This window comes from Enterococcus sp. AZ163, assembly GCF_050498925.1.
Lineage (GTDB): Bacteria > Bacillota > Bacilli > Lactobacillales > Enterococcaceae > Enterococcus_A > Enterococcus_A ferrettii.
The window spans coordinates 346,030-681,317 of the sequence record NZ_JBIPAO010000002.1; the positions used below are offsets into that span (position 1 = coordinate 346,030).

Sequence of the window (335,288 nt, forward strand, 5' to 3'; positions counted from 1 at the left end):
GCAGAATCAGGGGGAAATTCAGAAAAATATCCCGATGTAATGCAATGTTCCGAAAGCCAAGGAAAGCCACCTAATTCAATTCAAGATCCAAATGAATCCATTGAAGTTGGCGTAAAATATTTTGCAGATATGTGGAAAGGACACCGAGAATACGATGTTTTAAATATTGTACAATCATATAATTTTGGAGGTGGCTTTCTAAGTCATTCAGGTAAGAGCTACTCTCTGGATAATGCGATTCAATTCTCAAAAAATCAAGCAGGTGGAAAAACAGTTACTTACACTAATCCTATAGCTGTTAACTTAGGCTATGATTATCGTTATGCGTATGGCAATATGTTTTACGCTCAAATTGTTAAACAGTACACCACTTCTACTTCCGGCAATAATAGTCAAGGAAATTCGGCTATTGTAAACTCAGCACTTAAAGAATTGGATGAAGGAACACATGATGGAGGGATGAAGTATTGGCAATGGTATGGCTTCAACGGACGTGTTGAATGGTGCGCCATTTTTGTTTCTTATAATGCTGAAAAAGCTGGTGTTAAAATGGAACGGTTTGCTTATTGCCCAACAGGTATTGAAAATTTTAAAGCTAAAAACCAATGGCTAGGGAAAGGTAATTTGCCTAAAAGTGGCAATATCATTTTTTTTGATTGGGATGGTGATTCTGTCAGCGACCATGTAGGAATCGTGGAGAAAGTAGAAAATGAAGTTGTTTATACAATTGAAGGTAATTCAGGAGACAAGATTGCTAAACTAAGTTATGAAAAAAATAGCCCTTATATTATAGGGTATGGAACACCATAAATTTTAAAACTAAAAATACTTGAGAAAGAGTTTTTAGTTCGCACAACTATATTTGTCGCAGCTTAATTTTGTAAAATCAACTAAAAAATTATTCTTTACACTATTCAGATAAAGAAGCAGGTATTGTACTTTTTACAATATCTGCTTCTGATTATTTATATCTTATGACACGTGTAGCATTTAAAATCGCCAATACAGATACACCAACATCAGCAAATACAGCTTCCCACATTGTTGCAATTCCGAATGCACCAAGAGTTAAAAAGATGGCTTTAACACCTAATGCAAAAATAATATTTTGCCATACTATTTTCTTTGTAAAACTTGAAATATCAATGGCTTTTGCTATTTTAGAAGGTTCATCGGTCATTAAGACAATATCTGCTGCCTCAATAGCAGCATCTGACCCTAAACCGCCCATAGCAATTCCGATATCTGCTCTTGCTAATACGGGAGCATCATTGATTCCATCACCGACAAAGGCTAGTTTTCCTTTGTCAACTTCCTCATTTTCAAGTCTTTCTAAAATATCCACTTTGTCTGTTGGAAGTAATTCTGAATAAACTTCATCTAATGACAATTCTTTAGCAATATTTTGAGCAATCACTTTATTATCACCTGTTAGCATGACTGTCTTTTGAACACCTTTACTCTTAAGTGATTGAATGGCTTCAAAACTATCTTTTTTAATTTTATCTGAAATCACAATTGAACCAGCAAATACATTATCAATAGCAATATAAACAACCGTTCCTGTTTCGCTGTTCGACATATACTCAATATTATGCTGTTTCATTAATTTTTCATTTCCTGCAAGAACAGGTTTTTCTTTAATCAATACACTAATTCCATGTCCTGCAATTTCTTGATAAGAATCAAGTTCACTGTGTTCAATCTCTTTACCATAAGCTTTCTTAATTGACATAGCAATTGGGTGATTAGACAGTGTTTCTGCTTTTGCTCCATACTCTATTAATTGCTCTTCTGTAAAACCATTGCTTGTATTAATAGAAGTGACTTCAAATACTCCCTCTGTTAGTGTTCCTGTTTTATCAAATACAATTGTATCAACATTGTTTAAGGCTTCAAGAAAATTACTGCCTTTTACTAGAATACCATGTTTAGAAGCACCACCAATTCCACCAAAGAAACCTAGCGGGATTGAAACAACCAATGCACATGGACAAGAGATTACAAGAAAGATTAGCCCTCTATTTACCCAATCAGACCACTCACCACCAAAGAATAGGGGAGGAATGACTGCTAATAGGGTTGCAACAATTACCACTACTGGAGTATAGTATCTTGAAAATTTTGTGATAAAGTTTTCAGTGGGGGCTTTTTTACTACTAGCATTTTCAACAAGATCAATAATCTTTGCCACCGTTGATTCACCAAATGTTTTTGTAACTTCAATCGTTAAGACACCACTCTGATTGATACAACCAGACAATACGTTATCTCCAGTTTTTGTTTTTCGTGGGACCGATTCACCTGTTAATGCTTTTGTATCTAACAGGGATTCGCCAGCAACGACAATTCCATCAAGAGATACTTTTTCGCCAGCCTTAACAATAATGATATCACCAATCTTTATTGTTTCAGGTTTTACTTTCTTGATGTCGTTTCCAACTTTCAAGTTAGCATAATCTGGTCGAATATCCATTAAATCTGTAATTGATTTTTTAGAACGCTTAACGGCAATATCTTGAAACAATTCACCAATTTGATAAAAAAGCATAACAGCAACTGCTTCTGCGGTTTCTCCAATGATAAAGGCTCCAATCGTTGCAATACTCATTAAGAAGTTTTCATCAAATACTTGGCCCTTAAAAATATTACGAATTGCTTTTAACAATACATCTCCACCAAGAATTGCATAACTGATTAAGAATAACGCTAACTTCAACCAATCATTTATACCGTCTTGCATGTTGGCTATAACTGCAAATATAAGTATAATTGCACCAACTACTAGTCGAAGAAAAATCTTATTATCTTTAAGACTCAAATTTTTTGTTGGTTCTTTTTTATATTCCTGTTTAGGAAAAACACCAACTTCTGGTTCGTACGTATGCACGATTTTTTCGATTTCTTCATCAAGACCGTTGTCATCTTTCTTATCAAATGCTAACGTCGTATTCATTAAGTTAAGTGTCACATTTTCTATACCGCTTATTTTCTTAACGTCATTCTCAATTTTCCCTGCGCAGTTTGCACAAGTTAACCCCTCTAAAATATACTCTTTCTTCATATCGGGACCTCCAGATTCATTCTGCTACATGCTTGAAACTTTGTTCGAAAATTTCATACACATGTTTGTCAGTAAGTGAATAATACACAATCTTACCCTCACGTCTGTTTTTTACCAGATTAGCGAGCCTTAAAGTTTTTAATTGATGAGAAATTGCCGATTTCGTCATATTCAGCAACACAGCCAAATCACAAACACACATTTCACTCTCGTGTAATGCATACAGTATTTCCAATCTAGTTTTATCTGCAAATGCCTTATATAAACTAGTTAAATTAGTTATTGCTTGTTTTTCAGGCATCACTTCTTTCACTTTCTCTACAACTTCTTTATGTATAACATCGCAATCACAGATCAATTCTTGTTTATTCATATTTCTCACCCTTTCAATTGAGCAATCACTCAACTGTATTGTAGCCTTTCAAATTTATTATGTCAATGTTGATTCCATACAATTGTCTATGAACGCTCCCTTGTTCCGATACTAACTTATACAGACAGCAAGCTTTGTCATTTTCGCTATATGCAATTTCTTAGAAAAAGTTTCAATATTTGAATCCTGTTCCAATCATTTGTTGTTCAATTAATTCGTTTGATGACATTAAAATTAAAAAAGATAGAAGCTTATTATTGAAATACAAATAAGTTTCTATCTTTTTACTGTTTAATAATCTAATTTTTACTCTCTCAACCTTTGATATTCCTTCTTTACTAGCTTCTCAGCCCTTTCCCTTTATCAACAAGATACCAACAAACAGAATAAAGGATGATAATAAAAAGAATTAGAATCGTTATAGAAATGACGAGTGGCACATCAATTGTCCCAAGAAAACCGTATCTGAACCCAGAAATCATATAAACGATAGGATTGACTTTTGAAACTCCTTGCCAAAAAGGTGGTAGCATTGAAATGGCGTAAAATACACCACCTAAATAAGTTAATGGCTGTAAAACAAATGTTGGTACAATTGAAACATCATCATAAGATTGTGCAAAAACACCATTAATTAAGCCTGCTAATGAAAATAAAATTGCAGTCATCAATAATGTAATCACCACAATAAACCATGAATAAACATGAAGTGGAACAAAAAATAGAGAAATGACTGTAACCAATGTCCCAACTAAGATACTCCTACCCAGTCCACCAATAACAAATCCCCAAATAATAACATGTGTGGGTACAGGTGCAACTAATAGCTCTTCAATATTCTTTTGGAATTTTTGAGAAAAGAAAGATGAAGAAACATTTGCGTAAGAACTTGTGATTGCAGACATCATAATTAAACCTGGTACAATAAATTCCATATAGGAGAAGCCGCCCATATCACCAATACGACCACCAATCATTTTTCCAAAAATAACAAAATATAATGAGGTCGTAATAACAGGAGGCACTAAAGTTTGTACCCATATCCGTAGGTAACGGTTGGTTTCCTTAACTGCTAAGCTTTTAAGTGCTGTAAAGTAGATACTAAACATTTTTCTCCTCCTTTTGATGTTTGTCTTCGGTAATTTTTAAGAACAACTCTTCCAATCTATTTGATTTATTGCGCATAGAAAGAACCTTGATATTTTGCTGATTGAGCTGCTCAAAAATATTATTAACTCCCTGATTTCGTTCAACTTCTATAGCAAGTGTTAGATCATCTTCAAAAAAGTGCTTATAACCTTTTATCACAGGCTTTTTGTCGTAGCTATCTAAATCAAAAATGAAAGTCTCATATTGTAGTTTTGATAGAAGTGCTTTCATACTTGTATTCTCAATTAGCTCACCTGATTGAATAATTCCAATGTTACGACAAAGCATCTCTGCTTCTTCTAAATAATGAGTTGTAAGAATGATTGTTGTGCCACTTTCATTTAACTCTTTTAAAAATGCCCACATTTCTCTTCTAAGCTCAATGTCCACTCCAGCAGTTGGTTCATCAAGAATTAGCAGACGTGGCTCGTGCATTAATGCTCGAGCTATCATAAGTCTTCGTTTCATCCCTCCAGATAACATACGGGCACGAACGTTTCTTTTCTCCCATAAATTGGACTGCTTCAAATACTTTTCACTACGTTTCAGTGCCTCTTTTCTTGAGACACCATAATATCCTGCTTGATTTACTACAATTTGTTGAACCGTTTCAAACGGATTAAAATTAAATTCCTGCGGCACAAGACCAATCTGTTGCTTTGCTCGCTCTAAATCATTATCAATATCATAATCAAAAACCTTTACTTGACCAGCAGTCTTATTAACAAGTGAGGTAATAATTCCAATTGTTGTTGATTTTCCAGCACCGTTTGGACCTAGCAGTGCATAAAAATCTCCTTCTTCTACAGTTAAATCAATACCACGCAGCGCCTCAACACCGGTCGCATATACTTTTTTTAAGCCTTTTAAATCTAGTGCATAGCTCATTTACTCATTACCTCCTTACTCATATTTCTTTTGTCAAAAAACAAATGCAGTCAAGGTGCAACTGCATTTGCGACAAACTATTTTCTGTCTTCTTTAGCTTTAGATTCTCTTTTTTTAGCTAAAACATATAGAACCACAACAATTATAACAAAATTTACAAATATACTAACATTTATTTGATAGTTTAATAGTTTGGCAGCGAGGAAAGCTCCCAAGATACCAGCAAGTCTTGCCAGCGCTCTTTTTTCTTCTGTCATCTATTTAATCCCTTCATCATTAAATCAGTTAGAGGCGAGCATTTGGGCAATTATCTGGTAATTTTTATTTCCTCCAGATAAATTATAGACTTCTTTAAATCCTTCGTTTAACAGGATATTTTGAGCAGCATTTCCAGTTACGCCCTTATTACAATACGTGATTGTTGTTACATTTTTATCTAGCTCCGCCACTCTATCACGTATTTCTGCTAATGGAATATGGATAGCCCCTTTAACACAAGAAATTTCATATTGTTTTTTGGAACGAGTATCAATAATTTGCAGTTGTTCTCCACTTGCTTGTCGCTCAATCAATTCAGTTGGGGTCATTAAAGGTGTTCCATTGCTTATTGCATTATCTAACGCCATTCCAGTATAAAGAACGGGGTCTTTCGTTGTCGCAAATGGTGGTGCATAAGCAAGGTCTAAATGGAACAAATCTTCTGCTACTGCACCAAATGAAATTGCAGTGGCAATTACGTCAATTCGTTTATCTACACCTTGCTCTCCAATAATCTGAGCTCCAAGAATTCTCCCGCTACTTTTATCTGCTAAAGCTTTGATTGTCAGCTCTTTTCCACCTAAGTAGTCCGCATGATCTGGCTTAATATTATAAAGAATAGCTGTCTCTAATCCTTCTAATTTAGCTTCTTTTTCTGTTAAACCAGTATATGCAACCGCTAAATCAAAAACTCGAACAATACCAGTTCCTAAAATACCACGATGTTCCAGTGTTCCTCCTGTGATGATATCACCAGCAATTCTACCCATCTTATTAGCAGTTGATCCAAGTGGACGATATATTGGTTTATCTGTAATGACAGAATAGCTCTCAGCAACATCTCCTACCGCATAAATATGTGGTACCGTTGTCTGCATTTTCTTATTCACTTTAATCGCACCAGATTTTCCCAATTGAATAGTTGTCGATTGAATAAGTGAAGTATTCGGAGTAACACCAGCTGCAAGAATGACTAAATCCGATTTGATTGTTTGCTCTTGATTGGTTGCTAATTCAGTAATATAGCCATCCTTCTCTATTACTTTTGTGATTGTTGTATTCAGTTGGAGCTTAACATGATTCTTTTCAAGCTCCTTTTGGACACGATAAGCCATATCAGCATCCATTTGTTTCATGACTTGATTGCCACGTTGAATAATAGTTACCTCTATTCCTTTATGAACCAATTGCTCTGCCATTTCTAATCCAATAAAGCCTGCACCAATAATAGTAGCTTGTTGTGGCTTTTCTTTTTCAATAAATGAGTGAATGGCAGCAGCATCTTGAATAGTACGAACATGAAAAAGATTTCTATTAGCTTGCTGTGCTTTAAAAATCTCTGGCACAATCGGTTTGGATCCTGTTGCTAAAACCAATTCATCATAGGATTCGGTTTTCTTCTCCTTTGTTTGAAGATTCTCAACCTCAAGCGTTTGAGTTTCAGGATGAATAGCTGTCACTCGATGCTCTGTAAAAATATCTACATTATAACGCTTTTTAAACCATGCAGCATTTCTAGGGGTCAACTTATCTAACTCTTCAACTTCATCTCCTATATAATAAGGAATCCCGCAAATTGAATAGGAAATATCCTTGTCTTGGTCGTAGACAACAATCTCTGCTTCCTCTGTATTTCGTCTAGCCTTTGCAGCCACACTTGTCCCAGCTGCTACTGAACCAATAATCACAATTTTCATAAAGATGCCTCATTCCTTTTTTAAGTTTGCTTAAAATATTTTTGCTTAAATTTCAATGCTACATTTACTAAACCAATCAAAACCGGAACTTCCACTAGTGGACCAATTACTGCTGCAAAGGCTTCCCCTGAATTAATACCAAATACGCCAACTGCTACCGCAATTGCTAATTCAAAATTATTGCTCGCTGCGGTAAACGATAATGAAGCTGCAATTGGATAACTGGTTCCCATACGTTTAGAAATAAAGAATGAAACAAAGAACATAAGGACAAAATAAATGAGTAATGGAATGGCAATCCTTACTACATCCATTGGAAGTTCAATGACTTTTTCTCCTTTAACGGAGAACATCACAACAATTGTAAATAATAAGGCAACCAATGTAATTGGACTAATTTTAGGAATGAATTTTTCTTCATACCATTTCTTTCCTTTTTTCTTTATTAGAATCCAACGAGATAAAAAGCCTGCAATGAAAGGAATACCTAAATAAATGAAAACACTTGTTGCAATCTCACCCATTCCAATTGAAACAGCATGCGTTTCTAAGCCTAACCATCCCGGAATAACTGTCACAAAAATATAGGCAAACACTGAATAAAAGATAATTTGAAAAATGGAATTGAACGCCACTAATCCTGCCGTATACTCATTGTCCGCTTGAGCTAAGTTACTCCACACAATTACCATTGCAATACAACGAGCCAGACCAATCATAATTAACCCCACCATATATTCAGGATAATCATGTAAAAAGACAACAGCTAAAATAAACATTAAAATGGGACCGACAATCCAGTTTTGGAAAAGTGATAATAATAAAACCTTCCAATCTTTAAAGACACGCCACATCTCTTCATATTTCACCTTAGCTAACGGTGGATACATCATTAATATCAAGCCTATCGCAATAGGTATAGAAGTTGTTCCAACTTCCAGTTTATTTATTCCTGTCACAACCTCTGGTACAAAATAACCTAATCCAATACCAAAGCCCATTGCAAGAAAAATCCAGAGGGTTAAATAACGATCCAATAATGATAATTTTTTTGTTACACCTGCCACAATCAACATCTCCAAGTAATAAATTTAGTCTTCTTAAACTAGCTTCTTAACGATTGAGGTAACTCATTTTTTTGAAACCATCCAACTGTACTATTCGCAACTTTAACTAATAGCAACATGACTGGTACTTCAACCAATACGCCCACTACTGTTGCTAATGTTGCCCCTGACTGTAAACCAAATAGTGAGATGGCTACTGCTACAGATAATTCAAAGAAATTACTAGCTCCAACCATGCCTGCCGGAGCAGCAATCGAATGAGGCAACTTCCAAAAAGCGAGCCCATGTATACGCAATAGCAAAAATAAATAGTGTTTGAATGGTTAGCGGAATTGCAATCAAAAGAATGTGCAGTGGATTATTCAAGATTCTTTCACCTTGAAAAGAAAAAATAATCACTAGCGTTAAGAGAAGCCCAATAATCGTAACCTTATCAAATTTTTTTAGAAATACTGTTTCAAAATAATGAAGTCCTTTATTTTTTATGATGAATGTTCGAGTGACAACACCTAAAAGAAGTGGAATCACTACGAATAAAACAGTCGACAAAATCAATGTATTAATTGGAACAGCTACATTTCCAACACCTAATAAAATAGCAACGATTGGCGCATACAACACTAAAATAATTAAATCATTAATCGCAACTTGAACTAATGTATAAGCTGGATCTCCTTTGGTTAAGTAACTCCAAACAAAGACCATTGCAGTACAGGGTGCCGCACCTAACAATACTGCTCCTGCAACATATTCTTTGGCTAAATCATTTGGGATAATCCCTTTAAATACAACGAAAAAGAAAAATGCTGAAATGGCATACATCGTAAATGGCTTAATTAACCAATTCACTGTACAGGTTACAATCAGACCTTTAGGTTTTTTAGCTGCATTGACAATACTAGTAAAATCTATTTTCAACATCATCGGATAGATCATCAACCAAATTAAGATTGCTGTTGGAATAGATACTTGATAATACTCGAATTTCCCTAAAGTTGCTGGAACAGCTGGCAAATATTTCCCAATTAAAACACCCGTAACCATACACAAAGCCACCCAAAGCGTTAAATATTTTTCAAATATTCCCAATCCTTTTTGTTCTTCTTTTTCCATCATCATCTTCCTCCATCATAAAATTCAAATAAGTGCATGATAGATAGAAAAATTTCTATCTATCAATAAAAAAAATAAAATGCTTCTAATTCAATATATTGTGTAGTGCTTCTCCAGAGATTTCTTCTGCATGCCATTCTACAACCCCATAATGATTATTAGATAATTCTGCTACTTTATCAATCCATGTATTTTCATTTTGTGCTCGGGCTAATAACATTGGATTTGTTGTACCACTTGTTAACATACTGTTATTCACGACCCACCATGTATGAGCAATGCCTGCTCGATCCAAGTCTTCCTGTAGTCGCATAGATTCATAAACAGGTGTTGTTTCAGGTAAAGTGACCATGACCACTTCGGTTTCTTTTCCATCTTGCAAACGAGGTAAGAGACGTTTCACTGATTCTGGTACTTCACCAGATGTCCGCTCTACTTCTTTATGGTAGCTTTGGGTAGAATCAAGTAATAGTAATGTATGTCCTGTTGGTGCGGTATCAATAACTACCACATCACAATCGGCATCATCCACAATCTCTGCAAAAGCTCTGAATACAGCGATTTCTTGTGTACAAGGCGAACGTAAATCTTCTTCTACATAAGCAACATCATCTGGTGACATCGTTTCACGAGCCTTGCTTAATACTTCTTCTGTATAATCTGCTAATTCCTTGTCCTCATCGATATGACTCACCTTGATTTGATCGGATTCAGAAATCACAAATTGTAAATGAGCAGCTGGATCGGTTGTAGCCAAATGAACTTTCTTGCCTTTATCTGCTAAACCAGTGGCAATTGCCGCAGCAATAGTCGTTTTCCCAACGCCACCTTTACCCATTGTAAAAATCACTTTTTTACCAGATTGATGCAACTCATTCACGATGTCTTTCAATCTAGGAAATGCTCTTGGTGTGACTATTTCAGTTAAAAATTCACCTTGATTGGATTTCAACAATTGGCGTAGATTTTCAACACCAGTCACATTGTAAGAACGTAAAGGAATACTGTACTCAGGAAAAGCTTTCAAACTATCTGGCATTTGTGCCAACGCTTCTTGTTGTCCATCATAAATCAATTGAGATACTTTATCTGTTGCTTCCTCTAAGACGCCATTCACTAATAAAACTTGATTTTCAATGCCTATCTCTTGTAATTCTTTAGAAGCTCGATCTGCTTCTAAAAGTGGTGCCTTTTGTGGTCTAGTTACAAGCATTAAAGTTGTTTTTGCTCCATCAGCTAATGTGGCTACAGCATGCTCATAAATTTCCTTTTTATCACCTAAACCAGATAATTGACCTAAGCATGAAGCTCCTGTTGTATTTTCATCCATAAAATTACTCCATGCAGACGGTAACTGTAACATCCTTAACGTGTGACCTGTTGGTGCGGTATCAAAAATAATATAGTCATACTTTTTCTCTGCTTCTGGATCAGTTAAAAAACCAGAAAATTCATTGAAGGCAGCAATCTCTACTGTACAAGAACCAGATAATTGTTCCTCCATATTCGCTAAAGCAGAATCAGGTAGTTTCCCTCTAAATGGTCCTACAACACTTTCTTTATAGTCATCAGCTGCTGTTACTGGATCAAAATTTGCTACAGTTAATCCCGGAACTTCTGGAATTTCTTTCCCTTTATTTGTTAATTCTGTTTGAAAAACATCTTGTAAATTACTTGCTGGATCGGTACTGACTAACATAACTTTTTTCCCACTATCTGCTAAATAAGTAGCAGTGCCACAAGCAGTCGTTGTTTTACCAACACCTCCCTTTCCTGTAAAAAATAGATACTTTGTTAATGGTAGCTGATCTGGTTGGTACAATTTCATGTTTGGTTTCCTCCTTTAAATTTAACATCATCATTCTAAGCAGTTGTTACTTTCTTTGTAGCTGTTACTCTCCCTTTACCCTCACAAGAACATGCAGCATTATCAATCGTATGACAAATACAGTCATCTGTGTTTTGAATTATTGTTTGAATAACACCAGATAATACTTTCATATTCTCCGCATTCAATGAATAGTTGTGCCATGTCCCTGATTTTCTGGCTTGAACAATCCCTGCATTCATTAACACTTTCATGTGATGGGAAAGCGTTGGTTGCGTAAATTCAAAATGCTCTAATAAATCACATGCACAACGCTCACCACAAGAGAGCATATCCACAATTTGAACTCTTTTTGGGTCTCCTAATGCTTTAAAAACTTTTGCTGTTAATTCATAATCCATCTTTCATCCCTCCATACATAGAAGTTCTTCTATATATAATATAGATGTTCATCTATCTATTGTCAATAGATTCTGTCTCACTTAATAAAAAAGCCTATGAGAATTTCTTCTCATAAGCTTTAGTTTCTTCGTTTAGCAACATCCAGATGATGGAGAGCAGCAACTATTTGATTGTTCTTCTTTCTTATCCTCTGAGAAATTAACACCAGTATAGACACTAAACTCCTCATTTGACGGATAACCAGCCATTTTCACAATTTCACCATCTAATAAAACAACTGGTAGTATGTCGGCTCCTTTAGACTGTAACAACTCCCCAATTTTTTCATTTTCTATGAATGCCGCAGGATTACCTGTTAAATTAAAACGCTCTACTTCTACACCATCGGCTTTTTCCAATGTTTGAATAATAGAGGAAACTCGAAGCAATTCTGTATCTACTCCGGGACCACAAACTCCTGTGTCACAACACATTGCTGGTTCATACAACGATACTTTACTCATTTTACATAACTCCTTCTTTTTGTTTTATATTCAATATCTGATGTATTAATTCTTGAAATTCTTCAATGTTCTCTGTTACCAGAGAATAATATTGCCATTTGCCTTCCTTACGTGCGGTTACTACTCCCGCCTCAATTAAAACCTTCATATGATGTGATAGTGTCGGCTGAGTAAAATCAAAATTATCCAAAATATCACATGCACACTTTTCACCAGTTGAAATCATATCTAATATTTGAAGTCTATTAGGCTCTGCAATTGCCTTCATAATTTTTGATAATCCTAAATAATCCATATTCTCACCTCCATATAGATGTTCATCTATATTTAATATAGAACTTTATCTATGTTTTGTCAATGAGTAAAATATGAGTTATCTCGTAAATTATAAAATATCTCTTAAAGCATCTCCTGAAATATCCTCAGCTTTCCATTCAATCACTGCGTAATGATTGTTAGACAGCTCTGCTACCTTATCAATCCAAACTTCTTCATTTTGTGCTCTTGCTAAAAGCATTGGGTTCGTTGTTCCGCTAGAAAGCATGCTATTGTTCACTACCCACCAAGTACGAGCGATTCCCGCTCTCTCCAAGTCATCTTTTAATCGAATTGATTCATAAACAGGTGTTGCTTCGGGTAATGTGACCATTACTACTTCTGTTTCATCCCCATTTTGTAACTTAGGCAGTAGCTTTTGAACAGACTCGGGTATATCTCCAGAAGAACGTTCAATCTCTTTGTGGTAGCTTTGTGTTGAATCTAATAGCAATAGTGTATGACCTGTTGGTGCGGTATCAATCACAACAACATCACTATCTGCTCCTTCAACTATTTCCGCAAACTTTCTAAAAACAGCAATCTCTTGTGTGCAAGGGGAACGTAAGTCTTCTTCAACATATGCCACATCTTCTTCTGACATTGTTTCACGAGCTTTTGTTAATATCTCAGACTGATAATCTGCTAGTTCTTTTTCTTCATCAATATGACTCACGCTAATTTTGTCAGTTTCTGAAATAACAAATTGAAGATGTGCTGCTGGATCAGTCGTTGCTAAATGAACTTTTTTCCCTTTATCCGCTAATGCCATTGCAATTGCTGCGGCTATCGTCGTCTTCCCTACGCCACCTTTACCCATTGTAAAAATAACTTTTTTATCCGTTTTATATAAATTATCCACAATGGCTTGTAAGTGGGGAAATTCTTTTGGTTTAATTGATCCCGTCAATAGTTCTTCTTGATGTTCATTCAATAATTTTCTAATATTTTCAATTCCAGTTAAATTATATGGACGTAATGGTACAAAATATTCTGGATACTTAGCTAAACTTGCTGGCATCTGTTTTAATGCTTCCTGTTGAATAGCATAAAATTCCTCAGAGACTTTATCTGTTGCTTCTTCCAGTACCCCATTAATAATTAATGCTTGATTTTTAATCCCCATTTCTTCCAATTCTTTTGACGCTCTATCTGCTTCTAATAAAGACGTTTTTTGCGGTCTCGTTACCAACATCAACGTCGTTTTCTGACCGTCAATTAAGGTTTTAACAGCTAGATCATACATTTCTTTTTTGTCTACAGCACCTGATAATTGTCCTAAAGGAGCAGTTGCGGTCTCATTCTCATCTAAATAATTATTCCAAGCAGAAGGTAATTGAAGCATTCTCAGAGTATGACCTGTTGGGGCAGTATCAAAAATAATATGATCAAATTTTGTAGAGGCTTCTTTATCCGTTAAAAAATTGGCAAATTCATTAAATGAGGCTATCTCTACAGTACAAGAGCCTGACAATTGTTCTTCCATATTTTCCAAAACTGAATCTGGCAATTTACCACGATAAGGTCCTACAATACTTTCTTTATAGTCATTAGCCGCCTCCACAGGGTCAAAGTTAGCGACAACTAAACCTTCTACATTAGGAATTTTAGTCCCTTTATTTGAGAGTTCTAATTCAAAGACATCCTGCAAATTGCTTGCTGGGTCGGTACTAACCAACATGACTTGTTTCCCTTTGTCAGCTAGATAAGTTGCTGTAGCACTAGCTGTAGAAGTTTTCCCAACGCCTCCTTTACCTGTGAAAAATAGATATTTCGTTAAATGAATTGCCTCTGGTTGATACATTTCCATGATATTTCCTCCTAAATTTTTATTCATTTACACCTGTAAAATTTTCAAATTCTTTTAATGAGGGATAGGCACCAAACTTTTTTACCTCTCCATCCACAATGGTTATCGGTAAGACACTAATGCCATTTTTATCTATTAATGATTTGACTTCCTCATTTTCCAAAAATACATTTGGTTCAATTGTTAAGCTATGACGCTCCACTTCGTAATTTGTTTCTCGTTGAATTTTCTGTAATGTTGGGCTCAAATATAATAGATTTTTATTTACTTCTGCTCCTGTCATCTTGATACCACAACACATCTCTGACTCAAATAAAACTAATGATTTCATTTTATCCCTTCCTCAACCACATAGATGCACATCTATGTGATGCTCAAAAAAATAAGGAGATTGTCTCCCTTAAGACTACTGTTTATTTTTATACTTTTTTGATATCAACTAAGTCTTTTCATTTCAATACGCCTCACCCTTTCATATAGACGGACATCTATGTATAATATAGATGAGAATCTATGTGTTGTCAATATATAATATTTGTTGCTTTTTCCATTAGGTATTTCAATTTATTGTTGAATACCTAATTTGAAAGGAGAAAACATGAATATTTCAGAAGAAAAAAAAGTCATTTACCATCTTATGCAAGCAATTATGACTGAAAGACGACAACTAACTGAACAATATTTTGACTTAAAAGAGCGATTAAATGAGCTTAGTCAAACTAACACGAATGTTCACGAAAATAATGAATATTCGACAATGAGACAAAATCATATTAAAAAAGAAGATATTGAGAACGCTAAGTACTTATTAGCAAAAAAAGAAGGAAAATCCTACCTTCCTTACTCAAAAATAGCATTACAAATTTCTCATCTTCTTAAAAGTCATGGTGTGCCACTAAGTAATAAACAAATATATGAAAAATTGATTAATGATTTTCAACTATCTATCAACTACTCAAATTTGACGAACAATATTTTACCAAGAATGAATTCAGATTCTTCTATAAACGTCGAGAAAGTGACTCGAGGTTACTGGCAGTATAAATTAAATAATTAGTAAAGGATGATTCAATCATGAAATCAGAAGTTGAAGTTAACTATTTATTTGTTAGTTATGTACAGCAATCTATTAAAAATTCTGCCAGTGCTTGCCTAAAAAAGAAACAAAAATATTCTCATACCTACTTTCCAACTGATTCATTAGAAGATATTATGAGAAGCAGTATATCCGAATCTTATTTATCTCTTGATTTTATCTCAGAATCTGAAATTATGAATCTAGAAAATTTCGCTGAGAACGAAGCGCTATCTAGGGCTATTGAACAACTAAACTTCAAAGAAAAAAAACTACTTTATGAAAAATATATTCAATGTAAAACAGATAGTGAAATTGCCCGAATTTTTGATATCAGCCGTCAAGGAGTCTCTATATTCAGAAAAAGATTATTAAAAAAACTTGAGGTATTTTTAAAAAGATAATCAATGGTGTAACAATCGTGCTCCCCCTTCCTTCTTTCACCTAACATTAAGGAAGGGGGGATATAATGAAAAATTTCTTACCACTAATTGAACAAGCCAAAAAAGGGGATGAACAAGCTATGGAATTGTTACTTAAAGATTTCAAGCCCTTGCTAATTAAAGAAGCATCCAGACAAGGCTATTTGGATGAAGATTGCTTTCAAAACTTAACTGAAACTTTTATAAAAATAGTCCGCAATTTTGATCCAGAAAAATACCTTGGTTAAATTAGAGAGACAGGCTACTTTGCCTGTCTCTTTTCTATCTTTTTTGAAAAAAATCAGAATTATGTTGCTTTTATTTCTTCTTTTTCCAATTTACTTATAGAAACATTGTTCTTTGATAATTGAATAATCTTCTATCAAATACGTTTTCTTTGTATTGAGCAACGCTTGAAAAGCGCCATGACCGTGTATTTTATTGCGAGCGATTTTTTTCAAGCAAAGTAGACTTGTCACCTACTGCCACGACATGCAAAGAATATAATGATACTTCTGTAAAGCTCGCCATAAACTGGGGAGAGGTGAAACTCCTATGATATCTTTTGACAAAAGATAATTTGATAGAAGAAAAGAGACAAATTTACAGATAACTATTTAAGATATTGAAGCTTAAACACATATTTCTATTTATCCAATTTATAAAATCAAAACGATATTTGTAAGAAGTAAGATTTTAACTCATCAATATTTTTCTAGGAAATGGGAGCTGGAAGTCTTATAATCAATATACAGTATTTGCTTCTAGCTCGCATCCCTTGAAACATATACTATATCTGAAAGAAAGGTTGAATAAAATTTTATTGATTAATTTTGAATATTCTATTAGTCTCAGAAAGGAAATTGCCTATGAATACTCCTGATAAAGTACCTTTGATTCTTGGTAGATATGTGAACCAACAAACCTTAATGAAAGAGCTGCATATTGGTTTCGACACGTTAAAAATGCTTCATCTAAACGGTTTAGAAGCGGTTATTATCGGGAGACAACATTTATATGACCTAGAAGACTTAAAGAACGTTTTAAATCAATTAAAAAGCGCTGAACATAAATAGGGAATAAAAACGAATATTAAAATCTTACAAACAACAAAATATCCTAATCCAAATAATGAATTAGGAAGGAAGATTTTATATGTCAGTATCTTTTAAACAATACACTAAGTATAATCAAAAGCTTTGGAAATTCCAATGTTACCTTGGAAAAACGGAATTTGGTGAAGAAGTACGCACTACTAGAAGTGGTTTCCAAACAAAAAAAGAAGCCCAGCAAACTTATCGACAGTTACAACTTGATTTTGATAAAAATAAGTTAAAGATGAATGGTAATATTACGTTTAAAGAGCTTTATGAAGAATTTATTGAACAATATCGTTTAAAAGTAAAACCATCTACTATCATGATAACAAGAAGAGCGATTGAAGATCATGCACTTGAATACTTCGGAAATAAAATGCTTAAAGACATTTCAGTCCGATTTTGTACTCAAGTCAATCGTCGCTGGATAAGAGATGGTTATAAGCAAGCTTATTATTTCCGCAGGGCTGTTGCTCAAATTTTACAATATGGTGTTCAACAGGAATTGATTCTTGAAAATCCCATGCGTAAAACTGAACCAATCAAACGTCAAGAAATTGATGAACATTTAGTCGCTACAGAAACAATGACTGTTTATACACCAAAAGAATTAGCTATTTTCTTGGAGTCTTGTAAAAAACATGGCAATATGAAAATCGAAACCTATTTTCGTATTTTAGCCTACACTGGTGCAAGAAAATCTGAAATACTTGCCTTAGAATGGAACGATATTAATTTTGATAACAACAAATTAACAATCAGTAAAACATTGGCAGAAGTTGAGTACGATCCAAAATCTAAAAAAACTAAAGTAGCCAGTCAAAGCGCCAAAACAAATGCCGGTAAAAGGACTATTTCAATTGATTTAGAAACGATGGCTATGTTACAGGAATGGCGAACTAGACAGCAGTTTGAGTTTAAGGTTTTGGGAATTAGAGCAACGAATAAGCATCAGCTAGTCTTCCCTAATAAAGATAATCTTTTTTGTCGCCCCGGTCAGCCAAATGACTGGTATGATGTCATAGCGACTAAGTACAACTTAAAACGAATTACACTTCATGAATTTAGAAAAACACATGTCTCTCTTTGCGCAATGGCTGATATGAACTTAGAGGATATTATGTACCGAGTTGGTCATAAAGATTCTAAAATGACTCGTCAGGTCTATAACTACTTCTATCCTGAACGTGAAGAACGCAGTGCAGATCAATTCGCACAATTCATTGAAAAAGAGAAATATTTATTTTAATCGCTGTTGTAGTTAGTTTTGTAGTTAGTTTGCTTTTACGAAAAAAAGAAGCACTAGAAACATTGATAAATCAACGTTTCTAGTGCTAAAAAAGGCTTTAGCCAACACTGCCTTCCAGTGTGTCTCCTACCTTTTTCTCTAAATCATCTGCTACCATGTTTGATAAAGCTATTTGTGAATTTGACTGAGGGAATGCTCCTTTTCCATAAGCAACTGGAAACTGTATATGGTCTCCGAGTTCAACTTTTAAACGTTGGGTTGTTTGATCAGGCATGGCGACATCAAATATATAACTAGTTAACACCGCATAGTTTTCAACGGTTTGATCCTTCGCTAAATCACTAGCTATTTGATTTGTCTTCTCAGGAATATTATCTGTCTGCTGAAGATAAATCAGTGAATCGCATCGGCCAATCCCCATATAAGTCATAAAGCTTTTTGATGAGATAGTCGTATGAAGATTTCTAGGTAATATCATTAGAAAAGCAGAAATAATCACGACTATCAGCATCGTCAGATACAATTTTTTCCTCACCAAAACATCTTTGATTCCTAAAAAGACATTGGTGGAAAAAAGATGATTTTTACTTAAGGTGAAATGGCTGCTTCTTCCGGTCTTCTCTTTAGGAGCACCAAACCGAATCGCCTGTGCCGCTGATATTTTACGAAATCGTCTCATTAATCCGTTAGTATAAAGTAAGATAATGCTGACAATTAGGATTGCCCCAAATAAACTGAACATTACACTTAGCATGCCATTATTGCTTTCTCCAAAATATAACCGAATGTTTTCCATCAAAGGTTGCTGAAGCACTAGAGCACTGACAAATCCTAGAATTCCAGCGAATAAAGAAAGCACACCATATTTTGCCAAGTAAATTTTACGAATCATGGAAACGCGGATTCCTATGGCTTTTAAGACACCAATTTCTTGATAATCTTCCTCTATTTTTGCTAATAATGTAAAGCGAATACACAGAAAGGTAACTAATATAACCAGGAGGCTGATAATAACTAGCACACCTATCATCATTCCATCAGTAATAGCATTAGCCAATTTGAAATTTTGGTAGCTGACCGAAGGCGGTCCATTGGATTCTAAACCTGCTGCTGCATACGCATTTTCTAAATCAGATATCTTTGAAGGATCCTTTAATCGAAAAAGAATTAATGTTTCTAATCTGCCGAACTTTTCCAGCTGCTGGTAGTCGGCAGGATGAAGTAAAAACCGTTTTGAAGAGATCAGTGCTGCATTCATTTGTGAATCACGCAAAAATCCAGCAACCTTGAAAGATATTCCATGAATGGATAATTGATCCCCTAGCTTCGCCTGTCCTTCTTTTAGATAGTATAATGGAACATAAACTTCTCCCTTTTTTGGTTGAATAATCTGGCCTTCTATATCCAACAAATAATCAAAATCTTTACTTTGGATAGTTACTCCATTATCTTGGATACTATCCTTCAAAGTATGCTCACCGATCGTAATTTCTGATCCTTCAAGATTTAGAAAAGGACTCGTTTGAACCGCCTGAACATTGGCTTGCGCTTTAGCAAACTGTTGCAGTCTTGCTTGGTTAACTTCTCCTGAATGCATCTGCATTAAATGAGGTGTTTTGGCTTGTTCCATACTATGGTCAATGGCACTTGCTAAGTTGACAGCGAGTCCTGCCGCTAAAGAAGTTAATAAAACTGCTAAACAAATGAACATGGTAATCGTTGCGGTAATTAGTCTGTTTTTTTTGATGTCATTCAAGACCAATTGTTTGTACATACGCACCCTACTTTCTCGGAAAATAAATTTCAAGTACAAAGGAATTGTTTTCGAGAAATGCCTGTGCTTTGCCACCTTGCTTTTCGGCCAGTAACCGAACAATATATAGGCCTAAACCAGATTGTCCGTTTTTCCGGCTGGTGTCAGCAGTATAGGTTCGTTCAAATACTCTATCCATATCAATCAAGTGGGGTTGATCGGTATCATTTTTTACTTGGAGAATCAGAAATCCTGAATTCTTTTGAATAGACAGCTGAACATAAGATTCGGCATACCGCAAAATATTCTGCAGGAGATTGATGAAAATTCGTTCGATTGTTTTTTTATCTCCTTTGATCAGCTCCATTAGATTCGTTTCATCAATCTGAATTTCCAATTGACGCCTCTCCAGCTCCTGATGAAAAGTCAGTAAAGTGGGGATTAAAATTTCTTCTAATGAAAGGACTTCTAGTTGAACTGGCTGATCCGATGATTCTAAACAAGAAAGCTCATAAAATAGATCAACTGTATTAGTTAGATCGTCAATCTTCTGCTGGATGATCGTTAGATAAGCGCTTCGTTCAGTTTCACTGAGATTCTCATCCCGCAGCAGATCAGAAAAGCCCTTAATTGAGGTCAAGGGGGTTCGTAAATCATGAGAAATATTAGTGATTTCCTGTTTCAGCTTCCTAGACTGCTGCTGCTCATGCTGTTGTTCTTGCTTAAACTGTGTGATTAAATTATTTACCTGCTTCGCAAAAAGATTAAGTTCCTGGTTACGAGAATTTGTTCGAAGATGTTCATTGGTGCCGAGCTCGGCAATAATTTCTTCCAACTGCTTAGTCATTTTTCTAACATCCCAGCGGTAAAGCTGGATCAGCAGAACGCTACTGACGAAAAGAACCAAAAATATGCCACATAGAATCCAACTCACCAACATCTTCAACCCTCTCTATCACTAAAAATCTTTTCGGTTAAACAAGCTCAACCCGATAATTAAACATAAAACGACTACGATACCGCCCGCTATCCAGTTTTCCGGCATTGGCGAGACCCTTCCCTCAAAAAATTGATTAACGACCTCAGCCAATAGATTGGAAGGAAAATAGTAAGATAACTGCTCATTTTTGACAAACAAGCGAAGAATTCCATACAGCAGCTCTCCTGCTAAAGTATAACTAAAAAATAAAACTAGAATCCTAAAAATCTGACTAATCTGAAGCATTGTTAGTACATGTCCAAAGACAAACATGCTAATAAACAGTGGTAAAAAATTACTGATAGAAATGAAGTAATCCTTTAAAATTCCTGGATCAGCAGTGAATAAAGTTTCTCCTAAAAACACTGTCAGTATTACACCCGCTGCAAATACAACCAATAAAACACCTAGCGTGATCAATAATTTAGCTAGAAAAATCGTCTGTTTAGAAATCCCAAAAGCAAGCGTCTGTTTTAATACCCCATCATTTTTTCCCATTAATAAAGAATTGAAAAGTACTACCATAAAGAAATTGATCACGACAGTTATTAACAAATTGCTAAAATAGAATAGCCAAGTGGTTTCAAAAAAACTATCAGACATATTCTTATAAACAACCGTAATCCCACAGCTAATCAGTAAATAACCTACACTGGATATATAAAATGCGGTTCTACGAAATAGACGATACTTCTCACTGGCCAAATAATTAATCATGTCAGCTTTCCCCAATTCGTTGTAAGAAATAGTCTTCCAGCTTCAAATCCTCTATCCTTAATTCACTGATGGAAACACCGTTACTTACTAAGAGTTGATTGATCTCTGCACTGTTTTCTAAGTGATTTTGAATACTAATCCAACCACTGGATAAACAACGATACTGGATATTCGGAAAATTACGCTCCAATAATTGGGCAGCTTGGTCGCTTCGATTCACCTTCAGCTTCAACTGCTTTTGACATTTTTCCTGTAATTCTGCCTGACTAATCGTTTCAATGAGTTTTCCTTCATGAATAAAAACGTAGCGAGTGGCAATTAGCTGCAATTCCTTTAAAATGTGACTAGCGATTAGGATAGTCACTTGCTTTTGCTGGTTCAGCTCCAGCAACAGTTGACGGATTTGATTAATACCTTCTGGATCCAAGCCATTTGTCGGTTCGTCTAAAACAAGACAATCAGGACTAGCCAGCAAGCATAGCGCTAAACCCAGCCGTTGCTTCATTCCCATTGAATATTCCCGAACCTTTTTTCTTGCCTGATTGGTAAGTCCAACCTGTTCCAGAACCTCAGTAATCTTGGACTTTTCAACTACCCCACGTTGAATCCGAAAATACTCTAAATTCTGCTGTGCTGTGAAATCTGAAAAAAAGGGCGGCTCCTCAATTAGAAAACCAATCCGACTACGAGACTCTGCCGGTTCAGAGCTGCCAAAAAGTTGGATTTCGCCGCTCGTCGGCTGGAGCTGTCCGGAGAGCATTTTAAAGAAGGTTGATTTTCCTGCACCGTTTTTACCAATTAAGGCGCAAATTTCCCCTTTAGCAAGGGTAAAATCCAGTGATTCAACGGCGGCTTCTGTTTTATAGTGCTTCGTTAATCCATTTACAGTGATGACAACAGCCATGGCTTCAACTCCTTCATTCCTTTGTTAGCTTTACTTTAGTTTATTTCCCGTGAATAAGCTTTAAGCAACTCATAAAGAAATCATAAAGAAGCTATACCAGCACAAACCCAATTCCCCAAATAGTTTTAATATATTCCTCTGTTGTTTCTTTTGCGATCTTTTTTCTTAAGTTAGACACATGAACACTAATTGTATTGTCATCCCCGACGTAAGTGCCTCGCCAAATTTTTTCGTAAATCTCTCTTTTCGCTAAAGCCCGCTCTGGATAATCGAGAAATAAACAAAGGATGTCAAACTCAGCATTTGTTAGCTGCAATTCCTTCTCGCAAATCGTTGCGGCATGTCTTGAGGAGTCTACTCGAATTTCTCGCCAGCTTTTTCCTTGCTCGTTGCTGTGAATCATCCGCCTCAGCTGTACGTCGATCCTAACAGCAACCTCATCTTCACTGAAAGGCTTGGTTATGTAATCATCCGCTCCGTTTTTCAGCAGCTGAACTTTATCCTCAATGGCTTTTTTGGCAGATAAGACAATAATTGGAACAGAACTAGTTGCTCTGATCTTTTGTAAAACATCTTCCCCTGTCATCCCTGGCAGCATTAAGTCCAATAAAATCAAATCAAAAGACTGTTGCTGCAATTGAAGTAATCCTTCCGTTCCAGAATACGCAGCAGTTGCCTGGCAATTTTTTTTATGCAATATTACCTGCAGCAAGTGATTAATTTCAGCATCGTCTTCAATAATTAGTACTTTTTTCATACGTCTTTATCTCCATTTTTGTTTTCTTATAAAAATAATAGCATATTCATCAGCCCACTTGTCGTATTTTTCAAGATAATAAAAAAAGACCTATTATGGTGAAATAATAGATCCCTTCCTCAATTCTTAGATTTATTGATTGTTCTTAAAGCTTTTTTTATGATGTACTGCGTCTCCTTTGTTTCACTTTCCTCCTGCCAGCATTGACATACCTGCCTTACAAACTCTGGCTGAGTTTTACTGGCATCGTTCAGCCAGTTTGCCACGCTGTCTCGTACGTATTTAGATGGATCTGACTTGAGGGGTTCAAGAATCACTAAGCCCTGCTGCGGATTTTCTTTTAAAACCTCAATGTGTTTACACCATACACCACGAGGACGAGTAACTTCGCTGGCAAACCGTCGCAGACTGTCATTCTCAGACAGACTCCATTCTGATAAACTATGAATACTTTCGTCTAAGTTGGCAATAATTCTAGGTCTAACCGCTGTCCAAGCCTCTTCCCTGACATTAAAATGAACGTCAGCAGCAAAGGGACGAATCTTTTCCAGCATCTGCTTAAGAGTTAAATCTGTATTTTTCCCAATCATAAACGTTCCCCAGCTGCGAACCAGATCAGATGAGTAGTGAGAAATAATTTTGAAAAATTCTTTGTCGTCATAAAGTATGGTTTGTTGAAGCAATCCTGCGCCAATCGTTTCACTTATCAGGTTACTAGTTTGTTTCTCCAAAGAGTCAACCATTTCTAAAATAGGCTGTAAATACTTTTCCCGATCATGCTTGACCAAGACCTGTTCTAACAACAGTCGGCGATCTATGGCAAACCATTCAACCACATTTGCACTTTCTAGTTCACCTTGATTTAATCGTTTAAGTGTACTTTTTGGTATTTCTTTCGTCGTACGAGCACCTTTTCGCTTAATAGGTTCCATGAGCCCCTCCTTACTATCTTTTTTGTAAATTCTTCATTAGGATTAATTAGTTTGATTTTAGCATATATGCTTCTGCTCGTACGGTTCTTTTCAGAATAATGCTCAGTTTTTAGAATGAAACTAACATTTTAGAGAGTTTAATTTAATGGTTATATTAGGCAACAAAAACCTAGTTAAAAATGGCAATGGGAGATTGACAGTTAAGATAAATGTGATAAAATTAATTTATGAATATTTTATACGAATATTCATAAAGAATGTTTCAACAAAGGAGGATTCAAGTGCCTTTAAAACCGGTATTGTCTTATGAGGACAAAGAGCGGCTCAAGTACGATCTGCAAGTTCTTTGTGAAAAACTTTGGATTTCGCAAGGTTACAGAAAAACAAGCATTAAAGAACTTTGTACAAAAACTAAGATTGCAATTGGCACTTTTTATTCTCTATTTACCACCAAAGAGGAACTTTTTTACGAAACTTCGCTGACTATACAAAATCGTTTGAAGGAGCAATTTATGCAAACGGTCATGAAGCAGCCGAATAAACGTGGCTTTGCGGAAGCTTTGAAAGAGCTATTTCGCGAATTCGATCGCAAACCTTTTCTATATGATGTGAACACACCTGACTTCCGAGCATTTGTCACTAAATTGTCAGAGGAAGAAATGCATGCATTGAAATTTGACAGTCTGGAATTTTTTGAATCAGCGCTGCAAGCAGCAAATTTGAAACCTAAAATCGAGCGTGCAAAATCTTATGCTGTGTTTAGTTCATTACTTTCGACGATTACCACAAAACAAACGATTGCAGCCATCTACAATTATTTCGATGTATTTAATTTTATGGCGGATACCTTAGTAAATGAATTATTTGACTAAATTGATGAATACAGGAGGAATATGAAATGATCAATGAAACAGCAAATTATTTCGAGAAAGCAGCTAAACAACTGGGACTGACCATTCAATTGCCACGACCTAGCAAAAAAATGAAAACTTCTTCTGCAATTACCAATGGATTATTAGGAATTGGTTTGATTACATCAGGCGTTGTCTTCAAAAAAGCTCCTTTAACTGTTCTAGGCGTCCTAGGAGCAGCCGGTGCCGTGATGCTGGCAATCGAAGAGTAGATGAGCAATCATCTACTTTTTTTCTGAAGAATTATGTAGTTGTTAAAATTATTCCAGTATTCACCGTGCAAACTTTATAGCCAAATTCAACTCTGCAACAAGTCATGCCTTCACCATACCTATGACTTTTGAAACGGTGGATAAGTCTTCCAACTGTTCATAACCTTGTCATTAAGAATCTCCTTAATTTTTATGTAGAACATCTCTATTTAATATATTGCCCCCTTTGCTTTCGTTTCAGAGGGCTTTTTTCAAGTATTCGTTAGTTTCAATAGTACACCACAGCTTTAGTTTCTTGGTTATTTATAACAAACTCTCCATACAAAAAGCGAATTTCCCTAATGGAAATTCGCTTAATTTTTATCAATTAGGAGATTCGATAACGTTTCATTCGCCAGTAAACCAACCAGTCAAATACCCCTTTTGCTAGAAGGAAAATAATCAGCACCCCAATCAAGTTCATTAGTACTGTGCCAAATAGAAAGCCTTCCTTCAGCTGAATCAATTGGAGTATTTTTAATGATCCATAGTTATTAATCGGAAATAATTGTAAGATCTTCGCTGGGACCCCTTCTTTAAAAACTCTTAGTAAAAGCTCCGGTGCAAAAAATGCACCTAAAGAAATAGCTAAGGAACTAAACGGTGATTTGGTCATACTTGAAACATAGCAGGTCATTGCCACAATAGCTGAAACACTGACAATCTGAACACCTCTAGTCAAAAAGAACACTTGCAGAAGATTAATAAACCAAGGAAAATCATACAATCGCCACATTAAGTTAGCTTGAACACTAACATTCCAACCGCTGAACCCAAAAATAATTTGGAAAAGAATAATCGTCACGAGCTGAGCAAATAGAAAAATTCCTAAGCTTAAAAGCATTGCCGCAGCCAGTTTACTTACTGTTGATTTGGAACGACCGTATTTAGTTGACAGTAGCAGCCCTATATTCCCTCCTGATACCTCATTAGAGAAAATTGTCGAGCACAGGAAGATAATCAAAAGTGACGTTAGTATAAATATTCGATCTAAGGCATCCATTAGAATGGACCAGCTTGGAAAATTACCCGTTTGAAGATAGCCATTTTCTGGCTGATTGAATCCGACTTGATCCAAAGTTTTGATACGGGACTGTTTGATCGGAAAAACTTTTCCTTCTTGTGCAGCATCGTAAATCTGAGTGAATAAGTCCCCTGAATTTTTAGTAAAAGTAGTAATCGTGTAGTAAGAATACATATCGAAAAAATCTGAATTTGGATTTTTTGCTCGTTCTTCACTGTAATCAACCAGCGTATCGTGGATTTTTTGACTGGTTAGATCCCCCTCGTACTTAGCGGTGATAGCACTATTTTTTTGAACAGCTGCGCTGCGTGAGATGTCCCCTTCAAGCCTACTATGCATCCGTGAATTCACTAAATAAATCTGAAAAATCCCGCCTAAGACAATCAAAAATACCACGAATGCTCCCAAAATTGCCTTATTCAGCAATACCTTTTGAATTTCATATTTAATTAATTGTAGCATCGAATCAAACCTCCTCTCTGAAATAATATAAATACAGATCTTCTAAAGTTGGTAAAACCTGTCTTGCCTGCTTGTTTGGAGACGTTTCACTTACAATTCGTAGTATGGTACCACGATCCGTGTTTTTTTGATTGCTGATGGTGTAGGTCATCTCGTAACCCATTACTTCACTTTCTCTTACTTCAACTTCCCAGACAAAATGTTCAATTTCTTGAATCAAGCGCTGCGCCGTACCGCGATTTTTTAACTTCCCTTTTTTCAAAACCAACAATTCATCCGCGATGTATTCCACATCAGAAACGATGTGAGTGGATAAAATCACAATTTTTTCTTGGGAAAACGAAGAAATTAAATTCCGAAAACGTACTCGTTCCTTGGGATCCAAACCGCTGGTAGGCTCATCTAAGATTAAAACCTCAGGATCATTCAGCAACGCTTGAGCGATTCCCAAGCGTTGCTTCATCCCTCCGGAAAACTTCTTAATTCGTTTGTTTTTTACTTCTTCCAACCCAACCTTGTCCAACAATTCGTTACTTTTGTGTTTAGCAACTGTAGGATTAAGACCCTTCAAAGCAGCAATATACAGCATGAATTTCATAGCTGTAAATTCGGGATAATAACTAAAATCCTGCGGCAAAAAACCTAAAATAGTGCGAAATTCTTGGCTGTTAGCATCCGTATTTTTTCGATTGTACATGACTTCTCCCTCATCGGCATTAATCAATCCACAAATAATACGGAATAAAGTTGTCTTTCCTGAGCCGTTGGAGCCGAGTAGTCCATACACACCAGGAGTCAAACTGAAGGAAACATTGTCCAGAACGACGGTTCCTTCATATTTTTTAGTAATATTCATTAATTCCAGCTTCATGTCATTTCCCTTCCAATTCTTCTTGTACTTTTTAAAATAATCATGGTTACTATCAGACTAGTCGCTAAAAAGCTGATGATCCAGATAGATATATTCGCCTCATACAAATCAAATTTACTTAAAACTCCCCAAATCACTACAACACTTGCACCAGAAACCAACCACAGTAAGATTCGGAAGCTTTGGGTATTCCAAGTCGTTAAAACTGACAATACTACGATAGTGCAGCAGTTCATCGGTACCAGCAAATACAACGCGCATTTCCAAAAAGCTAGCATCAAAAAGTCTTGTCCAATCAGAGAAATCCCAATAATAAAGACCAACTCAAACAAACCAAAAAGCAAAAATTTAGCTAACAGCTGCTGATCCAGATTGTATTTTAGGGTCTGCTCCAGCTCCCATGTACCATAGGAGAAGCTTTTCAGCAACTCATCTGTAAATAGCAATAAGGAGAACGATACCAATACCGTTAAACCAGCCATCAAAATACTCAAATTATGAGAGTCACTATACCCTTCATGTTGGATAACAACTAAAAAGCTTACAATTCCTATGAATAGTGCAATTTGCCTGATCCAGATTGTTGCTGGAATAAAGCGCAAAGTAATTTCCAACAAACTGAAAAATGACTGACGAGTATAATGCTGCTGTTCCATCAGTTGTTTGCCTTCAGTAATCACTTGTTGTTTGGCTTCATCGTTAGTCGCAATTTTTTGCTGAAGCACAATTCTCTTTAGTTTTTCTTCATTCAAAGTAAAAAGCCTCCTTATCTAGCAGTTTGCTTAACTTTTTAATCCCTTGGTTAATCCTAGATTGAGCAGTAGGAACACTGACTTCTGTCATCTTGACAATTTCCTTTACCTTTAAGTCATAATAAAATTTCAAAATAATCGCTTCTCTTTGAATATCCGGCAGCTGGTTTAAGGCTTGCTGGATTTCATCCGTCTTTTCTTCCTCACTAACTAGCTGAAAGGAGCTTTTTTGCCACTGATCTGGAAGGTAGTCTGCTAATTCTGTCGTGTTGAATTTTTTCTTACTATAATAGTTATTGCAGGTATTCACTGCGATCGTAAATAGATAATTGAAAAATTTCCCAGTGAACTGATACCTATCGATGTTTTTTATCAGCTTAAGGAAAATATCCTGTGTTAAATCCTCTGCCAGTTTAATCTGTCCGAAACATCTTCTAAAGCAATAGGAATAAATTGTCTGATAATAACGCTCTACCAAAAACTCCCACGCCTCTGGATCGCCCTTTTTAATTTTAAGAACCAACAAATAATCCTTGATAAGTATCACCCCTCTCCTTTAATTCCTCACTATATAGTAACAAACCCGCTGCCAAAATCCTTCTTTTTTTCTGGTTCGAAAACCTTTCCTCCTTCCCTACTCTCTACTAATGAACCAATGACCTTCAAAAATCATTTAAACGAGGGGAACTTTTTTTGTCAATTAGGTAAAAAAATGAACCATTTAGGAAATCTTGCTCCTTTTTTGACTTAAGGAGGCTAAACTTTAACCAGAAACTATATTTAAGGAGGAAACAAAAATGAACGCTTTTATCTCTACTATTGTCAATTTGACCATCCTAATCGCCTTAGTTTATTGGAACCATAAAGTAGAAACAACTGGATCCAAGGAAGAGAAATGGGGTCACGATAAATCTATTGTGGGAACCGCAAAACTACTTATCTTTTTTGCCCTTGTGGGGTTAGGATTTGATATTTTAAAAATTCTTTGCCATTTTTTGGGGCTTATCACAGAAGCTCCTGCCCTAGCTCCCAACTTGACTGTGAGCTTGATTGCTGTTGCCGTAATCTACTTCTTTCTATCTGTTTATTATAAAAAAACTGAGTCTGAACAGAAAAAACTACGAAAATCGATATATTTTTGGGAGAATAAGCCATCGTAATAACTAGTAAGCTAATCAATTTTTTACTAAAATAGCAGTTCCTAGTTATGTAAGATTTGAATGATAAAACTCTCATCATGATATCCTTTAAATGTAGGTTAGAATGTGCTAATATTTGCTGTAATTTCAAAGGAAGAAAAGAGGCAAAAGCGTATGATGGACTGGATTCTACTGTTTGTAACCAGCGTTTTCTGGTGAGTTGTTTTCCCATTTAGCTTTGACATCGCCAAGTCAAATAATCGTTATCGGTGTCATTCAGTGCTAGGATTCCGTTCAACGTTAGCTGTCAGCAGCTGGAAACGTTGGAAATTAGCTCAAACTCGTGCAAAAAAATTTAGCTGGCTGGCTGGGATAATTCAGTTTGTCATTGCGGTTCCTATTCTTGCCTCCAATCGGATCAGCGAAGAAACTGGAGCAATCATGATTGCCGGTTTGCTGTTCCTACTATTAGCAGCGCAGTTTATTTATGTACAACGGTGCTTGAAGAAAGCTTGCTACTCCAATCAGAACACGTTAAATAAAGCGTAACGAAAAATTCGTTACGCTTTTTATCAGTTATTTATTAGCTCTAATTTATTATTATTTGCAACGATACGCTTTACTGGTCAGTAAGTCCCATATAAATAATCTCTCTTTTTTGAATAGTAATCCTTCATAATTTTCGTTTTCAATCGCTTCTTCAATAGTAATCCCTACCGAATTGTCCATTTCGTCAAAAATCTGGTTGTAAATCTCTTTAAATCCTACTTCTCTCATGTCTTTCTTCCTCCTTCAAATTGTTATACTTTTTATTAATGGGACTATCCCCTTAATAACATTATTTTATTGACAAAACATCGACAAGACTAGATTTTTCTTTCAGAGATAATCTTAAGATTTGATAACCAATTCCAGATAATCCGGTAAAAAAATCTATTGGAATAAATTGACTATTTGATTTTAAATAAATCGGTTTATATATTTTGTCTACGTAATTATTAGCACCAAAACTACCGTGACATATGCAGCTTTCCTTGCTATTAGTTTTGACTGTAACAGTTTTGGGTATTTTTTTTTCAAGCTTATCAAAAACAATGTTGAATCCCGCTTCTCCTCTACACCAAGAATTACTAATCTTTGGCTCTGTAAGAATGTGATTATTAAACTTTTCCTTATACCATACTATTTTTTCTTGTATTGTTGAATCTTCGTGCATTTTACTCGATTCTATCAGTGAGTAGAGTACACCACCATAGCCATGAGAGAAACTGCCGTCCTTCATTTCCTTACACGAAATGCCAGTTGATAGATCAATAATTTTTTGTTTCAATTCTTTCGAAGGCTTCATTTCGTAAATTCTTATTAGTAAAACAATTAAACTAGCACTTCCACCTAGCCACTCATTCACTTGAGATTTCTTAGAGTCTAACTGTAACGTTCTCAATGCTTCCTCAACTAAAAGTTCATAGGAGTTTTCTCCAGTTAATTTCCATAAAATAAAATAACTAAATAATTTTCCTCCCTCGCCAAAATATGCACTCTGGAAATTTCCATCATTAATATTTTCTTGAATTTCTATCTCCAGTATATTTGATATGTCTGAATATTTTTTCTTTGGGTAGTACTCATTAAGAATTTTCAGAAAAACGTATATACCTAATATTCCGTTATATAAATTGTATGTTGGATATACAATTGTAGCTTTTTTGAAACTAACAGGAACAATGGTATACCAATCACAATATTCCATTCCTTCTGTTATCATAATTTGATCCACAATAATATCACCAATATTCACCGCTTTTCTTAAACTATGTGAATATAACTTTTCGTTATTATTGGGAATTTTTACTTCACACTCTCTAATAGAAAGTGTTCCAAGGCTTTCCTTAAGCAATAAAAAAGAATAATCAATTTGTTTTTGAGTCAGTTGATTAATATGTCCGATTGTGGCTTCTAAAGCATTTTTAGAAAAGATATTCTTTAATTCTTTTCCATTATAATAAATGCTTTTCAAGGTGGTAGTTGTATAAAATCTAGGAATATCATGAATCTGTAAAGCATCAAACTCATAAGGAATAACTTTTCCTAATATACTATCTTTTCCCCAAAGATTCATCAATACTCTTTCTTTTTCAATATAGTCTACCGAACAACTAGGATGGCGGATAAAAGAAAGATATTCATAATATTCTTCTGTATTTCGAAATAAAACACGGATCTCAACATCTTTAAAAATCTTTTCGATCTGGCAAATGACATTATGTTTATTCTTCATGAGCAATGCGTTCATCTTAAAGAAATATTTTTCAATATATTGTGAATAATCTCTTGGATTTACCATCATAAAGTTAAGCAAAGGTATATTTTCACTTTCAATGGACGAAGAATCTTCGTTTGATTTTTTGGAATTCTGTCCGAGCCCACCTGTAAGAGCATTTAGTACAACTTTTTCTTCACTTGACTTAGAAAAAGGTATTAGACTCGTAGAAAGAATACTGTGAGTTTCTAATCTACCTTTTCTGGAATCTATGTCTTTTTTTTCGATTTTATTAGGCTGTATTATCGTTTCTGTGTCTATAATCACTGGATACTTTCCAAATGCTATTAAATTGTCCATGTGTAAGTCTGTAGAACGTAACCAAAAAGTGATTGCTAATATGGTGCCATATGATTTATAAAAATAGACAATATCTTCTTCTGATTTGTTATTTTCATGAATAATCTCTTCCTCAATAGTAAACGAATCACCTACTAGTCTTTTTATCTTATAAAAAGTGATTTCATCTTGTATTTCTTCGATGAATGAGAGAAATTGATTAAATCGGTTCGAAATTTCAAGGCTTTTAAATTTGAAATATAAATTTGTTTCATTGCATCTGAACTTAAGCACAGATTTCCCTATGTCGTGACTATCACCTTGAGAAACTTTTATACTATTAATACTTATGGGTAGCTGTAAATCAAATTTTTTTATCAATTTCCCTAAAGAATTCGAAACAGCCTTATAGAAAGCCGTGAAATTATCACATGCATACTTAAGTCTATTTGCGAGAGATCGTGACAAAGCTGGATATGAGGCAAAGAAAGAAAATACATCATTATTAGTGAAAGCAAAATTTTCGAGGTACAATATCATATGTTCTTTTTCATTTGAAATATTTAGCTTATATTTTTTTGTCATATATTGAAAATCATACACTATAGTATTCTCGGAAATATCAAATAGCTCATCACATAAAGAATCACATAAACTATTAATTACCTCCTTTTCGATTTTTAGATTTTCTATATTGGATTGTTCAATGACATTTAAACAATGAACTTTAAATGCATTTATGTGGAACCTCAATACATCTCTCAACTCATAATTTTGAATAGGCATATCCTTTTTAAATAGACTGGTGTGATAATTAAACCAAGTACTTTCCAAAAGTTCTTTTTTTAAGCAGACAGACCTATCAAAATCCAACTTCGATATACAGCTATTGAATTCGCAATTATTCATTCCTAAAAACCTTAATATTTTATCATGATGTTTTTCACTCAGAAGACTTGCTTTTGATATCCATTTATCATATTCATCTAAATTATTTTCATAGACAAAATGAGTAAGTAAATTTTTTCTTTCTAAAATAGACATTCCTAAAGTGTACGTCAAAAATTTTTCCATTGTTTCCTCTCCAAAATGAACATAATATAGTAATAACTTATTAGTATAGTTGTAACGCCTTCAATATTTCCCTCTCATCACCAATAAAAACAGTAGTGCTCGTCATAGAGAATGGTTGTGATGTTTTTAAAATCCGTTAATTAATTTGCTTAGTTTCATAAAAAACTAAAAGGGTGAGACTATTTAAAAGAAAAAATTCCATCACTCGACTAAAAGACATGAACACATATTGAATCTCCGTTCCCTTTTTAACCCGATTCTATTCTATATCTAATCAAATTACAATCTATTTTATCGTATATCATGGTCTTTTTTTGCTCTGTCATCGACTTTTTGACGATGATCAAGGATTTCTGATTGTATAGTGGCCAATTCCTTTATCGTTTCGGTAAGATCATTTTGCAGCTTTTCTTGCCGCATTTTAAATTTTTTTCCCTCCGAAGCCAATTCCTTTTTGAGGTTTCTTTGCAGATATCGATAATACATAAATCCTCCAACTAAGAAAATGAAAAAGAGGATGACTACTGGTCGGTACCGACTCACAAACTCAGGAGCAAGCATATTAGAAAAAAACAAACAAAAGAAGAGAGCTCCGATTCCTTTGGATATAATGTAAATTTTTTTGTCACTCATCATAGTTCCCTCCTCCCTGACTATTCTACCCAACAGCCAAAAGATAAATGCCTTTTTTCCTAAATGGTCCTTTCTATTGCTTGTTTGGAAGAGATGATTGACGTTTGGTTTGATAGAACGCTAAACTAGAGTGAAACCCCGTCAAATCAAACTGTCAAAAACCTTTGACAATTAAAATGGGACAATTATAAAGACCTTTGATCGCGGAAATTTTCTCGATCTTTTAAGCTAAGAATACAAAGGAGCGAAAAAAATGAATCTTAGTAAGCAAATCAAAAAATATCGGGAACGCGAACAGTTTTCTCAAGAAGTGCTGGCGGAGAAATTATATGTCTCCCGACAAACCATCTCTAATTGGGAAAATGAACGCAGCTATCCTGATATCCATAATTTACTGCTAATGAGTGTTCTTTTTGACGTAACTTTAGATGAATTAGTCAAAGGAGACGTGGAAATGATGCGAAAAGAATTGGATAAACAGCAATGGAACAAATGGACTGTTTTAATGATTCTCGGCATGCTAGGAACAATCCTATCAATCGGTCCTAGTATTCGATATTTAGGAAAACTCGGATTGATAATCCCTGTGCTTTTTACAGTGTTTATGATGTATGCAGCCTTCAAGGTTGAGAAACTAAAAAAAGATCTTCAGCTAAAAACCTATTCACAAATTGTCGCATTTTATGAAGGCAAAACGTTAAGTGAAAAAGATGTGAAGAAAAATGCCCGCAAGGATTTCTGGATCAAAGTCGCTTTGGTTATCGGCTTCGGAATTGTCGGTGGTGTGTTAGCCGCGATTAGTTTGCTATTTGCCTAAAAAGGAAGCCATCAGCCAAAAACATCGAGCGGATGGCTTCTTACTTTAAACCATTTTTGGCATCATGGCAAAGATGAAAAAGATAACCGCGAGAAACATCATCATAAAAATTGCCAAAATTTTTCGTTTCAATTGATCCATAGCAGCTTGCTCCTGTGGTGTCAAATGAACGTCATAGTTTCTTGGCTTAAACAAGTACAGCAGCAGTCCCCCCCGATTGCCCGCCCAAGCTAACCAGTGCCCAAAATTTGGGTCTTTCCAATCCACGTGCTTTCGCATCGATTAGAACCAACGAATAAAGATAGTAGCAAAGGAACATGCTCCCTATTAGAATCATGCCGCAGCAAAACAGAACCAAAATATCTCTAGTGTTCATGATAAAGCCTCCTTAGATTTTCTTGATAATTAAGTAGAAGATGCTAAAGGTATTTGCCATTAACAAGAGAAAAAGCAAGATCCAAATAATTTTGTTTAGCGGACTTGCTAACATCAAACCGACCATTAATAGTACGTTTACTAGTAATAATAAAATGAACGTTTTGATAAAGCGGTTTTGTTGCGTATTCTTTTGTAATTGATGCACCATTTTATTGTCTCCCTTCAGTAATTCGTCCAAAGACAGCTGGTAGATATCTGACAAACGAATGATTCTTTCAATGTCTGGATAGCTGCGACCATTTTCCCAATTAGAAATCGTTTGCCGGGTCACGCCCAATGCTTCGGCAACCTCGTCCTGTGTCATATGCAGAATATTCCTTCTTTCTCTTAGCTTTTCTCCAACTTCCATCTGCTTATCCTCATTTTCTCTTCTTTTGTCTTTAGTTTAAATCAAAAACCGTTTGAATTGATGTAAAAATGCTTTTACATCCTTATTTAATCGCAAAAAAACATGATCAAACTCTCGTTCAATCATGCATCAATTTATTCACTTGGGATAAAATAGCCATGCCATTTTTTACTCTCTACATCATCTACATGAGAACCGATCAACTGTAGATTTGTGCCCTTTTTAAATTGTTTCGTATCTCTAGCTTCTAGATCTTCTTTGAACAGCTGATCATAAGTTTCGTAATCATGTCGTTCAATAGCTGCATTACTGTATTCTTGCATGAGCTCCGCAAGATATTGACGTTCATTTTCTCCACTGGTAGGTATGGTTACTTCTACTGAAGAAGTAGTGTTTTTTGGTGCTGGTGCCGCATCTTCTACTCGACAACCAGTGAGTAGTAATAAAATAGACAATAAGCAAACCGCTAATCCCTTTTTCATAGTCAATCCTCTTTTTTCATTTTCTCCCTTTTATAGTATCACATAGTTTTTTTGATTGGTATGGATTTTTTAAGGATTTTTGATTCGTCAAAAAAATCATCTAAGCAAAAAGAACTTTTAAAAGTCTTTCTCTGTTATAAACTTGATTAAACAAACAATCTGTTAAGTTTACATAATCCAAATCTATCTGAGTTAGATGTTCACTTAAAAGTGATGTGTCTTCGATACTTATGGTCTCAAAATCTGGTGCCACTCGATGAACCTGAGAAAGCATTATTAATCAGCTGTCGTCCCAGCCGAGGAAAATCGAGTGTCGCTTGTTTTTTTCTAAGAAGCCTATCGTTCTTCTAGTAAGTCGAGCATGCCAAAGTGCTTCAGTCGTTTTGACTTGAGCATGCCAATCTCTATTGATTTTTCGGACACATCTTAATTGATCGTCTCGATTTTTGGCAACACACAGTTTTCAGCAAAAAAGGTGTCTTTTGGTAAATAAATATGGAAAAGTGGTCGATAATACCTTTTTGGTGTAGGCAACCAATTTTTTTGCTGTACAGCAAAGTTAGTTTTTTTGTGGATAGACGGTTAACTGATTTCCTTGGTAAACCAATCCTTTCGTTCGGTCACTGATAGAATACCTATCAAGTTCATTGGCTACTAAATAATACTCTGGGAAAGTGTACATTTTAGGTTAATTCCACAGTTTTCAGCAGCTAGGAACGGTTTCTCGTCCTCCTCTTCAATATCAATGCAGGGATTATTTTCATTAAATAGCTCCAAACATTCTAAAGTTGTATGTTATCTCTCGAAGGTTTTTGAAAACGGAAAATCTTTTAAATACAAAGAGCATAACTACTCTATTATCTCTTTATTTGTATGAAAAAGGATTTCTTTAACAGCTACATTTCTTTTGCACAAGTATAAAAGATACGACAAACTGGAAAATCCATATAGAGACCACGTAAACCAATTTTGTGCCCCTTTCTCAAAGTCTTGCAGTCTATAAATAGAAAATAAGTCTTCAAGTAATTCTTCATAAAGAGTAGAACCCAATTGCACTTTAGTTGCTGTCAAAATTAGTTGGATAGCTAATTGAATAATAAAGATGATACACCAACCGATCAAGTAATGTGTACCACCTCTTACTGCCACCTGATTTTTATAGATATTCTTTTTTTGACCATTTTCTTCAAAGTAAACATACACTGGGATTAAATGTTGCCTTATCTTTGCATGTTTTGCTTGATAATACCCCACTAGGGAACCCGTCAAAAAACAGAAGAGTAAAACAACTAAATTATTTCGCGAATAATGAAAGTGAAACGCTACCTGCAATAAAGAAAAGAGTGGTAAAAAATAATACGTTACCTTGTTAACGGATCCGTAAGAGAATTGCTCTTTTATAAAATAAAGCAACATGAGGATTACTAAAAATGAAATCAAAAAATTGCTCCCTTCTTAGCTAGTAAGTCTTTTAAAGTATCGAATATCCCTATTCGCCTCTGATACAAAAATAATTTACTTTAACTCTCTGAGTTAGTCAAGAAAAGTCTATGTTTGGCAGTGTCTATTTTTGTGTCTTCGCTGACAAATAGATCAGTAAAGAAATCAATTAGTTAACCAATTGATTACCATAATCCTGTTTTACACATTTCGAAAAGTCTTTTAAACGTCTGCTTGTTTATCCTAAATAAAAAACTGAACAAGTTTTTTACCTTGCTCAGCTTTTGTACTTATTGTTTAGTGACTGAATTGATTTTTTGCTGCAAACGATCATATTCAACTTTGTAAGTATCAGCAGCCTTTTGAGAAGTTGGTACTTGGAAATAGTAGTCTGTAATTCCATCAGTTGGACTATTAGAATGTTGGAAACTATTTAAGTAGGCTTGTCGCAAGTCTCCCCTAGTTGCTACATAAAGGTCAAAGAAGCCTGTTTTATCTTTAATAGGTACTTCTTTTTCCAACGCAGCGAATTCTGTTTGATCCGGACTCAAATCTGATTTACGCATTTGTTGATACAATCGCTCATCTGATCCACTAGCAATTACATCTGACCAAGTAGTCTCGAAATCCGCAGAACGATCGAGGTAAGTATCATCTGACGTAATCAATAAAGCAGTAGTATCTGTACTATCACTTACTGACATGCTCAATAATTCTTCAGTATTAAACGTGATATCGGCTAGATAATCTTTTCGCGTCCCATCGGCTGAGGTAAAGGTCCATTGCTGGCGTTGGTTAGTCACGATATCTTCGTCCTGCAAAGTCTGACCAAAACCAATTAATTCAACTTGAACAAATGCCGCTTCTTCTGAGCTAATCATAGGATATACTTTACGATAAAGCTCATAAACTACCTTTGTATCAGCTACATTTCCGAAAACAGTCAAAAAGATGTGTTCTAAATCCTGCGAACTAGCTAAACTGTCTGGCTGCTGCAGTCCTTCATTTAAGGCATTAATCTTATCCATTTGTGCATTTAACAGCTCTTGATCATTGACATCCTTTAAGGCCAATGCTGGAAGCTTAGGCAGTTCAGCCTGCTGCTGCTCCTTTTCGTCACTGGCGAACACACTAAAGGGAATAGTAAACTGAGGAAAATTCCCCGTTAATATAATAGCAAAGGTTGCGACAAATAAACCGGCTAGAATGCCCCAAAAGATTAACCATTTTTTTGTGGTCTTCATTTTTCACCTCGTTTTGTTTTCCTTTCCCATTGTGGCGACATTTGCCCTTTTCGTCAAGCCCCCTCAGCAGATTATTGTGGAATTTTACTTAATTTTTCTAAATTTTTGATAGTAAAGTGACAATTTCCATGGTCATTCCTGCTGTTATCTATTAAACTAGAAGAAAATGATTTCTTGAGGGAGCTACATGGCAGAACGAAGAAAAGATCGACGCAAAAATGAAAAAAAACAGAAGTTGGTGTTGCCACTTCTGTCAGGTGAAAAAAAGCGTCAGAAACCAAAAAAAGAGGCAACTAAACGAAACAAAAATTTTAAGTCCAATAGACCTTCAGGCGGACTTTCGAGAGTAACTAAGGTGTCGATTGCAGCTTTGACTTTAATGGTAATTGCCGTTGTTGCTGGAAGTATTTTCTTCTTAAGGCAATATGGACAAGTAATTACAGCTGCAGTAGATGCTGGGCAGCAACAAGCGAAAGCTATTCAAGAAAGTGACTTTAAGCAATTTCGACCAACTACTATTTTAGATGTAAATGGCGGTGTAATTAAAGAGCTGAAAACCCAAGAACGGGATTACCTTAGTTACAAAGACATGGACCCGTTAGTTTCGGAAGCCTTAATTTCTATTGAGGATAAACGTTTCTATGAACATCACGGGGTTGATACTCAAGGATTACTGACGGTCGCCTTGAATGCTGCATTAGGCCGCGGTGTCCGGGGAGCCTCTACTATTACTCAGCAGCTGGTTAAAAATATTTATTTAACACCGGAAGTATCGATTTCTCGTAAAGTGGAAGAAATGGTTATGGCTCAATCTTTGGAGCAGAAGTTTTCTAAGGAGCAGATTCTTGAGTACTACTTGAATAATGTTTATTTCGGTCACGGTGCTTATGGGATTAACGCTGCTTCTCGTGTCTACTTTAACAAGTCCATTAACGACACAAGTTTACTAGAAAAAGCCGTTTTAGTCGGGATTACTAACAATCCGGGGTTGCATGATCCAGTAAGCAATAAGGACAATGCGATGAAACGAGGTAAGACTATTCTCGGTGAGATGTTGAGCCAAGGATATATTACTAATGATGACTATAATAAGGCGATAAAAGATGATTTTAATGCCAGCATTCATTCTGATGCCTTGAACAATGATCTAGGTGATAATGAAGTTGCCTTAGCAGTCGATTCAGCAACGAAAATTTTGATGGAGCAGCAAGATTTCCGCTTTCAATATCAATTTGACAGCAAAGAAGAAGAAGACCGCTACAACCAAGAATACCTTGATGCCTACAATAAAGTGTATCAACGAATTTTATCTGGTGGTTATGAAATTCAAACCAAAATTGATCCAACTATTCATCAGCAGCTGCAGGAAATCCTAACAGGAGTGATGCAAAGCTGGCCGGATATGGATTCTGAAAAGAATATTTATGTGAAACAAGCGGCCATGACGGTGATTGATAACAGTACTGGTAGTATAGTAGCAAGTATTGGTGGTCGCGGTGAAGAAGGGAATACCTACAATCGGGCCTTCCTTTCTTATCGTCAGCCCGGTTCAGCGATTAAGCCGTTGGTTTCTTTTGCTCCAGCTTATGAACGAGGACTTTTAGAAACTAGTACCGTATCAGATGATCGCCCAAACAATAATTATCCGAATAATATTTATATGGGCTCGCGAGGAAATCTAACCTTGCGTAATGCCTTGGCTATGTCGTCCAATGTGGTAGCCTACAAGTTAGCAATGGATAATCAAACTGAGCTGCAGGAACCAGTCTATCAACCATTAGCACAAATGCAATTTACCGGACTGGATGTCGCTGATGACAATCCAATTATTGCAGTCGGTGGTATGACCTATGGTGCGACCACCCAAGAAATGGCTAGTGGTATTTCAACACTGGTGAATCAAGGGAATTATCGAATGCCTACTAATATTCAAAGTATTAAACGCAAAGATAATGACCAGGAAGTCTTCAACTTGAATGATGCACCACAAAGAAAAGTATACAGCGAAGATGCCGCTTATCTAACGATCGATACCATGAAGGCGGTCCATCAGGAAGAAAATGGTACAGCTACCGATACGAATCTAGCTCATAATCAATACTGGGCAATTAAAACCGGTACAACAGATGAAGCGAAAGATTTATGGACAGTTGGGGCAACGCCGCACTACACCGTTGCTGTTTGGGCCGGTGATGATACACCGCAGCCTCAGGATAACGCCTCAGTTGGTAAAGCGACTCGGCAGATTTTCCAAGAAGCGATGGATTTGTTGAACAACGGTAAAGAAGATGTCGACTTCCAAATGCCTGCTTCAGTTACTAACCAAAATGGACAATTGGTTACCCGTTCCAGTCAGGCAAAACAAGTGCTAGCTACTCGTCAAAATGCTTTGCAGGCTACTACTCAAAACATTGATGCACTTGCTAAAACAAAGGCCAATGAACTGATTGCAGAAAAGCTGAACAGTCCTATGGTATCTGAAGCCTCCAGCTTCAGTACACAGCTATTAGCCGATCGTATTCAAACGTTGAGTAAATTTGAATTGATTGTAACTGACACGCAAGACAACTGGAAAACCTTTGACCAGTATGCGCAACAGGTTTGGGCCTTGATCCAAAATGTAGAACCCGCTGGTGGAACATTATCCAGCCAGTACACTAGCGTTTATCGCAGTAAAGAAGCTCAGTACGCTCAGGAAAAAGCTGCATTAACCTCGGATGTTGATCGTGTTGAAGGTGATATTACAACAACTGAAGAGCAAGGCAAAGAATTAGATAAGCAAATTGAAGATCTGAAAAAAGAATTGAATATTCGGGATACTACCCGACCTTCCAGCAGTTCAACTCCTTCTGGCAGCTCCAGTAGTTCCAGCGAATCACAAGAAAGGGATTAGCCAAATGGCTAATCCCTCTTTTCATCTGCAGATAAATATTTTTTTGAACGCTGCTGGACAATCTTTTGTCCCAAATTTGCCCAATCCAATGGTCGTGGCGGAGATAGCCAAACCACGTAATCACACGCACTAGATTCTCCTAACGCTCGATTGTCTGTCAGCAAAATATCGGCTTCTTCCATACGATTCGTAGTAACCGCCCCTGCAGATTGAAAGAAAATCAAGTTTCCCTCAATAAATTGGTTGTACAGTTCTCCGTAATAAAAATCAGTATAAATCTTCACTGTATGCAAAAGCGTCTCTTTGGGGAAAATTGTCACAATCAACAATAGATAATTAAAGAACACAAATTTCTTTTTGTCATACAAATCTGAGTTTTCCACCGATTTCAAGTACTGTCGGCAAAACGCTAATATTTCTGGATAGTTTTGCTGAAAATAGCTGATGTCGATCGCTGATTGTAAAGATTCATACCCCAAACTCAATTCTTTAAGCTGCAAATGCAAGAAATCCAAACGCAGGTTAAAGTCAGCCATCTTCTCATGATCAGTTGCCACAGCTGGAAAATCCTGAATCAAAGCCGTAATTAATTGCTGGCTATAGTCTTTCGCCTTCTCATCCCAAACACTCACTTGTTCAATTAGACTAGCCGAGCGAGTTAAATAATAATTGACAAGAGCTTGTTTCTCTACTGTCGCAAAAGAAACTGGCAACCGTAAAAAGAAATAGGGGAAGCACAACTGATCTTGTATTTCCTCATTTAACAAGGGCAGACTAGTTTCATCTAAATAATGTTCTTGTCGTATACGAATATCCGTTACATAATTGTAATGAATTAAATCATTCCGTTGATACCTAGTAAAGGATTCTAGTGGTACAACAGCAATTTGCTGATTGACCAAATAAGTATCTATATCAGTGTATAAGGACAACTCATCCTTAAAAATGCGGCTGAATAATTCTGTTATAAACAATCGCAGGTTTTGTTCATTCTCACCGACCAGCTGAAATTTGCGAGTGATTTGAAGACCGTTTTCTTTTAGGAAACGGTTCAAACGCTTGTATTCTTTGTAAGCTATTGGATAGCTGATTAGTTCCTTAACCGAAAAGTCATTGACCGAGTTATATTTTTGAAGATAGGCACTGCATAACAAATGAAAGTTCAGTGAATCCTTTACATAGTTTTCTAGTAAAGACCCCGAGCTAGCTTCCCCACTAATTTTTAAATGAATAAATGGATCCTCATCGATAATCAGAATCGCCTGATCCAACTGATATCTTTTCAAATCATAAATTAGAGCTTCGACAACCCCTTTTAGCACGTAACCGGAAACCTCTAAATGATCCATCATTTCTTGTTTACTGACAGAAAAAAATGGACTACGTTCTAATAACCCAATAATTTGATACTTCCGCCATTCCTCTTTTGCCAAAAATTGTTCAAGCAAAGTAATCACTCAGCTTTTTCTCGCCGGCTGGCACTGATTCTCCATAAAGTGCCACTCCTGACAACAAGTAGGCGCTTAGGGCAACTTGACTAAACTCGTTGTCTTCATTCGCCTCACCACCAGAAACTGGCTCAGGCATACTCAGAGGTGAGTTACTGAAAAAGTCATCGTCCAACATAAGAGATGTTTGCGGATGGCGAATAAAATTCCAGATTTTGTTGGATTGCTGCTTTTTTTCCGCTTTTTTCTGCTGTTTTTTTTCTTTTGGCGCATTATTTTCTACGTTTTCGTCAGAATTATTTGTTGATTCACCGCTTTGTGCCTCACTGGTCGTCTTAGTCGATGATTCTATGTCTGAAGACTCACTAGTCTCTGTTGCTTCTGATGAATCAGTTGATTCATAAACAATTTCAGCTGTTGATTCCTGCACTTCCTGTGAGCTATCATTAGGAATAGGTGTAATGGTTTCATTAGGATTCATCGGATCATAGATACTAGTTGCTGCTAAAGCATAATTGGAATATAGAAAAATACAAGCCCCCATCCATAATGAAACTGAATGAATAATTACTCGTTTTTTCAATGGCTTTCCTCCTCTCGTGATAACCTCAAAATGATCAGGGTTCCCAGGACAACTAAACTAAAGAAGAGACCCACTCCCCTCCACACATTCCGCTCATTTCTATGAACTGTTGCTTTTTCAAGCTTTTTCTCAATCTTAAGTGTCTCTTTAGTTGCCTGTGAGCGTTCTTTTAAGCTTGCTGTAACGACAAATCGCTGATCAGTTTGAGTCGGCTTATCACAAGTTATCAACGTTAATTGCGGTTCATGGGTTTCATCTAACACACTAAGATTGGTTTCTTTGATTATCTTAGTAGCTGTTACTTGGTAATGATAGACTTCCTCCGCAAAATAGAGGTATATATCATCCCTTTCTTTTAAAGAAAGCAGTTGCCCAAATAATAATTGCTGATTTCCTAAGTGATGTCCTAGTAGTACCATGTTATCATTGGCTGGAGTCCTTTCGGGAAATAGCATGCCCCCTCCAGCCAATAACGATTCCTGGGTAATAACTGGATAAATCGGGACTGCGAAATCAGCAGAAGGAATCAGCAGCTTGGCACTAACTGGCTGATCGGTTCCTTGGAAAGCCAGTATTTCCGAAAAGCTTGGCGGTTGAACAGCTTCGGCTTGATTTAACGGCTGGTCAACTACCTTAGTTTGAACGTCGGAAACTTTAGTTAATTTGTAACTCAATATACTTTGCTTTATCATCGGAAAGCCAAGCAGAAATAGCGCTGCCCAATAAATAATAATCAGGAAATACTTACTTTTTATCATGTCTCTTTTTGTACCAGATAATTGCGATGATTAACAACAGTAATAGTATACCAATTAAGATGTATAGCCAAGTGAAATCCTTCTTAACAGTCACATCTTTATCATTTAGTTTTCTGGCTTGGTCAGCTTTGATTTCAAATTCTTTTTCCAACTGCCAGTTATAGCGATAGTTTTCTTTTTCGCCACTGCTGGCTGTGTACGTGAATTCTCCTGCCTCATCCTTCTGTCCATAAGCATCAATTTTTAATACATATTTACCAGGGCTCAATCGTTCACCATTTAAAGGCAGGCCTAAATTAAAGTTTGAATTTGGGGCCATTTGCATACCAGTTTGCGTATTTTCGTAGATTACCTCGTTTTTTCCTTGCTTAGCAACTGTCATATGCGTTGTTAACTGATTCAAATAAACAGGCATTGGATTTTGAAGATTTCCGTAAATCAAGGTCCGTGCATTGACTTGCTCTGCTCCAGCCTTCAATAATTTCAAATCCGGTGTGCCATTTTCTTTCTCTTGACGCATCAATAAGGCAACTACATAAGAATACTCATTCTTAATCGCCAAGCCAGAAGAATCATCACTCGATGCTGTGGTTTCTTTTGCGTTTTTCTCTTGGAATGTAATTCCACCAGCTATAATCCCGTCAAATGCTTCGTTTGGCATATGTATGTTTAGTTTGTATTCTGTTTCAGAATGAGGGGCTAAGGTTATCTCCTTTGGTGCTTCTACATAATCCTTTAAATCAAATTTCAAGGACGAATCAGGGGCAATCTCATTAGCACTATATTCCACTACACCGTTGCTGTTAGTGGTGGCACTATTAATTTGAGCTTCGACAACAACCTCTTGGTCAGTATCGTTGCGCAAATTGACCGTTAACTCTTGTTTTTGATCTGGTGACAGCTGTAAATCGAAATACGTTTTGGATTTGTCGATTTGATTATCAGGAATTTGTGGCGTAACGGCAAAATTAAATTCAGCTGCCTCACCTGTAATACTCATCATTGTTCCTATTCCAGCTAGTAAAAAAATAGACAAAGCGATTTTTTTTAAAGTTTTCATTATTGCTTCCTTTCATTCAAAGGAAGGGATGCAATACTCACATCCCTTCTTAACTATTATTGGATTTTCTATTCTACAGGTATGTCTGCTAAAGTCCAAGTAAAAGTAGTCTTATACTGTTTAGCATACTTAGTCGTAGAGCCTGGTACAGATAATTCAATACTTTCAGCTCCAGTTGCTGCGTCTGTTCCCCATGCTAATAAATAGGTTCCCGCACCTTGACCGTTTGCCGCAGACATCACATTTGTCGAAGCATTTTCGGGAGACAATTTAATTGTTGCTTGTCCACTAGGTTTTTCAGAAGTAGAATTGGTTGCTACATTCCCATTTTTAAAGGTAACTGCAGCACCTGTTAGTTCTTGGTTTTCTGTGGTTTTAAATTGACCATTTTGTTTCACCTGTAAAACCCATCCGGATTCTAACCCACGATTATCGGTAACCTGAACGAAGTTTGGACCTGTCTTTTCGGCATCTGCTTTATCTAGGTATTTTTGAGCTTTTGCTTTATAAACCTCATCGGTAGAAGTAATTTTTTGGGTACCAAAATCTAGGCTTGAAGCATAGTCAATTGATAACGGACCATTTGTTCCTGGTTTAGGGCCAGTAGGATCAGTTGGATCGACTGGTTTAATAGGATCAACCGGGTTTGTAGGATCGACTGGTTTAGTCGGATCTGTGTTTGCTTCAAAAGTCACAGCTCCATTGGAAGTGTATTCCCCACCATCTGCTGCTAAAGTAGTTGCTGGTAAAGCTAAACCGGCTAAAGCTAGCGCCGCAATTGTTAAGTATTGAATTTTTTTCATAATCTCGCTCCTCTATGCGTTTTCTGGGATATCAGATAGATTCCAAGTTAAAGTTGTTTTGTAATTTACCGCATCTTTAGGTGTACTTCCTGGTACAAATAAGGATACGTCTTTAGTTACGTTTGCTTGAACATCGTTCCCTTCGGCATCCTTTTCAGTAACAGCTTCAACTGTACCCCAACGATTTGCCCAAGTACCTGCTCCAGTATTTTTTACTGCTGATAGAACAACTGATTCTGTACCGTTTGGATTTAAAGTAACTGGTTTTTCAGCCACTGGTGCCACTGCGGTAGAATTGCTGGCAACAGTTGGTTTGTCTAAAGTGATCACTGCTCCAGTTAAAGTATCATTCAAGGTGGTAGTTGCCGCTTTGAATTGACCATTTTGTTTCACTTTTAATACCCAACCGCCATTATTCCCACGATTATCAGAAATTTGAACATAGTTCGGAGATGCTGGTGTATCCCCTTCATATGCTTGTGCGCGAGCAAAATAGGTTTGGTCCTTGTTGGAAATTTTGTTTAAACCAAAATCTAATGATGATGCATAGTCGATAGACAATGGACCATCTGTTCCTGGGTTTGGACCATCTGGATCAGTCGGATCGACTGGTTTCACCGGCTTATCTGGATCTGGGTCAACCGGATTTACTGGCGGTGTTGGATCGGTATTGGGAATAAACTTAACTGCTCCGTTAGATGTATATTCACTGCTTTCCGCTGCATAAGTAGTAGCTGCACCACCAAGAGCAGTCAATGCTAAAACGGTCGCTGCAGCTGTTGTAATCATTTGTTTCTTTTTCATAATTATCCTCCTATTCATTTCCAGGCACATTTTTGATTGCCCAGGTTAAAGAAGTACGGTATTCTTTTGCATATTTAACCGAACTTCCTGGTACTTTTAGTTGAATCGCCTGATCACCTTGAGCTTGGCCAAAGCGATAAATCCAAGTTCCGATTCCTTGATTTTCGTTTGCTGTAACAACATTTTTCTCCTCACCGATAGACTGGAAAACAATTTCCTTCTCGGCTTGTGGTGCATAGGTCTGATCAACATTGGAAACGACCTGGCCTTTTAGAAAAGTCAATTCGGCATTCTTTAGTTCTTGGTTGCTGGTAGTGTGAAATTGTTTATCCTGCTTCACACTTAACACCCATCCGCTGCCCGTTCCGCTAAGATCAGATACTTGAACAAAATTCGGTCCATCTTTTTCTGTGCCGTCTGCTGTTTGATAATTCAAATCTTGTGCATAATAGGTTTGGTCTGTAGTCGTTATACTTTGCTTACCAAATTGAAAACTTGATACATAATCAATTGAGCGACTTCCACCAGTTCCAGGCGCTGGACCTGAAGGATCTACAGGATCTTTTGGAATAATCGGCTTAGTTGGGTCAGGTGCCACAGGATCCAATGGTCGAACAACTGTGCTGCTATCTACCTGGTAGGCAAGTGTTGTTTGGGATTCTTCTGCTAATGCCGGACTGTTTGCTAGAAATAGACTACCAACGAGGAGAATGACCGCTTTTTTCAGTTAAATCCCCTCCTCGCTTTAGTTTAAACCCGACGAATGCTATTAAGGCAATTCCTGCAATTGTAGTGACGAGAGAAGAACGATCACCCGTCCGTGGTAAAATATGACCTTTTCCTTCGTACGATGGAAGAACACTTTGAATTCCACTTTCAACATCCCCAACTGAACCGTTAGAACTGGTATCTGTTTTAGGTAAGTCATCCTTTGTGGGTACCTTATCCTCTGGGTACTCATAGACGCCATAAAATCCCGTTTTTCCATTGGAATCATAATTTACTTCACCGTAAGCAGGTATACTAGTCAAGAAGAAGAGTGCAATACAGGTAAAAATTATTTTTTTCATTGTCATCACCTAATTTCCCGGAACATCTTCTAATTTCCAAGATAATTTACCGGAGTATGTGCCTACACGCTGCTTCTCGGGAGGTACGACTAATTTGAATCCTCCATCTGATTGCCAATCTGCAGAAATGTCTCGAATACCATCTTCAGCAAATTCACCTGTTTCGATCACTTGATTGCCGGCATTGATTGGTAATTCACCCAGTTGAGACGTATAGTACAACGAGTCGACTAAGGAAATTGACCCCAACTTGATTTCTTCCGATTGATTAACGGTTATTCGCCAAGGCTTATGAGCATCACTCCGAGAATCAGAAATTTCCAACTTACCACTGACTTGTGGATGATAGGTTTCTGTTTTATTCGAAATGCCATTTAATCCAAAATTGAATTGCTCTGGTACTGCTCTTAAGGATAGATAACCAACTAATGTAACAGTCGAAGCGGCTTTGAATGTGGCATCTCGATATTTCATATCAGTTGCTGGTTGAATATTCCCAATTGAATTGTTTGTGCTTGGGGGATTATCAATCCCGTCAGCTGAACCACTTTGATCCTGCAAAAAGATTTGAAGAACATCATTTTGTTTCAATTTCAAACTCGAAATATCCAGGGTCCAAGTGCCGTCTGCTTTTACTATGCTAGAAAGATTATTCGTCTTTTGACCATTGACTGTCAAAGTAACAATACTGTCAGGTTCTCCTGTACCAGAAATTTCAGGCGTGATGCTTTCAATCTTCGTATCATCATTTATCTTCGCTGGTTCCGGTGGTGTAACATCAATCACCGTTGTAGCGATCGGCGATTCAGTGATCCAAGGCCCTCTTTCAGCAATACCGGATACTTCTTTCCCTGCTTTTTGAAAGGTTTCAGCTTGATAAGAAATATAGCCGTTCTGGTCGGTAGTCAAATTGGAAATAGATTTACCATACGAATCTGTCAAGTTAACAGTTGCCTGCTTACTTGAAGCATAGACCGGAATGTAGTTGATTTCCCCAGCACTGTTTGAACCATTATTATCAGGAACCATGCCGATGATTACTCGTGCCTGTAATGTTTTGTCGGCATCTGTAATTGGTGTCCATTCGATGGTTGGATTCTGATTCATCCCTGAAATCCGACGATAGTTCCCTTGCTTAAATCCAGCAAGTCCGGTGTCAGTACTAGTGACTACCTGAGCAGTCCCGTTTCCCTTCACTTCAAAACTGTCAACTTTTGCATGAGTTTCATCTGATGGACCTAATGGCTGTGTGCTTAGCTTCCATAAATCAACATCTGAGTCGATTATCTTAAAGGAATTATCGCCATAGTTGCCCATCGCCACCTGAACCGCTTGTCTGCCATCGTATAGATTACGCAGATCGTATTGTGCAGGCGAATCTAAAATCATACGAGTGTTTTGCCAACGAACAGATGCTGAGCCAATCCCATTGGATGACATATTTATCAAAGGTTGACTACTTCGACCGATTACATAAAAATAAGCTCCAGGATTCACTTCTAAATACGTGTTATTGTTAGAAAAAGCGACTACTGATCCTGAGTTCTGCTTGCTGGTCAAGTTCACAACAGCTCCTGGTTTGATAACCATTCCTGAGCCGTCTTCATCAAAACGCACGGCATTCCCTGGCATGTTCACGTTGAACACACTATTTTCTCCAACTGTTAGACGTTGATAATATCGATACACTGCCGGATAAGTGGTTCCGCCGGTTTGACTTTGAGTAATATTGACTCGGCAATTTTTACCGATTGTATATTCTTTAGAAGCCCCAGTTGAAGTGCTGCTCGCTATTACGTTGTACCAGAACACAGAAAAATCATAGAAATTCACGTTTCCAGTGTAAACCGTGTTGTCCTCCATAATGAAACTTCCTAAATAGAAATTTTCTGCTCGGGTATTCACATTCATATTTCCATAAACAGTCACTTCACCATAGGATGCTCGTGCCAATCTTTGAACGCCAGGCTCAGTCGTCACATTTCCAAACCGATACCGCCATTTTCCACCATCTGAATAATTTAACCTTGTTCCTACAATATCCTCTGAATAACCTCCAGCGTATTGCTGGTTCAATACAATATCGTGCATATGAAAAGAACCTGTAGTGCTGCTTGGAGTTCCTAGCCATATAGAAGAATCTCTGAAATCTACTCGATGTCCTTGACCATCGATTTCAAGATTATTGCGTCGTACATAAGTAGAAAGACGACCATCGCTGAGTGACGTACTAGTAAAATCAGCAGTTAATATGATCTTAGTTACTGTTTCATTTCTAATACTATTCACAAAGGTTGTCCAATCGCCGACAGCCACTTCACCAGCTGCGAAGGTTTGTATGGCAGCTCGGTCAGTTGCTTCTTCCTTGCTTTCATCATTGTCACTTATAGTCTCTTCCTCTGTAGAGGATTCAACAGTCTCATTGTCAATTTCCGAATTCTCTGGTTCTGTGGTAGAAGTAGAACTTTCGGCTGCTTCACTAGTAGATATAGTCGATAAAGGATCTTTACTAAGTGAAGAAATCGTCTTATCTGTTGAAGAAGAGGTATTAGTACCCTTTATCGCTGCAAACGCACTTGTATTTGGTATCATCAGCCAAACCAGCAAAAGAATCAGCCACGTTTTTCGTCTCATGCTCTCCCCCCTTTCATTAATAGGCTAACAAAATAACGGATCTCTTTTTATAACTTTTTTTCGTAAAAAAGAGAGTTTCGTTATAACTATGTAGTTAAAGTTTGATTTTGTGCACATCACCTCATAAATAATAATCTTAAACTAATGAAGCACTTATTATTCTAATCATACTTTTGTGCAAAAAAAGGTCAATTTCACAGCTGCTAACACTCTGAAATTGACCTTTTCATCATTTTCTATATTTTATACAACTCTTTATGCGATAAAATCAGCGATTTCATTTCTTTCAATTTCTCTAAGTTTTTACCAAGACATATTAAATCGACGCATTTAAATTGAAATATTCTTAAAATATAATTATTATTAAAGTTCAGCAAGAAAAAATGAGGTGATTTATATTTTTGGTTTGGATAAAAATACGTTACTGAAAAGAAAAATTATTGATGTATTAGATCAACAAAGCCAGCCTCTTACATATAAAGAATTAGTAGAAATTGTTCAAACTTCCAGCGTGGGTACTTTACAGATAATTTGCAAAGAATTAGCAGAATTGATGGAAAAACTGTATCCAGATCAATCCTGCTCCATAGTTATTCAAAAAGAGAAACATGGTACGACTCTTAATTTGATGCGTTCATCGGATAATCTGCAACTATTTTATGATCACCTTTATATGTCAGATTTGGCTTATGAAATTCTTCAAACACTTTTAATGAAACGAAAAACGTCGACGATCATGTTTTGTATGAATCAAGGACTAAGTGAATCCAGTCTAAAACGGAAGGTTAAGGATATTAATCTCGAAATTTGTGATTTTGGTATACGGATTACTTGTGCTAAGCAATTAAGCTTAAAAGGACCTGAGACAAAAATACGAGCATTTCACTATATTTTTTTACGTAGTATGCATCGGCAGTTTTTTACTGTGCCAAGAATACAAAATTTAGCGACAGATTACCAATTGGCTTTAGATATTGCGGACTACTTAGATGTGTCAGATGATTTACCTCTGGTTGAGCGTTTCGCCTATTGGGTATTTATTACTCAGTTAGCCCTTTCAAAAGGAAAAAAACTGCAGTTTTCTCAAGCAGATTTGAATATAATGAATACGTTAGATTTTCCTGAACAGCCTGCTTTTTTAGCCCATTGGTCGACTGAAGATTGGAATTTTTTACTAACTGCTGTCTACTGTTCTCTGTCGAAAAATTTCCAATTGCCATTGAAAAGTGAACAGTTGGTAACTACCGATTCATTGCAAAACTGGGTTCAATTATTTCAGAAACACTTTCGTTTACTCTCTACAAAAGAAGAAGAATTCATTTACAAGAAACTGAATCAATTAACTATGACTATGCATTTTTTTCCATTAAGTGGTTCATTTCTAACAAACCTCCAAGCTTTTGTTGGCTTAGAAGATTTAACTGAAATGTATCCACTTTACTTAAAACGTTTTGAGAATTTTTGGTCAGAATGGTCGAGGCAATTGTCCAATCCGGAATTAGATATGTTTCGCATGTTCAGCTTATCCATCTGTATCTCTATTATGCCGATGGATAAACTATTACCAGAAATTGCCATTTACATTTATTCTGAAACTAGTGATTCATTTAAACAGTATTTGGAAATCAAACTCAATTTTTATTACAGCAATCGTTACGCTCTCAATTTTGTAGAATTCCCTGAAGAAGCGGATTTACTAATCGGTACGGTTCCATTTTATGAGAATCAGTGTTCTCCCCAGCAAAAACAGTTGATCGTTCGAGCGCGAGTTTCGCAAAAGGATTTGGATAATATAGAAAAGTGTTTGTGTGAATTATGCGAAAACCAATTGCAGGCTAACTAAAAAAGCCGTTCTCTCGTCTGAAAGAACGACTCATATTTATCCAAAAACTTTTTCTAACATAATTTCGTAAGGCTCTCCTAAAGGCGTGAACCCGCCAATCGGAACATAGCCTAGCTTATGATAAAAATGCTGGGCAAACTCCGTCGATACCGTAGAGGTCATGACTCGTTTATAATCAAACTCACGCATTTTCGACTCCCAAAATTCAATAGCTTGACGACCATGGCCTTGTCCACGATACTCTTCAAAAAAGTAAAGCATTGTCATAAATGGGATGCTGTCCCAAAAATAATTGTAGCGCAGCCAGCCAATTTTTTGACGTTTTTCTTCTATTATATAGACACGATTTAGGTGAATACTGTTCAACAATTCCTGCTTCTCAATATGCGGATCATTTTCATCCAAGAATTGAACGTCTTCTGACGTGGCTAACCGAATTTGCATACTTTTATCCCCCTAACCTTTTTTACTTTATTATAGCAAAAAGCGTTGTCCAGTTTTTAAACTAGACAACGTTTTTTGACTACTTATTAAACTTCTTACTGCTCCTAACATTCCTTTTCACAAGGAAGGTAATTTTAATAATATCAGTGGGGCATCTTGAACGAATCTCCGCATTTAAACGCCGATGCTATTGGTTGGCACTCAATTAAAATCTGAAAAACCGAATCAACGATGATACTCTCGAAAAAAAGCCGCTCCTCTTATTTGAGAAACGGCTGCTCTGATAATTTAATTAGCTGCACTTGAGCTTGGCTGAGTGGTCGAACTGGAACTTGATCCACTGGTTGAAGAGCTGGATTCGGTTGTAGATTCTTCTGCCGCTTTAGAACGACTGATACTGTCCGCTCGTGATTGACTAATCCGAGCATATGAGTCATAGGTTTTCTGCTTCTCGGCCACTTCTTTTTGAATCTTTTGCAGTTCCTTGTTTTTATCTTCTAAAACCTTAGCTTGACGCTGGCGATAGCTGGCTGCTGCTGAAGCAATCGCGCTTTCATCCTGCTGCATTTTAGCAGCAAACTGGTCATTAGAGTCGCTAAGTTTGGTACGTATCGGTTCCAATTTAGTTAAGAGATCTTTTTTATAATCCCCTTCTGGCAATAAAGCCACTGCTTGCACAGTTCCTAAATAATCCGATAAAGATATGCTTTTACTGCTAGTTAAAGTTGTCACCGAATCATCCGCTGCTTTGTATTTTTCTGCTTGCTCTTTGGCAATCGACAAGATCATTTGAATATCCTGTCCCCAGCTGATATCTTTCGCATCACTTTCCTGCAGCTTCGACTCTAAATCAGGAATCTTGTTCTCACTATCTGGCGATTTCAGTACTGGATGAGCCAGTAGCTCCATCCCATTTAATACATTCGATTCAAATAATTGATTCATTTGCTGCTGAATCGAAAAGTTTTCCTTTGCCTGATTGATAGCCTCGACCGTTTTCGCCTCACCGGCACCATTGACTTCATTCGCCAATTGATCAAACTGATCTTCATTCAACTCTTTGGCAAAGTAGCCGGACTCCTGATCACTGTAAAGATTCTTCAATTTCTGATTGAAGGCTTCTTTTCGTTCGTTTTGTGTCTCTACTACTCTGTCCTGATAAATCCGATAACCCGCAAATGAAACTGAGCCGATAACCAGTATCCCTAGAAATAGCCAACCGATCATTTTCTTGGTCAAGCTGTTTCCTCCTTGTCCCTCAAAAGTTAGTCATTTTAAAAAATTAAATCTTACCTTAGGTTAAACATAATTAAATGAATAAGTGCACTGCATCCTGCTGAATTGATTGTTGCTTTGGATAGCCGATTTGTCAGCTTATTCTTCGGATGTCTTCGAAATGGATAATTGTATGCAAAATCAGAAACATATCCACTAAATAGAATCCCATCTTCCCTGACCCGTTTATTACTAAAAACAGAGCAATCACATACAACAGAATATGCAAAATCAGAAAAAATCGATAGGCTGTTTCATCAGACAAATCCTTAATCCAATAAACATTTACCATTCTTTATTTCTAATAGCGTCCATCTCATGAATAAATAACAACGCTAATGCTATAGAGAATAGAATTGTCAATCCCATCACAAAGCACCCTCCAAGCAATCTTAGGATCACAGATCAATGGTTTTTATCATTCGACTCCGGAAGTTTTCGTCAGAATATCTTTAAACGAAGATTCTACTTTTTTCACACAATGAAAACTCATTGCAAAGCTATTCAGCTTTTAAGAGCTGCTTAAAGTAAAAATTCCAATTGTTCACATTATAACATCTAATTTTGACAGATTATCCAACAATCGTCAAATCTATATGGAAGTTTTAGAAATTTACAGAAAAAACCTGATCTTCTCACTCAGTTGTGAAAAAATCAGGCTTCTATTATTTCGTCTTCAATTTTGTCACAAAGTTTTCCAGACGTTTAATCGCTTCTTTCAACTCATCAATTGAATAAGCATAAGACAGACGTAAAAATCCTTCGCCACTCGCACCAAAGGCCGATCCAGGAACAACCGCCAGCTTCTCTTCATCTAATAGACGCAAAGCAAATTCTTCGCTGCTGATACCAAATTGATCAACCTGCGGGAATAAATAGAAAGCACCCTTTGCCCGATAGCATGGCAAACCGATTCTGGTCAGCTCATAATGCAGAAAGTTGCGACGTTCCTCATAAGAAATACGCATTGTTTCCACAATATCATGCCAATCCTTCAAACCTTCCAATGCCGCATATTGGCTAGCCGTTGGAGCTGCCATAATGATGTATTGGTGCACTTTTAGCATTTGCTGGATAAACATTTCTGGTCCAGCTACGAACCCTAAGCGCCATCCAGTCATGGCAAAACCTTTGGAAAATCCATTAACTACAATCGTCCGTTCTCGCATATCTGGCAATGAAGCAATGCTGACGAATTCTTCGTCATACAATAATTCCGCATAGATTTCATCTGAAAGGACTAACAAATCATGCTTTTTCACTACATCGGCAATCTTAATCAAGGATTCACGATCCATAACTGCTCCAGTTGGGTTATTAGGGTATGACAAAATCAGAATTTTACTCTTTTCTGTAATGACCGCCTCCAACTGTTCTGGAGTTAGCTTAAATTCATTTTCAGCTTGTAAATCAATCGTTACTGCCTTCCCATGAACCATCTGGGTGATTGGCTCATAACAAACAAAGCAAGGTTGAGGAATTATTACTTCGTCGCCTGGATCAATAAAAACCCGCAACGCCAAATCAATTGCTTCACTTCCGCCAACTGTCACGATAATCTCCGAATCTGGTCGGTATTTTACCCCTACCCGTTCAGCCAAATACTCACTAATTCTTTCCCGTAAAGGCATTAAACCTGCATTGGCTGTATAAAAAGTCCGTCCTTCCCGTAACGAACGAATCCCTTCTTCCGTCATATGACGAGGCGTATCAAAATCGGGCTCTCCAACCCCTAAAGAAATTGCATCCGGCTGTTCAGACACAATATCGAAAAATTTCCGAATGCCTGAAGGCTGGATATCCTCCATTTGTTTAGCTAAGAAATTTCTCATGGTGACACCATAATCCGGTGATCGATACTATCGTCCTCCAGATCAATTCCCCATTGTTTGAACTTATCCAACAAGAAGTGGGTTCTAGTCCCGGTAACTTCTGGGATCGGTGCTAAATTACTTGATATAAACTTGGAGATTTCTTTGATATTGCGCCCTTGAACCAAAACAATAAAATCAAATCCACCGCTAATAAAGTACAAGGATTCTACTTCAGGAAATTTTCTGATGGTATCGCCAACTTTTTTATAGCCGTCCTCGCCTTGTGGCAAAGTGCTGATCTCAACCAACGCTTCGATCCAATCATCTTCAACTTTGTCCCAGTCAACCAATGCACGGTAGCCGGCAATTACTTTGGCCTCTTCTAATCGATTGATTTCCGCTGCTATAATGCTTTCTTCTTCTCCTAGCATAATGGCATACTCTTTTGTTGTTAATCGACAGTCTTTTTCGATCAATTTTAACAATTGATGCTGTTTGGCTTTTTCCATAGCAAACCCTCACAATCCTTCATTATTTTTTATTATCATTCTATTATTCACAAAAAAAGTCCAACTGTCAATTTAACTTTGACAGTTGAACTTTTTGATTTAGCGTAATATATCAATTAGGTCTTTTCGAGCGGCCTCAGAAGCCGGCATCACCGAGAATACTAGCCCAATACCACTGGAAACACCAACCGCTAGAATAACGGTAAACAGATCGATCGTTACCTCCAGTCCCATAGTTGAGCCCAGAGCATACGCTAAGATCATTCCAACGATGTAACCGATAATCCCACCGACTAGGGTTAAGGTCATACCTTCTAGCAAGAACTGCGTCCGAATAGCACCACGAGTTGCCCCAAGTGCCCGACGAATCCCGATTTCCTTAGTTCGTTCTGAAACCGAGATATACATCATATTCATAACTCCGACTCCAGCAATGAAGAGTGAAATACCCGCAACTGAACTAATGAAGACGGTGATAGTACTCATCATATTGCTGATTTCATCCGTCATCATAGCCATGTTAGAAACCGAATACTTGCCTAAATCCCGCATCATTCCTTTTTCTTCCAAAGTCTTAATGGCTTTGTCCGCAACTTTATTCATTTGCGCACCTGATGATAAAACCAAGGTAATCGAGCTGGTATCTTCAGAATTACCAAAAACCTGTTTGTAGGTCTCTAACGGAATTTCGATAGCGGCTGCGCCATTTGAAAACATAGTGTCGCCTTCCACTCGTGGGTAAACTCCAACAATAGTCATTACAGCCCCCTTGTCCATCGTAATCCCACGACCTATAGCCTGTTCACTTCCGCCGTAAAGCTCTTCTGCTAATCCTTCATCAATGGTTACAATTTTTTCGATGGTCTCATTGTCGTAGGCTGTTAGTCCACGGCCAACGACCGCTTCGGTACCCTCCGTATCTTTTATACCTAGACGATAATCTTTGGTTTTTCCGCGAACTGATAAAGTTTGCGAAAAATAATACATATCAGAGGTGTAATCCGGTAGAGGATACTCAATTGATTCCACTCCGGGAATTTCTTCCAAAGCAGTAAAATCTGTTTTAGGAATTAAATCCATATTCGAATTGTATAAGTTATAATCATCTGGTGTAAATTGCAAATTCACTTCCAAACGATCAGAATCACCGGCAGATAAAGCACTGATCATTTGCTTTTCATATGCCTTACCAATGGATAGGATCGCAATAACCGCCGCGATTCCAATGATAATCCCGAACATAGTCAAGAAGCTGCGTTTTTTGTTTTTAAAAATGGATCCTAAAGAGGAACGCCAGTTTACGTATAACTTCATTCGCTGACCACCGCCTTGTCTTCGATAATCGCACCATCACGAATCGAAACTAAACGGGTACAATAGGGAACAACTTCTGGATCATGGGTAACCATGAAAATTGTTGCCCCTTCATCACGATTTAGTTCTTGGAAGAGCTCCATAATTTCTTGTGAAGTATGAGTATCCAATGCTCCTGTCGGTTCGTCAGCAATTAAAAACTTTGGCTGATTAATCAATGCCCGAGCAATCGCTACCCGCTGCTGTTGACCACCAGACAACTGTTTGGGATGTTTCTCTGCTTTATCTGCCAGACCAACCTTTTCTAAGGCGGTCATTACTCTCTCTTTGGTTTGATGGAAACCTAAACCACTGTACAGTAGCGGCAGTTCAACATTTTCATAAACAGTATTGTTTTCAATCAGGCTAAAATTCTGAAAGACAAAGCCTACGATTTCGTTACGAACTTTAGACAAGCGATCATCGGAAGAGGTCACTAAGTTTTCCCCTTCAAACAAATACTCCCCATCAAATTTGGTATCAATAAAACCCAAGGTATTAATCAAGGTTGATTTCCCTGAACCAGAAGGGCCCATAACCGCAATCATTTCTCCAGCATCTGCAAAAAGATTAATATCCTTTAGTACATGCAGTGTTTCTTCTTCTGATCGGTAGTATTTATTAATGTTTTTCAACTCGATCATTTAATTCACCGCCAATTCCTGACCATCCTTTAACTCGTCATCAGGATTGGAAACAATCTGATCTTTTGCTTTCACACCTGCTTTAACGACTAAGAAACCGTTGCGTTCTTCCGTTTGGACTTCTGTTTTCTTAACTTTGCCGTTTTTGGCTACGAAAACATACTGCTTCCCGTCTTTTTCTACAACCCCATTACTTGGCAAACGAACTTCATCCAAAGGTAAAGTAATTTGAACGTTGTAGCCGTATTGAATTGGTCTATCTGGTTTTACAGAGAAATCATAATTAGCTACTGAAACTGAGTTCGCACTGGCAGCTGAGCCTTGTGAACCATTCGCAGCAGGCGCGGCAGCTTCCGGCAATTGATTAACGTTGGTAATTGTTCCTTGGATTTCTTCATCTGAGGTTACCGGCTTAACTGTCACACGTTGGTCTTTTTGCAAACGCTGAAAATCATATTCAGAAGCTTTGCCTTCAATTGTCACGTCTGAGCTAACAATTTGAACAACTGCAACACTTTGATCAGTTTTTCCTTTTTCATTCACATAAGCAACACCACCAGTTGTGCTGTTCACAGTAGTATGTGCTTTGTTTTGTAAATTAGAAATTGATTGATTCCCTGACTGTAAATCAACTTGTGATGATTCCACTAACTGCTGTGATTGAAGAACAGCATCGTTGGCAGCTTCTAGAGAACTCTCATACTGAGTAATTTCCCCTTTGTACTGCTCTTTTTTCATAGCAGCCTCTTCACTGCTGTTTTCATTCGTATTATTGTAGTTTGTAATCGCATCATTTAACTGTTGATTTGCTTTTGCTTGTTTAGCTTGAGCTGCTGCTAAGCTTTCTTGTGCATTAGTCAAAGCTAAGTTCAGTTTACTCATACTATTATTCTGTTCATCAACCTGCGATTGATACTCTGGACTCTCATAGCTCAATAAAACAGTTCCAGCTTCCACCTGCTGACCGTCAGTCACATGAATCTGGGTAATTTTTCCTAATGTCGAATCTAGATTGTAATCTTGAGTATCGGAGGCTGTAACAGCACCGTTAAAAGTTAGATCCTCAGCCTTTTTTAAGGTAACTGTTTGGTAGTCACTGGTTTGTTCTGCACTAGATGTACGATTTTGTGAAAATACATACGCACCAACTAATAAAACAATCGCTAACACACCAGCAATGATACTTAAACGTACTTTTTTCTTTTTAGTCATTTTTTTCTTTTTCATAGTTTACTCCTCAGGTTCAGCTTTAAAAAGATGAACGATTACTAATATGACTGGAATTGAAATGATAATACTGCTGACAATTGATGAAATTTGAGTAAATCTTGACATATCCACTCCCATATATTCGCCACTTGGTACAGCAATAAAACCAATTATCAAAGAGATAACTGTCCAAGCAAGCTTAGCATAGTAGGGAATTTTCGAAGGAGACTTTCCTTCTTTCAATTTCTTATTCGCCATAAAGTAGCAGACAAGCAACCCGATGGAAATCAGCAAGCCAATAATTGCAATCGCTTTGGCCATAGGACCATTTAAGTATTCATACATTTGAGCACCATAGGAACCCAAAGCATCATAAGTTTTTTTCGTAGGATTCAACGTTTCTGGCAAACCGAATAAAGTAATAATTAAAGAAATTAACCCAAGTACTAGAAGCACCATATTCCAAGTTTTAGCTTTTCTGAGATGCTTTTCAATGTTTTCCAAGTTTTTCACTCCTTTGCATTTTAATCATTTTACCATAAAAGAAACCGGAAATTATAGGGATTCTCAGAATTTTTTGGTTTTATTATAACGATTGATCTTTTTGTGGGATTTTCCTCTTCTTTTTACTTTTTTGCTGACACAAAACTGATTTTTCATAGTACAATAAATAGGAAAAGAGTTTGTTCTTTCTTCAAACAATTGGGGGTAGTAGAATGGAAACAGTGGTAGAACTTTTTATTGAAAAACAAAAGAAACGCTTAGCTGACGGGAAAATTCGTCAAGAAGAGTACGAGGCTTTCTTAGACGGTGTCAATGATGCGTTGTCTTTTTTAGGTCTACATTATGTAAACGGTTCTGAAACCGTAGAGCAAACCGATCGAAAACCGGTCACATACAATGAGGTCGAAGAAAAATATAAAAAGCTGCGCGAAGTTGCTATGTACAAAAACAGTTTCTTGCGTGTAGCAGATATTGCACGACACACCAGCCGAACAACCGAAGAGTTGTCTAAATTGTCGGGAACGATTCGCGCAGAGCTATAAAAAAACACTTGTAATAGTAGAAAAATGACTATGAGTAAAAAAGGCGTTAAGAAGTCAGCAGGCTTTTTAACCCTTTTTTAATCCAGGCGACAAATTTCTTAAAAAAAGACAATCAGCAATAGATCGACAAATGATCGATTTATGCTGATTGTCTTTTTACTTTCCTATTAAAACTTCTTCTTTTTTAGGTAGCTGCCACCTAAGAATATCAAAACAGAGGCAGCCACAGCAAATAGAAACATTTGTTGGTAAGCTTCGGCGGCGGCGGCATGAAAAGCATTTAGCAAATTATTCTTCTCAATCCCAGCACTCATTTCTTGCAGTTTTCGATAGGCTTGCTCCACAGAAGTAGCCTTTCCCAGATCGATTCCACTAAAACCTTGCAGGACTAATGTAGCATAAATCGTTGGTGCCAAGGTCAAGCCAATCTGACGAGAAACAGATAATGTCCCTAGAGCGACACCACTGTCTTTCTCACTAGCGATTTCTGACATTAGAACGGAGAACGGTGCCCCCATCAACATTCCAAACCCGATGCCAGCGATTGTGGACGACCCAACAAACCACCAAATAGAAGGGCTAAGAAAAGCCACTAAAGCAAAACCAAAAGCAGACAGCAATCCAGAAAGGATAATTGTCTTGGTAGCCCCTTGTTTTGATACCAAAGCACCACCTGCACCTGCACCAACAATAGACCCCAATCCTATGCCACTCATCCAGACACCACTATTATTAGCAGATATACCATAACGCTGCTCCACAAAACTTGGGATAAAAACAAACACGGCAATTAAGGTTCCTGACAACAATCCCATAAACAAAGTTAATACAAACCCACGACTCCTAAGTAGTTGATAAGGTAAGAATGGATCGACACCTTCCTTGACGCTCTTTTCAATTTGAATAAACATAGCAAAAAGGAATAAACCAAGTAAGAACACACCCCATACTTGCGGCTGCAATAAGCTACTGATCAATGAACCACTTTGTAAATTAGTGATTGCCAACATAAAGCTTAAAATTCCTAAAGTCAATAGTACCAATCCCTTATAATCAAGCCTGTTAATCGCAGTTGCTTTGGTTTCAGGAATTACAAGAAATCCGCAGATTAACACAAATACCGCAATGGGCAAATTTATAAGGAACAGCCAACTCCAATGACCTGTAGCATTCAAAATTACACTTCCCAAGTTGGGGCCCACGACTGAGGCAACTCCATTTATTGCTCCCAGAATTCCCAGCAGTCCACCTTGTTTTTCCTTTGGATAAGTGGAGAGCACATGACTAGAGGCAATAATAAAAATTCCTCCACCGCCAATTGATTGTATCAAACGTGCTCCTAAGAAAAAGATAAAAGAAGGACTCAGAGCAACCAGCAACGAACCCAAAGCAAAAATACTAATTTCAATCAGGAAAAGCTTGCGACGACCAAATTTGTCAGCTAATTTCCCTATAATGGGGGTTGAAATGGCCATTCCTAATGTATAAAGAGTAATTCCCCACGTTCCCTGCACTTCACTTACATTAAAGGAGTAGTTAATCGTCGACAGTGCGCTGGAGATAATTCCGTTGTCTAAAGCTGACATAAACACACCAGTGATAAAAATTATTAATGCAAAAGTAGATTTTTTCAATGTTAACAAGTCCTTTCTAGTAGATTATTCTATTGGTAAATCATCTGTAATTGGAATTAATCAGAATAACTGAATTCCAGCAGTGACGAATCGTCACTACTTATTTGCAAATTATCATACCACCGAACTGACGCTTTGTCTCTTATTAATACCTGAAATTTATGAGCATTTTTTGCGAACGAAAAAAGCAAGAGATCATTCACGTAACCATGATCTCTTACTGTCCAGTTTATTTTTTTTCCATTCATTTGAATTGCAACAATTGGAAGATTTTCTTGTTCTTTCAAGTGAAAAAAATGTCTGTATATGCTTGAGAAATTATTTTTGTTGATTTCTTACTCGAGCAGTTCGCTGTTGATATCGTTGCCGTTGCATGCCAATTGATTGCTGCTGCTTTTTCAACTGAGCTACTTCAAATGTCAGTTTCGCCTTTTCTTTCGCATCCGTTACTTGATTAAGCTGCTGTTCCTTTGTCGAAAGTTCTTGATTTACCCGTTTATCCCACTCATCCATCAAAACGGACCAACGATTTTTGTTATCCCCATCCTTTAGAGACTCTCGCAGTAATTGAGAATACCTTTTGGCAGCTGTTCGCAGGTCACCTCCACGATCCTCAAAATACATTGACCGCTGCTCTGGAGTGAGTGTCTCTACAAAATTATCTTCCTCACGGTCGGCCACATTTTGCATGAACGCTAAGATCGGCAGTATTAAATAAATAATTAGTACTGGTTCAATCAAATACCATCCGAATACAAGTAATACCAATCGAGAAATCAAACTGAACATATCTTGACGATTTAATTCATCCACTCGCCGTTTTTGTGACTCAGAATCTTGAATAGCTTGTTTAGTTAAAGAAACTACCATTCTTCTTGCCGTAAACGTAACAATCAAAGTTAATATACCATAAATCAAAAGCGTTTCTTGAGTGGTGTCTTCTATTAATAAACGTGTAGAAGAGGGCACCAATGATAGCAAAAACAACAGCAGCATATAAACGACTAAAATTTTGTTTTTTACTTTTTCAATAGCATTAAACGCGTATGCCATCTGAAACCAGACACTCGCTACAAAACAAAAACTGATAAAATAAATGCCAATTGCCCGGAATAAAGAAGCGTAATTAAGTGCACCATTTGCTGCATATTTAATGGGCAGCTCTAAAACCATAATCGTTAAAATAATTGCAATAATCGCGTCACTAAATAGTACTACGCGCTCTTTCATATTCATCGTCTCCTTTTGGCTAGTGTAATACAAAGAGTGGGACTAGCCAAAAGATACGATTAGCCTTTGATCAGCAGCTCATTATAAAAAGCTTGCCCAACTTCTTTTATTTGAGCTTTGTTGCTGAAAGTCTGTGCTAGCCAGGTTGGCATCGGTTGTGCTACTTTGCCATAAATTTCAATCATCGCTTGAATAAAAGTTTCTCCATCCAGCTTATCAACTGCTTTTCGCAGTGCTTTAGCTGGTTCCAATAAAAGTGTCTCTTCCTTACGTCCACGGTAAATGCGATAGATTGTTGCTCCCTCTTCTGCCGCCAGAGCAAATAGTGGCTTTTCATTTTCGATTAATTGCAGACGTTCCTGCTTGTAACGATCATAGCTTTGCTGCCACTTTACTAATTCTTGAAATACTTCCTCGATTTTCTTCTCACTAACCGTTGCAAGTGAGCTATAAAAATCAATTGGCAATTTCTCAACCCGACGTTCTCGCTTAATCCAGGTCGCCAAGGTTGATTGAGGGATACCCGCTATCTTGCCGAATTGTTCAACAGTTATTCCTAAATCTCTGCGGATGTACATTTTTATGGGATGCTCTATTTCACTAGGTCTAAATTTCATTTGTTTTCACCTATTTCTTTTGCGATATTTTTATTTTATTATATCAGTAATTCATATTTCGCTCAACTTTCCTTGCTGACTAGGGGGGCTTTTACTTGAAATCCCAGTAGCTTATCAGAATTTCTCATAGGTAGGGATGGATGGATTAACTTAGCTTATCAAATACTTTAACTGTTTCCCTTCTTCTTGAGTTATTATTCTGTGACCTACTAACTTACGTAATCTCTCATGAACTTTAATAGGTAATCACCAAGCTTTTTTAGGGAAAATGAAGCTTTCACTCTCAGAAATGATTTGTTATAGTGAAAGAAAAGGAGCGTTGGAGGATGACAAAACAATCTAAGGAACTAATCAGCTATTCTTTACCCTACGGATGGACTCTATTGACACCAGCAGATCTGATTATCACGACAAATGGAGATGGCTATGTAATTGCCGCCGCAAATTACGGAATGAATCATTTTGAACAATTAATCTTGTCGGTTACCGGAGAACAAGCGCAAATAATTTCTGTTCCCCATCAGCTATTGGAATTAACGATAAGTATCACTAAAGAAATTATTTATCGTCCTTTAGATTTTTCTAGTGCTGAATAATCAATAAGAAGTGCATATTTTTTGTCACATTTAGCAGTCGGTGGTATGATTTATTTGTAACACATCCCTATACCCCATATTTCAGTTCCAGCCAACTTGTTTGGCTGGTTTTTTGCGTAAAAAGACTCCTTCATTAAAATCAGAAGGAGTCGAAAAAATTATTCTACTGGTAAATCTAAATGTGAGGCAGCTAAGTCTAATGTGTATTCGATATCTTGATTCCCCCGAATCGTTTTTTCCAAATCGGTTCCATAAACAGCCAAACCGATTTGACGACCTTTTGGCAAATGATACATCGTTGGATGCAATTCAAGCTCAATTTCCACAAACTCACCAGCTTGTAAATCGTTAACTTTCCAAGGATTTTCCCGATTTTGCAAGTTGATATGCCCGCGAGAAATCAGCTTATAGGGTGTTGACGCGCCAAGCTTCAATTCCATGACGTTATCTTCGCGCCAATTATATCCCAACTGTAACCCTTTTGGCACTAAAACATCTGGCACTGGCTTTAAGCGTTTTGCTTCACCAAAATCAATCAATTCCACACTCAACATGCCCAAATCTTGGTTGGAGGCTACTCGAATCGTTACTTTTGGACGACCGTTAAGAAACAGTTCCTCTGATAAAGCAGCTGATTTCGCCAAGTAGCGATGGCCATCCATCGGACCTGCTTCTTTTAATTCCTTTTCCCATTTTTCAATGTTTTTCGTATAGGCAATGAATTGTTCCTCTGGTAATTGATCCTTAAAAGCAACTTGTCCCGTTTGTGGTTCTGCTGCTAAGGCATTATCGCCAAAATACAAAGTTTCCACTTTATTACTGTTCCAATCCTCCGCAGTATTCCAAGTTTCAGCATCAGTATTGGCTTGGTATACAATGTCTGGTAGAATTTCTTTCGCATTATTGTCGATATCATACAGTTTGTGACTTAACCATAAATTCATCATGTCCTGAAAATCTAATGAGGAAATATTATTGATATAGATATGCTGCCCTTGGTGCAGAATTAATTTCTTAGCTACTGGTACTTCTTTTAAGGCATCCCACAAATCTGCTACCTGACGCGGCTTCACATTCCAGTCATTCAAACCGTGTACCATTACCACATCACATTTAATGTCCTTGATAAATGGTAAGTAGTTGCGCTCATCCCAGAAGGTATTATAATTACCAGTTTTACGGTCCTGCCAGTCAGCCATTTGTTTCAAGTAATTCTCAAAGAAAGTTTTACTATGAAGATAATCGCCAGCATTTTGCATTTTACTGTAGGTTTCAATCGCTAAAACATCGGCATCCTCTCCAGGAAACCCACCGGGAGCAATTACTAAGCCATTGTCGCGATAATATTGATACCAGTTGGAAATAGCCGCTTCAGATATAATTGTTTCTAACCCTTCCACCTGTCGTGTGGCACAAGCTGTCGCTAAAGTTCCTAAGTAGGATTTGCCAGTCATAGCTATTTTTTTGTTGCTCCACCAGGCTTTGATTTCAATATTGTCGATCCGGTTAGTGAACGCTCGACGATTGCCTGCCAGCCATTCAATGTATGCCACCATCGCTGTAGTTTGCTCCACTGAGCCACAAGTTTGAATTCCATCGGAGTCTTTAGTACCAATCGCTGCACCATAAACTACCGCAAAGCCGCGAGCCAAGAAAAAGTCATTTAAGGTATGGTTATTCTCCTTCACGAAAGTTTCCGTCCCATGCGTGGCAGATCCAGCCACCTCCCTTTCAGGCGGTAATTCTTTTTCTACTGGATGATACTGAATATCCTCATAGGCAGTGTCATTAGGTTCTTTTCTTTCTAGAGGTTGATTCACATCATAGGTTAATGCTTCCCCCGCAAGTCCGTTAACTCCTTGACTGTATGGACTGGCAGTGAACAAAGTTGGAACCTTTAGACCTTCTTCCGTTTCGCCTGGTCGTAAGATTTCTAATTTCAGCAAATCACGTTTGCCATCATTGTCGGTATCCAGCGGTGCTTCGACATAGACAACTTCCCGAATAATTTTTTCTGTTTCAAAAACAGCTTGAGCCTTACCATTAAAAAAGAATGGTTTTTCGATTTGCTGCTTACGATAAAATCCTAGATTAGCTAATTTATCGATAAAGGCCAAACCATTTTTTGTGTGGCAGTTAAGCAACAGATACCACGCTTCTATGATCGTATCGACTTGATTAAAGTCTCCGCTGCTTGTCGCTAAATTAATTTTCACCAAATCCTCTTGAAGAGTTTCCGGTTTAAAGTCAATTTCAGCTTCAAATTCCAACAGCTGAAGAGCCACTAAATAAAACACCTCTGCTGTAATCGTCTCTTTTTTTTGATAAAAAGTTGCTAAATCTGTTGTTGAGGTTGCCAAATAGTTCCCCATTTTAGCGATAAAACCGCCTTCGTCCTGTACCAAAACAAAGCTTTTCTTCAAAAAATCAAAATATAAATCGGTCGCTGTTTGCGGCGCATCCTTTGCTAAAAAGCCAAGTGCGGTCAATTCTTTCTTTGCTGTTTGTAATGATACTTGCTGTAAACCAAACTGATTCAATTTCATGGACAATTCTCCTTTTATCCTTCAGATAATTTAATTATAACAAACCTGCTGAAATCTGTCGGTTAGAGTTCAATGAAAGCGATTGCTTATTTTAAGTGAATTCTAATGTGCGAAGTTATGAGGAGAAACAATCATTACAAACCTTTTTGGTTTCTTCATGAAAACCCTAGATGAATTCAGTCATATTTCTTAACTATATAAAGGCTGCTTACTTCCAATAACACTGATGCAACATTAGAAGCGGATACGATAGTTACCCTTAGGTATTTACTACCTTCGACACAACCAAATAGATTAACTACCTATACTATTTTTTTCACTTCAAAAAAAAAAGCAAAAATTGCTAAATCGGTTTTTTCTACTATCTGGAATTCTGCCTATACAAAAACGAACAAAAAAGCTGCTCCAAAAGTGAAACAGCTTTCCTAGAATTTAGCTCTTTAGCTGTGCCAAATTCGTTTTCATTTGTTGGAAAATACTACGAGAATACCAGGAAATACCCAAAGTAATGACAGTCAATGCAACAATTAAAATCAGAATATCACTTTTCGACAACAAATCACCCAGCAATCCATACATCAATTGTCCTAAAGGTGAAGCCAAGGTGGAAATGATCATGATGAAAGACATCACTCTTCCCAGTAAAGCTTGCTTAGTTATTAGTTGGATATAAACAATCAGCTGAACCGATAGTAACGTTACTGTTCCTAAAAGAATTGTTACTACTATGACCATTAACCAAAAGGAAAGAGTGTTGCTTGGCATTAATCCCAACGGAATTGTCAGTCCTAAGAAAAGCAAACTCATTCCAATCAAGCCTTTAAAAATGCTGTTACTAGATAATCGATTCGCAAAGGCACTATACACCAAGGTTCCTACTAAACTTCCCAAAGCAAAGAAGGTATTCATTAAACCAAATTGCTCCTCGCTAACACCGATCTGTACTCGAGCAATAAATGGAATCATCACTTGAATAAAGGAAGAAATGAATAAATTCAATAAGAAAGCGACCAAACCGATTTTGACAATTGTTTGTTCGATTTTCAAATAACTTAGAACTTCCTTCAAATCACCAACAACTATTTCTTTCACCTTTTGACCACCCGTTTTCTCCTGCAAACGGGGAATCACTAATAGAACTTCACATAGAATAGCCGCTATAAATAATACACCGCAAACTGCGAAAATCTGGTAAACTGCCTCAAAACGATAAACAATTCCAGCCATTACTGGGCCCAAAATATTCCCAAGCATGCTAATTGAACTGATAATTCCATTAGCTTTAGGAATATCCTCCGGCTGACAAATCAATGGAATCGTTGATTGTACTACTGGCGTTTCAAAAGCTGATACCATTCCCATCAAAACAGTCAGAACCCCAATCATCATCAGTACTTCATTGACCTGTGTCGCTGCCAATAGCATCACCGACAGGATCAAATACAAGGAATCCATCACTATCATTAACCTTTTTTTAGACAAGCGATCAGCTAAAATACCACAAAAAGGCAAGCAAACGATTCGACCAATAATCGATAAGGAAGTAATGACGCTAAACAGTAAAGCCGAATGAGTAATATCTAGAACATATAAAGAAATTACGAATTGAATGACAGTTGTTCCCAAAACGGAGAACAGCTGACTCCCCATCAGTAGTAGAAAATTTTTCTCTTTAATCATATCAAGCCTCCAATCTTAACACCTTGTTTTTAAGTACGCCAACAACTATTAGGCCGAAGATAAATAGGATCACTGTTAGCACGGCGATAACAGACATATTTCCGCTTGAAGCCAAGTTGCTGGGTATACTAAATAGTAGAATTGCTGAAATTAAGACCAAAGGAACAGAGTTCTTTAGCCAGCCGATAAATAGGGCAATTAAACAGATGGAGCTTACTAAAACAGCTGCTGTCAACATTATTGGCAGCTGATTCAATACACTTTGAAAAGTAAGTTTATCCTCCACTAATTGAAATAAGGACTCCGAAATGAAAAACAATGTATTGGTGACAAAAATACTGACAAACACACCTATACTGGTTACTGATAAACACAGAAATAATTTACTGAAAAAAACTTTTGTCCGCGAGACTGGATACCCTAGGGTCAAATAGAGATTTCGGTCAGAATAAGCTTCTAGTACATATTTAACCAGCATCGTTGCCCCCAACATAACATAGCCGGCGACATTGCTAATAAAGGAAATTTGATACAAAAATGAATAACTGTTCATATCTTGCCCACTTGGAGCAGACGAAGGCATAGGTTGCTTGGAAACAAAGGCGACTAAATACAGCAGCATCAGACAAACCAGTGGGATAATTACAGCTGCAATTAAATACGATTGTAATGATTTCTTTTGGCGTTCAATTTTTACTAAATTCATGTTAGTTGCCCTCCATTTTATCAATTAAGTAGTCTTCAAAGTTATTACCCTGCTCTATAATCAGCTGTTGTTTGGTTTGATTTAAGACAATTTCTCCATCGGAAATAACCGCAATACGAGACGCGATGGCTTCAACCTCAGCTAAAATGTGGCTAGACATAATAATGGTTTTATTCATTTCAGAAATTTGTTCGATCAGCTTGCGAAATTCGCGAATCCCTTTCGGATCAAGACCATTCAACGGTTCATCAATAATTAATAAAGCTGGATCATGCACTAAACAACGAGCCAAGGCTAAACGTTGCCGCATTCCTGTAGAGTAACTTTTGACTGGTGTATCATCACTCTTCAATCCCATCAGCCGTAACCAATAATCAACATTAATATTCGACACCTGCATGTAGGCACAATGAATTTCCAAATTTTTTTTGGCACTTAAGCTTTCATAGAAGACCGGGTCATTAATGCTAAAGCCGATTTTTTTACTATCCACCTGCATATTATATTTTTGTCCGAAGAATTGAAATGTACCCCCGCTTTCTTTGGCCAATCCGGTTAAAACTTTAAATAAGGTTGATTTCCCCGCACCATTCTTTCCTAGTAAAACAAAAATCTCTCCTTGGTCAACTGTCAGGTCGATGCCTTTTAATACCTCTTTTGTCGTGTAGTTTTTTTCTAACTGTGAAATAGCAATTGCTTTCTCCATACATAACTTCCTTTCATTTTTCATACTAACGGTATGTAAAGCTTAATAAAAAAATACCTACCATCGGTATGTATATATCTAAAAAAATAGTCGATGTACTCGGCTATTCTTTTTTTAGCAAAGCAAACAATTTGTAACTGTCTTCTAACAGCTCATCATTTATCAAAGGAACCCCAATTCCTTCAAATAGTTGTTTAAAAAAACGCATTTTACGTCTGGCCTCGGTTTCAGTTAATACACTAATTTGAAAGCCAATCCATAAATTCATTGTAACCAGCATCAGCTCCGCTACCTCTCTGGGAAATTCCGTTTGGATCGAGCCGTCTTCAATGCCTTCCTCTACAATCTTAGTAATCTCCGGCGCATATTCTGCAAAAACTTGCAGGTATTGCTCTCCCAAAATACGAGGACTTCGTAATGCGACTGCTGCTGAATAACCAATGGACTGCTTTTTGTACGAGTTGAAGGCTTGCTCTAGTGAATTTTGCAGCCGTTCAAAGCCATTGGCTCCTCGCCATTCCGTAAAAGTTGTTGTATCTCCGGCTTCGGCCATCAAGGTTTCCAAAATATCAAACTTGGACTTAAAGTGATGGTAAATGACGCCTTTGGTCATACCACCTAATCCATCAATTATGTCTTGGATGGAGGTATCATCATAGCCTTTCTCTAAAAACAGCTGTTCTGCTACATCTAAAATTTTTCTTCGGGTTTGTTCCGGATTTCTTCCTCTTGCCAATTCTCCCACCCCTTACATACTGCCGGTATCTATAAGCATCATACCCGGTATGTTAGCACCTGTCAATAACCTTTTTGAGAAAAGTTATTAACGCCAATAAAAAAAGCTGGGAAATTTTCCAGCTTAGTCGTGCACAATTAAGTCCATTGGAAGTGGTCCAGCAATCCCTATAAAGACAAATCGTTCGCCTCCCGTATTTTTCATACCATGCTGTTCACCAGGACGAGAAATAATTAAATCACCTTTAGTAATCTCTACTTCCTCACCATTGCCTGGATAAAAAGTTCCGGTTCCTTGTATACATATCCATAAATCGTCAGAGGTGCTATGCGAGTGTGTGAAAACAGATTGACCAGCCTCTAAGCACCACAATGCTCCTGCCGTTTTATCTGTTTCATAAAAGAAAGTTTTCTTTCCTTCATTGGGATCAAAGCAAAACAGCTCGCTAATTTTAAACAGTCGTTCTTCAATTTTTGATTTAGACATACGTATTCCCCTCTTTCACTCAATTTTTGATAAAAGCAAAACAGCTACTCAATTTCTTATAAGATATTTTCGATAATTGTTTTTTAACAATTTATATTCGTAACCAATTGGTTAGCATTCAAGAAAATCTTCAATGCGCTGTTTGTTGTATTTATCAATGCCTTCAAACACTCTAATGATAGTGAGAGCAATTAACTTTTGCCCTTTTAGAATTTATCTGACTAAATCTTTTCCCTACTGATTGGACATCGAATTGGTTTTCAATTAATAATTGAATCAGCAGCTTAAATTTTTTCTGTCAGTCGTTGTTTTTGTTCAACAATTGGAATCCTAGTTGTCTCCTTCATTTAAATGGTTAACACTGTAAAGCCAAATCATCCAATGATTTAGCTCCTTGAGTTTTGGAATAGTTGCTGCAACTATTCAACTGTTATCTCAGCTTTACACTATTTTGCAGAAAATCATGTGATATATTTCACAAATTTTTTGAATCAATTTGGAACTCTCAGCTTATATGCTTCATCGTCCCCATTCTATTATCATTGTGGAGATTACTAACTAACTATGCTGCTACACCGTCGACCTCTAAATTAATTTATCTAATACACAAATTCTATTGTCCTAAGAATTTAGATATCTTTTTTGAAACAATTCTAAGAGCTCTCATTCCTTCTATTTACTAAATTGCTCGTTAGTAATAGCTTAATCAGCCTTAACGATTTTACTTAAGATCGCAGTGCTAAACAAATTTTAACTATATCCATCTTGATAAAATATTCACAATAGCTGAAAAACCTGTGTTTTTGTTTAGCTGTACCCTTTTCTATAATGCAAAGCTCTTGGCTATCTGCGAAATAATTTACTCGGTCAGTTAGCAAGAAAGTTGTATAATTTCTAAAAAAGACTCTTCCGAAGAAAAGTCTTTTCATAAATATCTCACTCATTTTTTGCTTTATTCAGTATAGCTTTTTTCGCCATTAAAAATACCTCTATCTAATTCACCTTCATCATTTGCGATAATCAAGGCTACCAATACATCAATGTCTACATTTAATAGGGTTCGGAAAACGCCTGAAAACCAGTCAATCCCTGCTAACAAAGCTATACTTTCTGTTGGCAGTCCAAGCATAGGCATCACGGTTGCCAGCGCAACAAGTCCTCCACCTGGTACTACGACCGTTCCTAGGCAAGCTAAAGTAGAAAGCAAAACGGCTTGTGTTAATTGTCCTAGCGTCAACTCAATTTGGAAAAATTGAGCGAAAGTGACAATTGACAATGATAAATACATTGCTAAACCATTACTATTTAGGCTCATTCCTAAGGGCATAACTAATTTATTAATACGATCACTTATTCCTAGCTTCTCACGTCCATCTTCTATCTTTACCGGCAATGAAACGGCTGAAGAGGTGGTTGTAACAGCAATCATGGTGATTCGCCAAATATTTTTCAATAAACGGCTAAAACTTACTTTACAATAGAGTGTTGTAATCCCTAACCAAACAATTAAATACAGCACAGCAGCGGTACCCAATGTTAGCAGGAACTTCATTAAAGTGCCCAACACGCCCACACCAATTTCACCAACAACAGCAGCAATTAGAGCAAATATTCCGATTGGAGCCAATTGCATGATTAAAGTAACCATTTTCAAAATAACACTGTTGAAATTTGATACCCATTCCAACATCTGACGGCCTTTCACATCTTGTTTCACCAGACTAAGTGCTAATCCGAAAAACAGAGCAAATATAATCACTTGAATCATATTTGCTTCTGCCATTGCTGCAATAATATTTTGTGGAATAAAATCTAAAATAATTTCTTGCAGGCTGCCATCATTAACGGTCAAACTGTCAACCGTACCTATTGTGCCTTTTAAACCAACACCAGGCTTAACTATCAGTCCGAAGATCACACCTATAACTGCCGCAACAATTGTTGACCCCATAAACCACACAAACATTTTGAAACCGATCTTACGCAGTTCTTGAATTTCGAGGCCACCGACTGCTTCAATTACTGACCCCATAATCAAAATGACAACTGACATTTGGATTAGCCGCAGGAAAAGATCCCCTACTACCTTAATCCCAATGATGTTTTGTTGAAATATCGCTCCAGCGAGAATCCCCAATACCATTGCAGCCATAATTTGATTTGTTAAACTAACTTTTCGAAGCGTGCCCATAGCTATACCTCGTTTTCCCAATCAGTAGATACTTATTGTTCTCTGGCTTTTTTAAGGTTAGAAATCAAGAAAAGAATAGAGCCGACTACTAGAAGAAGCACAGCAATATAAAAGCCCATCACTTTGGAGCCTGTTGTATCTGAGATTGAACCAGTCAAGGTTGGTGCAATTACAGAAGACATCATTCCGAAGAAGTTGAACACTCCTAAGGTTGTACCTATTCCCACAGTAGGGGCATTTTCACCTAACCAAGAAATAATAATCGGTTCAACCGCTAATTTTCCTAAAAAGCCATACATAATTAAGCCTACCATCAAGAAAGTGGAAGTTGATGCTTGGACAGTTATCAATAACATTGCTGCCGCTAAAAGCTCTAGAGTTACGATAAAACGTACTTTTTTATCCATAAATTTGTCTGCCAATCGGCTAAAAAATAGTGCTCCTGGAATTGACGCGAAAGCGACTAAGGAAGAAGAAAAACCGATGGCTGTTCCTTGAAATCCTCGTTCAGTACCCAAGAAATTAGGTAACCAAGTAACAGTCATATAGTAAGCATAACAAGTAGCAAAGTACAAAATATAAGTAAATAGCATTGCCGGTGTAAATAAAGTCTTCATAGAAACCGTTTCTTTAGGCTTCTCTGTTTTGGCTTCTTCTTTTGGCTGGTTAAAAGCAACATCATCTTTGTTTCCCCGGATAACTAAGCTAAATGCTGCTACCATCAGCAAACTTAATACAACGGAAATATACATCATAATCTGCCAAGGAAGCCCTAATTGAACCACCAAGTAGCTAGATAAGATCATACCAAGACCTGAACCTACTGCTGAACCACTATTTACAATGGCCGTTGAAAAGCTTTTTTTCTCTGCTGGGATGTTTTGAGAGGTTAAGGAATATGCCGAACCATAAAAGGACCCGCAACCAATTCCTGCTAAGAAGCTGCCTAGATAAATCATTGAGATCCCTGAAGCTTGGGAGATAATAAATGCTGCTAAAGCGAAAAATAGAAATCCTGGAATAAGAACTTTTTTCTTCCCAATTTTATCTACTAAAAAACCAGCTGGAATTTGCATAATTACATAGCCCAAGAAATAAAAACTCGAAATTGACCCTAGAGCTGTGTCTGAAACATTCCCTCCTAATGATGCATTGATCTGCGGATAAACAGGTGATAAGGCTGAACGGTAGATCCAGATCGAAACCCAGCCAGAACATAGTAAAACGATTATCTTTTTCCAGTACTCCATACCAATTTTACGCTCTGTATTCGTTTCCATTCTTTTTTCCTCCATACATTTCGTCATTTAAACTATTTTTTCGAACAGTGAAGATTGCTCCACTGTTCGATTTCATTGTAAGATTTATCAGCACGTTATACATTTGGCAGTTGCAACAAATGTGAATTTCTTTTTGTGCACTTTAAACAAATCTAACTTTGTGATTGGTTACACTTGATAAACTTTTAGCGCTGCATTTACTGCTTCACCAGCCTTGACAGAACCTCCACAATAAATGATTGCCGCTTCTAAAGCACCTAACACTTGCAAGACATTTTCTCTACGACTGCTGTAGCCCATATTTCCAATTCGCCATACTTTTCCTTTCAAATCACCAAAAGAAGATGCAATTTCAACATGGAAAACATCCAGCAACATTGAACGAACACCTTCTCCATCATCGACACCCTCAGGAATTAGAATAGGTGTGACTGTAGGCATTTTGGTATCCATATTTCCGAAAAAGCCCAATCCCATTGCTTCGATTCCAGCAACCAGCGCATCATTATTTAGTTGATGGCGAGCCCATACGTTTTCGATTCCTTCATTGATAACGGCTCTCAAACCCTCATGTAACGCATAGATCATGCTAGTCGCTTCCGTATGGTGATTAATTCTTTCAGAATTCCAATACCGCTGCAGCTGACTTAAGTCTAAGTAATTGCTGCTAATATGACGGTCGTTGCGTTCATCTTTGCTTAAACCTAATTCTTTTTGATAACGGCTATCTAGTACCGCTTCTACCCGTGAATTATAAGTAACTAATGACATTCCTGAAGGTACACTAATACACTTTTGAGTACCGCCAATCGCAATATCAACACACCAGTCATCTACAAAAATCGGTACACCGCCATAAGTTGCTACCATGTCAACTACAAAGAAAATATCGCGTTGACGACAAGCGGCACCTATTTTATCTAGTGGTTGCATTTGTCCATTTGCAGTCTCACCATGAACCATCGTCACAATTTTTGGATTGAACTCTTCAATAGCTTGAATAATTTCCTCTTGAGTAAAAGGACTACTCCAATCTTTCTCCAAATATTTGATTTCCGCCTTTGCCCGCTCACAGATTTCACCTAACAAATAAGCAAAGCGGCCATATGCAGGAATCAGTACTTTATCGCCAGGTTCAATCAGCGCAATTAGTGCTGCTTCCAATCCAGAACGAGATGTGCCATCAATAGCGAAAGCTTGCTGGTTTTTGGTCCCAAATGGAACCTTGATCATTTCTTTTACATTGTCCATGATAGTTAAAAACGCTGGATCAAATTGGCCTAGTATCGTCGAAGTCATTGCCTTTAATGCGTTGGGATGAGCTTCTACTGGACCGGGTGTCATAATGGTGCGACTTGGAATTACTAATTCTGAAAACATAGATGAATCTCCTCTTTCTTAATTATCTTTTGTTTGTTTTGCACAATTTTTGCTGAAAAATGGTAATTACTGCTAATTTTGTTGAGTTGCTTTCCCTCTTTCGTTATACTGCTTTTAAAGGAGGACGTTATGAAAACACTCGTTGATTTATTACAAATTCCCCGTTTTTCCGATTTGAAGCTATTAACGAATCCTAAATATGCGGAATTACCCGTCGAAAGTATTGAAATTAGTGAAACCCCAGATATTTCTTTTTATATTCCAGAACATATCCTGCTATTAACCACTGCAATGATCTATCAGGAGGATCAAACCAGAATGTTTGCTTTAATCGACTCCTTAAAGGAGAAGAAAGCGGCAGGTTTAGGTATCAAAGTTGGCCGCTTCCTTGATGAAATCGACCCCAAGGTGATCCAATACGCGGATAGTGTCCACTTTCCAATTGTGTTGGTTCCTACATCCATTCCTTTAGGCCGTCTGCTGCACCAATTGTTAAGCTTTTTGTGGGACAAGCAAACCGAGCAGCTGAGTTATGCGTTAGATATCCAGCGGCGTTTCTCCAATTTACTGGTAAATGATGTTAGTATTGCTCGCTTTATCGCAGATTTTGGACGATCAATCAATACGCCAGTGATTTTAGTTGATCCCTATAAGCAGGTGTATGCAGCTTCAAAACACTTTTCCAAGGCCTCAAAACCAGCAGAATTTTATATTGATCAATTGATATTCGGTCAGAAAAAAAGTGAGTCTGTACTGATTGAGGACCTGGATCAGAAAAAATTCCTTGTTTCCTATTTTTCAGTTGAAACAAATCACTATTTCCCTCATTCACTGGTTGTGTTGAATCCTGAAAAAATCCCTTATCCTGTTTCAAATTTTGCTTTGGAACAAGCTAGTTTAGTCTTGTCTTTTATGCTCTATAAAAACCAGAAGGTTCAGGAGTCTTATGATCTTTTAAAAACAGATTTTCTGACTCGAATGATTGAAATTCAACAAGCGCCCAACCAACATCCCCGTGATTGGTTAGATTTAGGTACCACATACGGACTAGTTAAGGCACGGCACTATCGTGTAGTCTATGCTTCCTGTAAGCAAAAAAATACCAGCGACTCTAAGATCAAATACCAAGAAGAGGTTAGCCAGCTAGGCTTTAAGTGGTTAAGCAGCAAGCTGAAACATCACATCAAGGATGTTAGTCTATTCAAGGTTAAAAATACCCAGCATTGTGTAGCGTTAATTCAGCATAAGCAAGAAAATCTGGAAAGCATCCTGCAAAATATTGCAGATGACTTAACTAAGAGACTTTCGATAGACCTGCAATTTGGTGTTGGAAATATCTATGGCACGATTGATGACGTTGCGAAATCCTATATCGAGGCTAAAACTGCTTATGAAGAGATGTCCTCTCTTTCGATTACTACTTCGATTTATCAATATCAGCAAAAAGGCATGCGCAGTCTATTTGAAAAAATTGGTCCCTCTGATATCGCTTATTTCTGTGAAATCACCTTGAAAGACTTAGCATATCCAAAGGAAGCTTCTTCGATTGAGTTGCGCAAAACCTTGAAATACTATCTTGATTTCAATTGCGAAATCGCTCGTACAGCGAAGGCTTTGTTTGTTCACCGCAATACTATCAAGTATCGCATTGATCAATGCAGCAATCTTATCGGAAAAAATATTCACGACCCGTCTGTGAGCCTAGATTTGAGATTGGCGCTTGACTTATCCGAAGAAAACAATCTGTGATTGGCTAGCTGAAGGATTTCCCTTCAGCTTTTTTAGTTCTAGCTGAAAAGAATACTCTCATCACGATCTTTATCAATTTTTCTGGAAATAACCCAAGGTACAAGAATTGCTGGATTTTTATCCAACAATTCTTGTACCTGCTTCACCTAATAATGCACGATCGGCCTCTTCTAGAGCACAAATGATCGCCGTCTTGCCTTGTCGGGCGAAGTTAATCGCGGCTTCAATTTTCGGCCCCATACTGCCATCAGCAAAATGCCCCTCATCGAAATGTTTTTGTGCGATTTCTGGAGTAATGGTCTCCAATTTTTTCTGATTGGGTTTGCCATAATTAATATATACATTGCTCACGTCTGTCAGCATCATGAAAACATCGGCGTCTACCTGTTCAGATAGTTTCTTCCCCGTACGATCTTTATCAATGACGGCTTCGATGCCGCTCAAAAAACCATTTTCTTTTCTTGAGACTGGGATTCCGCCGCCACCACCAGCTACAACAATCGTATTTTGGTTTAATAAATTTACAATGGCACTTACCCCGTGGATTGTTAGTGGCTGCGGTGAAGGGACCACACGTCGATACCCTCTTCCTGCATCCTCCATCATTGCCCAACCACGTTCTTTTTCCATCTGTTCGGCTTCTTCTTTTGAATAAAAGACTCCAATAGGCTTAGTTGGTTTTTGGAAAGCTTTGTCCTCAGGAGAAACTTCAACTTGTGTCAGTAAAGTTACAACTTCACTGGTCAACCCTTCTTCTTCAATTTTATTTTTAATTGTCTGCTCCATTAAATAGCCAATAAAGCCTTGTGATTCTGCGTTGCAGACATCTAATGGGAATGGTGGAACGATGTCCTTTGCTTCTTCATTTTGACGTAGAATGTTTCCGACCTGAGGGCCATTGCCATGTGTGACGACAATTTGATAATCTAATTTTTCAATTTTTGTCACCATTTCGGCGCTTGTTGTAATATTTTTTAGTTGTGCTTCTACCGTTTGTTCTTGACCCGGCTTCAAAATGGCATTCCCGCCAAGCGCAATGACTACTCTATTTGCCATGGTTCTCCTCCTTAAAAAAATGAATTGTACGTGTAAAACCTGCGAGAAAGTCAGCACCTGATGTGTGTCCGGTTGCTAAAACCGCTTGAATTCCTTTACTAATTTGTCCCGCGTTACTTCCGAACTCAGTGATTAGTTGTAAAACTGATTGGTTGAAACGCTGATCAATACTACATAACAGATAGTGTTTACTGACATCTGTCGTTAAATCAGTGACGGCCATTATTTTATTACGCAGGTAACGTTCCAGCTTTTGGTTTCGACGGCCTAACAATAGGCGCGCAGCTAAATGACCAATAATCATATCATCACCTGTCGGCGTTAGTCCCGGACCACGGCCGATTAAGAACTGAAGTCCACTTCGCTGCACTGAAAATTTATCTGTACACAATCGATCAATAGCTTGAACAAAGTCATTGAATTGGGTAAACACTGCTGCTAAAGGTTCGTGGTTTCCGGTCTCTTTCTTTACTTTCTTGATCTCCGACACATACCTGTCCCAAACTGCATCCGTTCTATCAGCAGATAGTTCTTTTTGGAAAGATTGATAGGTACGAGTGGTCAACAGTAAGTGGCGCTGAGGAAACTTCACGCGTAGCCCTTGAATCAGCAAGCAATCATCAACTTGAACTTCTGCTGCTAATTGCTTAAACTCATTCGGACTTAGATAGATTCCATTAGGTACATGAATCTTCTGATCGGAGGCAATAACGGCCAGGTGCTGTCTTGTCTCATCCTGAATATTAAAGCTGTGTGTAAATTTACTGTGTACCCGCCAGTGCCGCTTAGCAAGTGAGTGATCAAAGATTTTCTGATCTAAACAACTTGTTTCTACCAGCACTGGCACGAGTCTATTCCTTGAATCCAAGCTTGTTTGCATAGGCCAAAACAGCTTTTTCAAAGCAGTCAATAGGAGGTGTTACGGTTCCTGCACCAATTTGTCCCAACCCAGCTTTTTTATTAGCAATTCCGGTATTGATAACTGGTAAAATTCCGGTTTCAACCACTTTTCTAGCATCAATTCCTAAGCAGATTCCTTTAAAGTCCCAAGTAGGTACTGAGAAATTCGGATTGCTGTCAATACAAATCTCAGTCATTTCATTGCTTGTATTTAAGGCATCGTAAAAACCACCTGAGCCAACAAAGCGGGTAACTGCCGGTGCAGCGATCATAGCCATTCCACCAACACCAAAGGTTTCAGTAATGGCGCTATCTCCCATATCAGTAGCTGCGTCTTCTTCACTAAAGCCTGAAAAATACAAGCCTTTTGGCGTATTTACTGGTCCAGTAAACCACTCATCTCCCATCCCGGCGATCCGAATACCAAACTCATGACCATTTCGGCACATTGCTGTAACAATCGTGCCTTCTTGAATTTGTCTCGCACCATCCATAACTGCTTTTGCTGAAGCCATCATGATATTAAGGAAAAATTGATCCGTGTCCGCTAAGAATTGAACAACCTCCAGTTTTTCTTTTTCAAAACCGTTTAGGGAAATGATAGCTGGTGCAACTTCTTTTAAGAAAGCTAGGGAAGCTGCAATATTTCGTTGGTGGAATTCATCCCCCATCGCAATTGCTTTAGCGACAAGAACGTTAATATTTAGGCCCCCGTTTATTGTTTTCAACGCGGCACTCAAAACCGGTGCTAACGTATCCTTCATCCAATGCAGACGAGAAATCACTTCCTCGGAATATGCACCAAAACGTAATACAGCGCCGATTCCTTCGTTCATCGTGCAATATGCCCGGTTGCCGTCTGTTTTGTTTTCTACAACCAATACTGCCATATTGGCAGAAGTAATTCCGCCCATCGGCCCTACTGCATTCACATGGTGACACGGGATTAATTTAACTTTGCCGGACTCTAGCAATGTACGGACATCATCTACGGTTTCACCCCAACCTTCAAATAGTGCGGCTCCGATACAAGCTCCTTGAATTGGATCGACCATTTGATCATAGCGGATGGGTGGGCCGGCATGCAGCAGAACCTTTTCTTCATTTAATTCCTTAATAACCGTTTTCGCAGGAACTACGTCCAATAAGAAAGGAGAACCGGCGACGATTTTAGCGGCTACTGCTTTATTTGCTTCATCAATTGTTTGGTACACTTTTTCTCCTCCTATCCTAATTCCACTTTATTTAAGAAATTCAACGCCTTTTGCAATGTAATATTGCCGCCAGCAATTGGCTGCCAGTCGAATTGAACCACCTGGCCATTATGACCTGTGATCGCTTCAGAGAAACTACGTAACCCAACATTAATGAAGGAACTATTTGTTAATAAATTCAGCATAGCTTCAGACGGCATGTCGGTTGTCTTTGATCCAGCTTTTTTAGCTAAGACCTTTCGCTCCGGCAAAGTGACGGGATGTCCCAGCATAGTTAGAGCTGATTTAACTGCCTGAGCATTACTATGGCACAAAATTACGCCAGCATCTTCTAGAATGGCAGCTTGTTCGTCTATATTTTGCGGATCTTCGTCTGTCCCAACGATGGTAGCAATCACGGCTAACTCTCGACCATCTCTTTGCGCCTTTTCCTTAATTGCTTTGATGGTTGGTGCTAATTCTCGGGCCATATTTTCATGAGATCCATAACCCAATACATCATCTAATAAGATAACTGCAGTCGTTTCTTCATCCGCAGCTGCGGCTAACATTTCTTCACGTTTCGTTGGATCAATCATCGGGTGTGGTTTCCCCTGAGTGTAAATGTCGTCCCCTAGGTCTAAAATTTCATGGGCACCTGCTTTTAAAATATAACCATCTTCATTAGGCTGATCTTCCTCTAAGCCTAACCCTTGTTTTATCAGCATTGCTGCTTCATAGGCCAATGTGCCACCTGAATACAGACCTTTAATCCCTGTTTGTCCAGTTTTAAATTGATATTCCGGAACCATCAGGGTCTCACGATTCGGTTCTACTTTTTGATCATTCATTAATTGAACTGCGATTTCTGCAGCTTCTTCTAAAGTATAAGCGCGGTAAAGATTCTCTTCATGATCGGTTGGTTCTTCCCCTAGAAAAATCGTTACTACTGGTTTGGTAGATTCTCTTAACAAATTGAGTACTTCGTCTCTTACATTTGGTGCAGGCGGCTTGGAGATCACGACAATTACCTTAGTATTTGGATCACTTTCTAAAGTCATCACACTGTCCTTCAGAGTAATTCCACCAACTTCAGCCTTCAAATCGCGGCCACCCGTTCCGATAGCGTTTGTCACACCGCCGCCTAACTTATGAATCAACGTGGTCACTTCCTGAATACCTGTTCCAGATGCCCCAACGACACCAATACTCCCTTTGCGAATCGCATTGGTGAAAGCTACTGGGATACCATTGATGATTCCCGTTCCACAATCCGGACCCATTAGTAACAGCCCCTTGTCATGAGCCAGCTTTTTCAAGCGGACCTCATCTTCTAGAGGGATATTGTCGCTAAAGCAAAAGACGTGTTTATTTTCTTTCAATGCATGCTCAATTTCTAAAGCTGCATGGGCACCTGGAATGGAGAAGATTACCACATTGGCATCTTTCCCCAGAGTTAATGCTTTATCCCAAGTTTTCACAGTCTCAGTTCCCTTGTCGCTGCCGCCCTTGCTTTTTTCTTTCAAATATTCATCGACTACTGTCAATATTTCTTTGATTAGCTGCTCATCTTTTTTAGTAATATCTAACACGATCGCCATGTCATTTGACGAAGCTTTTTCTAGTTCGCTGGTATGCAATCCACCTGCTTTAAGAATATCTTTGTTAGCAGGAGTACCCATCATTACGGAGGCTTTTTTAACGCCGGCAATCGTATTTAATTGATTGGTCAACAGCATAAGTACAATTGAATCTTGATAACTATTTTTCTGAATAATTGTGTATAACAATTTCTTTCCTCACTTTCTGCTAACTCGTTGCAAAACTTCCTGTACCGCCATATTGATTAAAGTGTACGGTGTCACTTTCCAAATAATCCATAATCTTTTTAGTGACTGGAATCCCCTCAGCCATATAGGTATCATATTTTATCTGATTCGTTTCTCCTGGATAATAAACTTGCTGAAAGCCGATAGCCGGGGCAATCGTATGCAGCTCCTCTACCATCGTTTCGACACTGTGCTTGAAGCTAGGTAAATCAGTAAAACGGGTTGGATCAATTAGTATAAATAGTTGACCTAGATTTCTTTTTTCTGTTAAATCACTGTACATTGAGGAAACATTTTTACCAAATGGCAATCCCAATAACATACCCGAAAGGACGTCCACCATCATCATTAGACCGAAACCTTTTGGCCCAGCTAATGGAAGTAATCCATGGACATCATGCGGATTAGTTGTTGGATGCCCTTCACTATCTACTGCCCAATTATCAGGAATATCCTGATTTTTAGAACGGGCATCGAGTATCTTGCCCCAAGCTTGAACGGTTGTCGCCATGTCAAAAACAACAGGCGCTCCATTTTCTCTTGGTACAGCAAAAGCAATTGGGTTGGTACCAAAATAATTTTCTGAACCCCCGAAAGGTACGACCATAGGATCAGATTGACACATGGAAATCGCAATCAAATTTTCCTCGGCTGCTCTTTTAACATAGTAAGAAAGTGCACCAGAGTGACTCATGCGTTTGACACCAACAATTGCAGCTCCAGATTCCTTTGCCATATCCATTGCGTAGTCTAATCCTCTTAATGCAACATATTGACCAACACCGTTGTCGCCATGCACAATCCCCGTACTTTCCCCGGTTTTTTCAAAGGTGATTTCTGGATCAATGGTCACGCCACCTTTTGAGATACGCTCGGCATAATAATCCACACGGACTGCTCCATGCGAATGAATACCGCAGGCATCGGCAAAGACCAGATGCTTTGCAACTGTATCAGCCTGTTCTTTTCTTAGACCTGCCTTGATTAATTTTTCTTGAATCAATTCATGCAATCTTGCAGGCTGAACTTTGATTGTCTCTTCCATCTCACAAACTACTTCCTTTTCTTAAATTTCAGGTTCGCGGTTACAATCTTTTGAATAGACATACGCTAACGGCTCATCTCGACCCACTGCATAAGCTGCTTGATGCACATATGCACTCATAAAAATATAATCGCCCTTTTCCACTGGCAACCATTCATTGTCTAAATTGTACATTCCCTTGCCTGAAAGCAAATAAGCCCCATGTTCCTGATAATGCGTTTCAATATATCCGTGACTTGCTCCAGGCTCAAAGGATAAAATATGGAAATTCATGTCGAAGCATAAATCCTTTGGCAGAAAATCCCAAAGCAAAACGTCCGTCATGCCTTCATATTGAATAGGTTCAATCTCATTGATATTGCCAACTACTTTATAGGCTTCCTGTCCCTTGATTGGTTGGTAACGCTTTTTATATAGGAAGAATTCCGTCTTTTCTTCTTGAGCATTTTCCAAATACATTAATACACCTGCTGGCAAATATACAAAACCACCAGTGGTCACTTCATGTGTTTCTTCCCCATCACCTACGGTTAATTTTCCGTCGATTACATATACTAAGGTTTCAACACCTTCTCCGCCGAAGCCTTGAGTATTTTTACCGTCTTTTTGAAAGGTCATAATAAAATCGACGAAATTTGCACCTAATTTTTTTGAGCCTAAAATGGAGCAATCACAGTTTTCAAAACCAGGAATTACGTTATTGACTAGTCCTTCATGAGGCAATACGGCATAATTATTCTTCTTGATCACAGCCCTTGATTCTAAAAGTCCGTCAACATACCCAATATTGTTATTCTTGTAACCCACACACGTTACCTTCTTTCCTACTCTTTATATGCTAATTCGTACAACGCTTCTGTCAGGATATCTACCCCTGCAACTAGATCTTCTAAGTTTGTTGCTTCCGCTGGGTTGTGGCTAATCCCATTAATACTTGGAACAAATATCATGGCACTTGGGTAATGAGGAGCAATGACTTGTGAATCATGACCGGCACCACTGTGCATCACTTTATACTTCATATTTTTGTTTTTAGCAGCTTGCTCTACCTTTGCAACAATTGATTCATCCATTGGTACGGGACTTTCATCCATCCATAAATCAATTTCTAATTCCAAGCCGTGCTCTTTAGCAACCTCTTTCATAAACGCTTCTGCTTCAGCAGCGAATTTATTCAATGCCCCTGCATCTGTATGTCGGCAGTCCATCGTGAATAAAACTTCGCCAGGGACTACGTTGACAGTGTTTGGTTTTGGTTCTACTTTTCCGAAGGTAACTACTAACGGATCCCCTTCAGCTAAAGCACGATCAATTACACCTGAACAGATTTTTGAGAAGCCATACACTGCATCATGTCGGTAGCCCATTGGAGTCGTTCCTGCATGGTTCGCTTCTCCCTTCAGTTGGAAAGTATAGCGCTTTTGGCCAGCGATGTTATTCACTACACCAACTTGAAACTTTTCCATTTCTAGTACGTTTCCTTGTTCAATATGAATTTCAACAAACGCTTCAATATCATCACGCCGGACCTTGTCCTCAGACGCGAAATCAAAGCCTTGACGATGCATTTCTTCTACAAATTTTATGCCATTGGAATCCTCAATAGTTGCTACTTGTTCTTTTGAGGCTTCACAAACGAAATTCTTACTTCCCCAAAACACAGTTGGAAAACGGCTGCCTTCTTCTTCAGCCATCGAAATGACTTCTAAAGAACGTAACGGTTGTCCGTGTGTTTCTAAAAGTTGTTGAACAGCCAAATAAGCTGCTATCACACCATATTGTCCATCAAGGGTTCCGCCGTTAACAACGGTATCGATATGTGAGCCTGAGAGGATGGTTTTTGAGGGATATTTTGTTCCTTCTACTCGACCAAATAAATTCCCAATTTCATCGAAAGAGGTTTCAAGTCCAATTTCTTTCATTCTTCCTTCAACGAATTTTTGGGCCTCCAGCCAAGAATCTGAATAAAGCAAACGTGTCATACCACCAGTTGGATCACTTCCTATTTTCGATAAAGCGCTGATATTCTCTTCTAATCGTTTTTCTAAAGCCATTTCTAAATCCTCCTTTAGGTTGTTAAAGTAATTGTAATGTCTGTAAGCAGTCGATTCATTGTTCATAAGTGACAAATATGCACCTTCATTTGTGCTGAATAACCATAAATGATTGCGTATAATGAGAGTAGAAAGAAGGAATTCTATGAAATCGCAACATTTTGTGTACAAACGACTGGGTGATTTAGTCTTAGAGATGACTTTTTATCCTCAACAGGCAGAGAGTATGAGAGAAACTACCATTCTTTATTTCCACGGTGGCGGTTTTCTGTTTGGGCAGCGTGATGATTTACCCTACATTAATCAACTAGTGGAAAACGGCATCAATGTGCTGACAATTGATTATCCTTTAGCACCAGAAACTGCTTTAAGCGAAATTGTTTCCTGTCTAGAGGACGCAGTGGACTGGTTCTTAACTCATTTTGAAGATGAACTACAGCTGAGAACTTCTAATTTTTTTCTCTTCGGACGATCTGCTGGAGGATATTTAGCTTCCATTTTAACCACCAATAGGTACAAGGAGCAACTAGGTTTGGTTCGCTTTTATGGCTACCATGATTTTAAACATGCCTGCTTTACTTTGCCGAGTCCCTTTTATGGTCGTTATCCTAAAGTTCCACCAATGGATGCTCAAAAAATTATCAGTAAAGGCAATTCAGAGGAACGCTTCCTTTTGTATTTATCGGCTCGTCAATATGGTAACTGGCTTAGCTATCTAGGAAGTATGACTGAAAAATTGGTGGTCGAAGAAGAACAATTAAAGGAGTTTCCTCCAACCCTCTGTGTCCATTGCAGCCAAGATCCTGATGTACCTGTCGAAGCTTCCCGCCAGCTAGCAAAATCTATTGTGTCCTCAACCTATATTGAAATAGCCGCTGATGTCCATGATTTCGATCGAGAACAAAATCCTCAAAGTGATGACGTTTATGAACGATTAGTAACCTGGTTGAAAAAACATAATTAAAGATATTGATAGACATAAAAATTCGCTGAAATGAGTCTCCTCACTTCAGCGAATGCTTTTCTTATTTTTATATACAACTTTCTTATCCTCTAAATAAGAGACCTCTGGCTGACTATCTTTGAAACATACTCAATTAGACTTTTTTTACTTTTAATTCAATCTCAGTTGATTTAGTACCTATCGCAAAATAATAGCGCATAAAAAAACTGGTTGAATTCCTCAAAAAAGACCAAAAGCACTTAACAGGCTTTTGGTCTTTTTAACAGTCAGCTTGCTGCTTGAACGGCAGCTTTTTTCTTTTGCAGTTTTTTCGCAAAATAAGGAACTTCTTCTGCAGAGGTATAAACGAAATGGCCTGGAGCTACCTCTCTCAGCTCCCTCTGCTGATTATCTCGGGGATCACTTTGATAAGTAATTCGTTGCCGTTGTCGTTCATAAGCTGGATCAGGTAAAGGAATGGCTGACAGCAAGCTTTCGGTATAGGGATGAACACCATAGCGATAAATATCTTCACTGCTGCCCATTTCCAGCAAATGCCCATTGTACATTACACCAATGCGATCGCTTATATGCTTCACCATCGACAGATCATGGGCGATAAACAAATAAGTGAGTCCATGGGATTTTTGCAAATCTTGCAGCAAATTGACTACCTGTGCTTGGATCGATACATCCAAGGCCGAAATAGGTTCGTCACAAACAATAAAACGCGGATCTACAGCTAACGCCCGCGCAATCCCAATACGCTGTCGTTGCCCACCAGAAAATTCATGAGGATAGCGGGAGCTGTGACTGGGATTCAGGCCCACCGTCTCCAACAACTGATTTACCCGCTGGCCTCTCTCCTGTTTTGATTGGACCAGGCGGTTTACGTCCAACCCTTCGGCAATAATATCTTTCACCTTCATCCGAGGATTCAGTGAAGCATGGGGATCTTGAAAGATCATTTGAACATCTTTTCTAAAAGCAGTTTCCGCTTTTTTGCCTTTGATTTTGGTAACATCGTGTCCGTCGTAGATAATCTCTCCACTCGTTGGCTGATTTAGTCGTAAAATAGTACGGCCTGTAGTCGATTTGCCGCTGCCGGATTCGCCAACCAAACCGAATGTTTCTCCTTCATTAATATGAAAGCTGACATCATTGACAGCTTTAACTTCATTTTTCCTTCCTATATTAAAGGACTGCTTGAGGCCTTTGACTTCTAATAAGACTTTTGCCAACCCAATTCCTCCTAGTTAATATTACTGTAATCATTTTAACGTCGTATACTATTTTACTAAGCAACTTGCTCTGTCATTTATTGACATCTTTTGATTGTTCTATTGGTGAACGTTTAGTTACTGCGTAAAACAGAACTGACATCCTTTTGTGCGTGATTGATTTGAAACAATTCCCAGCGGCGTAAAATTTCCTGCGGCGGGGTAACTGTTGGTGCTTGCGGAGCCAACAGCCAGGTTGCAGCCTTATGGGTTTTTGATAATTCAAAAAAGGGTGGCTCCTCTTCGGTGTCAATTTTCAAAGCAAAAGGATTTCGGGGATAAAATGCATCTCCCTTAGGCGGGTCTAATAAATCCGGTGGTGAACCAGGAATGGCAAATAATCGTTCATTCGCATCATCCAAGGTCGGCATCGAGCCTAATAATCCCCATGTATAAGGATGCTGAGGATTGTAGAAAATTTCCTCTGCGGTTCCCACTTCGACAATTTTTCCAGCGTACATGACTGCTACACGGTCAGCAACATTCGCCACCACACCTAGATCATGGGTGATAAAAATAATCGAGGTCTTCATCTTCGACTGAATATCCTTCAACAGCTCTAAAATCTGGGCTTGAATGGTCACATCCAAAGCAGTAGTCGGCTCATCTGCAATCAAAATTTCTGGGTAGCAGATTAAGGCAATCGCAATAACGATCCGTTGTCTCTGACCACCTGAGAATTGATGAGGATAGCTCTTCAAGCGGCTGGGAGCCTCAGGGATTCCCACTAGTTCAAGTAACTCAAGCGCAGCATTCATACTTGCCTTTTTCGAAACTTTCTTGTGCTTTCGCATTGATTCAGCAACCTGTTTGCCAATCGGCATAGTTGGGTCTAATGAAGTCATCGGGTCTTGAAAGATCATGGCAATTTCTTTGCCGCGAATTCCTCGCATTTCTTTTTCTGACTTTTTGACTAAATCTTCTCTTTTAAACAGAACTTCTCCACTGTCGATGTTGGCATTAGCCGACAAAAGCTGCATAATTGCTCGACTAGTAACTGATTTGCCGCTGCCAGACTCGCCAACAATCGCTAAGGTTTCCCCTTCATATAAATCAAGATCAACCCCGCGAATGGCCTTTACCTTGCCGGCATAAGTATCGAAGGAAATTGTCAAATTCTTCATTTCTAAAACTTTTTCCATGCTTGATATCACTCCTTCATTTTCGGATCAAAGGCATCCCGTACACCATCCGCCAGCAGATTAAAGCAAATCATAATGACTGAGATGGTAATCGCTGGAATCCATAACAAGTAGGGCAAATATAAGAAAGTCTTGTATCCGTCATTCAGCAGGGTTCCTAATGAAGCAGACGGCGGTGTCAGCCCCAGTCCGATAAAGCTCAAGAAGGCTTCAAAGAAAATCGCCGATGGAATACTAAACATCATTTGAATAATAATCACACTAGAGATGTTGGGCAAAATATGCTTTAAGGCAATTCGCCATTTTGGTTCACCTAGCGTCATACCGGCTAACACATATTCCTGATCCTTCAATTTAAGGGTCTGCGCCCGGACAATCCGGGCCATCGGAATCCAGTTAGTAATCGCCATTGCCGCAACGATCGAGATAATTCCCGGTTTGAAAACCACCAACATCAGTATCATAACCACCAAATTAGGAATCCCTGATAAAACTTCTAAAAATCGCTGCATGACATTGTCTACACGTCCACCGATTAATCCAGAGATCAGACCGTAAATCACACCAAGAGTGATATCAAATAAAGCTGCAATAAAAGCAATCAATAAGGAAATTCGGGTTCCCATGAATAAACGACTAAGCACATCCCGTCCTAAACCGTCCGTACCAAGAAAAAAATTCACGTTGGCTGGAACAGCTGCTTCCTTATACTTATCGACCATTTGACCAGCCACTTCCGTTTTTCCGTTGAGTCCATCAACATTCAAGCCCGGAATCCGCGGCGGTAAATTAATGTATTCGACATTTTGCTGTGTAGGATTATGCGGGGAGACAAAGATGGTCACCACCGAGATGAAAATAATGATTCCCAAAGCAGCCATTGATAAAACAGCTGCTTTATTTTTCTTTAGCCGCCGCCAAGAATCCTGCAAAAAGGTCAAGGAAGGCGTCGCAATTTCTTCACGTTTCGCTTCGGTATTGCCCTGCAGCAGCTCAAAAGCGCTGACTGGAAGGTCCTTGATTTTGTGTTTCGATACATCCATTAGCCTTTGCTCCCTTCTGATAGACGGATCCGTGGATCAACCAAGCCGTATAAGATATCTACGATAAAAATTACCACAACTAGCATAAAGGAGTACAAAATCGTCACTGCCATAATCGTTGGATAATCATTTGTAGTAATTGACTTAACAAACTGTTCGCCAATGCCTGGAATGGCAAAAATGTTTTCAACCACCAAGGAACCGGTCATTAGAGCAACTGCTAGAGGCCCGATCAACGTTAATAATGGAATCAAACTATTCCGTAAACCATGCTTGAAAGCAATTTGCCAGCGGCTAAGTCCTTTTGCCCGGGCCAGCTCCACATAATCACTATGCAGAACCTCTACCATCTCGGTTCGCACAAAGCGGGCCGAATCCGCTAATGGTGACATAGCCAAAGCCACTGTCGGCAAAATAGTATAGATAAATCCATCCCACTTAGCGATAGGAAACCAGCCTAACTTGATCGCAAAAACGTATTGCAGCAGCACTGCGAAAACAAAGTTGGGAATCGAACGACCCAAAATCGCCATCAAAGTAGATGAAGTATCCACCCATGTATTTTGCTTCATGGCCGAAATGGTTCCTAACAAAATACCGGCCAAGGTTCCAAAAATAATTGCCTGTACTCCTAGCTGTAGAGAAGGTCCAATCCTTCCGGCCAATAAAGCCGCAACCGGCTGATTCTTAAACTGGAAGGAAATACCAAAATTGCCCTGTACTAGGTTTGATAGGTAAATTCCGTATTGGACAATTATGGGTTTATCCAAGCCCACCTGCCGATTTAACATTTCAATTGTTTCCGGGCTTAGACGCTCCTGATTAGTATAAGGAGTTCCTGGTAATAACTGCATCAGGAAAAACGTGACTGTCGCAATCAGCCACAGGGTAATAATCATAAAAAATACACGGTTTAGTAAATACTTTATGTAACTATTCAATGAACCATCGCCTCCTCTTTCACATTCTGACATTAAGCGGTTCCAGCTTTGTTGTGTAAAAGCAACTCACCTAAGGAAGTCATTTAGCCATCAACCTGTATCCTTTGACTTCCCTTCTGATCTTCGATAAATTACTGATAACAAATCAAAAGGAGCCTATTATGAGAAAGATTATCCTTCCCTTTAGTTTGGGGATTATTATTATTTTGGCAGTAATTGGTTACTCAAGCTTTACCAACACGTTAACTGCCCAAGCCTTGTCTGATCGCTTGTTCCTATTTAGCTTGCCGCTAATAATTATCAGCGGCTTTCTATGGGTGCGATCCTCTGGCTTTTTTCGCCTGTTCCATCGATCCTTCCAATTGAATAAGCAAAAACAGAAAAAGACGGCGGCCCCTTCAGGCTCAATACCAGCTGGACCTCTGACTTTTAGTCTGGTCCTTAGTGGTATGCTATTGGGAGTCTCCCTTCTTTTTCTGCTGCTTAGCTAGTACTTAAATTTTATTCTTCAATGGAAGTCCATTTGTAATCCCATGAGGCACCTGCCGGATGATGGACAATTCCTTTTACTTTTTCATTGATTAGATGACCTTCTGCTTTTTGATAAACTGGGGCTACACCCATTTCATCCATGATCAGCTTGTTGGCCTTTTGCAAATCTTCCCAACGGGCTGTTTCATTAGTAGCGTTGGTCGTTCCAGCTGATTCAATCAATTTATCGTAATCAGCGTTGCTCCAGCGTCCGCGATTGTATGAATTACCCGTAGTGAATAAGTTAGTGAAGCTGCTTGGGTCAACATAGTCAGCACCCCAGCCACCCATCAAGACATCGAAATCACCATTGTTTGAGCGATCCAAACGAACAGACAGCGGAACTGGTGTCGGTGTTACGGTAACACCAGGCAAATTCTCTTCAATGCTGCTTTGCAAATATTCAATAATTTTCTTAGTGGAGTCAGCATCAGAAGCCAAAATGTTAAAGTTCAGAGAATCTATGTTTAATGCTTGTTTTGCTTTGTCCCAATGCTCCTTAGCTTTTTCTTTATTATAAGAAACAAGAGTGCCTGCTTCTTTGGCAAAGTCTTCATCAGTTTCTGGATTCTTGGACATATCTTCTGGGACTAAACCGGTCGAAGCAATTGATCCGTCACCTAAAATTTGTTTCGTTAATGCGTCGCGATTAATTGAGTAAGAAATCGCTTTGCGCAAATCTTCGTTGCGGAATGGAGAATTTTCTTCCCGCTGATTGTATTCCAAATAGTAGGTCGACGCTTCTTTAAAGGATTGGTAGCTAGGATCATTAGCATTTTGCTGTGCCAGCTCTCCAGAGAGAATGACATCATCTTCTTGCCCATCCTTAAACAGATTCAAAGCAGTGGACGATTCCTTGACTACACTAACATTGATGTCAGACAATTGAACTGTATCCTTATCCCAATAATTATCATTTTTCTTGTAAGACCATTCGGTATCAGTTCCTGGACCACTAAAGCCTTCTAAAGTAAAGGGACCATTATAAACTGCTTTGTCACTTTTAGTAGCATATTCCTTTCCGTTTTCTTCTACCACCTTTTGATTTTGTGGGAAGAAAGATGGGAAAGCCAATAAGTATTGGAAATAAGGAGTTGCCTGAGCTAATGTAATTTCTAATTCGTGGTCATTCACGGCTTTAATTCCTAATTCAGTCGGTTCCTTTTCACCAGCAGTTATTGCCGCAGCATTTTCTACCGGTTCAAATAAATAGGCATATTCTGAAGCGGTTTCCGGTTTAACTGTCCGCTGCCAGCCGTAAACATAATCTTGAGCTGTTACCGGATCACCATTCGACCACTTAGCATCTTCTCGTAATTTTACTTTATAAGTAAGACCGTCCTCACTAACATCGGCCATGTCACTGGCACCAGCTGCCTGAGGCTTATTATCTTTATCTAAACGGTAAATTCCTTCGTATACATTGTTTAAAGCAGTAAAACTTATTGTGTCTGTGGCCAATGATAAATCAGCTGAAGGCATCTCTTGAGGCACAACGACATTAAAAACACCTTTTTGGCTGCCGCCGCTTGTTCCACTGCTGCTATCTGTGTCGCTGTTACTATTGCCATAGCATCCTGCCAGCGCAATTCCACTTAATGCAATAACACCAAACATCATCATCTTTTTCATATACATTCCCCTTTTTTTAAAATATTCAGATTACTCTGTGTTTTTTGATGATGCTTTGTATTCTAGATAAAGCTTCATTAAAAATCAATTATTTTATCTTAACCATAATGTTAAATAACTATAATAAATAAAACGAATGCACTTCAATCGCTTCTAATAAAGATCAGGATCGATTCACCATTTCTTAAAATAACATAAAAATAATTACCAAAAGAATGAGTAATAGATATATGTTTTTCTAATAATTTTTTTCGAATTAAAAAGATTGTGATTTAATAAACTTCTAACACAATTCGCTTATTAAAAACAAGCTTCGAAAAATAACTTAAACCCACTCTCGCAACGAATCTTTTTTATCAAATTTTCACCAACTATAGTTTAAAAATCAAACAATATTTGTCTCGTATTGTTCATAGATAGACTAATTAGACTAAAACCTTTCCTTACTACTACATTTATCAAAAAGTCTCTATCAGAAAATTTTAATCACTTGCAAATTTTTTGTGCTAATCGAACGATTCGTTCCAATAAATTCGTTCATTCTCTGTACATTCCTTAAGCCCGAACCTCACAAGCTGATGAAAAATCCTACTGCTGGAAGTCCTAAAATTCAAGAAAACAGATCTAAACGAATAGGTAAAAAAACACTTTTTCTATTAAAAATTTCCTTCTCATCCCTCAGAAACTCAGTTCTGGCAATTACAATTGTTTAAAATAGTTTTAATAAAATATCATCTGTAATCTAATTGACAGCAGCTGCATTAAATAACTCTGATAAAAATAAGAAAACACTATTGATTTCTCATATGCCTTTGTAGTAATATGTAAACGTATTCTTATAACAGCTAGGAGAGATAAAATGACAAACTTAAAATTAGGCAAATCTCAAATTTTCGGCATTCGCAAATATAAAAACTTAGAAAAGCTCATGAATGATTACTACCAACAGACTAAGGATTCTGTTCATATCATTTATTGCGCAATCGCTATATCAGTGCGTAACGGTTTAAGCGCTTCAGATTTTTCTTTTGTTGCGAAGGATTTAATCCGTTCACTTTTCTTAGAGAATGAAGAGGTTCGTACAATTCCTCTTTCTTGCGTTTATTTCCGCGATTATTTTAACGAGAGCGAATGGGCTGCTGTTGTTAATCGCTTATTTAACAGCCAAGAAGAATTTGAACAATTAACTGAGAGCACCCGTGCATACATAGAAGACCTGCGGCCATTACTGATCTCAGGCGAAAATCCTACCAAAAAGAAAACCAACATGCTCTCTTACTTCAAGGATGGCAATGGCAAAAGACACAGCTGGAGCCTGAGCAATGTCAACCCCAACATTACTAAAGATCAACACTATGCTTTGCTATCAATTTTAGGAACACTGAATATTTTTGAAAAAGATGGCGTTCGTCGTTTTGTTGAACCAATTTATGCTGATTTCCTAACTTATGAATCAGGTTTTGATCGCAGAAATGAAGAAGAAGCGGCTGATTTGCGGGAAAAAGCAGGAAAATTATTGCCAATAACCATCCAGAGTGCTCCCGTCGAAGAAAATACATTTACTCAAGATCACAAAATTCGAACGTCTAACCAAGAAATACCGCATACCCATGGCCTTCATGAATCGATAAACGAAAGCGACGCAAATGCCAAACGTGATTTCTTATTGAAAGAATTTGACCCTTCCTCCGTTTCTCAAGAAGAACTTCCTGACTTGGCAATGAAGGCCATTCTTGAAGGAAAAAGCCTTCGTGATATGCAGCTAGAGCAGGAAAAACAAAAAGAACAAGTCCAGACTCAAACCCCTTCAGTGAAAAAAATGCTCACTCGAGAGGAACGTATAAAGCAACTTCAAGAGCTGCGAAGAGGAAAGAAACATCAAAATAAACGGCGTGGGAAAAAAAGGAAGTAGCATAATTACCCTTTCCCATAGTGAGCAAGACATTGTGAATCCATTGATCTATTTTTTCACTATTACTGATAAAGCTAGTTTATGAAGTCAGACACTGCAGCTCTCATTATGTTAAGTTGACTATTCTATAATTTCTTTGCACACGAAAAAAAGCCGCCACAGCTGGCGACCTTGAATAGCTTTTTACTCGTGTGGCTGAGACTAATAGCCCTTCTCTTTTAAATCGACAATCAGATCTTTGTAAAATTCGCGAACATCAAAGCCCTCAATATTTTCTCGGGTTAAGTCAATGACATCGGCGTGAGAAATACCGCGTTTCGCGGGTGGTTCAATTAACAACGTCTCATCGAAATAGCCAGCTGACTCTACTGAAACCAGCCCATCATTTCGACCATCGAAATGCTTGACGACTGGGTAAAAGAGATTCAAAGGGAATTTTCCGCTAGAAGCTTTCTTGACAAAAGTTGCAACGCTTTGGTAATAAACACCATCCACATTAGGCATTTGCTGATTGAGTTTCAGACAAGCTTCATCACTCAAATCACTGACAGCTGTCAAAAAGTTAGGATTATAATCTCCCAGTTTTTGGAAGGCACCATTGTAAACAGTCTCAACCACCTTAACTAATCTTGCAGGCGCATTTTTCAATAAATAATTGGCAAAAATACAGCCTTGATGCGGTGTATTAATCGTGGTCAACGAAGCGACATAAGAAACAACGCCGCAATTTGATATAGCATAGCGGCTATCCAGTCCGCCCTTGGAATGAGCGATAATGTTTATTTTCTCACAGCCAGTCTCTTCAACAATTTTCATGATCTGTTCGGCCAGCTGCTGACCACAATAAGCAACTGCCTGTGCAGATTCTTGATTGCCGTAATAAATCTCGGCTCCCCGTTGTTTTAGAAACCGTGGAATTCGTCCCCAGTAATTTAAATACTCAATATCTCGAAAAAATACGCCATGAACCAGCAGGATCGGGTATTTGGTGAGGCACTGCTGCGTTTCTGCTGCTACTTCATCGACTAAATCCTTTTTATATTCAAAAGCTAGTTCTTGTTCAACAATAGCAATCACTTTTAGCAGCATGTAAATATTCACTAAGGGAATCCAGCCGCAAAGCGCTGCGATTATTCGCATTTGCAATCCTAACTGAACAGAAGACAGAAAGACACGAAGCATCCCGTTCCAAAATAAAACGGTCTCCAGTAAAATAAACCAGGCCACTCCACCTAAAAAAACTGGCCAAAAAATCTGCTTAAGCAGCAATAAAAACAGCACCGTTACCAGCATCAACAAACAACTCATGATAAAAATCTTCAACGATAAGCAGCCGCTATATAAAACACTTAGATGCTTACGCTCAAATTGTTTCTTAGGAAAATGATGAATCAGTACTAAAGCCGCCACAAAACCGGCAATAAAAATAATTAGCTTAACCAAGAATCCCGACACCCTTATAGAGGCGATAATCGGAACCAAAATACATAAATTATACAAGAAACCATAAATAAAGGTGTAGCTGGCATCTCTTATCAGAAACGAACGCAACACAATCACCCTTTCCCCAAACTTTCCTTCTCTATAAAGTATAGCATACTCCTTTTCCTGCTACCGATCTTCTTTAGTAGTGTCCTTCCAAGCAACTATCAATTAAGTTGTTTTCTCTCAGACTAAAATACTTTATACTTTTAGCTAAAGCATATTTTTAAAAAGGAGTATTCTGTGACTAAACTTCTCTCTCTAACTACCGAAGTCCTTTGGCAAATTAAACGTAATTCAACGATTAGCTTTAGTAATTTAAGTCTTAGCTTGCTTTTTTGTCTTCTATTTAATTTGCTTGGCAGAGTCTACCTAGTTTTAGCGAAAGCAAAATTGGAAAATCAAAAGGATTTAAATACTCTGAGTCTTGTTGATACACAGCAGCAATTGATTCTTTTTTTATCAATTCTGCAATTACTGACTTTGGCAGCAATTCTAACGGCCGCTGTCTTAGGAACGCTTTACTACAGTACGATTTTCACGAAACATTTTCTTGCTTCAAAGGAAGAATTTATGATAAAAAAATATCTTGGTGCCTTCAGCTGGTATGTCTCCTTCCCTCTCTTTTTAGAAACTTGGCTGGCTCTAATGGTCGGCTTCGGATTGGGTGTTAAGATTATTCGACTGCTGTATCAGGTTGTTGCTGACCATTCAGGACAAACACTGCGGAGCTACCTGATTCAGCCCGTTTATTTCATTGAAGCTGTCGAACTGCCACTATTCGCTGCCCTAACCGTTATTCCTTTCCTACTGACACTTAGCGCCCACAGAAAAATAAGGACTTATTAAGGAGAAAATCATGAAAAAAAAGAGGATTAAACTTAGTTTACTAGTGGCCTACGCAATTTTACTGAGTGCCTGTACACCTGTTTCAAAAATGGCAACCTTATCGACTGAAGGAACTGATTCAGAGGTGTTGCATTACGGTTCAGAAGATTCGATCGCTTTTCCTTCGGCTGAGATCACTTTTTTAGAAAGTGGCAAAAATAGTTCGGATATTTTTTATTGCCAAATTAAATGGACCAATAATACAGAAAAAGCTCTCTCGTTTAATGAAATGTTTCCTACTTTCAAAGCCGAACAAGTCAAAGAGTTAAATGATCCTAATGCACTACCGTTAGAAATGTTAGTGCTGGCGAGGGATAGGAAAAAGCTTGATCCTGGAAAATCTCAAAATCTAACCCTTAAGTTTCAACTGAAAAATCAAGAGGATTTGGTTTACCTGACCTTTGGTACAATAGACAATTTTGAGAAGCATTACGATATTTATCTGTAAAAAATCGTTCGCACCAAGTCCCTAGGGTCTTGAGGCGAACGATTCTTTCTGAATGATTCAAATAAGTGCAATCTCATTTGAATGTATTTATTTTCCTGGATAACTTCCAATTGCGCTGCCATATTGAATGATGTGCCCCTCCACCGCTGCCATAAGTTCTTCTTTTTTCGCGGCTGGATCCAGTTTTAATTTTTTATTTAGAGCAAAGACATGATACTTGTAACGGTGACTTCCGAAAGGGGGCTTAGGTCCGCGATAACGATGCTTTCCATACCCTACCCCTTGGATAGCTTCTGACAATCCTGATACGGTTTTTCCTTGAGGGATCGCTTCTGGAATAATCTGTTGCGGCGGCAAATTCCAAACAACCCAGTGATTATACACACCCATCAGTGGATGATCGATATCATCCATGATTATGGTTATCGAAACCACCTCACGGTCCAACTGAGACACCTGTATTTCCGGTGAGACATCCTCTCCATTGCCAGAATACCGCTTTGGTATCACAGAATCAGACCCAAAAGCAGGAATGGAAACTGACAAGGGCTGATATTTTTCGCTAATATGAATATCCGAATTCTGATTAAATCTGACCAACAGCACTGCAAGCATTAAAACAATTAGAATAGTTCCAACTATCTTTACCATCAAACTTCCTCGCGAAGAGTGCGACGTATTCGACTTAAGGATACTGGGGTGATACCTACGTAAGTCGCAATATGGGTATGACTCACCCGCTGATCAATATCAGGAATTCTCTGTTTTAATTCAATATACCGTTGTGTAGCATTTTGATTAATCAGGGCTGTCTCCCTCATCAATTTGAGACGCAGCGTTTCTTCCAACAAACCAATGTACACCCAAGTCAAGGAAGGTTCTTCCATCATTAATTCCTGAATTTTCGTGTAATCAAAGCAAACCACCTCACACGGTTCTACAGCTTCAAAATTACACATTACCTGTCCAGCATAAACGACATTATGGGTACCAAAGATTCTTCCTTCCTGCATAAATAAATGAGTGAGATCATTTCCTTGATTGTCCAAATAAAATTTACGGACTAATCCCTCAACCAGTAAATAAAGCCGACTTTCTTTGTCACCGGAAGCGACGATTAAATCACCAGGCTGAAACTTCTTCATACTACCTAAAGCTGCAATTTGAGCGACGGTCTCCTCACTAATCGCTGTTTTTCGATAGCGGTTGACCAGCGTTTGAAGGCTTGTTTTAATATCTGTCATGCCAGCTCCCCATTCCTTTTTTACTTTATTGTAAAGGTCTGAGAGTATTCTGTCATTATCATAGGATAAGAACTAGCCTATTTCCGGCCTTACTCGTGCGTTTTCCAAAACTGAATTGTCTTGATTCTCGACTAGATCGTCCACGTACTTGGCGACTTCCTTAGAAATGGCTTTAGTCGATGTTTGAAAGAAAATGCTGGGGGTATTGTTGATCGTGTAGTGCAGAATGGAATCTACCTCATAGAGTGAGTCGTCAGCACTTGGTCTGCACGTTTCAATTGCCCCATGCGTATCACTGCTGATGTCGATAATCAATGAGTGGGGTGTTAATTTCTTAAGGTCTGCCCTAGAAAGGATATGATCCTGCCGCTTTTTGTCCCATTTTACGGCATTGACAACAACAGTGAAATTTCCCAATTCCTTCTGCAGCAGTTTTTCCTGTTGACGGTTGTAAATAACTACCTCAGCGCCCAGCTTTTCCAATATCCGAATAGCTCCTTGAGCAACATTTCCTCTGCCAATCACTGCTGCCTTCGTCTCCTCTGGTAATTTGCCATAAAGTAAATACGCATGCATGATAGCTGCTTCACCAGCAATTTGATTATTCTCCCAAAAAGAGTGCCGGTTGTCCTGGTACATCCGTTCCCAAGCGATCATTTCGACACCGCGTCTATAAAGCGGTTCCAACGAAGCTTGATTTGAACTTGTGTGAATCCAGCCAAACAGCACCTGTCCCCTTTTCAGTAAATCTAAGTAGTCGGCTTCACCAATTTTAGGATCACAAATAATGTCTTGCTTCAGCACCCGATCTCGCTGGAGTACGCTGCAGCCTAGCTGTTCATAAGCCGCATCTTCAATCCCCAAATGTTCACCATACCCTGTTTCAAAAATGAGTTGCTGCTTATTTTGAATGTCCTGAATATCTGATGGCAGCAAAGCTCTGCGCTTTTCATTTGGTTTATGTCCAATCACAAATCCCATGGTTCGTTTACTCATCGTTCTTCCTCCTTGTTTCAAAAATTTCTAATGTTCAAGTAAAAAAATCTATAGTATTTCCCTTCAAAATAATTGTATCATGAAGAGTTTCTTTCACTAAATATTAACTCTGAGAGCCAAAAAAAGAGCTCGCCTCACGATTTTCATCGTAAAGCGAACCCTTCGTTTTAACTGATTCGTTCAATATATTTTTCGTTTTTCTCTAAATGATTGAGGTAAAGCAGCAAACGATCATACAATTGGTTATTGGCTTCTTCATAGGCTTCGCCTAAGCGTTCCCCAATCTCCCGTACATTGCGCTGTCCGTCAATTTGCTGAAGAATAAAGCTGCCGTATTGATCCAGCTCCATCTCAGAAGTTTCAGGAATTTTATACTTTATTTTTCGCAGCATGCGCTGAACCCAAGCATTTTGTTCCTTAATGACGAAGACAATCCCGTCCCGAACTTCGTACTGCAGTTCCGGTTTCACTTGATAAACACGTTCTAATAATTGATCCGTTTCAGCATTTAATGCAGCTGAATTTTTATTTGTCATTAGCTTTCACATTCTTTACTTTTAACAAAGGTAATACAATTGAGATGACCAAAATAACTAATAACAGACCCGCAGCCCAGTTACTTCCTAAGAAGCCCGTTGGTGAACCTGGCGTAACAATTCCGGTTACTTGTAAAATAATTCCGATCAAACCGATGATTGAACCACCCGCGATTAATCCAGAAGACAAGCTGATTCCTAACGTAATTCGCTCTTCGCCAACCTCTTCTGATTCCTTCTTGTTCATGAATTCAATGAAGACACGAATCAAGGCACCCACTAGGATGATTGAAGTAGTTGAAATTGGCAAATAGAATCCAATAGCAAAGGTCATAATAGAAACGCCCTGCAATTGTAATACGATCCCCATTACAATACCAGCAATAATCATGTGCCATGGCAAGCTGCCTGATGTAATACCAGCAGTCAAGGTTGCCATTAAGTTCGCTTGCGGCAGACCAAATGGTGGGTTTGCACCTGTGATTTGTAATTGAGGCGTTAAGATAACCATCATACCAGTTACAATAATAACCCCTACAATGTTGGCAATTACAAAGTAGCGACGTCCTTCATTGAAGTTGCCTCCCATAACGAAAGTCACCTTTTGTGATTGTGAGTAACCACCACCAACAGAAATAGCCAATACGATAAAGGTACCAAACAATAATAGTTGTTGCGTATTTTCAGCTGAAGTCCAACCCATCACAACGAAAACTAAAGTCAAAATAACCATTGAGGCAATTGTCATACCGGATACAGGTAAATTAGATGTACCGATTGTTCCAGTCAAGCGACCAGCAACAATAACGAACAACAAACTCAAGATGATTGACAAGATACCACCAACTAAAGCCATTGCTATGTTTCCTGTAATGACAAAGCCCATAACTAAAGCAACTACTGCACCGATAATTAGTGGCAATATTCCACCGCCGCCTTCAGCATCAGCACCTTCTGTTTTACGTCCCTTCATAGTTGCCGAAATAGATGAAATAATGGTCGGGATTAATTTAATTGCCCCGATTAACCCACCGGAAATCATCATACCAGCACCAATATAACGGACATACGAACCAGAGATGACAGCAAAGTCCGCTGTGTTTAATAACTGACCAGCGTTATCCCAAATAGTTGCGCCACCACCAGCCATTCCCATGAAATAGCCTAATAATGGAGCGATTGCGAAGTTTGCCAAAATGGACCCAGCAAACATCAATAGTGAAACGTCCATGCCAACGATAAATCCTATCCCAGCTAACAATGGGTTTACTTCTGTTTCAAATTTCCATTTGTAGAAGCTCTCATTTACGAAGCTGATGACATTATTCATAATACCTAATACCGAACCTGTTAAAACAGTAATAATTCCGCCAATACCAAAACCGATTCCCATATATTTCAAGGATTCGCCACCGGTATCTGAAGCAACTAACGTCTCCGAAATTGCCATTGCTTCTGGGTAAACCAATTTACCGTGTTCGTCTACTAGCATGTAATCTTGGACTAACGTGAACACGCCGACACCTAGAAGTACTGCGCCAACACCTAAAGCTACACCCTCGAAGAAATTGATTTTCCCACCAACCAAAATAACCGCTGGTAATACGAAAATCATCCCGCTGGCTACCGATTCCCCACCAGATGACATTAATTGCAGTAAATTTTTACCTAAAATTGTTCGTGGCTTAACAAAAAGTGAAATTAAACCTGAACCAATAATTGCTCCGGGAATCCCTGCGGCAACGGTAAGTCCCGCTTTCATTCCTGAGTATGCTGTTGAGGCTGCAAATACCGCCGCTAAGATAATTCCTAGCGTTAGGATAATTCCTGAACCTGATTTTTTCGGCTTGTCCTCTACGTATGGTACGTAGTCTCTCCCGGACACGCCGCCAAATGCGTCTTTCGACAATTTTTTCATTATCCGAAATTCCTTTCCTACCTTTTTCCCCTAAGGTACACACTATGAAGGAGTCCTGCTCTCAAACAGGACTCCCTAAGCCTGTCAATTTATTTTGCCAAACGGTAAATTGCGTCAGCGTATATCGCAGTTGCTTTTAATAAGCTATCCACTGGCATGAATTCGTTTGGTTGATGCATTACGTTTTCTTCACCTGGGAACAATGCGCCATAAGCGACACCACGTTCCAAGATACGGCCATAAGTTCCGCCGCCGATTGATTGTTCTTCCCCTTTGTTGCCAGTATGTTCTTCATAAACGTCCAATAAGATTTTAACCAATGGATCGTCTCCTGGTACATAATGAGGCGTTTTGACGTCACCAATAATCTCGATTGAAACACCTTCGTCTTTCAATACTTCTTTCATATTGTCCAAGATGTCGTCTTTAGTAATTCCTTCTGGATGACGAATATTTAAGGTAACTTTCTTCGCACCATCTTGCGTATAATCAAACAAGTTAGCTGATGAAGTAGTTTCACCCATTACATCATGTTTGGTGTAAGCATTTAATTTCTTACCGTTATAATCTAAATGCATGTAGTCAGCAATCACTTTCACATAATGAACGCCTGAAGCATCCAAATCATGATCAACTAAAAATGTTGCCAAGTAAGTAGCGGCATTAATACCAAATTTAGGTTCTTGAGCGTGAGCTCCTTTACCGATTGTGGTTAATGTGATTTGGCCGTTTTCCTCTTTATATTCTCCATCTACTTCTTTTTCAGCAGTAAATGTTTCAAAAGCAGCTTTTAAGTCAGCAGCCTTCGTTTCATCATTAACCTTCAAGACCGCTGTTGCATCACCAGGTACCATATTGGTACGCATGCCCGCTTTAAAGCTTTCTAAAGTGAACGCACCAGTGTCTCCAGCTTGATTGTCAAAAGTAACTTCGTAAGATAGGATTCCTTTTTCACCATTGATAATTGGGAAGTTGGCATCGGGTGAAAAACCAACCTTTGGCATTTCTTCCACTTCCATATAGCGATGAATTCCTACCCATTCGCTTTCTTCATCAGTTCCGAAAATAAAACGGATCTTTTTAGAAAGCGGTAATTCTAAATCTTTAATAATCTTCATTGCATAGTAAGCCGCAATTGAAGGGCCTTTGTCATCGCTAGAACCGCGTGCGTAAAGTTTGCCGTCTTTCACTACTGGTTCAAAAGGATCAGTATCCCAATTATCATCGACAGGTACTACATCAACGTGACCTAGTAAGCCAAACATTTCTTCGCCGTCACCATAATCAATATGGCCTGCAACGTTTTCAATGTTTTTGGTTTCAAATCCATCACGTTCTGCAATTTCTAACACTTTGCGTAAAGCAGCCGCTGGTCCAGGTCCTAATGGTTCTTCTTTGGTACCATGTTCTATGTCGCGAACACTATCAATACGCAGCAAATCTTCAAGATCTCTCATCAAATCATCTTTGCGTACTTCAACTTCTTTTTGCCAATCAATTGTCATTGTTAATCTCCCTGCTCTCTTATTTATTTAACGGAAATATCCGCCAGTACGAATTAGAAAGTTCGTGCAGTAACACAACTTTTTTTCTCATTGTGATGTTGGCTAAACCTTCTTCCTATCAGTAATCATACCCCAGTTTTTTTCAAAAGAGTAATAATACGAACTAGAAATAGCTTGCTCCAATCGACTTCATGAGAAAAAAATCGTTATTCTAACATTTACAATCCTGCAGTTGTGTTCACCTCCCTAATCGGTTATTATAGCGTAAATAACGTAAAGCGTCATTTGCCCTCCTCCGGTTTTTTAGCAGAATCTCAACAATAAAAAAAACACTAGATACAACAATCCTTAGCCGTTCCTGTTATCAAAACGACTACGAGAAAGTCCGTGTTACCAACATGAAATATCGAAATCTAAGGAAATTATAACGAAAATTGTATCCGTTTTCAAATAATAATTCATTCATATTCGTTCTTTTATTCTAATCAAATTGTTAGGATATAAAATTTGCATGTGAATATAGTGTGAAAACAAAAAAAATATCCTTCACTCTGTAAAAAAACAGATTGAAGGATACGCAAACGAAAAAGTATTTTTTTCGAGAAAAACAACGTTTGTTATTGTTTGATCAAGCTCTCCATCCCTTGCTGTGCGAGAGTCATCTTAGCTTGAGGAATTCTAAACGGCGAGCAAGAAATGTAATTTATCGGCAGCTGATTTAAAAAGGCGATCGATTTTGGATGGGCTGCAGCTTCACCGCAAATCCCAATTTTCAAGTTTGGTTTTACCTGTCGTCCTTTTTCAATCGCGATTTTCATCATCGCGCCCACACCAGCTTCATCTAATACTTGGAATGGATCGTCCTGCATGATTCCTGCATCTAAATATTGTGACACAATCCGTGGCGAATCGTCTCGAGATAATCCTAACACCATCTGAGTTAAATCGTTGGTTCCGAAGCTGAAGAAATCTGCATACTGAGCAATTTGGTCAGCCACCAAACAAGCCCTTGGGATTTCAATCATCGTACCAATTTGATAATTCATGCTTTGGCTGAATTGGGCCAATGAAGCTTGGATTGCTGTTTCAATTGATTCTCGCACACGAGCAAACTCTTCGGCATCAATTGTAAAAGGTATCATGATCTCAGGCTGTATTTCGTAGCCTCGCTCATTCATAACCTCATAAGCGGCTTCAATGATTGCCTCTCCTTGCATTTGATAAATTTCTGGATAAGCCACCCCTAAACGTAAACCACGGAAGCCTAGCATTGGATTAGTTTCAGCCAAATTATCGGTTTTCCGTTTCACTTCATTGAAGGTTTTACCCAGCTCTTTAGCGACTTCTCGGCACTCATCATTGTTTTTAGGTAAAAATTCATGCAATGGCGGATCCAGCAAACGAATCGTGGTTGCTTTCCCTTGGGCTGCTTGATAAATGAATTTGAAATCGTCCTTTTGAACCTGCTTCAATTTCTTTAATACTTCTAAGCGTTCATCTAAAGAATCCGCTAAAATTAACTGTCTGAACTGCAACAGACGTGATTTCTCAAAAAACATATGCTCTGTCCGAGCTAAACCGATTCCTGTTGCACCTAAAGCCATCGCAGTTTCGATATCCTTAGGTGTCTCGGCATTCGCCCGGACCTGAAATTTGGCATGACGATCCCAGATTACATGTAAATCATCTAAAGCGACCGTATTGCTTAATTCTTCTAAGGGAATTTCACCGAAATAAACACTCCCTGAAGTACCATCAACGGATAAAATCGTACCTTCTTGGATGGTTTCTTCTCCCACAACCCCTTGAGAATCTTCCATTGTTAACGCCTCACAGCCAACAACTGAACAAATTCCCATTCCACGAGCTACGACGGCTGCATGGGAGGTCATTCCTCCACGGGCTGTAACCACTGCTTCACTGACGGCAATCCCTTCAATATCTTCCGGCGAAGTTTCTTCCCGAATTAGAATTACTTTTTCTCCTCGAGCTTTAGCTAAGGTTGCTGAATCTGCGGTAAAATAAGCTGCACCAACGGCTGCTCCTGGGCTAGCAGCTAAACCAGTCAAAAATGGTACCCGGTTCTTCAATGCCTCTTCTTCAAAGCTTGGATGCAGTGAAGCCTCCAAGTCTTTGGCCTCTAAGCGCATGACTAATTCTTTTTCAGTGATAATTCCTTCATTGAACAGATCCAACAAGATAGTAATTGTTGCTTTAGAGGTTCGCTTCCCATTTCTAGTTTGCAAGATGAACAGCTTTTCCCGCTCAATCGTGAATTCCACATCCTGCATATCTTTGTAATGCTTTTCTAGATTTTCACAAATCGCTTTTAATTGCTGATACTGTTCAGGTAGATCATCAGCTAAGGTTTGGATCGGCTTCGGTGTCCGCACACCGGCAACCACATCTTCCCCTTGAGCATTAATCAAGTATTCTCCAAAAAGACCAGGCTCGCCAATCGAAGGGTTTCTTGAGAAAACCACGCCGGTTCCTGAGGTTTCACCGAAGTTTCCGAAGACCATCTCTTGAATATTAACTGCTGTTCCCAAATCATCACTGATGTCGTGCAAGCGACGGTAAGTTTTGGCTCGTTGATTGTTCCAGCTGCCAAACACTGCCTCAATCGCCAGATATAATTGTTCGATTGGGTCTTGTGGAAATTCCCGTTGAAGGCTTTGACGATAAAGCTCCTTGTATTCGTTTACAATTTGTTTCCAATGTTCTGCGGTTAATTCATTGTCAAACTCTAGTTGATTCAATTTTTTTAAGGCAGTAATTCGTGACTCAAATTTTTGATTGTCAATTCCCATAACTACATCGCCAAACATTTGCAGCAAACGACGGTAACAATCGTAAGCAAAACGTTCATTTTGACTGTTTTTTGCTAATGTTTCAACAGTTTGATCATTTAATCCTAAATTCAAGACAGTATCCATCATACCTGGCATAGAAAATTTCGAACCACTACGCACCGAGACTAGCAAAGGATTTTTTTTATCGCCAAAGGCTTTATGTGTTTTTTCTGATAGTTGATCGACAGCCTGCAGGATTTGTCCTTTCATTTCTTCAGTTAAAGTATTTCCCTGATTCAAATAGCACAGACAAGCATCCGTGGTTACAGTAAAGCCGGTAGGAACCGGTAGTCCCAATTTAGTCATTTCAGCTAGATTCGCTCCCTTACCACCAAGCAAGCCCTTCTGTTCTTTTGATCCTTCTGAAAATAGATAAACCCATTGAGTCATATGTTTCTCCTTCTAATCGTTTATTTGGTATTAACTTAGTTTAATACGATACATATACAATGTCAATATGTGTATTAATAAAAGATATAAACGCGTATTAACTAGCAGGATGAACAAAAAAACTGCTGTCCAGCTAGAAATGCTGAAACAACAGTGTTTTTCATACTAATTCCACCACAAAACCATGTGGAGCAATCGTATACTCTTCTTTAGTTATCGTTTGTTGAGTAAATATCGGATCACCTTTTTTACTCATTACTTGTTCTTCCGCCGCTTCATTGAAGATACAACGCAAGGTTTTCCCTAGATAGCTGCGCTGAAAAATAATCACTCGATCCTTTTCAGTCGTCCAGCGTAATTGGCCAAAACTTAAGACATCGGCGTATGTTTTACGCAAATGGATCAGCTGCTGGAAAAAGGCCAGTAATGACTGATCCTGATTTTCCCACGGCATACAACGACGACAATCTGGATCGCTTCCGCCGGCTAAGCCAACTTCTGTTCCATAATAGATGCAAGGCGTCCCTTTTTGCAGGAACATGAAAGCAAAAATACTTCGCAAAAGAGACTTGTCCCCCTTACACAGTGTTAACATACGCGCAGTATCATGAGAATCCAGTAAATTAAAATTCACTTCATTGGTTTGATCCCGATACAAAATCTGCTGATGGTTCATGCCGTCCAGCATATTATCGCCAGTAACCTCTTGGTTTAAGAAGAAAGCTTTGATACTGTCTGTAAATGCATAGTTCATTACAGCATGAAACTCATTCCCCTGCAGCCAAGCCTGAGAGGAATGCCATATCTCCCCTAGAATGTACAACTCTGGTTTTTCAGTCAGTACCCGTTGGTGAAATAATTTCCAAAAGTGATGATCGACTTCATTGGCAACATCTAAACGCCATCCATCAATATCAAATTCCTTAATCCAATACGTAGCAATCTCCAACAGGTATTCCTGTACTTCGGGATTTGCGGTATTGAGCTTAGGCATATTCGGCACAAAGCTAAAGGTATCATAATTAATATTCTTGCCAAATTCTGAGTCAGGTACAGGGTCGTAATGAACTGGAAAAGAATGGATGTGAAACCAATCAGCATATTTAGATAGTCTGCCGTTTTTCACGACATCCTGCCATTGCCAAGAATTTGCTCCTAAATGGTTAAACACCGCATCCAGCATTACCCGAATCCCTCGATTATGGGCCTGATCCACTAATTCCTTAAACAGCATTTTATCGCCAAAATGCGGATCAACCTCTAAGTAATCCACCGTATCATATTTATGATTCGATGGTGCGGTAAAAATCGGACACAAATATAAGCCGGTAATCCCTAATTCCTCTAAATAATCCAGCTTATCAATGATTCCTTGCAAATCGCCGCCAAAAAAATCCTCTCGATCCGGTTTTTTGCTGCCCCAAGGCAAAGTTCCTGCTGGGTCATTCGCCGGATTGCCATTATTAAACCGCTCAGGAAATATTTGGTACCAAACCGTTTTGTGAACCCATTCAGGTGCCTTGAACCGATCAATTTCGTGGAAATAAGGCATTCTAAAATACCCGCTGTCCAACTTCATAAATTCTTCCTGATAAGGAAATATTCCTTGGTCGCAGTAAAAGTACTCATTTCCAGCATGGTCCTCTAAATAAAAAGCATAAGATAAACGACGATAATCGCTGGTCGCTTCAATTTCCCAATAATCATGATGTGCAGTCATTAGACCCTTTCCCATGATTTCTTTTTCTAAATACCATTTCTGATTGAATAAGTAGTGATCTCCACTAATTAACGCAACTGTTTTTACATCCTCTTTCGCAGTTTGCAAACGAATGCGCATCTTATCCTTCGCATATAAATAAGCAAATTCACTCTCTGGTCGATGATAAATTGCTGCTATATTCACGCATACACCTCCATGTTTTCTTTTATTCTAACAAAGTTTAAAACACTCATGCCATAAAAATGTCTACAACTTGAAAAAAGTTGTCACATAAAAAGAATTTTTATGATATTATATTACTAGGAGATAGATTCTATCTTCTGCCTCGTTTTTTACGAGGATCACTCCTGGGCGTAGTTGTTAGGGGAAGCAACTACGTCCACTCATTTTGTTTACTCTGATTTACTAAATTTATCTTAAGGATCGAGGGATCATGCCATTGAAAAACTAAGCGAATAGTGAAAGTTGACTAACTGAACCGATTTGGGTAAAGCAAACGGGATTAGTAGGCAAACTTTCAGGATTGGCTTAATTTTTCAAGGCAAGGTCTCTTTTTTGTCGTCTTTTTGCTGTTCCTGAAAGGATCAAAAATTTTTAACGAGGTGAGCACCTATGGCGACAATTAAAATTGAACAACTAACTTTCGGCTTTGATAAGCAAGGATCGACACTGTTCTCAGAGGCGAATTTATTATTGGATACCCACTGGAAGCTAGGGCTAATCGGTCGCAATGGACGCGGCAAGACGACTTTACTTCATTTATTATTAGGGCATTACTCGTATCATGGACGAATCGATCTGCCAGTAGAAGCAATCTATTTCCCAGCAGCAGTCCATGACAAAGAGCGACTTACCTATGAGGTACTTGGGGAGGCTGAAAATTTCGAGTTATGGGAGCTTGAACGAGAGATGAACTTGATCCAGCTGAATTCAGCTGTTTTATGGCAGCCCTTCTCCACCCTCTCTGGCGGCGAACAAACCAAAGCATTGCTGGCAATGCTTTTCACTCAAACGGATCGTTTTCCCCTGATTGATGAACCAACCAATCACTTGGATGCCCAAGGCCGACAGCACGTAGCGGATTATTTGCAGAAAAAGAACGGCTTTATCGTCGTTAGTCATGACCGCCGTTTCATGGATCAGGTCACTGATCATACTCTGGCAATTGAAAAAAGTCAGCTGATTTTGTATCAGGGAAATTTTTCAACCTATGAAGAACAAAAAAAACTACGAGATGACTTTGAGCAGGCCCAAAACAGAAAAATAAAGAAGGAAGTCACTCGATTGAAACAAACTGCTGCCGAAAAAGCAGAGTGGTCCCATCATCGAGAAACCGATAAATACGGCAAACCTTCCGAAAAAGGCAGCGGAGCGATTAACGACACCGGCTTCATTGGTGCACGAGCTGCTCGGGTGATGAAACGCTCCAAAACCCTTAACAAACGCATGGCTGAACAGATCCACGATAAGGAAGGATTACTGAAGGATCTTGAAGAAATTGATTCTTTGTCGATGGATTACCAGCCGACGCATCATCAGCAACTGCTAAAAGTGGAGAATTTGAGTTTGCGCTATCAGGAAGATTTGTTTGCTGCCCTTTCCTTTGAAGTTAACAAAGGAGAAATTATCGCTCTCACTGGTCCAAACGGTTCCGGGAAATCCAGTATTTTTTCTTATCTATTGGGCCAATTTGAGGGTCAAATCGCAGGCAGTCATCTTCAGCCTAAACAGTTGACTATCAGTTATGTTCGGCAAAATTACGAAGACAACCATGGAACCCTTCAGGACTTTGCAGAGAAGCATCGACTGAATTATTCCGCCTTTTTAAATAATTTACGTAAGTTGGGCATGGAGCGTGCTGTTTTTAATAACCTGATTGAAGAAATGAGCATGGGGCAGCGCAAAAAAGTGGAACTTGCAAAGTCGCTTTCTCAAGCTGCCGAACTGTATCTATGGGATGAACCGCTGAATTATCTAGATGTTTTTAATCAACAGCAATTAGAGGAGCTGCTGTTGCGGGTTCGACCCGCCATGCTAATTATTGAGCACGATCACCGATTTTTAGAGACTATTGGTGCTGTACAAATCCCCTTAGAAAAATAATTATTATCCGATTGCTTTTTACTAGTAATCGGTTTTTTGTTGTAAGCACTATTTTTGTCATTATTCTTAAAACTTGTTAACGTAAATGAGTAAACAAATTAAAGGAGGATTTTTATGAAACGTTTTGAAGGAAAGGTAGCGATTATCACGGGCGGTTCTAGCGGGATCGGCGCAGCATGTACCGAATTATTTTATCAAGAAGGTGCAAAGGTTGTTGTTGCGGATGCGAGTGAAGACGGCGGCGAAATTTTGCAGGACTTATCAATCAACGAAGATACTGGTTTGTTTTTACAAACTGATGTCACAAAATATGAACAAGTGAAAGACATGGTCGCTGCTGCTGTGGAGAAATTTGGTAAGGTAGATATTTTAGTAGCCAATGCCGGTATGTCTAATGATGCACCAATCACAGAATTGTCTCCAGAGGACTGGCAAGCAACAATTGATGTGAACCTGACCGGTGTTTTCTTATCTGACAAGGCAGTCGTGGAGCAAATGTTGCAGCAAAAAGAGCGCGGCACTATCGTTAACTGCGGATCAATCCACAGTGTTGATGCCCGCGAAGGCATCCCAGCCTATGCTGCGTCTAAGGGCGGCGTTAAAATGCTGAGCCAAACGATCGCAGCCAGCTACAGCAAAGAAGGCATTCGGGTAAATACTGTGGCCCCTGGTTACATCGAAACACCTCTTTTGGGTAATATGGATGATGAAGCAACACAAGCATTGGTTGACTTGCATCCAATTGGTCGTTTAGGTCAACCGGAGGAAGTCGCTGAAGCTGTGGCCTTTTTAGCCAGCGACCAAGCTAGCTTCGTGAATGGAGCCACTTTGTTAGTTGATGGCGGCTATACCGCAGTTTAAGCAAAAAAAAGTCGATTGTTGTCTTTTTAAACAGGCTGTAGTGACCCCAAAAAGTTAGACTTTTTCGGAGTGGAGAAATCCACTCCATTTTTCTGTCCTTTTATTGATGATTTTAGGCAACTTTTAATGCCGCTTCTCTAAATTGTACTGGACTCTGCCAGTTTAGTTTTCTCTTCATACGCTCATGATTGTAGTATTGAATATAGTCATCAATTGCTTGTTTCAATTCCTCAAAGCTATGATATTCTCTTCCGTGATAGATTTCCTGCTTCAACAGGCTGAAGAAATTCTCCATGATCGAATTATCCAAGCAGGTACCTTTACGAGACATACTTTGGAAGATCTTATGTTTTTTCAACGTATGATTATAAGCTTTCATTTGATAGGCCCAGCCTTGATCGGAGTGAAAGGTTCGTCGATAGAGGCAGTCATTTGTTGCTTGGATCGCTTCCTCTAAAGCTTCCATGATTGCCGATGCGTTCGGTTTCTCTGAAATGCGATAAGAAATAATCTCACTGTTGAACATATCTAAAAAAGGATCAAGATATAGCTTCTTTTCACGAATGATACCGGATTTGTCCGGTTCAAAATATTTTAGCTCTGTCGTATCTGTTGTAATCTTTTGATGGCAGATACTTGTGTAAAAGCGTCGATGAATTCGATGCTTCGCAATCGTACCGATTTTTCCACGATAAGAGTTATAGCGGCGGGATTTCCTCGTAAATGATCGGACTTCAATTTCCAGCTTTCGAATCAACCGTTGAACCTTCTTCTTATTTACAAGGAATCCCCGATTTCGCAATTCTTTTGTCATACGTAAGCAGCCATAATTCGTATGCTTTTCTCTTATTAGAAGCATTTCCTTTTCGATTTCCTGATCTGGATTTTTTCGATCAAACCGTTTTTGCCAATACATAAAGGTTGATTTAGGAAATTTCAAAGATTCAAGAAGCTCAACTAATTTGAATGATCCTCGGAGGCTGTCGATGATTCGTGCGATTGATTCTTTCGTCTTTGTTGGGCTTCCAGTTTTCGCAGCTTCCTCAATTCTTTTAAAAAGGCATTCTCGATCTGAAGGGAACGCACTTGTTTTTCCAATTCCTTGATGCGATCGCGTTCTTCCGGTGTTTCTTTCTTTGTTTTCTTCTCTTCTTTTTTCTTAGGCAAAATAGGTGGACGTCCTTTCGTTTTTGAGAGTCCACTCATTCCTTCTGCACGAAACATTCTCATCCAGTTGGCAATCAAAGCAGGATTATTCATCCCTAAATGATTCGCCACTTCGCGATAGGACAACTCAGTTGTTTGATATAACTCTATCGCATCCATCTTGAATTGAACAGAATAATTTTGATTTTGCCGTTTTCTAAAGAGTCCTTCTTCACCAAATTCTCGATAAGAATTTACCCAACGCCTCACTTGTATCTCATTCTTTACTGCGTATTTCTTTGCCAGATATCCATACCCTCCTTTCCCTTCTAAATACTCATGAATGATCTTTAACTTTAGTTCTAGACTATATTTAGCCATAAAAATACCGACCTCCAGAAGTTAGATTTTTGGTCTAACTTTTGGGGGTCGGTACAGGCAGCAATCGACTTTTTAATTTGAGCACTTTCACTTTATTGCATCAAATGGCAGCTCCCAGAAAAAACCAAAGAAAGATACTGCTCTTTTGAAAGCTTAAAGGAGTTCCCTGCTCTTCTCCAAAAAAAGAAGCAGCGGAAATTCCGCTGCCTGCTAAGCTTTTCTAAAGATATTAATTAACGCCTCATGCACAACCCCGGCAATCACAAAAATAATCCAGCTGAAACCCCAGGAGCCACTAAGAAATGACCAAACAAAATAGGTGCAAACAACGACCGGCCAATAAACTTTTTCTAAAATAATCCCAATTGGTGCTGCTTCACCATATCTTTCCTTCCGAGCATTTGGCCCCAGCTTATCATCATCTAAAATAAAATAGCGATTATCGATAAACTTACTATGGCTGCTGTAGTACAAGCTGCCGTAAACAATCAGAAAAACACCAGTGGCAATGAAAATAAACATTAGAGGGATACCGATCCCATTCATATAGTAACCTGAAAAGAGAAAAACAGGAACTAAACTCAATACACATAATCCTATTCCCAACACTAAACTAAATTGAAAGCTCTTTTGGTAAGTACTTCTCTCAGTTCCTGCCAGCTGCTGAACAGCTCTTGGTACAAAACGGTCATTTAGCGGCTTGCCCTCTGAGGACATCTGCATGCCATTATAAATAATCAACCCTACTCCTGTGGCGATACAAACGAAAAATGCTGCTAAACCTAAGCTGCTGGCATAACCAACAATATTAGCGCCTAAAATAGCGGCGATCGATAAGATGCAAAAGGAAATTCCCAAGCTCAATCCAGAGGCACTGCGCTTGCGTTTCGCCATAAATTCCAGCATTTCCTCTTGGCTGATCGGATCTTGGTCAAAATCAGTTTCAACTTCTTCTTCGTTCGTGCTAAATTGTAGTGTTTCTTTAAGCTCGTCGACGGAACCGAACTCGCTGATCACGGCACCAATAGCCTCGTGCTCACTCTTGCCTTCTTCTCGTAAAGACCAATAATGATCCTCCATAATCGCCAGCAGCTCTTCCTTGGCTCGCTGAACTTCATTCGTTTTTGGAAATTCAATAAACAAGGTTTCCAAATAATTTTTTATTGTGTCCATATTATCCCTCTTTCATAAATCGGTTCACAACCTCTTTGGTCTGCTGCCACTCTACACGTTTATCGGTCAGAAATTTTTTACCAACCTCCGTGATTCGGTAATACGTTCTTTTTTTCCCGTGAGTTACCTCTCCCGGATAAGGTTGAATCAGTCCGTTCTTTTCTAGACGATTGAAGGCCGAATACAAAGTCGTCTCTTTGATTACATACAGCTCTTCAGTTACTTCACGAATACGTTTAGAAATCTCATAGCCATAAGAATCCCCTTCACTCAAGACCGACAAAATGATCACATCATTGTAACCGCGAATGCCATCGCTTGAAATCATTTTGCCACCTCCAAAAATTACTTCATCTGTCGTTGTAATCAGTATAGCGTAATTACTACGACAGGTAAAGTAAAAATACAAACTTTTTTCTGTTGTTTGTTTGATCAATTTATGCCAGAATGAATAATCAGAGAGAAGGGATTAATATGGAAAAAATTGCCATTATTGGGGGCGGCATTATTGGATTAACCCTAGCTAATTATTTGGACAATAAGAAATTTGACGTCACCCTCTATGATCAGTCCACCGGACAAGCAACTGGAGCTAGTGCCGGCATCATTTCTCCTTGGCTGTCCAAACGACGTAACAAGCAATGGTATGCCTTGGCCAAAGACGGAGCAAACTTTTTCCCACAGCTGATTCAAGACTTTGATCTGGATGACAGCATTTATCAGCGTTCCGGGACGCTGCTGCTGCGAAAGCAAAAGCAATTAGAAGAACTCTACGAATTGGCTAAAAAACGTCGAGAAGAAGCTGCAGCAATCGGCGAGATCCGTTTATTCACAGAAACAGAAACAGCTGAGCATCTTCCTTTATTAAAACCAACAGCTGCTTTGCATATTTCGGGTGGAGGACGTTTGGATGGTAAAGCCTACTTGCAGCGGTTACGTTCGCTGGCGAAAAATAAAGGTATTCGATTGGTTAACCAATCGGTAACACTAAAACAAACCGCTTCATTAGAAGTGGTAGTTGATAAGCAGACCGTAAACTATGATCGAATTATTTTAACACCTGGGCCTCATTTGAAAAATCTGCTAAAGCCCTTGGGTTATCACACGGACATTCGTCCCCAAAAAGGACAATTATTGACATTTCAAACAGATTATACTGAATCAGCCAACTGGCCGGTTGCCATGCTGGATGGTGAAGCAGATTTGATCCCCTTTGCTGAGGGGAAAATCTTATTGGGTGCTACTCATGAAAATGATGGCGGCTGGGATTTGACTGCTACCAAAGAAGCTTTTCAGCAATTGACCTGTGGGGCTTCTGAATTTTTAGCTGATCCAGCCAGGCTGTTTTCAACGCCTTATAATTATCGAATAGGAACTCGAGCCTATACTTCCGACTTTGCACCGTTCTTCGGTCTGCTTCGGAACGAGTTACTTGTCGCCAGCGGTTTAGGCTCTTCTGGATTAACTACTGGCCCTTATATTGGGTATCTAATAGCAAACTATTTGAACGGCGAAACAATAACTGACTGGTCTGCTTATCAGAAACCTTTAGAAAACTATATTCATCGATAAAAAGAGGGTATACAAAAAGTATTTAGTTTCTCATCCGAGAGGTAAGCCGAAAACAGCTTCAGATATTTTTATGATTATCCGGTCTATTTCTAAGGAATTGCCTCAGTTACACCGATTACTCATTAAAAAGGCTGCGACGTTTGTCACAGCCTTTTCAGTATAAAATTATCCGCTTGAACCACTCTTTTTTATGGAACAATAGCAACCAATTATTTACTTAATCAAAACATTCTACTCCTGCACGATAAGATCAGGTCAATAATTATTCTTTATATCCGCTCAAACGCAATTCTCCTGAAACATACTCCCCTAAATAAATGGCTGAAACACCTGCAAACTCCCGCTTCTTGACCTCCTCATCCAGCCAATTCTGATCCTTGCCAATTAATTCCAGCACATCCTCATTTGACTGACCATCCACAATAATTGGGTAACGAATGTTCTCATCACCGAACTCAATAATCGTCAGCTGACCATTTTGCTCCAAAATTGCCCGCTTAACCTTTTCTACTTCATAAATTCCGTTGCTGCGCAATTTAAACATCAATTCATTGGCAGAAATCCCGTGCTTTAAACATTCCTGAACATCTACTTGTCCGTTTTGAATCAAATTCACTGGCTTGCCATCGATCAATAATTTCACATAGCGATTATGCTCCTTCATAAATTTCAGCAGCATTACCAAAAATGTCCAAATGACTAGTACCAGTACAAATTGTAAAACCGTAATCGAGTCGTTGTAAATGACACCACCAATAATTCCACCGAGCACATAATTTTGTACCGCATCCATCGCTGAGGATGGCGCCAAGTTGCCTTTTCCCGAGATATTGATTTGAAAAATCAAACAAATGATACCTAATGCAAATTTTAAAATGACTGGATAATATGCTGCCATACTCTGCCCCCTTACTTACTAATCTCTACTTGTGTATTCATTAAATAGGTTTCGGTCAGTCGGTAGGAGCTTTGATCTGCACTCAAATTAACCGTGTAATAAGTATCTTGGATCTTCACTACTACCCCATCAGTTAGTTGAACCGAGTTTACCAAAACATCTTCTTGGTCAATGGCAAATTCATTGGCCACTTCTTTGACAAAGGCTACCATTTGCGACGACTGTGTATAGCGACTTTGATTTTGTGCATAATCGGAATATTGAACCCCCAGCATAAATACCAGCAGTAAGAATAGCATAATACTTAAATCCCGATACTTGGTTTGAATTCGATGACGCATGTACAAGCTGAAGGCCACAATCATAAAAATCAGCGCCAGAAAAATAATGCCATATTTAATGTAGTCGTTTAAACTCGTTTGGTTTTCGATGTAATTAATCCCATAAAAAGTCATCTGCCTTCCTCCTCTCCTTTATTTTAGCGGTTTTCGCTACTTTCAGCAAAAGACTGCTCTTTACTTTTAGGCAGAAAAAGACGAATGTACTAGATGCTTTGCTATACTTATAACTAGCAAAGGAGCGGATAATATGGGAAAACTTGTCTTTTATGGTGCTATTAGTTTAGATGGGTACTTGGCCGGAAAAAATGAAAATTTGGATTGGCTGCTGCAAACACAAGTAGGAGATCACACCAGCTATGAGGAATTTATAGAAACGATTGGAACCGTGGTTATGGGACGAATTACTTATGAAGAAGCCTTGCGGTTAAATGATAATCAGCCGCTGTACGCGGATCAAAAAATCGTTGTTTTCTCCCACAAGCACCAGACGGTTGATGGTCAACTCACCATTCACGAAGATCCCGTCAATTATGTACAACAGATGAAGGCACAAGAAAAGAACGATATTTGGCTAGTAGGTGGTGGTACGTTGTTGCATCCCTTATTAGAAGCTGATCTTATCGATGAATGGTTCATCCAAATCGCTCCAGTTTTGCTGGGTGAAGGTAAACAATTATTTGAGCCTCATGGTCTGGCTGCTCAATTGGAGTTTATAGAAACCCGTCAATTTGGCGAGCTGGTCGAACTGCATTATCGCAAAAAAGCTTGATCGATTGATCAAGCTTTTTTGTACTGGTGGTTAAATAATTCCTGAACTTGTCGAAACTCCCTTACCTCAGGCGGAAAAGTCATTTCTTTTGTCAGTTTATTGGGATAAACATAAGTCTCTAATCCGGCCGCTACTGCTGCCTGTGCCCCTACCGGACTATCCTCAATTACAACAGCGTGCTCAACCATTAATCGGTTTAAACAAAGTAAGTAGCCCTCAGGATCCGGTTTACCTAACTGTAGATCGTCAATTGTAACGAATACATCAATCTGCTTCTTAATCGTTGGATGTGAATCAAAGTAATAAGCTAATTCCAGCATTTCTGAATTCGAGACCACCCCGATTTTCCATTGCTGTTGACGAGCCAACTCTATTAACTCACCAATTCCTGGCCTTAGCTTAGCCTCGGCATAATTTCTTTTCTGATCTACGACAATTTGCTGAGCAAAGCTTTCAGCATCTATCGGCTGACCAATATCTTGGCTAAGCCTTTCATAAAAAGAAAGCTCTGCCGCCGTACCAACTCCCTGCTGGTATTCTGCAAAAGGAATTTGGTAATGAAACTGTTCCATTAAATAATTATTGATGCTCTCGTAAAACAACCATTCACTGTCAATCATCGTTCCATCAAAATCAAAAATAAGTGCTTTTGTCATCTACTTCTCCTTTCACCAATTGTACAAACAACAGTGTTCATGCCTGCGTCACTTTTCAACTCTACAGCTTCAGCATAAAAATCACGACTTGAAAAGTCAATGGTAAAAGAAAGCTTTCTACAATAAAACAGTATTCATTATTCTTCTGGGACTAGCTCTGCTGAGCAAAATGCTGAGCATCAATCTCTACAGGAATAGCTAGAATGTCCTTCAGTTGGATATACAAGGCCTCACCAATTGTTTCTTCGTGATCATTCAAACGATCCACCAAAATTTCTTTGCCTTCCAGTGTCTGGAAAACATACCGTTGGATATTGCCTAAAATAAACGATTCCTTCAAATGAACCGGAATCTTAACCCCCTGAGGAATCGGTTCAAACTGAATTAGTTCTGGCCGTAAATAATAAATATAGCGGTTGCCCTTAGCAGAAAATTCACGGGTATACTGATCCAGCTCATACCATTCAAAACGATTATAGTTGCCAATAAATTCAGCCACAAATCGACTCTGAGGATTTTGATATAGCTCCTTCGAATTAGAAACCTGAGCCACCCGTCCGGCTTCCATCACAAAAATCCGGTCACTGATACGCATTGCTTCTTCTTGGTCATGAGTTACAAAAATCATGGTCATACCCAAAGACTGCTGTATGTTACGTAAATCCCGCTGCAACTGTTTTCTAATTCGTGCGTCTAAAGCACTTAAAGGCTCATCCAGCAGCAATACTTTAGGCTCGGTAACTAAAGAGCGGGCCAACGCGACTCGCTGCCGTTGACCTCCAGAAAGAAACTGGACATTTTTATCAGCATGTTCGGTCATATCAACCAAAGCCAGAATTTTTAGTACCTTTTCATGAATTGCTTCAGCACTCAGCTTCTTAACCTTTAAGCCAAAGGCAACATTCTCAAAAACCGTCATAGTAGGAAACAACGCGTAATTTTGAAAAACGAAACCAATGTTGCGATCCTTTGTAGGCTTGTCAGCAATATGCTCATTGTCCAACACAATCTCGCCGCTTTTTGGTTGTTCTAATCCAGTGATGCAGCGCAGTAGGGTTGATTTCCCGCAACCACTAGGTCCCAAAAGGGTTACCAGCTCACCTTTTTCAATCTGGATTTCGTTAATATCTAAAATTTGTTTTTCATCAAAAAACAGCTTAAGATCATGTATTTCTAAAAACATTTTCCGTCACGACTCCTTTAATATCTTCATTTCCAGACTGCTTCACCTCGGTGTTCTGTTTAACCGTTAACCGTTGCTTCTGTCGGTTGGTCAGCATAAAAGTGGTCAACGCAATTCCCACCATAAACAGCAAATATAAAACCATTACAGCACTTGCCAAATGGCCATTCTCGTTCATCCGCCGCAGCATGTAAATCCGCACTGTTTGAAAGCGACCCCCGATTAGCAGATTCGTCAGCATATACTCTCCGAAAACGGAAGAAAAAATCATCAAGGAAACTAACGTCGCCCCGATACGAATATTGGGAAAAAGCACACGGAAGACGATTGTGGATATTGGTGCACCTAAGGTTTCTGCTGCATCTACTAATTCCTTCAGATTGATCAAGCGCATTTGATTATTAAGACTCAGAAACACAATCGGCAAAGCCGTAACGAATAAGGCGCCCACCAGCACAACGAACATCGGGATTCCCGTTTTGGCATAAGTTCGCAGCAAGGCAGTCACCAAAATCACGCCTGGCAAAGCATACGGCAATAGTACCAGCTTTTCCAGCCAGCGGTTCAATCGAGGAAAATACAAATGAATCCAAATAATTGTAGGAATCATTAGCACTAAGATCGTTAACAACACCACTCCCGCCAGTAAAATCGAACGACCTACAGCAGCAATAAACTCCCCATCCGTCAGCAGCTGCTGGAACCACTTCAAGGTAAAATCACTGGGTAGAATCGTCTTTGACCATTTAGTGGAGCTGGCATATAAAATAGTGCCGATAATTGGCAGAAAATAATAAAGACCAAAGCAGGCCAAAATCGGTTTAACTAGTTTTTTCACGATTGAACCACCTTGCCCTTCTTTTGAATAATCAACATTGCTGTTACCAGCAGTATGCCTAACACCACTGCCAATGCACTACCTAAATTGGGTTTAGCAAATACATCCCCAGACACCAAAGCCGCAATTCGAATCGTTAAAAGGTTAACATTACTGCTAGTCAAGGCATAAGCCGTCTCATAGGTACCCATGCCATTTGCAAACAAAATAACAAAGGTACTAGCAATCGAAGGACGTAAGAATGGTAACGCTACTTTAGTCCAAGCGTAGGTTGATGAAGCGCCCAACAATTGCGCGGACTCCAACCATTCCTTTTTCACTTCCTTCATGCTGGGATATAAGAATAAAACTCCCAATGGAATTTGGAAATAAGTATACGTAACGGTTAATCCCCACCAAGAATATAAATTGAAGTCCGCCAAAAATGGCAGAACCATTTTCAACACACCGACATTTCCCAACAAAATAATGAAGGAAAAGGCCAGCGGTATTCCGGCAAAATTAGCCGCCAAGTTGGAAACAAAAGTAATTTTCTCCTGCAGCTTAGCAGATAAATTCATCAGGCACAGACATAGAATAAATGTACCGATCAAACCAATAATGCTAGAGCTGACAGCAATCAGCACACTATTGACGAAAGCTTGAGTATAGTATGCGTTACTGAAAATATCGCTGTAATTTGACAAGGTCCATTGATTCGTCAAATCACTGCGCAAACTGCCTAAAATCATAAAAATTAAAGGCAGTAATAAAAAGGCACAGAAAACAAAGGATGCCGGAATAAGAATCAAGCGTTTCTTCATCTATTTCATCCTTTCATTAGCACTTGAATGTCCGACATTTTTTCAGACGGTGCAATTCCTAATAACCAGCAAAACAACGGAGCAGCCATCAGTTGCTGAAAGTGGTCTTCTTGCAGCTGCTCCCGTTTGTTTGAAATTAAATAAAAAGGTACTTCCCGATGTGCTGCTAGGGTTCCACCATGCAACCCGTGCTCATCCATCCCATGATCAGCCGTCACTACTACTTGATAGCCCTTTTGCAGCCACTCTGGAATGCAAATAGCCAGTAAGCTGTCCGCCCGATTGACCGCTGCCGAATATTCCCGAGAATCAGCCGTAAACTTGTGACCGACATCATCAATATTCATAGAATGTACCAACAAAAAGTCTGGCTGATACTGATTGACTAAATAATTAGCATCCGCAAATAGATGGGAGTCGGGATACGTATCCTCACTATAAAAAATGCCATGCTGAATCAGTCGTTCCTCCTGGTGCTGAATTCGATCAACCAAAATATTATAGGGGGCTTGATTGTACAACTCGCTGTACCAGTGGTAAGCAGCAGCTCCTGTTTTACCGCCAGCTTGCTTGACTAACTCAAACAGCGACCACTCTTTGGATCGCTGGGCATGGTAATTGCTATAAATGCCATTCTCATAAGTAGGTACCCCCGTCATCAACACTTCATATAAGGGACGGGAATTGCTTGGCATTTCACTTTTCACCTTCAGTAAGCTTGCTTGTTGATGCTCTACTAAGTGATTCATGAACCCAAGTTGGGCGACGGCTGTGTCGTAACGGCAGCCGTCTAAAATAACCACTACTAGTTTGTCTAGCTTACTTTGCATGAGTCAACACCTCGGCCTGCCAAAGTTCTGGAAGTTCTACTGAGGTTTTGTCCCAAGCTTCATTGTCTTCAACCGGCACAGCTGCTTCATAGGCAGAATCCGGTAATAGCTTTTCTGCTACTTCCTTCGGTAATTCTACCTCACGAATTGGTCGTGCATAGCCCTTTGCCAAGTTAATTTGACCTTCATCAGATAAAATATATTCCCGAGCCAATTTTGCAGCGTTTGGATGAGGTGCATTCTTGTTAATCAAAGTAGTGTAACCACTAATGATAGAACCATCCGTTGGTACTGTCACTTCGAAACGTTCTGAATCAATTTGATCGCGATAATTTAGGCCGTTAAAATCCCAAACGACTGCTACATCAATTTCACCCTTTTCCAGATTAGCTACACTAGCATCGACTGTCGATATGCGGCCATTTTCAGCCATCTTTTTGTAGTAATCTAAACCTGGTTGGATATCCTTTTCGTCACCACCGTTAGCAATAGCCGCAGCCAATACAGCGAACTGTGCTTGGTTAGCAACAGTGACATCACCAACACTAACTTGATAATCCCCTTCTTGCAGTTCTTTCCAGCTAGTCGGTGCTTGCTTCACATTATCTTTGTCCGTAATAAAAGAGATCGTTCCAGTATAGCTTAACAACCAATCCCCATTATCATCTTTCGCCCAATCAGGAATCTCTTCCCAGTAACTCGTCTTATAAGGCATGGTCAGCTCTTTGCTTTCTGCCAAAGGTCCAAAGCTGATTCCAACATCCCCAATATCAGCTGTCCCGTTTTTCCCTTCGGATTCAAATTTTGCTAATTCTTCCGCGCTAGACATGTCAGTATCTACATGACTTAAACCATATTCCTTTTCAAGGTCCTCCCAGGTTCCTACCCAGTTGGCCCAAGTATCGGGCATTCCTAAACTGGCTACTTCCCCTTCTTCCTTGGCTTTTTCAATAATCGTATCTAAAGAGTCATCCTCAGCAGCTGATTGCTTTTCGGCTTCACCTGATCCACAGCCTGCTAGTATTACACTTAGTGTTGTCATACAAATTAAACCCATTGTAATGTTACGAAATTTTTTCATTCATCTATCCCCTTTCGATAATTCCACTCTAACAAAGCTTTGTAATAAAAGAATCAATTTCTTGAAAAGTTCTTGTGAACAATGTAAAGGTTGTATATGGTTTGTAAATTTCGGCGAATTTCTGTTAACCTTCCTTAACTTTTAAGTTATGATAATAGAAAAAGGAGGTCCAACATGCAGTATTATGATCAGCATCTTCATACCTATTTTTCTTTTGATTCAGAAGAGCAATTTGAAAGCTATTTAGCGTATCAACCGGAGTTTTTTGTATCCACTGATCACTTTGACCTAAGTAATCCTTCCACTGGAAAGAATGATATTCCCGATTATTCGGCCTACGTAAAAAAACTAGAGCAATTAAAAGCAAGCAGTGCGACCAAATTTTTACGAGGGATCGAGATCGGTGTTGTTCCAGGACAAGAAGATCAGATTATCGCGTACCTTAACCAACATCCGCATGATCTTAAACTGATAAGCATTCATCAGAATGGTCGTTTTGATTACATGGATGACGTCGTTTTAACTAAGGACCCCATCCAAACGACCCATGAATATTTTGATCAAATGCTGAAAGTATTGATGCAATTTCCTGAAGGAGATATTTTGACCCACTTTGATTACGGCCTGCGCCGTTTCACCTTCACTCCCGAAGAACTTGCTGAACATTTTGAAACTCAGCTGATTGCTATTTTCAAAAAAGTAGTTGAAAGAGAATTGGCGATGGAATTAAATGCTAAAAGTTTTTTGAAGTATGGCAATGAAGATCTCTATCGGTATGCTGTCCCGCTATACCAAAGTGTTGGCGGAAAGCTTTTTACTTTAGGTTCAGATGCTCATGTAGCTGAAGACTATCAGCTAGGCTTCAAAGAAATGGGACAGCTCTTAACTGACTGCCAAGTAGAAAATTTACTAGTTGTTCAAGGAAAAGAACGTTACCTTACTCCATTGCCAATTTTATGATCACTATATAATAGAAGAAAGTGGGGAAAAATTTGAGTACACTACGTGACTATAACCAAGAAGCGCCGATCAACCACCTGATTGCCCGGCACTGGGATACTATCGAAATAAAGGAAGTCTGCCAAGGATTGCTATCGGCCATTCCCCAAGGTAATTTGATGGATTACCTAGTGTCTGACAGTTTACAACGAGAGCAGGTATTCGCGTATTTCGCAACCTTTGAGAACCAACCGCTTGATTACCTGCATAGTGAATTTCATCTATTTTATCAAGTGGCTGCACCAGATGACTACACTGATTTACGAGGACAACTACAATTGACTTTTCAAGCTGGAGAAACAGCTTATACTGTTTTGTTAGGAATGGCTCGACTTGGGGATCAAGCTGAGCTTCGCTGGTTAATCTATGATATTCTTTGGCAGGATCAAGGCGTTTTGGTAGCGGCCGTTCCCTTGATTCAATTGGAAGAACCTGATCAGGAGGAAGTTTGTGTTTTAGTGACGGATTTCGGGGGAATTCGCCTACGTTTGTTTCCAGAACAAGCGCCGTTAGCTGTGGCAAATTGGCGGACCTTAGCTAAACAAGGTTTTTATGACGGCACACCATTTGCCCGTGTGATCAAGGATTTTGTCATTCAAGGTGGGGCGCTGGACGGTTCTGGAGATGAAGCAATTTCTAGCTATGAGGGCTTTTTCGCTGACGAAGTTCATCGCGGTCTTTATCATTTTAATGGTGCCTTGGCTTTAGGCAATCATGGTCCTCATACCAATGGCAATCAGTTTTTTATCGTGCAAAATACTAAGGTAAAAACGAATCAGCTGCCTAAACTTTCGCTTCCAAAGAATGTAAAGCAGGCTTATTTGGATCTAGGCGGATTGCCGGAACTGGATGGTCGCTATACAGTATTTGGACAAGTTTATGAAGGAATAGATGTGGTGGAAAGAATTGCTGCACAAGCCACAGATCCCGAGGATTCGCCTGTACATCCCGTATTTATCCAGCAAATACTTTTTGACTAATCGTTAGAAGCTTTATACATGACTTTTTCTGCATACTAAAAAGCTGTAGAGACCTTAAATTTTAGTCTTCTACAGCTTTTTTAATAGATAAATGTTTGTGCCAAGGTGGTAACTGGCAAATGAGGAACGGTTCGAGCCAGCTGATCTGCCAATTCAAACATTTCCGCAAAGGAAGGCGAAGGAATATCCCCCAACGGGTACTCCCGGCCTAAAGTTTGGTAACTATGCATGCCATAACGATGATACGGCAGCAACTCCAACGGTACAAAGTGATCAAGATCTGCCACAAAACAAGCAATCATTAACAACTCTGTAACGTTCATGTTAATTCCTGGGATCACTGGAATCCGAATCCGTACTTCACAGCTTGGGTATTCAATTAGAAAGCGGCGAATATTGGTCAAAATACGTTGATTGCCTAATCCTGTCCATTTCTTATGCAGCTCATCTGTGAAAAACTTTACATCCACGAACAAAGTATCTACATAAGGAGCTACCTTTTTAATTTCACTGTAAGGAACACAAAAGCTTGTTTCCAACGCCGTATTTATACCAATATATTTGGATTTCTGCAAAATTTCTCGAGTAAAATCAGCCTGTATTAGTGCTTCGCCTCCGCTAATAGTAACCCCACCGTCTGAATGAAAGTAAAAGATATCATCCTTTTCAATTTCATCCATTACCTCGTCAGCAGTCATCCGCTGGCCGTAGACTTTTTCAATCAATTTGCTTTGTGACTCAGGAGTAGAACACCAGGCACAACGCAACGGGCAGCCCTTTAAATAAACAACTGTACGTAAACCTGCACCATCATACAAAGCACCCTGTTCTATTCTTAATACTGTTCCTTCCATACTTCACCTGCCACCAAACCTCTTTGCGGGGTTCGGTTAATAATCTCATTTTGAACTTCCTGACTCAAATCAACAAAATAGGTTGTGTAGCCTGCTACACGAATTAATAAGCCCCGATACTCCTCGGGAGCTTCCTGCGCATGCAGCAGCATATCCCGATCCACTACGTTAAAGTGAGCATGGAAAATGCCCAACGAACAAATTGATTTCAACATAGCCATCATTTGAGTAATTCCCTTTTCCGTACGGATTAGTTCTGGAGCAATTTTCATATTCAACAATGTTCCCTGAACAAAACGGTCGTGGGGAATGTTCGACACCGAACGCAAAATTGCATTGGGACCGAGATAATCTGTTCCTCCACTTGGACTAACACCATCTGCTAACGGCGAAGATGCTTTACGACCTGAGGGTAGTGCTCCTACGGATAAGCCAAATAACGTATTGACCGTTACTGGCAGAATACCTGGTGTCATCTTTCCGAATTTACTCCGATAAGATTCAATTTCATCAGCAATAAATGTAAACATTTCGCTGGCAATCTCATCGACTACTGGATTGGCATTGCCGTATTTTGGAACGTCTTCACATAAACAGCGAATAGTTTCATACCCGTCAAAATCATTCTCAATGGCCGTCAGCAGTTCATCCATTGTCAAACACTGCCTGTCATAAACCAGTTCCTTCACCGCCGCCAGCGTATTGATTAAATCAGCTACTCCAACAGAAGTAATTCCGTTGCCACAGGTATATTTAGCGCCGCCTCGTGAATAATCTAGCCCCTTTTCAATACACTCGCGATGCGTCAAGGACAAAACTGGGACAGGTCGTTCCATTGAGAGCTCGTCAATCACATGACTACCCTTCACACAAGCTTCAATCACATAAGTCATTTGAGCCTTGACCGCTTCTTTAAACTCGTAATAGCTGCCAAAGACTCGTGGATCACCGGTTTCAATCGAAATTTTTTCGTTGGTTTTAGGATTTTTTCCATTGGTTAAAACTAGTTCACAAACACTGCCTAAGTTTATGTCCGCCAATGAGGTGTATTGCTTCATTCGCCCCTCTAAACTCGTTTCCACACACCCACAAGGATTCCAGTCAAAGGCCTCTTTCAACGGAACGCCTTTATTCATCAGCATCCGCACACCTACATCATCATTATGGAATGCTGGGAAGCCGGTTCCTAGTTTAATCAGCTCAACAATCCGCCGCAAAAAACGATTGGAATTTTTTGCCAAGCTGTAGCGTACTGATAAAGAAGGTTGAGACAAACGAACCTCTTCTGTAGCCTGTAAGATCAGATAGGAAAGCTCATTCACTGCATCACGGCCTAAGCTATCCACTCCACCAACACAAACATTCTGCAAAGTTGGGTAGCCTGCTACAAAGGTTGATGTCGCCTTATCCTGGAATAAACAAACCTCATTTAATTTCACCCATAAACAATCTAGAAGCTCTTGGGCACCTTCATCTGTCATTCGTTTAGAGCGGATATCTTCTTGGTAGTAAGGATACAAATACTGATCCATCCGTCCTGGATTGTATCCTTCAGCATTTTGTTCTATGAATAAAGACATATGATAAAAATACAGAGACTGCAAAGCTTCGTGGAAGGTTCGTGCCGGATATTTCGGTACCCGTTGACAAATTTTCGCAATTTGCAGCAGCTCAGTTTGTCTTGTACAATCGTTTTCAATTGATGCCAAGCGCAAAGCTTCCTCTCCATAACGAGCCGCTAATATTTCCAACCCTTCCAAGGTAATCAACAAGGCTGACAAGTAGCAATCCTGCTCATACGCTCCTGGCTCGGTCAGATTTAATGCTTGTTTACGAAGCAAGACATGCTTTTTGATCCCAACTAATCCTTCATCAATGATCTGCTTGTAACTAGCAGTCACTTCACCCGATCCTCGCATCAATCGTTTATCGATGAAAATCACACCATTGTCTCGCAGGATTTTGGTATCCTCTGGAATTTGTTTCACCCAAGCGTCATAGGCTGCTTTGCCTTGCCAATAAGGTTGAATTTCTTCCAGAAACATTTTTTTATTCTCTGGACTTAAATAAAAAGGATCCTGAGGCCGAGTACTGATTGTTTCTAATTCATCTGCTAATACTGACCAGCAAGTATCTACGCTTACAAGTCCGCCGCGCAATTTACTACCAGGACAGCCGACAATCAATTCATCCTGAAAAATCTCAATCGTTTTTTCTTCACATTGCGCCTTAAAAGCCTTGGCCTTGCGGACTGCCAATGGCTCCCCTGCTGTTTCCTTGAATACTCTGGTTAAAATTCGGGCATTTTCCAAATCTATTTCTGGTTCAGTCCTTCTGAGTCTCTGCTTCATTCGTTCGATTCTACGAAAATAGTCCTTCATTAAGACAAGCCTCCGTTCATAAACTGCTATTTGTTTCCATTTTACGCCCATCCATTAAAAAAAACAAAAGATATCATTAAAAATTGCGCTGTTTCAATTTGTTTTTTAGGAAAAACAGTCGGTAAAAGCCCATGCTAATAGATTAATTCATACTTTTCCTTGAGCTTAATAAAATGAGTTCTCAATTATAAAAAAACTTTTAACCTTTCATATATATAATTATATTCTATAGTGGTGAACATTTAACTATAGTAACCTTCTATCCATCCGATTCTCTCATATTTATAATCTTTTTCATTCTTAAGATAGTCTTAGCAACAAGAGCTCCCTTAACGTAAAAAATCTTTCCTCTGATACACAAATACTGTATCAGAGGAAAGATTCCATAAAAGATTACATCCCGTTGCGTTTGATTTTTTGATCCCAATTTTTCGTATAAATAGGCTGCTCGTTTTCCGACACATCCATTTGACCGGTAATATAGAAATAGTCTTTATCCGAGGTTTGTGTCGTCGTAATATCCGCATTGGTCCACCAGCCCTCACGACCAATTCGCATATTTTGAGTAATCACGTAATGAGCGGACAATGGATCTTGATTCGATAAGGTCAATTCGCGCTTCAAATTGTGTTCAACTGTCACATCCACTTCATCAAAACGATAAATTCCTTCACCGAACACGCCACCAATTCCATTCGTCATACAAGTCCAGGTATCGTTAACTAAATCGTAGGTAATTTCTCGTTCCACCTTACCTTCTGATAAAATAGTCATTGGTGTCAATGGAGCAGATTGCGCTTCTGGATCTGGCCCCGAAATCTCTGCACCATGGAAAATCGGCAATACAAAGCGAGCATCTTTCAAATTAAGAGTTAAGCTGTAGTCCTCTGGCATTGTCCAAAACATCGGCCAAGCAGTATTAGCCAAAGATAATCGAATTCGATGCCCTGCCTTAAAGCGATGGCCGCAACAATCTAAGCCAACAAAGGCTTGAACCTCTTCACCCGGGGTCAAATGAACCACCTTGTCATGTCCTTGTAAGTGCGTTAAATTCATCACTCCATAAGAAACCCGAGTAGAAGCCCCATCTGGACCAACATCACATAAAGAAGCATAAATCATAGCATTGGGCTTATCGCTGGATAAGTTGATTTCAACCTTTGGATAACCAAAGATTTCCAAATCCTCTTCCAGTATTTCTGAATCGAAGGTCATAGACAAACCATTATCTAAACGCTGGTCCCCCGGAGATTCTCCCGGCACACCAGCACCCATCCATTCATTAGCCAGCAAAGTGTGATTCAATGGGGTATGCAAAACAGCCTTCTTTTCCTGATCGCCCCGTTCATGAACCAAACGTCTATAGGTTAAGCCATAAGCTTTTGAAGTAACTTTTTTTGATGGCCAGTCCTCTAACCCAACCCATCGACCTTTACTTACCGGCACATGAGTAGACGGAGGCATGCTGTCCTCGATCCAAGCTTGAACCATCGGACCGTCCATTGCTCCATTGTCTTTCCCCTTAAGCCAATGATCCCACCACTTCACGCCTTCACCTAAGAAGTTAATCGCTGGTTCTGGTACACCATCGTGGGAATAGACATGAGCCCATGGCCCAATAATTCCTTTTTTCGGCACACTCAACCCCTTCAATAAACTTAATACGGTATTAGTATAAGAATCGGCATAACCATCTATACAGAAGACCGGCACCTGAATATCTTCATAGTTTTCGCAAACCGAACCATGCTTCCAGTAGTCATCCCGCGTTTGATGCTCTAGCCAGTTTGCCATCCACAATGGCATATTTTTCAAGCGATCCAGCCACATTTCTCGCCAGCGATCACCCACAACATTGGGATCAATCGCTCGTGACTGATAGCCCAGCATAATTGCGCCCCACCAAAAGCTGTCATTTAAAATTAAGCCGCCCTTGTAATGGATATCATTATTGTAACGATCATCGGTGTAACCAACCACCATAACTGCTTTTAAAGCTGGCGGTTTGCGGGCAGCAATCTGCAGGGAATTAAAGCCGCCCCATGACTTACCCATCATTGCCACTTGACCATCACACCAAGATTGTGTACTGATCCACTCAATAATCTCCATCGCATCGTCTTGTTCCTGTTTTAAATACTCGTCTTCCAGCAGGCCATCTGACTCTCCCGTTCCCCGCATATCCACCCGAACAACGTTGTAGCCATGACCCGAGAAAAAACCATGCATAGGATTATCTCTTCCCCGAGTCCCATCTGTTTTACGATAAGGCAGGTACTCAAGAATTGTTGGCAACGGCTCTTCTGATTCTGGCAGCCAGATCCGATAAGACAAACGCGTTCCATCAGATAAAGTAAACCACTCATTTTCGATTACTTTTACCTGATAAGGAAATTCTGTTACGATTTTTTTCACTATTGGTTCCTCCTTATTGTTGCGCTTCTTTTAGTTTCTGTTCTTCCTTATATTTCTTGCCATAGGTTCTGCCCCAAATGATACACAGAACAGCTCCAATTACTGCCATCGCAATCATTAAACTAAAGTAAATAAAGTATCCGGTATTTCCTTTAAAGCGATCCAAAATATTTCCAGCTACTAATGGCGCAATAACCTCTGGTAAATAGCCTAGTGTACTAGCTAAGCCGATAGCAACTCCCGATAGTCTTAAAGGAATACCTCCTTCTGACATAAAGGAGAAGAAAATCCCGTAGTTTGAATACATCGCCAAGTAAACCATACTTGCAGCAACAATCAATAGAACCACCTGGATTTGCCCGCTCATTCCTGCAATTGAAACCATGAGCAGTGTGCCTAATCCCATTACCACAAACCCCGCCATCATTACCGTTGACTTACTAATTTTATCAGCCAAAAACCCTCCAATCGGAGCTGCTACCAGCCGACAATATTGGGCCAAAACTGTCACTATTGCCGCAAAAACTGCGGATGTCCCGATAATATTGGAGGCATACGGTGTGAAGTAATAAATCGACATATTGAAAATATAGCTTGTGAACATCATTCCAACAATCAACCAAATCGCTGGCATTTTCAGCACATCCAGTACATCCTTGAACTTAAATTTCTCTCCCGATACATCTTCAACCGAACGTGTCGGCTCTTTTACCAAGAACAAAAAGGCCAAACCGCATAGAATCGGAATGACTGAATAAAAGATAATAATCCAGCGCAACCCAGCCGCCTCAGTTAGAGCTTTTTGGAAAAAACCAAAAATAGCTGTAGCAATCGCCATATGAATCACGTTGGTAATTCCTCGCGTCCCTTCAAAAATGCCATATGCACGACTTTGTTCATCATCCGCTGCTTGCATGCGTACAATTTTTAGCAAAGCTGGCCAGAAAGTCAAAAGAGAGGTCACACCCCATAAAGCATAAATAAGAAAAAGTGCAATAAAGCTAGTAAAAAAGAGGTGCAAAAAGCCCCCTAATCCAGTTGCAATCAGTGAGAACACCAGCAATTTCTTCGCCGCAAAACGATCGGCTAAAATTCCTCCTATTAAATAGGAAACAAGTCCCATAAAACCATAGGCACTTCCCAGTGATCCCATTTGTGTGTTAGTCAACCCGTAGGTCGCAATGTAAGCATCATAATAATACAAACGAAAATAGGCCAAACCATAAATAATCGAACCTGCAATTGCCAACAAAACAACTGTAAAAAAATTCTTTCGTAATCCCTGCTTCACATCTGCCGTATCCATCATAACTCCCCCTTTTTTTCTCATAATCGTTTCCGTGCTTGCCGCTCATCCTATCGCACTGTTTGATCGAAGATTCACATGTTTTTAACTCCTAAGAAACAAACATTTCGTTTTCTTACAACAGAATAAAACATTGTGGTGTTCTAATAAAATTTTAACATGAAAATTTTATTAGAACAATGTCTGATTGAACGCTTACATGCTTAAAAAACCTAAGGACATAACTGCCCTTAGGTCGCTCGTGGAACTACTGCCTGCCTTTTAAGCTGCTCCTCCACATCAGTAAATGTTTGTTCATCCAGGGGATTATTTCGCATCCGTTTCCGGTATTCCGTTGGTGTTTCACCTGTACTTTTCTTGAAGGTTCGACTGAAAACAATCAGGCTGTTAAAGCCCACCTGAACGGCAATTTCCTCTACCGATTCTTGCGTATACGCCAGCATAAAAGCCGCTCGGTTGGTGCGGACTCCATTTAAATATTCCTTAATCCCCATATCCATCTGCTTGCTGAAAACTCGCGATAAATGACTACGGTTCACAGCCAAATATTTAGCAATAGCTTCAACAGTTATTTTTTCTGCATAGTGCTGCTGTATGTATTCAACTGTTGCCAAAGCCAATGGTGAAGACAGTTCTTCAGCTGAAGCATTGATTTTTCCCCCATCCTTAAGCAAATCCCCTAAGAAATGATAGGTTTTTTCATTCAAAGCTATTTCATTCAGCAAACTGTCTTGACTAAACGTAAGACAGTCCTTGATTATCTCTACATATTGATGGGTATTAGAAGAAATCATAGTAAAGCCCTCTTCTCCAAAAGCCGAATGGCGAATAATTTCTTCCGTCGTCTCACCACTAAAAGCTAGCCAGCCATACAACCAAGGCTCCTCTGCATCAGCACGATAAAAAGTCGTCAATCCAGGACGAATGAGAAAAAGATCTCCTTTTCTTAGTTGAAATTTTTGATCCTTAACATGGTAAGTCCCCTTGCCCTCCAATACTACGTGCAAAACGAAGCATTCCCGGATCGCTGGCCCAAATGAGTGATAGGGCAAGGTTCTAGAAATCCCACAAAATTGAAACTGCAAATCACCAGAAAGATAGTGCTGACCCTTTTTCAAAAATAATGCCTGCTCCATATTTGCTCACACTCCCTACTACCAGTATAATAAGATGCAACAAAAAGTTAAATAGTAATCACAGAAGTAAGTTAAAAAGGAAGCGTTTTTTTGATACTATTTGGTATATAAAAGCCGATATTGGATCAAAATGCTCATTCAGAGATATATGAAAGGATGTTTATAGTGAAAATTAGTAATACAGATTTTGGTGGAGGCTATCGATTAATTACTTTAGAAAATGAACAAGGCATGCAGCTTGCGGTTTCCGATTTAGGGGCCCGAATTGTTCATTTAAGTTTTCCAGCTGCTGGAAAACAACGAGAGCTGATCTTAGGCTTTGATTCAGCTGAAGAATATTTAGTCAAAGATCCTTACATCGGTGCCAGCATTGGGCGAACCGCTGGACGAATTGAAAATGGTGTCTTTGAGCTGAACGGGCAAACGATTCAAGTCGACGTCGATAAAACCACCCACCATTCACTGCATGGCGGGCAACCTGGCTTTGAAAGTAAAAAATGGACCTATACAATTATCGAAGGTCATAACGAAGCCTCTGTTTTGTTTTCCCTAATCAGTCTTGAGGGCGAGCATGGTTACCCTGGAACTTTAGACATAGAAGTCAGATATACGCTAACTGCTGATAATCGTTGGCGCATTACAACTCGAGGAATCAGCGATCGAGACACTTTATTTAACCCTACCAATCATGTGTATTTTAATTTATCTGGTGATTGTACGGAGGCAGTTGATCAGCACCATCTTTGGCTAAATAGTTCCTATTTTGCAGAACTGCGGCAGGATACTATTCCTACAGGTAAAAAATTGCCTGTTGCCGGAACTGCCTTTGATTTTACTAAAAAGAAAGCTTTGGCTGAGTTGTTCATCAGTAATTTTGACCAGAAGCAATTAGCTGATGGGATGGATCATCCCTTCTTTTTAGATCAAGCAGACTTGAACGTCCCAGCTGCAATTTTAACTAGTCCTGATGAAAAAGTGGAACTAACAGTCAAAACTGACGCGAGCAGCGTGGTTTTATTTACTGCTAATTTTGGCGACAATACTCCCGAAATGCATGGACAGAAGATGGCAAACCACGGAGGAATTACTTTTGAAACTCAAACAGCTCCAGGAGCAGAGCAATTTCCAGAGTTTGGATCCATCCAATTAACTGCTTATCAACCATTAACAACGATTACTGAGTTCAAGATAGAAGGAAAAGAGGAATAATTATGGAAATGAATAGAAACTTAATTACCAAATTTGCGGAGGTCTTTGGACCAAGGGAAACCAGTCATTACTTCTCGCCTGGCCGGATCAACCTAATTGGTGAGCATACCGATTATAATGGCGGCCATGTTTTCCCTGCCTCCATCACTTATGGAACTTACAGTGTCGCTAGTCCTCGCGAAGATAAAAAGGTTTTGGTTTACTCAACCAACTTTGATGAATTAGGCGTCATCAGCTTTTCTTTAGATGATTTATCTTTTGACAAAAATGCCGATTGGGCGAACTATGTGAAAGGAATGATTCTTAAAACTAAAGAAGCCGGCTTCACAATTGATCACGGGTTTGAACTGCTGGTAGACGGAACAATTCCTAATGGTGCGGGTCTTTCCAGCAGTGCCTCATTAGAATTATTGGTGGGTGTCGTTTTAGAGGACCTTTTTCAGCTCGATATCGACCGCTTAACCTTGGTCAAGCTGGGACAAAAAGTCGAAAATGAATTTATCGGGGTTAACTCAGGTATTATGGACCAATTTGCTATCGGTTTTGGTGAAAAAGATAAGGCCATTTTACTCGATACAAATACTTTAGAATATGAACTGGTGCCAGTAGAACTTGACGGTTACGCAATCGTTATCATGAATACCAATAAACGTCGTGAGCTGGCTGATTCAAAATACAACGAACGTCGCGGCGAATGCGAAGAAGCTCTTTCTCGTCTGCAAAAGAAATTGGATATTGACTCATTAGGTGATTTGGACGAAGAAACCTTCGAAGCTAATCTTAATTTATTAGGTGATGATATTTTAATTAAGCGCGCCCGCCATGCAGTGACAGAGAACCAACGAACATTGATTGCTAAACAGGAATTAGTTCAAGGCAACTTAACCGCTTTTGGACAATTATTGAATGATTCGCATACCTCTTTGCGTGATGATTATGAAGTTACCGGATTAGAATTAGATACCTTAGTTGCAGCAGCACAAAAACAATCTGGTGTGTTAGGTGCACGTATGACCGGTGCCGGCTTTGGTGGATGCGCGATCGCTGTCGTTGAAGAATCAGCGATTCCAACCTTCAAAAACAATGTTTATGACGACTACTTGAACACCGTTGGTTACGCACCAGAATTTTATGTCGCTCATATCGGCAGCGGCACTACAAAATTAGGATAACTTTAGTTAACGCCAGTTAATTCTGGCGTTTTTTTGTTCTGCATCCTGAAACATCTCTAATAAATCACGTGCGTCCCCTTGAATATTTACTTCAAAAGCGAACATTACTAAGTAAAAACGAATCTTTTTTCACTTTTTTATCACTACAAGCGCAGTTTTATGATAAAATGGCAACAAAATAGGAGGGGTTGGATGGACGCATTTTTAACGAATTTTAATTCTATTATTTGGGGAGCACCGATGATTTTTCTAATTTTGGGAATCGGAATTGTGCTCACCGTAGGTTGTCGAGGCATCCAAATTCGCCGTTTGCCATTAGCTTTAAAGTATATGGTGAAAAACGAAGAAGGTGGTCAAGGTGACGTAACAAGTTTCCAAGCCTTATGTACGGCCTTATCTGCTACAATCGGTACTGGTAATATTGTTGGGGTGGCAACAGCGATCGTAGCTGGCGGGCCGGGAGCTTTGTTCTGGCTGGAGCTGGCCGGATTATTGGGAATGGCAACGAAATACGCGGAAGGCTTGCTGGCGGTAAAATATCGTACCTTTGATGATCATGGCAATGCCTTGGGTGGCCCCTTTTACTACATTGAAAATGGTCTTGGGAAAAACTGGCGCTGGTTAGCAAAAATGTTTGCTTTCTTCGGTGCAATTGCTGGATTGATCGGAATCGGAACGCTTACTCAGATCAATGGGATTACTTCAGCTGCTGAAACATTCTTTGATCCGAACCGATTGAATACCGTTAGTCTGTTTGGCAATGAATATACTTTAGCTACTATCATTTCAGGGATCGTAGTAACTATTTTAGTAGCAATCGTTTTAATTGGCGGTGTGCAGCGGATCGCCCGAGTCTCTGAAATTATTGTTCCATTGATGATTGTCATCTATGTTGGTCTTTGCTTGTTCATGATTATTTTGAATATTGGCAAATTGCCAAGTGTTATTGTAGAAATTATTCAAAGTGCCTTTGGTTTACGAGCTGTTTCTGGTGGTGCACTGGGTGCTATGATGATTGCCATGCAAAAAGGGATTGCCCGCGGGATTTTCTCTAACGAATCTGGTTTAGGTAGTGCACCTATTGCTGCTGCTGCTGCCCAATCAAAAGAGCCGGTTCGTCAGGGTCTTGTATCTATGACCGGAACTTTTATTGATACACTTATCGTCTGTAATATGACTGGGATGGCAATTATTCTTACAGGTGCTTGGGAGACTGGTTTAGAAGGGTCAGCTGTAACAATCTATGCTTTCACTGAAGCTTTACCTCTTTCCCAGACTATCGCTTCATTATTGCTAATGATTTGTTTGGCATTCTTTGCTTTTACTACCATTTTAGGCTGGAACTATTATTCTGAACGCTGCTTAAGTTATCTAACCAACGGGAATACGAAATTCTCTTCTGCTTTCCGAATTGTTTACATTGCAGCAGTATTTATCGGCCCTTACTTAACAGTAACAGCTGTTTGGACCATTGCCGATATCTTCAACGGCTTAATGGCCTTTCCAAATATTATCGCACTGATTCTTCTAAGTCCGGTAGTATTTAAGGAAACAAAATCTTATTTTGCTCGTTTGAAAGAAGCAGATGGCGGAGAACTTCCTTCTGTGCCATTATCTGGTGTTTCTATAGATGAGGAGTAATAAAAAATAAGAACTGAAGGGTATCAATCATCCGATTGGTGCCCTTTCTAGCGATTTACTTAATAAAATACTATGATTATCTTAAACTCGAAGATACATAAGAAAGGAGGATCAGTGTGAAGAAAAATTCAGGACTGCTGTATGCTTTTAGTGCATACATTTTATGGGGCTTTATTCCCCTTTATTGGAAACTGCTGCCCAATGTTGGTGCAGTAGATATATTGTTTTATCGAATTATTTGGTCACTGGTCTTCATGATTATCTATTTATTGTTCACTCGGAAAGTACCAATATTTCTCCGTGAAACAAAAGAATTGTTTAAAAATCCTAAGGGGACCCTCGCTATTGTTGCTGCTGCGATTTTTATTTCTATCAATTGGGGTGTCTTCATTTATACTGTAAACTCCGGTCACGTCCAGCAAGGAAGTCTGGGGTACTATATTAATCCTCTATTTAATGTATTGGCCGCAGCGATTTATTTGAAGGAACCCTTAACTCGTACTGCTAAGATTGCCACCTTTTGTGCTTTTATTGGAGTGGTTCTATTGACAGTACAAACCGGGGAGTTTCCTTGGGCTTCGATTATCTTAGCTGGCTCTTTTTGTCTGTATGGACTGACTAAAAAGAGCCTTAAGCTAAGTGCCGTAACCAGCATCACCTTAGAAACCTTGATTATTGCTCCATTTGGTTTAATCTATTTGTTCTTCTTTTCGGAAGCAGGTTTCTTAGGCTACGACACTACGACTAATCTTTTGGCTATGGGTGCAGGTATCGTTACTGCGATTCCGTTGCTGCTATTTGCCAATGCAGCAAAGCAGTTATCCTATGTAACCTTAGGCTTCGTACAATATATTAATCCCACAATCATGCTGGCTCTGGCAATTTTCTTGTTCCACGAACCCTATGGTCTGCCGCAGTTTATTGCCTTTTCCTTCATTTGGTTGGGCATTCTAGTTTTTATTGTCGGCAATCTTTTGCAAACCAAACGAATATTGAAACAACCTGCTAAAGATCTTTAAATACAAATAAACCCAGCCGTCTCCACTAAAAGGGAAACGTTGCTGGGTTTTATTTTTCTATTAGCCTTTTTTCTCATTTGAAAACCAACTAATTGGTTGCGGAACAAGTATTTCTCAAAAAGAAATTACTGATTTATCTAAATAACTGCTCACTTAATTGTTTATCACCTAAAGAAATGTCCTACCTGGTTTCACTCCTCTTGACTAATACAACTTTCTTCACTTCCCGGATCGTGTACATCTATTCAAAAAATTCCGCCCTCTGCTAAAATATACTTTTCGTAAGCGAAACTATTTTTCAATTCATAAATAAGACTAGCCACTGCTACCTTACAATTAATTTGCTAATTTTATCTCATTTTGGCGCATAGTCATCCGTTTTGAACAAATCCTCTGGAATCGTTTGTGAAACGTTACTAATGATAAACAGCTTTTGTTCCTCTTCAGGTCTGTTAATATTACTAATCCCAACTCCGTAAAGTTGTGGGGCCTCATCTAGATAAAGTTTAATCACTTTTCCCTCACTATTTTCATATTGATGATAACGAACCTTCAGATCATTTGGCAATTTTTCATTTCCGCCGTTTGTTCGTTGGAAACCCTTCAAATTAAGATAATTCATTATTGGCACACGATGCCAACGGCTGTTAGCCAACTGCTCATCCGTTGAAAAAACTATTTCTCTATTTGGAACAGCAATTGCCAAAAAGGTTCCATCCTTGACGACTTCCTTACGATCAATTTTGTTGCTTATTTTTTTTGCGATTGACTCCATCTCGTAGGTTACATGAACTGCCGCAGATTGTTGCGGATTATAAACATATGTACCTCGGGTGTTATTCTCTGTCGAAACAAACTTATTGTACTGATCAACCGTAAACTCTTCATAATCAAAACAAAAAGCTTCATCTTGGTATATCCACGCCAAAAGTGTACCTGGATAATTAGCAGCCAGCTGATCTCCTTCTTTTTTTTTACTCATGTGACTACTTTGCTTTTCCTCATTTTTTGGTTGTCTAGCTGCATCCTTTTGAGAACAAGCACTAAAAAAAATTATACTAAGTATTAGCATGATTCGACTGAATTTCCCCATTTATTACTCCCTTTTTTACCCTTTAATTCATTATACATCGCTCACTTTACTTTATGTAGCTAAAAAATACGGGAAAACCGATAGAATCAGTCTTCCCGTATTTTTCTTTGCTTAAATTAAATGGTTATCCTTCAAAACGTCACTGATATAGGTACCTTCAACCTTCTTTACAAAACGCTCTACTAACTTGCGTTCTACAAATGGCATATCCATCTCAGTCAGTTTCTTTTTATCCGTTAAATAGTAAACAGAATTTGCTAGCGTTCGCAAATCATAGGCTGAAGCAAATACCTCTGGTACCCCACGCTCGACATCCAGCAGCTGATATACAGCCTCCATCGCTGTACGTACCGAATATTCTGTAGTAAAAACAGTATCCCGCTGCGTTTCAGCAAAGTTTCCAATAAAGGCCAAATTGGTTGAACCGTTAGGAATAACTAGTGGACGATCGCCAGGTTCCCGCAACATAAAGTAAGAGGTAATAAACGGCATATAAACTGGAACGACTCTGCAAGATTCTTCTGAAAAACGTTGAATATCTTCCTCTGGTACTCCAAGATGATACATCAGCTCTTGAACAATCTCTTTACCAGAACATTCTTCAATCGGCTTCTTAATATAATTACCCGGAGTATTGGAAAGCAATCCATACACCCACGTAACCGTTTGCTGGTCCTCTTGTTCTTTAAAATGAGGCTGACGATGGGTTGCAAAGCTCATTAACCAATTAGAATCCTTGATGGTAATAATTCCGCCAGTAACAATCCGACCCGTCCGCAATTTTCTTTGGGTTAACCGACTAATATAAGGTTCAATATCAAAGTTCTCCCAAGTAACAGTTGCTGAAACAAACCAGCTCTCATTCGGTAAATTATCACAAAATACTTCAGGATGACCAAATTCAGATGACTGTTGGGCTAAATTTTTCCAAAGCTTCCAACTACCGCCTAAATCATGTGTTATGGGTGCAGGTGTATAATGATCCCCTTCGGTTGAACTTTCTGTAATGGAGCCATTGGTAACAAAAACCAAATCTTTTTGAGTTAAATCAATGGTTTCGGCTTTACCCGCTTTGGTCAAAACAATTTTTTTTGCTGTCTTGCTGTCAGACTGAATATCTACTTCAATGTTCTCGATTTTTGTTTCGTATTGAAAATCTACTCCTTGATCCTTTAAGAAGCTTAATAGTGGTTTGACTAATGATTCGTATTGATTGTAGCGTGTAAATTTCAAAGCTGTGAAATCAGGTAGTCCTTTAATATGATGAATAAAACGCATAACATAGCGGCGCATTTCAATTGCAGAATGCCATTTTTCAAAGGCAAACATTGAGCACCAGTACAACCAGAAATTTGAGGCAAAAAATTCTTCACCAAAAACATCCTCAATCCGCTTACCAATTAACTGATCCTCCGATGTCATAAATAGTTCAACCAATTCTCGTTGAGCCTTTTTTGATAATGTAAATTCTCCATCATCAGCAGCTCGTTCACCACGATTATGAATAATTCGACAGTTAGACGAATTAGGATCATCGTGGTCTAGCCAATAAAATTCATCTAAAACTGATGCATTGTCAACTTCTAAGGAGGGTACTGAACGAAACAAATCCCATAAGCATTCAAAGTGATTTTCCATCTCCCGACCGCCACGAGTAACAAATCCATCATGAGGAATAAACTTGCCATCCAACGAACCTCCAGAAAGAGACAACTCTTCAAAAATGTGAATATGCTCCCCCTTCATGTGTCCATCACGAATTAAGAACACAGCTGCTGCCAATCCAGCCAGACCTGCGCCTACAATATAAGCACTTTTATCCTCTACGCCCTCTGGTTTTCTGCTTTTAGCAAACGCTTCGTAATTCCCATTTGTATACCTCATTAGTAAAGTCCTCCTTCTTTTTATGACTCTCTTAAAGGGTAGCAGTCTCCTCAAATTTAGACAAAAATTTGAGCTCCAAATTAGTATGTTTTTTCGCATAATAAAAAACAACCAAAATCAATACCTAAACCTCGAGAGCTGCTATCTTTTTGTGTCTTCGTTACTCACTGACCTCACCACATTATTATTACCACCGGTCTCAGTAAGTTAAACTGCTTGCACAAGCGATTTCCCTGCTCTTTAAATTAACTATTTTTGTTTAAAAAGGTTCTTCTGTTCAACTTTTTTCAACACCAAAAGTATTTATTCCCCCTTCTTTATTGTTTATTTCCCTACTCATATTGTGTTCGTCTCAGCAATAACCTATACTTTTAAGCAAAGAAATAGAAGAGGTGACCTGATGTTATTAACTGACAGAATGAAACGATATCCTTTTTCTCCCAATGAAAAAGTCGTTATAGATTTTATTTTAGAGAAGAAGACTTTAATCAAGGATTACTCTGTGAAAGCTATCGCTGCGGAGACCTTCACTTCCCCTTCGATTTTAGTGCAGATTGCTCAAAAACTAGATTGTGCCGGCTGGGTAGAATTCAAAGAAAACTTCTTAACAGAAATCAATTACCTGCAAAAATATTTTCAATCCATTGATGCCAATCTTCCCTTTTATGTCAAAGATCCAATGATGACAATCATTGAAAAAATGGGACAACTGCATGTGGAAAGTATTCAAGATACACTGTCCCTGATTTCTCATGATGACCTTCACCAAGCCGTTCGGATCATGGAGAGAAGTAAAAAAATTCGGATATTTGCGGTAGATCATTTGAACTATGCAGGAGAAGAATTTGTTTTTAAACTGGGACGAATTGATAAAGAGGCTGAAATTACTCTCATCTCTGACAATCAATTTCATGCTGCTGCCATGGCTTCTCCCGATGATTGTGCCATTTGCATTTCTTATTCTGGCGATACACCAACCTTATTAAAGACAGTTACACTTTTACAAGAGAATCAAGTGCCGATTATCGCAATCACCAGCATCGGCAATAATCGTCTAGCTGAGTTGGCTGATGTTGTCTTGAATACGACGACTCGAGAAAAATCTTACTCTAAAATTGCTGATTTTTCTTCATTGGCTTCGATCAATTTTATTTTAGATACTTTGTATGCCTGCTATTTTTCATTGAACTACCAGCAGAATTTAGATCACAAAGTCAGAATCGCTGAAATAATCGAAACAAATTACGAAATCGAAAATGCAGCAAGTAAAAAAGATTAGCTTTCGCAATAGAACCTTGAGTAAGAAGCTCCATAGGTTAAGTACAAATTGCTTTCTTCTAATGGCTCAATAGATTTTGAGTGAACTACCCGCCACTTAGCTAAACCTATCAGTTCTTCATGCTTGAAGTGGGAGCTTCTTGGGAACAGAGCTTACTTGCAAGAGTATGTCTTTGTTTGCAGCGGCTTCTCTTTTTTACCAAGCTATCCCCGTAGTTCCTACGGTTCTTGATTTGGTTATACGAGGGCTTGCAGTCGAAGTCCCTCGTTTAGAATGTTGATACTGGCATTGATGTCTCGATCATGGTGAGCCTGACAAACCGGGCAGGTCCACGCTCGAATCTGAAGTGGTTTCTTACCATCCTTGTGTCCACATTCGGAACAAAGTTGACTAGATGGATACCACCTATCTACCTGAAGCATTTCTCGTCCATACCAGTCGGCTTTGTACTGGAGTTTCGCCACAAAGCTGGACCAAGAGACATCCGAGATACTTTTGGCTAATTTATGATTCCGCAATAGACCCTTCGTATGTAAGTCTTCAATACAGATCACATCGTGGTTTTTGATAAGATCGGTACTCAACTTATTTAGAAAGTCGTGGCGTTGGTTTTTGACTTTTTCGTGCAATCTTGCCACTTTGCGTTTTTGTTTTTGGTAGTTCTTGGCTTCACTTAGCTTTTTACCTGCTTTCTTAGCTTGTACAGCTCGACGAGAAAGCTTTCGCTGTTCACGTGTTAACTTCCGTTCCATTTCGGCGGTAAAGCGATGGTTGTCAATCTTCTGTCCATCCGAAAGAATGGCAAAGTCTGTAATCCCCAGATCGATGCCAATAACCGAATTCGTTTTAGGAAGCTCGTGAATGTCTTCTTTGCACAACAAAGAAAGGTAATATTTACCGCTTGAATGATAAGAGATTGTTACGGATCGAATATTTCCTTTTGGTTGGCGATGGCGTTTTATACGGACAAGGGATTTTAGCTTTGGTAGTTTGATATAGTTGTTTTCCACTAGAGAAATGGTACCGTGTTGATTATTGGTAGTGTAACTTTGAACCGGACTGCTTTTGCTTTTGAATTTAGGGAAACCGACACGTTTATCGCGAAAGAAGTTGTTGTAGGCCTTGTCCAAATTCAACTGAGCATTCGCTAAGGCAAGACTATCAACTTCTTTCAGGTAGGGATAGTCGTTCTTGTATTTGGCTGGGGTAGGCTTTTTCAATTTTTTGGAAGGATCATTCTTCATTACCGCATAAGTCTTTATCCGCTCATCCAGCATCAGGTTGTAGACTTTTCGAACACAACCAAAAGTCTTGGCAAAGAAGATTGCTTGTTGTTCTGTTGGATAGATGCGGTACTTGTAAGCTTTTAGTTGTTCCATGATATCCACCCCTTTTGTCAGTTCCAAAGAAGCGAACGTGCGTTCTTTTAGGTGATTATATCATGCGAAGAATAGCGTAGCAATAGCTTTTTATCTTTTTTTAGTTGCACCGTCCCCCTAAACAAAAAACGGCATTCATCATCCACCTATAGAGGATGGGCGACTTCTGCCTGAAGTTCTGTTAAATGGTTTTCCATCAAGGCAAACCCTCGTAACTGGCACAAGCTTGAATAAAACTCTTTTTATGTATGTTTACTTAAAACAGATATGCCGACTTCGCCTGCCAGACTTCGTAAACTCTTAATTGACCAATGCGCTAATAACAAAATTTTATAAACTGCAAAAAGCAGGACTGGCAAAAAAACGACTAATGGATTTGTATCGCCTCCAAAAAATTAGACCAAAAATCTAATTTCTGGAGGTCGGTACATTACTCCACTAGTCGTTTTTCACTTCTTCCACAGCTTCAGAGGAACGAGCATGCAACTCTTCTTCATCTAAAATTAGAAAGCTGTGATTTTCTCGCTCCATTAAGCCTTCTTCACATAAATTTTTCAGCAAACGAAACATATGCCGATAGCTCATGCCAATTGTCGCTGCTACATCTGTCAAATTATCTTGAAAATAGCCTTTGTATGCTCCCTGCAAAATATACGAGCACAAACGCTGTTCGCCTGTATAAAGAGCTGTAGAAACATAGTTTTGCGAGCTTAACAATAATTTTTCCGACAAGCCGCGAGCCAAATGTTGAACAAAGGTGAGATTTTGCAGCAAAAAATTGCGCTGGTGTTGATAAGGAATCACTAGGCACTCTACCTTAGACAAGGCTACAACTGATGCAGTACCAATGTCACTAGTACTTGCCAATTCCATATCACCGATTAAACCACCAGATAAGTAATAGCTTAGTACTAAATCCTTGCCGTTTGAAGCTGTCGTACAGACCTTAGCCTTGCCGGAAACAACCATGATTAAATGCTGATAAGGTTCTCCTTCATTATGAATTGTTTCTCCTGCCTTATACCAGTGAATAAAACAGTTGGTATCATGATCCGAAAGACCATACTTTCTCAATAATTTCCGATGAACATCGGTGAGTTGATAATTTTCCATCTTTTTTCTCCATTTTTTTCTCAAGTATGACATATGTCCTACTTGAATTGCAAACAATCATCTACAATAGGGTCATGGAGGTGTTCAATATGTTTTATTTACTAGGATTATTGTTGCTAGTCGCCTTGATTACCTGGAGATATCAAACAAACCAAACGAAAAAAAATGCTTATTTCCAACAAATTGATGCTTATGAAAATAAAAGAAAAGAAGCCATTTTAGAAAGAGCCAAGATTATGGCTGTCGGCAATAAGGCGCAAGCACAACACACTAATAGCAACTACGTACAAGCTGCTTCACTAAAGAAATCAGCTTAGCTGAAGCAGCCTTGCTATCGTAAAAATCAAAAGTAAAGCAAACCCCTTAGCTTTCCTCCCCTTTCTCGTTATAATGAGAAGGAGGAGGTTTTTTGTTATGAAAATTGGCTTTTTTGGTGCTGGTCATATGGGCAGCGCAATGATTCAAGGTTTAATCGCTTCAGGGAAGATTCCCGCGCAAGATATTTTAGTTAAAGGGGGCCGAAGTCAAACAGCGAAGAAACGGCAGAAAGAATTAGGCTTTACTTTGGTTGATCAATTAGAGGACTTAACTGAAGCTTCTTTATTAATCGTTGCAGTGAATCCGGCTGGGGTCCTGCCGATTATCCAGTCTTTACCTGCTGCTGTTACGGATAAGAAAATTCCATTGGTTTCAGTAGCGGCTGGGGTTGATATTGCAGAAATGACTGAGGTCTTAGGATCAGATTATCCCTTGGCTCACTGTATTCCCAACACTCCTGTGTCAGTAAATGAAGGGGTCTTAGGCATCTCCTATAGCGAACAATTAAGTGCTGCTGACAAAGAAATAATTGATCAAAGCTTGCAGCTGCTAGGATCACTAATTGAAATTGATGAGTCCTTGTTAGGCATTGTAGGTTCTGTGGCTGGTTGCGGACCAGCATTTGTCGATCTGTTTATTGAAGCATTGTCTGATGCCAGCGTTTTTTACGGTCTAAATCGTGAACTTTCTTATCAAATTGCCGAACAAATGATTAAGGGAGCTGCCGAGTTGGCTCTCCAATCCAAGAAGCATCCCGGTGAATTAAAAGATGGTGTCGCAACCCCCGGCGGTACAACAATTAAAGGTGTTGTCGCTCTAGAGAAACACGGCTTTCGCAATGCAGTGATTGAAGGCGTTAAAGGAACCATAGAGTAAAAAACTCAAGAAATATTTGCATAAAATGATACAAACCGAACGACCATTCAGCTAAACCCTTCTATTTCAAAGGAGTTATCGCTAAAGGTCGTTCGGTTATTTTTTTAAACTATGGCACTTGCTAAATGGTCATTTAGCATTGCGACAGCTTTTTTAATGTCTGAATCTAAGCTGAACAAACCACTGGAACCAATAATAAAAATATCCGCTCCCGCATCCAGCATGGTTTGATAAGTTTTCTCGTTGCAAGAACCGTCGATTTGAATTAAAAATGATTGATTATTTTCTTCTCGATAATTCTTCAGCCAACGAACCTTATTCAAACTCTCTACAATAAATTTCTGACCGGCAAATCCAGGATCTACTGTCATCACCGTTACAATATCAATTAAATGCAAATAGTCTAAAATTAACTCCATAGGTGATTCTGGGTTTAGGACAACGCCCATTTTTTTATCTTGCGCTTTAATTGCTTGACTCACCCGAAATGCATGTCCATTTAAATGTTCGGCATGAATACTAATTACTTCCACCCCTAGATCTAATAGTGGTTCTACATATTCGACTGGATTCGTTACCATTAAATGCGCATCCAACGGAACGTCAGTATGGGCTTGTAATTGTTGAATAAACCATGGTGATAAAGTCATATTGTTTACGTAGTGTCCATCCATGATATCAATGTGGTAATAGTCCATCACCGTATTCAAGTAGGTAATTTGTTCACTGAATTTGCCTAAGTCCATACACATCAGTGAAGGTGATAATTGTACCATTCGCGTTCCTCCTTAATTAGTTAACCGATTGTCCACCATCAACAACCATTTCAGCACCGGTCATAAAGCGTGAACCCTCTGTAGCCAAGAAGACTACTGCGTCGGCAACTTCTTCAGCAGTACTGATTCGGTTGTACAACGGAATACGCTGCCCCATTTCTTCCATTGTGCGTTCGGTCGCTTGAGCAGCATGTTCTGCCATTTGAGTTTTGATATAGGCGGGATGTACAGAATTTACCCGAATACCTCGCGGCGCTAATTCGATTGCGGCAGCTTTAGTTAGTGAAGCCACGGCTCCCTTGGAAGCTGCATAAGCAATGCGGTTTTTAGACCCCAAGAAAGAGGCGATTGACGCAGTATTAATGACACTGCTGCCTTCACTTAATAAGGGAAGCATTTCCTTAATTCCTAAAAACATACTTAACGTGTTCACCGCCATGGTCTTCTCCCAAAGCTCAACAGTTGTATCCTCAATCGTATCTATTTTAAAAATTCCAGCATTATTAAATAAAACATCTAATTTCTCAAATTTTTCCTGTATAGTTGCTGCCGCTTTCTTCCAAGCAGCTTCTTCCGTAACATCAAAACACATTGGGTAAACACTGTCGGTACCGTATGCTTCTACTAAGACATCCAATCGTTCTTGATTATTGTCGTTAACAAATACCATAAAATTTTGATCAACTAATTTTTCTACCACAGCCCGACCTAAGCCGCCAGCTGCTCCAGTAATCATTGCTGCTTTCTTTTTCAAAACATTTCCCTCTATTCTAAATTTGCATGATTGGCTTTCAACTCTTCAAAGCTTATTCCTTTTTCTTCCATCAATTGCAAGGTCAAAACATCATGGAACAATAGCAGAGCTTGCTCGAACACAGTAGTCATAGGTTGAATAGATGTAAAAACCCGCGAACTTTTCGATGGGCTCTCAAATTGAACAATGACGTCCGCCAATTGAGCAATAGAGCTTGTTGAATTGGAAGTTAAATGAACAATACGAGCATCAAACCCTTTAGCTTTTTTGGCAATTTCTAAAGGAATCACTGATTCCCCTGAACCGCTGCCTACTACTAACAAATCATTCCTAGTAATCGGCGGCTCATTCAAATCTCCAACCATGTGACAATGAATGCCCAAATGCGTCAAACGTTTTACGGCGGCTTCCAGCGCTAGCCTCACACGTCCGACACCGATAAAGAAAACTTGTTCTGCTTGCAAAAGCTCCACTGCATAACTAGTTATCTGTTCCTGAGAAACTTTGCCTAACAATTGACCTAATTCTTTCATCACTGCTTGAGTATTTTCATAATATGTCTTCATGCAGCATCAACACCTTGTTGTAGAATTCTTTTTTCTCGTGAACCATATTAAATGCCTCGATCAATTCCTCGATTGCTACTTTATGAGTAATCAATGGTTCTAAAATCAGGGTTCCAGCCGCAATGGCTTGCGCAGTTACCTGCCACTCATTTTTAGGAATTTTATCGTAAATACTATTAAACATACCGACAATCGTTCCTTCCTTACGCATGAACTGATCATAAGTCTTCTGTTTCAGCATCATGTCAGAGTGAGGATTGCCCAGCAATACCACCCGACCAAACGCCCGCATCGACTGGACACATTGATCAAAGGCTGCACTGGAGCCAGTTGCTTCCACTGCCACATCAGCTAGCTTTCCATCTAAGGTCTGTTTAATGAACTCTTCGATTGGAATTTCCCCGCTGTTGCAAACAAACTCAAAGCCTAGCTCTTTGGCAAAATCAACTTTTTTCTGATCAATGTCAGCTAGTAAAACCTTGGCTGCCCCATTGATCTTAGCCCACTGCGCTACCATCACTCCAATTGGTCCAGCACCGAAAACAACAATTGAATCTCCTAGTGTTAATTGTGCCTTATTGATAACATGCTGGGCAACTGTAGCCGGCTCTACCATAGCCCCTTCCTCAAAGCTTACCTGATCTTCCAATAGAACCAAATTGAATAACGGAACAGCTAAATATTCTTCAAAACCACCATCGGTTCGTGAACCAAAATAATTATAATTTGTACATTGGGCATAATTTCCTGATCGACAAAATTCGCATTCGTTACAGGGCAGTAACGGAAAAACGGCAGCTTTTTTACCTAGATAGTTTTCCGGAACCTCCTCACCCAAAGCAACAATTTCCCCCGAAAACTCATGACCTAAAACCGTTGGAAAATGGTAAGATCCTGTAACAAAGGTTCGCGGAATATCCGACCCGCAAATACCGCAAGCCATGATTTTTAACAGCACCTCGCCTTTTTTCGGCGAGGGCTTTTCTTTTTCTACTAATGTCAATTGACCAATTGAGACTAATTCAACTGCCTTCATCAAGTCCTCCCTCTAGCCTTTAGGAACTCCCAGCACACCAAGGTAAGCCAACGTAATTCCTAAGACAAAAATGATTAGAATAATCAAATTGATGTTCACTTTCTTACGAACTAACCAGTACACCAGCATAGTTATCCCCAAAGGCACCAAGCCTGGCATCAAGGCATTTATTACCTGTTCTTGAACATTCAGCTCCACTCCTTTGATATCTAAGATCAATGGAATTTCCACATTTACTCGCGAAGCAGTCATACAACCGACTACCATCAAACCGATCATACTGAAAATTTCTGTCAGACGAGCAATTGTGCCTTCCCGCAGCATAGTTAAAATAAACGATTTCCCTTTTTGATAACCCAACCGGTACATATTCCAACCGAAACCAATTAAACATGCTTTATAGGCAATCTCAAAAAAGATTGGTCCTACATAGCTGCCGTCAATCGCCAATGAGCAGGCAATCCCTGCTAGAATCGGGTAAACAATCCCCTGACTGACTGTGTCTCCAATCCCAGCGATCGGTCCCATCAATCCCGTGCGAAGGGAGTTGATTGTTTCATCTGTGATGTCTTCGGCACCGTTAGCTCTTTGTTCCTCCATCGCTGCAGCTACACCTGGAATCATGGTTCCTATAAAAGAAGGCTCCGTATTGTAAAAAACAAAATACTTTTTCAATTCCTTTACTTGTCTTTCCTTGTCATCAGGATACAGCTTGCGAATTACCGGAACCATGGCATTGGCTTGACCTAGAGCCTGCAATCGTTCATAGTTATAGGCGGTTTCACTAGAATAGGTTAAGGCCCAATTCTTTAACATCTCTTTTTTAGTTAATTTTACTTCCATCTATGATTGCTCCTTTCCAGCTGGTTTCATATCCAAGAAACCGGTGTTGTAGAATACAAAACCAAGAATTGCAGCAATTGCAGTGATTGCCATAACATCCAATTTCAAATAAACGGCTAAAACAAATCCTAAAAAGAAGAAAGGCATGATTTTTTTGTTTCCCATGAAGCTGATCAACATAGCAATTCCTAATGCTGGCATAATTGCCCCGACTACCTGCATTGCTGTAACAAAAGAATCAGGAATCATATTCAATAAATTCTGCATCGGTTCAGCGCCAAAATAAACTAAGATGAAAGCTGGAATTCCAGTAATCACAAAATTCAAAATTCCTGAAGGAACATAATTCATCATTCGCATGGCACGAATATTGCCATTGTCTAAAAATTTTTCTGCTTGGTGAACCCATAATGCATTGATAGACATTGTTAGCTGGAAGGTCAAAATTCCGAACAAGCTAAATGGAACAGCGAAAGTTACTGCCAAGCTTGGATCTGCACCAGACAGAATAGTCATTGCTGTACCAAATACTGCCGCCACCGGCAAGTTTCCTGGCATCGTTCCTCCTGCAGTAATCCAGCCCAGGTAAGCCAAGTTGATGTACGCTGCCGCCTGCATCCCTACTAGTGGCTCTCCCATTGCCAAAGCTACCAAGAAACCAGACCAAATGGGATAAAGCCACGATCGAGTGATCAAGTGACTAGGCCACCAGTTACAAACTGTCGAAATAATGGCAACTAAAATTGCAGATATTAACATTTTTTCTCCTCCTTTTTTTGCTGCTGGAAATTTTAAAGAAATTTAGAAAGGTCCGTTTCCTTCTGATCAGGGATAATATGAATCATCACTGGAATATTGCGATCGATCATCCGTTTGAATACCGCCCGTTCCTCATCTGATGCTGAGATATTTTTATACAAGACACGTCTTTCTGCTTTTGCTCCCATACCACCAACAATTAACTTATCAATTGCTATACCACTTTCTAGCAGTTTTTCAATCACAGCTGGCCCTTTGACTAAAATGATCAAGCGCTTGTTTTTATCCCCTTGCTGATTTAAAAAAACTACTGCATCATCTAATCCCTGCACAACGATGTCAATTCCATTGGGGGCTGACATTTTTAATACTTCTCGCATAAATTCATCTTTGGCAACGTCATCGTCAATAATCAATATTTGATTCGCTCTTGTTTTCTTTACCCACGCAGTCATCACCTGGCCGTGGATCAAGCGGTCATCAATTCTGGTTAGTACAATTTCACTCATGTTGTTCCTTCCTTCCCATTGTCTCAAATAATTCCTTAATACCCTCTTTGCCCACAGTTTGAATATATTGAGCCAGCTGATCCAGCTCCATGGTTTCACGACTGCAAATTGCTTCGATCACCATCGGTAAATTTACGCCCGTCACTGAACGATAATTTACCTTCCCTTTTAACAGATGATAATTTTGTGCAGTCACGTTGTAGGGACTTGCTCCGAAGATGTCGCAAAAAACTAAAACACCTTCTCCCTGATCCAATGCCTGTATTTTTTCAGCCGCTGCATCCTTGAATGCTTCAATACTTGTTTCATGAAATAAGCCCAATGAATCAATATTTTCTGCTTTTCCTGAAATCAACTCCGCTGCTGACAAATAGCCTTTTGCCAGTTCACCATGAGTAAGTATCAATAATCCAATCATCCTTTCACCTCCTCACCTCTCTATAAAGCAAGCCCTGTGCCAACTTTGTGAACTGCCTAAAAAGAGCCGCAAAACAACCTTTTACTTAATTGGTTGTCTTGTGACTCTCACTTAATTCGTCTTTTTACTTCATGTGTGCTGCACTGTTTGGTTAGTGTGCTGTCGATTATTCACTTGTGTGCTGTTAAACTGTCATTCCAGAATTTACTTCAATCAACTCCATTAAAAAGCTGACTTCACTTTCTTCAATTGAAATCGCAAACCGATTCTCAATCGGTATGAGCATTTCCCGTAAATAGGCGTGCAGGGCGGGGTTCTGTTGAATAATTTGCTTTGTTTCCTCTCGTAAAAACTGTTCTTTGCGAATTGCTCGCTCCAGCATACTGCTCGTGTGAAACAAAAACTTGATCCAGAAATCTTCATAATGATTAATCTGGTATTGTTCACAAATTTGCTTCGCTTCTACCTCTAACAAATCATAAATAGTGGCTCCATCTAAGAAAATTAGGCTTTCTTCCAAAATACAAATGATCTTACCTCGACGATCCTCTCCAAAAATTTCACTGCCTTCCTCCAAATTCTTCTCCTGAAATTCTTGCACACTATTTCCGATATAGCCGCTCTGCTCAACAATATCTTCAGCCAATTTTCTCAATGTCATTTTGGGCAGTAGTGATTTTCTTGTTGCCTCAATTGCCATAGGCGTCGTAACCATCTTTATCGTTTCAGTTGTAATTCCGGTCTTTTTAGTGATAATATCGCCAAACATATTCAAAGAGCCCATGTCACTAAGAATGACTACACCTTTGCCTTGATCAATCTTTTGAACAATCCCTGTTGCTTTTTCCAAGGTTTCACCCACAGATTGAGAGAGTGGCATGTTGAGACCTACTGCGTGTTCAACATTCAATAGCTGATTAGCCGTTGCCGCAAAATCTGTCGCAGCAGCATTGCCATGAGTCAGGATTAGCACGCCTATTTTTTTCTCCGTGTATTTCTCATTCATCGCCTTCAAATATAGCGAGATAAAATATTTTTCACTCTCAGGCAGTTCAACCTCCAGCTGTTTGGAAATTTCTTTGCAAATATGCTCAGCTACCTCCAGCTCCTTTTTCAGTTCAAAATCATTTTGACGTTTGTGCTCCAGAAACGAATTGTCCCGAAATGAATAGCCTTCAGAAATTTTTTCGATTAACGTATCCAAATGCAATGCCAAACTTTTAATATTACTTTCGTCCAGATGATAGTGATTGACCTGTGCGATTTTTTTCAAAATATTAACAGTGACCTCATAGTTTTTTCGTGAAACTATTTTAAAAATAGGCTGCTGACGATTTTGCTGCTTTTCCGCCAATTCTTGAGTCTTGCCATGAATAATCGTTTTTAGAGGCGACAGCGAGCCCTTCCCTTCCAGATAACGTTGATAGGTTTGTAGAACATCGTGAGAAACACTCTCTTCCTCATCCACTAATAAAAACGGATTTGTATTCTTTTCCTGCTGCGGCGTAAATACCAGTTCATCAATTTTTAACAGCTTCAACTTTTCCCGCATTTGCTGATCATTCATTTCATTAGAATGAGCATAGTAAAACTGATCAATTAAATAGGTAGACAGATGGGAAAGCTTCACCTGAACGATCTCTTGTTGATTGGAAATGCTGTCAACTAAAGCATTGGCACACAATAATTGCACATCATTTTTAATCTGTCCAATATTTCCAACCGGATCATATTGCAAAAAGAAACGAACCACATCTTCATTAACCTGCAGTTTTCGATTAATTTTCTTGGATTCCTGCTCGAAGCAAAAATAAATCAGTTTGATTTTTTCTGTTAGTCCTCGTTCCTTCACACTAGGCATATTAATTGTTAAAGGAATTCGCCGTAAAAAGGTTGCCAAAATTGTTCCTTGAATTTCTTCAGTGGTCGCCCCAATAATTAATACCTGGACTCTGCGCGACTGTGTTGATTCTCCTAAACGATAATATTCCCCTCGATCCATGATAGAAAAAAGCATTTCCTGCCCTTCTGGCGCCAGGCGATGAATTTCATCCAGAAACAAGATCCCCTGATCTGCTGTCTCAATCAAACCTGCCTTATCAGTCTCTGCACCAGTAAAAGCCTGCTTCACATGGCCAAACAAATGATCCAGCAGCAAATGCGGATTATTGGAATAATCCGCACAATTGAACACTACATAGGGGGCATTTTCAGTTAAGGTTCCTACCCGCTCAGCATATTGGTACATAAAACGAGCAAACGTGGTTTTTCCTGATCCAGAAGGCCCGGTCAAAAGAGTATGCAATCCGTTAGGTGGATAGAGCAATGCTGCTTTTGCCTGTCGAATGGCATTTTCTAACGAACCATCGTAGCCAATTAACTCAGTAAACGGATAATCAACCGGCAAGCTTCCTTCCTCTGACAAAAGCTGCTTGCTCAACTCATTAAAATCAAGCACCTCGTCGGTAATAAATTTATGCCCGGTTGCTTCCTCCACCAGCTCTTTAGAAAGAAAATGAACAGGGCGACCAGAAAATTTCAAAACCTTCCCTTCCTCAGCTAACCTGTTCAAATCACGACTAACGTTATAGCGTGCAATATGTAATTCTTCAGAGATTTGTGTAGAATCTAGCTTTAGGTCTTTTTCTCCTGCAACAAATTTCCCGGTTTGTTCAGTAATAAAATCAAAAATCAGTTCCTTTCTCCCCATAAAGCAACCCCCTTTTATTACCCACATTGTACACAGTCACGTAAGCACTTTCAACTCTATTTTCCTCCGTTACAAATTGTTCAGCAGAAAAAAGTTCCCTCTAGAACCTTTTAGAGTCTGTTTGTTCTGCAGCTTTACAGTAGAAAACGAATGATCCCCATATAATTTAATACCGTCAAAACAACACAGCCACTAGTGACACCCAATGAAACTACTAAGAATACTTGAATAATTCGATGAATTGATTTTTGGATGTGGTTATCGACTTTTTCATAAAAATTTTTGGTATAAATAATAATCATCCAAATTACCACAACCACAGCAGCTAATTGCAGCAAGACATCTGCAGAGAACACGATCATTCCATTATTCATTTGTAATCCCTTTAAAGGAAGTGACAGTACAGAAAATAGCGAGGCTGTTAAACAAATAATCAGTAAAAAAATCCCCTTTGAAATCATTTGATTCAGAGTCGTATCCTCTTTGATTTTTTTCATCAGCTGTGGATCTCCTTTTATTAAATAGTCCAAAGAGAGGTCAAAAAGCACACTAATTTCAAGTAACATAGAAACATCTGGCAGGCTTTTGCCAGTTTCCCAGTTGGATATCGTTTGTCTTGAAATATGAAGCTGATCGGCAACCTGCTGTTGGGTCATATTCAATATCTTTCTCTGGTCTTTCAATATCTCTCCAATCATTCCTATCCCCCCTCTCCTACAATCATAAAAGCAAAATCCTGCATTAGCTAGCAATTCTCGTTTGCAATTGCCTTTTTTATGTCAAAAAGCGTTGACATCTTCTATTTATTCTGACGGTTGTAGTAAAAGTAAATGACCCTTTTACTGGTAAGACCTTAATAAAAAAGACAACCTGTCAAATGGGTTGTCTTAATATAATCATTGATTCATCTTACAAAATCAGCTCAGAGCGATGTAATTTCATATACATGGTGGTCCACAAAAATTCGATATGATTGATCTTTGAATTGCGTCACAAAACAAATCGACCGTATTTCTTTCGGTAAATTGGGGTCCAAAACTAGTTGGTCATTTATTATTTGCAAATTACAAAAACCATAAACCAACGCCATAAAAGTACCACCCATTGAAGCCGTGTGAATCCCATCTTTAGTATTCTTATGACTATTGTCTAAGTCAGTTCGAGCATTTTCTAACAAATATTGATAGCCCTTCTTAGTACTACCTAACCGACTATAAACAGTTGAAAAAATCGAGTAAGACAACGAAGAATCATGGGTCGTTACATGATCATAATAAGCAACACTCTTCCGAATCGTTTCTTGGTCAAACTGATCTTGAAACAGCATTAAGGCTAGTACAGCATCTGCTTGCTTTGCTATTTGATAACGATAAATAGTTAGAGGATGGTAGTTTAATAAAAGCGGATAGTGGGTTTCCTCTGGTGAATACGGCCATTTACTTTTGTTCAAAAAGTCTCGATCCTGAGCTATGATGCCCAGCTCTTTTTCATAAGGCAAAGCCATTATTTCCGCAAAAATTTGAAAATCACTTATTTCTTCTTCCTCGAGGGAAAGCTTTTTAGCCAACTCTTGCCAGGCACCTGGATCACTCTTTTGAATAATCTTTCTTAGTCTTGCAATCCATTCAAATTGATAGGCGACTAACTTGTTGGTATAGTAATTGTCATTAACCAAAACTGTATATTCATCCGGTCCAGTAATTTTATCAATATGGAATTGATGATTCTTTATATAACCAATTTCAGCAAAAATACGAGCTGTCTCAACCATCACCTCAAATCCACAATCGATCATAAACGATAAATCATCTGTGTAGCGATAATAACTGATAAAAGCATAGGCAATATCAGCATTGATGTGATGCTGGGCAGAACCGCCTTCAAAAAAAGGCGAGGACTCTGTGCCTGAAATAGTTCGCCATGGATAAAGTGCCCCTGTTCGATAGCCGTAAAGTTCTCGATTTTCTTTGGCTTTTCCTAAAGTATGGTAACGAAATTCAAGCAAGGCCTTGGCCAGTTTAGGCTTCAAATGCAGAAATACCGGGAAAACGTACATCTCGGCATCCCAGAAAACATGCCCTTCATAACCACTTCCACTTAATCCCTTGGCAGCGATACTACTTTTTCCATCAGTTCCTAATGACTGCAGCAAAGCAAAGGTGCTATAGTTTACACTTTCTTCCAACTTTTCCTGGCTATCAATCTCAACCTTGGCTGTCCGCCAAAATTCTTTTAGATAATCTTCCTGTAAAGCAGCCAGCTCGTCGAAGCTTTTTTCAATCCCACTATGATTGTCGGTACGAAACTTGTAACTTAAGTTCTTTTGATAACTGTTACCTTCTAAAGACGAAAATACAGTGATTCTTTCTGCTTCGATGGTTTGTTCCAGCTTGCCAGTAATTGACCATTTTAATTCCGCTGTCAGATGTGATTGTTTTGTTCTGAAACGACAGGTTCTTTCAGCTAAATCGATCTTTCCAATTTGAATTGTTTGAAAATCATGACTCATTCTAGGATCATTTTTGTCGATAGTCCGAATTGGATAGAAATTCAGATGTGTGGTCAGTTCTATCGGCTCATTATGATTCAGTCGATCAAAATCAATTTTCATTGAAAACAGATTTTTATGAATAAAGGAGGCTAAACGAGAAATTTTGATTTTGGTTTTCAAACCTTTTGGTGAGCTCCAAAGCAACTCACGTACGGTCAAGCCTTTTTCCATATCCAAGTAACGAACTGATTGACTAACTTCTCCTCGTTCAATCGAAAACGGCTCTCCGCCAATAGTTATTAAAGTTGTTTGACCATCGATAACACTGATCATCGTCTCACCAGTGGGAGTAAAACCAAACATTTTTTCTGGATAATGAATGTCCTTGGTTTCATAAAAACCATTCATATATGTTTCACGGTTGGTAGCAAATTGCTCGTAATAAGCTTCTTCTAAATTCCCTCTCAGACCAATTGAACCGTTTCCGTTAAAAAACAAGCTTTCTGCTTTTTCTAACGTTTCTTGATCGTACTCATTTAGAAAAATTTTCATCTTTAGTTCCTCTTTCCTATAAAAAATTGTAGAACAGACCCATACGATCTGTCCTACAATTCCCATTTATTAAGTATTTGCCGCTAAGTTCTCCGTACTTTCCGTGGTGGCTGCTTCACCAGTTTCCTCTTTTTGAAGAATCAAAGTCAAGACAAAGGATAAAACTACTGACATTGCCATCATAACCAACCCGGCAATTACGTTAGAGGTCCCTTTTTCACCAGAAAAACCTAAAATCGCCATTAAGCTATTTTGAGGTACATACAACGTTACATGCATCAATCCAGCAAAACAGCCTGAAATTCCCGCACTAATACAAGCTGCAATTAATGGTTTTTTGAATTTCATAGTGATCCCATAAAGAGCTGGTTCGGTAATTCCCATGATCGCCGAAATTCCAGCGGCCGTTGCAATCGATTTTACATTCTTTTGTTTCGATTTCACAGCTACTGCTAAGGTAGCCCCTCCTTGGGCCAAATTCGCACAAATTTGAGCGACTAAAATCAACGATTCAGTACCAGTTGCGGCAAACGAAGCAACAAAAATCGGCGTCAGCGCATGGTGCATCCCTGTCATAACGATAAACGGCATGGCTGCTGCTAATAAAGCAACCATTATGAAGCCCAGCTGTCCTTGCAGCAGATTGATTACCCAAGCTAAACCTTGACCAGCATAATTGCCTAAAGGTCCAATCACAATTAAAGCTAGTGGTGCAGTGATTAACAGAACTAACGTAGGGTTCAGTAAAATCTTTAACGATTTAGGCGTTACTCTATCAACAGCCCGTTCGATATAGGACATTATCCAAATTGTTAACAATGCAGGAATCACTGATGCCGCATAAATGACCCCTTGAATCGGCATCCCTAGAAATGAAATCGGATCTCCTGAAGCAACCCAAGAACTAAAATTAGGATGCAGGAAAACGCCTACAACAATAATTGCAATTGAGGTGTTGACTTTGAATTTATTTGCTGCGAACACGGCTAGTAAAATAGGCATAAAGTAAAACGCACCGTCACCTATAAAATCTAATACTCGATACGTGCTAGATTCGTTGGACATCCAATTAAAAGTCGTTGATAAGGACAGAATAACCTTAATCATCCCTGCAGCGGTTAGTGCAGGAATCATCGGTGTCATACAACCGGTAATCGTATCCACTACTTTACTGAAAATGCTTGCTTCCTTTGAAGAAGTCGCAGCGGTTGTTGCGTTCTCTTCACTATCTCCATTGGTAATCCCCTGACGAATAACCTCAGCAAACACTTCCCCTACATGACTGCCAATAATTACCTGTAATTGAGTTGTTGTCGGATTAACTCCAACCACTCCCTCAATGTTCCTTAATTGTTCTTCCTGAACTAGTTCCGAATTTTTCAGGTTGAAACGTAATCGTGTAGCACAGTGCACCGCAAAATTTATATTATCCTTTCCCCCAAGACTTCGGATAATCTCTCTTGATAATTCTTCATACTTTCTCATTTTATTTACCCCTCTCTATTCAAATGCATACTTTCCATCCGTCGCAATCACTTGTTGATAAAAATAGAAGCTGTCCTTTTTGTATCGTTCGTGGCTGCCATTATTTACATCATCTTGATCTACATAGATAACGCCATAACGTTTACTGATTTTCCCCTCACTAACACTTGGCAAATCGATGATTCCCCACATTAAATAGCCGATTACATCGATGCCATCTTCTTCAACAGCAAGCACTAGACTTTTTACATGCTCCTTCAAATAATGAATTCGATAATCATCGTGAACTTTGCCTTCAGAAAATTCATCTTGGGTTCCGATTCCGTTCTCAACAATAAACAACGGTTTTCGGTAGCGATCATGCAGCTGATTCAAGGTAATTCGCAATCCCAAAGGATCATCCTGCCAAACACTTTTACTTTTTGGCAGATATGGATTTCTCAGGGTGGTGTCCCCGTTCGTTGCAACTCGATCAATGCCTGTTTCTTCGGCGGCTGTACAAGCACTGGAATAGTAGCTGAATGAAACAAAATCTACTGTATTTTCTCGTAAAATTTCTTGGTCTGCTTCACTGATTTCCAGAGAAAGATTATGCTGCTTACAATACGTAGAAAAGAATCTAGGATATTCGCCGAAAACTTGAACATCTGAAAACAACAGATTTTCTCTTTCCTGCTGCAGTGCTGCAAATACATCTTTTGGATCACAAGTATATGCATAGGTTTTTCCAGCAGCCAGCATAGCACCAAACTGCATTTTAGTATCAATTTTTCTACCTGCCTTGATGGTTAAAGCATTGGCTAGAAGCTGATGATGTCCCGCCTGATATTGAGTAGACAAATTGTCCTTACCTTCTTCGAACAAAATACCGCCACCAATATATGGGATGTGCAGGACCATGTTCATTTCATTAAAAGGAATCCAACGAGTAATTCTCCCTTTAAAGGCTGTCATGACTGTCTCAGCATAATGAACAAATAAATCCACAACCTTCCGATTTCCCCAGCCATTGTATTTTTTTACCAAATGCACAGGTAATTCAAAATGGGAAAGCGTTACAATTGGTTCAATCTGATAATTTTCCAACTCCGTCAGCAGCCGATCATAGAAGGCCAACCCAGCTTCATTTGGCTCCTGTTCCTCACCTGTCGGAAAAATTCTTGACCAGGAAATAGAAAAGCGAAAGCTGTTCACTCCTAACTCGCTAAGCAGTTTAATGTCCGATTGGTACCGATTAAAAAAATCATTGCCAAAGCGTCCTGGATAAACCTCACTCCCCTGAGTCTCAAGAAGTGAAGACTCCTGATTCTTATATACTGCTTTCAGTCTACGCTCATCCAAAGGTAGATAATCAAAGTTTGATGGCAACCTTCCCTCTGCTAAATAATTCCCTTCACATTGAGCAGCTGATACTGCTCCTCCCCACAAAAACCCAGATTCTTTTTCCATACCTCGTTACTCTCCTTTATAAAGTATCCGTTTTCAAAACTCTCTATACTTTTATTATAGTCAGCAAAATTTATTTTCATTCCCCTAATTTTGTTCATTTATTCTCAAAAATTGTCGAAAGGCAACTACCTTTCTCGGTAATTGCCTTAGTCAATCTTCATTCGATTACGATATTCCAAAGGAGCAATGTCCATTGATTTTTTAAATAGCCGGTAAAAAGTTTTGTCACTTTCAAAACCAGTCCGAGTAATAATTTCTGAAACAGAATAATCACTGTTGATCAACAGCCACTTAGCTTTATCAATTCGATAGTCATTTAAAAAGGTCAAAAAGGTTTTCCCAGTATTTCGCTTAAAGAATTTGGTAAAGTAAAATGTACTATAGCCGGAAACATCTGCAATGTTTCGCAAGGTGATATCTTCTTGGTAATAGTCTTCAACATAACGAAAAATTTTGTCCAGCTTTTCCAGAACATCCTTCGTAGCCAGTTTGTTCATCTTCTTCGATTGTTTGGTTTGTTTTGGAATATCACGAATCAACAAGCTGATCAGCTGAAAAATGGCTGCCTTCACTACAAATTGATACCCAGTCTGCTGAGTGTCCATTTCTAATTGAACCGACTTCAACAATTGTCGAATAATCTCTTCCTGCTGTTGTTTCCAATAAAGACTAACTGGAACTAATTCGGAAAACAATTTCTGCAAATCAAGATTTTCTTTATTTAACGATGCAAAATAAGAAAGATCAAACTGATAAACCAATCGTTCACTGCCTGGTGAGGCTAAAACGTAGTGAATCAATCCACCACTAATAAAAGCAATCTCCCCTTCTGATAATTTGTAAGGGATATCATCAATTCCCAAAGAAATCGTTCCTTTGGTTACATAAATTAATTCAACCTCACGGTGCCAATGAGGCGTGGTTAAAATATTGCCATCATTGATCAATGTTCGAAAAGGAAAATCTTTGTCTAGCTCCGGCATTTCCAAATAAATTGCCATATTCCTCACCTCGGTTTCATTCTGACGGATAAATCATAGAAAGTAAATGTTCTTTTTTGACTTCAAATCAAAAAGGACGATCAAGTAATAATGACCGTCCTTCCATTTCATATGCTATTCTTCACCTAAAACAATTACGCGATCAACAAAATCTTCGTAAAAACCATTTTCGTGGGAAACGACTACCACAGTGCCTGGGAATTTTTCTAAAGCCAGCTGTAGATTTTCTTTGGTTGCCTGATCTATGTGGTTTGTTGGTTCATCGAGAATTAAAAAATTACTCTTAATCATCGTCATATCAGCCAGCTTTACTTTGGTTTGTTCCCCACCACTAAGGGTTTTCAAGCTTTGTTGAGCTAGTTGGCTGCTTAAGCCTGAACGAGATAACTGACGACGCAGTTCTTTGTTATTGGCCTTTGGATAACGATTGCTCAAATATTGGAAAGGAGTTTCCAAAGGATTTTCCCAAGCTAATTCCTGAGAAAAATAATTGATTTTCGTATGGTTAGGAAAATGGAAGCTGCCGCCCAACGCTGGAATCTCACCGATCAACGTTTTGATCAATGTTGATTTACCAATGCCATTAAAACCACGCAAAGCAACTTTTTCGCCATAACGGATGGTTAATTGTAATGGTGCTAATAATGGTTTCTCATAACCGACTAACAATTCATCAGTTTCTAAAGCCAAGGTCGTCACTAATGGTACTGGTTCAAATACGATATTAGGAGTTGGTGCGTCCGATGGTGGTGTTAGACGTTCTACCTTCGCCAATTGCTTTTCACGGCTTTTCGCCATAGTTGAACGAGAACCTGCTTTGTATTTCCGAATATATTCTTCCGTTTTCTTGATATGGGTTTGCTGTGCTTCATATTGACGCATGTACGTCTCCGCCCGCAATTCCTTTTGCTTCGATGCTTTTTCCAAATTCCCGGTATATTTCGTCAACTGACCAAACTCTATATCCATAATATGCGTAGTTACAGCGTTTAAGAAATCTTGATCGTGAGAAACAACCAAGAACGTTCCCGGAAAATCCTTCAAGAAGTCCGTCAACCATTGCACATGATCATCATCCAAATGGTTCGTCGGTTCATCCAGTATCAACAGATCTGGTTTTTCTAGCAACAATTTAGCCAAAAGAATTTTCGAACGCTGACCACCACTCAAGTTTTTCAAGCGACTATCCATACCAAGAATGTTAATTCCAAGTCCGGTTGCCAATTCATCAATCAAGGTATTCATTTGATAAAACTCGCCCTGGTCTAGTTCATTTTGCAGCTTGCCGGCACGTTCCAACAGCTTATCATTCATATCAGTGGCATAGTCTTCGTACAACTTGATAATTTCTGCTTCCTTAGCAATATCCTCGGCGAAAGCCGTTTGCAGAAATTCTTGAATCGTTAACGTTTCATCCACATTAACATATTGGTCTAAATAGCCGACATGAAATTTAGGCGAAACAACAATTTGTCCTTCATCTGGCAAAATTTCACCCGTAATAATCTTGATCAAGGTACTTTTCCCAGCACCATTCCGCCCAATTAGGCCAACATGCTCGCCTTTATTAATCTGTGCATTAATTTTTTCATACAGCAGCTTGTCGCCAAACTGTTGGGTAATATCTACTAAATTCATCATAACTTTTCTATCTCCTTATTTACTGTTTCATTCTAGTATAGGTAAACATCAGCGATTTTAAACAAAAAAACCGCAGACAACAGCAATTGTCTGCAGCTACAACGTCTTTTTCCAAATCGAAAACACCTAAGCAAGACAAATAAACCTGCCTACTCCGGGCATTTTCGATGAAGTCTCAACCTTTATTGTATGCCCCTAACAATGCTTCATCGTATCCATTTGTTAAGAGCTGATTTTCTTGTAAATCTAAAATAATAATCGTATATCATCCGATGTTCCCTCTTTCGCCAAGAATCATAACATGTTAAAAGGAATGTGTCAAAAAGATGAAAAAAGTTTCTGTAAAACTAAAGTATATATACTTAGCGAGCCTTCATAGTAGAGTTATAGTTGATTCTATTAACTATAGTATGATTAATCAGATTACTAATTGCCAATCTTTACTAAAACATTCTCATCAAAACTATTAAAGTTCACTTCCACTAAAGGATTTGGGATAGATACCTCCGATAAATGATTCTTTTCAAATGCTCCATAGCCAATAAAGCTAACACTTGGTGAAAACAGCACTGTTTCTAGTTTATTTTGACTAAAGGCATATTGACCGATAGAAGTAACCTTTCCAGGTATTTTAACAGTCGTTAATTGATTGTTTTCAAATGCGTAATCACCAATACTCGTTAGCTGACTTGAAAGGACAACCTCTGTTAACAAATTATCACTAAATGCATGCCACCCTACAGTCTCAATCTTATCAGGGATAGTTAGCGCATTTAGTTTATTTTCAGTAAATGCTTGATCCCCTAAGAACGTTAAAGTGCTTGGAAGAGAAATCTCTTCCAGATAGTTATCTGAAAAGGCCCCATCTTCTATAGATAGCAATCCTTCCGGCAGTTCAAGTTTTGCTATTGAGTTCGCATAGAATGCTCCTTGCTCAATTACTTTGATATCTTTAGGTATTTTTAGTTCAGTAATCAGATTCTTTCCAAAAGCAAATTCTCCCATACTAGTAACAGTATCGGGCAGCTCAAGGGAGGTTATTGAATTATAATCGAAGGCTCCATCTCCTATAGAAATAACCCCCTCTGGAATAGTGACTTCACTTATATAGTCATCCGTAAATGACCATTCGCCGATTGTTTCCAGACTAGCCGGAAATTTAACAGACCTCAAATTTCTACATGCTCGAAAGGCTCTATCACCAATCGAAACGAGTCCTTCAGAAAAAACTACTTTGTCCAATTCAATTTCATTAAAGGCATCGTTTCCCACATGTTCAACCGAATACGTACGTCCATCTCTTTCTGTTTTACTTGGAATAATCACTTCAGAGTGTTTACTTCCAGCTGTAAAACCTGTTACTGTCGCAACATCACCTTCAAAAGAATAAGACAAATAATTTTCAGTGTATCTAAATACTATTGTTTGATTCTGTTTTACATTGGAAATAACTAGTTGTCTATCTCCAGTAATATCATATCCGTCAATGTTAGGGGCTGTAGCAGTAAAATTGCTTCCTTCTTTAGGAAATTCAGTTGTTATATTCTGAATGTCATTGCCATCAAGATCTTGATATTTGATAGTAATCTCATAATTCGGAATCGGAATATACTGTTTCTCATAAACAAAAATTATCGTGCTATTTTTGTTCACATTGCTAATGGTTTGACTTGCACTTTCAAGTACAAAATATTCTTCTATTTCTGGTGCAGCAGCCGTATAGCTGTTTCCTTTCTCCACTTGAGTAACCAAAGATTTTTGAATTTCTCTATTTTCAGTATCTACGTATTTTACTGTAACAGTAAATTTTTGTGTTTCTGGTTTAGCAGTCTCTTTCAAACTGCAAAACGCCTTTTGCAAAGCTGACTTAGCATCGTCTACTTGTTTTTGGGTTGCCTTTTTATTATCAATTGTAGATTTCGCATTTTTTAAAGCAGATTGGAATGTATTCCAAGTTGCAGAAGTATAAGTTCCTTTAGCTGTACCTTTGTACTTGTTGTACAAATTCTGCAAATCCGTTTTCTTCACAGCTGCGGCAGGCTTTTCATCCCCACTTCCACGATGAGTCCCATACCAAGCTAACCCTTCATCCTTCCAACCAGCTCGTATAAGCATATCTTGTTCTGCACCATTGACTGTATAGTTGTGGCTACCTGCTTTTGCATTCGGATTATAGGCACGATAAAGTTTAATTGTTTTCCTTGTATCTGAGAACCAGCCCACACCTTCGTAACGCCAACCAACTTTTACCAACATATCTTTTTCATTTCCATTTAAAGTATAGTGATGATCCCCAGCATTGGGATTGTACAGTCGATACACTGGATCGCCTTTGGTTGGTGCATACCAGCCGATACCTTCGTCTTTCCAGCCAACTTTTTTTAACATGTCTCGTTCTGCACCATTCTTTGTGTAGAAATGTTCTCCACTATTTGGATTGTAGAGACGATACATGTCGTCGGTGGCTGCCTCTACCTCTGATGACAGAGTAAAAATTGCCACAATTGATACCAACAAAAATACTATCCACTTAAACATCTTTTTCATTCTGCGTTCACTCCTTTTAATAATCACTAAAAGTAAAATGGACTCTCTTTGAAACCAAAGAGAGCTCACATTTTTACTATTAATCAAATTTCTTCCGACTCTTCAAAAACATCCCTGTCAAAACTACACCAAGGGTTGAAATACCCATCAACGTTAATACGAAAGATCCTTCTTCCCCCGTCTGAGGAAGTCCTTTAGTTTCCGTTGCTCCTTGTGTATTAACCTGACTGTATTTATCTACATTTACAGTTTTTACTTTTCCATTATTTGATTCTTTGTCAGTATTTTTTGGTGCTGAATTATTCTGACCGCCATCATCTGTATTTTTGTTATCAGAATTAGTATCTTTATCTTTTGTTCCATTATTGTTAGCGTTGCCTGCATTGTTATTGGTTCCGCCATTATTACCTGCTCCTGAGTTGTTTCCATTATTTGATCCGTTGTTGTTTCCAGAACCATTATTACCGCTATTTCCATTATTACCACTGTCGTCTTTTTTGACTAGTTCACTCATTGCTGTCTGTAGTGTTTCAGTCAGCCAGTCTAGCCATGATTGACTAACTTCCTCTGGATAAGTTCCATCAATTATCGCTTGCAAAAATTCATTGACAGGCGTTTCACCAATTGCTTGATCTGCAAGGATTTGCTGCATCTTCTTCCATGATTCTGGTGTATAATCGGCTTCCTTCAGTCCATTAAACTGATTCATCGCTTCTTTTGCTTTTGAAAAATCTTCTGCTGGTTTTTCTCTTTCAAGAACTGAATAGCCGCTGCCTGTTTTATACCCTTGATAAGTGATTTCAATATCTCGACGACCTACACCTTTAAAGATAATACCCTCTTCGGTAATTACATCCTGATCATTTCCAGTAGTAATGACGTAATCATTTTTATTGAGATAGAGATTTTCATACGAACCATCAGAATAACTATGCTGAATCATAAAATTCGAAAATGGTGCAAGCTCTCCGTCAAATGACAGCCCTGGATAAGGAACCAGATTTATGCTGAATAAGTTTTTGGTGCCATCATTTCTTACCAATTTTCTGCGAGCATCCACCATACTTTGATAAGCTGTGAATAATTCCCTTTCATAGACACCATGATCTCTTATTTCTTGTTCTAATAGTGTTTTTGTCTTCAAGTATTCTTGATCAAACAACTGTTTGGAGGCACTAGTATAGCTAGTTGTATCTTGATAAATGTCTTGCAGTGAATCAAAAATCTCTTTGATACGATGTTGTATTTTTTCTCCATACATAAAGTAATGGTCAACAAAATTCAGGTGCATTCCCCCTAAAGGTTGTGATAAAAAATCTATTTCTTTCTGAGAGATATCTGTACGATTTCGAATACTCAAATAATTTTGATAAATGTCATTCCATGCATTCCAGTCATCCCACCAATAGAAATGATCATAAATATCTTTTAATTGAACATATGCTTCATAACCTGCAAGAGAAGCATCATACCTAGACCAATCTAATTCACCTGCTTCAAAAACAGCTGTTAAGGTTATATCTTGATGTATTTCCATTCCGTAACCAGCAAGCCACTCTTGGTTTTCTTTTCGCCATCCAACAAACCGATGTCCTGCAGCTGGAGTAACCCCAGGTAATTCATCGTAAGATAAATAGTAGCCTGTTTTTCTTTCAATTGGATTAGCATCTGACAACAGTCCATTTCCCTCAACTGCAAAAGAGATCGTCGAATAAGTAATCGGAGCCCGTTGATCAACAATTAGTGTGATGTTGTATTTTGCTTCGCCTATTTCATAAACAAGTGGTTCTCCACTTCGTCCGCCGTTTCCTCCTACAGAATAATCGTAATCAAGATCCCAAGCAGACCAAAAGAACTCATCGGAATCCTCCTCTGGAAATGTACAAGTAATAAAGCCTACATGCCAATCTTCTTCATCATATATATTAAAGTTATAGTTTTCCCCATCAGAATTTAAAAAGGGGGTTATCTCACTCGTATGGAGTGTAGCAATATAATCCTTTAATACAATTTTACGATATCTGAATTGAAGATTAATCGTTTTGTTTGCTCCTGCTCCAGAGGGAGTTACGGTATACGTTTTATCGTGATGATTAGTTGTTACCATAGAATAATCATCACCAATAGGGGGTAATGTATCAGCCACTGCATATCCCACTATTTCCGGTGCAGTAATAATTTTTGACTCATTCAATGATACTTGGATTGTTTCCCTAGATAAAACATTGTTTTTGTTGTCGGTACATTGTAAATTTATATTCACCATACCAGCCTTTACTGGAGCTTCTTCTGTTTCTTCATCGTCATCAAATCCGCTTTTTTGAATTTGTATAGTCGATTGCATTCCAGTAACCTCCTCAACTGGTTTTAAGTCTTCCGTTTTACTAGTTGCTGTTTCTGAAACGCCCTCATTGATTTCTTCCCTTTCAGAATTAGTATTTTCTGGAACAGTCACCATTTCTGATTCTTCCGATTCCGTTAGTGTTTGTGAATCCAATGTCTCAAGTGAACTTGGATTTGCACTTGGCAACGTACCGTCCACAAAATTTACTGTATCAGTAGTTGCTTTTGCTGCTGGGACAGTTTCTTCAGCCAGTACCCCTACTGATCCTAATACCATCGGACAAAGTAAGGTAACAACTGTGGTTACTTGATAGAAGTATTTGCCTCGTTTGTTTTGTATTAACTTTTTTTCATGATAACGCATCATTCGTGTATTTTTCATTTCTAACTCCTTTTTAGTACTTCATTTTTGTTTCAACAGTGTTTAACCATTTGGTCATTCGAGTGTTCTTTACCCTATTTACCACCATTTGTTACCATGCTTCATTTTAACAACAATAAAAATTGCCAATAATTTAATTTATTTTATCATCCTCCAACAATCAATTGTCGACCAACCTTAACCAACTTTAGGACCAATTTGGCCAATAGCTGAAAAGACTGATATGGCTTAATTTTTGAGATCTATCTAGCAATTAATTTTCTCATTAGACTATAACTAATCAATTTGACCAAGATTTAAAATGTTATTCTGTTTTTTTAATTTTTGATTTAAAATAGAAGTTAGAAGTGCATTTTTCTTTTAGGCAGGGAGGGAGTTGGATTTGATGGGAACAACTGAAAAAGAGTTACGTGAGATCAGAGAGGTTATTACAACAAATATTTTATTATTAGTTCCTGCTACAACCGATATTACCAACAAAAAATTTGGAGTATCAAAATCATCAATAAATAGCTATCGCAGACGTGAACATATTCCGTCAGAACAAACTTTAAAACTCCTGCTAGATAGAATCAAAGTAATTTGCAAAGCTGAAGACATAAAACTAGATGATGGGCTAAAAAATTGGTTAGAGGATTTCAATAAATCATTGCGAGCTGTCGGTGTCACAAGTGAATCTAATGGAGTAGCCTATATTGAACGTAACGAAAATATTTGTGAAAGAATCATTCCATTTTGTGAAGAACTACTTGCTAGTCGTCAAAAGTCGGTTTCTCAATGGTATTGCTACCGACCTAAAGACAAAGAGAAACTTAAATTTCCCGCTCACCTTTCACCTAAACTCATGGAAGAACGTGTGATTATTGGTAGAGAAAAAGAATGTCTCGAGATTGAGCAAATGATAGAAGAACATACACAGCCCATTCATATCTATTCTGTAGCAGGTTTGGGAAAAACAATCACTGTTTACAAGTATGCATGTGAAGTAACTAAAAGAGAACCCATCTTAATCAGTATTCCCACCAGTTCAGTGAATATTGTTTATGATCTTCTTAACGAGTTAGAGCCTAATCTAGTGAAACATCTTAATACCGATGAAAGCCTCACAAAACATTTGGTCACTGCTTTATACAATTTTGCTGACAAAATGAAACACTATGATAATTATGTATTATTGATCATCGATAATATTAGTAAAGTATCACAGCTGAAATCTTTAGAAAGATTAAAACCATTAATAGAAATTGGTTGGAAAGTTCTCGCTACAACGCGTGTAATACTTGATGAAAATAAACATAGAAAAATCATCGAGTTATTTCCCTTATCTGAAGAAGATTGCCTGAAGCTTTTCAAATATCATTATTTTAAGACTTCTACTGACAAGCAACTCTCTCAAGAAGAGGAAAATAGGCTAAAAAAAATATTTTTAGAGATTGATTCACATACGTATTTAATAGAACTATTGGCAAAACTCGGCCGCCGTAGTGGATCTCAGATTTCTGATTTGGAAAAAACTATTACTCAACAGAAACACGCAGCTTTTTTGCCGGACGAAATCTTAAACTCATCAATACTTGTTGAAGATGAATATACGCACAGAAAGCTTCGAAACATCATTTTAAATTTGTTTGATAATAGTAATTTGGACGTACTTGAAAGACGCGTGTTGGGGTACTTCACTATGACGCCAGATAATCCAATTCTTGAAGATGATTTAGTCAAATGGATGTCGGATACAGAAGATTTAAAATCAATACCACTGAAATCAATATTTACTAATCTTTACGAACAAGGTTGGCTAATGATGGAAAAAGATAAACTAGCAAAACACGGCAACCGAAAATTTAAATGTCATTTTTTGGTTCAAAGTGCTCTAAGTTTAGATGAGGAAATTCGTCAGTCTATTGACTGTAGACCTTTCATTCAGAATGTTATAACTTACATGAATTTCCCTCATGACGGTATCGAGCGGACCAATATTTTTCAAAACCTCACCACTCTTTCGGTTATCGTTTCTAAATATCAGGAAACATCTATTGAACGTTATCAACTAATCAAACAATACTTATCCTGTTGCATTCACTTCAATACTTTTGCTAAAGAATGTCAATCCTATACTGAAGAACTGTTAGAATTGCAGCAGAAATTTTATCCAGATAATTCAATGGAGCATCAGATCGAAAAAGTCATCTGCCAACACATTTATAATGATACTTTTTTAGGAATTTATGATGTACGAGGTAAAATGTCCAAAGTGTTAGAATTGCGTAAACAAACAGCGATTAACGCTGAACAAATTTGTGATAGGAAACCATTATTGTATATTCGTATTAAACAAAAATATGCAAACTCTTTAAGTAAAAGAGGAGATTTTGATGATGCTCTAGCCATTTTAGAAGAAATCGAGAGGCAGATTAAATCAGTAATCAAACAAGGACTAATTGAAAATAAGAAAGAATGGCAGTATGCTCTTTTTAGAAATTATGAGCAGCAAGGTGACATTTATAGCAGTAAACATAAACATCTTAATGATCGTATATGTCTTGGCAAATCTTTGTCAATAAGAATTAAATATCTAGCTTTAGGTGAAGAATTTTTGACCGATGATTCTTATAAATTGCGCTCTTGTCATAATGATTTAGGCTTAACTTATCTCAATCAATATGATCAGTTTAAAAATGACAAGCTTTTGAAAAAAGCAAAAAAGCACTTAAAGTATTCCTATAAGACAGCAATTGAACGATACGGAAAAAATTCGGTTCGGAGTGCTTGGTCTATTGAAAATTTTGCTAGTTACTTTAGAAGAAAACAAAATTTTAAAGCAGCGATATATTATGTAACTTATGCATATCGCCTTATAAAGCCCAGACCAGATTTAAGTAAGAACCGTTCACTAATGATTACTGCTCGTTTTTTAGGAACACTTTACTTAGAACATTTTCTTTTTCAACAGACAAAGGATAGATCGCTTTTAGAAAATGCACTCAATTATTTGAATGAATCTCTCGAAATATCTATCTTTCTTCATGATGGTGAGGATAATCGCGATAGTATTCTTAACAGTGATTTGATTGCTGAGGTTCACGAAGAGTTATCAAAATTAGACAATTAAAAAAACAAACAGATCCCGTTATGTACACTACTTGACACATAACGGAATCTGTTTTATCTGCTTAAATAGTCTATCCTTCTTGATTCATCGCCATTTCCCAAAAATCATATTCCATTTTACTACTAATCACAAAAGCATCAATCATTTGCTGTTGTTCATCTTTCCCACTCGCTTCATACAATCGGTCCAAAACCGCCCGCTCTTTCAATATTCCTTGGGCTGCTTCTTCACCTGAATAGGTTTCAATCCAGCGCTGGTACAATGGATTTGGTGAACCTGATTGAATTAGCCGGACTCCAATTTCCTGATACAACCAAGCACATGGCAGCATTCCAGCAAAGGCTGCGTTAGGCGTCCCGTCAATCAACTGACGATACATGTGAGAAACATAGTGGTAAGCCGTTGGTGCGATTGGTATTCCAGCAATTTCTTTGTCAGTAATTTTAAGTTCGTCAAAAAAATCTTCCCGAACCGCAATTTCTCCTAAACGAAGATTTTCCCCATTCTCTCTCAATAGAGCAATTACCTCTTGATCGTCTGCTTGATCGGCGATTAATTCATAAAGTTTGCTGAAGTGTTCTAAATAATAACGATCCTGCAACAAATAGAAACGAAAAATCTCTGGTGATAAAGTCCCGTCTCCAATTGCTTGAACAAAGGGATGAACAAAGCTTCCTTCCCAGTAAGATGCTGCCTCTTTACGTGCGATTTCTGTAAACATTTATACCCTCCATATTCTTATTTTGGATCTAAAAAAGCACCCTCCTCAAAGTAAGTGCACTAAGGAGACTGCTGGTGAAGGATGACAAAATAAAACCCGATCACAAAAAAAATGATCGGGTGTAATAAAATTCTGTCTAAAAAATGTTACACAATTCCCTGCGTCAGTACTAGCTGTTTCAGGTTCAATGGGTATAATCTCAGCTTCAAAAGCACCCCTAGTGTTCTTATTCGATTAATAAAAGTATAGCATATCCCTTAATGAAAAACGATCATAGGTTTAGCCATTTTATTTAAAAAGTTTCCATCTATGTCCAATAATGGGCTAATCCCCGTAAAATTAATAGGTGCATTGAAAACCAACAATTAGTGAACACGGTTTTTATCATCAGTGATTATTGAGTCGCAGCAGTCATTTTTTCTTCTGAAAGCTTGCTTTTATAGGTATCATTCATTTTGAATTTTTATTTGCGGTAAACTTTTAATGCTGTTTATAGAGGTATTCACTACGTACTAATTAAAGTAAACCTTTATAAAAGTCGATCTATTAGCAAAAATAACGACCATCCTGTTATTACCCCTAACAACATCACAATTCCTCCTGAACTTCTTCTTGTACCTAGTCTAATCCCAATTGAAAAAATATAGTTAGTTATGTCCAAAACGGTTGTTTTTATGGCTTAAATTAACGGCTAACTTCTTTTCTTTTTTTGCGGTAAACAAGCATGACTAAAAAAGACAAGCTCCCATGTGGAAACTTGTCTTCCCTATTAGTCAGGAATTTCAGTGCCTAAGCCTTTCTCACGAGCCTTCTCAACAATCTGCCCCGCTACTACTAAATCTAGAACAGCAGTACCAACTGATTTGAAGATGGTAATTTCTTGATCAGAAGTTCGTCCTTCTACCTCGCCTAGCAAGATTTGTCCTAATTCACCCGAATACTTTTCTTTCGGAATATACTCTTCTTTCAGCGGAGTAATAAAATCTCCTGCTGCATTAAGCACGCCTTCCGTTGTATCAAAAATTACTCGATCTGCTCGTTTGATTAATTCTTTAGGAATTTCAAACATACTTGGAGTGAAGGAGCCGATTCCATTGATGTGTGCACCATCCTTAACCCAAGCAGATTCGAAGGTTGGTTCATTGGAAGGAGTTGCAGTTGTGATGATATCCGCACCTTCTACGCATTCACGACTCGTTTTTGTTGGAATTAACCGAACTGTACAACCTTCTTGACGAGCCTTAGCAAAAGCTTCTGCCCGATTTTGATCTATATCAAAGATTCGGACTTCTTCCAAAGGGCGTGCAGCCATCATTGCTTCCAATTGCTTCTCAGCCTGACCACCCGTTCCGATTAAGGCGCCAATTTTAGCATCTTTTCTGGCAAGAATATCTGTCGCTACACCTTGTACAGCTCCAGTGCGTAACTGAGTCAAATAAGTGCCATCCACCATAGCATTTACCATACCCGTTTTAGGGTCCATCACAATCATCGTACCTGTTACACTAGGTAATCCTCGTTCGATATTGTGCAAATAAGTCGATACTATTTTAACACCCAACGCTGGTTGTTCCCCACCAATATAGGCTGGCATATAAGAACTCACGCCATTTTCTTCACGAATATCCACATTAGTCCGCAGCGGCGCATTGGTCTCTCCTTTAGAAAAGATCATCAAAGCTTGCTTATCTGCTTCTACTGCATCCTTCATGGTGAAGGTTTTGATGATATCTTCCTTTGTTAAAAACAACATACTTTTCACTCCTTGTTATATTAATGAGGTGAATCACCTCATGGTTCCATTCATTTGAGCAACTTAATGTAAGATAAAATTGAACAATTTAAGTAAAGTCTAGAACAAACTGTATTAAGCCTTTTTAAGTACATATAGATAATATTAATCATTCACTAATAGTTAAATTCCCTCTACTTTGTTATCGTCAAATATGCAATAACTGGTATGTAAATCAGAAGCTGTTCCAAAATAATCAGAACGGCACCGATCTTAAAACCAACGGGCAAATTTTGTCACAACAAATAAATACCAGAAATAATTCCAAGAAAAGGGAACGGAAAGAAAAAAGAAATGGCTAGAATGATTAGTGCAGCAATTCGTTGTTTGTCATCATGCGAAAGATTAAACATGGTTAACCCTCCTTGAAGCGTTTCTTTAATTATAGCATGCTGAGAATTGCCGCCAAAGTTTTATTTTGCAGAAAACTATTGATAAAATACGGATTTTCTATAGATTTTAACTATAAATAAAAGACCAAGTATCTTACCATTGATACCTGGTCTAGTTGGTTATTTAGTTAAAAATGTCTCTACGTTCTTAATTACTTTTTGTGCTAAACGAACCTTTGCCATCGAGGTTAATCCAGCACTGTGGTCTCCAGCAAAAACGTTTGGCCGATCCACAACTGCCTCCCCAATTCCATTGGTTGTATCACTAAAAGCATAGGTCCCTGATAAGTAGAGCCAGTTAGCTAATGCTTCAACATCATGAGAGGGTGCAATTGACAAATTCATCAGAATCTTGCCGGGGCCCATTAATTTGAATTGTTCAGATTGCAGCAAGACAACATTTTTATTTAGAGCGGTAATGACGATATCCACGTGAGCTAATAAGTCATTCAATGGATAGTAAGACATCGCCAATTTTTCTTCTAATTCAGGTTTGCGGGTACGACTGTAATACGAAACATCCGCACCGAAAAAGTGGAGTGCTTCAGATACCAGTGATCCCACAGTGCCCATACCGATAACGCCCACCTTCACACCGGTCAATTCCATCGGTTCGTTTTTCCACATCGCCTCTCCTCGCCCTTGAAGCAAGCGAACTAGTTCGCTGATGACATATTCCCGAACCCCTTCGTCACCATAATCTCGAATCCCCGTAACCACAATTCCCATTTTCTCAGCAGTTAGAATATCAACATTGGCACTCTCTGGAGAATATAGACTGCAGCACATGCCAATGTAGCGAATATTGGGACAAGCTTCTAAAACAGCTTGATTAATAAAGCTGGTAAAACTCAACATAACACAATCAGCATCTCCGATTCGGCGAATAATTTCAGCCTCATCCTCTGGAATATCTTCATAGAAGAACGTTTCTTCGGCGTATGCCTTCAACTTCTCGTCCCATTCAGGCAATAGCTTAGTCGGTTCAATCGCAACCATTTTTTTAAACTGTGTCTCTTGCATAAAATCCTCCCTTTCTCTCCATCACATCATATCGCGTAGCTGAGGGCAGAGTCAAACAGAAGTTAAATCAATTAGACAATTGCCTGCTGCAGATTTTCTTGTGTATTATTTTCTGCAGATTCATCCCAATCATGGGCGTCCTTAAGATAGTAGCCTTGTCCCCAAACCGTTATAATTTTATACCAATCAGGCTCATACTTTTCCAACTTATCACGGAGATGCTTAATGAGATTTGAAACATGACACATCCGAGATGCTGTAGGCTCCCCATTCCACAAATACAGCGAAATATCCTTTTTAGAAACCGTTTCTCCTTTAGCTTCTCTTAAGCAATCCAGCAGTTTTTTCTCCTTTTTGCTTAAACGTAAATAGAAAACTTCTTCTTCATTCTTCCCAGCTTGAATTATCGGACGTTCTCGATACATCGGCTTCTTCAATTTTGATACAACAGCAAGACTGTTTCCTAAATCTTCTAGGTCACAATCTGGATTAAGTACTCCTCTGAAAATTTCAGTTGGAGCAAATGATTCCTCAGATGTCATCTTCATAATTGGAACCTGGAAGCTTAACATTTTATTCGCAATAATCAATTGTTGGTCGACTGGCAACGTGTCGCTTAAAATAATTATGTCAAAAAATCGTACCATAGTCAGTGAGTCGGATAACAGTGCTTTACTGATAAACACCTCATTACCCAGCAAATGAAGCTGCTCCTCTATTAGTTTTTCTCTAAAAATACAGTTTGTCAGTACAAGAATTTTCACTTCTTCTTTCTCCTTTCCTAGGGTTAAGCACCCTGATATAAATTACGCATTTTTATCCAATTTCTTTTTCTATTTTCTCTTTTTTGGGCAAAATAAAAAAGCAGGAAAATTTTCCTGCTCTAATAGCAATCTGTTGCTTATTCCCATTTGAAGAAACGAACAGCGATTGCTGTTCCAGCTAACGTAATTATTATCAACAAAGCCACAATGGGCATAATTTGTGCCTGCTCCTGAAAAGTAATGGCTTTAAGTAGTTTTATTCCTTGAGTTAAAGGCAAGACACCTGCAATTTTTTGTAAACCATTGGGTAGAATCTCAAAGGGCACTGTGGCACCTGAAAGAAAAAACATGGGAAAGAAAACGGCCGAATTAATTGCACCTGTTGCTTTTTCACTGGGAGAAAGACTGGCAATAATCAAACCAATCGCATGAACTGCCAGCATCACTAATAAATATGCTGGAATAAATACTGCCCAGCTGCCTTGATAATGAAAGTTAAAAACAACCGTAAGCAGGGTAAAAATTAAAAGCATCGATACCAAACTGAGTGTAAAGCAAAAAAATAAATGAGCTAAAAGCAGTTGAATCGGACTTATCGGGGTTACCTGATACCTTTTTAAAATTTTGCGTTCTCGATAAGAAGACAGAGCTAACGGCAGTCCCATAACACCTGCAGAACAGATACCGACAGTAGATACCGAGGCAAAGATTCGATTTAGAGCCTCATTGCTATTTTCCATAAAAGCCATTAGCACTACAATTCCCACAGGAACACATACGCCAAAAATTACTGAGGACATTTCGCGAATGGATAACTTCGCTTCAGATTTATACAATAACCAAAAAGTTTTCATTTTATCGCTCCTCTCCAATTAATTTGATAAATGCTTCATCCATACTCTTTTGACCGCTGCGAGCAACCACCTCAGCCACCGTTCCGCGTTCAATTTCCTGGCCAGCCTTGATTACTAGAATTTCGTCGCAAAGAATTTCTACCTCATCCATGTAATGCGAAGTCAAAAAAATCGTTACCCCTCGTTCTTGTAAAAGCTTAAGATAACGCCAAACTTCGCGCCTAGCCATCGGGTCCAATCCCGTCGTCAACTCATCCAAGAAAATAATTTCTGGATTTCCCATTGCTGCCAGCAGAATACATAATTTCTGCTTTTCCCCACCAGATAAGGTTTGAAGAAAAGCATTCTTCTTAGTTTCTAATCCAAATTCCAGCAGCCCCTTTTCCCAATTAATTGGCTGCTGATATAAGGAATGAGTGATTTCACAAATCTCCTTTACCTTTAATTGTCCTTGAAAAGCGGACTCCTGAAACTGTACGCCTACTCGCTGAAACAATGCTTTTCTTTGCTTGCGGGGATCCTTTCCTAACAATAGAATCTCCTCTGCCTGACAGCTTTTCGTACCTAGAATACAATCAATCGTAGTCGATTTCCCTGCTCCATTATGTCCTAGCAAACCAAAAATACTGCCTTTTTTTACCGTGAAGCTGAGCTGATTCACTGCTGTTTGATCTCCGAACTTTTTGTTGAGATTTTTTACAATAATTGCCTGATTTGTCATATTTTAGCCTCCAATCACTAAATGAATTCTTAGTATAGCTGGAAAAACAACCTTGGTGGCTTAGTGTAGGGTAGCCTTTTGTAAAATTATTTGATAGAGTAAAAGAAGAGCTTGTTACAGGAGGAATTGAATGATTTATCACACTTCGGAGGTTGCCAAGTTAGTTGGTCTTCATCCTAATACAATTCGACGATATGAAGAATGGGAATTGATTCCCAAGCCTCAACGAGCAGTTAATGGCTACCGAATGTTCACTCAGTACCATATAGAGCTGATCCGCTTGGCTCAAGTAGCTTTCCAAATCGAAGTACTGCAGTCTGGCTTGCGGAGAAAAATGGTGGACGTAATTAAAGCTCTTGCGCTTTATGATTTCAACCTTGCGCGCCAATTGATTCTCGACTATCAATACTTAGCCAATCAAGAGATCGCTCAAGCGCACGAAGCAATTGAAATTGTTGAAGGAATAATTAGACCTGAAGCTGATGAAAATACGCAGCCTCCTCTAACTCGCAGTGAAGCAGCCGATTATTTAGAGGTGACGGTTGATGCTTTACGTAATTGGGAGCTCAATGGCTTATTGATGGTTAAGAGAAGGACAAATCGTTATCGCATATACAATCAGGAAGACTTAAAGCGATTAAAGATTATTCGCACCTTACGAGGAGCCAATTATTCATTAGAAGCTATTCTCCGTCTGCTGCTGACCATGGATCAAAAACGTGTTTCTTCTATTAAAGAAGTGTTGAATACCCCTGAGCCAGATGAAGATATCATTGCTGTTTGTGATCAGTTGCTGACCTCATTAGAGCAAGCAAAGAAAAATGCCGAAGATATCATGCAGAGAATTGATCATTTAGAGGAAACTGCTAAAATTACTCATTGAAAATGCAGAACCATCTACTAAATAATCAAGAGATTATTTAGCAAAGTGATGTGCCCTGTCTTACGCTGCATCCAGTGGAAATCTCTCATTTACAATTTGGGCTATGGAGCAGCATATGTTTTTTTCGTTAATAGTAGGTTTACTTAGTTTTATCGCGTTTAGTTTCCCTTGGGTAGTAAAGCAATGGAAACTAATGAAGGCTAATAATGTAGCCAAGATACTGAAATGTTTTTTATTGATAAAATATATATTATTACTATTGGGACTTTTGGTTCTAACGTATATCTTTACTTTTTTTATATTGGGATCTATGGGGCTCTTGTCCCATTAGGTATAACAAAAAGATCCCTTAGATTAGTTGCGACTAACTACTAAGAGATCTTTTAATTATTTATGTTTTCTAATCAGCAGTTTAGCCAGCAAAAAGAAAATGATAAACACGCCCCACTTTTTACCTATATTCTTTCTATGAGCATACGGTTCTGGATTGCGATCAACTTCTCGCCAATGATACTCCAGCTTGTCCTGAGGGTTATTCCATTCCTTCCCCAACTTTTTCCTTAAAGGATAATCCAAATGAATTGGCGGCAAACTATCTAAGCGTCGATGAACATTATCGTTGCGATCGGCATAGTTAAAGGACTCCCCATTTAGAATCTGCTGTTGAAAATAGTGCCATTCTGCATAAGTAGGATATCGTTCCTTATAATAGAAGAAATCCGTTATTACTTTCCCAGCTTCGTCCATTTCCAATACATTCCACTGGCTGACAAAACGTCCCTCAGGATCCAAAATAAATTCAGAGTGAAAATCCGGAGTAACCCTTTTGCGGTTCTCATTCCCAGCCAAATAATTTGTTTGGTATTTATTATGAAGCCTTGCACGTTCAGCTCTCAGTCCGTGTCCACCTAGACCACCTGCTTTTTTTGGCGCATGAACATAGGCTGCTAGCGCATCTTCATCTGTTGGGCCTGGTATTCCAAATTTTTTTCGGATATATCGGATATTTTGACGATCCAAATACATTCGCAGCTGATGAACTCGGGGATCATCCAGAAGCTTTCCTCGGTAGGCTTGTTGAATTGTCTTTGCCAATAAGTTCAAAAAATCGTCGTGTGGTGCCAGTTCTGGATCAATTTTATAAGGACCGGTAAGCTGCAAAGTCCCTTCTTCTATTTGCGCACCTAACTGTTCCAGTAATAGAACTACCTTTTCAATAGCCGTATGATTGGATGCTCTAAACATCTTAGTATAAATCGTGGAACCGACCAAGCGACTTTGCTGAATTATTTCTTGTTCCTTCTCCCGAGCTTCTTTTAAGGACAAACTGCGAACTGCTCGTGTTGTTTCACTTGAAAGGGCACGTTGCGCTGCGTCGTCCCAAATTATTGGTCTCATTATCTGCTCTCCTCGCCTGTCGTCATCAAAAGAACTATGTTTACGCTAGATGACCAGCATGAACATAGCTCTTTTGCTTTTAACTAAAAAAGTAATTTTTCAATTTGATGTTACTGTCGACATACTGATTATCACACATTAACTGGAAGCTGTTCAAGCGTGGATTAAAATCCATCAGAACTTTTTCAACTAATAGTGGTGCAGCTTCTTTGGAAGAATAAACAGTAAAGATTGGGTTTTCCATTGGTATTAGCTCGACCTCCCCTTCCGTAAATAAAGGGATGATCTGGAACTGACTTCCTTTGGCACACGAATGATCGCTCATGGATGTCTCCTCAATTTCTTTAGTTAGAGCAATCAAGAAAGCTTTTGTATCGCCAACTTTATCTAATAATACTTCCGCTGCTTGATCAGATACTACTATTTGCATTATTTCTCCTCCTCACAGCCAAGCTTATGCTTTTATTTGTAAAGGGTTCACTACTTAGTTGTTTTCATGATTAATCTTAGTTGATGAAAGGCTTTTATCTCTGAATTTTGACAGCCTGCCGCAGCAGTTCCTGTCCGTCAAATAATCAGAATATGTTTATCGTGCAACCTTGCCATAATGTGTAGTGGAAACATAAGTTACTGCATTTTGTTTATAAAGAGGCTTTTTTGAAAAGGCTGTCTTTCTAGCATATTTTAAATAGTACCCTTTTAGAGGAGAGGTAAATTCATCACTCCAAGGTTTTACATGTCCAGAAAAGTGAATAATACTTGGCGCTTTACGCGTTTCTTCGTACGTTTTTTCGCCGGTTGGATTAGGATGCGTTACTTCTTTTTGCATAATATAGCTTTGAGCATTCCATTGTGGGTGCAAAGGCAGCCACTGATCATGCAGAATTGCGTTTAAAGCATCTTGGTCATGAAATTTCAGCTTTTCAGGATTGTTTTTGATGAAGTCCAATACTCGCATCGTAACATTTTCATCTAACCATTTTTTTACATTGATTAGCATTAATCCAGAATTGAAGTACAGCTTAGAATCAGTATCTATCCCCATAAGCTCCAAACGATTATGGAATCCAGCATCTTCAACTGCTGCTAATGTATAGTTACCTAAGTCCATTTTCCATAGTTCGTCAATGTCAGTTACTGCAATCATATCACAGTCTAGATATAACAACTTGTCTACCTTTTTGCCCCGAAATAATTCAGGAATAGCAATTCTGAAGTATGCTGTTTGTGGAATCCGGTCGCTTTCAACAACGTTTTTGAAATATTTTTTGTTGATATTTAAAAATTGAAGGGTTGCTTGATAATTTGCCATCGTGTCCAGCATTAGTTGTTTGCTCTTGTAATCGATGTTGTCGTCAATTACATAAAAATCAAAGGTTGCTTGCTTATTTTTACAGTTTTCTAAGATTGAAACAAACAGGGCAGAAACATGAGGTGCAAAGGCTGCATTACTGCTTGAAACAATCGTAATTCTCTCTTTACTCATTATGCTTTCACCGCTTTCTTAAAAATACTATCTGCTAATAAATCCATATACTGTTCTTGGTAAGGGTGTCCTTCTAATGTGTTCCAAGGTTTATCGTGCCCAGTAAAGTGGACAATCGCAGGTGTTTCATTGCCTTCCTTGTACAATATTCTATATAGAGGGTTTGGGGCCGGATGACGGTTGAAAATAAGTGACGACTGCATGTTCCATTTAGGGTGAAGTGGTGCCCAGTCTTCGTATAAGACGGCGTTCAAGGCATCTTGATCGTGATAAATGATGCGATCTCCGTGATTTCTTAAAAAATCAATCGTCTTCTCCGTAATCTGACGATTGTTCCAACGTTCGATATCAATTACCATGACGCCTGAATTGAAATAATAATCTTTGGAATCAATCCCTAACCGTTCCAAAGCCTTAGTTTGCCCTGGATCAATCACAGCTCCGATGGTCTTTTGCTTTAAATTTTGTCGGTAAAGCTCTGCTACATCATCTAGAATCAATGTATCCGCATCTATGTAAAGCACTTTTTTATAGTTGTATTTTTTCAAAATTTTAGGTAAGGATATTCGGTAGTAGGCTGTCGTAGTAATATGGTCACTGACCAAGAAGTCTTCATACACTTGACCATCAACAGTTAGGTACTGGATAGTCGCCTTGTCTGATTTATTTTGAACTGTTTCCTTCAGTTTTTCTTTACTGGCTGCAGAAATTTCATCATCAATTACATAAATATTCAATGAAACTTCTTTTGATATATGATCCAGCAAAGAACCAAGCATCACGCTCAGGTAAGGAGCGTAATTCTCATCTGATGCAGTTACCACTGGTATCGTATTTTTCTGAGATAACATAAAATATCACTCCTTTGCTTAATTATGTTCGTCTTTTACCCTATTTCTATAACATACATTAGACCCATTCTTTTCTTTTAGCAAAAAAATTGCTTGTTATCCCTATCATTTTGTCACCAAATTCGGAAAAAATTGATCGAATCGACGTTTTTTAGCGGTATAACAACAGTTAAGATTCTTTAAACATTTAAGAAATTACTTGTCTCTATTCAACTATTTTGTCATTATTAAGCATTAAACTTCTCAAATAGCCAAAAATGGACTACCCTTAAAATAGAATATTTTCTAAAAAGGATGGATAAATATGAAGTTAGCAGCAATCGATCTTGATGGTACGTTACTGAATCATCTAGGTGAAATCCCTAAGAAGAACCAGGAGGCTCTGCAAACCTTTAGCCAGCAGGGAGGCACAATTGTCCTGGCTACTGGACGATCGATCCTTTCTGTTAAAAAGGTATTTGCTCAGCTCTCCATAGATGGTTATGTTTTAGCTTCCAATGGCGCCTACATAGCAAAAGTAGAAAAAGGGGAAACGACTTCTGTGTTAAAGCGATTCGATATCCCTGCAAAGACGATTAATCAAGCTTTCCATTTGGCTGAACAAATTGGTGTAACCATTGTAGCTAGTCGTGAAACACAGGATGATCGGATTACTTTTGATGCTGCCCCGGTCGAGGTGAATAGTCCTTATTATGCGCAATTTCAGCTACAAGATTCTTCTACCGAAGAGTTGTTAAAGAAGATCAATGATGGTAGTCTCAATTACTTTAAGCTGGCCTTTAATGATACAGATGTTGATAAGTTAGCCGTTTTGCGGAAAATGTTTGAATCGGCGGGTATTCCTTCAGTTTACACAGATATTCACTGGCTGGAGATTATGGCTGATGGAGTAAATAAAGGCACTTCTCTTACGTTCTTGGCCGACTATCTTCAGATTGATCCAGAAGAAGTCGTAGCCTTTGGTGATCAGGAAAATGACATTGAAATGTTGAAAGTCAGCGGTGTTGGTGTGGCGATGGACAATGCCTTAGAGCCAGTCAAAGCAATTGCCCAACAAGTGACTACCTCTAATGAAGAAGCAGGTGTAGCTGAAGTCTTGGAGGAATATTTATAAGTGCAATGAAAGAGGACAATCTGACGATTGTCCTCTTTTTTGCGTTTTATTCTACATATAAAGTGATGAACTTGGCATGAGCAACCTCAGGTAAACTCACCGTTTGATCTTGCAGTTCCAGTTCTGCTACTGTCTCTTCTTTAAGATTTACCAATTCCACTTTTTGAACTTCTTGTTTAAACTGAATCGCGGCATGACAAGTTTCCTTAAGTTTTCCGTTATACAGTCGAATAATACAGCCCTCCCGTTTCTCGGCCTTCTTGACTACACTTAGCGTCAAATCACCAACAACTTCTGCCATACTATAGCTAGCTGCTAGAGTTTTAGGCTCATCTCCCAAAGTAAAATTCAACCGCGAGTTTAAGAATTCAGCAGCTTGATACAACTGAACCGGAGATACTGCTATCTTGGCAATATTTGCCACATCAGCCTGGTTAAAGCTGCCAGCAAAGTAATAAGCAGAAAATGAGAATTCCAGTCTTTTGTGCAGCTGAGCATCAGGGGTGGCAATAACTGTTTCCCCAGAAGCACGACCTGGACGATACATCAGGTTTTCTTTACCCATGAAGCCATAGGTTCGAAAGATTGTTAAACGAATAGTATCGTAATTTTCTCCAACAATTTCATATTCTCTTACTCCTTTTGGCAGAATTGCAGCACCTCGCTGGTCATTAAAAAGACTGACAAACGTCTGGCAGGTTTCAATCGCAATTGGTTGTTCGTTCCATTGCTCTTTATTCGCCTCCCACAGCTTCATTTCTTTTTCAAAAACTACTGGTCGCTGAATCGTGCCAAATTGCTGATCCGCCGTCGAGAATTTTGACGGAATATTGGTATCAAACAAGACACAAATACGATGACTATCAACAGACTGATTTTCTGCCTCTAAATGGAAATCAATAACTGGCGAATCCTGCTTCATTGTTACTTCCAGTGAAATCGGCAGCTGGACGGTTGCTTTTTTTGCTGCTCGTTCTTCCAAATTAGCTGGTACTTGCAGCACAAAAGAACTTTTAATCGTTTTTAGTACGCTCGATTCATGCACCTCGATTACCGGTTCAAAATCAATGGATGAGATTACCCAATCCTTTTCCGGTGGAGAATAATTAAAGGAATCGCCATCATCACCATTTTCTTCGATAATCCCTTGTTCGTTATAAAGTACCTGAGCTGCTTTGTCGAAGATGTCAAAGGAACCATTGGCATTTACGGTAATTCGATAATAGTTGTTTTCAATCGTACGATTAGTGGTCCTTTCAAACGTCTGGTAACTGTTACCGGACAGATCAATAGTTAGCTGTGTGTAGCCCAGACTCGGCAGCTGACCGGCAGCTACCGCAATTTTGGCTTTGTAAACCTTTGTAGGATGGTAATAATCCTTGGTTGGATTTAATATATTTCCTTGATTCAGCACATAATCAGTCTGATCAATCATTTCCAACACAGTGTAGGAAACCGACTGCCCTGCTTCATCTAGAATGACGAATTCTTTTTGCGGTAAGTAGACCTCCGCTTCCACAACTTCATTCCGAGGATGATCATAAGGGTTAAACAACGTAAAAGTTATCGGTGTATTCTTCGACTCTTTAATCGTTGTCGCAATTTGGCGCATGGTCAATTCCACTAAATTCATAGCAATATCGCGAGCCTGCTTATAGCGCATATAAACATCCTCGTTCGTGTTGTCGGATACACAAGAACCAATGGAATCATGCGCAGCATTCTCAAACATCAGCTTCCAAATTTCCTTAACCGTTTCCACTGGATACTCAAAACCCAGCTGCTTCGCAATGGTTAATATAGGTTCCATCACATTGGTTAAGTAATGCTGAATCTGTGTATTTAAGGCCTTTAAATCAGAGCGGGAAGAGAAGATGGTCTTATGAATCCGCATCAGCTTTCCGTTAATCAGCTCACCAGCAATTTCCTCCAGCTCTGGCTGCTGCTCTTTAATGGCCGCGATATACTTTTCGATGGTCGATATATGCAATTCGTATTCGTCCTGATACAACGCATTTATTTGTTCGATTAGTTCCGGTAAGTTTTCGCGAACTGGCGCTTGGTCGAAACCGTTTGGAAAGTACACTTGATCAGTGGTGCTGCGCGACCAGGTGGTTTTGAAAGGTTCTTCGTGAAGAAAATCCGCTAAAGCTTCCTTGTTCTCAGGAATTGCTCCGCCAATGTAATAGCCGCTAGGTATTTGAAAGGCCGTAACGCTTGAACCGTCCTCCCCTTTCCAAACAAACTCTGTCTGCTTCACTTCGTCATCACTAACACCCCGCCAGAACAGCGTATCCTCAATGCCGAACTGTTGATAAATTTGTGGCATACTAGCTGCTTGACCAAAGGAATCCGGGACATAGCCGACATTCATGTAGTCACCAAACGCTTCACAAACCTGCATACCATAAAGCATGTTTCGAACAATACTTTCGCCAGAAATTACTAGCTGGTCGGTCTGAGTATACCAAGGTCCAATAATCAGTTGACCGGCTTGAACCAATTTTCTTATTCGGTTTCGATCTTGGGGACGCCAGTTTAAATAGTCATCCAATAATGAAGCTTGGCCATCTAAAATAAAATGATCATATGTGTCGTCCTTTTCTAGCTGCGTTAAAACTTTTTGCAAATCGTGCATCAAATATATTTTGGAACGACTAGTGGTAAAATACCACTCTCGATCCCAATGACTATGGGGAACTACGTGTACAGTTTTTTTCATTGGTCAACTACCCTTCTTGTAATAAAAGAGGCACTTGACGATTTCCCACCGTCAGTGCCCGTTTTTTAATTTTCAAAACTAATATCAATATCCTCTATATCGACTTCTTCGTCACCTTCAGCATCTACTTTGTTGAAGTTTACAAACAAAGGGGCTAAAAATCCGATGAAAGCAGCGCCAGCAAATAAACCAACTAGATATGCCCAGCCGTTACCAACTGTAAAGAAGCCATAAATCCCACCTACTGGCGGCATTTTGTCATACATGCCTAAAGCAATCCCTAAACCAGAGGCAATTGCGCCGCCAATCATATTAATCGGCACTAATTTTAGTGGACTAACTAAAGTAAAAGGAATTGCTCCTTCGGTAATACCGATAAAACCCATGATAAAGTTATTACGGCCGGCATCCAATAATTCGGCGTTGAAGCGTTTCTTATGGAAAACAGTCGCTAAAGCATAACCAAACGGTACGGCACAAATGGCCACATTGACAATAATTGCTGGTAAATAGACACCTTCTGCTAATAGAACATTACCGGCCATCCAGGCAGCCTTATTGACTGGTCCGCCTAAATCAGAACCAATCATGGCACCCATAATCATTGCCAGCAAGACTTTGTTCACATCATTAGCAATCATTGAACGAATCCATTCAACTAAGCTAGTATTAATCCAGGCCAATGGTTCTGACAGCAGCGCTCCCATAACGATCGCCACCGATAAAGTAGCAATTAAAGGTAAAATCACTAATGGCATTACACCTGAAAAAGATTCTGGCAGTTTAATTTTATTTTTTGCAATTTTCACTAAGTAACCTGCTAGGAAACCAGCGATTACCGCTCCTAAGAATCCGGCATTCGTACTGGTAGCCACTGCTCCACCAATAAAACCAGCTCCTAATGCTGCTTTGTCACCGATAGAATAAGCAATAAATCCAGCTAACACAGTATTAATAAGTCCGATTCCGGTCCAACCAACTTGTTCAATTGCATATAGTGCATGCTTGAACCCTTCTGCTTCAGCGTATGGGTCCAGACTGGTCAAGCCCATTCCTAAAGCGATCATCTTAGGTATCGCAACTACTAAGGATGCTCCAATGATCAGCGGCAGAACAAAACTGATCCCACTCATCAAGTGTCCTTTTACTTCTGCTAAACTTTTCTTCACTTTGTATTCTCCTCCTGTTTATTGCTAGTTTGCGGCGCTTCTTTGCTGAACCGCTGCGACACATTTTTTTAAAACAGCTTCTGGTGCTTTAATGCAGGTATTAATGTTTACTCTTAGCTGTGGTTTTCCTTCAAAGCGATCTAGGCCTTCCACTTTTTGATCGGTTGCCAGCAAAACAAAATCTGCTTCATTGGCTTCCTTTTGACTAATTTTGTTGACTTGGCCTAAAGAACCTTGTTGTTCAATTTTTACATCGTAGCCTAATTTTACTCCGGCTTTTTCTAAAGCCTTAGCGGCCATTGGTGTGTGGGCCAAACCGGCAGGACATGCTGAGATTCCGACAATTTTCATACGATTTTCTCTCCAATCATTTCTTTACTAATACGTTGAGCCAAAAAGCTTTTATCCTGGTGCTGCTGAATATCCTCAATAAAAGTTTCTTCCATTAAAGCAGTTGCTAAACGGCTTAACATTTCTAAATGCAAGGTACCAGCTTCCTCTAATGGTACTAATAAGGCAAATACATGCTGAACGGCTGAATCATCGAATGTCTCCCAAGGCACTGATTGTTTCAATCGTGCATATAAAACAGTTGGGGTTAAAACATAAGCAGACTTGGCATGGGGAATCGCAAAGCCTGCTTGCAGACCAGTGGAAAATTGCTGCTCTCTCTCCATAAAGGCCGCACTGACTTTTTCGGTTTCTTCTACCACATTTAACTCTTTGGCATAATTGGCCAGAAGCATGAATAGTTCTTCCTGACTGTCGGCTGATACATCTAATAGTATATTTTTTTCGGTAAAGTTCATGTTGAACCTCCTTTCCGGTTGGTTATTACATGCTTAACTTTACGGGATCAAACCTTAGGTGTAAACACTTCCAATTTCCAACATAAGTGGAAATCAATTGATAAAACGCTTTCCAAGTTTGCTTCCACTTGTATTGGAAAATTGCTGGATACCTTAGATATTTCAATCGCTTTCAAATTACGGTATGATGACAATGAAGTAGTCAGTTTGGAGGTGATACCATGTCAAAGTTATCTTATCAACGCTTAGACGAATTGCTAGAACGTTTTATCCAACAACCAAATCCGACTCCTATGAAGGAGTTAACTGCAGCATTTGCGGTCTCAGATCGAACGATTCGTACCGACATTACTAATCTAAACGATACCCTGAAAAATGTGGGAGCTGTTGTCTCGTTGATTCGCGGCAAAGGGTACCTTTTAGCTGTTAACAATCAAGCTGTTTTTGAAGAATGGTGGAAGGAAAGCACCGATTCCGTGGAGACTAGTTTAGCTTCTACAGAAGAACGGCAGCATTATTTATTGTTTACTTTGTTTAAGGCTACTGAGCCGTTGAATTTAGATGCCTTTTTAGATCAGCTTTATGTCAGCAAGAATACCTTTTATTCCTATTTAAAGACAATTCGCGATCAGCTTTTGCCTTATGGCTTGAAAATTGTAAATCGGCCGAACATTGGTTTTGAGGTTGTGGGTAATGAATTTGCCAAGCGCCAAGCGATTAGTGACCTATTAATCGGTAAGGATTTGCAGGAATATTTAATTGGTTTTACCGAAACCGAGCTGGCCCTATTCGATAACATTGATTTGTCATTGCTGCAGGAGCTGGAGCTGGCTTATCTGACTCCTTTGGATTTGCTAGAATCGGATTATTATCACAAGAATATTTTGTCCCATTTCGCCTTAGCTCTAAGCCGCTTGATCGATGGAAAATCCATCTCCGAAATGCCGGTTAAAATACCTCAGTTGAAAAAGAACGCACAACAGTTGATGCAGCAATTTTTCACTAAGCTGGAGGAGACTTTTGAGAGTCAGTTGCCTCAGGAAGAACAAGATTATTTGATCTATTATCTGTCGGTGAATGCCCCTCGTTTTGTAGTAAGCGATCCGGCAATAATTCAGTCAGAATCGATAGCAGATGAAATTGTGGAGGACTTGCTGCAGGGAATTAAGCAAACGTCTAATTATGATTGGACTCAGGATGCGATCTTGATCAAAGATCTGACCTCGCATATTGAAGGCTTTATTCATATGAACAGCTTAGACGCAGGTCACAGCAATCCTTTGCTGGAAACAATTAAACAATCCTTTCCTCTCGCCTATGACCTATGCCTTACTCATCTGGAGTCCATTGGAACCGCTCACGGACTGTATTTTTCTGAGGATGAAATGGGGTACATTGCCCTGCATATTGCCGGAGCTTTAGAACGTAGCTCGATGCTGGAAAATCGTAAATACAAAGTGATTTTGGTTTGTGGTACTGGTCGCGCCATGAGCCGCATTATTGAAGCAAAAATCAATAAACGCTACCAGGACAAATTTGAGATTGTTGAGCGGCTTTCTTACGTAGAACTGCAGCAGCAGCCCTTAGCGACAATTGATTTTGTTATTACCACGATTCCTTTAGACCAGTTGGAAATACCTTTTATTTATATTCGTATGGGTCAGCTAGATAAGGACATTGAAAAAATCGATCAGTTTTTGACAGCCTTTGAAACCCAGACGTCCACTGTTATGGACTTATTTCAAGAGGATGCTTTTCACTTATTCGAGGGAGGAGTTACTAAAGAGGCTTTGCTAAAAACAATGTGTGTGTCATTAGAGGAAAAGGGATTAGTACCTGCAGAGTTTTATGCGAGTATTCTAGCTCGAGAAGCGATAAGCCAAACCAATATTAATCAGCTGATTGCTATCCCCCATCCAATGTCTCTGCTAGCAAATCACTCCCGATTATCAGTAGCAATCGTGCCTGATGGTGTGGATTGGGGCAATCAAGAAAAAGTTCAGTTTGTCTTTCTGTTTGCAATCACCAAAGAGGATTACGAAGACACCGGAGATATTTACAGTTTATTATTAGACTTCATGGCGCGCACAGATCTTCAACAGGCGATTTTATCTAATCCCAGCTTTGAAGCCTTCCTTGCACAATTTAAAGAACTCTAAAGTAAGAAGCCTAGGCTGTTTACTTTAGAGTTCTTGTCACTTTAATCCTCACTTTTAGTATAACGATAAAAGGAGCCGGCAGCTCCGGCAAGCGCCAAGCCAATAACCAAGATAGAAGCGTTGTTTCCTTTCCCTCCAGCTTGAACGTTCAGTTTCTTTTCAAAAATTCCTTGAGACAAAATTTGATTGGCAGTATCATGTGCACTTGCCAGAATTCCTACTATAAATTATTCCAAGTAACAGGATCAATACAAGTTTCTTCATTTGAGTTGCTCCTAACATTTAGGTATTGACTGATCAATCCACTGCTTCATCTATATTTTTTGAAACTTTTCTTGAAAGAAAAATTGTGCAAGTCCCACTCAACAACGATCCTTCTGAAATCTACACTCACGCTATTTTCGTTGTCTAATTGGAAAGAGCAACAAAAAAAGCAGCTTATCCGTAGAGATAATAAACCACTTTTCACAGTATTTCTCAATGATTTTGCTTCAATGTAGGAGTTTTCATCAACTGATTAAACAAATCTTCCATTTCCCGCACCACTCTGATTGCTTAACGACTATACTTTTTTCTAAGAGTCTGCATTTTTCATGACCCTCATCTCCTTTATAAAAAACGTCTTTAGATACCTAACTAAAGAAACAACTTAACCCTTATTCTATTTTAGGATTCTCCTTGTTAGAGCCCATGTAAGTGCCATTATCCATTGGCAGTAATTACTATTAAACAGCTGTAAAAAATTAGCATCGAAAAGCGCACGAATACTTAGCCGACTTTTGATGCTTTTTGCGTAAATTTGTTATCTACAATTCCACATCTAAATGATAAACTAGTGATAGGATTACTATTCATGAAAGAAGTGATACAAGGTGGAATTGCTTTATAAATATGATGTAAAACATTCTCAGTTGAAAAAGGAATTGATGCAGCAGGTAAACAATGGGGATAATCCTTTCAAAGTTGCTTTGTTTGCTGCTACACAGATCTTTCTGTCGATCGTTAACGATAAAAAATATATTGATGATGAAGAAGCAAGTGATTTTTATCATTTTTTATACAATATGACAAAAAATGAATTGTCTCCCAAAGCTAATTACGAAGGTGAAACAGCAGAATTTTTCGATTTATTAGTTGTGTATTATCTCTTAGTAGAGCATGTAGATATTATGCGCGATTTCCCTGATACTGTCTGCTGGGTACCTGGACTAACTCCAAGTCAACGAAGGATCATGCTAACCTGGCCTAAAACATTTGTATTAAGTTTGTTTGAAGTCAAGCAGCAGGGAGAAACCATCGTCTATAGAGATCTGAATACTAGAAAATTGCATGACATAGATTTACCGGCATCTAATATTCATTTAACTGTTGACGAAAATAAGCAAAATACTGTTTTGGCTCTCCTTGTCCCCATCGGAAAGACCTACCTGTCAACACAGCCTATTTTCTATCCGATTGATGACTTTACCTTTGCCGATATAAAGTGGATGGAAAGATATAAGGCGAAAGGATTTGAAGAGAGTTGCTTTTACGGTGATGATCTTTTATCCAGCTATTACAGGTATTCTAAACAGAAAAATCTTTGCATGAAAAATACTCAAGCAACTAGAAGTGAGCTGGAAGATCTCTCTTTTTATCCAGCCAACAGAGTCCTGCGGGAAACAGATCAAGTAATGGCGCAGCGTTTGTTGAAACAGCATGTCTTCTTCCATGAATTTGAGCATTATGCCCAGGCTGAAAAACTATTAACCAAGGTAATTAGTACTTTTCCGCAAATGTTTCATTCCTATGCCAATGCCCTTGACCTGACGGAAGCGTTGCGGCTTTTATTTGTTGGTGAAAAATTAACTGCCGAAGATTTGAGAGACAGCTCAGATGAAGTATCCATTTTCTGGTATACATTGATTTGCCAGAATTTAGAAGAAGATGTGCGAGCAATTGAGGCCTATATTGTACCTGAATTAACTGATAATCCTCCCTTCTGATAAAAAAAGTAAGCCCAAGCCTGTTGTGACCAAGGCTCGGGCTTTTTTTGTTGCTCTAGCAAAAAAGGAGTTAAGATCAGTTATCCCACTATGTCACAAAACGATTTAAAAAATCGTTCAAATTTTAGTTGGATTAGTCCTGACAGCTTATTTCATCAACCAGTTAAACAATCCTTCCATTCCTAACGCAATTATCACACAGAGGAATGCTCCGACAAAAATAATCGGCTCGCCGCCAGTAATATTGATTCCTCTAAGAATGATATCCCCTAACCCTCCGGCACCTACAAAGGAACCAATTGTGGTAATCCCCACTGAAATCACCAAAGCATTTCTAATTCCAGCTAAGATAACCGGGGCGGCCAGTGGAATCTTGATTAAGTACAAAACTTGTAACCGGCTCATGCCAATTCCCCTAGCGCTATCAATATAGACTGGATCAACATTATTCAGACCCACATAAGTATTGTTCACAATTGGCAGCAAGGAATACAAAACCACCGTTGCAATGACTGTATTTTTCCCCAATCCCATTAAAATAAGTAAAATTGTCAACATACCAATTGATGGAATCGTTTGAACAACATTAATCAAACCAATCACAAAAGAGGCTGCCTTTTTATTGTCCGACAGAAAGATCCCAATCGGAAAGCCAATTAAACAGGTCAGCACTACACCAACGATAGAAATATAGATATGACTGAGAAACTGGCTAATAATGTACGAGGAGTTATCACTCAGGTAATTCGTTAAATTCTGGATCATGGGTTGTCCTCCTCAAAATAGTTATTGGCTTCCAAAAATTGACGAGCTACCAAGGCCGGCTCTAAAAGCTGACTGTCGGATTCATCATTCATGCGCTGCATCGCTTCTGTATCAATCGTATTTTCTAGTCGCTCCAAAATTTCCTTCAGCTCAGGATTTTCCTTTAAGGCTTCATCAGAAACCACTAAGCTGCAGGTATACGGTGGGAAAAACTGTCGATCGTCCTCCAGCATGACTAACCCGTAACTACCTACTCGTCCATCAGTAGAATAGCCTAAAATGACATCTAGTTCCTTAGCAGCCAAAGCATCATACAACAAACCTACTTGCATCGGATAGACTCGTTTGAAACGTGTATCGTATTCCTCAGTGTAGGCTTTGTAGCCATCGCCCTCTCTTTTATACCAAGTTTGATCGGTACCTAAGCTGAATTGATCCGCATATTTTTGCAGATCACTCACCTTTGACAGTTGGTATTTTTCAGCCGTTTCCTTCGTTACCATAAAAGTAAACTGATTGGAAAAGCCATAGCTGGGAAACCAATCAAAGTTGTAGCGCTTTTGAAACTCCTCTTGAACAATTGTTAATGCCTTGTCAGGATCTTTTTCAATCGGCAAATTTAACGTTCCTACTAGGTCCGTTCCTGTATAACGTGTTGACGCAATATCCAAATCACCACGTTCCATTGCTGCCTGCATTAAGTTGGCGGAAGCCAGATTGTTCAGATAGACGACCTCTTTGTCCGTATAATGAGTCAAAAATTCCACGACAATATTCCCTAAAATTTGTGATTCCGAGGTCACACCGCCGCACACCGTGATTTTGTCCTTTCGGTTGGATAGATTGGAAAAAACAAACAGGCCAAACAGACAAATAAACAAAAGAAAGACACTTAATTTCTTTTTCATTTACACCCCTCACCCTCGATCCACGGTTAATTGACTTTCGACAAAACGCAAAACAGCATCTGTTCCCAATGCTAAAAACGTGATGGGAATGGTTCCCATCATAATTAAATCAATACGATACAAGGTTAGTCCGTTGAAAATGAAATCCCCTAAACCACCCGCTCCAATATAAGCAGCCAACGTCGTCCAAGAAATTACATATACTGCTGATACCTTAATCCCGGAAATAATCACGCTGGAGGCTAAGGGTAATTCGATTTGCAGCAGCCGCTGCCATTTCGACATTCCCATCCCCTTGGCTGCATCCAAATAGGTCGGATTAACCGACTGAATGCCAACATAAGTATTGCGCAAAATCGGCAGCAGCGAATATAGAAACAACGCTGCAATCGCCGGTACCTTACCGATTCCTAAGAAAGGCACCATAATCGACAGCAGAGCCAAAGACGGAATCGTCTGAAAAAAACCGACAATGCTAATAATCGTTTCTGATCCCTTTTTGATTCGTGTCAGCAAAGCACCTAGTGGCACTGCCACTAAGGTTCCTAAAAGAATAGCGCTGAAAGAGATATAAAAATGCTCCCACAATTTAAACAGGATTTCGACACCATATTGATTCCAAAAATTTTCCATTCTCTTCACCTACTTCAGCTTGTCGTAAATCAAAGACACCAAAGAAGATCGGGTCAAGATTCCTACAAGACAATTTTCGTCATCCACTACCGGCAGATACTTCAGCTCCATGTTAAACAAAGGTGCCACTACATCTGACAGCTTCTCGTTTTGATTGACACTGGCAGTTTCAGTCCGCATGATTTCATAAATGTTAGCAGCCTTATTAATATTGTGATCAACATCCTTTATGTCAATGAAACCTTTTAAGTGCTGTTCATCATCTACTACCAGCAAGGTATCCACTTTTTTATGCGTCATTTGACGAATTGCTTCGATGATCGATTTGCTTAAAGAGATAGCTGCTACCTGAGGCTTCATCAGATCAATTACTCGCAGTTCATTTTCCACGTATGTTTGCTTCTTACGTTTACCTAACAGCTCACCGACAAAAGAGTTAGCAGGGTTTTGGATAATATTATCAGCTGTATCGTATTGCACAACTTTTCCGTGATCCATAATGATGATTTTATCTGCCAGTTTGATCGCTTCTTCCATATCATGGGTGACAAAAACCACCGTTTTCTGCATTTCTTGCTGCAGTCGTTTAATCATCACCTGCAAAGCTTCTCGCGTGATGGGGTCTAATGCCCCAAAAGGTTCATCCATTAAAATAATATCCTGATCAGCTGCCAGCGCACGAATAACACCGATTCTTTGCTGTTGTCCACCAGAAAGATTCTTCGGTTTGCGTTCTAGGTAGTCTACGGGCAGCTCCACTCGTTCAATCAATTTTTCTGCAATCCCTTGCTTCTGACTTTCTGTCCATTTCAACAATTTTGGCACAATCATAATATTGTCGCGAATCGTCATATGAGGAAACAGTCCAATATTTTGAATCACATAACCGATCTTCCGTCGAAGCTCGTCCTCGTTTAGGCTGATGGTATCTTTGCCATTAATTTTGATGCTGCCGTTAGAGGGTTCCACCATCCGATTAATCATCCGCAGCAGGGTAGTTTTTCCGCTGCCGCTAGTACCAATCACGCAAATAAACTGATTGTCTTCAATTGTTAAGTTCAACGTCTCTACCGCTGCGGGTGCGCTCCCGTATTTTTTCTCTACCTCTATAAATTCAATCATCAAGCTGCCCCTTCCCGAACTGTATGTAAAAAAGCTTTTCGAACTAGTGAACAAGTTGGAAAAGCTTTTTTAAATGACAAAAAGGCTAAAGCCAAAATTGGCTGTTAGACCTTCTTGTCACATCTTTCTTTACTTATGCTTCTGGATGCAAAATAGCGAAGCTCTTTTCTAATACCTTATCGGTGTGAACTGTTAAGCCTTGATAAACCTCTTCATTTAATTGCTTATAGATCGCAACATTTTCAGGAATCGGCGTAAAGACGTCTTTCACCTTAACCATCTTTTCTACCGCTTCTTCATAAGAAGGATAAATGCCCAAGCCGACGGCCGCATTAATTGCCGCCCCAACACTGGCACTGCCATTTACTACATTACGCTTAATTGGCAGATTGAAAACATCGGCAAAAATTTGCATCAGTAAATCACTATTAGAGCCGCCGCCAGTTACAATGACCTCGTCAATGGTCTTTCCCAGCTCTTCCGTCATATTGGTAACATTGTTTTTCATAGTATAAGCAATGCCCTCTAAAATAGAACGATACATATAGCGGTAATCGTGATGGGCATTAAAGCCAATCATGACACCCCGTTTGTAAGGTTCCCAAGGATTCGCCAACCAATCCAATACAGTCATTAACCCATCGCTGCCGGCAGGAACATGTTGTGCCTGTTCATTCAGATATTCTTCCTCAGAAATCCCCTGATAATTGGAACGAATACTTATTTTTTCACCCAATAGATCTTTGAACCAGGAAACAGTCCACATTCCGCGACGGATACCGTAGCCCTCATAGGCATATTTACCCGGAATAGATGACATGATGCCCCAATAGTTCACTGGATTTTCTGGCATTTCGGTTCCAGTCACCATGCTGCTGATATAGGTTCCTAAAGAAACAAACGCGCTAGTGTCGCGAATCAAACCGGCACCTAAGCCTTCTACTGCTTTATCACTAGTTGTAGCAAACAGCGGCAATCCTTCAGGCAATCCAGTTTTTTTACTAGCTTCTTGAGTAATATGGCCTAGCACATCGCCAGGTTTTACCGGATCAAACAGCATGTCTCTTGGTAATTTATAGCTATCCAGCACTTCCGGATCAGTAGACCAATCCCAGTTGGCATAATCCACTGGCCATTGGCCAAAATGATTTCCAATATTATCCCTAAACTCTCCCGTTAGCTGATGAGTTAAATATCCGTTTGTTGAAGTTGCATATTGAACCTCTGGATTATCCTGAACATGGGGTGTTGCTGTCCGTTTATCCATCCAGCTGATGATCGGCTGAGCCAATGATCCGTCTTTTTTCAACAGCACCCGGCAGCAGCGAATCGATCCCAACCCAATACCGACAATATTTTCTTTTCTAGCACCAAATTGTTCCATCGCTTTTTGCGAGGCCGCACATAACGAATCCCACAAATCGTCACCCGGATGCTCTACTACTACACCTTCAGCCAAATGCATTGGTCGCAGATTTTCTTTGCCTTCTCCAACCACATTTCCTTCGAGATCAAAAATGACGATCTTAGTACTTTGACTCCCGCCGTCAATCCCGACGATATATTTCTTTTCCATGAAGTTCTCCCTCACCCAATAAATTTTTGATGGCTATTTGACGTGATTAACGAACCAAGAATCCGCCATCGACTGTCATAATATGTCCATTCACGAAATGAGAGGCTTCAGATGCCAAAAAGACTGTCGCACCCATTAAATCGGCTACATCACCCCAACGTCCTTCAGGTGTATGGTCCACAATCCATTTGTTACGTTCTGGATCATCAATCGATGCTTGAGCTACTGCCGTTTTAAAGTAACCAGGTGCAATTCCATTCACTTGAATGTTGTATTGCGCTAACTCGTCGCAATATGCTTTGGTTAACCCAGCCAGACCATGTTTTGAAGCAGCGTAAGCCGGTGCCCATTGACCGCCTAAGAAAGAGAACAAGGAGCAAATGTTAATAATTTTACCGCTCTTTTGCGGAATCATAACCTTAGCGGCTTCATGACTCATGTCAAAGGCAGCAGTCAAATTGATGTTGATCGTTGGGTCCCATTTATCTCGGCCGTAGCTCAAGACATCATCACAAGGACAAATGCCCGCACAATTCACCAAAATATCAACTGAACCAAATTCTTTGACACAGGTATCAATAATCTCCTGCGGCACGCCATCTTTCGTAATATCCGCATGCATATAGAAGGTTTTCGCTCCACGATCCTGCAATGTTTGACTAAATTCTGCATCATCCGGCATAATTGACGGCATAAAAATATTCGCTCCCGCTTCAGCTAAAGCTAATGAAAAAGCTTGACCTAAGCCAGTATTTCCGCCGGTAACGATTGCATTTTTTCCTTTGATCGCAAACATACCCATGTTAAAGTCTTTAATTTCCATTTTTTTACCTTCTCTTCTTTATATTTTGAAGCTATCGCTCCAAGTTTCCTTTTTTTAAAATATGTCTGTTACTGATTCAATCGTGCAGTGAGCCGTTCCGCAAATTCAACCGCATCACCGATAACTGCAATAGTGGCTAAATAGTTCATCGGTGCTCCTTGGTCAGTGTTAACCGAAATAATATCTGTAACCTTTTTAAGACCTTCCACATGCTGCATTGAACCATAAATACCTAAGGCTACATAAAGCTGAGGACTTACCGTTTTTCCAGATTGCCCCACTTGGATTTCCCGTGGGGCACGATTTTGCTCCACCAGCGGCTTGGAAACAGCCACGGTTCCTTGTAGCTGGCGAGCTAATTCATTGAGTTGATTTACCTCAGCAGTATAGCCTGCTCCCGCTGAGACTAATACCTTGGCCTCACGAATATCTTGAGTTTTTTCTGTCACGTCAACCGAAAGCACCTCGATTGACGACGCTTTCAATTCCTTCACAGGAAAATTAATTTGTTCCGGAATCTTTGAGGATTCCTTTGTATGGAAAACGTTAGGATGAACACTAGCCATAATCGGCGTCGAAGTACAAAGAATACTCGCTAATATATTGCCGGAAAATGCCGGTCGAATCAGCTTTCGCCCTTTTTCATCTACTTCAATAGCAGTAATATCTGCCACAAGTCCAGCTTTCAATCGCATCGCCAATCTCGGTGCCACCATTCGGCCAAAATCTGTCGCCAGCACAATGACACTATCAAATTGCCAGTGCTGCTGAACCTGTTCTAAGATGTCCGTAATGACACGACTGTCTCGGCTTTGAATCGACGGATCGTCCACACAAATCAGTGAATCGAAGCCGTTGATTGCCTTGTTTTCCAGATTAATTCCTAAACCGGAAACGGCCAATTCCTCTTCACCAGCCAAACGTTTGGCCGCTTCTATCAAATCAACGGAGTAATCAATGGCCTCGTTATCAACTAGAATGAGTGCTTTAAACATTACAAGTACCCCTTTTCTTTTAGAAATTGGACCACCGTTTCAATTCCTTCGTCATCTACAGACACTTGCTGAGTCATTTCTTTTGTTCGTTTGGCCACAACATTTTTGATTACCTTAGTTGGCGAACCTTTGCGACCAATTACATCAAGAGACAGCTGCAGGTCTTCGTTTGTTACTAGAGAGAATTGAGCATCGACATTTTTATCAATGTTTTCATATCTAACGAAGCCTAATCGCAGATTCATTTGATGTGTTACGCTTAATACACAGGGAGTTGGAATTTTTAAGCGGAAAATTCGTTCCTCCTGCTTTGCTTTTACAATCGTATAGCCATTCGTCCACTCTTCAATTCCAATAATGTTGGAATATTGATCAACCGCTAACAGCTCGGCCACCTGAGGACCAATGTGTCCCGTTCCTCCATCTAACGTGTGAGTACCGGTAAGAATCAGATCGTAATTCTGCTGCGATAAATAGCTGGCTAAAATGACACTGGTTGCCAGTGAATCGCTGCCAGCGAACTGTCTGTCGCTTATCAAAGCGGCACGGTCAGCCCCTAATCGAATCAGATCCTTTAACTCCTTTTCAACCTTGGACGGCCCCATCGAAACAATCTCTACTTCAACCGAAGGATCTTGCTTCTTTCTTTGCAGCGCCCAGGCTATTGCATTCCGATCATCGGGATTTAAAATCAGTTTAGATTTCTCCCGGTTAATCTTGTCCGTCTTGTAGTCATATTCAAATTGATCGGTATCGGGAACATATTTAATGAGACAAATAATTTTCATCGTAACCGCTTCCTAACCTTTGGAAAAGTTCCTTCAAGAACAACAGTACATCCTTGAAGGAAAATGTAACTATTTTTGATATTTGTAGCCTTCTTGCACAGGATAAATGTTACCGTAGTTCATGATACCTTTTGGATCAAAGGCTTCTTTTAAAGTTTCCAGCATATAATAAGCTGATTGATGCTCCTGTTTAGTCCACTCATTGCGGTACTTGCCGATTCCGTGATGGTGACACATTGAGCCTCCCAATTTCAGCGTTTCCTCTACGATAATTGCTTGTATTGGATGATGATAAATACGCATTTCATCTTCCGGTTCGCAATTAATGTCGTAGTTATAAACAAAGTACATGTTGGTTCCGTTAATATAACTGTGCGAAGAATGGCCACCCAACATCGTCAAATCCTTCGCCCGTGGATACTCATTACGAATCCGATCAATCACATTGTTATAGATCTTAGTGATGGTTTCCCAATCAGCTGAAACTTCTGTTGTGTAGCCATCGTGCTTATCATTGTCAATCATGCCTTGAACTTCGTCGTCGATGGTTTGCTGGGTCCAGTTTAATTGGTTAAACCAGTTAGCAATCAGCTGACTGTCTACCTGCTTGTAAACCCCATCCTTGAATTTTTCAACCGCTTCTTCGATTCCTTTACCTGTTGCCTCAACGATGCCTTCTGGTCCTTCTGCCATGAAAATCAATACACATTTATCTTCATAGAAGTGATAGAAATGCTGCCGAGCGTCCTCTGGTGAATATGTCCGAGCAACAGATGGTCGGTACCCGTTGGTAATAACTTCCCGCAATACTTTAATCCCAGTTTCTACATCATTCACTAAATAACCGAAGAATTTGTTGTTATCAGGATAATATTTGAAAATCTTCACAGTTACCTCTGTGATATAGCATAAGGTGCCTTCATTTCCGATGACAATATGACGAATATCTGGTCCGCCGGCACGACGAGAAACGTTTTTAATGCGAGAAATATGGCCATTCGGGAAAACACATTCCAAGCCAACTACCATATCTTCAATTCCGCCATATAAAGTCGAGAATTGACCAATCGAACGGGTTGATACTAAACCACCATATTGAGCAACTGGTTTTGATTGTGGTGAATGACCCGTGGTATAGCCAATTTTTCTTAATTCATCTTCTAAATCCTGCAGTCTTACGCCAGCTTCCACTGTTGCCTGCATATTATATGGATCGATTTTAATAATCTTATTCATTTTGGAGCCATCAACAACTAAGGCTAAATCCTTCCAGTTTTCCAAGCCGCCCTCAGTTGCAGTTTGACCGCTGCGTGGGATAACGTTGATGCCATTTTCATTGGCATACATCAAAAGCTCTTTAACTTCCTCTGCATTTTTAGGATAAACAACCGCAGTCGGTATTGGATTATCTAATACTCGTTTCGCCTTCGCGTACTTGCGGTAGCGATCGGAGGATGCATCATACAATGCCTCATAATCAGTTACCACTTGGTCTTCAGAAACAATTTTCTTTACATCTGCAACAATAGCTTCTTTTACTAATGTATCGGAATTCATTTAACTAGCTCCATTCATTATTTTTTCGGAAGCGCTTTTCCTATGACTTAGTATAGAGAGGTCACATCCTTTTTACATTAAAATTTAATTATATTTTCCTTAAAAACACTCTAATAATAACTTATTATGGAAAATTTTCCATTTTCGTTGCCTTGAGATGACTTTTTGTGCTATGCTGACCTTGTACATAACAGTAGGTGGTGAGGAAAATGCGTTTGCAATTGGATCGCTTAAATGAGCTGGAAACTCAAATTCATCAAACACTCAGTGATATTAGTCAGGAGCGTCCCTCTATGACTATTACCGAGGCTGCGGAGGCAACAGGTGTTTCGCCTTCAAAAATTTCTAAGTTTGTTAAAAAGATTGGTTTCTCAGGCTATAAAGAATACTTCCGTTTCCTAACTGGGAAAGAATTAGTTAAGAAGAAAAAATTGAATTCTGAATTTGCTCGAATCCAAGACTTCATGGAAAATTTTGATGCTGAAACGGTCAGCTACTTAGCTGAGCAAATTAAGACGCACGACAAGATTATTCTCTTTGGCTATGGGCCAACTAGTATTTGTATGGAGTATTTTGGGTATAAATTAACCTATATCATTGATAAAAATGTGATTCAAGCGACCCAATCTTCTATGATACCCAGCCTGTTAACCGAAAATTCCCTGCTGCTGGTTTTCACAGTCGCTGGAAAATTTGCTCAATTTGATCATTTGTTTGAAGAAGCTAAGCGGCATCGTACAAAAGCCTTACTGATTATTGAGGAATTTAATGCCAGCCTGAACTTAGATCAGCAGGAGATTATTTATCTAACGAAATCCCATCAGGATGAGCAGCTCAATTCTCATGAAAAAACCCGAACGGTTCTGATGATGTTTATTGAAGAGGTTATTCGTGAATTAAGCAAACAAAAGGGCTGATCATTTTTGTTGATCTGTTCTTTTTTTATGGAAACTATTCAACAATAAGAATTATTTTAGTCCTTTATCCCTATGGAAAATTACCGTGATAATTTCCAATTGCAGAGCTATTTACACCGTTTTAATGATATTATGATTAAAATTTGATAGCTGTTTTATTATAATAAAAGCGTTGACACCTCAAAAGAAAGCATTTACACTGAATCTGTTACTAGAGAGGATAGAGAGCTCGAGAATTAAGCTTGGTGTTAAGCGGCGTCGGCTTAGTTCGGAAAAACACTTAATGGGGGTTTCTTTATCTATGAACAAAACATTTGTGAAAAAATATGGCACTCTGTTACTCTTAGCGGCTGGTGCCGGGATTATTTTCCAGCTGCCTTATATCCGCGAGACGTTTTACGTACCAATTCAAAAAGCGATGAACTTAACTAATGCTCAAATGGGTATGCTGTCTTCCGGTTATGCGACTATGGCAACATTCTCTTATTTTGTGGGAGGCATTGTTGCAGATAAGTTCTCAGCTCGAAAGCTTTTGACTGTTTCCTTTTTGGCCACTGGCGTTTTAGGAATTTGGTTTTCTACCTTCCCTTCTTTTAACACAGCCCGGCTGATATTTGTTCTGATGGGAATTTCCACGATTATTACTTATTGGTCTGCCATGATTAAAGCTACTCGGATGTTGGGAGACTCTTCAGAGCAGGGGCGTTTGTTCGGCTTGCAGGAAGGGCTGCGGGGAATTTTAAATGCCTTGCTGGTTTTCGGTATGACTGCTGTTTACGGCATGTTCGCTAACGATATCTTAGGAACTGCTTGGGCGATTCGTACTTGTGCAATTGTAGTTATCATTATTGGAATCTTAAACTGGTTTATTATTGAAGATACCGATCAGGCAGAGAATGCTGAATCCTTAAAAGAAGTCATCGTAGGAACCTTTAAGCAATTAGCGATCCCTCGAGTGTGGCTGCTGGTAGCTATCGTATTCTTCGGATACAGCTTGTATGGGATTTTCGGATATATCAACACTTTGGCGATTAATGTTTACGGACTGTCCGTTTCTGGTGGCGCTACATTGGGAGGACTTCGTTATGTAATTCAAGCCTTCGGTGGTATTATTGGCGGGTTTATTGCTGACAAAATCGGCTCTCGTTTGAAGGTAATTATTGGTGGTGCAGTACTGACAGCTATGTCTTATGGACTATTTTTAGTGCTTCCTGCTGAATCAGGTCTATTGACGATTGTCTTGGGAAATTTCGTAGCAGGTATGTTCTTTATCTACTTAATTCGCAGCCAATACTTTGCAATTATTGATGATGCCGGGATTCCTTTGTCACGAACTGGACGGGTATCTGGAATCGTTTCTTGTTTAGGCTATATGCCAGATATTTTTATGTATACCATGATCGGCGGCTGGTTAGACAACAACGCTGGAAAAACCGGTTTTAACATGATGTTTATTTATGCAATTGTGATGGCAGCTGGTTGTGTGGTTACCTGTCTGATTCTTTCTAAAGTTATTAAAAAGGATAAAGTTCCTGAAGAAACTACTTCAAAAGTAGTCTCCTAACTTGTTCAGGAAACTTAATCATAAGGCCAACACGCTCTTCTATGGGGAGAGCGCGGTTGGTCTTTTTTATTTCCGCTGTTTTCACGCTGAACGTATTTTTTCTGCGAACATTTAATGATAAACTGTTACTATACAGTCTTTGCATCACGAAAGGATGGTCATCAGGTGAAACCAATCAACAGCAACGATTTGAAAAAAGAAGTTCGTGAACTGATAGCTGGCGGTGAAGACCCTTACTCAGTTGCACTTTTCGGCATTACCACCAAGTACCTGCTGGAATCGCAAACTAAGATTGATTTTGGCTTTTTTGAATTGCTAGATGAAGTCGATGTGATTGCTGGATCTCCCTCCAGTTTCGAAGGAGATGAAGGGCCTTACTTAGAATTATTGGCCCTCTATTATTTGATTGCTAGAAATACACTGACTTTTTCTCAAGGTGTTAACTGGATGACACATCTGACTCCTGATCAAAGACAGGTAATTTTAAGCTGGCCGAAAAACTATGTCTTAAGTGTTTTTGACTTAATTATTAAGGATGACTTGGTGCTGCACAAAGATCTAAAAACCGGGAAAGAATACCTTATGGATTATTCTCCAGAAGATATCGGCTTACCTGAAGACAAACTAAACATTCGATTGTTAACCATTATCGTACCAACGGAGAAAAACTATCTATCTGCCATGCCCATTTTCTTACCCTTGGATGATCTCTCCTTAGCCAAGATTAAACGGTCTCCTAGCAAACAGGAGTACGAGTTGGCCTTGCTGATAGAGTGTTCCAACTTTTTAGATGCTCAAGCCGAAGACAACTGGGAAAACGAAGAATTTTTACCTGAAGATGTCGGCTTTTATCCAGCAAATCGGAAATTTGGAGAATCAGACAAAGACTTCGCAAGACGTTTGCTGCTGCAAAGTAAATTTTTCCAGGATTTCCCTTACCATACCCATGCTGAAGCATTGATGATCAAAGTCGTACAAACTTTTCCACAGCTCTTTTTCAGCACCTCCAATGCTCATGCATTACTAGAGGCTGTCGAAATACTGTTTACCAAAGCTAAATTCAACAAAATGGACTTCGAATTGATGTCCGATGAGTTAGCCTTTTTCTGGTGTTTGCTGATTAAAGAACACTTACCACGAGAAGTAGAAGCTTTAGCACCTTATCTAGTACCTGACAAATTTGATGACCAACCTTTTTAAATATGAACTAAAAAAAGACTGGAGTGCTTAATTTACTAAGCCTCCAGTCTTAAAAAAGCACCCAACCCTTTGGATTGAGTACTTTCCATTATTCTCTTACCACTACCCGCATCCCTACTGGTACTGTATCATAAATCCATTTCGCATCTGGAACAGACAAACGAATACAGCCGTGAGAGGTAGGTCGTACCCCTAAAGCCTCAGCTTCACTCTCAATATAATTCCCATTTTCATCAATTGGCACTGTGTGGAACAAATACACACCATGATCGCGCCAAGAAACCCAATAATTGGCTCCTTCACCTGAACCCGGATTATAAAAGGTTTCGCCTTTTTCCGTTTCAATCGTAAACTCGCCTAAGGGTGTTGCAGACTCACCAGGTAAACCAGTTGAACAATTCATGGTATAAAGCACGTCATTTCCGCGCTTAAAATAAACCTTTTGGTCGTTGATAGAAACGTCGATCCAATCATCCGGTCCCAATTCTGGATAAGGCTCAGCTTCGGAAGACTCATTTAGCTTGCTTTTCGCCGGGTGCTGTTCTTCCGTCGAAGCCGTTATTTCTGTTGTCGTCGATGACGTTTTTGTTCTGGACGTCTTACCGCTAGTCTCATTAAAAATTTCACTGAGGGAAATTGTACTAATAGAAACCGATCCAGAAGCTGCTATTTTATCATCCGCTTGTATAGTTTTAGCAAAATAAACAGCCATTGGAATAAACAGCATAAGCAGAACACTCATTAAGCCAGCAAATTTTCTCAAACGAATTCTCCTTTCCGTAGAAAAGAATCAATCACTTCACCAAATGATCTTGTTCATTATACATGAGTCAGCTTTACAATAGGATTACAGTTTATTTATGATTTAGTACAATTTAAGATGAAAGGGAATTAATCAGCCAAGACTAATTCAAAAAAGACACAAGCATCGGTTCCCTCTCCTTGCCAAGAAGGCAGATCACCGGCTCCGCAATAGCGATAGCCCAATTTTTTGTACAGCTGCTGTGCTGGATGATTCGCCGCAAAGGTATCCAAACGAATTGCCTGACAATTTTGCTCCTTCGCCAAATGCTCAGCATAGTTCAATAATTGACGGGCAATCCCTTGATTTCTGTAGTTTGGACTGGTCATCAAGGTATGCACAATGACTATCTGCTCGGCTGGTAACTGCGGATTTTGCCAAGCGATTTCTGCATATTCCTCATCTACATCATGGTTTAGAATGACCGATCCAACCACCCTGCCATCCAAAACAGCCAAATGCATCGTTTGTTCCTCAATTGCTTTTTCAGCCGTATCTATCGATGGATAGACTCCTGGAATCCAACTAGTAATCTCAAACTCTATCGTTGGAACCACCTCTGCATAAAAAGTTTGAATAGCTGATAAATCAGCTGCTTTTGCCTTGCGAATCATCATTTTTGTTCGTCTCCTTCATTTAAAGTTTGTCCCGTACAAACGGCATACTCATACATCGAGGCCCACCACGGCCACGAACCAGCTCACTGCCCGGAATACGATGAAGCGTCACTCCGGCTGCTTCCAGCTTTTGATTGGTCATTGGATTTCGATCGTAAACAATCACTTCACCAGGGGCAATTGCTAACGTATTGGACCCATCATTCCACTGTTCCCTAGCCGCTGCGGTGAAATCCCCGCCACCACAACGAATAAATTCCACCGCGGATAAATCTAAATAACGGCATAAGATCTGTTCTAATGAATCTGTCTCTTCAACAATCTCAGGATCCCCCTGCTTCTTAGCAATCGAGTATACTACTAAATGCTCTTCAATCTCAGGATGAATTGTAAATTTATCATAATCGACCATGGTAAAAACCGTGTCTAAATGCATAAATTTCCGTTCTTCTCCAATATTAAAAGCTAAAATATGCTGAAAGCTTGCTTCACTGTCAAAAATATTGCGCGCAATTTTTTCAATTGAACTGACATCTGTTCGTTGGGAAATGCCAATTGCCAATACCTGAGGGGACAGTACTAAAATATCTCCGCCTTCAATTCGTGTATCAAAATCACGATTGTAAAGTAAGTTGATTGATTCTTTACTAAACATAGGATGATGCTGGAAAATATATTTTCCGTATAGAGTTTCTCGGCGACGGGTTTTAGCATACATCTTGTTTAATGACACACTTTTGCCGATAATGGCAAAGGAATCACGGCTAAAATAGAGATTAGGCATAGGATCAATATAAAAAGGATAATTGTCCTCCACCATATCTGAAAGATTCAAATTTTTACTGATAGAAAGCTGCTTCTTATGCAAGCCTGCCATAGTTTGATCAATAAATTCTCGGGTATCCTTGATTGCTAAAAAGAAATCTTCAATCTCTTTGCGAGTTTCCTTACCGGTAACATGGGCTTCATCTAGATACTCCGCTAAAAATTGTTGTTTTAAACTATCTGTGTGTAACGCTTCTGCAGCCAAATCTTCTAAATACAATACATCGATTCCTTGCTCTCGCAATGTATCCGCAAAGAAATCATGCTCTTTTCTGGCCTGCTCCAAAAATGGAATATCATCAAACAAAAGCTGCTCCAAATAATCTGGCATTAAATTTTCTAATTCTTTTCCAGGCCGATGAAGCATCACTTGCTGCAATTTTCCTATTTCGGAAAAATTATTTAAGGCATTCGCCATATCCATGACCTCCCTTAGCTATCATGCTACCAAACCCTCCTCTCTTTCACAACGCATAAAGCTTTTAAATCCCCTGAATTCATCCAATTAAGGAGAGGATTCGAAAGAAATAGTGGGCTATTTCTGAACTATTTTCGGTTTCAGATGAAAAAAAGATGAATTTTCAGTGAGAATCTGGTACAATTCCACAAATAGCTTTATTTGAGTTTGCGGCAAAACTCGAGGTGAAGATATGAGAAAGTTTTTAAGTGAAGTAAACAGAATTGTTGTTAAAATTGGGACCAGTTCCTTAATCCATCCAAGTGGAAAAGTCAATTTTTCGGGAATTGATCAATTAGCCTTTGTGCTGACCGATCTAAACAACCAAGGGAAAGAAATTATTTTAGTCTCTTCTGGCGCAATCGGTGTGGGTATGGACAAATTACGTATGACCGAACGCCCAGATACGATCCCTGAGCAGCAAGCAGTTGCTGCAGTAGGACAATCAGAATTAATGCATTTTTACAACCAGCGCTTCTTGGCTTACAATCAACAAACGGCCCAGGTATTGATGACGCGGGACATCGTCGATTATCCAGAAAGCCGTAAGAATGCCATTAATACGATGGAACAATTATTACACATGAATATTATTCCTATCATCAACGAAAACGATGCAGTGGCCGTTGATGAACTGGATCATTTAACTAAGTTTGGCGACAACGATGAGCTTTCAGCCATTGTCAGCCAGATGTTGGATGCTGATTTATTGATTATGCTTTCAGATATTGATGGATTTTACTCTGATAATCCAAACAAGAACAAACAAGCAGTCCTCTACTCCACTATTTCTGCTATTACCAAAGAAACAATGGCCCAAGCTGGCGGATCAGCCGGCAGTAAGTTCGGCACCGGCGGAATGATCAGCAAGCTGAAGGCCGCCAAACGAATACTGGATGCTCAAAGTGCGATGGTCTTAGCAAATGGCAAGCCACCAAGAATTATTTTTGACATTTTAGATGGTAAAGAAGTCGGAACCTTATTCAAGGGGGAATAGCGATGAGTGGGATAGAGCAATTAGGAAAAAACGCAAAACAAGCCGCTGCTGTATTAAACGGTTTAGATACAAAAACAAAGAATGACTGTTTGCAGGTCATGGCTAATAAGTTAAGAAAGCATGCCAATCGGGTCCTATCAGCAAATCGGCAAGACCTTGAACAGGCTGCCTCAAACGGTACCCGTGAGGTTATGCTAGATCGTTTACGACTAACGCATGCCCGAATTGAAGACATGGCCAAAGGAATCGAAGCGGTCATCGAACTGCCTGATCCGATCGGCGAAGTCGATAAAATGTGGCGCAACGAAGCCGGCCTGCTTATTGGTCAGCAACGAGTCCCATTAGGGGTAATCGGAATTATTTTCGAATCCCGGCCAAACGTTACCACTGATGCAGCAACTCTTTGCTTTAAAACCGGTAATGCTGTAATTCTGCGGGGCGGAAAGGATGCCTTCCAATCCAATGAAGTGCTGGTCACTATCTTACAAGGAGCTCTGGCAGCTTGTAATCTGCCTCGCACCTGTATTCAATTTGTTAATGACACTTCATACGAAGTAGCGAATCAAATGATGACGGCTAACGAATTTTTGGACGTATTGATTCCTCGTGGAGGTGCTTCCTTAATTAAACGGATTACAGAAAATGCTACAGTTCCAGTGATCGAAACGGGTACTGGTAATAACCATATATATGTGGATCAAGCAGCCCAATTGGACATGGCTGCGAATATTATTTTAAATGCGAAGGTTCAACGTCCGTCAGTCTGCAACTCCATTGAGACGATTTTGGTTCACGACACCGTAGCAGCCGAATTTTTACCGCTGGTTGAACAACTGCTGCTGACTAATCAAGTAGAGTTACGGGCCTGTTCAAGATCAATCAAGTATTTAGAATCGGCTAATCCAGCGCAAACAGAAGATTGGGAAACTGAGTACTTAGACCTAACCTTAGCTGTTAAGGTCGTTGATTCCGTAGACGAAGCGATTCAGCATATTAATAAATACAACTCCGGTCACTCAGAAGCCATCATCACTGACAGCTACACAGCCGGTCAACGTTTCTTAAAAGAAGTCGATGCTGCTGCAGTTTATATTAATGCCTCAACCCGCTTCACAGACGGATTCATGTACGGTTTTGGCGCTGAAATCGGCATCTCAACACAAAAATTACATGCCCGTGGACCCATGGGTTTGCCTGAACTAACCTCTACCAAGTATATTATTTACGGTGATGGACAAATTCGGGAATAAAATAATACGGCAGGCAAAAGAGTTGGGAGAGTCTCTTGCCTGCTTTTTTCTTGTATAAAAGATACCTGTTTCGACTGATGAGAAACAGTTAAGTATCCAGTCTGCCCGGCTTCAAACATCTCCTGTCATTTGCTAAACTCGTGCATCACAATCACTTCTCGATAATGTGACGTCTTCGTATCACTTGCAGTAAGTTAATGAGATAGATTGGTATATTTAAAAAGATACCCACAATTAGTATCACCTGAATAGTTATCATGAAAAATACAATAGTTATAACTCTAAAGCGAACTGATTTTTTCTCTAGATAATGGCTAAAAAGCAGAATACCTGACAAAATAGAGCTGATTAAGTAGCCCCCCGCAAATCCTCCGCCAATTGCTAACAACATTTTTTGCAAAAAAGATTGCTGGCCGCCAGTAAAAAAAGCGAATAAGCCTATTCCTCCATAGAGTACAGCACCTGTAATGAAAGCAGCTGAAACATAAATTATATATCTTTTTCTTTCTGCATAAGTCATCCTATATCCCCTTCATCATTTACTTTTATGCATATACATAAAAATATACAAATAAATCACACTAGTCAATAAGAAACGTGCTAGAAAATTTTCTTTATGGGAGCAACTGAAAAAAACAATTGTAAAATCCTTAAACCACATTATCCTTCTTTTGATAAAACAGAAAAACTAGACGCTGTCTGCCGTGACTGAACCTAGAAAATAACCGTCAACTCACCCGATCCCAATTGTATTTCTCACACCTTCACTTTGATAGTTTTGCCATTCTAGGTTTACGCTTATGACTATTTTTATTTTGTGGTGTTGATAGATGCGCAGCAGAATGACACTCATTGTGTCTCCGGTAACGAAAATACTGAGAGAATAATTCCCTATGGATAAACTGATCTTCTATGTTGAAAAATTAGCACATGTAACGTATTAAAAAAGCGTCGAATCACTTCGACACTTTTTCCTTCTTCCCATAAGACAACAAATAGCAAAGCATCCCAGTAATCGCGGTACATGGATATATCCAAGCAAACCAATGATTCCCCCGATCCATTAAATGACTATTACCAACTAATAATCCCGCCAACTGCAACATCACTAAACAGAATCCGCCAGCAATAAGTAGAACAAATCCGACGATAATGATCGTTTCCATGACTTTTCTCATTTTTTCCTCCTTACACAAACAAAGGCAAGTAACCCATCGCAATCAACCAACCGACCAAAGTAATTGGAATAACAAAGTATTTAATCAATGGATAAAAAGTAGCTTCAGGCCGACAGTCAGTTAAACCTGCAGCAATAAAGATAGAACCAGATGCTGGTGGCGAGGCTCCTTCAGTTGAAGCAAAAACTAAAATTGCGACAACAGCTTCTAGCAGTTTACAATTACCTATATGCGCAAATTTTAAAATCAATTTTGCAGTCCTTATCTTCACATCAAAAGCTGCATTTAAAAGGAGGAATTATTATGTCCATCGGAAACCGTGTTTTTTTGAAACGTCACCAAGCCGATCCGAAATTGGTTGAACGCTTTGGTAAACTTCCTACTGCGGATGTCGCCGATTGTCTGTCGCGTACTTCTGCTTTGTCACCTGAAATCAGACTTCAATCCTCACCAGAGAAATACATGTGCGGAGTTGCTCTAACTGTAAAAGCAAGAGCTGGTGATAACCTGATGCTGCATCAAGCAATGAAAATGGCACAGGAGGGCGATGTCATTATTCTTTCTAATGAAGGAGATCGCTCTCGTGCATTGATGGGGGAAATCATGTATAAGTATTTAGCCGATTACAAGAAAGTAGCAGGAATTGTAATTGATGGCCCGATTCGTGACTTGGATGTGTTAGCTCGTGAAAAGTGTCCGATTTATGCAACTGGCTCGACTCCGCAAGCTTCTTACAAGGAGGGACCCGGCGAAGTGAATGGACCCATTTCTGTTGGTGGGATCGCCGTTATGCCTGGCGATATTGTACTGGGCGATCGAGATGGTGTTGTAATTATCCCCAAAAAGGATGCAGCAAAGATTATTGATCAGGCCGAGGCCATCACCGCAAATGATCGGGAAAAGGTTCAAAAAGCGAGTGTCGGTAATATAGATCATTCTTGGCTTACCAAGACCCTAGAGGAAAAACATGTGGAATTTATTGATGAGGAGTATTCACTGTAGGATTTCGCAATAAAGGCATAACAACGAAGGAGAAGCGCTTTCGATAGCAGTCTTCTCTTTCGTTGCTTTTCACCTCTTATCAATAAGTTCGAAAGTATTAAGTCTCAATTATCAGAAAAACTAGTCCGTTTAGCTCAGCAAGACCACCCCTCCTTAAACTCCCATCAGTAAATCATTTATACAGCTTATCCTATAAAATGCTGAGGCAAATTTCTTATCGTTACGTTCTTCCCTCATAAGGACTTAATGGCTATTAACAGATTCACTTTTTATAGGAGGACATCATTTCAACTCTCCTTTATGTTTGCTAAGCTCCCTGTAAATAGGAACAAAAGGTTTTATTGAAGTTGAATAAATGCTCACATCACAGCTTTTTGTTTCATTTTGTCCCTTTTTTGGGACAAAACTGATCCTTTTTTTCTTAGTATGAAAAAATCTATTGAAATCCTTAAAACACATCGATACAATTCAGTTAAATAAATCAGATATTTTTTAAGGAGCGATATGATGTCAACTATAAATCTCGGAACTCGTCAATTATTTTTAATGAAGCGCGAAAATTTATCTAAAAAATTTAATTCTTTTTTGGAAAACAGTGACGATGCGTCTTACGTAATCCAGTGTGCTGTTGCCGTTTTAGTACGCAATTCTTTCACCCCTAGTGACTTTTCAAATTTTGAAAAAGATCTAATTCGTGACCTTTTTCTAACCAGTGACGAGGTTAAAAGTGCACGCAAATACTGTGTCTATTTCCGCAACTATTTTTCTGAGGACGAATGGCAAACAGTTGTAAATCGCTTATTTGATAGTGAAGAAGAGTTTTCACAAACAACTGAACGAACACGTTTACATATTGAAAAACTGTTACCAATGCTGCATTCTGGCGGCTGGGAAGCACCCATAAAAAGAAGCCTAGTGACAGTTTTTAAAGATGAAACTGGTAAAAAACATGGATGGACTTTAAGCAATGTGGATCGTAAATATTCTACTCAGGAAAACTGTGATCTTTTAGCTATTTTGAGTACGCTAACAATTTTTGAGAAAAATGGGGTTCGTCGCTTCGCAGAGTTGGTTAAAAACAGCTTCACTACTATTGATATCGACTATAATAGTGAGAATGAAGAAGAGAAGATAGAAGTATGGACTGAACAACCGAAATCCGCTGCAGACAACACGGGGGTTCACAATCCAGAAGAAGCGAACCTGCCTAGATCCTCAAAAGATACTCACCCAGCAAAGCATGTGGATTCGTCTAAAGAAGAGAAAAAGCGCGAGGCAGTCAATGAAACTGCTGCGACTTCGGTTCAAAAAAATGAAAAGAAACGGCAGCGAAAAAGGCCTGAGGATCATCAGAAAAAACTGTACGCTAAAAATCCTTTCCATAAACAAGAAGAAACTAAAAAGCTAACTCAGCCTAAAAAGAAAAAGAAACGTAAGAAGAAGAGAAAATAGGCAATCCCTAAAAACTCAGCCTTCCCTTACAACTATTTTGTAACTTTAAAAAAGGTTTTTACCTCTGTTTGACATTTAATCTAGGTACTGTATAATTCTAACTAATCAAATTAGTTTAAAACTATCTATATTAGTTTCGGAGGAATTACATGAAGGTTATCAAAAAGAAAAACTTGTATCAACTGACACCTGCAATCTTTCCAGTCAATTGCTTTGTCTATGAGACAGCAACAAGTTTAGTCGTAATTGACATGGGAAATAAACTGTTTATTGAAGAGGTTCGCAAGCTAGAGCTGAAAACAGAAAAAAAGGTGACGGTTTTGCTCCTTACTCATGCTCATGGTGATCATGTAAATGGTGTGGCTAAATTCAAAAAAGTATTCCCCACTGTCAAAGTCGGAATTTCTGTCCGAGATAATAAATTGCTAGAAGGTGATTTTAGTCTTCTAAAAGATGAGGCGAATAAAAAAGTCAAAGGTGGATTACCTAAAGAACCGATTCCAATTGATTTTATGTTTCAACCAGAGCAAGAAATTGAAGGTTTGAGGATCGTTGCCTGTCCTGGTCATACACCTGGTTCTGTTGCTTTTCTCGACAACGAAGGCGTGCTGATTGCAGGAGACGCGCTCCAACTATGTGGCGGTATAGCTGTGGCTGGTATCGTTCGCCCCCTTTTCCCTTTCCCAGCTTTTGGTACTTGGGATGCTAGGACTGCATTAGCGAGTGCCAAAGTATTGGTGGAATTACAGCCTAAGCTGTTAGCAGTCGGACATGGTACGATGCTTGAACATCCAGTTGCCGAAATGACCCAAGCAATTCGCACAGCTGAAAGGAAATTGCAGGATGAAAAAGATTACTAAACAAGAGATAGTTGATGTGACCATAAAAATTTTAGATGAACAAGGGGTGGAGGGCGTTAGTCTTAAGGAGGTGGCCGGAAATCTGCAAATCAAACCGCCCTCTCTCTACAACCATATAAAAAATCGAGAAGACCTGTTAGCACAGGCTGCTTATTTCAGTCTGGAAAATTTTTATCAAGCTCTGATACTGGCCGGCGTTGGTGTAGAAAAAAAAGAAGCCCTTTTTGCGATGTCACAGGCTTATAGAAAGTTTGCAGTTGCTCATCCTGGTCAATATGAACTCATTCAAAAACAAATTTATTGGGAAAATACAGAAGCTGAGCAAATCTCTAATCAAGTGGTGAACCTGCTGCAAAAAATCTTAGACGGCTTTGATCTGCCGAAAGCGGAACAAATTCATTTTATCCGACTGATGCGCAGTTATCTTCATGGATTTTCTTCATTAACCGGAAAAGAATCTTTCCAATTGCAGGAAAATATTGAGGAAAGCTTTATTTATGGATTAAGGATTATCCTTTCGAAACTGCCACAGGAATAAAGGGGGAGAAAATTTGAAAACCTATCAACTGACTGTCAATGACTTAATAATTGATGCAGACTTTGATGAAGAAAATATAGCCGCCATTTTTCACCCACTATTGAAGAAATGGACCGAGTTGCAAAGAACCCAGAAACAGCGGATTTTTATTTTTCTCGCTGCTCCTCCCGGCTGCGGTAAAACCACCCTAGCACTTTTCTTAGAGCAGTTATCGAGGAATTGTTCCGATTACACACCGATTCAAACACTTGGATTAGATGGCTTCCATTATGAACAAGCTTACCTAAACAGCCATGAAACAGATATAGACGGACAAGTCGTTCCGATGAAAGATTACAAAGGACATCCGTCAACCTTTAACGTACCACTGCTGTTGAAAAAACTTACTGAGGCTCGCTGGGAAGACAATAAGTGGCCCATCTATAGCCGTAAGCTTCACGATGTTATCCAAGATCAGGTACAGCTTACTGAGAAAATTATTTTGCTGGAGGGTAATTATTTATTATTGGACGAAGCACCTTGGAACCAACTTCATGAATATTGTGCTGATCGGGTATTTTTATATGCCTATGCTGCTGTCTTGGAAGAACGTTTAATTGAACGGAAAATGCAAGGTGGCCTATCTTACGAGAAAGCACGTATTTTCTATGAACGAAGTGATAAAAGAAATGTCGAAATTGCTTTAGCAAATGATCGCTCGGCTGAAACCATCCTTTATGTAGAAAAGGGGGTTTTTCACCCAGTAAAATTTGAAAAAGAACGTGAGGTTTAGACAGAAAAATGACGTTACTAGCAGGGTTAACTTTAAGCATTCGTTTTATCTTGGAAATTGGTACTGTGATAGGACTGGCTAGTGGAGTCTTTATTCAAAAACCTTTGTCAGAAAAGGTGCTCTTCTGTTTATTGGCTTCCGGCATAACCCTCGTCTGGGCAAAGTATGGAGCTCCAAAATCGGCCACCCACTTAACTGGCATTTATAAACTGATCTTAGAAATAATTGTCTATAGTATTGGAATCTTCGGAATCTGGCGAATTTTTGGAATTCGATTAGGTTTGATTTATGCCTTCTTTGTTGTAAGTGACTTAATGATGATGTATTTATTAGAACTGCAGGGAAACTAAAAAATACAGGATTGAGTATCATGTCTCAATTCAGTGTTTCTTTTTGATCTCCCGTCATTTGTTTTTACAAGCAGCTACAAATCAAATAACCGGAGTCAGTTGATAAAGTCGGCTGCTATGTGAGAATAATCCTGCTTTCAGGATGCGATTCCTCACGAATATCTTCGCCGATTTCACGAAAAGACAGGAGATATATGCTAAAACCCTCTCTTCATTTTGAGGTAAATTCAAAATCCGCACCTATCCCAATCCAACCCCATCATAATAAATACTAACAAAGAAGTGGAAAAGAAATGCTCGCAGCAAAAAAACAGTACATTATATTCTTCCAATGTAATATACTTGAATTTGTAATGTTTATTTAATTTTCGACGGGAGATGGATGGATGAATTACCATTATTCAACAAAAGTACCAACGAGTGACACTGATGCTGTAGGCGATCTTTTGCGGGTAGCTGCAAATCCGGAAATTATATCTTTTGCTGGCGGTTTACCTGCTCCAGAGCTGTTTCCAGTAGAGAAGATTCAGGCAGCAGCCAATCAGGTCTTTCAAGAAAAAGGGATGACTGCTCTGCAATACGGCAGCTCAAAAGGAATACCGGAACTTCGAAAGATTGTCGTTGAACGGTTAAAACAAGACGGCATCACAGTTGATGAAGAACAAATTATGATTTCCACCGGCTCCCAACAAGTGCTGGATTTAACCAGTAAAATGTTTATTAACGAAGGCGACACTGTTATCGTAGAACAACCAACTTATCTATGTGCCTTAGATGTTTTCAAATCCTATGAAGCGAACTTAGTAAGTGTGGAAATGGATGAAAACGGGATGAAGCTGGATATGCTGGAGGAAGCTCTAAAAGCGAATCCAAATACTAAAATGATTTACACTATTCCAACTTTTCAAAATCCGACTGGACGAACACTTTCTTTAGAACGCCGAAAAAAGCTGGCGCAATTGGCAGTTGACTATGACGTGTTAGTTTTGGAGGATAATCCTTATGGCGCTGTGCGCTTTGAAGGAACCCCTTTACCGGCAATTCGTTCCTTTGATAAAACAGGCCACGTAATTTATACGAGTACTTTTTCTAAAATACTAGCTCCCGGCCTGCGTTTGGGATGGGTGGTTGCACCACTTGAGTTAATCAATAAATTTACCATTATGAAGCAGTCAGTTGATTTACATTCAGATAATTTGGCGCAGTATATTTTAGCGGCTTTCTTTGAAAACAATGACATTGACCAGCATGTTTCAAAAATTACTGCCCTGTATAAAGAACGCAAAGATCTGATGATGGCTGCGATTAAAAAGTATTTTCCTGAAACGGTGACCTATAGTCAACCTGAGGGAGGGATGTTCATTTGGATTGAAGTTCCCGGTATTACTGATACCCAAGAGCTTTTTGATCGCTGTATTCAAAACAACGTCGCCTTTGTACCAGGTGAACCCTTCTATTGTGATGAGATTGTACCTGGGACCTTCCGTCTAAATTATTCCAATATGCCAGCTGAACAAATTGATATTGGAATGAAACGTTTAGCTGAAGCAATTGATGAAGTATTGGCGCAGTCTACAATTGGTTATACTTAAACAACAACAGCCGTAAAAAAGCCGTCGGATAATTTCTGACGGCTTTTTTTCTCGTTGACAGTTCAGTACATCAGCTTTAACTTTATTGTACATTCTGTTACTAAATCTATTGGCGCTCTTTCAACAAACTTGAAGCTTCTTGTCTCTAAATCCAGCATTCGATGTTGTTCTAGAAGTACCTCACCTTGTACATGCATTTCTGGAGTAAGAGAAACATGCAAAGGAAATTGCTTGGCTTTAGTCGTTATTGGAGCAACTCCAAACATATAGTTAAGGTAACGGAGAGGCTTTGTCAATACTATGCACGGTCTATATCCCTTTTGCTCATGGCCTTTGGTTGGATTAAAATTCAAAAAAATAATATCCCCTTGCCGTAATTCCGAAAAATGCTTATCAACAGCCATCATTAAAGTATCTCCCGTCCTTGAGAATCATCCCAATCATACTTATCTTCTCTACCCAAAGGAGTACTATCATAATCCGCAAAAAGTTCATCCAAAGTTGTTGGATACTCTTTTTTCGGAATCAGTGTGATTTTGCCATCACCAGCGACCATTTTGAAGGTTACATTTGTATCAAATTCACCAATTTCAGCTAGTTCTTCTTTACCTATCCTTATCCCCTGTGAGTTCCCCCATTTTTTCAGTTCTATGTCTTTAATGATCATAAGAAAACCTCCTTCACACCAAAAGTATATACTTGTATAAACGATATGTCAATTAGATTAAATGACCCCTAAAAAGTTAGGATGAAAAGCAACGGACAAGATCACAGATGTAACTACTTACTTCCATTTTATACAACAACCATCCTTCCCCTAATCTTGAACATTTTACTTTTTTTATAAAAACTATACGAAAACGCAGCGCATCTAATTTTTTTTAATCAGATACCTACAGAGCAAAATCATTTTGCACTCTCTCTCAAATAGAAACCTATCATTAATAAAAGGTCGCAGAACTTAAGGTAAGGATGATTTATTGGTACAGCAAAAAATGCTTCACCTAATCAATAGCTAAGAATTCCCTGCCTAAAAAACTTCCTCAAAAAAAGGTGACCCAATCTGTCTATCGACAAATGTGATCACCTTTTTATCAAGCTAACTTCTACAATTTCTCTCCATTCGTCGAAATTACTTCTTTATACCAATCAAAAGATTTCTTCTTCGAACGATCCAAGGTTCCCTTGCCTTCGTCATCTAAATCAACGTAGATGAATCCGTAACGTTTGCTCATTTCACCTGTCGATGCACTGACTAAGTCAATACATCCCCATGGTGTGTAGCCCATCAAGTCGACTCCGTCAGCAATTGCCTCGCCCATCGCTTCGATGTGACGACGTAGATAGTCAATTCGATAATCGTCTTCAATCGTTCCTTCTGATGTAACTTGGTCAATGGCGCCCAGGCCATTCTCTACGATAAATAGTGGTTTTTGATAGCGGTTATACAATTCATTTAAGGCAATGCGCAGGCCTTCAGGGTCAATTTGCCAACCCCATTCACTGGCTTCTAGGAATGGATTGCGAACACCTCCTAATAGATTGCCGCCAACTTCTTCACTGTCAGGATTGGTTTCATTGATAGCTGAAGACATGTAATAACTAAAGCCGATATAATCAACGGTGTGTTCTTTCAGCAACGCCAAATCTTCATTGGTGATTTCAATGTCTTCCCAAGCAATTCCTCTTTCCCCTAACATACGTTTCGTGTAGGCAGGATATTCTCCCCGTACTTGAACATCGGTACAGAAGAAGTTGAACTCTTGATTTTGAACCATGGTCGCTAATTGATTCGCAGGATTTGCATCAATACTATAGGTAGTTGCATAAATAATCATGCAGCCAATTTGTAAATCAGGATTTAATTCATGACCGATTTTCACTGCTTTGCTGCTGGCCACAAATTGATTGTGCCAAGCCTGAACAATATTTTTAAACTCTCCGCCACCTGTACTTTTTACCATCCCCTGGCTTAATGCTGGAAAATGAAACGCTGAATTGATTTCATTGAAGGTCATCCAGTATTTCACTTTCGCTTGATATCTTTCCAACACTACTTTTGCAAAACATTCGTAAAAATCGATTAGCTGACGATTTTTCCAGCCGCCGTATTCCTTTGCTAAATGTAAAGGCATTTCGTAGTGAGAAATTGTTACTACTGGCTCAATATTGTATTTCAAGCATTCATCAATCAAGTTGTCATAGAACTTAAGTCCTGCTTCATTTGGTGTCGTCTCGTCGCCCTTCGGAAAAATACGCGTCCAGGCAATTGAGAAACGGTAGCATTTAAAACCCATTTCTGCAAATAAGGCAATGTCTTCCTGATAACGATCATAATGGTCAATACCACGATGATTGGGATACGTATATTTTTCAGAGTCTAAAGTCCAGTCAAATTCTTCACTGCTTAACACCTGCATACGAATTTTACCGCCAGGCATTGCATCAGCAACAGATAATCCTTTGCCTTCGCGATCGTACGCCCCTTCTAATTGATTGGCAGCTGTTGCGCCGCCCCATAAGAAATTTTTGGGAAATGTTGTCATTGATTCATCCTCTTTCTAGCTTTCTTAGGCGTTATCCAATTGTAGAAATAATTGGTAGATTGCCCCTAATAAATTGGCCTCACTGCGAAAATGACAAGGCAGGATTTCTAATGGTTCAAAACTGCTTTTCAACAATGGCTGATTGTCACGAGCAAGCTGGTATTGTTGATTGATTTCTTTAATCAGACGATTCTGAGCACTAATGCCGCCGCCAATCACTACCCGAGATATATCTAAAGTAGCTTGCAGATTGAGTAGGATTCGCGCAATAATTTGACAGTAATCTGTAAACATTTTTTGTAACTCGTCATTTTGACCTTGCTCCAGTGCTTCAAAGACTGCTTGACCGTCATTTAAATTTTCCAATCCTAGCAGCTTGCAAGCTTCAGTAACAAATCGTACTGCAGAAGAATGCCAACCAACTAAATTTTCTGGATCTTCTAGCTGCTGATAATTAATCAAAAAACTCAACTCACCCGCTTGGAAATGGCTGCCCTGAAAGAGTTCCCCATTAAGAATCAACCCACCGCCGATCCCGGTCCCTAAAACTACTGCCGCACCATTCTCAATTTCATTCAAATTGCCTAACCATAATTCAGCTAGAGCTGCGGCTTTTCCATCATTTGAAAGAGCACAGGGAATACCAAACTCCTCCTCAACAAGCGCTTTCAAACCAACTTCATGCATGTACTCCAAGGAACCGCCGTGATAGATGACACCATTTTTGATATCGATCTTCCCAGGCAAACTGATACCGATACCCTTGATTTGCTCTCGTACATCACCAATCAACTGAAACAGATCGGCCAGAAACTGTTCCAATGTTGCCGGTGTTTCAATTTTTTTGACGGTCAAAAGATTGCCCGCTCGATTGACTAAACTATATTTGATGTAGGTCCCCCCTACATCAATACTTAAATAATCCACTGAGGCATTCCCTCCATCCTTAAAGTTTTTACGCCGTTTTAGCTGCCGGATTTTCCTTCTTGAAAGTACCACTGATTAATAAATACAATACAGCAAAGGCTAGAAAGCTGCCTCCAGAAAATAGCAGTGAAAATTGGGCGGTAGTATTGTTAAACACACTGCCTACAAAGGATAGCAGATAGGGTGAAATCCATGACCCTAGATTGGTTCCAACCATAGCAATCGAAACGGCTAAATTTGCTGAATTCTTCGGTGCCTTTTCCATAATGGTACCAAACGAGTAGGGTAAGAAGGCTGAGCTGCCTAATCCGCTGATTAACAATCCAACTGTGAAAATCGCCATATTTGGTGCAAATGAAACAATTAGAAATCCTATTCCCATAATAGCATAACTAAAGACTAACGTTAGATGTTTTGTTACCTTCACAATGTGTCCATATAAGAAGTTACCCAAGAAACCAACCAGTGTGAATAAGGATAAGGCAGTGCCTAGAAAAGCTGGATTAGAGAAATTTGCTTCTTGAACTAAAGTACTGGCCTTCAAGAAAATCGCCATCAAAAATCCAAAGGAAAAGAACAAAGCAATACTAGACAAAATCACGAAACGATTTACTGTTTGTTTATCTGCCTCATTTGTTTCTGCAGCATCATCATTTTCAACATCCGGCACGTAAATAGAAAACAACAAGAACGAAACAATCGCTAAGAAATAGATTCCGTATGCATAGTGCCAATCGTAGGTAACTAAGATTCCAGCAATGAAGGTTGTAATGGTTTGCCCAATACTTTGCACTGCACTTTGGTAACCCAACATTTTATTTCGTTCATCACCCGCATAAAATTCATTAATCAAGCTGACTGCCAGTGAGTTAAACATTCCCAGTCCAGCACCTAATACTAAACGGGAAATATAAACGATTGTGTAGTTGGTTGAAAACATCGGTACTACCCCTGCCACCCCTGCTAAGAACAATCCCAGCAAAACGGTTTTCTTGGTTCCTAACGCTCGAACAAGAAAAGCACTTAACAGGACAAAGATCATGACTGTGATATTTGAAGCAGTAACTAAAGCTTCCACCGCAGTAGCTCCGCGATCAGCAAAGGTCTCCTGCATTTTCGAAACGGTAATGGCAATAGAGCCGGTTGAGGTAAGCAGTAAAGAGATTGAAAGCAGAGCAATTTTAAACATTTTTTGTGAAATTTTCGTATTCATTATCTTTTATCCTTCCTTTGCTGTTAAAATAATTCGACGATAGGTCTTCAGACTATGTTCTCCATCATTGGTTACCTCCAGAATTAAATGCAGCGTTTGGCCTGGTTTAATATCTTCTGGTACATAGCAGGTGACCTGAGGCGTATTGGCACCCTCCAGCTTAATCATCGGATGACATTGTATAACTGATTCAGCCGACTGACCAATCACGAAGCCTTCAATATCTTCATAACTGGGCTTTAGCCTATCCATCGGGGTATAGCTGGACGCTTCTTGATAAAACCACCAGTGGTAATACAGCGAACGCTGATTCGGATCTTGGGCTTCACAAGTGATCCTAACTTTTTCGCCGGGTTCTACCTGACGATTCAAAGAACCTTCCAAACGAACGATCGGATAATGGGCAGCATCTTCAAAACGTTTGGCTACGCACCATTGTGCCCGAGCCTTAAAGTCATCTTGAATATCATCCAACCAGCGAGTCAAGGTATATTCCGATTCAAATTGCTGCGTATAAGGATTATAATCCAACGCATCATTGGTAAAAAGATAAGGATTTTTCTCACTGAAACGTCCGCCCCAGCCACCATAAGATGGATCTTCATCATTGCGTAATCCATTGTTTAATAGATAGAAGAAAGAGGGAGAATCCCCTTCAGAAATAAACTCATACCTTTGATATTCACTATTGTTAGCCAAGTAGCTGTCCGATCCTCGCTGCTCCTCCGGCAGCTCTCCTTCCAGGATATTCCCGTCGCCCATCAAGGCATATTTTTCCAATAATGGTCCATATTTGTTTTTCAAATCATAGTTCCAGTCGCTAGATAGCCGAGTGGTCAGGTTCCTGTTGACCTTTTTCCATAGATACGCAAAATGCCAGAAGCTGAAACGGTCATTTATCACTTTGATTTTCCAATTTTCCGCAATATAATCACTGTAGGTTTCGTCCTGATCCAAAATGATGTACAAAACAACCTTTTCTTCAATTCTTTGCTTGAGTGCTGCCCATTCAGAGGTCCTGCTGTATTTTTCCTCCAGAGATTTTAATGCCCGTGCTGTAGTGTTAGTCCCGCCCCACGTTTGAATATACAACAGGCGCGGATCCTGATCTTTTAACAAATAGTTTTCAATAAATTGCGACCCTGCTGTTTCTTTTTCCATCTCACCTTTATAGCTGATATTGCCAATATGATATATTTCACGCAGGCGATCAGGTGCCTGATAACCTTCGGCATGAATACACAGATTGCTGTATACCTTTTCATATTGATCAATAAAATCATTTATCCAGCTTTCACCAGTCCAGCGAAAAGGTTCAATCCCTTTTTCTAGGTCCCCAGCATAATGGTAAACCGAGCTAGTTAAAACAATCCCTTCCGTGTCAATTTCATTGCTGTATAACAGGTAACGCAGAAATGAATTCATATCATCTACTTCACCATCAGTCGTTATAATCGTACGGGCTTTTGCCTCTAAAGCTTCCATTAATATTTCCTCCTTTTCGTATCTGTTTTCAACTACTTCCTAAGTCAGAGCTGAAACTACATTCACTAACTTGTACCATTGTAGATATTTGTCATTTAAGTCTTCACTGGCCTGCGGCACTACTTGCTGACCAGCCAAATTGGGCTGTTCTGGCACTTCTCCAGTTAACAACATCGCACCTAGTGCAGACAATTCCTCAATATCGTTCACAATAATTTCTTTTTGCAGTAAGTTGGCTAACTGTTGAACTAGCGCACTGTTTCGAGTAACTCCTCCATCAATCTTAATGACTGAAATCTTATGACCAGAAACCAATTCCAGCACATCGATCACTGCTTTAACCTGAAAAATAATACTATCTAAAATCGCCCCTAGCATATCCAGCTTAGAAGTAGTCCGTTTCAAACCTATAAAAGCTCCCGTTGCTTCATTATTCCAAAATGGGGCCCCTAATCCCTGCAACCCCGGTAAGAAATACACATCTGCTTGACGTTCTTCTGTCAAGACTTGGTTGCAGAGTGTACTGCTGTCGGCCATACTAGCTACCTGCTCATCGAACCAGCGAATCGAGTCAGCACAGGAACGAATAATTCCTTCCAAGGCATAATGCGTTTTAGTTCCTTGCCTTTGCGCAATTGTCGTCAAAATCCGTTGATCCTGATAGCTATCATTTTCTTCCACCTGCATCATAATCGAGCAGCCTGTTCCTAAGGTTACTTTCACTTCACCAGACTTTAAGCAGCCTTGACCGTACAATGCCGCCTGTGAATCAGCCATAATCCCTTGAATAGGAATTCCTCGATAATGGCCAACAATCTCAGAAGAATCCTTAATTGCAGGGAGATCTGTTGCAGCTCCTCCGCATAGTGCCAACAATTCATTATCCCAAGTATGGGTATGAATATTGTACAACAATGTGCGGCAAGCATTGCTTGGTTCTGTGACAAAAGCGTGCTGCTGGGTCAGATTCCATACTAACCAGCTGTCAATAGTTCCAATAGCCAATTCCCCGCTGCTTGATTTTTTAGCAATTGCGGGCACTTCGTCATAGAGCCATTTCACCTTAGTGCCAGAAAAGTAAGAGTCAATGGTCAAACCAGTCTTGGCTTGAACAAAATCACTTTTCCCTTCGTTAATTAGTTCTTCACAAATCGCCAGGCTGCGGTTGCATTGCCAGACGATCGCATTATAGAGCGGTTTGCCAGTTATTCGATCCCAAGCCACGATGGTTTCTCGTTGATTGGTAATGGACAAGGAGGCGACTTGCTTAGCCTGCAGCTGATTTTCTTCCAATGCTTGATTTAACAATAATTCTACATTGTGCCAGATTTCCAATGGGTCATGCTCCACCCAACCGGACTGAGGAAAAATTTGCCGATGGGCTTTATCATACCGCTTGGCAAGCTGACCGTTTTCAAACAGCAGCAGCTTGGTTCCAGAGGTGCTTTGGTCAATGACTAAGCGATAGTTCTTCATTTTATTTCACCATCTCAGCAGCCTGTTTAGCTAAGGAAGCACCATCCAAGCCATAATGCTTGAAAAGCTCCTCACTGGTACCAGTTAATAAAGCTTCATCAGGAAAACCAATAATTTTATGTCGAATTCCCGTTTCTTCCGATAAAGCCTCAGCCACCGCTGCACCTAAACCACCATAGATACTGTGTTCCTCAACTGAAATCACACGTTTAGTTGCAAGAGCTGCCGCCTTTACTGCCTCACTATCGAACGGCTTCAGAGAATGAATGTTTACTACTTTGGCAGAAATGTTTTGCTCCATCAACAGCTCCGCGGCATCCATCGCCTGACGAACCGTTTCACCAGTTGCAATTAAGGTTATATCCTTTCCTTCTTGCATAGTGACTGCTTTGCCGATTTCAAACTCATAATCTTCTTTATAACAATCCTCTACCGGGTTTCGGCCTAAACGAACATAAGCCGGAGTGTTGGAAGCAGCCAAGGCTTGAAACATTTTCTTGGTTTCAAGCCGATCTGCTGGCACTAGCACCTGCAGATTGGGAATCGCTCGTGTAACAGCGAAATCCTGTAGGGAATGATGACTCATTCCTAAAGCACCATAGCTGACACCGCCACTGATACCTATCAGTTTGACGTTTTTATTAGAATAGGCAACATCGACTTTAATTTGTTCAATACTGCGCATACTTAAGAAGCAAGCCGGTGAAGCGGCAAAGGGCCGTTTTCCCATATGAGCCAACCCGGCTGAGATACTAACTAAATTTTGTTCCGCAATGCCCACTTCGATTAATTGCTCTGGCAGCTGCTTAGCAAAATCGGCTAGGGAGGCTGAGCCACGAGAGTCACTGGTCAAAACTAAAATATCCCCATTCGCCTTGGCTTCCTTTATTAATACCTCACACATTACCTGCCGATTAGCTATGCTTTGCTTAGTCATGAGTTAATTCCTCCATCTCTTTTGTTAACTGTTCCAAGGCACTAGATAGTTCCTGATCAGTTGGAACTTTATGATGCCAAGCTGCCTGATTTTCAGCAAAGGATACGCCTTTCCCCTTGACTGTATGAGCAATCACCAATTTCGGTTTTCCTGGTTGATTGGGTTGCTTTAGGGTAGCAACGATTTCTGCCATATTATTGCCGTCAATTTCATGAACGTCCCAGCCGAAAGCTTGCCATTTCTGATTCAATGGTTCTAACCCCATCACATTTTCAGACGCGCCAGTAATTTGCAGGTTGTTACGGTCAATGATTGCTGTTAAATTATCCAGTTTGTAGTGAGCTGCGGCCATTGCCCCTTCCCAAACGGAACCCTCCGCTAACTCGCCGTCTCCCATCAAAGTATAGGTGTGGTATGTTTTATGATCCAATTTTCCCGCCAAAGCAATTCCTACTGAAACTGGCAAGCCATGGCCTAGTGACCCGGTGTTCATTTCTACTCCGGCTACTTTATTATTAGGATGACCGATTAAACGTGAGCCAAATTGTGAAAAGCTGGCCAGTTCAGTTTGATCAATAAATCCTCGATCGGCTAAAACGGCCCACAAGACTTCCGCTGCATGTCCTTTACTTTGAATGTATTGATCACGATCGGTTTGATTAGGATTGGCTGGATCAATCGCCATCACTTCATAGTAGAGAGCTACTAACAGATCAGTACAAGATAAATCCGAACCAGTGTGGCCCGTTTTAGCATCGTAAACTAATTGCATGACATCTTTGCGAATGCTTAAGGCTTTTTGTTGCAAGTTTAAACTTTCCATATTTACTCTCCTCTAAGATATGCTTGAACAGCTTCTTCAATTGGGTCATAAAAATCCGGTTGAACCCCTATATATTTACATGCCTCATATAAGATCGGTACAACATTCTTGCGAACGGCAGCAACATGATGAATGTAGGGTCCATAAACTAACTTGAATTCCAGGCGGTTCAAATTTTCAAATTCTAAATAAAGATACGTTCCTTGATTGTAAGGACCGTCAATCCCTTTACCAGTTCCCATTAACAACGAATATTCTCCATTGTCGCCATCAAACCGGCAAAGGGTGTACTCATCCTTGATAGCTCGGAAGGCAACCGAACCAGGATAATCGAAAACAAAATGCTTGGGCGGCAAAATTGGCTTGGTTTCAGCAGTGGAATAAGCGAATACACCTAAATGCTGCAGCAGCTCACCGTTCTCATTTTCTGGATGGCGGCAATTCACATCTGCAAAAATTGCGCGATGTTCTCCTAAGGAAGCAGCCTCGACTAATAATTCTGATATGGCTCCGTGCACATCGGTCTCGCAAACGAATGGAATCCCTTCTTCCTGTAACAATGACAAAGAAGCATAAGGCAAAATTCCGATTTCATCCTGCAAAGCGGTCCAGCACTGAATAACTCCTGAATTGCAGCCATAACGTTCACATAAGCTTTGTAATGCGACCTTCAAGGCTGCTACCATTTCCAATTCAGCTTCCGTAATTTGTACTTCCGTCTGTTGCTTAAAGTAATCAATAGTTTTCTGTACCTTTTCATATTCATCAGCTTTGATTCGGTTGATTTCCTGAACCACCTCTTGAATTGGCACAGGTGAAAGAGAAATGTTGTAACGTTCCAATAATTCCCCTTCATTACAAATTACAGTCCAAAAATCAAAAGGACGCGGTCCAACTTGTAAAATACGGGTAGCTTTAAAAGTTTTCACCACATTACAGACTTTAATAAAGTCCTGAAGGCCTCGTTCAAATTCTGGCGCATCAAGGTCACAGTTCTTCATATAAGTAAACGGAACTTTGAAGCGCCGCAATACTTTCCCAATCGCGAACAAGCCGCATTGAGTATCCCGCAGCCGTGAGCCGTCCTCTGCTGGTGTTTCGTCCTTCGGTCCCCATAACAAAACTGGGATATCTAACTTTTTGGCTAAACGAGCACAGGCGTATTCGGTTCCAAAATTAACATTGGCTAAAAATAATCCGTCAACCTCAGCTTCCTTAAACTTAGCAACAATTTTTTCAACCCCCTCGTCATCATATAAAAGCCCATCCTGATTCATATCTAAAATATCTACATAATCTACTGATAGTTCTTTCATTTTTTCTCGAGTTAAGTTTGCATAGTCAATTGCGGCATCCGCACTAAATAAATTTCTTCTTGTTGGTGCAAAACCAATTTTTACTTGATCCATTGGAGCTCCTCACTTTCTTAAACGCTTTCTTTTCAGTAGATTATCATCTGTCCTCAACCGCAACAAGGTAAAACAAGTAAAAAAAACTAATTCTATTTCTTAGTTTAGTAAACTAAGAAAAGAGAAGGCGTTTTCTTGTAAAACAAGTAGACAAATTAATCAATATGAGTTAAAAATAGAAAGATAGCCCTAACCACCGACTAAACTAAATCTCTTTTGTTTAGTTAAGTTCATTTATATAGGAGAAAAGAAAATGAAATTAGAAGATGTCGCACGTTTAGCAAACGTTTCAAAATCTGCCGCCTCCTTAGCCCTAAACGGTAAGCCCGGAGTCAGTGAAGAGACGAGAGAATTCATTTTAAAAATTGCCCAACAGTATAATTATGTCCCGATGCGAAAGCATACGAAGGTGGAGGAAGACAAGCTGTCGATTCGTTTGGTGGCCTGTACCAATAAAGATGTCATTACTGAAGAATACGATCAATTGCCTTTTTTTAAGGAGCTGCTTTCCTACATTGCTACCGAGGCTAGTCGAAATCACCATGTCTTGACGACAAACAATTTGCCAAAGCATCACTTATTAGAGAAATTAACTGAGCTGGAGTCTCATGATCTCAGCGACGGCATCATTCTGTTGGGTACGAATTTAACAGCAGCTCATATAGCTCCTGTCAATCAACGCTTTGAAAATTTAGTGATCTTGGATACTCAATGCAACAATTTAAACTGCAACACCATTACGATGAACAATTACCAGGGGGTGTACGCTGCCACTAGACATCTAGTGGAGATGGGACACGAGCGTATTGGATACATTAAAGGCCTGCCGCGAATCAATAACTTTTACGATCGACGGCGTGGCTTCAAGGATGCCCTAAAATTTTATGACATCAATCCGGAAAGTTTGCCTAAATTTTATCTACCGGCCATGAACCTGCAGCTGATTGATAAAAATTTGGAGAAATTCGACGCTTTCATAGCTGACCTGACTGCTGTTTTCTGCGAGGATGATTACATTGCCATCAGTGTGCTGAAAACGTTGAATTCGCTAGGCTATTCAGTACCTGAGGATCTGTCGATTGTTGGATTTGATGACATTCCTGAATGTCGTGTGACGACACCCGAGCTGACCACCATCCACGTTCCCATCAAGGAAATTGCTATGGAAGCCATCACGATGATTGAAAATGGCCTGACTGCCTCAAAAGTGAAAAAGCAAATTCTGCTAAACACCGAACTGATCCAACGAAATTCAGTCAAAAAGCTTTCCCGAATGTAAAAAGAGCGCCTCATTCTGATTTTAAACAGAATGAAGCGCCCTTTTCAGTTCAGCAGCCATAAGAACAAACATTGGTCGAATGCCCTATTTTAAGTTTCATCAGCTTGTTTGTCTTTCATTTCCTATCGCATTAACAGATTGCATCAACTTACTTCTACTAAGAACGTACTTGCTTATTTAATCTTGCCGATAACTTCACAAGAAACCTTTCAGCTTTTCAAAAAAAAAGAATTTACAGTACAGTTTTGCCGATGCTGTGTTTGCTTTTATTCTTCTTCAAACAATTCAAGCTCAAGGCAAGCCTTCCAAATACCATGGTTTTTAACCGTATCTGTTACATAGCTGGCCTTAGCTTTCAGTTCATCATTGCCATTTCCCATCGCAATCGGAAAGCCTACCTTTTCAAACATGGCAAAATCATTTTCTTCATCTCCAAATGCCAAAGCCTGATCGGAGCTGATCCCCATTTTTTGCAAAATTTCTTCGACTCCACTCGCCTTCGAGACATGCTTATAGTGGATATTCAAGGCGGTTGGGGCCACCTTCTCAGCAATTAGCTTCTCTGTATCTAGCGATGGCAAGTCTTCTTTAGGGCAATGACATAAAAATTGCAGAATATTTTCTGGCAATAGTTCGTCAGCAGAATATTCTAGAATTTCTTCAGGTGTTTCCAATAAGAAGTCTGTTTGCTTCGCCTGAAACTGCTCCACCATTTCCTTTACTAACTCAATGGACAGATAATGATTAGCCACCGGCTCCCCTTGAAAAGTAACATAAGTTCCGTTGGAAGAAATGACACTGTCTACCCCAAGCAGTTCTGCAAAATCAGCGATCTTCTCGTAATTACGTCCAGAAGCAATCACCGGTTCAATCCCTTCCTCCTTCAATTTGCTTAAAGCTCGTTTAGCTGACTCAGGAATTCGTCCATAAATCCCCAGCTCCCTAGGCAGTTCATTATCAGCCAACGTTCCATCCACATCAAAAAAAGCTACTTTATAATTTGAATTCATTAACAACTAGTTTCCTCCTTTTACTTACGACCATCCTTCAGCTTAACAACTACTCGAAACTGCCGTTCTGGGTGACTTTCCATATTTGCATATTGAATTCTCGCTTCAAAAATATCCTCAGAACCAAAATAAAGCATTTGGTTCAGCAGATCATTTTTACCACTGGGAACATAACCTAATTTGTGGTCTTCAAAGAAAACTGCCACTGCATTAGGATCATGAGGATTATCCGGTTTGTCTAAGGTTGATTCTTCCATGACCGCTAAGTGGAAATCTACCCGGTCTCGACTTCTTTCAAAGGTGTGCTCCTTTTGATTGATAATAATGCTCCCGGTTCTTTCCTTTTATTTTACCAATAGTTATACAAAGTTGCTATGTCATTTCTAAACTACTGACTCTCACTACAAAAAAATTACTACCCTTTTTTTAGTCAAAGAGTAGTAATTTTTTGCTTTAGTCTTCCGTCTGGTAATAAGAAATAGCAACATCGATACTTTGAAATTCCTTATCTGTCATAAATTCAAATTTATATTTTTGACCCGGGCGCCAGTTGTTGGCACTCAAATAGGTAGTATCTATGACTACACCTTCACTGTCCAATAGATTAACTGTGGCAGTCAGACTGCTCACATTGACACCCGTAGTGTTTTCAACCGTTGCAGTATAGTTGCGATAGATGATTCCGCTATCCACACCCTCCTCTGCAAATCCAGCATTTTGAAGCAACGTTTGAATCTCTTCCTCAATCTTTTCTTTTTGAGCAACTTCTGTGCCATGGGCTGTTAATTCTTTTAGGGTAGCCTCATACTTTTTAGAAATAGGAATCGTATAGTTCTCTGAAAAATCCACCAGCATTTTCGTACGAGTAGAATAATGCTTCTCCCACTTCTGATAAAAAGAGTCAGACCCAAACGTTTCTGTCACTTCAAGTCCATTTTTCAGTTCATTGATGTAAGCAATTGCTTTTTCTTGAAGCTTTGTATCCTTAAATTGTCCGCTTGTATAGCGATCAAGGATAGTCAATTCATAATTTGTCGCCTTTTGCAGTCCTTCTTTTTCCCCATCATCATTATCTTCCGCATAGCTCCATCGTTCTTCAAGTCCTTTACCTAAAGAATCCAAAAAATCCTGATCCACGTAAATAGGACCTGTTGACTCTGTTGTTTTTCCAGTGTCATTACCTCCGCAGGCTGACAGGAACGTGGTGAAAAGCAGACATGTTGCAACAAACACCATTTTTTTCATTTTTGCTCTCCAATCTATTTAACTACTTAACTGCTTTCTTGATATTTCTTTCTATCGATTATAATCGAACCGTAAAAGAACCCTCGTTTCAATTAATTATATCAAACCTTTTAAGAAAAAATCCGTAAAATTAAAAAAGGCCCTGGAAAAATTCCAAGGTCCCAATTCGCTATTTTAACTGTTCATTCATCTTTTCGATCTTCTTTTTTTCTACAAAGTAATAAACGGTCCAGATAGAAAAGAAAATTGCGGCAAAAATGAAGCTGCCAGAAATTATCGGTCCTAATTTGAATGGAAACAAGTCCACTAAGTAAGCTGTACTAAAAAATAGAACATAACTGCCAAATAAATGAATTGCCGCAGCAGGAAGCAGCGGGAGATTACTGTCATACACTCGCGATAATGCGCCAATCAGCGTTGTCATTAGTAAGCAGCCAATCACCATCCCTCGAACCTTGGCATCGACAAAAAATAGTCCCGAAACCATCAAAATTAAACTGCCTGTCATCAAGCCGATTATTGCTGATTTAAGTATTTTCATGTTGCTTCCTCCTAAAGGGTTAGTTTATTTTTTAATTGTTGGAAATAGCGTCTGGAGATTACGACCTGACAGTCGTCTTGTAAAAAACCATAATAATTACCGGAAAAGGCTACCTCCAACCGCTGCAGCTTGTTTAGGTTTATGATGGTTGATTTAGCTACCCGCACAAATTTCTTGCTGTCCAGCAGTTTCTCCAGGCTAGTTAAGGCTTGCCGCACAACCACTTGCTCCCCATTTAAGTGAATATTTACTTCCTTGCCAAATACTTCCACATAAATAATCTCATCCTGCCGAATCAACTGATACCCATCAATTGTTTTTAAGGAGAGTACTGCTGGTTTACCAGAAAACTCATTCACATGCTCGATCATTTTCTTACCAAATTCAAGATCATAGGTTTTGACTTCTACCTCTGAATCCTGATATTTTTCTGAAACCAACAAATGAACCTTGAATAGTTCCACTTCCATCACCTCTCTACATTCATAGTTTACCAAAAAACTTGCTGCGAAAAATGCCTTTTAGCACAAGCGGTTATATTTCGGTATAAGTGGTGAATCAAGCCTTTTTTCCGAGTCAAAAATAGGACTTAAGGTTGACGTCTTCCGGCTCCATCTCTCCTATGATAGAGAAGTAGAAAACATTCGGATAAATAAATGAAAAAAGAGGAGGTTTTTTTATGAAAAAAAATCTATTGGATAAAACAATTTTAGTCTTGGTCGTTGCTTCTTTAGGTCTAGTCGCAGTTAATCGTTATGTTTTTCAACCGATTTGGAAGGCCGAAGCAAAAAAGGAAATGGTCGCTTTAAAACAGGAGCTGAAGGAAGAGCAGCAAGACGTTAAATCAGAAGTGGTCGATACGGTTAAATCAGTTAAAGAAGAAGTGAAAGATGCTACAGCCACCAGTAAAATCCAACTAAAAGAAGCGCTAAATTAAAACGATCAATCGTCGGAAATAGGCTTCATTCAATACAACAATTCGTTTAGCATTTCAGAAACAAAGAAACGGAACCTTACCTATTTCTAAAGGTAGGGATTCGTTTCTTTTGATTTTTAAGGCGAATTCTCACTTTTACCTTAGAAAAAAGCTGTATAAATTTTTGCAATTGAATGTATAACAATTTATCCGCTCTTGAGCTGCCTTATTTTTTCTAGACTATCTTCTTAGCAACTGTGATAAAATAAGAGAAAAATGGATGGTGAGTTCATGAGCCCATATGTTAATTTAACCCAAGAGAATATCGCCCAAGAACATCTTTGCTGTGCGATTGCCGGCATGAAGCATCAAGCCGGTGTGGATACTAAAAAGGCTTGGCTGAACGATCGAATTCAAGAGGGACACATCTTTCGCAAGCTTAACGAAAACGGCAAAGTCTTTATTGAGTATTCACCTCTGGAAACGGCTTGGGTCCCAGTAGTGGGAGAAAACTATTTGTATATTTATTGCTTATGGGTTTCAGGGAAATTCAAGGGACACGGTCATGGGAAAGCCTTGCTGGACTATTGTATCGCTGATGCGAAAGCACAGGACAAATCAGGCGTTTGTGTTGTCAGCTCGAAAAAGAAGAGTCCCTTTCTTAGTGATAAGAAATTTCTGACCTTTCACGGGTTTGAGGTTGTGGATACGCTAGTGGGAGATTATGAACTGCTGGCTCTTTCCTTTGATAACACTCTGCCGCAATTTGCCGAAAATGCTCGAAAGCAGCAGATTGATGATCAGGAGCTGACTATTTTTTATGGTCTGCAATGTCCTTTCATCCCTAATGGTTTAAAAGAAGTTGAAAACTATTGTACTGCTAACGAGATTCCATTGAATACCATTGCAGTCGATAGTCTAGAAACAGCCAAAAATCTGCCCGGCATGTTTAACAACTGGGCCATCTATTATAAGGGTGATTTCCAGACGATTCATATGATGAATGAAGGCCAGCTGAAAAAGTTTTTAGCCAAACATTCCTAAAAAAGGACGATCCTCTTAGGTAAAAAGCCTAAGGGGATCTTTAGCAAGCGTTCTCTTATTATCGTATCAAAAGTATTTTACTTATGCTCGGATTGGTTGATCAACTGTTTGAATGACTACTGGTTGTTGAACTACTTCACGGAGATCATTGTCTACTTTTATCGACGTTTCCGGCTCTCCCATTAAAGCACTAACGACCGTAAGATCGCCGATCTCTTCCAACAAGCACTTAGCAAAAGTATAACGCAGTCGGCGAAAATGAATGGGGGCCAACTTAACTTTCTCTTCATTCCCATGAAAATATTCAGTAAGCCATTGCGGCTGCCTTGATTGATTGAATTGTGAAAAAACGTAGTGACTTGTTTCCGCAGATTCTTTCAGACGCAAAAAAAGTGGAACAATTTTATCCGGTATGGGAATAATCCGTTGCGCACCGGTTGATCTCCTATCTTCTGCTGCACCTGCCTTAACATATAAAAGATTTTGCTCGCAATCGATATCCTCCCATTTCAATGCAGCGATCTCTTCAGCTCGTAATCCCATATATAAGGCGATAATTGCAGCTTGTCCTGGCAGACTGTTTTTTCTTTCAATGAATTGATCTAAGTCCGCTTGTTCCGACAAGGAGAGCGCTTCGATTCTTACTCTGGTCCTTTTTTTCACGATCTGTTCATAAGGATTCTCTGAAAGAATGTCTAGCTGAACAGCATAATCTAAGGTCTTGCTGAGTAAAGACTTCAATTCTTCAATGGTGTAAGCATCTACTTCTTTTTGCTTCCAATCCATCATTAAATTAACTAGCATGAAGCGATCCAGCATTTGTAGAGGGACCTCACCAATTGCTGGATAGAGATACTTTTCCAATTTATATTGATAACTCCTAAATGATAAACAAAATGGCATAAACTGCTCCGATGCTACCCGTTTGCACCAGTTACGATACGTTATATGACAATCATCCGTCGTTTCGATTGCAGCCCTGTCTTCCTTTATCAGGTTTTCACCCGCTTCTTGTATCTGATTTTCTCTTTGATTAGCGTGGTAATTCCCTAGGCGCTGATCCTTTCTTAAATAGGCTCTTGCACTTCCTACCATAAACAACTTCCCCCTTTTTTTATGACACTTTAACAAAAAAATCCCTATAAATAGCTCTACTTCTCAAAAAAACATACAAGTTTTCACACAAAAAAAGTAGAACTATATATATTATAATCTTTTTCAGAAGTTTTTAAAGCTTAAATTCAAGATTTTACCAACAGAAAATTAGTTTTTTTGTTGCGCATTTTTATAAAATTCTTTTTAACAAAAATTGCTAGACATTTTACTTAAAACAATCAATTATTTTATTCAAAGAAAAAAAGCTGATTTATCCTCAGCTTTTCTTAGGTGAAACCTTGATTGCAATCAAGGAGAGAATGTCAGTCAAATCTTGCTCTGTTCTAATTTTCGGATGCAGCCATCCCCCTTGCTCGCCACAGGGATAGCGCTCCTTCCAGAGCCTTTGCATCTGCGGCTGCAGTTGAGCAAGAATTGCTTCAACCTTAGATGCACCTTTGTCATTAATGGATAACGTGCAGGCAATCCCACCCTCTTCAAAAAAAAGGTAACAGAGCAACGACTTCTTGTGGGCATAACGATAGCCCCAGCCCTCCTGCCTTCCAAAAGGAAAACGTAATTCCCGCTGCAAATCATAACGTTTTTGCAGTGCGTCTTCGAATTGCTCCAGCTGATGAAGAGCTAATTTACCGATAAACATTTGAATTTGTTCCTCAGTCGGCCTTTTTTTCTTATCCGACAAATGTTTTGTTTCTTCCATCGTATCCCTCTCCTCACAAAAGAATAAACCGCTTTCTTATATTATAAAGTAAAAAGAGCTGGCAATCAGAATAATATGCCAGCTCTCTTATCGTAAGTTATTCCATGCGGTAATCCCTTAGTCGGTAGCCTACCCCTATTTCAGTAATCAAATATTCCGGCTCCAACGTATTCTCCTCAATTTTTTTTCGAAGATTAGACATATTTACTCGTAAGGTTTGCGCATCGCCAGCATAAGGTCCCCACACTGTAGTCATCAATGTGTCGTAAGTGACCACTTTACCTAAGTTTTGAAAAAGAACCGTCAGAATGCGAAACTCATTTTTAGTCAGATGAATTTCTTTACTCGCTTTATAAAAAAGCTGCCGTTCAAAATCAATTTTTAGTTCCTTGTTTTCAATAACCTGGGAATCTAACAAGGGGCGACTGGTATGACGCAAAGCAGTTCGGATACGGGCTAACAATTCATTGGTGCTAAAAGGCTTCGTCACATAGTCATCCGCTCCCAAATCCAACGCCTTCACCTTGTCGATTTCGCTATTACGAGCTGAAATAATAATGATTGGCAGTTCCATCCGTTTACGGATAATTTTCAACAGCTCAACACCGTCAATGTCTGGCAATCCCAAATCTAGCAGCAGCAAATCAAAGCTCTCCTCCTGCAGCAGCATTAACGCTTCCATCCCGTTACCTGCGATTACCAGCTGGTAGCGCTCCTTTTCCAGCACCACCTCCATAAAGTCGGTAATGTTGGGATCATCCTCAATTAACAGCAGCTTTCTGACCATTGACTTCCCTCCTTAACACGAGACGAAAAATGGTTCGTCCTGGTTTTGTTTCAATTTCTAATTGTCCTCCATGCGCATGAACGATGGTTTTTACAATACTTAAGCCAATTCCTAGACCATTTTTGGAATCTACTGGAACTTCCTGGTCACTTGTCAGATTATTTTGGATTCGTTGAAATTGAGCTAGCGGAATTTCTCCGGCATTTTCGATTTCAAATGTCGTCCGTTGATCCTGCTGATAGGCAGTCAGCTGAACAGGTGTCTCACCATTCCCATGACGCAGAGCATTCTCAATTAGATTAAACAGCGCTTGCTCGATCAAAATCGGATCAACCCTCAACAAAATAAATTCTTCTGGCAGCGTGACCTGAATCTCCCGCTGCGGATAAACTTTTTTAATATGCTTGTAGACCGCCTCCACGATTTCCTCGAGGGATTCCTCCGTTTTATCTACCTTCATAGTATCCATATTAATTCGGGTAATCGACAATAGATTCTCCACCATTCGAATCAACCATTGGGATTCTTCTTGGATATCGGCTAATAGTTTTTCCCGCGTTTCTATCTTGATTTCAGGATTCTTCTCCATGGTTTCTGCCAAACCAGAAATCGCGGTTAGCGGTGTTCGTAAATCATGGGAAACGGCCCGCAACAGATTGCTGCGAACTTTTTCCCGTTCATTCTCGATTTCAATCTTTTCTTTTTCACTCTTTAAATTAGCTTGCTCCAAAACCACGGCAATTTGGGTTAGGACTAACCGTAGATAGTTGAGCTGACTATTTTCTAAAACTTGATTGCGGTTACGTTGAATCCCCAGCACCCCTAAACTTTGTCCACCAGAAAGGATGGGTAAATAGAAGCCTTTTGAACCCACTAAAGTATCGGTTCCATTGCCCGCCTCCTTCTGATTTTTCGCAGACCAGAAAGCCACAGCGGCTTCTTCTGCACCACCTAATTTTGAACTTTTGTTGTCCGGGACACTGACACTTTTCTTCTCACCTGATGGATTATAAAAAATAACCTCACGATTGAGCAGACGAGATAAATAAGTCGTCGTAATCTCAAAGATTTGCTGAGAATTTTCAGCCAACACATACTGCTTATTTAATTCATATAAAATTTCCATCTGGTGCTCTTTTTCCTTAGAGCGAACCGCTTGAGCTTTTAATCGAACCATCAAATTGCTTATCATTAAGGCCACAATCAGCATAATTACCAAGGTAATCGGATACCCCTGCTTGTACACTGTTAATGAGTATAGCGGCTCCACGAAAAACCAGTTGAAAGAAAGCACACTTAAAATAGAAGAAAGAGCACTCCAAAAGTATCCGGAAGTCAGTCGAGCAACCAGTAAAACAAAGAAAATATAGAGCAGCATCAAGTTTTGATCCCCTACATGCAAATACTGCATCAGCTCGGTGACTACTGTTGCGGCCAAGACTCCGCTTAAAGCAATCCCAAAATCTTTGGCGCCTCCCTCAATCACTTTCTTAGGATAGGCAAAAATCGAGGTTTGAGTTTCCTTATAGGGAATCAAATGAACCTCAGTAGCACTCAAGCGGCGCAGCAGCCGATCTTCAAATTCCTCTGAAAAAAGCGAGTGATACCAACGGCGGCTTAAGTTTTTACCCATTATGATATCCGTTACACCAATCATCTTGGCGTACTCAACAATCGTTTCGAAGCTGTCATCTTCTTCAATGCTAATCACTTGGGCACCCAGCTTTTCTGCTAAAGGAACTCCGGTTGACGTCGTGTCTGAGGAGCGTATCTGGATCACCACCCATTCAGCACCTAAGCCCTGAGCCAAACGAGAAGACCAGCGGATACACTTTTCAGCCATTTTCGGCATAGTTTCATGAATAATCGTTAAAAGCTTTACTTGTACGCCGGTGTTTTTACCACCTACTCGATTAATATGATCAGAAGCCCGTTGAATCGCTAATCCTCTTAACTGCTCCAGCTTTTGCGGTATGAAGAAATTTTGCAAAGCACGTTTGGCGTTTTCGTTGGAATAAATTTTCCCCTGCTCCAGCCGTTCAATCAGCTCATCCGGCTCGACATCAATCACCTTCAACGAGGCTTGTTGGAAAAAGGTATCCGAAACCGTTTCTTTAACCTCGATCCCGGTTACCTCTTCTACAATATCATTTAGGCTTTCGATATGCTGAACATTCACTGTAGTCATGACACTGATACCAGCATTCAGCAGCTCATCTATGTCCTGATATCGTTTGCGATTTCGCGAGCCTGCAGCGTTGCTGTGAGCCAATTCATCAATAACGACTAGATCCGGCTGGCGTTCAATGATTCGGTCAATGTCTGGCTCATATAAAGTCAGCTGCTTATAAGTCACCGCTTTTAACGGAACCTGCGGCAAGCCATCCAAAAGTTGATTTGTTTCTGGTCGATCATGCGGTTCAACATACCCAACCACCACATCTTTACCTAGCGCTAACAGCTCATGAGCTTCCGCCAGCATTGCATACGTTTTACCCACGCCAGCCGCAAAGCCGAAGAAGACCCGCAGTTTTCCTCGATGAGAAAAGGGCTTCTGTGTTTCTGAAATTTTAGTGACCGCCATTTGGGCCGGTGCTCCTTTCCCTACTGATCGTCCAAGGCCAAATTCAAGGCAAGAACATTGACGAATTTCCGATCAGAAAACCAATCTTTTTGGCTGTTTTTCTCGATTATATCATGAATTGCCGCTTCACTTAGTTTTCGCTCACTGGCAATACGGGGAATTTGAAATTCAGCCGCCTCAAAACTAATGTGAGGGTCCACACCGCTGCCGGAAGCAGTCACTAAATCATTGGGTACATCAACAGCAGAATTAGCTTTCTGTGCTTCATTTGTCCGAGCCGCCAGCAGTTCTTTTTGCTTTTCAGAAACTGGCGAAAGCTGACTGACCTCTGGACTTCGACCTGTAAAATAGCCAGCCCCTTCAAAGGTTTGAGCAATTAATTCCGAACCGACAATTTTCCCATTCTTCTCCAGAACACTTCCATTAGCTTGGTTAGGAAACAGCAATTGCCCAACTCCAGTAACTAGTAAAGTATACAGTCCTCCAAAAATCAGCAGACTGAATAATAAAAATCGCAGGCTTGCACCAAGTTTCTTCATTTCCTTTTCCTCCTAAAGAATGATTGCTGACAGGATCAAGTCAATCAATTTAATAAATACGAAGGGAGCCAAAATTCCTCCTAAGCCATACACCAGCAAATTATTCCGCAGAATCTGACTAGCCGGTTTCTCCTGATAGCGGACTCCCTTCAAGGCCAAAGGAATTAACGCCACAATAATCAAGGCATTATAGATGACTGCTGAAAGGATCGCAGTTAATGGACTCCCTAAATGCATCAAATTCAATTGATTCAATTCGGGATAGATTCCATAAAACAACACGGGAATTACCGCAAAATATTTAGCAATATCGTTAGAGATACTAAAGGTGGTCAATGCTCCACGAGTCATCAACAGCTGCTTACCAATTTGAACTACAGCCAGTAGTTTCGTGGGACTGGAATCCAAGTCAATCATATTCCCTGCTTCTTTGGCTGCTTGAGTACCGGTATTCATCGCCATCGCCACATCCGCCTGAGCCAAGGCTGGCGCATCATTTGTTCCATCACCAGTCATGGCGACCAAATGTCCTTTGTCCTGATAGTCACGGATCAAGTTCATTTTATTTTCCGGAGTGGCTTCGGCTAGGAAATCATCCACGCCTGCTTCAGCTGCAATCGCTGCTGCAGTCAATGGGTTGTCCCCAGTAATCATAATGGTTTTAATACCCATCTTTCGCATGTCAGCGAATTTGTCCTTTACGCCATTTTTGACTACATCTTTCAAATAAACGACACCCAGAACTTGGTTGTTCTTCACTACTACCAAGGGTGTTCCACCAGCTCTGGCTATATTATCCACGATCTCATCACAAGCCTCCGGGTAACGATTGCCTTTTTCCTCCACGTATTTTTTCATGGTATCAGCAGCACCTTTACGAATTTCATCGCCGCGATAATCAATCCCGCTCATCCGAGTTTTGGCACTGAAATCAATGAAGCGTACTTCCAATTTCTGAAATTCTCTTTGACGAATATTAAAAGCTTCCTTAGCCAGAATGACAATGCTGCGCCCTTCTGCCGTTTCATCAGCCAGAGAAGAAAGCTGAGCAGCATCGGCTAATTGTTCTTCAGTGACACCCGGAACCGGTAAAAATTCACTAGCCCGACGATTCCCCAACGTAATTGTCCCCGTTTTATCCAACAGCAGGACATCCACGTCTCCCGCTGCTTCAATTGCCCGACCACTCATCGCAATCACATTTTCCTTAGTCAAACGACTCATCCCGGCAATCCCGATAGAAGAAATCAACGCTCCAATAGTAGTCGGTGCCAAACAAATCAATAAGGCAATCACAATAACACTGGAAATCACTTCACCTTGACCGGAAAGCTGACTGCTGAAATCGGTAAAAGGCACTAAAGTAATCGCTACGCTTAAAAAAATAATCGTTAAAGTGATCAAAAAGATTTGCAGACCAATCTCATTTGGTGTTTTTTTTCGTTGGGTTCCTTCTACCATGGCAATCATCTTATCTAAGAAGGATTGGCCATTTTCGGAAGTTACTCGAATCACTAGATAGTCAGAAACGACCGTTGTTCCTCCAGTAACTGCACTGCGGTCACCACCAGATTCCCGAATCACCGGAGCCGATTCACCGGTAATCGCGCTTTCGTCCACTGAAGCTGCACCTTCAACAACGTCCCCATCCGCCGGGATTTGTTCGCCGGATTGAACGTAAACTAAATCACCTTTTTTCAAGTCTGACGAACGTATCTCTGTAAATTCTTCCGCCTCGATCGCTGCTAAAGAATCAATTTTGTACGTCATTACTTCTTTTTTTGCCTGCTTCAAGCTGTCAGCCTGAGCTTTGCCTCGTCCTTCCGCAACTGCTTCAGCGAAATTGGCAAAAAGCAAGGTCAGCCAAAGGAAAATGGTAATGGATATACTGAACCATAGAGGAACACCAGTATCGGTAAAGCACAGCCCGGTGGTCAGCAGGGCACCAACATAAACGACAAACATGACCGGATTTTTTATTTGTTGGCGAGGGTCAAGCTTTTTAAAGGCCTGCCCGATCGCCCATTGATAGATTTTTTTCATCATTTTCACTCCGTTTATATCCTAAAGTATTCAGCAATTGGTCCCAAAGCCATTGCGGGAAGAAAGCTTAAAGCTCCCACCACGAAGATCACAATAATCAACATGGTCACAAAGGTTGGACTGCTGGTTGACAAGGTTCCTTCGTTTAACGCCGATTTTTTCTTCATGCCCATATTTTCAGCCAATAATAAAATGACCAATATCGGCAAATAACGTGAAAGCGTCATTAACAAGCTGCCTAACACATTTATAAATGGCGTATCTGCTGCTAATCCAGCAAAAGCACTCCCATTGTTGTTGGCTAAAGAAGTTGCCCCATACAGTAATTCACTAAAAGCGTGAGGACCACTATTGGTCAACCAGGTCATAACGTCTGGATGAAGTACTAACGCCATCGCTCCGAATAACGTCAATAGCAACGGTGTTAAAATAACCACACTGGCCATCTTAATATCAAAAGCTTCAATTTTTTTGCCTAAATATTCTGGCGTACGCCCCACTAGCAAACCAGCGATAAATACGGCTAGCAGCAAGAAGGCCATCATTCCGTATAATCCGCTGCCGACACCCCCGAAGATTATTTCTCCTAGCTGCATCAGAAATAGCGGAATTGCTCCACCTAAGGGCGTGAAGCTGTCCAGCATGGCATTAACTGACCCGTTGGAAGCGGCTGTCGTGCTAACTGCCCACAAGCTGGACCAGCCAATTCCAAATCGAACTTCCTTACCTTCCATGTTCATGGTTCCTAATGCATTGGCCAGCTGCGGGCCGTAATATTCGTTGACCACCACTCCTACAAAAGCTAACGAAACAAAAACTAAAGATGTAATCAAAATCGTTCGTCCTTGCTTCAAATCCTTTACCCAGAAACCAAAGGCAAAAATTAATGCCGCTGGAATCAATAAAATCGCCAAATTCTCAAAGAAATTCGCTAAAATAGTCGGGTTTTCAAACGGATGTGCTGCATTTGCTCCAAAAAAGCCGCCGCCGTTGGTTCCCAGCTGCTTAATCGCAACTTGACTGGCTACTGGCCCTAAATGCAACCACAGGGATTTCCCTTCCACTCCTTGGTAAGCTGTCCCATTGCTAAACGTCTGTACACTCCCTTGTGAAATCAACACAATTGCCAGCACAAAGGCCAGTGGCAGCAAGATATAAACTAAACTACGAGTCAAATCCTGCCAAAAATTACCGAGCATGCGCTTTTGTCTCTGACTAATTCCTCGTATCAACGCGCAAGCTACTGAAAGTCCAATGCCGGCAGAAATAAAATTCTGAACCGTCAAACCAAAAATCTGCGAAAAATGCGACAGTGTTGTTTCTCCGGCATAAGCCTGCCAGTTTGTATTGGTCACGAAACTAACTGCAGTATTCAAAGCCAGATCAATCGGCAAATTAGCAACCTTCTCGCCTCCCGGCAGCCACTGCTGGGTCGTCAGCAGTACCATCAGAACCACTAGCGAAGAGAAACTCAATAGTAGTACATGAACAAAATAAGTTTTCCCACGCATTTCCTTTTTACTAACAGGTCCAATAACCTTATAAAAAAGCCGCTCCAAAGGCTGTAAAAACCGTACATAACGCGGGATTTTCCCTTGCATTACTTCCTTGATATACCAGCCTAAAGGTAAAGCAGCCGCCAGCAAAACAAAAAAGAAAAAGATGCCTTGATAAATTAGACTGCTCATAGCTCTTCCCCCTTAAACAAAAACCAGAATAAGTAGACCATTAATAGTCCGCCGATTATTCCAAGTAGTACATTCATTGTCTTTTCCTCCATATCGACAGCCACTGCTGCCGCAAACTAGCGGGACCTTGTCCTTCACCTCTTTATCTTAGCCAAAAAGCTATAAAGACAGTGTTAAGCTTGCTGAAATTTCTTTATATCCTCTTTATACAAGCCAGTTCTGAGTTTTATTGGGGATAAATGGACAACTAAACGCGCATTGCATAAAACCCTTTGCTGGAACGAAAAGCAGCTTACCTTTTAGCTAAAAATTCTGAAGGTTAAGGTAGAAGAATTGAGCAGAATAGAGTTGTTCTTTACAAAAAAATACCCAAACGATTAAGGGAGGACTTCGGTGTAATCACGTTCGATCACCCAATGTGTCCCCAATCGTTTGAGTAGTTTTTCAACCTATTTATTTTTACGTACATAATCCATATAGCCAAAGGCAAAAGCCTCTATCAAAATGAAAAAAGACGAGGCTGTCTGCAGCCACCAATCTTTTGGCAACGGACTGCGGCTGGTGGAAGCATACAAATTATAGTCCGACCGACCCGACAACCAGTTGTTCTGTAAACTAGTCACCGATACAATTACCGAGTTGCGAATCGACAACGTATTTAATACATTTTCCAAATGTGTATTCTCACCTGACAGCGATAAAACAAAAATGATGTCCTCATCAGTCAGACGTTCAATAATTCGTCGAAATTCATTTGACTGAGCCGAGGCCGGAATCATTTGGGCCGGCTTGCCAATGAGTAAAAATAATCGCTGCAGCTCAGCAGCCTGACTTTGCTGAGTTACTCCAGTTGAAAGAATGTAAATATTATGACTAAGTTTGATTTTTTGATAAATCTCTTCCCATTCAGCTGCTTCAATATACTCCATGGTCTTTTTTGTATCTTTAATAATCTGCTTGCGAAAATCCAAATGCTGCTCTAGTGTATCTTCGTGATCCTGCCATTTTAAAAAGTTTCGTAATTCACCAAACCCGGTAAATCCTAATTTTTGGGCAAAACGAATAACTGACGACTTGGAGGATAAACAAGCTTTAGCAAACTCCTGAGTACTCATGTTGGGCACCTCTTTGGGATGATCCACAATATAATTGCTCATGGCTAAATCTGTTTCATTTAAGTCAGTATAATTTTGATTGATAATATCCGCAAAGCGCATCGTTTTCCCCTCACCCGTTTTCTTCTATTGTATAAGAAGAGCGTTTGGAGAAGCAAGCTGTTTCCGCAGATGGAAGGCAAAAAACGAATGCCTGAACAGTAACCAGACATTCGTTTATTAGCTATTTCAATTCAGGCCACCAGTCTTGGTTAGCTTCAATCAATTCATCCAAAATTGCTTTCGCTACCTTAGCACTGGGAACTGTTTTTGATAAAGTCAAGGCCTGCCATAGTTTTTGGTAGGATTGTTCTAAATAGGCCTGAACCACCAGCTTCTCAACTGAAACCTGCTGAGTCATCAAGCCTTTTTGGAAGTCAGGAATTTCCCCCATACACAACGGTTCATAGCCTCGCTTGCTGACAATACATGGGACCTCTACCATCGTATCCTGAGCCATATTTGCAATCGCGCCCTTGTTCTCAACAATCAGCAGCATTCTTTCATACGTATTGTAAGCCAATGCCCCCGCAAGCTGAACGATAAACTCTGCGTGCTCTCCTGCTTCAATGGATGTCCCTACCGCTGTTTGTTCATGAGCTACCCGCTGACATTCGACAAAAACATTTTTCTCGCGATTGTCCATTACTTCGTTAGCTCTCGTCCGATTTGGATCAGCATGGGCGACTACATAATCGGGATACAGATAATATTTCAAATAAGTATTGGGCATGGTATCAGGATCGACAGCATACACATCTTTGGCTTTTTGGAAAGTATCCATCCAGCTGGCCTCATCCAACAGTGGGTTGCCTTCTTCAGCAGCCGCAGCATACCCAAACTTCTGGACATGCTCCTTCAGTCGCGGCATTAAATCATTCCCCTGACGGTCCGTCAGCTCCGTCCACCAGCCAAAATGGTTTAAACCATAATAACGATCCACAATTTCATTCTCATTTTTCAAGCCTAAAATATCCGCCATTGATTTTTTAATTGCCACTGGCATATCGCAAATGTTGATAATTTTTGCTTCCGGACGCAGTCTGCGAGTTGCTTCAGCCACAATCGCTGCTGGGTTGGAATAGTTTAACATCCAAGCCTCCGGTGAGTATTTTTCCATAAAATCAATCAACTCAATTACTCCAGGAATCGAACGCATACCATAAGCTACTCCTCCTGGTCCACAGGTTTCTTGACCAACGACACCATAACGCAACGGGATTTTTTCATCCAGCTCCCGCATCTTTAACCCGCCAACCCGAATGTGAGCCATTACAAAATCCACATCGGAAAAAGCGGTCTCTGGGTCGGTTGTCGCCAAAAATGAAATATGAGGTGCCCGTTCTCTAATAATTACTTCGCAGGCCTTCGCTACAACCTCTTGTCGTTCTTGATCATTGTCATAAAATTTCAACTGACGCAGAGGGAATTTATCTTGATTTTCAATTAACATCATGACGATTCCAGCAGTATACGTACTACCTCCGCCAGCAATTACTACTGATTGTGCTTCTAAACTCATTACTTTCGCTCCTATTCTTCAATTCCTAAAATTTCACAGACTGTTTCTTTAAACTCTTGCACACCCATGCCAATAATGACCTGAATATTCTTGCCGTTTGTTACGACTCCCTTAGATTTGGGAAGGTTTTCCAGTAGATGGGTGTCCACTTTTTCAGGGTCCTTTACTGTTACTCGCAAGCGGGTAAAACAGTTAGTCACCAGTTCAATGTTACTAGCACCACCTAAACCGGAAATAACCAAATCCTCCTCTTGCTCTGAAACTTCGATCGCTGTTTGATCAACTAGTCCATTGCCTTCTGCAACTGCTGCTTCAACTACGTCACGTCCAGGTGTTTTAATGTCCAGCTTTTTAATCAAATAAACAAAGGTAACAAACCAAACTACCATCATGACTAGGCCAACAATAATCACTAAATAAAACTTAGTCAGTGATGGACTAAAGACTGAATTGGAAACGACTGTATCAATTAGTCCGTACAGCATATATGTTCTTGCTCCTAATGCCCAAAGCAAGGTTTCTGAAATGGCGGTTAACAAACTATTCACTAGCCATAACAAAGGTGAAATGAACAAGAAAGTGAAATCTAGTGGTTCTGTAATACCCGCAATCGCTGCCACAAACATTGAGGGCAACATCATCCCTTTTACTTCATCTTTTCGATCTTTGTTGGCACAATAAATAATCGCCAAGGTAATCGCAATCGAACCGAAAATCTTAACAAAGCCAAAGGTCGCAAAACGTAATGATGAATCCAATTGAGTAATCGTATTGGCATTCGCCATCTCCGCGTAAAAAATGTTTGCCGCTCCACTGTAAACCTGTCCATTGATTTCCGCTGTCCCACCAAGTGCTGTAAAACAAAACGGCATCCAAAGCAAATGATGCAAGCCAGTTGGAATCAAGAAACGATTCCCAAAAGCATAAATGAAGACACCTAGCAGGCCTGTAGTCAAAATGACATCAGACAATGACGTGATCCAACCATTAATCACCGGCCATACATAAGACAAAACAATCGCTAGTGCCAAGATAATGGGAATCACAATCATGAAGGTCAGGCGTGAACCACCATAAATACTCAAAATATCATGCAATTCTTTATTAGAAAATTTATTATGCAAATAGCCTACTAGACAGCCAACAATCATACCTAGAAAAACATTCATATCAACTACCTGAAACCCTAATACCATTCCTTGGCCTGTTCCGAACAGCCCCATTTCGCCAGCTTCCGCAATCATGTGATTCATAGAAAGCCAAGCATTATTTGCTGCTAAGAAAAACAAAAAGGCAATAAGGGCAATTAATCCTGCTTCCACTTTTTTCTTTTCAGCCAATGATGAGGCAATCCCAATACAGAAAATCAACGACAGGTTATTTAACATACTGTCCATCATCGTTTTAATCAATGTTCCAAAGGTTTGCAAAAAAGCTGGCATGAAGCTCAATTGTAAAATCACGGCCAAAGCAAGAAACAACCCCATTACCGCCATGAATTTCACTGGTACAATGACTGCCCGTGAAAATTTCTGCATCGCTTCTGTCACTTTTATTTTCATTCGTTCTCCTCCCAAAATTTTTCGATACGTATCTATGTCTCTAATTTACCTGTCGCCGCAACCGATTACAATGGATCATCCGTATTGTGGACCTAGGTCCACAGTTTGAAACGCAGCAGTCATCCATCAAAAAATTATTTTGCACGACGCAACAAAAAAAGCAAAACCTCAAAGATTCTGCTTTCGTTACACTATTTCTTGTATGTCTGCTTTTTCACTTTCTTCTCTAGTCAGCTTGTAGATCCATTTACCAAAATTGGCTTTCAGAAAGACTGGGACGCATTTAAACAGCTGATCCGAGTTCAAGGCAAAAACTACCACTGCCGGTGAGGCCTTGAAATAAAAGGCTAATAGATAAGACAGCGGAATCACAATTAGCCAGCTGCTGATTAAATTCATCTTGATGATAAACATTGGACTGCCGCCGCCTCGAATAATTCCTTCGCTGGTGGGCATCTGATACCCCATTCCGACGTAAATGACACTCAAAATAATCAGAAATTGATTCGCCATCGTTTGGGTTTCAGTTGACAAATCATACAAGCCTAAAATCGGAATACGAACAAAAAACAGAAGAATTCCGCCGATAATGCCAATAGCCAAGTACATTTTTTGTAATTTCTTCGAATAGACAATGACTTGGTCGAGATTGCCTGAGCCAATCTCTTTTCCGATAATAATTGCTCCCGCTGAAGCAGCACCCACAGCTCCACCCTTAACCAATAGAAAAAGAACAGAAGCCACACTATTAGCAGCAATTGCGGCCGAGCTCATGTAACCTAAAATCGACGTTTGCAGTCCCGTACTTAATCCCCAAAGTGCTGCAATAGCAGTCATTGGCGCTACTACCCGAAAATAATCTTTTCTCAATAACGAATCGAAGGTCAGGTAATCCTTTACCTTACTGCGCAGTGTTTTATCTCGCAGCTTTAAATAAAGCAGCAGTAAAGTCAGTTCAATTATTCGGGCAATCAAAGTCCCGATAGCGGCTCCCTGAACGCCTAATTCTGGTGCTCCAAACTTCCCGAAAATCAGAGTATAATTAATGCAAATATTTAATAAAAAAGCTGCGATTGACAGATAAAACCCAATCTTAACAACTTCAACACTACGCAAAGAAGCCAGCAAAATCATGGTAATTGCTAAAAAGAAATAGGAAAAACGGACAATCATTAAGTAGTTGATCCCCTGCTCAATAATCGGCTGAGAAGTCGTGAATATCCGCATGACCTGCTCTGGAAATAACGACACCGCCGTAAATAACAGCACCGCTGCGCCAACCGTAATTTTGATCGCAATAGCCACAATTTTTTTGATTGGTTCAATCCGACCAGTTCCCCAGTACTGACTACTAATCATCACGACCCCTTCACCTAAAGCATTTAAGATTTGCTGGTAAAAAAATTGTACCTGATTAATCGCAGCTACACCCGATAAAGCGATTTCACTATAGGCGCCAATCATCATGTTATCAGTTAGATTCACGCTTAAGGTAACAACATTTTGTAAGACAAATATCGTATACAAGGAGAAGAAACGTTTCGAAAACTTCATGCTCAACCTCCTTTTCTTATAAGTATAGCATCGAGCAGAATGAAAATAAAAGAGCTGTAGACGATTGTTTTGTCTACAGCTGATTGTTTTTGCCTTTACCTAACGAATTAAATTCGGTCATTTTCATTCTAACCACTTAAGCAATGACTTTTTCTCTGTCTCTATTAATTGTTTTGGTTCATTTTGATCGAATGGATACCCAGCAAGCAGTTCCTCCCAGGATTAAATGCTAGTGTGAAAAAACAGACCGACCTAATTGATATTATAAAAGTAAAATAAGAAGAAGTATCTCCTGCACGATACTTCTTCTTATCGTTTATTCCTCATCATTGACCTGAAAAAACCGTACCGACTGGTTCATTGTTAATCACCTTATACAAGGATTGAGGATTATTGCCGTTAGTAATCACGGTATCAATTCCCCGTTCCATGGCGAATTTAGCTGCTCGCAGTTTCGTGATCATCCCGCCTCTTCCTCGTTTAGAACCCGCGCCTGATGCTAGTGCCTCAAGCTCAGGGTCAATGCTTCTTACTTGGTTAATCAGCTGGGCATCGGAATTTATTCGCGGATCTTGAGAATACAAGCCATCAATATCAGAAAAAATAACCAGCTTTCTAGCATGACATAGACTGGCAACCTGTGCGGATAACATATCATTGTCTCCAAACAACTTATCTGCTGATTCTATTTCCGAACAATTGATGGAGTCATTTTCGTTAACTATGGGAATGATTCCAATCTCCAGCAGGCTTTCAAAGGTACTTATTAGGTTTTCCTTCCTTTCTGCCACCTTCAAATCTCCATCATTCAATAGAATTTGTGCCACAGTTTTCCCATAATCACGAAAGAATTTGTCATAAAGCATCATAATGTTGCATTGCCCCACAGCCGCTGCTGCTTGCTTCATGCGTAAAGATTCGGGATAAGCTGCCAGCTGTAATTTATTGGCACCAATCGCAATGGCCCCGGAAGAAACTAAAATCAATTCATACCCCAAATTTTGGATGTCCGCCAAAACGTAAGCAAATTGATCAAAAGACCGCAGATCATTTTTGCCGATTTTATTAGTTAATGAAGTCGTCCCTACTTTAACAACCAGTCGATTCTTGTGTAATCCCATATGCTATACCTCAATAATGGTCAGATCATGCTTGCTATAAGGTAATAATTTTTCAACAATATCCTTTGTCGCTATTTTTAAATAACCGGTGGTGGTTCCATCACTGCAGCCATACCACTGATCATTGACTACATCCTGGTCAAAAACAATCTGCACTTTTTTCTCTGGATCAATTAAAACACTAAAAACGGTGGCTGCCCCAATTTGGGTACCCAGCAGCTCTGCCATTCGTTCTTCTGACGCAAAGGAAACACGGGCGATTTCTAACGCTTTACTAAAATCCTTTGAGCGAAAGGGTTTATCTCCTCTCGTTACAAACAGATAAAAATTGGTTTGCTGCCGATTACATAAAAACAAAGTTTTGACCATATTCATATCCAAACGCTCATTAATTTGTAGACAATCCTCCATTGTAATTACTTCATCAGTTGCTACACGTTCGAAAGAAATCTTCAGCTCATCCATAGCTTGATACGCTTGTTCTTGTACAGTTGTCGTCAATTTTGTTGGTGTGTCAGTATAAATCTCACTCACTTGAATCATTTATTCTCCTACTTTCCGGTTGAAATTACTGTAGAATTAGCTTACCATGAATTTAAACATTACAAAAACGAATGTTTATCATCTTTAACATGATGATTCCAGATGAAAAGAGTGAGATACCTATGGATATGAATATTCAAAAATACATAGCTTTTGTCAAAACAGTTGAGTTAGGCAGTTTTACCAAAGCTGCTGAAACACTTAACTATTCACAATCCGGTATTAGCCGCATGATTAACGATCTGGAAAAGGAATGGAACATTACCTTATTGGAACGTAACCGTGCCGGATTGCGCCTCACCTCCGATGGCTTAAATATTTTCCCATTGGCAAAGAAATTATATGAAGAATATGAGGCTGTGCAGCTTCGTCTGGAAGAATTGGGCGGCATCCAAACTGGCGGCATTCGTATCGGAACTTTTTCTAGTGTAGCAACCCACTGGCTGCCGCAATTAATGAGTGATTTTCAAAAAGACTACCCCAATATCGCCTTTGAATTGCTCTTAGGCGATTACGATGAAATTGAAAAATGGATCGTTAATGGCCGCGTTGATTTTGGTTTTCTGCGTTTACCCACGCTACCTGAATTGCAGGTTCAGTATATTGAACAAGATGAGTTGAAGGTCATTTTACCTGAGAATCATCCTCTGACTAGCTTGCCGCAGGTTTCGCTGCAGGATCTTTATGGCCTTCCTTTCATTTTGCTGGAAAAGGATGGCAACTCAGATATTACACGCCTGTTGAATAAGCTGAATTTTTCACCCAATGTCCAATTTACCACCTGGGACGACTACGCCATTATGGCGATGGTAGAAAAGGGATTAGGAATTAGTATTTTACCTAGCCTAATCCTAGAACGAATTCCTTATAAATTAGTAATTAAGGAATTAGATGTCCCAGCCTTTCGCAAAATCGGTTTAGCCTATAAACAAAAACAGATGCTTTCCTTGGCCAGTAAAAAGTTTATTGCAGTATTTGAATAGAAAAAAGCAGTTAACCCATTTAATGGTTAGCTGCTCACAATAAATCTTTTTTCATAATAGCGATAGACGGATAGTGCTCCAATGCAGTTAAATCCATATCTAATGGCACACTGTAAACCATATAATAAGCTTGACTGTCGTCCTGCTCAGCCAACTTTCTCTTATAAGCTGTTTAAGCAATTCGGGAGTAGATTAATTTTATTTTTAGCTTTAATTAAGAAAAGAGACGCAACTATTATTTCTCTTAGACAAAAGAACGGCGATAATTGGGAGCCAGTTTTGTATGATTGATAACTAGAGATTTTATACAAGGAAAGCTGCTCAATAACATAAAGAAAAGCCGCGACATTTTGATATGCTACCCCTATCTAGGACAAGGAAATAATTAAATCCTAGATAGGGGTATTTGTTATGGGAAAAAGAAGGATGAAGCTGAGTCCAGAAGAACGTCTAAAGATTGTCGAGAGTTATCTTAGACATGAGATCAGTTTGAAGAGAGCCACCAAGGAAGCACAGGTTTCCACAGAAACAATCAAACGATGGTGCAATTTGTATGAAAATGAAGGAGCCGCAGGTTTGGTTGCTTCAAGAAAGAATAACAATTATTCGAAGGATTTGAAGCTGATAGCCGTTCAAGATTACTTTACTGGTGGAGGCAGCCAAGTTTATATCGCCAAAAAGTATGGATTAAGAAGCAAGAGGCAACTACAGGACTGGATCAAGGTTTATAATACTCATAAAGACTTCAAATCAGAAAGTGGTGGAAGTAGAATGAGTCAAACCCGTGAGACCAGTCAAGAGGAACGTCTGAAGATTGTATTAGAGTGTCTAGCCAATAATAAGGATTATGGAGCGATGGCAATCAAGTATCAAGTGTCCTATCAGAACGTCTATAACTGGGTGAAGAAGTATGAGCAGCGAGGCTATGACGGGCTTCAAGATCGGCGAGGCCGACGCAAAGCGAAACAAGTCGGCCGAACACCAGAAGAAGAACAAGCAATTGAGCTAGCCAAATTGAAGAGTGAGATTAGACAATTGAGAATGGAAAATGACCTGTTAAAAAAAGTGAGGGAATTGGAGAGGAGGAATCGTTAGGGTAATTTCGAAACGTGGCTGCTTACCAAGCAATCAAATTCTTGCACGAAGAAATGGACTACCCGATAAAACCCTTGTGCGAACTCTTGCGGATAACACGCTCTGCCTATTATCGCTGGTTGAAACATCCAGAGAGTGTACGTGAACAAATCAATCGTCAAATCACAAAAGACATTCGAACAATTCATGAGAAGCATCCAGATATGGGGTATCGTCGAATTAAAGATGAATTGAAGCGGACCTATAAGATAAATGTTAACGATAAACGAGTCTTACGCATCTGTCGTCATGAACAAATCCAATCGAGGATAAAACATCCAGCAAATTGTATTACAAGGCGTGCTTATGCTCCGTACTACAAAGCAAAGAACGTTTTGCGTGGCCAATTTCATGCAGAGGCGCCGAATCAGAAGTGGGTGACAGATGTTTCAGAATTCAAGTATTTTATTGGACCAATAGTCAAAAAACTCTATTTGAGTGCGATTCTAGATCTTTACGATCACCGCATTGTCACGTATGTACTGAGTGACACCAATGATTTGGACTTGGTCTTTGATACGTTTGATCAAGCAGTCGAATTGGAGCCAGAGGCTCATCCAATTTTCCACAGTGATCAAGGGTTTCAATATACCCATGTGAACTTCTTCCGCCGCATCGTAAAAGCCGATATGATTCAGAGTATGTCTCGTGTAGGGAAATGTACTGATAATGGGCCTATGGAAGGTTTCTGGGGAATGCTTAAGCGAGAAAACTATTATGGACGAAAGTTTACCAGTCGCGAAGAACTCGTCACAATGATTACTGACTACATGAAGTACTACAATACTGGACGTTACCAACGAAAATTACAAGTAATGACGCCGATGGAATTTCACAACAATTACTACAAAGCTGCATAAATCACCAAGGTATATTCAAAAAAACTACTCATCTATTTTTGATGAGTAGTCCACAAAAATTTTATACTATTTCACTGTCCTATTGACGGGGTGCGCACCATTTACGTCACAGCTTCTCTCTAGTATTGATTTGGCCAAAACCTCAAAAGCAGCCTCGGAATGAATGGCCGCAACAAAGCATAAAACAGCAGATTACCTACACCATGTAGAGTATCAAAATAGATTCCCTGCACGTAGTAAGGCCAAAAAGCACGGATTCCATAAATAATTGTATCACCGCAAGCTGTTAGGAAACCAAACAGATACCCAGTAAAAAGTGCAAAAATCAACTGGGGTAATTGGTGCTGAGCAAACCAAGGAATTTGAGAGAACCCGCAGCTCACAATAATAATTACGGTATAAGAAAAAACTTGTGTCAGTGTCCAAGGACCCATTCCCATATAAATATTGGTCGTGAAAATCGTCAGTAATACAATTACAAAGCTACGCGAAAACCCTTTGTTGAAGCTGACTAAAATAAAAATAGCAGTAATCGGTTGAACATTAGGAATAAATTGAAAGGCTGTACGCCCAACTACACAAGCCGAAGTAATCAACGCTATAAAACAAATATCGCGAATGGTAAATTTGTTACTCGACTTTGCCATAATCAAACTCAACCTGATCACCATTTTTTACGAAGGTTTCCTGTGCACCTTTTGTTGCCCATTCACCATTGATTGTATAGGTCCAGTAATAACCAGCCTGTTCATCTTGCTTGAGGCCATCAATTGCTGTGATCATACCATCCTTCTCTTCCAGCTTATGTTCCTTTTTCATTAAATCCATCAGACTAGTACCTTCAATTAGTTCTACATTTTTATTGGAAACCTCTTTAGTGTTATCAGTAATCTTGACACTAATTGTGATCTTTTCCTCCGTAGAAGCAGTCGTTGATTGATTAGAGCTGGTCAAAGTATTTCCAGTTGGCGAGCAACCTGTGATCAATGTTAAGGTTAGTCCTAATAATAAGATAATACTCAATTTTTTCATGGGTTGTTTCCCCTCCTTTTTATAATTGAAAATAATTCCTAGCAAAATTTTACTCTACTCTTTAGTGTATCACAAGGGTAGAAAGTAAAAAACATGGCTCCCACCTTCCATCAACAGGTCAGTGAAAATCCATGTTCTCTTTATGAGAATCGATCAGCCTAAATTGATTGCCGAGGCAATGTCCTGTTCATATGCGGTCAACATAGGATAGTTTGTGATGGTGGTCGACTGATCTCGATCTCGCTTTTTTGTGTATTACCAAATGATAGAATACGTTTCCATTGTTTGGCAAAAGAATATTATATAGATAGCACTACCAAAATTCAACCAAGAAGTGTTCAAAAATTGTGTTTTCTATTTTAGTGATCCATCCTGCCACTAGAAGTGGAATAGGATAGTTATTCTACTTCTAGTGGACTGGCCAAGACTATCTCACTTTCATCGTAGCTTCCTAGATTAAGTAAGATTTAGTATTACTAATAGTGCTTATTCATTAGGCTCAGTCGATGGACCATCGTAATTTTTGAAGAAGTTGTAGCTAATTATTCGCTAAGAAAAATACGTAAGCAACAGGTGATAAAGGACCTCTGCATGGAACCCATTAAGAGATGGTTGTCTAAAATTGTAAAAACTTGCAACATCCCTAAATCGACAAAATATCTGTAGACCTCATTGTTTGCTAAATTTAGATTGAAATCGTGTTTCTACTATTATATATGTGCTGAAACCGTGTTTTCTAAGTCTTAATACTAAATCCACTGCTGTCAAATCTCATTTAACGAAGTATTTTGAACAAAGCAGGAAAACATCCACATCCTTCAAATGTGTTTCAGCATCATCGCCATAGTAAAAGATCGTTGTAACGCTGACTTAGGAGCAGCCGCTGAAGGACCTGATTGATGCTTGGTGTATATCCAGACGCAAAATAGCCGACAAAGAAGGATACTTTGTCGGCTGCTTTTATTGACGTAAGGGTTGTACTACTCGAACTTCGTTGTTGCCGTAAGCAATCCATTGCTTACGTTCGTTAAGATAAAAATAGATATTTTTTTGTTTAGTACGTTCATTATGGTCCAGCACAAGTTCATAAACAATGTTACTGGAGAGCCAGTCTGTATAATAAATGCGAACGTTCTCATCAGTTTCTATTTTTTTGCCACAGCAGAAAATCGAATAGTTGGTAAAGCATTCCAAGTCATCATCCAAGCATTCTTCAATATACTGATTTACGATTGTCATTACAGGCCCCCCTTTCGTTCTACTTTAGATTGATTCTTATCATAACATATTTTGATAGCGCTTTCCATAACTAAGATTGTTCTTTTTTAGTCTTTTAAGAATTTGTTCAGTATTTTTCAAACTATCTAGAAAAAAGTGGTGAAGTATCCTTAAGATTTATGATTGAAGCGACCCCTAGAAGATAAGAATCTAACTTCTGGGATCGCTTCATGACTCTAACAATTAAGGGTCTATTTTTTATGGCAATTTTTTTCAGATAGCTTTCGGTTCCTAATCAAATTAAGCAAGCTTAACTACATCGATAAGTATTCTTTACCATTACTACAACGGCAGCTTCCGCCCAATTCCTTCTTGTAGAGCCTTCGAGAAGATCGCTTGTCCCATAACCACATCGCTGACAGAAATTCCTACGTTGCTGCAAACAATCAATTCGTTTTTACTAGTACGTCCTGGATGCACACCGACCAAAATTTCACCTGTCTCGCAAGTAACTGGTGCCAGCCCATCTGGGAAGTAACCCATGTCTGCAAACAATTCATGCTCTTCCTTACTGTCCAAGATATACTTGTCCGCCATATAGCAAATTTCTGGATCCCAAAACGTGTTCAAATCACAGGGGAGAATCGTCTGACCTTTGCCAACCCAGTCCTTTTTCACTACCTTTAAGGTGTCCTTTAAAATAACCGTTGCTGAACTCATCACTTCCGATTGCTTAACCAGCTCTTCTGGGCTATTCACTTTAATAATCGGAATCGTAACTTCACCTTTGACTTCCTCAATCAATTGATCCATTGTTTCGCTATGAATATCATAGATGTAAATCTTTTCTATTTTTTTTAACGTTTTGACAATGTATCTTACATGGGCTACTCCCTGAATTCCGCAGCCAAACATACCAAAAGTCGTCGCATCCGGATGCAGTGCTTTGGCAGCCAAGGCTGTTACAGCTGGTGTACGCATTGCCGTCAGCCACGCTGAATCCATCACTGTAATCGGCACACCAGTTGTGATGTCATTCAAGATTAACAGACCAGTTGTTTGCGGCAAGTTGAATTCTTTAGGATTGCGAGGATAGCATTCGATCCATTTTACACCACAAGCTAAATTGTCTGGAACATAAGCTGGCATGGCATGATAGAACACATCAGGATAAGGATGAATACCAATTTTAGCAGGCATTTCGTAAGCTTTTTTTCCGTGAGCAATCAGTGCTTGTTTCACTAATTCCAGCGTTTCCTCAATATTTGGTCCCACCTTTTTACATTCATCTTGGGTTAACCAAAGTAATTCTTTACCTAAATCCAATTTTGTTTTTAAATACTCATGCTACTTCTGAAAAGATTTAAGCTGTAATTCCGTTGCTTCATACGATATATAAAGTACCTCCAATTTTTATTCTATTTATAAACAGCAGGATAAACTGCTCTCATATCCAATAAATATCATTAAAAATGTAATGAAATCACTATAATTCTAGTGTAAGATCGCTATGAATCCTATGTCAATAAAATATTTTTTGTGCTCATTGCCAGTAATTTATTCAAATTAAAATCATTAATCAGTTCGATTCTTAATAAATGCCGTTAATGCTTCAGATAAAAATAGCGAAAAATCTTTTCCATATTGCTTAAAATACTCTTGAGCCTGTGGGGAATCTCGATAAAAAAGCACAAACTTTTCTAAGCCTTCTTTCTGAAAAGAAGCCCCATAGTTTTCTGTTAACATAGTAACAAAATTTGCTAATTCCCGTTGAACATGATTATCACAAGCGGATAATTGCTGAAGCTTGGAAAGTTTACGAAAGTGAACATCAAAATTTAAACTGCCATTGAATTCTTTCAAATAAGATAAATCCTGAACATTTTCAAAATCTAACGTCCAAATATTCGAAAGTTCAGCCTTCAACGGATTATTATCTATAAAAATATTTTTTATCGCTCGTTCTTCCAAGCCTTTTTCATCACTTAAAATCTGGTCAATTCTTGCTAAACGACCCTTGATTCTTTTGACCTGCGTTAATAACAGTTGCTCTTGTCTCAGTAACGACTCTTTCAGCGGTTCATTTGGATTTTGCTTAATTTGGTCAATGATCTCCTCCAAGCTTAACCCCGTTTCCTTTAACAAAATAATCTCGTGAGCCAAAACCAAGTCGCGATAAGTATACACTCTATGTCCACTAGAATCTCTACTTGGAACGAGCAAGCCAACTTCATCATAATAATGTAAGGTTCGTATCGTTAAGTTAGTTAGTTGGGAAAATTCAGTCATTTTGAACATTTACTTGCACCTCACGTAACGTTATGGAATACACTCATCTTATCATAGTAAAACTCACGGAGGAAAAAAATGAAAAATCAGGTAACTAAGTATTTAATCGAAAATAAACAGCTTCGCCTATACCTATTGTCAGGAAAACAAATCTATTCAACGGTTAAAGATTTGTCTTTGGTTGAAGCTGATGCCAGTCAATTTATAAAAGCCTTGAATATCACTGCCTTGGTGAACGTTTTGACGATTGGTAAGCAAAGAATATCGTTTACTTTTTCATCGAAAAACAAAAAAAATAAGCTCTCAACGGATTCATTTTCCAACCATACGATTACTGGAACAGCTACCTTACAAGAGCGGCCCACTAATTTTAAGAAAGGAACGATCCAGACGATTTCAAGCTTAGAGGGGCAATTTGGAAGTGCCCATACTTCTTATTCATTGATGAAAACTGGGGATTTTTATTCTGATATTGAAGCCTATTTTGCAGATAGCGAACAAACACCTACTTATTTCTACCCTATCTCGACAGAAGAAAATGCGGAAAATATTGTATTGTTGCTGCAGCCATTGCCCTTTGCACAGGATGAAGTGGTGTTGAGTTCTTTAGAAAAAATTGAAGTTCTTAGAAAAGGTCTTGGATTGGCAACAATCGAAACGGTTGAATCAAATTTGGCTATTTTATTCTCAGATCAACAGTTTTTAGGGCACACTTCGATTAACTACCACTGTGGCTGTTCAAAGCAAATGTTTTTGCCGTTAATTTTTTCCTTAAGAAAAAAAGAGGTTGAAGAACTTGCAACACAAAAAGAAAATCTCGAAGCAATCTGTCCCCTATGCGGTAAATCCTATACCTTCTTGCCAGAAGATATTTTGTTTTATTTACAATAGTGTTGTGACCATCAAAAAAACTTCTACTTATCCTTGGACAACCATCGAGATAAGTAGAAGTTTTTTTCTATTTATTAAGGAAACTATTAGTTATTCTACTCATTTTTTCTTGTCCAAGCGAAAAGTACCTAAACAGTACTCTCAAAAATTCACGTTAGTCTGTTTTTCACTAACTGATCTCGTAGACACGAGTTAATCAAATATTCTCTTAAATAAAAAACTCCTACTGATTTTGATGCTGAAAAAAAGCTATGCCTCCAAAAATTCCCAGCAAGCAGCAAATAAAAATAGAAGCATAGGGTAGATAATTGTTTGTATCTAATAAACTGATGGAAGTAACTGCAGACCAGGGAACTAGATTTCGCAGATTTGCTGGCCAATATAAACCGACAAAACCAATTCCTGAAATTAGACAGCTGCAAAGTAAACTGGGGTAAAAAATATTCTTTTGCAAAATACAAATGATCAATAGTGGACTCATAGAAAAAAGGCTTAGCAGACCTGTTTTTAAAACAACCCGTGTAATTTCAGTTAACGAGTGTTGGAAAGATGGGACGCCGAAAATGGCTAAATAACCAGCAAAAGTGATTATTAAAAAGCTGAATGTTGTAACAAAACTCCAAAGCAACCAAATAAGATATTTGCTCAATAAAAATTTCCCGCGATTTGTTGGAGCTGTTAGAGTGTTAATGATCGTGCGTTCTGCATACTCTTTTTGAATCAAAAAGGTGATCACAAAACCATTTAGCACTGGATAGACAATTACCTGAATAGGTACAACCAGTCGATATACCCATTCAGTACCTGTCATTACCAAAGAATCTTTTTCCACTAAATCAATTGCTATCATAAACAATGGAAGAATTAAGGCAATTAATGAGCAAACAGGTAGCAGTTTATTTCTTCTTAACTTCAAACATTCATTTGCTACAATATTATGCAATTCCTGTACCTCCTGTTACCTTTTTAAAATAGTCTTCTAAATTATCTACACATAATTCCAAATGGGTCAGAGCAATATCAGCTTGAAAAAAAGATTTACCTAACTCAGCAACCGGAATGCTCAAATCATAAATTCGAATAAACTTGTGCTCCTGTAAAGCATACTTTTCAATTTTTAAAACAGAGTCCAAATAATGAATAGCCCGATATACCTCAGGAGCTTGAATCAAAATATATTGTTCCGATTTACTTTGTAATTCCTCTAACGTACTCTCTTCTAAAAGCACACCGTCGTGGATAATCCCAATGTCATCAGCCAGGAGAGCCATTTCGGACAAGATATGACTAGAAATAATAATCGTTTTCCCGTCTTCCTCACAAAGTTTTTTTAAAAAGGTACGAATTTCAGCAATTCCGATTGGATCAAGTCCATTGGTGGGTTCGTCCAAAATTAATAGTTCTGGATCATTCAAAAGCGCATTAGCAATTCCCAATCTTTGTTTCATTCCTAATGAGTAGGAGGAAAAAACTTTTTTATCATTGTATGCTAGTCCTACCACTGCTAATGCATTTTCAACAGCTGCTTTATTGATGGTTCCTCTCAAACGAGCAAAAACCTGTAAATTTTCAGTCCCTGTTAAGTTAGAATAAAATCCAGGCGTCTCAATAATCGAACCAATTCGAGGATAAACTGATGACTTATTTTTTTTAAGCGGTTGATCAAAAATTGTGATCTCACCAGACGTAATAGTAGTTAAACCCAAAATCATTTTCATGATCGTCGTTTTCCCCGCACCATTTCTTCCTAGTAAACCGTATATTCGCCCTTTTTTTACATTCAAGCTCACTTGATCGACAGCCGATTGTAGTCCGTATTTTTTAGTCAACTTATTAGTCGTAAGAATTGTTTGTCTATTCACTTACTTACCTCCCTTTACTCTACACTTTAACGAAAGAACCTTGCCAAAACCTTGCTAGTTTTATTCATTAATCATGTTTAAAGCGAAAGTTAACACAAAAGTGGTACCACAAGCTGGACGACTAGATACTGTAATCGTTCCATGAGCCAAAGAAACCAATTCTCGAACAATTGCTAAGCCAAGTCCATTGCTGCTCTCTGTTCTTGAATTGTCACATTTATACAGACGATCAAAAATAAATGGCTGATCTGCCAATGAAATGCCGATACCATTATCAGAAATTTCAATGATTATCTCATTGTCTGATTTTTTCAGTGAAACATTCAGCTGATCCGCTTTACTATGCTTAAAAATATTGGTAAAAAGATTATTCAGAATTCTTTCAAATGCCGATTTGTCCAGCAACAGATAGACCGGTTCTTCAGGAATGTCAAAATGAAAATCTAAATTGCTGTTCTCAAACTTTAGAATCCAATCAGCCAAAATTACTCTAATCAACTCACTTACATTTTGTTCTTCAAAATGATAGATCCATTCACCAGATTCCAGCCTTAACCACTCAAATAAGGACTGGACATATTCATTTAAATACAGCGCTTTTGCTTTTGCTACCTTTAGAAATTGGTCATGCTCTTCTTCTGTCACTGTCCCCTTTTCCAACACCTCTAAATATCCAACTAAAGAAGCCAAGGGCGTTCGAATATCGTGAGACAAACTGGTTACCATTTTCTTATAAGCCTGTTCAGATTTACGAGTTTCCATAAGTCTTTGCTTATTTTGGATGACAATTTCGTTAATCCTATAAACTATTTTGCTGACCACAGAATCTTCATTAGCCAGTAGTCGTCTGTCCAAATTCCCCTCTGTGATTTCATTAAGAATTGATGAAGCCTCAATCAGCTGTTTTTTAGTCTGCAAAATGTAGAGAGTTTGAAAAATGGTCAGTGAACACAAAGCAATAACTAAAACAATCATTCTCACACCCCCAAACTAAAACGATAGCCAATACCGTGAATTGTCTGAATGTAATACAAGTGCTCTTTTTCATTACGAATCTTCTTACGCAATTTACTAATGAAGGACATAATATTTCGATCATCAAAAGCATAATCATCTTGCCAGACCTGAATGTAAATTTGTTCTTTGGTGAAAACCTTCCCCTGATTAGCCGCTAGAAAATAAAGTAAATCAAACTCTTTAGCGGTCAATTGAATTTCTTCTCCATTGACCACTACTTTCCTTAAATCAGGATGAATCGCTAATCCCTTAAACTGCAATACCGTTTTCTTCTTCTGGTTTTCATTGAAAACCGTATATCTGCGAATCAACGAATGAGTCCTAGCAATTAGTTCACTCATCAAAAAAGGCTTGGTTAGATAATCATCGGCCCCCAGCCTCAAGCCAGATACTTTGTCCACTTCAGAGTCTTTCGCTGTCAGCATCAACACTGGGATATGATTATTTCTGCGGATTTCTTCCAAAACTTCTAATCCATTGAGGATCGGTAACATAATATCTAGAATAATCAGTTGATAAACAGCCCTATTTAAAGCTTCAAGCCCACTTTTCCCATCATTGCAAACCGTGACGGCATAATTTTCCAGCTTTAATTCTCTTTCAATCAGCAGACAAAGATCCTTATCATCATCTACCAATAATACATTTTTTTGTCTCATCATTTTTCTCCTCTATTACCAAAAGTCGCAATTGAACATTCATCATTATCAGTATGTGTTTTATTATAGCTTTTCCTTTAATCAATACCAATGGGATTTTAGTTCTTGTTTCTAAGATTTTGTGTTAGCTGCTCGCTATGAAGTTGACGATCCGTCTACTTCCCTATTTACAGCTGGATACATTTCACAATATACTGAAAGAAAGTCGTTCTACACAAAGAGGTCGGTATGAATAAACTACAACTCATCAACCAAAGCATTGACTATATCATTCAACATTTAAATGAATCGCTAACCTTAGAAAAAGTAGCAGCACACTTCCATTTCTCTCATTATCATTTTGGTCGTCTATTTAAGAAACAAACTGGTGAAACTGTCTATGCCTTTATTAAGCGCTTGAAACTGGAGCAAAGTGCAATTGATTTGAAGTTAGAGGTAGATCAGCGCGTAACAGATATTGGATTGAAATATGGCTATAGTTCTTCTAAATTACAGCAGCGCGTTTAAGCAAAATTACGCGACCTCACCTAGTACTTATAAGCAATTCGTGACAGCGCCTCAAGCGTCGAATCCATTTATTGCAGCTAAGTTGGAAAAGTTTTCAAGCTATGAAGACTATCAGGAGAAAATAGAAATTGAGCAGCTGCCGGATCAACTGGTTTATTTTGAACGATTCATTGGAAATTATGCTGAATTAAAGCAGCACTGGTTGTTTTTTTTGAAGGAGCATCAGGGAAAAATCCACGGGAAGACCTTACTGCAGGAAAAATTTTATAGCGATCCGGTTTCGGCGGATGTCGATCGTTGTATTTGTGACCTGTGTTTTTCAGTAGACCAGGTGCAGGATGGTACCACTACTATAAAGGGTGGCACCTATGCTATTTATGCTTTTGAAGGAAATATTGAAGACATTTTCAATGTGCTTTAGGGGATTTTTCGGATCTGGCTGCCCCAAAGCAACTATCGAATGCGTGAACGTTTTGCGATTAATCAGTATCTCTATATCGATTCTAATAATGATTTCGTCAGTATGAAGTTGTGTATTCCAATAGAGAAGCAAAGCTAGTTTAGTATAATGTCCTAAACCTATATCATGAAAAAATTTAGATCTGTGGAGGATTGGATAATGAAAACGAAGAAACAAAAAGAGTTGATTGATTCATTTTTGTTAATGCTTGGAGCTGAAAATGAATCCTTATACCGTGAAATTATTCTCTATTTGTCTGATCTCGGTTATAATCCGAAAAAAGATCGGTCAAATATTTCATTTAAGCATAATTTACACAATAAGCAGATAGTTAAAATAGGAATTCGAGGCAAAAAAGACCCTTTACCATTTTTTGCCTTGCGGTTTTCAGGGTGTAAAGGATATTCGCAACGATTTGTGGATGTTGTTCATACTGCGACTGATAAATTTCCTAACAGAACTCCCAAATGTCTAGAAAAAGAATGTGACTATTGCGCTGGTAATCCAGATACACATGTTTATACGCACACATTTCCAGATGGGAAGAAAAAATCGCATTGTGGAGCTTATGCATTGGAAATATTGGCTATTACTTTTGAAGATTTAGCTGAGATTAAGAGACTCATCCAAGAAGAACATGATTATCTACTGAAACATGAAGTAAGCACAGTATAGGCATGGTGATAAAACATTAAAGTCCCTGAAAAACAAGTGATCGATGCTGCTGAGCTAGCTCTTTCGAAAATAAGCTGAATAATCGCAAAAATGTAAGAAGCTTCAAGGTATTATTGTTCGATATCGATTTCAATAGTCATTGGGTTCTCTCGACATTTTTTGGATTATCCAGCTTATTTCTTGGAACTAGCTACCTCTACTCTGACCTTTTGTCGGTATTCTAAATCGTTGAGTCCGTCACTAGTTCAAAGAATTTTATTAAGACAGCATCTTTTTTACTGTCTTTTTATCTACTGAACTGATGGGGCCGTTGTGGCACTTCAGTTTCCTCTTTTTCAGTTTTACTCGTTTTTTTAGGCCACTGTGCGTTTTCTGTTTCGACATGTTTTGACTTCCCTTATTATAAAATCCGCTCAGTCTACTTTAATTGTAGGTGGAAAATACTGAATAATGATCATGACGATCCTCCTTTTCTTAGCTAGATTACCAGTTACTCTTCATTTTTCATTGGATTCTCTTCCCTTCTATTTCCTTCATTCTATGCAAAAGGAGTGGAAGAAACTTCTGAATTCTTGCTATGTTGCAGATCAAATGTTCACCACCGAAGATGAGATAATTCATTTGTCTATACTTATATTCGAAGGCATTTTGATTGTTTAATTAGCCACTGATCCCCTCTATTTTTATTTTTTCAAATTTAATGGATTCCATCCTTGTCCATATCTTTTTAGCATAGAATAAGTACGGACAGGATGATATAATTTGATGAGATTAAAGCTTAGTCTTATCACTTAGCTCTACAAGTCCTTGTTCTCAGTAAACGACACTTTCGCTTTAACATCACATAGAAGGAGAATATATGCCTACTTTACTAAAAGACCAATACTACAATTACGATTCAGTAAACCAGTTAGCTTTGAATCTTCAAGCTGTTGATCCTACCTTTCCTACCACTGATTTTATCAATGATGTTATGAATGAGACTTGGGAAGAACTGGCATTGAAGGCTCGAATGCGTCAGATTACCTTAACTCTTGGGAAATATTTACCACCTGATTATGAAAAAGCATTGCACATAATCGACCAACTTCTTGCCAATTATCCAACAGGATTCAGTGATTTTTCTTTAATGTATTTTCCAGATTTCGTGGAAGTCTACGGTCAGGCTGAAGAACATTGGGATTTGTCTATTGCAGGATTAGAAAGATATACGCCTTTTTCAACGGCTGAATTCGCAGTGAGGCCCTTCATTATCCAGCATGAAAAACGCATGATGGACCATCTGGCTGTATGGGCGAAGCATGACAACGAACATGTTCGGCGCCTTGCCAGTGAAGGTTGTCGCCCACGCCTGCCTTGGGGTCAAGCATTGACTAGTTTCAAAAATGATCCTACTCCTGTCCTTGCCATTTTAGAACAGTTGAAGGCCGACCCGTCCTTATACGTTCGGAAAAGTGTCGCCAATAATCTAAATGATATTTCAAAAGACCATCCTGACTTAGTAGTAAAAATCGCTCAAAATTGGTACGGAAATAATCCTCGGACTGACTGGATTGTAAAGCATGGCTGTCGAACCTTGCTTAAAAAAAGTAATCACGATGTATTAAGTATCTTTGGATTTTCAGATGCTAATTGCCTAGAGGTTACAGATTTCGCGTTAGATACTGATGCTGTTAATGACGGACAAGATTTGAACTTTTCCTTCCAGGTTGAAGCGAAAAAAACAACCAAGGTGCGATTAGAATATGGGGTTGATTATGTCAAAGCCAATGCCACCCGCAATCGAAAAATTTTTCAAATCGCTGAAACTACGCTGCAAGCTGGAGAAAAAAAGTTTTTTACTAAGAAACGGTCTTTTGCCAGAGTAAGTACTAGAAAGCATTACCCCGGAACCCATTCAATCACCTTAATTATGAACGGCATTGAGCAAGGTACCTTGGACTTTAATGTATTGTCTGAGAGTTAACTTTCAAACCACATCGTCACTTAGAATCGAAGGGCTGTTCTCACATTCATTTTTTTATTTAATAGGTAAGTCTTCTATTTTTTGTGCTAATCTTATTTTGTATTTCAGACTACAAGGAAGCAAAAGGTGCATTCTAAGTACAAAGTAATACCTATATTATGAGGAGCATTTACCCAAATAACCTTGACAGCTCATTATCTATGATGATAGGATTAAAAAAGAATTTAAAGAAGGGAGAGAGCATCATGATTAAGACTAATAAAACAGCTTTAATACAATTGATTGATCAGTTCGTTTCGTTTTATTGCACTAGTGGGTCTTTTTCAGAAGACTCTCCATGCAAATAAAGCTTATTTATCAAACTGTCAATCATCCGATTGGCAGTTTTTTTGTGTCGTTTTTTACCGATCTAAAAATATTTACGGAGGTGTTCCTAATGAGTGGAAAAAGAAAAAATCAGAGAGTCATACTAATGAACTAGAGGAATCCCTTGATTCCTCTAAAGAGAGGATTCAACATGTTAACAATAAAAGGAAAATACACTACAGCAAAAGTATATACAGATACCTTAACTGACAGTACAGTAGGTCAAATCATGACCCTATGCAATCAAAAAATGGCTAAAGATGCTAAAATTCGAATTATGCCCGATACCCACAGCGGTTCCAGCTGTGTGATTGGAACAACTATGACCGTAAAAGATCAGGTAGTTCCTAACCTTGTGGGCGTTGACATTGGCTGCGGACTCTATGTCGCAAAAATTAGAAAAGGCGTAAAGCTAAACTTCGATAAGCTAGATCGGATCATTCGTAACCGGATTCCCAGTGGACACCATTCACACAATAAACCGCAGTATACATTTCCGTTAGAGGATGTTCAAGCCCCGATCCATCGCGGTTGGGCATTACGGAGTTTGGGAACTTTAGGCGGCGGGAATCACTTTATTGAAGTAAATGAAGGCAGCGATGGAATTTATTTAGTCGTTCACAGCGGCAGCCGTGTTTTAGGAAAAGAGATTGCAGAATATCATCAAGAGCTTGCTTATCAAAAACTAGCTCAAAGACGACAAGATTTGAAACAACTTGCTAGGTCAGCGTCCACTCCTAACGAAAAAGCGGATCTATTACAAGAACGGGAAGAAATTAAGATTCCTTATGAGCTGTCTTATGTGTCAGAAAAGGATTTGGATAATTATTTATCTGATATGCAAATCGCTCAACAATACGCCGCTTTCAATCGCCAAAGTATGGCACTGATAATTTTGAAAGCGATGAAATGGGGAAAGTACGTGATTGAAAGCTTTGACAGCCCCCACAATTATATTGATCTACAGCACATGATTTTACGTAAAGGTGCAGCCTCTGCTAGAAAGAACGAAAAAATGATTGTTCCATTGAACATGAAGGATGGCTCGATTATCGGTGTGGGCAAAGGCAACGAAGAATGGAATCAATCGGGACCTCATGGGGCTGGTCGAATGATGAGCCGCTCGCAAGCTCGAGCTTCTATCAGCTTAGAAAATTATCAGCATATGATGCGTCATGTCTGGACAACTTCGGTCTCTAAGAAAACGTTAGATGAAGCACCTAAGGCTTATAAAGCCAAGAAACAAATAATGGCAGATTTGCAGGAGACCATGGAAGTAAAGGAAGTCATTCGGCCGTTGTACAATTTTAAGGGATAGTTGGAGAAGTATTCATTCGCTTTATTTGAAAGCAAAACTTCCTGTTGCTCTTTTTAGCTAAAAGAGCAGCAGGCGTTTTTTTATTTCTGATAATAAGCTTTTACGTAAGCATCAACCGCCAACAGTGCAGCAGCGACTTCCTTAGCAGTAATCACAAAGGGCATTTGATGAATTGTTTCGGCTGAGACGGTGGCCAGCTCACTTACCTTCAACAGATCCTCATAAGAAGCATCTGATAAATACACCTCTTCCAAGGTTATCGGTAATCCGAGAGATTGATAAAAGCGAATGTAGTGATCAATTTCTTCACTAGTACGATTTTCCAAAAATAGTTGAGTCAAGGGTCCATAAGCAACTTTCTCTCCATGAGTCAGATGATGGATTTCTCCAGTTAGAGCGGTAAAGCCATTGTGAATAGCATGAGCTGCACCTAGCCCGCTGCTTTTAAATCCCACCCCACTTAACAATGTATTGGCTTCAACAATTGCCTCCAAAGCTTTAGTAACAACTTGTGCCTCGTTCGCCGCAACCGCACTCAGGCTATAACGAAACAAAACATCCTCACATGCTTCAGCAATTGCCACTGAAGCTAAAGTTTGCTTCCCCCCGACTAAATTCTCACCATTATTTTGTAATACTGCCTTGGCCTCAATCCAGGTTGCCATCGCATCTGCAAGTCCTGATTTCAGTAAACGAACCGGAGCTTGACTGATTATCCATGAAATTCAGCTTTTTTACTATAAGCTCCTTTATTGTCAGAATCTATTGTCCCTTAAGTGTTCTAATGTGACTTCTTCCTTCTTGCCTTCAGATAGCGGTTAGTTTCTGATACCTTATCGTCTAAAGGAAGTCATAGCAATTAAAACTAAACAAGTTACCAGGAAAATTATCAGAACGTATTTCCAAATATATTTAAGCCAGATACTGTATTCAACTTTGCCAATCGCTAATGAACCAACCAAAACAGCAGATGTTGGGGTTACCAAATAAACGATTCCGCTAGCGCATTGATAAGCCATAATGACAACCGAACTAGAAACACCAATAAATTCCCCTAATGGCGTCAAAATACCAATCGTAGCAGAAGCCAAACCTGAGGTTGAAGGAATCAAGAAAGCCATAGGAATATAAAATAAATAAGTCATCAACGTAAAAGCAACTGGTGAAAGTCCGCTCAAATGGATCTCTCCAAAATGTAAAATCGTGGCAGTAATTTGTCCTTCATTCATAACTACTTGGATTCCCCGTGCCACAGCCACAACCATCGCTACTGTCACCAAATCTTTCAATCCCACAAAAAAGCTATCCATAATTTCTGATTCGTTCATGTGGTTTACTTTACCAATCACAAGTGTCATCATAAAGAATAAGGTCGACATTTCAACAAAATACCAAGTTCCCAGCGGAGGAAGGTCGCTTCCCAATAGGTTCCCCAATAGAGGCACATTTTTTATCGAGGTACTCAAAGAGTTAAAAAAAGTGAAGCTCGGATTGATATCAGTCCAAGGAATCAATCCTAAGATCATAATCACGAAAGTTAAGACAAACAAAATCAATATCATTTTTTGGTTTTTATTCATCGGTATAATTTCAGTAGTATAGCTTTTGGCTATAAAGGCTTCTTCCGGACGTTGATTATGCAATAACGATTGACTGGGGTCATTTTTTACCTTCATGGCATACTTGTGTACGAAAATAATAGTGATGAGCAGAACAATGACTAAAAGAACTAACCGCCAATTTAATCCATCTCCAGGTGAAATTCCTGCAGTGGCTGAAGCAACTCCTACAGAAAATGGATTAACAGTTGAAGCCAAAATCCCAGCTGATACTCCTAGGAAAACAATGGAAATTCCCGTTAACACATCAAATCCTGCTCCTAACATAACCGGAATAATTAAAGGCAAGAATGCAATGGATTCTTCAAACATGCCATAAGAAGTTCCTCCCAATGCAAAAAGTATTAGTAGTAAAATCATGACCTTAGTTTCTCTACCTTTATTTTTCTTAATGATAGTGGCTATTCCAATATCCAATACCTTAGTTTCATTTACTACACCTAAAAATCCACCAATAATCAAAATAAATAGTGATACTGGTATGGCTCCCGCCGTTTTATCGTTCCCAATCATCCCAATGATCGGGGCTTTAAAAGCATCCCAAATTCCTTGCGGGTTGCTGGTCACCCGTTGGTAGGTTCCAGCAATTAAATTTCCATTGGCATCAATGTCATACTTGCCAGCAGGAATTAACCAAGTCAGGGTAGTCATAACCAAGATAATGATAAATAAAACAGTGTATGCACCGGGCATTTTAAACGTTTTCTTCTTTCTCTCCTTACTTGTAACCGAGTTTTCTTGCATAAAGGTTCTCCTTCTTTACGTAAACCTGAACAACAGGGCTTTCTCTTCATAAACAAAAAAGGCAGTAAAGCTGTATTAGCAATTACTGCAATGGTAATAACCCTCAAAATATTTAAAACCTTTGCCTAAAGTTTCCAACAAGCCCTTTTCGTTCTCAACTCTCGTTTACTTAGAATCTTTTCAAACTATTCTGATCAATTTTTCTAAATTACTCTTTCATAAAAATTACACCAGTCAAAGCCTTTATTATCAAAAGAAGCCAACGTTCCACTTCCTCGATTAACAAAACCTTTGCTTTCATACAAACGTTTGGCGGGAAGGTTATTTTCCAACACGTCTAGGCGAACTGCTTTACAGTTTGTGTCCTGAGCTAATTCAATTGAAAAATCAAGCATTTTGCTGGCAATTCCACTTCTTTGATACTCAACGGCGGTCATTAACGTGTGGATGAACACTATTTTTTCCAAAGAAACCTGCGGATCTTCCCATGGAATCAGCTTGTGTTCTTCTTCACCAGTATGATTCAAAATAACTGATCCAACAATCGTTTCATTTATTTCCGCAATATAAAAATCGGATCTGCTTAGAGCTTGCTTGACTGTATCTATCGTCGGATAGATATTGGGCATCCAGCTGGTCACCTCAGGATCAACCAATGATACATTTTTTTCAAAGAATTGTTCGATTTGGTTAAAATCTTTCCTATCTGCCCTTCGCACGCTGATTGTCACTTGCTCATCTCCTAAAAGTCTATTTTTAAACCCTATTTAGCGGGTTTTTATAGGTTACTTCAAGACAGCTTTCAATCGGTCGTTCAAACTTCCTATTGTATAACCGCTCTGTTTTTTGATGTTCTAGTAGATTCGTTGGTTGCCTTTTTCAACATGATACCAATCATCTTCAATATTAATTCTTACCCGTTCTAAATAATCTTTCAGCTGCTGCGCTTCCGCTTCTGTAAAGCCATCCAACGCCACTCGATTCGAATACTCATTTTCACGAGCAATAAAGGGATGGACCTCTTCTCCTTTTGCAGTTGGATAGATTTTCTTCGTCCGGTTATTTTTTTTATCCACTGTTTGCGTGATTAAGCCGATTTTTTCCAGCTTTTTTAATGCCTTAACGGTCGTCGCTTTATCCACCTTGATCATATCTGCCAATTCTACTGGCGTAATTCCAGGATGCTCACATATTCTGACAATATAAAGATATTGACCTCTGATCAAATCAACTTCTTTAAACTCAATATTACTAATCGAATCTAACGCTCGTGCAATCATACCAATTTCTCTAAGAATTTCAACCATTTTCCCCATCTCACTTTCTCAAGTCTCAAAAAAATTATATCTATTATTTAGCGGCTTTGCAATAAACCTTGAGACTAAGGTATTTGCTTTTAATTTTATTACTTACTCCTCTTCGTTTATCCTAAAAATTAAGATAGATAAAAATGGATGAATGGCTCGTCTTAGCAGTATTACCAACCGAAGCTTATTCACATTCTATGTGCTGTTGTCTTTTTTCTCAAAACGTTCAGACCATTCTTCACGAATTAAGTCAAACTTGAGTTGAATTAATTGCTTCTCTTTTTCAGCATTAAAGGCCTGAAGCAGAAGAAACAACAGAAGAATTTTGCAGAGGTTCTCTAATCCATTTAAACCAGAAAAGAGAAAATTAATTGTTGTTGTGATCAGAACGAATACATTCAAAGTGAAGAGCAGCGGTACGCTAATCTGCAAAACTTTTAGTGAAAATGGCTTCCGCGCGAAAGGAATTCGTATTTTGTTGAACTCTTCTTTGAAGGTTTGATTGATTTCTTCACACTCAGCTTTTAACAACTCACACATATAGACATCTGCTTTATGCTTCCCCTTACATTTGGCTTGGCGCATGAACACCTAACAATCGCAGACTTTCCTTCAGAATGGTGGCAGCTGCAAAAACAAGCGCCAGTCTTGATTCACGATATGGATCAGCTGCCAATATCTTAGTGTGAGCGTAATAACGATTAAAAGCTTGTGCTAGTCTGATTGAATGTTTAGCCAGTACAGAGGGTTCGTATTGTTCCGCAGCTTGCAGAACAATTTCCGGATAAGACTGGATTAATTTGATCATTTCCCAGCTATCCTCATCAGCTAATGCATAGTTAGCAGCAGAATCAATAGAGAACTGGGCCTTTCTCAATAGAGTCATTGCTCGAGCATAGGTGTATTGAACGTAAGGTCCTGTCTCACCTTCAAAACGTACCACTTCCTCCAACTCAAAGTCGAAGGTATTTAAGCGGTCATTTTTTAGATCGTGGAAGATGACTGCTCCTACACCAACCTGATGAGCAACTTCTTCTTTATTGGGAAGATCAGGATTTTTCTCATTAATTTGAGCTAAAGCTGCTGCCGTTGCTTCATTTAAAACCTCCTCTAGCAAAACGATTTTTCCCTTACGAGTTGATAATTTTTTTCCACCTTGAGTTATCAGACCAAATGCAATATGCACCATATCATCCGACCATTCGAAACCCAGCTCTTTTAAAACAGCCTTTAATTGTTTAAAATGAATACTTTGTTCGTTTCCGACAACATATAGGGATTTTGCAAAATGATAATTCCGTTTTCGATACAAGGCTGCTGCCAGATCACGCGTGATATAGAGAGTCGCACCATCGGATTTTCGGATCATTGCCGGATTTAAATCATAGGTACTCAAATCAACGATCTCAGCCCCTTTGTCTTCCTTCAGAAGATTTTTTTCTTCCAATAAAGTAATCACTTCGTCCATCTTATCGTTATAAAAAGCTTCACCATTCGTAGAATCGAAAGTAACTTCCAGCATGTCATAAATCTTATCGAATTCGGTCAAAGAGGCGCTGCGAAACCATTCCCAAAGGTTAATTGCTGCAGGGTCGTCTTCTTCTAAGCGTTTGAACCAAGCTCGGGCTTCATCTTCCAATCGAGAGTCGTTTTCTGCCTCTTCATGAAATCTTACATACAAACGCAATAATTCATTGATCGGTTCTTGCCTAACTTTTTCTTCTGTTCCCCACTCTCGGTAAGCAACAATTAATTTTCCAAATTGAGTACCCCAATCACCTAAATGATTGATTCGAATCGAGCAATACCCGATTTTTTCCATAATCAAGCTGATCGAGTTGCCGATCACTGTTGAACGCAAATGCCCCATGGAGATTGGCTTAGCTATGTTTGGAGAAGACATATCGACCGTGACATTTTCTTTATTTCCCACTTGGCTATCTCCAAAATGACTGCCTTCTTTTAATACTTGACTCAATACGTTGCTGGAAACCATTTGCTTATCCATATAAAAATTCACGTAGGAGCCTACTGCGTTGACTTTTTCAAAGGGGCCCTCATCAATTGCCTGCACAAGTTCTTCAGCAATTTTTTGCGGCGCTTTTCGATAGAGTTTTGCCAGTGAAAAAACTGGAAAAGCGACATCCCCATGACTGGTAAACTTAGGGGTTTCTAATAAGTTTAAGATATCTTCTTTTGTCAGCTGCTCTTGGGTAATTTGGAAGATGGCTGCGGCAATAAGTTCTTTATTATTCATGGCATTCCCTCCAATATATTATGTTTACACTTTTTGGACTGCCCTAGAAACTCCTATTCATTGAGAAAGGTTGTTCGATCAAAGATGACCTACTAGGCTTCATCCACGATTAATTTTTTACCGCCATTGGGATATTGCGAATAGCAAACCTTAGCTGACAGTTCATTCGGAAATTCCCGATAGCGGTAAATGATGCTGAGCGGATTTGTTAATTGACCACTTTTACTGAGAAGTCCTAAAGCTTTTCAGCACTCAATGATTTTTTTGTTATAGGTTTAAAGCAGTTCTTTCTTCACCAATCAATGGTCATAGTCAGTTGAGATATGTTGAGCGTTGTTCCTACCAATCTGGAAATCCTATTACTTATATTTCAACACACTTATTCAACTCACCAATCAATTGTTTGGCACTTTCCTCTGCGCGGGTCACTATAATCAACGTGTCATATCCCGCTACCGTTGCTGCAACTTGTTCAAAATCAATTTCGTCCATGTAGTTGGCAATAACATCGGCACCATGGGGTAATGTGTGAATAATAACCAGGAAGTTGACTTGTTCGATAACAGTAGAATAATCATTGATACTTTTTCGGAATTTTGTATAAAAATCCTGTTCACTTTGCTCCGAAGCAATTAAGGTAAATTTTTTCTTCCCTTCCTTGGTGTATGATCTTACGATGTTTAACTCTCTAAGATCACGAGAAATAGTTGCTTGAGTCAAACTAATATCCTCAGCTTTTAAATAATTCAGCAATTCGTCCTGTGTTTCAATTTCGTTTTCAATAATAATTTGTTTTATGATTTTATGACGTTCTGCTTTTCTCATAGTATCCTCCAGTATCGATAGTCATTTTTTACTCTAGAGACTAGTACTAGTCTCTAGAGCTTATTTTTTATACTAATAGCATCGAAGCAATCAAAATAATCAAATTACTGATTCCAATCACAATCAACGGTTTCCTCATAAATTTTGTCCAAGTTGAATAATTGATTTTAGAAAGCTCCAAACCACCCATTACTACTCCCGATGTCGGCGTAATCAAGTTGACGAGTCCGCATCCAGCAGTAAAGATCATTACCATGACGTTAGGGTTCAAACCCACATTTTGCGCAAGCGCTCCCATAACTGGAATTGAAACATACGCTAATCCGGAGGTAGATGGGATTAAGAAGGATAAGAACAAATACAAAATGTACGCACCAATTACAAATAAAATTGGAGAGAACCCTTGTAAAAGTCCCGCTGATTTGTCTAAAATAAATAAATCTAAATGAGTAACCTGCATAATGACAGAGGCGCCACGAGCGACCACAATAATTAAGACAACCGATAAAATATCTTTTACTCCATCGATAAAGGTGTCGATGATCTCTTTTTCTGAGAAACCATGAATCAGTGCAATCACTAAACTAGCTAAAAAGAACCACATAGCCAGATCACCGAAGTACCAGTCTCCAAAATTTTGTCCTGTTAAGAATGACGTCCAGCCATTAAAAAAAGTGATACCAAAAGATCCCCATGGAATCAGAGAAACCACCATCACAACAAAAGAAATCATAAACACAATCAGGATCATTTTACGTTTGCGGGTAAACTCAATATTGGCGGATCCCGAATTTTCAAAAGCAGTTTTCATGTCTTGCTGCTCTTGCAGGGAAAGAATTGTTGAGCCTTTATCAGCCTTGACCTTTTTCGCATAACTCATCACGCAAAAAATGCAATAGATTGTCGTTACTGCCCACAGCAATAAACCAATCATCATGATTGTTCCCGCGTTAGGCTGAATACCCACACTTCGCAAGGCATCCATAGCAACGCCAGTAGCAAAGGGGTTAACCGTTGATCCAATCACTCCTGCTCCAGCACCCAGCATCACTGTCCCGGTGGAAACAATCGTATCAAAACCAGAAGCAACCATGGTGACTGCTAGTAGAGAATAGAAGGGAATGGTTTCTTCCGCCATTCCATAAGTTGATCCCCCGATTGAAAAGAGAACCATTAATACGGGAATAAGAACCAGCTCGTTCCCCTTTAGTTTCTTCACAACATGCTGAATTCCTGCCTCTAAGGCACCCGTTCCAGTAACAATATTTAAAAATCCGCCTAGAAAAAGGATAAAGACACAAATATCTATTGCATCTCTAAAGCCATTGAAGGGCGACATTACTAAATCTGAAATTTTTGCACCTACTACTTGGCTAACCTCTTCAGTTCCGCCTGCTGGAATTGTTGGCGTGAATGTTTGTCCTGAGAAGAGCCAAGAAATCACCGTTAAGAGAATAATGATGATGAACAGAATGCTAAAAGATGAGATTGATTTTTTTTCTTTCTTATTTTTTTTACTCATTTTGCTCACTGTAATACAAAAGAGCTCCAGAGGAAAACATAGTACGCTCTTTTAGAGCTCCCTCATATTTTTCCTTTCTGTCGAGTCAGTTTATTTTCTTGAAATGAAATAGTCTGTATCAAGGAATTTTAATTCCTTGTACTGATAATCAATTTTTTTTTGCTTTACCAACGCTTTAATTGTTTGGCTGGCTGTTTCTCTGGTTGTACCGCTATATCTCGAAATATCATTAATCATGATTGGATAAGGAATGACATAATTACCCTCTTGCTCTTCTGCTAAATCCTCCATTAAAATCGATAAGGTATTCTCCACTCGCTCAGTCGCCTTCGAGATAACGGAATATTGGATTCGTCGAATTTGTTTCTCAATCAAATGATTCAAGTTCGAATTGAATAATCTCAGTTGATCATTATTCGATTTAACGATCCTTTCGAAAACCGCCGTTGACAGATAAAAAACTTGAATATCGGTCATGGCAATAGCAGAGAAGTGATAGTTTTGGGCTTCAAACATGCCTAACAATGGAAATGGGCGTTTTTCATTTAAGAATTCAAGAAAATTGTAGCAGGCAGTCTGATCCACTCGCTCAATTCGAATCAGGCCTTTATCTAAAATGAATATTCGGTCCCGTTTGTCATCTGTGTCGAACAAAACTTGTCCCTTTTTGTAAAATCGATAGTACATGTTTCGTTCCATCATTTCGCGGACTTCTTGATCCAAAGCCGAGAAATATGGATGATTATCTATTGCTGTAGACACAGAATTTTTTTCCATAACTATCACTCCAAAACCTATTTTTATCGACTGTTTTTACGAAATTACGGTGGTTCCAACAGTCCCTTTATCAATATCCCCTAACATTTCCAAGGAAGTAATAATCGCTTTGCATTTCGGCTTAGCTTTTACATATTGAATAGCTGCTTCAACCTTCGGCAGCATACTGCCGGGAGCAAAGTGCTGCTCTTCAATATATTGTTCTAATTCAGAAACAGTCACTTGATCCAGCCACTGCTCATCTTCTTTGCCAAAATTTAAGGCAATTTTTTCAACACCAGTCAAGATAACCAACAGATCTGCATCTAATAATTCCGCTAATTTTTCAGAAGCAAAATCTTTATCAATCACTGCTTCGACTCCTTGACCAGAATGCTGTTCGACAGGAATTCCACCCCCGCCGGCACAAATCGTCAACACATTGTTATTTACCAATGTATTTATGCTATACTTTTCTTTGATGGATATTGGTTTGGGACTAGGAACGACCTTACGCCAGCCTCGGCCAGCATCCTCTTTGTAAACAGCCCCCGTTGCTTGTTCCAGAGCTTGGGCCTGTTCATGCGTCAGGAATGGACCAATTGGTTTGCTTGGATTTTTGAATGCCTCATCGTTGCCATCGACAATTACTTGAGTAATTATCGTTGCAACTTCTTGTTTCAGATTGGCATTTTGAATTTCTTTTTCAAGGGCATTTTGTAACCAAAAGCCAATGCTTCCTTGAGTCATAGCCACACAAGTATCTAACGGCATAGCCGGATTCTCTTTTGAATCAGCTGCCTGTTGCTGCAACAACAGATTGCCGACTTGAGGTCCATTCCCGTGTGAGATAATCACTTGCGTTTCAGCGTTAATCAGTTTAATCAAGTGCTGGGCTGTCTGTTCTAAAGCCTGCTGTTGAGCTTTCGCACTTGCATCGTTTGACAGAATTGCGTTTCCTCCTAAAGCTACCACGATCCGTTTCTTTTGCTGCACTACGGATTTCCTCCTCTCTCATTTACACTTTTGGAATAAATAAATTACCTAATGTTGCAGCCATAATCGCTTTGATTGAATGCATCCGATTTTCTGCTTCTTCAAATTGGCGGCCATATTTACTGCGGAATACTTCATCGGTGATTTCCATTTCATTGATCCCAAATTTTTCTTTGATCATTTCGCCGTATTGAGTTTTTGTATCATGGAAAGCCGGCAAACAATGCAAGACAATTAAATCGCCATCCATATTTCCAGTCGCTTTTACCATATCCATATTGATTTGATAATCTTTCAGCAAATTCACTCGTTCTTCAAACTTATCTTCTTCTCCCATTGATACCCACACATCTGTGTAAAGAACATTGGCACCCTTCACACCTTTTGCTACGTCATCAGTAATCATTAGCTGACTGCCAGATTCGGCTGCAAATTTGTTTGCGTAATCAACTACAGATTGTTCTGGTTGTAATTCCTTTGGTGCACAAATTCTTACATGAACACCTAAGATTGCTCCAGTTACCAGTAAACTATTTGCCATATTGTTGCGTCCATCACCAACATAGACTAAGGTAATATTTTCTAAGGTGTTGAAGTTTTCTTTGATGGTCATAAAATCAGCGATCATTTGAGTTGGATGCCACTCATCGGTCAACCCATTCCAAACTGGAACACCGGAATATTTAGCTAAGTCTTCAACAACTTGTTGACTGAATCCGCGGAATTCGATACCATCAAACATGCTGCCCAATACTTTTGCAGTGTCTTCAACCGATTCCTTTTTACCTAACTGAATGTCATTCGCCCCTAAAAATTCTGGGTGTGCACCTAAGTCAATTGATGCAGTAGTAAAAGCTGCCCGGGTACGAGTCGAAGTTTTTTCAAACAGCAACGCAATGTTTTTTCCTTCTAAATAATGATGGGGAATGTTGCGTTTCTTTAAATCCTTCAAATGAATTGAGAAATCAATTAAATATTCCAATTCTTCTCTCGTAAAATCCTTTTCCGCTAATAAGCTACGTCCTTGAAAAACTGATGTCATTTTTATTCCTCCTATAATTTAAATGTCTTCTCTAACAAACGGCATACTCATACAACGTGGGCCGCCTCGTCCACGAACTAATTCACTGCCTGGAATGTAGTTCAATTTCACGCCCGCTTCTTCTAATTTCTTATTGGTGATCGTGTTGCGATCGTACACTACCACTTCGCCAGGTGCGATTGCTAAAGTGTTGGAGCCGTCATTCCATTGTTCGCGAGCTGCTGCGGTAATATCATCGCCGCCGCAACGGATCAACTCAACTGCTGGCAGATCTAGGTAACGACATAAGATATTTTCTAGGGTATCCTTCTCTTCCACAATTTTGATTTGTCCATTTGGTTTCGACAGAGAGTAAACAACTAAATCACCTTCAATTTCAGGGTGAATCGTGAATTTATCGTAATCCACCATTGTAAACACCGTATCCAAGTGCATGAATTTACGTTCCTCACCAATGTTAAATGCCAAGACATGCTCAAAGCTTGGTTCACTTTCAAAAATTTGAAGGGCCAATTTTTCAATGGATGAAACATCGGTCCGTTGGGAAATTCCCACTGCCAAAACATTCTTCGAAAGAACCAGTTCATCGCCACCCTCAATACGAGTATCATTTTCTCGGTTGTATACCAGATTAACCGGATTTTCGATGAACATTGGATGATATTTAAAAATGTACTTCGCGTATAAGGTTTCTCTCCGCCTGGTTTCCGCATACATCTTATTCAGAGATACGCTATTTCCAATAGTTGCAAAAGGATCGCGAGTAAAATAAAGATTCGGCATTGGATCAATATAGAATGGATATTCATCCTGAACCATGTCAGAAAGATTCTTATTCACTCCCACCGAAAGCTGATTTTTTCTCAGTCCAGCCATTGTTTGGTCAATGAACTCCCGATTGTCCTTAATTGCGGAGAAATAACTTTCGATTTCCTTACGTGCATCCGAACCCTTAATATTTGCTTCATTCAAATACTCAGTAAGAAATTGTTGTTTAAGGCCATCACTAGTTAGTGCTTCCGCAGCCAAATCCTCTAAATATAATACATCGATCGCCTTTGATCTCAGTGTATCAGCAAAAGCGTCGTGCTCCTTTCTAGCTTGGTCTAGAAAAGGGATGTCATCAAACAATAAGCGCTCTAGATAATCAGGCATCAAATTTTCTAACTCTTTACCTGGTCTGTGAAGCAGTACTTGTTTCAATGGTCCGATTTCTGAAAAAACATTAATTGCATTTCCCATAAAACATTTCCTCCTTTGTAATATTGGTACAAGCACATACTAACAAAAGGTATGCGCTTTCACTACGCAGGTTTTGGCAAAATAAATGTCGGTTTCTTTGCATTATTCAAAAAGTATGTATATATTCAATTTTTCGAGAATAAATACTCCTTGTGTTATTTCAAAACCTAATATAAATACAGAAAAAAATTCAACTTTTTTTAAATGACATTTTGTCTCAACACTAATCACTGATCATTTCATCAATAGATTTGATTTGGCTCTTATATAAAGTGTAAATTAACTAGTCTTACGATACAAGTCTAGAAAATCTATTAAATGAGCCTTAAAATATAACAATTTATAGCCTCACTCGATTTATCAAATACTGATCTAATGTTCCACATTGTATATTTTTCATCCTATCAAGAACATAGAACTATTCCAAAAAAACAAAAAATAACGATCTTTTTGGATTATCAGAATAATCGCTTAGTGATTCTCGTTTTAATTAATTTGATATCGTTTTTTTATAAAACATTGCTTCGCTCTGACTAAAAAACTTGTACAAGCTTTCAACACTGAACATCTAGCTTGTACAAAGTCTGGCTTTTTCCTGTAAGGACAGTGCTCAATTTTGTTGGTTTCCTTTGATAATCTTCTCTTACTACAAAAAAACTGGCTTAACAGCTGGAAGCTGTTAAACCAGTTTTTATTGATTATTCAATTCTAGATAGCGTGTTCCGTCCGTTCAATAATATCATCCTGCGTTGCTTTCGACAGAACATTGAAGAAAGCCGAGTAGCCAGCGACCCGAACAATCAAGTCCCGGTGTTTTTCTGGATGCTTCTGGGCATCAATTAAGGTTTCGCGAGAGACGACATTGTACTGAATATGATAACCGTGCAGCTTGTTAAAGAAGGTCCGCAGCAGCATAATCAACTTTTGTTTGTCCTCTTCCTTAGCCAAAGTCTGAGGATTTACTTTCTGATTCAATAAGACGCCGCCGATAATTTCTTCGGTTCGCAATTTAGAGACTGATTTCAGTACTGCGGTTGGTCCGTTTTTATCCATATTATGGGAAGGTGAGCAGCCTTCTGCTAAAGGTACCCAAGCGTTTCGCCCGTCTGGTGTCGCCATAGTTGCTCGTCCTTGACCCACATTAGCTGAAATCGATGAGGTCCCTGAATAACGAGTACCACCAATAGGTCCTCGACCAAAACGAGTATTCGGATATTTTTTGACTTCATCAATGTAGCTGTCGTACGCTTGTCGCACCAGTTGATCAGGATAATCATCATCATTGCCGTATTTAGGAACATCAAAAAGAATCATTTGCTGGATTTCTTTACTGCGATCACTTTCGTAATCAGTCATTAATGCTTCCCATAGTTCCTCGGTTGTGACTTTCTCTTCTTCAAAAACCAGCTTCTTAATGGCAGCTAACGAATCAGCTAAATTGGCAATGCCTACTTGCAGACCAGAAATAAAGTCGTAAACTGCTCCGCCCTCTTTTAAGGTTTTGCCTCGACCGATACAATCCTCTGTTAAAGCAGAACATAGAATATCTGGAACTTCCTTTTCTAACCCAAGATCAATCGCATTTTCCACAATCACACTCATGCGAGTCAGTTCTCGCACTGTTTTATCCCAAGCAGTCTGTAATTCTTCAAAGGTTTGCATCTCTTTGAAGTGTCCATTCCCTTCTACAAAACGTTTACCAGAAACTGGATCAATGCCGTCATTCATGGCAGTCATCAGAATTTTAGGGAAATTCATGTAGCTCATTCCAGTACAGCGGTAGCCCCATTTACCGGGGACCGCTGTCTCGACACAGCCGATTGCACTATAATCATAGGCATCTTCTTCTGTGACTCCGATGTTAATAAAGGATGGAATGATAATTTCGTCATTATTAAACGCCGGCATCCCGAAACCAATCTTCATAACTTCAATAGCTTCATCCATAAAATGCTTATCTAGACCAGCATGATAGCGCACCGTCAAGTTTGGTTGCGGCAGCTTCGTTTGTGCCACACTTCGTAAAACCAGATAAGACAAATCATTGACAGCATCTTGTTTATCTCGTGTTTGACCACCGATCGTCACATTTTGGTAAATCGGACTACCCGCACTGCTGAAGGTGTGGGCCTGGCTGCGAACTTTATTCACGGTCAAGGTCTTAATCCACAGGTTGGTTAACAACTCAACTGCTTGATCTTCAGTTATGCTGCCTCTGTCTAAATCAGCCTTCAAATAGGGATACATGTATTGATCGAAACGGCCATAGGATAATGAGTGACCATTTGATTCAATTTGCAAAACTAGTTGAATAAACCACACTGATTGTATTGCTTCTTGGAAGGTTTCCGCCGGCTCGTTAGGTACCTTGGCACAAATTCGGCTGATTTCCAACAACTCGGCCTTTCTTTCGGGTGCTGCAGTCTCTGCTTGTTCCTTAGCCAGTTGAGAAAAACGCTCGGCAAATGTCTTCACCGCATCCAAGACCAGTAAGACCGCATTATAAAACTGATATTTGTTAATACTTTCTGGTTGGGTTAAATCTAAATTCTCTTTTTCTCTTAGAGTGCGTTCTTTGTAGCCCTTGAGTCCAACTTCCAGAACTTGTCTGTAGTCAACTGCTAAATGCGCATCTCCGGAGTTCATCTTGCCTTCCATTCCGAAAAATCCGGTTTCCATAAAGACAGAAACCTCTTCCGGTAGTAAGCAGCCAGCTTTGGCACGTAAATTATTGTTTTCCCAAAATGGCGCAATCGAGCGTAGCTCCTCTTTCGTTTGTTCTGAAATGTAAAAAACATCCCCATCACGTTTTTCAAACAGATCTAACTCGTTTAAAACAAATTCCATGGTATATTCTGGAAAAATCGGAGCATCCTTGTTGGAAGAGGCTTGATTACCTACAATCAATGTTTCATCTTCAATATAGATGGACATTTTTTCTAGAATGTTCTTTAGCATTAGAGCTCGCTTCATAACGTTGGTCTGATTCATGTTTTCCTTATAGGCTTCTGTTGCTAACAGAGCACGTTCAGCACAAATATAAGGCTTCTTAGTCAGTACAGACTCACGATAGTCGTTCATGCGATTGGTTAATGTTCCAAAATAAGGGTAGTTTTCAGCCGAGCTTTTTTCTTTTGTTTGAATACTCATTACGCTTCCTCCTTGTTTTCGTTCGTAAACATTATTGTTTCTTTCGTAACCATAATAGCATGGTAATAGAATACGCGTCAATTGCTATTCAGTCATTTAAAAATAAAAAAAATATTGCACAAATGTGCAATATCAGACAGTTATTACTTTGATATGGTGATTAATTAAAAAAGCTTGGTTCTCTGCACTGATTCCCGCATCGGTAAATACCTTGTTGACTTCATCAAAACCAAATTCGGATACTACACCATTCTGGGTAAATTTGCTGGAATCTGTTAAAACAATCGTATGATTTGCAGCGGTCGCCAGTGTCCTAGTAGTATCACAGCGAGTAATGTCACTGCCGGTAAAGCCGCGCTTTTTATCAAAGCCATCGATACCAACAAAAAGCTTATCAACGAAAAACTCACTAATTACCTTTTTAACCAATGGTCCTACATTTACCTGAGAATCTTTTTGATATTCACCACCAATAAGGATTACTTTAGCGGATTCAGCCTTGCGAATATAGGAAGCTATAAAACAAGAATTCGTAATAATAGTGATATCATTTCGATTGAAAGCCAATTCTTCTGCCAGCAACGTACAGGTAGAGCCTGACTCAATCATAATCACATCCCCATCGTTCACTATTTTACTTGCTTCTAAAGCAATCCTTCGCTTGAGATCATAATTCTGAGCCAAACGGAAATTGATATCGTCGGTATTATTTAGTAAAGCATAGCCATGCTGGCGGTGCAACAACCCCCTAGACTCCAGCTTATCTAAGTCTTTTCGAATAGTTACTTTAGAAACCTCCAATAGTTCTGAAAGTTCATTAACTTCGATTTTTTTCTTTTGACTAACAATCGAAAGTATCTCTTCTTCTCTAGACATTCAATCCCCCCTATTCTTTACCAGATTACCATATTTTCCAGCAGACAACAATCATTAAAGATAACCTATTCACTTTCATTCGAAACTAAAACTATTTACGTAAGGATTTTTATCTGTTAATATGAATTTGAATAAGAAAGGAGCCTTTGCCATGATGGACCAAGCATGTATTTTCAATATCCAAAAATTTAGTATTCACGATGGACCTGGAATTCGAACGGTGGTTTTTTTCAAAGGTTGCCCGCTCCGCTGTTACTGGTGTTCCAATCCCGAGTCTCAAGCTGGTGATCCAGAAAATATGTGGGACACTCAAAAGAAAGATTACGCCACTGTAGGGGAATACAAAAGCATGAATGAAATTATTGATGAGGTCATGAAGGATGAACCTTTTTACGAAGAATCCGATGGGGGCGTGACTCTTTCCGGCGGCGAAGTCCTCTATCAGGCAGAATTTGCGACCGAATTATTGCGGAAATTAAAGGAGAAAGGCATTCACACTGCCAGTGAAACAACTGGGTTTGCCAGACAGGAAGTTTTTGAAAAATATATTCAACAGGTGGATCTGTTGTACTTTGATGTAAAACACCATGATGAGCTGCAACATAAAAAGGGCACAAAAGTATCTTTAGCTCCAATTTTAAAAAATTTGGCATTTGCCTTGGAGCGTCATACCAATTTAATTGTTCGTATTCCCGTTATTCCTGATTTCAACGATGGCAGAGAAAATGCGGAGTCTTTTGCTCAGCTGTTTGATCAATTGGGCATTCAAAAAGTCGAGCTTTTACCTTTCCATCAATTTGGTGAAAAGAAATATGCATTTTTGGATCGAGAATATAAGATGCAGGATATTCCCCAGCTACACACTGAGGAGCTGGCTTACTTTAAAGAAATATTTGAACAACATCATATTGCTTGTCAAATTCATTGATAGCCTTAGGTGAAGTAAGATTTGAATCTGCTTCACCTTTTTGCTGCCTTAAATTATAAAAAAGAAATTGATGTATTTTTCTTGCATCTTTATTTGTAAATTAGTCATTTTAGTAAAAGTTTTATCGCTCGTTCTTTATTGTGTTGTCACTGATTAGAATCAAAAATTATTTTAATATAGAAATCTGATTCTGTCTTTATTGGTTGGAATTCCTTTGTCTACTTTTTTCCACTGCCCTTCCTGATACAGTTCATATCGCTCAAAAGCACAAGGTAATCCTTGGGCTTTGACAATATTGCTGCTGTCCATTAATTGAAAATGCAAATGAGGACCGAAGGAGTTGCCTGAATGCCCAACACGACCAATCAACTGACCCTTTTTGACTTGTTGGCCAGCTGCAACTTGTACCGAACCTGTCTGTAAATGGCACAAAGCGGCATAAACTTTTTCTACCCGCTTAATAATCACATAATTTCCAGCTACTGTTCGTGCATCGTCAATAACGGGATCAAAATGATTGGCATTTTTGTAAGCATTTATCAAATCAGTCCGTAAATTCGTGCGCTCTCGTTCGGGATAATGATCTTCTGCGAAAACAACTTCTCCATCAAAGGGGGCATAAATCTCTTGCCCCCAGCAATAGTAATCACTAATAGGTAATCCGGATACCAAATATTTTGGCAAGCTGCTGCGATAGGCTGGCCAGCCGCTGCGGTTCCAATCCACCTGAATAAAATCATACGCATAGCGTGTTCCCAATCGATCCGTCCCATGACTGGGTATCTTTGTACCAGGTGTATTTGGCGACTGCCATTCTCCCCGCAGAGGAAATTCAACAATTATCGGATCTTGTATTTCAGTGTTCTTCACGGAATACCCTCCTATCTTGAATTGACTAAGCAATACAATTATCAATATAACTAAAACAAGTGCTGCCTTTTTATTCATCTGCTGCTGCATAAACTAATTTCTTCAATTCTTTTAAATACTCATCCAGTGTAACAATGACCGCCTCTTCATCGAAATCTATACCATTGGATGACTTAATCTTCTCCACAATCTGGCTGGTAAAGCCTAAGTTGATCCACAAAATGAATTGCTTACACTTTTCATGATCTAGATCACTGCGAAATTTCGATTTATCAAGATTATCAAACAATTGCTGCTGACAAGTCTTTTGTTTCTCAACAGTCGCTAACCTTTGATTGATTTCAGCTGATTTTGTTTTTGCTGATAATTTGTCAAAATCAAGGATCCAAGGATAGCGTTTGATCAGCTGGAGCTGCAAAAGATATGACCAACGTAAGCGAACAAAGATATCTCCTTCTGAAAAATCCAGCATTTCAAAATACTCCTGCTCAAGCAAATCCGTGAAATAGTCATAAACTGCTAAAAAAAGATCCTGCTTGTTATTCACGTAATGAAACATCAGTGCTTTGGACATTTTAGCCTCTTTAGCAATTACATTGGTAGAAGAATGATCATAGCCTTTTAAGACAAACTCCTTCAAAGCCGCATTCAACAGCCTGTCCCGTCGTTCCTGTTCTAATTCCAATAATTTTTTATCCATTTATTGCTCCTTCCACCTAGCTGTTTACCTATTAGGTCAACACAATTATATCTTTGTTTACCTAATAGGTCAATATTTTTTATAGTACTAGAATTGTCATCTGTATATAATAGAAGACAAATTTCTTAATTGGTGCCTGAAAAAGCCCAAACCCTTTTGGCTTCGGGCTTCGGCACTATTTTATTAAGACAATAAACTTAACAAGTAATAAACAATCCATGAATACCACTGCGTTCCCACAGCCAAGGAGGTGATTTCGGTCGCTTCCCCCGGGATTTGATAGCCAATATCGGCTGCTAATCCAGTCATAATTGGTGCAGCAATTCCCGAAATATACAGGGTAATTGTTGCAATAAATATTCCGGTGATTACACCGCGAAATAGGTTCCCCTTCGAAGGCAAGATTGCAAAAATCATATAAAATGGCAGTGCGGTTAAATCAGCTAACGGCAAAGTTTTGTTTCCGGGAAGAATAAATGCCAGTACTAAAGTAATCGGGATCATCAACAAACCTAAAGACAATACAAAAGGGTGTCCAATTCCTAATGCAGCATCTAAACCAATGTAAATCTCTCGGCCTTCGAACCGTTTCTCCATGAATTCCTGAGCAGCTTCGGAAATGACAATCAAGCCGTCCATCAATAGGGAAACCATGCGTGGAATCAAGACTAGTGATGCAGCAATTGAAACAGCCGTAGTCAAGATATCAGACAAAGGCATTCCGGCAACAGCGGCTAACAAGCCGCCTATTACCAGCCCCATCATCATTGGTTCGCCAAAAATCCCTAGTCTTTTCTGAACATTCTCGGTGGTCCAATTAATCTTGTTAATCCCGGGAATCCGATCTAACAGCCAATTCATAGGATACCCTAACACTGCCCAGCCGGTTGTCTGCAGTGCCGGTAATGAAATTCCTTCCAAGCCTAAAACATCTGAAACATCTTTTTGCGTCATATCTGCTAATTTAAAAATAATTGCCATATTAATGACAGCACTTGCTACAGCCAAAACCATACTTCCTGTCGTCAGGTACAGCGCACTAGAGATAAATAATGGCTGCCAGTAATTCCAAATGTCGACGTCCATCGTTTTAGTCAAATTAAACATTAACATTAAAACATTGGTGATAATGATAGCGATAAAAACAAACGGAACAACGGGTGTCCCCCAGGCAATCGAGGAGCCAATTCCCCAGCCGATATCTGTGGCTGTTAAACTAAAATTGTACCGTTCAACTAAGGCTTTGGTTACTGGTGTGATAGCACTCATCATGACACCGGCCATTACATTAATTCCGATAAACCCAATCCCAACAGTCAGTCCTGCTTTAAAAGAGACCGACAGCTTCCTTCCAAATATAACGCCCAAAATAGTAATAATAATGGGCATCATCACACTCACACCTAAATCAATGATGTATTTGAAAAAGTCAAAAACAACTGACATTTCTTTTCCTCCTTTTTGCTAGAATTCTAAAATCTCACGCAGCTCTTGCTTTGTTTTATCCCGACCAATTCCGGTCAAAAATGAGCGGCCTAAGAGCACTGGCACATCTCCTAAATCAGCAGAAATAGTGGTAGAGCTGATGACTATATCTGGTTTTTTATTAGCAACCTTAGAAGGAATGTCGGAGACAATATATTGACTAATATCGTACTGAATATTATTTTCATCTAAAAACTCCGAAACCTTTTTTACAATAACTGTGGAAGTTGCAATCCCCGTCCCACAGCATACATAGATTCTTTTTCGATTCATTTTTTTCTTCCTTTCCTAGAACTCTTCAGGGAAAAACATGATTTTGCCAAAATTGTCTTCTGGTTTTTTATGCGTGACGGTGTCAAATATTTCTGGTCCCTCGGATAGTTTCAAGCGATGAGTAATCATTGATTTTAATTCCAATTGACCATTTTCAAGCAGCGACATAATGGTTAACCACTCCTTACCAGGGAACGGTGCCGAAACACAACTCCAGGCCCCCCAAACCTTCAATTCACTACGTACAATTTTTTCAAAATAAAAGCGTTCAATCATAATATCCGCATACGGAATTCCCATAAAGACTACACCGCCGCCTTTCTTGGCATAGGCGAATACTTGAGCGGAAGTAATGGGAGAGCCTGCCGATTCTACTACAATATCAGACATCAAACCGCCTGTATAAGCGGTAATTCTTTCTAAAGTCTCTTCCTTCAAAGAGTTTATGGTATGAGAGGCTCCTGCTTCTTCTGCCATTTTTAATGCCTCGTCAGCAATATCTACTGCAATAATTTTGGTTGCTCCGAATATCTTGGCAAATTTAATTGATAACAAACCAATATTTCCACAGCCAACCACAACTACAGTATCGCCAGCAGTAATATTCGTGTGGTAATAGCCATGCACCACTACAGCTGAAGGCTCAATCATAGCTGCCGATTCATAATCCACCGAATCGGGAATGGCCACACAATTTTTTTCAGGTAAACGAATGTATTCAGCATAGGCTCCACCATGGCGAGCACCAATAACTGTTAAGTTTTCACAACGAGCAAACTCCGATTTTTTACAGTAATAGCACTCCTCAACATCCAAATCAGCACAAGTAAGACAAGGAGCTCCTGCCACACGATCACCTATAGATACATGTTTTACCTGCTCGCCAATCTCTATGACCTCACCAGAAAATTCATGGCCCCAAACCATCCCCGAAACATAGGGTCCTAATTTTTTATAGCGTGACAGATCGGAACCGCAAATTCCCACAGCTTTCACTCTGATCAACACATCGGTTGGTTTTTTCAACTGTGGTTTTTTGGCTTCTTCATAACGCAAATCTTGTTTTCCATATAATTTTAATGCTCTCATTTTATGCTCTCCTTACTGTAACGCATTTTCTAAAAGCTTAAATTTTTCGGTTGAATCCCCTGAGAACAGATAGGATCCTACCACAAACCAGTTAGCACCCGCTTGTTGGCAAGCCTTGATATTTTTAGTATTTACTCCGCCATCCACTTGGATATTAATCGGCCGTTCACCAATCAACTTCTTCATGGCCTGAATCTTTTGGTAAATTGGCGAATACAGCTCTTGTCCACCTAAACCTGGATTCACTGTCATCAGCAATACATAGTCAATTTCATCTAAAACCAACTGAATACTTTCTATCGGTGTACCTGGATTCAACACAACTCCAGCTTTTGCTCCCAATTCTTTAATCAACTGAATGCCCCGCAACAAATGAACCGTTGCTTCTTGATGGATGCTAATATACTCCACCCCAGCTTTCACTAATTGAGGAATAAATTTTTCTGGATTTTCAACCATCATATGAACATCAAATTGAAAGGGTAAAATTTGTTTTAAGTCCGCAACCTGAGTTGGTCCGAAAGCAATATTTGGCACAAAACTACCATCCATCATATCTACATGCAGCGTTTCTATCTCTAACTCTTTCAATGCCATAACGTCGTGTTGCAAATTCCCAATATCAGCCCCGAATAAGGAAGGCATGATGCTATTTTTAACCAAGATGAAAATCTCCCTTCAGATTCTCGTATAAATTTTCAATCATTGTTTGTTCGCTGGCATAACTGCTCTTTCGATTAAAATACAGCAGTTGATATTCCCCATTCGACTGACTGGCAAGTTTAACCCACCGTTCATTCTTTGAAGGAATCAAAATATACCAGGGTAGTTTTTTCTTTTCCTGCTTCCAGATTTCTGATAGTTTCTTTACAGGAAGTCCCGGATTCATCAAAATTATTTGTTTGATACGGCCTGGGATGTAATACATGTAAATGACTTTGGAGTACAGAAGCAGTGATCCATAACAAGCGAACAGAACGAGAAACAACAGCTTGTGTTGGATTAAAAATGTTAATACACTTTGTCCCACTTCTCCTAACATACGATCATTAATTTCTTCAAAAAGGCTTTTCATTCTCCCGTACTCCTTTTCGTTAGTTTAATAATTGAAGAACAGCAGCTTCATCTTCAGCCTGAACAAGGGCCCTCATTTTTTCTTCATTCTCAATCAATGAAATTACTGCCTGAAGTGTCTCCAACTGTTTATTAGGTTCTTTAATCGCCAGCATAAAAACGAGACGAACCGGAACCTCCACATCTTCTGCACCCATCTCCTGGAAAATGACTGGTGTTCTTACTACACCGATAGCAATTGTTGCTTCAATTACATGCTTGCTATCGGTGTGAGGAATTGCAATACCATAATTTGTAGTGTTTAATCCCGTAGGAAATGCTGCTTCCCGTTTCTTAATAGCTGGAATAAAACTGCTTTTTACATATCCATTTTTAAACAGCCGGCAGCCAATTTTTTCCAACAGCTGTTCCTTATCCAAATCGATCTGTTCATCAAAAAAAACAATGTTCTTCTGCTTAATCATATTAACTAACTCACTCATTTACCGTTACCTTCCATTTTCCATTATTTGCCCAGCAAGCGATCTCCCACTGCACCACCAGGATGATTAATACCAAACTGCTCTTTTGTAAATTTGGTATAAGTCATCAAGGCTATGCACACCGCATCAAAAATCGAAATAACTGCCAATGTACTCGCTGTTGCCAACATATTAAAACTATCTGGTTCTTTGTCCACTGACACTTTGATAAATAGATCAGCAGAGTGACTAATGGCCGAAGTTTCATTTTCACCAACTCCGACAATATAAGGCTTTTGAGCTTTGATAGAATCCAACAAATGAACCAATTCTTTGGTATTCCCGCCTTTGGAAATTAGAATAACAATATCGTCCTCGGTAATAATCCCCATTGAACCATGCACAGCATCCGCTGGATTCAGATAGACTGCCGGAATACTGACACAGGATAATGAATGCACAATCTTTTTAGCACCAACCCCTGAAGTACCGCATCCGCTGACAACTACCTTGCCTTTTTTTTCACCAATTTTATGAACCAGAGTAGTTAAAACATCCAAATCAACAGTTTCACTTAATTTTGTAATGGCTGCTCCTTCAATAGCTAAAGTATTTAATATACTATCTTTGATTTCTTGGTTATTCATACATAATTCCTTTCTTAATTCACGATTTCTTTCAATAGTTTTAAAATCGATTGCTTCTCATTCGTATTTGTCATTTTTTCTATCATTACCGGTGATTCAGCAATTGTTAAAATATCAATAATCGCTTGATTGTGCTGCTTCTTGTCAATCGGAGCGATCATAAAAACAATTTTGAGTGAATGGCTTTTAGAATAGTAGAAACCCTTGCGTACAATCAGCAGACTAATGCCAATTCTCTTAACTCCTTCGCTTGGTAAAGCATGGGGAATCGCTACCTCTTCTCCCAAAATTGTGTATGGGTCCTCAAAGTCATGGCTGTCAATCACCGCTTGAATGTAGCTTTCCGTAACTGCTCCTTCAGCCAAAAGCGGCTGACCAGCAATCTTTAAAGCTTCTCGATAATCAGCCACCTCATCTAGAATAGTAATTTTATTTTCCGAAAGAAACTCATATAGCCCCATGGTTTTATTACCACTGGTACGAATTCGATTTTCATTTTTAATGGGCAAACGTTCTCCTAAAATTTCCAGAATGCTGTTTTCGATTCTGACTGTTTGAGCATCAGGGATATATTCTCTTATTTCTCCCATAATTCGTTCAACAATAGTCGTACGATCTTCATCGCCAAAAACGTTCTTAAAGACCTGCGCTCGCAATTGCTGCTTTTCTTCTTCTGTCATCGCAGCCTGGACTACGAAGCAATTATCATAAGGATGAAAGTGTCCAATTGAAAAAATAATGTCTACTTTCAAATGACTCTTCTCAAAGGCTCGGTGTGACACGGGTTCATAAAAATAAACTTCGGGAAAAATCGTCATCAATTGAGAAAGCATTAATTGCGAGTAGGTTACTCCTTTTGGACAAATAACAATCGCTGTTTTCATTTTTGGGTACTCTGTTTTTCCCTGAGGTAGAATTTTTGACCCGAATATTAAGGAAATGTACATAATTTCGATATCAGGCAGCGGTACTTCCAATAAATCCTCTAAAGGCTTGAAACAATCCTCAATGATGGTATTTAGAAAATCATATTGAGCAATAACATTTTCCAAAAACTCCTTCTCATAAAGATCATTCTTTTCATTAATCAAATAGCGAATGCGATAATAAGCGGGTGTCAAATGATACATTAAGCTGTTTAAAATCAGCTCGCGATCCTTTAATTCAATTGAGGTTTTCACTTCGAAGTTATCAATACATACATTTAAAGCTTCTCTTAAACGATTGGTGATCGTTTCATTCACAAACTCTGCTGAAATAATTTTTGAAGTCAAAATCTGCAAGGATATATAGATCGTTTCTCTACGTCCATATTGTTCTAAACCCAGAGTTTGTTCGATTAAACGAACTTCTTTCAGTTGATAGATGTCTAATTCTTCTTCTGAAGTTTTCTCATTAACCAACTGTCCATAAGAAATCCGATTAAACACAATCAGTAAAAAGTATGGCAGTTGACTAAACTGTTCATCAGTAAAACGAATTTCCAGCTTTTGCTCGATTGCTTTCAATTTTTTCTCCATCGCTAAGCGTTCCACTCGTGTTAAACCAGAAAATTTAACCAAAAGTTGAGTTCCACTAGACATTTTGTTAACATATAAGAGAGTTTCTTTAATGAAATCTCTTATAAATAGTTCTTTACCAGAAAGTGAATAGCCTTGTGTACGAGAATAAACAACCTTAATTTTGTGGACAGATAATTTCTTTTTCAGCTTAGAAAGGTCTCGTAAAATCGTATTTTTACTAACCTTCAGCTCATAAGAAAAATACTCTAAGGATAAATCTAATGCTTCGTTGAATAACAATAGGGCAAGTATTGTTATTCTTTCGTCTTCTGAATAGAAAAGGTTAGGGTCTTTTCTTGCTTCTTCATCAGTTTGTATGAAGGCAGCAACTGATTCGTCAATGATAAATCCACCGGTTCGTGTTCGTTGTATACTTGGCAATTCATTTTCTTTTAGTTCACTGTTAATTTGACGCATCGCATATTTAATTTGATCCTTTGATAAATTTAGTTTGCTTTCCAACCCCTTTCGCGTAATGCTAGGGTTAGCAATCAATTCTGTCATTATGTTTAAATACCTTTCTTCCATCTTCAAACTAACCCCCTTTTTTCTTGGTACCTATCTGCTGCAAAACAATACATTTTCCTTATGTCCTTATTATAGATTTTCACCTTGAAAAAGTATAAGCGTTTTCATTCAAAAAATTCCCCAGCCATGTACCTCGCTTGGTGATGTTATAGAATGCACCGAATATTTCAAATGAATACAGGGAAAGCTTTAACTCATCTCAGCAAATTCAGTTATATTAATTATACATAGGTTATCTGCCAAGACTGAAATTTTTTTTTGTACTAACTAAAATAACTTTCAGGAACAGAAATTTTTTTAATTTGCTACGAAAATACCTGTACTTTTTCATGCCCATAATTCTCGCAGAATAGTTCCAGTATTCCGCTTATCTTTTATATAGATGATTTATCTACATTACTTTTATGACATGATGGGAAAGCTACTTCTACAACTTTTGTACGATAAAGATTCTTTGTCCAAAAACTTCCAAATTTATTTTGGATACGGTCACTAAACTAACAGCCGTTTGGCATTTTGCCAGTCTCTTTTTATTAACACGCTGCAGACTATTTACCCCCCTCACAAATCCTAGGTGGTTTTAAAAAAATGCAAAAAAATAGTGAAAAAGCATACAGCCTTCCCACTATTCTTAGTGTTATTTTTCGATTTTATTTTAATACTTGCATCACAGACTCTACTGTAAAACCATACTCTTTGATAATGGTATCACCAAGAGCACTCATACCAAATTTATCAATTGACAAGATCTTTCCTTGGGCACCAACATACCGTCCCCAACCGAAGCTTGTATCCATTTCGATTGATACACGAGCTGTCACTTCTTTTGGCAGAAAAGAGTTTTTATACGCTTCTGTTTGTTGCTGGAATAGTTCAAAGCTAGGTATGAAAACGACCGAGACATCTTTGCCTTCTGCGACCTTCATACTGACCAGGTTTAAAATCTTTTTCAGCTGCCACCATTTTATTGTTTGAACCAGAAAGATCAGCTGATCCGCCTCATGAATACGGGACCGCTTTTGATAATTTCTGAATCATTTCTCGGCTGGATACGTGACTAGCTTGACTGGATCCACCTTCATATTTAGGCAGAGCAGCCTCCCAGTCCACCGGCAATTCATCAGTAAAAGCTTGTTTGAATTACTGCGCCAATTCTGGATAGTCCTGTTCATAGCAGATAAACGTTCATCCCATTCAGCTTCAGCTCTTTCACCTTCTTCAATCACCGTTTTCTTATTTTATTGTTTTGCCAGTCATATCTTCATAATCTTTAGCCATGATAGCAAAAGCTTTTGATATATCTTCATCCAAGCCGAATAACCCGCTGCGTCCAACAATATAAATGTCCGGTCCAGCAGCATCAATCCGTTTGAAAGATTTGCGGTTAGAAGAACCATCCATTTCAATTACATAATTGTAGCCTTTTTCTTCTCGTAATTCCCGTAACGCAACGATTTTGTCTAAAGTACTCTCGATAAATCGTTGACCAGCAAAGCCGGGATCAATCGTCATGATAGTAATTTTGTCCAACAACTCGATATAAGGGAAAAGCATTTCAATCGGTGTTTCAGGGTTCAAAACGATTCCCGCCTTTAAGTCGGCATCATGGATTTGGTCGATTAGACGAAAAGCTAAGCCGTCTAATACTTCTGCATGCATACAGATCCATTCACATTTCATATCGACTAATTGCTGCACCCACAGACTAGGATTAGTAACCATCAAATGAGCCGACATAGGCAAATCGGTAATCTTGCGCAGCTCCTCAATGAACCATGGAGATAGCGTAATGTTTGGGACATAATGTCCATCCATAATATCAATGTGATAAGAATCTACCTTGTCATTCAAAAAGGTAATTTGTTCTTTAAACTTGTCTAAATCCATCGTCATTAAGGATGGTGAAAATTCTACTTTACTCATAACAGTCTCCCGTTCTTCCATTTATTTATTTCTAAAAAATTTGAATGTCATCCAAATTAATCTCTTCTTCTTCTTTCTCTACTAGACCTTCATCAACTTTTTGTGAAACGTCTTTTTTAATTACTGCCAGAACTAATCCGGTAACAACTGCATTCACAACAATCGCAATTACACCGGCCATTGGTTTGCTCATGGTTGGAATCATTAATATTCCACCAAACGGAACTGTCGCATCAGCACCTAAAATCATAGTGGTTGCTCCACCTACAAAACCTCCGATAGCAGTTGCTGCAACACCGCGAACAATATCATTCATGACTAAGGGGATAACGCCTTCAACGATGTTGATAACACCCATAGGAACCGCTGATTTCAAGGTTTCAACTTCTAAAGGAGTATAAATAGTTTTTCTAAACAATTTAGCAATAAAGTAAGCTAAGCCAAAGCCAATTGGTGTTGCTGTATTGACTAGCTGTAAAGCTGTGATTGGTCCATTTAGCCCTTCCGCCTGCATAGTTAATACAAAGGCAAAAACAGTCTTATTGATAGGACCGCCATAATCAATGCCACTTAGCAAACCAATCACACCGCCGAATAAAAGCAAGGAAGAATTGCCTAGTCCATCTAAAAAGTTCGTCAATAGTGAAGTCAAGGCCGCAATCGGTGCACCAATTATGTACACCATTATCAAGCCGCCAATAATTGAGGTTAAGAACGGAATAACCAGAGTTGGCATTAGGCCTTTAGCCCAGTTTGGTAATTTCACATATTTTAAAATTGCTAATACAAGATAACCTGCTAAATAGCCTCCTAAAATTCCGCCAATAAATCCTGCGCCAATCGCATTCGCCGTTAATCCAATGATAAACCCTGGTGCGATTCCTGGTTTACCACCGATTGAGAATGAAATCCCGGTTGAAATAACTACCGGTAATAGTCCTAAAGCTGCGCCACCCATGGTCGCCAGTGCATCCCAAATCGAGAATTCTCCTTGAACCAGCTGTCCTTGACTAGTTCCGCCGAATGCCATACCAATCGCAATTAGAAACCCTGCGCCACAGACAATCGGAATTAAATAAGAAATTGCGGTTAATAAGTGCCCTTTAAGATTTAACTCTTTGATTTTTTTCATCGTCCTACCCCTTTACCCTAATTTTGTATTTTCTTGATCAACAACTTCTTTAGCTTTTTCAATTAATTTATTGGGTGATTTTACGGCGACTTCCGTTGGAACCTGAATCACTCGTTTGCCATCAAATCGTTCACGATTGGTGATTTTAACATCCACCGCTAGAATCACAATGTCTGCTTGGTCGATTTCTTCTTGCGTTAATTCATTTTCAATCCCTATGGTTCCTTGCGTTTCAACCTTCATTTCAAAACCCGCTTTTTTCGCGGCATTTTCTAATTTTTCTTGGGCAATGTAAGTGTGCGCAATTCCCACTGTACAAGCGGCTACTCCTACTAGTTTCATGCGAAGAATTCCTTTCCTTTAAGCAAATGCTGCAACGACCTCTTCTGGTTTCGAAGATTTCAACAAGTTATCGACAACTTCGTCATTACCAAGCTTTCTAGCAAATAATGACAATAACTTCAAATGACTAGTTGCTCCTTCATTATTGTTACCAACTGCAAACAGAATAATTCCCTTTACCCCATTGCCATCTAGTGACTCCCAAGGTATTTCCTGTTGGTTAATTCCAATCGCTACTCCAATCTTATTCACATAAGCACTTTTGCCATGAGGAATTGCGATATAATTGCCGATACCCGTTTGTCCTTCAGCTTCACGAGCATAGATGTCTTTGATGAAACCGTCAATGTCAGAGATGTAGTTGTTTGTTAGTAATTCCTGAGCTAAATCTCTCAAAGCTTCATCCTTAGTTGTCGCATTCATATTAGTCTTAACCGTTTTCAAATCAACGATATCAGTTACTTCCATCTTGCATTTCTCCTTTTTATGCCGTTTGTTGTTCAACAACTTCCTTAGCTTTTTCGATCAATTTATTTGGTGATTTGACTGCGACTTCTGTTGGTACTTGGATTACCCTTTTACCATCAAAACGTTCGCGATTGGCAATTTTAACATCCACTGCTAGGATCACGATATCCGCTTGATCAATTTCCTCTTGGGTCAATTCATTTTCAATCCCGATAGTTCCTTGCGTTTCGACCTTCATTTCAAATCCAGCCTTTTTCGCGGCATTTTCTAATTTTTCCTGCGCAATATACGTGTGGGCAATTCCAACAGTACAAGCAGCAACTCCTACTAATTTCATGATAGTTCCTCCTTAGTTGGGGTAAAACAGCCAGCAATTTCGTGTTCACGAGTTGTTTTAGTGCTTGGTTGTTTTCCTTTGATAGCCTTATCATAATAGTTATTTCAGAAAACGCTTCACTCAAAGTTGACCGTTGCAATGGACAATTTTGTAAATAATTATATCATGTTGCTATTGAGAGCCTTGTCACTACAAGTTTAATTAGAAGTTCATCTTTCATGTTTACTTACCCAACTTTTTTACCTATTTTAATTAAACAAGTCAAAAAAGCGAGAAGCCTTCGCTCCTCGCCAAACGTTTTTTCTATTCCTCGATATTATACGCTAACTCTTTTTCTTCACTCATTGTATTAATTCCCAGCTTGTCATAAATCATCGCTTTATAGGCAATATAAGCATTATATTCCAGACGCTCCAGCATATCGTTAGCCTTATTCAGGGAGTCTTCCAACACTAGAACACCGTGTTTGTTCAGCAACATCACCTTGGACAACACATCATCTCCCAAACTTCCCACATGCTTTGTCACAATTTCCGCTAGTTCTGGTGAGCAAGCTGGTGCAAAGGGCAGACAAGGAATCTCACCAAATTTTTGAGTGGCTTCGGTCAGATTCGGCATCGGCAGTCCCATACTGGCAAAAACCATTGACTCACGAGCATGTCCATGTAAGACACAGCCGATTTTACGATTAGTGCGGTAGCAAGCCATGTGCATATTGATCTCTCGCGTTAAGCGACCATCTCCTTCAATAATATTTTCAGCCATGTCTACAACTAAAATCTGATAAGGAGACAAATCACATAGATGGTTCTGCGACATTAATGTAGGAGTCATAATCACATGATCCTCGTTCAGCCGTACACTGATGTTACCACCAGCTGCATTGGTTCCATATCGTTCGTAAACATTGCGGGTAATTTTTGCTAAATGAGCTCTTTCCTGTTGATATAGCATAAGTTTCCTCCTAATTTTGCTGTTTAATTCGAACCTTGGTCTTCAGTTCTTTGGCTTCCGCTAAATTGAAGTAGCAGCTATCTTCATATCGAACTTTACTGGCAGCACAACCGCTTGCCATCATTAAGGACTGTTCAATATCACTTGTCTGATAAAAAGTCGCTAGAAAGGCGCCTACGAAGCAGTCACCCGCTCCTGTATCATTAACCTCCTTCACTTCCGGAACGATCACTTGATACTGTTTCCCTTCAAAATAGCAGATGCTGCCTTGATCACCTCGAGAGGCAATCATTACGGCAACTTTAGCAGAAATTTCATTCAACTTTTCTTCGATAGTTTCCTTTTCCGACAATAATTCCCGCAGCTCCAACTCATTAGGTTTAATGAAGTCGGCGCCTGAATCAATTGCCAGCTTTAAATCCTCACTGGACAAATCGCAGGCTAAAAAACACCCTTTAGTTTTAATTAACTGCAAAAGCTCCGCTAAATCGATCAAATCAAAGCCTTCTGGTGTGGAGCCTGCTACTAAAACCATGTCCTGTGGAGTCAATGTAACCGCCAAATAATTCTTCAGCTTCTCTTTGTCAACCGCTGACACTGTGAAGCTAGGCTCAGTTACCATAGTAGAACCCTGGTTTTCTGGATCAATTAGAATAACTGCTTCTCTCGTTGAGCCATCTGTTGTGATGAATTGATGAGCAATTTCTTTATCATCCAATACCTGCTGAAATTTCAGCAAATTCATTATTCCGGCAAAACCCAGAGCCAGATTTTCCACACCCAATTTTGATATGGCATAAGAAGCGTGGGTACCCTTTCCGCCGATATCGTACAACACCTTTTGTGCTCGATTATTTTTACGTTTTTCCAACTGTCCCTTTAAAAAAATCAAACGATCAATCGCCGGATTTAATGTGATTGTATAAATCATAGTGTGCCTCTCTTTTTAAGCAATTTCTTCGGTACCATTAATTTCGCTCTCACCTTTGTCCGCTTTGGCTTCCTTCATTAAGTCCCGATAGTAAAACACGAAACTGGTCACCCAAATTACCATGATAATCGCTGGAATAAAATTACCTTCCAAGAATTTGAAGACATGAGAGAAAGCATAGGTAAAGACTGGCGCATCAATTGAGCTGTTAGAAATCATTTGACCAGCTGCTAATTCTACTGCCCCTGTCTGATTCGCTAGTTGGGTCATGAATGGTGCAAAAGCTGTCCCCACCCATAAGAAAATTGGTGAACCAATTATACAAAGAATGATCATTCGCAGTAAGTTGCCGCTCGTTACCAAATAAGCAGGCACCGCAATAGAAATGTTGATGATTCCAGCAAATGGTAAAATCTCATTGCCTGGCAAGAACATAGAGAACAGCAGCGTCACTGGAACGGTGAAAATAATTGCTAGCCAGATTTCATTAGAACCACCCATAAACGGCCAGTCTAATCCCACTAGAAGTGTGCGCCCTTCGAATTTTTTGTTCATAAAATCGCTAACTGCCTCTGAGATTGGTGATAAAGCCTGCATGAAATACTTTGTGATTACTGGGAACAAGGTTAAGGATGTAGCTGCCTGAATAGCCAAAGTCAACGTTTCAGCCACACTATAACGAGCCAGCACTCCAAAGACGATCCCTAACAAGAATCCTAATACATGATTTTCTGCAAAAACACCGATTTTACTCTTCAAGGTTTCGGCATCAAACTTACGATCCAACGCCGGAATTTTTCTCAACATTTTGTCAATCGGGTAGAAAATTGCGGCCAGGAAAACCATTTTATGTGTACAGGTCACCCCAGGGATACCTGATAGTTTTTCGATTCGGTGTTGATGAGCATCAGCACTCATTAACTCGAAAACAATTTGGACTGCTGCTACAGCGAATGCCAGGAAAATGTTGCCGGTAATTCCCACCACAGCTACAGCTGTAAAGATTTTACCCCAAACATTCCAAATATCGGCATTAAAGGTATTGGTTCTATTGATTACCAGCATTAGCACATTGATTCCGATCATCAAAGGAAACATCAAGAAAGCATAAGGCCAGGACCAAGAAATCGTAGACATGGTAGTCCAACCGCCGTCAACAATTGGCAGTGAAATCCCGGTTGCTTTTAACATCGCTTCCGCTGCTGGAGTAATCGCTCCAGTCATAAAGCTGATTAGCATGGTCATTCCGGTAAATGCCACTCCCAGCGTAATACCTGCGCTAATAGCGTCCTTAATCTTCATCTTCACTGCAATCCCGGCAATGATAATAATGATTGGAACGAAAATTGCGGCACCTAAACTTAGTAAATAATCGATAACAGTTTTTAAGATATCCATTTATTTGCTCCTTTTCGTTTTATTTGCAAACTTCGATCAGCTTCTGTAACTCTGCTTCCTGCCCCATTCCGGTTAAGAAGGCAATACCGTTAATCACTGGAATCGGATATTCTTTAGTAGTTTTCGTAATAGTAATATAGGCCACACTCGAATCCATATAACGGTCTACTGATTTCAGATCAACTGCCTCTACATAGGCATCTACTCCTCGATCCTTTAATAAGCGACTTACTTTGCTTGCTACCGTTTGTGAAGTTGCTACCCCACTTCCGCATGCTACAATTACTCGTTTCATTTTCCATTCCTCCATTTTCTAATCAATCGGTCCAAAATTGGCCTTAATAATATTGATAATCTCTTTTTTCTGCTCTACACTCATTAATGCACTTACCGCTTCTGTATTGCACAATAACCCCATCAGATTTTGTAGTGCCGTTACCTGCTGCCCATCTTTCAAAACTCCTAACATAAAAATCAGTTCGGCGTTAATCGCCCCTTCGGCAATGCCCATTGGCTCAAAGGAGATACTGTTTTTAGGTCGAATCACTGCAATGAAAGGTTTTTTCAAATTCTCCGGATCAGTGTGAGGGATCGCTACTCCCACTGTGCTGGTCTGTAATCCGGTCGGGTACTCCTTTTCCCGCAAAGTAATGTTGTCATAATAGCTCTCCTTTACGTAGCCTGCCTGCTCCATGTAGGCTGCAAACCATTTAAAAAGATCTGTTTTGCAAGATATTTCCGGCTCTAAAAACACCAAATTTTCATCAAATAACTCTATTCCTGCCATATTTTCACCTCTTCTATTCATTGATTAGCTCAAAAGAAGATTTCAACAAATCATAAAAATCCTCAATAGTTGAAATTTCTTCAATTTGACGAATATTTTTCTCCTGCAATAAGGCATCATTAATCTTTAGCAGCCATTCCACATGCTCATTTTGCTTTGAAGGTGCCAGAGCGATCATCATTTTTAATTCTCGTTCACCAGCAAATTTCACCTTATTTTTTACCAAGACCAATTGATAATCTGGCTTAAACACATCATTTTCCGGCTTCGCATGAGGTAAAAAACAATCCTTGGCAATCATCATGAAAGGGTAGTCCTCTTCAAACAGCTGTAAAGTTCGCCCTACATATCTTTGATTGACACTGCCTCTTTCAAGCAATTTTCCAAAGGCAAACTGGAAAACCTCTTGCCAGGAATCGGCCTCAATCATAGAAAATTGCTCAATTTTTAATTCAAAGGGATTACACTCCTCATCCGTATTCCCCGTATCCTTTTGGTAAAACTGCTCAATTCGTTTAACTGCATTGGCCTTGTTACCGTCTGGAAAAAGATCATCTAATAAACCGTACAACTCCTTGGTTTTCTTTTTGATGTCCTGATTGATCGCTATTTCTACCTGCTGCTGAATTTTCTGCTTGGCTTGCTTGTCTAAAACTGAAGGAATAACAAAGGTTGTAATCTCCGTATCGATCGGAATGGTTGTGAAAATGAAATCTGGCAAAACCTCTGCCTGGGAAATTTCATCCACTGCGTAGGTTCCTGCAAAAGCAATGTTAGGGAACAGCTCCTTCAAATTCTCCTGCAGCAGCTTAGAAATCGACATGCCGCTTCGACACAAAACCAATGCCGTAAAAGGCTTAAAGGATTGATCTTGAACAATTTCCTTCATGGAGCTGATAACGATCATGGCGATAAAGGCCTTCTCTTCATTTGAGAAATGACAGCTGATTTTCTTCTCAATCATGGAAATCCCCTCACTGATCTTCATATACAGTGCACTGTACTCCTCCATAATTACTCTAGTCAGCGGATTACGAATATTTACACTCAACAAACTACGAAAAATCGCCGGCTTCAAATGCAATGCCAGTTTTTCCTTCAAGGTTGCCGGATCCTTGAAATGCATCAGACAACCATTTTCCAGAAAATAAACAAACTCATTAATCGCTGATTCAACCTCACCGCTACCATAAAGCTCATCATTGATCTGTAAAAAAGTAGAGGACAAAATTTGAAGAATCATATACAGCTTGTCATTTTCATTTAAATTAGGCATGCCGCGAAAAACATTCCGATAAGTCGGATACTCGCTGGTGTTAACAATATCGTATTTTTCAAATGGAAAATGCCACTTTATGCGCTGCTGCTGAGCTCGTTTAATCAACGTACTTAGCAGAATCGGCAATTCCTCCAGACTTTCTTCAGTAAAAGTCATTTTGACCTGTGATTGAATTTTCAGGAGCCGATTCTTTAATAGCACAATTTCACTATTACTGGTATAACCTGCCTCCAATAACAGATAGCGGCTAAAGGATTTACGCAATAAGCCTCGCAGCGAATTAACAATTTCATTACGAATCGAAAACTCCGGCCCTTCAATCGTATAACCAATTTTGCGCGAATAGTTGATCAAGATCCCTTGAGTCGTTAACGCCTCCCGTAGCCGTTTTACATCAGTTAAGGCAGTGTTCTTACTCACCAAAAGTTGATCCGCCAGCTCCTGCAAATTAAGGTCCAGTTCACTCAAAGACATATGCAAAAACAACAATTGCTGACGATTCTCTGCATCGTAATAGGGCAGAATTTTGATATTATGCTTTTTCAAATATTTGTAACAAATGTTGCGATCCTGATCAGAAACATAGATTTTCCGTTCATCCAACTTCAGTTTGGCCTGCAATACTGTATTGATTTCCTCAACATCCTTTTTCAATGTGCATCGTGAGATAACCTGACGACTTAACAAGTCCTTGACTGAAATTTTGGACTGCTGAACACATTCTTGAATAATCTGAATTTGTGAACTCTTCATTTTTAAGCACCTCTTACACTAATTATCTTAACTGAAAAAAAAGGTCGTTTTTGAGAGTTCATCACAATATGAAAACGCTCTATTTTCCAAATTGTGATGAACTACTTTTCTGCTAAAATCACCCCTTTCATTAAAAATTAACCGAAACGCCTCGTAAAATAAGCTAGCAGTCTCTATGTTAAACTACGGAAGGTGATTGAAAAAATTTCCAGTCGTTTGAGCCATTTTCCTTTTTAAATAGCAGGCAGTACCCTGATCTAAAGCTTTTGTGCACAAAAAGCCCTCTAAAACTTCAATGTTTTAGAGGACTCGCTTTATTCTAGGATGGAGATTCACGAGAAGCAATGGTTCATTTTGATACAAAAAGTCTAATTAAATCAAAAAAACTTGACTGGTTGTCAACCAATCAAGTCTAATTTGAAAATTATTTCACTGAGCCGCTAGTCATCCCTGAGATGATATTTTTCTGGAAGATCAAGTAAACAATCAAAATCACGATAATTCCAATTACATAGGAGGCAAATGACGGACCGTAATCACTGAAGTATTGCCCTTGGTAATTGTATTGGAATAATGGTAACGTCCAGCTTGACGAATCCTTATTCAAAATCAGCAATGGCAGCAAGAAGTCATTCCAAACCCACAACGCATTAATGATCAAGGTCGTGGCATGCATTGGTTTCATTAAAGGAAAAGCAATTTGGAAATACATTCTAAACTTGCCGCAACCGTCAATTTCCGCGGCTTCATCTAATTCTACCGGAATCGCGGTTTTGATGTAACCTACATACAGGAACAAGGTTTGTGGAACAGCATAGGCTAAGTACAGAATAATCAAACCGGCGATATTAGATAATCCCAATTTAGTCATCATTGAGGTAATCGGAATCATAATTACCTGAAAGGGAACAAAAATTCCTAAAATCAAAAAAGAATACATAAGAGCAAAAGCTTTTTTGCGGTTGATATTTCTGGCAATCGAGAAGGCTGCCATAGGAACAAATAAAGTAATTAAGCAAATGGCTACCACAGAAATCAGCGCTGAGTTGAAGAAATATTGACCTATCCCATCAGCAATAAGTCGTTGATAATTCTCTGTAGTGAATGGATTAGGAAAACCGAAAAAGTTTCCGGTAATTTGATTCGTTTCTTTAAAGGAACTTAGCAGGGTCAAAAACAGCGGAACAAATATTAGGACGAACCCAATAATGAGTATCACATAATGACCAATGGAACCTTTTCTTTTCATGGGAATTCCTCCTTATATTTCGAACCGTTTGGATAAACGAATTTGCATTATCGAAATAATCGCAATTGCTACGAACAATACAATCGCAATCGCATTGGCATAACCATACTGATTATTTTTGAAGGCATAATTGTAAACTAACAAGCCTAAGGTGGTTGTTGAATCACTAGGTCCACCGCCAGTCAATGCGTAGATCAAATCAAATGCAGTTAATCCACCCTTTAGTGCCATAATGAAAACCATACTCAAGGAAGGCAGCAAATAGGGCAATTCAATGTTTGTAAAAATCTGCAAATTGCTGGCCCCATCAATTGATGCCGCCTCAATAATTTCTTCTGGAATACTCTGCAGGCCAGCCAGAAAAATCACAATAGGCATGGCCACACCTTGCCACAGTGCCACAAACAGTACACCCCAGAAAACTGTTTCCTCATTGGCAATCAGGTTTTGCTGCAAAAATTTAATCCCAAACGCTTCCCCTAGCTGAGGAATCCCGTAATTAAACACTTGCTTGAAGATCAAGCCGAGAGTTACCGTACTAAGAACCGCCGGGAAGAAGTAGGCTGTTCGAAAAAAACCTACTCCTTTCATTTTTCGGTTCAAAAATCTGGCTATCGCAATTCCTAGAACAACTTCCCCGACAATTAAGCCAATTGTGAAGATGATGGTGAAGCTAATTGATTTCATAAATTTCTCATCTGAAAGAATCGCCTGAAAATTCGCGAAACCAACCATATTATAGTTAGACGTTAATCCAGTCCAATCAGTAAAACTATAAAAGAAACCTTGCAGCATCGGAACATAAAAGAATACTATTTGCAGAAGTACAGGAACAATAACGAATAGGTACGCCCAGCTTTTATTAAAAAATCCTTTTCTTTGCATGTTCGTTTCCTCCCTGATTATTTCATCGTATCGAAGAAATTATTTAGATTGGATGCCAGCTTATCTTTATCTCCGCTGTTTACATATTCAACAGTCATATGATGGAAGGTTTCTTCTGAAGTCCATTCCTTCTGCAACCAAACAATTTGCTGATCAGTAAACACATACTGATTGACACCTTCCATTTCAGGGAATTTACCTTCTGTATCCACAGAGGTTACCGAAGTTGGTGCTCCATTTACGTCATAGTATTTTTGCATTGCTTCTTTAGAAGTCATGTATTCTACAAACTTTTCAGCTGCTTCTTTATTCTCTGAGCTTTCAGCTATCGATAAGGCTAAATCAGCCGCTCCAACCGTCAACTCTTCTCCTTCATTTTGTCCAGGATAAGCAAACATTCCTATTTCAAACTCAGGCGACTGATTTTGAACTGCCGGCAATGCCCAAATTCCGTTAGGGAAAATTAACGCATCTCCCTTAGCAAATGCGGCAACCGCATCATCATACGTCGCACCAGAAGCATTTTTTTGCCCGTTGTCTCGTAGTAAATCAAGCTCTTTTGTGACATTTTTGAAATCTGCATTGGAAGTTTTGATTGCTCCCTTAGGACTGTGTACCAATGCATTGTTGGCACCATCAAAACCACCATCCGTAGTTGCCCAAGCCAATTGATGATAACCGTTTAACGTCCAAGCATCTGTTTGAGTTAACGATAAAGCAAAAGGTGTTTCCTTTTTCTCTTTGATATCAGCAACCAGCTCTTCAAACTCAGCCCAAGTTTTTGGTGTTTCTAAGCCTAACTCTTCAAATTTATCTTTATTGTAAAAGAAACCCCAAGCATTGCTGGTTAATGGTACCGAGTAAATTTTATCATTAATCGCGTAGGTTTCAGCAGTTCCTTCTTTCAAATTCTTCAAGTAATCGTTTTCAGTTAAATCCTTAAAAACGCCATCTTTTGCCCATTCCTGAAAATCATTGTTTTGAGGATAAACGTTGATAACATCTGGAGCATCATCGCTAGATATTCGCGTTTTCAGCACGGTTGCTCCATCAGGTACATTGGTAAAGTTTACCTTGATGTCTGGATTTTCCTTTTCAAAGTCTTTAATGATTTCATCTAAAGTACTTTGCATTTCCTTTTTTTGATTATAAAACTCAATCTCTGTTTTTCCATTAGAACTAGATCCTCCGCTATTACCGCAAGCGCTTAACATTACACCAGTACTAATCAAAGCCAAACCACTTACAATCACTTTTTTCATATCCATTACTAAACAACCTTCTTTTTTTATTATTGTTTTGTCTATTGTTTTCTTGTGTTTTTAGATTAACGTTTATCAAACAAAAAGTCAATGTTTTTTTCACTTCGTTTTCTAAAAAGCTTTAAAATCGCTATTATAAAGGCATTCAAATCTTACAAAACGCTTCACAAGATTTTTACCCCCGTGTCAGTAAACAAGTATAAGGAATAATGGAATTATAAAGAACTTCGTTAAGAATAAGTAAACAGCAGTAAACACTAACCTACGCAAAAAAAGCCTAGAAAAGATTTCTAGACTAAATTTAGTATGTTTATTATTTTAGTTGCGTACTTGTTCACTTTCTCGAACAATAATCGTTCCTGGTACATTAATCCGAACTGGAGCACAACGAACTCCTTCGATTTTTTCTGCCGCCATCCGTACACTAAGGGAACCAATTTCTTCAGTTTCAATATTGATAGTGCTCAAAGAGGGCGTTAAGAATTCAGCAACCTCAATATTGTCATAGCTGACAATCGAAATGTCCTCAGGAATGCGAATGCTTTTTTCCTGCAGCGCACGATAAACACCTACAGCCATCGGATCACTACCAACAACAATAGCTGTCGGCAGCTCTTTGTTCTGATACGCAGCTATGAATTCTTGTCCTAGGCGCATCCCTTCAATCGTCGTCCAATCGCCAACAAAAGCCGCTGAATATTCTCCCAGCTGTTGCCGTTTCATCCAGTTCAAATAGGTCAAATGACGAATATCATCATATTTGATAATTTCACTACCATTGTTGCTGCGAATCCTTCTGAAACCGCCGATAAAGGCGATATTTCGATGCCCTTTTTGATATATCCGATCCAGATGTGACTCAGTCGCTTCCTCTAAATCGGAATAGACGGTATCAAACTTTTTTGAGACCTTAGCATCATCAATAATAACAACATTCCTGTTTTTACTGTAAATCTCCTCCAGCAGCTGTTCTTCTACCTGTCCAATCACTAGCACAGCTCCCAGCTTGTCGATCCCCTCCAGCTTAGGATTTTGCGGTAATCGATAGACATTTTCGATGCGTAGATGCGCTCGTTTCGCTTCCTTTTCCATACCAATGCGTATGTTGCGGAAATAAGGATCATCCCATTCATTGATTTTCGTAACTGAAGTAACAATTCCGATCGTTGCCACCACTCGCTTGGATCGTTCCTTTTTCTCATACCCGTAAAACTCCACTGCAGCCATGATTTTTTGACGTGTTTCTTTCGTGACTGTCAATGAAGCATCTGCGTTTAAAACCCGCGAAACAGTTCCGGGAGATACACCGGCTTTTTTCGCAACATCTCTAATCCCAACCATTTTTTCTCCCCCTTTCCTGTCTTGCGAATTCTCTTTTAATCTTTCAATAGCTGTTCAATTGTTTGCAATTCTTGTTCCGTAAAGTTAACATTTCCCAAGCATTTAACGTTTGACTCTAATTGCTTCAAACTGCTAGCTCCCACGATGACACTAGCCACCGACTTTAAGCGCATATTCCACGCCAAAGCCATTTCTGCCAAAGTTTGACCTCGGCTCTCAGCCAATTCATTCAGTCTAGCTACCGAAGCCAATGTTTTCTCGACCTTTTCCTCGTTAAGGAAAGGACTGTCTGAACGGCTGGCCCGTGAATGTTCTGGAATTCCATGTAAATACTTATTGGTCAATAAACCTTGAGCAAGCGGACTGTAAACAATCGCACCAATCCCCTCGTTTTCTAACACGTCCACCAATTCATCCTCAATCCATCGATCAAACATATTGTAGTTCGGCTGATGAATAATGAACGGCGTTCCTAACTGTTTGAAGATCTTCGAAATCTCCAATGTCCGCTGAGCATCATAATTGGACACTCCGATATAAAGAGCTTTCCCTTGATGAACCAACAGATCCAAAGCACGAGCTGTTTCTTCCAGCGGCGTTTCATAATCAGGTCTATGATGGTAGAAAATGTCAAAATACTCGACTCCTACCCGCTTCAAGCTTTGATCACAGCTGGCAATAATATTTTTCTTTGAACCCCATTCACCATAAGGGCCTTCCCACATGTAATATCCTGCTTTAGACGAAATAATCAATTCGTCACGGTAAGCTCCAAGTTCTTCTTTCATCATTCGACCAAAATTTATTTCGGCGGAACCAGCTGGGGGACCATAGTTGTTCGCCAAATCGAAATGTGTTATACCTAGATCAAAAGCTCCCAATACAATTTCCTTTTGATTCTGAAAATAGTCAGTGTCCCCAAAATTATGCCACAATCCTAACGACAATGCTGGCAATTTAAGCCCTGAATTTCCTACACGATTATACTGCATTTGCATATATCTTTCGCTGTTTGCTTGATACATTTCATCCACTCCATTATTTTTTCTACCTTTACACTGCTTAGTCTTTCCAACAAGAAAACACCTAATCCATACTAAACAAAAGTAATCGGTTTCAATTCAAGAAAAAGCTAAAATCCTTAATCAATGAACATACAAAAAATGATTACACCTTTTTACCAGAATGTTTATCCAAGTGTTTTCCGCTTTTTAAGATTATCGTTTATTGAGTAAAAAGTCAATATTTTTTTAAATGTTTTCCTTTAAAACCCCGTCATTGCAAACAAAACAATTGGTAATCCATTCCATGAAAAAAAGCAGTTAAGTGTCCAAACTTAACTGCCCAATAATAATTAATTTTCCTTCGGTACAAAGCTTTCTCGGATAATCAATTTTGCCGGGAATGATAGTGTAACGTTCACTTCCCGTTCTTTTTGAATTTTTTCATTCGCTAATCGGACTGCTGCCTTGCCCAATTCTTTAGCATTGACCTTTACCGTCGTCAAATTGGGAGTCAAAAACTCCGCAATTTCAATATCATCATAACTGGAAACAACTACGTCGCGGCCAATCGTTTTTCCTGCTGATTGTATTGCTCGGTAAACACCCACTGACAGCGGGTCACTTCCAACTAATAACGCTGTCGGAAAATTATCTGCTCTTTCTGCCAACAGCTCATCAGCCATTCGTTTGCCTTCCAATGGTTCCCATTCTCCTAATTTGTAAGAAATTTTATCAGATAGACCTTGCTCGTTCATAAATTCCTTGTAAGCCTTCAACCGTTTCTCATTTTCGTCGGCAACTTCATTCCCCTGCTCGTCAATGTCTATATTATAACCACCAATATAAGCAATCTCCTTATGCCCGGCCGCAACAAATAGGGACAGAACCTTCTTAGTCACTTTAGAAAAATCAGTGAACACCAAATCGACAGACAAATCGATATCTGGATTGTCTAACAGAATAATATTACAATTATGGTCAAGCAGCTTCTCAATTGATCCCTTTTCAATGGTACCTAACACCACCAAAGCATCCAAATTACTGATTAACTTAGACTTCTTGAAAACATCCGCAAGGGCATACTGTTCTAAATTGAAATGACGTTTTTTGCATTCTTCCTCCATACTCAGCCGCAGCTCGCTAAAGTACGGGTCATCAATTTCTCGTTGACGCGTAATTGTAGAAACCAAGCCTATCGTGGTCGTCTTAGCCCGGTTATATTTTCTTTTCTTGATGTCATAATTTAGCTCTTGTGCTGCTTGATATATTCTCTCTTTCGTGGAATCCGTGACCGAAAGGGTTTCATCAGAATTTAGCACTCTCGATACGGTTCCAGGACTCACCTGAGCTCTTCGTGCAACGTCGCGAATACCTACCATATTATCAATACCTCATGAATTTTTACTTTAACAATAATACATGATTGCTGATAAGTCAAAGTTTCGCCATGCTTAGCACCCTATTTTGAGTTTACTATTTTACCGCCAATCATCCGTTTTTGGAAATGATCGGTATTATTTACCCATAGAATTACCAATACCACTAAAACCAGTCCAAATAAAATTTTGAAAGGAGCAAAAATACTAGATGAGCCAGAAGCCGTTTGCAAAATTCTTAAGCCAAAAGGAGCCACGAAATTCCCTAGATTGCAACCAATTAAAATAATCGAAGTAGCATAGTTCATTTTACTGGAAGGAGCGTATTTATTCAGCGAATTGTAAATGAAGGGAAAAATAAGGCTTCCCGGAATTCCACTGATAAAATAGCCTACCAACAGCAGCCGAAAATTATCCTCCGAATTACCAATAAGAATAGTCGACAACGCTAGCAAACCAAGACCGATGTACAAGCATTTCTCACCAAATAAGCGATTAACAAAACCAAAGGTAGCACCCGTCAGAATACCAATAATTGGCATTACAGCCAAAAAGTTAGAAGCATTGTAGCTATCTCCTTTTAAAGAAGCCACCATTGCTGGAAACCGTACGCCAATAGCCACGAAAATCATCACCAAAAACAAAGCAAACATCGAAAGCAAGTAGACTTGAGGTAAGACCCTGGTAATTTCCTCCGTGCCTAAAGTAGAAATCTCCTCTTCCGTATCTTGATCATTAATTTCCGGCACAAACAAGCTGAACATTATCAAAATCGGAAATGCCAACAAATAAACACCAAAGGACAACTTCCAGCCAAACGCTAAAAGCAAACCCGCCACAAGCGTCATCATTGCACTACCGATATTTTCAGCTGACCCTCGGAACCCCAGCAAAGCAGCTCGTTTGTTAGGCTCATTCTTATAAAGCAGATTGATAATAGAAACTGCCAATGAATTAAACAAACCAAAGCCCGCTCCCAGCACAAAACGGCTAACAATAATCAGCGGGTAGCTAGTTAAGAAGATCGGAACAACACCACCTATTCCTACCAATAGTAAACCCAGCTGTACGGTCTTTTTCACCCCAATCTTTTGGGCGATAAAACTAGACAGAACCACAAAGATCACTACTGCCAACGCCGGAACAGTCGCAACCAATTCTCCTTGAGTCGTGGTCATTCCTAGGCTGTTCTTCATCTGAGGCAATGCACCATTGATGGCTGTAGCGCTAGTTAACAGCATGGAAATTGCTAAAATTGAAATTTGCGTGATTACCGAATTCTTCTTAACCATTTTTTTATCCTACTTTCTTTTCAAATGAATCAGCTGTGTTTGAAAATCGCCAAAGAAATCTGGGTAGTACAAGCCGATATTCATCAACTCCGAACCCGAGTAAACTGCACCTGACTCTGTATCCTCATATAACCCTTTCTCATCCAAGCCTGCTAAACGAACTTCATTGAAGACAGGCTGAGCATTTGCCAATACCCTTCCAATGAACAACAACGCTTCGTCTTGCTCTTCTGAAACGAACATCCAGGAAGCCAAATTACCCTCAAAAGGACTTTGTAAACGGATAAAATTGCCAAATTGCACCAGCTGTCTGATTTCTTGGTAATAAGTCACCTGCTCCTTCACCTGAAGCTTTTCTTCCTCACTCATCAAAGTTAAGTCTAATTCGTATCCGAACACACCGCACATTGCGACATCCGCACGAGTCTTCAATGACGTAATCCGGCCTGTTTGATGATTTGGCACCGCTGAAACGTGTGCTGTAATTGCCGAGGTTGGATAGGCTAGGCTGGTACCATATTGAATCTTCAATCGTTCGACAGCATCAGTATTGTCACTGGCCCATGATTGCGGCATGTAGTACAAAAAACCAGCGTCGAAACGGCCGCCGCCGCCGGAGCAGCCTTCCCACAAAATGTTCGGATATTTCTTAGTTAGATTCTCCATCAATTCATACACACCTAGGATATAGCGATGTGCTGTTTCCCCTTGGTTAGTTGACGAGAGGGTTAAAGAATAAGCATCCGACATACTGCGATTCATATCCCATTTAATGTAGTCAATTTCTACCTTATCCAAAATTTTCTCCATTTGGACTTGAATATACTCTCGTACTTCTTTACGTCCCATATCCAATAAATGCTGATCTCTTGAGGAAGAGGGAATCCTTCCAGGCTCGGTCATTAAGAAATCAGGATGCTCACGGTAAAGTTCTGAATCAATTGAAATCATTTCCGGTTCAAACCACAAACCGAATTTCAGGCCTTTTTGATGTACGTAGTCAGCAACACCTTTCAAACCATTTTCCAACTTGCCATCAAACTCAAACCAATCCCCTAAAGAAGAATTATCGGAGCTGCGCTTACCAAACCATCCATCATCCAGTACAAACATTTCAATCCCTAAGTCGGACGCTTCGTCGACGATCTCTTCAACCTTTTGGCTAGTAAAATCAAAATACGTGGCTTCCCAATTGTTAACTAAAATCGGACGCTCCTGGTATTGATGATGTCCACGCGCCACTCGCTCTCGCAACAGATGATGATACGTATCACTCATTTTATTAAGACCTCTATCTGAATAGACTATCAAGACCTCTGGGGTTTGAAATTCTTGCTTCGGCTTTAGTTCCCAAGAAAAATTATAGGGATTGATTCCCGCTATAATCCGTAACTGATCAATCTGGTCTTTCTCCAATTCAAAGGCATGGTTGCCGGAATAAACAAAGTTAAACCCAATTACTTCACCAGTAAACTCATTAGTATCTCTTCCAGCAATCGCTACAAAGCTATTCATATGATGACTAGATGCCCCACGACGACTTTCAAAAGTTTGAATTCCTGTTGAAATTTCTTTACGAGAGATTTGGCGCTCCCTAACATGAGCTCCCGGCAGCGAAATCACCTCCTGATACATTCCGTTGTTGGTCAAATCCAACTGCATCGAAGCGATTCTTTCAATGTTGATTGCCGTTTCCAGTCTGTTTCTGACTTTAGTTGAACGTGCGATAACCGCACGATCGCGATAAATTGTAAACAAAAGATCCACATAGATTTCTTGATCACGATCCTTTAGGATAATTGTTAAAGTGCTTGCTTCCTCATCCTCAGTTACATAGGCCGCTGGTAACCCTGCTAAAGCAGGCTTGCCTTCATCAATGAAATGATTAAAATATCGAAAATCATGCAGATTAGAGCCATTTTCTCGTCGAATGATTGAAGCAGGAATTCGATAGTCCATAGAACCATGACTAGAAAACTCTTGCGGCAGCGTGTCTTTAGAATAGGTCCGGTCAGGATGCCCTGGTACATTGCCGGAAAAACCACGGTCTCGATGAGGATAGTTTTTATAGTCTCCATAGCTTGTGACTATTTTGCCAAAATAAATATGACTTAATACATTGTCAGCCTCAATTTTCATAATGTAAGAGATTTCACCATTAGATAAATGAAAGACTTGTTGCTCTTTATTAAAGGTAATTAATTCTTGTGACATTCTTTCTCCTCCGCTCAGTAAACAAAATAATTTTCCTTATTTGTTTACTTTAATGTTTACTAAACTGTTTTGTCAATGTTTTTTTGCTTTATCTACATCTTTTTTTATAAATAGCTAAAGATTACCGGTTTTACAAAATACTTTGTAGAACAAAATAAAAAAGTGATCAGACTTTTGTCTAACCACTTAATTATTCTCACATTTATCAAATTTTCTTGGTTACCTCACAAGGTGAGCCAAAGGCAACTACATTAGGTGGGATGTCTTTCGTAACTAAACTCCCTGCTCCAATTACAGCATTTTCGCCAATTGTCACTCCAGGGAAAATAATCGAACCAGCACCAATCCAAACGTTTCGCTCAATCACTACTGGCAAATTGTACTGGGCATTTTGTTTTCTCAGCTCGGGATCAAGCGGATGAGTGCCCGTAATGATGGTGACATTCGGTCCGATCATTGTATCCTCGTGAATTTCAATTCGGGTATCGTCAACCAAAGTTAAATTGAAATTGGCGTAGACATTTTTACCCAAATAAGTATTTTTCCCCCAATTTGCATGGAGCGGCTGCTCAATATAAACACCTTCACCTTTGGCTCCTAATAATTTTTCCAACTGCTCAGATTTTTTCTCCACCTGATCTGGAGAAATCTGATTGAATTCATGTAACAGACGATTATAGTGCAGCTTTTCTTCAAAAATTTCCCTGTTCTCATAATAGATTTCACCGGCATCCATTTTCCGTTTGATCTCTTGTGTACTATCCATCTTCTCCACCTCGAATTTTCCAGTCATCAAAACGTTAAATTTTGACATGCTAATTGCGATAAGTTTACTAAACCTTTAGCTGATAATCAATCAGTTTCTTTAGTTGATTTTTAATAAAAGGGACTCAGCTGGCAGCATTCTTCATAAAATCCAAGCAAATTAACAGTATTAACCTAAATCAAATTTCATCAAAATTTAGAAAACACCCTTCCAAAAGAGTAAATTTTCTAGTAGAATCTCGTTTAAGCACATCAATATAGGTAACAATAGGAGGTCACTATGCTCAATTATCAGGAAATAAAAGCGCTTTTCCCAGCAGCTGTTTTAGCGGATTCTCCTCATCCGATTGACGAGATCACTTATTTTAAACACAAGAATCAATATATCGGTATACCAAATTCTGATTTTACTCCGCGGGAAAAACAATTGTTAAAACTTTTATTACCGCAATCGGAGTTGTCCGTTGACAATAAACTTTGGTATCAAATCCTTTTTCAGCACAAGACAATTAAAACACAAGAAAGTTATCGACTCATTCAAGTAAAGTTCCAACAGGCAGACCCCATTATGCTGAAAGCTTGGCAAAATGAGATCAAGGAAATTTTACCCGCTTTGGTGGATATTCTTGTGTTAGAGCGACAACAAGCTATTCTAATTGAAGCCTTCAGTGGAGAACCTTTCTCAGCAGCCGATTTGAAAGGTATCTTTTTGGCTCTAGATACAGACTTTACTTTTTCCACCAAACTATTTGTAGGACCCTTTCATCAATCTAACCATGATTTCACTAATCTGCTGCAAGAGGAAAAACAACTATTCACCTTTGGAGATGACTATTTACGGACAGTCAAATGTGTTACCTTGCCTCAATTGAGTGTTCCTTATTTTTCGATCCACAGCGCTCAAGACAGCTATTTGTTGGCCTCTTTGTACAAGGATTGGTTTGCTAGTGATGAACTGTTGGAAATTATTCCTGCCCTTTGGAGTAATCATGGTAATCTCAGTTCGACTGCTAAGGCACTCTTTCTACATCGCAATACACTCCTTTACAAGCTGGATAAATTTCAAACCGAGACTTTTATTGACTTAAAAAATATTGATCAACTTTTTTTATGCTATTTGATTTTAATCAATTATCACTATTAGCTGAGCTGTTTTAACAACCTGACCATATTTATCCAAAGAATCTTGTGCAAGTTGACGTTGTCCTTCTACCCGTTTTTTCGGTATATTCTTGTTAATCAAACACGCTGACAAGAAAGAAGGAACTGCTATGGTAGAAATGAAGCTGCAAAATATTTACAAAAGATATGACAATAATCCAAATAATTCTGTAACTGATTTCAATTTGGATATTGCGGATAGAGAATTTATCGTTTTCGTCGGCCCTTCTGGTTGTGGAAAATCGACTACATTGCGGATGATTGCCGGTTTAGAGGATATTACTGAAGGCGAGCTTTCGATTGATGGTAAATTAATGAATGATGTCGCTCCTAAAGACCGAGACATCGCAATGGTTTTCCAAAACTATGCTCTTTATCCTCATATGACTGTATTTGATAACATGGCCTTTGGCTTGAAATTACGGAAATATAGTAAGGAAAAAATTAAGGAGCGGGTTGAAAATGCTGCTGAAATTCTCGGATTAACCGACTATCTTTCTCGCAAACCAGCAGCCCTTTCTGGTGGTCAAAGACAACGAGTAGCCTTAGGACGAGCAATTGTCAGGGATGCTAAAGTATTTCTGATGGATGAGCCCCTTTCCAATTTAGATGCCAAGTTAAGGGTAGCTATGCGGGCGGAGATTGCCAAACTGCATCGTAGATTAGAAACTACAACTATTTATGTAACTCATGACCAAACTGAAGCAATGACGATGGCTGACCGGATTGTTATTATGAAAGATGGCTTTGTACAGCAAATCGGTTCACCCAAAGAGGTGTACAATCAACCGAAAAATGTTTTTGTAGCCGGCTTCATCGGTTCTCCAGCTATGAATTTTTTCAACGTTTCTTTGAACCAGGGGGTAATTACTGACGGTTATGGCTTAAGACTGCGTATTCCTGAAGGTAAAAACAAAGTATTGCTAGAAAAAGGCTACGAAGGTAAAGAATTAATCTTCGGTGTTCGACCTGAAGATATTCACAGTGAGCAGGTTGCTTTAGATGCCGCAGTAGGTTCCACCGTTACTGCTGAAGTAGTGGTTTCTGAACTTTTGGGAGCAGAAACCATGCTGTACACGAAGATTGGCGAAACAGAATTCATTTCCAAAGTCGATGCCCGAGATTTCCACAATCCAGGTGAAACAATTGATCTGGCCTTCAATGTTAACAAGGCCCACTTCTTTGATAAAGACTCCGAAGAGGTCATCACCTTACCCTGAGGCACAAATCCTTATTCGTCGAATCAACAATAATTTGTTGATTCGGCTATTTTTATTTGGTAAAACATTTTAGTATTTGAGGAATTGAAGAAAAACTTATACTTTCTCTTTCGCAAATGAAAAATTGTAAAAATAAAGGGGTTGCTACTATTTCTTTAACGCGCTAATTAGAATTTATTTAAATAACACTTGTGTTTTCTCTCATTGTATATTAATATTTTGTCGTAACAAAACTAGAGAGAAGGACTTATCACCATGAATTATTCAATGACCACCCAAGAATTCGTCGCCCTTGCTTTAACGAAGCCCTTGCATGTGCTGGATCTTAGAGACCCAGATTTTTTTGATACAGAAGAAGTCAGAACACCTTCTTCAGTCACACAGATTCCTTTGACTCAGCTGCCGAATCGCTATAATGAATTAGATAAATCAGAAACCTATTACCTATTCAGCCAGTCAGGGAAACGAGCGAAAACTATGGCTCGCTTTTTAACGGAAAAAGGCTATCATGCAGTCGATGTAATCGGAGGAACAACCGCGGTATTGAGCTATCTGGAAATTTTCCATCCGGCTCAGTTAAGCTTGGTAAAACACTCAGTGATCGATTGCTTCTCCCAAAGCCTGATCGTAATCAAGATGCTGCGTACAAAAGAAGACTTGGCTCAGCGCTCTGTTGAATTCGCTTAATATTTAAAACACTATTTTCATCGTGAGAATTTTTAGTTATCGTTAGAGTATGGCACTTTCTGTCGGAATACTTTTTCCTTCGCAGATCACTCCTCATCCCGACAATACCCATCTATCTGCTTTCACTAAACCAAAAGATTCTCACCACTCTCAATTCTCACTAAAAAAGTCGAAAAGCTTTAACACTCTTCGACTTTCCTACTAATTCTCTTCAAGAGATCTTATTTTATACACAACAAAAATCGTCATACACAAAATAAAACCTAAAATAATTAGACTGTTGTTGATCGTATCATTCGTTTGGGCCAGTCTGCCGGAATAAACCCGTGATTCTACTTCGGTTGAGCCAGTGACAACTGGCTGATCAGCAGGGATTGATTCCTCCGTTCCCAAGGTCCCAAAAACTTCAATCTGACTTGTCAAATGACTGCCTCCTTACTTAGAGGGATGAGTTTACCATTTTGTTGGAGTGAATTTCAGCCCTAAATCGTAAGTTTCAGTGATTTGACCAGTAACGCTGCCTTGATCAAAACTTCCTGAGTAACCAAAAGTTAAAGAAGTTGCGTTATTAGTGGTTCCAGCTGAAGTCAACTTACCTTCACTATTCGCCAATTCCCCTAAGCTTGTTTCTGCTTCACCAGCAGGAGTTCCGCTGCTGATAACCGCTACATCAGTTTTGGTTCCATTCAAGTTTGCATTCAATGCAACATTCAAACTGGTAATTTTGCTAAGTGCGCCATCTGCTGTTTGGGAAGAAAAACTTGCCACAGATACTGTCACAGGACGACCTGAATGATTTTCAATTGTATAATTTGGGGATTTAATCGTTGTTGATTTACCAGCACTGTAAAACAAGGTTTTGCTCGGCACCGTCACATTGACCCAATCAGTGTTTCCCTCGTCAATTCCGGCATCTGGTTTGGAGTTGTCCGCCCCTAGTGTTCCTTTTACTGGAACTGTACTTGTACCTGCTTCTGTTACTGTTTTGGTTCCATCACCATTATCGGTTTCAGCTGCAGCTGCTCCTACAGCAAAACTTAACATTCCAGCACTTAGCAATAATCCTGTAATAATTTTTTTCATTTTTTTGATCTCCTCTAATTGTTCTTTTATTGAACGACAATTTCCAGGGCGGATTTGACCTGTCCCTGTTGTTTCTTGGTATCTGAATTGAAAATTTCAAAGGTTGCAGTAGCTGAATAAGTCCCTTGATTTAGTTTTTTATCCAAAGTGGCTTCTTTAATTTCCTCTCCTGGTTGAATGGCACCTGAAGTGTAAAGAACCTCTCCAGTACTGTCCAGAGTAACAATTACGTTGGCCGGCTGAGCATTGGATGGTGGGTTTTGAATTGCCAATTTTCCAGTCATACTTTCTTGATCAATTATTGCAGAGGCAACAATCCGCATATTAAATTGACTGTTATCCACAGCTTGCTGCGCATAATCAGCGACTTCTGCTTCGGTCATTTTAGATGCATCTTTTCCCTCTGGTAAAAAATTCCCGGCTATCACTGTGGCTGAATCATTTTCGGAAAAATAGTTGTAAGCAAAATATCCGCCAAGCAGCAGAAGTAAAAGCAGCACTAGATACCACATTTTTTTCCTATTTTCTTTCTTTTTAAAAGTCAGTCCCTCCTTTATCTAACTGAATTTCTATTAAACAGCTTTCCTCTAACTTAACTGCTGAGGTAAGTATCTTGCTGGATTGCTTTTTATCCTACAGCATTCGAGAATGAAGGTAAATACGTTATTTTTTATATATTTTCAATTTGTTTGCAGAAAAAATAAAAATTTCTAAGAACGAATTGACGTATAGTAATCATGAAGTAAACTCGATGAGAGGAAGATTTATGAAGAAATTATCTTATTTACTCAGCATATGTCTGATTTTTTTCATACCAATAAAAACGGCGGCTGAGGAAACAATTGAAAGTCCTGAAACAAGTTCGACAGTTGCGTCTAGCCAAACAACTACCGAATCTACCAATGAAACAACAGATGAAACAACAGAAGCTACGACAAATTCAAGTCAAAGCAGTGGGTCTTCTAGTGAAGAAGCAACTAACGAATCTGTTGACACACTCGAATCAGAAGAGCTGCCTAGAATGGAACGGTCTGCTACGACATACAGTGAAGTAACTGTTCCTGAAGGTTATCACCTATATGCTATCACCAACTATGCCAGCTTCAAATCGGCCATGGCAGATACTACCTACAAAAAAAAGTACCTGCTTTTACAAACAGATATTGTTTATGGTTATGTAAATTTGGCGATCGATACCTTAACCTTTAATGCGGATACAATTATCGATGGAGGAGGGACTGATGGAACACATCAATACGGTATGTTTTTTGGTTACACTTCAAACGATGCAAACTTCAACACGAGTACTTTATTAAAGGTTTCATCAGCTAATTTGAATATCACTTTTCGTAATTTAAGCTTCGGCAGCAATGCATATCCTAATTCAACCACTGCTGGATTAGTTTATCCGTATACTAATGGTTCTTCTTTTGCAGCCAATTTGAATTTAACGATTGAAAATGTAAATTATACTATTTCTGGAAACGGTGCAGTTCCTTTTAACGGTTATTACGGAACCGGCAGCACGATTACTTTTAAAGGCACTAACAGTTTTATTAGCTCTAGTACAGGAAATTACGGACGTGAATTCGCATCTGGCTTTCGCTGGATCATTTTCGATGCAGCCAGCACGAATTATATCAAGGTGATGTCGAATCCTAACGGCGAGGATGCTGTCTTTCGTGGAGAATCGGAGAAAGGGCCCATTGATGTATCTCTCAATCAGAATGCTCAAGTAACCATTGACAATGGAAAAAATGATTTATTTGCTAGTAGTATCGCCACCTTAAATGTTGGGGAAAATGCTCAATTTCACTACAAAACTATCAATGGTGGAGGTTTGCGGGGAACAAGCTATATGAATTCAGGTATTCGCAATGTATCAGATGGAGGACCCACTACTCTGAATGTTGGAAAGAATGCTGAGGTACTTTTCGAAAACAATAAATCGGTTTCGACATCTTGGTCATTAAAGGGAAATACAGTGGTAAATGCGGATGATCCAAAACGAATTTTATTTTCTAAAACTAATGCAGGAACGAATCTATTTACTGGCGGGACAATGACCTTCAATCGAAAAGATGCTGATGCATTTAGGAAAGGACAAATAAACACTCTAATTAATGGAGCAACAGAAGCAGCAAATCCAAAATTATTAGATATCAATCAGTCTGCTTCCTATACTGAAAATAATACTGCCAATCAAGTCACTTTACTTTATCAGCCTACTGCTAAAGTGGCGTCTGTCTCTGCGACTACTAAAGTCGCTCCAAAACAAAGTGATTTAATCCTGGGTGAATCATTGATTCCTACACCAACTGATCGTACCCTGCAGGAAACCACCTATAAGGTTGCAACCGCTGATTTAGTAGCCGATCAAAATCCCAATAGCGAAAGTTCACAAGCAGCTATCGAAATGGCCAGTGGAAATACCTTGAAGGCGAACCAAAGTTTAACGGGTCAAACGCAATTTACGATCAATCAATTAGTTGCTCAAACTTATTATCTTTATACGAAGATTAAGGATCAGATCACTCTAACTGCTTCTGGTCGAACTTTCACTGTCGGTACCACGAGCAATTGGCTGTCCACAACCCAAACAGTTGAACCAGGAATTTTTGTTCAATTACCAGTTCAGGCGGCTTTTACCTCCCCCATGACTGGTGCTTTCAAAAGCACGAGCTATGATGCAATAAATCTGGGTAATACCCCAATTTTGGTTTCCGCAACAGCATTAACTGATTCAACGAACAACCAATTCAAACTGGTGGATCAGCTAACCAATAATTCTAGTTTTGAAGCAACCTTAAATTTGGAGTTAGCTGCTTCTTACAATGCCCAAAAAGAACTAGTAAGCTTGACAAACATAGATACTCGCAAAGGAGTTACCTTACAGCCCTTTTCCGAAACTGGCAGCAAAGGTAGCTTCACCTTAAAAGGCGACTACTCTGGACCACTCTCTGGAGTAAAAAGCAGCAACTATCTGCTGCAATTTTCAATTCAAGCAGCGAACTAGTTAGCAAAAAAACAAGGCGAGATTCGCGATGAGATCGATTGTTAAAATAAGGTTAGTCCCCGATTATCCAGGGATTAACCTTATTTTCTTTCAAAAAGTCTTCGGTTCCATGTTTACAGTATCATTTTATTCTGATTTCCAAGCTTACCAAACTTTTTTAGCCACTTCTTGCAGCAATTGAATTTTCGCCCACTGCTCTTTTGATGTTAATCTATTTCCTTCTTGGGTGGAAGCAAACCCACATTGAGGACTGATCGCCAAATTTTCAAGTGGTACATAGTCTGTTGCTTCTTTGATTCGTTGGACCAGCAAGTTCGGGTCCTCCAGCTCAGGAAACTTGGAGGTGACTAAGCCTAAAACTACTTTGCTATTGGGGTTAGTCCAATAACGAAGCGGTGCAAAGTCCCCCGCTCGATCCGAATCATACTCCAAGAAAAATCCATCGTAATTCGTTGAGAACAACTCCTTAGCAATTGGTTCATATCCACCAGAAAACAACCAAGAGGAGGCGTGATTTCCACGGCAGATGTGGGTGGTGATTATCAAATCTTCTGGTTTGTTTTTTAAAGCATCGTTGATGATTGTCGTACAAATTTGAGCAATCTCTTTTGGATTAATTCCTTTTGCAGTCAATTCAGACCGTTTATCTGTATCGGCCAAAAAGGCCCAATTAGTATCATCAAACTGTAAGTAGCGACAACCTGCTTGATAAAACGCTTGAATAGCCTCCTGATAGGTTTTTGATAAATCCTGATAAAAGTCCTGCAAATCAGGATAAATTTTAGTAATTTGAGAAGATCCATCATTTGCTAATAACTCCTGCCGTAAAATCATGGTCGGGCTAGGAATTGTGGCCTTAGCATAATAGCCAACCTCTGTTTCCACTAAATCCTTCAGAAAAATGAAATCAGCTAAGAAAGGATGTTCTAGATTGAAAGAAATCTTCTCTGTCACTCGGATATTGTAAGATGGAGCCGCCTTACCGTGAAACTGCTGATTGTAGCCTTGCTCTGGCACATAACCTTCAACTCCGTTTAAATTCTCCAAAAAATCAATATGCCAAAAGCCTCGCCGAAATTCGCCATCGGTAATCCCTCTAATACCTACCGCTTTTTGTTCCTTTACCAGTTTGGCAATCTCCTGATCCTCCAGCTTCCGCAACTCCGCTTGCGACAGAGTACCTGCTGCTACCTCTTGTCGTGCCTCCTTAATACTTTCTGGTCGTAAAAAACTGCCTACATGGTCTACTGTAAATGGAATTTTTTGAGTCATTGTCAACATCCTTTTCTTTTTTGTTTTAAAAAATTTGATCAAGCGAGCGTTGAAAAATAAAAAAAGCCCTTCTGCCAGCATGACTAGCAAAAGGACGAATGATCGTGTTACCACCTTAAATTTAGAAGGTTTCCCTTCCCTCAGTTCGACGTCACATTGTGAGATCGATGGCCCTGATATCGGCGGACATTCCGCTTTTGACTACCTATCGTCAAAAGTTTCTCAAAAGCCATTTTCAGCTTGTCACTTCTAACTCTTTTCACCTGCCAGAGTCTCTCTTAAACCGTTCCAAACTTACTTTCTTTCTCATCGAAAAAATATTTTATTAATCAATAGATTATCACTAAATTCTCATTTGTCAAATAGTTTTTCTAATTTTTTGAGCCAAACTTTTTCACTAGGCCTCAAAAAGTGCATCTCTTTCATTTAAAACGCTTGACTCATTTTTTCCAACTTACGTAAATATTTCTCTCGTTTTTCTGGCGTCGAGCCTCGTAAATAAGCAATTTCTGTTAATTTCACTGGCTTAATACCGCACATTTCCAGTACTTGCCGCTTCAACACACGGCCATAGTCTTGTTGAAAAAAACGTGCATAAGGCTTCGGTGTATCATGACTGGTAATAATCCAAGCTTGGCGACCCTTTAATAAACCCACTGGCATCATTCCCCTGTATTCATACGCAAAGCCCTTAGCAAATACCCGGTCAATAAATCCTTTTAAGATTGCTGGCATACTGCTCCACCAAATCGGAAAAATAAATATTAGCTGTTCCGACCACTCCAGCAGTTCCCGATACTTTTTAGTTTTTTCATCCGTAGCTAAATCCCGTCTCTGATTCTGCTCGTTAAAGACTAACAAAGGGTCAAAGCCTTCTTGGTACAAATCTAGCACCTTCACCTGATGCTGACTACTCAAATTCTCTCGAACTGTCTTTAAGACTCCCGCTGAAAAACCCGTTTGATTTGGGTAAGCATAAATAATTAGAATATTCATTAAAAGTCTCCTTCAAAAATAGTTACTGACCATTATAGACTCTTTGCAGGTTAAAAGACAGAGTTATTTAGTATGCCTTAACTATCCCCATCCGTTGACTCAATCGCTAAGTCAATAATTATTCAAAGATGTTGAGGAGCCTCATTGAATTCACATATGGTTGCCCCGGCAATAAAACGAATTTATAATTCCTCAGTCTCTCAATCAAAGGACTAATGGTATCTTGAACTTTTTGATTAAATTCAATGAGAATAAGCGATCACTTAAATGCCTAATCCTGCCAAACCATTTGATATTCTAATTCATTGGTGGCCTGTTCAACTTGACTTCCAGTACATACAAAGTTTTGTTTTTGATAAAAGTGCAGGGCTTGTTCATTTTTAGCATAGACAGATAAAAATAACTTTGTCTGCTGCTTTTTGACTTCAGCCATCAAAGCTTTGCCAATGCCTTGGTGTTGATAAGCGGCTTGAACAAAGATTCCGGCAATATACTGATCCATTAAACCTAAAAAGCCGACAATTTTATCTTCCCGATAATAAGCAAATAGTCTGGCATCAGGCAATAATTCTCTGACGTCCGTATAATTTTTTTGCCAGTATTCAGCTGGAATAAAAGCGTGAGCCGAAAGATTGCTAGCCAACCAGATTTGGGCAAGTTCATCAATTTCACTATGTGTTGGTGTTAATTCTTTAATCATAACTGATCCGATCCCTTCTCTGGTTTCACCGAATAAAAGCCAAAAGAGAAATATTTTAATACCTTACGATATGCTTCGAAGGAGAAGTCAGGCGCATTGGTCAATACATCGTAAACGACCCCAAACTCCTTCACACGATAACCAGTATCCTGCATTTGATTGTTGAAATAGAATTTTTGTCTTCGTTTTCGCTGCGCATAATCAGGATAATCTGGATCAACGGTTTCAATCGTCAGAACAATTCCTGACTCCGCATATTCTTGTTGAATCCAGCGAACTATTTGCGAACCATACCCTTTTGAACGCATGTCAGGATCGGTCGCCAGATAGAAAACGAAGGTTAGCCCTTCGTTATAAACCAAATAAGCAAAACCACAAAAAACCTCCTGATCATAAAACGCTAAAAAATCCACCCGCTTTCTACGTGCAAACAAGCGCATTAGCCAAAAGGGCATCTGTTCATCCTTTGGAAAAGAATGCTTATAAATTTCTACAATTCGTAAGTAAGCGGGCAGCTGCTTCGTAACAGGTTTGGTTGTGAGCATCAAATCCTCCTTTTATAAATAGATCAAAAAAGACTTCTTCAAGCTTAATTTTCTTTTTACTTGCTTGATTGTTGAAACAATGGCAATCCACATAATCATTTTGTAAGCCGCAGTTGAAATCAACGAAATGACCATAATACATACCCAATTCGGCATTTTCAAGCACACACTTCATCTTTTCTACTAAAAACAAGTATAACAAGTCCTTATTCTCACAGCAAATTTCGATAATAAAAAAACGCTGAATCAGCGTAAAAAGGCGTGTTCGACAACTAAGCGAACTAGTATTGGCAAAATAATAATTGTATAAAGCGTTCGACAAATTTGGATACCGGCAATTTTGGGCATATCACCGCCCAACTCTCCAGCAATTAGCGAAATATCCGTCGCTCCTGCCGGTGATGAAGCGAATAGAGCTGAGCGCAAGTCTAAAATCCCCCTCTTGTAAACGATAAAACCAAACAAGATATTAATCAATAAATAACTGATCAGCAAAAGACAAGCAGGAATGAATAGCTGAACTATTTGTTCCAGACTCTCTCTAGTAAAGGTACTGCCAATAATCGAACCAGCCAAAATCTGAGCCAATTGCCGTATTTTATTATTCAACGGTGCCGTATTTTTTAGAAGCTTCAACCCACAAGAAAAAATAAGCGAGAAAATCAGTGCTCCTACTGGTATTTGCAAGTACATTCCCAGCAAGCCGCCAAATCCGGCAATTAGAAGAATCAACAGATTATTCATCAACTCATGATTGGTTCCAAAAGGCACAAGTTTATTGGACGATATATCATCCGCTACTTCCCGTTTCTCGACTTTACCTAAGCGTTTCAGAATGAACGTAATCCAATAAGGCAATATCAGCAGCATTCCTACCAGACGTGCCAACTGCATGGTAGCAACAATTTCTGCCTGTGCTCCCATGTCAATACTAATCAATGACACATCCATGATCCCACCTGGAAGACAGCTCAAGAGCGCTGTGGTCAAATCAATTGAAAAAAAACGAGCAAATAAATAGCCCATCACAAAGGTATTAATGGTGAAAAAGGTCAGCAGTAAAACAATCGATTTTGCCAGTTTAGGAAAGTTTAGCAAATCCTGCTTTGATACTTGCTGACCAATATATGCACCACTGACAATTTGAGCGATGACCTTTAAACTGCTAGGCATAAACATAGCATTCGACAAAATCGAAAAAAGCGCCACTGCCAGCATACTTCCCGTCATAAAAGCGGCTGGCATTTTTAAACGCTTGGCGACTGTCCCACCCAAAAAGCCGACAATTAATGTTCCTACAATTTTTAACAGCAACTGATAAATCTCCTTGTAAAAGTATTAAACTCAATAGCTTCATTTTATCAGTTGATTACAGTTGGCTCTGTTCTTTTATTGTTCTTTTTTAACAAACAGAATTATTCACCGCGGATACCTGAGATCTTCTGTTCGATCCGTTTCGCATCTAAACGATATCTGACACTGCTGGCACTCAAAACAATCAGTACGATAATTGTTATGAAAAAATGGAGCGGAGATCTTGGTAAATGAAGTTTCCCAAATAACTCATAGGTCACATAAATGCTGTTGAAAAGACCAGCTAATGCTACATAGAACCAAGCGGTCGCTTTATCAAAATACAACAGCAACTTTTTGAGATCATTGGCTTCTAATTTCATTTCACGGATAATGATGAGTGCCCGTTCCTTTTCTTTGTGGATTTTTAATGGAGGAAGTACCCAGTAAAGAGGAGAAATTTTTTTGACTGTCTCTAATCTGCCCGAAACCATTTTAGAAAAAGTTATTGCCTGATCTGATAACTCTAAAAAGGCTTGGTACATAGGAAAGATAAACAGCAGCCATCCGCCAGTAAAACCCAATAGATTAATAAAAAGCGCCATTTCTGCACCCCATTTCGTTATGAAAATAGCTAAAATTTATTACCATTTTTCCGATCGGATTCGCGAATTGGTCGAATCACTTTGCAAGGATTCCCAGCAGCAATTACATTGGCTGGAATGTCTTTCGTGACTACACTGCCTGCACCAATAATCGTATTTTCCCCAACTGTCACTCCTTGTAAAACATGGACACCCGCTCCCAGCCAAACTCGGTCACCAATTTTTATCGGTTTTGAATACACAATATGGTCTTCAGCTCGTTCAATAGGGTCTTCCGCATGATTCGCGCCATACATTCCCACTCTGGGAGCAATATAAACACCATTACCGATTGTCACTTGATTGCAGTCTAGAATAATTAGGTCATGATTAATGTACACATTGCTGCCAATAGAAATGTTAAAGCCAAACTCACACAAAAAATTTGACTCAATATAAACGTCCTCACCGATCGAATGTAATAGTCCTTGTAAAATTGATAGATCATACTTGTTTTCCGAATTCACCAAAAAATTGTATCTTCGGCATTCCTGGATTGCTTTTGCCCGAATTGCTTCAACACCAGCATCCATATCATCGTAGGGTTCTCCAGAATTAATCATTTTTTTTACTGTTTCAATGTTCAAAGTATTCAACCTCCTAGTTATTAGTCATTTGAGTATATCATTAAGTAAAAGACTTGTTACAACTAAAAAAAGAAAACAGCCGAATTCGACTGCCTTCTTTTAATAATTTTTTACTGTGCTTTCTGTGCATCCATATCATTTTCCGTTTTAACTAATTCCTCGTAGGTTAAAATGCCATCGTTATTAATGTCCGCTTGCGAAGTCTGTTCGCTAATCACTCGTTCGCCATTTGGCAACACTCGTAAAACTGTTACCTCTTCACCCCATGGCGTAATTAAGACTTTACCAACTTGAGCTTCCTGTTGGGCATTCTGAGCGTCCATATCATTTTCCGTTTTAACTAATTCTTCATAGGTCAAAACACCGTCGTTATTGATATCCGCTTGAGAGGTTTCCTCACTGATTACTCGTTCACCATTTGGCAATACTCGCAAAACAGTCACCTGTTCACCCCATGGCGTAGTTAATACTTGGCCAATTTGACTCGATTGCTGCGCTTCGCTGGACGGCGTCGTTTGTTGATTGTTCGCCGTTGAAGTTGCAACAGTATTTTTTTCTTTTATAAAATCAGCAGATGGTGTAATTTTTACTTTCTGTTCTTTCTTCAAGTCATCCAAGGAGGCAGTAATAGTGATGGTTTTGCCTTCTGCTTCCTCTAATTTGTAATCATAAGTGAATTTCCCTTTGTTATCAGCTGTTACCGTATCATCTTCAATTTTAATCTTAGCCTCAGGATCAGTGCTTCCTTTAATCGTTGCTTTCCCGGTATCGTCCGTTGTAAATTCTTTGGCAACTGTTAATTTGAGACTTTTTACCTCAGAAGTCGATTGCGCCATACTGGAGCTAGTGGTCCCGTTGTCTCCTGAACCACAGCCTGCTAAAGCAACAGAACAACATAGTAATAAAGTTAACCCAATGATTTTTTTCATGGTTTCACCCTCTTTTTCTCTCTGTAATATAATTGTAACAAAAGAAATCTTTTTGTAAATACTTTTTGGCGAAAAAAACTAAATTTTTTTCCTATTTCTCCTCTAATCTTTGATAGCGCTCTTCTTTCAAGCTGCTTATTCATTATTATCTCTGTCTATAGTGTACCATACAACTAAATTAGACCAAATTTTTACTTGTGTATTCTATCATCCAGCTAGCTATCTTTGTGCGTGCTTCGCCATTTCCCAGTAGATATTCACAGTCAGATTGAACCCAACGGCTTGTATCTTTGTTTTATAAAATACACAGAAAATAAAGAAAAAGGTATCCCAACTCATTCATTAAGGTTGGGGTACCTTTTCTTTATTCTAACTATCTACCAATTCTCTGGCTTGTCCATTACCTTCGCTACATGGACTAATCCAGCATAATCAGCCAAGTTAATAGTACTGATCGGTTGAACCATCCACGCATCCTCCAACCCTTTTTTTGTAGGATAAGGTGGAATAAAGCCTTGTGGTAATGCTGGGACAAATCCATGACGAGGATAATAGTCAATATGACCTAAAACAAACACCAAATCTCCCTTTTGCTGCTTTAGCAGATTCAGACCTGCTCGAATCAACTGCCCGCCAATTCCCTTTTTTTGATGGCTAGGAATAATCGCCAGAGGAGCTAAAATTGAAACTGATAATTCTTCAAAACCTTCTAGCCAACCTTTAGTAAACAAAATATGCCCTACTGCCTGTTCTCCGTCGAAAGCCAATAGTGATAGTAACGGTTGTGCCGTTGGATCGTCCAATAATTCATCAGCCAGCACTGGCACTTCTGGGTCATTAAAGGCTAGATCCTCCACTTGAAAAATTGTCTTACGGTCCTGCTCATTTGTTTCACGAATGTTAATGGTCATTTTTTGCACTCTCCTTATTTTTTAGCTATGAGAAGAGCGTGTTACCAGTAGTAAACATAAGCTTGTCAAACAAAGGCCTCCTTTTATCTATTACCTAAAGTATAAAGGAGAACGATTGATACGACAACAAATTTTAGTGCATACCTGCAAGTAGTACAAAGAAAAAAATCAGATAATCATAAACAGTATGAGCGATAATTCCACCGCGAAGGCTGTCGGTTTTCTTCCAGGCATAATTGAATGGGAGACGCGTCAAGCCAATGACTACTAGACTTTGGTACCAATTCCAAGAATAAGTGGTCAAATGCAACGAACCAAAAAATAATGCACTCAAAATGGAACTGAAAAGAAAGGCTTGCTTTTGTCCGAATTGCTTAACTAAATAATAATACAAAGGAAAAGCTACTGCGGCAGTCGTTAGTTCTTCACCAGCCAGTGAGATCCAGGTGGTAAGAAAGAAATAGATATTTTGCAGTAAGCTGTTCTCGTGCAACGATTGCGCAATAGGATTTTCTACCGTTTGATTATTCAACAATAAATTGCCCAATCTTGCAGCAATCGTTGAAAGAACAAAGCTCAGCACTACAAACAGTATGATGTACCTTATTTTGCCTTTTCCCATTGGTTTAAGGAATAGTTTGCAAGCATCAGGACCAAATTGAAAAAGCAGCGCCAATAAAGAGAAAAGAAACAGCCAAATCCAGCTAAGCGGCCAGTCAGTCGTGCGTCCTATAAAACCAATTGCCAACAAAAATGGCGTGGCTATTAATCCCCGACGGTTGGGCCTCGTTTGTTCTATTTCATCCAGCATAATGAAACCTCTCCTTTTCCAAACAGTATACAGGAAGTCCCAAAAAAAGAGATAAAATTAGACTGCTAACCGATTGGCAGCAGTCTTTAGTCGTACTTATTCCATTTCCATTTCTCTTGCCGTTCGTTCTTTGATGGATTTATCAATCAACCACTCGCCTATGCCCACCGCTAAACCAACTCCAGCAACTAAGAACAAAACATAAGATACTGGATTTTCTCCTTCTGGAGGCAGAAAGAAGAAGATTGTACTGAAAGCAAAGAAGATAAATTGAACAGCTGCGACTAATTTTCCAATACCGTCACCACCAGGAATTCGGAAAGGTCGTTCGATATCTGGGTCTTTCTTACGCAAAGTAATAAAAGCGAATGAAAGAATAATATATGGTAAGAAGAAAATAATCGACGTAAAGGACAGCAATGTCCAAAATAAATTAGCATTACTAGAAGAGATTAAGCCATAAAAGACCAGCAATGCGGTTGAAGAAAGTCCCAGTAAAATAGCTGAGCCAATTGGCGCATGTACTTTATTGGTTTTTGCAAAAACCTTCGGCAGCTCACCCTCTAGTCCCGCCTCTAACGCAGCCTTGTTGCCCCCTAAAGCCCAACTGAAAATGTAACCTAGAAAAGCGATAAAGGAAATTACACCAACAACGATTACCACCCCGCGACCAAAAACTTCTCCAAAAGCAATAAACAAACCAGAATCAGGGTCAATACTGTCCACTGGCAAAATAATCAGCATGGCCACTGCCGCAATGATATACAAAACAATTGTACAAATACCGCTAGAGAAAACTGCTTTTGGCACATTTTTGCTAGGATTTTCCATTTCACCTGCTGAACAGCTGATCAAATCGTAACCTGTTAAAGCATAAACATACACCGGAACTAACGCAAAGAAGCTTAAGTCAAAGGTTGGTACGATATTAGCCATCGAAAATTCTGTTTGTGATCCCTTAGTAGTTAAGGTCATTACTGCTCCGATCATCAAAGCCAAACAGGCCAATAATTTACAGATCGTACTTAGCATAGTCAGCCATTTAGCATCCTGTAGATCAATACAGTTGAAACCTACAACAACCCAAGTGCAAATAATGCAAAAGATAACCATGCCCCATACAGATAGATCTGGGAAAAACAGCATTTGTAAAACGGACCCCATTACTACTAACGTCGAAGGAATAAAGCCCGCCACATTGACCCAGTACCACCAGGTAGTCCGAGCTGCCCAACGATCCCCGTAAGCTCGTTTGATCCAAACATAAATTCCTCCTTGATCAGGATAAGTCGA

General features: G+C 39.1%; 314 protein-coding genes, 4 pseudogenes, 1 riboswitch and 1 other annotated feature (1 of these 320 running past the window's edge). Of the genes and pseudogenes, 68 read left to right on the plus strand and 250 right to left on the minus strand.

What is annotated here, in order from left to right:
* A protein-coding gene (locus IGI46_RS20090) for a lysozyme family protein (protein ID WP_010785418.1) crosses the window boundary here: on the plus strand, positions 1-810 show its 3' portion. 216 nt of this gene lie to the left of the window's left edge; the window shows 810 of its 1,026 coding nt (coding positions 217-1,026); its start codon lies off the left edge, out of view; it ends in the stop codon at positions 808-810.
* A gap of 151 nt (positions 811-961) precedes the next feature.
* Here IGI46_RS20090 and cadA read toward each other — a convergent pair whose 3' ends face one another.
* From cadA to arsD2, 14 genes and pseudogenes are all read right to left on the minus strand, one after another.
* Positions 962-3,064 (minus strand): cadmium-translocating P-type ATPase CadA, encoded by a 2,103-nt coding sequence (gene cadA, locus IGI46_RS20095; protein WP_003744464.1) that lies wholly within the window; start codon positions 3,062-3,064, stop codon positions 962-964.
* Between the two features lie 16 nt (positions 3,065-3,080).
* Positions 3,081-3,437, minus strand: a complete 357-nt coding sequence (cadC, locus tag IGI46_RS20100) for a Cd(II)-sensing metalloregulatory transcriptional repressor CadC (protein ID WP_003744462.1) — start codon at positions 3,435-3,437, stop codon at positions 3,081-3,083.
* 338 nt (positions 3,438-3,775) lie between these two features.
* Positions 3,776-4,546, minus strand: coding sequence for an ABC transporter permease (locus IGI46_RS20105; RefSeq protein WP_429974139.1), 771 nt, complete (start codon positions 4,544-4,546; stop codon positions 3,776-3,778).
* On the minus strand, positions 4,539-5,474 hold the full coding sequence (locus IGI46_RS20110; protein ID WP_002372158.1) for an ABC transporter ATP-binding protein: 936 nt from the start codon (positions 5,472-5,474) through the stop codon (positions 4,539-4,541). The genes IGI46_RS20105 and IGI46_RS20110 overlap by 8 nt, the downstream gene beginning before the upstream one ends.
* A 77-nt stretch (positions 5,475-5,551) precedes the next feature.
* Entirely contained in the window at positions 5,552-5,731 is a 180-nt protein-coding gene (locus tag IGI46_RS20115; protein ID WP_003744454.1) for a hypothetical protein, read from the minus strand.
* A gap of 24 nt (positions 5,732-5,755) precedes the next feature.
* On the minus strand, positions 5,756-7,429 hold the full coding sequence (locus IGI46_RS20120; protein ID WP_010785419.1) for an FAD-dependent oxidoreductase: 1,674 nt from the start codon (positions 7,427-7,429) through the stop codon (positions 5,756-5,758).
* Positions 7,430-7,449: 20 nt separating this feature from the next.
* Positions 7,450-8,505, minus strand: coding sequence for an arsenite efflux transporter membrane subunit ArsB (arsB, locus tag IGI46_RS20125; RefSeq protein ID WP_003744449.1), 1,056 nt, complete (start codon positions 8,503-8,505; stop codon positions 7,450-7,452).
* 29 nt (positions 8,506-8,534) lie between these two features.
* Positions 8,535-9,615 (minus strand): annotated as a pseudogene (arsB, locus tag IGI46_RS20130) (arsenite efflux transporter membrane subunit ArsB).
* Between the two features lie 79 nt (positions 9,616-9,694).
* On the minus strand, positions 9,695-11,437 hold the full coding sequence (gene arsA, locus IGI46_RS20135; protein WP_002333378.1) for an arsenite efflux transporter ATPase subunit ArsA: 1,743 nt from the start codon (positions 11,435-11,437) through the stop codon (positions 9,695-9,697).
* 35 nt (positions 11,438-11,472) lie between these two features.
* A complete protein-coding gene (gene arsR, locus IGI46_RS20140; RefSeq protein ID WP_003744438.1) occupies positions 11,473-11,838 on the minus strand; it encodes an As(III)-sensing metalloregulatory transcriptional repressor ArsR in 366 nt (121 codons plus the stop codon).
* A gap of 132 nt (positions 11,839-11,970) precedes the next feature.
* Positions 11,971-12,342, minus strand: a complete 372-nt coding sequence (arsD, locus tag IGI46_RS20145) for an arsenite efflux transporter metallochaperone ArsD (RefSeq protein ID WP_003744436.1) — start codon at positions 12,340-12,342, stop codon at positions 11,971-11,973.
* Between the two features lies 1 nt (position 12,343).
* Positions 12,344-12,637, minus strand: a complete 294-nt coding sequence (locus tag IGI46_RS20150; RefSeq protein ID WP_002333381.1) for an ArsR/SmtB family transcription factor — start codon at positions 12,635-12,637, stop codon at positions 12,344-12,346.
* A 90-nt stretch (positions 12,638-12,727) separates the two neighbouring features.
* On the minus strand, positions 12,728-14,467 hold the full coding sequence (arsA, locus tag IGI46_RS20155; protein ID WP_003744432.1) for an arsenite efflux transporter ATPase subunit ArsA: 1,740 nt from the start codon (positions 14,465-14,467) through the stop codon (positions 12,728-12,730).
* A 19-nt stretch (positions 14,468-14,486) separates the two neighbouring features.
* Positions 14,487-14,798: an arsenite efflux transporter metallochaperone ArsD-related protein gene (gene arsD2 / locus IGI46_RS20160; protein ID WP_003744430.1), complete on the minus strand. Its 312-nt coding sequence runs from the start codon at positions 14,796-14,798 to the stop codon at positions 14,487-14,489.
* A gap of 267 nt (positions 14,799-15,065) precedes the next feature.
* Between arsD2 and IGI46_RS20165 the strand changes: the two genes are divergently transcribed.
* The 5 genes from IGI46_RS20165 to IGI46_RS20185 all read left to right on the plus strand — a co-directional run bounded on the left by IGI46_RS20165 (position 15,066) and on the right by IGI46_RS20185 (position 18,310).
* Positions 15,066-15,524: a hypothetical protein gene (locus IGI46_RS20165; RefSeq protein WP_010783800.1), complete on the plus strand. Its 459-nt coding sequence runs from the start codon at positions 15,066-15,068 to the stop codon at positions 15,522-15,524.
* 17 nt (positions 15,525-15,541) lie between these two features.
* Positions 15,542-15,946, plus strand: coding sequence for a sigma-70 family RNA polymerase sigma factor (locus IGI46_RS20170; protein ID WP_002415733.1), 405 nt, complete (start codon positions 15,542-15,544; stop codon positions 15,944-15,946).
* Between the two features lie 65 nt (positions 15,947-16,011).
* The gene (locus IGI46_RS20175) at positions 16,012-16,212 is read left to right on the plus strand and encodes a helix-turn-helix domain-containing protein (RefSeq protein WP_002372173.1); all 201 of its coding nucleotides are present in this window, start codon (positions 16,012-16,014) and stop codon (positions 16,210-16,212) included.
* 621 nt (positions 16,213-16,833) lie between these two features.
* Positions 16,834-17,040 (plus strand): hypothetical protein, encoded by a 207-nt coding sequence (locus IGI46_RS20180; protein WP_003744413.1) that lies wholly within the window; start codon positions 16,834-16,836, stop codon positions 17,038-17,040.
* Positions 17,041-17,119: 79 nt separating this feature from the next.
* Positions 17,120-18,310: a site-specific integrase gene (locus IGI46_RS20185; protein WP_002367047.1), complete on the plus strand. Its 1,191-nt coding sequence runs from the start codon at positions 17,120-17,122 to the stop codon at positions 18,308-18,310.
* Between the two features lie 97 nt (positions 18,311-18,407).
* Here the strand turns inward: IGI46_RS20185 and IGI46_RS20190 are convergent, their stop codons facing one another.
* From IGI46_RS20190 to IGI46_RS20215, 6 genes are all read right to left on the minus strand, one after another.
* Entirely contained in the window at positions 18,408-20,084 is a 1,677-nt protein-coding gene (locus tag IGI46_RS20190; protein WP_429974140.1) for an ABC transporter permease, read from the minus strand.
* 7 nt (positions 20,085-20,091) lie between these two features.
* A complete protein-coding gene (locus tag IGI46_RS20195) occupies positions 20,092-20,910 on the minus strand; it encodes a sensor histidine kinase (RefSeq protein WP_429966051.1) in 819 nt (272 codons plus the stop codon).
* A gap of 111 nt (positions 20,911-21,021) precedes the next feature.
* On the minus strand, positions 21,022-21,759 hold the full coding sequence (locus IGI46_RS20200; protein WP_429974141.1) for a hypothetical protein: 738 nt from the start codon (positions 21,757-21,759) through the stop codon (positions 21,022-21,024).
* Position 21,760: 1 nt separating this feature from the next.
* The gene (locus tag IGI46_RS20205; protein WP_429966049.1) at positions 21,761-22,663 is read right to left on the minus strand and encodes an ABC transporter ATP-binding protein; all 903 of its coding nucleotides are present in this window, start codon (positions 22,661-22,663) and stop codon (positions 21,761-21,763) included.
* A gap of 91 nt (positions 22,664-22,754) precedes the next feature.
* On the minus strand, positions 22,755-23,420 hold the full coding sequence (locus tag IGI46_RS20210) for a response regulator transcription factor (protein ID WP_429966048.1): 666 nt from the start codon (positions 23,418-23,420) through the stop codon (positions 22,755-22,757).
* Positions 23,421-23,539: 119 nt separating this feature from the next.
* A complete protein-coding gene (locus IGI46_RS20215) occupies positions 23,540-24,352 on the minus strand; it encodes a DNA alkylation repair protein (protein ID WP_429974142.1) in 813 nt (270 codons plus the stop codon).
* Between the two features lie 281 nt (positions 24,353-24,633).
* Here IGI46_RS20215 and IGI46_RS20220 point away from each other — a divergent pair, with 281 nt between their 5' ends.
* Both IGI46_RS20220 and IGI46_RS20225 read left to right on the plus strand, forming a co-directional pair.
* On the plus strand, positions 24,634-25,224 hold the full coding sequence (locus IGI46_RS20220; protein WP_429966045.1) for a TetR/AcrR family transcriptional regulator: 591 nt from the start codon (positions 24,634-24,636) through the stop codon (positions 25,222-25,224).
* 26 nt (positions 25,225-25,250) lie between these two features.
* Complete coding sequence (locus tag IGI46_RS20225) at positions 25,251-25,475, plus strand: hypothetical protein (RefSeq protein WP_429966044.1); 225 nt, start codon at positions 25,251-25,253, stop codon at positions 25,473-25,475.
* 367 nt (positions 25,476-25,842) lie between these two features.
* Here IGI46_RS20225 and IGI46_RS20230 read toward each other — a convergent pair whose 3' ends face one another.
* From IGI46_RS20230 to IGI46_RS20245, 4 genes are read right to left on the minus strand one after another with little or no spacing between them, the layout of a single operon-like run.
* Positions 25,843-27,000: an ABC transporter permease subunit gene (locus IGI46_RS20230; RefSeq protein ID WP_429966043.1), complete on the minus strand. Its 1,158-nt coding sequence runs from the start codon at positions 26,998-27,000 to the stop codon at positions 25,843-25,845.
* Between the two features lie 4 nt (positions 27,001-27,004).
* A complete protein-coding gene (locus tag IGI46_RS20235) occupies positions 27,005-27,871 on the minus strand; it encodes an ATP-binding cassette domain-containing protein (RefSeq protein WP_429966042.1) in 867 nt (288 codons plus the stop codon).
* Positions 27,868-28,623 (minus strand): hypothetical protein, encoded by a 756-nt coding sequence (locus IGI46_RS20240; protein WP_429966041.1) that lies wholly within the window; start codon positions 28,621-28,623, stop codon positions 27,868-27,870. The genes IGI46_RS20235 and IGI46_RS20240 overlap by 4 nt, the downstream gene beginning before the upstream one ends.
* Positions 28,616-29,170: an RNA polymerase sigma factor gene (locus IGI46_RS20245; RefSeq protein WP_429974143.1), complete on the minus strand. Its 555-nt coding sequence runs from the start codon at positions 29,168-29,170 to the stop codon at positions 28,616-28,618. Before IGI46_RS20245 ends, IGI46_RS20240 begins: the two co-directional genes overlap by 8 nt.
* A 250-nt stretch (positions 29,171-29,420) precedes the next feature.
* On the opposite strand from IGI46_RS20245, the gene IGI46_RS20250 reads away from it, so the two are divergent.
* Entirely contained in the window at positions 29,421-29,783 is a 363-nt protein-coding gene (locus IGI46_RS20250) for a hypothetical protein (protein ID WP_429966039.1), read from the plus strand.
* A 258-nt stretch (positions 29,784-30,041) separates the two neighbouring features.
* Positions 30,042-30,311 carry a hypothetical protein gene (locus tag IGI46_RS20255; RefSeq protein WP_429966038.1) on the plus strand — a complete coding sequence of 90 codons (270 nt, stop codon included), beginning with the start codon at positions 30,042-30,044 and terminating at the stop codon, positions 30,309-30,311.
* Between the two features lie 51 nt (positions 30,312-30,362).
* Here the strand turns inward: IGI46_RS20255 and IGI46_RS20260 are convergent, their stop codons facing one another.
* The 3 genes from IGI46_RS20260 to IGI46_RS20270 form a co-directional block, all read right to left on the minus strand.
* Positions 30,363-30,539, minus strand: a complete 177-nt coding sequence (locus IGI46_RS20260) for a hypothetical protein (RefSeq protein ID WP_429966037.1) — start codon at positions 30,537-30,539, stop codon at positions 30,363-30,365.
* Between the two features lie 61 nt (positions 30,540-30,600).
* Positions 30,601-33,435 carry a type 2 lanthipeptide synthetase LanM gene (gene lanM / locus IGI46_RS20265; protein ID WP_429974144.1) on the minus strand — a complete coding sequence of 945 codons (2,835 nt, stop codon included), beginning with the start codon at positions 33,433-33,435 and terminating at the stop codon, positions 30,601-30,603.
* A 291-nt stretch (positions 33,436-33,726) separates the two neighbouring features.
* Positions 33,727-34,068, minus strand: coding sequence for a hypothetical protein (locus IGI46_RS20270; RefSeq protein ID WP_429974145.1), 342 nt, complete (start codon positions 34,066-34,068; stop codon positions 33,727-33,729).
* A gap of 253 nt (positions 34,069-34,321) precedes the next feature.
* Here IGI46_RS20270 and IGI46_RS20275 point away from each other — a divergent pair, with 253 nt between their 5' ends.
* Complete coding sequence (locus IGI46_RS20275) at positions 34,322-34,885, plus strand: helix-turn-helix domain-containing protein (protein ID WP_429974146.1); 564 nt, start codon at positions 34,322-34,324, stop codon at positions 34,883-34,885.
* Between the two features lie 45 nt (positions 34,886-34,930).
* Here IGI46_RS20275 and IGI46_RS20280 read toward each other — a convergent pair whose 3' ends face one another.
* The 7 genes from IGI46_RS20280 to IGI46_RS20310 form a co-directional block, all read right to left on the minus strand.
* Positions 34,931-35,080, minus strand: a complete 150-nt coding sequence (locus IGI46_RS20280) for a hypothetical protein (RefSeq protein WP_429974147.1) — start codon at positions 35,078-35,080, stop codon at positions 34,931-34,933.
* Positions 35,073-35,261 (minus strand): hypothetical protein, encoded by a 189-nt coding sequence (locus IGI46_RS20285; protein WP_429974148.1) that lies wholly within the window; start codon positions 35,259-35,261, stop codon positions 35,073-35,075. Before IGI46_RS20285 ends, IGI46_RS20280 begins: the two co-directional genes overlap by 8 nt.
* A 12-nt stretch (positions 35,262-35,273) precedes the next feature.
* Complete coding sequence (locus IGI46_RS20290; RefSeq protein WP_429966032.1) at positions 35,274-35,672, minus strand: helix-turn-helix domain-containing protein; 399 nt, start codon at positions 35,670-35,672, stop codon at positions 35,274-35,276.
* A 134-nt stretch (positions 35,673-35,806) separates the two neighbouring features.
* Positions 35,807-36,154, minus strand: a complete 348-nt coding sequence (locus tag IGI46_RS20295; RefSeq protein ID WP_429966031.1) for a hypothetical protein — start codon at positions 36,152-36,154, stop codon at positions 35,807-35,809.
* Positions 36,155-36,713: 559 nt separating this feature from the next.
* On the minus strand, positions 36,714-36,836 hold the full coding sequence (locus tag IGI46_RS20300; RefSeq protein ID WP_429974149.1) for a hypothetical protein: 123 nt from the start codon (positions 36,834-36,836) through the stop codon (positions 36,714-36,716).
* A gap of 167 nt (positions 36,837-37,003) precedes the next feature.
* Positions 37,004-37,408 (minus strand): hypothetical protein, encoded by a 405-nt coding sequence (locus tag IGI46_RS20305; RefSeq protein WP_429974150.1) that lies wholly within the window; start codon positions 37,406-37,408, stop codon positions 37,004-37,006.
* A 476-nt stretch (positions 37,409-37,884) separates the two neighbouring features.
* On the minus strand, positions 37,885-38,838 hold the full coding sequence (locus tag IGI46_RS20310) for a hypothetical protein (protein ID WP_429966029.1): 954 nt from the start codon (positions 38,836-38,838) through the stop codon (positions 37,885-37,887).
* Between the two features lie 187 nt (positions 38,839-39,025).
* Between IGI46_RS20310 and IGI46_RS20315 the strand changes: the two genes are divergently transcribed.
* Positions 39,026-41,731: a transglycosylase domain-containing protein gene (locus IGI46_RS20315; protein WP_429966028.1), complete on the plus strand. Its 2,706-nt coding sequence runs from the start codon at positions 39,026-39,028 to the stop codon at positions 41,729-41,731.
* 8 nt (positions 41,732-41,739) lie between these two features.
* On the opposite strand, the gene IGI46_RS20320 is transcribed toward IGI46_RS20315, so the two are convergent.
* The 9 genes from IGI46_RS20320 to IGI46_RS20360 all read right to left on the minus strand — a co-directional run bounded on the left by IGI46_RS20320 (position 41,740) and on the right by IGI46_RS20360 (position 50,891).
* Complete coding sequence (locus IGI46_RS20320) at positions 41,740-43,164, minus strand: helix-turn-helix domain-containing protein (protein ID WP_429974151.1); 1,425 nt, start codon at positions 43,162-43,164, stop codon at positions 41,740-41,742.
* A 7-nt stretch (positions 43,165-43,171) separates the two neighbouring features.
* Positions 43,172-43,762 carry a hypothetical protein gene (locus IGI46_RS20325; RefSeq protein ID WP_429966026.1) on the minus strand — a complete coding sequence of 197 codons (591 nt, stop codon included), beginning with the start codon at positions 43,760-43,762 and terminating at the stop codon, positions 43,172-43,174.
* Complete coding sequence (locus IGI46_RS20330) at positions 43,759-44,436, minus strand: class A sortase (protein WP_429974152.1); 678 nt, start codon at positions 44,434-44,436, stop codon at positions 43,759-43,761. The genes IGI46_RS20325 and IGI46_RS20330 overlap by 4 nt, the downstream gene beginning before the upstream one ends.
* Before the next feature lie 70 nt (positions 44,437-44,506).
* Positions 44,507-45,580, minus strand: a complete 1,074-nt coding sequence (locus IGI46_RS20335) for a DUF916 and DUF3324 domain-containing protein (RefSeq protein ID WP_429966024.1) — start codon at positions 45,578-45,580, stop codon at positions 44,507-44,509.
* A gap of 68 nt (positions 45,581-45,648) precedes the next feature.
* Complete coding sequence (locus tag IGI46_RS20340) at positions 45,649-46,383, minus strand: WxL domain-containing protein (protein ID WP_429966023.1); 735 nt, start codon at positions 46,381-46,383, stop codon at positions 45,649-45,651.
* Between the two features lie 12 nt (positions 46,384-46,395).
* Positions 46,396-47,187 (minus strand): WxL domain-containing protein, encoded by a 792-nt coding sequence (locus tag IGI46_RS20345; RefSeq protein ID WP_207704040.1) that lies wholly within the window; start codon positions 47,185-47,187, stop codon positions 46,396-46,398.
* Between the two features lie 10 nt (positions 47,188-47,197).
* Positions 47,198-47,914 carry a WxL domain-containing protein gene (locus tag IGI46_RS20350; protein WP_429969608.1) on the minus strand — a complete coding sequence of 239 codons (717 nt, stop codon included), beginning with the start codon at positions 47,912-47,914 and terminating at the stop codon, positions 47,198-47,200.
* Positions 47,883-48,257 (minus strand): LPXTG cell wall anchor domain-containing protein, encoded by a 375-nt coding sequence (locus IGI46_RS20355; RefSeq protein WP_429966020.1) that lies wholly within the window; start codon positions 48,255-48,257, stop codon positions 47,883-47,885. The genes IGI46_RS20350 and IGI46_RS20355 overlap by 32 nt, the downstream gene beginning before the upstream one ends.
* Before the next feature lie 9 nt (positions 48,258-48,266).
* Positions 48,267-50,891 (minus strand): pectate lyase-like adhesive domain-containing protein, encoded by a 2,625-nt coding sequence (locus IGI46_RS20360; RefSeq protein WP_429966019.1) that lies wholly within the window; start codon positions 50,889-50,891, stop codon positions 48,267-48,269.
* Positions 50,892-51,279: 388 nt separating this feature from the next.
* Between IGI46_RS20360 and IGI46_RS20365 the strand changes: the two genes are divergently transcribed.
* Positions 51,280-52,734 carry a helix-turn-helix domain-containing protein gene (locus tag IGI46_RS20365; RefSeq protein WP_429974153.1) on the plus strand — a complete coding sequence of 485 codons (1,455 nt, stop codon included), beginning with the start codon at positions 51,280-51,282 and terminating at the stop codon, positions 52,732-52,734.
* 36 nt (positions 52,735-52,770) lie between these two features.
* Here the strand turns inward: IGI46_RS20365 and IGI46_RS20370 are convergent, their stop codons facing one another.
* The 10 genes from IGI46_RS20370 to IGI46_RS20415 form a co-directional block, all read right to left on the minus strand.
* On the minus strand, positions 52,771-53,178 hold the full coding sequence (locus tag IGI46_RS20370) for a GNAT family N-acetyltransferase (protein ID WP_429966017.1): 408 nt from the start codon (positions 53,176-53,178) through the stop codon (positions 52,771-52,773).
* Positions 53,179-53,466: 288 nt separating this feature from the next.
* Positions 53,467-54,417 carry a hypothetical protein gene (locus tag IGI46_RS20375; protein ID WP_429974154.1) on the minus strand — a complete coding sequence of 317 codons (951 nt, stop codon included), beginning with the start codon at positions 54,415-54,417 and terminating at the stop codon, positions 53,467-53,469.
* 130 nt (positions 54,418-54,547) lie between these two features.
* On the minus strand, positions 54,548-54,745 hold the full coding sequence (locus IGI46_RS20380) for a hypothetical protein (RefSeq protein ID WP_429974155.1): 198 nt from the start codon (positions 54,743-54,745) through the stop codon (positions 54,548-54,550).
* Positions 54,739-54,822: a DUF6713 family protein gene (locus IGI46_RS20385; RefSeq protein WP_429966091.1), complete on the minus strand. Its 84-nt coding sequence runs from the start codon at positions 54,820-54,822 to the stop codon at positions 54,739-54,741. The genes IGI46_RS20380 and IGI46_RS20385 overlap by 7 nt, the downstream gene beginning before the upstream one ends.
* 296 nt (positions 54,823-55,118) lie before the next feature.
* Positions 55,119-56,285 carry an aminotransferase class I/II-fold pyridoxal phosphate-dependent enzyme gene (locus IGI46_RS20390; protein ID WP_429974156.1) on the minus strand — a complete coding sequence of 389 codons (1,167 nt, stop codon included), beginning with the start codon at positions 56,283-56,285 and terminating at the stop codon, positions 55,119-55,121.
* On the minus strand, positions 56,282-56,776 hold the full coding sequence (locus IGI46_RS20395; RefSeq protein ID WP_429974157.1) for an Lrp/AsnC family transcriptional regulator: 495 nt from the start codon (positions 56,774-56,776) through the stop codon (positions 56,282-56,284). Before IGI46_RS20395 ends, IGI46_RS20390 begins: the two co-directional genes overlap by 4 nt.
* Positions 56,777-56,875: 99 nt before the next feature.
* Entirely contained in the window at positions 56,876-58,090 is a 1,215-nt protein-coding gene (locus tag IGI46_RS20400; RefSeq protein ID WP_429966013.1) for an ABC transporter permease, read from the minus strand.
* Positions 58,087-58,773: an ABC transporter ATP-binding protein gene (locus IGI46_RS20405; RefSeq protein WP_429966012.1), complete on the minus strand. Its 687-nt coding sequence runs from the start codon at positions 58,771-58,773 to the stop codon at positions 58,087-58,089. The genes IGI46_RS20400 and IGI46_RS20405 overlap by 4 nt, the downstream gene beginning before the upstream one ends.
* Positions 58,774-60,000 carry an efflux RND transporter periplasmic adaptor subunit gene (locus IGI46_RS20410; protein ID WP_429974158.1) on the minus strand — a complete coding sequence of 409 codons (1,227 nt, stop codon included), beginning with the start codon at positions 59,998-60,000 and terminating at the stop codon, positions 58,774-58,776.
* Between the two features lie 3 nt (positions 60,001-60,003).
* Positions 60,004-60,486, minus strand: coding sequence for a hypothetical protein (locus IGI46_RS20415; RefSeq protein WP_429969600.1), 483 nt, complete (start codon positions 60,484-60,486; stop codon positions 60,004-60,006).
* A 212-nt stretch (positions 60,487-60,698) separates the two neighbouring features.
* Between IGI46_RS20415 and IGI46_RS20420 the strand changes: the two genes are divergently transcribed.
* On the plus strand, positions 60,699-61,028 hold the full coding sequence (locus tag IGI46_RS20420; protein ID WP_207701670.1) for a hypothetical protein: 330 nt from the start codon (positions 60,699-60,701) through the stop codon (positions 61,026-61,028).
* 167 nt (positions 61,029-61,195) lie between these two features.
* On the opposite strand, the gene IGI46_RS20425 is transcribed toward IGI46_RS20420, so the two are convergent.
* The 3 genes from IGI46_RS20425 to IGI46_RS20435 form a co-directional block, all read right to left on the minus strand.
* Positions 61,196-62,662: an MFS transporter gene (locus tag IGI46_RS20425; protein ID WP_429974159.1), complete on the minus strand. Its 1,467-nt coding sequence runs from the start codon at positions 62,660-62,662 to the stop codon at positions 61,196-61,198.
* A gap of 318 nt (positions 62,663-62,980) precedes the next feature.
* Positions 62,981-63,892, minus strand: coding sequence for a TMEM175 family protein (locus IGI46_RS20430; protein WP_429974160.1), 912 nt, complete (start codon positions 63,890-63,892; stop codon positions 62,981-62,983).
* Between the two features lie 59 nt (positions 63,893-63,951).
* Complete coding sequence (locus IGI46_RS20435; protein WP_429974161.1) at positions 63,952-64,509, minus strand: hypothetical protein; 558 nt, start codon at positions 64,507-64,509, stop codon at positions 63,952-63,954.
* A gap of 326 nt (positions 64,510-64,835) precedes the next feature.
* On the opposite strand from IGI46_RS20435, the gene IGI46_RS20440 reads away from it, so the two are divergent.
* On the plus strand, positions 64,836-65,105 hold the full coding sequence (locus IGI46_RS20440; protein WP_429974162.1) for a hypothetical protein: 270 nt from the start codon (positions 64,836-64,838) through the stop codon (positions 65,103-65,105).
* 158 nt (positions 65,106-65,263) lie between these two features.
* Here the strand turns inward: IGI46_RS20440 and IGI46_RS20445 are convergent, their stop codons facing one another.
* The 9 genes from IGI46_RS20445 to IGI46_RS20485 form a co-directional block, all read right to left on the minus strand.
* Positions 65,264-67,651 carry a Xaa-Pro dipeptidyl-peptidase gene (locus tag IGI46_RS20445; RefSeq protein ID WP_429974163.1) on the minus strand — a complete coding sequence of 796 codons (2,388 nt, stop codon included), beginning with the start codon at positions 67,649-67,651 and terminating at the stop codon, positions 65,264-65,266.
* A 432-nt stretch (positions 67,652-68,083) separates the two neighbouring features.
* Positions 68,084-69,331, minus strand: coding sequence for an MFS transporter (locus tag IGI46_RS20450; protein WP_429974164.1), 1,248 nt, complete (start codon positions 69,329-69,331; stop codon positions 68,084-68,086).
* A 1-nt stretch (position 69,332) separates the two neighbouring features.
* Positions 69,333-70,037 carry a hypothetical protein gene (locus IGI46_RS20455; protein WP_429974165.1) on the minus strand — a complete coding sequence of 235 codons (705 nt, stop codon included), beginning with the start codon at positions 70,035-70,037 and terminating at the stop codon, positions 69,333-69,335.
* A 1-nt stretch (position 70,038) separates the two neighbouring features.
* Entirely contained in the window at positions 70,039-70,743 is a 705-nt protein-coding gene (locus tag IGI46_RS20460) for an ABC transporter ATP-binding protein (RefSeq protein ID WP_429966000.1), read from the minus strand.
* A gap of 103 nt (positions 70,744-70,846) precedes the next feature.
* A complete protein-coding gene (locus IGI46_RS20465; RefSeq protein ID WP_429974166.1) occupies positions 70,847-71,479 on the minus strand; it encodes a TetR/AcrR family transcriptional regulator in 633 nt (210 codons plus the stop codon).
* A gap of 123 nt (positions 71,480-71,602) precedes the next feature.
* Positions 71,603-71,965 carry a cupin domain-containing protein gene (locus IGI46_RS20470; RefSeq protein ID WP_429965998.1) on the minus strand — a complete coding sequence of 121 codons (363 nt, stop codon included), beginning with the start codon at positions 71,963-71,965 and terminating at the stop codon, positions 71,603-71,605.
* A gap of 952 nt (positions 71,966-72,917) precedes the next feature.
* On the minus strand, positions 72,918-74,156 hold the full coding sequence (locus IGI46_RS20475; protein ID WP_207701665.1) for a dicarboxylate/amino acid:cation symporter: 1,239 nt from the start codon (positions 74,154-74,156) through the stop codon (positions 72,918-72,920).
* 32 nt (positions 74,157-74,188) lie between these two features.
* Entirely contained in the window at positions 74,189-75,436 is a 1,248-nt protein-coding gene (locus IGI46_RS20480) for an MFS transporter (RefSeq protein WP_429965997.1), read from the minus strand.
* A gap of 168 nt (positions 75,437-75,604) precedes the next feature.
* Positions 75,605-76,816, minus strand: a complete 1,212-nt coding sequence (locus IGI46_RS20485; protein ID WP_429974167.1) for a pyridoxal-phosphate-dependent aminotransferase family protein — start codon at positions 76,814-76,816, stop codon at positions 75,605-75,607.
* A gap of 129 nt (positions 76,817-76,945) precedes the next feature.
* On the opposite strand from IGI46_RS20485, the gene IGI46_RS20490 reads away from it, so the two are divergent.
* Positions 76,946-78,565 carry a PucR family transcriptional regulator gene (locus tag IGI46_RS20490; RefSeq protein WP_429974168.1) on the plus strand — a complete coding sequence of 540 codons (1,620 nt, stop codon included), beginning with the start codon at positions 76,946-76,948 and terminating at the stop codon, positions 78,563-78,565.
* A 117-nt stretch (positions 78,566-78,682) separates the two neighbouring features.
* Here IGI46_RS20490 and arcC (IGI46_RS20495) read toward each other — a convergent pair whose 3' ends face one another.
* Genes arcC (IGI46_RS20495) through allC form a run of 7 tightly spaced genes read right to left on the minus strand, consistent with a single transcriptional unit; the run spans position 78,683 to position 86,642 of the window.
* Positions 78,683-79,621, minus strand: a complete 939-nt coding sequence (gene arcC, locus IGI46_RS20495; protein WP_429974169.1) for a carbamate kinase — start codon at positions 79,619-79,621, stop codon at positions 78,683-78,685.
* Positions 79,611-80,468: a DUF2877 domain-containing protein gene (locus IGI46_RS20500; protein WP_429965991.1), complete on the minus strand. Its 858-nt coding sequence runs from the start codon at positions 80,466-80,468 to the stop codon at positions 79,611-79,613. The genes arcC (IGI46_RS20495) and IGI46_RS20500 overlap by 11 nt, the downstream gene beginning before the upstream one ends.
* Before the next feature lie 4 nt (positions 80,469-80,472).
* Positions 80,473-81,735, minus strand: a complete 1,263-nt coding sequence (locus IGI46_RS20505; protein WP_429965990.1) for a DUF1116 domain-containing protein — start codon at positions 81,733-81,735, stop codon at positions 80,473-80,475.
* An 11-nt stretch (positions 81,736-81,746) separates the two neighbouring features.
* Entirely contained in the window at positions 81,747-83,504 is a 1,758-nt protein-coding gene (gene fdrA, locus IGI46_RS20510) for an acyl-CoA synthetase FdrA (RefSeq protein WP_429965989.1), read from the minus strand.
* A gap of 19 nt (positions 83,505-83,523) precedes the next feature.
* Entirely contained in the window at positions 83,524-84,588 is a 1,065-nt protein-coding gene (gene allD / locus IGI46_RS20515; RefSeq protein WP_429965988.1) for an ureidoglycolate dehydrogenase, read from the minus strand.
* A gap of 21 nt (positions 84,589-84,609) precedes the next feature.
* The gene (gene allE, locus IGI46_RS20520; RefSeq protein ID WP_429965987.1) at positions 84,610-85,395 is read right to left on the minus strand and encodes a (S)-ureidoglycine aminohydrolase; all 786 of its coding nucleotides are present in this window, start codon (positions 85,393-85,395) and stop codon (positions 84,610-84,612) included.
* 17 nt (positions 85,396-85,412) lie between these two features.
* On the minus strand, positions 85,413-86,642 hold the full coding sequence (gene allC / locus IGI46_RS20525; protein ID WP_429965986.1) for an allantoate deiminase: 1,230 nt from the start codon (positions 86,640-86,642) through the stop codon (positions 85,413-85,415).
* Positions 86,643-86,787: 145 nt separating this feature from the next.
* Between allC and IGI46_RS20530 the strand changes: the two genes are divergently transcribed.
* Complete coding sequence (locus IGI46_RS20530) at positions 86,788-87,606, plus strand: alpha/beta hydrolase (protein ID WP_429965985.1); 819 nt, start codon at positions 86,788-86,790, stop codon at positions 87,604-87,606.
* Positions 87,607-87,872: 266 nt separating this feature from the next.
* Here IGI46_RS20530 and IGI46_RS20535 read toward each other — a convergent pair whose 3' ends face one another.
* The 4 genes from IGI46_RS20535 to opp3b form a co-directional block, all read right to left on the minus strand.
* Positions 87,873-88,826: an ABC transporter ATP-binding protein gene (locus IGI46_RS20535; RefSeq protein WP_429965984.1), complete on the minus strand. Its 954-nt coding sequence runs from the start codon at positions 88,824-88,826 to the stop codon at positions 87,873-87,875.
* A 113-nt stretch (positions 88,827-88,939) separates the two neighbouring features.
* Positions 88,940-90,007 (minus strand): ABC transporter ATP-binding protein, encoded by a 1,068-nt coding sequence (locus IGI46_RS20540; RefSeq protein WP_429965983.1) that lies wholly within the window; start codon positions 90,005-90,007, stop codon positions 88,940-88,942.
* Between the two features lie 8 nt (positions 90,008-90,015).
* On the minus strand, positions 90,016-91,050 hold the full coding sequence (locus tag IGI46_RS20545; RefSeq protein WP_207701651.1) for an ABC transporter permease: 1,035 nt from the start codon (positions 91,048-91,050) through the stop codon (positions 90,016-90,018).
* Positions 91,050-91,991: an oligopeptide ABC transporter permease gene (opp3b, locus tag IGI46_RS20550; protein ID WP_429965982.1), complete on the minus strand. Its 942-nt coding sequence runs from the start codon at positions 91,989-91,991 to the stop codon at positions 91,050-91,052. Before opp3b ends, IGI46_RS20545 begins: the two co-directional genes overlap by 1 nt.
* A 161-nt stretch (positions 91,992-92,152) precedes the next feature.
* On the opposite strand from opp3b, the gene IGI46_RS20555 reads away from it, so the two are divergent.
* Positions 92,153-92,482, plus strand: a complete 330-nt coding sequence (locus IGI46_RS20555; protein ID WP_429965981.1) for a DUF3899 domain-containing protein — start codon at positions 92,153-92,155, stop codon at positions 92,480-92,482.
* A 10-nt stretch (positions 92,483-92,492) separates the two neighbouring features.
* On the opposite strand, the gene IGI46_RS20560 is transcribed toward IGI46_RS20555, so the two are convergent.
* Entirely contained in the window at positions 92,493-94,154 is a 1,662-nt protein-coding gene (locus tag IGI46_RS20560) for a peptide ABC transporter substrate-binding protein (protein ID WP_429965980.1), read from the minus strand.
* A gap of 859 nt (positions 94,155-95,013) precedes the next feature.
* Between IGI46_RS20560 and IGI46_RS20565 the strand changes: the two genes are divergently transcribed.
* The gene (locus tag IGI46_RS20565; RefSeq protein WP_429965979.1) at positions 95,014-96,066 is read left to right on the plus strand and encodes a hypothetical protein; all 1,053 of its coding nucleotides are present in this window, start codon (positions 95,014-95,016) and stop codon (positions 96,064-96,066) included.
* Between the two features lie 201 nt (positions 96,067-96,267).
* On the opposite strand, the gene IGI46_RS20570 is transcribed toward IGI46_RS20565, so the two are convergent.
* On the minus strand, positions 96,268-97,620 hold the full coding sequence (locus IGI46_RS20570) for an esterase/lipase family protein (RefSeq protein WP_429965978.1): 1,353 nt from the start codon (positions 97,618-97,620) through the stop codon (positions 96,268-96,270).
* Positions 97,621-97,791: 171 nt separating this feature from the next.
* Between IGI46_RS20570 and IGI46_RS20575 the strand changes: the two genes are divergently transcribed.
* Together IGI46_RS20575 and IGI46_RS20580 are read left to right on the plus strand one after the other, a co-directional pair.
* Positions 97,792-98,397 carry a hypothetical protein gene (locus IGI46_RS20575; protein ID WP_429965977.1) on the plus strand — a complete coding sequence of 202 codons (606 nt, stop codon included), beginning with the start codon at positions 97,792-97,794 and terminating at the stop codon, positions 98,395-98,397.
* Positions 98,398-98,407: 10 nt separating this feature from the next.
* Positions 98,408-98,884, plus strand: coding sequence for a DUF5067 domain-containing protein (locus IGI46_RS20580; RefSeq protein WP_429965976.1), 477 nt, complete (start codon positions 98,408-98,410; stop codon positions 98,882-98,884).
* 87 nt (positions 98,885-98,971) lie between these two features.
* On the opposite strand, the gene IGI46_RS20585 is transcribed toward IGI46_RS20580, so the two are convergent.
* From IGI46_RS20585 to IGI46_RS20620, 8 genes are all read right to left on the minus strand, one after another.
* Positions 98,972-99,535 carry a YbhB/YbcL family Raf kinase inhibitor-like protein gene (locus IGI46_RS20585; RefSeq protein ID WP_429965975.1) on the minus strand — a complete coding sequence of 188 codons (564 nt, stop codon included), beginning with the start codon at positions 99,533-99,535 and terminating at the stop codon, positions 98,972-98,974.
* On the minus strand, positions 99,535-100,128 hold the full coding sequence (locus tag IGI46_RS20590; protein WP_429965974.1) for a Crp/Fnr family transcriptional regulator: 594 nt from the start codon (positions 100,126-100,128) through the stop codon (positions 99,535-99,537). The genes IGI46_RS20585 and IGI46_RS20590 overlap by 1 nt, the downstream gene beginning before the upstream one ends.
* Positions 100,129-100,200: 72 nt before the next feature.
* The gene (locus IGI46_RS20595; protein WP_429965973.1) at positions 100,201-101,124 is read right to left on the minus strand and encodes a N(5)-(carboxyethyl)ornithine synthase; all 924 of its coding nucleotides are present in this window, start codon (positions 101,122-101,124) and stop codon (positions 100,201-100,203) included.
* Between the two features lie 167 nt (positions 101,125-101,291).
* Entirely contained in the window at positions 101,292-101,660 is a 369-nt protein-coding gene (locus IGI46_RS20600; RefSeq protein WP_429965972.1) for a PqqD family protein, read from the minus strand.
* Positions 101,650-103,578 carry an OPT/YSL family transporter gene (locus tag IGI46_RS20605; RefSeq protein WP_429965971.1) on the minus strand — a complete coding sequence of 643 codons (1,929 nt, stop codon included), beginning with the start codon at positions 103,576-103,578 and terminating at the stop codon, positions 101,650-101,652. The genes IGI46_RS20600 and IGI46_RS20605 overlap by 11 nt, the downstream gene beginning before the upstream one ends.
* An 89-nt stretch (positions 103,579-103,667) precedes the next feature.
* Complete coding sequence (gene pepV, locus IGI46_RS20610; protein WP_429965970.1) at positions 103,668-105,083, minus strand: dipeptidase PepV; 1,416 nt, start codon at positions 105,081-105,083, stop codon at positions 103,668-103,670.
* A gap of 617 nt (positions 105,084-105,700) precedes the next feature.
* A complete protein-coding gene (gene ppdK / locus IGI46_RS20615) occupies positions 105,701-108,325 on the minus strand; it encodes a pyruvate, phosphate dikinase (RefSeq protein ID WP_429974170.1) in 2,625 nt (874 codons plus the stop codon).
* Between the two features lie 160 nt (positions 108,326-108,485).
* Positions 108,486-110,231: a glycoside hydrolase family 13 protein gene (locus IGI46_RS20620; protein WP_429965968.1), complete on the minus strand. Its 1,746-nt coding sequence runs from the start codon at positions 110,229-110,231 to the stop codon at positions 108,486-108,488.
* Positions 110,232-110,660: 429 nt separating this feature from the next.
* Here IGI46_RS20620 and abc-f point away from each other — a divergent pair, with 429 nt between their 5' ends.
* Positions 110,661-112,151 carry a ribosomal protection-like ABC-F family protein gene (gene abc-f, locus IGI46_RS20625; RefSeq protein WP_429965967.1) on the plus strand — a complete coding sequence of 497 codons (1,491 nt, stop codon included), beginning with the start codon at positions 110,661-110,663 and terminating at the stop codon, positions 112,149-112,151.
* A 114-nt stretch (positions 112,152-112,265) separates the two neighbouring features.
* Positions 112,266-113,012, plus strand: coding sequence for an SDR family NAD(P)-dependent oxidoreductase (locus tag IGI46_RS20630; protein WP_429965966.1), 747 nt, complete (start codon positions 112,266-112,268; stop codon positions 113,010-113,012).
* Between the two features lie 112 nt (positions 113,013-113,124).
* Here the strand turns inward: IGI46_RS20630 and IGI46_RS20635 are convergent.
* The 3 genes and pseudogenes from IGI46_RS20635 to IGI46_RS20645 form a co-directional block, all read right to left on the minus strand.
* Positions 113,125-114,539: pseudogene (locus IGI46_RS20635) on the minus strand (IS3 family transposase).
* 210 nt (positions 114,540-114,749) lie between these two features.
* Positions 114,750-115,712 carry a permease prefix domain 1-containing protein gene (locus IGI46_RS20640; protein ID WP_429965965.1) on the minus strand — a complete coding sequence of 321 codons (963 nt, stop codon included), beginning with the start codon at positions 115,710-115,712 and terminating at the stop codon, positions 114,750-114,752.
* A 1-nt stretch (position 115,713) separates the two neighbouring features.
* A complete protein-coding gene (locus IGI46_RS20645; protein ID WP_207701722.1) occupies positions 115,714-116,040 on the minus strand; it encodes a PadR family transcriptional regulator in 327 nt (108 codons plus the stop codon).
* Between the two features lie 146 nt (positions 116,041-116,186).
* Here IGI46_RS20645 and IGI46_RS20650 point away from each other — a divergent pair, with 146 nt between their 5' ends.
* The gene (locus IGI46_RS20650) at positions 116,187-117,284 is read left to right on the plus strand and encodes an NAD(P)/FAD-dependent oxidoreductase (protein WP_429965964.1); all 1,098 of its coding nucleotides are present in this window, start codon (positions 116,187-116,189) and stop codon (positions 117,282-117,284) included.
* A gap of 262 nt (positions 117,285-117,546) precedes the next feature.
* Here the strand turns inward: IGI46_RS20650 and IGI46_RS20655 are convergent, their stop codons facing one another.
* Positions 117,547-118,182 carry a DUF421 domain-containing protein gene (locus IGI46_RS20655; protein WP_429965963.1) on the minus strand — a complete coding sequence of 212 codons (636 nt, stop codon included), beginning with the start codon at positions 118,180-118,182 and terminating at the stop codon, positions 117,547-117,549.
* A gap of 11 nt (positions 118,183-118,193) precedes the next feature.
* Complete coding sequence (locus IGI46_RS20660) at positions 118,194-118,637, minus strand: DUF3290 domain-containing protein (RefSeq protein ID WP_207701725.1); 444 nt, start codon at positions 118,635-118,637, stop codon at positions 118,194-118,196.
* A 133-nt stretch (positions 118,638-118,770) separates the two neighbouring features.
* Between IGI46_RS20660 and IGI46_RS20665 the strand changes: the two genes are divergently transcribed.
* Complete coding sequence (locus IGI46_RS20665; protein WP_429974171.1) at positions 118,771-119,292, plus strand: dihydrofolate reductase family protein; 522 nt, start codon at positions 118,771-118,773, stop codon at positions 119,290-119,292.
* A gap of 8 nt (positions 119,293-119,300) precedes the next feature.
* On the opposite strand, the gene IGI46_RS20670 is transcribed toward IGI46_RS20665, so the two are convergent.
* The 6 genes from IGI46_RS20670 to IGI46_RS20695 form a co-directional block, all read right to left on the minus strand.
* On the minus strand, positions 119,301-119,948 hold the full coding sequence (locus IGI46_RS20670; protein WP_429974172.1) for an HAD family hydrolase: 648 nt from the start codon (positions 119,946-119,948) through the stop codon (positions 119,301-119,303).
* Between the two features lie 151 nt (positions 119,949-120,099).
* On the minus strand, positions 120,100-121,131 hold the full coding sequence (locus IGI46_RS20675; RefSeq protein ID WP_429965960.1) for an ABC transporter ATP-binding protein: 1,032 nt from the start codon (positions 121,129-121,131) through the stop codon (positions 120,100-120,102).
* The gene (locus IGI46_RS20680) at positions 121,112-121,969 is read right to left on the minus strand and encodes an ABC transporter permease (protein WP_429965959.1); all 858 of its coding nucleotides are present in this window, start codon (positions 121,967-121,969) and stop codon (positions 121,112-121,114) included. Before IGI46_RS20680 ends, IGI46_RS20675 begins: the two co-directional genes overlap by 20 nt.
* Positions 121,966-122,772: an ABC transporter permease gene (locus IGI46_RS20685; protein ID WP_207701730.1), complete on the minus strand. Its 807-nt coding sequence runs from the start codon at positions 122,770-122,772 to the stop codon at positions 121,966-121,968. The genes IGI46_RS20680 and IGI46_RS20685 overlap by 4 nt, the downstream gene beginning before the upstream one ends.
* A 5-nt stretch (positions 122,773-122,777) precedes the next feature.
* Positions 122,778-123,602, minus strand: coding sequence for an alkaline phosphatase family protein (locus IGI46_RS20690; protein WP_429965958.1), 825 nt, complete (start codon positions 123,600-123,602; stop codon positions 122,778-122,780).
* Positions 123,592-124,683 (minus strand): ABC transporter substrate-binding protein, encoded by a 1,092-nt coding sequence (locus IGI46_RS20695; RefSeq protein ID WP_429965957.1) that lies wholly within the window; start codon positions 124,681-124,683, stop codon positions 123,592-123,594. The genes IGI46_RS20690 and IGI46_RS20695 overlap by 11 nt, the downstream gene beginning before the upstream one ends.
* Before the next feature lie 174 nt (positions 124,684-124,857).
* Between IGI46_RS20695 and IGI46_RS20700 the strand changes: the two genes are divergently transcribed.
* Entirely contained in the window at positions 124,858-125,643 is a 786-nt protein-coding gene (locus IGI46_RS20700) for a PHP domain-containing protein (RefSeq protein WP_207701733.1), read from the plus strand.
* A 32-nt stretch (positions 125,644-125,675) separates the two neighbouring features.
* The gene (locus tag IGI46_RS20705) at positions 125,676-126,662 is read left to right on the plus strand and encodes a peptidylprolyl isomerase (RefSeq protein ID WP_429965956.1); all 987 of its coding nucleotides are present in this window, start codon (positions 125,676-125,678) and stop codon (positions 126,660-126,662) included.
* An 80-nt stretch (positions 126,663-126,742) separates the two neighbouring features.
* Here IGI46_RS20705 and IGI46_RS20710 read toward each other — a convergent pair whose 3' ends face one another.
* The 5 genes from IGI46_RS20710 to IGI46_RS20730 form a co-directional block, all read right to left on the minus strand.
* Entirely contained in the window at positions 126,743-127,516 is a 774-nt protein-coding gene (locus IGI46_RS20710; protein WP_429965955.1) for a glycyl-radical enzyme activating protein, read from the minus strand.
* Positions 127,498-129,897 (minus strand): glycyl radical protein, encoded by a 2,400-nt coding sequence (locus IGI46_RS20715; protein WP_429965954.1) that lies wholly within the window; start codon positions 129,895-129,897, stop codon positions 127,498-127,500. Before IGI46_RS20715 ends, IGI46_RS20710 begins: the two co-directional genes overlap by 19 nt.
* A gap of 393 nt (positions 129,898-130,290) precedes the next feature.
* A complete protein-coding gene (locus IGI46_RS20720; RefSeq protein WP_429974173.1) occupies positions 130,291-132,312 on the minus strand; it encodes a CocE/NonD family hydrolase in 2,022 nt (673 codons plus the stop codon).
* A gap of 13 nt (positions 132,313-132,325) precedes the next feature.
* Positions 132,326-133,618: an MFS transporter gene (locus IGI46_RS20725; RefSeq protein ID WP_429965952.1), complete on the minus strand. Its 1,293-nt coding sequence runs from the start codon at positions 133,616-133,618 to the stop codon at positions 132,326-132,328.
* Between the two features lie 230 nt (positions 133,619-133,848).
* Positions 133,849-134,754 (minus strand): helix-turn-helix domain-containing protein, encoded by a 906-nt coding sequence (locus IGI46_RS20730; protein WP_429965951.1) that lies wholly within the window; start codon positions 134,752-134,754, stop codon positions 133,849-133,851.
* 165 nt (positions 134,755-134,919) lie between these two features.
* Here IGI46_RS20730 and IGI46_RS20735 point away from each other — a divergent pair, with 165 nt between their 5' ends.
* The 4 genes from IGI46_RS20735 (at position 134,920) to rarD (ending at position 139,795) form a co-directional block, all read left to right on the plus strand.
* On the plus strand, positions 134,920-135,963 hold the full coding sequence (locus IGI46_RS20735) for a galactose-1-epimerase (protein WP_429974174.1): 1,044 nt from the start codon (positions 134,920-134,922) through the stop codon (positions 135,961-135,963).
* A 2-nt stretch (positions 135,964-135,965) separates the two neighbouring features.
* The gene (locus tag IGI46_RS20740) at positions 135,966-137,135 is read left to right on the plus strand and encodes a galactokinase (RefSeq protein WP_429965949.1); all 1,170 of its coding nucleotides are present in this window, start codon (positions 135,966-135,968) and stop codon (positions 137,133-137,135) included.
* A 192-nt stretch (positions 137,136-137,327) separates the two neighbouring features.
* On the plus strand, positions 137,328-138,776 hold the full coding sequence (locus IGI46_RS20745; protein WP_429974175.1) for an alanine/glycine:cation symporter family protein: 1,449 nt from the start codon (positions 137,328-137,330) through the stop codon (positions 138,774-138,776).
* A gap of 116 nt (positions 138,777-138,892) precedes the next feature.
* On the plus strand, positions 138,893-139,795 hold the full coding sequence (gene rarD, locus IGI46_RS20750; RefSeq protein WP_429974176.1) for an EamA family transporter RarD: 903 nt from the start codon (positions 138,893-138,895) through the stop codon (positions 139,793-139,795).
* 355 nt (positions 139,796-140,150) lie between these two features.
* Here rarD and IGI46_RS20755 read toward each other — a convergent pair whose 3' ends face one another.
* Positions 140,151-140,888 carry a hypothetical protein gene (locus IGI46_RS20755; protein WP_429974177.1) on the minus strand — a complete coding sequence of 246 codons (738 nt, stop codon included), beginning with the start codon at positions 140,886-140,888 and terminating at the stop codon, positions 140,151-140,153.
* Positions 140,889-140,999: 111 nt separating this feature from the next.
* Positions 141,000-142,772: an oleate hydratase gene (locus tag IGI46_RS20760; protein WP_429974178.1), complete on the minus strand. Its 1,773-nt coding sequence runs from the start codon at positions 142,770-142,772 to the stop codon at positions 141,000-141,002.
* A 400-nt stretch (positions 142,773-143,172) separates the two neighbouring features.
* Between IGI46_RS20760 and IGI46_RS20765 the strand changes: the two genes are divergently transcribed.
* Positions 143,173-144,051, plus strand: coding sequence for a MurR/RpiR family transcriptional regulator (locus IGI46_RS20765; protein WP_429974179.1), 879 nt, complete (start codon positions 143,173-143,175; stop codon positions 144,049-144,051).
* Positions 144,052-144,287: 236 nt separating this feature from the next.
* Here the strand turns inward: IGI46_RS20765 and tnpB are convergent, their stop codons facing one another.
* Complete coding sequence (tnpB, locus tag IGI46_RS20770; RefSeq protein WP_429965942.1) at positions 144,288-145,430, minus strand: IS200/IS605 family element RNA-guided endonuclease TnpB; 1,143 nt, start codon at positions 145,428-145,430, stop codon at positions 144,288-144,290.
* 438 nt (positions 145,431-145,868) lie between these two features.
* Positions 145,869-146,543 (minus strand): Crp/Fnr family transcriptional regulator, encoded by a 675-nt coding sequence (locus IGI46_RS20775; RefSeq protein ID WP_429965941.1) that lies wholly within the window; start codon positions 146,541-146,543, stop codon positions 145,869-145,871.
* An 89-nt stretch (positions 146,544-146,632) separates the two neighbouring features.
* Here IGI46_RS20775 and IGI46_RS20780 point away from each other — a divergent pair, with 89 nt between their 5' ends.
* Entirely contained in the window at positions 146,633-146,860 is a 228-nt protein-coding gene (locus IGI46_RS20780; RefSeq protein ID WP_429965940.1) for a hypothetical protein, read from the plus strand.
* A 97-nt stretch (positions 146,861-146,957) separates the two neighbouring features.
* Positions 146,958-147,737, plus strand: coding sequence for a pyrroline-5-carboxylate reductase (gene proC / locus IGI46_RS20785; RefSeq protein ID WP_429965939.1), 780 nt, complete (start codon positions 146,958-146,960; stop codon positions 147,735-147,737).
* Positions 147,738-147,841: 104 nt separating this feature from the next.
* Here the strand turns inward: proC and alsE (IGI46_RS20790) are convergent, their stop codons facing one another.
* From alsE (IGI46_RS20790) to IGI46_RS20870, 17 genes are all read right to left on the minus strand, one after another.
* Positions 147,842-148,513 carry a D-allulose 6-phosphate 3-epimerase gene (gene alsE / locus IGI46_RS20790; protein WP_429965938.1) on the minus strand — a complete coding sequence of 224 codons (672 nt, stop codon included), beginning with the start codon at positions 148,511-148,513 and terminating at the stop codon, positions 147,842-147,844.
* A 16-nt stretch (positions 148,514-148,529) separates the two neighbouring features.
* Positions 148,530-149,267 (minus strand): SDR family NAD(P)-dependent oxidoreductase, encoded by a 738-nt coding sequence (locus tag IGI46_RS20795; RefSeq protein ID WP_429965937.1) that lies wholly within the window; start codon positions 149,265-149,267, stop codon positions 148,530-148,532.
* 11 nt (positions 149,268-149,278) lie between these two features.
* Positions 149,279-149,833, minus strand: coding sequence for a 6-phospho-3-hexuloisomerase (hxlB, locus tag IGI46_RS20800; protein ID WP_429965936.1), 555 nt, complete (start codon positions 149,831-149,833; stop codon positions 149,279-149,281).
* Positions 149,817-150,869, minus strand: a complete 1,053-nt coding sequence (locus IGI46_RS20805) for a galactitol-1-phosphate 5-dehydrogenase (RefSeq protein WP_429965935.1) — start codon at positions 150,867-150,869, stop codon at positions 149,817-149,819. Before IGI46_RS20805 ends, hxlB begins: the two co-directional genes overlap by 17 nt.
* 12 nt (positions 150,870-150,881) lie before the next feature.
* Positions 150,882-151,712: a PTS system mannose/fructose/sorbose family transporter subunit IID gene (locus IGI46_RS20810; protein WP_242704324.1), complete on the minus strand. Its 831-nt coding sequence runs from the start codon at positions 151,710-151,712 to the stop codon at positions 150,882-150,884.
* Positions 151,713-152,471 carry a PTS mannose/fructose/sorbose/N-acetylgalactosamine transporter subunit IIC gene (locus IGI46_RS20815; protein WP_242704325.1) on the minus strand — a complete coding sequence of 253 codons (759 nt, stop codon included), beginning with the start codon at positions 152,469-152,471 and terminating at the stop codon, positions 151,713-151,715.
* Between the two features lie 32 nt (positions 152,472-152,503).
* Positions 152,504-152,980, minus strand: coding sequence for a PTS system mannose/fructose/N-acetylgalactosamine-transporter subunit IIB (locus tag IGI46_RS20820; protein ID WP_429965934.1), 477 nt, complete (start codon positions 152,978-152,980; stop codon positions 152,504-152,506).
* Complete coding sequence (locus tag IGI46_RS20825; RefSeq protein ID WP_429965933.1) at positions 152,973-153,398, minus strand: PTS sugar transporter subunit IIA; 426 nt, start codon at positions 153,396-153,398, stop codon at positions 152,973-152,975. Before IGI46_RS20825 ends, IGI46_RS20820 begins: the two co-directional genes overlap by 8 nt.
* A gap of 184 nt (positions 153,399-153,582) precedes the next feature.
* On the minus strand, positions 153,583-156,108 hold the full coding sequence (locus tag IGI46_RS20830; protein WP_429965932.1) for a sigma-54-dependent transcriptional regulator: 2,526 nt from the start codon (positions 156,106-156,108) through the stop codon (positions 153,583-153,585).
* A 134-nt stretch (positions 156,109-156,242) separates the two neighbouring features.
* Positions 156,243-156,806, minus strand: a complete 564-nt coding sequence (locus IGI46_RS20835; protein WP_429965931.1) for a helix-turn-helix domain-containing protein — start codon at positions 156,804-156,806, stop codon at positions 156,243-156,245.
* Between the two features lie 224 nt (positions 156,807-157,030).
* Positions 157,031-159,151: a glycoside hydrolase family 65 protein gene (locus IGI46_RS20840; protein WP_429965930.1), complete on the minus strand. Its 2,121-nt coding sequence runs from the start codon at positions 159,149-159,151 to the stop codon at positions 157,031-157,033.
* A gap of 69 nt (positions 159,152-159,220) precedes the next feature.
* A complete protein-coding gene (locus tag IGI46_RS20845; RefSeq protein WP_429965929.1) occupies positions 159,221-160,636 on the minus strand; it encodes a PTS transporter subunit EIIC in 1,416 nt (471 codons plus the stop codon).
* Positions 160,637-160,651: 15 nt separating this feature from the next.
* Positions 160,652-162,085: a glycoside hydrolase family 1 protein gene (locus IGI46_RS20850; protein ID WP_429965928.1), complete on the minus strand. Its 1,434-nt coding sequence runs from the start codon at positions 162,083-162,085 to the stop codon at positions 160,652-160,654.
* A 146-nt stretch (positions 162,086-162,231) separates the two neighbouring features.
* On the minus strand, positions 162,232-163,086 hold the full coding sequence (locus IGI46_RS20855) for an AraC family transcriptional regulator (RefSeq protein ID WP_429965927.1): 855 nt from the start codon (positions 163,084-163,086) through the stop codon (positions 162,232-162,234).
* Positions 163,087-163,200: 114 nt separating this feature from the next.
* Positions 163,201-164,727, minus strand: a complete 1,527-nt coding sequence (locus IGI46_RS20860) for an ABC-F family ATP-binding cassette domain-containing protein (protein ID WP_429965926.1) — start codon at positions 164,725-164,727, stop codon at positions 163,201-163,203.
* Positions 164,728-165,153: 426 nt separating this feature from the next.
* The gene (locus IGI46_RS20865; protein WP_429974180.1) at positions 165,154-167,274 is read right to left on the minus strand and encodes a leucine-rich repeat protein; all 2,121 of its coding nucleotides are present in this window, start codon (positions 167,272-167,274) and stop codon (positions 165,154-165,156) included.
* A gap of 79 nt (positions 167,275-167,353) precedes the next feature.
* Positions 167,354-169,999, minus strand: a complete 2,646-nt coding sequence (locus tag IGI46_RS20870) for an LPXTG cell wall anchor domain-containing protein (protein WP_429974181.1) — start codon at positions 169,997-169,999, stop codon at positions 167,354-167,356.
* Positions 170,000-170,384: 385 nt separating this feature from the next.
* Between IGI46_RS20870 and IGI46_RS20875 the strand changes: the two genes are divergently transcribed.
* Positions 170,385-173,111 carry an NB-ARC domain-containing protein gene (locus tag IGI46_RS20875; RefSeq protein ID WP_429965920.1) on the plus strand — a complete coding sequence of 909 codons (2,727 nt, stop codon included), beginning with the start codon at positions 170,385-170,387 and terminating at the stop codon, positions 173,109-173,111.
* Between the two features lie 70 nt (positions 173,112-173,181).
* Here the strand turns inward: IGI46_RS20875 and tenA are convergent, their stop codons facing one another.
* The 6 genes from tenA to IGI46_RS20905 all read right to left on the minus strand — a co-directional run bounded on the left by tenA (position 173,182) and on the right by IGI46_RS20905 (position 179,378).
* A complete protein-coding gene (gene tenA / locus IGI46_RS20880; RefSeq protein WP_429974182.1) occupies positions 173,182-173,832 on the minus strand; it encodes a thiaminase II in 651 nt (216 codons plus the stop codon).
* Positions 173,833-173,970: 138 nt separating this feature from the next.
* Positions 173,971-174,061, minus strand: a riboswitch (TPP riboswitch).
* A 540-nt stretch (positions 174,062-174,601) separates the two neighbouring features.
* Entirely contained in the window at positions 174,602-175,585 is a 984-nt protein-coding gene (locus IGI46_RS20885; protein ID WP_207701765.1) for an ornithine cyclodeaminase family protein, read from the minus strand.
* 551 nt (positions 175,586-176,136) lie between these two features.
* Positions 176,137-177,039 (minus strand): NAD(P)-dependent oxidoreductase, encoded by a 903-nt coding sequence (locus IGI46_RS20890; protein WP_429965918.1) that lies wholly within the window; start codon positions 177,037-177,039, stop codon positions 176,137-176,139.
* A 71-nt stretch (positions 177,040-177,110) separates the two neighbouring features.
* Positions 177,111-177,803, minus strand: a complete 693-nt coding sequence (locus IGI46_RS20895; RefSeq protein ID WP_429965917.1) for a winged helix-turn-helix domain-containing protein — start codon at positions 177,801-177,803, stop codon at positions 177,111-177,113.
* 137 nt (positions 177,804-177,940) lie between these two features.
* Positions 177,941-178,657, minus strand: a complete 717-nt coding sequence (locus IGI46_RS20900; RefSeq protein WP_429965916.1) for an ABC transporter permease — start codon at positions 178,655-178,657, stop codon at positions 177,941-177,943.
* A gap of 1 nt (position 178,658) precedes the next feature.
* Positions 178,659-179,378: an ABC transporter ATP-binding protein gene (locus IGI46_RS20905; protein ID WP_429965915.1), complete on the minus strand. Its 720-nt coding sequence runs from the start codon at positions 179,376-179,378 to the stop codon at positions 178,659-178,661.
* A 130-nt stretch (positions 179,379-179,508) separates the two neighbouring features.
* Between IGI46_RS20905 and IGI46_RS20910 the strand changes: the two genes are divergently transcribed.
* The gene (locus IGI46_RS20910; protein ID WP_429965914.1) at positions 179,509-180,261 is read left to right on the plus strand and encodes a MerR family transcriptional regulator; all 753 of its coding nucleotides are present in this window, start codon (positions 179,509-179,511) and stop codon (positions 180,259-180,261) included.
* Positions 180,262-180,648: 387 nt separating this feature from the next.
* Here the strand turns inward: IGI46_RS20910 and IGI46_RS20915 are convergent, their stop codons facing one another.
* The 4 genes from IGI46_RS20915 to IGI46_RS20930 all read right to left on the minus strand — a co-directional run bounded on the left by IGI46_RS20915 (position 180,649) and on the right by IGI46_RS20930 (position 183,996).
* The gene (locus IGI46_RS20915) at positions 180,649-181,659 is read right to left on the minus strand and encodes a DUF3114 domain-containing protein (RefSeq protein ID WP_429974183.1); all 1,011 of its coding nucleotides are present in this window, start codon (positions 181,657-181,659) and stop codon (positions 180,649-180,651) included.
* Between the two features lie 79 nt (positions 181,660-181,738).
* A complete protein-coding gene (locus IGI46_RS20920; RefSeq protein ID WP_429965912.1) occupies positions 181,739-182,089 on the minus strand; it encodes an iron-sulfur cluster biosynthesis family protein in 351 nt (116 codons plus the stop codon).
* Positions 182,090-182,245: 156 nt separating this feature from the next.
* Positions 182,246-183,145 (minus strand): glycosyltransferase family 8 protein, encoded by a 900-nt coding sequence (locus tag IGI46_RS20925; protein WP_429965911.1) that lies wholly within the window; start codon positions 183,143-183,145, stop codon positions 182,246-182,248.
* Complete coding sequence (locus tag IGI46_RS20930; RefSeq protein WP_429965910.1) at positions 183,145-183,996, minus strand: glycosyltransferase family 8 protein; 852 nt, start codon at positions 183,994-183,996, stop codon at positions 183,145-183,147. Before IGI46_RS20930 ends, IGI46_RS20925 begins: the two co-directional genes overlap by 1 nt.
* A 304-nt stretch (positions 183,997-184,300) precedes the next feature.
* Between IGI46_RS20930 and IGI46_RS20935 the strand changes: the two genes are divergently transcribed.
* Positions 184,301-185,110: a Cof-type HAD-IIB family hydrolase gene (locus IGI46_RS20935; protein ID WP_429965909.1), complete on the plus strand. Its 810-nt coding sequence runs from the start codon at positions 184,301-184,303 to the stop codon at positions 185,108-185,110.
* Positions 185,111-185,156: 46 nt separating this feature from the next.
* Here IGI46_RS20935 and mngB read toward each other — a convergent pair whose 3' ends face one another.
* From mngB to IGI46_RS20955, 4 genes are all read right to left on the minus strand, one after another.
* Positions 185,157-187,832, minus strand: coding sequence for a mannosylglycerate hydrolase (mngB, locus tag IGI46_RS20940; RefSeq protein ID WP_429965908.1), 2,676 nt, complete (start codon positions 187,830-187,832; stop codon positions 185,157-185,159).
* 65 nt (positions 187,833-187,897) lie between these two features.
* Positions 187,898-189,001, minus strand: coding sequence for a fructose-specific PTS transporter subunit EIIC (locus IGI46_RS20945; protein WP_207701781.1), 1,104 nt, complete (start codon positions 188,999-189,001; stop codon positions 187,898-187,900).
* A gap of 24 nt (positions 189,002-189,025) precedes the next feature.
* On the minus strand, positions 189,026-189,352 hold the full coding sequence (locus IGI46_RS20950) for a PTS fructose transporter subunit IIB (protein WP_207701782.1): 327 nt from the start codon (positions 189,350-189,352) through the stop codon (positions 189,026-189,028).
* Entirely contained in the window at positions 189,349-189,810 is a 462-nt protein-coding gene (locus IGI46_RS20955) for a PTS sugar transporter subunit IIA (protein WP_207701783.1), read from the minus strand. The genes IGI46_RS20950 and IGI46_RS20955 overlap by 4 nt, the downstream gene beginning before the upstream one ends.
* A gap of 221 nt (positions 189,811-190,031) precedes the next feature.
* On the opposite strand from IGI46_RS20955, the gene IGI46_RS20960 reads away from it, so the two are divergent.
* Positions 190,032-191,969 (plus strand): BglG family transcription antiterminator, encoded by a 1,938-nt coding sequence (locus tag IGI46_RS20960; RefSeq protein WP_429965904.1) that lies wholly within the window; start codon positions 190,032-190,034, stop codon positions 191,967-191,969.
* 41 nt (positions 191,970-192,010) lie between these two features.
* Here the strand turns inward: IGI46_RS20960 and IGI46_RS20965 are convergent, their stop codons facing one another.
* Entirely contained in the window at positions 192,011-192,148 is a 138-nt protein-coding gene (locus IGI46_RS20965) for an LPXTG cell wall anchor domain-containing protein (RefSeq protein WP_429974184.1), read from the minus strand.
* Between the two features lie 693 nt (positions 192,149-192,841).
* Between IGI46_RS20965 and IGI46_RS20970 the strand changes: the two genes are divergently transcribed.
* Positions 192,842-193,954, plus strand: coding sequence for a hypothetical protein (locus IGI46_RS20970; protein ID WP_429965903.1), 1,113 nt, complete (start codon positions 192,842-192,844; stop codon positions 193,952-193,954).
* A 147-nt stretch (positions 193,955-194,101) separates the two neighbouring features.
* On the opposite strand, the gene IGI46_RS20975 is transcribed toward IGI46_RS20970, so the two are convergent.
* The 9 genes from IGI46_RS20975 to IGI46_RS21015 form a co-directional block, all read right to left on the minus strand.
* The gene (locus tag IGI46_RS20975) at positions 194,102-194,719 is read right to left on the minus strand and encodes an ABC transporter permease (protein WP_429965902.1); all 618 of its coding nucleotides are present in this window, start codon (positions 194,717-194,719) and stop codon (positions 194,102-194,104) included.
* On the minus strand, positions 194,716-195,627 hold the full coding sequence (locus tag IGI46_RS20980) for an osmoprotectant ABC transporter substrate-binding protein (protein ID WP_429965901.1): 912 nt from the start codon (positions 195,625-195,627) through the stop codon (positions 194,716-194,718). Before IGI46_RS20980 ends, IGI46_RS20975 begins: the two co-directional genes overlap by 4 nt.
* Positions 195,628-195,636: 9 nt before the next feature.
* Positions 195,637-196,260 (minus strand): ABC transporter permease, encoded by a 624-nt coding sequence (locus IGI46_RS20985; RefSeq protein WP_207701789.1) that lies wholly within the window; start codon positions 196,258-196,260, stop codon positions 195,637-195,639.
* Between the two features lie 9 nt (positions 196,261-196,269).
* A complete protein-coding gene (locus IGI46_RS20990) occupies positions 196,270-197,382 on the minus strand; it encodes an ABC transporter ATP-binding protein (protein ID WP_429965900.1) in 1,113 nt (370 codons plus the stop codon).
* Between the two features lie 133 nt (positions 197,383-197,515).
* Positions 197,516-198,958 (minus strand): FGGY-family carbohydrate kinase, encoded by a 1,443-nt coding sequence (locus tag IGI46_RS20995; RefSeq protein ID WP_429974185.1) that lies wholly within the window; start codon positions 198,956-198,958, stop codon positions 197,516-197,518.
* 46 nt (positions 198,959-199,004) lie between these two features.
* Positions 199,005-199,781: an SDR family oxidoreductase gene (locus IGI46_RS21000; RefSeq protein WP_429974186.1), complete on the minus strand. Its 777-nt coding sequence runs from the start codon at positions 199,779-199,781 to the stop codon at positions 199,005-199,007.
* Positions 199,782-199,849: 68 nt separating this feature from the next.
* Positions 199,850-200,776, minus strand: a complete 927-nt coding sequence (locus tag IGI46_RS21005) for an electron transfer flavoprotein subunit alpha/FixB family protein (protein WP_429974187.1) — start codon at positions 200,774-200,776, stop codon at positions 199,850-199,852.
* Complete coding sequence (locus tag IGI46_RS21010; RefSeq protein WP_429974188.1) at positions 200,776-201,564, minus strand: electron transfer flavoprotein subunit beta/FixA family protein; 789 nt, start codon at positions 201,562-201,564, stop codon at positions 200,776-200,778. Before IGI46_RS21010 ends, IGI46_RS21005 begins: the two co-directional genes overlap by 1 nt.
* 69 nt (positions 201,565-201,633) lie before the next feature.
* The gene (locus tag IGI46_RS21015) at positions 201,634-203,121 is read right to left on the minus strand and encodes an FAD-binding oxidoreductase (protein ID WP_429974189.1); all 1,488 of its coding nucleotides are present in this window, start codon (positions 203,119-203,121) and stop codon (positions 201,634-201,636) included.
* A 209-nt stretch (positions 203,122-203,330) separates the two neighbouring features.
* On the opposite strand from IGI46_RS21015, the gene IGI46_RS21020 reads away from it, so the two are divergent.
* The 3 genes from IGI46_RS21020 (at position 203,331) to IGI46_RS21030 (ending at position 206,802) form a co-directional block, all read left to right on the plus strand.
* Entirely contained in the window at positions 203,331-204,038 is a 708-nt protein-coding gene (locus IGI46_RS21020) for a MurR/RpiR family transcriptional regulator (protein ID WP_429974190.1), read from the plus strand.
* Positions 204,039-204,339: 301 nt separating this feature from the next.
* Positions 204,340-205,602 (plus strand): MFS transporter, encoded by a 1,263-nt coding sequence (locus IGI46_RS21025; RefSeq protein ID WP_429974192.1) that lies wholly within the window; start codon positions 204,340-204,342, stop codon positions 205,600-205,602.
* 165 nt (positions 205,603-205,767) lie between these two features.
* The gene (locus tag IGI46_RS21030) at positions 205,768-206,802 is read left to right on the plus strand and encodes a hypothetical protein (RefSeq protein ID WP_429974193.1); all 1,035 of its coding nucleotides are present in this window, start codon (positions 205,768-205,770) and stop codon (positions 206,800-206,802) included.
* Between the two features lie 88 nt (positions 206,803-206,890).
* Here IGI46_RS21030 and IGI46_RS21035 read toward each other — a convergent pair whose 3' ends face one another.
* The 3 genes from IGI46_RS21035 to arcA (IGI46_RS21045) all read right to left on the minus strand — a co-directional run bounded on the left by IGI46_RS21035 (position 206,891) and on the right by arcA (IGI46_RS21045) (position 209,464).
* Positions 206,891-207,565 (minus strand): L,D-transpeptidase, encoded by a 675-nt coding sequence (locus tag IGI46_RS21035; RefSeq protein WP_429974194.1) that lies wholly within the window; start codon positions 207,563-207,565, stop codon positions 206,891-206,893.
* 128 nt (positions 207,566-207,693) lie between these two features.
* Positions 207,694-208,221, minus strand: coding sequence for an N-acetyltransferase family protein (locus tag IGI46_RS21040; protein WP_429965891.1), 528 nt, complete (start codon positions 208,219-208,221; stop codon positions 207,694-207,696).
* A gap of 19 nt (positions 208,222-208,240) precedes the next feature.
* Positions 208,241-209,464 (minus strand): arginine deiminase, encoded by a 1,224-nt coding sequence (arcA, locus tag IGI46_RS21045; RefSeq protein WP_429974195.1) that lies wholly within the window; start codon positions 209,462-209,464, stop codon positions 208,241-208,243.
* Between the two features lie 232 nt (positions 209,465-209,696).
* On the opposite strand from arcA (IGI46_RS21045), the gene proB (IGI46_RS21050) reads away from it, so the two are divergent.
* Together proB (IGI46_RS21050) and IGI46_RS21055 are read left to right on the plus strand one after the other, a co-directional pair.
* Complete coding sequence (gene proB, locus IGI46_RS21050; protein WP_207701801.1) at positions 209,697-210,500, plus strand: glutamate 5-kinase; 804 nt, start codon at positions 209,697-209,699, stop codon at positions 210,498-210,500.
* Positions 210,501-210,502: 2 nt separating this feature from the next.
* Positions 210,503-211,750 carry a glutamate-5-semialdehyde dehydrogenase gene (locus tag IGI46_RS21055; protein WP_429974196.1) on the plus strand — a complete coding sequence of 416 codons (1,248 nt, stop codon included), beginning with the start codon at positions 210,503-210,505 and terminating at the stop codon, positions 211,748-211,750.
* Between the two features lie 151 nt (positions 211,751-211,901).
* Here IGI46_RS21055 and IGI46_RS21060 read toward each other — a convergent pair whose 3' ends face one another.
* The 3 genes from IGI46_RS21060 to IGI46_RS21070 form a co-directional block, all read right to left on the minus strand.
* Positions 211,902-212,270, minus strand: a complete 369-nt coding sequence (locus tag IGI46_RS21060; protein WP_429974197.1) for a hypothetical protein — start codon at positions 212,268-212,270, stop codon at positions 211,902-211,904.
* A 436-nt stretch (positions 212,271-212,706) separates the two neighbouring features.
* Positions 212,707-212,928 carry a hypothetical protein gene (locus IGI46_RS21065; RefSeq protein WP_429974198.1) on the minus strand — a complete coding sequence of 74 codons (222 nt, stop codon included), beginning with the start codon at positions 212,926-212,928 and terminating at the stop codon, positions 212,707-212,709.
* Positions 212,929-212,938: 10 nt separating this feature from the next.
* On the minus strand, positions 212,939-213,178 hold the full coding sequence (locus tag IGI46_RS21070; RefSeq protein ID WP_429974199.1) for a hypothetical protein: 240 nt from the start codon (positions 213,176-213,178) through the stop codon (positions 212,939-212,941).
* 53 nt (positions 213,179-213,231) lie between these two features.
* Between IGI46_RS21070 and IGI46_RS21075 the strand changes: the two genes are divergently transcribed.
* From IGI46_RS21075 to IGI46_RS21105, 7 genes are all read left to right on the plus strand, one after another.
* A complete protein-coding gene (locus tag IGI46_RS21075; RefSeq protein WP_429974200.1) occupies positions 213,232-213,930 on the plus strand; it encodes an RraA family protein in 699 nt (232 codons plus the stop codon).
* 507 nt (positions 213,931-214,437) lie between these two features.
* The gene (locus IGI46_RS21080; protein WP_429974201.1) at positions 214,438-215,382 is read left to right on the plus strand and encodes a hypothetical protein; all 945 of its coding nucleotides are present in this window, start codon (positions 214,438-214,440) and stop codon (positions 215,380-215,382) included.
* Positions 215,383-215,531: 149 nt separating this feature from the next.
* Positions 215,532-216,242: an MBL fold metallo-hydrolase gene (locus IGI46_RS21085; protein ID WP_429965881.1), complete on the plus strand. Its 711-nt coding sequence runs from the start codon at positions 215,532-215,534 to the stop codon at positions 216,240-216,242.
* Positions 216,226-216,780, plus strand: coding sequence for a TetR/AcrR family transcriptional regulator (locus IGI46_RS21090; RefSeq protein ID WP_429965880.1), 555 nt, complete (start codon positions 216,226-216,228; stop codon positions 216,778-216,780). The genes IGI46_RS21085 and IGI46_RS21090 overlap by 17 nt, the downstream gene beginning before the upstream one ends.
* Positions 216,781-216,793: 13 nt before the next feature.
* On the plus strand, positions 216,794-217,552 hold the full coding sequence (locus tag IGI46_RS21095) for a nucleoside/nucleotide kinase family protein (protein WP_429974202.1): 759 nt from the start codon (positions 216,794-216,796) through the stop codon (positions 217,550-217,552).
* Between the two features lie 8 nt (positions 217,553-217,560).
* A complete protein-coding gene (locus IGI46_RS21100; protein WP_429965878.1) occupies positions 217,561-217,902 on the plus strand; it encodes a DUF2568 domain-containing protein in 342 nt (113 codons plus the stop codon).
* 386 nt (positions 217,903-218,288) lie between these two features.
* Positions 218,289-219,494, plus strand: a complete 1,206-nt coding sequence (locus IGI46_RS21105) for a PLP-dependent aminotransferase family protein (RefSeq protein ID WP_429974203.1) — start codon at positions 218,289-218,291, stop codon at positions 219,492-219,494.
* Between the two features lie 62 nt (positions 219,495-219,556).
* On the opposite strand, the gene IGI46_RS21110 is transcribed toward IGI46_RS21105, so the two are convergent.
* From IGI46_RS21110 to IGI46_RS21155, 10 genes are all read right to left on the minus strand, one after another.
* Complete coding sequence (locus IGI46_RS21110; protein ID WP_429974204.1) at positions 219,557-219,901, minus strand: type II toxin-antitoxin system PemK/MazF family toxin; 345 nt, start codon at positions 219,899-219,901, stop codon at positions 219,557-219,559.
* The gene (locus IGI46_RS21115; RefSeq protein WP_429974205.1) at positions 219,901-220,161 is read right to left on the minus strand and encodes an AbrB/MazE/SpoVT family DNA-binding domain-containing protein; all 261 of its coding nucleotides are present in this window, start codon (positions 220,159-220,161) and stop codon (positions 219,901-219,903) included. Before IGI46_RS21115 ends, IGI46_RS21110 begins: the two co-directional genes overlap by 1 nt.
* Before the next feature lie 439 nt (positions 220,162-220,600).
* Entirely contained in the window at positions 220,601-222,040 is a 1,440-nt protein-coding gene (locus IGI46_RS21120; RefSeq protein ID WP_429974206.1) for a glycoside hydrolase family 1 protein, read from the minus strand.
* Between the two features lie 24 nt (positions 222,041-222,064).
* Positions 222,065-222,967, minus strand: coding sequence for an ROK family protein (locus IGI46_RS21125; RefSeq protein ID WP_429965873.1), 903 nt, complete (start codon positions 222,965-222,967; stop codon positions 222,065-222,067).
* A gap of 28 nt (positions 222,968-222,995) precedes the next feature.
* A complete protein-coding gene (locus IGI46_RS21130) occupies positions 222,996-224,180 on the minus strand; it encodes an MFS transporter (RefSeq protein ID WP_429965872.1) in 1,185 nt (394 codons plus the stop codon).
* A 6-nt stretch (positions 224,181-224,186) separates the two neighbouring features.
* Positions 224,187-225,665 (minus strand): DUF1593 domain-containing protein, encoded by a 1,479-nt coding sequence (locus IGI46_RS21135; protein ID WP_429974207.1) that lies wholly within the window; start codon positions 225,663-225,665, stop codon positions 224,187-224,189.
* A gap of 39 nt (positions 225,666-225,704) precedes the next feature.
* Positions 225,705-227,141 carry an FGGY-family carbohydrate kinase gene (locus IGI46_RS21140; protein WP_429974208.1) on the minus strand — a complete coding sequence of 479 codons (1,437 nt, stop codon included), beginning with the start codon at positions 227,139-227,141 and terminating at the stop codon, positions 225,705-225,707.
* 1 nt (position 227,142) lies between these two features.
* On the minus strand, positions 227,143-228,078 hold the full coding sequence (locus tag IGI46_RS21145; RefSeq protein ID WP_429965869.1) for a transketolase family protein: 936 nt from the start codon (positions 228,076-228,078) through the stop codon (positions 227,143-227,145).
* Complete coding sequence (locus IGI46_RS21150) at positions 228,071-228,901, minus strand: transketolase (protein WP_429965868.1); 831 nt, start codon at positions 228,899-228,901, stop codon at positions 228,071-228,073. Before IGI46_RS21150 ends, IGI46_RS21145 begins: the two co-directional genes overlap by 8 nt.
* A gap of 2 nt (positions 228,902-228,903) precedes the next feature.
* Complete coding sequence (locus IGI46_RS21155) at positions 228,904-230,310, minus strand: L-fucose/L-arabinose isomerase family protein (RefSeq protein WP_429965867.1); 1,407 nt, start codon at positions 230,308-230,310, stop codon at positions 228,904-228,906.
* Positions 230,311-230,563: 253 nt separating this feature from the next.
* Between IGI46_RS21155 and IGI46_RS21160 the strand changes: the two genes are divergently transcribed.
* Positions 230,564-231,589 (plus strand): LacI family DNA-binding transcriptional regulator, encoded by a 1,026-nt coding sequence (locus tag IGI46_RS21160; RefSeq protein WP_429965866.1) that lies wholly within the window; start codon positions 230,564-230,566, stop codon positions 231,587-231,589.
* Positions 231,590-231,855: 266 nt separating this feature from the next.
* Here IGI46_RS21160 and IGI46_RS21165 read toward each other — a convergent pair whose 3' ends face one another.
* The 5 genes from IGI46_RS21165 to IGI46_RS21185 all read right to left on the minus strand — a co-directional run bounded on the left by IGI46_RS21165 (position 231,856) and on the right by IGI46_RS21185 (position 234,849).
* The gene (locus tag IGI46_RS21165; RefSeq protein WP_429966090.1) at positions 231,856-232,599 is read right to left on the minus strand and encodes an HAD family hydrolase; all 744 of its coding nucleotides are present in this window, start codon (positions 232,597-232,599) and stop codon (positions 231,856-231,858) included.
* 20 nt (positions 232,600-232,619) lie between these two features.
* Positions 232,620-232,856 carry an HIRAN domain-containing protein gene (locus IGI46_RS21170; RefSeq protein ID WP_429965865.1) on the minus strand — a complete coding sequence of 79 codons (237 nt, stop codon included), beginning with the start codon at positions 232,854-232,856 and terminating at the stop codon, positions 232,620-232,622.
* A gap of 196 nt (positions 232,857-233,052) precedes the next feature.
* Positions 233,053-233,844: an FxLYD domain-containing protein gene (locus tag IGI46_RS21175; protein ID WP_429965864.1), complete on the minus strand. Its 792-nt coding sequence runs from the start codon at positions 233,842-233,844 to the stop codon at positions 233,053-233,055.
* A gap of 169 nt (positions 233,845-234,013) precedes the next feature.
* On the minus strand, positions 234,014-234,385 hold the full coding sequence (locus IGI46_RS21180) for a DUF3021 domain-containing protein (protein ID WP_429965862.1): 372 nt from the start codon (positions 234,383-234,385) through the stop codon (positions 234,014-234,016).
* An 11-nt stretch (positions 234,386-234,396) separates the two neighbouring features.
* Positions 234,397-234,849, minus strand: a complete 453-nt coding sequence (locus tag IGI46_RS21185) for a LytTR family DNA-binding domain-containing protein (RefSeq protein WP_429965861.1) — start codon at positions 234,847-234,849, stop codon at positions 234,397-234,399.
* A gap of 215 nt (positions 234,850-235,064) precedes the next feature.
* On the opposite strand from IGI46_RS21185, the gene IGI46_RS21190 reads away from it, so the two are divergent.
* Together IGI46_RS21190 and IGI46_RS21195 are read left to right on the plus strand one after the other, a co-directional pair.
* Positions 235,065-235,322, plus strand: coding sequence for a YtxH domain-containing protein (locus tag IGI46_RS21190; protein WP_207701830.1), 258 nt, complete (start codon positions 235,065-235,067; stop codon positions 235,320-235,322).
* Between the two features lie 270 nt (positions 235,323-235,592).
* Positions 235,593-236,345, plus strand: coding sequence for a GNAT family N-acetyltransferase (locus IGI46_RS21195; RefSeq protein ID WP_429965860.1), 753 nt, complete (start codon positions 235,593-235,595; stop codon positions 236,343-236,345).
* Between the two features lie 81 nt (positions 236,346-236,426).
* Here IGI46_RS21195 and IGI46_RS21200 read toward each other — a convergent pair whose 3' ends face one another.
* The 13 genes from IGI46_RS21200 to IGI46_RS21260 form a co-directional block, all read right to left on the minus strand.
* A complete protein-coding gene (locus tag IGI46_RS21200; protein WP_429965859.1) occupies positions 236,427-237,440 on the minus strand; it encodes a tyrosine-type recombinase/integrase in 1,014 nt (337 codons plus the stop codon).
* Between the two features lie 277 nt (positions 237,441-237,717).
* Entirely contained in the window at positions 237,718-238,161 is a 444-nt protein-coding gene (locus IGI46_RS21205; protein WP_429965858.1) for a DUF3788 family protein, read from the minus strand.
* A 97-nt stretch (positions 238,162-238,258) separates the two neighbouring features.
* The gene (locus IGI46_RS21210) at positions 238,259-238,948 is read right to left on the minus strand and encodes a response regulator transcription factor (protein ID WP_429965857.1); all 690 of its coding nucleotides are present in this window, start codon (positions 238,946-238,948) and stop codon (positions 238,259-238,261) included.
* Positions 238,923-241,532 carry a DUF4118 domain-containing protein gene (locus IGI46_RS21215; protein ID WP_429965856.1) on the minus strand — a complete coding sequence of 870 codons (2,610 nt, stop codon included), beginning with the start codon at positions 241,530-241,532 and terminating at the stop codon, positions 238,923-238,925. The genes IGI46_RS21210 and IGI46_RS21215 overlap by 26 nt, the downstream gene beginning before the upstream one ends.
* A gap of 20 nt (positions 241,533-241,552) precedes the next feature.
* A complete protein-coding gene (locus IGI46_RS21220) occupies positions 241,553-242,071 on the minus strand; it encodes a potassium-transporting ATPase subunit C (protein WP_429974209.1) in 519 nt (172 codons plus the stop codon).
* A gap of 12 nt (positions 242,072-242,083) precedes the next feature.
* Positions 242,084-244,114 carry a potassium-transporting ATPase subunit KdpB gene (gene kdpB / locus IGI46_RS21225; protein WP_429974210.1) on the minus strand — a complete coding sequence of 677 codons (2,031 nt, stop codon included), beginning with the start codon at positions 244,112-244,114 and terminating at the stop codon, positions 242,084-242,086.
* Between the two features lie 14 nt (positions 244,115-244,128).
* Positions 244,129-245,802, minus strand: coding sequence for a potassium-transporting ATPase subunit KdpA (gene kdpA / locus IGI46_RS21230; protein WP_429965853.1), 1,674 nt, complete (start codon positions 245,800-245,802; stop codon positions 244,129-244,131).
* Positions 245,803-246,251: 449 nt separating this feature from the next.
* Positions 246,252-247,019 carry a MurR/RpiR family transcriptional regulator gene (locus IGI46_RS21235; protein WP_429965852.1) on the minus strand — a complete coding sequence of 256 codons (768 nt, stop codon included), beginning with the start codon at positions 247,017-247,019 and terminating at the stop codon, positions 246,252-246,254.
* A 121-nt stretch (positions 247,020-247,140) separates the two neighbouring features.
* Positions 247,141-248,478, minus strand: a complete 1,338-nt coding sequence (locus IGI46_RS21240; RefSeq protein WP_429965851.1) for a 6-phospho-alpha-glucosidase — start codon at positions 248,476-248,478, stop codon at positions 247,141-247,143.
* 11 nt (positions 248,479-248,489) lie between these two features.
* Complete coding sequence (locus IGI46_RS21245) at positions 248,490-250,040, minus strand: PTS transporter subunit EIIC (RefSeq protein ID WP_429965850.1); 1,551 nt, start codon at positions 250,038-250,040, stop codon at positions 248,490-248,492.
* A gap of 186 nt (positions 250,041-250,226) precedes the next feature.
* Positions 250,227-251,594 carry an MATE family efflux transporter gene (locus tag IGI46_RS21250; RefSeq protein WP_429965849.1) on the minus strand — a complete coding sequence of 456 codons (1,368 nt, stop codon included), beginning with the start codon at positions 251,592-251,594 and terminating at the stop codon, positions 250,227-250,229.
* Positions 251,595-251,920: 326 nt separating this feature from the next.
* Positions 251,921-252,715 carry a glutamate 5-kinase gene (gene proB / locus IGI46_RS21255; RefSeq protein ID WP_429965848.1) on the minus strand — a complete coding sequence of 265 codons (795 nt, stop codon included), beginning with the start codon at positions 252,713-252,715 and terminating at the stop codon, positions 251,921-251,923.
* A 3-nt stretch (positions 252,716-252,718) separates the two neighbouring features.
* A complete protein-coding gene (locus tag IGI46_RS21260) occupies positions 252,719-253,258 on the minus strand; it encodes a prolyl-tRNA synthetase associated domain-containing protein (protein WP_429965846.1) in 540 nt (179 codons plus the stop codon).
* Positions 253,259-253,329: 71 nt separating this feature from the next.
* On the opposite strand from IGI46_RS21260, the gene IGI46_RS21265 reads away from it, so the two are divergent.
* The 3 genes from IGI46_RS21265 to IGI46_RS21275 all read left to right on the plus strand — a co-directional run bounded on the left by IGI46_RS21265 (position 253,330) and on the right by IGI46_RS21275 (position 256,235).
* Positions 253,330-254,241 (plus strand): LysR family transcriptional regulator, encoded by a 912-nt coding sequence (locus tag IGI46_RS21265; protein ID WP_429974211.1) that lies wholly within the window; start codon positions 253,330-253,332, stop codon positions 254,239-254,241.
* A 411-nt stretch (positions 254,242-254,652) separates the two neighbouring features.
* Positions 254,653-255,336, plus strand: coding sequence for a transposase (locus IGI46_RS21270; RefSeq protein ID WP_429963056.1), 684 nt, complete (start codon positions 254,653-254,655; stop codon positions 255,334-255,336).
* A 14-nt stretch (positions 255,337-255,350) separates the two neighbouring features.
* Positions 255,351-256,235: an IS3 family transposase gene (locus IGI46_RS21275; protein WP_429963057.1), complete on the plus strand. Its 885-nt coding sequence runs from the start codon at positions 255,351-255,353 to the stop codon at positions 256,233-256,235.
* A 119-nt stretch (positions 256,236-256,354) separates the two neighbouring features.
* On the opposite strand, the gene IGI46_RS21280 is transcribed toward IGI46_RS21275, so the two are convergent.
* The 5 genes from IGI46_RS21280 to IGI46_RS21300 all read right to left on the minus strand — a co-directional run bounded on the left by IGI46_RS21280 (position 256,355) and on the right by IGI46_RS21300 (position 260,783).
* Entirely contained in the window at positions 256,355-256,882 is a 528-nt protein-coding gene (locus IGI46_RS21280; RefSeq protein ID WP_429965844.1) for an ECF transporter S component, read from the minus strand.
* Positions 256,866-257,267, minus strand: a complete 402-nt coding sequence (locus IGI46_RS21285; RefSeq protein ID WP_429965843.1) for a DUF4430 domain-containing protein — start codon at positions 257,265-257,267, stop codon at positions 256,866-256,868. Before IGI46_RS21285 ends, IGI46_RS21280 begins: the two co-directional genes overlap by 17 nt.
* Before the next feature lie 960 nt (positions 257,268-258,227).
* The gene (locus IGI46_RS21290; protein ID WP_207701864.1) at positions 258,228-258,506 is read right to left on the minus strand and encodes a hypothetical protein; all 279 of its coding nucleotides are present in this window, start codon (positions 258,504-258,506) and stop codon (positions 258,228-258,230) included.
* A 321-nt stretch (positions 258,507-258,827) separates the two neighbouring features.
* The gene (locus tag IGI46_RS21295; RefSeq protein ID WP_429965842.1) at positions 258,828-259,811 is read right to left on the minus strand and encodes an ornithine cyclodeaminase family protein; all 984 of its coding nucleotides are present in this window, start codon (positions 259,809-259,811) and stop codon (positions 258,828-258,830) included.
* A 249-nt stretch (positions 259,812-260,060) separates the two neighbouring features.
* Entirely contained in the window at positions 260,061-260,783 is a 723-nt protein-coding gene (locus tag IGI46_RS21300) for a MerR family transcriptional regulator (RefSeq protein ID WP_429974212.1), read from the minus strand.
* A 69-nt stretch (positions 260,784-260,852) separates the two neighbouring features.
* Here IGI46_RS21300 and IGI46_RS21305 point away from each other — a divergent pair, with 69 nt between their 5' ends.
* Positions 260,853-261,665: an Hsp33 family molecular chaperone HslO gene (locus tag IGI46_RS21305; protein WP_429974213.1), complete on the plus strand. Its 813-nt coding sequence runs from the start codon at positions 260,853-260,855 to the stop codon at positions 261,663-261,665.
* A 223-nt stretch (positions 261,666-261,888) separates the two neighbouring features.
* Here the strand turns inward: IGI46_RS21305 and IGI46_RS21310 are convergent, their stop codons facing one another.
* Genes IGI46_RS21310 through IGI46_RS21325 form a run of 4 tightly spaced genes read right to left on the minus strand, consistent with a single transcriptional unit; the run spans position 261,889 to position 265,203 of the window.
* Positions 261,889-262,608 carry an ABC transporter permease gene (locus tag IGI46_RS21310; RefSeq protein WP_429965839.1) on the minus strand — a complete coding sequence of 240 codons (720 nt, stop codon included), beginning with the start codon at positions 262,606-262,608 and terminating at the stop codon, positions 261,889-261,891.
* Positions 262,601-263,527 (minus strand): ABC transporter ATP-binding protein, encoded by a 927-nt coding sequence (locus IGI46_RS21315; RefSeq protein ID WP_429965838.1) that lies wholly within the window; start codon positions 263,525-263,527, stop codon positions 262,601-262,603. The genes IGI46_RS21310 and IGI46_RS21315 overlap by 8 nt, the downstream gene beginning before the upstream one ends.
* 60 nt (positions 263,528-263,587) lie before the next feature.
* Positions 263,588-264,502, minus strand: coding sequence for a sensor histidine kinase (locus tag IGI46_RS21320; protein ID WP_429965836.1), 915 nt, complete (start codon positions 264,500-264,502; stop codon positions 263,588-263,590).
* A gap of 2 nt (positions 264,503-264,504) precedes the next feature.
* Positions 264,505-265,203, minus strand: a complete 699-nt coding sequence (locus tag IGI46_RS21325; protein WP_429965835.1) for a response regulator transcription factor — start codon at positions 265,201-265,203, stop codon at positions 264,505-264,507.
* 228 nt (positions 265,204-265,431) lie between these two features.
* Between IGI46_RS21325 and IGI46_RS21330 the strand changes: the two genes are divergently transcribed.
* From IGI46_RS21330 to IGI46_RS21350, 5 genes are all read left to right on the plus strand, one after another.
* Entirely contained in the window at positions 265,432-265,710 is a 279-nt protein-coding gene (locus IGI46_RS21330; RefSeq protein ID WP_429965834.1) for an AraC family transcriptional regulator, read from the plus strand.
* Complete coding sequence (locus tag IGI46_RS21335; protein WP_429974214.1) at positions 265,673-266,131, plus strand: hypothetical protein; 459 nt, start codon at positions 265,673-265,675, stop codon at positions 266,129-266,131. The genes IGI46_RS21330 and IGI46_RS21335 overlap by 38 nt, the downstream gene beginning before the upstream one ends.
* Positions 266,132-266,329: 198 nt before the next feature.
* Positions 266,330-266,845, plus strand: coding sequence for a hypothetical protein (locus IGI46_RS21340; RefSeq protein WP_429965832.1), 516 nt, complete (start codon positions 266,330-266,332; stop codon positions 266,843-266,845).
* An 859-nt stretch (positions 266,846-267,704) separates the two neighbouring features.
* A complete protein-coding gene (locus IGI46_RS21345) occupies positions 267,705-268,811 on the plus strand; it encodes a DNA alkylation repair protein (RefSeq protein WP_429965831.1) in 1,107 nt (368 codons plus the stop codon).
* A 517-nt stretch (positions 268,812-269,328) separates the two neighbouring features.
* Positions 269,329-270,495, plus strand: coding sequence for an RtcB family protein (locus IGI46_RS21350; RefSeq protein ID WP_429965830.1), 1,167 nt, complete (start codon positions 269,329-269,331; stop codon positions 270,493-270,495).
* 80 nt (positions 270,496-270,575) lie between these two features.
* On the opposite strand, the pseudogene IGI46_RS21355 reads toward IGI46_RS21350, so the two are convergent.
* The 14 genes and pseudogenes from IGI46_RS21355 to IGI46_RS21420 form a co-directional block, all read right to left on the minus strand.
* A pseudogene (locus IGI46_RS21355) lies at positions 270,576-271,211 on the minus strand (glycerol dehydrogenase); the annotation flags it as partial.
* A gap of 117 nt (positions 271,212-271,328) precedes the next feature.
* Positions 271,329-272,858, minus strand: a complete 1,530-nt coding sequence (locus IGI46_RS21360; RefSeq protein WP_429965829.1) for a YfcC family protein — start codon at positions 272,856-272,858, stop codon at positions 271,329-271,331.
* A 203-nt stretch (positions 272,859-273,061) separates the two neighbouring features.
* The gene (locus IGI46_RS21365) at positions 273,062-273,589 is read right to left on the minus strand and encodes a GNAT family N-acetyltransferase (protein WP_429965828.1); all 528 of its coding nucleotides are present in this window, start codon (positions 273,587-273,589) and stop codon (positions 273,062-273,064) included.
* 123 nt (positions 273,590-273,712) lie between these two features.
* Positions 273,713-274,165: a MarR family winged helix-turn-helix transcriptional regulator gene (locus IGI46_RS21370; RefSeq protein ID WP_429966089.1), complete on the minus strand. Its 453-nt coding sequence runs from the start codon at positions 274,163-274,165 to the stop codon at positions 273,713-273,715.
* A gap of 195 nt (positions 274,166-274,360) precedes the next feature.
* Positions 274,361-274,750, minus strand: coding sequence for a hypothetical protein (locus IGI46_RS21375; RefSeq protein ID WP_429969602.1), 390 nt, complete (start codon positions 274,748-274,750; stop codon positions 274,361-274,363).
* Complete coding sequence (gene argS / locus IGI46_RS21380) at positions 274,731-276,422, minus strand: arginine--tRNA ligase (protein WP_429974215.1); 1,692 nt, start codon at positions 276,420-276,422, stop codon at positions 274,731-274,733. The genes IGI46_RS21375 and argS overlap by 20 nt, the downstream gene beginning before the upstream one ends.
* A 363-nt stretch (positions 276,423-276,785) precedes the next feature.
* Complete coding sequence (locus IGI46_RS21385) at positions 276,786-277,247, minus strand: arginine repressor (protein ID WP_207701889.1); 462 nt, start codon at positions 277,245-277,247, stop codon at positions 276,786-276,788.
* Between the two features lie 67 nt (positions 277,248-277,314).
* Positions 277,315-278,769, minus strand: coding sequence for a YfcC family protein (locus tag IGI46_RS21390; protein ID WP_207701890.1), 1,455 nt, complete (start codon positions 278,767-278,769; stop codon positions 277,315-277,317).
* A gap of 90 nt (positions 278,770-278,859) precedes the next feature.
* Positions 278,860-279,546: a Crp/Fnr family transcriptional regulator gene (locus tag IGI46_RS21395; RefSeq protein WP_207701891.1), complete on the minus strand. Its 687-nt coding sequence runs from the start codon at positions 279,544-279,546 to the stop codon at positions 278,860-278,862.
* 36 nt (positions 279,547-279,582) lie between these two features.
* On the minus strand, positions 279,583-280,521 hold the full coding sequence (arcC, locus tag IGI46_RS21400) for a carbamate kinase (RefSeq protein ID WP_429965824.1): 939 nt from the start codon (positions 280,519-280,521) through the stop codon (positions 279,583-279,585).
* Positions 280,522-280,543: 22 nt separating this feature from the next.
* Positions 280,544-281,563: an ornithine carbamoyltransferase gene (gene argF, locus IGI46_RS21405; protein ID WP_429965823.1), complete on the minus strand. Its 1,020-nt coding sequence runs from the start codon at positions 281,561-281,563 to the stop codon at positions 280,544-280,546.
* 18 nt (positions 281,564-281,581) lie between these two features.
* Positions 281,582-282,805, minus strand: coding sequence for an arginine deiminase (arcA, locus tag IGI46_RS21410; RefSeq protein WP_429965822.1), 1,224 nt, complete (start codon positions 282,803-282,805; stop codon positions 281,582-281,584).
* Positions 282,806-283,513: 708 nt separating this feature from the next.
* Positions 283,514-285,955: a glycyl radical protein gene (locus tag IGI46_RS21415; RefSeq protein ID WP_429965821.1), complete on the minus strand. Its 2,442-nt coding sequence runs from the start codon at positions 285,953-285,955 to the stop codon at positions 283,514-283,516.
* A 132-nt stretch (positions 285,956-286,087) separates the two neighbouring features.
* Positions 286,088-286,831, minus strand: a complete 744-nt coding sequence (locus tag IGI46_RS21420) for a DeoR/GlpR family DNA-binding transcription regulator (RefSeq protein ID WP_207701896.1) — start codon at positions 286,829-286,831, stop codon at positions 286,088-286,090.
* 151 nt (positions 286,832-286,982) lie between these two features.
* On the opposite strand from IGI46_RS21420, the gene IGI46_RS21425 reads away from it, so the two are divergent.
* A complete protein-coding gene (locus IGI46_RS21425) occupies positions 286,983-287,759 on the plus strand; it encodes a glycyl-radical enzyme activating protein (protein WP_429965820.1) in 777 nt (258 codons plus the stop codon).
* A 171-nt stretch (positions 287,760-287,930) separates the two neighbouring features.
* Here IGI46_RS21425 and IGI46_RS21430 read toward each other — a convergent pair whose 3' ends face one another.
* The 31 genes and pseudogenes from IGI46_RS21430 to IGI46_RS21580 form a co-directional block, all read right to left on the minus strand.
* Complete coding sequence (locus IGI46_RS21430) at positions 287,931-288,629, minus strand: M23 family metallopeptidase (protein WP_429965819.1); 699 nt, start codon at positions 288,627-288,629, stop codon at positions 287,931-287,933.
* Positions 288,630-288,699: 70 nt separating this feature from the next.
* Entirely contained in the window at positions 288,700-289,329 is a 630-nt protein-coding gene (locus IGI46_RS21435) for a TetR/AcrR family transcriptional regulator (protein ID WP_429965818.1), read from the minus strand.
* A 183-nt stretch (positions 289,330-289,512) separates the two neighbouring features.
* The gene (locus IGI46_RS21440) at positions 289,513-290,775 is read right to left on the minus strand and encodes a PTS galactitol transporter subunit IIC (RefSeq protein ID WP_429965817.1); all 1,263 of its coding nucleotides are present in this window, start codon (positions 290,773-290,775) and stop codon (positions 289,513-289,515) included.
* 18 nt (positions 290,776-290,793) lie between these two features.
* Entirely contained in the window at positions 290,794-291,087 is a 294-nt protein-coding gene (locus tag IGI46_RS21445) for a PTS sugar transporter subunit IIB (RefSeq protein WP_207701900.1), read from the minus strand.
* 15 nt (positions 291,088-291,102) lie between these two features.
* A complete protein-coding gene (locus IGI46_RS21450; RefSeq protein WP_429965816.1) occupies positions 291,103-292,176 on the minus strand; it encodes a galactitol-1-phosphate 5-dehydrogenase in 1,074 nt (357 codons plus the stop codon).
* 12 nt (positions 292,177-292,188) lie between these two features.
* A complete protein-coding gene (gene rpe / locus IGI46_RS21455; protein ID WP_429965815.1) occupies positions 292,189-292,839 on the minus strand; it encodes a ribulose-phosphate 3-epimerase in 651 nt (216 codons plus the stop codon).
* Positions 292,832-293,251: a hypothetical protein gene (locus tag IGI46_RS21460; RefSeq protein ID WP_207701903.1), complete on the minus strand. Its 420-nt coding sequence runs from the start codon at positions 293,249-293,251 to the stop codon at positions 292,832-292,834. The genes rpe and IGI46_RS21460 overlap by 8 nt, the downstream gene beginning before the upstream one ends.
* 19 nt (positions 293,252-293,270) lie before the next feature.
* Positions 293,271-293,732, minus strand: coding sequence for a PTS sugar transporter subunit IIA (locus IGI46_RS21465; protein WP_429965814.1), 462 nt, complete (start codon positions 293,730-293,732; stop codon positions 293,271-293,273).
* A 23-nt stretch (positions 293,733-293,755) separates the two neighbouring features.
* Positions 293,756-294,358: an SIS domain-containing protein gene (locus IGI46_RS21470; protein ID WP_429965812.1), complete on the minus strand. Its 603-nt coding sequence runs from the start codon at positions 294,356-294,358 to the stop codon at positions 293,756-293,758.
* Positions 294,359-294,372: 14 nt separating this feature from the next.
* Entirely contained in the window at positions 294,373-296,448 is a 2,076-nt protein-coding gene (locus IGI46_RS21475) for a BglG family transcription antiterminator (RefSeq protein ID WP_429974216.1), read from the minus strand.
* Between the two features lie 650 nt (positions 296,449-297,098).
* A pseudogene (locus IGI46_RS21480) lies at positions 297,099-297,680 on the minus strand (transketolase-like TK C-terminal-containing protein); the annotation flags it as partial.
* A 1-nt stretch (position 297,681) separates the two neighbouring features.
* The gene (gene alsE, locus IGI46_RS21485; protein ID WP_429965810.1) at positions 297,682-298,371 is read right to left on the minus strand and encodes a D-allulose 6-phosphate 3-epimerase; all 690 of its coding nucleotides are present in this window, start codon (positions 298,369-298,371) and stop codon (positions 297,682-297,684) included.
* A 31-nt stretch (positions 298,372-298,402) separates the two neighbouring features.
* Positions 298,403-299,503, minus strand: a complete 1,101-nt coding sequence (locus IGI46_RS21490) for a PTS fructose transporter subunit IIC (protein ID WP_429965809.1) — start codon at positions 299,501-299,503, stop codon at positions 298,403-298,405.
* Between the two features lie 12 nt (positions 299,504-299,515).
* Complete coding sequence (locus IGI46_RS21495) at positions 299,516-299,845, minus strand: PTS fructose transporter subunit IIB (RefSeq protein ID WP_429965808.1); 330 nt, start codon at positions 299,843-299,845, stop codon at positions 299,516-299,518.
* 18 nt (positions 299,846-299,863) lie between these two features.
* Entirely contained in the window at positions 299,864-300,313 is a 450-nt protein-coding gene (locus tag IGI46_RS21500) for a PTS sugar transporter subunit IIA (RefSeq protein ID WP_429965806.1), read from the minus strand.
* Positions 300,314-300,329: 16 nt separating this feature from the next.
* On the minus strand, positions 300,330-300,650 hold the full coding sequence (locus IGI46_RS21505) for a PTS fructose transporter subunit IIB (protein ID WP_207701912.1): 321 nt from the start codon (positions 300,648-300,650) through the stop codon (positions 300,330-300,332).
* Positions 300,651-300,953: 303 nt separating this feature from the next.
* Positions 300,954-301,604: a class II aldolase/adducin family protein gene (locus IGI46_RS21510; RefSeq protein ID WP_429965804.1), complete on the minus strand. Its 651-nt coding sequence runs from the start codon at positions 301,602-301,604 to the stop codon at positions 300,954-300,956.
* Between the two features lie 10 nt (positions 301,605-301,614).
* The gene (locus IGI46_RS21515; RefSeq protein ID WP_429974217.1) at positions 301,615-302,535 is read right to left on the minus strand and encodes a 1-phosphofructokinase family hexose kinase; all 921 of its coding nucleotides are present in this window, start codon (positions 302,533-302,535) and stop codon (positions 301,615-301,617) included.
* 15 nt (positions 302,536-302,550) lie between these two features.
* On the minus strand, positions 302,551-303,933 hold the full coding sequence (locus tag IGI46_RS21520) for a PTS galactitol transporter subunit IIC (protein ID WP_429974218.1): 1,383 nt from the start codon (positions 303,931-303,933) through the stop codon (positions 302,551-302,553).
* Between the two features lie 19 nt (positions 303,934-303,952).
* Positions 303,953-304,228 (minus strand): PTS sugar transporter subunit IIB, encoded by a 276-nt coding sequence (locus IGI46_RS21525; protein WP_010757553.1) that lies wholly within the window; start codon positions 304,226-304,228, stop codon positions 303,953-303,955.
* A gap of 18 nt (positions 304,229-304,246) precedes the next feature.
* On the minus strand, positions 304,247-304,720 hold the full coding sequence (locus IGI46_RS21530) for a PTS sugar transporter subunit IIA (RefSeq protein WP_207701917.1): 474 nt from the start codon (positions 304,718-304,720) through the stop codon (positions 304,247-304,249).
* Positions 304,721-304,733: 13 nt separating this feature from the next.
* Entirely contained in the window at positions 304,734-306,752 is a 2,019-nt protein-coding gene (locus tag IGI46_RS21535) for a BglG family transcription antiterminator (RefSeq protein ID WP_429974219.1), read from the minus strand.
* Between the two features lie 424 nt (positions 306,753-307,176).
* Complete coding sequence (locus IGI46_RS21540) at positions 307,177-308,001, minus strand: carbohydrate ABC transporter permease (RefSeq protein WP_429965799.1); 825 nt, start codon at positions 307,999-308,001, stop codon at positions 307,177-307,179.
* Between the two features lie 12 nt (positions 308,002-308,013).
* Complete coding sequence (locus tag IGI46_RS21545) at positions 308,014-308,886, minus strand: carbohydrate ABC transporter permease (protein ID WP_207701920.1); 873 nt, start codon at positions 308,884-308,886, stop codon at positions 308,014-308,016.
* A gap of 17 nt (positions 308,887-308,903) precedes the next feature.
* On the minus strand, positions 308,904-310,154 hold the full coding sequence (locus IGI46_RS21550) for an extracellular solute-binding protein (RefSeq protein ID WP_429965798.1): 1,251 nt from the start codon (positions 310,152-310,154) through the stop codon (positions 308,904-308,906).
* A 312-nt stretch (positions 310,155-310,466) separates the two neighbouring features.
* Complete coding sequence (locus IGI46_RS21555) at positions 310,467-311,489, minus strand: LacI family DNA-binding transcriptional regulator (RefSeq protein WP_429965797.1); 1,023 nt, start codon at positions 311,487-311,489, stop codon at positions 310,467-310,469.
* A 35-nt stretch (positions 311,490-311,524) separates the two neighbouring features.
* A complete protein-coding gene (locus IGI46_RS21560; protein WP_207701923.1) occupies positions 311,525-312,514 on the minus strand; it encodes an aldo/keto reductase in 990 nt (329 codons plus the stop codon).
* A 329-nt stretch (positions 312,515-312,843) separates the two neighbouring features.
* Positions 312,844-313,872 (minus strand): LacI family DNA-binding transcriptional regulator, encoded by a 1,029-nt coding sequence (locus IGI46_RS21565; protein ID WP_429965796.1) that lies wholly within the window; start codon positions 313,870-313,872, stop codon positions 312,844-312,846.
* An 80-nt stretch (positions 313,873-313,952) separates the two neighbouring features.
* Positions 313,953-315,161 (minus strand): MFS transporter, encoded by a 1,209-nt coding sequence (locus IGI46_RS21570; RefSeq protein ID WP_429965795.1) that lies wholly within the window; start codon positions 315,159-315,161, stop codon positions 313,953-313,955.
* A gap of 9 nt (positions 315,162-315,170) precedes the next feature.
* Positions 315,171-317,375 carry an alpha-galactosidase gene (locus IGI46_RS21575; RefSeq protein ID WP_429965794.1) on the minus strand — a complete coding sequence of 735 codons (2,205 nt, stop codon included), beginning with the start codon at positions 317,373-317,375 and terminating at the stop codon, positions 315,171-315,173.
* A 205-nt stretch (positions 317,376-317,580) separates the two neighbouring features.
* Positions 317,581-318,141 (minus strand): sugar O-acetyltransferase, encoded by a 561-nt coding sequence (locus tag IGI46_RS21580; RefSeq protein ID WP_429965793.1) that lies wholly within the window; start codon positions 318,139-318,141, stop codon positions 317,581-317,583.
* 279 nt (positions 318,142-318,420) lie between these two features.
* On the opposite strand from IGI46_RS21580, the gene IGI46_RS21585 reads away from it, so the two are divergent.
* The 3 genes from IGI46_RS21585 (at position 318,421) to IGI46_RS21595 (ending at position 321,208) form a co-directional block, all read left to right on the plus strand.
* On the plus strand, positions 318,421-319,284 hold the full coding sequence (locus tag IGI46_RS21585; protein WP_429965792.1) for a helix-turn-helix domain-containing protein: 864 nt from the start codon (positions 318,421-318,423) through the stop codon (positions 319,282-319,284).
* A gap of 127 nt (positions 319,285-319,411) precedes the next feature.
* Positions 319,412-320,521 carry an ABC transporter ATP-binding protein gene (locus IGI46_RS21590; protein WP_429965791.1) on the plus strand — a complete coding sequence of 370 codons (1,110 nt, stop codon included), beginning with the start codon at positions 319,412-319,414 and terminating at the stop codon, positions 320,519-320,521.
* A gap of 255 nt (positions 320,522-320,776) precedes the next feature.
* Positions 320,777-321,208, plus strand: a complete 432-nt coding sequence (locus IGI46_RS21595; protein ID WP_429965790.1) for a rhodanese-like domain-containing protein — start codon at positions 320,777-320,779, stop codon at positions 321,206-321,208.
* A 201-nt stretch (positions 321,209-321,409) separates the two neighbouring features.
* On the opposite strand, the gene IGI46_RS21600 is transcribed toward IGI46_RS21595, so the two are convergent.
* Genes IGI46_RS21600 through IGI46_RS21610 form a run of 3 tightly spaced genes read right to left on the minus strand, consistent with a single transcriptional unit; the run spans position 321,410 to position 322,791 of the window.
* Positions 321,410-321,631 carry an LPXTG cell wall anchor domain-containing protein gene (locus IGI46_RS21600; RefSeq protein WP_429965789.1) on the minus strand — a complete coding sequence of 74 codons (222 nt, stop codon included), beginning with the start codon at positions 321,629-321,631 and terminating at the stop codon, positions 321,410-321,412.
* 30 nt (positions 321,632-321,661) lie between these two features.
* Positions 321,662-322,291, minus strand: coding sequence for a hypothetical protein (locus IGI46_RS21605; protein WP_429974220.1), 630 nt, complete (start codon positions 322,289-322,291; stop codon positions 321,662-321,664).
* Positions 322,292-322,317: 26 nt separating this feature from the next.
* Positions 322,318-322,791, minus strand: coding sequence for a hypothetical protein (locus IGI46_RS21610; protein ID WP_429965787.1), 474 nt, complete (start codon positions 322,789-322,791; stop codon positions 322,318-322,320).
* A gap of 266 nt (positions 322,792-323,057) precedes the next feature.
* Between IGI46_RS21610 and IGI46_RS21615 the strand changes: the two genes are divergently transcribed.
* The gene (locus IGI46_RS21615; protein ID WP_429974221.1) at positions 323,058-325,307 is read left to right on the plus strand and encodes a hypothetical protein; all 2,250 of its coding nucleotides are present in this window, start codon (positions 323,058-323,060) and stop codon (positions 325,305-325,307) included.
* Positions 325,308-325,451: 144 nt separating this feature from the next.
* Here IGI46_RS21615 and IGI46_RS21620 read toward each other — a convergent pair whose 3' ends face one another.
* The 12 genes from IGI46_RS21620 to IGI46_RS21675 form a co-directional block, all read right to left on the minus strand.
* Positions 325,452-326,579 (minus strand): 5-methyltetrahydropteroyltriglutamate--homocysteine S-methyltransferase, encoded by a 1,128-nt coding sequence (locus IGI46_RS21620; RefSeq protein WP_429965785.1) that lies wholly within the window; start codon positions 326,577-326,579, stop codon positions 325,452-325,454.
* Positions 326,580-326,666: 87 nt separating this feature from the next.
* Positions 326,667-326,898, minus strand: a binding site (T-box leader).
* A gap of 107 nt (positions 326,899-327,005) precedes the next feature.
* Positions 327,006-327,575: an NAD(P)H-dependent oxidoreductase gene (locus IGI46_RS21625; RefSeq protein ID WP_429965784.1), complete on the minus strand. Its 570-nt coding sequence runs from the start codon at positions 327,573-327,575 to the stop codon at positions 327,006-327,008.
* A 271-nt stretch (positions 327,576-327,846) separates the two neighbouring features.
* Entirely contained in the window at positions 327,847-328,275 is a 429-nt protein-coding gene (locus tag IGI46_RS21630; RefSeq protein WP_429965783.1) for a GNAT family N-acetyltransferase, read from the minus strand.
* Positions 328,272-328,820, minus strand: a complete 549-nt coding sequence (locus tag IGI46_RS21635; protein ID WP_429965782.1) for a GNAT family N-acetyltransferase — start codon at positions 328,818-328,820, stop codon at positions 328,272-328,274. The genes IGI46_RS21630 and IGI46_RS21635 overlap by 4 nt, the downstream gene beginning before the upstream one ends.
* A gap of 12 nt (positions 328,821-328,832) precedes the next feature.
* Entirely contained in the window at positions 328,833-328,976 is a 144-nt protein-coding gene (locus tag IGI46_RS21640) for a hypothetical protein (RefSeq protein ID WP_429974222.1), read from the minus strand.
* A gap of 90 nt (positions 328,977-329,066) precedes the next feature.
* A complete protein-coding gene (locus IGI46_RS21645; RefSeq protein ID WP_429966088.1) occupies positions 329,067-330,131 on the minus strand; it encodes an AbrB family transcriptional regulator in 1,065 nt (354 codons plus the stop codon).
* 104 nt (positions 330,132-330,235) lie between these two features.
* Positions 330,236-330,718, minus strand: a complete 483-nt coding sequence (locus tag IGI46_RS21650; protein WP_429965780.1) for a hypothetical protein — start codon at positions 330,716-330,718, stop codon at positions 330,236-330,238.
* 29 nt (positions 330,719-330,747) lie between these two features.
* Positions 330,748-331,344: a sugar O-acetyltransferase gene (locus tag IGI46_RS21655; RefSeq protein WP_207701938.1), complete on the minus strand. Its 597-nt coding sequence runs from the start codon at positions 331,342-331,344 to the stop codon at positions 330,748-330,750.
* A gap of 110 nt (positions 331,345-331,454) precedes the next feature.
* Complete coding sequence (locus tag IGI46_RS21660) at positions 331,455-332,273, minus strand: hypothetical protein (protein WP_429965778.1); 819 nt, start codon at positions 332,271-332,273, stop codon at positions 331,455-331,457.
* 377 nt (positions 332,274-332,650) lie between these two features.
* On the minus strand, positions 332,651-333,184 hold the full coding sequence (locus IGI46_RS21665) for a GNAT family N-acetyltransferase (RefSeq protein ID WP_429965777.1): 534 nt from the start codon (positions 333,182-333,184) through the stop codon (positions 332,651-332,653).
* Positions 333,185-333,317: 133 nt separating this feature from the next.
* Positions 333,318-333,995 carry a CPBP family glutamic-type intramembrane protease gene (locus tag IGI46_RS21670; RefSeq protein WP_429965776.1) on the minus strand — a complete coding sequence of 226 codons (678 nt, stop codon included), beginning with the start codon at positions 333,993-333,995 and terminating at the stop codon, positions 333,318-333,320.
* Positions 333,996-334,091: 96 nt separating this feature from the next.
* Positions 334,092-335,288, minus strand: a 1,197-nt coding sequence (locus tag IGI46_RS21675; protein WP_429974223.1) for an APC family permease, incomplete at its 5' end; no start/stop codon positions are given.

Bases quoted from the DNA above. Each gene is read 5' to 3' on its own strand.
- IGI46_RS20715 (WP_429965954.1), bottom strand. From the start codon at position 129,897: ATGAAGGACTATTTTCGTAGAATCGAACGAATGAAGCAGAGACTCAGA.
- IGI46_RS20360 (WP_429966019.1), bottom strand. From the start codon at position 50,891: ATGAGACGAAAAACGTGGCTGATTCTTTTGCTGGTTTGGCTGATGATA.
- IGI46_RS20915 (WP_429974183.1), bottom strand. From the start codon at position 181,659: ATGAGACCAATAATTTGGGACGACGCAGCGCAACGTGCCCTTTCAAGT.
- IGI46_RS21460 (WP_207701903.1), bottom strand. From the start codon at position 293,251: ATGAAAAGCCTTTTTGAAGAAATTAATGATCGTATGTTAGGAGAAGTG.
- IGI46_RS21560 (WP_207701923.1), bottom strand. From the start codon at position 312,514: ATGTATCAAGCAAACAGCGAAAGATATATGCAAATGCAGTATAATCGT.
- IGI46_RS20745 (WP_429974175.1), top strand. From the start codon at position 137,328: ATGGACGCATTTTTAACGAATTTTAATTCTATTATTTGGGGAGCACCG.
- IGI46_RS20190 (WP_429974140.1), bottom strand. From the start codon at position 20,084: ATGTACAAACAATTGGTCTTGAATGACATCAAAAAAAACAGACTAATT.
- IGI46_RS21025 (WP_429974192.1), top strand. From the start codon at position 204,340: ATGAACAAAACATTTGTGAAAAAATATGGCACTCTGTTACTCTTAGCG.
- IGI46_RS20565 (WP_429965979.1), top strand. From the start codon at position 95,014: ATGACAAACTTAAAATTAGGCAAATCTCAAATTTTCGGCATTCGCAAA.
- IGI46_RS20355 (WP_429966020.1), bottom strand. From the start codon at position 48,257: ATGAAAAAAATAATTTTTACCTGTATTGCACTCTTCTTCTTGACTAGT.
- proB (WP_207701801.1), top strand. From the start codon at position 209,697: ATGAGAAAGTTTTTAAGTGAAGTAAACAGAATTGTTGTTAAAATTGGG.
- IGI46_RS21330 (WP_429965834.1), top strand. From the start codon at position 265,432: ATGAATAAACTACAACTCATCAACCAAAGCATTGACTATATCATTCAA.
- IGI46_RS21435 (WP_429965818.1), bottom strand. From the start codon at position 289,329: ATGGATAAAAAATTATTGGAATTAGAACAGGAACGACGGGACAGGCTG.
- arsD2 (WP_003744430.1), bottom strand. From the start codon at position 14,798: ATGAAATCATTAGTTTTATTTGAGTCAGAGATGTGTTGTGGTATCAAG.
- IGI46_RS21130 (WP_429965872.1), bottom strand. From the start codon at position 224,180: ATGAATACGAAAATTTCACAAAAAATGTTTAAAATTGCTCTGCTTTCA.
- IGI46_RS20885 (WP_207701765.1), bottom strand. From the start codon at position 175,585: ATGTTGTTTTTAACAAAGGAAGATATCATCAAAACCTTCACCATGAAG.
- IGI46_RS20400 (WP_429966013.1), bottom strand. From the start codon at position 58,090: ATGAAGTTATACGTAAACTGGCGTTCCTCTTTAGGATCCATTTTTAAA.
- IGI46_RS21180 (WP_429965862.1), bottom strand. From the start codon at position 234,385: ATGAAAATACTTAAATCAGCAATAATCGGCTTGATGACAGGCAGTTTA.
- IGI46_RS20335 (WP_429966024.1), bottom strand. From the start codon at position 45,580: ATGAAAACTTTAAAAAAAATCGCTTTGTCTATTTTTTTACTAGCTGGA.
- IGI46_RS20890 (WP_429965918.1), bottom strand. From the start codon at position 177,039: ATGCAAGAGACACAGTTTAAAAAAATGGTTGCGATTGAACCGACTAAG.
- IGI46_RS21500 (WP_429965806.1), bottom strand. From the start codon at position 300,313: ATGGAAGTAACTGATATCGTTGATTTGAAAACGGTTAAGACTAATATG.
- IGI46_RS20695 (WP_429965957.1), bottom strand. From the start codon at position 124,683: ATGAAAAAATTTCGTAACATTACAATGGGTTTAATTTGTATGACAACA.
- IGI46_RS21550 (WP_429965798.1), bottom strand. From the start codon at position 310,154: ATGGATATGAAAAAAGTGATTGTAAGTGGTTTGGCTTTGATTAGTACT.
- IGI46_RS21055 (WP_429974196.1), top strand. From the start codon at position 210,503: ATGAGTGGGATAGAGCAATTAGGAAAAAACGCAAAACAAGCCGCTGCT.
- IGI46_RS20670 (WP_429974172.1), bottom strand. From the start codon at position 119,948: ATGACAAAAGCACTTATTTTTGATTTTGATGGAACGATGATTGACAGT.
- IGI46_RS20910 (WP_429965914.1), top strand. From the start codon at position 179,509: ATGATTTATCACACTTCGGAGGTTGCCAAGTTAGTTGGTCTTCATCCT.
- IGI46_RS20590 (WP_429965974.1), bottom strand. From the start codon at position 100,128: ATGACAGATATTAAAACAAGCCTTCAAACGCTGGTCAACCGCTATCGA.
- IGI46_RS20700 (WP_207701733.1), top strand. From the start codon at position 124,858: ATGCAGTATTATGATCAGCATCTTCATACCTATTTTTCTTTTGATTCA.
- IGI46_RS20250 (WP_429966039.1), top strand. From the start codon at position 29,421: ATGAACGCTTTTATCTCTACTATTGTCAATTTGACCATCCTAATCGCC.
- IGI46_RS21290 (WP_207701864.1), bottom strand. From the start codon at position 258,506: ATGACAATCGTAAATCAGTATATTGAAGAATGCTTGGATGATGACTTG.
- IGI46_RS21205 (WP_429965858.1), bottom strand. From the start codon at position 238,161: ATGGAAGAAACAAAACATTTGTCGGATAAGAAAAAAAGGCCGACTGAG.
- IGI46_RS20825 (WP_429965933.1), bottom strand. From the start codon at position 153,398: ATGATTGGATTATTGATACTTACTCATGGTGAACTGGCAAAAGGCTAT.
- IGI46_RS20805 (WP_429965935.1), bottom strand. From the start codon at position 150,869: ATGAAGGCAGTTGAATTAGTCTCAATTGGTCAATTGACATTAGTAGAA.
- IGI46_RS20950 (WP_207701782.1), bottom strand. From the start codon at position 189,352: ATGAAAATTGTCGGAATCTCAGCATGTCCTGCCGGTTTGGCCCACACA.
- tenA (WP_429974182.1), bottom strand. From the start codon at position 173,832: ATGTTTACAGAAATCGCACGTAAAGAGGCAGCATCTTACTGGGAAGGA.
- IGI46_RS21160 (WP_429965866.1), top strand. From the start codon at position 230,564: ATGAAATTAGAAGATGTCGCACGTTTAGCAAACGTTTCAAAATCTGCC.
- IGI46_RS20345 (WP_207704040.1), bottom strand. From the start codon at position 47,187: ATGAAAAAGAAACAAATGATTACAACAGCTGCAGCGACCGTTTTAGCA.
- IGI46_RS21415 (WP_429965821.1), bottom strand. From the start codon at position 285,955: ATGAGTATTCAAACAAAAGAAAAAAGCTCGGCTGAAAACTACCCTTAT.
- kdpA (WP_429965853.1), bottom strand. From the start codon at position 245,802: ATGAGCAGTCTAATTTATCAAGGCATCTTTTTCTTTTTTGTTTTGCTG.
- IGI46_RS20530 (WP_429965985.1), top strand. From the start codon at position 86,788: ATGAAATCGCAACATTTTGTGTACAAACGACTGGGTGATTTAGTCTTA.
- IGI46_RS20840 (WP_429965930.1), bottom strand. From the start codon at position 159,151: ATGAAAATTTTTCTAAATGAGTACGATCAAGAAACGTTAGAAAAAGCA.
- IGI46_RS21535 (WP_429974219.1), bottom strand. From the start codon at position 306,752: ATGAAGAGTTCACAAATTCAGATTATTCAAGAATGTGTTCAGCAGTCC.
- IGI46_RS20810 (WP_242704324.1), bottom strand. From the start codon at position 151,712: ATGGAAGTAAAATTAACTAAAAAAGAGATGTTAAAGAATTGGGCCTTA.
- IGI46_RS20980 (WP_429965901.1), bottom strand. From the start codon at position 195,627: ATGAAAAAGAAATTAAGTGTCTTTCTTTTGTTTATTTGTCTGTTTGGC.
- IGI46_RS20430 (WP_429974160.1), bottom strand. From the start codon at position 63,892: ATGAAAGAGCGCGTAGTACTATTTAGTGACGCGATTATTGCAATTATT.
- pepV (WP_429965970.1), bottom strand. From the start codon at position 105,083: ATGACAATTGATTGGCAAAAAGAAGTTGAAGTACGCAAAGATGATTTG.
- IGI46_RS21450 (WP_429965816.1), bottom strand. From the start codon at position 292,176: ATGAGAGCATTAAAATTATATGGAAAACAAGATTTGCGTTATGAAGAA.
- IGI46_RS20390 (WP_429974156.1), bottom strand. From the start codon at position 56,285: ATGAGAAATTTCTTAGCTAAACAAATGGAGGATATCCAGCCTTCAGGC.
- IGI46_RS20545 (WP_207701651.1), bottom strand. From the start codon at position 91,050: ATGGATGTATCGAAACACAAAATCAAGGACCTTCCAGTCAGCGCTTTT.
- IGI46_RS20815 (WP_242704325.1), bottom strand. From the start codon at position 152,471: ATGTTAATATCTGCAATTTTAGTTGCCATTATTTCGACAGTTTGTAAC.
- IGI46_RS20450 (WP_429974164.1), bottom strand. From the start codon at position 69,331: ATGATTAAAGAGAAAAATTTTCTACTACTGATGGGGAGTCAGCTGTTC.
- mngB (WP_429965908.1), bottom strand. From the start codon at position 187,832: ATGAAAAAAACTGTACACGTAGTTCCCCATAGTCATTGGGATCGAGAG.
- IGI46_RS20900 (WP_429965916.1), bottom strand. From the start codon at position 178,657: ATGAAAACTTTTTGGTTATTGTATAAATCTGAAGCGAAGTTATCCATT.
- IGI46_RS20175 (WP_002372173.1), top strand. From the start codon at position 16,012: ATGAAAAATTTCTTACCACTAATTGAACAAGCCAAAAAAGGGGATGAA.
- IGI46_RS20660 (WP_207701725.1), bottom strand. From the start codon at position 118,637: ATGACTTTTTATGGGATTAATTACATCGAAAACCAAACGAGTTTAAAC.
- IGI46_RS20275 (WP_429974146.1), top strand. From the start codon at position 34,322: ATGAATCTTAGTAAGCAAATCAAAAAATATCGGGAACGCGAACAGTTT.
- IGI46_RS20420 (WP_207701670.1), top strand. From the start codon at position 60,699: ATGGAAACAGTGGTAGAACTTTTTATTGAAAAACAAAAGAAACGCTTA.
- IGI46_RS20455 (WP_429974165.1), bottom strand. From the start codon at position 70,037: ATGAATTTAGTAAAAATTGAACGCCAAAAGAAATCATTACAATCGTAT.
- IGI46_RS21425 (WP_429965820.1), top strand. From the start codon at position 286,983: ATGATGGACCAAGCATGTATTTTCAATATCCAAAAATTTAGTATTCAC.
- IGI46_RS21015 (WP_429974189.1), bottom strand. From the start codon at position 203,121: ATGAATTCCGATACATTAGTAAAAGAAGCTATTGTTGCAGATGTAAAG.
- IGI46_RS21635 (WP_429965782.1), bottom strand. From the start codon at position 328,820: ATGCTCACAACCAAACCTGTTACGAAGCAGCTGCCCGCTTACTTACGA.
- IGI46_RS21165 (WP_429966090.1), bottom strand. From the start codon at position 232,599: ATGAATTCAAATTATAAAGTAGCTTTTTTTGATGTGGATGGAACGTTG.
- IGI46_RS21565 (WP_429965796.1), bottom strand. From the start codon at position 313,872: ATGGTAGGTATTCGCGACGTTGCACGAAGAGCTCAGGTGAGTCCTGGA.
- IGI46_RS20105 (WP_429974139.1), bottom strand. From the start codon at position 4,546: ATGTTTAGTATCTACTTTACAGCACTTAAAAGCTTAGCAGTTAAGGAA.
- IGI46_RS20315 (WP_429966028.1), top strand. From the start codon at position 39,026: ATGGCAGAACGAAGAAAAGATCGACGCAAAAATGAAAAAAAACAGAAG.
- IGI46_RS20480 (WP_429965997.1), bottom strand. From the start codon at position 75,436: ATGGAAACGAATACAGAGCGTAAAATTGGTATGGAGTACTGGAAAAAG.
- IGI46_RS21630 (WP_429965783.1), bottom strand. From the start codon at position 328,275: ATGATTAAAGAATTAACACCAACACATAGTGAAATTGATGAACTTGCC.
- arcC (WP_429974169.1), bottom strand. From the start codon at position 79,621: ATGGCAAATAGAGTAGTCATTGCGCTTGGCGGGAATGCCATTTTGAAG.
- IGI46_RS21120 (WP_429974206.1), bottom strand. From the start codon at position 222,040: ATGACAACATTTCCCAAAAATTTCTTATGGGGCGGCGCAACAGCTGCC.
- hxlB (WP_429965936.1), bottom strand. From the start codon at position 149,833: ATGAAGACATATTATGAAAATACTCAAGCAGTGATGAAAGAATTAGGT.
- IGI46_RS21515 (WP_429974217.1), bottom strand. From the start codon at position 302,535: ATGATTTATACAATCACATTAAATCCGGCGATTGATCGTTTGATTTTT.
- IGI46_RS20370 (WP_429966017.1), bottom strand. From the start codon at position 53,178: ATGCAAATTCGGTTAGCCACGTCAGAAGACGTTCAATTCTTGGATGAA.
- IGI46_RS20165 (WP_010783800.1), top strand. From the start codon at position 15,066: ATGAATATTTCAGAAGAAAAAAAAGTCATTTACCATCTTATGCAAGCA.
- IGI46_RS20595 (WP_429965973.1), bottom strand. From the start codon at position 101,124: ATGAGTAAACGAACCATGGGATTTGTGATTGGACATAAACCAAATGAA.
- IGI46_RS20260 (WP_429966037.1), bottom strand. From the start codon at position 30,539: ATGAGAGAAGTAGGATTTAAAGAGATTTACAACCAGATTTTTGACGAA.
- IGI46_RS20445 (WP_429974163.1), bottom strand. From the start codon at position 67,651: ATGAAATTGAATCAGTTTGGTTTACAGCAAGTATCATTACAAACAGCA.
- IGI46_RS20645 (WP_207701722.1), bottom strand. From the start codon at position 116,040: ATGATTTCAAGCGATGGCATTCGCGGTTACAATGATGTGATCATTTTG.
- IGI46_RS21010 (WP_429974188.1), bottom strand. From the start codon at position 201,564: ATGAAAATTATTTGTCTCATTAAATATGTTCCCGATACCGATCAATTT.
- IGI46_RS21605 (WP_429974220.1), bottom strand. From the start codon at position 322,291: ATGAAAAAAATTATTACAGGATTATTGCTAAGTGCTGGAATGTTAAGT.
- IGI46_RS20955 (WP_207701783.1), bottom strand. From the start codon at position 189,810: ATGAACTTTACCGAAAAAAATATACTATTAGATGTATCAGCCGACAGT.
- IGI46_RS20995 (WP_429974185.1), bottom strand. From the start codon at position 198,958: ATGGAAAAGAAATATATCGTCGGGATTGACGGCGGGAGTCAAAGTACT.
- IGI46_RS21590 (WP_429965791.1), top strand. From the start codon at position 319,412: ATGGTAGAAATGAAGCTGCAAAATATTTACAAAAGATATGACAATAAT.
- IGI46_RS20485 (WP_429974167.1), bottom strand. From the start codon at position 76,816: ATGTTTTCAGAATTAGTAATTCCAAGTCGCACCATTATGACACCCGGT.
- IGI46_RS21475 (WP_429974216.1), bottom strand. From the start codon at position 296,448: ATGGAAGAAAGGTATTTAAACATAATGACAGAATTGATTGCTAACCCT.
- IGI46_RS20640 (WP_429965965.1), bottom strand. From the start codon at position 115,712: ATGGACACAATAAAAAATTATTTGGAAACCTTGTTTATTGAATTTCCA.
- IGI46_RS21105 (WP_429974203.1), top strand. From the start codon at position 218,289: ATGAATTACCATTATTCAACAAAAGTACCAACGAGTGACACTGATGCT.
- IGI46_RS21175 (WP_429965864.1), bottom strand. From the start codon at position 233,844: ATGAAAAAAATGGTGTTTGTTGCAACATGTCTGCTTTTCACCACGTTC.
- IGI46_RS20340 (WP_429966023.1), bottom strand. From the start codon at position 46,383: ATGAAAAAAATTCAATACTTAACAATTGCGGCGCTAGCTTTAGCCGGT.
- IGI46_RS21140 (WP_429974208.1), bottom strand. From the start codon at position 227,141: ATGAAGAACTATCGCTTAGTCATTGACCAAAGCACCTCTGGAACCAAG.
- IGI46_RS20855 (WP_429965927.1), bottom strand. From the start codon at position 163,086: ATGGCAATTTATTTGGAAATGCCGGAGCTAGACAAAGATTTTCCTTTT.
- IGI46_RS21625 (WP_429965784.1), bottom strand. From the start codon at position 327,575: ATGAATATTCTAATTATTTATGCTTACCCAAATCAAACGGGTTTTTCA.
- IGI46_RS20675 (WP_429965960.1), bottom strand. From the start codon at position 121,131: ATGTTTTTAGAAATACATGATCTTAAGCTGTTTTTTGATGAAAAACAA.
- alsE (WP_429965938.1), bottom strand. From the start codon at position 148,513: ATGGTACAATTATCACCTTCACTGATGTGTATGGACTTAGGCAAATTC.
- arsD (WP_003744436.1), bottom strand. From the start codon at position 12,342: ATGAGTAAAGTATCGTTGTATGAACCAGCAATGTGTTGTGACACAGGA.
- IGI46_RS21210 (WP_429965857.1), bottom strand. From the start codon at position 238,948: ATGGTCAGAAAGCTGCTGTTAATTGAGGATGATCCCAACATTACCGAC.
- cadA (WP_003744464.1), bottom strand. From the start codon at position 3,064: ATGAAGAAAGAGTATATTTTAGAGGGGTTAACTTGTGCAAACTGCGCA.
- IGI46_RS21325 (WP_429965835.1), bottom strand. From the start codon at position 265,203: ATGAGACAAAAAAATGTATTATTGGTAGATGATGATAAGGATCTTTGT.
- IGI46_RS21585 (WP_429965792.1), top strand. From the start codon at position 318,421: ATGCTCAATTATCAGGAAATAAAAGCGCTTTTCCCAGCAGCTGTTTTA.
- IGI46_RS21360 (WP_429965829.1), bottom strand. From the start codon at position 272,858: ATGCAAGAAAACTCGGTTACAAGTAAGGAGAGAAAGAAGAAAACGTTT.
- IGI46_RS21470 (WP_429965812.1), bottom strand. From the start codon at position 294,358: ATGAATAACCAAGAAATCAAAGATAGTATATTAAATACTTTAGCTATT.
- IGI46_RS20850 (WP_429965928.1), bottom strand. From the start codon at position 162,085: ATGGAAAAAGAATCTGGGTTTTTGTGGGGAGGAGCAGTATCAGCTGCT.
- IGI46_RS21135 (WP_429974207.1), bottom strand. From the start codon at position 225,665: ATGGAAGCTTTAGAGGCAAAAGCCCGTACGATTATAACGACTGATGGT.
- IGI46_RS20110 (WP_002372158.1), bottom strand. From the start codon at position 5,474: ATGAGCTATGCACTAGATTTAAAAGGCTTAAAAAAAGTATATGCGACC.
- tnpB (WP_429965942.1), bottom strand. From the start codon at position 145,430: ATGGAACAACTAAAAGCTTACAAGTACCGCATCTATCCAACAGAACAA.
- IGI46_RS20905 (WP_429965915.1), bottom strand. From the start codon at position 179,378: ATGACAAATCAGGCAATTATTGTAAAAAATCTCAACAAAAAGTTCGGA.
- IGI46_RS21615 (WP_429974221.1), top strand. From the start codon at position 323,058: ATGAAGAAATTATCTTATTTACTCAGCATATGTCTGATTTTTTTCATA.
- arsB (WP_003744449.1), bottom strand. From the start codon at position 8,505: ATGTTGATTGTGGCAGGTGTAACAAAAAAATTATCATTATTGGATCGT.
- IGI46_RS21440 (WP_429965817.1), bottom strand. From the start codon at position 290,775: ATGTCAGTTGTTTTTGACTTTTTCAAATACATCATTGATTTAGGTGTG.
- IGI46_RS20475 (WP_207701665.1), bottom strand. From the start codon at position 74,156: ATGGGCACGCTTCGAAAAGTTAGTTTAACAAATCAAATTATGGCTGCA.
- argF (WP_429965823.1), bottom strand. From the start codon at position 281,563: ATGACATCAGTTTTTCAAGGACGTAGCTTATTAGCGGAAAAGGATTTT.
- IGI46_RS20875 (WP_429965920.1), top strand. From the start codon at position 170,385: ATGGGAACAACTGAAAAAGAGTTACGTGAGATCAGAGAGGTTATTACA.
- IGI46_RS21000 (WP_429974186.1), bottom strand. From the start codon at position 199,781: ATGGAAATTAAAGACTTTAACATGGGTATGTTTGCGATCAAAGGAAAA.
- IGI46_RS20560 (WP_429965980.1), bottom strand. From the start codon at position 94,154: ATGAAAAAGATGATGATGTTTGGTGTTATTGCATTAAGTGGAATTGCG.
- IGI46_RS21505 (WP_207701912.1), bottom strand. From the start codon at position 300,650: ATGAAATTAGTAGGAGTTGCTGCTTGTACTGTTGGAATTGCCCACACG.
- IGI46_RS21525 (WP_010757553.1), bottom strand. From the start codon at position 304,228: ATGAAACGAGTAATTGTAGCATGCGGAAGTGGGGTAGCAACTTCACAA.
- IGI46_RS20185 (WP_002367047.1), top strand. From the start codon at position 17,120: ATGTCAGTATCTTTTAAACAATACACTAAGTATAATCAAAAGCTTTGG.
- IGI46_RS20935 (WP_429965909.1), top strand. From the start codon at position 184,301: ATGAAGTTAGCAGCAATCGATCTTGATGGTACGTTACTGAATCATCTA.
- allC (WP_429965986.1), bottom strand. From the start codon at position 86,642: ATGGCTTTAGAAAAACGATTAGAAGAGAATATCAGCGCTTTATCGAAA.
- IGI46_RS21060 (WP_429974197.1), bottom strand. From the start codon at position 212,270: ATGACTTATGCAGAAAGAAAAAGATATATAATTTATGTTTCAGCTGCT.
- IGI46_RS20725 (WP_429965952.1), bottom strand. From the start codon at position 133,618: ATGGATACGGCAGATGTGAAGCAGGGATTACGAAAGAATTTTTTTACA.
- IGI46_RS20860 (WP_429965926.1), bottom strand. From the start codon at position 164,727: ATGATGAATTTAGTAGATATTACCCAACAGTTTGGCGACAAGCTGCTG.
- kdpB (WP_429974210.1), bottom strand. From the start codon at position 244,114: ATGAAAAAAATCTATCAATGGGCGATCGGGCAGGCCTTTAAAAAGCTT.
- IGI46_RS21555 (WP_429965797.1), bottom strand. From the start codon at position 311,489: ATGGTTGGGATTAGAGATGTTGCGAAAAAAGCCGGTGTATCTCCCGGA.
- IGI46_RS21580 (WP_429965793.1), bottom strand. From the start codon at position 318,141: ATGGATAGTACACAAGAGATCAAACGGAAAATGGATGCCGGTGAAATC.
- IGI46_RS21285 (WP_429965843.1), bottom strand. From the start codon at position 257,267: ATGAAAAAATTGAGTATTATCTTATTATTAGGACTAACCTTAACATTG.
- IGI46_RS20270 (WP_429974145.1), bottom strand. From the start codon at position 34,068: ATGAGTGACAAAAAAATTTACATTATATCCAAAGGAATCGGAGCTCTC.
- IGI46_RS20685 (WP_207701730.1), bottom strand. From the start codon at position 122,772: ATGAAGAAACGCTTGATTCTTATTCCGGCATCCTTTGTTTTCTGTGCC.
- arsA (WP_002333378.1), bottom strand. From the start codon at position 11,437: ATGAAATTGTACCAACCAGATCAGCTACCATTAACAAAGTATCTATTT.
- IGI46_RS21040 (WP_429965891.1), bottom strand. From the start codon at position 208,221: ATGATGATTCGCAAGGCAAAAGCAGCTGATTTATCAGCTATTCAAACT.
- IGI46_RS20930 (WP_429965910.1), bottom strand. From the start codon at position 183,996: ATGTTATCTCAGAAAAATACGATACCAGTGGTAACTGCATCAGATGAG.
- proC (WP_429965939.1), top strand. From the start codon at position 146,958: ATGAAAATTGGCTTTTTTGGTGCTGGTCATATGGGCAGCGCAATGATT.
- IGI46_RS20960 (WP_429965904.1), top strand. From the start codon at position 190,032: ATGTCAAAGTTATCTTATCAACGCTTAGACGAATTGCTAGAACGTTTT.
- IGI46_RS20295 (WP_429966031.1), bottom strand. From the start codon at position 36,154: ATGAAAAAGGGATTAGCGGTTTGCTTATTGTCTATTTTATTACTACTC.
- IGI46_RS21340 (WP_429965832.1), top strand. From the start codon at position 266,330: ATGAAAACGAAGAAACAAAAAGAGTTGATTGATTCATTTTTGTTAATG.
- IGI46_RS21575 (WP_429965794.1), bottom strand. From the start codon at position 317,375: ATGTCACAAGAATTAATTACCTTTAATAAAGAGCAACAAGTCTTTCAT.
- IGI46_RS20290 (WP_429966032.1), bottom strand. From the start codon at position 35,672: ATGGAAGTTGGAGAAAAGCTAAGAGAAAGAAGGAATATTCTGCATATG.
- IGI46_RS20690 (WP_429965958.1), bottom strand. From the start codon at position 123,602: ATGCAAAGTAAGCTAGACAAACTAGTAGTGGTTATTTTAGACGGCTGC.
- IGI46_RS20460 (WP_429966000.1), bottom strand. From the start codon at position 70,743: ATGGAGAAAGCAATTGCTATTTCACAGTTAGAAAAAAACTACACGACA.
- IGI46_RS20205 (WP_429966049.1), bottom strand. From the start codon at position 22,663: ATGGCTGTTGTCATCACTGTAAATGGATTAACGAAGCACTATAAAACA.
- IGI46_RS21265 (WP_429974211.1), top strand. From the start codon at position 253,330: ATGTTTATCATCTTTAACATGATGATTCCAGATGAAAAGAGTGAGATA.
- IGI46_RS20555 (WP_429965981.1), top strand. From the start codon at position 92,153: ATGAGAAAGATTATCCTTCCCTTTAGTTTGGGGATTATTATTATTTTG.
- IGI46_RS20150 (WP_002333381.1), bottom strand. From the start codon at position 12,637: ATGGATTATTTAGGATTATCAAAAATTATGAAGGCAATTGCAGAGCCT.
- IGI46_RS20230 (WP_429966043.1), bottom strand. From the start codon at position 27,000: ATGCTACAATTAATTAAATATGAAATTCAAAAGGTATTGCTGAATAAG.
- IGI46_RS20765 (WP_429974179.1), top strand. From the start codon at position 143,173: ATGTTATTAACTGACAGAATGAAACGATATCCTTTTTCTCCCAATGAA.
- IGI46_RS20235 (WP_429966042.1), bottom strand. From the start codon at position 27,871: ATGAAGCTGGAATTAATGAATATTACTAAAAAATATGAAGGAACCGTC.
- IGI46_RS21200 (WP_429965859.1), bottom strand. From the start codon at position 237,440: ATGGTAGGAAGTGCAAGAGCCTATTTAAGAAAGGATCAGCGCCTAGGG.
- IGI46_RS20585 (WP_429965975.1), bottom strand. From the start codon at position 99,535: ATGGTAAAGATAGTTGGAACTATTCTAATTGTTTTAATGCTTGCAGTG.
- IGI46_RS20470 (WP_429965998.1), bottom strand. From the start codon at position 71,965: ATGTCTAAATCAAAAATTGAAGAACGACTGTTTAAAATTAGCGAGCTG.
- IGI46_RS21115 (WP_429974205.1), bottom strand. From the start codon at position 220,161: ATGATCATTAAAGACATAGAACTGAAAAAATGGGGGAACTCACAGGGG.
- IGI46_RS21155 (WP_429965867.1), bottom strand. From the start codon at position 230,310: ATGGATCAAGTAAAAATTGGTTTTGCACCAACAAGAAGAAATTTATTT.
- IGI46_RS21065 (WP_429974198.1), bottom strand. From the start codon at position 212,928: ATGAGAAAAGTCATGGAAACGATCATTATCGTCGGATTTGTTCTACTT.
- IGI46_RS20655 (WP_429965963.1), bottom strand. From the start codon at position 118,182: ATGGCAGCATATTATCCAGTCATTTTAAAATTTGCATTAGGTATCATT.
- IGI46_RS21240 (WP_429965851.1), bottom strand. From the start codon at position 248,478: ATGAGTTTAGAAGCACAATCAGTAGTAATTGCTGGCGGAGGTAGTACG.
- IGI46_RS21080 (WP_429974201.1), top strand. From the start codon at position 214,438: ATGTCAACTATAAATCTCGGAACTCGTCAATTATTTTTAATGAAGCGC.
- IGI46_RS21085 (WP_429965881.1), top strand. From the start codon at position 215,532: ATGAAGGTTATCAAAAAGAAAAACTTGTATCAACTGACACCTGCAATC.
- IGI46_RS20920 (WP_429965912.1), bottom strand. From the start codon at position 182,089: ATGCAAATAGTAGTATCTGATCAAGCAGCGGAAGTATTATTAGATAAA.
- IGI46_RS20925 (WP_429965911.1), bottom strand. From the start codon at position 183,145: ATGAGTAAAGAGAGAATTACGATTGTTTCAAGCAGTAATGCAGCCTTT.
- IGI46_RS20300 (WP_429974149.1), bottom strand. From the start codon at position 36,836: ATGTACACTTTCCCAGAGTATTATTTAGTAGCCAATGAACTTGATAGG.
- IGI46_RS21665 (WP_429965777.1), bottom strand. From the start codon at position 333,184: ATGACCATTAACATTCGTGAAACAAATGAGCAGGACCGTAAGACAATT.
- IGI46_RS20225 (WP_429966044.1), top strand. From the start codon at position 25,251: ATGATCAATGAAACAGCAAATTATTTCGAGAAAGCAGCTAAACAACTG.
- IGI46_RS21005 (WP_429974187.1), bottom strand. From the start codon at position 200,776: ATGTTTAAAGCACTCATTCTAGTTGATAACGAGGCCATTGATTACTCC.
- IGI46_RS21110 (WP_429974204.1), bottom strand. From the start codon at position 219,901: ATGATGGCTGTTGATAAGCATTTTTCGGAATTACGGCAAGGGGATATT.
- IGI46_RS20395 (WP_429974157.1), bottom strand. From the start codon at position 56,776: ATGGAAAAAGCCAAACAGCATCAATTGTTAAAATTGATCGAAAAAGAC.
- IGI46_RS21090 (WP_429965880.1), top strand. From the start codon at position 216,226: ATGAAAAAGATTACTAAACAAGAGATAGTTGATGTGACCATAAAAATT.
- lanM (WP_429974144.1), bottom strand. From the start codon at position 33,435: ATGGAAAAATTTTTGACGTACACTTTAGGAATGTCTATTTTAGAAAGA.
- IGI46_RS21260 (WP_429965846.1), bottom strand. From the start codon at position 253,258: ATGATTCAAGTGAGTGAGATTTATACTGACACACCAACAAAATTGACG.
- alsE (WP_429965810.1), bottom strand. From the start codon at position 298,371: ATGAGTAAAGTAGAATTTTCACCATCCTTAATGACGATGGATTTAGAC.
- cadC (WP_003744462.1), bottom strand. From the start codon at position 3,437: ATGAATAAACAAGAATTGATCTGTGATTGCGATGTTATACATAAAGAA.
- IGI46_RS21280 (WP_429965844.1), bottom strand. From the start codon at position 256,882: ATGGCAAAGTCGAGTAACAAATTTACCATTCGCGATATTTGTTTTATA.
- IGI46_RS21020 (WP_429974190.1), top strand. From the start codon at position 203,331: ATGCGTTTGCAATTGGATCGCTTAAATGAGCTGGAAACTCAAATTCAT.
- IGI46_RS21245 (WP_429965850.1), bottom strand. From the start codon at position 250,040: ATGAAAATAAAAGTGACAGAAGCGATGCAGAAATTTTCACGGGCAGTC.
- IGI46_RS20845 (WP_429965929.1), bottom strand. From the start codon at position 160,636: ATGAGAAAGTATGAAGAATTATCAAGAGAGATTATCCGAAGTCTTGGG.
- IGI46_RS20975 (WP_429965902.1), bottom strand. From the start codon at position 194,719: ATGATCCAGAATTTAACGAATTACCTGAGTGATAACTCCTCGTACATT.
- IGI46_RS21510 (WP_429965804.1), bottom strand. From the start codon at position 301,604: ATGCTATATCAACAGGAAAGAGCTCATTTAGCAAAAATTACCCGCAAT.
- IGI46_RS21320 (WP_429965836.1), bottom strand. From the start codon at position 264,502: ATGATTGTTTTAGTTATTGCTTTGTGTTCACTGACCATTTTTCAAACT.
- IGI46_RS20195 (WP_429966051.1), bottom strand. From the start codon at position 20,910: ATGACTAAGCAGTTGGAAGAAATTATTGCCGAGCTCGGCACCAATGAA.
- IGI46_RS21215 (WP_429965856.1), bottom strand. From the start codon at position 241,532: ATGGCGGTCACTAAAATTTCAGAAACACAGAAGCCCTTTTCTCATCGA.
- IGI46_RS20380 (WP_429974155.1), bottom strand. From the start codon at position 54,745: ATGGTAAATGTTTATTGGATTAAGGATTTGTCTGATGAAACAGCCTAT.
- IGI46_RS20170 (WP_002415733.1), top strand. From the start codon at position 15,542: ATGAAATCAGAAGTTGAAGTTAACTATTTATTTGTTAGTTATGTACAG.
- arsR (WP_003744438.1), bottom strand. From the start codon at position 11,838: ATGGATTATGAATTAACAGCAAAAGTTTTTAAAGCATTAGGAGACCCA.
- IGI46_RS21220 (WP_429974209.1), bottom strand. From the start codon at position 242,071: ATGAAGAAACTTGGTGCAAGCCTGCGATTTTTATTATTCAGTCTGCTG.
- IGI46_RS20835 (WP_429965931.1), bottom strand. From the start codon at position 156,806: ATGATTGGAGAGATATTGAAAGACCAGAGAAAGATATTGAATATGACC.
- IGI46_RS21530 (WP_207701917.1), bottom strand. From the start codon at position 304,720: ATGGCAGGAATAGAGTTATTTGATGAAAATTTGGTGTTTTTAGAGCCG.
- IGI46_RS20385 (WP_429966091.1), bottom strand. From the start codon at position 54,822: ATGGGATTGACAATTCTATTCTCTATAGCATTAGCGTTGTTATTTATT.
- IGI46_RS21335 (WP_429974214.1), top strand. From the start codon at position 265,673: ATGGCTATAGTTCTTCTAAATTACAGCAGCGCGTTTAAGCAAAATTAC.
- IGI46_RS21150 (WP_429965868.1), bottom strand. From the start codon at position 228,901: ATGGAAAGTTTAAACTTGCAACAAAAAGCCTTAAGCATTCGCAAAGAT.
- IGI46_RS21170 (WP_429965865.1), bottom strand. From the start codon at position 232,856: ATGGAAGAATCAACCTTAGACAAACCGGATAATCCTCATGATCCTAAT.
- IGI46_RS20740 (WP_429965949.1), top strand. From the start codon at position 135,966: ATGGAAATGAATAGAAACTTAATTACCAAATTTGCGGAGGTCTTTGGA.
- IGI46_RS21540 (WP_429965799.1), bottom strand. From the start codon at position 308,001: ATGAAAAGAAAAGGTTCCATTGGTCATTATGTGATACTCATTATTGGG.
- IGI46_RS21465 (WP_429965814.1), bottom strand. From the start codon at position 293,732: ATGAGTGAGTTAGTTAATATGATTAAGCAGAAGAACATTGTTTTTTTT.
- IGI46_RS20540 (WP_429965983.1), bottom strand. From the start codon at position 90,007: ATGGAAAAAGTTTTAGAAATGAAGAATTTGACAATTTCCTTCGATACT.
- IGI46_RS21190 (WP_207701830.1), top strand. From the start codon at position 235,065: ATGAAAAAAAATCTATTGGATAAAACAATTTTAGTCTTGGTCGTTGCT.
- IGI46_RS21235 (WP_429965852.1), bottom strand. From the start codon at position 247,019: ATGCGCTTTGCGGATATTATCAATCAAAATTATACTGACTTAAATGAA.
- IGI46_RS20775 (WP_429965941.1), bottom strand. From the start codon at position 146,543: ATGGAAAATTATCAACTCACCGATGTTCATCGGAAATTATTGAGAAAG.
- IGI46_RS21345 (WP_429965831.1), top strand. From the start codon at position 267,705: ATGCCTACTTTACTAAAAGACCAATACTACAATTACGATTCAGTAAAC.
- IGI46_RS20440 (WP_429974162.1), top strand. From the start codon at position 64,836: ATGACAAAACAATCTAAGGAACTAATCAGCTATTCTTTACCCTACGGA.
- IGI46_RS20870 (WP_429974181.1), bottom strand. From the start codon at position 169,999: ATGAAAAATACACGAATGATGCGTTATCATGAAAAAAAGTTAATACAA.
- IGI46_RS20580 (WP_429965976.1), top strand. From the start codon at position 98,408: ATGAAAAAAAAGAGGATTAAACTTAGTTTACTAGTGGCCTACGCAATT.
- IGI46_RS20210 (WP_429966048.1), bottom strand. From the start codon at position 23,420: ATGAAAAAAGTACTAATTATTGAAGACGATGCTGAAATTAATCACTTG.
- IGI46_RS21145 (WP_429965869.1), bottom strand. From the start codon at position 228,078: ATGACTAAGCAAAGCATAGCTAATCGGCAGGTAATGTGTGAGGTATTA.
- IGI46_RS20405 (WP_429966012.1), bottom strand. From the start codon at position 58,773: ATGATCGAGTTGAAAAACATTAATAAATACTACCGATCAGAAGAAGAA.
- IGI46_RS20830 (WP_429965932.1), bottom strand. From the start codon at position 156,108: ATGGGGAGAAAGGAACTGATTTTTGATTTTATTACTGAACAAACCGGG.
- IGI46_RS20865 (WP_429974180.1), bottom strand. From the start codon at position 167,274: ATGAAAAAGATGTTTAAGTGGATAGTATTTTTGTTGGTATCAATTGTG.
- arsA (WP_003744432.1), bottom strand. From the start codon at position 14,467: ATGGAAATGTATCAACCAGAGGCAATTCATTTAACGAAATATCTATTT.
- IGI46_RS21620 (WP_429965785.1), bottom strand. From the start codon at position 326,579: ATGACTCAAAAAATTCCATTTACAGTAGACCATGTAGGCAGTTTTTTA.
- IGI46_RS20215 (WP_429974142.1), bottom strand. From the start codon at position 24,352: ATGGAACCTATTAAGCGAAAAGGTGCTCGTACGACGAAAGAAATACCA.
- IGI46_RS21445 (WP_207701900.1), bottom strand. From the start codon at position 291,087: ATGAATCGAAAAAGAATCTATGTATGCTGTGGGACGGGGATTGCAACT.
- argS (WP_429974215.1), bottom strand. From the start codon at position 276,422: ATGAATAATAAAGAACTTATTGCCGCAGCCATCTTCCAAATTACCCAA.
- IGI46_RS20780 (WP_429965940.1), top strand. From the start codon at position 146,633: ATGTTTTATTTACTAGGATTATTGTTGCTAGTCGCCTTGATTACCTGG.
- IGI46_RS20820 (WP_429965934.1), bottom strand. From the start codon at position 152,980: ATGAGTGAAATTGTACTAACCAGAATTGATGACCGCTTGATCCACGGC.
- IGI46_RS21300 (WP_429974212.1), bottom strand. From the start codon at position 260,783: ATGTTCAAAATGACTGAATTTTCCCAACTAACTAACTTAACGATACGA.
- IGI46_RS21640 (WP_429974222.1), bottom strand. From the start codon at position 328,976: ATGCCGAATTGGGTATGTATTATGGTCATTTCGTTGATTTCAACTGCG.
- IGI46_RS20115 (WP_003744454.1), bottom strand. From the start codon at position 5,731: ATGACAGAAGAAAAAAGAGCGCTGGCAAGACTTGCTGGTATCTTGGGA.
- abc-f (WP_429965967.1), top strand. From the start codon at position 110,661: ATGGCGACAATTAAAATTGAACAACTAACTTTCGGCTTTGATAAGCAA.
- IGI46_RS21395 (WP_207701891.1), bottom strand. From the start codon at position 279,546: ATGGAAAAAAATTCTGTGTCTACAGCAATAGATAATCATCCATATTTC.
- IGI46_RS21595 (WP_429965790.1), top strand. From the start codon at position 320,777: ATGAATTATTCAATGACCACCCAAGAATTCGTCGCCCTTGCTTTAACG.
- IGI46_RS21375 (WP_429969602.1), bottom strand. From the start codon at position 274,750: ATGCGCCAAGCCAAATGTAAGGGGAAGCATAAAGCAGATGTCTATATG.
- IGI46_RS20730 (WP_429965951.1), bottom strand. From the start codon at position 134,754: ATGGAGCAGGCATTATTTTTGAAAAAGGGTCAGCACTATCTTTCTGGT.
- IGI46_RS21305 (WP_429974213.1), top strand. From the start codon at position 260,853: ATGAAAAATCAGGTAACTAAGTATTTAATCGAAAATAAACAGCTTCGC.
- IGI46_RS20285 (WP_429974148.1), bottom strand. From the start codon at position 35,261: ATGAACACTAGAGATATTTTGGTTCTGTTTTGCTGCGGCATGATTCTA.
- proB (WP_429965848.1), bottom strand. From the start codon at position 252,715: ATGGGATTACACAAGAATCGACTGGTTGTTAAAGTAGGGACGACTTCA.
- IGI46_RS21250 (WP_429965849.1), bottom strand. From the start codon at position 251,594: ATGAAGTTTTCGAAACGTTTCTTCTCCTTGTATACGATATTTGTCTTA.
- IGI46_RS21350 (WP_429965830.1), top strand. From the start codon at position 269,329: ATGTTAACAATAAAAGGAAAATACACTACAGCAAAAGTATATACAGAT.
- ppdK (WP_429974170.1), bottom strand. From the start codon at position 108,325: ATGACTCAATGGGTTTATCTATTTTCAGAAGGATCAAAAGAACAGAAG.
- IGI46_RS20630 (WP_429965966.1), top strand. From the start codon at position 112,266: ATGAAACGTTTTGAAGGAAAGGTAGCGATTATCACGGGCGGTTCTAGC.
- IGI46_RS20650 (WP_429965964.1), top strand. From the start codon at position 116,187: ATGGAAAAAATTGCCATTATTGGGGGCGGCATTATTGGATTAACCCTA.
- IGI46_RS20760 (WP_429974178.1), bottom strand. From the start codon at position 142,772: ATGAGGTATACAAATGGGAATTACGAAGCGTTTGCTAAAAGCAGAAAA.
- IGI46_RS20180 (WP_003744413.1), top strand. From the start codon at position 16,834: ATGAATACTCCTGATAAAGTACCTTTGATTCTTGGTAGATATGTGAAC.
- IGI46_RS21100 (WP_429965878.1), top strand. From the start codon at position 217,561: ATGACGTTACTAGCAGGGTTAACTTTAAGCATTCGTTTTATCTTGGAA.
- IGI46_RS21390 (WP_207701890.1), bottom strand. From the start codon at position 278,769: ATGAGTAAAAAAAATAAGAAAGAAAAAAAATCAATCTCATCTTTTAGC.
- IGI46_RS21650 (WP_429965780.1), bottom strand. From the start codon at position 330,718: ATGGCGCTTTTTATTAATCTATTGGGTTTTACTGGCGGATGGCTGCTG.
- IGI46_RS20435 (WP_429974161.1), bottom strand. From the start codon at position 64,509: ATGAAATTTAGACCTAGTGAAATAGAGCATCCCATAAAAATGTACATC.
- IGI46_RS21670 (WP_429965776.1), bottom strand. From the start codon at position 333,995: ATGCTGGATGAAATAGAACAAACGAGGCCCAACCGTCGGGGATTAATA.
- IGI46_RS21370 (WP_429966089.1), bottom strand. From the start codon at position 274,165: ATGGTTGAAATTCTTAGAGAAATTGGTATGATTGCACGAGCGTTAGAT.
- IGI46_RS21420 (WP_207701896.1), bottom strand. From the start codon at position 286,831: ATGTCTAGAGAAGAAGAGATACTTTCGATTGTTAGTCAAAAGAAAAAA.
- IGI46_RS20120 (WP_010785419.1), bottom strand. From the start codon at position 7,429: ATGAAAATTGTGATTATTGGTTCAGTAGCAGCTGGGACAAGTGTGGCT.
- IGI46_RS20665 (WP_429974171.1), top strand. From the start codon at position 118,771: ATGGGAAAACTTGTCTTTTATGGTGCTATTAGTTTAGATGGGTACTTG.
- IGI46_RS20600 (WP_429965972.1), bottom strand. From the start codon at position 101,660: ATGACAAATAAAAATTCAGCTGCATTAAATGCTGAAACGGATCAATTA.
- IGI46_RS20200 (WP_429974141.1), bottom strand. From the start codon at position 21,759: ATGATTAATTATTTGGCCAGTGAGAAGTATCGTCTATTTCGTAGAACC.
- IGI46_RS20710 (WP_429965955.1), bottom strand. From the start codon at position 127,516: ATGGAAGGAACAGTATTAAGAATAGAACAGGGTGCTTTGTATGATGGT.
- IGI46_RS21520 (WP_429974218.1), bottom strand. From the start codon at position 303,933: ATGGATATCTTAAAAACTGTTATCGATTATTTACTAAGTTTAGGTGCC.
- IGI46_RS21385 (WP_207701889.1), bottom strand. From the start codon at position 277,247: ATGAGAAAAGCAGAACGTCATAAAATCATAAAACAAATTATTATTGAA.
- IGI46_RS21545 (WP_207701920.1), bottom strand. From the start codon at position 308,886: ATGCAAAGAAAAGGATTTTTTAATAAAAGCTGGGCGTACCTATTCGTT.
- arcA (WP_429974195.1), bottom strand. From the start codon at position 209,464: ATGGCGAATGCCTTAAATAATTTTTCCGAAATAGGAAAATTGCAGCAA.
- IGI46_RS21075 (WP_429974200.1), top strand. From the start codon at position 213,232: ATGTCCATCGGAAACCGTGTTTTTTTGAAACGTCACCAAGCCGATCCG.
- IGI46_RS21570 (WP_429965795.1), bottom strand. From the start codon at position 315,161: ATGGTTAAGAAGAATTCGGTAATCACGCAAATTTCAATTTTAGCAATT.
- IGI46_RS20490 (WP_429974168.1), top strand. From the start codon at position 76,946: ATGAAAACACTCGTTGATTTATTACAAATTCCCCGTTTTTCCGATTTG.
- IGI46_RS20410 (WP_429974158.1), bottom strand. From the start codon at position 60,000: ATGAAAAAGAAAAAAATGACTAAAAAGAAAAAAGTACGTTTAAGTATC.
- IGI46_RS21660 (WP_429965778.1), bottom strand. From the start codon at position 332,273: ATGAAAAAAATCATTGGGTTAACTTTATTACTATGTTGTTCTGTTGCT.
- IGI46_RS20985 (WP_207701789.1), bottom strand. From the start codon at position 196,260: ATGGAAAATTTTTGGAATCAATATGGTGTCGAAATCCTGTTTAAATTG.
- IGI46_RS21495 (WP_429965808.1), bottom strand. From the start codon at position 299,845: ATGAAACTAGTAGGAGTAGCCGCTTGTACAGTGGGAATTGCGCACACT.
- IGI46_RS20310 (WP_429966029.1), bottom strand. From the start codon at position 38,838: ATGAAGACCACAAAAAAATGGTTAATCTTTTGGGGCATTCTAGCCGGT.
- allD (WP_429965988.1), bottom strand. From the start codon at position 84,588: ATGGAAGAGACAATCAAAGTTCAGCCTGCAAGATTGCATGAATTGATT.
- IGI46_RS21195 (WP_429965860.1), top strand. From the start codon at position 235,593: ATGAGCCCATATGTTAATTTAACCCAAGAGAATATCGCCCAAGAACAT.
- IGI46_RS21270 (WP_429963056.1), top strand. From the start codon at position 254,653: ATGGGAAAAAGAAGGATGAAGCTGAGTCCAGAAGAACGTCTAAAGATT.
- IGI46_RS20990 (WP_429965900.1), bottom strand. From the start codon at position 197,382: ATGATTGAATTTATAGAGGTAGAGAAAAAATACGGGAGCGCACCCGCA.
- IGI46_RS20605 (WP_429965971.1), bottom strand. From the start codon at position 103,578: ATGAAAAAATTGTCGAAAGACGCATTTGGCGGCGTGTCCGGGAGAGAC.
- arcA (WP_429965822.1), bottom strand. From the start codon at position 282,805: ATGGGAAATGCAATTAATGTTTTTTCAGAAATCGGACCATTGAAACAA.
- IGI46_RS21490 (WP_429965809.1), bottom strand. From the start codon at position 299,503: ATGAAAAAAATCAAAGAGTTAAATCTTAAAGGGCACTTATTAACCGCA.
- IGI46_RS20755 (WP_429974177.1), bottom strand. From the start codon at position 140,888: ATGGGGAAATTCAGTCGAATCATGCTAATACTTAGTATAATTTTTTTT.